The organism is Candidatus Delongbacteria bacterium, from assembly GCA_020634015.1.
Lineage (GTDB): Bacteria > CAIWAD01 > CAIWAD01 > CAIWAD01 > CAIWAD01 > JACKCN01.
The window spans coordinates 1-397,620 of record JACKCN010000004.1 but is presented as its reverse complement, the minus strand read 5'-3'; the positions used below and the strand labels follow the sequence as shown (position 1 = coordinate 397,620).

Annotated in this window: 321 protein-coding genes, 1 tRNA gene and 4 pseudogenes; 227 read left to right on the top strand and 99 right to left on the bottom strand. The window is 64.3% G+C overall.

Annotated elements, in window-relative coordinates:
- The first annotated feature begins 209 nt into the window (after positions 1-209).
- The 18 genes from H6678_10355 (at position 210) to H6678_10270 (ending at position 8,719) form a co-directional block, all read left to right on the top strand.
- Positions 210-488 carry a type II toxin-antitoxin system RelE/ParE family toxin gene (locus tag H6678_10355; protein MCB9474200.1) on the top strand — a complete coding sequence of 93 codons (279 nt, stop codon included), beginning with the start codon at positions 210-212 and terminating at the stop codon, positions 486-488.
- Between the two features lie 10 nt (positions 489-498).
- On the top strand, positions 499-804 hold the full coding sequence (locus tag H6678_10350) for a HigA family addiction module antidote protein (protein ID MCB9474199.1): 306 nt from the start codon (positions 499-501) through the stop codon (positions 802-804).
- Positions 805-981: 177 nt separating this feature from the next.
- Positions 982-1,344, top strand: coding sequence for a hypothetical protein (locus H6678_10345; protein MCB9474198.1), 363 nt, complete (start codon positions 982-984; stop codon positions 1,342-1,344).
- A gap of 183 nt (positions 1,345-1,527) precedes the next feature.
- Positions 1,528-1,821, top strand: a complete 294-nt coding sequence (locus H6678_10340) for a type II toxin-antitoxin system RelE/ParE family toxin (GenBank protein MCB9474197.1) — start codon at positions 1,528-1,530, stop codon at positions 1,819-1,821.
- Between the two features lie 13 nt (positions 1,822-1,834).
- Positions 1,835-2,140: a HigA family addiction module antidote protein gene (locus H6678_10335; protein MCB9474196.1), complete on the top strand. Its 306-nt coding sequence runs from the start codon at positions 1,835-1,837 to the stop codon at positions 2,138-2,140.
- A gap of 268 nt (positions 2,141-2,408) precedes the next feature.
- The gene (locus H6678_10330) at positions 2,409-2,636 is read left to right on the top strand and encodes a DUF433 domain-containing protein (protein MCB9474195.1); all 228 of its coding nucleotides are present in this window, start codon (positions 2,409-2,411) and stop codon (positions 2,634-2,636) included.
- The gene (locus H6678_10325; GenBank protein ID MCB9474194.1) at positions 2,636-3,010 is read left to right on the top strand and encodes a DUF5615 family PIN-like protein; all 375 of its coding nucleotides are present in this window, start codon (positions 2,636-2,638) and stop codon (positions 3,008-3,010) included. The genes H6678_10330 and H6678_10325 overlap by 1 nt, the downstream gene beginning before the upstream one ends.
- 229 nt (positions 3,011-3,239) lie before the next feature.
- Positions 3,240-3,533: a type II toxin-antitoxin system RelE/ParE family toxin gene (locus H6678_10320; GenBank protein MCB9474193.1), complete on the top strand. Its 294-nt coding sequence runs from the start codon at positions 3,240-3,242 to the stop codon at positions 3,531-3,533.
- A complete protein-coding gene (locus H6678_10315; GenBank protein ID MCB9474192.1) occupies positions 3,499-3,864 on the top strand; it encodes a HigA family addiction module antidote protein in 366 nt (121 codons plus the stop codon). The genes H6678_10320 and H6678_10315 overlap by 35 nt, the downstream gene beginning before the upstream one ends.
- A 314-nt stretch (positions 3,865-4,178) precedes the next feature.
- On the top strand, positions 4,179-4,457 hold the full coding sequence (locus H6678_10310) for a type II toxin-antitoxin system RelE/ParE family toxin (GenBank protein MCB9474191.1): 279 nt from the start codon (positions 4,179-4,181) through the stop codon (positions 4,455-4,457).
- A gap of 11 nt (positions 4,458-4,468) precedes the next feature.
- A complete protein-coding gene (locus H6678_10305) occupies positions 4,469-4,774 on the top strand; it encodes a HigA family addiction module antidote protein (protein ID MCB9474190.1) in 306 nt (101 codons plus the stop codon).
- 533 nt (positions 4,775-5,307) lie between these two features.
- Entirely contained in the window at positions 5,308-5,655 is a 348-nt protein-coding gene (locus tag H6678_10300; protein ID MCB9474189.1) for a type II toxin-antitoxin system PemK/MazF family toxin, read from the top strand.
- A gap of 320 nt (positions 5,656-5,975) precedes the next feature.
- On the top strand, positions 5,976-6,254 hold the full coding sequence (locus H6678_10295) for a type II toxin-antitoxin system RelE/ParE family toxin (GenBank protein ID MCB9474188.1): 279 nt from the start codon (positions 5,976-5,978) through the stop codon (positions 6,252-6,254).
- 11 nt (positions 6,255-6,265) lie between these two features.
- Positions 6,266-6,571, top strand: a complete 306-nt coding sequence (locus H6678_10290; GenBank protein ID MCB9474187.1) for a HigA family addiction module antidote protein — start codon at positions 6,266-6,268, stop codon at positions 6,569-6,571.
- A gap of 148 nt (positions 6,572-6,719) precedes the next feature.
- Positions 6,720-7,382, top strand: coding sequence for a hypothetical protein (locus H6678_10285; protein ID MCB9474186.1), 663 nt, complete (start codon positions 6,720-6,722; stop codon positions 7,380-7,382).
- Positions 7,383-7,644: 262 nt separating this feature from the next.
- Positions 7,645-7,938 carry a type II toxin-antitoxin system RelE/ParE family toxin gene (locus H6678_10280; GenBank protein MCB9474185.1) on the top strand — a complete coding sequence of 98 codons (294 nt, stop codon included), beginning with the start codon at positions 7,645-7,647 and terminating at the stop codon, positions 7,936-7,938.
- Between the two features lie 13 nt (positions 7,939-7,951).
- Entirely contained in the window at positions 7,952-8,257 is a 306-nt protein-coding gene (locus H6678_10275; GenBank protein ID MCB9474184.1) for a HigA family addiction module antidote protein, read from the top strand.
- A gap of 177 nt (positions 8,258-8,434) precedes the next feature.
- A complete protein-coding gene (locus tag H6678_10270) occupies positions 8,435-8,719 on the top strand; it encodes a hypothetical protein (GenBank protein ID MCB9474183.1) in 285 nt (94 codons plus the stop codon).
- Between the two features lie 5 nt (positions 8,720-8,724).
- On the opposite strand, the gene H6678_10265 is transcribed toward H6678_10270, so the two are convergent.
- From H6678_10265 to H6678_10240, 6 genes are all read right to left on the bottom strand, one after another.
- Positions 8,725-9,090, bottom strand: a complete 366-nt coding sequence (locus tag H6678_10265; protein ID MCB9474182.1) for a type II toxin-antitoxin system death-on-curing family toxin — start codon at positions 9,088-9,090, stop codon at positions 8,725-8,727.
- 35 nt (positions 9,091-9,125) lie between these two features.
- Positions 9,126-9,353 carry an AbrB/MazE/SpoVT family DNA-binding domain-containing protein gene (locus H6678_10260; protein MCB9474181.1) on the bottom strand — a complete coding sequence of 76 codons (228 nt, stop codon included), beginning with the start codon at positions 9,351-9,353 and terminating at the stop codon, positions 9,126-9,128.
- 297 nt (positions 9,354-9,650) lie between these two features.
- A complete protein-coding gene (locus H6678_10255) occupies positions 9,651-10,301 on the bottom strand; it encodes a hypothetical protein (protein ID MCB9474180.1) in 651 nt (216 codons plus the stop codon).
- A 38-nt stretch (positions 10,302-10,339) separates the two neighbouring features.
- Entirely contained in the window at positions 10,340-10,486 is a 147-nt protein-coding gene (locus H6678_10250; GenBank protein MCB9474179.1) for an IS3 family transposase, read from the bottom strand.
- A 2-nt stretch (positions 10,487-10,488) separates the two neighbouring features.
- Complete coding sequence (locus H6678_10245) at positions 10,489-10,674, bottom strand: DDE-type integrase/transposase/recombinase (GenBank protein MCB9474178.1); 186 nt, start codon at positions 10,672-10,674, stop codon at positions 10,489-10,491.
- Between the two features lie 375 nt (positions 10,675-11,049).
- Positions 11,050-11,400, bottom strand: coding sequence for a DDE-type integrase/transposase/recombinase (locus tag H6678_10240; protein MCB9474177.1), 351 nt, complete (start codon positions 11,398-11,400; stop codon positions 11,050-11,052).
- On the opposite strand from H6678_10240, the gene H6678_10235 reads away from it, so the two are divergent.
- From H6678_10235 to H6678_10225, 3 genes and pseudogenes are all read left to right on the top strand, one after another.
- Complete coding sequence (locus H6678_10235; GenBank protein ID MCB9474176.1) at positions 11,374-11,772, top strand: M23 family metallopeptidase; 399 nt, start codon at positions 11,374-11,376, stop codon at positions 11,770-11,772. The genes H6678_10240 and H6678_10235 overlap by 27 nt on opposite strands.
- 94 nt (positions 11,773-11,866) lie before the next feature.
- A pseudogene (locus tag H6678_10230) lies at positions 11,867-12,160 on the top strand (type II toxin-antitoxin system RelE/ParE family toxin).
- A pseudogene (locus H6678_10225) lies at positions 12,126-12,491 on the top strand (HigA family addiction module antidote protein). The pseudogenes H6678_10230 and H6678_10225 overlap by 35 nt, the downstream one beginning before the upstream one ends.
- Positions 12,492-12,617: 126 nt before the next feature.
- Here the strand turns inward: H6678_10225 and H6678_10220 are convergent.
- Together H6678_10220 and H6678_10215 are read right to left on the bottom strand one after the other, a co-directional pair.
- Entirely contained in the window at positions 12,618-12,983 is a 366-nt protein-coding gene (locus H6678_10220; protein MCB9474175.1) for a type II toxin-antitoxin system death-on-curing family toxin, read from the bottom strand.
- Between the two features lie 35 nt (positions 12,984-13,018).
- On the bottom strand, positions 13,019-13,246 hold the full coding sequence (locus H6678_10215) for an AbrB/MazE/SpoVT family DNA-binding domain-containing protein (GenBank protein MCB9474174.1): 228 nt from the start codon (positions 13,244-13,246) through the stop codon (positions 13,019-13,021).
- A 219-nt stretch (positions 13,247-13,465) separates the two neighbouring features.
- Here H6678_10215 and H6678_10210 point away from each other — a divergent pair, with 219 nt between their 5' ends.
- The 43 genes and pseudogenes from H6678_10210 (at position 13,466) to H6678_10000 (ending at position 61,341) form a co-directional block, all read left to right on the top strand.
- A complete protein-coding gene (locus tag H6678_10210) occupies positions 13,466-13,909 on the top strand; it encodes an HIT family protein (protein ID MCB9474173.1) in 444 nt (147 codons plus the stop codon).
- Positions 13,910-14,041: 132 nt separating this feature from the next.
- On the top strand, positions 14,042-14,491 hold the full coding sequence (locus tag H6678_10205) for a DUF1801 domain-containing protein (GenBank protein MCB9474172.1): 450 nt from the start codon (positions 14,042-14,044) through the stop codon (positions 14,489-14,491).
- Positions 14,492-14,699: 208 nt separating this feature from the next.
- Positions 14,700-14,991 (top strand): annotated as a pseudogene (locus tag H6678_10200) (type II toxin-antitoxin system RelE/ParE family toxin).
- Positions 14,957-15,322, top strand: coding sequence for a HigA family addiction module antidote protein (locus tag H6678_10195; protein MCB9474171.1), 366 nt, complete (start codon positions 14,957-14,959; stop codon positions 15,320-15,322). The pseudogene H6678_10200 and the gene H6678_10195 overlap by 35 nt, the downstream one beginning before the upstream one ends.
- A gap of 342 nt (positions 15,323-15,664) precedes the next feature.
- Complete coding sequence (locus H6678_10190) at positions 15,665-15,958, top strand: hypothetical protein (protein ID MCB9474170.1); 294 nt, start codon at positions 15,665-15,667, stop codon at positions 15,956-15,958.
- A 53-nt stretch (positions 15,959-16,011) separates the two neighbouring features.
- On the top strand, positions 16,012-16,713 hold the full coding sequence (locus H6678_10185; GenBank protein ID MCB9474169.1) for a hypothetical protein: 702 nt from the start codon (positions 16,012-16,014) through the stop codon (positions 16,711-16,713).
- A gap of 150 nt (positions 16,714-16,863) precedes the next feature.
- Positions 16,864-17,376, top strand: coding sequence for a thioredoxin family protein (locus H6678_10180; GenBank protein ID MCB9474168.1), 513 nt, complete (start codon positions 16,864-16,866; stop codon positions 17,374-17,376).
- 295 nt (positions 17,377-17,671) lie between these two features.
- On the top strand, positions 17,672-18,922 hold the full coding sequence (locus H6678_10175) for a glycosyltransferase family 4 protein (GenBank protein MCB9474167.1): 1,251 nt from the start codon (positions 17,672-17,674) through the stop codon (positions 18,920-18,922).
- Between the two features lie 200 nt (positions 18,923-19,122).
- Positions 19,123-19,974 (top strand): DUF3473 domain-containing protein, encoded by an 852-nt coding sequence (locus H6678_10170; GenBank protein MCB9474166.1) that lies wholly within the window; start codon positions 19,123-19,125, stop codon positions 19,972-19,974.
- A 553-nt stretch (positions 19,975-20,527) separates the two neighbouring features.
- Complete coding sequence (locus H6678_10165; protein ID MCB9474165.1) at positions 20,528-20,833, top strand: hypothetical protein; 306 nt, start codon at positions 20,528-20,530, stop codon at positions 20,831-20,833.
- Between the two features lie 337 nt (positions 20,834-21,170).
- Positions 21,171-21,542, top strand: a complete 372-nt coding sequence (locus H6678_10160; GenBank protein ID MCB9474164.1) for a VOC family protein — start codon at positions 21,171-21,173, stop codon at positions 21,540-21,542.
- 445 nt (positions 21,543-21,987) lie between these two features.
- On the top strand, positions 21,988-23,124 hold the full coding sequence (locus tag H6678_10155; GenBank protein MCB9474163.1) for an HlyC/CorC family transporter: 1,137 nt from the start codon (positions 21,988-21,990) through the stop codon (positions 23,122-23,124).
- A 258-nt stretch (positions 23,125-23,382) separates the two neighbouring features.
- Positions 23,383-24,027: a hypothetical protein gene (locus tag H6678_10150; GenBank protein ID MCB9474162.1), complete on the top strand. Its 645-nt coding sequence runs from the start codon at positions 23,383-23,385 to the stop codon at positions 24,025-24,027.
- An 85-nt stretch (positions 24,028-24,112) separates the two neighbouring features.
- On the top strand, positions 24,113-25,096 hold the full coding sequence (locus tag H6678_10145; protein ID MCB9474161.1) for an NAD(P)-dependent alcohol dehydrogenase: 984 nt from the start codon (positions 24,113-24,115) through the stop codon (positions 25,094-25,096).
- Positions 25,093-25,299, top strand: coding sequence for a hypothetical protein (locus H6678_10140; GenBank protein ID MCB9474160.1), 207 nt, complete (start codon positions 25,093-25,095; stop codon positions 25,297-25,299). Before H6678_10145 ends, H6678_10140 begins: the two co-directional genes overlap by 4 nt.
- A gap of 46 nt (positions 25,300-25,345) precedes the next feature.
- The gene (locus H6678_10135) at positions 25,346-25,795 is read left to right on the top strand and encodes an SRPBCC domain-containing protein (GenBank protein ID MCB9474159.1); all 450 of its coding nucleotides are present in this window, start codon (positions 25,346-25,348) and stop codon (positions 25,793-25,795) included.
- 153 nt (positions 25,796-25,948) lie between these two features.
- Positions 25,949-26,734: a methyltransferase domain-containing protein gene (locus H6678_10130; protein MCB9474158.1), complete on the top strand. Its 786-nt coding sequence runs from the start codon at positions 25,949-25,951 to the stop codon at positions 26,732-26,734.
- Positions 26,735-26,787: 53 nt separating this feature from the next.
- Positions 26,788-27,321, top strand: coding sequence for a GNAT family N-acetyltransferase (locus H6678_10125; GenBank protein MCB9474157.1), 534 nt, complete (start codon positions 26,788-26,790; stop codon positions 27,319-27,321).
- Positions 27,322-28,246: 925 nt separating this feature from the next.
- The gene (locus tag H6678_10120) at positions 28,247-29,908 is read left to right on the top strand and encodes an adenylate/guanylate cyclase domain-containing protein (protein ID MCB9474156.1); all 1,662 of its coding nucleotides are present in this window, start codon (positions 28,247-28,249) and stop codon (positions 29,906-29,908) included.
- A gap of 303 nt (positions 29,909-30,211) precedes the next feature.
- Complete coding sequence (locus H6678_10115; protein ID MCB9474155.1) at positions 30,212-33,292, top strand: VCBS repeat-containing protein; 3,081 nt, start codon at positions 30,212-30,214, stop codon at positions 33,290-33,292.
- A 146-nt stretch (positions 33,293-33,438) separates the two neighbouring features.
- A complete protein-coding gene (locus tag H6678_10110; GenBank protein MCB9474154.1) occupies positions 33,439-34,458 on the top strand; it encodes an NAD(P)-dependent alcohol dehydrogenase in 1,020 nt (339 codons plus the stop codon).
- 129 nt (positions 34,459-34,587) lie between these two features.
- Positions 34,588-34,884 carry a hypothetical protein gene (locus H6678_10105; GenBank protein MCB9474153.1) on the top strand — a complete coding sequence of 99 codons (297 nt, stop codon included), beginning with the start codon at positions 34,588-34,590 and terminating at the stop codon, positions 34,882-34,884.
- A gap of 272 nt (positions 34,885-35,156) precedes the next feature.
- Positions 35,157-35,789: a hypothetical protein gene (locus H6678_10100; protein ID MCB9474152.1), complete on the top strand. Its 633-nt coding sequence runs from the start codon at positions 35,157-35,159 to the stop codon at positions 35,787-35,789.
- 309 nt (positions 35,790-36,098) lie between these two features.
- Positions 36,099-36,539 (top strand): DUF1569 domain-containing protein, encoded by a 441-nt coding sequence (locus tag H6678_10095; GenBank protein ID MCB9474151.1) that lies wholly within the window; start codon positions 36,099-36,101, stop codon positions 36,537-36,539.
- A gap of 350 nt (positions 36,540-36,889) precedes the next feature.
- A complete protein-coding gene (locus H6678_10090) occupies positions 36,890-37,390 on the top strand; it encodes a DinB family protein (protein ID MCB9474150.1) in 501 nt (166 codons plus the stop codon).
- A gap of 34 nt (positions 37,391-37,424) precedes the next feature.
- Positions 37,425-37,922: an SRPBCC family protein gene (locus H6678_10085; GenBank protein MCB9474149.1), complete on the top strand. Its 498-nt coding sequence runs from the start codon at positions 37,425-37,427 to the stop codon at positions 37,920-37,922.
- Positions 37,923-38,168: 246 nt separating this feature from the next.
- On the top strand, positions 38,169-39,620 hold the full coding sequence (locus tag H6678_10080; protein ID MCB9474148.1) for a tetrathionate reductase family octaheme c-type cytochrome: 1,452 nt from the start codon (positions 38,169-38,171) through the stop codon (positions 39,618-39,620).
- A complete protein-coding gene (locus H6678_10075; GenBank protein MCB9474147.1) occupies positions 39,617-42,178 on the top strand; it encodes a cytochrome b/b6 domain-containing protein in 2,562 nt (853 codons plus the stop codon). Before H6678_10080 ends, H6678_10075 begins: the two co-directional genes overlap by 4 nt.
- A complete protein-coding gene (locus tag H6678_10070) occupies positions 42,175-42,711 on the top strand; it encodes a YeeE/YedE family protein (protein ID MCB9474146.1) in 537 nt (178 codons plus the stop codon). The genes H6678_10075 and H6678_10070 overlap by 4 nt, the downstream gene beginning before the upstream one ends.
- Before the next feature lie 14 nt (positions 42,712-42,725).
- Positions 42,726-43,931, top strand: coding sequence for a YeeE/YedE family protein (locus H6678_10065; protein MCB9474145.1), 1,206 nt, complete (start codon positions 42,726-42,728; stop codon positions 43,929-43,931).
- Between the two features lie 238 nt (positions 43,932-44,169).
- Entirely contained in the window at positions 44,170-44,769 is a 600-nt protein-coding gene (locus tag H6678_10060; protein ID MCB9474144.1) for an ATP-dependent Clp protease proteolytic subunit, read from the top strand.
- Positions 44,770-44,943: 174 nt separating this feature from the next.
- The gene (locus tag H6678_10055; GenBank protein ID MCB9474143.1) at positions 44,944-48,027 is read left to right on the top strand and encodes a hypothetical protein; all 3,084 of its coding nucleotides are present in this window, start codon (positions 44,944-44,946) and stop codon (positions 48,025-48,027) included.
- A gap of 1,127 nt (positions 48,028-49,154) precedes the next feature.
- Positions 49,155-51,548 carry an Ig-like domain-containing protein gene (locus H6678_10050; GenBank protein MCB9474142.1) on the top strand — a complete coding sequence of 798 codons (2,394 nt, stop codon included), beginning with the start codon at positions 49,155-49,157 and terminating at the stop codon, positions 51,546-51,548.
- A gap of 369 nt (positions 51,549-51,917) precedes the next feature.
- Positions 51,918-52,871 carry a hypothetical protein gene (locus tag H6678_10045; GenBank protein ID MCB9474141.1) on the top strand — a complete coding sequence of 318 codons (954 nt, stop codon included), beginning with the start codon at positions 51,918-51,920 and terminating at the stop codon, positions 52,869-52,871.
- Positions 52,872-53,021: 150 nt separating this feature from the next.
- Positions 53,022-54,062: a DHH family phosphoesterase gene (locus H6678_10040; GenBank protein ID MCB9474140.1), complete on the top strand. Its 1,041-nt coding sequence runs from the start codon at positions 53,022-53,024 to the stop codon at positions 54,060-54,062.
- Positions 54,063-54,079: 17 nt separating this feature from the next.
- Positions 54,080-55,021 carry a hypothetical protein gene (locus tag H6678_10035; GenBank protein ID MCB9474139.1) on the top strand — a complete coding sequence of 314 codons (942 nt, stop codon included), beginning with the start codon at positions 54,080-54,082 and terminating at the stop codon, positions 55,019-55,021.
- A 149-nt stretch (positions 55,022-55,170) separates the two neighbouring features.
- Positions 55,171-56,730, top strand: coding sequence for an acyl-CoA carboxylase subunit beta (locus tag H6678_10030; protein ID MCB9474138.1), 1,560 nt, complete (start codon positions 55,171-55,173; stop codon positions 56,728-56,730).
- Positions 56,731-56,738: 8 nt separating this feature from the next.
- A complete protein-coding gene (locus H6678_10025; GenBank protein MCB9474137.1) occupies positions 56,739-57,185 on the top strand; it encodes an OadG family protein in 447 nt (148 codons plus the stop codon).
- Positions 57,186-57,214: 29 nt separating this feature from the next.
- On the top strand, positions 57,215-57,658 hold the full coding sequence (locus H6678_10020; GenBank protein MCB9474136.1) for a biotin attachment protein: 444 nt from the start codon (positions 57,215-57,217) through the stop codon (positions 57,656-57,658).
- On the top strand, positions 57,655-58,791 hold the full coding sequence (locus tag H6678_10015) for a sodium ion-translocating decarboxylase subunit beta (protein ID MCB9474135.1): 1,137 nt from the start codon (positions 57,655-57,657) through the stop codon (positions 58,789-58,791). The genes H6678_10020 and H6678_10015 overlap by 4 nt, the downstream gene beginning before the upstream one ends.
- Positions 58,792-59,277 (top strand): DNA starvation/stationary phase protection protein, encoded by a 486-nt coding sequence (locus H6678_10010; protein MCB9474134.1) that lies wholly within the window; start codon positions 58,792-58,794, stop codon positions 59,275-59,277.
- Positions 59,278-59,361: 84 nt separating this feature from the next.
- A complete protein-coding gene (locus tag H6678_10005; protein ID MCB9474133.1) occupies positions 59,362-60,333 on the top strand; it encodes a TIGR01777 family protein in 972 nt (323 codons plus the stop codon).
- Positions 60,334-60,408: 75 nt separating this feature from the next.
- Positions 60,409-61,341 (top strand): hypothetical protein, encoded by a 933-nt coding sequence (locus H6678_10000; protein ID MCB9474132.1) that lies wholly within the window; start codon positions 60,409-60,411, stop codon positions 61,339-61,341.
- A gap of 209 nt (positions 61,342-61,550) precedes the next feature.
- On the opposite strand, the gene H6678_09995 is transcribed toward H6678_10000, so the two are convergent.
- The 3 genes from H6678_09995 to H6678_09985 form a co-directional block, all read right to left on the bottom strand.
- A complete protein-coding gene (locus tag H6678_09995) occupies positions 61,551-62,978 on the bottom strand; it encodes an FAD-dependent oxidoreductase (GenBank protein MCB9474131.1) in 1,428 nt (475 codons plus the stop codon).
- Between the two features lie 197 nt (positions 62,979-63,175).
- Positions 63,176-64,192 (bottom strand): NAD-binding protein, encoded by a 1,017-nt coding sequence (locus tag H6678_09990; protein MCB9474130.1) that lies wholly within the window; start codon positions 64,190-64,192, stop codon positions 63,176-63,178.
- A gap of 25 nt (positions 64,193-64,217) precedes the next feature.
- Positions 64,218-65,762, bottom strand: a complete 1,545-nt coding sequence (locus tag H6678_09985) for an acyl-CoA carboxylase subunit beta (protein ID MCB9474129.1) — start codon at positions 65,760-65,762, stop codon at positions 64,218-64,220.
- 1,005 nt (positions 65,763-66,767) lie between these two features.
- Between H6678_09985 and H6678_09980 the strand changes: the two genes are divergently transcribed.
- Complete coding sequence (locus H6678_09980; protein ID MCB9474128.1) at positions 66,768-68,336, top strand: YifB family Mg chelatase-like AAA ATPase; 1,569 nt, start codon at positions 66,768-66,770, stop codon at positions 68,334-68,336.
- Between the two features lie 99 nt (positions 68,337-68,435).
- Complete coding sequence (locus tag H6678_09975; GenBank protein MCB9474127.1) at positions 68,436-68,951, top strand: NAD(P)H-dependent oxidoreductase; 516 nt, start codon at positions 68,436-68,438, stop codon at positions 68,949-68,951.
- A 39-nt stretch (positions 68,952-68,990) separates the two neighbouring features.
- Here H6678_09975 and H6678_09970 read toward each other — a convergent pair whose 3' ends face one another.
- Complete coding sequence (locus H6678_09970) at positions 68,991-69,428, bottom strand: nucleoside deaminase (GenBank protein ID MCB9474126.1); 438 nt, start codon at positions 69,426-69,428, stop codon at positions 68,991-68,993.
- Between the two features lie 312 nt (positions 69,429-69,740).
- On the opposite strand from H6678_09970, the gene H6678_09965 reads away from it, so the two are divergent.
- The gene (locus tag H6678_09965; protein ID MCB9474125.1) at positions 69,741-70,775 is read left to right on the top strand and encodes an MBL fold metallo-hydrolase; all 1,035 of its coding nucleotides are present in this window, start codon (positions 69,741-69,743) and stop codon (positions 70,773-70,775) included.
- A gap of 70 nt (positions 70,776-70,845) precedes the next feature.
- Entirely contained in the window at positions 70,846-71,544 is a 699-nt protein-coding gene (locus H6678_09960; protein MCB9474124.1) for a hypothetical protein, read from the top strand.
- A gap of 34 nt (positions 71,545-71,578) precedes the next feature.
- On the opposite strand, the gene H6678_09955 is transcribed toward H6678_09960, so the two are convergent.
- Positions 71,579-73,624 (bottom strand): T9SS type A sorting domain-containing protein, encoded by a 2,046-nt coding sequence (locus H6678_09955; protein MCB9474123.1) that lies wholly within the window; start codon positions 73,622-73,624, stop codon positions 71,579-71,581.
- Positions 73,625-73,988: 364 nt separating this feature from the next.
- Between H6678_09955 and H6678_09950 the strand changes: the two genes are divergently transcribed.
- Both H6678_09950 and alr (H6678_09945) read left to right on the top strand, forming a co-directional pair.
- Positions 73,989-75,134: an amidohydrolase gene (locus H6678_09950; protein ID MCB9474122.1), complete on the top strand. Its 1,146-nt coding sequence runs from the start codon at positions 73,989-73,991 to the stop codon at positions 75,132-75,134.
- Positions 75,131-76,291, top strand: a complete 1,161-nt coding sequence (gene alr / locus H6678_09945; GenBank protein MCB9474121.1) for an alanine racemase — start codon at positions 75,131-75,133, stop codon at positions 76,289-76,291. Before H6678_09950 ends, alr (H6678_09945) begins: the two co-directional genes overlap by 4 nt.
- A gap of 1,549 nt (positions 76,292-77,840) precedes the next feature.
- Here alr (H6678_09945) and H6678_09940 read toward each other — a convergent pair.
- From H6678_09940 to hisS, 4 genes are all read right to left on the bottom strand, one after another.
- A complete protein-coding gene (locus tag H6678_09940) occupies positions 77,841-78,314 on the bottom strand; it encodes a hypothetical protein (protein ID MCB9474120.1) in 474 nt (157 codons plus the stop codon).
- A gap of 99 nt (positions 78,315-78,413) precedes the next feature.
- Positions 78,414-80,297, bottom strand: a complete 1,884-nt coding sequence (locus H6678_09935; GenBank protein MCB9474119.1) for a response regulator — start codon at positions 80,295-80,297, stop codon at positions 78,414-78,416.
- A 286-nt stretch (positions 80,298-80,583) separates the two neighbouring features.
- Positions 80,584-83,157 (bottom strand): hypothetical protein, encoded by a 2,574-nt coding sequence (locus tag H6678_09930; protein MCB9474118.1) that lies wholly within the window; start codon positions 83,155-83,157, stop codon positions 80,584-80,586.
- Positions 83,154-84,482, bottom strand: a complete 1,329-nt coding sequence (hisS, locus tag H6678_09925) for a histidine--tRNA ligase (protein ID MCB9474117.1) — start codon at positions 84,480-84,482, stop codon at positions 83,154-83,156. Before hisS ends, H6678_09930 begins: the two co-directional genes overlap by 4 nt.
- A gap of 238 nt (positions 84,483-84,720) precedes the next feature.
- Between hisS and motA the strand changes: the two genes are divergently transcribed.
- Positions 84,721-85,575, top strand: coding sequence for a flagellar motor stator protein MotA (gene motA, locus H6678_09920; GenBank protein MCB9474116.1), 855 nt, complete (start codon positions 84,721-84,723; stop codon positions 85,573-85,575).
- A gap of 10 nt (positions 85,576-85,585) precedes the next feature.
- Positions 85,586-86,392 carry an OmpA family protein gene (locus H6678_09915; protein MCB9474115.1) on the top strand — a complete coding sequence of 269 codons (807 nt, stop codon included), beginning with the start codon at positions 85,586-85,588 and terminating at the stop codon, positions 86,390-86,392.
- Between the two features lie 84 nt (positions 86,393-86,476).
- On the opposite strand, the gene H6678_09910 is transcribed toward H6678_09915, so the two are convergent.
- The 7 genes from H6678_09910 to H6678_09880 all read right to left on the bottom strand — a co-directional run bounded on the left by H6678_09910 (position 86,477) and on the right by H6678_09880 (position 97,421).
- Positions 86,477-90,466, bottom strand: coding sequence for a S8 family peptidase (locus tag H6678_09910; protein MCB9474114.1), 3,990 nt, complete (start codon positions 90,464-90,466; stop codon positions 86,477-86,479).
- A gap of 195 nt (positions 90,467-90,661) precedes the next feature.
- A complete protein-coding gene (gene bshA / locus H6678_09905; GenBank protein ID MCB9474113.1) occupies positions 90,662-91,783 on the bottom strand; it encodes an N-acetyl-alpha-D-glucosaminyl L-malate synthase BshA in 1,122 nt (373 codons plus the stop codon).
- A complete protein-coding gene (gene bshB1 / locus H6678_09900) occupies positions 91,783-92,502 on the bottom strand; it encodes a bacillithiol biosynthesis deacetylase BshB1 (protein MCB9474112.1) in 720 nt (239 codons plus the stop codon). The genes bshA and bshB1 overlap by 1 nt, the downstream gene beginning before the upstream one ends.
- Positions 92,499-94,067, bottom strand: coding sequence for a bacillithiol biosynthesis BshC (gene bshC, locus H6678_09895; GenBank protein ID MCB9474111.1), 1,569 nt, complete (start codon positions 94,065-94,067; stop codon positions 92,499-92,501). The genes bshB1 and bshC overlap by 4 nt, the downstream gene beginning before the upstream one ends.
- Positions 94,064-94,852: a class I SAM-dependent methyltransferase gene (locus H6678_09890; protein ID MCB9474110.1), complete on the bottom strand. Its 789-nt coding sequence runs from the start codon at positions 94,850-94,852 to the stop codon at positions 94,064-94,066. Before H6678_09890 ends, bshC begins: the two co-directional genes overlap by 4 nt.
- Positions 94,824-96,899, bottom strand: coding sequence for a response regulator (locus tag H6678_09885; protein MCB9474109.1), 2,076 nt, complete (start codon positions 96,897-96,899; stop codon positions 94,824-94,826). Before H6678_09885 ends, H6678_09890 begins: the two co-directional genes overlap by 29 nt.
- Before the next feature lie 300 nt (positions 96,900-97,199).
- Positions 97,200-97,421 (bottom strand): hypothetical protein, encoded by a 222-nt coding sequence (locus tag H6678_09880; GenBank protein ID MCB9474108.1) that lies wholly within the window; start codon positions 97,419-97,421, stop codon positions 97,200-97,202.
- A gap of 371 nt (positions 97,422-97,792) precedes the next feature.
- On the opposite strand from H6678_09880, the gene H6678_09875 reads away from it, so the two are divergent.
- From H6678_09875 to sfsA, 3 genes are read left to right on the top strand one after another with little or no spacing between them, the layout of a single operon-like run.
- Positions 97,793-98,224 carry a CBS domain-containing protein gene (locus H6678_09875; GenBank protein ID MCB9474107.1) on the top strand — a complete coding sequence of 144 codons (432 nt, stop codon included), beginning with the start codon at positions 97,793-97,795 and terminating at the stop codon, positions 98,222-98,224.
- A gap of 7 nt (positions 98,225-98,231) precedes the next feature.
- A complete protein-coding gene (locus tag H6678_09870; GenBank protein MCB9474106.1) occupies positions 98,232-98,591 on the top strand; it encodes a carboxymuconolactone decarboxylase family protein in 360 nt (119 codons plus the stop codon).
- A complete protein-coding gene (gene sfsA / locus H6678_09865; GenBank protein ID MCB9474105.1) occupies positions 98,581-99,276 on the top strand; it encodes a DNA/RNA nuclease SfsA in 696 nt (231 codons plus the stop codon). Before H6678_09870 ends, sfsA begins: the two co-directional genes overlap by 11 nt.
- Positions 99,277-99,421: 145 nt before the next feature.
- On the opposite strand, the gene H6678_09860 is transcribed toward sfsA, so the two are convergent.
- From H6678_09860 to H6678_09840, 5 genes are all read right to left on the bottom strand, one after another.
- Positions 99,422-99,859, bottom strand: coding sequence for a hypothetical protein (locus H6678_09860; GenBank protein MCB9474104.1), 438 nt, complete (start codon positions 99,857-99,859; stop codon positions 99,422-99,424).
- Between the two features lie 65 nt (positions 99,860-99,924).
- Positions 99,925-100,389: a T9SS type A sorting domain-containing protein gene (locus H6678_09855; GenBank protein MCB9474103.1), complete on the bottom strand. Its 465-nt coding sequence runs from the start codon at positions 100,387-100,389 to the stop codon at positions 99,925-99,927.
- Positions 100,292-102,346, bottom strand: a complete 2,055-nt coding sequence (locus tag H6678_09850; GenBank protein MCB9474102.1) for a hypothetical protein — start codon at positions 102,344-102,346, stop codon at positions 100,292-100,294. The genes H6678_09855 and H6678_09850 overlap by 98 nt, the downstream gene beginning before the upstream one ends.
- Before the next feature lie 280 nt (positions 102,347-102,626).
- On the bottom strand, positions 102,627-103,268 hold the full coding sequence (locus H6678_09845) for a hypothetical protein (protein ID MCB9474101.1): 642 nt from the start codon (positions 103,266-103,268) through the stop codon (positions 102,627-102,629).
- Positions 103,269-103,363: 95 nt separating this feature from the next.
- A complete protein-coding gene (locus tag H6678_09840) occupies positions 103,364-105,793 on the bottom strand; it encodes a T9SS type A sorting domain-containing protein (GenBank protein ID MCB9474100.1) in 2,430 nt (809 codons plus the stop codon).
- A gap of 597 nt (positions 105,794-106,390) precedes the next feature.
- Between H6678_09840 and trxB the strand changes: the two genes are divergently transcribed.
- From trxB to H6678_09675, 33 genes are all read left to right on the top strand, one after another.
- A complete protein-coding gene (trxB, locus tag H6678_09835) occupies positions 106,391-107,302 on the top strand; it encodes a thioredoxin-disulfide reductase (protein MCB9474099.1) in 912 nt (303 codons plus the stop codon).
- Positions 107,299-108,141: an MBL fold metallo-hydrolase gene (locus H6678_09830; protein MCB9474098.1), complete on the top strand. Its 843-nt coding sequence runs from the start codon at positions 107,299-107,301 to the stop codon at positions 108,139-108,141. Before trxB ends, H6678_09830 begins: the two co-directional genes overlap by 4 nt.
- A gap of 210 nt (positions 108,142-108,351) precedes the next feature.
- The gene (locus H6678_09825; GenBank protein MCB9474097.1) at positions 108,352-108,870 is read left to right on the top strand and encodes an NAD(P)H-dependent oxidoreductase subunit E; all 519 of its coding nucleotides are present in this window, start codon (positions 108,352-108,354) and stop codon (positions 108,868-108,870) included.
- Positions 108,863-110,113, top strand: a complete 1,251-nt coding sequence (gene nuoF / locus H6678_09820) for an NADH-quinone oxidoreductase subunit NuoF (protein ID MCB9474096.1) — start codon at positions 108,863-108,865, stop codon at positions 110,111-110,113. The genes H6678_09825 and nuoF overlap by 8 nt, the downstream gene beginning before the upstream one ends.
- Positions 110,114-110,121: 8 nt before the next feature.
- The gene (locus tag H6678_09815; GenBank protein ID MCB9474095.1) at positions 110,122-110,622 is read left to right on the top strand and encodes an NADH-quinone oxidoreductase subunit J; all 501 of its coding nucleotides are present in this window, start codon (positions 110,122-110,124) and stop codon (positions 110,620-110,622) included.
- A gap of 80 nt (positions 110,623-110,702) precedes the next feature.
- Complete coding sequence (gene nuoK / locus H6678_09810) at positions 110,703-111,008, top strand: NADH-quinone oxidoreductase subunit NuoK (GenBank protein ID MCB9474094.1); 306 nt, start codon at positions 110,703-110,705, stop codon at positions 111,006-111,008.
- A 73-nt stretch (positions 111,009-111,081) separates the two neighbouring features.
- Positions 111,082-113,064, top strand: a complete 1,983-nt coding sequence (nuoL, locus tag H6678_09805) for an NADH-quinone oxidoreductase subunit L (protein ID MCB9474093.1) — start codon at positions 111,082-111,084, stop codon at positions 113,062-113,064.
- Positions 113,065-113,130: 66 nt separating this feature from the next.
- On the top strand, positions 113,131-114,618 hold the full coding sequence (locus tag H6678_09800; GenBank protein MCB9474092.1) for an NADH-quinone oxidoreductase subunit M: 1,488 nt from the start codon (positions 113,131-113,133) through the stop codon (positions 114,616-114,618).
- A gap of 22 nt (positions 114,619-114,640) precedes the next feature.
- Positions 114,641-116,083 (top strand): NADH-quinone oxidoreductase subunit N, encoded by a 1,443-nt coding sequence (locus H6678_09795; GenBank protein MCB9474091.1) that lies wholly within the window; start codon positions 114,641-114,643, stop codon positions 116,081-116,083.
- A gap of 317 nt (positions 116,084-116,400) precedes the next feature.
- Positions 116,401-117,915 (top strand): sodium:proton antiporter, encoded by a 1,515-nt coding sequence (locus tag H6678_09790; protein ID MCB9474090.1) that lies wholly within the window; start codon positions 116,401-116,403, stop codon positions 117,913-117,915.
- Between the two features lie 260 nt (positions 117,916-118,175).
- Positions 118,176-120,953 carry a DUF2723 domain-containing protein gene (locus H6678_09785; protein MCB9474089.1) on the top strand — a complete coding sequence of 926 codons (2,778 nt, stop codon included), beginning with the start codon at positions 118,176-118,178 and terminating at the stop codon, positions 120,951-120,953.
- A complete protein-coding gene (locus H6678_09780) occupies positions 120,950-122,038 on the top strand; it encodes a glycosyltransferase family 2 protein (protein MCB9474088.1) in 1,089 nt (362 codons plus the stop codon). The genes H6678_09785 and H6678_09780 overlap by 4 nt, the downstream gene beginning before the upstream one ends.
- A 9-nt stretch (positions 122,039-122,047) precedes the next feature.
- Entirely contained in the window at positions 122,048-122,818 is a 771-nt protein-coding gene (locus H6678_09775; protein ID MCB9474087.1) for a glycosyltransferase family 2 protein, read from the top strand.
- Complete coding sequence (locus tag H6678_09770) at positions 122,815-125,055, top strand: glycosyltransferase family 39 protein (protein ID MCB9474086.1); 2,241 nt, start codon at positions 122,815-122,817, stop codon at positions 125,053-125,055. The genes H6678_09775 and H6678_09770 overlap by 4 nt, the downstream gene beginning before the upstream one ends.
- A gap of 17 nt (positions 125,056-125,072) precedes the next feature.
- Positions 125,073-126,119, top strand: coding sequence for a DUF4837 family protein (locus H6678_09765; GenBank protein MCB9474085.1), 1,047 nt, complete (start codon positions 125,073-125,075; stop codon positions 126,117-126,119).
- A gap of 99 nt (positions 126,120-126,218) precedes the next feature.
- Positions 126,219-126,683, top strand: a complete 465-nt coding sequence (gene purE / locus H6678_09760; protein MCB9474084.1) for a 5-(carboxyamino)imidazole ribonucleotide mutase — start codon at positions 126,219-126,221, stop codon at positions 126,681-126,683.
- Positions 126,680-127,591, top strand: coding sequence for an NAD(P)-dependent oxidoreductase (locus H6678_09755; protein MCB9474083.1), 912 nt, complete (start codon positions 126,680-126,682; stop codon positions 127,589-127,591). The genes purE and H6678_09755 overlap by 4 nt, the downstream gene beginning before the upstream one ends.
- A 10-nt stretch (positions 127,592-127,601) precedes the next feature.
- Complete coding sequence (locus H6678_09750; protein ID MCB9474082.1) at positions 127,602-128,318, top strand: polyprenol monophosphomannose synthase; 717 nt, start codon at positions 127,602-127,604, stop codon at positions 128,316-128,318.
- 101 nt (positions 128,319-128,419) lie between these two features.
- Entirely contained in the window at positions 128,420-129,379 is a 960-nt protein-coding gene (locus H6678_09745) for an acetyl-CoA carboxylase carboxyltransferase subunit alpha (protein MCB9474081.1), read from the top strand.
- A 28-nt stretch (positions 129,380-129,407) separates the two neighbouring features.
- Complete coding sequence (locus H6678_09740; GenBank protein MCB9474080.1) at positions 129,408-129,806, top strand: acyl-CoA thioesterase; 399 nt, start codon at positions 129,408-129,410, stop codon at positions 129,804-129,806.
- Between the two features lie 341 nt (positions 129,807-130,147).
- Positions 130,148-130,435, top strand: coding sequence for a preprotein translocase subunit YajC (yajC, locus tag H6678_09735; GenBank protein ID MCB9474079.1), 288 nt, complete (start codon positions 130,148-130,150; stop codon positions 130,433-130,435).
- Between the two features lie 25 nt (positions 130,436-130,460).
- Positions 130,461-130,979, top strand: a complete 519-nt coding sequence (def, locus tag H6678_09730) for a peptide deformylase (GenBank protein MCB9474078.1) — start codon at positions 130,461-130,463, stop codon at positions 130,977-130,979.
- Entirely contained in the window at positions 130,966-131,943 is a 978-nt protein-coding gene (locus H6678_09725) for a methionyl-tRNA formyltransferase (protein MCB9474077.1), read from the top strand. Before def ends, H6678_09725 begins: the two co-directional genes overlap by 14 nt.
- Before the next feature lie 105 nt (positions 131,944-132,048).
- Entirely contained in the window at positions 132,049-132,846 is a 798-nt protein-coding gene (locus tag H6678_09720; GenBank protein ID MCB9474076.1) for a hypothetical protein, read from the top strand.
- Positions 132,846-134,021, top strand: a complete 1,176-nt coding sequence (locus H6678_09715; protein MCB9474075.1) for a 1-deoxy-D-xylulose-5-phosphate reductoisomerase — start codon at positions 132,846-132,848, stop codon at positions 134,019-134,021. The genes H6678_09720 and H6678_09715 overlap by 1 nt, the downstream gene beginning before the upstream one ends.
- Positions 134,022-134,085: 64 nt before the next feature.
- Positions 134,086-135,213 carry an RIP metalloprotease RseP gene (gene rseP / locus H6678_09710; protein MCB9474074.1) on the top strand — a complete coding sequence of 376 codons (1,128 nt, stop codon included), beginning with the start codon at positions 134,086-134,088 and terminating at the stop codon, positions 135,211-135,213.
- The gene (locus H6678_09705) at positions 135,203-136,849 is read left to right on the top strand and encodes a tetratricopeptide repeat protein (protein ID MCB9474073.1); all 1,647 of its coding nucleotides are present in this window, start codon (positions 135,203-135,205) and stop codon (positions 136,847-136,849) included. The genes rseP and H6678_09705 overlap by 11 nt, the downstream gene beginning before the upstream one ends.
- Before the next feature lie 168 nt (positions 136,850-137,017).
- Positions 137,018-138,361, top strand: a complete 1,344-nt coding sequence (locus tag H6678_09700; GenBank protein ID MCB9474072.1) for a TldD/PmbA family protein — start codon at positions 137,018-137,020, stop codon at positions 138,359-138,361.
- A 39-nt stretch (positions 138,362-138,400) separates the two neighbouring features.
- Positions 138,401-139,849 carry a TldD/PmbA family protein gene (locus H6678_09695; GenBank protein ID MCB9474071.1) on the top strand — a complete coding sequence of 483 codons (1,449 nt, stop codon included), beginning with the start codon at positions 138,401-138,403 and terminating at the stop codon, positions 139,847-139,849.
- Positions 139,846-141,651 (top strand): Na+:solute symporter, encoded by a 1,806-nt coding sequence (locus tag H6678_09690; protein ID MCB9474070.1) that lies wholly within the window; start codon positions 139,846-139,848, stop codon positions 141,649-141,651. The genes H6678_09695 and H6678_09690 overlap by 4 nt, the downstream gene beginning before the upstream one ends.
- Positions 141,648-141,959, top strand: coding sequence for a pentapeptide repeat-containing protein (locus H6678_09685; GenBank protein ID MCB9474069.1), 312 nt, complete (start codon positions 141,648-141,650; stop codon positions 141,957-141,959). Before H6678_09690 ends, H6678_09685 begins: the two co-directional genes overlap by 4 nt.
- Positions 141,952-142,536 (top strand): hypothetical protein, encoded by a 585-nt coding sequence (locus tag H6678_09680; GenBank protein MCB9474068.1) that lies wholly within the window; start codon positions 141,952-141,954, stop codon positions 142,534-142,536. Before H6678_09685 ends, H6678_09680 begins: the two co-directional genes overlap by 8 nt.
- A gap of 73 nt (positions 142,537-142,609) precedes the next feature.
- Positions 142,610-143,830, top strand: coding sequence for a hypothetical protein (locus H6678_09675; GenBank protein ID MCB9474067.1), 1,221 nt, complete (start codon positions 142,610-142,612; stop codon positions 143,828-143,830).
- 126 nt (positions 143,831-143,956) lie between these two features.
- Here the strand turns inward: H6678_09675 and H6678_09670 are convergent, their stop codons facing one another.
- A complete protein-coding gene (locus tag H6678_09670; protein MCB9474066.1) occupies positions 143,957-145,654 on the bottom strand; it encodes a hypothetical protein in 1,698 nt (565 codons plus the stop codon).
- Positions 145,655-145,829: 175 nt separating this feature from the next.
- On the opposite strand from H6678_09670, the gene H6678_09665 reads away from it, so the two are divergent.
- The 4 genes from H6678_09665 (at position 145,830) to H6678_09650 (ending at position 150,822) form a co-directional block, all read left to right on the top strand.
- A complete protein-coding gene (locus H6678_09665; GenBank protein ID MCB9474065.1) occupies positions 145,830-146,336 on the top strand; it encodes a flagellar basal body-associated FliL family protein in 507 nt (168 codons plus the stop codon).
- 313 nt (positions 146,337-146,649) lie between these two features.
- On the top strand, positions 146,650-147,720 hold the full coding sequence (locus H6678_09660) for a hypothetical protein (GenBank protein ID MCB9474064.1): 1,071 nt from the start codon (positions 146,650-146,652) through the stop codon (positions 147,718-147,720).
- Positions 147,721-147,730: 10 nt separating this feature from the next.
- Positions 147,731-148,402: a FecR domain-containing protein gene (locus H6678_09655; protein ID MCB9474063.1), complete on the top strand. Its 672-nt coding sequence runs from the start codon at positions 147,731-147,733 to the stop codon at positions 148,400-148,402.
- 56 nt (positions 148,403-148,458) lie between these two features.
- Positions 148,459-150,822, top strand: a complete 2,364-nt coding sequence (locus H6678_09650; protein ID MCB9474062.1) for a hypothetical protein — start codon at positions 148,459-148,461, stop codon at positions 150,820-150,822.
- A 51-nt stretch (positions 150,823-150,873) separates the two neighbouring features.
- Here H6678_09650 and H6678_09645 read toward each other — a convergent pair whose 3' ends face one another.
- Positions 150,874-151,596, bottom strand: coding sequence for a hypothetical protein (locus H6678_09645; GenBank protein MCB9474061.1), 723 nt, complete (start codon positions 151,594-151,596; stop codon positions 150,874-150,876).
- Positions 151,597-151,698: 102 nt separating this feature from the next.
- On the opposite strand from H6678_09645, the gene H6678_09640 reads away from it, so the two are divergent.
- From H6678_09640 to H6678_09535, 22 genes and pseudogenes are all read left to right on the top strand, one after another.
- A complete protein-coding gene (locus H6678_09640) occupies positions 151,699-152,277 on the top strand; it encodes a transposase (protein ID MCB9474060.1) in 579 nt (192 codons plus the stop codon).
- A gap of 104 nt (positions 152,278-152,381) precedes the next feature.
- The gene (locus H6678_09635) at positions 152,382-153,122 is read left to right on the top strand and encodes an alpha/beta fold hydrolase (GenBank protein ID MCB9474059.1); all 741 of its coding nucleotides are present in this window, start codon (positions 152,382-152,384) and stop codon (positions 153,120-153,122) included.
- A 39-nt stretch (positions 153,123-153,161) separates the two neighbouring features.
- Positions 153,162-154,685, top strand: coding sequence for a polysaccharide deacetylase family protein (locus H6678_09630; GenBank protein ID MCB9474058.1), 1,524 nt, complete (start codon positions 153,162-153,164; stop codon positions 154,683-154,685).
- Positions 154,682-155,836, top strand: a complete 1,155-nt coding sequence (locus H6678_09625) for a glycosyltransferase (GenBank protein ID MCB9474057.1) — start codon at positions 154,682-154,684, stop codon at positions 155,834-155,836. The genes H6678_09630 and H6678_09625 overlap by 4 nt, the downstream gene beginning before the upstream one ends.
- Positions 155,833-156,807, top strand: a complete 975-nt coding sequence (locus H6678_09620; protein MCB9474056.1) for a glycosyltransferase family 2 protein — start codon at positions 155,833-155,835, stop codon at positions 156,805-156,807. The genes H6678_09625 and H6678_09620 overlap by 4 nt, the downstream gene beginning before the upstream one ends.
- A gap of 62 nt (positions 156,808-156,869) precedes the next feature.
- Positions 156,870-157,757: a bifunctional methylenetetrahydrofolate dehydrogenase/methenyltetrahydrofolate cyclohydrolase FolD gene (gene folD / locus H6678_09615; protein MCB9474055.1), complete on the top strand. Its 888-nt coding sequence runs from the start codon at positions 156,870-156,872 to the stop codon at positions 157,755-157,757.
- A gap of 10 nt (positions 157,758-157,767) precedes the next feature.
- Positions 157,768-158,769 (top strand): D-alanine--D-alanine ligase, encoded by a 1,002-nt coding sequence (locus tag H6678_09610; protein ID MCB9474054.1) that lies wholly within the window; start codon positions 157,768-157,770, stop codon positions 158,767-158,769.
- Positions 158,766-159,974: a chorismate-binding protein gene (locus H6678_09605; GenBank protein ID MCB9474053.1), complete on the top strand. Its 1,209-nt coding sequence runs from the start codon at positions 158,766-158,768 to the stop codon at positions 159,972-159,974. The genes H6678_09610 and H6678_09605 overlap by 4 nt, the downstream gene beginning before the upstream one ends.
- A gap of 262 nt (positions 159,975-160,236) precedes the next feature.
- A complete protein-coding gene (locus H6678_09600) occupies positions 160,237-162,411 on the top strand; it encodes a hypothetical protein (protein MCB9474052.1) in 2,175 nt (724 codons plus the stop codon).
- 73 nt (positions 162,412-162,484) lie between these two features.
- Complete coding sequence (locus H6678_09595) at positions 162,485-164,458, top strand: T9SS type A sorting domain-containing protein (GenBank protein MCB9474051.1); 1,974 nt, start codon at positions 162,485-162,487, stop codon at positions 164,456-164,458.
- Between the two features lie 88 nt (positions 164,459-164,546).
- Positions 164,547-166,103, top strand: a complete 1,557-nt coding sequence (locus H6678_09590; GenBank protein ID MCB9474050.1) for a hypothetical protein — start codon at positions 164,547-164,549, stop codon at positions 166,101-166,103.
- A complete protein-coding gene (locus tag H6678_09585) occupies positions 166,100-168,886 on the top strand; it encodes a TonB-dependent receptor (protein ID MCB9474049.1) in 2,787 nt (928 codons plus the stop codon). Before H6678_09590 ends, H6678_09585 begins: the two co-directional genes overlap by 4 nt.
- Positions 168,887-168,938: 52 nt before the next feature.
- Entirely contained in the window at positions 168,939-169,958 is a 1,020-nt protein-coding gene (locus tag H6678_09580; GenBank protein MCB9474048.1) for a PorV/PorQ family protein, read from the top strand.
- A complete protein-coding gene (locus H6678_09575) occupies positions 169,955-171,397 on the top strand; it encodes a hypothetical protein (GenBank protein MCB9474047.1) in 1,443 nt (480 codons plus the stop codon). Before H6678_09580 ends, H6678_09575 begins: the two co-directional genes overlap by 4 nt.
- A 32-nt stretch (positions 171,398-171,429) precedes the next feature.
- Complete coding sequence (locus H6678_09570) at positions 171,430-172,074, top strand: hypothetical protein (GenBank protein MCB9474046.1); 645 nt, start codon at positions 171,430-171,432, stop codon at positions 172,072-172,074.
- A 28-nt stretch (positions 172,075-172,102) separates the two neighbouring features.
- On the top strand, positions 172,103-172,945 hold the full coding sequence (locus tag H6678_09565; protein MCB9474045.1) for a hypothetical protein: 843 nt from the start codon (positions 172,103-172,105) through the stop codon (positions 172,943-172,945).
- Between the two features lie 368 nt (positions 172,946-173,313).
- Positions 173,314-174,249: a DUF445 family protein gene (locus tag H6678_09560; protein ID MCB9474044.1), complete on the top strand. Its 936-nt coding sequence runs from the start codon at positions 173,314-173,316 to the stop codon at positions 174,247-174,249.
- A complete protein-coding gene (locus H6678_09555) occupies positions 174,246-174,902 on the top strand; it encodes an OmpA family protein (GenBank protein ID MCB9474043.1) in 657 nt (218 codons plus the stop codon). The genes H6678_09560 and H6678_09555 overlap by 4 nt, the downstream gene beginning before the upstream one ends.
- A gap of 2,191 nt (positions 174,903-177,093) precedes the next feature.
- Positions 177,094-178,626: pseudogene (locus H6678_09550) on the top strand (DEAD/DEAH box helicase).
- Positions 178,627-179,292: 666 nt separating this feature from the next.
- Entirely contained in the window at positions 179,293-180,027 is a 735-nt protein-coding gene (locus H6678_09545; protein MCB9474042.1) for a T9SS type A sorting domain-containing protein, read from the top strand.
- 218 nt (positions 180,028-180,245) lie between these two features.
- Positions 180,246-182,552, top strand: a complete 2,307-nt coding sequence (locus H6678_09540; protein ID MCB9474041.1) for a T9SS type A sorting domain-containing protein — start codon at positions 180,246-180,248, stop codon at positions 182,550-182,552.
- 89 nt (positions 182,553-182,641) lie between these two features.
- The gene (locus tag H6678_09535) at positions 182,642-183,211 is read left to right on the top strand and encodes a DinB family protein (protein ID MCB9474040.1); all 570 of its coding nucleotides are present in this window, start codon (positions 182,642-182,644) and stop codon (positions 183,209-183,211) included.
- A 133-nt stretch (positions 183,212-183,344) separates the two neighbouring features.
- Here the strand turns inward: H6678_09535 and H6678_09530 are convergent, their stop codons facing one another.
- The 7 genes from H6678_09530 to H6678_09500 all read right to left on the bottom strand — a co-directional run bounded on the left by H6678_09530 (position 183,345) and on the right by H6678_09500 (position 190,318).
- Positions 183,345-183,611: an RNA-binding protein gene (locus H6678_09530; GenBank protein MCB9474039.1), complete on the bottom strand. Its 267-nt coding sequence runs from the start codon at positions 183,609-183,611 to the stop codon at positions 183,345-183,347.
- Positions 183,612-183,961: 350 nt separating this feature from the next.
- The gene (locus H6678_09525; GenBank protein MCB9474038.1) at positions 183,962-185,047 is read right to left on the bottom strand and encodes a spermidine/putrescine ABC transporter substrate-binding protein; all 1,086 of its coding nucleotides are present in this window, start codon (positions 185,045-185,047) and stop codon (positions 183,962-183,964) included.
- Positions 185,044-185,844, bottom strand: a complete 801-nt coding sequence (locus H6678_09520) for an ABC transporter permease (GenBank protein ID MCB9474037.1) — start codon at positions 185,842-185,844, stop codon at positions 185,044-185,046. Before H6678_09520 ends, H6678_09525 begins: the two co-directional genes overlap by 4 nt.
- Positions 185,831-186,733 carry an ABC transporter permease gene (locus H6678_09515; GenBank protein ID MCB9474036.1) on the bottom strand — a complete coding sequence of 301 codons (903 nt, stop codon included), beginning with the start codon at positions 186,731-186,733 and terminating at the stop codon, positions 185,831-185,833. Before H6678_09515 ends, H6678_09520 begins: the two co-directional genes overlap by 14 nt.
- Positions 186,734-186,737: 4 nt before the next feature.
- The gene (locus H6678_09510) at positions 186,738-187,817 is read right to left on the bottom strand and encodes an ABC transporter ATP-binding protein (protein ID MCB9474035.1); all 1,080 of its coding nucleotides are present in this window, start codon (positions 187,815-187,817) and stop codon (positions 186,738-186,740) included.
- A gap of 129 nt (positions 187,818-187,946) precedes the next feature.
- Positions 187,947-188,330 carry a VOC family protein gene (locus H6678_09505; protein MCB9474034.1) on the bottom strand — a complete coding sequence of 128 codons (384 nt, stop codon included), beginning with the start codon at positions 188,328-188,330 and terminating at the stop codon, positions 187,947-187,949.
- Positions 188,327-190,318: an oligopeptide transporter, OPT family gene (locus H6678_09500; GenBank protein ID MCB9474033.1), complete on the bottom strand. Its 1,992-nt coding sequence runs from the start codon at positions 190,316-190,318 to the stop codon at positions 188,327-188,329. Before H6678_09500 ends, H6678_09505 begins: the two co-directional genes overlap by 4 nt.
- A 466-nt stretch (positions 190,319-190,784) precedes the next feature.
- Here H6678_09500 and H6678_09495 point away from each other — a divergent pair, with 466 nt between their 5' ends.
- From H6678_09495 to queG, 7 genes are all read left to right on the top strand, one after another.
- Positions 190,785-191,414, top strand: coding sequence for a phosphoribosylglycinamide formyltransferase (locus H6678_09495; GenBank protein ID MCB9474032.1), 630 nt, complete (start codon positions 190,785-190,787; stop codon positions 191,412-191,414).
- Between the two features lie 7 nt (positions 191,415-191,421).
- Entirely contained in the window at positions 191,422-192,972 is a 1,551-nt protein-coding gene (gene purH / locus H6678_09490) for a bifunctional phosphoribosylaminoimidazolecarboxamide formyltransferase/IMP cyclohydrolase (GenBank protein ID MCB9474031.1), read from the top strand.
- A 102-nt stretch (positions 192,973-193,074) separates the two neighbouring features.
- A complete protein-coding gene (locus H6678_09485) occupies positions 193,075-194,109 on the top strand; it encodes a rod shape-determining protein (GenBank protein ID MCB9474030.1) in 1,035 nt (344 codons plus the stop codon).
- A 58-nt stretch (positions 194,110-194,167) separates the two neighbouring features.
- Positions 194,168-195,040, top strand: coding sequence for a rod shape-determining protein MreC (locus H6678_09480; protein ID MCB9474029.1), 873 nt, complete (start codon positions 194,168-194,170; stop codon positions 195,038-195,040).
- Positions 195,041-195,043: 3 nt separating this feature from the next.
- Complete coding sequence (mreD, locus tag H6678_09475) at positions 195,044-195,514, top strand: rod shape-determining protein MreD (GenBank protein MCB9474028.1); 471 nt, start codon at positions 195,044-195,046, stop codon at positions 195,512-195,514.
- A 30-nt stretch (positions 195,515-195,544) separates the two neighbouring features.
- Positions 195,545-197,350 (top strand): penicillin-binding protein 2, encoded by a 1,806-nt coding sequence (mrdA, locus tag H6678_09470; protein MCB9474027.1) that lies wholly within the window; start codon positions 195,545-195,547, stop codon positions 197,348-197,350.
- On the top strand, positions 197,347-198,396 hold the full coding sequence (queG, locus tag H6678_09465; GenBank protein ID MCB9474026.1) for a tRNA epoxyqueuosine(34) reductase QueG: 1,050 nt from the start codon (positions 197,347-197,349) through the stop codon (positions 198,394-198,396). Before mrdA ends, queG begins: the two co-directional genes overlap by 4 nt.
- Here the strand turns inward: queG and H6678_09460 are convergent.
- Entirely contained in the window at positions 198,393-198,776 is a 384-nt protein-coding gene (locus tag H6678_09460) for a helix-turn-helix domain-containing protein (GenBank protein MCB9474025.1), read from the bottom strand. The genes queG and H6678_09460 overlap by 4 nt on opposite strands.
- Before the next feature lie 314 nt (positions 198,777-199,090).
- Between H6678_09460 and H6678_09455 the strand changes: the two genes are divergently transcribed.
- Entirely contained in the window at positions 199,091-202,111 is a 3,021-nt protein-coding gene (locus H6678_09455; protein MCB9474024.1) for a hypothetical protein, read from the top strand.
- 58 nt (positions 202,112-202,169) lie between these two features.
- Positions 202,170-203,525, top strand: coding sequence for a sigma-54-dependent Fis family transcriptional regulator (locus tag H6678_09450; protein ID MCB9474023.1), 1,356 nt, complete (start codon positions 202,170-202,172; stop codon positions 203,523-203,525).
- A 55-nt stretch (positions 203,526-203,580) separates the two neighbouring features.
- Here H6678_09450 and H6678_09445 read toward each other — a convergent pair.
- Positions 203,581-203,652 (bottom strand) — tRNA-Arg (locus tag H6678_09445).
- A 747-nt stretch (positions 203,653-204,399) separates the two neighbouring features.
- Between H6678_09445 and H6678_09440 the strand changes: the two genes are divergently transcribed.
- The 10 genes from H6678_09440 (at position 204,400) to flgL (ending at position 213,267) form a co-directional block, all read left to right on the top strand.
- Positions 204,400-205,317 (top strand): MBL fold metallo-hydrolase, encoded by a 918-nt coding sequence (locus H6678_09440; GenBank protein ID MCB9474022.1) that lies wholly within the window; start codon positions 204,400-204,402, stop codon positions 205,315-205,317.
- A 308-nt stretch (positions 205,318-205,625) separates the two neighbouring features.
- Positions 205,626-206,375, top strand: coding sequence for a flagellar hook-basal body protein (locus tag H6678_09435; protein ID MCB9474021.1), 750 nt, complete (start codon positions 205,626-205,628; stop codon positions 206,373-206,375).
- Between the two features lie 11 nt (positions 206,376-206,386).
- Positions 206,387-207,175 carry a flagellar basal-body rod protein FlgG gene (flgG, locus tag H6678_09430; GenBank protein ID MCB9474020.1) on the top strand — a complete coding sequence of 263 codons (789 nt, stop codon included), beginning with the start codon at positions 206,387-206,389 and terminating at the stop codon, positions 207,173-207,175.
- 2 nt (positions 207,176-207,177) lie between these two features.
- The gene (flgA, locus tag H6678_09425; protein MCB9474019.1) at positions 207,178-207,936 is read left to right on the top strand and encodes a flagellar basal body P-ring formation protein FlgA; all 759 of its coding nucleotides are present in this window, start codon (positions 207,178-207,180) and stop codon (positions 207,934-207,936) included.
- Positions 207,933-208,532 carry a flagellar basal body L-ring protein FlgH gene (locus H6678_09420; GenBank protein ID MCB9474018.1) on the top strand — a complete coding sequence of 200 codons (600 nt, stop codon included), beginning with the start codon at positions 207,933-207,935 and terminating at the stop codon, positions 208,530-208,532. Before flgA ends, H6678_09420 begins: the two co-directional genes overlap by 4 nt.
- Positions 208,533-208,540: 8 nt before the next feature.
- Positions 208,541-209,656 carry a flagellar basal body P-ring protein FlgI gene (locus H6678_09415; GenBank protein ID MCB9474017.1) on the top strand — a complete coding sequence of 372 codons (1,116 nt, stop codon included), beginning with the start codon at positions 208,541-208,543 and terminating at the stop codon, positions 209,654-209,656.
- A gap of 206 nt (positions 209,657-209,862) precedes the next feature.
- Complete coding sequence (locus tag H6678_09410) at positions 209,863-210,441, top strand: transglycosylase SLT domain-containing protein (GenBank protein MCB9474016.1); 579 nt, start codon at positions 209,863-209,865, stop codon at positions 210,439-210,441.
- On the top strand, positions 210,438-210,947 hold the full coding sequence (gene flgN / locus H6678_09405; GenBank protein MCB9474015.1) for a flagellar export chaperone FlgN: 510 nt from the start codon (positions 210,438-210,440) through the stop codon (positions 210,945-210,947). Before H6678_09410 ends, flgN begins: the two co-directional genes overlap by 4 nt.
- Positions 210,947-212,329 carry a flagellar hook-associated protein FlgK gene (flgK, locus tag H6678_09400; GenBank protein ID MCB9474014.1) on the top strand — a complete coding sequence of 461 codons (1,383 nt, stop codon included), beginning with the start codon at positions 210,947-210,949 and terminating at the stop codon, positions 212,327-212,329. Before flgN ends, flgK begins: the two co-directional genes overlap by 1 nt.
- A 14-nt stretch (positions 212,330-212,343) precedes the next feature.
- The gene (gene flgL, locus H6678_09395) at positions 212,344-213,267 is read left to right on the top strand and encodes a flagellar hook-associated protein FlgL (GenBank protein MCB9474013.1); all 924 of its coding nucleotides are present in this window, start codon (positions 212,344-212,346) and stop codon (positions 213,265-213,267) included.
- Between the two features lie 740 nt (positions 213,268-214,007).
- Here the strand turns inward: flgL and H6678_09390 are convergent.
- Positions 214,008-214,448, bottom strand: a complete 441-nt coding sequence (locus H6678_09390; GenBank protein MCB9474012.1) for a hypothetical protein — start codon at positions 214,446-214,448, stop codon at positions 214,008-214,010.
- A gap of 393 nt (positions 214,449-214,841) precedes the next feature.
- On the opposite strand from H6678_09390, the gene H6678_09385 reads away from it, so the two are divergent.
- From H6678_09385 to H6678_09325, 13 genes are all read left to right on the top strand, one after another.
- A complete protein-coding gene (locus H6678_09385; GenBank protein MCB9474011.1) occupies positions 214,842-215,798 on the top strand; it encodes a methylenetetrahydrofolate reductase in 957 nt (318 codons plus the stop codon).
- A 239-nt stretch (positions 215,799-216,037) separates the two neighbouring features.
- Positions 216,038-216,769 carry a hypothetical protein gene (locus tag H6678_09380; protein MCB9474010.1) on the top strand — a complete coding sequence of 244 codons (732 nt, stop codon included), beginning with the start codon at positions 216,038-216,040 and terminating at the stop codon, positions 216,767-216,769.
- 14 nt (positions 216,770-216,783) lie between these two features.
- Positions 216,784-217,383 (top strand): isoprenylcysteine carboxylmethyltransferase family protein, encoded by a 600-nt coding sequence (locus H6678_09375; protein MCB9474009.1) that lies wholly within the window; start codon positions 216,784-216,786, stop codon positions 217,381-217,383.
- A 175-nt stretch (positions 217,384-217,558) separates the two neighbouring features.
- Positions 217,559-218,188: a site-2 protease family protein gene (locus H6678_09370; protein ID MCB9474008.1), complete on the top strand. Its 630-nt coding sequence runs from the start codon at positions 217,559-217,561 to the stop codon at positions 218,186-218,188.
- Positions 218,189-218,235: 47 nt separating this feature from the next.
- Complete coding sequence (locus H6678_09365; protein MCB9474007.1) at positions 218,236-218,496, top strand: hypothetical protein; 261 nt, start codon at positions 218,236-218,238, stop codon at positions 218,494-218,496.
- The gene (gene mutL / locus H6678_09360) at positions 218,489-220,426 is read left to right on the top strand and encodes a DNA mismatch repair endonuclease MutL (GenBank protein MCB9474006.1); all 1,938 of its coding nucleotides are present in this window, start codon (positions 218,489-218,491) and stop codon (positions 220,424-220,426) included. Before H6678_09365 ends, mutL begins: the two co-directional genes overlap by 8 nt.
- 4 nt (positions 220,427-220,430) lie before the next feature.
- Positions 220,431-221,375, top strand: a complete 945-nt coding sequence (miaA, locus tag H6678_09355; protein MCB9474005.1) for a tRNA (adenosine(37)-N6)-dimethylallyltransferase MiaA — start codon at positions 220,431-220,433, stop codon at positions 221,373-221,375.
- 41 nt (positions 221,376-221,416) lie between these two features.
- Positions 221,417-223,597, top strand: coding sequence for a S8 family peptidase (locus H6678_09350; GenBank protein ID MCB9474004.1), 2,181 nt, complete (start codon positions 221,417-221,419; stop codon positions 223,595-223,597).
- A gap of 8 nt (positions 223,598-223,605) precedes the next feature.
- Entirely contained in the window at positions 223,606-226,491 is a 2,886-nt protein-coding gene (locus tag H6678_09345; protein ID MCB9474003.1) for a hypothetical protein, read from the top strand.
- Positions 226,491-227,669: an alanine racemase gene (gene alr / locus H6678_09340; protein ID MCB9474002.1), complete on the top strand. Its 1,179-nt coding sequence runs from the start codon at positions 226,491-226,493 to the stop codon at positions 227,667-227,669. The genes H6678_09345 and alr (H6678_09340) overlap by 1 nt, the downstream gene beginning before the upstream one ends.
- A gap of 568 nt (positions 227,670-228,237) precedes the next feature.
- Positions 228,238-228,531, top strand: a complete 294-nt coding sequence (locus H6678_09335) for a hypothetical protein (protein ID MCB9474001.1) — start codon at positions 228,238-228,240, stop codon at positions 228,529-228,531.
- Between the two features lie 48 nt (positions 228,532-228,579).
- A complete protein-coding gene (locus H6678_09330; GenBank protein ID MCB9474000.1) occupies positions 228,580-230,607 on the top strand; it encodes a sigma 54-interacting transcriptional regulator in 2,028 nt (675 codons plus the stop codon).
- A 135-nt stretch (positions 230,608-230,742) separates the two neighbouring features.
- Positions 230,743-232,869 carry a DUF2817 domain-containing protein gene (locus tag H6678_09325; protein MCB9473999.1) on the top strand — a complete coding sequence of 709 codons (2,127 nt, stop codon included), beginning with the start codon at positions 230,743-230,745 and terminating at the stop codon, positions 232,867-232,869.
- Positions 232,870-232,941: 72 nt separating this feature from the next.
- On the opposite strand, the gene H6678_09320 is transcribed toward H6678_09325, so the two are convergent.
- Positions 232,942-233,382 (bottom strand): RNA-binding S4 domain-containing protein, encoded by a 441-nt coding sequence (locus H6678_09320; protein ID MCB9473998.1) that lies wholly within the window; start codon positions 233,380-233,382, stop codon positions 232,942-232,944.
- A gap of 240 nt (positions 233,383-233,622) precedes the next feature.
- On the opposite strand from H6678_09320, the gene hutU reads away from it, so the two are divergent.
- The 17 genes from hutU (at position 233,623) to H6678_09235 (ending at position 252,810) form a co-directional block, all read left to right on the top strand.
- Positions 233,623-235,317: a urocanate hydratase gene (gene hutU / locus H6678_09315; protein MCB9473997.1), complete on the top strand. Its 1,695-nt coding sequence runs from the start codon at positions 233,623-233,625 to the stop codon at positions 235,315-235,317.
- Positions 235,314-236,009, top strand: coding sequence for a 1-acyl-sn-glycerol-3-phosphate acyltransferase (locus H6678_09310; protein ID MCB9473996.1), 696 nt, complete (start codon positions 235,314-235,316; stop codon positions 236,007-236,009). Before hutU ends, H6678_09310 begins: the two co-directional genes overlap by 4 nt.
- Positions 236,006-237,283 (top strand): imidazolonepropionase, encoded by a 1,278-nt coding sequence (locus H6678_09305; GenBank protein ID MCB9473995.1) that lies wholly within the window; start codon positions 236,006-236,008, stop codon positions 237,281-237,283. The genes H6678_09310 and H6678_09305 overlap by 4 nt, the downstream gene beginning before the upstream one ends.
- Positions 237,284-237,383: 100 nt before the next feature.
- Entirely contained in the window at positions 237,384-239,009 is a 1,626-nt protein-coding gene (locus H6678_09300; protein ID MCB9473994.1) for a sensor domain-containing diguanylate cyclase, read from the top strand.
- 11 nt (positions 239,010-239,020) lie between these two features.
- A complete protein-coding gene (locus tag H6678_09295; protein ID MCB9473993.1) occupies positions 239,021-239,974 on the top strand; it encodes a tRNA (adenosine(37)-N6)-dimethylallyltransferase MiaA in 954 nt (317 codons plus the stop codon).
- A gap of 33 nt (positions 239,975-240,007) precedes the next feature.
- Positions 240,008-240,772 carry a glycosyltransferase family 2 protein gene (locus H6678_09290; GenBank protein MCB9473992.1) on the top strand — a complete coding sequence of 255 codons (765 nt, stop codon included), beginning with the start codon at positions 240,008-240,010 and terminating at the stop codon, positions 240,770-240,772.
- 16 nt (positions 240,773-240,788) lie between these two features.
- On the top strand, positions 240,789-241,406 hold the full coding sequence (locus tag H6678_09285; protein ID MCB9473991.1) for a protein-L-isoaspartate(D-aspartate) O-methyltransferase: 618 nt from the start codon (positions 240,789-240,791) through the stop codon (positions 241,404-241,406).
- Positions 241,394-242,017, top strand: coding sequence for a DedA family protein (locus H6678_09280; GenBank protein MCB9473990.1), 624 nt, complete (start codon positions 241,394-241,396; stop codon positions 242,015-242,017). The genes H6678_09285 and H6678_09280 overlap by 13 nt, the downstream gene beginning before the upstream one ends.
- A 101-nt stretch (positions 242,018-242,118) precedes the next feature.
- On the top strand, positions 242,119-242,352 hold the full coding sequence (locus H6678_09275) for a ferredoxin (GenBank protein MCB9473989.1): 234 nt from the start codon (positions 242,119-242,121) through the stop codon (positions 242,350-242,352).
- 469 nt (positions 242,353-242,821) lie between these two features.
- Positions 242,822-244,441, top strand: coding sequence for an acyl--CoA ligase (locus H6678_09270; protein MCB9473988.1), 1,620 nt, complete (start codon positions 242,822-242,824; stop codon positions 244,439-244,441).
- Positions 244,438-246,507 carry an elongation factor G gene (locus H6678_09265; GenBank protein MCB9473987.1) on the top strand — a complete coding sequence of 690 codons (2,070 nt, stop codon included), beginning with the start codon at positions 244,438-244,440 and terminating at the stop codon, positions 246,505-246,507. The genes H6678_09270 and H6678_09265 overlap by 4 nt, the downstream gene beginning before the upstream one ends.
- Before the next feature lie 97 nt (positions 246,508-246,604).
- On the top strand, positions 246,605-247,102 hold the full coding sequence (locus H6678_09260; protein ID MCB9473986.1) for an HIT domain-containing protein: 498 nt from the start codon (positions 246,605-246,607) through the stop codon (positions 247,100-247,102).
- A 107-nt stretch (positions 247,103-247,209) separates the two neighbouring features.
- Positions 247,210-248,253: a thioredoxin fold domain-containing protein gene (locus H6678_09255; GenBank protein ID MCB9473985.1), complete on the top strand. Its 1,044-nt coding sequence runs from the start codon at positions 247,210-247,212 to the stop codon at positions 248,251-248,253.
- Positions 248,253-248,600: a DUF3467 domain-containing protein gene (locus tag H6678_09250; protein MCB9473984.1), complete on the top strand. Its 348-nt coding sequence runs from the start codon at positions 248,253-248,255 to the stop codon at positions 248,598-248,600. The genes H6678_09255 and H6678_09250 overlap by 1 nt, the downstream gene beginning before the upstream one ends.
- Entirely contained in the window at positions 248,597-249,850 is a 1,254-nt protein-coding gene (locus H6678_09245; protein MCB9473983.1) for an outer membrane protein transport protein, read from the top strand. Before H6678_09250 ends, H6678_09245 begins: the two co-directional genes overlap by 4 nt.
- A gap of 9 nt (positions 249,851-249,859) precedes the next feature.
- Positions 249,860-251,188, top strand: a complete 1,329-nt coding sequence (locus H6678_09240; protein ID MCB9473982.1) for a hypothetical protein — start codon at positions 249,860-249,862, stop codon at positions 251,186-251,188.
- A 140-nt stretch (positions 251,189-251,328) separates the two neighbouring features.
- Entirely contained in the window at positions 251,329-252,810 is a 1,482-nt protein-coding gene (locus H6678_09235) for a glutamate--tRNA ligase (protein MCB9473981.1), read from the top strand.
- A gap of 3 nt (positions 252,811-252,813) precedes the next feature.
- On the opposite strand, the gene H6678_09230 is transcribed toward H6678_09235, so the two are convergent.
- Positions 252,814-254,973, bottom strand: coding sequence for a tetratricopeptide repeat protein (locus H6678_09230; protein ID MCB9473980.1), 2,160 nt, complete (start codon positions 254,971-254,973; stop codon positions 252,814-252,816).
- A 443-nt stretch (positions 254,974-255,416) separates the two neighbouring features.
- On the opposite strand from H6678_09230, the gene H6678_09225 reads away from it, so the two are divergent.
- The 3 genes from H6678_09225 to H6678_09215 all read left to right on the top strand — a co-directional run bounded on the left by H6678_09225 (position 255,417) and on the right by H6678_09215 (position 264,909).
- Positions 255,417-258,119 (top strand): S8 family serine peptidase, encoded by a 2,703-nt coding sequence (locus H6678_09225; GenBank protein MCB9473979.1) that lies wholly within the window; start codon positions 255,417-255,419, stop codon positions 258,117-258,119.
- Positions 258,120-258,392: 273 nt separating this feature from the next.
- Complete coding sequence (locus tag H6678_09220) at positions 258,393-261,011, top strand: T9SS type A sorting domain-containing protein (protein ID MCB9473978.1); 2,619 nt, start codon at positions 258,393-258,395, stop codon at positions 261,009-261,011.
- Between the two features lie 217 nt (positions 261,012-261,228).
- Complete coding sequence (locus H6678_09215; protein MCB9473977.1) at positions 261,229-264,909, top strand: PQQ-dependent sugar dehydrogenase; 3,681 nt, start codon at positions 261,229-261,231, stop codon at positions 264,907-264,909.
- Between the two features lie 132 nt (positions 264,910-265,041).
- Here H6678_09215 and H6678_09210 read toward each other — a convergent pair whose 3' ends face one another.
- The 3 genes from H6678_09210 to H6678_09200 form a co-directional block, all read right to left on the bottom strand.
- On the bottom strand, positions 265,042-266,973 hold the full coding sequence (locus H6678_09210; protein MCB9473976.1) for a methyl-accepting chemotaxis protein: 1,932 nt from the start codon (positions 266,971-266,973) through the stop codon (positions 265,042-265,044).
- Between the two features lie 31 nt (positions 266,974-267,004).
- Complete coding sequence (locus H6678_09205; protein MCB9473975.1) at positions 267,005-267,934, bottom strand: hypothetical protein; 930 nt, start codon at positions 267,932-267,934, stop codon at positions 267,005-267,007.
- 153 nt (positions 267,935-268,087) lie between these two features.
- A complete protein-coding gene (locus tag H6678_09200; GenBank protein MCB9473974.1) occupies positions 268,088-273,202 on the bottom strand; it encodes a proprotein convertase P-domain-containing protein in 5,115 nt (1,704 codons plus the stop codon).
- A 209-nt stretch (positions 273,203-273,411) separates the two neighbouring features.
- Between H6678_09200 and H6678_09195 the strand changes: the two genes are divergently transcribed.
- The 4 genes from H6678_09195 to H6678_09180 all read left to right on the top strand — a co-directional run bounded on the left by H6678_09195 (position 273,412) and on the right by H6678_09180 (position 277,632).
- Positions 273,412-273,951 (top strand): dual specificity protein phosphatase family protein, encoded by a 540-nt coding sequence (locus tag H6678_09195; protein ID MCB9473973.1) that lies wholly within the window; start codon positions 273,412-273,414, stop codon positions 273,949-273,951.
- A 207-nt stretch (positions 273,952-274,158) separates the two neighbouring features.
- Positions 274,159-276,054 (top strand): T9SS type A sorting domain-containing protein, encoded by a 1,896-nt coding sequence (locus H6678_09190; GenBank protein ID MCB9473972.1) that lies wholly within the window; start codon positions 274,159-274,161, stop codon positions 276,052-276,054.
- 181 nt (positions 276,055-276,235) lie between these two features.
- Entirely contained in the window at positions 276,236-276,898 is a 663-nt protein-coding gene (locus H6678_09185) for a hypothetical protein (GenBank protein ID MCB9473971.1), read from the top strand.
- A complete protein-coding gene (locus tag H6678_09180) occupies positions 276,895-277,632 on the top strand; it encodes an RluA family pseudouridine synthase (GenBank protein MCB9473970.1) in 738 nt (245 codons plus the stop codon). The genes H6678_09185 and H6678_09180 overlap by 4 nt, the downstream gene beginning before the upstream one ends.
- 85 nt (positions 277,633-277,717) lie before the next feature.
- Here H6678_09180 and H6678_09175 read toward each other — a convergent pair whose 3' ends face one another.
- Genes H6678_09175 through H6678_09165 form a run of 3 tightly spaced genes read right to left on the bottom strand, consistent with a single transcriptional unit; the run spans position 277,718 to position 280,516 of the window.
- Positions 277,718-279,160, bottom strand: coding sequence for a 2-oxoacid:acceptor oxidoreductase family protein (locus H6678_09175; GenBank protein ID MCB9473969.1), 1,443 nt, complete (start codon positions 279,158-279,160; stop codon positions 277,718-277,720).
- A gap of 2 nt (positions 279,161-279,162) precedes the next feature.
- Positions 279,163-280,227: a 3-methyl-2-oxobutanoate dehydrogenase subunit VorB gene (locus H6678_09170; GenBank protein ID MCB9473968.1), complete on the bottom strand. Its 1,065-nt coding sequence runs from the start codon at positions 280,225-280,227 to the stop codon at positions 279,163-279,165.
- A 1-nt stretch (position 280,228) separates the two neighbouring features.
- Entirely contained in the window at positions 280,229-280,516 is a 288-nt protein-coding gene (locus H6678_09165; protein ID MCB9473967.1) for a ferredoxin family protein, read from the bottom strand.
- A gap of 423 nt (positions 280,517-280,939) precedes the next feature.
- Here H6678_09165 and H6678_09160 point away from each other — a divergent pair, with 423 nt between their 5' ends.
- Together H6678_09160 and H6678_09155 are read left to right on the top strand one after the other, a co-directional pair.
- On the top strand, positions 280,940-282,103 hold the full coding sequence (locus tag H6678_09160; GenBank protein ID MCB9473966.1) for a type III PLP-dependent enzyme: 1,164 nt from the start codon (positions 280,940-280,942) through the stop codon (positions 282,101-282,103).
- A 597-nt stretch (positions 282,104-282,700) separates the two neighbouring features.
- Entirely contained in the window at positions 282,701-282,949 is a 249-nt protein-coding gene (locus H6678_09155; protein ID MCB9473965.1) for a hypothetical protein, read from the top strand.
- Between the two features lie 1,089 nt (positions 282,950-284,038).
- On the opposite strand, the gene H6678_09150 is transcribed toward H6678_09155, so the two are convergent.
- Genes H6678_09150 through ndhC form a run of 11 tightly spaced genes read right to left on the bottom strand, consistent with a single transcriptional unit; the run spans position 284,039 to position 294,411 of the window.
- The gene (locus H6678_09150) at positions 284,039-285,457 is read right to left on the bottom strand and encodes an NADH-quinone oxidoreductase subunit N (protein ID MCB9473964.1); all 1,419 of its coding nucleotides are present in this window, start codon (positions 285,455-285,457) and stop codon (positions 284,039-284,041) included.
- Positions 285,458-285,466: 9 nt separating this feature from the next.
- Entirely contained in the window at positions 285,467-286,990 is a 1,524-nt protein-coding gene (locus H6678_09145) for an NADH-quinone oxidoreductase subunit M (GenBank protein MCB9473963.1), read from the bottom strand.
- A gap of 42 nt (positions 286,991-287,032) precedes the next feature.
- Positions 287,033-289,051: an NADH-quinone oxidoreductase subunit L gene (gene nuoL / locus H6678_09140; protein MCB9473962.1), complete on the bottom strand. Its 2,019-nt coding sequence runs from the start codon at positions 289,049-289,051 to the stop codon at positions 287,033-287,035.
- A 3-nt stretch (positions 289,052-289,054) separates the two neighbouring features.
- The gene (gene nuoK, locus H6678_09135) at positions 289,055-289,384 is read right to left on the bottom strand and encodes an NADH-quinone oxidoreductase subunit NuoK (protein MCB9473961.1); all 330 of its coding nucleotides are present in this window, start codon (positions 289,382-289,384) and stop codon (positions 289,055-289,057) included.
- On the bottom strand, positions 289,381-289,926 hold the full coding sequence (locus H6678_09130; protein MCB9473960.1) for an NADH-quinone oxidoreductase subunit J: 546 nt from the start codon (positions 289,924-289,926) through the stop codon (positions 289,381-289,383). The genes nuoK (H6678_09135) and H6678_09130 overlap by 4 nt, the downstream gene beginning before the upstream one ends.
- On the bottom strand, positions 289,923-290,615 hold the full coding sequence (locus H6678_09125; protein MCB9473959.1) for a 4Fe-4S binding protein: 693 nt from the start codon (positions 290,613-290,615) through the stop codon (positions 289,923-289,925). Before H6678_09125 ends, H6678_09130 begins: the two co-directional genes overlap by 4 nt.
- Positions 290,615-291,751 (bottom strand): NADH-quinone oxidoreductase subunit NuoH, encoded by a 1,137-nt coding sequence (gene nuoH / locus H6678_09120; protein MCB9473958.1) that lies wholly within the window; start codon positions 291,749-291,751, stop codon positions 290,615-290,617. Before nuoH ends, H6678_09125 begins: the two co-directional genes overlap by 1 nt.
- Before the next feature lie 2 nt (positions 291,752-291,753).
- On the bottom strand, positions 291,754-292,914 hold the full coding sequence (locus tag H6678_09115; protein ID MCB9473957.1) for an NADH-quinone oxidoreductase subunit D: 1,161 nt from the start codon (positions 292,912-292,914) through the stop codon (positions 291,754-291,756).
- Complete coding sequence (locus H6678_09110; protein ID MCB9473956.1) at positions 292,911-293,387, bottom strand: NADH-quinone oxidoreductase subunit C; 477 nt, start codon at positions 293,385-293,387, stop codon at positions 292,911-292,913. Before H6678_09110 ends, H6678_09115 begins: the two co-directional genes overlap by 4 nt.
- A complete protein-coding gene (locus H6678_09105; GenBank protein ID MCB9473955.1) occupies positions 293,384-294,070 on the bottom strand; it encodes an NADH-quinone oxidoreductase subunit B in 687 nt (228 codons plus the stop codon). The genes H6678_09110 and H6678_09105 overlap by 4 nt, the downstream gene beginning before the upstream one ends.
- Entirely contained in the window at positions 294,061-294,411 is a 351-nt protein-coding gene (gene ndhC, locus H6678_09100) for an NADH-quinone oxidoreductase subunit A (GenBank protein ID MCB9473954.1), read from the bottom strand. Before ndhC ends, H6678_09105 begins: the two co-directional genes overlap by 10 nt.
- A gap of 328 nt (positions 294,412-294,739) precedes the next feature.
- On the opposite strand from ndhC, the gene H6678_09095 reads away from it, so the two are divergent.
- The 14 genes from H6678_09095 (at position 294,740) to H6678_09030 (ending at position 317,030) form a co-directional block, all read left to right on the top strand.
- The gene (locus H6678_09095; protein ID MCB9473953.1) at positions 294,740-294,961 is read left to right on the top strand and encodes a hypothetical protein; all 222 of its coding nucleotides are present in this window, start codon (positions 294,740-294,742) and stop codon (positions 294,959-294,961) included.
- Positions 294,962-294,970: 9 nt separating this feature from the next.
- Complete coding sequence (locus tag H6678_09090) at positions 294,971-296,296, top strand: hypothetical protein (protein ID MCB9473952.1); 1,326 nt, start codon at positions 294,971-294,973, stop codon at positions 296,294-296,296.
- Positions 296,297-296,354: 58 nt separating this feature from the next.
- Positions 296,355-297,314 carry a rhodanese-like domain-containing protein gene (locus H6678_09085; protein ID MCB9473951.1) on the top strand — a complete coding sequence of 320 codons (960 nt, stop codon included), beginning with the start codon at positions 296,355-296,357 and terminating at the stop codon, positions 297,312-297,314.
- Positions 297,315-297,404: 90 nt separating this feature from the next.
- The gene (locus tag H6678_09080) at positions 297,405-298,415 is read left to right on the top strand and encodes a hypothetical protein (protein MCB9473950.1); all 1,011 of its coding nucleotides are present in this window, start codon (positions 297,405-297,407) and stop codon (positions 298,413-298,415) included.
- 80 nt (positions 298,416-298,495) lie between these two features.
- Positions 298,496-301,093, top strand: coding sequence for a hypothetical protein (locus H6678_09075; protein MCB9473949.1), 2,598 nt, complete (start codon positions 298,496-298,498; stop codon positions 301,091-301,093).
- The gene (locus H6678_09070) at positions 301,062-301,991 is read left to right on the top strand and encodes an NHL repeat-containing protein (protein ID MCB9473948.1); all 930 of its coding nucleotides are present in this window, start codon (positions 301,062-301,064) and stop codon (positions 301,989-301,991) included. The genes H6678_09075 and H6678_09070 overlap by 32 nt, the downstream gene beginning before the upstream one ends.
- Positions 301,988-303,043: a hypothetical protein gene (locus H6678_09065; GenBank protein MCB9473947.1), complete on the top strand. Its 1,056-nt coding sequence runs from the start codon at positions 301,988-301,990 to the stop codon at positions 303,041-303,043. The genes H6678_09070 and H6678_09065 overlap by 4 nt, the downstream gene beginning before the upstream one ends.
- Positions 303,040-304,824, top strand: coding sequence for a hypothetical protein (locus H6678_09060; GenBank protein MCB9473946.1), 1,785 nt, complete (start codon positions 303,040-303,042; stop codon positions 304,822-304,824). The genes H6678_09065 and H6678_09060 overlap by 4 nt, the downstream gene beginning before the upstream one ends.
- A gap of 30 nt (positions 304,825-304,854) precedes the next feature.
- Complete coding sequence (locus H6678_09055; GenBank protein MCB9473945.1) at positions 304,855-306,534, top strand: hypothetical protein; 1,680 nt, start codon at positions 304,855-304,857, stop codon at positions 306,532-306,534.
- Between the two features lie 202 nt (positions 306,535-306,736).
- Positions 306,737-309,367: a S8 family serine peptidase gene (locus H6678_09050; protein ID MCB9473944.1), complete on the top strand. Its 2,631-nt coding sequence runs from the start codon at positions 306,737-306,739 to the stop codon at positions 309,365-309,367.
- Positions 309,368-309,446: 79 nt separating this feature from the next.
- Positions 309,447-310,448: a hypothetical protein gene (locus H6678_09045; GenBank protein ID MCB9473943.1), complete on the top strand. Its 1,002-nt coding sequence runs from the start codon at positions 309,447-309,449 to the stop codon at positions 310,446-310,448.
- 7 nt (positions 310,449-310,455) lie between these two features.
- A complete protein-coding gene (locus tag H6678_09040) occupies positions 310,456-313,056 on the top strand; it encodes a TonB-dependent receptor (GenBank protein ID MCB9473942.1) in 2,601 nt (866 codons plus the stop codon).
- A 1-nt stretch (position 313,057) separates the two neighbouring features.
- Positions 313,058-316,024 (top strand): hypothetical protein, encoded by a 2,967-nt coding sequence (locus H6678_09035; GenBank protein ID MCB9473941.1) that lies wholly within the window; start codon positions 313,058-313,060, stop codon positions 316,022-316,024.
- A 10-nt stretch (positions 316,025-316,034) separates the two neighbouring features.
- Positions 316,035-317,030, top strand: a complete 996-nt coding sequence (locus H6678_09030) for a PorV/PorQ family protein (protein MCB9473940.1) — start codon at positions 316,035-316,037, stop codon at positions 317,028-317,030.
- A 306-nt stretch (positions 317,031-317,336) separates the two neighbouring features.
- Here the strand turns inward: H6678_09030 and mdh are convergent, their stop codons facing one another.
- From mdh to H6678_08985, 9 genes are all read right to left on the bottom strand, one after another.
- Positions 317,337-318,278 (bottom strand): malate dehydrogenase, encoded by a 942-nt coding sequence (gene mdh / locus H6678_09025; protein MCB9473939.1) that lies wholly within the window; start codon positions 318,276-318,278, stop codon positions 317,337-317,339.
- 115 nt (positions 318,279-318,393) lie between these two features.
- On the bottom strand, positions 318,394-319,938 hold the full coding sequence (gene rny / locus H6678_09020; protein ID MCB9473938.1) for a ribonuclease Y: 1,545 nt from the start codon (positions 319,936-319,938) through the stop codon (positions 318,394-318,396).
- Positions 319,935-320,813 (bottom strand): PHP domain-containing protein, encoded by an 879-nt coding sequence (locus tag H6678_09015; GenBank protein ID MCB9473937.1) that lies wholly within the window; start codon positions 320,811-320,813, stop codon positions 319,935-319,937. Before H6678_09015 ends, rny begins: the two co-directional genes overlap by 4 nt.
- Before the next feature lie 28 nt (positions 320,814-320,841).
- The gene (locus tag H6678_09010; protein MCB9473936.1) at positions 320,842-322,341 is read right to left on the bottom strand and encodes a leucyl aminopeptidase; all 1,500 of its coding nucleotides are present in this window, start codon (positions 322,339-322,341) and stop codon (positions 320,842-320,844) included.
- A gap of 100 nt (positions 322,342-322,441) precedes the next feature.
- Entirely contained in the window at positions 322,442-324,376 is a 1,935-nt protein-coding gene (locus H6678_09005) for a 1-deoxy-D-xylulose-5-phosphate synthase (GenBank protein ID MCB9473935.1), read from the bottom strand.
- A complete protein-coding gene (locus H6678_09000) occupies positions 324,373-326,988 on the bottom strand; it encodes a TIGR03960 family B12-binding radical SAM protein (GenBank protein ID MCB9473934.1) in 2,616 nt (871 codons plus the stop codon). Before H6678_09000 ends, H6678_09005 begins: the two co-directional genes overlap by 4 nt.
- Before the next feature lie 98 nt (positions 326,989-327,086).
- Positions 327,087-328,160, bottom strand: coding sequence for a DHH family phosphoesterase (locus H6678_08995; GenBank protein MCB9473933.1), 1,074 nt, complete (start codon positions 328,158-328,160; stop codon positions 327,087-327,089).
- A gap of 141 nt (positions 328,161-328,301) precedes the next feature.
- The gene (locus H6678_08990) at positions 328,302-329,129 is read right to left on the bottom strand and encodes a DUF2400 family protein (GenBank protein ID MCB9473932.1); all 828 of its coding nucleotides are present in this window, start codon (positions 329,127-329,129) and stop codon (positions 328,302-328,304) included.
- A gap of 1,054 nt (positions 329,130-330,183) precedes the next feature.
- On the bottom strand, positions 330,184-332,847 hold the full coding sequence (locus H6678_08985; protein MCB9473931.1) for a carbohydrate binding family 9 domain-containing protein: 2,664 nt from the start codon (positions 332,845-332,847) through the stop codon (positions 330,184-330,186).
- 290 nt (positions 332,848-333,137) lie between these two features.
- On the opposite strand from H6678_08985, the gene H6678_08980 reads away from it, so the two are divergent.
- Positions 333,138-334,034, top strand: coding sequence for a PDZ domain-containing protein (locus tag H6678_08980; GenBank protein MCB9473930.1), 897 nt, complete (start codon positions 333,138-333,140; stop codon positions 334,032-334,034).
- Between the two features lie 255 nt (positions 334,035-334,289).
- On the opposite strand, the gene H6678_08975 is transcribed toward H6678_08980, so the two are convergent.
- Both H6678_08975 and H6678_08970 read right to left on the bottom strand, forming a co-directional pair.
- A complete protein-coding gene (locus tag H6678_08975; GenBank protein ID MCB9473929.1) occupies positions 334,290-335,723 on the bottom strand; it encodes a DegQ family serine endoprotease in 1,434 nt (477 codons plus the stop codon).
- Between the two features lie 250 nt (positions 335,724-335,973).
- Positions 335,974-338,856, bottom strand: a complete 2,883-nt coding sequence (locus H6678_08970; protein MCB9473928.1) for an insulinase family protein — start codon at positions 338,854-338,856, stop codon at positions 335,974-335,976.
- Between the two features lie 141 nt (positions 338,857-338,997).
- On the opposite strand from H6678_08970, the gene H6678_08965 reads away from it, so the two are divergent.
- Positions 338,998-340,023, top strand: a complete 1,026-nt coding sequence (locus tag H6678_08965) for a quinone-dependent dihydroorotate dehydrogenase (protein MCB9473927.1) — start codon at positions 338,998-339,000, stop codon at positions 340,021-340,023.
- Positions 340,024-340,053: 30 nt separating this feature from the next.
- A complete protein-coding gene (locus H6678_08960) occupies positions 340,054-340,959 on the top strand; it encodes a hypothetical protein (protein MCB9473926.1) in 906 nt (301 codons plus the stop codon).
- 79 nt (positions 340,960-341,038) lie between these two features.
- Here the strand turns inward: H6678_08960 and H6678_08955 are convergent, their stop codons facing one another.
- From H6678_08955 to H6678_08940, 4 genes are all read right to left on the bottom strand, one after another.
- Positions 341,039-344,527, bottom strand: a complete 3,489-nt coding sequence (locus H6678_08955; protein ID MCB9473925.1) for a hypothetical protein — start codon at positions 344,525-344,527, stop codon at positions 341,039-341,041.
- A gap of 310 nt (positions 344,528-344,837) precedes the next feature.
- On the bottom strand, positions 344,838-345,707 hold the full coding sequence (locus H6678_08950) for a hypothetical protein (GenBank protein MCB9473924.1): 870 nt from the start codon (positions 345,705-345,707) through the stop codon (positions 344,838-344,840).
- Positions 345,708-345,717: 10 nt separating this feature from the next.
- A complete protein-coding gene (locus tag H6678_08945; protein MCB9473923.1) occupies positions 345,718-346,290 on the bottom strand; it encodes a YceI family protein in 573 nt (190 codons plus the stop codon).
- Positions 346,291-346,307: 17 nt separating this feature from the next.
- Positions 346,308-346,817, bottom strand: a complete 510-nt coding sequence (locus H6678_08940) for a MarR family transcriptional regulator (protein ID MCB9473922.1) — start codon at positions 346,815-346,817, stop codon at positions 346,308-346,310.
- A 171-nt stretch (positions 346,818-346,988) separates the two neighbouring features.
- Between H6678_08940 and rpmG the strand changes: the two genes are divergently transcribed.
- A complete protein-coding gene (gene rpmG / locus H6678_08935; protein ID MCB9473921.1) occupies positions 346,989-347,150 on the top strand; it encodes a 50S ribosomal protein L33 in 162 nt (53 codons plus the stop codon).
- Positions 347,151-347,247: 97 nt separating this feature from the next.
- Here rpmG and H6678_08930 read toward each other — a convergent pair whose 3' ends face one another.
- A complete protein-coding gene (locus H6678_08930; GenBank protein ID MCB9473920.1) occupies positions 347,248-347,748 on the bottom strand; it encodes a MerC domain-containing protein in 501 nt (166 codons plus the stop codon).
- 95 nt (positions 347,749-347,843) lie between these two features.
- Complete coding sequence (locus H6678_08925) at positions 347,844-348,212, bottom strand: transcriptional repressor (GenBank protein MCB9473919.1); 369 nt, start codon at positions 348,210-348,212, stop codon at positions 347,844-347,846.
- 137 nt (positions 348,213-348,349) lie between these two features.
- On the opposite strand from H6678_08925, the gene H6678_08920 reads away from it, so the two are divergent.
- The gene (locus tag H6678_08920) at positions 348,350-349,492 is read left to right on the top strand and encodes a metallophosphoesterase (GenBank protein ID MCB9473918.1); all 1,143 of its coding nucleotides are present in this window, start codon (positions 348,350-348,352) and stop codon (positions 349,490-349,492) included.
- 138 nt (positions 349,493-349,630) lie between these two features.
- Here the strand turns inward: H6678_08920 and msrB are convergent, their stop codons facing one another.
- The 13 genes from msrB to H6678_08855 form a co-directional block, all read right to left on the bottom strand.
- Positions 349,631-350,179, bottom strand: a complete 549-nt coding sequence (gene msrB / locus H6678_08915; protein ID MCB9473917.1) for a peptide-methionine (R)-S-oxide reductase MsrB — start codon at positions 350,177-350,179, stop codon at positions 349,631-349,633.
- Positions 350,180-350,314: 135 nt separating this feature from the next.
- Positions 350,315-350,497 (bottom strand): hypothetical protein, encoded by a 183-nt coding sequence (locus H6678_08910; GenBank protein ID MCB9473916.1) that lies wholly within the window; start codon positions 350,495-350,497, stop codon positions 350,315-350,317.
- A 15-nt stretch (positions 350,498-350,512) separates the two neighbouring features.
- Positions 350,513-352,315: a ferredoxin gene (locus tag H6678_08905; protein ID MCB9473915.1), complete on the bottom strand. Its 1,803-nt coding sequence runs from the start codon at positions 352,313-352,315 to the stop codon at positions 350,513-350,515.
- Between the two features lie 113 nt (positions 352,316-352,428).
- Positions 352,429-353,400 (bottom strand): 2-oxoglutarate oxidoreductase, encoded by a 972-nt coding sequence (locus H6678_08900; GenBank protein ID MCB9473914.1) that lies wholly within the window; start codon positions 353,398-353,400, stop codon positions 352,429-352,431.
- 23 nt (positions 353,401-353,423) lie between these two features.
- Positions 353,424-355,286 carry a 2-oxoacid:acceptor oxidoreductase subunit alpha gene (locus H6678_08895; GenBank protein MCB9473913.1) on the bottom strand — a complete coding sequence of 621 codons (1,863 nt, stop codon included), beginning with the start codon at positions 355,284-355,286 and terminating at the stop codon, positions 353,424-353,426.
- Entirely contained in the window at positions 355,279-355,446 is a 168-nt protein-coding gene (locus H6678_08890; protein ID MCB9473912.1) for a hypothetical protein, read from the bottom strand. The genes H6678_08895 and H6678_08890 overlap by 8 nt, the downstream gene beginning before the upstream one ends.
- Positions 355,443-356,027, bottom strand: a complete 585-nt coding sequence (locus H6678_08885) for an RnfABCDGE type electron transport complex subunit A (GenBank protein ID MCB9473911.1) — start codon at positions 356,025-356,027, stop codon at positions 355,443-355,445. The genes H6678_08890 and H6678_08885 overlap by 4 nt, the downstream gene beginning before the upstream one ends.
- Positions 356,024-356,635 carry an electron transport complex subunit E gene (locus H6678_08880; protein MCB9473910.1) on the bottom strand — a complete coding sequence of 204 codons (612 nt, stop codon included), beginning with the start codon at positions 356,633-356,635 and terminating at the stop codon, positions 356,024-356,026. The genes H6678_08885 and H6678_08880 overlap by 4 nt, the downstream gene beginning before the upstream one ends.
- Complete coding sequence (locus H6678_08875; protein ID MCB9473909.1) at positions 356,632-357,342, bottom strand: FMN-binding protein; 711 nt, start codon at positions 357,340-357,342, stop codon at positions 356,632-356,634. Before H6678_08875 ends, H6678_08880 begins: the two co-directional genes overlap by 4 nt.
- Positions 357,339-358,349: an RnfABCDGE type electron transport complex subunit D gene (locus tag H6678_08870; protein MCB9473908.1), complete on the bottom strand. Its 1,011-nt coding sequence runs from the start codon at positions 358,347-358,349 to the stop codon at positions 357,339-357,341. Before H6678_08870 ends, H6678_08875 begins: the two co-directional genes overlap by 4 nt.
- Positions 358,346-359,686 (bottom strand): electron transport complex subunit RsxC, encoded by a 1,341-nt coding sequence (gene rsxC, locus H6678_08865; protein ID MCB9473907.1) that lies wholly within the window; start codon positions 359,684-359,686, stop codon positions 358,346-358,348. Before rsxC ends, H6678_08870 begins: the two co-directional genes overlap by 4 nt.
- Positions 359,686-363,798, bottom strand: a complete 4,113-nt coding sequence (locus H6678_08860; GenBank protein ID MCB9473906.1) for a hypothetical protein — start codon at positions 363,796-363,798, stop codon at positions 359,686-359,688. The genes rsxC and H6678_08860 overlap by 1 nt, the downstream gene beginning before the upstream one ends.
- A gap of 17 nt (positions 363,799-363,815) precedes the next feature.
- Positions 363,816-364,661, bottom strand: coding sequence for a 4Fe-4S binding protein (locus H6678_08855; protein ID MCB9473905.1), 846 nt, complete (start codon positions 364,659-364,661; stop codon positions 363,816-363,818).
- A 505-nt stretch (positions 364,662-365,166) separates the two neighbouring features.
- Here H6678_08855 and H6678_08850 point away from each other — a divergent pair.
- The 4 genes from H6678_08850 (at position 365,167) to H6678_08835 (ending at position 370,080) form a co-directional block, all read left to right on the top strand.
- On the top strand, positions 365,167-366,267 hold the full coding sequence (locus H6678_08850; protein MCB9473904.1) for an FAD:protein FMN transferase: 1,101 nt from the start codon (positions 365,167-365,169) through the stop codon (positions 366,265-366,267).
- Between the two features lie 985 nt (positions 366,268-367,252).
- Positions 367,253-367,885, top strand: a complete 633-nt coding sequence (locus tag H6678_08845; GenBank protein ID MCB9473903.1) for a hypothetical protein — start codon at positions 367,253-367,255, stop codon at positions 367,883-367,885.
- Positions 367,870-368,376, top strand: a complete 507-nt coding sequence (locus H6678_08840; protein ID MCB9473902.1) for a hypothetical protein — start codon at positions 367,870-367,872, stop codon at positions 368,374-368,376. Before H6678_08845 ends, H6678_08840 begins: the two co-directional genes overlap by 16 nt.
- Positions 368,377-368,862: 486 nt before the next feature.
- A complete protein-coding gene (locus H6678_08835; GenBank protein ID MCB9473901.1) occupies positions 368,863-370,080 on the top strand; it encodes a T9SS type A sorting domain-containing protein in 1,218 nt (405 codons plus the stop codon).
- A gap of 442 nt (positions 370,081-370,522) precedes the next feature.
- On the opposite strand, the gene H6678_08830 is transcribed toward H6678_08835, so the two are convergent.
- The 3 genes from H6678_08830 to nifJ all read right to left on the bottom strand — a co-directional run bounded on the left by H6678_08830 (position 370,523) and on the right by nifJ (position 377,539).
- Positions 370,523-372,559 carry a T9SS type A sorting domain-containing protein gene (locus H6678_08830; protein ID MCB9473900.1) on the bottom strand — a complete coding sequence of 679 codons (2,037 nt, stop codon included), beginning with the start codon at positions 372,557-372,559 and terminating at the stop codon, positions 370,523-370,525.
- Between the two features lie 398 nt (positions 372,560-372,957).
- Positions 372,958-373,950, bottom strand: coding sequence for a dihydroorotate dehydrogenase-like protein (locus H6678_08825; protein MCB9473899.1), 993 nt, complete (start codon positions 373,948-373,950; stop codon positions 372,958-372,960).
- Position 373,951: 1 nt separating this feature from the next.
- Positions 373,952-377,539, bottom strand: coding sequence for a pyruvate:ferredoxin (flavodoxin) oxidoreductase (nifJ, locus tag H6678_08820; GenBank protein ID MCB9473898.1), 3,588 nt, complete (start codon positions 377,537-377,539; stop codon positions 373,952-373,954).
- Between the two features lie 199 nt (positions 377,540-377,738).
- Here nifJ and purU point away from each other — a divergent pair, with 199 nt between their 5' ends.
- The 12 genes from purU to H6678_08760 all read left to right on the top strand — a co-directional run bounded on the left by purU (position 377,739) and on the right by H6678_08760 (position 391,348).
- Positions 377,739-378,605 carry a formyltetrahydrofolate deformylase gene (gene purU / locus H6678_08815; protein MCB9473897.1) on the top strand — a complete coding sequence of 289 codons (867 nt, stop codon included), beginning with the start codon at positions 377,739-377,741 and terminating at the stop codon, positions 378,603-378,605.
- A 139-nt stretch (positions 378,606-378,744) separates the two neighbouring features.
- Complete coding sequence (locus tag H6678_08810; protein ID MCB9473896.1) at positions 378,745-380,763, top strand: hypothetical protein; 2,019 nt, start codon at positions 378,745-378,747, stop codon at positions 380,761-380,763.
- Between the two features lie 135 nt (positions 380,764-380,898).
- Complete coding sequence (locus tag H6678_08805; GenBank protein ID MCB9473895.1) at positions 380,899-381,138, top strand: hypothetical protein; 240 nt, start codon at positions 380,899-380,901, stop codon at positions 381,136-381,138.
- 18 nt (positions 381,139-381,156) lie between these two features.
- Positions 381,157-381,573 carry a redoxin domain-containing protein gene (locus H6678_08800; protein ID MCB9473894.1) on the top strand — a complete coding sequence of 139 codons (417 nt, stop codon included), beginning with the start codon at positions 381,157-381,159 and terminating at the stop codon, positions 381,571-381,573.
- 105 nt (positions 381,574-381,678) lie between these two features.
- A complete protein-coding gene (locus H6678_08795; protein ID MCB9473893.1) occupies positions 381,679-382,686 on the top strand; it encodes a spondin domain-containing protein in 1,008 nt (335 codons plus the stop codon).
- A 270-nt stretch (positions 382,687-382,956) separates the two neighbouring features.
- Complete coding sequence (locus H6678_08790; protein ID MCB9473892.1) at positions 382,957-383,508, top strand: MarR family transcriptional regulator; 552 nt, start codon at positions 382,957-382,959, stop codon at positions 383,506-383,508.
- A 7-nt stretch (positions 383,509-383,515) separates the two neighbouring features.
- Positions 383,516-384,001 (top strand): GNAT family N-acetyltransferase, encoded by a 486-nt coding sequence (locus H6678_08785; GenBank protein MCB9473891.1) that lies wholly within the window; start codon positions 383,516-383,518, stop codon positions 383,999-384,001.
- Positions 383,998-385,167 carry an alanine racemase gene (locus H6678_08780; GenBank protein ID MCB9473890.1) on the top strand — a complete coding sequence of 390 codons (1,170 nt, stop codon included), beginning with the start codon at positions 383,998-384,000 and terminating at the stop codon, positions 385,165-385,167. The genes H6678_08785 and H6678_08780 overlap by 4 nt, the downstream gene beginning before the upstream one ends.
- A gap of 65 nt (positions 385,168-385,232) precedes the next feature.
- Positions 385,233-386,594, top strand: coding sequence for a sodium:solute symporter family protein (locus H6678_08775; protein ID MCB9473889.1), 1,362 nt, complete (start codon positions 385,233-385,235; stop codon positions 386,592-386,594).
- A 102-nt stretch (positions 386,595-386,696) separates the two neighbouring features.
- Positions 386,697-387,374: a response regulator transcription factor gene (locus H6678_08770; protein MCB9473888.1), complete on the top strand. Its 678-nt coding sequence runs from the start codon at positions 386,697-386,699 to the stop codon at positions 387,372-387,374.
- Complete coding sequence (locus tag H6678_08765) at positions 387,371-388,636, top strand: HAMP domain-containing histidine kinase (GenBank protein MCB9473887.1); 1,266 nt, start codon at positions 387,371-387,373, stop codon at positions 388,634-388,636. The genes H6678_08770 and H6678_08765 overlap by 4 nt, the downstream gene beginning before the upstream one ends.
- A gap of 297 nt (positions 388,637-388,933) precedes the next feature.
- On the top strand, positions 388,934-391,348 hold the full coding sequence (locus H6678_08760; GenBank protein ID MCB9473886.1) for a TonB-dependent receptor: 2,415 nt from the start codon (positions 388,934-388,936) through the stop codon (positions 391,346-391,348).
- 173 nt (positions 391,349-391,521) lie between these two features.
- Here the strand turns inward: H6678_08760 and bamE are convergent, their stop codons facing one another.
- From bamE to H6678_08730, 6 genes are all read right to left on the bottom strand, one after another.
- A complete protein-coding gene (bamE, locus tag H6678_08755; GenBank protein ID MCB9473885.1) occupies positions 391,522-391,971 on the bottom strand; it encodes an outer membrane protein assembly factor BamE in 450 nt (149 codons plus the stop codon).
- Between the two features lie 136 nt (positions 391,972-392,107).
- Positions 392,108-392,524 carry a DUF2177 family protein gene (locus H6678_08750; GenBank protein ID MCB9473884.1) on the bottom strand — a complete coding sequence of 139 codons (417 nt, stop codon included), beginning with the start codon at positions 392,522-392,524 and terminating at the stop codon, positions 392,108-392,110.
- A gap of 181 nt (positions 392,525-392,705) precedes the next feature.
- Positions 392,706-393,284: a YIP1 family protein gene (locus H6678_08745; GenBank protein MCB9473883.1), complete on the bottom strand. Its 579-nt coding sequence runs from the start codon at positions 393,282-393,284 to the stop codon at positions 392,706-392,708.
- A 44-nt stretch (positions 393,285-393,328) separates the two neighbouring features.
- A complete protein-coding gene (locus tag H6678_08740; protein ID MCB9473882.1) occupies positions 393,329-394,273 on the bottom strand; it encodes a LysR family transcriptional regulator in 945 nt (314 codons plus the stop codon).
- Between the two features lie 52 nt (positions 394,274-394,325).
- A complete protein-coding gene (locus H6678_08735; GenBank protein MCB9473881.1) occupies positions 394,326-395,753 on the bottom strand; it encodes an NAD(P)(+) transhydrogenase (Re/Si-specific) subunit beta in 1,428 nt (475 codons plus the stop codon).
- Positions 395,754-395,762: 9 nt separating this feature from the next.
- On the bottom strand, positions 395,763-397,325 hold the full coding sequence (locus H6678_08730; protein ID MCB9473880.1) for a Re/Si-specific NAD(P)(+) transhydrogenase subunit alpha: 1,563 nt from the start codon (positions 397,323-397,325) through the stop codon (positions 395,763-395,765).
- Positions 397,326-397,620 lie beyond the last annotated feature (295 nt).

Here is a 397,620-nt window from a genome sequence, read left to right as displayed (position 1 = left end):
ACAGCTTATGCGTAACGTTAGGGAGAGACTGGAGCTGTCGTTTGCTGTGCATCACGCTTGCTGTGTCTTCGGCACTTTCCGAAGTGCGCAGCATTTCAGCCACCAATCTCCAGCATCCAAGACATCATGCACTTGCGTCCGCCTGCCGTTCATATTCGGCGAACATGCTTTCAGCTTGACCCTATTCACGCAGAGCGTTACCATCGCCCATGATTGTATCCTTCAAGTGCCAAAGGACGAAGGACCTCGCCGCTGGCAAGTCAGTCAGGGTTTTCGCTTCGTTCGAGCGTATTGCGCGGCGGAAGCTTCGGCAGCTTGAGATCGCTGCCAGCCTGGAAGACTTACGAGTTCCGCCTGGAAATCGACTTGAAGCGTTACGCGGGAATCGAAAAGGTCAGCACAGCATCCGCATCAACGATCAGTTTCGTATCTGCTGCCGTTGGACAGCAGCTGGCGTGGTGGATGTAGAGATCGTGGACTACCACTAGGATTCAAATGATGAAAACCCTGCCGCCTGTCACACCTGGAGAACTGCTGCGAGAAGAGTTCCTTCTCCCGATGGGGATCACTCAGTACCGGCTTGCAAAGGAGATTGCGGTTCCGCCTCAGCGGATCAGCGAGATCATAAGCGGCAAGCGGGGCATCACGGCTGACACGGATCTTAGGTTGTGTCGTTTCTTTGGGCTTTCCAATGGGTACTGGTTGCGGGCCCAGGCAGCGCATGATACGGAGGTGGCCGCTGCGTCCATGGCCAAGACACTGGCCAAGATCACGCCGTGGCCTGGCTTGGGCCGCGTTTCCTGAGGTCCGTTCCCTAACAACTGCTTGCAGCCGACTTGGCACCTGTCACGGCGCTTGCATTGAGGTGGAAAGTGATTCGCGGATAAAGAGAGCAAGCCCCGCGCCAGGTGCACGCGGCTGAAGCGCACGTTAGGCCGCGCACTCAAAGCAGCTCCAAGCTCCACCGCCTGAGGAAGAACAATGCAAGACACTGCCGCTGTCTACGCAGCACTTCACAAGATCCTGGCACCCTACGCAGCGAAGCTAGACGCAAAGAAGGACGACGAGTCGGAGTTGTATGTAGACACGAAGCACATCCAGAAGAACAAGAAGCCCTTGTTCTTCGGCGCGGTGCAAGTGAAGAAGTCGTACGTCAGCTTCCACCTCATGCCCGTGTACGTGCAGCCGGAGTTGCTGGCATCTGTATCGCCAGAGTTGAAGTCCCGAATGCAAGGCAAGTCCTGCTTCAATTTCTCCTGTGTCGAGCTGGCGCTCTTCAAGGAACTTGCCGCACTCACCAAGGCAAGCTACGCCAGCTACAAAGCGCAAGGCTTTGTCTCGTAGCTCGGTCGGCGCTTCGCGAGCGCGGCCTAACCCCTCGTTCAAGTGGAGCGCCAACGGCATGGCGCCCGCTTAACTCACACGGTAGGCAAGCAGTTTTTAGAAAGGGAAGTCATCAACGATGGGTTGCTGCCGACGCCTCACATTGTCCTTGCTTTAGCATGGGATCCGTGCTAACATGCGCCCATGATCCAAGACTTCCATGATCAGGGAACAGCTGACATCTTCGATGGCAAGCTGTCGAAGGCGGCTAGAAAGTCCTGCCCTGTCGACATGTTTCCGAAGGCGCAAAGCAAGTTGGAATACTTGGATTCGGCAGTATCACTTGAGGATCTCCGAGTGCCCCCAGGCAATCGACTTGAATCGCTGTCTGGGGATCGTGCGGGGCAGTTCAGTATTCGAATCAATCAGAAGTATCGCATCTGCTTCTATTGGACACCGAACGGCCCTTCACACGTCGAAATTATCGACTATCATTAATCCGGGAATCACCATGGTTCGCATTCCTACAAACCGATCACCAATTCATCCAGGTCAAATGCTTCTGCTGGAGTTCCTGGAGCCAATGGGGTTGAGCCAGCGAGACTTGGCAAATGGGATTTGTGTGCCATACCAGCGCGTCAATGAACTCATCAATGGCCGCCGCGGTGTGACTCCCAGTACGGCACTGCGCCTGGCCAAGTTCTTCGGGACTTCAGCCGAGGTCTGGATGAATCAGCAGATTCGATGGGATCTCTACTTTGCCCAAGTGTCGGAAGCAGATGATTTGCGGAAAATTCAGAAGGTCAAGGTCGCGTAATACAAGATGCATTTGTGGCGGTTGCCTAACAACTGCATGAAGCAGATGCCTCGTCTTGTCACGGCCTTTGCACTGGCAGATGACGCTGGCGCGTCAGACTTGGCGAGCAAAGCCCGCACCAAGCCGGTCACAGCTTATGCAGAACGTTAGGTGGGTTTGTTCAAGTCTGGCGAGCCGATCGACCGTCATTTCGCCGCCTTGCAGAATAGCTTGAGATTGATCCGGGATTCACTGTTATTGCCCGCCCTGTATTCGGAGGACCAAACAGATGCCTGAGTATTCCCGGATCACCTTCGATCCCAATGTCATGGGCGGCAAAGCCTGTATTCGCGGTCAGCGAGTCACAGTCGGTACAGTGCTTGGTCTATTGGCTGCTGGGCGGACTGTTGATGCCATTCTGGAAGCGTATCCATACCTCGAGCGAGAGGACATCCTGCAGGCGCTTGCCTATGCCGCATGGCGGGTTGAAGAACTCGATCTGCCATTGGCGCTGTAATGGCGCTCAAGTTCCTGGTTGATATGAATCTGTCACCATCCTGGATTGGTTGGTTTACAGAACACGGCTGGGAAGCAGCGCACTGGTCGGCTGTGGGCGATCCCGGGGCGACCGACGCTACTTTGGTTGCTTGGGCGCGTGAGAGACAATACACGCTGTTCTCGCACGATCTGGACTTCAGTAGAATTCTTGCCCTTTCCAATGCGAATGGACCAAGTGTCATCCAGGTGAGATCACAGGACGTGCTCCCTGATTCCCTTGGTCGGTTCGTGTTGGCGACTCTCCAACAATTTAGCACACAGCTTGAAGCAGGGGCCCTCTTGGTCTTGGAGGAGAAGAGAGCTCGGGTGCGGATTCTGCCTCTGCGGAAGTGATCTGTCGTACGGCAGAACCACCTAACAACCGCATGAAGCTGATGCCTCGCCTTGTCACGGCCTTTGCCTTGGCAGATGACGCTTGCGCGTCAGGCTTGGCGAGCAAAGCCCGCGCCAAGCCGGTCACAGCTTATGCAGAACGTTAGGCGAATAAAGGAGCTTCGGGTAGACATGCTTGGCTTCGTGATTTGCCTTGACAAGTATAATGCCCCTCGTTATAGTGGGTCCCATGATACAGTCTTTCAAGAGCCCTGGCACAGAGGACGTATTCAACGGCGTTGCCTCCAGCAGTGCTCGTAAATGCTGCCCTCAAACCGTTTGGCCAATTGCGTGGCGGAAGCTGGATCAACTCAACCGTGTACGAGATCTGGCAGAGCTTCAAGTGCCCCCTGGAAACCGACTGGAGTGGTTGAAGGGAAATCTGAAGGGCCTTTGCAGCATCCGGATCAATCAGCAGTACCGGATTTGTTTCCTATGGGAGAATGGACATGCCTACGAAGTCGAAATCATCGACTACCACTAGCGAAAGTGGACGGAGACTTCCGCTCAAGCGCCCACCTACACATCCTGGCGAAATGCTGCTCGAGGAGTTCATCAAGCCTCTAGGTGTAACGCAGGTTGAGTTGGCGCAAAGGCTGGGAGTCTCATATCCTCGTCTGAACGAGATCATCAAGGGTCGCCGTTCTGTCACACCGGATACTGCCATGCGGTTGTCTCGGGTTCTTGGGATGACCGCGGACTTCTGGCTTGGCCTGCAGCATGATTGGGATTTGTGGCACGCGATGAATAGTCCTGCTGCGAAAGAGATCTCGCGATTGAAGCCACTTGTGATGGTTGGGACACATATCGCCTAACAACCGCATGAAGCTGATGCCTCGCCTTGTCACGGCCTTTGCCCTGGCAGATGACGCTTGCGCGTCAGGCTTGGCGAGCAAAGCCCGCGCCAAGCCGGTCACAGCTTATGCAGAACGTTAGGGAGATGCAGGAGAAGTTATTGCTGTCCGTGGTCTTCATCCGTGCGTCCCAAGACTCAGGGCAAGTCCCGTTCTCCTGTGTGTGACGGCAGTCTGCGGCTTGGCCAGGCAGAGTCCGCGTGACCTGGCACTGTTCCAATACAGCGAACATACTTTCAGCTTGACCCTATTCACGCAGAGCGTTACCATCGCCTATGATCGTTTCCTTCAAATGCCAGAGGACCAAGGAGCTGGCTGGAGGCAAGGCTGTCAGGGCCTTTGCCGCCTTCGAACTCATCGCCAGGCGAAAACTCCGCCAATTGGAAATCGCTGCCAAGCTGGACGACCTTCGTATTCCGCCAGGTAACAGGCTTGAGGCCTTGAAGGGAAATCGAAGGGGGCAATACAGCATCCGAATCAATGACCAGTTCCGAATTTGCTTTCGGTGGACAGCGAACGGGGCGGTGGATGTTGAGATTGTAGACTATCACTAGGACTCAGATCAATGAAAACTCTACCGCCTGTCACTCCTGGGGAACTGTTGCGAGAAGAGTTCCTGCTTCCCATGGGAATCACGCAGTATCGGCTTGCAAAAGAGATCGCGGTTCCGCCCCAACGGATCAGTGAGATCATCAGTGGCAAGAGGAGCATCACAGCTGACACGGACTTGCGCTTGTGCCGGTTCTTTGGACTATCCAATGGGTATTGGCTGCGAGCTCAAGTGGCACACGACACAGAGGTGGCTGCTGCCACCATGGCAAAGACATTGGCGAAGATCACACCCTGGGCTGGCATCACCAGACTCTCCTGATGCCCGTCCCTAACAACCGCATGAAGCTGATGCCTCGCCTTGTCACGGCCTTTGCACCGACCGATGACGCTTGCGCGTCAGGCTTGGCAAGCAAAGCCCGCGCCAAGCCGGTCACAGCTTATGCAGAACCTTAGCTGGATTTTGATGGACAGAGCTTCTGACGTATTGTGCTAGCACCCAACCGACAGACGACATCAGGTTTGAAGTGGTTGATAACGAAAGACTTCGACCTTCTATATACGATTGGTTCTTGGCGCAGTGTTTTTCCTTGCCTCTGGGTTGATGAGGAGTTATACTCCAAGTATGAAAACAGCCATATCAATCCCTGACGCAGTATACACTGCGGCCGAACGCTTGGCGAAACGAACGCGTAAATCCAGAAGCCAACTCTATGCGGAGGCCATGGCTGAGTATTTGAATCGCCATGCACCTGATGAAGTAACCGAGGCACTGAACCGGGCTCTTGAAGAGATAGCGGATCCTGTGGATCCTTTTGTTTCTTCGGCATCGCAGAAAGTTCTCGGCCAAGAGTCATGGTAGAATTATACCAAGGCGAAATCTGGTGGGCAGAGCTGTCCGAACCTCGGGGCTCGGAGCCTGGATTCAGGCGACCTGTGTTGGTTGTGCAAGGAGATCATTTCAACCGAAGTCGGATTGCCACGGTTGTGTGCGTTCCATTGTCAAGCAATCTTAAATGGCAAGCGGCACCTGGCAATGTGTTGATTGAAGCAAAATTGTCAGGTCTTCCAAAAGACTCCGTCGCCAATGTTTCTCAGATTGTAACACTGGATCGAGAGTGCCTGGATCTGCGAGTCGGCAGTCTATCGAAGTCCTCCTTGGCTCAAGTCCTGGAGGGGATAGACACAGTGCTTGGCCGATAGCCCAGCTAACAACTGCTTGCAGCCGACTTAGCGCCTGTCACGGCGCTTGCATTGTGATGCGAGAAGAATCGAAGAATCGTGGAGAGCAAGCGCCGCGCCAGGCGCACGCGGCTGAAGCCAACGTTAGGGAGATGCAGGAGAAGTTATTGCTGTCCGTGGTCTTCATCCGTGCGTCCCAAGACTCAGGGCAAGTCCCGTTCTCCTGTGTGTGACGGCAGTCTGCGGCTTGGCCAGGCAGAGTCCGCGTGACCTGGCGCTGTTCCAATACAGCGAACATACTTTCAGCTTGACCCTATTCACGCAGAGCGTTACCATCGCCTATGATCGTTTCCTTCAAATGCCAGAGGACCAAGGAGCTGGCTGGAGGCAAGGCTGTCAGGGCCTTTGCCGCCTTCGAACTCATCGCCAGGCGAAAACTACGCCAATTGGAAATCGCTGCCAAGCTGGACGACCTTCGTATTCCGCCAGGTAACAGGCTTGAGGCCTTGAAGGGAAATCGAAGGGGGCAATACAGCATCCGAGTCAATGACCAGTTCCGAATTTGCTTTCGGTGGACAGCGAACGGGGCGGTGGATGTTGAGATTGTAGACTATCACTAGGACTCAGATCAATGAAAACTCTACCGCCTGTCACTCCTGGGGAACTGTTGCGAGAAGAGTTCCTGCTTCCCATGGGAATCACGCAGTATCGGCTTGCAAAAGAGATCGCGGTTCCGCCCCAACGGATCAGTGAGATCATCAGTGGCAAGAGGAGCATCACAGCTGACACGGACTTGCGCTTGTGCCGGTTCTTTGGACTATCCAATGGGTATTGGCTGCGAGCTCAAGTGGCACACGACACAGAGGTGGCTGCTGCCACCATGGCAAAGACATTGGCGAAGATCACACCCTGGGCTGGCATCACCAGACTCTCCTGATGCCCGTCCCTAACAACCGCATGAAGCTGATGCCTTGCCTTGTCACGGCCTTTGCACCGACCGATGACGCTTGCGCGTCAGGCTTGGCAAGCAAAGCCCGCGCCAAGCCGGTCACAGCTTATGCAGAACGTTAGACGGACGAGGGAAAATGACACCATATCAGGAATTCCAAAACTGCATTTCTGCAGCGCACGATCTTGTTAAAATCTATAAAGAGATGCGCAATCATAGAGGCATAGGTCTAAAGGGACAGCTTGATGCTAAAAACCTAGACCTTTTGTGGTTACCGCGATCTGCAGTTGTAACTAGCCTTTCGGCACTAGACTCCTACATTCATAAAGTTCTAATAGATAAGGTTCCAACAGTTTTGAAGAGCAATGCTCCTCCTATCTCTATTTGTGCAATTTTTGCAGAGAAATATCAAGTGAAGAATGGGGAAGGTTTCCGCAACGTTCTTTCTTTGATTAACTCACCTGACCCAATTTCAGAGTTGCTCAAAAAACTAAAGGAGGATGTGTTAGCCTTTCAATCATATCAGGCACCAGAAAAGATCATACACGCATACAGTTTGATTGGGCATGACAATATATTTGCCTCTGTTGCAGATAAGTGGCCGGGGCCTGCGTCAACAGAAAATGATATCAAAAGACGACTGACAAACTATGTAAAACGACGCAATCAAATTGCACATGAAGGGGATTTTGAATCAAGCGGTCATGTTCGACACATAAAGCCAGAGTATGCTAAAGATTGCTATGAGTTTGTTGAAGCTCTTGCCAAGAAGTTGAATCTGATAGTATACAAGATTTAGTCAACAAGTTTACGAGGTCTCAGTAGTTTTGATGGTGACCCGTCTAACACTGCTTGCAGCCGACTTTGCGCCTGTCACGGCGCTTGCAGTCGGAAGGGATAGGAAACGTCGGTAGGAGAAGGCAAGCGCCGCGCCAGGCACGTCGCGGCTGAAGCTCCCGTTAGGCAAGCATGGCACATGAATGAGGTAAACGCGAAGGCCTTTTGTCATCCGGCGGGTTGTTTCCCTTGCGATACCATGGAATCCGTGCTATCATGCGCCCATGATCCAAGACTTCCATGATCAGGGAACAGCTGACATCTTCGATGGCAAGCTGTCGAAGGCGGCTAGAAAGTCCTGCCCTGTCGACATGTTTCCGAAGGCGCAAAGCAAGTTGGAATACTTGGATTCGGCAGTATCACTTGAGGATCTCCGAGTGCCCCCAGGCAATCGACTTGAGTCGCTGTCTGGGGATCGTGCGGGGCAGTTCAGTATTCGAATCAATCAGAAGTATCGCATCTGCTTCTATTGGACACCGAACGGCCCTTCACACGTCGAGATCGTTGACTATCACTAATCCGGGAATCACCATGGTTCGCATTCCTACAAACCGATCACCGATTCATCCAGGTCAGATGCTTCTGCTTGAATTCCTTGAACCCATGGGATTGAGCCAGCGGGATTTGGCAAATGGGATTTGTGTGCCATACCAGCGCGTCAATGAACTCATCAATGGCCGCCGCGGTGTGACTCCCAGTACGGCACTGCGCCTGGCCAAGTTCTTAGGGACTTCAGCCGAAGTCTGGATGAATCAGCAGATTCGATGGGATCTCTACTTTGCCCAAGTGTCGGAAGCAGATGAATTGCGGAAAATCCAGAAGGTCAAGGTCGCGTGATACAAGTAGCATTTGCTGCGGTTGCCTAACAACTGCATGAAGCTGATGCCTCGCCTTGTCACGGCCTTTGCGCTGACAGATGACGCTGGCGCGTCAGGCTTGGCGAGCAAAGCCCGCACCAAGCCGGTCACAGCTTATTCAGAACGTTAGCTTTACACTGATATGAGAGGAAGTGGAATGAAGATTGACATACATACTCACACCAGAAAGGTCAAAAGTGGTGATTCACAGATGCGTGACATTGAACCTGAAGCATTTAGGGAAATAATCCATTCAACAGATGTTAAAATCATTGCAATAACAAATCATAACCTACATGGCAACGTGATGAATCAGCATAACAGCAGCATCAAGCTGATGCCGCGCCTTGTCACGGCCTTTGCCCTGCAGGATGACGCTTTCGCGTCAGGCTTGGCGAGCAAAGCCCGCGCCAAGCCGGTTACAGCTTATGCAGAACGTTAGACGAATCAGGAAAGCGGAGAGGCACACGTCCGTATCCAGGATGCCAGATCATCTTCAGTGATCTCTCCAGCGGCGAGACCGTAGATGGTCGACACCACACTTTCTTGTGTTGCCTGAAAACTGAAACCATTCAGGCCAAGGAAAACGACCATGACGAGAAACCCGACTCGCTTGTTGCCATCCTGGAAGGGGTGGTTCTTGACAATTCCAAAGCCATAGGCGGCCGCCAGTTCAGCGGCATCGGCTGTAGGCTTGAAGTTCCATCGTTGTTGTGGCCTTGCCAAGGCAGACTCGAGAAGATCGCTGTCCCGAAGTCTTGGAAGTCCACCATGCTCCCGGATCTGATCGAGGTGAATTGCCTCGATGACCATGGAAGGAACCCAAACGGGGTCTGTTCTTGACGCCACTATTTGGCCAGTTCCCGCAATGCTTCGCGGTACTTTTTGGCTGTCTCTGTAGCCAGCTTCAAGGCTTGCTGGGTAACTGGATCGAATGGTGTCAGCAAGATGCCGTTGTCCGTCTCGATGGCGAACAAGCGATCGCCGGGTACAATGTGAAGGCGTTCAGCCATGTCTTTAGGGATAGTGGTTCCGATGGAACCCCCGACTTTGCGAGCGGCGACTTCTTTGACCATGAGTTATTCTCCTGAGTGATGTCCCGGGAGTATAACACTTATGCTACATGAAGTCAATGTGCATTCATCTTCTAACAACTGCATGAAGCAGGTGCCTCGCCTTGTCGCGGCCTTTGCCCCGGCAGGATAACGCTTTCGCGTCAGGCTTGGTGAGCAAAGCCCGCGCCAAGCCGTGATCCAAGTAAGCCTTTTCTGCGAAGGGCTCATCACTCTGCGATATGTCACGCTGGGGCCCAGCAAACGCGTGTAGGCGTTTTACGAGTATTCGCTTATTGGAGCTTACAGGGCTGACCAAGTTCAAAAACTCCACCCCAAGTAAATGTTCGGCTCAAAAAGAAAGACGTTTCCATATTTGTCGTCAAACTCCTTGAAACCTTCAGGTGAATTGTTATCAAACATCCACTGGTTGACATGAACCTGAGGTTCGATAAAAAATCTTTCCTTCTTGCCGATCGAGAAATGATAGCCCAAATGGTACGAGTTATAGACTTTGAAACCACTTTTGATTTTATTCCCGTCTAGATCGGTATAGGTTTGAATTTGTGGCAACACTTCAATAGTTGCAAAAAGCCCTTTCAATAGCATGCGTTGGTATGTGACGCCAATTCCTGTTTCTCTCAAGTATCCATCGTAGAATTCACTTCCAGACTCAATTTTGTCCAGAAGACCATCCCACCAGGTGATTCCCATGGGTTGAAACAATCGCCATGTAGCGAACTTCAGTCCTATGATGTTCTTGTCATCCAGATTGCGTTTTACATGAATCTCGATCATTTGAGTACTTGTTCGATCGTTCCAATGCCCTCCAAGAGGATCTGTCAAAACAAAATAAGGCGTACTGACCCTCCACTTGTGTTCTACCTCAACTGCTTTATCCTCGAGGGGGCGATTTTGAGCAAAAGCACTGAATGAGCAAGAAAAAAAGAGAATTGTGAACAAATATTTCATGAGCTTTCCCCGGATAGTTGACAAGTACGTGAAAGGAATCACGCGGCCATTTGCTGCTGCACTTCGAACTCCGCCGGACTGGCGTAGCCGAGCGTAGAATGCCGACGTTTGCGGTTGTACCGAGTTTCGATGTACCGGGAGTTCGCGCGTCGCGCTTCTTCCCGCGTGTGCCAGTCGCTGCGCATGATCAGTTCGAACCCCGCGTGGCAAAGAAGCTCTCAGCCACGGCGTTGTCGTAACGGTTACCTCGCCCACTCATGCTCACCAGCATTCCATGCGCCTCCAGTTCCGCGCGATACGCGGTCGACGTGCATTGGCTGCCGAGATCCGAGTGACAAATCAGCCCGGGCGTGGGGCGTCGTGCCACTCGCATGTGCCACCTCCGCCCTGAAGGCAGAGCGTGTCAGGTGTCCACGAAGTCGGGTCAGGTCCGTCATGATGAACACTTTAAGTAAAAAATCCATTGCTGTAAAGCGTGAATAGCCCCGGGTTTAACGGAGACTGTTTTACTTGTGTGCCAGCGCGGCGAAGTCCGCGCAGTCGGTGCAATACTGTGCTTCAAACTCTACCGGCGGCAAATAGCCAATCGGTTCCTACAAGCGTTGGGTGTCAAACCAGCTCACCCATTCCAACGTGGCGACCTCAACTTCGTCACTGCTCCGCCACGGACCGGCCCAGTGAATCACTTCCGTTTTGAATAAGCTGACAATGGTTACGGCGAGTGCGTTGTCGTGGCTGTCACCACGGCTTACGACCGACGGTTCAATGCTGGCTTCCGCTGAACTCTCCGAGTCGAACCTGGATGAATACTGCGACCCACGGTCGCTGGATGGATGAAGGGCGCGTCGGTCTCACGGTTGCACAAGGCTTCTTGCAGCGCGTCCAACGCCATGTCACTGCGCAACGGTGCATTGGCGCGCCAGCCCACAATGCGACGCGAAAACATCTCAATGAGAAACGCGCCATATGCGAAGCCGCGCCACGTGGCGACGTTGGTAAAGTCCAAGACCCACAACTGATTCGGTCGCGTGGCCGTGAAGTTGCGGTGTACGAGATCCAGCGGTCGCTCCGCATGGATATCCGGGATGGTCGTGCGCACGCGGTGACTGCGGACCACACCGCGCAGGCCCATCGACTGCATCACGCGGGCGACTGTTCAGCGCACCACCGCGGCAACGGACAGCACCTGAAGGACTACTGCTGGTATGCAGAAGCGATCCTCGCCGCAGCGGATGGGGAGGTCGTCGCTGTACATGATGGGCACCACGAGTCGCCGTTCATCGGGTACTTCATGCCGGATTTCCTCGCCACGCAGATTGCCGGCAATCACGTCATCATCCGACATGGCGAAGGCGAATACGGTTTCCACGCGCATCTCATTCCCGGCACTGTACCGGTTGAGGTTGGAGATACGGTCAACCAGGGCGACCTCATCGGACGCTGCAAGTATTCCAGAAATTCCACCTCTTGACGCGACGTCAGGCGAATCAAGGTGCATTGGGTCGACCTGCGCGGCTTCCTGTATTGCCTTGACTAGTATAATGCCCCGCGTTATAGTGGGTCCCATGATACAGTCTTTCAAGAGCCCTGGCGCAGAGGATGCATTCAACGGCGTTGCCTCCAGCAGTGCGCGGTAATGCTGCCCGCAATCCGTTTGGCCAATTGCGTGGCGGAAGCTGGATCAACTCAACCGTGTACGGAATCTGGCAGAGCTTCAAATGCCCCCTGGAAACCGAATGGAGTGGTTGAAGGGGAACCTGAGGGGCCTTTGCAGCATCCGGATCAATCCGCAATTCCGGATTTGTTTCCCATGGGAGAATGGACATGCCCACGAAGTCGAAATCATCGACTACCACTAGCGAAAGTGGACGGAGACTTCCGCTCAAGCGGCCACCTGCACATCCTGGCGACATGCTGCTCGAGGAGTTCATCAAGCCTCTGGGTGTAAAGCAGATTGAGTTGGCGCTAAGGCTGGGAGTCTCATAACCTTGTCTGAACGAGATCATCAAGGGTCGCCGTTCTGTCACACCGGATACTGCCATGCGGTTGTCTCGGGTACTTGGGATGACCGCGCTCTTTTGGCTTGGCCTACAGCATGATTGGGATTTGTGGCACGCGATGAATAGTCCTGCTGCGAAGGAGATTTTGCGATTGAAGCCACTTGTGATTGTTGGGACACATATCGCCTAACAACCGCATGAAGCTGATGCCTCGCCTTGTCACGGCCTTTGCCTTCGTAGATGACGCTTGCGCGTCAGGCTTGGCGAGCAAAGCCCGCGCCAAGCCGGTCACAGCTTATGCAGAACGTTAGACGAATCAGGAAAGTGGAGAGGCACACGTCCGTATCCAGGATGCCAGATCATCTTCGGTGATCTCGCCAGCGGCGAGTCCGTAGATGGTCGACACCACACGTTCTTGTGTTGCCTGAAAACTGAAACCATTCAGGCCAAGGAAGATGACCATGACGAGAAACCCGACTCGCTTGTTGCCATCCTGGAAGGGGTGGTTCTTGACAATTCCAAAGCCATAGGCGGCAGCCAGTTCGGCGGCATCCGCGGTAGGCTTGAAGTTCCATCGTTGTTGCGGCCTTGCCAAGGCAGACTCGAGAAGATCACTGTCCCGAAGTCCTGGAAGTCCACCATGCTCCCGGATCTGATCGAGGTGAATTGCCTCGATGACCATGGAAGGAACCCAAACGGGGTCTGTTCTTGACGCCACTATTTGGCCAGTTCCCGCAATGCTTCGCGGTACTTTTTGGCTGTCTCTGTAGCCAGCTTCAAGGCTTGCTGGGTAACTGGATCGAATGGTGTCAGCAAGATGCCGTTGTCCGTCTCGATGGCGAACAAGCGATCGCCGGGTACGATGTGAAGGCGTTCAGCCATGTCTTTAGGGATAGTGGTTCCGATGGAACCCCCGACTTTGCGAGCGGCGACTTCTTTGACCATGAGATATTCTCCTGAGTGATGACCCGGGAGTATAACACTTATGCTACGTGGAGTCAATGTGCATTCATCGTCTAACAACTGCATGAAGCTGATGCCTCGCCTTGTCACGGCCTTTGCCCTTGCAGATGACGCTTGCGCGTCTGGCTTGGCGAGCAAAGCCCGCGCCAGGCCGTCCACAGCTCATGAAAACGTTAGAAGGCTTGCAACGTGAGGTGTCGGATGGGTGACTGTGTGTTCTGCAAGATCCTAGCTGGGGATATCCCGGGAACATTTGTCTATCAAGACGATGTGTGCGCGGCGCTACTCGACATCCAACCAGTGAATCCCGGTCACCTGCTTGTGATTCCGGTCCAGCACGCGCGCTACCTCGCGAATCTGGATGAGGGGACAGCGGGCCATCTGATGCGCATCGCGCATCGAATGGCAGCGGGGCTTCGGCGAAGTGGGCTTCGGTGCGAAGGTACCAACCTGTTCTTGGCTGATGGAGAGGCTGCAATGCAGGAGGTGCCCCATGTCCACCTTCACGTGTTTCCGCGGTTCCAAGGTGATGGAATCGGGGTGCGCTTCGGTCCGGTGTACGAGAACAAGCCAACGCGAGAGGTTTTGGAAGAAGCCGGGGGGCGGATTCGCGACGCTCTTGCGCATGGCGGAAAGGCCTTCTAACAGAGGCTTGCAGCTGCCGTGCCATTTGTCACGCCGCTTGTACCAAGCGGAGCGCAAACCCTTCGAGACCGGGACCGCAGCTGAACCCTGAGGATTTAGGCGACAAGTAACACAACAGATTCCGGGCGACGCATGAGCAAACTACCTGTACAAGAGGGCGATGTGGGTGTCCAGGCCTGGCTCGACAACGTGAAGCCTGAGCATCAAGGCCTGGTCAAGCGAGTCGATGCTCTCATCAGAGAAATGATTCCTGAGGTGCGGTGTACGATCAAATGGCGAAAACCATCCCAGCCGCTTGGCGTGCCGTTCTATGGCACCCCCGGCAAAGGGTGGGTCGTTGCCATGTGGTCCTTCAAGGACCGGGTGGGCGTCGGCTTCATCGCTGGCACGCTGCTCGATCCCGAACCACCGGTTACGAGCATGTCCGGCCCGTGGAACCGGGGAGCGGATTACAAAGCTCGCCGGATCGACATCCACAACGAGAACGATCTTGACGAAAAACAAATGCGCCGCTGGCTGAAGCAAGTCAAGAAGTTGCCGGGATGGTCAAGCAAGAGTCCGGAACTGGCTGTCGAAGAGTGAGTAGTTTGCGTCACTCGTTTTTCCCACGCACCGACTGCAGGTGACTGGCTCCGCTCGTGATATGATGTGGTTGTCGGTTTGGAACTCGCTCCTCGTGGGCGGCCGGCACCTGATCCGTTGATTTTGGCGACTCAAGGAGCTTCAGGTCGACTTGCTTGGCTTCGTGTGTTGCATTGACAAGTACAATGACCCTCGTTACAGGGGTCCCATGATACAGCCTTTCAAGAGCCCTTGCACTGAGTATGTGTTCAACAGAGTTGTCTCCAGCAGTGAACGAAAATGCTGCCCTCAATCCATTCGGCCAAGTGCGTGGCGGAAGCTGGATCAACTCAACCGTGTACGGGATCTGGCAGAACTTCAAGTGCCCCTTGGAATCCGACTGGAGTGGTTGAAGGGGAATCTGAAGGGCCTTTGCAGCATCCGGATCAATCAGCAGTACCTGATTGGTTCCTATAGCGAATGGACGTGCCCACGAAGTCGAAATCATCGACTACCACTAGCGAAAGTGGACGGAGACTTCCGCTCAAGCGCCCGCCTGCACATCCTGGCGACATGCTGCTCGAGGAGTTCATCAAGCCTCTGGGTGTAACGCAAGTTGAGTTGGCGCAAAGGCTGGGAGTCTCATATCCTCGTCTGAACGAGATCATCAAGGGTCGCCGTTCTGTCACACCGGATACTGCCATGCGGTTGTCTCGGGTTCTTGGGATGACCGCGGACTTCTGGCTTGGCCTGCAGCATGATTGGGATTTGTGGCACGCGATGAATAGTCCTGCTGCGAAAGAGATCTCGCGATTGAAGCCACTTGTGATTGTTGGGACACATATCGCCTAACAACCGCATGAAGCTGATGCCTTGCCTTGTCACGGCCTTTGCCCTGCAGGATGACGCTTGCGCGTCAGGCTTGGCGAGCAAAGCCCGCGCCAAGCCGGTCATGGATTGTGCTGAACGTTGGACGGCGCAAGCGGAGCTGCGTCAAATCGCGGAGTCTTGCAGATGTGTGAGCTGGCGGTCTGCTGTCATTGCTCAGGCGATGCGGTCGACCTGATTGCCGTGTACAGCCGATACACGAGTCGAACAGGGCTTGAGCACCTGGTCGCCTATGTCGGAGGCTCGCCGGACGGCATAAGGTGGCGAGCCGAACGGGTTCTCGTGGAGAGGACGTCCGCTGAGTCGGTGGCCCTTGTGACTGAGATGGGCGAATGGAGCGCGGGCCGCACCTACGCCCGACCCTCCGAGAGCGCCGAGTACAGCCCGGCTCTGCGCCGGATCGCGGATCCCGTTGACCCGCATGTCGACGATCGGATCTACAATCTGGTCAAGCACTGGGTGTACTGGGACAACGGCATCCTGCGGCTCAAGGCGGAAAATGTCGGCGCGCGCGTCTCAGCGGGCAGTGCGCAGTCCGGCCCGGTCGACACGAGCACGGTCGCGGAGCTGCGTTCCATCTGGCTGACATCCATGCCCTGACGCCGGCAGTTGAGGGCCGATCCATCGTCCCGCTCGCAGAAGGAGTGTTCGAAATGCAAGCATCGTCCACAGTTGCGGAAAGACGCCTTGGCGCGTACACAGCCATCCTGGGCTCGATCTGCGCCATGTCAGGTGCAGCACTCATGCTGGTGTCGGGGGCAGACATTGATCTTGCGATCGCTGACGACCAGGTTGGTGCGTATCTCATGGCTGCGGGTGAGCACAAGGGCCTGCTTGTCGCCAACCTGACAGTCTGGATGGTCATGGCATTTCTGCTGGGTATCGCTGCAACCGCAATGACCTCGCTGAGTGGAAAGCACAGAGTGTGGTCTGTGCTGGCACGATACTGCTACTGGACGGGAGTGCCCCTTGTGCTGGCAGCCTATGTCGGCTGGTTGGCCGTGGTTGTGCAGGTGGCGCCCGATACATCGCCCCCGGCAATTCTGCTCGCGCAGACATTGGGCTGGTTCGCATCACGTGCGGACTGGGTTGCCACCATTCTCATCATCGGGATTGGTCCGACATTCATTTCGCTGGCTGGCCGCGAGGATTGGGTGCCCAAGTGGCTTTTGCTCTGGAGTTTCGTGACGGCTGCTTCCGCTGCATTGAACGTTGTCGCGATGCTGACTGGCGGAGCGGGACTTGCCACATATGGATTCGCGATCATTCCCGTTGGAGTTGGTTGGATGATTGCCGCAGGAATCGTGCTTGCGCGGGGAGCTGTGGCACATTCACAGTCGACTCACGCGCCATGACAGCCCCATCGACCTCATGCTCGCCTTGTCACGGCCTTTGCCACGAACGATGATGCTTGCGCATCAGGCTTGCCAGGCAAAGCGCGCACCAAGCCGATCACAGGATTGCAGAACGTTCGTCGCCTTCTAGAGTAGAGCTTCCAAACATCAATGAATGTGTCACAATCCCAATTGCCATCGTCCGGCAATTCAGAGCCACCGCCGGACCGAAAGAGAATGTTTCATTTCTGGCGCTGCTTCTGGCTGACATTCCTCGTTCTTGCACTTGCGTACGCTTGGTACAGCTTCTATGTCCCCACCAGCAGTATCGCCTGGGCTGACAACTACACGTCGGCTCAGCATCAGGCCGCCGACACCGGCAAACCGATGATTCTCTACTTTTCCGGCGAATGGTGTGTCCCCTGTCGGATCATGAAACGACAAGTGTGGGCTGATGAGGAGGTGAAGACATCTGTCAGTTCGCAATTCATTCCTGTGGAAATTGACGTGGACAACCCAGACAATGCTGCGGTGTTGGCACGTTACAACGTCGGCGGCTCGCCCGTCACGATCATAACCGATCCACAGGGAAATGCTTTGCGATGGCGAGTTGGGGGGATCGGCAAATCTGAATTCCTGGAATTGCTCAGGGCGCCGAGTGTATCCTCTGCAATGGACCCGTGATGCCAAACGGTTAGATGGCTGTCTCAGCTCTGAGTTGTCGACGAGCCAATGCCTGAGCCGGAGCGGCGAATCCGGCGGACATTGAAATCAATGCGGTCCGTTTTTGCTGTCCGGGCTCTTGACCCTTGCCTGCATTGGATCACGCCCTGCCATGAGCACTGGCTGAAATTGGAGGAGATGGACGCAATCCTGGCGACAGTGAGCATTCCACTTGCCGGCAATCATTCTCAGATGGCGAAACAGCTTTTTGATGCTTATAGTGAGCAAAGTCTGGGGTTTGTATTCAGGAATACTCATGACTTCATTGCTCGCCGGAAAACGAATAGTCATCATCATCGAGGGAATCAGTATACCTGCGTACACCAAACTGTGGGATATGGCCAGAGCATTGCGTGACGCAGGAGCGGAAATTACGGTGATCTGTCCCGCTACTCTGGGCGCGAAACCAGGATTCGAGCGACTCGAAGATATCGATATCCATCGCCACCCCTTGTATGAAGCGAACACTCCCTACGGTTTCATTCTGGAATATGCAGGTGCCCTCCTGTTCGAATCATGGATTCTGTTGAAGATCCTCCTGCGCGGGAAGATCAACGTAATCCACGGAGCCAGTCCACCAGACCTGATTTTCCTCCTGGCGCTTCCCTTGCGTTTGTTCGGTGTGAAGTTCGTCTTCGATCACCACGACATCTCACCCGAGATGTATGAGGCGAAATTCCGCAAACGCGGATGGCTCCATGGCCTGCTCAAAGTCATGGAGTATCTCTCGTACCGGACCTGTTCCTTGTCCATCGAACCGAACAAGTCCTACGTGGACGTTGCTCTCGGTCGGGGGGGCATGAAGCTGGAGAATACGGTTGTGGTACGCAGTGCGCCCAACCTGGAGCGTATCAAGCTCCGGTCGCCGAATCAGCTGCATCGCAAGGGAAGGGACCATCTGGTCGGATACGTCGGAGTCATTGAAAAGCAGGACTGCCTTGACCTGCTCCTGCAGGCCATCAGCACAATCACGGCCAAGCGCTCCGATGTCCAGTTCGCTGTCATCGGAGACGGCACAGAACTCGAACGGATCAAGCAACTGGCCAGTGCCCTTGAACTGGATGCTTTCATCACGTTCCATGGCTGGATCGACTCGGATGAGATGCTGTGTGAAATTCTCTCCACCTGTGACCTGTGCGTTGGTCCGGATGGCTACAGCGACTATGCGGACTGGTGTACGACGATCAAGATCCTGGAATACATGGCCATGCGGAAACCGATGGTTCTCTTCGATCTGAAGGAATCTCGCGTCTCGGCCGGGGAATCCGCATTGTACGCCCGACCGGATGACGTGGATGAGTTTGCTGCCAACATCTGCAGGCTGCTCGACGACGAGGCCCTGAGACATCAGCTTGGCGATGCCGGATATTGCAGGATCATGAACGGAATGAGCTGGGAATCGCAGCAGGAGATTCTGATCCGCGCTTACGCGGAACTGCTGGGCCGGACGGCCACAGCGGCGGCGCCGACCAGTGATGGGGCGCGGGCCGGCGACGGCCAGCGCTGACGCAGCGGGCTTCGGGCCCCCCGACGATCCGCCGCCCGTCCGTGTGAGCGGGTGTCGCATCCATGCCGGAGCTGGAACTGGTGCACTGAACATCCTGACGCAGCGGCCTTCTCTTTCTTCCGAACTGCGGGCCTTGTTCGTGATCTTGCCGGGCGCCGAACAGAACCGCCGCCAGTGCCACGTCGATGGACAGGAAGACCATGCCCAACCCCGAACAGCGACTGACCCACGCCTTTTCCGTGGATGTGGAGGAGTGGTACCATCCCCTGCGCTTCTTCCAGAAGACGGACGGATACGGACCCAGCAGGCTGTGGCTGGGGCTTGAACGGCTGCTCGCCCTGCTGGATGAGCACGGCACCAAGGGCACATTCTTCTGGATCGCCGATGTTGCCGTCGCATGCCCCGAGGCGCTGCGCCTTGTCGCGGAGCAAGGGCACGAAATCGCGTGTCACAGTTACTCCCACGAGCACATGATCTACCATCAGACGCCCGCCGAGTTCAAAGCCGACACGGAGCGGGCGATGAAAACCCTTCAGGACATCTCGGGTGTCGAGGTCCGTGGCTTCCGGGCGCCCTGCTTCTCGATCACCGCACGTTCCCTCTGGGCCTTCGACATACTGGGGGAACTCGGGTTTGACTTCGACAGCAGCGTGTTTCCTGTGCACAATTGGCGCTACGGAATTCCGGGTTTCCGGGAAACACCCAACATGGTGGGGGACACGCACCCCCTGCTGGAAATCCCTCTCTCGGTACGGAAGGTGGCCGGTGTGAACATCCCGGCTGGAGGCGGAGCCTACTTCCGCATCTATCCCTACTGGCTGACCGCCGCCAACTTTCGCCACCTGGAAGCCAAGGGGCAACCTGCTGTGTTCTATATCCACACCTGGGAACTGGATCCCGAGCATCCGCGTGTCAGGTTCGACTGGCGGGCAATGATCACCCACTATGTCAATCTGAGCCGGACGGAGGGACGCCTTCGGCGGCTGCTGTCCGAGTTCCGTTTCGCGCCACTCGGCGAGCTGGTATCCCGAGGTGTCGCCGATGCCCACTGAGTGCCACGGACAGTGTCCACCCAACGGTTCTGGAAAGCGAAGCTGGTGGGAGAGTCGGGGCAAGCGGCCTTTCGACCTGGTGGTCGTCATACTCAGTGTCCCGGCGACACTGCCTGAGGCGACCAGATACTACACCAGAGGCACTCGCGGAATCGCCGCGCTGATTGACGCCATTGCCTCCCTCGGCGAAGGACCCATCCTCTGTGGTCAGCAGGTGGTCAAGGTGGATTCGGCACGACGGGAAGTGCACACCAGTTCCGGAGAGTGTTTTCGATACCGGCGTCTCGTGAGTACCATCAGCCTGCCATCGCTTGCGGCCTGTGTGACAGATCTACCCTCAACTCTCCGCGGATTGGCGGATGGCCTCAAGGCGCAGGGTATCCGGGTTGCCCGAATCGGCTGCCGATCGTCCAGCTCCGGCCTGGATGGAATCTGGACCTATTTCCCGGACACGACGGTTCCTTTCTATCGGATGACTCGCCTGGAAAGGATTTCAGCGGATCTTGCCCCACCGGGCGGCGCCGCCCTGCTCTTCGAGTATCCGCAAACCAGCATGCCGGAAGAGACGGAGCTGTTGTCTTGGCTCGACGAGCTGGGCGTGGCGGACCGGAACGACGTGGAGCATTTCAGCAGCATCCACCTGCCGACAGCCTACGTGCTTTTCAATCGTGGATTCCGGTCCAGGTTGAATGAACTCCGCACTGTCCTGTCGGACCGCGGAATCCTGACCGCCGGGCGCTACGGATCCTGGCGTTACTCGGACATCGAGATGGACATTCATTCCGCGATTCGTGCGGCACACGCCGCGGCTGGAGTGACTCTTGCGGGATCCGAATTTCTGGACGCCATGAAGACTTGAATGGACTCAGTGCATACTTCAAGCCGGCAAAATCCTCAGGCCCGGGAGTGGAGGAGTCGCGGACTTGGATCAGGCGAAGACAAGACTCGGAAGATGAACAGGAAGTCGGCCCACCGCGCTGCGGGATCCGGCCGCAGGCACGGGATACCAACGCCAATTCGGGCGCAGTTCGTTGGCGCTTGCGGACACCGCTGCACACTCAGACCTTGCCTCATGCCGATTGCATGGACACTCATTCGCATTGCAATCGTGTGACCTGTGATGATCACGCGCCAACCCGATCACAACCCGTGCCCCAATTCCGGCCCCGGACGGCGTACGACGCATGGAGCGACAGATGACGAATCCGGTGTGCTACGTGGAGATGCCCGTCACGGACCTGGACCGGGCGATCGCGTTCTATGGGGCGGTCTTCGGCTGCACGTTCGAACGGGCGGTCGTGGACGGCAACGAGATGGCCTTGTTCCCGGCCGATCCAACCGGCACGGGGGTATCGGGCGCGCTGGCATGCGGCGAGAGTTATCTGCCCGGCCGTCAGGGAGCACGGGTGTACTTCCGGGTGGATGACGTGGCTGACGCGCTGGGTCGGGCGGTGGCAGCCGGCGGGCGCGAGCTGTACCCGCCGACGACCGTGCCGGGGAACGGCAATGTGGCCGAGTTCGAGGACAGCGAGGGCAACTGCGTGGCCGTATTCGCTGCCGTGAGGTGAAGGGCAACCCAGAACCAGTTTCCGCCCAGACAACTGAGACGCCTGGGCCTTTCCATGGGCATGGCTGACCGGCTCCTTCCGCGGGCCGAGGTGGCCGACGCCAGCCAGGCACTCCTGCAGGGCATTGACTCCCAATCCAGCGCGCGGATCGCCTATATTCAATCTGTCGGCGTGAATTCAGCGTCTCGCGGCCAGCGCGGCAACGCGCCAATGCATGGGTGCCGCGCAACGAGACTCTGCATCGAAGGCCTGGCCCCGTCAGGGCTGGCACTTGAGTGCCCTCCGATCGTCGCAGCTCGAATGCACGGGCTGCTGGGGGCCCCACGGGCATTCCAGCGGAGTCCGTCGGCACGGGCATTCAAAGTGAGAACAGGGAGAACGCGTGAGCAGGAAGTGGATTTCATTGGCACAGTGGTTCCGTGGGCCTGTGGTTCCGTTGTCCGTGATGCTGGTGCTGGCAGCGTCCGCCGGCGCGGCAGCCACGAGCACTGAATCGTTCCAGAACGGCAGCGCTGCCGATGTCACCTTGCTGTTGGTCTATGTGTTCTCGGCCTTGTTGTTGTCATTTCTCTGCTCGATCGCCGAAGCCGTGCTCCTGAGCCTGACACCTTCCTACATCGAGGCGCAGCGTGACAAACGCCCCCGATATGCGGCGCGGCTCAGGAGAATGAAGCAGGACAATCTGGACCAATCGCTCGCCGCCATTCTGACACTCAACACGATCGCCCACACGGTCGGTGCCATCGGAGCCGGCGCGAAAGCCGCTGTCGTGTTCGGAAGCGCCTGGTTCGGCCTGTTTTCCGCGCTGATGACCCTGGGCATCCTGTTCCTGTCCGAGATTCTTCCCAAGACCATCGGCGCGCTCCATTGGTCAAAATTCGTGGCGCCAACGGCTCTGTTCGTGAGAATCCTGATCGTGATCCTCTATCCGCTCGTCTGGATCTCCGAGAAACTGACCAAGTCGATTTCCCATGGAAAGGCCGTGCATGTCTTCAGCCGGGACGAGTTCATCGCCATGGCGCGTGTCGGCGAGAACTCCGGATACGTCAAGAACAGCGAGTCCCGGATCATCCAGAGTCTATTCCGCTTTGGGGATTTGAAGGTGACCGACATCATGACTCCATGCAGCGTGATGACAGCGGTGCAGGAAGATCAGGATCTGGCGGAAGGACTGGAGATCATCACCCAGAAGCCCTTCTCGCGCTTGCCGCTGTACAACAAGGACATCGACGACATCACAGGTTTTGTACTCAGAGCGGACATTCTGCTGGCCAATGCGCAGGACCGAAGCCAGGAGCCTGTCAAGTCATTGAAGCGCGAGATTCATACAGTGCCCGGCACGGTGTCGCTGACCACACTGCTGGAGCGCCTCATCAAGGAGCGGCAGCACATCGCCATCGTCGTCAATGAGTATGGCGGGACAGAAGGCCTTGTGACACTCGAAGATCTTCTCGAGACCCTGATCGGCGTTGAAATCGTTGACGAAATGGACAAGGTCGAAGACATGCGGGCCCTGGCCAGGGAGTTGTGGGTGAAGCGTGCCAAAAGTCTTGGCCATGATGTTGAGAATACCGGAGAGTGAGCAAGACCGAACGCGAGCGTTCAGCTGACGGCCGGACTTTGCAGGGGCGAGCGGCAAACCTGGGGCCGGACTGGCCGCAGCACAGGATTGAATCAGGTATCACAGAAGCTGCTGGAGTTCGCGCCCGCCTTGACCATCGACCCCGATCCGGGGCCGACTCTGCCGAGAATGCCCAACGTCTGAATGATCCATCGATTCACACGCGCGGAGCAGCCCCTTGCAGCTTGCCAACACAGCCAGGTCATCCCGGCCAGAGTCGTGCGTGATCACCCGTCTGATCTGTGGGCTTCAGACCGCAACCGTACAGGTTCCGGACCGGCACACCGTGGGGCAAGGCACGTCCTGGTCCGTGTACTCCGGGACTGTCACCTGAAGGACATCAACCATGCCTTCGCCAACATCGATGGCGGGTCGGACACCCTCATCCCCGGGGAAATTTGCGCGGATACCGACACATGGTTTCCGGAGGACAGCTGGGATGTGTACAGCCTGCGTGGAAGTCATCATCAGCGGCAACTGCTGAAGGTTGAGCACGCGTACCTGAAGACCCAGAATTCCGTTGGTGGCTGGAGCGGGTCGGCACATTTTTGGGACGAGGCGCTCAGCACTCAGTCGCGCTCACGATTCGCTGCCTCCTGTGTGGACTTCATCAATCAGGGATTCTACGTATCCTGTTGGGGACCCGCGAATGCCGGAACCCGGGAGAACGGGGTCGTTGACCATCGGGACATGGAGCAGAACCGGATCGGCATGAACGGCTGCCTCGAGTTCTGGGCGGAAGACGCGCGCCTGCCGTGGCATCGCAATCCGTCGATCCAGAGAATGATCAGCTATGATGCACGTTCGATCCGCGAGAAGGGCGCGTTCATCACCGCACCGGATCTGGGCGGGGCCAGAGCGTGAGCATGGTGGTCCTCGACGGCAGGCCGCCGATGCGCACATGGCATGGGAGTCGTCGTGCGTCACACGGAACATCAGGGAGCGACCGATGAGAGCCATCACATATTCGCGCTATGGCCCCCCCGAGGTTCTCCAGCTCAGGACCGTGGACCGGCCTGTGCCCGGTGACGACGAGGTCCTGATCAAGGTGCAGGCCGTTGAAGTCACGAAATCCGACTGTGAGATGCGGAGCTTCAGATATGCGCTCAAATGGTTCTGGCTGCCCCTGAGGTTGGCCCTGGGAGTGCGAAGGCCACGGCGCCGGATACTGGGCGCCTATTTCTCCGGCGTGATCGAGTCCATGGGAAAGAATGTCAGCAGGTTCTCGGTCGGCGATCAGGTTTTCGGGGCCTCACGGTTCCGGCTGGGGGCCTATGGAGAATACCTGGCCCTGCCGGCGGACTATACGATTGTCGCCAAGCCCCAAAACATGAGCTTCGCGGAAGCCGCGGCGGTGCCTCTTGGGGGGATGAACGCCCTGCATTTCATGCGACGCGCTCAAGTCCAGCCGGGGGAAAAGGTGCTGATCAACGGGGCCGGTGGCAGCATCGGTGCCCATGCCGTGCAGATTGCCAGGTCCATGGGGGCACAGGTCACCGCCGTGGACAGCGCCATCAAGCGTGAGTTTCTGACCCGACTGGGCGCCGACCACTTCGTGGATTACACCACGGAAGAATTCCTGGCGGACGGTCAACGGTATGATGTCATCTTCGACATGGTTCCCGGAAGCCCGTATGGGGCCTGCATCAAGGCCCTCAATCCCAAGGGGCGCTATCTGTCGGGCAATCCCGGCCTCGCGGTGATGTGTCGCTCGGTTCTGACTTCACTCTTCAGCGACCGGACGGCCACATTCGCCTTTGCCGCGGAGACCGAGGAAGAATTGTCGACTCTCAGGCGGATGATCGAGGAAGGCAGCCTCCGCTCGATTCTGGATCGGGTCTATCCCATGGAACTGGCGGCGGAGGCGCACCATCGTGTCGAGACCGAGGAACGCACGGGCGCGGTCGTGATCGCGATCGGAGATTTGCCGTGACTCCTGACCGGCCGATTCGTCGTCAGGTTTCCATGTCATGCACGGCCACTGGACAGGTCCGTGACCCACGAGTGGATCTGCGGCTGAACTGGGCCGACACCGTGCGGACCGATCGTCTGGACGAGTCGCGAGGCGAGCCATCGCGGGCCGTACCGATGGCGGCGTCCGGTGGCATTCTGGGAGTCTGGAATCGCCTGGCATGATCCATCACAGCCGTCACCGGAATGTGACACAACCAGAAGGTTTGAAATGGAACCAACCGACACACGCAGCGATTCAAGGTCCAGGTTTCTCTCCGCAACCCCGGAGCAGGTCTTTGCCGCCATCAGCGATCCTGAGCGGGTCGCCCGCTGGTGGGGCCCGGACGGATTCACGAACACGATTCATCAGTTCGATTTCACCGTCGGCGGAACCTGGCGTCTGACCATGCACGGTCCCGATGGTACGCACTACCCGAACGAGTGCCGTTTCACGAGGGTCGTCAGCAACCAGCTTTTCGAGATCGAGCATCTGAATGGGCATCACTTCGTGCTCACCATCGAGCTTGAGCCCAGGGATGGCGGCACCCATGTCAAGTGGTTGCAGACTTTCGACACGGCAGAACACTACCGGAAATTGGCTCAGTTCATTGCCGTGGCCAACGAGCAGAATCTGGAGCGACTTGCCGCTGAAGTCTCGAATGGGCGGCATGCCCGCTGAGGACCCTCTCGATCGGACCCATTGCGAGATGCCGACCCGCCGGTGATCTGGACTCCCTGGTTTCGGGATGCACGAGCAGTGAGCAGGGACGTGCACACCGGTCCGCACACATGTCTTCACCCAACGACGACCTGCCTCGAAAGGAGGCTGATGATGAGCCAGTACGTGTTTGACCAGAAGGCCGTGTCGCAACTTGAGATCATGTACAGAACGCGTGACGTGCTCCGCCGTCGCCGCTTGGTCCGCGAAGCCCTTGCCGCCCGGGCCGGGGAGCGAGTGCTGGACCTTGGCTGCGGCCCGGGTTTCTACACCGCGGAACTGCTCGCGGAGGTCGGCACCCATGGCACGGTGGTGGGTGTGGACACCAGCGCCCCGATGCTTGAGGCAGCGGCCAGCCGTTGCGAAGGGCTGGGAGGCGCGTCCTTCCTGCAGGGAAACGCCACCGCGCTGGACCTCGAGGACTCCAGCTTCGACCGTGCGCTCTGCGTGCAGGTGCTCGAGCATGTGGGCAACGTGCCGGCGGCACTGGCCGAGCTTCATCGTGTGCTCCGTCCGGGCGGACGGGTGCTGATCTGGGACGTGGACTGGTCCACCCTGTCCTGGTACTCCACCGATCCTGAGCGCATGCAGCGGATGTGTCGTGCCTGGGACCTCCATCTTGCGCATCCCTCGCTGCCGAGCAGCCTGGCACCCGCACTGCGCGCCACGGGGTTCGGGGAGATCCGCGCCGAGGGGCACGCCTTCGTGACGACCGAACTTGACTTCGAGACCTACGGCGGAAATGTGCTGCAGCGAGTCGAGCACTATCTCGCGGGGCGCGACGACATCGATCAGTCCGATGTCGCGGCCTGGGCCGAGGAGCAGCACGAGCTTGGCGCGCAGGGAAGGTTCTTCTTCGCCATCATCCAGTTCTGTTTCACGGCGCTCCGCACCCATTGAGGCATTGTGCATCCGTATACGTGACGATGGATACCTGGAGGCATTCGGTTCCCATGACCAGCATCACCGAGATTCGTGAGTGCGAGATCACTGCCCGACAGCATGCGCAGCTTGCCGACCTGCGAAACGCCTCATTTCCTGATCACCAGAAGCAACGATCGTATTACAAGCAGTTACCGCACGCCCGGCTGATCGCCCATGACGGCGATACGCTGGTGGGCCAGCTGGGCATCGACCATCGCGTGATCAGTGTGGGCGGGAACGCACTGACGATCTTCGGCGTGATCGATGTGTGTGTCAGGGACACGGCCCGCTCCCGTGGCATCGGCAGCTCATTGCTGGTACGCTGTCTGGAACGGGCCAGCGCCTGCGGAATCGACTATGTGATCCTGCTGGCCGACGACCAGCGACTGTACCGGTCCCACGGGTTCGTGAGCGTGCATGCGACGTGCGCCTGGCTTCGCATCGATGAGTTCCGCAGTCTGGGAATGGCCGTTGAGCCGCTCGGGGGAGAGCTGATGATCAAGCGAACAGGCCACAAGGAATGGCCTGAAGGCCTGGTGGATTTCCTCGGTTACCTGTTCTAGCATCTCCCGTGACAACCGACCCGGACCCTCAAGGTCTTGCTGCCGTCCCGCATGAGATGCCGGGTGGGCACGTCGATCGTCGCAAGGCCGTGGTGACTCTACACCTTTCTTCTTGGCACCCATGCATAGTCCCGGGCCGGCCACCCGGCGCCCCCACAGTCAGTCTGACCCGTCAGGGCGGCCAGAAATCGCCGCGAGGCACCCGGGTCCGTGTCTGGTCGGCTGAGCGGCAATCCCGCAGAACAAGACAGCTTCAGCGCGGTGTTGCTGGATCTCAATGACCCGAGGATGGTCCTTGGTCGCCCGAAGGACCCGCTGATTGCCTCCGAGGAACCCGAACGCAGGTGCCTTGTGCCCAAGGTCGTCCACGGTTGCGGGTCGCTGGACATTCGGGACACGTTGAATCTGCCCTGCACGAACAGTGACCTGACGACGACCCGCGTCCGCATGAAACTGAAGGATCTGCGGACCAGTCCGCGGGCGTCAGGAAAGCCGCCTTCACGGCAGTACCCTCCGGGTCGTCGCGGAATGGGGCGTCAGCCTCTGCCATGACCACGTGCGCCTGGTTTCGGACTTACGGAACGGCCGACCCGATCGGCAGGGTTCTGCCGCGATGATCCGTCATGCTGGCCTTCAAGGGCTTTTCGCTTGCACGAATAGAACAGAATTGGCAGGATGGGTGGTCCGATGTGCTGGCTCCCCCGTGCCCTCAGGCTCCGTGGTCATTCCCCCGCCCACTGTGATGCGTACTGCGCAGCGGAAGATTGGCCACGTCGGCGCGCACGGGCGGCGTTCCGGACATCCGAACATCACACAGATCACATCAGTTTCTGCCTGCAAGCGACCATGGACGTCGAGTGACCTCGCTCGCCTGTTCATGGGCCGAAGGAATGCGGGATCCTCATCACCTCGGAGTGCGTGGGATGTGATCGGACAGCAACGTGCCGAGAGTGCCTGGAAGGAGGCCCTGTTGTTCGCCAGACTGTTGAAGATCCTGCATGGATCCCCGATCGCCTCCACGGGCGTGTTGTTCGCGCTTGGCATGCTGCTGATCTTCGGGAACATGCTCTACCTGTCCGATCGCATCAACAAGAAGCTGACCCTGAAGTACGTGGAGACCTATGTCCAGTCGCTGGAGAAGGTGCATTCCATGTATTCTTCCGAGGTTGTCGCACGCCTGCGCGACCTGGGCATCAAACCCATCAATGACTATCGCAACCACGAGGGCGCGATTCCCTTCCCGGCAACCTTCAGCATCGAGCTGGCGGAAGCCATGACCAACCCTGAGCTGGGCATCACCAATCGCCTCTACAGCGACTATCCCTTCGCCTACCGGACCGACGGCGGTCCCCGGGATGAGTTCGAAAGCCTGGCGCTGGCGACCCTGCGTTTCGCGGAGGACAAGACACAGCCCTTCATTCGCTTCGAGACGGTCAATGGCCGCAAGTCCATGCGCTACGGCAAGGCGCTGGTGATGGAGCAGAGCTGCGTCGACTGCCACAACAGCCATCCCCAGAGCACGAAACACGACTGGAAGGTCGGGGACGTGCGCGGTGTCCGCGAGGTCATTTTCCCCGTGGGAGCCACGCATCAGGCGGCCTGGTCCGAATGGGGCGTCACGGTGGCCGTGATGCTCGTGATCACCATCGTCGGGCTGGGAATCCTGTTTCTGGTGATCAACGCGCTGCGGGCCTCGATCGCGCTGCTGTCGAATACCAACGCTGCCTATGGGCGTTTCGTGCCCCACGAATTCCTGGGGTACCTGAAGAAACAGACCATCGTGGACGTGCAGCTGAGTGACAGCGTGCAGAAACAGATGACCGTGCTGTTCTCCGACATCCGCAATTTCACCCAGCTGTCCGAGCACATGACGCCCGAGGAGAACTTCGCCTTCGTCAATTCCTACTTCGGTGCCATGGGCCCCGTGGTGCGCAAGAACAAAGGCTTCATTGACAAGTACTTCGGCGACGGCATGATGGCCCTCTTCGACGACGCCAACGACGCGGTGCGGGCTGCGATCGAGATGCAGGCCACCCTGGACCAGTACAATCGTGATCCGTCCCGAAGCGGCCCCGGGACAGACGCTCTGCGTATCGGCATCGGTGTGCACAAGGGCCTGCTGAGGCTGGGCACCATCGGCGAGCGCAACCGCATGGACGGCACCGTGATCAGCGACGCCGTGAACCTGTCGGCGCGCATCGAGAGTCTCACGAAATACTATGGCATCGAGATCCTGATCACCGATTCCATCATGCGCGGGATCGAGAACCCGGGCAAGCTGCCGATCCGGCTGATCGACAAGGTCAAGGTCAAGGGACGCCAGGAGCCCACCACGATCCACGAGATCTTCAGCGGTGATCCGGAACCGATCAAGTCCCTGAAGATCAAGCTGAAGACCGAGTTCGAGCAGGCCATCGCCCTGTATCAGGTCAGCGAGTTCGAGAAGGCCATCGTGCTCTTCAGGCGCTACCTGGACCAGCTGCCCGGCGACCGCCCCGCCCAGCTCTATCTGGAACGCTGCGAACGCTTTCTGAGCGTCGGAGTCCCCGCGGACTGGGATGGCACCTTCGTGATCGATGTGAAATAGGCTGGGCTCCGCGACCAGTCGAATCCCCATGAAAGCCCCGCGCCCGGGTTGGCGTCCGGGCTTGAGTGATTCATGGACACATCTGTCTTCACCACCCTTGTGGAACGATGGCAGCTTCGTTCACGCACTGGCAGAGTGCCCACCATCGCCGTCATACCCTTCCAGCCGATCGACACGATTTCTCCCCTGATGGGGAGTATTGCTTGCCCAAGCGCTTCTGCAAGTGCAGATTGAAAGGGCCGCACCCCTCCCCACGGCAGTCAACACACAAGCAGTCATGACAATTCATCCAGGTGGCAAGACATGAATACACAGAGGGTCGTGGGCGCCCTGCTTTGGGCAGTGCTGGCGGCAAGCACCGCATCGGCACAGTACCTGAACATCGACAGTGTCTTTCCGGCACCCTTCGCGAACCATGTGGCTCCTGCGGAGCCGATCCGGATCATGTTCGACCAGCCGCTCGATGAAGCATTTCTGAGCCCGGCCACGTTCATCGTCACGGGCAGCCAGAGTGGCCCGCTGGATGGCACCTTGAGCGCGACAGCCAACCAGGAAGCCGTATTCACTCCGGACCCGCTCTACCGCCCCGGCGAGACGGTGTCGTTCACGATCACCATGGGACTGCGCGGCATCAACGGGGACCATCTTGAACGGGGCCACAGTTACTCCTTCGTGGTGGCCGCTGTCGCTCCCCCGGAGGGCAGTGTGTTCTCCCAGCGCGTGATCAGCGGCACCAGTACCCAGGGGCGCGAGATCCGGGCGCTGGATTATGATCACGACCGGGATCTGGATCTGGTCAACGCGCACGAAGGCGTCCCGGAGCGGCTGATCGTGACTGAGAATCTGGGGGATGGGGTCTTCTGTTCCTTCGACACCGGCGGCAACTTCCGGCTGTGTTCGGTCTTCGACATCGACGGTGATGGCGACTACGACAATTTTGGAGCCACGGGAGCCTTCGACACGGAACTCAACTGGTTCGAGAATGAAGGCAGTCCACCGTACACGGAACACCTGATCAGTGTCGAGGACCCCTGGACGATCGTTGGCGGCGATCTGGACAGCGACGGGGATGCCGATGTGCTGGCGGCCGTCCTCCTGCCCAACCGACTGCTCTGGTGGGCCAACGATGGCGCGGGAAACTTCGCGGCGCCCGTCAGCATCCCCACGAGCTTCGGGGGCGGAAGCGACTCCTGGTTCACGCTCTGCGACATCAACGGCGACGCCGCGATGGACATTCTGGCCTTTCACCGGGACGACTACAATGTGGTGTGGTACGAAAACGACGGCAGTCAGAATTTCACGGAACACCTGATCGAGAATGCGCCCGACCGCGGCCGGCTGGCCAGCGGCGACCTGGATGACGACGGCGATGTGGACATCGTGATCGTGAGCGTGGAGAACTCGCCCACCCGACACATCGGCTGGTACGAGAACGACGGCGCCGAGAGTTTCAGCTACCACAACATTGACTGGGATGGCGTGGGACGCCTGTATACGGTGGATATCGCGGACCTGGACGGCGACCAGGACATGGACATCCTGGGCGGCGGGGCGCAGTTCATCAACGACGGCGCGCAGAACTTCACGGGAGAGGTCTTCGGTGGAGGTCTGGGACGCAACGGAAACTCCTATGCCAACGGACTGAGCCACGCCGATCTGGATCAGGACGGGGACACGGACATCCTGGTCATCGGTCTGTATGCGCTGGCCTGGTACGAGAACAATCCGGTGATCCAGCTGCTGGAGACCCTGCCGGCCAACGGTGCCGCGAGTGTCGCGCCCGATGCGGGCATCGCGCTGCAGTTCGACCAGGCCCTGGACGCGGCCACCGTGGGCGCCGAAGCGGTCTTCGTGCGCAGTCCCTGGCGCGGGGAAGTGCCCGGCAGTTTTTCGCTGGACGGGAGTGACCGGTTGATCTTCACGCCCGATCAGCCCTTCCTGGCTGGCGAACGGATCGAGGTCTCCGTGAACGACCGCCTGCTCTCGACCAGTGGACACAATCTGGGCGTGACACAGGGCTTCCAGTTCACGGTAGCCAGCGCGCCGGCGGTCAACCCCGCGTTCGAACCCCATCCGATCCACACCCATGACGGGAACCTGGTGGGCCTGGATCTGGCCGACATCGATGGGGACGGGGATCTGGATCTGGCGACCTGCAGCTGGACCGAACTGCTCTGGCACGAGAACGACGGAAGCGGCTCCTTCGACTCCCACTTTCTGACAGCCACGGACACACCGGTGGCCGTGCACCTTCTGGATGAGGACGGGGATGGAGACATGGACCTCTGGGTGGACAACAACGGCAGCACATCCAGCGAGCTCCATCGCAACGACGGTGACCAGAACTTCAGCGCCGAAAACATCACGGGAGCCTTGCGTGTCAGGCAGATCAAGGACTGCAACCACGACGGAGACCTGGATGTGCTTTACGGTTCATATGTGGACAACAGACTCAACTGGCTGGACGGAAACTGCGGGAATTACACAGGGTATGGCTGGTTGCCCACTGTCTACGCAAACTCCGCGCTGAGCGCCGACATGGACAACGATGGTGTCGACGACATGCTGCTGGCCGCCAGCCAGGGCGTCTTCGCCCTCGAGAACGATGGCTGGCGAATTCACACCCAGCGCAGCATCAATGCCACATCTTCGGTCGCGCTGGCGGTGGCCGATCTGGACGGTGACGGGGACCTGGACCCACTGGTGGTCGAGAGTTTCAGTGGATTGGTGTGGCACGAGAACCTTTCGACCTCCGACAGCCTGCACTTCGGCCCGGCCCAGGAGATCGGCGCGCTCAGCCAGGACCCGCGGGATCTGGTGGCCGCGGACCTGGATGGAGACGGAGACCCGGATGTGGCCGTCGTGAGCCGCAACGGTGACCAGCTGGTCTGGCAACTCAACCGTCTCGCGGAGCTCGAGGCCGACTTCGGTCCCCAGACCTTTGCTCCCGCTGCCGGCGATGGCTATACCCTGCTCAGATCGGGGGATCTCGACGGGGATGGGGACATCGATCTGATCACGATTTCCGATGGCGACGACCAGCTGATCTGGTGGGAGAACACGGGGATCACGGCCGTGCGGGAACCCGCGGTCCAGACGCGGGCACGCAGCCTGGCCCTCTGGCCGGTGGTACCCAATCCATTCAATCCCTCGACCACGGTCCAGTTCGAACTGCCCGTGGCGGGTCAGGTTCGACTGGCCGTCTACAACGCCGCCGGACAGCTGGTGCGCACCCTGCTGGACGAGAACCGGGCCGCCGGCGAATACAGCGTGCTCTGGGAAGGCCTCAACGAGTCCAACGCCCCGGTGGCCAGCGGGCTCTACCTGCTTCGCCTGGAGGCGGGCGGCGAGGTCCTGGTCCGCAAGGCCGTCCTGCTGCGCTGACGGCCCTGCCCGGGTGAACAGGGCATGCGGACCAGCCCCGACGGGCAGGTCACCGGACGCACGGTCAATCGCTACATTCAGCGTTCGCGTTGCACACACACCCGTTGTCAATCAGTCTGAATGCCATCTGAAGGAGAATCAGCCCGATGAGTCAATCCCGCACGATCCATGCCCATGCCGTTCACGAGGCTGGCGGCAAGTTCGAACCTTTCAGCTACGAGGTTGGCGAGCTGGGGCCCGACGAGGTCGAACTGGAGGTGCTGTACTGCGGCATCTGCCACAGCGACCTGAGCATGGCCAACAATGAATGGGGCATGACGCAGTTTCCGCTGGTGGCGGGCCACGAAGTGGTGGGCAGGATCGCGGCCAGGGGCCGTGATGTCACGCACCTGGAGCTGGGCATGACCGTGGGACTGGGCTGGCACAGTGGCTACTGTGGCCATTGCCATGCCTGCAACTCGGGCGACCAGAATCTCTGCGCCTCGGCCGAGTCCACCATTGTCGCCCGCCACGGTGGATTTGCCGACCGAGTGCGTGCCCGGGCTGCCAGCATCATTCCGATTCCGGCGGGAATCGACCCGGCCTCGGCTGGCCCGCTGTTCTGCGGTGGCATCACCGTATTCAACCCCATCGTGCAGTTCGGAATCAAGTCGACCGACAAGGTTGCCGTGATCGGCGTGGGCGGACTGGGGCATCTGGCCGTGCAGTTCCTCAGGGCCTGGGGCTGCGAGGTCACCGCCTTCACCTCCAGCGACTCCAAGCGCACGGAAGCCCTGGAACTGGGCGCCCACCGAACCCTGAATTCGCGTGACCCGGAGGAAATCGCCGCCGCGGCCTGGAGTTTTGACTTCATTCTGTCCACGGTCAACGTGAAGCTGGACTGGGGCCTGTACATCAACACCCTCAAACCCAAGGGGCGCATGCACTTCGTGGGTGCCACCCTCGAGCCGCTGGATGTGGGAGTGTTTTCCCTGATGATGGGCCAGCGCTCCATTTCGTCCTCGCCGGTGGGCAGCCCGACCACCATGGAAACGATGCTGGACTTTGCCGCCCGGCACGGCATCAAAGCCCAGGTCGAGAGCTATCCCATGAGCCAGATCAACGTGGCCTTCGATCGTCTGCGCTCGGGCAAGACCAAGTACCGCATCGTGCTTGCCAACAGCTGATGACTGCGTGCGGACCTGTCCTGCGCGACAGGTCCGCCCTGATCCCTGGCCCGATCCGGGAGCCACGGGACGTGTCAATGGCCACACTCCTGAGCGTATGCATTCACCGGAACGACGAGGAACCCACCCGTGACCTTCATCGCCTGGTCGGATCCCGAGGGCCTTTTCGGCTTGCTGCTCGAGTATCTCGCCGACGAGCGCGCCGACCATGAGGGAGATCCTGAGCGCTGGCGTTTCCTGTCGGACCTGATGGCCCGGCTGGAAGACCTGGAAGAGCGACTTCCCGATACGTCGCTGGCCGATCTGATCCAGGGCTTGCAGCAGATCCATGAGTCCGTCGAGTCCGACTCCCCGGAGGACCCCGTCATGACCCATCTCCGGGACTGCATCGCGGAACTGGAGCGCGTGCAGCGCGAACTCGGCTGACGCTGCGTCACGACCCACCTGAGCCGAGAGCCCGGCAAGCGTCTCCGTGCTCGATCTTCAAGGTGCAAGCATCCGTATCGCTTGACCAAACGCAATGTGGCTGACGATGGAGCATGCCATTCTGGCGGGGTGCCGTTCGTTCGCGATCACATGCTGCGTCTCGAGGCGACCGATCGTCAAGGCGGCTGACATCCGACAATGGTTCCGCGAGCCAGCCTCAGGCTCCGGCCAGAGTGCCACGTCGCAAGCTCACAGAAGAAGGGAGTCTCTCGATGCATGGACGCTTGATTCTTGTTCCGGTGCTGGGCCTGTCACTTTTGAGCGGATGCTTCTACACGCACGGCAGTTACCAATCGGCCAGGCTGCTGGCCACCGGGGAGACCGAGTTCGTGCCCTATTATCAGGCCGAAACCTTCAAGATGGACGGACTCAGTGATCTCAAGGGAGCGGAGTACGGAGTGCAGGTCGCCCACGGCCTCAGCGAAAGCATCAATTTCCGGTTGCGCTTCGAGAAACTTGCCCCGGACGGCATGGATGCCTGGAGCTACATCGGCCTGGGCCCCAAGTTCGGCAAGCCCGATGGCCGCTTTGCCTTCGACCTGCCCGTGGGCATGTTCTTCGGAAAAGCCGTCCGCGAGGAAAAGTCCTGGCAGATTCACCCCACGGGAATCTTCAGTCTGCCATTGACCTCGAGCCTCGAATTGACCGGCTTCGCGAAACTGCTCTTTTTCTTCGACACGGATACGGACCCGCTCTACTCGGTCGGTCTGGGAGGCGGGGTCTGGACGCCGGGAAAACAGTTCACCGTGCGCCCCGAGATTTCCATGGTCAAGGGCTTCCGGGACAGCGGTACCCATACCAGCATTGGAGTCGGTGTGGCGTATACACTGACTGGCGGCCGCTGAACCGCTGGCATGCGGAGCCGATGGCCCGCTGACCGGATGGCCGGGAGTACTCCCGCATGCCCTGACGACTCAGCACTCAGGCAATTCTTCCTTTGATCTTGCGTACGGGTTGTTCGTATACTTGAAGACGATCGTGCCGGCAGTCCGCCGGTTTTCGCGTGGCAACACAATCAGACCTGATCCTGACGACTGGGTGCGGCGAGAGCCGCATGCCGTGTCCGCGTAAAGCGCCGTCCGGTGCACCCGAAAGGCGAGGAATCTCCAGGTCGCGGGAGCAGCCCTGCAGCCAATCCAGCTCGAGGAAGCGTGATGAAAAGCCTGTTCGATGAAGCGGATGTGCACGCCCTCTCGCAGCGGCTGGCAGGATTGTCAGCCACAACCGCGCCCCGCTGGGGATCCTTCACTGCCGACCGGATGATCTGCCACCTGGTCGACCAGCTGGACTTCGCATTTTCCGGACCGCGGGACGCGGAAGTGCTGAAGGGGCCGCCAATGCTCGTGCGTCACGCGATCCGGGTCTTTCTGCCCTGGCCCAGAGGCACGCCCACGGCCCGGGAAATGCTGCGGACCCAACCCGATCGCTGGGCGTCCGATCTGGCCACTCTCAAGCAGCTGATGAATCGCTTCCTACAGTCGCGTGACTGGACGGACTGGGCCGTTCATCCCTTCTTCGGCGTGCTGTCCGGAGCCCAGTGGGCGCGTCTCGCCTGGCGGCACAACGACCATCATCTGCGGCAGTTCGGCGTCTAGGGCCTGTTCACACTGCGGCAGTTGTCGCGCCGGAGATCACCCGGGTTCAGGCCAAGGCGCCCTGAACGCGGTGTAGCAGCGCTACATAAGTGAAGGGCAACGCGGGCCTGGGCACGGGTGGGCCCGGTCCGCAGGATTGCGTGGCGATTTCCGGCGCATACTTCCAATCACGAACCTCCTGAACTGTCCGGAATTCGCCATGCAACGCGGCAAATGGTGCCGTGTGAACAGGCCCTAGTCGGGAGTGGGCCGCTCCGGTCGGCACACATGCGGCGCGCGGGAGTCCCGCCACGGCAATCGGCCGGGGCCCCCGGGAGTCTTGAGGACCGAGTTCGAACACAGGAGATCCCATGTACACATCCGCCGCCCTGATCGACCTGCACACGCGCGCCCATTGGAGTCTGCAGGCACTGTACGCGCATTGCAGCCGGTTCAGCCAGGAAGAACTGGCGCGGGAATTCGCGGGATTCGGGGTCTCCAGTCTGCGCGAGCAGTTCCAGCACTGCATTTCCGCGGAAGAATACTGGGTGGGCGTGATCCATGGCCGCATGGATGTCAACGGTGAAGAGCCGCCTCTGGCCAGCATTCCCGAACTCGATGCCTACCGCCAGCAGGTGGCCGGGCGCACGCTGGACTACCTGAACCGGGCCAGCGAGCAGGAACTGAACACGCCCAGAACGCTGCTCTGCTGGCCCAACCAGGAGCGCTCGCTGGTGCCGGCCCGGATCATCGGACGTCTCGTGACTCATCTGTACCAGCATCAGGGGCAATGCACGGCGCTCTGCCGTCTGCTGGGCCAGCCGGTCAACGGGCTGGATTTTCCTCTGGCCAACGAGTTGCCGTCACTCTGATCTGCGGTGTCTGGCCGCCAACCCCGGAGAGACCATGTTTCTGTTCTTGTCGAGCGCCCTCGTACTGGCCTGTGTGGGCTTCCTGGGCTGGGTCCTGTTCCGCGACCGTTCGGCTCCCGTGGCGGCACGTGTCGAGCGCCTGCTGGCCGCCTCGCCGGAAAGGGTCTGGGCCGTGCAGTCCGATCTGGCCAACTGGTCCCGCTGGAATCCCGATGTGCGGTCACTGATTCTGCATGGTCCGCTGCAGGCAGGTTCAGCCTTCGACTGGAATGGAGGCGGCATGCAGATCCATTCGGTGCTGAGCGAGGTCACGGCTCCCGCGCGCATCGCCTGGAGCGGGCAGGCCTTCGGAATCAGGGCCCACCACAGCTGGGAATTCGTGGCCGAAGGAACGGGCACCCGCGTGATCACCGAAGAAGTCTTCACCGGCCCTCTGGCCTGGCTGCTGCCGGGCACCCTGCGCTCGGTTCTGGAGAAGGCCCTGACCACCGGGCTGGACCATCTTCAGGCGGAAGTGGAGCGCACGGCCTGAGCAGCCCGGGCTGAGCTGGCAGCCCTCAGCTGCGTCAGCATGCCCGGTCCTCGTGCGCTCCGCGCAGGAGATGGGAGATCCTGCAGAATTTCTTGACAATTCCTCCCGCCCGCCCCTCTTTCCTGATCTGGATCAAGAATACCATATGACTAATCGGTTATTTGATGCCCGTGCTCGCGGCGCCTTGTATCAGGCAGTTCCGGTCGAAGGTCAACCGGAAACGCGCGCGAAGGCCGGGATTGACTCATGCTTCATTGGCGACGCTCCTATCTGGTTCAGATCCTTGCGGTTCTGACCGCGATTCTGGTTCCACTCTGGCTCTTCTTTCCCGCGGCACACGTCGATCGGGATGACCCCTGGCGCCAGATGCCCACCGTGGCCACCCATACCGATCACCGCGATCTGCTCTCGGGCAGTTTTGCCGACGGACCGGCGGTGACCGAAGCCTGTCTGGTCTGCCACCCGGATGCGGCCAACCAGGTGATGCACACGGCCCACTGGACCTGGGAGAGTCCGCCCTCGCTCTTGCCGGGGCGCAGCGAACCTGTGGTGCTGGGCAAGAAGAATGCCCTCAACAATTTCTGCATCGGCATCACGGGCAACTGGCCCGCCTGCACCACATGCCACGCCGGCTACGGCTGGGTGGACCAGACCTTTGACTTCACGGCCCAGGATCACGTGGACTGCCTGGCCTGTCACGACGGCAGCGGCCAGTACGCCAAGGGCAAGGGCGGGCTGCCCGCCGAGGGTGTGGACCTGCTGGCGGCCGCACGCAGCGTGACCCGGCCCTCGCGCACCACCTGCGGGAGTTGCCATTTCAGAGGGGGCGGCGGCAACGCGGTGAAACACGGTGATCTGGACGAGAGCCTCTACTATCCCGATGAGTCACTGGACGTGCACATGGGCAGCCATGACTTCCAGTGTGTGGACTGTCACCGGACGAAGGACCACGAAATCGGGGGCCGCGCGATCTCGGTGAGCGTGGATGGTGCCAACCAGGTGGCCTGCACAGATTGCCATGACACGGGCCTGCACAAGGACCAGCGGATCACGGCTCATCTGCCAACGGTGGCCTGCCAGACCTGCCACATTCCCTACGAGGCGCTCAAGACCGCCACCAAGACCAATTGGGACTGGTCCACCGCGGGGCAGGACCTGCCCCAGAACCCCCATGAATACCTCAAGATCAAGGGCAGTTTCGTCTACGAGCGCCACCTGCGCCCGCAATATGCCTGGTACAACGGCAAGGGCGATCACTACGTGCTGGGCGACACCATGGACCCCACCGACACCACGGATGTGTCACGTCCGCTGGGCAGCATCGAGGACCCCAGCGCCCGGATCTGGCCCTTCAAGGTGCATCTGGCCAAGCAGATCTATGACACGGAATACAACACCCTGATTCAGCCCAAGACCTACGGCGAGGGCGGGTACTGGACGGAATTCGACTGGGACCAGGCCGCGCGTCTGGGCATGCAGGCGGTCAATCAGCCCTACAGCGGACACTTCGGCTTCGCCAATACGCGCATGTACTGGCCCACCACCCACATGGTGGCGTCCCGGGAGAAGGCCCTGCAGTGTGTCGAGTGCCACGCGGAACACGGTCAGGGACGGCTGGACTGGATCGCGCTGGGCTATGCCGGGGATCCAATCCATTACGGCAGCCGACCGGCACGCTCGGAAAGGGGGCAGAAATGAACACCATGCCACGCGTGCTGCTGGTGGCCCTCAGCCTGTCGCTGGTGAGCCAGAACGTGACGGCCGCCCGTCGCGACAGTCTGCATCCGCCGATCTTGCTCAAGGATGCCCAGGGGCGCAACGTGCTGCAGAGCGGCCAGCCGCTGTCCACCATGGTCAGCTGTGGCGAGTGCCACGATACGGGCGTGATCGCCGGGCACAGTTACCACGTGAGTGCCGGGTTCGGCGAGATGAGCACGGCCGGCCCGGGGCTGCCCTACCCCCTGCTGTATGATGGAGGGCTGCGCGACGCGGATCCCGCGGGGCCTGCTTCGCTGGAATTCTGGGTGCGCAGTTCCGGAGCGCGTCACGTGGGGGGTGGCCCGGCCAGCCTGTTGGCTGCAGGCAGTGGCGAGATGAACTGCTTTCTGTGTCACCTGCCCGATCCGGACAATGCGGCGCGGATTCGCAGCATCCAGCAGGGACTGGGTGTCTGGGCCCCCACGGCGACATTGGCCGGCACGGGCCTGGCAACGAGTCGCCCCGATGGCAGCTGGGCCTGGAACGCCAGTGCCTTTGCCGCCGACGGGCGCGTGGTGATGGCGCGCCTGCCGATCCAGGACCCGTCCACCGAAAACTGCGGCCTGTGTCACGGGTTGGCAGGCAGCGATCTGGCGACTCCCGTCTTCACCGACTATCGTGACCCCGCCCTGCGCCAGACCCTGTTCAGCGGCGAGATCTTCTCGCCCCAGAAACTGCTGGCCAGTGGCCTGAACCTCAAGGACAAGGACACCCAGCGCCGGGCGTGGGACATTCACGCTGAGCGAGCGCTGGAGTGCGTGGATTGTCATCATTCGCTGAACAACCCGGTGTACTTCGCCGAAAGCGGCGAGACCCGGCCCGCGCATCTGCGATTCGAGGCCCGGCGCCTGGACATGGGCGAGTATCTGCGTGCGCCGTCGCACCAGTTCGCCCGCGGACACGCCAGCGCCTTCGGTGGTGCCAGCGCCCAGGACAATTCCATGCGTCGCTGCGAATCCTGCCACGATGCCGAAGCCGTGCACGACTGGCTGCCTTTCAAGCTGACCCACTTCAACGCGCTCAGTTGCGAAGCCTGCCACATCCCCCGGGCACCCACCGCCTCGCTGGAAGCCGTGGACTGGACCCTGCCCGGCACGGATCACAGCCCCCGGTTGGAGTACCGCGGGGCCGAGGGCGACCCACGCTCGCTGGGCACTCTGATCACGGGCAGCACTCCCGTGTTGCTGCCCCGCCAGGACGTGGACGGACGTCGCCGTCTGGCGCCGTTCAATCTGGTCACCAGCTGGTACTGGACCTGGCAGTCGCCCGGGGGCGAACGGCCCGTGCCGCTGCCCGCCCTGGACCGGGCTCTGCGCCCCGATGGTCAATGGCTTCCGGGTCTGCTGGAACTGCTGGACGCCAACCATGATGGCGGTCTGGACAGCAGCGAATGCGTGCTGGAAGACGCCGCGGTCACCCGCCTCGTGTCCGCCCGTCTGGAAGCGGATGGCTTCGCGCAGGCCACGATCCGCGGCGAGATCCGCCCCTGGGCCCTGAGCCACGGGGTGACCGGCCTGGCATATGCACGCAAGGATTGTCAGGAATGCCATGCCCGGGAGTCGCGGGTTTTCGGCGAGGCCACCCTGGGCAGCCTGCGCCCCGGGGCCGATGGGCCTCACTTCGCCGAGGGCCTGGATGAGCTGGGCATCTTCGCCGAAGGCGAGCTGGTGTCACACGGGACCACGGCGGCCTTCCGGTCCGCACCCCGATCGGGACGTCTGTACATCCTGGGCCACGACAAGGCGCCCTGGATCAAGATCGTGGGGCTGGCTTCCCTGCTGGGCGTGCTGCTGCTGATCACGATCCACGGCACCCTGCGTGTCCTGGCGAGCCGTCGCCTGTCCCACGAGCACGGACCCTGGGGCAAGACCTACATGTACACGAGCTACGAACGCTTCTGGCACTGGCTGCAGGCCCTGGCGATCATCGGACTGATCGCCACGGGACTCACGATCCATGCGCCCGAACTCTTTGCCTTCAGCGGGTTCCGGAGCGCCGTGCAGGTGCACAACATCCTGGGGTTCGTGCTGCTGGTCAACGCCTTCTTCTCGCTGTTCTACCACGTGGCCGGGGGCAGTGTGCGCCAGTATCTGCCCGAACCGCGCGGGTTCTTCGCGGGGGCGATCACGCAACTGCTGTTCTACGTGCAGGGCATCTTCAAGGGCGAGCCACATCCCTTCGAGAAGTCCCGCGGACAGAAGCTGAACCCGCTGCAGAAGATCGCCTACCTGATCATATTGAACCTGCTGCTGCCCTTCCAGGTGCTCAGCGGCGTGCTGATCTGGGGCGCCCAGCACTGGCCCGGACTGGAAGCCCGGCTGGGCGGACTGCCGATGCTGGTGCCCGCGCATTCTCTGGGAGCCTGGTTCTTCGCGTCCTTCCTGATCATGCACATCTATCTGACCACCACCGGTCACACGCCCACGGCCAACCTGCGCGCGATGATCAGCGGCTACGAACGGATTCCGACACACAACCCGACGGAGACAGCACGATGAGCGCTCCCACCAGCGGCCGGACCGGCCCACGTCCTTATCTGAATCCATACCTGGGGGGCACCCTGCTTGGCCTGGTGCTCTTCGGCGCGGTGTACATCACGGGCGGAGGACTGGGGGCATCGGGCGGCCTCAACCGCATTCTGGTCTTCGTGCAGGACCTGATCGTGCCCGCCCATGTGGACCGCACGCCCTACCTGCTGAGCATGGCCGGGGGGGAGAAGAACGCCCTGGACAATTCCATCGTCTGGATCACGGTGGGTACCCTGCTGGGCGGTTTCCTCTCGGGCTGGCTCAACCGCCGTCTGCGCTGGGAAACCCGCCGCGGTCCGCGGATCGGCGTGCGCACACGCTGGATGCTGGCCCTGGCGGGCGGTGTGCTGATGGGCTACGGAGCCCGCTTCGCGAGGGGCTGCACCTCGGGCCAGGCCCTCAGTGGCGGAGCCGTGCTCAGCGTGGGCAGCTGGGCCTTCATGCTGGCCGTGTTCGCCGGTGGCTATCTGCTGGCCTGGTTCTTCCGCAAAGCCTGGAACTGACATCCGGAGGCCTCATGGCACCCTTTCCTCTCGAGTCGATCTTCGGATCGGCGATCAACAATCTGGTGTACATCCTGATCGGACTGGGCTTTGGAGCCGTGCTCGAGATGAGTGGCTTCGGGGATACCAACAAGCTGGCGGCCCAGTTCTACTTCAAGGAACTGACCGTGCTGAAGGTGATGTTCACCGCGATCGTGGTGGCCATGGTGCTGATCTTCCTGGCCAGCGGTCTGGGCCTGCTGGACTTCAGCCGGGTCTGGGTCAACCCCACCTTCCTCTGGCCGGGCATCGTGGGCGGTCTGATCATGGGTTTCGGCTTCGTGATCGGTGGCTTCTGCCCGGGCACCTCGCTGGTGGCGGTGGCCACTTTCAAGGTCGACGGAATGTTCTTTCTGGCCGGCGTGTTCGGAGGCATCTTCATCTTCGGTGAGACAGTGGCCGACATCGATGGCTTCTGGCATGCCTCGAGCATGGGACGTTTCATGCTGCCCGAATGGCTGGGACTGAGCACGGGCCTGGTGGTGCTGGCCGTGGTGGCCATGGCGCTGTTCATGTTCTGGGGTGCCGAGAAGATCGAAGCGGCCGCGGGCCTGACACGCACCGCGCGCGCCGCCCGTGGTCAGCGGATGGCCGCCGCGGCGCTGGTGCTGGTCGCGCTGGGTGTGGTGGCCGTGGGACAACCGGACCTGGAGGATCGCTGGAACCAGGTCGCCGCCTCGAAGGACAGTCTGCTGACGGGCCGTGCGGTGTATCTCGAAGCCGCCGAAGTGGCTCACATCATGGGCGACGACCAGATCCGGCTCCATCTGGTGGACCTGCGCCCTGAAGCCCAGTACAACATCTTCCATCTGGCGCGCTCGCACCGGAGGAGTCCCGCGAGCATGGAGCGGCTGGCGCGTGATCTGGAAGGCAGCCCGGCCAACACGGTGGTGATCCTGGTGGACGGCGACGAACGTCTGGCAACCCAGGCCTGGAAGGATCTGGCGGCACTCAAGGTGCCCAACGCCTACATCCTTGAGGGCGGAATTCCGGCCTGGCTCGGGCACGTCATGCCGGGTCTGGAGCTGGAGCCCGGAACTCCCCTCGAATCACTGTTCCCCATGGCCCTGGGTGCGCGCAGCGAGGCCTCCGAAGCGGGACATGAGGCGCTCGAGGCCAGCTATGTGCCCAAGCTGAAACTGAGCAGTGGCCCGGCGGTGAAGAAAGGTGGCTGCGGCTGATCTGCGCCCCTGAGTGAGTCATGCGGCAGCCGGTCGGACATCCTGCGCGAGTCGGAAGATGCGGAGCAGCGGAGCTCAAGCTGCCGATTCGGAGCGCGCGGGCTTGCGCGGACCCCTCGAACGGGGCATATTCTCGCCCGCATCCTGCCGATGCTGTTCACTGACGAGATCCGGTTGCTCGCGCGCCCGACCGTCCTGACTCACGACTCAACGACCCCAGCCATCAAGGAGAGCCCCCATGCAGTTCCAGTCCAGTCTCGCCCACGCGAAGAAACCCACCATGGGCGAGAAGGCCGACCGGAAGGAGGAGCAACTCTCCTTCAAGTCGCGTATCGTGCTGCTTTTCGGGGAGATCAACGACTCGGTGGCCCGCGCGATCTGCCGCCGGATCCTGGCGCTTTCCCAGGATTCCGCGGATCCCATCACCTTGATGATCTCCTCGCCCGGCGGTCATGTGGAATCCGGCGATGCGATTCATGACATCATTGGTTTCGTGCCCGCTCCCGTGACCACCGTGGGCACGGGCTGGGTCGCCAGCGCCGGCGCGCACATCTTTCTGGCACCTCCCAAGGAACGCCGGCTCTGCCTGCCCAACACGCGCTTCATGATTCACCAGCCCGCGGGCGGTGGAGGCGGCCAGGCCAGCGACATCGCGATCCAGGCCCGCGAAATCCTGCGCACACGCGAACGCATCGCCCGTGTGGTGGCGCGCCAGACCGGCAAACCGCTGGAAACCGTGATGCTGGACATGGACCGCGACCATTGGCTGAATGCCGAGGAAGCGGTGGCCTATGGGTTGGTGGGACGCATCATCCAGACCCAGGCCGAGCTTGGCTAGCGCCCGTCCGTCAGTACCGATGTTTCGCGACCCCGGGTCTTTCCCCGGGGTCGTTTCATTCCGGGGGCATCCGAGGTCCCGGATGATCAGCTGCCGCGATTCCGGCTGCCTTCCTGCCATCCGGTTGTTAGCTTCAGCCCCGCGTCGCTGCCCTGCGCCTCAAAGGAGACACCCATGATCCGCTTCCTGCTGCCCTTGCTTGCCGGTGCGCTCTGCGCGTCCGCCCAGGTCTACACCACCTACATGTGGCACCTGCATCAGCCCGTCTACTGGCCCCAGCCCAGCGCGCTGGTGCCGGGGACCTACGAAGTGGCCTGGGAGAGCATCCAGCGTCGCAACGCGGGCGCCCAGCACCCCGAGAACGATGTGGCCCAGATCTTCAGCCTGGCCGACCGTCAGGCGGCCTACCAGTACCGGATCAAGGATTCGATCGCGCTGATGAGTGGCACCGACTCGGGAGCCCAGGTCAGTTACAGCGGCTCGCTGGCCGAGAATGTGGCCAGTCTGGGCAGTCACAGCAGCTATGGCTACGGGCCCTTGTGGGCCCAGAACAACCGCATCGCGCGCAACTGGACCACCAGCGGCGGCCTGCCCCGCCTGGATCTGGTGATCTTTCCCTACCACCACAGCCTGGCGCCGCTGATCGACGAGAACGCCCTGCGCATGGAGATCCGGCTGGGCAAACTGGCGCACACGCGCGACTGGGGCAGCACGCCCGGACTGTCCCAGGGGTTCTTTCCGCCCGAAATGGCCTTTTCCACCCGGATGATCCAGGTGCTGGCCGAGGAGGGTGTGCAGTGGAGCTTCGTCAGCAACAGCCACCTCTCGCGTGCCGTGAGCAACTTCCCCCTGATTCTGGGCACGGGCGGCGAGAATTGTACACCGCCCAACAAGGCCGACCAGTTGAATCCGCCCCAGAGCCAGTGGTTCAGCCGGACCATCAGCCGCGGCTGCACGCCCACCAACGCCGTGCCATTCGCCTTCAGGCCCCACTGGGCGCGCAGTGTGGACCCGGAAACCGGCCAGGAGCATCGCCTGGTGGTGGTGCCCGTGGAGATGGCGATGAGCTGGCTGGATGGCTACCAGACCTACGGCACCCAGGACATCGACCAGATCGCCGCGGCCAGCGAGCCCTCGCAGCCGATGCTGATCGCGCTGGCACACGACGGCGACAACGCCTTCGGCGGCGGTTACAGCTACTACCATGAGAGCGTGCCGGGATTCACCGCCCAGGCGGTCTCGCACGGGTACACACCCACGGTGGTCCAGCAGTATCTGGCCGACCATCCGGTGGCCCTGAACGACGTCGTGCATGTGGAAGACGGTGCCTGGGTGAACGCCGACGGAGATTTCGGCGACCCGGACTACATCAACTGGAACTGGCCGCTGGTGGGCTCCGATGGTCAGTTCGACATCGCGGCGGGCTGGGCCGAGGACGAGCGCAACTGGGCCGTGATCACCGCGGCCCAGAACTGGGTGGATACCGCCGAACAGATGAGCGGAGGAGTGGATCCGGCCCGCGTGATGAACCCCCTGCTGCCGGGGACCACCGAGGCCGAGCGGGCCTGGCACCATTTCCTGCCCGGCATCGCCAGTGACTTCATGTATTACGGGGCCGCGCTGGACATGGAAGTCAAGGCCACCATCACAGCCAACGCGGCCATCGGCCATGCATTGAACGTGGTGGGCGACGGCACGGGCGAGCAGACCCCACCCACCATCTGGTTGCCCCAGCAATTGCCGCACAATCCGGGCGAGGTCGATTTCGGTCCGCTCTGGGGGTACCAGCAGCGCCAGAGCCCGCGCGACTTCTGGGTCTGGACCTTCGTGCACGATGTCAGCGGGCTGGGCGAGGTGAATTTCCGCTACCGCATTGACCTGGATGGCCAGAATCCGCTCAGCAGTGACCAGAACGAAACGTATGCCGGCGGTGCCGAGGTGGGCAGCTGGCGCAGCCTGCCCATGACCGCGCGGGATTTCCCGGTGGGCAACGTCACCAATTCTCCCGAGATCGATTTCTTCGAGCTGCCGCTGGCGATCGCCACCCAGTACTCCATTCATGTGCAGGAAGAGGAGCTGGTGGCCAGCGGCGGTGTGCTGATCGACTACTATGTGGAAGCCCGTGACACGAATGGCCTGCTGAAGAAAAGTCCGATCCTGCACACCTGGATCGGCACGGGCCAGGGCAGCGGAGGCGGAGGAGGTGACCGGGTGAGCTGGCTGCCCGAAGAGCCCCAGGCCGGCCAGAGCCTTGCCATCCATTACGATGCCGCGCTCGGCCCGCTGCCGGCGAACACGTCAGCCGTGTACTTGCATCACGGCTTCGACGGCTGGAGTTCCGTGGTGAGCCCCGACCTGGCGATGAGCGCGGGTGCCGAGCCCGGCACCTTTACCGCAACCGTGTCGCTGCCTTCCAGCATTTCCCAGCTGGATTTCGTGTTCACCGACGGTGCGGGCAACTGGGACAGCAACAGCGGTCAGGACTGGCATCTGCCGGTCAGCGGCGCCGTGCAGAGCTGGCAGCTGGATGGCCAGCTGGATCCGGGCGCCGAGTTGGTGGCCCAGGATGGCGGCCGCCACCTCTGGGTGGGCTGGCAGGACCCACAGTTGTACCTGGCCACTGAACCCGCGTCCGTCCAGGGTGGCGATGCCTTTCTGATGCTCTTCGACGGCAGCGCGGATCTGCTGGCGGCGCCCTGGGCCAAGGCCGGGCAGACCGCCTCGCTGGAAGCCTTTCTGGCCCAGGAAGTGGACAACGGCTGGAGCGGCTGGTTTGACGCGGCCAGCGCGGCCAATGCCTCCGGTGCCGTGCTTGAAGGAGTCATTGATCTGCGTGCCCAGTTCGCCAGTCTGCCCGAGACGGTGCGCCTGGCGCTGGCGGTCTACGCCACCGCCAACGGGGGCGCCCTGCTGGACCAGCTGCCCACGGGCAATGGCAATGCCAGCATCGAACTGAGCGAGAGCGTGCTCTATCCACTTGCGAGCGGCACCGGCATTCCGGCCCCGGTCACCAACCTGCGGATCGTGGCATTCACCAATGGCGCGGTGGAGCTGAGCTGGGATCCCGTCACCACCGACACGGCGGGATTCCCGTTGAGCGTGGATGGCTACACGGTCTACCTCTCACCGGACCCCTACGGAGCGGGCCCGGGTTGGATTCCCTGGGCCGAGACCGCCCAGACCCAGTTGACCCACAGCAACGCCCAGTGGGCCGACGGTGCCCTCTTCTATCGCGTGACGGCCCGCGTGCTGCCCTGAGGGATCTTCCCCTTTGCCGTCATCCCCGTGAAATAGGCGCCCATTGCTTGGCGCCCATTGCATGGCGCCCTTTGCACACATGCCCATTTCATCACCGTCAGGGCAATCCGCGCCTCCCGCCCGTGGATTCCCCACGGGCCATGATGTGTGATGCCCCATTCGGGGCTTGGGTGGCGAACGCGTGAGGTGTGATGGAGGCGTGTGCTGGAGGGCAGGTCGTGCTTTGCCCGCCCTGCGGTGACGAGGCAGACCCCATCCGTCAGATGACCCGGGTCCGGAACCTGGGTGCGTGGGCGCTGATCCTGCTGGATTCCGCGGCGGGTCCGCGGTGGGCTGTGCAGCGATGGGTCGTCCCCTTCTGGCATGGATCTCCTGCCAGACCCATGCTCTTCCTCGGCATGATCGCCCTCCGACACCCAGAAACCCACTGCAGCTGCAACTCCGGACCTGAATGCGTCATCCCGCGCAGCCGGGAACCATCGCCTTGCCGGACCCAGAATGCCGTGGGGCTGATGGGACTGAATGGGAGAACTCCCGGGGGAGTCCTTGCAGCAGGTGCCGCGTGGATCCTTGTGGCGACCAGTCCCTGTTCCGGAGATTCCTGTCGGACAATGGAACTCTCCCGACGGACAGAGTCATCCGACGCACGAGGCACATCCCCTCCGGCCATGCCCGGACGGGGCCATCGGATCATGGGGCGGACAGACGGGGAGTACGCTTCATGCGCCGGACACGCATCCTGCGCATGGATCGCGGCCTCCGCCAGAATTCCGGTTTCCAGCGCGATTCAGCCCGGAACAGGCGCCCGGCAGACCGGATTGGACCTTGTGATCCACGAGTTCCTGCCTGAAAAAGTTCGTGGTGACTGATTGTTGCCCAGTATTGGTCTGCCGACGCCCGAAGCTGAACGGAGCACAGGGCGGAAACTGGATCACATTGTCCAGGGAACGTCCATTTCAGCTTTGGAACTGGGGCGAGGACGCCCGGATCCCTGTCATGGCGTGTGGCACGGTTCGTGCCGGATGGTGGGTGCTTCAACATCAACCACACCAATCATCATCACATGGAGCATAGGGACCGCGGCCGGACCGGTCAGGATCCTGAACCATGCACAGTCGGGAGACACCATGAAGAAAACTGCCTGGGTTTCGCTCACCTGCGTCCTGCTGGCCGCATCCGCATTCGCCGAGCCCGGAATGGGAGTGCGCGGGTATGTGCCTCCCAGCCGCGAACTGAACCAGTTCGTGACCACCGAAGTGGGCAACATCACCCTGTCCGCCGACGGTCTGGGCATGATGGCCACCAACGGCTTCCTTCAGGTCGAGAAGCCCAGCCCGGGTGCGACCGTGCGCGTGGCCTACCTGATTGCCGCCAGCACGGGCTTTCTGAACTATTCCATCCCCAGCGGCAGCATCCAGCTTGCCGGATCCCCGGTCAACTGGAGCCATTCGATTCCCAACGGCATCGCGTCGTGGAATCATCTGGCCGATGTGACCTCGATCCTGGCTCCGGTCCTCGATCCTGCCGGTGCGGGCATTCTCAACGTGAGTGTATACGAGCCCAACAGCCAGAGTGTGGACGGCACCGCGCTGTATGTGATCTTTGACGACCCTGTCACGATCGTGACTCGCACGGCCGTGCTGGCATTCGGTGCCCAGGCCACCAGTGGGGATGTCTTTTCCATCGGCTTCGGCCAGCCCATCTTTCCCGATGCCAACACGGTGGTCGAGTTCGGGCTGGGCATCAGCTACGGCTACGCCCGGGGAACCTGCCAGACCAGCTATGTGGATGTGAACGGCCAGAGGCTCACCTCGAGCGCCGGGGGCAACGACGAAGGCGAGAACCAGAACGGCGCCCTGATGACCGTGGGCGGAGTGGGCGACAGCCGCAGCAATCCGCTGGACCCGATGTTCAATGACCCCTGTTCCTACTCGGATTTCACCACCTACGACGACGAGCTGTACAACATCGCCAGCTACATCGGAGCCGGCAGTACCAGCATGACCGTGAACACTTTCAACCCTTCCGCGGATGACAACATCTTTGCCGCGACCCTGTTGCTGGATTTCGCGGCCGTGGTGGGTGAGGGTGCCGTGCTGACCCCGTCCACCGCAGCCCTCTGCGTGGGCGACTCACACACGGCCACGCTGACCCTTCAGGACCCCAACGGCAACCCCCTGGTCAACCAGGATGCGACCCTGGAGATCACCTCGGGCCCCAACGTCGGGCTTCTGAACAGTGGCACCACCAATTCCCTGGGCCAGCTCTCACTGACCTGGGCCAGTGCGACTCCGGGCGTCGATGTGATCGCCGGGTCCTTCCTCAATTCCAATGGTGTCCTGCAGTACTCGAACTTTGCCGAGACCACCTGGCAGAACTGTCAGTCCACCGAGGACGGCGTGCTGAGTCCCTTGGTGGGCACCACCTGCCTTGAATCTCCGTACACGGTGACCCTGACCCTGCAGGACGGCAGTGGCACTCCGCTGGTCGGGCGCAGCGCCAGTATCCTGGTGCTCAGTGGCCCCCACGTCGGCCAGACCGTCTCCGGTCTCAGCGATGCCAATGGGCAGTTCGCGATGACCCTGACCGGCACCACCTCCGGCACGGACACCTTCCGTGGCTCGTTCACCAACGGCGACGGCCTTGTGGAGTATACACCTTTTGCCACCGTCGACTGGCAGCAGTGCGTTCAGCAGGAGATCGGCGTGCTCAGTCCCACAACGGCAAGCAGCTGTCTGGGTGTGCCGTACACGGTGACCTTGGTGATGGAAGACAGCGAAGGCAATCTGGTGCCCGACTTTGACGCCACGATCGAGATCATCAGCGGCCCCAACAGCGGCCTGATGGTCAGCGGCCCCACCGACGCCAATGGCGAGCTGGCCCTGACCTATGTGGGTGCGGTCATCGGCACCGACATGATCCAGGCTTCCTTCGTGAACAGCAGCGGCAATCCGGATGTATCCAACACCGCTGTCAACACCTGGCAGGCCTGCAACACGGGCGGCTGGGGCGAGGTGACTCCCGTGTTCTCCTCGGGGTGCATGGGAGATGATTTCACGGCCACCGTGACGCTGCGGGGAGGCAGTGGCAATCCCCTGGTCAACTATCCGGCGACGCTCGAAGTCTTCGAAGGCCCCAATACGGGCGTGTCGGTCAGTGGGTTCACCAACATCCTGGGCCAGATGCAGCTCACTTACACCAGCGATGTGATCGGCAACGACAAGCTTCGCGGCATCTTCTTCGACGAGTTCGGCGAAGAGCGCGAAACCAATGAAGCCGAACGCGAGTGGGTGGACTGCTCGCTGGGCTCGCCCACCATTCGAATCCAGAGTTCCAGCCTCTGCAACATGGAGCTGACCTGGGACACGGTACCCGGAGCCACCCACTACAACCTGTATTCGCGCACCGGCCTGGATCAGGCCTGGGAGCTGGAGCTGAGCACCGGAAACCCCTTCGTCACCATCGGTTGTGTGACGGGTGTGCCGGTCAGGATCTACCAGGTGACGGCCCTCTCCAACTGATCTGACTCCTTTCCGTTCACGCACGAATCCCCCGACGGTCCCGGCTGTCGGGGGATTGCCTTTCTGTGCCATCATCGCCGCTCCACGGTCCCACCTGACCGATTGCCCTGTGGTACAGGACGGCCAGCAAGGCGCCCACTGCATGGCGCCCATTGCATGGCGCCCATTGCAGGGCGCCCCGTTCACGCCCAGAACCATCATCGGATGCAAACCATCGCGCTCCTTCGGGCCCGGCTGAAAGCCCCGCCTCCTGAGTGCAGCATGCAATTCCCCATGGAGGGAAAGAACTCCCGGACCAGCTGGTGGATGGCGAACTTGTGCCAGCGACCGATACTGCCACCGGAAGAACCCGCACAGGAAGACAGGCCCATGAACGCACGAACACCGAGAACCCTATTCCGCCTGCTGGCCGCCCTGCTGCTGTTCGTCGGCTGCGCGCGCACACCCCTGCCGGGCATTGACCAGGAACTGCGTCGTCTCGAGCGGCCCGTGCTGCTGGCTGATCTGGAGCAGACCTCGCGGGAGCTATTGGGCGAGGCCGTGGCCGACCGGGCCCGGCTGGCGTTGGTGCCCGGAATGCAGGGGCAGGCGCTGCCCCTCGCGGATGGCTGGCTGGTGACTCTCGAACGTGAAGACCGGCTCTGGTTCTGCTGGCTGGGAGCGGGCAAGACCTCCGGACGGGCGGAATTGCTGGCCTCAGGCAGGCAGGTCCGCCTGCTGGACTTCAGCGACTCCCGTGCATTGGTCTGGGAAGAGGACAACACCTCGCCGGCCCGCAACCGGCTGGTGGAGGTGCGCCCCGGCGGTGGCCGGGAGATTCTGTCCGAGGACCTGCCCGACCGCCTGCGCCTCGATTCCGAAGGCAAGCAGTTGCTTCAGGCCAGCGGCGAATCCAGCGCGCCCTTCGTGGAAGCCGAGGGCAGCTGGCATCTCGAGCAGACCCGCCCGATCCTGCGCCACGGGGCGGGCTGGAGCCTGGGCAAGGCGGAAGACGCGGAAACGCCCTACCGAAGCCTCTGCCGTTTCGTGGCCGCTGCACGCTCGGGGGCCTGGAGCAAGGCCAAGCGGGAAGTGGTGCTCGAGCGGCTGCTGGCCTTGCCCGGTGGAGGATACAGCCGCGAACTGGCCGCCAGTCTGCGCTTGTCGGCACCTGCCCTGCTGGAGAAGAACCGCCCCCTCAAGGCGCCCAGCCAGGGCGAGCTGCGCCGATTCCAGGATCTGGCTGGCCATGCCGCCTGGCGCGTGGAATTGCAGGTCTTCCAGGATTCCCGTGGGCGCAGTCAGTGGAAGCTGGTGCGGTTGCAGACCGTGGAGAAACCCTGACTCCGCATGGCGCGGTCGGACTCACCGCGAAGGGGACTGCTCCCGGAATCGGCCGGAGGGTTGGCACCCGGCCTTTAACCCTATATTGCGCCCCGTTTCCCCCCGGAATCGACTGACATGGAAGAGGGGGGCCAAGGGCGGAGGGCCTCCATGAGCATCCGGGATACCTTGCAGCGCTGGCTGGAACTCAAGGATTGTCTGGCCAGCTGCCGCAAGGTTCTGCTGGTGACCCACGACAATCCCGATCCGGACAGCGTGGCCAGCGCAGCAGCTTTCACCCTGTTGCTCAAATCGATCGACCGTGATGTCAAGACCGCGTCGGGTGGCGAGATCTCGCGCAGCGAGAACCGGGCCCTGCTGAACAGCATCGATTTCAAGATCCACTCGCTGCATTACCTGGACCTGAGCCCATTTGACTTCTTCCTCTTTCTGGACAGCCAGCCCGGCTCGGGCAACAATTCCTGCACCTTGCCACCCCGGGCGCGCTACGGGATCGTGGATCACCACATCCTGGGCACCGAATGGCCCCACCAGCCCGTGTTCACTGACATCCGCGAGAACTACGGCGCCACCGCAACCATCGCCTGGGAGTACCTGGGAGCCCGCAATCTGAGGGCCGACAGCTCCCTGGCCACGGCCCTGTATTACGCGATCCGCACCGAGACCAGCGACATGGGACTGGGTGCGGCCAAGGCCGATCGCAAGGCCTATCTGAGCCTGCATACCAAGATCGACTGGGACCAGCTGCACCAGATCGTGCACAGCCGCGTGCCCGCCGACTATTTCCGGATGATGAAGGTGGCCGCCGAGGGAGCCACGCGCTACGAGAAGGCGCTGGTGGTGGACCTGGGCGAAACCTCCCACAGCGATTCGATCGCCGAGGTGGCCGATACCTTCATGCGCCTCGAAGGCATCGACTGGGTGCTCTGCTGGGGCTGGAACCGCGACAAGGTGATGTTCTCGCTGCGCAACGGTACCGTCCAGCAGCACGCGGGTCGTCTGGCACGCAAGATGGTGGGCGACGCGGGCAGCGCCGGCGGACACGCCCACATGGCCGGTGGGCAGCTGCCCGTGGGCGAGATTCCCCTGGCGGAAACACGGCTGCGTTTTCGCCGTACAATGATTCCTGAATTCCTCGAGACCATCGGCGTCCACAATCGCGATGGCATGCCACTGATGGAACTGGCCTGAACCCGAACGGACCCTGCATGCGCCGAACCCTGCTGACCGTGTTGCTCCTGCCCAGTCTGGGCCTCGCCGCTCCGCGCTACGAGGCGGACAATCTGCGTCCCGAGATCGGGGTGGCCGAAATCGGCCGGGGCAACCGGGGTCTGCTGCTGGCCCGTGGACCCGCGGCCGCCTGGTGGAATCCGGCCCTGCTGCAGCAGGAAGAGCAGTCCCGGCTGGCCCTGCAGCACAGCGAACTGTTCGGCGGGTTGCTGAGTCAGGATTTCATCGGCTGCAGTGGGTCCTGGCACGGTCTGCGTGGAGCGGCCTTCATCAGCCGCAGCAGTGTGTCGGACATTCCCCTCAGTTCTGCGCTGGACGGTGCGGCCACTCTGGAAGAAGGCGGCCGCCCCATCGTGAGTGACCGGGTGGACACCGCCGACTGGATTCTGGCGCTTGCCCTGGCCCGGCCGGTCAGCGACCGACTGGATGCGGGCGCCACCCTCAAGCTGATCTGGCGTGACCTGGCCACCCACAGTGCCCAGGGCCTTGGGCTGGACCTGGGACTGCGCTACCGCCTGCTGCCTCGCCTGGAACTGGGCGCCAGCCTCAAGGACGTGCCCGCCACCATGATCCTCTGGGACGACGGCCAGAGCGACACGATCTGGCCCGAGCTGGCGCTGGGCGCCGCCCTGCTGCAGCCCCTGCCCTTCGCGGGGGCCATCTTGCGCACCGAACTGGGCGCCCACACCGATCTGGACGGCGCCACCTCCGACTCCCGCGGACATTTCCGGACCATCTGGCTGGATGCCGGCGGCGAGATCGAGTTCCCCGGCCGTCTCGCCCTGCGGGCGGGCTATGCCGAGAGCCGCTTCAGCGTGGGCGCCGGGCTGGGACTGGGGCGTTTTGCCGTGGATTATGCCTTCCGTCCCCACGAGGACCTGGACACCAGCCATCTTGTGGCGGCTTCCTGTCGATTCTGACAGCAGAATGCAGCGCTTTCGACTTGTGAATTGATTAACATCAACAAGTCGGTGCCTTCCCCTGAACATGTTGCACTGCCTTCGGAACCGGTCCCCTGGCCGGTTTCTTCGCATATGGATCGAAGGCGAAATTCAATCCCGGAGTGGAGATGAACATCGACGAACGCATTCGTGAACTGATGGAGAAGCGCCAGCAAGCCCGCCTCGGAGGCGGAGAAGAGCGCATCGCCAAACAACATTCGCGGGGGAAGCTGACCGCCCGCGAGCGGATTGACATGCTGCTGGACGAAGGCAGTTTCGAGGAGCACGACATGTTCGTGACCCATCGCTGCACGGACTTCGGCATGGAAAAGCAGAGTTACCTGGCCGACGGGGTCGTCTGTGGCTACGGTACCATCGACGGGCGCCTGGTCTGCGTGTACGCCATGGACTTCACGGTCTTCGGCGGCAGCCTGTCCGAGACCTTCGCCAACAAGATCTGCAAGGTCATGGACAAGGCGATGAAGATCGGCTGTCCGATCATCGGCCTCAACGACAGCGGCGGCGCGCGCATCCAGGAAGGCGTGATGAGTCTGGGCGGATATGCCGAGATCTTCCAGCGCAACATCATGGCCAGCGGCACGGTGCCCCAGATCAGCGCGATCTTCGGCCCCTGCGCGGGCGGTGCCGTGTACAGCCCGGCGCTGACCGACTTCACCATCATGAGCAAGGGCACCAGCTACATGTTCGTGACCGGTCCCAAGGTGGTCAAGACCGTGACCGGCGAGGATGTCAACGAAGAAGACCTGGGTGGAGCCCAGGTGCATGCGTCACGCAGTGGGGTGACCCACATGATCGTCGACAGCGAGCAGGAAGGCCTGCAGCTGATTCGCAAGCTGCTGAGCTACATGCCCCAGAACAACCTGGAAGACCCGCCCCTGCACGAGTGTCACGACCCGATCGACCGGCTGGAAGACTCGCTGAACACGATCATTCCCGACAATCCCAACAAGCCCTACGATGTCAAGGATGTGATCCTGGCCATCGCCGACGATCACGAATTCCTGGAAGTGCATCGCTACTTCGCGATGAACATCGTCACCGGCTTCGCCAAGTTCAACGGCATGCCCGTGGGCATCGTGGCCAACCAGCCCAACTATCTGGCCGGTGTGCTGGACATCAACAGCTCGCGCAAGGCGGCCCGTTTCGTGCGCTTCTGCGACGCCTTCAACATTCCGCTGCTGACCCTCGTGGATGTGCCCGGCTTCCTGCCCGGCACGGCCCAGGAGTATGGCGGGATCATCGTGCACGGAGCCAAACTGCTGTTCGCCTACGGCGAAGCCACCGTGCCCAAGGTCACCGTGATCCTGCGCAAGGCTTACGGCGGTGCCTACGATGTGATGAGTTCCAAGCACCTGCGCGGCGACATCAACTACGCCTGGCCCGCGGCCGAGATCGCCGTGATGGGTCCCAAGGGTGCGGTGGAAGTGCTCTATGCCCGCGAAGCCAGCGGGATTGCTGACGAGTCGGCCCGCAAGGAATTCATGCAGGGCAAGGAGCAGGAGTACAAGGACCTCTTCGCCAACCCCTACATCGCGGCGAAGCACGGCTTCATCGACGACGTGATCGAGCCGCGCAACACGCGTTTCCGGATCATCCGGGCCCTGCGCATGCTGGCCACCAAGAAGGACAACAACCCGCCCAAGAAACACGGCAACATTCCCCTCTAGGAGGTCCCATGCTGCAGCCAACCGCCGCGGCGGCATCCGCGGCCCCCAATGGACTGGGCGACCTGCAGATCAGCTTTTCGAATCTGGAGCTGTCACACATCGAACTGTGCCTGATCGGCTACGGGGTCTGTTTTCTGGTGCTGCTCAGCCTGGCCGTGATCTTCACCCTGTTCCAGAAAGCCCTCAAGAGCCGGGTCAACCGGGTCCAGCAGGGTGCCGCCCAGGTCGAGGAAGATCTGTCGGGTGAAGTCAACGCCGCGATCGCCCTTGCCCTGCACCTGCATTTTTCCGCCCTGCACGACCGCGAGAACACGGTGCTGACCATCGAACGGCGTCAGTCCACCTATTCCCCATGGAGCTCGAAGATCTACGGCATCCGTGGTTTCGGCCAACGCCCCCAGCGTCCTTCCCGTCTGCCCCTGAGGCGGAACGGCAATGGATCCGACGAGGCATGAAGTGAACCCCCAGCGAGGATGATCCACGCATGAAGAAATTCGATTTCACCATCCACGGCAATCGCTACCAGGTGCAGATCCAGTCCATCGAGGACAATCAGGCGCTGGTGCTGGTCAACGGCAGCGAATACGCCGTCGAGATCCACGATGAGAAACTGAAGGAAAAGACCCCGCGCCTGGTGCGCGAACAGGCGGTGCCCGACAGCTCGAGCCACCACCAGCGCACGTCCAGTCCCAGCGCGCCCAAGGGTGTGGGTCTGGTCAAGTCGCCACTGCCCGGCACGATCCTCGAGCTGAAGGTCAAGGTGGGTGATACGGTGGCCCGCGGCGCCGTGCTGATGATCATGGAAGCCATGAAGATGGAGAACGAGATCCGCAGCGACCGGGCCGGCGTGGTACGCAGTCTGCTGGTCGCCCAGGGCGAGAGCGTGCTCGAGGGCGCCTCGCTGGCCGAGATCGGAGAGAGCGCATGAACGGCCTGGACACCTTCTGGCGCTTCACCGGCTTCGCCAACCTGACCCCGGGTCATGTGGTGATGATTCTGGTGGGGCTGACCTTCCTGTATCTCGCCATCAAGAAGGACTATGAACCGCTGCTGCTGGTGCCGATCGGCTTCGGCATCCTGATCGGCAACATTCCCTTCCTCGAGAACGTGGGGCTGCAGATCGGGATATACGAAGACGGCAGCGTGCTGCGCTACCTCTACATGGGCGTGCTCAAGGGCGTCTTTCCCCCGCTGATCTTCCTGGGCATCGGGGCGATGACCGACTTCTCGGCCTTGCTCAGCAATCCCAAGCTGATGCTGCTGGGCGCCGCGGCCCAGCTGGGCATCTTTCTGACCTTTGCCGCGGCCATCGTGCTGGGCTTCAGCCCGGCGCAGTCCGCGTCGATCGGCATCATCGGCGGAGCCGATGGTCCCACCGCCATCTTCCTTTCGTCACGGCTGGCGCCCGAGCTGATCGGAGCGATCGCGATCGCGGCCTACAGCTACATGGCGCTGGTGCCCGTGATCCAGCCCCCCGTGATCAAATTGCTGACCACGCGCAAGGAACGCCTGATCCGGATGAAGCCCTCGCGCAGCGTGAGCCAGCTCGAGAAGATGCTCTTTCCCATCGCGGGCATCCTGCTGACGGGTTTCGTCTCTCCGGGGGCCCTGCCGCTGGTGGGCATGCTGTTCTTCGGGAACCTGCTCAAGGAAAGCGGAGTCACCAACCGCCTGGGCAACACCGCCAAGAACGCCATGATCGACATCGTGACCATGCTGCTGGGGGTCACGGTGGGGGCCTCGACCCAGGCCACCACCTTTCTGACTCCCCAATCGATCATGATCTTCGTGCTGGGTGCCGCCTCCTTCATGGTGGCCACCGCGGGAGGCGTGCTGTTTGCCAAGGGCATGAACCTCTTCCTCAAGGAAGGAGAGAAGATCAATCCCATGATCGGGGCCGCCGGTGTGAGCGCGGTACCCGACAGTGCGCGGGTGGTCCAGATGATGGGCATCAAGGAAGATCCCAGCAACCACCTGCTGATGCACGCGATGGCGCCCAATGTCTCGGGCGTGATCGGCAGTGCGGTGGCCGCAGGCATCCTGATGGCCTACATGATGTAAATGGGGGAGACCCGCCCCCGGAACCAAAGGAGATTCCCGATGGAACACACGCATGAAGAGGTTGTGGGCGCCCTGTCCGGGCTGCTGGCCAGCAGCTACACCCTGTATCTCAAGACCCACAATTTCCACTGGAACGTGACCGGTCCCATGTTCACCACCCTGCATACGCTCTTCGAGCTGCAGTACACGGATCTGGCTCTGGCCGTGGATGCCATCGCCGAACGCATCCGTTCACTGGATGCCTTCGCCCCGGGCAGCTGGAGCGAGTTCTCGACCCTCAGCAGGGTCAAGGAAACCACGGGCCGCACCGAAGCGACCCAGATGATCCGCACACTGGTGGCCGATCAGGGCCTGCTGGCCGATGCGGCACGCGCGGTGATCGTGGCCGCCGAGAAGATCGGAGATCAGGCCAGCGCCGATCTGGCGACCCAGCGCCTGCAGATCCATGAAAAGAACGCCTGGATGCTGCGCAGCCATCTTGAGTAGCGCGCAACCGCACGGTTTCCGACCCCGTTCGCTTTCTTCAGGAAGCGGACGGGGTCTTTTTTTGGGGAATCCAGGGAGGAGTCGATGAAGATCATCTTGCCCGGCGGCAGCGGACAGGCGGGCGCTCTGCTGGCCAGAGCCTTCCGCCAGGATGGGCACTCGGTTGTCGTGCTCGGTCGCGAGGCACGGACCGAGCCCTTGACCTCCGGTATCCGCCAGGTCGCCTGGGATGCCCGCACCCTCGGGGACTGGGCCGAGGAGCTGGACGGCGCCGACGTGGTGATCAACCTGGCCGGCCGCAGTGTGGACTGCCGTCATACACCGGCCAACCAGCGCCTGATCCTGGAGTCCCGGGTAAACAGCACACGCGTGGTGGGTCAGGCGATCGCCGCCTGCAGCCACCCGCCCGCGCTCTGGCTGCAGGCCAGCGCGGCCACCCTGTACACGCATCACACCGAGAAGGCCCAGGATGAAACCAGCGGCCTCATCGGCGGCAGCGAAGCCGACCTGCCCGCCAAGTGGCGTGCCATGGTCGAGGTGGTCAAGGCCTGGGAAGGGGCGCAGAACGATGCGGACACACCGCACACCCGGCGGGTGGCGCTGCGGATCTCGCTGCTGCTCAGCCCCGATCCGGGAGGAGTCTTCGCGGTGCTGCTGCGCCTGGTGCGTCTGGGACTGGGAGGCACGGCGGGCACTGGGCGGCAGTATGTGTCGTGGATTCACGACCGGGATTTCGTGAATGCCTTGCGCTTCATCATCGAACACCCGGAGCTGGAAGGGCCCGTGAATCTGGCGGCCCCCGAGCCCCTCCCGAATGCGGAATTCATGCGCATACTGCGCCGTGCCTGGGGCATGCCCATCGGCCTGCCCGCACCGGCCTTGCTGATCGAACTGGGTTCGCTGCTGCTGCGCACCGAAAGCAAGCTGGTGCTCAAGAGTCGGCGCGTGATCCCCGGTCGCCTGCTGGACAGTGGATTCCGCTTCAGTTTTCCCGACTGGCAGACGGCCGCGTGTGACCTGTGTCAACGCGCGCGGGTCCGGACTGGCGAACATTGATCGACAAAGTGATTGTGACCCTGCCCTGATCGTGCCACTTTGGGCGGTCGTGCATCCAGTCAGAGAGGCCCTTACATGTTTTCCTTGCTGCGAGTGTCGTTCCTGTTCATCCTGTTCCCGCTGCTGCTCCAGGCGGCGCGCATCGGCGTGGCGCCGCTCAGTGGTGCCGCACTCAGTGAGGACGAGGCGCGTGTGTCGCGCAGCCTGCTGATCAACGAACTGCAGAAACAACGTCCCAAGGATCTGGTCAGCAACCTGCGCACCGATTCCTGGATGCTGGAATGCCCGCTGATCGAACTGGTGGACGAGGCCCGCACCCAGAACATGGAGCAGCTGGTGCTGGTGGGGGTCGACCGGCTGGGCGAGAAACTGATTCTGCAGCTGCGCCTGATCGACGTGCAGAGCGAGCAGAACCTGATGGCCGATTCCATGCCGCTTTCCGCCATCGAGGACCTGGACATGGCCATGCGTCGTGCCGCCGAGTCCATTGCACGGCGCAAGCCCCTGCAGGATCTGGCGCGGGTCGGCGAGGTGATGCAGAACGAAGGTCTGAACACGCGCACGCGCAATGCGCGCAGCACCTCCACCTGGCAGGTGGGCTATCTCTGGCCCATTGGCGACAGTTACGACGGTCACACGCGCCGCTTCACCGGTGCCTTTTCCCAGGGCATCGAGGAACGCAATTTCACCGCGGGCTTCATGGCTTCCTGGCGCGAGGGCCCGGCCGCCCTGCTGTACTCCGACTGGCTGATCCGCCCCGCCGACATCTGCCCCTTCGTGGGCGCCGCCGCCGGCTTCCACTGGGCACGCCACCGCAAGCTGAACTCCGATACCCAGCTCTTCTCGAGCAACTTCGAGTACGACGATGGCTTTCAGGTGGCCCTGCGCGGCGGCCTGCTGCTGCTGCGCACCTACGACTTCCAGATGGTGGTCCAGACCGAGTACGTGCGCACCTTCAACGACCACAAGGACCGCACCTGGATGCTGACCCTGGGCATCAAGCCCTAGCCATTGTCACACGGCCTGGAACAGGAATCCCGCGACGCCCTGATGGGGTATCGCGGGATTTTCGTCTCGGGGTCCCGGTCTCAGCTGCGCTTCTGCTGGTCCACGGCCTTGAGGATCTTCAGGTTCAGCACCACGAAGCGCCAGAGCTGGTAGAAGGGATTGCGCATGCGCGCCTTGTCCTTCGGTGTGATCTCCATCGTGGGGCCTTTCTATTCGGGTATCAGGCGCCAGCCGGGCCGGCCCTGCAGCTTGTGCATGAATGTGCTGTGGATCAGGCGTTTCATCCAGGCGCCGGCCAGCCCCATTTCCATGTGAGTCACGAAGGGGTCGCGCCCGCCGCTGTCGGGGAACTTGCGGTGATCGGGCACCACCGGGTGGATCAGGATGGTGGCGGCCGAGCCGTCCCAGAGGCTGTCGCCCATGCTGGCGATGCAGGCCGCGGCCATCTCGCTCATCCGCTCGCTGTGCGGGCTGTGTCCGGTCTGCAGCTTGTCGGCGATGTTCAGCGCCACCAGCCGGCCGATGATGCCCGAGACCATGCCCGTGCGCGGAGGCGCGGCCGTGATGCTGAAGCCGCCCGGTGTGACATGCGGGCGTGAGATCGGACCCGGAGGCGCAAAGGCGATGCCCGCGGCGTGGATGTTGCGCCAGGTGGGGTTCTGGTACTGGGCGGGCCAGGCCTCGGGGCGCTGCGCGAGTTCGCTCCAGGGCAGGCCGTAGATGCCGTCGACCAGCACGAAGCCCGCCGGATTGAGCAGGGTCGAGGAGAGATCTTCACCCGCATCCCCGCTGACCTTCAGCGGAACCCCGGTGAACTGGGGGATCAGCATCGCGAAATCGAAGGGCGTCTCGCCTTCGTGATCCTCGTAGTCGCGCCAGTGGGCGACTCCTGCGTCCAGCCCGGTGACGCCCGTGCGCACCTGCCATGACACGCCCATGTCGCGAAAGGCCGCGCCAATGAACTCTTCGCTGCTCAGGCGTGTGCCACCCTTGACCATCTCGAGACCCTGGATACCGAAGTCGCCCAGTTTGGCCTCGTTGCTCAGCCAGCGCAGATCCACCCGGTCGCGCAGCCTGCGGGCCACCAGGTCGCGGTGGATGTTGCAGATGTATTCGAAAGCCGCGCCCTGGCAGGTGGCTCCCGGGTGACCGGTGCCGATCAGGAAGCGCCGGCGCTCGCCGCGCTCCAGACGCGCCACTTCTTCCAGGTAGGCGTGGCTGGCCTCGACGGCATGGCTCAGGGTGCAGATCGACTGGCTGTGACGCCCGGGCCCCAGCCCGGGGGTGGCATCGAAGTTCAGCCGTGGGCCGGTGGCCAGCAGCAGTTGATCGTACTCCACACGCAGATCGGGCGCATCATGGCGCTCCACCCGGACCCAGCCGGAGACGGGATTGACTTCGACCGCGCGGCCCACTTCCAGCCGGATGCCGAAGCGTTTGTAGACGCCGGCGAGCGGAAAGTGGGTGCGGTGCGGGGCCATGCGGCCGGTACCGACCCAGACGAAGGAGGGGATGAAGTAGAACTGGTCGCTGGCGTTGATCATGGTGACCTGATGGTCACGGGCGAGGCGGTGTCCAAGGTAGAGGGCAGCCGTCTGTCCGGCGAAGCCAGCGCCGACGATGACGATGCGGGCCATGGGCGAGTCCTTTCCGACCGGGGGGGGCGTTCCGCGCCTGGCGGGCACGGACGGTGCGGGACGAACGAACAGACGGGAGTGTACAACAATTGTTCATGGATGTCCATCAATAGAAACGGCTCACGAGGGTGGAGGCCGTTCCGGACGCGGAGCCAAGTTCGGTGGGGCAAAGAATCTTGTCGTGTGACGGCCGGGGTTCAGCGACTGACGATGCCTTCGGCCTCCAGCGCCTGGTACATGCTCTGGTTGCCCAGCAGGATCAGGGTGTCGTTCTGGGCGAGGGCCGTGTCGGCGGTGGGGATCACCATGCTGCGTTCCGCGCCCGTGGGGCGCGAGATGCCCAGCACCATCACGCCCCGGCCGATGCGGCGCAGATCCAGCTCGGCCAGGGTGCGGTCCTTGAGCTTCGAGCCGCTGCCCACCGTGAGATGGCGCAGACTGAACCCTTCGGGGTCCTGTTGCATGGACAGGTCCAGAAAGTCCATGATCTCGGGATGCAGCATCACGGCGGCCAGGCGCTTGCCGCCGATCACATAGGGGTTGACCACGCGGTTGGCACCGGCCTTGAGCAGGCGGTGTTCGCTGCCCGGATCCAGCGAGCGCGCGGCAATGTGCAGCTCGCGATTGTACTCGCGCGCGGTCAACGTGATGTAGACATTGTCGCTGTCGCGCGGGAGCGCCGCCACCAGTCCCTTGGCGTGCGCGACGTTGGCGCGCAGCAGGACTTCCTCCTCGGTGGCGTCCCCTTCGATGACCATGTGCCCGGCTTCGCGGGCATCGGCCAGGCTGGCCCTGCTGGAGTCCACCACCACCAGGGGATGGTGGCCACGCAGGAATTCGCGGGCGATCTCGCGCCCGATGCGGCCGTAACCGCAGAGAATGGTGTGTCCGTTCATGCGCTGGATCTTTCTTTCCATGCGGCGATCACGCAGCAGCTGGCGGATCTCCCCTGAGACCAGCATGGCCGTGAGACTGGTGGCCGCGATGCCGATGACGCCGATGCCCGAGAAGATCAGGCCCACCGTGAGCATGCGTCCGGTGGCCGAGAGGGGATGTACTTCGCTGAAGCCCACCGTGCTCATGGTGATCACGGTCATGTAGAAGGCTTCGTCCAGCGCCCAGCCCTCCAGCAGGTGATAGCCTGTGGTGCCCACGGCCAGCAGAAACAGCGCCGCCAGGATCAGGAGGGACACGTTGCGCGTGCGCGAATTCATGGGAGTGGGCCTTTCCCGGAAGCGCTCAGAGCGGAATGTTGCCGTGCTTGCGGGCCGGGTTGCTGTCCGCCTTGTTCTGCAGCAGCTCCAGCGCACGATGGATGCGCAACCGGGTCTGCTCGGGCAGAATCACCGCGTCCACGTAACCACGCTCGGCGGCCTGCCAGGGAGTGGCGAAGTGTTCGGTGTACTCGGAGATCCGCTGGTCCAGCAGGGCGGCGGGATCCTCGGCCTTCTGGATTTCACGGCTGAAGATGATTTCCACCGCGCCCTTGGCGCCCATCACGGCGATCTCGGCGCTGGGCCAGGCCAGGTTGACGTCGCCGCGGATGTGCTTGGAACTCATCACGTCGTAGGCGCCGCCATAAGCCTTGCGGGTGATCACGGTGATCTTGGGCACGGTGGCTTCGCAATAGGCGTAGAGCAGCTTGGCCCCGTTGCTGATGATTCCGCGCCATTCCTGGTCTGTCCCGGGCAGGAAGCCGGGCACGTCCACGAAGGTCACGATGGGAATGTTGAAGGCATCGCAGAAGCGCACGAAACGCCCCGCCTTGCGGCTGGCCTCGATGTCCAGCACACCCGCCAGCACGGCGGGCTGGTTGGCCACCACACCGATGCTGCGACCACCGATGCGGGCGAATCCGATCACGATGTTGGCGGCGTACTCTTCCTGGATCTCGAGGAAGGAATCACGGTCCATCACATCCAGGATCACGTCGCGGATGTCATAGGGCTTGTTGGGGTTGTCCGGGATCACGCTCACCAGGCGTTCCTCGGCCCGGTCCACCGGGTCGTCGCAGGGACGCAGGGGGGGCTTCTCAAGATTGTTGAGCGGCATGTAGGACAGCAGTCGGCGCAGCAGATCGATGGCCCGGCCTTCGTCGGCAGCGGCGAAGTGCGCCACTCCGGACTTCCGCGCATGCGTACGCGCGCCACCCAGGTCCTCGGAGCTGACGTCCTCGTGGGTCACGGTCTTCACCACCTTGGGCCCCGTCACGAACATGTAGCTGGAGCCTTCGGTCATCACGGTGAAGTCAGTGATCGCCGGGCTGTACACCGCTCCGCCCGCGCAGGGGCCGAGGATCGCGCTCAGCTGCGGCACCACTCCGCTGGCCAGGGTATTGCGCAGGAAAATGTCGGCGTAGGCACCCAGGCTGCTGACGCCCTCCTGCACGCGGGCACCCCCGCTATCGTTGAGACCGATCACGGGAATGCCGGCCTTGACCGCCGTGTCCATGATCTTGCAGATCTTGCGCCCGTGCGCTTCGGAAAGACTGCCCCCGTAACTGGTGAAGTCCTGGGAGAAGACCGCCACCGGCCGACCGTCGATCTTGCCGAAGCCGGTGATCACGCCATCGCCCAGTGGTCGGTTGTCGGCCAGTCCGAACTGGGTGGACTGGTGGCGCACCAGCATGTCGTGCTCTTCGAAACTTCCCGCATCCAGCAACAGGTCCAGACGTTCCCGGGCGGTCAGCTTCTTCTGCTCATGCTGACGCTTCACGCGGGCTTCGCCACCCAGCTCCTGGGCTTCATCGATCAGTTCCAGCAGGGTCTTCCTCTGGTCGGGCATGGTTCCTCCAATGGATGGGTCCGGTCAGCGCCGCGGGCATTCCGCGCAGCGTCAGGTGAGCCCCGCCTGTCCCGGAGTCCGGTCTTGCGGGAATCGGGAAGGGGCGGCTGTGGGGCTTGTCGCGCAGGGAAGGACAGGGATCGACAGTGGATCCGATCGCGGAATGACTGCGTGCTCACCTGAATCCGGGCGGGCGGCAATTTACCGCACCCTTGGCCAGTGGGCAAGCTCGGTGGGCTTGCCCGGCGGCTGGCCCGTGACCACCCGCGGCGCCACCCGAGGATGCTGGCATGACGCCAGCCGCGGAGCCACCCGAGGATGCTGGCATGACGCCAGCCGATGAGCCACCCGAGGATGCTGGCATGACGCCACCCGCTAAGCCAGCCGAGGATGCTGGCATGACGCCAGCCGCAGAGCCACCCGAGGATGCTGGCAGATGCTGGCTGGCAGACGCCAGCCGCGGAGCCACCGAGGATGCTGGCATGACGCCACCCGACGCCGGGATGCTGGCATGAGCCACCACCGGAGGATGCTGGCATGACGCCAGCCGCGCGCCACCGGAGCCACCTGGGATGCTGGCATGACGCCACCCGTTGAGCCACCGGAGGATGCTGGCATGACGCCACCCGTTGAGCCACCCGAGGATGCTGGCATGACGCCACCCGTTGAGCCACCCGAGGATGCTGGCATGACGCCAGCCGCGGCGCCACCCGAGGATGCTGGCATGACGCCAGCCGCGGAGCCACCCGAGGATGCTGGCATGAAGCCACCCGCGGCGCCACCCGAGGATGCTGGCATGACGCCACCCGCGGAGCCACCCGAGGATGCTGGCATGACGCCAGCCGCGGCGCCACCCGAGGATGCTGGCAGGAAGCCAGCACCCGGATCACCGGCTCCCACCGTGTGTCAGAATTCATGGACGGTCCTTCCCTGAAAATGCCGGGAATCTCATCGGTCCCCTGCCGAGGGGCGAATGCGGTGATAGCTTGTGGCAAAGGAGGACAGATGTACGCCACCGTTCCAACCGCCGCCCTGCTGGGCGTGGAAGCTCTGCGTGTCCGTGTGGAGGTGCACGTGCACCCGGGCATGCCCAAGGTCGTGATCACCGGACTGCCCGACAGTGCGATCCGCGAGGCCATTCCACGTGTGTTCAGCGCGGCCCGCATGCAGGGCTTTCCCATTGAACTGACCAAGCGGGTCGTGATCAATCTGGTGCCCGGAGACCTGCGCAAGAGCGGCAGTGCCTTCGATCTGCCGATCGCCCTGGGCCTGCTGGCAGCCATGGGCCGCTGTGATCCGGAGCGCCTGGCACGCACTCTCGTGCTGGGCGAGCTGACTCTTGAAGGACGCGTGGCGGCCGTGCGCGGAGTGCTGGTGATGGTGAGTCCCGATCCTGCGGGTGGCAGCCGAAGCCGGCCGGGAGAGAGCATCGACCAGGTTCTTGTGCCGCGCGAGAACCAGCTCGAGGCGGTACTCGGTGCCGGCTGCCCGGTGGTGGCCGTGGGCACCCTGCGCGAGGCCGTGGATCACATCAGCGGCACCCGGACCCTTGATCCGCTGGTGCCCGGTGAATGCGAGATCCCCCGGACCGTGGATGCAGGAGCGCCCGATCTGCGGGATGTTCGCGGGCAGGCCCAGGCGCGTCGGGCGCTTGAGATCGCCGCCGCCGGGGGACACAATCTCCTGCTGGTGGGCTCGCCCGGGTCCGGGAAGACCCTGCTGGCCCACCGGCTGGCGGGCATTTTGCCCCGGCTGGCCAGCGGGGAGGCCCTGGAGGTGAGCCGCATCCATTCGGTGGCCGGCCTGCTGCCCCGCGATGGCGGCCTGCTCAGTCATCGGCCCTTCCGTTCGCCACACGCCAGCATTTCCGATGCGGGCCTGTTGGGGGGAGCTCGCGCTCCCCACGTGGGCGAGCTGAGCCTGGCCCATCGCGGAGTGCTGTTCCTGGACGAGTTTCCCGAGTTCCGCCGCAGTGCCCTGGAACACCTGCGCCAACCCCTCGAGGATGGCTGGGTCCAGATCGTACGGGCCGGGCTGAGCGTACGCCTGCCGGCACGGATCACACTGGTGGCCGCGATGAACCCCTGTCCGTGCGGCTATCTGGGCGATCCCCGGCGCAGTTGCCGCTGCAGCCCCTTTCAGGTGGAACGCTACACCGCCAGACTTTCCGGGCCGATCCTTGACCGGATCGACCTGCAGGTGGAAGTCCCTTCGTTGAGCCTGGAAGAACTGATGGATCAACGGGAGAGCGAGGACAGCCAGACGGTGCGGTCCCGGGTGGAGGAGGCCGTGCACCGGCAGCGGCATCGCTATCGGGGCGACACACGCCTGTTCAGCAATGCGGGACTGGATCGGTCCGGACTGAAGGCCTGGTGCCCACTGGATGAGGCCAGCCTGGCTCTGCTGCGCAGGGTGGCGGACCGCTTCCGGCTGAGCGCGCGCAGCGTGGACCGCGTGGTGAAGGTGGCCCGCACCGTGGCGGACCTCCACGGCCGCGACGCCATCGGCTCGGCGGAGCTGGCCGAAGCCGTTCAATTGCGGATCCGGGACACCCGCTCGCAGCTTCAGGAATGACGGAGTCAAGGTGGAAAGCAACAGGCCCCGGGCAGTATTAGCTTGGCGGCTGGTTTCACGCACCCGGCGGGCGGGCCGTGACCGGACCAAGGAGGGCGGATGCGCACCCTGATACTTTCCAGTTCCCTGAGCGAGCGCTCGCGCTCCCGCGTGCTCTGCCGCGAAGTCGGGCAGCGCCTGGAGGCCCAGGACATCGACGTGGACTTCGTGGATCTGCGCGAGATCGAACTGCAACCCGCGCACCGAGCGGTCAGTGTCAGCATGGACCAGCTGAAAGCCCGCATCCAGGCGGCGGACAATTTCGTGATCGGAATGGGCGTCCACTGCTATTCGATCAGCGACAGCCTGAAGATGGTGCTGGATACCTGCTGTGGCGGGATGGAGTCCAAGTTCTTCGGCATTCTCTGCGCCGCGGGCGGGCACAAATCCTACCTGAGCACCATGCACCTGACCCAGATCTGCATGAACGAGTGGCGCATGATCCAGTTGCCCCGGGTCGTATATGCCGTGGGCAAGGACTTCGTGGATCTGGCCGTGCCCCCGGGTGAGCTCTCCGAGCGCCTGGACCAGTTCGCCGGTGAGTTCGCCCGCATCGGCGCCAAGCTGCTGGCCTGATTCCTTGGTGTCCGCCGCTGGCTTGCGGCCAGGGAGGTCCTATTCGCCGATGTCCTCGTTCCAGAGCACAGGATTCTCGCGAATGAAATGCTCCATCAGGGCGCGGCAGGTCGGGTCGTCCACGATGCGAAGAGTCACTCCTCTGGCCCGCAGATGCTCTTCGGGGCCCCGGAAGGTGTGGTTCTCGCCCACGATCACCGTCGGGATGCCGTAAAGCAGCGCGGCACCGCTGCACATGTCGCACGGGGAGAGGGTGGAGTAGAGCACGCAGCGGCGGTAGTCCGTGGCCGTCATCCGGCCCGCGTTCTCCAGACAGTCCATTTCCGCGTGCAGCACGGTGCTGCCGCGCTGGACACGCCGGTTGTGCCCGCGTCCCACGATGCGTCCGTCGAGCACCAGGACCGAGCCGATGGGAATGCCGCCCTCGGCCAGCCCGGCCCGGGCTTCCTCGATCGCGGCAGCCAGAAAAGCGTCCATGCCGATTCCTCCGGATTGCGTTGTCCTGGAATGGGTGCCTGGTCACGGCGGGCAACCGGACACCAGCGCCCTGACCGAACGTGCAAGGTAGTTCCTGCCCGCTTCAGGACAAGTCGGTCCGAGAGTTCAGGGCCTTTGCCCAACGCGTGTTGCCGTGCGGCCTGCCATGTGATGGCGCATGGCACACAGCGGCCGAAGTCCAGCCATCCACGTGTGCCATCCAGTTCCAGGCAGCCGTTCCGGCCGACCCGGGGAGGAACCTTGTCCACGACCGAGACCAGAGTCGCTGGCGCACGAGCCCGGCGAGACGCCATGGCAGCCTCCCCGCAATGGCACGGGGGGAGCTTTCACAATCCGCTGCCCGTGCGCAATGGCTCCCTGCTGAAGATGCTGGCCAGATACTGGAATCGCTCGACGCATGCGACCCCCGATCTGCCACTTCCTGTGTGCCAACGCCGGGCCGCCGATTTCAGCCAGCCACCCACGAGCGGCTTGCGCGTGACCTGGCTTGGGCATTCCAGCGTGCTGATCGAGATCGGCGGCAAGCGCCTGCTCTGTGATCCGGTCTGGGGACGGCGCGTGTCTCCGGTGTCCTGGCTCGGGCCGACGCGTTTCTTCGCTCCACCTCTGGCCTTGGAAGACCTGCCGCCGCTGGATGCGGTCCTGCTGACGCACGATCACTACGATCACCTGGACCGCGAGACGATTCGCCTGCTGCGCGATCGGGTGCCACTCTTCGTCACGCCCCTGGGTGTGGGAGCCTGGCTGGAACGCTGGGGTGTGCGGCCGGAGCGCATCATCGAACGCGACTGGTGGCAGAGCCTGGATCTGGGCGAGCTGGTCCTGACGGCCACCCCGGCCCGCCACTTTTCGGGTCGGCTGCTGGGACATCTGCGGGGAAATCCGACACTCTGGGCAGGCTGGGCCATCCAGAGCCCGCGGCACCGGGTGTACATCTGCGGTGACAGTGGCTTCTTCCCGGGCTTTCGCGAGATCGGCGAGCGCCTTGGCCCCTTCGACCTCAGCCTGATCGAGTGTGGTGCCTACGATGCCCTCTGGCCGGATGTGCACCTGGGGCCCGAACAGGCGGTCAAGGCACATGCGCTCGTCCGGGGCGGCCTGCTGCTGCCCGTGCATTGGGGCACATTCAATCTGGCCTTCCACGGCTGGACCGAACCCGTGGAACGCCTGCTGCGGGCCGCGCAATCCAGCGCGACTCCGCTGGTGATTCCGCGGCCCGGTGAGAGCGTCGACCCGGCATCACCGGCGCCCCCGGTGCGTTGGTGGCCCGAACGGCCCTGGCGGACGGCGCAGGAAGATCCCATCGTCTCCACAGGCGGCTACTGAGCACAGCCGGTCCGAGCGGAGAAGAGGCGACGAACCGGCAGAATGCATGCGGCAACAGAGAGGACAGGACATGGCCAAGGATCTTTCGGTACTGGTTCTGGGCGCGACCGGCATGGTCGGCGGCCTGCTGCTGCGGCTGTGCCTGGACGACGCGCGCATCGGGCGTGTGAGCGTGATCGGGCGCCGGCCCTGTGGAGTGACGCATGCCCGGCTGCAGGAAACGATCCACCCCGATTTTGACCACTGCGAGCCCCTGAGCGCGGCACTGGCGGGGCAGGATGTGGTGTTCTACTGCATCGGGGTCTACACCGGCGCGGTGTCGGCCGACGAACTGCGCCGGGTCACGGCCGAACAGCCCGCGCATCTCGCGCGCGTGCTGCACGCGGTCAGCCCCGGCGCGATCCTGGCCTTCCTCTCGGGCATGGGTGCCGACCGGAACCAGCGCAGCCGCATCGCCTTCGCCCGTCACAAGGGGGTGGCCGAGAACGCCCTGCTGGCGCAAGGCTTCGCCCGACTGGGCATCTTCCGGCCCGGCTACATCTTTCCCGTGACCGCGCGCCGCGAACCGACCCTGGCCTACCGCGTGTTCCGCTGGCTGTATCCGGTGCTGCGCCCACTTTGGCCCAACATGGGTCTCACATCCGACGAGCTGGCCCGCGCCATGCTGGGCTGGGCGCTGGACGAGTCCGACCGTGCGCCGTCCTCCACCTTCGAGAACCATGAGATACGCAGGCTGGCAGCCCGCCATGAGTCACCGCATCCCGCCTGACGCAGAGTTGACGCTCTTCCATTGCACGGTGAAATCAGCGCACCAGGGTCGCCCGACTCACGGCGACGTGCCCCCGCCCATCATCCAGCTGGATCAGGTAGACACCCGAGGCTGCCGGCATGCCGGAGCGGGTCAGGCCATCCCAGCGAATCCGGTGCAGGCCCGCCGCGTACGGACCCGCAGGCTGCCAGCTCACCAGCTGCCCCGCGATGTCGTACACGCGCATGTGCACGCGTGCCGCCTGCCGCAGGTCGAACTCCAGCTGGGTCTCGGGGTTGAAGGGGTTGGGCGTGACGGAGCGGATCACGACCGGCGCGAACTCCGGCAGGCCGCGTGGGCCTGGTTCGATGGCGGTCTGCGAGCGCCCACGAAGAGCCAGGCTGTGGAATCCGCCGGCGGCGATGGCCACGACGTCGTCGCCGGGCTGGATCGCGGGCAGCATATCCCAGCTGTTGTCGCCCCAGGACACGACCGATCCATCCGCCTTGAGGCCAAGACTGTGCCAGCGCCCTGCGGCCACCGCGATGAAGTCCGCATTGGGTTCGGGCACGTCGCATTGCCCGACGGAATTCAGGCCCCAGGCCAGGATCGATCCATCGGCACGCAGGCACAGGCTGTGCCCGTCCCCCGCCGCGATCGCCAGCAGATCCTGATTGGGGTCGGGAAGCTCACATTGGCCGAAGGCCCCATCACCCCACGCGACCAGGCTTCCATCCGCTTTGAGGGCCAGGCTGTGATACCAGCCAGCAGCCACGGCGATGAACTCCTGATTGGGCGCGGGCACCTCACACTGGCCGCTTCCGTCATTGCCCCAGGCCAGAATGCTGCCGTTGACTCTCAGGGCCATGCTGTGCTCGTACCCTGCGGTCACCTGCGTGAAGAGCGCCAGGGGGTCGGGCATGGTCGATTGGCCGTCATCATTGCAGCCCCAGACCTGCACGCGGCCCCAGCGGCTCAGGGCCAGACTGTGATTGCCGCCCGCGGCCACCGCGACGAAGTCCGTGTTCGCTCCCTCCAGTGTGCACTGATCGAAGCCATTGTAGCCCCAGGCCAGGATCGATCCATCGGCGCGCAGGCCCAGGTTGTGCTCGTAGCCCGCGGCGATCGCCACGAACTCCGGATCGGGCTCCTGGACCAGACATTGCCCCAGTGAATTGGCCCCCCAGGCCTGGCACGGCCCGCTGGCGGAAATGGCCAGGCAATGATTGAAGCCCGCCGCGATGGTGCTGAAGGGAGCGGCCCACTGTGGCACCGCCAGCTGCTGGAATGTGTCGTCGCCCCAGACCTCCAGACTGCCGTTCTGGCGCAGACCCATGCTGTGCCGACTGCCGGCGGCCAGGGAGATGAATCCCTCATTCGGAAACGGGATCAGGCACTGGGAGTGGTCATTGGCCCCCCAGGCCGCCAGCACTCCATCCGAGCGCAGCGCCAGACTGTGGTTGGCTCCTGCCGCAAGGGCCGTGAAACCCGAGTTGGGCAGGGGCACGGTGCACTGGCCATCGCCATTGCTGCCCCAGGCTTCGATGCGGCCATCCTCGCGCAGCGCCAGACTGTGCACCCCGCCCGCCGCGATCGCGATGAAACCGCTGTTGGGCTCGGGCAGCTCGCATTGCCCGTAGATGTTGTCACCCCAGGCGCACAGCGACCCATCGGCCAGCAGAGCCAGATTGTGGAAGTAACCGGCGGAAATCGCCACGGGCGGGCTGCCGGGCGTGGGCAGCTCGCACTGGCCATAGAGATTGTCTCCGCTGGCGCGCAGGCTGCCGTCCGCGAGCAGCGCCAGACTGTGATTCAGACCTGCGCTCACCGCGATGCATCCCGGCGTCGCGGAGGTCAGCTGGCACTGGCCTTCCCGGTTGTCACCCCAGGCGACCAGTGTGCCGTCCGCACGAAGCCCCATGCTGTGTCCGCCACCCGCCGAAAGCGACACCAGCTCCTGCTGGAGCGAGGCACGAACCACCACCTGGCTGCCCCAGCCCACGATCGCCCCGTTGTCCCGGGCGGACAGCGCCATGGGATGCAGGACCAGCAGCAGAGCCGTTGCGAAAGGCAGAGCGCGCACAGGCGTGAGTGGAGTCATGAGAGCCATCCTTCCAGGGTTCGACCGACAACCGGGAACATGAGTGCGGGAAGGAATCGCCAGCCCGGGACGTGGGGCTGCAGGAATCGCCAGAGGGGAGAGGGGCGACGGGAGACGCGCCCAAAATGGGATTCGAGCTCAGGCTTGGCAAGGGAACTGCGCGCCCGCGCGCGGTCGTCCCGGCAGACCCGGAGTCCCCCGACCGGGAAGCGCCGACTGATCCGGTCGCCTTCGATTTGTGATTCCCACCGGAATTCCACTGGTTGAAAGGCCACTCCCGAAGCTGCCTTCGCCCACAAGGGCCGATGAAATCGCGTGCAAGATCTCAATGGGCGGCCCTTGCGGGACAAACGGAGGTCCGTTCATGCCCGCACTTTCTCTCACCGAACTTCGTCACCGCCTGCATGCCTGCGCCGAATTGTCCGGGGAGGAATCCCGCACGGCCGCGTTGCTGTGTCAGGAACTGGAACAGCTCAAGCCGGATCGCCTGGTCCGCGAACTGGGCGGGCACGGGCTGGTGGCGATCTTCGATGGCCCATTGCCCGGGCCGCGTGTGCTGTTGCGCGCTGACATGGACGCCCTGCCTCTCCCGGACCGCACGGATCTGGCCTGGGCCGCTCCCAGCGGGCAGGTGTCGCACAAGTGCGGACATGATGGCCACATGAGCCTGTTGCTGGGGGTGGCACGCCAGCTGGCCGGAACCCGCCCCTCGCGGGGCAGCGCCCTCTTGCTGTTCCAGCCGGCGGAGGAAACCGGAGCCGGAGCCCGTGCCGTTCTGGACGATCCGCGCTTCAGTGAGCTGGCTCCCGACCGGGTGCTGGCGATTCACAATCTGCCCGGTTATCCCTTGGGAACACTCGTGTCGCGCGAAGGGTGTTTCGCGAGTGCCTCGCAGGGTCTGAGCGTGAGACTGACCGGCGTATCCTCCCACGCGGCGGAACCGGAGCGGGGCCGCAGTCCGGTGACCTGTGCCGCGCAGCTGGCGCAGGCGCTGGCGGCCCTGCCCCAGACGGTCACGGCGCTGCACGAGGCGGCCCAGCTGACCGTGGTGGGTCTGGAAATCGGCGGGCCGGCCTTCGGCACCAGCCCCGGCAGCGGGCGAGTCTGCGCCACACTGCGCACCCACGACTCCGCCGTGATGACCCGGCTGGCCCGTGCCTGCGAGGCACTGGGTCAGGGCCTGGCCGCGGCCCATGGAATCACATGTGAACTGGAATGGGTCGAGATCTTTCCGGCCACCTGGAACAACGCCGCGGTGGTCAGGAGTGTGGAGCGCCTTGCCGGGCAGGCGGGTTTCGTGATCCAGCAGCCAGACACGCCCTTCGCCTGGTCCGAGGACTTCGGACATTTCACGGCGGCCTGTCCCGGCGCGTTGTTCGGGCTGGGTGCCGGCGAGAACCAGCCACCACTGCACCATCCCGACTACGACTTTCCCGACACACTGCTGGACACGGGCGTCCGGTTCCTGCTGACCACTCTCAAGGGCCTGCTCGAGGAGGATTCCCCATGAGCCCGGTGACACCCTCGTCCTGGATCGAACTCAGCGAATCCGCCCTGCGCTCCAACGTCCGCTACATCCGCAAGCAGGTGGGACCCAGACCGATCATTTCCTGCGTGGTCAAGGCCAACGCCTACGGTCACAGCATTCCGGTCTTCGTGCCACTGGCCGAGTCCTGCGGGATAAACCACTTCTGCGTGTACTGCGCGGGCGAGGCCGAAGCCGTGCTGGCCAGCCGTACCACACCGGGCACCATCCTGATCATGGGTGACATCGACAATGATGACCTGGAGTGGGCCGTGGCCAACGAGATCGCCTTTTTCGTGAGCGAGCTTTCGCGTCTGCGAGCCGCCGAGAAAGCCGCTCGCAGGGTGGGCAAGGCGGCTCGTGTCCATCTGGAGGTGGAAACCGGCATGCATCGCACGGGCTTGTCCGCCCGTGGACTGTCCGCGGCCACCCAGCGCTGCCTGAAACATCCGGAACTGCTCTGCCTGGAGGGTATCTGCACGCATTTCGCGGGTGCCGAGTCCTCGGCCAACTACAAGCGTGTGATGGACCAGATCCTGGTCTATCGCGACCGCATCCGCCAGTTGAACGAGCTGGGCGCCCGGGGCGTGTTGCGGCATGCAGCCAGCTCGGCCGCCACCTTCAGCTTTCCTGAGACCATCGACGATCTGGTGCGCGTGGGCATCGCGCTGTACGGCTTCTGGCCCAGTCCGGAAACCCGGATGATGCACCTCAAGGGCCAGGTCCGGGTTCGGCCCACCCTCAAGCGCGTGATCTCCTGGAACAGCCGGGTGATCAACCTCAAGCAGGTTTCACGCGGCGAGTTCATCGGCTATGGCAACAGTTATCTCTCGATGCAGCGCATGAAGATCGCGGTGGTGCCCGTGGGCTATCACGATGGCTTCGATCGGGGTCTGAGCAACCGGGGTCATGTCCTGATCGGCGGCCAGCGCTGCCCCGTGGTGGGCATGGTCAACATGAACATGATGACCGTGGACGTGAGCGGCCTGCCCAACGTCGCCCCCTCGGATCCCGTGGTGATCATCGGTCATCAGGGCAACGACGAGATCACCGTCAGTGCCTTCGGCGCCGGCACCAATGACCTGACGTACGAAATCCTTGCGCGCCTCGATCGTGACATCGACCGCGTGGTGGTGGACTGACGCACCATTTTCGCTGCGCCACGCTTTCCACCTTTTCTTTCCGAGAAAGAAAAGAGTGGAGCCAAAAGAAATCTTGTCCTCTCACTCCGCCGGACGGGCCTGCGCTGCGCGCGCCCGCCGTCGCATGGTCACCTCTGGGCGTCAGGCAGGCTGGTACCCGACGTTGCCCCCGGGCACACTGGGATTCTTCCGTGTGCGACACCTCCCCGGGCCGGTCATCCCCGCGCAAGCGGGGATCTCGACATGTGGCCACATCGCTTATCCAAGCGCGACGTGCCGGGCCTGATGAAGTCGTCAAATTTGCGCGTTGTCAGTACACGTTCCGTGGAATCCGGGGCGGGCGGGTCGCGCCACGCTTTCCACCTTTTCTTTCCGAGAAAGAAAAGAGTGGAGCCAAAAGAAATCTTGTTCTCTCACTCCGCCGGACGGGCCTGCGCTGCGCGCGCCCGCCGTCGCATGGTCACCTCCGGGCGTCAGGCAGGCTGGTACCCCACGTTGCCCCCGGGCACACTGGGATTCTTCCGCGTGCGACGCATCCCCAGGATGGTCATCCCCGCGCAAGCGGGGATCTCGACATGTTACACGGGAGTTCCCACCGCTTTGCTTCCCCCGAACGCTCTCCTCTCGCGACGTAGCTTCCAGCCGGGCCCGATGAAGCTGTCAGATTTGCGCATTGTCAGCACACGTTCCGTGGAATCCGGGCGGGCGGGTCGCGCCACGCTTTCCACCTTTTCTTTCCGAGAAAGAAAAGAGTGGAGCCAAAAGAAATCCTGTTCTCTCACTCCGCCGGACGGGCCTGCGCTGCGCGCGCCCGCCGTCGCATGCTCACCTCTGGGCGTCAGGCAGGCTGGTACCCCACGTTGCCCCCGGGCACACTGGGATTCTTCCGCATGCGGCGCATCCCCAGGATGGTCATCCCCGCGGAAGCGGGGATCTCGACAAGTTACACGGGAGTTCCCACCGCTTCGCTTCGCCCGAACGCTCTCCTCTCGCGACGTAGCTTCCAGCCGGGCCTGATGAAGTCGTCAAATTTGCGCGTTGTCAGCACACTTTCTATGGAATCCAGGGCGGGCGGGTCGCGCCACGCTTTCCACCTTTTCTTTCCGAGAAAGAAAAGAGTGGAGCCAAAAGAAATCTTGTTCTCTCACTCCGCCGGACGGGCCTGCGCTGCGCGCGCCCGCCGTCGCATGCTCACCTCTGGGCGTCAGGCAGGCTGGTACCCCACGTTGCCCCCGGGCACACTGGGCTGGTGCGGCGCTTCCCCACGCTGTCCCCGCCCGCCGTCGCATGCTCACCTCCGGGCGTCAGGCAGGCTGGTACCCCACGTTGCCCCCGGGCACACTGGGATTCTTCCGTGTGCGACGCTTCCCCCACGCTGTCCCCGCCCGCCGTCGCATGGTCATCGCCGGGCGTCAGGCAGGCTGGTACCTGACGGTGCCCACGGGCACACTGGAGATCTCTCGCATGCGGCGCTGTGCCTCAGCTCCAGGCGTTGTCTGGTAGCGCAGGGGCGCGAGGATCTCGACTCTGGAGATGGATCACACGCGCGTCATCGTGGTGCTTCGGTGCAGACTCCGTTCTGGCAGATCAGGTCGGGGGGCATCAGGACTTCGCAGTCGGAGCCCCAGCCCCAACGCTCGTTCATGGCGGCGTTGATGTCGTTGTAGTGCATCACCATCGCTTCCACCAGGGGAGTGTTTTCGGCATTGCGTGAGACGATCAGGTAGCGCCAGGGGCCGCCGCAGGGCTTGTCGCCCATGGGCAGAGCCAGGCAGTCCTGGGGGCCATGGCAGGCGGGAACGCCCGCCAGAGTGCGGATCAGCGAGTCCTGGGTGGCCAGCCATTCAAGGTCTTGCTGTTCGGGAGTCTGATCTCTGGAGTGCTCAGGGTCGCCCCCCGGATTCGAATCCTGATCCAGCTCCCAGGTGCAGGCGGTGCAGAGCAGGGCCAGAGAGAGGAGATGCGGGGCGACGGCTCGGCCACGCCGGCCGCGGCGAGATGAGCTTCCGGGCAAGGTGTTCAATGGGGGGTCTCCTGTGTCGTTCCGCGGGAATCACGGGGGATACGTCGATCCGGGGCGCAAGGATCCTGTGGTCGGCGCTCGTGCAGTGAACCCATGGCTTCAGCTGTCGAGCACCCGGCGCACCACGTGTGCCAGTTCGACGCGGCTGGTGGGTTTGAGCAGGTAGGCCCGGATGCCCAGTTCCAGCGCTTTGGCTTCGGGGATCGAGGAACTGAAGCCCGTGCAGAGCACGATCGGCAGCTCGGGCCGCAGGGCCAGCAGGGCGCGCGCCAGTTCGTAGCCCGTCAGGTTGGGCATGGTCTGGTCGGTCAGCACCAGATCAAAGGCCATGGGATTGTCCTTGAAATGGGCCAGCGCCCGTGTGCTGTCCGTGAACGTGCGCACCCGATAGCCCAATTTCTCCAGGGTCTTGCGGACAAGCTCGGCCACCATGGGCTCGTCGTCCACGACCAGAATCCGTTCCGGCCCTCCGGCCAGAACCGGCCGGGCCTCGCTGGTGGGTCTGGGGGCCGTGTCGGCTCCCGCGGCCCTGGGCAGCAGCACCCGGAAACGTGTTCCCTGACCCGGGCAGGAACTGACCGTGATCGCGCCGCCATGTTCCTTGATGATGCCCTCCACCATGGCCAGTCCCAGACCGGAGCCCTTGCCCTGGGGTTTGGTGGTGAAGTAGGGATCGAACACATGAGGCAGGACCTCGGGCGAGATGCCACAGCCCGTGTCATGGACCAGCAGTTCCAGATGGCTGCCGCAAGACAGCCCGTGCGGCAGGGACTCGTCATCCAGTTCCACGTCGCGCAGGCGGATCCGCAGCGTGCCTCCCGTTGATTCCATGGCATGAAAGGCATTCGTGCAGAGGTTCATCACCACCTGCTGCATCTGGGTTTCGTCGGCCATCACCCAGCTGCCGACGGCCAGATCCTGGTCGATGTGCACGGTGCTGGGCAGGGTGGAGCGCAGCATCTGCAACACGTCGCGAATGCTGGAATGCAGATCCAGCCGGGTCACGGCGCTGGTCGTGTGACGGCTGAAGGTCAGGATCTGGCGTACAAGCTCCACCGCACGCTGGCCGGATCGCACGACTTCGCTGAGGTCCTCGTGTTCCATGCTGCCCACGGGCAGGCGTTCCAGAACCAGCTCGGTGTACCCCAGCATCGAGGACAGGATGTTGTTGAAATCATGGGCGATGCCTCCGGCCAGGGTGCCGATCGCCTCCAGCTTCTGCGCATGGCGCGACCGGGATTCGCGCTGGACGCGTTCGCTCACGTCGCGGATCACGACGATCAGGCAGTTCCGGCCCTGAAGAGTCAATGGGGAGCTCTGGACCTCGGCATGGAAGGCACGTCCATCATGACGACGCATCAGAACACTCAGGGGAGCGATCCCGGAGGGCGCGTCCGCCATGGACGCACGCAAGGCGTCCACGGTCAGCTCACGGGGCAGCAGGGCGCGGCAGGCGGCCGGAGAATCGCTGGATCCCAGCTTCAGCATGGTGCGCAGGGCGTGATTCATGTTCAAGGGCTCGCCACTCTCCGCATCCAGCACCAGGATGCCTTCGTGGGTGGCCTCGAAAATCGCCGCCAGCTGATCGCGTGAGTCACGCAGAGCTTGCTCCGCATGCTTGCGGGCCCCGATCTCCCGCCAGACCACGTGCAGCATCTGCTCACCGGGATCGGGAATCGCGGTCAGCAGAACCTCAACCGGGAAGATCTCGCCATTGGCGCGCCGGTGGTACCACTCGAAACGATTGGACCCCCGTGCCAGCGCGAGCTGGATCATCGTGTTGGCTTTCTCGTAGGACAGCTGCCCATCGGGCTGGTATTCCGGGGAGAGCATGGAAGGATGGACGTTGAGCATTTCCTGCTTGCTGGCATACCCCAGCATGACCAGAGTGGCCGCATTGCAGTCCACGAAGCGTTCACCCACGATGATCAGGTTCGCATCGGCCGAGCGTTCGAAAAGCTCCTGGTATCGGTCCGGATTCATCGGGACTCTCCGGGGGTAATGCTGGTGCCTGCTGTCCGGGTCAGGCTGTTCTGCTTCCCGTTCCGCGGAACGGGTCTTCGCCCTGATGCCGGGCCTGGGCTCTCCTATCGGAATTTCGATCGCTGGATTGCAGGGGCGACTGCAGTCTGGAAATGCGACGGATTGCGCGAATCAGACTGGAGGAGAGCCTTCAGTGCGGGCGGGCGCGAGTGCTGGGTCGCGCAGTGTCCGAGTGTGCCGGAGCCGGAATCCTGGCGTGCGCGTTCTGGCACTCCGGTTCCGACGCTTACTTGAGCAGCAGCGCCTTGCCCTGGAACTCGGTGCCTGAATCCGTGCTCACCCGCAGCAGGTAGAGCCCACTGGCCAGGGCACTGCCATCCAGAAGGTGGTCAGCGGGGCCCGGGGGCAACACTGGCAGATCTTCGCGCAGGACGCAGCGGCCCAGCAGATCGTGCACGCTCAGGCTGGCCCGGCCGCCCGGGTGCTGCCAGCTGAGTCGAGTCACAGGATTGAAGGGGTTGGGAGTGCAGTTCAGCGACAGAGTCCGGGGGCGCGCCTCAGCAGGAGCCAGGGCCGTGAGGGGCAGGATTTCAAGAGTGTAGGCATGGCTTTCCAGACTGCCCCAGAAGTCGACCACCAGGGTGTACTCGCCCGCGGCCAGCTCGCCGGTCTGCAGCTGTTCGCCATCGGTGCCGGACCCATTGTCGTCCACTGCCTGCAGGCATTCGGCGTCGGGGCCACAACCTGACAGAAGCATCAGCACCTCATCGGCCCGCGGCGAGTCGCCCAGCACCGTGATCAGGTAGGCCCCCGGTTGGCTGACGCTGAGCGCGAAGACCTCGTCGTTGCCTCCGGCCACCAGGCCGGCACAGGGCAGACCATCCAGATGGGCCGTCTGGGGGGCCGGGCGCTGCAGATCGATGGGGGAGCCGTCCAGTTCCAGCGCAATCGTATTCACACAGGGATCGGGCCTGGACAGGGTGGGCAGGCTGGTCAGGCTCAGTTCGTAATTCTGGTCCTCGGGGACCCCGCTGGTGGAGTTGTGGGCGATCATTGCGTAATACTCGCCCGGAGGCAGGGCGGGCACGAACAGGCTTTCAGGCTGGCAGAGCCCCGTGTTGTCCGCTCCGGCCAGCAAGCGGCCCGAGGGCGGAAGCGCGGCCGTGAACAGAAACACGATCGCATCCAGCTGATCGGCGCGGGAGCCCAGCGCGACGGCCGAGCTGTCGTCCAGGCTGAAACGGTACCAATCCGTGTCACGCAGGCCGTTGCTGGCCCAGAGCGAGCCGCAACGCAATTCGTCCACCGCCGCATCATTCCAGTTCTGGTTGTTGCTGTTCCAGCCCTCATTGGGTTCCACTTCGTGCAGACCACCCGTGCACTCGACGGGTTCATGTGCCAGGCAGGGATCGTCGGGGCATTCGAGAATCAGGCGCCAGGGCTCGTCCTGGGGCACGCCCAGAAAGGCATTGTGCGCCACCACCAGGAAGTAGCTGCCTGGAGCCAGCCAGTCCAGCTCCAGCACTTCGCCTTCGCAGAGCGCGCCACGATCTTCGACCTTGAGGGTGCGCCCTCCGGAGGCGGGCGGTGCTTCGGTGGTGAGAAAGAGCACCGGGTTCAGCAGGCGGGCCTCCAGCCGGGCGCGCAGCGGGCCGCCCATGTGCTCCAGGCGGAACCAGTCCAGATCGCGCAGCCCCCCGTCGGCCCAGACCGAGCCGCAGAGCGTGTCGCCACAGGCGATCGGGTTGGCATTCTGGCCATCATCCCAGCCGCCGTTGGGCTCCATTTCCGGGCGACCCAGGCAGTCCAGCGGGGGCTGGTCGGAGCAGGGCGATGGATCACAGTCGAGGCTGAGGGTGAAGTCCAGGCCGCGGCCCGGCTGGCCCTCACCGCCCCAGTGCCAGATGTCCACGGCCAGCAGGTACTCGCCCGCGGGCAGCGTATTGCTGATCCGCTCCTCGCTGTCGCCTTCGAAGGGCATCTGGAGGCAGTTGCCGGGATCGCAGCCATCCAGCAGGATCAGGTCGTGGTCTTCGTCGTTCAGCCCGGTCAGCCGGGCGTCCAGCAATCCTCCCGCATGTGACACGCGCCAGGCCAGTTCGGGGCCGTTCTCGCCACTCACGCAATAGGTTTGCCAGGCGTTGGCACTGACCGAATCGGACACGCTCACGCTGGTGCCGCACGCCAGCGGCTGGGCGATATCGCAGGGCGACCAGATGAAGAGCTCGTACTCACCGGATTGCCCTTCGGCTCCGTCGATCGCCAGATACCAGGTGCCCGCGCTGAGAAACTGAGCCTCGAGCCGGCCCGCGCCATCCGGGCAGTCCTGTGAATCACAGGCCAGCAGGTGTTCGGTGTCCACCGTGTCGGCGTAGATGGCCAGGCGAGCCGGGAAGGAGCTGTCGCAGAGGTCCAGGCTCAGGCTGAGATCCTGCGCCAGTTCCAGCCGGTAGAAGACGTCGGGGCCGCTGGAGGGGGTGGGGCAACCGGGGGCGACGTGATTGCTGTAACCCGTGGTGGTGCCAACCAGCAGGGCGGGCAGGGCGGAAATCTCGCTGGCAGCTTCGGGTGTGTCACCGCCCTGGCGCGCATCGCGCGGAGCCGTTGGCACGCGCTGGGCTGCGCCCAGGGTTCCGGTTGTCGGCATGGGCCGTACGCCGCGCGTGGTGGGCGCCACCAGGGCCCGGGATTCACAGGGGTACAATGCGGGGGGCAGGCCTTTGTCCGGGCCGGTGTTGCGGTGGACATCGGCCGTGCGTGACGGCGCGGGCAGCGCATTCAGACCCGACGAGGACGCCAGTCCGGTGCTGGCCCAGGTCAGCAGCAAGACCCAAAAGGCCCACGTGCGCAGGGCGCTCACCGGGGGCTCCCGCCCAGTTCACGGATCGCATCGGCCAGGCTCAGTGCCCGCTGCGTGCCATCGGCCAGCGTCTTGAGGGTCAGCAGCCCGCGGGCCTGCTCGTCGGGTCCCAGAGTGATCACATGGGGAATGCCCTTGCGGTCGGCCAGCGCGAACTGCTTCTTGAGCCGCCCCGCTTCCAGGGCCAGTTCGGTGGGAATGCCCGCCCGGCGCAGCTCGCCGGCAAGCTCGATGGCCGCGTGGTCCGTCTCGGCAAAACTGCGGGTCACCAGCACCCGGGCCGGAGTCTGGCGGGACTGGGTCTCACCGAGTTGGGCCAAAGCGGCCAGGATCCGGTCCAGGCCCATGGTCAAACCGGTGGCGGGCATCTCGCGCCCCAGATAGAGACCGATCAGCGAATCGTAACGGCCTCCGCCCATGATGCTGCCCATGTGGGGCAGGCTGGGAATCACGGTTTCGAAGATCGGGCCGGTGTAGTACGACAACCCGCGTGCCAGATAGAGGTCGAAGGCCACATTCGCCCGGTTCACGCCCAGCGAGCCCAGCAGATCGTTCAGCTCCAGCAGCTCGTCCACCGCGCGGCTGGCGCGCCCGTCGCCCGTGTCCAGACTGCGCAGCTCGGGCAGGGTGGCCATGCTCACGGGCACGGCCAGTCGTTCCAGCAGCTTGTCCACGGCGGAGCCTGCGCCCACCGCGGTGTCCAGTTCGCGGCGCACGCCGTCCAGGCCCACCTTGTCCAGCTTGTCAATCGCTCCGCAGACGGCGGCTTCCTGGCCCGCGGGCAGGCCTGCCCAGGCCACCAGTGCCGCCAGCAGCCCACGGTGGTTCAGCCGGATGCGGTAATCGGGCAGTTGCAGGCCTGCCAGCAGACCGTCGGCGGCCGCGATGATCTCGGCGTCGGCCATCAGCGAGGCGCTGCCGATGGTATCGATGTCACACTGCCAGAACTCGCGGAAGCGTCCCTGACGGGGCTGGGGACGGTCGGCGCGCCAGACCGGCTGGAACTGGTAGCGCTTGAAGGGCAGGGGCAGCTCCGGATTGCAGGCCACCAGACGCGCCAGCGGCACGGTATGGTCGTAGCGCAGCGCCAGGCGCCGCGAGGGGTCGTCGTTGCGGTAGTCCAGCTTGTAGATCAACTTTTCGTCGTCGCCGTACTTGCCCAGCAGGATCTCGAGGTACTCCATCGCCGGCGTTTCCACGGGCGCGAATCCGTAGAGCTGGAATGCGCTGCGCAGGGTTTCCAGCAGGGCTTCGCGCCGCAGCATCTCGGCGGGCAGAAAATCGCGGGTACCATTGTAGATCCGGGCTGTGATCCGTTCGCTCATGAAAGGGCCTCTGCATTGGGTCTGAAGTGTCCGGCCGGGGAGTCCGGCGGCCGGGTCGCGGCACGCGAGTCCGAATGTGCCGCTTCGCGGGGGCAATTGAAACTGCCAGCGGGCACGAGTGGCGGACGCTGTACAGTGCTTGCGGCAATCTGCCGATCATTCATGGGTGTTCGTGAGCGATCGGACTTCTGCAACATGTTCGAAAACAAGTGCTTGCGACAGATGTCAAGGACATTCAATGAACCTGATCGCGGGCGCCCTGCTGGTGATCGTCGCCGTGCTGAGCGGATTCACCCTGGCGGGTGGGCATCTGCTGGCCATCTGGCAGCCCCTGGAGCTGATCATCATCCTGGGCGCGGCCATTGGTGGCATGATCATCGCCAACCCCTTCAGCGTGCTGAAACGGGTCCTGACCGGCATTCCCGCCCTGCTGGGCGGTTCCGCTCATTCCCGTGATGACTATCTGATCCTCTTTGGGTTGATGGCCGAAATCTTCAACAAGATCAAACGACAGGGCATGGTGGCCATCGAGGTGGACACGATGGACCCCCACGAGAGCGAAATCTTCAGCAAGTATCCCGACCTGCTCAAGGAGCACCATACCATCGAGTTCATCCAGGATTACCTGCGACTGATGATCAGCGGCAACATGAACACCTTTCAGCTCGAGAACCTGATGGATGTGGAACTGGCGGCCCACCACCACGAGGCGGGTGAGCCGGCACAGGCGGTCAGCCGTGTCGCCGACGCGCTGCCCGGCTTCGGCATCGTGGCCGCCGTGCTGGGCATCGTGATCACCATGGGCGCTCTCGGCGGACCGGCGGAGGAGATCGGGCATCACGTGGCCTCGGCCCTGGTGGGCACCTTCATGGGCGTGCTCTTCGCCTATGGGTTCTTCGCCCCGCTGAGCAATGCCATGGAACGCCGGGCCCGGGAGCAGGCGGACTGGTTCGTGGCGATCAAGACCTGCTTCATCTCCTTCCTGCAGGGCTACCCGCCCCAGATCGCGATCGAGTTCGGACGCAAGACCCTGCCCAGCGAGTGCCGTCCCGGTTTCGAGGACCTGGACCAGTACCTCAAGGCCAACAAGTAGGACACGCGTGATGGCCGAATCGAAGCCCGATCAACCCATCGTGGTCAAACGGATCACGGCCGCCCACGGGCATCACGGGGGCTCGTGGAAAGTGGCCTTTGCCGACTTCGCCACGGCCATGATGGCCTTCTTCCTGCTGATGTGGATTCTGAACCAGAGCACCGAGCAGCAGAAGTCCGCCATTTCGAGCTACTTCAACAATCCGGCCGCCGTGGATCTGGGGGGTGCACAGGGAGTGTCCGGCGAAGGACCCGGTCCGGCCGATCCGCAGTCCCAGCTGGCCAGCGGCGAGAGTGAAGCCGAGCAGTTGCGGCAACTGAGCGAGCAGGTCCAGGGAACACTGGAATCCCTGGAGGAGATGGAAGAGTTCCGCGATCGGGTGAAGGTGGAGATGACTCCCGAAGGCGTGCGGATCCAGATCATGGACAAGGGCAACCAGTCGATGTTCGGGCTGGGCAGCGCCGAGCTGGAACCGGGGGCCCGGCGCCTGCTGCACGAACTGGCACATGCCATTGCCACGGTGCCCAACCGGATCAGCATCAGTGGTCACACCGACGCCCTGCCCTTCGGCTCGGTCGCGTACTCCAACTGGGAACTCTCCACCGACCGCGCCAACACCGCGCGCCGTGAATTCCTGGCCGCGGGCCTGGACCCCTCGAAGATCGGGCGGGTGGTGGGGCTGGCGTCGACGGCGCTGCTGCTGCCCGAGCAGCCCACCAATCCGATGAATCGCCGGATCACGATCCTGGTGATGAACCGGCGCACGGTGGACGCGATTCGCCGCGAGGGCGGGCAGCTGGTCAACATGGATCACTGAGGTGGGCCACCTGCCGAGCTGCACAAAGGAAACGCCCTCCGGAGAGCTTCCGGAGGGCGTTCTGTCTTCTGCGTTCGTGGTGAGCTACTTGATCTGCAGCAATCGTCGCACGTGTGACCCACTGTCGTCGCGATAACCCAGCAAGTAGGTGCCCGAGGCGAAACGGGTGCCGTCCCAGCTGACCTGATGATGACCCGCCCCCAGCTCGCCGTCCAGCAGCAGTTCCACTTCCTGACCCAGGAGATTGTACACGGCCAGGCGCACATGGCTGGCCACGGGCAGGCCGAAGGCGATGCGCGTGCTGCTGTTGAAGGGGTTGGGGTAGGGCTCGCCCAGATAGAATTCCAGTGGCAGGACCACAGCGTCCAGGCCGGTGAAGTCGGCTTCCACGGTGATGGTGTCACCGGGCTGGCTCTCGCCGCCCGCGTACCAGCCTGCCACCCGGTATTCGTAGACGCCGGGCAGGGTCAGGGTCTGGGTCCAGGTGGTATCGGCCAGATTGCTGGCGGCCAGGCTGAAGCTGGGTTCTCCCGCACTGACGTTCTTGCGGTAGACGCGCCAGGAGAGGAAGTCGTCCACACTGTGCTCGGGGCCCTTGGAGATGGCATTCCCATTGACTTCGGGAGGCAGGAACCACTCCGGCTGCTGCCAGGCAAGGGTCACCAGCGGGCCGTCCAGATCCACCAGTTGCGTGTTGACCGGCGCGCCCAGTTGCCAGAGCGTGACTTCGGGCACCCAGAGGGTATCGGCCACGGGCACCGTGCCCACGCGGATCACGGATTCCACGCCCGCGGGCCCCAGGATCCAGATCGGGCGCTGGCCGGGCAGCAGGCCGTCCATCATCCAGGAACCATCGGGATTCACGCTGATCGTGTCACCCAGTGAGGCCACCCGGGTCTGGGCCAGCAGCTCGGCATCCTCGGGGAAGAGCGTGACCTGACCCGCGGCCACGCCTTCGCTGGCGATGGAGGTGAAGAGAATCGCGGTGCCCTGGGCAATGGCCGGGGCATTGGGGTGGAACTCGCCATTGTTGTAGACCTGCAGGCCCGCGTCCTCGGCTTCGTTCTCGATGCCGACCGCGATCTCGGTGATGTCATCGAGCTCGCCATACTGGAAGAGGATCTGGCCATTGCCCGAAGCGGTGGGCCAGACCGACGGATCACGCAGGATGACCTGGAAGGTCTCATGGGCCGTGGTGGGAGTGAACTGCTCGATGGCCGTGAACTGCACCACCAGCTCGCCGCTGTCGGCCAGATACTGCCAGCAGATGTTGCCGCTGGTGGGGCGCTGGGGACTGAGGTCCTCCCAGAAGGGAGCGATGATCGCCGGCGGGCCATCGGGATCGGGGAAGCCCGGGTCGCCGCTCCAGTCGTTGTCGGTGGTGGTGCCCATCGAGACCCAGCCGTTGCCGCAGATCGAGAGGGTGGTGTAGTCGACACCGTAGTGGGTGAAGGTGAAGGGCAGCGTGATCGTCTGGGTCTGGTCGTCGCCGCTGAAGTCCAGCACCGTGCCTGTTCCGCCCAGATCCGGATCGATTTCGATCCAGGCCCAGTCGGGAGCGCCGGGATGGATGTCCAGATTGTCCACCATCTGGTAGCCGCTGTTGTCCACATCGCTGGGCAGGAAACTCAGACCTTCCAGTTGCAGCGCGTGTGCACTGCCGCCCATCTCCAGGCTGAGGTCGGTGTACAGACTGTCATCGCGGGAATAGGTGGCCAGCACATCGTAGCTGGTGCCCGCGGGCAGTACCACATCCAGCTGGCCCTGCTCGTCGCAGACGAAGTCGCCGTACTGGCCCAGCTCGTTGCTGATGCTGATCGCCGCGCCGGGCAGAGGGCTGGCGCCGTTGAGCATGCTCAGGCTCAGGGTGGCACTGGGACGGGCCTCCAGGCTGAAATCGACCCAGGTGGTGTCGGCGCCCACCAGCACGGCCTGGGTGGCCGTGAGGTAACTGGCGTGCAGGCATTCCAGGGTCACGTTGCGACCCACGGGAAGGCGCAGGGCATAACTGCCGTCCACGGTCGACATCACGGCGCCGGGCAGCTCCTGGGCGCGCACGAGGGCTTCCAGACCCTGGCTGGTCTCCGAGTCGCTGACCATGCCGGCGATCACGCCCGTGTTGTCCGCCTGCAGCGGCAGGTCGGCGACGATCGCGAAGTCCTGCTGGTCCAGGGCAATGCTGGAACCCGTGACACGAATCGTCCAGATGCCGGCTTCGGGAGTGTTGACCGTGACCTGCTCCACCGTGTTGAGCGCATCCGTGCCCGTGGTGGCCGCCGAGGCGGGCGAGGCCGGGTTGAGCACCCAGGGCGCATGCAGCTGCTGCGAGGGGGAGACCAGTTCCAGGTCCAGATCGTCCACCAGTTCGCTCAGGTCCAGATAGGCGCCCGGCCAGTCGGTCCAGCTCAGGCTGACCTGCAGGCGGGAATCGGTGGGGGCCACGGTCACGCTGTATTCGCGGACCTCATCCTGTCCCACCCGATCTTCCAGCCAATGCCCCAGACGCAGGGCATCCACGGCCTGTTCCACGTTGATCCGGCCGTATCCATACATGTAGTCGGGGCCCGTGTTGCCGCGGTCGTCGGCGGTCTGCACCAGCAGGGTCTTGGCCAGGGCCGGACTCAGGCGCTCGCTGCCGGGCACATAGGCGCGCCAGGCCTGCACCAGCTGGGCCGTGCAACCCGCCGTGATCGGCGTGGCCATTGACGTGCCGCTCATGTTGCCGGTGCCGTTGCCGGGGAAGGTGCTGTTGATGCTCTCGCCCGGGGCGCAGACATCGGGTTTGACGCGTCCGTCGTCGGTGGGACCCCAGGAGGAGAAGGAGGTCATGCTGTCGCTGGTGTTCTTGACGGTGGCCCCCACGACGATGGGGTTCTTGGCGCCGGACGGCACACTCATGGTGGAGAAGCTGCTGCCGCAGGGTCCGCCACCGCGCTCGTTGCCCGCGGCCCAGGTCATGATCACGCTGCGTCCCAGCGAGCCGTCGACGATCTCGTCGATCAGGGCGCTCACGGTTTCGTAGTCGCCCTGCCAGTTGCAGGGATAGCCATTGCTGTAGATGTTGGCGCCCAGCGAGACGGTGATGATGTCGGTGCCGTGCACGTTGATCGCTTCGCCGTGATCGGCCTCGATGTCGCTGGGAGAATCGTAGAGGCAGTTGGGCGTGCAGCTTTCGTACTCGTAGCTCACGATGTCGCAGGCCGGGGCCATGCCCCAGTAGGTGGAGTGATTGCAGCCCACGCTGCCCGCCACGTGTGTGGGATGGTCGGCCACGCTGCCGCTCTCGGAGGTTCCGATGATCGCCCGGCCCTCGAAAGCGCTGTGCGCCACGTCCACCAGACCACCGTCGTAGACGGTCACGGTCACGTCTTCACCACGGAAGCTGTAGGGCGCCGCCTGCACCACATCGGCGTGGGTGCGCGTGCGCGCTCCGTTGTTGGTGTCCTCGAGGGGCGGGCTGGTTTCCTGGATCCAGAGCACCTCGTCGGTGTTCAGCAGCAGCTGCAGTTCCGCGTCGTCCAGACCCACGGTCCAGCCGTGACTGGTGTTGACATGGGCGCCCACGGGAATGCCCAGTCCGCGCAGCCAGCGACCGGCCTGCTGGGTGTCCACATCGCGATGGAAGATCACGTTGCAGACCCGGCGTCCGTCCTCGAGCTGCGACCAGGGGCCGTACTGGCCGTCGCGCACGCCGGGCCCTTTCTTGTCGATGGCGTCGATCGGGGAGGCCCAGTCCAGATTCAGATTCAGTGAGTGCGGATCGGGGCTGCCGCTGGCCACGGCGATCCAGAGCCCGTTGCCCAGCGGCTGCAGCAGGTTCAGGCCCTGGCTGCGGGCCTGGTCGCGCATCGCGCTGTCCAAAGCGCCCTTGACGCGCACCAGCACGTGACTGCCGGTTCCCCGGAAGGATTGAGCGGCTCCCTGCCAGACCAGACTGCCGGACGGCGGGTTCAGCGTGCGGTGCTTGAGCTGGACCGCACCGGCGGGAGCGGCCAGCAGACCCGCCAGCAGCGCCAGGCAGAGCGCGCGGGCAAAGCGGGAGGGCGGCGTCGAAACGGGGGACAGAGAGCGCATGGATGTCTCCTCACTGGGGCCACGGACGTGTGGCCGGCATGGTTGGGGAGCCCGCCGGATCGGGCCGAAGTCTGGATTGTTCTCTTGGTTCGCGGCGACCGGATCCGTGGAACCGTGGGATCCATTGCGCGTCCGCCAACTTAGGTCAGCCCCGGGCGCGGTGCAAGGATTGCCTCGGGGGTGGCCAAAGGGGGATCAGCTTTCCAGCACCCGCTGGTAGTGGGCCTCGTAGCGCGGCACGATGACACTGGTATCGAAGCGGGTCACCGCACTCTGGCGAGCCTCTCCGGCCACCTGGTCGTACAGTCCGCGGTCCTGGAGCAACTGCAGGGCACGCATGGCGAAGGCCTCGGGATTGCCACGCGGGCACAGGAAACCGGTTCGGCCACTCTCCACCAGTTCGCGCAGCCCGCCCACATCGCTGGCCAGCACGGGCACCCCGCAGCTCATGGCTTCCAGGGCCACCAGACCGAAACTCTCGGTCTCGGAGGGCAGCAGCAGCAGGTCGGCCACGGAAAGCAGGTCCAGAATGGACTCCTGGTTGTCCAGGAAGTGCACGCGCTCGTCGTGGCCCAGGCTGTGCACCAGGTCCTCGGCGGCCTGGCGGTCCGGGCCGATGCCCATCATGATCAGCCGGCAGTCGGTTTCCTGCTGGACATGGTCGAAGATCCGGATCGCGTCCAGCACGCGTTTCACCGGGCGGAAATTGCTGGCGTGCACCAGCAGAGGCACTCCGGGAGGAGCGAACTGCGACCGCAGTTCCGTATTGCGCGTGGGTCTGTAGACCTGGGTGTCCACGAAGTTGTGAATGGTTTCGATCGAAAGGTCCTGACAGAAGAGCTCGCGGGTCTGGCGGGCCAGATCTTCCGATACGGCCGTGATGCCATTGCTGGCCCGCAGCGCGAAACAGGTGATCTCTTCGTATGCCGGCTGCTGTCCCACCAGGGTGATGTCGGTGCCGTGCAGGGTGGTGACCACGGGCAGCTTGCGGTCGGTGAGCATCTCGCGGGCCATCCAGGCGCTCACGGAATGGGGAATCGCGTAGTGGGCGTGCATCAGCTGCAGGTCATGGTGGCGTGTCACGTCCACCATCGCCGAGGTCAGCGCCAGACTGTAGGGTGGATACTTGAACAGTGGGTACTCGTTCACCTGCACCCGATGGAAGTGAACATTGTTGTAGAGCCGATCCAGCCGGAAGGGTTTGTTGTAGCAGAGGAAGTGCACCACATGCCCGCGGCGTGCCAGCTCGATGCCCAGCTCGGTGGCCAGCACTCCGCTGCCGCCGTGCGTGGGATAACAACTGATTCCGATGCGCATCACAGACCTCTTCCGAAGGTGAGAACGGGGTCGTCCAGTTCAAGCGTGCGGTCGACGAAGAAGGCCTCGCCGTACCGTACGCCGATCAGCTGGCCGTAGTACATCGCCCGGGCCGTGACCCAGTGCCAGAAATCCGGCGAGGAAATCTGGGTGCCCGGCTCGGTGGAGTCCGGGTTGTGGAACTGCGACTTGTAACAATGCGCCGCCTGCTCGCGCCGGGACCACTGTGCGGTGACGTCCACCACGAAACTGGGCCTGAATTCCTGGCGCGCCGGATAGTAGAGCAGCGCACCGGGACGCCAGGGCGCCTGGTCCGTGTCCACCTTGGCCATGCCCGAGAGAAAGACCGCCGACTTGAGAATCCGGGCCGCCGCTTCGTGATCCGGATGGAAGTCCTCGCGCCAGGCAGAGAGCACGACCTTGGGGCGCCAGCGGCGCAGGGCCTGCACCACGATCAGTGCGTTCTCGCGGCTATCGGCCAGCCTGCCATCACCCAGGTCCAGATTCTCGCGCATGTCCAGCTGCAGCACGGCGCTGGCGGCCGCGGTTTCTTCGGCACGGATCTCGCGGCTGCCCCGGGTTCCCATTTCACCGGCGGTGAAATCGATGATGCCGATACGGTGGCCCTGGTCCTTCATGCGCAGCAGAGTGCCGGCGGCGCTGATCTCCACATCGTCGGGATGGGGGCCGAAGCCGATGATATCAACCTGCGTGTTCATGCGTCCGGGCTCCCGCTTTGCGCTTGTTCCTGTTCGATGTGTACCTGTCCTGCGTGGTGGATCAGCCAGCTCACGCCCTCGGCGGCCGGATCCAGCTGGCTCCAGAGCGTCTGGTCCAGACGGGAGAGTCCGGCCCGGGCCAGCAGGGCCAGGCTGTTCACGCGGCGCTCCTGGGGCAGACCGGGATGATCCAGCCAGTCGGTGAGGGCATGGATTTCCTTCAGCTGCTGTTTGTGACCCTTGCGCGCCAGCCCCTGGATCCGCTCGCCCAGCTGGGCCAGCGCAGCCATTGCACGCTCGGCCATCGGCAGAAGATCCTGCAGGTCCTCGCGCTCGCTGAAGCGGGTGGCCAGCTCCCGGGATCGGATGCCCAGCTCACGCAGTTCATCGGCCGCCTCCAGGGCTTCGGCCATGCCGTCCAGTCCGCGCAGCCAGTCTTCGGGCCAGGGTTGACCGGGCACGGGCGGAGCCGCCGGATCCAGTCCCAGAGCGCGCAGGGTATTCAGTTCTTCCCGGCCGATCCAGCGCAGGCGGGGGCGCGGCCAGAGCATGGGGGCCTGCAGATCCAGGGCCTCGTGGGCCCCCGCGATCTGGCAGTTGTAGAGAATCTCCGAGGGGCCCAGCACACTCAGCGCGGTACCCAGCAACCAGTCCTGCAACAGAGGACGGCCGAGCACATCGGGGCTCAGCCGATCGGCGGGACCCGCGACCGAGGCCACCGCCTGCATTTCGTCGCTGGGGCGCTGGCGGCGGCCATCCACTTCCACGAACCAGGGGAATCGGGCGGCCTCGCTGACCGGCGGAGTGAAGCCCAGATCGACGAGGCGCGGAGTCGAGCGTGCGACAGCCTCGGCCAGTGGCACGGAGCGCGCATGCAGCAGGCGATGGAAGGGACCGGCAAGCTCGCGCACCGCGGGGCGCGAGGGATCCAGCACGATCAGTCCACTGCCCCTGGTGAGTGTGCGCAGCAGTTCGCAGAAGAAGGCTGCGGGCGTGGCCGCATCGTCCAGGCAGGCCTGTGCAGAATGAAGGAGATCCTCGGGCCAGTCGGCGGCCAGTTCGGACAGCAGGCCGCGCACCGGGCCCTTGAGTGTGGCGTCGAAGGGAATTCTGCCCACACTGCGGCCTTCGAGGGCGGTGGGCAACGCCAGGCGGAAATCGGGGCGTCCCGGAATGCGGATCCGCGCGACTTCGGCCCAGTCGTGATCGTTGGCTTCCACCCAGAACACCGCCACCGCGGGCCGACCGGTGGCCGCACGTACGCGGTCGCGCAGGGCGAGCAGGGCCAGCGCCTTGTGAATCGTGTATCCGGGCCCCAGCAGCAATCCGGCCTGCTGCCCGCAGACCAGCACGGGCGTGTCCGCCGCGGCCAGTTCGGTCAGGGCCTGCAGTGCGTCGGGGTCCAGGCGATGCTCGTGAGCCAGCAGACGGGCCAGAGCCTTGCGGTTTGCCGCTGGAGCGCCATCCGGGGCGGTGCCACGCAGTCCCGCCAGGTTCTCGATGGTGGGCAGCGCCACGGCCGTTGCGTCCAGCAGGCGCCAGAGTGGAGAGGTGTTGAGTGTCATCGTGAGCCATCCTGGTGCAGCACCAGGATGCTGCGGCTGCTGCCCGAGCTCCAGGGGCGCCCATCCAGCTCGCCCATGTGGGCCGAGCAACGGAATCCCTGATCCGCGAGCCGCTCCAGAAACCAGGATGCCGGGTAGAGCTTCACGGCTTCGCGCACGGTGCGGATCCCGCCCTGAAGATCGGGGAAGACCATCTGCTTGATCACCTGATTGTGTGTCTCATCGATCCAACGGGTTTCCTGTACCACGCGCTCGCCCAGTCTGCTTTCGCTCTGGGGCACCAGATGCGCGTGCAGCCAGGCCGGATTCAGGTAGTCGATCACCAGCGAGCCCCCGCGGCGCACCAGACCCGCCATCCGCGCCAGCTGGGCTTCGTTGGCGCTGTCTTCGGCGTGATACCCGAAACTGGTGAACAACGAGAGCACCCAGTCGAACACGGGTTTCAGCGGAGGATGGGCCATGTCGGCCCGCAGGAATCGGCCGGTGTCATCGGCGGCGTGTGCCACCTGCAGCAGCTCGGGTGACCAGTCCAGCCCCACCGCCTGATGGCCTCGGCGGGCCAGCTCCAGTGTGTGACGACCACTGCCGCAGCCCAGGTCGAGCACGAGCGTGGCACGCCCATCGGGTTGCCGGGGCAGGAATCCGTGCTTCGTGTGGAGCAGATCGAGGAAGCGGTCGGCTTCGCGGTGGTCGCGGTGGGCGTAGAGGGCAAGGTAGTCCTGGTCGAACCAGTGACGGTGCCAGTCGTCGGAGGACTCAGTGGAGGGTTGTGCTGTCCTGTTCATTGAGTGGAGACGCCAGGCTGCCCAGTCGGTCCGGCAGTTGGTCGATCAGTTCCTTGACTTCGTTGATCTTGAAGGGTTTGGCCAGCACTTTGTGGATGTGATGCTCGTGCAGTTCCTGCTGTGAGATCTGGGTGCCCCAGCCGGTGACCAGAATCAGCACGACCCCTGCATTCTCTTCCACGGCACGGCGCCAGATGCGGTTGGCCACGTCCCAGCCATTGAAATCGGGCATGCCCAGGTCCGTGAACACGACATCATAGCCATAACGTCGGTATTTCTCCACCCCGCCCCGGCCGCTGTCCGCCTGGTCCACCTCGTGACCCATGGCCTTGAGGATTTCCACCAGCACGCTGCGCACATCTTCCTCGTCGTCCACCACCAGTACCCGGCGCGGAGTCTCGCTGCGGATGGAATGCAGTGTCTGACGCGGGTGGTCGATGTTCAGTGGGTAGTCGCTTTCCATGGTCACGGCGGGAAGGATGATCTGGAAGCGCGTGCCTTCGCCGGGCTGGCTGTCCACTTCGATCTCGCCGCCGTGCTGCTTGATGATGCCGTGTGACACCGAAAGCCCCAGCCCGTTGCCCTGCACGCCCTTGGTGGTGAAGTAGGGTTCGAAGATCCGGCGGCTCACCAGCGAGGTCATGCCCGGGCCGGTATCCTTGATGCTGAGCAGCACGCGGTCGCCGCTGCGATGGCCGCGCAGCACGAGCGCTCCGCCATTGGGCATGGCCTCCAGCGCGTTGTTGATGATGTTGTGCAGCACTTCGCGCAGTTCGGTGGAATTGCCCAGTACCATCAGGCCGCTGTCGATGTGTTTCATCACATCGTAGGTGATGCCGATCTTCTGGGCCTTGTCACGCCAGAGGGGGCGCGTCATTTCCAGCACATCCTCGGCCAGATCGGCCAGGTCCACGGGATCCTGGAGAGCCTGGGTCGCGCCCCGGGTGAAATCCTGGATGCGCTTGACCAGCACCGCGCCGTCGGACGCGCTCTTGTAGATCAGGTCCAGCCCCTTCTGCACTTCGCCGCCGTCGGCAGAACCCAGGCGCAGCAATTCCACCTTGGCGAGGATCGCACCGAGAATGTTGTTGAAATCGTGTGCCACACCACTGGCCATCTGGCCCATGGCTTTCAGCTTTTCCGAGCGCAGCAGCTGGACCTGGGTTTCCTTGAGTCGGCGATTGCTCTCGCTGAGCGCGCGATTGGTGTTCTCCATCGCGATGGCCTGGCTCTGCAGGGTGCGCTTCTGATTGCTCAGGCTGGAATTCAGTTCTTCCAGACGCGAGTTCTTGCTGGTCAGCTCCACACTGCCTTCTTCGAGCAGGCGGGTCTTGCGGTCCAGTTCCTCGTGGACCTCCTTGAGCAGGTTGAAGCGCCGCGAATGGTGCACCAGCCAGCCCATCGGCAACAGCATCAGCAGCACACCCGCCCAGCCGGTGCGCAGATACATGTAGTACATCGTGACGCCCAGGAAGGCCACGAAGGCATTGGACAGCTGATCGAAGTAGTGCATCCGGCGCAGCTGGCTGCCCAGACTCATCCCGGTTTCCAGGCGGATCGCCACGCTCACCAGCAACTGATTGATCACGAAGAAGGAGATCGCCAGCGCGGCGAATCCCGGGAGGTGGGCCAGCCGAAGAGGGCCACTGCCCGCGTCGGGCAGTTTCAGCAGCGAATAGACCAGGGAGCTGCCCAGCAGGCTGATCGAAATCTGCGAGACATTGAAGAGGGCCTTGTACCAGGGGCGTTTCATGCGCACCAGATTCAGATACAGGGCGTTGAGCGCGCCGATGCAGATCGCCAGCGGGCCACCGAAGGTCAGGATCAGGCAGAAGTCCACGGTGGAATTCATCGTGCTGGCCGAGCCGCTGCCCGACGCCACGATCTCGTAGCGCGAAACCGCCAGCACCAGCAGCAGCCATGGAATGGCGCGCAGCAGCAGAAGCTGGCTGTCGGGTTGCTGCAGCAGATTGGCGATGGAGCCGGCCAGCAACAGCAGTCCGAAACCCGCCACCAGCGTGATGTAGATCCGCAGGGAAGACGTCATCCTGGCACCCGTTGGCACCTCATGGCGCGGTTCGTCATGATGCTCTGGATTTTCCATTGGATAGTGAGTCACCCGTTGGTTACTTTCAGTTCCGTCTGGCACCCCCTGTCAGACCAATGATTCCACTTGGGAGGCCCCCATGGTTCTTCAACTGGTGCTGATGCTGAAGGATCTCCTCAATGAAGTCCACTGGCTCATTGGCGGATGATTCCGGCAGGTGTTCCTGTGAGATTCGCTTCATGGTGCCACATGAAGCGAATTTTTTTTTGGGGCCCCGCGAGCTCCGGGGGACGGGCTCCCTCAGGCGAAGTCGGTGAAACTGCGCAGGATGCGGTCGCCCAGGGTTTCCAGCACCCCTTCGCTGAAGTAGCTGCCTTCCTGGACCTTGCGGCGGAGTCGTTCCACCTGTTCGGGGTCGGCGAGGGCGGGTTCCATGACCAGCCGGTCAAAAAGTTCGGCGGCCAGGCTGCGGTCGAAGACCAGACCCTGCTGCTTCAGGTCTTCCATCAGCGAAGACAGCACGGACTCCCGCTGCGACCTGCATCTCGCGCGGAATCGATTCCAGCTTGCGAACCAGCAGACGGCAGACGGTGATGAACTGGGGGGTCGAAGTGTGCACGCCAATCTCCCATGACTGCTTGGATCCAACTGGCCTTATCGGCGCACCCGGCCAGCTTCTGAAGTGCCGAAGCCCTGAAGTTCCGGATTTTTTGCCCTCGTCCCGACTGGAGCGACCGCGAACTTAGGAATTTGCCACGGCTCACGAAGATTCTTTATCCATCCTGTCGCAAGCCGTATATAAACACGGTCGTATCCCCGTGGGCTGTCGCCGCTCCATGACGGGCGCGCCGCTGCCCGGATGACCGTTCCCGACACAATTCTCAGGAGGAGCCATGATCGTCGCCCGATTGCTGAAGCAGAAAGGCCAGGAAGTGTTCTCCGTGAGTCCCGACTCCACCGTGCGTCATGCCCTGGAACAGCTGGTGGAGAACCGGGTGGGGTCGCTGCTGGTGCGCAGCGGCGAGGATGTGGTGGGCATCATCACCGAGCGCGACATCATTCGCAATGGTCTCACGGGTGGCCGCCTGCTGGCCGACCAGCGAGTCGAGGAGATCATGTCCCGCGATGTGCTGATCGCCACCCCCAGCGACAGCCTGCAGTATGTGATGAAGGTGATGACCCGCAGCAAGATCCGGCACATGCCGGTCTACGACGAAGGCAAGCTGGTGGGACTGGTCTCGATCGGCGATCTGGTCTTCTCGATGCTCGAGGAGAGCGCGGACGAGATCCGCCATCTCAATGACTACATCAGCGGTTCCTGGTAGGCCCGAGATGTCAACCACCTCGATCCTTGACTTCAGCCGCGAGCGGGCACCGCTTCAGGAACGCTTCATCGAGAACTCCAGCCTGCTGGGCAAACGCATGCTTGCTCTTGAAACACGCACCTTCGAAGCGGGCGCGCTTGACTGCAGGCAGAAGGAAATGCTGGGGCTGATGGCCAGTCTGGTGCTGCGCTGTGAAGATTGCATCCAATATCACGTCATCGAGTGCCGGCGCCAGGGAGTGAGCCTGGACCAATTGCGCGAACTGCTGGACATCGCTCTGATGATCGGGGGATCGATCACCATTCCCCACATCCGTCGGATCCACCTTTATTGGGAAGAACTGGAGCAGAACCCGGGTGCGGTTTGAGAGTCCGCTGGAAGCGGTGACCCTGCTGAAGCGCTACAAACGTTTCCTGGCCGATGTGCGCCGCGCCGATGGCTCGCTGCTGACCGTTCACGTGCCCAATTCGGGCAGCATGAAAACCTGCGTGGGCGACGACTGGCCCGCACTGATTTCCGACAGCGGGAATCCGTCACGCAAGTACCGCCACACTCTGGAAATGGTGCACAACGGCACCTGCTGGATTGGCGTCAACACCTCCCGGGCCAACGCCCTGGCCCTGGAGGCTCTCACTTCCGGAGCGATTCCCGGTTTTGAGGACTGGGACGACTGGCGCGGCGAAGTGCGTTACGGCGAGAACAGCCGGATCGACCTTCTGGCCCGTCGTGGCGAGCTCCTGTGTTATGTCGAAGTCAAGAATGTCAGCCTCCTGGATGGTGAGGCGGTGGCCTTTCCTGATGCGGTCACCAGCCGGGGACTGAAACACCTCCACGATCTGATGCGCGAAACCGAGCGTGGCCAACGGGCGGTGCTGCTGCTGACAGTGCAACGCGCGGATGGCGCGTATTTCCGACCCGCCGATTCCATAGACCCCGCCTGGTGCGCGGGTCTGCGCGAGGCCGTGGCCCGGGGCGTGGAAGTCATTGCCTGGCGTTTTGATCCCGGCCCGGAGGGAATCCTGCCCACGGGGCCCGTGGAGATTCGCTTGTAGTCGTTCCTCCCTCCATTCATTCTTCCATGATCAACGGCGTCTGACAGCCTGGCTGCTGGCCTGGCAGCAGGCGTCTTGCCAGCGGAGGGTGCTGGCCTTGCTGCAGGCATGATGCCAGCGGAGGATGCTGGCCTGGCAGCAGGCGTCATGCCAGCGGCGGTTGCTGGCCTTGCTGCAGGCATGATGCCAGCGGAGGATGCTGGCCTGGCAGCAGGCGTCCTGCCAGCGGCGGTTGCTGGCCTTGCAGCAGGCGTTGTGCCAGCGGAGGTTGCTGGCGTGGCAGCAGGCGCTGTGCCAGCGGAGGTTGCTGGCCTTGCAGCAGGCGTCGTGCCAGCGGTGGTTGCTGGCCTTGCAGCAGGCGTTGTGCCAGTGGAGGTTGCTGGCCTTGCAGCAGGCGTCCTGCCAGCGGAGGTTGCTGGCCTTGCAGCAGGCGTTGTGCCAGCGGAGGATGCTGGCCTTGCAGCAGGCGTCGTGCCAGCGGCGGGTGCTGGCCTTGCAGCTGGCGTCCTGCCAGCGGAGGATGCTGGCGTGGCAGCAGGCGTCGTGCCAGCATCCACTCCAGTTCGTCCACACATCTTGACACGCAGAACGAGAAATCCCCCGGCAGCCAGAGCCACCGGGGGATTTGAAAGCTGATCTGTCGACGGGCTACTTCAGCAGCACCATCTTGCGGCTCTCGGCCTGGCCGTTGGCTTCCAGGGTGTAGATGTAGACACCACTGGCCAGACCGCTGGCGTCGAAGTCCACCGAGTGGCTGCCCGCATCCAGCTGGCCGTTCACCAGAGTCGCCACCGATTCACCCAGCAGGTTGTACACGTTCAGGCGTACATCCGAGCTGCGCGGCAGGCTGAACCCGATCCGGGTCAGTGGATTGAAGGGGTTGGGCCAGTTCTGGGCCAGGGCGAACCCGGCGGGTTGGCTGCTGCCTTCCACGGCCACGTTGGTCAGCACGATTCCGGAATAGCTCGCGAGCTGGGTCCGGTCGAGCATGCCGACCTCGGGGCAGCCCGCCATGTCACTGGACTCGTAGGAAATGCGGTAGACCAGATCCTCGCGGTCGGCGAAATGGAACACCAGCAGCTGGTCGTAGTTGGGCAGACCGCTGTAGGACACGTGCGCCCGGAACTTGGTGCCACGCCACTGGGGCAGCCAGCCATCCCAGTCCATCGCGCTCATCCACTCGCCGTTGGCGAAGACTTCCAGGTCCAGCTCCATCAGGCCGCCGTCCTCGGGTCGTGCCCAGCAGGTCGCTGGGATGATGGTAGAAGGCGATGTTGTCCACGCGCACGTCAAAGGGACTCTCGTTGAAGACATGCACCGGCTCGACCCAGTGGGTGCTGTCGAGGAAGGCCGTGTCACCCGTCCAGCTGTCACAGGTCCAGGAATACCAGCGGCTGTCGGTGACCAGACCCACGTGGCCCGCGGCGTTCCCAGGAGTGCCCGTGTGCGGCGGAATCGCGCTCACCGGCACTTTCATGTACATCACATCGTTCAGAGTCTCGGCGCCTTCCGGAGGCGTGTTGGGAATGCCGCCCGCATCCAGATCGTGCACATAGGTCAAGTGGAGGAACCCGCCATCGGCCACGGCGGCCAGGCTGGGCCAATCTTCCGCATCACAGTCACCACTGGTGCAACCCGGGCTGGGAGTCACGGTCAGATTCACCGCGGGGCCCCAGCTCAGGCCGTTGTCGGCCGAGCAGCGGGCCATGATCTCGCCATTGTAGAACCCTGCGGCACTGGTGTCGGCGCTGGTGTACTCGGACCAGATGGTGTACAGCCAGCCAGTGCTCGGGTCCACGGCGATCGAGGGCCGGTCGCGCCACATGCGCCAGGCCTGGGGGCGCGAGTAGAACAGGTCTTCTTCGGTGATGCCCGAATTGTATCCCGCCACGTGGCTCCATTCACCCGTGTCCACATTCATGTGCCAGATCTGACCACGCCCCAGATTCCAATTGTAATAGACCAGCTCGCTGGTATCACCGTCGCCGTCATGGACCGTCAGCGTGTCCGTGAACATCACGGCCGTGGAGAACACCACGTGCAGATTCTCCTCGTTGCTCATGTCAAAGAGACCGTCCACATCCGAATATCCACGACAGCCATAGGGTCCGAAGGGCGACTCCGAGCCCGGGCCGTAGTCCGTGAGATTCATCGAATTCTCGGCCATGATCTGGGCCGACACATTGCCGTCATCCGCCAGATAGGCCTTTACATCATGATGAATCTGACGCCCGATCTCCCCACCCTCGGGGGGGCCGTCGTAGGGCACATCCTCCGGGCCGGTCTTCTCGAGATATACTACGGCGGCCCGTTGGCTGTGATTGTTGGCCACCGCCACCGCGCCCAGGGACTCGGTGTTGTCACTCACCACCAGAAAGCTGCCATTGTCCCAGCTGGTGCCGTTCGTGGTGGCATCGTAGAAGATGGTGCTGGGGGCATCGCTGTCGTCCGCGCCGTAGCCCACCATGTGCACGCGGTCCATGCCGTCCACGCTGATATGGGGCCAGATGTAGTCGTCACCGGAGTGCTGCATCAGGTTGAAGGCCAGTGTACAGCCCGCAAAATCCACCGCCAGCCAGGATACCGGAGGCGTGGAGCTGTGCATGCCCACCACGCCCGAGTTGGCTGGAAGCGCATTGACTGGATTGGGGCCCGTGACCGCACTGGTGGTATAGCCTGTTCGCTGTGAGAGCACGTCGGTGGGACCGGTCAGACTCAGGTCCGTGGGATCCACGCACCAGGCCTGCACTCGACGCCCGTTTCCCGCATCGACGCCTCCCATGAAGGAGCCGTGGACGATGCCATCGGACGAAACCGCCAGCATGCGGCTGGTGGAGCCATTGTGCTGGTAGTCGTAACGGGTGGTGCCGACCACGACGGTTTCCCAGTCGGTGCGCCGAGTGTGCGCCTTCGGCACGACGGGTGAGGGCTCGACCCAGTCGCGGGCAGCCTGCAGCGCAGGGGCTGCCGGCGCCTGTGGAGTCGCCTGCCGCGTCACGCGGGAGACGTCGGCATGGACGCTGCCAGCGCCCAGCGCCAGCAAGGTCAGCAGTGTGAGCGATCGTTTCATGGGGTACCTCCGTCTGTTCATTGTGAAGAGAGATTCGTGATTCGCGCCTGTGTCACCGACACGATCGAGTGTGCCGGAGAGAGCTCTCCCTGGAGTTCAGCAGGAACGGATGAGGTCAGGGAACGGAATGGCCGGGCCGGAGCCGTCCAGTCGTCGGAAACAGAATGCCGGGCGGATCGACAGATCGATCGAACCCGGAGAACCCTAGAGGCAGGTCACTGGGGTGTCCGGTCAAGGCTTGAACATGGAACTCTTGCCGAACGGCCACAAATCTAGTGCTTCAGGCTTGGGAAGCAAGTGATGAATCGAGCGGCAGTTGCTGGCCTTGCAGCAGGCGTTGTGCAAGCGGAGGGTGCTGGCGTGGCAGCAGGCGTCTTGCCAGCGGTGGTTGCTGGCCTTGGAGCAGGCGTTGTGCCAGCGGAGGATGCTGGCCTTGCAGCAGGCGTCCTGCCAGCGGCGGTTGCTGGCCTTGCAGCAGGCGTTGTGCCAGCGGAGGATGCTGGCCTTGCAGCAGGCGACGTGCCAGCGAATGATGCTGGCCTTGCAGCAGGCATGATGCCAGCGGAGGATGCTGGCCTTGCCAGCGTGATGCCAGCGGCGGTTGCTGGCCTTGCAGCAGGCGTCGTGCCAGCGGATGGTGCTGGCCTTGCAGCAGGCATGATGCCAGCGGAGGATGCTGGCCTTGCAGCAGGCGTCGTGCCAGCGAATGATGCTGGCCTTGCAGCAGGCATGATGCCAGCGGAGGATGCTGGCCTTGCAGCAGGCGTGATGCCAGCGGCGGTTGCTGGCCTTGCAGCAGGCGTTGTGCCAGCGGTGGTTGCTGGCCTTGCAGCAGGCGTCCTGCCAGCGGCGGTTGCTGGCCTTGCAGCAGGCGTTGTGCCAGCGGAGGTTGCTGGCGTGGCAGCAGGCGTCCTGCCAGCATCCACTCCGGATCGTCCACACATCTTGACACGCAGAACGAGAAATCCCCCGGCAGCCAGAGCCACCGGGGGATTTGAAAGCTGATCTGTCGACGGGCTACTTCAGCAGCACCATCTTGCGGCTCTCGGCCTGGCCGTTGGCTTCCAGGGTGTAGATGTAGACACCACTGGCCAGGCCGCTGGCGTCGAAGTCCACCGAGTGGCTGCCCGCGTCCAGCTGGCCGTTCACCAGAGTCGCCACCGATTCACCCAGCAGGTTGTACACATTCAGGCGTACATCCGAGCTGCGCGGCAGGCTGAATCCGATACGGGTCAGCGGATTGAAGGGGTTGGGCCAGTTCTGGGCCAGGGCGAACCCGGCGGGCTGGCTGCTGCCTTCCACGGCCACGTTGGTCAGCACGATTTCGGAATAGCTCTCGAGCTGGGTCCGGTCGAGCATGCCGACCGCCGGGCAGCCATCCATATCACTGGACTCGTAGGAAATGCGGTAGACCAGATCCTCGCGGTCGGCGAAATGGAACACCAGCAGCTGGTCGTAGTTGGGCAGACCGCTGTAGGACACGTGCGCCCGGAACTTGGTGCCACGCCACTGGGGCAACCAGCCGTCCCAGTCCATCGCGCTCGTCCACTCGCCGTTGGCGAAGACTTCCAGGTCCAGCTCCATCAGGCCGCCGTCTTCGGGCGTGCCCAGCAGGTCGCTGGGATGATGGTAGAAGGCGATGTTGTCCACGCGCACGTCAAAGGGGCTCTCGTTGAAGACATGCACGGGCTCGACCCAGTGGGTGCTGTCGAGGAAGGCCGTGTCGCCCGTCCAGCTGTCGCAGGTCCAGGAGTACCAGCGGCTGTCGGTGACCAGCCCCACGTGGCCCGCGGCGTTCCAGGGAGTCCCGGTATGGGGCGGAATCGCGCTGACCGGGACCTTCTGGTAGATCATGTCGTTCAGAGTCTCGGCACCTTCGGGAGGATCGAAGGGAATGCCACCCGGATCCAGATCGTGCACGAAGCTGATGTGCAGGAAGCCATTGTGAGCCACGCTGGCCATCGAGGGCCAGTCTTCCGCATCACAGGAGCCACTGGCACAGCCCGGAGTCTGTGTGTCGGTCAGGTTCACCGCGGGACCCCAGCTCATGCCGTTGTCGGCCGAGCAGCGGGCCATGATCTCGCCGTTGTAGTAGCCGGCGGCGCTGGTGTCGGCGCTGGTGTACTCGGACCAGATGGTGTACAGATAGCCGGTGGTCGGGTCCACGGCCATCTGGGGCCGGTCGCGCCACATGCGCCAGGCCTGGGGCCGCGCATAGAACAGGTCTTCTTCGGTGATGCCCGAATTGTATCCCGCCACGTGGCTCCATTCACCCGTGTCCACATTCATGTGCCAGATCTGGCCACGACCCAGATTCCAGTTGTAGTAGACCAGCTCGCTGGTGTCGCCGTCGCCATCGTGCACGGTCAGTGTGTCCGTGAACATCACGTCGGCCGAGAAGGCCATGTGCAGATTCTCGGACGCGGTCATGTCGAAGAGGCCGTCCACATCACAATAGGCGCGGCAGCCATAGGGGCCGAAGGGAGACTCGGAACCGGGACCGAAATCGGTCAGGTTCATCACGTTGCCCCCGCTGATCTCGGCGGCCAGGTTGCCGTTCTCGGCCAGGTAGGCCTTCACGTCGTGATGGATCTGGATCCCGATCTCCCCGCCTTCGGGAGGACCATCGTAGGGCATGTCCTCGGGACCGGTCTTGTCGAAGAACAGGATCGCGGCACGGCTGGAGTACGGCGCGGCCACAGGAATCGAACCCAGGGCCTCACTGTTGGTGGTGAGTGTGTAGTAGGTCCCGTTGTCCCAGGTGAAACCGTCGGTGCTGGAGTCGTAGAAGTGGGTGTTGGGGGCATCGCTGTCGGAACTGCCGTAGCTCACCATGTGAATCCGGTCGGCGGCGTCCACGGCCACGTGCGGCCAGAGGTAGTTGGTGCCGTCGTGCTGCAGCAGATTGAAGGCCAGCGTGCAGCCGGCGAAGTCCACGGACATCCAGGACACGGCGGGAGTGCTGGTGTGCAGGCCCACCACACCGGAGTTGGCGGCCAGAGTATTGCCCGGGTTGGCACCTGTCACCGCGCTGGTGGTGTAGCCCGTGCGCTGGGAGAGGGCGTCCGTGGGACCGATCAGGCTCATGTCCGAGGGATCCACGCACCAGGCCTGGACCCGTCGTCCCGCACCGGCATCCACTCCTCCCATGAAGGAACCGTGCACGATGCCATCGGAGGAAACCGCCAGCATGCGACTGGTGGTGCCGTTGTGCTGATAGTCGTACCGGGTGGTGCCGACCACGGAGAAAGTGCCCATCCAGTCGTCGGTCCGCTGGGCGGAAGGAGTTTTCACAATTCCGTTGGTCACCGGCACATCAAGGGCCGCATTCACCCGATGGGCATCCGGAGCCTTGGGGGTCTTCTGGGCCTCTACGGCCTGGGTACTGGCCAGGGCACTTCCGCCAGCCAGACAGGCACACAGAGCCAGGATCAGGTTCTTTCTCATGTCACTCCTCGCTGCTTCATACATGGAAAACGGCATGGCGTCCGCATCCGGTGCGCCGGAGATTCCGCTGGACCTGTCCAGGGAAAGTCGGATGGAAAGTGAAGCGTACCGGAAGCGAGCGCGACAGGCCCTGAAGTTATCACTTGCCACCTCTCTGGCAAGCAAAAGCCCCCGATCCCGAAACCACCCTTGACCAGAGCATGCCGCCCCCCGCCAGACCCGCCACCTTCCCACCATCCGGAACCGCCAGCCCCCGCCAACCAGAAACCCGCGCAGCACTCCCCGAGGCGCCGCCTCCCGCCAGCCAGGAGTTCGCACAGCGAACTCCCGAGGCGCCGCCTCCCGCCAGCCAGGAGTTCGCGCAGCGAACTCCGAGCTGTCAGGCCCCCGCCGGGGCCTGACAGCCGCTTGTGGCTTCTCGCTTCGTTCGCAATATTCGCCGGGCAGTCACCCAAGCTGCCGCTCCCCCCGATTCCAGCGGGAGCGAACCGACAGACGCCAGCGCCTGTCCGGCCCGCCCGATTCCGGCGCCGCCGACAGGCGTTTTCATTGAAGAGGAAGGGAATAGCCGTGAGCACGCATCACAAGGTTCTGATCATGGGTGGCGGACCCGCAGGGTTGACCGCAGCGCTCTATACCTCCCGCGCGAACCTGAATCCCACCCTGGTCGAAGGCATGCAGCCCGGAGGGCAGCTGACCATCACCACCGAGGTCGAGAACTTTCCCGGCTTCGAGCACGGCATCATGGGCCCCGAGCTGATTGACGTCATGCACAAGCAGGTCGAGCGCTTCGGCACCTCCTTCATCAATGGTACCGTCACGCGTGTGCAGTTGGACCAGCGCCCCTTCAAGCTGCAGATCGACGACAGCGAGCACACCTGTGACGCGCTGATCATCGCCACCGGAGCCAGCGCGCGCCTGCTGGGCCTGCCCGGAGAAGACACCCTGATGGGCTACGGCCTCAGCGCCTGTGCCACCTGCGACGGCTTTTTCTTCCGTGATCGCGAGATCTGCGTGATCGGCGGCGGCGACAGCGCCATGGAGGAAGCCAACTTCCTGACCAAATTCGCCAGCAAGGTCACCATCATCCACCGTCGTGAGGAGTTCCGGGCTTCGGCGATCATGCTCGAGCGCTGCCAGAAGAACCCGAAGATCGAGTTCCTGCTGAACCACGCCCCGGTCGAGTTCAAGGGCGATCCCCAGAACGGCGGCCTCAAGTCGGTCATGCTCAAGCACACCCAGACCGGCGAGCTGGTGGATTTTGCTGTGGACGGGTGTTTCGTGGCCATTGGCCATGTGCCCAACACGGGCCTCTTCAAGGGCGTGCTCGACATGGACGCCACCGGCTATCTGGAAGTCCAGGGCCGCACGACCTACACCAACGTGCCGGGCGTCTTCGCCGCCGGTGATGTGAGCGACCACCGCTATCGCCAGGCGATTTCCGCCGCGGGTTCGGGCTGCATGGCCGCCATCGACGCCGAGCGCTGGCTGGACGAGCAGGAAGGATGAACGTCGGACACTGGCGCGTCGACACGCTGATCCTGGGCCGCTTCCGCCTGGATGGTGGCGCGATGTTCGGAGTGGTGCCCAAGGTGCTCTGGGAGAAGGTGGCCCCGGCCGACGAGGCCAACCGGATCTCCCTGGCCATGCGCTGCCTGCTGCTGCGTGACGGCAAGCGCACGGTACTGGTGGACTGTGGTCTGGGTCACAAGGAGGACGAGCGCTTCCGCGCTCAGTTCGCCCTGGAGCAGGCGCCGGGCATCCTCGATCTGGAACTGGCCCGCCTGGATTGCCGGTCCGACCAGATCACCGACCTGGTGCTGACCCATCTCCATTTCGATCACAGCGGCGGCGCGATCCTGCGGGAGAGCGACGGCCGACTGGTGCCCCAGTTTCCCAACGCCCGGATCCACCTCCAGCGTCGCCAGTGGCAGTGGGCCTTCGAACGGCATCCCCGCGACCGCGCGAGTTATCTCAGCGACAATCTGGAACCCCTGAAGGACTGGGACCTGAACCTGCTGGATGGGGAAGGCCCGATCCTGCCCGGGCTGTCCGCCATCGTGGTCGACGGACACAGTCCCGGCATGCAGATGATCGCGCTGGACGGAGATCCGGGCCTGATCTATCTGGCCGACCTGATTCCCACGGCGGCCCATCTGCCGCTGGCCTGGGTCATGGGCTACGACCTGGAACCGCTCAAGACGGTCGCCGAGAAGCAGCGCCTGGCGGGGTGGGCCCTGGACCGGCGTACGCACCTGGTTTTCGAACACGACCCCGAGCTTTCATCCGTGGTCTGCGGGGAGGGCGCCCGGGGGCCGGAAATCCTTGAGCGTCATCCGGATCTCTGATAGGAACACCTGTATCACCGCAAATCGTCGCCTGTTTGAAAACTGCGGGCCGACTGGTAGATTCGGCTTCGTTTTTGTCAGGGTTTCCAGTCCAAGATCCAGAGAGCCGCACCGCGACCGGATGGCCTGTGCCGTGTGAGTCGCCCCGAAGCCGGTCCAGCCGGGTCGCCCTGCACATTTCCCCATTCATTTCTGAAGTGACAGCCGCCCATGGCCTTTCGATTCAACGAATCCGAGCTTCAGCAGATCAACACCCTCCTCGCGCGCTACCCCAGCAAGATGAGCGCCACACTGCCGCTGCTGCACATGGTGCAGCGCCGGGAGGGCTGGGTCAGTCCCGATGCCATCGAGGAAGTGGCCCGACTGCTTGAACTCACGCGAATCCACGTCGCGGATGTGGTCAGCTTCTATACCATGTATCACCGCAAGCCCATCGGCAAGCATCTGGTCAGCGTGTGCCGCACGCTCTGCTGCCAGCTTGTGGGCCAGGAAGACCTGAGCGCCTACCTGCGCCAGCGCTTCTCCCTGGCCGACGATCACGTGGCCACCGATCCCAGCGGCACCTTCACCGTGGAACACGTCGAGTGTCTGGGTGCCTGCGGCGCCGGCCCCGTGGTGATCATCGACGGCCAGTATCACGAGCGGGTCACCGTCCAGCAGCTGGGCGAATTGCTCGACAGCCTGCAGGCCGCTGCGGGACACAGCCGGGAGGCCCAGGGCAATGGCTGAGTTCATCACCTTTCCCAGTCTGGCGTACACCGACCGGGCCGGCCTGGACGCCTACCTGCAGATGGGCGGATACAAAAGCCTGCGCAAGGCGCTTACCGCCATGCAGCCGGGCGAGATCACCGAGACCGTCAAGCAATCGGGCCTGCGCGGACGCGGTGGAGCCGGGTTCCCCACGGGCATGAAGTGGAGCTTTCTGCCCAAACAGAACGAGAAGCCGGTCTACCTGGTCTGCAACGCCGACGAGGGCGAGCCCGGCACCTTCAAGGACCGGGACATCATGCGCTACGCGCCCCACCAGTTGGTGGAAGGCATGCTGATCGCGGCCCGGGCCATCGGCTGCAACCGGTCCTACATCTACATCCGGGGTGAATTCACCGAGCCCTATCGCTGCCTGGAGAAGGCGATTGAAGAAGCCCGCGAGGCGGGCCTGATGGGCAAGAACATCCTGGGCACCGGATTCGATCACGAGATGTATCTGCACCTCGGTGCCGGGGCGTACATCTGCGGCGAAGAAACCGCCCTGCTCAATTCTCTTGAGGGTCGCCGGGGCGAACCCCGCACCAAACCGCCCTTCCCGGCCATCGAAGGCCTCTACGGCTGCCCGACCATCGTCAACAACGTGGAAACCCTGGCCGCCGTGGTTCCCATCATCGAGCACGGACCCGAGTGGTACATCGCGCTGGGTACCGCCAAGAGTCCGGGCACCAAGCTGTTCTCGATCTGTGGCCATGTCGAGAAGCCCGGTGTCTACGAAGTCAAGATGGGCACCCGCTTCATGGACTTCTTCATGAACGACTGCGGCGGTGTGCGCGGCGGCAAGAAGTTGAAAGCCGTGATCCCCGGCGGCAGTTCCGTGCCCATGCTCACGGCCGAGCAGTGCGAGACCCTCTGCCTGGACTACGAGAGCTGCGTCGAGCACGGCACCATGCTGGGCTCGGGCGCGATCATCGTGCTGGACGAGACGGTCAGCATTCCCCACGCGGTCCAGAACCTGTCCAAATTCTACAGCCACGAGAGCTGTGGCCAGTGTACCCCCTGCCGCGAAGGCACCCACTGGTTCGAAATGATCATGAACAAGCTCATCGCCGGTGAAGCCCGCCGCGAGGACCTGGATCTGCTGCTGGACATCGGCAAGCACATCAGCTTCCGCACGATCTGCGCCCTGGGTGCGGCGGCGGTGGCACCCATCGAATCCTCGCTGGCCCGTTTCCGCAGCGAGTACGAAGCCCTGATCCGAGACTAGGAGCATCCGTGGACAATCTGCCGTTCCTGATTCTCAGCCTGCTGGCCGTGATCGGCGCCATTGGAGTGATCAGCCTGCGCAGCCCCGTGAATGCGGTGCTCTGCCTGCTGCTTACCATGGTCTCGCTGGCGGGTCACTACGCCATGCTGAATGCGCCCTTCATGGCCGCCGTGCAGGTCATCGTCTACGCGGGTGCGATCATCATCCTGTTCCTCTTCGTGGTCGTGCTGCTCAACCTGCGCGAAGACGTTCTGAAGAAGCGCACCTTCAAGCCCAGCCGCATGTGGTACGCCTTGCCCGGACTGGGCGTGCTGCTGGTGCTCACCGGTCTGTTCCGTGCCGGCACGGGCTGGATCAGCGGCGGCCCGGCCGAGCCGGGCACCATCGAAGCCCTGGGCCACAGCCTGTTCACCCGCTGGCTCTATCCCTTCGAACTCACCGGAGTGCTGCTGCTGGCCGCCATGGTGGGCGCGGTGGCCATGACCCGGCGCAACGACTCCGGGGAATGAGCGCGCTCCCCGTGCCCCGGCGACCCTGAGCCGCGCGTGTCGCACGCGCCTCGAACCTGAACCTCGTGGAGGCCCTGGCCATGATCCTTGGAGCCAATCATTATCTGCTGCTGGGACTGCTGCTGTTCGGCATCGGCACCATCGGCGTGCTCGTGCGGCGCAACATCCTGATCATCCTGATGTCCGTGGAGCTGATGATCAACGCGGTCAACCTGCTGCTGGTCGCCTTCTCGCGATACAACGGCAACCTCGACGGTCAGGTCTTCACCTTCTTCACCATGACGGTCGCCGCTGCCGAAGTGGCCGTGGGCCTGGCCATCGTCGTGATGATCTATCGCCACACCGGCAGCACGGACATTGGCCGGATCCGCCTCTTCCGCGGATGACGCCACCCCGGGGTCGCCCGGACACCGCGGGCCCTGCCCGGAAACGTGAACGCCAGTCAAACAGGACGCCTGGATGGAACACAACGCACTCTCTTCGCTGCTGGGCTGGATTCCCCTTTTTCCCCTGCTGGGGTTTCTGGTCAATGGGCTGCTGGGCAAGCGCCTGCCGATGAAACTCTCGGGCACGCTGGCTTCTGTGGCCATCGGTGCCTCCTTCGTGACCTCGGTGCTGGTCTTCATGCAGTTCGTCCAGCTGGAGGAGAGCGCGCGACTGATCAGCGTGAGCTTCTTCCACTGGATGCATGTGGGCGGACTGAGCCTCGACTGGACCCTGCAGCTCGATCCGCTGTCGCTGGTCTTCGCGCTCTTCGTCAGTGGCGTGGCCACCCTGATCCACATCTACAGCATCGGCTACATGAGCGAGGAGAAGAGTTACTGGCGGTATTTCGCCTACCTGAACCTTTTCTGTTTCAGCATGCTCATGCTCGTGCTGGGCGGCAACTATCTGGTGATGTTCCTGGGCTGGGAAGGGGTGGGTCTGTGTTCCTACCTGCTGATCGGATTCTGGTTCACCGACATGGAAAAGGCCATCGCGGGCAAGAAGGCCTTCGTGGTCAACCGCATTGGCGACTTCGGCTTTCTGGTGGCCATGTTCCTGATGTTCGCCCACTACGGCACACTTGATTTCCTCCCGCTCTTCGACGCCATCGGGGGCGAAGCAAGCGGTTCCTGGCTGCCCACCGCCATCGCACTGTTCCTCTTCATTGGCGCCACGGGCAAGAGTGCCCAGATTCCTCTGTACGTCTGGTTGCCCGACGCCATGGCCGGCCCCACGCCCGTCTCGGCCCTGATCCACGCCGCCACCATGGTGACCGCCGGTGTGTACATGATCGGGCGCAGCCATGTGATCTACACTCTGGCACCCACCGCCCTGGCCGTGGTGGCCACCGTGGGCGCGCTGACCGCGCTCTTCGCCGCCAGCATGGGTCTGGCCCAGAACGACATCAAGAAGGTGCTGGCCTATTCCACGGTCTCCCAGCTGGGTTACATGTTCCTGGGCATGGGAGTGGGTGCCTACAGCGCGGGCCTGTTCCATGTGGTGACCCACGCCTTCTTCAAGGCCCTGCTCTTCCTGGGCTCCGGCGCGGTCATTCACGCCATGCATCATGTCTACCATGCGGTGCACGATCACCACAAGGACCCTCAGGACATGCGCAACATGGGCGGCCTCAAGTCACATCTGCCCATCACCTACTGGACCTTCCTGATCGGCACCATCGCCATTGCCGGGTTTCCGCCGCTGTCCGGTTTCTTCTCCAAGGACGAGATCCTCTGGAAGACCTGGGAGAGTGGACACACGGTGCTCTGGCTGCTGGGCTTCTGCGCCGCCGGCCTGACCAGTTTCTACATGTTCCGGCTGCTGTTCATGACCTTCCACGGCAAGTACCGTGGCACGGCCCAGGAAGCCAGTCATTTCCATGAAAACCCACTGGTGATGACAGTTCCCCTGATGGTGCTGGCCGTGCTGGCCGCGATCGCCGGGTTCTGGGGCCTGCCGCACTTCCTGGATGTCGCCCATGTGGGCAACCGCTTCGACGAGTTCCTGGCTCCCGTGTTCTACAGCGGCAGCGAGCTGCATCTGCGGCATGCGATGGCAGGTCACGGCAATGTGGCCATGGAATGGCTGCTGGCGGGACTGTCGGTCTGTGTGGCCATCGTGGGACTGCTGGTTGCCCGTCGTCTGTATCTGCGCGAAGACCGCAAGGCCGCCAGCCTGGTGGCACAGTTTCCCGGCCTGCATCGCCAGCTGCTGAACAAGTGGTACGTCGACGAGCTGTATCAGACAATCGTGATCAAACCCATCGGGGCAACCTGCGATTTCCTCTGGAAGTACGTGGACGCCCTGATCATCGACGGCGCGGTCAACGGTCTGGGCAGTCTGTGCGTGGCCGCGGGCCAGGGAGTCCGGCGCCTGCAGGGCGGACGCCTGAGCCACTATCTGGCCCTGATGGCCGCGGGCACCGCCGTGCTGATCGGCTGGGTTTTCTATTTCTGAGCTGTCGTGAGCGTCCGGGCGTGATCCGCCCGGTTCTCACCCACCCAACAAGGGAACATCCCGGGCATGATGGACAACCTGCTCCCCCTGCTGACATTCTTTCCCCTGCTTGCGGCAGGGCTGCTGCTGCTGATCCCCGCGCGGTCGGAGAGCACACTCAAGACCGCGGCCCTGGGGCTTGCGCTGCTCGAGTTCGTCTTCTCGATTCCGCTCTTCACCTCCTTTGTGGCGGAGCAGGGCGGCAGCATGCAGTTCGTGGTGAACTGGGACTGGATTCCCACACTGGGCGTCTCCTTCAAGCTGGGCGTGGACGGCATCAGCCTGCTGCTGGTGATGCTGACCACCTTCCTGCTGCCCGTGACACTGCTGGGCACCTGGAATGCCGTCCATGAGCATGTCAAGGGCTACCTTGTCCTGTTCTTTCTGATGACCAGCGGCATGCTGGGCGTGTTCGTGGCCCTGGACCTGTTCGTGTTCTACGTCTTCTGGGAATTGACGCTGATTCCCATGTACTTCCTCATCGGCATCTGGGGCGGACCGCGCCGGATCTATGCGGCGGTCAAGTTCTTCCTCTTCACCATGGCCGGCAGTGTGCTGATGCTGGTGGCCATCCTGTACCTGTACTGGCACACGGGCAGTGCGGGCAATCACACCTTCGATCTGGCCACCATCCTGTCCCAGTTCCGTGCGGGTCCCGACGAGCAGCTCTGGCTCTTCGGTGCGTTCGCGCTGGCCTTCGCGATCAAGGTGCCCATGTTCCCGGTGCACACCTGGTTGCCCGACGCCCACGTCGAGGCCCCCACGGGTGGTTCCGTGATCCTGGCCGGTGTGCTGCTGAAGATGGGCACCTACGGGTTCCTGCGTTTCGCCATGCCCCTGTTTCCTTCGGGCCTGCACCGTGCCATGCCCATCCTGGTCGCTCTGGCCGTGGTGGGCATCCTCTACGGCGCCTGGCTGTCCATTGCCCAGAAGGACGTCAAGAAGCTGGTGGCCTACAGTTCGGTGAGCCATCTGGGCTTCGTGATGCTGGGCCTGTTCGCGCTCACGCCCGAGGGCGTGGCGGGAGCCGTGCTGCAGATGATCAACCACGGCATCTCGACCGGTGCGCTCTTCCTTGCGGTGGGCGTGATCTACGAGCGCCGTCACACCCGCCTGATCGCCGATTTCGGCGGGCTGGCCAGGGTGATGCCGATCTATGCGGTGGTCTTCATGATCGTCTGTCTGTCCTCGATCGGCCTGCCCGGCACCAACGGTTTCACGGGTGAATTCCTGATCCTGCTGGGTGCCTTCAAGAGCTTTCCCCTGGCCACCGGGCTGGCCACCACCGGTGTGATCTTCGCCGCAGTCTACATCCTCTGGATGTTCCAGCGCGTGATGTATGGCCCGGTGAGCAATCCAAAGAACGCCGAGTTGCCCGACCTGAGTCTCAGGGAGATGGCCGTGTTTGCCCCTCTGCTGGTGCTGATCTTCTGGATCGGCATCTATCCCGAGCCCTTCCTCAGCCGACTGAACCCGGCCGTGGACACCGTGCTGCAACTGATCCAGTCCCGCTAGCCTTGAAATACCCGGAGACGACGTGAGCGAGTCGAGTTCCTTCAATACGCTGAGCCTGCTGCCCGAAATCGTCCTGGCCCTTGCCGGGCTGCTGATCCTGATGGTCAATGCCTTCAGTCACGATCGGGCGCGTGCCTCCTATCGCTGGATTGCCGGTCTGGGCTCGCTGGTGGCCCTCCTGCTGTGTTTCCAGCCACTGGCCACCGGTGACGCTTTCATGGGCACGGCGGTGATGGATGGGCTGGCGCTGGCGGGATCGGCCGTGGTGCTGGTGGTGCTGCTGCTGCTGGTCATCGGCGGAGAAGACTATCTGCGCACACGCCGGGTGCCGTTGGCCGAGTATCACTCACTCAGTCTCTTCGCGGCGGTGGGCATGCTGGCCCTGTGTTCGGCGGGCGACCTGGTGGTGGTGTTCCTGGGCATCGAGATTCTGTCGATCAGCCTCTATTGCATGGCCGCACTGCTCAACGAGCGCGAAGGCAGCCGCGAAGCCGCGCTCAAGTATTTCCTGACCGGCAGTTTCGCCTCGGGATTCCTGCTTTTCGGCATGGCCCTGGTCTTCGGATACACGGGCAGCACCTCGCTGACTGTCATTGGCGAGTCACTGCAGCGATTGGACACCAGCAACTGGATGCTCATCGGTGGCATCCTGCTGATGCTGGTGGGTTTCCTCTTCAAGGTCAGTGCGGTGCCCTTCCACAACTGGGCACCCGATGTCTACGAGGGCAGCCCCACCGTGGTCACCGTGTTCATGAGCACGGCGGCCAAGGCGGCAGCGTTCACCGGTTTCGCCCGGGTCTTCGTGCCCGCGCTTGGCGAGGCCTCGGCAAGCTGGGTCCCCATGCTGGCCTTCTGTGCGGGCCTTACCATGCTGGTGGGAAATTTCACGGCTCTGGTCCAGACCAGTTTCAAACGCATGCTGGCCTGGTCGGGTGTGGCACACGCCGGCTACCTGCTGCTGGGCATCATGGCCGCCGGGGACAATGCCCTGCATGTGCGCAGTGTGCTGTTCTACCTGCTGCCCTACGCCCTGATCAACGGTGTGCTCTTCCTGCTGGGAGCCGCGATCACGCGCCAGCGCGGAGGAGAATACGATCTGGATGATTTCAAGGGCCTTGCGGCCGACCAGCCCTGGCTGGCGATCCTGATGACCGTGTGCCTGCTGGCCCTGGCGGGCATTCCGCCCACCGCTGGTTTCGTGGGCAAGTTCTATCTCTTCATGGGTGCGGTGGAAACCGGTCATGTCTCACTGGCCGTGCTGGGCCTGCTGACCTCCGTCGTCAGCGTCTACTTCTACCTGCGGGTGGTGGTGTTCGCCTGGTTCCATCGTTCGCCCTCGGGCAAGCCCGCCTTCACCCGTCCCGACGGTGGCCTGATGTTCGTGACCACGGTGGCCTCGGGGCTGCTGCTGGCGTTGGGCATCTGGCCCAACCTCTGGCTGTTCATGACCCAGAACATCGGCTGAGCCAAGCCATTCCAGAATTCTCCCGAGAGGGCGGACCTGCTTGTTGATGGCATGCCTCGGCTCTGACTCCAGCCCCCTGCGTGTTCCGGCGCCGGGGGCTTTCTGTTGTCAGTCGGCCATTGCCACCCGATCCGGGCTGGTGTCGGGGTACGCGCCAGGCATGGTGATCTGGCACTTGTTTGTTGAATTGAAGCCCTCGAAGTGCCGATTTGACAAGCACCTGCGTCCGGGCAGTCAACTGGATCCCGCCTGATCCTTCAAGGCATCGAGGATCCGGGTGCGCCCGGGAGCCTCCAGTCGAAGTCGAGGAGATCTTCATGCGTCACCTGCGTTCGTGGTTTCCACTGCTGCTGATCCTGCTGCTGCCAACCGTGGCGGCATTCTGGCCCGCTGCGGGTCTGGCCCTGGCGTCCGAATCCGCGGTTGCCGAAGCTGGAGCACATCATGGAGCCAGTCTGGGCGAAAGCCTGCCGCTCTGGAGCGCGATTCCCTTCGTGGGCATTCTGCTGTCCATCGCGCTGTTTCCGCTGCTGGCCCCGCGTTTCTGGCACCACCACTTCGGCAAGGTGTCCGCGTTCTGGGCCGTGCTGTTCGCCGTGCCCTTCATGATTGCCTATGGTGTCGGCACGGGACTGTATTCGATCCTTCACATCTATGTGCTGGACTACGTGCCCTTTCTGGTGCTGCTGGCCTCGCTCTTCGTGATTGCCGGTGGCATTTCCATCAAGGGCGGCATCGCGGGCACGCCGAAAGTCAACACGCTGTTGCTGCTGATCGGTACTCTGCTCTCAAGCTGGATCGGAACCACCGGCAGCTCGATGCTGCTGATCCGCCCGCTGCTCACCTCCAACGCCCACCGCGAGCGCAAGGCCCACGTGGTGATCTTCTTCATTTTCCTGGTCTCCAACATCGGCGGAGCGCTGACCCCCATTGGCGATCCCCCGCTCTTCCTCGGGTTTCTGCACGGGGTGAGTTTCTTCTGGACCATGAAGATCTTCCCTTACATGGGCTTCAACTCCGTGATCCTGCTGGGGCTGTTCTATCTCATCGACACACTCCTGATGCGCAAAGAAAAGCCGGCACCCGCCGTCAGTTCCGATCCGATCCGCATCGAAGGGCTGCCCAATTTCCTGCTGCTGGGTGGAGTGGTGCTGGCGGTGATTCTTTCGGGCGTGTTCAACTCCCACCCCTTGTTCCTGGACGTCGAGCATCACATTCCACGGGGAATCACTCTGATGAATGGCGATCACCCCCTCGTGCTGCCCTGGATCAACATTCTGCGCGATGGGTTCATGGTGCTGCTGATGCTGGTGTCACTCAAGATCACGCGCAAGGAAGTGCGGGCCGCCAACGAGTTCGACTGGTTCCCGATCCAGGAAGTGGCGATTCTCTTCGCGGGCATCTTCATGACCATCATTCCCGCGCTGGAAATCCTCAAGGCGGGCCAGCATGGCGCGATGGCTTTCATCGTGAACCTGGTGCACAGCGAGGCCAGCTACTTCTGGGTGACCGGCGCTCTCAGCAGTTTTCTGGACAACGCACCCACCTACCTGACCTTCTTCAATACCGCACTGGGCTCGCTGACCCCGGGCATGACCGAGGCCCAGGGTGTGCCGCTGTTGATGAACCAGTTCACGGGCTATCTGGAAGCGATCAGCATGGGCGCGGTGTTCATGGGGGCCAACACCTACATCGGCAATGCACCCAACTTCATGGTCAAATCCATCGCCGAGCAGCGCGGGGTGAAGATGCCCAGCTTCTTCGGCTACATGGCCTGGAGCGGGGCGATCCTGATTCCGCTGTTCATCCTCAACAGTCTGCTGTTCTTCTGAGCAGGCAGAAAGTTTCCGCCACTTTGCCGCAAGACCGATCGGGGCATCCATTCTGGGTGCCCCGTTTTTCTGGGCTGCGCACCCCGGGACATTGCTGTCGCAGTGGCCTTCGTGCCTCCCAGTCGATTGTTCATTAGCTTGCCGCCTGTTTCCCGGCGCCCCGGAACAACGGTTCCGGCATCCCGGCCGATCGTGCGGACAACAACCGACTGGGGCGAACCCTCCGGATTCGCCGACCATTCCCACACCAGGGAGCTTCCATGCCCGGCTTCGAACGCTGGCACCGCGTCACCGCGGCGCTGGTCTTCTGTGCCGCCCTCGTCCTCTACCTGCTGACGATGGCCCCCACCACCAGTTTCTGGGATTGCGGCGAGTTCATCACCGCCAGCCGCACTCTCTCCGTGCCACATCCCCCGGGCGCACCATTCTATCTCCTGCTGGGGAGACTCTTCAGCATGCTGCCCTGGCCCACCGACATCGGTGCCCGGGTGAATCTGATCAGCCCTCTGGCCAGTGCGACCACGGTGATGCTGCTGTACCTGAGCGTGATCCATCTGATCGCCTACTGGAAACCGCGTCACGAGATGAGCTGGACCGACCTCTTCGGTGCGGCCCTGGGGGCCCTGGTCTTCATGGCCAGCGACAGTTTCTGGTTCAACGCGGTGGAAGCCGAAGTCTACGCGATTTCCATGCTCTTCACCGCGCTGGTGGTCTGGCTGGCCTTTGTCTGGAACGACCGGGTGGCCAGCGGGCGCGGCGATGGCTCACGCATGCTGCTGCTGATCTTCTTCATCATCGGGCTGGCCCTGGGCGTGCACCTGCTGAATGTGCTGGCGCTGCCGCTGGTGTTCATGATCATCTATTTCCACCACCGTCCTTCCGATCCGCCCCTGGTGATGCTGGGTTTTCTGGGTCTTTGTGTGCTCTCGATCCTGCCGGTGTATCCAGGCATCGTGTTCTATTTTCCGCGAATGGTGATGGCCTGGGGAGCCGGATCGGTACCCGTGCTGTTTCTGGTGCTGGCGGGCCTGTACCTGCTGGGGCAGCGCCAGGGTCTGCGCTGGTTGAGTCTGGGCAGTGGGGCCACCATCCTGGTGCTGCTCGGTTACCTGAGTTACACCGTGATCCTGCTGCGCAGTGGGCTGAATCCGCCCCTGGATGAGAACGACCCGGAAACCCTGCGCGGACTGATCTCCTATCTCCAGCGCGAGCAGTACGGCAGTACGGGCATCGTGGACCAGCTGGTCAACCGGGTGGCGCCCTTCTGGAGCTACCAGATCAAGCACATGTATCTGCGCTACTTCGCCTTCAATTTCGTGGGACGCGACTTCCTCTCCGACACGGTGCGCTTCAGCCAGTACTGGGGCCTGCCGCTCGTGCTGGGGCTCTGGGGGCTGGTGACTCACGGCTTCCGCGACTGGCGTCGTGCGCTGGTGCTGCTGGGGCTGTTCCTTCTCACGGGCCTGGCGATCGTGGTCTATCTGAATCAGCCCGATCCCCAGCCCCGCGAACGGGATTACTCCTATGTGGGCAGTTTCTTCGCCTTCGCGCTCTGGGTGGGGCTGGGCGCTGCCGCGCTGCTCGAGGATCTGGCCGCTTCCTTCAGGCGGGCATCCCGGGTGCTGATTCCGCTGGTTGCCGTTCTGCTGCTGGTGGCTCTGCCCTTGCGCATGCTGGCCACTGGCTATCACGTCCATGACCGTCATGGCAATTACGTTGCCTGGGACTATGCCTTCAATTCCCTCTCGATGCTGGAACCCAACGCGATCCTGTTCACCAATGGAGACAACGACACCTTTCCGCTCTGGTATCTCCAGGAAGTGGAAGGAGTGCGCCAGGACGTGCGCGTGGTGAACCTGAGCCTGCTCAACACGGGATGGTACGTGCGCCAGTTGCGTGACAAGGAACCTCGCGTCCCGTTGCCGACCCTCTTCACCGACGAGTTCATCGCCAGCCGTCTGGACGGAGCCGGCCAGGAAGCGCTGCTCTGGCGCTACTGGGGGCCGCGGCGCTGGCAGGATGCGGCGGGCAATCCGTTGCCCCGGGAAGAGTGGTACCGCATTCCCATGCGGGATCGCGAGGGAACGGAGTACAGCATCGAGGTGCCGCCCTCCATGGGGCTGGATCTGGGCGAGGGCGATTCGGACAGGAACCTGCTGCGCGTGCAGGACCGGATGATTCTCGAGATCCTGCGCGAGGGGCGCTGGCAGCGGCCGCTCTATTTTGCCGTGACCGTGTCCGGCGACAATTTCACCGGGCTCAAACCCTGGTTGCGCATGGACGGACTGGCCTTTCGGGTGATGGATTACAAAACCGGTGGCAGCGCCGTGGAACCCGCGGTGCTCGAAGCCAACCTGGAGCTCTTCGAGCAGCACTTCCGCAATCTGGACGACCCGGGAGTGTATTACGACGACAACATCCGCAAGCTGATCCAGAACTACCGCAGCAGCTATGTGCAGCTGGCCCTGCACTACGAGCGCGAGTATCCGGACAAAGCCCTCAACCTGCTGCAGCGCATGGATCGTTTCCTGCCCGAGGTGGTGGCCCCCAGTTTCAGTCCCGAGCTGGCGATGCGCGTGGGTGAGCTCTTCGGCCAGCTGGGCGACACCGCCAGCATGCGCCAGCGGCTGGAGTTCGCCAGTGACTGGCCCTCGGGTCTGGAGCCCGAAGAGCGCTTCAGCCTGGCCCTTGGCTGGCTCGATGGATTCGGCGATCAGGAACGCGCGCGCGCGCTGATGGAGCCCGTGGTCCAGGACGACCCCAATGGGGAGTGGGCTCTGCAGATGGGCCTGGGCTTCGAGCAGTACGGGCACCCGGAGGAGGCGATCCACTGGTACCGGCGCGTGCTCGAGAGTGCCCCGGGTGACAAGGACGCCATGGTGGCCCTGATCCGTGCCAGCGAGAAGGCCCGGGACTGGAAGACCGCCCTGGAAACCCTGGACCAGTGGATTGGAATGCATCCCGAGGACACCAGCGCCGCCGAGCGTCTGGAGCACGTGCGCCAGGCGCAGGCTGCCGATTCGGGAAAGGGCTCGTGAGTCCGGCCCCGGAGCACACGAGGCAGGCACGGGTCGCCATCGTGATACCCCATGCCGGTGGCACTGAGATCCTGCGGGCCTGTCTGGAGGCTCTCGAGAGCTGCCGCGAGCGCACACCACTGCGCCTGCTTCTGGTTGACAATCTCAGCCCGGACGACAGTGTGCGTCTGGCCGCGGAGCACCATCCCTGGATCGAGGTACTGACCCAGACCCGCAACCTGGGATTCGCGGGGGGCTGCAACGCGGGCCTGGCCCACGCCTGCGCCCAGCCGGGTCTGGAGTACGCGGTGCTGCTGAACAACGACACGGTCCCCGAGCCCGGGTGGCTGGACGCGCTTCTGCAACTGGCCGACGCGCACCCCGGGGTGGCCGCGCTGCAGCCCCGACTGCTCTCGCTGCCCAATCCGGGAAAGCTGGATTACAGCGGAGCGGCGGGCGGTCTGCTGGATCGGTACGGTTTTCCCTATGCCCTGGGCCGCCTCTTCGATCACATCGAGAGCGACGGGGCCAACTGGCTGGAACCGCGCTTGCTGGCCTGGACCTCGGGCACGGCCTGCCTGCTCAGACTGCAGGCGCTGCGCGAGGTGGGCCTGCTGGACGAGAGCTTCTTCATGCACATGGAGGAGATCGATCTGTGCTGGCGCCTGCGCCTCAAGGGCTGGAAACTGGCGTCATGTCCCGGCAGTCGCGTGCATCATCACAGCGGTTACAGCCTGAAGGCGGGCAGCCCGCGCAAGGTCTATCTCAACCACCGCAACAGCCTGCTGATGCTGGTGAAGAATCTGACTCCCGGGGCCCTCCTGGCCCGCCTGCCTCTGCGCCTGCTGCTGGACGGAGCTGCCTGCCTGCAGCAGCTGCTGAGCGGGCGTCCGGCCAGCGCCTGGGCCGTGATCCATGCGCTGGCCGGGTTTGTCAGACGGCTGCCCGCGGCTCGCGCAGAGGCAAAGCGACTGGCGGGCCTGACCAGTCGGGGGCCTTCCTGTGTGAAGGAGACCGAGTTTCCGGGAAGCATCGTGATCCAGTTCTGGATCAAGGGCCATCGCGGGGCGGACCAGCTGGGCTGGCTGCCTCCGCTACTCAAGTAAGGAGAGGGCATGGAGCCCACCCGACTCAGCGTGGTGATTCCCGCCTGGAATGAGGAACGGCGCATCGTGCCCAGCCTTGAGCGGGCGCTGCCCGTGCTCGCCCGGTTGGTGCCGCGACACGAGATCGTGGTGGTCGATGATGGTTCGGCCGACCGGACCCTCGACGTCGCGCGGGAGGTCTGCGCACGATTCGACGCCCCCTTCGCGGGGTTCAGCCTGGAGCACAACCGGGGCAAGGGTGGCGCGGTCAAGGCCGGCATGCTGGCGGCTCGCGGCGAGTTTGTGCTTTTCTGCGATGCGGACCAGAGCACGCCGATGACCGCGCTGGAGGGCTTTCTGCCCGGGATGGCACACAACGCCCCCGTGCTGATCGGCACGCGCAAGAGCCGGGAAGCCCGCATCGAGCGGCATCAGCCCTGGTTGCGCGAGAGCATGGGCAAGGCCTTCACCGGGCTGGCCCGCGCACTGATTGGAGTGCAGGTCACGGACTTCACCTGCGGCTTCAAGATCTTTCGCCGTGATGCGGCCCGGGAGATCTTTGGACGCCAGACCGTGAACGACTGGAGTTTCGACGCCGAGATTCTTTTTCTGGCACGGGCCCTGGATTACCCGATCCAGGAAGTGCCCGTGACCTGGACCAACGACACGGACACCAAGGTTCGCCTGTTGCGCGACAGCATCAACAGTTTCGCCGGCCTGTTGCGCATTCGGCGCCAGCAGCGTGCCGGTCTGTATCACCTGCCCAGCGAGAGCGGCAAAAGTGGGGACGCGAGCCAATGACGCCCGAGCAGGATCGCTTCAGCGTTGCCCTGACACTGGGACGCTATCGTTTGCGTCTGGATCTGATCCTGCTGCTGGCGCTGCTGCTGGGCAGTCTGGTGCGGGTCAACGGACTGGACTGGGGCTGGACCGATTTCTCCCCGCTGCCCGCCGCCCAGGCGCCCGCCATGAGCTTCTACAATTTTCATCCCGACGAGGCCTCCAACGTGCTGGTGGCGCGCAACTTCACCGAGTCGGATTCCTGGCGCCCCACCGGCGAGCTTTACGGACAGAAACTGGACTACAGTCTCTACGGTGCCACCACGGTCTACCTGCATGTGATGGCCGTGAAACTGGCGTCGGTCGTGGGTGGCTTCACGCCCTTCGACTTCGAGGACCCGCGCTCTTTCCGCGACACCTACCTGGCCATTCGCTGGCTGACCCAGCTGATGGGTCTGGCCAGCATCCTGCTGCTGTACATCGCGGCCCATCACCTGTACGGACGCAGAACGGCCCGCTGGGCCGCGCTCTTTCTGGCGTTGACGGCCTTCCATGCCCAGAGCGGGCGTTTTGGCACGGTGGATGTGCCCATGGTCTTCTTCATGGTCTGGAGTCTGGCCCATTCGGCGCGCCTGCTGCGCTTCGGCCAGCGCCGTGATCTCTGGCTGGGTGCGCTGGCCGCGGGACTGGCGCTCTCGACGAAAGTCAACGCGATTCTGGTGGTGGTGCCGCTGACCGTGGCCGAACTGGAGTGGCAATTCGCCCGCCAGGCCGGCCTCCGGATGGCCCTGGGCGCGCGACTGAAGTTCCTCTTGGGGCATCTGTTCGGCTGGCGGCTGTGGAGCGCGGCCGCGGTCACGGTGGGTGTGTTCTTCGTGCTCAATCCCTACGCCTTCCTGGACTACCACAACTATCTCTTCGGCGACCATGCCTTCGCCCTGTTCCACATCATCCGCAATGTGCGCGGCGAGTTCTTCTATCCCTTCCAGATCCAGTTCGAGCACATCCATCCTTTTGTCTACCTCTTCAGCAATGTGCTGCTCTGGTCGGCCGGGCTGGCGCTGGAACTGGCCGGCCTGGCTGGACTGGTCTTCATGGGGCTGACACGCAGACCCGCCGACCGCGTGCTGCTGGCCTGGTTCCTGGTCAGTGTGGCGCTCACCGGCAACGCCCAGGTGATGTTCATGCGTTACGCCCTGCCCTTTCTGCCGCTGATCGCGCTGGCGGCCGCACGCCTGGTCCAGGGGCTGAGGGAGGAATACAAGGGCGGCTGGACCCGGCCCGCATCCTGGGCCCTGGGGCTGCTGGTGCTGCTGCCCAGCCTGCAATGGAGCATGGCGCTGGCCTCCGTGCATTCGGTCGAAGACAGCCGGATCAGCGCGGGCCGCCATCTCAAGCAGGTGCTGCCCAGCGGCGCGGTGGTGCTGCACGAGCGCAGCGCCAACAGCATCAAACCCGTGATCCACCGTCCGTCCTACACCAATGTCTGTCTCGAGATTCCCGCCTTGCAGCGTGCCGTCGAGAGCAATGCGGCCAGCGCGGGCCAGCAGGTGGACGCCCTGCGCGCCCGGCTGGATGGAGTTGAATGGGCCGCTCTGCTGGAAAGCAATCGCAAGCTGGGCTTCGACCGCAATGGCGGCTACCCGGTGATCCGGGCGTTCTATGCCGAGCTCTTCGACGGCCGACTGGGTTTCCAGACGGACAGCGTGTTCCAGGTGCTGCCGCGCGCACTGGGCATCACGATTGACGATGAACCCGCCGAATTCAGCCTGCGCTATTACGACCACGAGGAGATTCACATCTTCCGGCGCCGCTCGGCCCAGGCCGTGGACAGTGCGTTCGTGGCCCTGCGCGCGCGCCTCGAGGACGGCCAGGACCGCACGGCCGCGCTGGCGCGCCAGGCACTGGCCGAGGGGCGCTTGGAAGATGCGCGCTCCTTTGCCGAACAGGGGCTGAACAACGGGACCGCCGGTGCGTCGATGTTCTATGAAGTTCTGGCCCGGGTCTTCGAGCAGGCCGCCCTGCTGGGCTCGGGCACTGAGGAACTGGATCTGGCCGCGCGCTACTATCAGAAGGCGATCCAGACGGACGCCCTGTTCCGTGAAGACCGGCTGGCCGACTATGGCGAATTCCTGCTGGCACTGGGGCAGCGCGAGGCACTGGGCCAACTGCTGAAACAGGTGGCTTCCCAGGGAATCAGTGCTCCCCGGCTGGATCAGTTGGCCCGTCGGCTCCGCGACGGCAGCCCCACCCCGTGAACCCCGGGAGGTATCCGGTGAAAACAGCCCAGAGACTTGTCCTGTTGCTGCTCCTGCTGGCCCTGGCCAGTGGGTGCTCCAAGCCGCGCAGCATCGGCGAACTCTACGAGGTGACCGTGCTGGTGGATGATGCCGACTGGCAGGAGGTGGGGCCCCAGCTGGAAGAGCTGTTCTCGGCCACCTGGGTCACGCCCGAGGAAGAAGCCCGGATCCGGATGGTGCGTGCCGATCCCGGCCGGCCCCAGGAAGCCCTCAATCGGCGAAATCTGCTGATCGTGAGCGCCGGACCGGCCAGTGGACCTGTCGGTCAATTGCTGGAGTCCATGCTCAAGCCCGAGGTGCGCGACCGGATCGCCAAGGAAGAAGGATTTCTCTTCGCCCGGGACGAGGCCTTCGCGCGGGACCAGAAACTGGCGATCCTGGCCGCACCCGACCCGGTCAGTTTCAGGCGTCAGTGTGGCGAGCGCTCGGGCGAGATCCTGGACCTCTTCGAAGCCAATGACCAGGCGGCCCAGCTCGAGCGGCTCTATCGCAGCATGGAACAGACGGTGCTCGAGGATTCGCTGCGAACCAGCTGGGGATTCACCTTTCGCGTGCCCGTGGACTGGTTCCTGATCCAGCAGGAAGAGGAACCCCGCATGGTGCGCCTGCGCCGACTCTACCCGGACCGCTGGCTGACCGTGCACTGGGTTGCCGGCGACGACAGTCTGCGCCTGTCCGAGGAAGGCATGCGCGAGGTGCGCCGCCGCCTGGGCCGGGCCTACTACGACAAGGATTACACCGAGCCCTCCGTCGGTCGTTTCGGAGTCAGCAGTCTGGGTCAGCGCAGCACCACCCTGCTGGAAGGGTTCTGGGGCACCGACGACTACATCGGAGGAGGCCCGTTTCTGCTCTGGGCCTGGTTCGATCCCAAGGCAGGGCCGGCAGGGCGCACATACTATATTGACGCGGCCGTGCTGCATCCGGCCGGGGGCAAAGGCCCTTTCCTGCATCAGTTGAGAACCATCGCAGGCACCTTCCTGGGCAACCGGGATGAGCTGGCAGCCGGCTTCAGCGAACCGTGAACCACCGCAAACCCTGACCGTCCCGATCCGAACCGCATGCTCCGGGCGCGGTGACGGGCTCGACCGTCGCAGTGGTCTGATGACAATGGAGGATATCCGATGAGTGCCCGCATTCTGATGCTGATTGGTTCCGAGAGTGATCGCTCCGTGTTCGAAGAAGCCCGCCCCTGGCTGGCCGAGTTCGGAATCGATGGCGAATTGATCGTCTCCAGTGCCCATCGCAATCCCAAGCGGACCGCCGAACTGGCCGAGGGCGCCCGCGCGGCCGGCTACAGCGCGATCATCTGCGGTGCGGGCATGGCCGCCCATCTTGCCGGTGTGGTGGCCAGTCACAGCACCCTGCCCGTGATCGGTGTGCCGCTGGCCGGCTCGGCCCTCAACGGCATGGACGCCCTGCTGTCCACGGTGCAGATGCCCGCCGGAATTCCCGTGGCCACCACGGCCATCGGCAAGGCCGGCGTGATCAACGCGGTGCTGCTGGTGGCCCGCATGCTGTCACTCGGCGATGCGAAGATGGTCGAGCGCCTGGACGCCTTCATGGCCCGGGGAGCCCGACTCGCTTGAGGCAGCGTGTCCTGCTGACCGGCTGTCATGGCCGCCTGGGTCAACATCTGCTGCGTCTGTTGCTGCCACGATTCGATGTGCTGGGAGTGGGGCGTGCGCCCGGCAGTTTCGTGGCACACAGCCATTTCCGCTACGCAGCGATTTCCGGAGTGGGCAAGTCCGCGCTGAAGCCCCTGTTTCACGACTTCCGCCCGGATGCGGTGCTGAACGCCGCCGCCTACACCCAGGTCGACCGGGCCGAAGACGAGCGCGAGGCCTGCTGGCAGGCCAACGTGGACCTGGTGCGTACGCTGTCGGAACTCTGTCATCCCCGGGGCCTCTGGCTGGGCCAGGTGTCCACGGACTACATCTTCGACGGCGAGCACGGTCCCTATGAGGAGAGCGCCACGCCCTCGCCCCTGAATGTCTACGGTCAGAGCAAGCTGGCTGCCGAAAATCTGCTGCGGGGCGCTGGTGGCAACACGGCCATCGTGCGCACCATCGTGGTCTACGGCAAAGGCCATGGGCTGGGTCTCGATTTTGTCAGCTGGGTGCTGCAGGAACTGAGTGCCCAGCGTCCGATCCAGGTGGTCACCGACCAGAGCGGCAATTGCATCTGGGCCATGGAACTGGCGCGACTGCTGGTGCTGGCCATGGAGCAGCGGCGCTGCGGCCTGTTTCACGCGGGCTGCGACGAGGTGCTGACCCGATACGAGCTGGCCCGGACGGTGGCCCGTGTCTTCGATCTCGATGAGAACCTGGTGATCCCGGTGGCCAGCGCCCAGTTGAGCCAGGCCGCGAAGCGCCCAGCGCGCAGCGGACTGCTCACGGGTGAGACACGCCGCCAGCTGGGGATCCAGCTGCTGGGGCTCGAGGAGTCCCTGCGGGCCTTCAAGGCTGACCGCAGCCAGTCCTGGTCCATGAACTGAAGGATTGCCGATGACGCGCATGCTGGTGATCGTGCCCACGTACAACGAGGCGGAAAACATCGAACGGCTGGCCGACGAGGTCCTGGCCCAGGATGCCTGCATCGAGTTGCTGGTGGTGGACGACAACAGCCCTGACGGCACCGGCGAGATCGCCGACCGGCTGGCCGGTGATTCGGGACGCGTGCACGTGTTGCACCGGGCGGGAAAACTGGGACTGGGCACGGCCTACGTGGCCGGCTTCCGCTGGGCCATCGAACGGGGTTACGACTACATCTGCGAGATGGACGCCGACTTTTCCCACGATCCCCGGGTGCTGCCGGTGTTTCTCAAGACCATCGGCGAGGCCGACCTGGTCATCGGCAGCCGCTATGTCACCGGTGTGAACGTGGTCAACTGGCCGCTCTCGCGCCTGCTGCTGTCCTACGGGGCCAGCATGTATACGCGCATCATCACGGGCATGCCGGTCAAGGACCCCACCGGCGGTTTCAAGTGTTTCCGTCGTCAGACACTGGAAGCGCTCGATCTGGACCGCATCCGCAGCGGCGGGTACAGTTTCCAGATCGAGGTCAATTTCAAGGTCTGGCGCAAGGGGCTGCGGATCCAGGAGATCCCCATCATTTTCGTCGACCGGGCCGTGGGGCGCAGCAAGATGAGCAAGGCCATCGTGCGCGAAGCGGTCTGGATGGTCTGGCGGCTGAAACTGCGCTCCCTGCTTGGACGGCTGTAGTCGCGGCCCACCATTGAATCACACTCCGCGGCCAGCCCGCGTGAGCAGATACCGGTTCCCTTGCGCCCCGCGCGGGCGTGACGAGTGACCACGGAGGAAACATGTCCTACGGACCTGTGCTGGAATTCGAGAAACCCATCGCCGAGATCGAGCGCCGACTCAATGAGATGCGCGCCCTCTCCAATGGCGCGGGCCTGCATGCCGATCCGGAAATCGCCCGGATGGAGAAGAAGCTTGACAAGATGCGCAAGGAGACCTTTTCCAGTCTGACGGGCTGGCAGACGGTGCAACTGGCGCGTCATCCCCGGCGTCCCTTCACCCTGGATTACATCGAGCGTTTCGCAGCGGACTTCATGGAACTGCACGGCGACCGGGCCTACGGCGACGACCACAGCATCGTGGCCGGAGTGGGACACATCAGTGGGCGCGCGGTCGCGATCATCGGGCACCAGAAGGGGCGTGATACAAAGTCCAACATTTTTCGCAATTTCGGCATGTCCCAGCCAGAGGGCTACCGCAAGGCTCTGCGCGTGATGCGCATGGCCGAGCGTTTCGGTCTGCCCGTGCTGACCCTGGTGGACACGCCCGGTGCCTGGCCCGGTCTGGGAGCCGAAGCTCGTGGCCAGGCCGAAGCGATCGCCCGCAATCTGTTCGAGATGGCCAAGCTGCGGACCCCGGTGGTCAGTGTGGTCATCGGGGAGGGCGGCAGCGGAGGAGCGCTGGCTCTGGCGGTTGCCGACCGGGTGCTGATGCTCGAGCATTCGATCTACAGCGTGATCAGTCCCGAAGGCTGTGCCTCGATCCTGTTCCGTGATGCGGCCCGTGCCCAGGATGCGGCCGAGGCCCTGAAACTGACCGCGCCCCAGCTCAAGCAGCTCAAGCTGATTGACGAGATTCTGCCCGAGCCTCTGGGTGGAGCCCACCGCGACTGGGACGCCATGGCCGAGACCCTGCGCAACGTGGTGTCGCTGCATTTCGAGCAGCTCTGCGCGATTCCCCTGGATCAACTGGTGGAGCAACGCATCGCCAAGTTCGATGCGATGGGCGTCTATGACAGCTGAACTCCGGGTCACACGCAAGGGATGGCCCGTGCTGCTGCAGACACGCGTGCGCTATGCCGAGATCGATTCCATGGCCTTCGCCTATTACGGCCACGCGGCCGCCTGGTTCGAAATGGCGCGTACCGAGCGGATTCGCCAACTGGGCATCTCCTATGCGGACATCGAAAATCAGCACGGCCTGTGGTTGCCCGTGCTTGAACTGCAGGTGAAGTACCATCTGCCCGCGCGCTATGACGATCTGCTGGGGCTGGCGGCTCGCATCCGCTGCGAAGGCAGCCGCGTGCTGCGCATATCCTATCAGGTCCAGCGCGACGATGAGGTGCTGTACACCGGGCAGACCGTGCAATGTTTCCTGGATGCCGCCAGCCAGCGGCCCGCATGCATTCCCGATTGGTTTCGCGAACGCCTGGAGGCACACCCTGACTGAGCGCCCGCTTTCGAGCCTGCTGCTGGAGGTGCTTTGCTGCCCCTGCTGCTCCGGTCAATTCACGGTCCTGCCGGGCAGTCTTCGCTGTGACTCCTGTGGGCGCCGCTTTCCCTGCGTCGACGGCCTGCCCGATCTGGTGCCCGAGTCCGACTTGCCGCCCGAGACCTCGGTTCCACCACCCCGGGGACCTGCTGAATCGCACTGAAGGGAGTGTTTTCTGGACACTTTCTGATCCCCGGGTCCACCTCCATCCTCCGGTATTTTACCCTTCGTGTTGTATCTTCGGCCCTTGCAACCGTGCTGGATGAATGGCATCCGGCACCGCAGAGCGGAGACCACCGATGCCCCTGATTGCCCAAGCCCCCCAGGGAGGCGGCCTGATGGCCTTCCTGCCTTTCGTCGTGATGATCGCGATCTTCTATCTGCTGATCATTCGACCCCAGATGAAGCGGCAGAAAGAACATGCCGCCATGCAGCAGTCCCTCACCTCGGGAGACCAGATCGTGACCACCGGTGGTGTGCACGGTGTGATCAAGTCCGTGAAGGAAGACAGCCTGCAGGTCAAGATCGCCGAGAACACCGTGGTGGATCTGGACCGCAACGCGGTCGCCCGCAAGAAAAACGCCTGAATCCATGGAAAATCCGGGGAGTCCCATGACCCTGAACATCCACATCCTGGGAGACCCGGTCCTTCGCAGGCCCGCGCGCCCGGTCGAGACCTTCGACGACGGGCTGAAGGATCTGGTCCACGACATGTACGAGACCATGCTCGAAGCCGATGGCATCGGCCTTGCCGCGCCCCAGATCGGTCTCGAACAGCGCCTGCTCGTGCTGGGCATCCCCATGGAAGATGAGTCGATCAAACTGGCCGCCTTCATCAATCCCGAAGTCCTCGCCACGCGCGACCGCTGCCGGATGGAAGAAGGCTGCCTGAGCATTCCCGGCATCCGGGCCGACGTGGATCGCCCGGCGCGCATCCAGTTGCGCTGGCAGGATGTGGACGGCAGCGAACGCAAGGCCTGGTTCGACGAACTGGAAGCCCGCGTCCTCCAGCACGAGATCGATCACCTCGACGGCAAGCTGTTCATTGACTATCTGGCTCCCGAGGAGAGGGCCGCATTGCAGCCCGCGATCCAGCGTCTCCAGGAGTTGCAGGGTCGTGGTGGCAAATGATGGCACCGGCGCCCGAGGGCGCCGTCTTGTTTTCATGGGCAGCCCCGGATTCGCCTTGCCCTGCCTGCAGGCCCTGCTCGAGGATGGCTGGGACGTGCCACTGGTCCTCAGTCAGCCCGATCGGCCGGCGGGGCGCGGACGGGGGTCCCGACCCACCGAGATCAGCGCCTTCGCCCGGGAACGGGGGCTTGCGCTGGAGACGCCCGTCGATCTGGAAGACCCGGGCCTGCACGAGCGACTGAAGGCGGTGGACGCGCCCTGGTTCGTGGTGGTGGCCTATCGGCTGCTTCCCGCGAGCGTTCTGGCCCTGCCGGGGCGAGGGGCCGTCAACCTGCACGCCAGCCTGCTGCCCGACTTCCGTGGGGCGGCGCCCATCCAGCGGGCGATCATGGCGGGGTGTTCCCGCAGTGGGTTGAGCACATTCCTGCTCAGTCCGGGGGTCGACACGGGTCCACTGCTGATGCAGAAGGAGATTGAGATCGGCCCCGACGAGACCGGAGGCCAGCTCCACGACCGGATGATGCACGCGGGGGCCCAGCTGTTGCGGGCCACCATGGACGGTCTGGATGCCGGCACCCTCACGGGTAAGCCCCAGGCACAGCGAGATGGCTTGCGACGTGCTCCGAAACTGGGGCCTCGCACACGTCGGCTCGACTTCAGCCGTCCGCTGCAGGGCCTGCACGACCGCATCCGCGCACTGGCTCCCGCTCCGGGTGCCCAGTGTCAGTTCCGAGGCCGACGGCTGCAGATTCTGGCCACCCGCAGGACCGATGAAACAGTCCCGCAGGGCTGCCTGCCCGGAGAACTGGTGCTGCTGGCCAGTGGTGGTCTGGCCATTGTCTGTGGCGACGGGCTGCTGGAATGCCTGCTGCTCAAGCCCGAGGGAAAGGGGCCGCAGGAAGCATCTGCCTGGCTCAACGGTGCCCGTCCATTGCCGGGCGAGCGCTTGCTGCCCGTCGAATGAGATTTCGACCCGGGATGTCCGGGTCCCGGATGTCCTGTCCGCTGGATTGCGGATCATCGCTCGCCCGCCGACGCGGGCGACACAGCCGAAGCTGGAGGTTCGATCATGCGTTCCGTTTCCCTGAGTGCGGTTGCCCTGCTGTTGCTGGGCACGGCCACGGCCAGCCTTGCCCAGTCCTTCGAAGATCTGCTGCAGGACATCGGTGACCAGAGCAGCGAGATCCGGCGGGCCTACTTCCAGCCCCTCGTGGATGCCAGTGCCCTGTTGGCCAGTTCGGGAACCTATCACACCGGCAAGTCCCACGGATTGGCGGGTTTCGACGTCGGCCTGCGCATGCCCCTGGTGCTGCTGACCAGTGGCGACCAGCTGGGCATCCTGAGTGACACACCCGTCGATGTGATCGGTCTGCCCATGCTGACCGCCAACAAGGGTCTGGTCAAGGGCTTCCAGGTGGGCGCGCGCCTGATGAAGATGCAGCTCAACGAAGACGTGGGCGACGTGACGCTCTACGGCGGAAGCCTGCGCTGGGAAGCCAATGAAATCTTCCACATCCCCTTCGTGATGCCCCGGATCGCCCTGCAGGCCAACTACAGCCAGTTCAAGCTGGGCGAGTCGATTGACACCAAGGGCATGACCTGGGATCTGATCGTCTCCAAGAAACTGCCGCTCGTCGAGTTCTATGGCGGCTATTCCACGGGCACCATGACCGGCACCTTCGACTATACCTTCGTTCCGCAGGAGGGAGTCGACGGCATCGGGATTCATGAGGAACTGGACGGCAAGGTCTCCCGCCTGAATCTGGGCGTCAACGTGACCCCGCTGCCCACGCTGAAGATCAACGGTGAATACGGCATGGGTGACTACAACAGCATGTCCCTTGGCCTGATCCTCAGCATTCTTTGATGGTGAGTGTGGAACAGGGCGGAGTGCGGGAGCCGGAAAACCTGCTGCTGATCGGGTCCACCGGGTCCATCGGCGAGAGCACGCTCAAGGTGGTCCGGCGTCATCCAGACCGGTTCCGGTTGGTGGGGCTGACCGCGCATTCAAGCTGGCAACGGCTGGCGGAGCAGGCCCGCGAGGTGCGGCCACGCTGGGTTCATATCGGCGAGGCCTTTTTCAAGGATGTGCGAGCCGCGCTTGAGGGCACGGGCATCGAGGTGCTCAGCGGCCGCCGTGACCTGGTCGACCTGCCGGCCCGCGAGGGCTGCGATACCCTGGTGCTGGCGATCGTGGGCACCCGGGGGCTGGAACCGCTGATGAGCGCGATCAAGGCCGGCCGCCGGATCTGTTTCGCCAACAAGGAACCTCTGGTCACGGCCGGTGAGCTGGTCATGAAGGAAGTGCGCCAGCGTGGCCTGCACTGCCTGCCCATCGACAGCGAGCACAGCGCCATCCTGCAGTGCCTGCGTGGCGAGAACATGCACGAGGTGCGCCGCCTGATCCTGACCGCATCGGGTGGACCCTTCAGGCAGTCCACCCTGGAAGAGTTCAACAGCGCAACCCGCGAGCAGGCTCTGCGCCATCCCACCTGGGAGATGGGCGCCAAGATCACGGTGGACAGCGCCACCATGATGAACAAGGCGCTTGAAGTCATCGAAGCCCGCTGGCTGTATGATCTGCCCGAGGATCAAATTGACGTGCTGATCCATCCGCAGTCGATCGTGCATTCGATGGTCGAGTTCCGCGATCGCAGCGTCAAGGCGCAGTTGGGACTCCCCGATATGAGGATTCCCATCCAGTATGCTCTGAGTTACCCGGAACACCTGGAACTGGACATGGAAACCGTGGACTGGGTCCGGCTTGGAGCTCTCAGTTTCGAAGCTGTCGATGACGTGAAATTCCGCGCCCTGCCGCTGGCAAGGGCAGCGCTTCGGCAGGGGCGTGGTGCACCCTGCGTGATGAATGCGGCCAACGAGGCGGCCGTGGAACTGTTTCTGGCGGGAAAACTGTCCTTCTCGGGCATCTACCGCCAGGTTGAATCGGCCCTTTCCGCATGGCAGGGACGGGCCGAGAGCCTCGACGAGCTGATCGCGCTGGATCGGGACACCCGGGAAAGCGTGTTGAAGGCGGTTTGCTGACAAGGGGGAGAGCGCAACCGAAGGTATGCGCTGCCGCGAACTGGTCCATTTCTGGAACTACCGGATGCTGACACTCGCATCGTTCATCGTCGTCATTGCCGTGATCATCCTGGTGCACGAGGCGGGCCATTACATCGCGGCCCGGATGTGCGGCATCCGGGTGGACACCTTTTCCATCGGTTTCGGCCCCCGGATCCGCAGTTTCCACTGGCGCGGCACCGAGTTCGTGCTGGCCTGGATTCCGCTCGGCGGCTACGTCAAGATGGCCGGCATCATTGATGAGAACTTCGACGGCAGTACCAGCCTGACCGGTGCCGACGACGAGTTCATGTCCAAGTCCGCACTGCAGAAGGCATTCGTGATCAGTGCCGGTGTGATCATGAACATGGTGCTGGCCGTGGTGATCTACAGCGGCATCTTCCTGTTCTGGGGCAATCAGGTCCCTTCGGACGATGCGGTGATGTCAGCCGTGTACCAGGGCTACCCCGCGGCTCAGGCTGGATTGCAGCCAGGAGACCGTGTGCTGAGCATCGACGGCACCGTCGTGTCCAGCTGGCAGGAAATGGAACGCATCATCCGCAACAGCGCCGGTCAGGAGCTGCAGCTGGAACTGGAGCGCGATGGCAGTACGCTGAGCGTGAGCCTGACTCCCCTGGAAGATTTTGACGAAACTCTGGGCCGCGTGGGGCGGGTGGGAATCCAGCAGAGCATGATGCGCGAATCCGTGAGCCTGAGTGATGCCCCCGCACTGGGGCTGCGCCAGACCGGCCGCGTGATCGAGATGGCCTGGAGTACCTTGCGTTCCCTGATCAGTGGCCAGGCCAGTCTGCGCGAGGTGGGCGGGCCGATCTTCATTGCCCAGATGTCCGGCACCGTGGTACGCAGCGGGCTGGAAGCCTTTCTCAGTTTCATCGCCTTCATTTCGGTACACATCGGTTTCATGAACATCCTGCCCTTTCCCGTGCTGGATGGGGGTCACCTGGTCTACATTCTCATCGAGAGCGTGATCGGCCGCCCGCTGCCCACGCGTCTCAAGCTCTGGATCAACCAGGCCGGCGTGCTGCTGCTGCTGCTGCTGATGGTCTTCATCATGAAGAACGACATCCAGCGCATGCTGGGGGGCGGGACCTTCGGTGAGACACCCACCACGGAGGAAATGGCCCCTGCTCCGGGGGACAGCAGTGGGCACTGAGAGTCGGTTCAGAGGACCCCTGTATGTTCTGTTGATGTGGCTGGTACCCTGTCTGGCCGCCGTTCCCTGGACCCCCGACGCCGATTCCCGCCTGGACCGCATCGCCGTCTCCGCGATTCTCGCGGAGTTCTCGGGCGACCAGCAACGCGCTCTCAGCCAGTTTGCCGACCTCCTGCGGGCCGACCCCAGTCTGGTCTTCGCTGCCGATGCACTGCGCGAACTGGCCCTGATGGGCGGCTCAGCGGAAGCCCTGAGCGTGCTGGGGCCGTGGACCCTGCAGTACCGCAACGATGACACGGCCATTCTGTCGCTCTGGCTCGAGAGCCAGCTCGACCGCCGGTCGCTGCGCGGTCTGGACGACGCTCTGGCCAGCCTGCCCGACAGCTCATTCACCGACATCCGGATCCGGGGCGAACTGAAACACGGCGACACCGCCAAGGCCTGGAAGCGACTGGACGCACTCTCGGACTGGAACCAACTCAACGATGAGGACTGGATCCAGTTGCTGGAATGGCGCAACAGAGAATCCGCGCCCTTCACCGGCCGGGCCCGCGAGCTGGCTCTGGACTGGCTTTCGGTCATGGAACGCGGCGGCCGAAGCGCTTTCTTCGACCGCGGACTGGCCAGCCTGCCCGCCCACGAAGGAGCCGAACTGCGCCTGCGTCAGGATCTGGCACACGGCCGACTGGACTCGGCCTGGGCACACCTCGAACGCATGCTGGGCTCGCGCGATGTGCCGCCAGATGCCTGGACGGACCTGTTGCAGTGGGTGCGGCTGAGCAATCCCGGCGCCTCCGCGGACAGCACACTGATTCACGATTCGGGCCTGCGGGCGCTGACCTTGCTGGATCACAGCCCCATGCGCGACGATGCACCCGCATTGCTGGCCAAGGCGCGTCTGCATTGGCTGCTGGATCAACCGGATCCGGCGCTGGCAAGCCTTGCGAGCTGCCTGGAGCGTGATTCACTCCAGGTGGACGCACTTGTGCTGCAGGGCCACATCCATCTGACCCTGGCGGCCTGGCAGCCCGCGCTGGATTCATTCCAGTCGGCCTCGCGTCTCTTTCCCGGCCACCCCGATATTCTGGACCCGCTGGCCTTCTGTCTGCAGCAACTGGGGCGCCTGCGCGAGGCCGCTCCCCTGCGGGCCGCCCTGGTGGAAGCCTTTCCGGCCCAGCAGTCCTTCTGGATCGACTATGGCAACCTGCTGCAGGAAATGGGCGAACGGGACGCGGCCCTGGCACTGAGCATGGAGGCCGTGCGCCTGTTTGGCGATCGCAGCCGGCCGATGCTGCTGAACAACACGGCCTACCTGATGGCCCAGATGGATCACGACCTGCCCCGGGCCGAACTCATGGTGCGTCAGGCGCTGTCCAGTGATCCCGACTCGCCCTTCTACCTCGATACCCTGGGCTGGATCCAGCTCAAACTGGGTGAGCCCGAGCAGGCGCGCGTGTCTCTCGAAAGGGCACGCGAGCTCAGTCCCGCTGACCCCGAGATCCTGGAACACCTGGGTGAGCTCTACCTCGCCCTGGGGCAACACGCTCTGGTTCGGCAGGTCTGGCGTGAGGCCCTGGGACTGCAGCCCGACAATGGCCGGCTGCGCCTGCGGCTTGACGCCCTCGACGAGCCCTGATCCTGGGGAAAGCGGTCCTCTGTTTTTCTACCTTGAACGCCGGTCACGGCGGGCGAGTGGCCGCGCAAGCAGCTTGAACCGCGCGCCCGACTCCCGTCAGCCGACCGGCAATCCGAACCTGTCCGGCAGCACCAAGCCCGTGACTGCCGCCATGAAACCGAGGAACCCATGAGCGCACACCTGAACGTGCAGAAGCTGCTGGATGCCTGCCTGTCGGGGCTGCCGGCCGGAATGCCCGCCGAGGCGCTGTTCTGGTCCGATGCCCGCCGCCTGTCACGCTTCGCCAACAACAGCATCCAGCAGAATCTGGCCCGCGAGGACGGAGTGCTGCGCCTGGTGGTGCAGGACGGGGACCGACTGGGCAGCGCCAGTTGCAACCACTTCGACGGCGACAGCCTCCAGCGCCTGCAACGCACGGCCCTGGATGCGGCGCGCGCCGGTTCGCCCTGCAAGGATCTCCAGATCCTGCGCTCCAGCTGTGAGACGCCCACTCACGAGAACACGGACGAAGGCACCTTGAACCACACCCCGGAACAGAAGGCCGCCGCACTGGGCGGTACCTTCGAGCTGGCCAGGGAACGGGGATTCGAAAGCAGCGGCATCTTCAGCACGGCTCAGGCCGAGCTGGCGATGGCCAATTCCGCGGGCCTCTACTGCCACTCGCACAGCAGCACGGCCGTGTTCTCGGTGACCATGCAGACACCCGATGGCAGTGGCTGGGCCGAAGAACAGCACACGGCCGTGAATCAGCTGAACGTGGATGCGGTGACCCGGGAGGCGGCGTCGATCTGTGCCCGGGCCCAGAAGCCGGTGCCCATCGACGCGGGACGCTGGACTGTGGTCCTGCCGCCCGCGGCCGTCACCGACATGGTGCAGTTTCTGGCCTGGATGGGCTTTGGCGCACGGGCCTTTCTGGACGGCACCAGTGCACTCAGCGGAAAACGCGGCCAGCAGCTTTTCGGCGAGAACGTGAGCCTGCGCGATGACTGGTCCCACCCCCTGCTCAATGGGCGCCCCTTCGATCTGGAAGGTGTCGCCCGGCGCCGTGTGCCTCTCGTGGAACGGGGAGTCTTCATCCAGCCGGTCTTCGATCTGGGAACCGCACGTGAAGCGGGCGAGACCAGTACGGGGCATGGGCATGCCCGTCCCAACGGCAGTGGCCCCTGGCCCGAGAATCTGGTGCTCGAACCCGGTCAGCAAAGCATGGACGAACTGATCGCCGGCACGACCGATGGATTGTACGTGACACACTTCCACTACACCAACGTCGTGGATCCCATGACCCTGACCATCACGGGCATGACGCGAGACGGCGTGTTCCGCATCCGCAACGGCAAGCTGGCCGAGCCGGTGCACAATCTGCGCTGGACCGTGAGCCTCTTCGATTTCTTCCGCAACATCGAGGCGCTCAGCCGCGACCAGGTGCTGCAGTCCCGCACCTTCGGCGGAGGAGCCGTGGTGCCCGGTCTGCGGGTCCGTGAGTTCAATTTCAGCAGTGCAAGCAGTTTCTGAGCGGGCCGCAGGCTCGCCATCCAAGACAGGACGGCCGCGATGAAGCAGATCGGTGAATGGGCGCTGGACGCCGCCAGCCAGGCGGGAGTCGATTACGCGGATGCACGCCTGCTGGACACCTGGACCCAGGGCGTGCAGATGCGCAACGGGGAAACCTCCTCGCTCTGGGACAACCGCGACCAGGGACTGGGAGTGCGCGTGCTCGCCAAGGGAGCCTGGGGCTTCGCGGCCACCAGCCACCTGGACCGGGAGTCCGTGATCCGTTGTGCGCGCGAGGCCGTGGCCATCGCCCGGGCCAGCGCCAGCGTGAACAGCCAGTCCGTGCGTCTGGCCCCGGAACCGGCCTGGCAGGATTTCTGGCAGACTCCCGTGCAGCGGGATCCCTTCAGTGTCCCGCTGGAACAGCGGCTGGCCCTGCTGTTGGCGTGTGATGCGGAACTGCGGCGCGACCCGCGCGTCAAGGTCGCTTCAGGCAGCCTGCGTTTCGTGCGCGAGCGCATCCGGCTGATGTCCAGCGAGGGGCTGGATCTGGATCAGGAACTGATCCGCAGCGGTGCGGGCATTTCGGCCACGGCCACCGATGGTTGCGACAGCCAGACCCGCAGTTACCCCATGTCGCACGGCGGTCAGTGGATGAGCCTGGGCTGGGAGCTGATCGAGTCCATGGACCTGCCGGGAAATTCGGCCCGCGTGGCGGAGGAGGCGGTCGCCCTGCTCTCGGCACCCCTGTGTCCCAGCGGGACCATGGACCTGATCCTCAAGCCGGCCCAGCTTGTGCTGCAGATTCACGAAAGCGTGGGTCACGCCACCGAGCTGGACCGTGTGCTTGGGTACGAAGCCAATTACGCGGGCACCAGTTTCGCCACCACCGAGAAGCTGGGCAACTTCCGTTACGGCAGCCCGCTCGTGAACCTGGTGGCCGATGGAACCGTGCCCGGTGGTCTGGCCACCCGTGGCTACGATGACGATGGCGTGCGCCAGCAGCGCTGGCCCATCGTGCAGCAGGGCATCCTCAAGGGATACATGACCAACCGCGAACTGGCACACACGATCGAAGAGGGCGGCAGCCGCGGCTGCAACCGCGCCGAGACCTGGGGCGACATTCCCATCGTGCGCATCAACAATCTGAGCCTGATGCCCGGCGCCAGCAGCTGGGATGACCTGGTGGCCGGCGTGGATGACGGTGTGATCATGGACAGCAACAACAGCTGGAGCATCGACCAGCGCCGGCTCAACTTCCAGTTCGGTTGTGAGATCGGCTGGCGCGTGCAGAAGGGACGCATCACGGGTCTGGTTCGCAACCCCACCTATCAGGGCATGACTCCCCAGTTCTGGGGTGCCTGCGACGGAATCTGCGGCCCCGAGCTCTGGCAACTGATGGGCGTGGCCAACTGCGGCAAGGGGCAGCCCGGCCAGACCGCACACATGTCCCACGGCAGTTCGCCTGCCCGCTTCCGCGGGATCCAGGTGGGAATCAAAACCTCGTGAGTCCACTGGATTGGGGCATCGTCGGGCTTTACCTGGTCTTCGCGCTGGGTGTCGGCCTGCTGCTGCGCAAGAAGGGCGAGGCCTCGACCTCGGCCTTTTTTCTGGGTGGGCGCAGCCTTCCCTGGTGGGTCATCGGCACCTCGATGGTGGCCACCACCTTCGCTGCGGACACCCCGCTGGCAATCACCGAAATGGTGCGCACGGGCGGCATCTGGAAGAACTGGTGGTGGTGGAACATCGCCATGGGAGGACTGCTGGGAGTCTTCCTCTTCAGCCGGCTCTGGCGGCGCGCCGAGGTTCTGACCGACAACGAACTGATCGAAATCCGCTACAGCGGCCGCCCGGCCGCCTTCCTGCGAGGCTTCAAGGCCTGCTGGTTCGCGGTGTTCTACAACTTCATCGTGATGGGCTGGGTGATCAATGGCATGTCCACGGTCATCACGGTGCTCACCGGATATCCACCCGCGCTGGTCACCTGGACTCTGGTGGCCATCACAGTGGTCTACACCGTGCTCTCCGGGTTCTACGGCGTGGTCATCACCGACCTGGTGCAGTTCCTGATCGCCATGTCGGGCAGTGTGATCCTGGCGGTGCTGGCGGTCAAGTCCGTGGGCGGCATGGAGTCGCTGCTGGCAAAGCTGCAGGAAGTGCCCGAGGCCCCGGCCCACCTGCTGGCGCTGGTGCCCCCGCTGGATGCGGGAAGCGGCGGGTTCCTCTCGACCAACTTCTTCAGCTTCATGGTCTTCATCACGGTGATGTGGTGGTCCAGCCACAATGCGGACGGGGGTGGTTACATCATTCAGCGCATGTCCGCCTGCCGTGACGAACGTGATGCCTTCAAAGCCACCCTCTGGTTCACCGTGGCCAACTACGCGCTGCGGGTCTGGCCCTGGGTGATCGTGGCCCTGGTCTCGCTGGTGCTCTTTCCCGCGCTCCAGGATCACAAGCAGGCCTACCCGATGGTGCTGAACCAGGTGTTGCATTCGGGGCTGAAAGGTCTGCTGGTCACCAGTTTCCTCGCGGCCTTCATGTCCACCATCGACACCCACCTCAACTGGGGCGCCAGTTACATCGTGCACGACGTCTACCGGCGCTTCATTCGGCCCGTGGCCAGCGAGACACACTATGTCTGGGTCAGCCGGATCACGATTCTGGTGCTGATCTGCACCGCGGCGGTCATCTCGGGTTACATGACCAGCATCGAGAAAGCCTGGGTCTTCATCTGGGCCACCGGGGCGGGCATCGGGCTGGTGCTGATCCTGCGCTGGTTCTGGTGGAGGATCAATGCCTGGTCGGAGCTCTCGGCACTGGCCACCTCGATTCTCGTGACCATTGGTCTGGAAGTGCTGGCCTGGGCCCAGAGCGCCCCCGGCGAGTATCACCTCTTCGCCAGCACGGCCAGTCTCTTCGGGCAACCGCTGGGCAGCGCGCACAAGGCGCTGATCGTGGTGCCCCTGTCGATCATCGTCTGGCTCACGGTGACCCTGCTGACCCGACCCGAGCCGGAAGCGACGCTCAAGGCCTTCGTGGCCCGGGTCCGCCCGGGCGGTGCCTGGGGCCCCTACACGGTGGCCAGCCCCGACAATGTGCTGGGCGGCATTCTGCCGCGCTGGTTGGGAGGCGTGATGCTGGTCTACGGCATGACCTTCTCGATCGGCTCCTTCCTGCTGCAGCGCCCGGGCCAGTCGAGCCTGCTGCTGCTGACCGCCCTTGCGGGAATCTGGTTGCTGCGCAGGGAACACGATTCCGGCAAGGGATTCCAGTCCATGGCCGGCAACACCACCGGCAAGGAGGGACAATGAACTTCCTGCATACCTCGGCCCCCGAGATCCTGGTGCTGGACAGTCGGCTGAACAAGGCCCACTTCCAGGACAGCGATCTGCGCGAGAGCCAGATCAGTGGGTGCGACCTGCGCGATGTCCGCATCGAGAACTGCCGGATCGAGGGGGCCACCCTCGACGGCATCGGGCTGGAGCAGCTGCTGGCCTGCTGGCGCGCACACGGCAGCAGACCGGATGCCCCGTTGACGGAGCCAGCCAACCGCAAACGTGGCGGCTCACGCGGGGCTTCCTCCGGCACCCTCTTCGATCCGGACGGCACGGATGTCTGACACGGCCTCCGGGCCCTTCGAACGGGAGCGGCGCTTTCTGCTGAAGCCGGACCCGCTGACCGCATACCTGCGTGACACAGTGCCCGAGTCCGTGATGGAATTGCGCCAGGCCTACCTGGGGCTGGATCCGCAGCGCACCATCCGGGTGCGACTCGCACGTCCGTTGGCCGTCTCCGCGTTTCTGACCACCCTGCTGGGCGAGGAACTGCCGAAAGCAGGCCCCTGGCGTGAGGCCTGGCTCACTCTCAAAGGACTGAGCACCGTGGAGGACAAGCAACTGGTGCGCCGGGAGTGGGAACTGCCGCTGGACCCCGCCCAGGCCGGGACGATTCTGGAAGAGCTGGCGCTGAAACCGGAGATCCACAAACTGCGGGCCCGGATTACTGCCGGCGAGTTCTGCTGGGAGCTGGATCTGTTCCTGGGCCAGAACAAAGGCCTGCTGCTGGCCGAACTGGAACTTCCGGCGGGACTGGAGCTGCCCGAACGTCCACATTGGCTGGGCGACGAGATTACTGCGGACCTGCGCTACTCCAATTCGGCACTTGTCACACAACCCTTCGAAGGCTGGTCCGTCTGATCCCGGCCCGCACTCGCCGCGGCCCGCCGTCCAGCCATCGCCCGCTTGCTCACCATCCACGGGGAACAGTTGAATGAATCGACGCGCGCGCTGCCTGCTGGCTTCTGTGTTGCTCTGCATGACCATGGCGGTCGCGCCTGCGGCGCCCGGAAGGACTCCCGGCGCCCCGGGTCTCTCCTGGGAAACCGAGTTGCGAGACAAGGGCCTCGCGGCGTCCGAGGACGTGCTGCAGGGCATGACCCAAACCCCCGGAATCGGGTTCATGCTCGGTGGCGTGCGCTTTCTGCGTTCGCTGGAATACATGCTTCAGGTGCGCTATCAGAATTCGCCGACAACTTTCCGGATGATTCCGGGAATGAGTGCCAGTCTGCCGGAAAACCCCAAGGCTGTGTTCCATCCCGAGTTTCTCGATCAGGCGATGTCCGGTGCACTGATTCTGCTTTCCGCGGCTGAGACGTCCCTGCAGACTTCACTCGGAAAGAAGTTCACGATCCAGGTGGACATGCGGGACATCTGGCTGGATGTGGACAAGGATGGAGTGCGCGACGAGTGGGAGGGGCTGCTGGATCTGGTGCGGACCGTCCGACGGAGTGGCAGCACGCCCTTCGAAGGCACGATCCAGTTCGATCGTGCGGATGCACAGTGGTTGTGTGCCTACATCCACCTGCTGTCCGGGTGTGCCGAGCTGGTGCTCTCGATTGACACGACACCCGCATTGCAGCAAGTCCGGGAAGGCCGCTCGGCCATGGAAGCACTTGGGCCGCTGGCCCCACTCGGGATCTCGCGTGACGAGAACTTTCTGGAGACGCTGACATCCCTGGTCCTCGCATTGCGAGGTGTTCCCGACAGAACCAGGACACGGTCGGCACGGGTACACTTCAAGGAGATGGTCCGGCACAACAGGCTCTTCTGGCAGGACGTCGAGCAGGAAACTGACGATGTGCTGGAATGGCTGCCGAATTCACGGCAGAGTGCCGCGATCGGCGTGCCAGTCCAGAAGGATGTCGCACAGAACTGGCAGGTGGTTCTTGACGAGTTCGATGCGATTCTGGACGGGCAGAAGCTGATCCCTTACTGGCGCATGGCTCGCGGGAAGGACTCGAAGACCGGCGTGGGTGTCAATCTGTGCAGGCTGCTGGAAAATCCGGGGGACATGGATCCGATTCTCTGGATCCAGGGCTCCGGGGCTGTCCCGTTTCTGGAAGAAGGTGAGCTGCTGGACCGGGCAGCCCTGCGAAACTTCAGAAAATCCGCCGCTGGCAACATGATGCTCTACGCCATCTGGTTCAATTGAAACCCGTTGTGCCACAACGACCGCTGGTGTCCTGAATCCGGCAGTCGACCGGCTGGGTCAACGACGGGAGATTCCGGCGGCCTGAATCGTGTGCCGTTCCGGACTTTCGGTCGACCGAAGCTGGAATCACTCGCGGGCCAGTTCCTCGCTCACCCGTGCCACAATCCGTTCCAGCAGTGCCCGATCCGGCAGCAGACTCACTCCGGCGCGCGCGTATACCTCGGACGGGCTGCGCGAATTGCCCAGTGCCAGCGCGGCACACCAATCGGCGATGGCTGCCTCCCGATCATCCATGCTGCGCTCCCAGAGCTGCAGCGCGCCCAGTTGCGCGATGGCGTACTCGGTGTGTGCGAAGGGCTGGGTGAACAACTGCAGGTGCTGCTGCCAGAGCAGACCCTGTTCGGTCTCGAGTCCACGCCAGGCCACCCCGGTGCCCATGAATTTCTCGTGCACGGTGCGGAAGTACTGGGCGCGTGAGTCAGCACTCAGCGGTGCCCGGGTATACAATGCGTCCTGGAACTCATCCAGGGCCAGGCACCAGGCCACGGATTCCAGCGCCCGGCGCAGGACCCTGCGCCGCCAGCTCCGTGCATCGCTGGCATGGGGCCAGAGCGTGCGCGCGTGTTCCAGGCAGAGCAGCTCAAGTCCGAAGGCGGCCAGCTCGGCGGACTCGCCCGGGCATTCCAGGAACTCCAGGCAGGGTTGGTCACGGCAGAGCCATGTCTGCAGGGCGTGCCCGCACTCGTGCAGCAGAACCTGAAGGTCATGGGCGTGGCCGGTGCCGTTCATGAAAATGAAACTCAGACCCGTGTGATGCAGGGGATGACTGTAGGCGCCCGGGGCTTTCCCGGGGCGGTTTTCCAGATCCAGCAAGCCCGCGCCTTCAAGCCGGCCCAGCAGAGCCGCGGCTTCAGGATGGACCCGGGCGAGACAGTGGCGTGTGAACTGGACCAGTTCGGCGGCGTTGCGCCAGGGAAGCAGGGCGCTGTGCTGATCCGGTTCCACGGACAGATCCCAGGGACGCAGTTCGCTCAGGGACAGGGCCTGGCGACGCTGTTCCTGCCATTGGCTCATCAGCGGCTGGAGGCAGTGTGCCACATCCCGGCGCAGCGTGACGCACTGGGTCAGGCTGCAGTCTTCACGTCCGAGCTCGCGGTGGCGCCAGGCGGGCCAGTCCGCAGGGTCGGCCAGACCGGCCCGGGACACGCGCTCCGCGATCAGGCGGTCCATCATGGTGTCCAGAGTGTCAGCGTCCTGCCTGCGGCCGGCATGGATGGCTCGCCAGGCCCGTTCGCGGCGCTCGCGCTGAGCCGCAAGCAATTCCTGTTCGGCCTGGGGCAGCGTGCGTGGCAGGGTCTCGCCCGGCAGGAGCACTCGGTGCCTGGCCTGCAGCTCCAGCACCTCGCGGAGGATGAGGTCCTCGCGGAGCATGCCATCCGCGTTGACCTGCGCCCATTCCAGCCGCCTCCCACGCAGCAGTACCAGCCGCTCCGCGGCGCGGGATGGGGCTGAGTGGCGGAAATGCTCGAGAAACTGTCGGTCCAGTCGGTTGCGGCAGGCCTGGATTTCCGGCTCGCAGACCTGCATCCAGTGGCGGTGACTCCTCTGGGCCACGGGGTCCGCAAGGTGCCGAGTCCAGGCGATATAGCGCGCGGCACGGCCGGCATCCAGCTCCCTGTCCAGTTCCAGGCGGGCCGATTCCAGCCCCTTGGCGCACTCCAGACCCATGGGCAGTCCGCTCAGCGCGTCAAATCGTGCGCGGAGGGTCGCTGGATCGGGGCAGAATGTCGAGTCCTCGGGCAGACCCGGTGAAGCGGTGGGCATGGTTTTCTCCAGAATTGGGGCAAAGATAACCAGTGAATGGCCACAGCCGCACATTCCGCGGGCCCGCGTCCTGAAGGAAATGGACTTTCATGCCGATGGAACAGCAGTCGCCACCCGGTCGGGGCACAACCCGCGGCGTCCGCACGGATCCAGTTCACGAGGAGTTCTGTCGGCCATGAAAAAGTTCCTGCTGATCTTCGGCGTTCTTGCCGTCTTCATGGTCCAGATCGTGCTGTCCTATTTCATCATGAACGCGCTCTTCGGCAGTGGACCAGATCCGGCGATCGACGGAACCGAGCAGGTGGACGGGGATGGGGCGGGCCAAGGGGAGGAAAAGTCCAAAGGCTCGGGCAAGGCGGGCGAGGGCGGCACCTTCGGGGCGACCTACACCATGCAGGACCTGATTCTCAATCCCCGTGGCGCCAGCGGACGGAGGATCTTCAAGATCAGCCTGGCACTGGAATACGATGCGGCCAACGAGAAGCTGCCGGAGGAACTGGGCAGTCGCGAACCGTTCATCCGCGATTTCCTGCTGGAGTACCTGGGCAATGTGCCCGAAGACACTCTGGGCGACATCCGCTACCGTGCCTCCCTGCGCGACAGCCTGCAGCTGCACATCAACAGTTTCCTGGCGGAAGGGTCCGTCGACCGGGTGCTGTTCCTCGATTTCATTCGCCAGTAAGGCCCGGGGGGCGATTTTTCACGGAATGACATGGGCGGCACCATGATGGGGCCGCCCTTCTTATATTGGCCCGTCCTGATTTCAAAGGAGTTGGGTTCCGGCGCCCCCACCCGCCCCGTGCCCGGGACCTGCGTTGCGGGGCCCGGACCGAACGGACTCCGCTCCCGGTCCGGTGATGGGCTGCACATGCGCACGCCCTCCCCGGTCACAGCTTGTCAGCATGCAGGTCGTACCTTCATCCCCGAAACCGGAACTCCCGGGTTGCTTTGGCAACCGGTGGAACCGGCAAGAATGAACTCACGCTGGAGGACCCATGAACGCCCTCAAGACACTCTGCCTGGGAATGCTGCTGCTTGTGGCGGCCCTTCCCGGACGGGCACAGATCGAGGTGACCTTGAGTTACCCCAATCTGGACATCTTCTACATCGGCGACCTGGATCCCTTCGCCCAGGGCGGCCAGATCGACAACTTCGAAGTCGGCTTCCGCGTGGAAGCCTCGGGCGACTATCAGGTCGACCTGTTCCTGGAGTACCAGGGCGGTGTGGAACTGCTGCACACCCATCTGGAAATCGAGAATGTACAGGCCGGCACGTATACCTATTCGCTGTCGGACTTCCGCAACAGAAGCGCCACCTTCGGAGGCACGATCAGGCTCAGGACCACCGATTTCGATGAAGGGCTGGTGGATCAGCTGAGCTTCACCGGCAACACGCTGCCCGCCGGTGTCTACACCCTGCGCATCGATGCCATGCTGGCGGGCCAGCCTTTCCAGAGCAGCGATGACTTCGTGATCAGCGCCCCGCTCAGCCTGAGCCTGCAGCTGCCCGGCGACGGCAGCTCCGTGAGCAACGCCTTCCCCTCCTTCCACTGGAGTGGACGTGCGCGCGAGTACGAGATCAAGGTGGCCGAGTACGATCCGCTGGTGCACGGCAGTTTCGAAGAGGCCATCGAGGGTGATCCCATGTGGAGAACCAGCGTGGGCTCGCTGGATCACTTCAACATGGCCCCCACGACCGCCACCTACGGCGATGGCTTCGGTGCTCGCCCGCTGGTGCCCGGCCGGACCTATGTCTGGACCGTGGAAGCGGTGCTGGCCACCACCTCGGGCAACGACGCCCTGAGCAGCCCGATCTGGTCCTTCGTGTACCTGCCCGATGGCGGCACCGGATACGACAACCTGGACCCGGGGTATCAGGCCCTGCTGAGCTTCCTCAATGGATTCATGAACGGTCAGGTGGGCGACCTGATGGCCTTGCTCGAAGGCCTGAGCCTTTCGGGGCCGATCCTGCTCAACGGCGTGCCGGTGGACAGTGCCACTCTGATGCGGATTTTCAACGACATCGCCGACGGGCAACTCAACCTGGCCGGACTTCGGCTGGAATAGGAGATCAACCATGTTGCGACGAATCGGGCTGCCTCTCTTGCTGCTGTCCCTGTTGCTGGCATCGGGACTGCAAGCGGCCAACGAGAGCATCGCCCTGGTGGTGAAAGCATCCGGGGAAGCCGTGCGTGTGACATCGGCCAATGCCGAGGAGGCTCTCACCACCGGCATGCGCCTCAATGATGGGGACAAACTGCGCACGGGGACCGATGGCCGTGTGGTGCTGATCTTCACCGACGACAAGAGCCAGCTCAAGCTGGTGCCCGAGACCCAGATCGTGCTTCACGGTCAGCGTCAGGGACGGTCGGTGGACAAGGAAGTGGAGATGGATCTGGGCACTCTCTGGACACGCGTCAGTCGCGGTGGATCCGGCATGCGCATCGCCACCCCGACTTCCGTCGCCTCCGTGAAGGGTACCGCCTGGTGGACCCGGATCGGCGAAGGCGGGCTGACCTATGTCATCACGGAAGAGGGTGTCGTGAACCTGCTCAGCAAGAAAAGCGGCGAGAATGTGGACGTGAGCCTGGGGCGCATCGGCTCATCCGACGACGATGGAGCGGAAGTCCGCGACGCCACCGGGGATGACACGGAGGATCTGGAACGCGGGGAACTGCGCACCATCCAGATTCCGCTTCAGGATGAGGATGGGCGCCAGAGCATGTTGACCATCGAATATTACGAGTAGCAGGACCCGGGTTGCGGCGCAGGAGCGCCGCGATCCTTTTGTGGAAAGGACAGGCCATGAAGTTCTGGAACTCGCTGTGTTTTCTGTTTCTGCTGGCGGGCACGGCCCTTGCCAGCGACTGGACACACCAGGTGCCCGCCCAGGTGGACGGCGCCAAGCCGCTCCAGCTTGTGTTCACTCGCGTGGGCGGCGAGGCCATCCCCGCGAGTGCACGGCTGTATCTTGAGCTGGACGGTCAGGGCGGCCCCGCCCTGGATGCAAGCTACAAGGACGCGGTCAGCATTGAATTCAGCGTACCGGCCCAGCGCCTGCAGGGCATCCGGATGGAGTACTGGGTGGAGCTGACCATCGGTGACATGGTGGAACGCCTGCCTGAAGACGGCAGCTACAGCGTCAATCTGAATCCGGCCAGCGGTGGAGGCGAGAGCTTTCTGCTGCTCTCGGCGGGGGAGACCACCCCTGGCGGCGAAGTCCTGCTGGCCTTTTCGCCCCAGGTGGATGATCTGGATCTGGCAACGCTGGAATTGCGTGTGGACGGACGCTCCCTCGAGGGCGTGGTGTCCGATTCATGGCTGGTGACCTGGCAGGGCAACCTGCAACCGGGAACTCACACGATCGAGTTGCGGGTCAAGGATCGCACGGGCCGGTCCCTGCCCACCCAGCGGATCGCCGTGGAAACCGGCAGCACGGCGGCGGCGGTGGCCCTGGCCTCCCGCAACTGGTCGGCCGAGGCCTTCGAAGAATTCAACATGCAGCGGGTGGACAGTCGCACCAGCAGCTGGAGCCGGTATCACAGCGGTGGATTCCGCGCCCAGGGCAGTTATCAGGACTGGCGCTGGCGAGGCAGGGTGCTGCTTTCAGCTCTGGATTTCGAGAGCGATGTGCTGCAGCCCCAGTCCCGAGTGGAAGCCGAAGTGTCCAGCAAGTGGCTCTCGGTTGGTCTGGGCGATCGCCAGCCCCAGGTGGGCAACCTGATGCTCTCCGGAACCCGTGTGCGCGGCGTGGACCTGAGCCTGAACAGCAAGTACGCGCGCCTGGGCTTCGTGACCGGTGCCACGCGTCAGGCGTTGGACCCTGTCTACGATGCGGTGACCAGTTTCGCCGGCAGCTACCAGCGGGATCTGACCGCTCTGGACATTGGATTCGGCGATCTGAATTCGGTCAGCGGGGCACTGAGCGTGATGACCGTGCGCGACGACGTGGGCAGCATTGACGCGTCGGCAGCTGGTATCCGCCCGGTGGACAACTTCGTGATCGGCACCCGGATGAAGCAGTCCCTGTTCAAGGGCCGGCTCTGGATGCGCCAGGAAGCAGCACTGTCCCTGTACAATTCCAACATCACGGATGGTGTGGTTTCCGCGGAGCTGATGAGTGACACCCTGGGCATCGACCTGAATCCCCAGGACTACGAGAACATCATCATCATCAATGAGTATCTCTCGCCGATGGACATCGCCACCAATCCCTTCTCCTCGGCCGCTCTGGATGCCGGGCTGGGATTCCGTGTGGCACGCAACGAATTCCAGCTGGACTTCCAGCGCATCGGCCCCAGTTACATTTCCCTGGGCAATGCCTTTCTGGACAACGACCGCCAGCGTCTGCGCCTGACCGACCGTGTCCGCCTGATGGAGTCGCAACTCTACTTGGATTTGGGTTACGCACTCTCCAACGACAACCTGGAGGGCCAGTATGATCTGGGTCCGGGAACGACCACCAGTCACGAACTGCGCCTGGGAGCGGGGTACTATCCCCACGGGACGGATCTGAAACTGAACCTGAGTCTGGCCAACATCGCCGAGGACAACGAGGCCCATCGTGACGAGGACCAGCTGTCCACGAGCCTGAGCCAGCTGGAGCTGGGTGTGAGCAAGGATCTGCTGGCGCTTGGACTGAATCACCGCGCCTCCCTGAGCATCCAGCGTCAGGTGAAGATTGACGATATCGGCCAGGTCGATGGTGCCCCCGGCTCGCTCCCGCTCAAGCGCGATCTGGCCTTCAGCACGATCCAGGTCAACCTGGGGCTGAACACGGAGATTGATGAGCACATGAAGTCCCGGTTGTCGATCAGCACCTTTTCCCACGAGTACGACGACGACACTCTCGGCGAGCGCGCCTGGTGGACCCTGCGCGCGGGGCTGGAACGCGAATGGCGTCCCCAGGTGCTCAGCACGGGACTTCGCTTCAGCATCCAGAGTCTGAGTGACAAGCGCGACATCGTCAATGACACGAATGTGGTCACCAGCTCCCAGAAGGACGACTATTCCCGCATCGATCTGGGCGGTGAAGTCAGTTGGAATCCCTTCCCGCGCTTCAGTCTGCAGTCGCGTCTGGACTTCCAGTTCTACGGCGGCGAGCGCAACAACACCGACCTGAGCGACAAGGATCTGCACTTCGTGCTGCGCATGACCCAGACTCTCTGACATCGAATCGCATGCATCTCTTTGGGGGCGCTCGGACAGAGCGCCCCCTTTTCATTTCCGGCGCCGAACTGCAGGCTTGCTGCCAGGATGCTGGCCTTGCAGCAGGCGTGACGCCAGCGGAGGTTGCTGGCCTTGCAGCAGGCGTTGTGCCAGCGGAGGTTGCTGGCCTTGCAGCAGGCGTGATGCCAGCGGAGGTTGCTGGCCTTGCAGCAGGCGTTGTGCCAGCGGAGGGTGCTGGCGTGGCAGCAGGCATGATGCCAGCGGAGGTTGCTGGCCTTGCAGCAGGCGTGATGCCAGCGGAGGATGCTGGCCTTGCAGCAGGCGTTGTGCCAGCGGAGGGTGCTGGCCTTGCAGCAGGCATGACGCCAGCGGAGGGTGCTGGCCTTGCAGCAGGCGTGATGCCAGCGGCGGTTGCTGGCCTTGCAGCAGGCATGACGCCAGCGGAGGATGCTGGTCTTGCAGCAGGCATGACGCCAGCGGCGGTTGCTGGCCTTGCAGCAGGCGTGATGCCAGCGGCGGTTGCTGGCCTTGCAGCAGGCGTGATGCCAGCGGCGGTTGCTGGCCTTGCAGCAGGCATGACGCCAGCGGAGGTTGCTGGCCTTGCAGCAGGCGTTGTGCCAGCGGAGGATGCTGGCCTTGCAGCAGGCGTTGTGCCAGCGGCGGTTGCTGGCCTTGCAGCAGGCATGACGCCAGCGGAGGTTGCTGGCCTTGCAGCAGGCGTTGTGCCAGCGGAGGATGCTGGCCTCGCAGCAGGCTTGAAGCCAGGCGTGTCAAGTATTCGTGACACGTGCCGGAGTTCATTTCCGGAAAGGAGACCGGTGGGCTGTCCTGTGATCTCTGCCGAATGTAGACTTGCGGAAAACACAGGAGGAACCCATGCCGTACCGACATCGAGAACTGGAAGGAAATGCGGTCTATCACCTGACCCAGCGTGGCACCAATCGCATGCCCGTGTTCCATTGGGACCACGACCGCCTGCATTACCTGGCCCTGCTGGAAGAGACCAGCACACGCATGGAATGCCGTATCCATGCCTACTGTCTGATGAGCAATCATGTGCACCTGCTCGTGAGTGCCGAGGATGCTCTGAATCTGCCGCGCATGATGTCGCGCCTCCAGGGCATGTACGCCCGTTGGTTCAATCTGTCGCGCCACCGTTCAGGTTCATTGTGGGAGCGACGTTTCCATTCCACCCACGTGGAGTCCGAGGCCCACCTGCACAGCAGCTTTCACTACCTGGATCACAACCCTGTGCGCGGGCGGATCTGCACGCGTGCCGACCAGTACGAATGGTCCAGTCATCGAGTGCATGCCTTCGGCCAGGACTCAAGCCTGATCCATCTGCATGACTGCTATCTGGATCTGGCCAGCACGGCCGAGGAACGCCGGAACCGCTACCAGACGCAGAGCCAGCAGTACCTGGAAGCCTGGCGCCAGCTGGAAGCGAATTCCTGAAGCCCTGACGCGCGGAGGAATTGCGCCCGGATTGGGCAGCCGCCAGCGATCATGCTACCTTCGGCGATCCCGGACCGTACCGGGAATCCAGGGAGATCACAGGCATGCGGCTGGCAAGCGATACGGGCAACGGCAATGCATTGGTCCTTGTTTGCGCTCTGCTGTGCGATGAGCGGCTGTTCCGGGAGCAGATACAGCAGCTGGAGCGTCAGGCCCGCGTGCTGGTGGCCGTGCCCGATGGCGACGCCAGCCTCGAAGCCCAGGCACTGACACTGCTGGATCTGCTGAAGGCCAGGGGAATTCGCCGCTTCGCGCTGGGTGGAGTCTCGATGGGCGGATATCTGGCCCAGGCGCTTGTGGGTGTGGCCCCGGATGTCGTGACGGCCCTGGCGCTCATCGATACCCGCTGTCGGGCCGATGTGCCGGCGGCACGCACGGGGCGATTGGCCACCATCGACGCGCTCAACCAAGGCCGTTTCGAGACGGAACTGGATGCTCTGATTCCGCGCCTGCTCTCAGAGGACAGTCTGGCGCGAACCGAGATCCGCGACATGGTCCGCGCCATGGCGCGCACTCTGGGTGCCAGGGTCTGGACCCGCCAGCTGCATGCACTCCTGGTGCGCCGTGATACCCGTGAGGTCCTGAAAAGGTATCAGGGCCCCGCGCTCTGCCTTTGCGGGTCCCGTGATCAGCTGACTCCACCGGCCGAGCACCGGGAGATGGCCAGTCTGCTGCCGCAGGGCCAGTACCGGGTGATCCCGGGCAACGTGGGACATCTCTCGCCCCTGGAAGATCCCATCGCGGTCAACCGGGCCCTTGCCGAATTCTTCGGACCCGTGCTGTGATGCGCCTCGCAGGACCTGTCATCGATCCCGGGAGCACCCATGGCTGAGTCCGTGCCCCGGATCGAACTGGAACTGCACGTTCCCGCGCAGTGGCGTGCGCCTCTCGGATGGACCCTGGAGGTCCTGGCTGGGAGCATGGGAGTCCGCTTCCAGCACGTGAACGAAGGCGATCAGGATCTGACCTCCCTGCCCGTACGCCTGATCGTGGGCGGTGCTCGTCCCCAACGAAGCCCCGCGCCGCAGGCCCTCTGGATTCCCTTTCATGGCGACAAGGCACCCGATCCCGGCCGCGATGGCTGGTTGCCCGGCGAAGGAATTCCGGCGCCCGGCCCGCATCTGGCGCTGGACAGGCCTCTGCCCGGAGGTCCGTGTTACGAAGATGGCGCGCCCGCCCTCGAGGTTCTGCGCACGGGAGACTCGCGCCTGTACCGCCTGGGGTTCGACCCCCTGAGTCCCGCATTCCAGGACCTTTCGCGCCTGGAGGAGCTGGATCCCTCACGCGCACCCGCCTTCGTGGAGGGGCGCAGCACGGCCAGCCCCACTCGTGCCGGACTGGACCCCCTTCAGCCCTGGGTCGAGAACCTGGCGCGCCTGCTGACCGGCCTGTTGACGGAAACGGACTCACCGCACAGCCGGACCTTGACGCGTTGGCCGAAAGGCCATGGCTGGGCGCTCTGCCTGAGCCACGATGTGGACATGCTCTTCAAATGGCGCCTGCGCAGTGCGGTGCGCCTGCTGCTGACCACCCCGCTGAGTCTGTTCAGCGGACGTCTGGCACACACAGCACGTCAGTGGCGCGAATTGTTTCGCAAGCTGACACGCGGCGAAGATCCCTGGTGGCAGGTCGAGGAGATGCTCGAGCTGGAAACCCGCCACGGCGCACTGGCCAGTTTTCTGTTCCTGGCCGAGAGCCATGACCATCGCACGTACCGCTATCACCTGGGACGGGTGGCCGTGCGCGCATTGCTGCAGCGCCTGCGCGAGCGCGCGGTGGATGTGCAGTTGCACGGCGGATGGCACACACTGGGCAAGCCCGAGCTCCTGCGCGATGAAAGACGCCAGCTGGAAGTGCTCAGCGGCAGGAATTCGCGGATCACGCGCCAGCACTATCTCCGTTTCGACCGCTCGCGCACCTGGCGGGACCAGGAACAGGCCGGTTTTCGGGCCGACAGCACACTGGGCTGGAACGACCGTCCCGGATTCCGCGCCGCCACCAGCCTGCCCTTCCAACCCTGGAATCCGGAACTGTCGGCGGCACACGAGCTGCTCGAGATTCCCCTGGCAGTGATGGACAGCCAATTCTACTTCGAGCGCGAACTGGATCCGGAAGGCGCCGCGCGCAACATCCAGCGCTTGTGCCGCACCGTCTGCGGCAGCGGCGGACTGCTCTGTGTCAACTGGCATCCTCATGTACTCTGCCGTGAGGACTATCCCGGACTGGCCGATCTGTATATCGGTCTGCTGGAACAGGCACTGGCGCGCGCGCCCTGGTGCACGGATCTGGCCGGTCTGGAAGAGCACTGGCGCACGCGGATGGCCATGCTCGCGGGGGCCGGGAAATGAGAATCCTGCTCTGCATTCTCTCAGAGCTGAGTCACGAGACACGCCTGGAACGCATGGCCGCCAGCCTGCTGGCCCGCGGGCACCAGGTGGAGGTGAGCTGGGTCGACAACGGCCTGCATGCCCGCTCCACATTCTGGGAGCGCACGCACGTGCACCGCCTGGCCAATCCGCGGGAAGGGCGTCGCAAGGCCTACTTCCTGCGCTTCATGGCCGATTGTCACGCCCTGATACGCGAGCGTCGGCCCGAGGTGGTGCTGGCCGTGGATCCCCCCGCACTGTTGCCGGCCAGTCTGCTGAGGGCCCGCCTGGGCTTTCGCCTGGTGTACGACAGTCGCGAGTTCTACACCGAGCTGCCCACCATTCGCGAGCGTGCCCTGGTACGCGAGTTCTGGCGCACAGCGGAGGCCCGTGGCCTGAAGAGTGCCGACGCGTCCTTCAGCGTGGCGCCCCGCATCTCCCGCGCCCTGGCGGCTCGTTACGAGTGTCCGCTGCCCGGCGTGGTGCGCAACACGCCTCGGCGCAGTACGGGACTGCCGCCCGGCGACCAGGAACGTCACACGGGGCTTGCGCCCTGGCTGGACTGGAGCCCGGGACAGTCCGTGCTGATCTACCAGGGCGGGTTCTGGCCCGGCTACGATTTCAAACCCCTGCTGGAGGCGGTATCGTCGCGTCCCGTCTGGCAGCTGCTCTGTCTTGGGGACGGTCCGGGCTGGCAGCTCCACCGGCAGGCTGCCGAGCGGCTGCCCGGTCGCGCACGTCTGGCGCTGCCCGGCAAGGTGTCCGCGGCGGACTTGCCCGCCCTGACCCGGCTGGCGCATGCGGGAGTGATTCCGGTGCCCGACCTGGGCCTGTCCTATCGCTACCTGTTGCCCAACAAACTCTTCGAATACCTGCAGGCGGGGCTGCCCGTGCTGGCCTCGCCCCTGCCCGAACTGATGGACGTGCTCGGGGATGGCGAGCTGGGTCTGCTGGCGCACCCGGCCGACCGTCGCGCCCTGGGTGCTGCACTGGACCGGCTGGCGGACCCCGCCTGGCGCAAAGCACGCGAACCGGCATTCCGCCGTGCGCGTGAGCGCTGGTGCTGGGAGTCGGAGGAAGAGGCCTTCCTGAGTGCCATTGAAGGAGACAGCGCCGGGAAGGGATCGGCATGAGTGCCTTCAGCATCGTGATACCCAGCTACAACGACCGGGAGAAACTGGCGCGCTGCCTGACCAGTCTGAATCGGCTGCAGTCGCCCCCCGGTGGACACGAGGTGCTGGTGGCACTGGACGGCAGCCGTGATGGCAGCCGCGAGATGCTGGAAGAGGCCGGCACCACCTGGCCGGGACTGCCGCTGCGGGTCTTCGTGCTGGAGCACAACCAGGGGCGCAGCGCGGCACGCAACCGGGCGCTGTCCGCGGCACGCGGGGAGTGGATCGCCTTCCTCGACGCCGATCTGGAAGTCTCGCCCGACTGGCTGATCCAGTTGCAGAGTGTCCAGGACCGGCACACGGTCGTGGCCGTGGGCGCCATGCGTTACCGGATTCTGGACGCCCGGGGCCAGGAGCGTCCCCTGAAGCGCTACCAGCACTATCTGCAGACCCGCGGTCCCTGGAAATGTCGCCATGGCCAGACCATCCTTGCCCGCTACTTCTATACATGCAACTCCTGCGTGCATCGTTCGCTCATGGAACGCGCCGGCCTGTTCGACGAGGAGCTGCGCGTCTGGGGCGGCGAGGACATCGACATGGGGCTGCGGCTGGGCGAGGCCGGTGCCCTGCTGCGCTATGCACCGGGAGCGCTGGCCCTGCATGGGCAGGAGCGCAGTTTCCGCCAGCACTGCCAGAATCTCGAGGCCTTCGGGGAGCACAGCCTGACACACCTGCTGACACGGCATCCCGGGCTGGAGCGCGAGCTGAGTCTGAGTCGGCTGCAGGGCAGCGGGGCGGAAGCCCGCCTCCTGCGCGCATTGGACAAGCACTGGGTGCGCCGGTTGCTGCTGGGCTGGGAAGCCCTGAGCAACGGCCTGGGATTTGGCGAGAAGCTCTACGACCTCTGTGTCTTCCTGCATTACGCGGGCGGCTGGCGGCGAGCGCACGAAGGAAACGACAAGGATCCGGTTGCCCGTGGCTCCGGGAAATGAGACCTTGATCCGGCAGACACACACGCGCCGGAGGTGATCCACCCAGCGGAAGGACCGATTCCATGCAGTTGATCGACGGACAGGCCATCGCACGCACCATTCGCGCCGAAGTGGCCCGGGACGTGGCCGCGCTGGTGGCGGCCGGACATCGTCCTCCCGGGCTGGCCGCGGTACTTGTCGGGGAGGATCCGGCCAGCAAGGTCTACGTGGGCAGCAAGGGCCGGGCCTGCCGCGCCGCGGGCCTGCACAGCGTGACCCTCACCCTGCCCGCCAGCACCAGCCAGGCCGAACTGATGGAGCATGTGCGCGCTCTGAATCAGGATCCGGCCATCGACGGAATTCTGGTCCAGTTGCCACTGCCCGCCGGGCTGGACGAGCAGGCGATCATCGAGAGCATCGACCCGGCCAAGGATGTGGACGGTTTCCATCCCGCCAACGTGGGGCGTGTCCAGATCGGGCTGGAGGACGCCTTCGCGCCCGCCACACCTGCCGGTGTGCTGGAACTGCTGCGCCGCAGCGAGCTGCCCACCGCGGGCCGTCACCTGGTGGTGCTGGGCCGCAGCAACATCGTGGGCAAGCCCCTGATGGCCCTGATGGTGCAGAAAGGCGTGGACTGCACCGTGACCGTGTGTCACAGCCGCAGCCGGGATCTGGCGGAACACTGCCGCCGGGCCGACATCCTGGTGGCCGCGATCGGCCGTCCGGGGGCGATCACCGCCGGAATGGTGAAACCCGGTGCGGTGGTGATCGACGTGGGCATCAACCGGGTCGACGACGCCAGCGCGCCCAAGGGCTACCGCATCGTGGGCGATGTGGACTTCGAGAGCGTGGCGCCCCTCTGTTCGGCGATCACGCCCGTGCCCGGAGGCGTGGGGCCCATGACCATCGCCATGCTGTTGTCCAACACCCTGCGCAGCGCCCGGCGCCGCCTGGGCATCACCGCGAAATAGCGAGGGGACCATGCGCATCCTGGTGATCTACGGCGGCGAGAGCGGCGAGCGTGATGTGTCCTGTGCCACCGCACTGGCCTGTGCCGGCCATCTGGCGGCCGACGGACACGAAGTCCACACCCTGGACGCGGCCCAGCCGGACAGGGTGCTGCCCTTCGATGGCAGCGAGCTGGGCACCCGACCCGGAACCATCGCTCCCACCCCGCGCGAGATGCACGGCGAGGAAGTGCTGGCCCTGGGCCGCAGCCTGCTGGCACACGCCCCCGAGCTGGTCTACAACTGTCTGCACGGCGGCTTTGGAGAAGATGGCCGACTGGCGGCGCTCTGTTCGCTGCTGGGCCTGCCCCAGAGTTCCAGCCCGGCCAACGCCGCCGGCATCTCCATGGACAAGGACTTCAGCAAGCGCCTGATGCGCCGCCTGGATCTGCCCACCGCGGACTGGTGTCTGCTGCGACTGGAGCCTGAGGCCGGAGAACTGGACGGACTGATCGAGCGTCTGGGGCTGCCACTGGTGGTCAAACCCAATACTCTCGGCAGCAGCGTGGGCATCACGCTGGTGGGCAAGGAGGACGATCTGCCCGCTGCGGTGGCGCTGGTGCGTTCCCTCAATGATCATCCGCTGCTCGAACGGTATGTCCCGGGGCGTGAGCTGACCTGTGCCTGGGTCTGCGGTGAGACGCTGCCGCTGGTGGAAATCAGGGCTCGCGAGGGCTGGTACGACTACCAGCACAAGTACTCCGGCGGAACCGATTACCATTGCCCCGTTGAGCTGCCACCCGGAGTGGCTGAAAGCATCACCGCGCACACACGGAGACTGAACGAATTCCTCGGCTGCCGGGGCATCACGCGCACCGACTGGCGCCTGGACCCCGAAGGCAATGCCTGTTGCCTGGAACTGAACACGGTGCCCGGGATGACCGCCACCAGTCTGGTGCCCAAGGCCGCCGCCGCCGCCGGAATGGATTTCTCGGCCCTGCTGCGCCGACACCTGGCAGGACTGGGCCCGCGATGAACCCGGACACGGGCGACGGGGCCTTGGATCTGCTGGCCCTTGCACGCCGCCTGCCCGGTGAATGGCTGCTGCTGGCTCCCTTCGCCGGCCGCTGCCGTCTGGCGCACCAACCATTCGCCCACCTGGAACTGCACACGAATGGCAGCCTGTGTCTGACACACGAAGGCCGGCGCCAGCTGCTGCGCGGGCCCGCTCTGGCCTGGGTCGAGGAGCTCAGTCGCCGCTGGGAAAGCCCCGGCGCGGGGTGGGTGAGCCATGACCACGGCGCCTGGCTGCACGGCCAGCCCTTGCCCGCACCCTGCGAGAATCCCCTGCTGCGTTTCGCCTGGTACCGCCAGTGGCAGGAACGGCCCGTGGGGCAGGTCCTGCTGGACACACCTTCCACCGCGCTTCCGGATCCCACAGGCGTGTTCCGTGCCCTCTGGCCCCGTCAGCGCTGGCTGGATGCGGTGGAGGAGGTGCGTGCACGCATCCGGCGCGGCGACGTCTATCAGGTGAATCTGGTCCAGCCCTTCGAAACGGACTGGCCGGGCGAGCCCGCGGAGCTCTGGCGCCGCCTGCTGAGACGCAGCCGTCCCGGCTACTGCGCCATGCTGCATTCTGAGGGGACCCAGCTGCTGTCCCTCTCGCCCGAACAGTTCCTGCTGAGACGGGGATCCTCGCTGGAAACCCTGCCGATCAAGGGCACCGTGCCTGCCGGGCCGCAAGCCGCCCAGAGCCTGCTGGATTCCGCCAAGGACCGGGCCGAACTGGCGATGATCGTGGATCTGCTGCGCAACGACCTGTCCCGGGTCTGCAGGGCGGGCAGCGTGGCCACCGGACCGTTTCCCGAACTGCTGGAATTGCCCACCGTCGTGCACAGCCAGACGCGCGTGCGCGGCGAGCTGCTGCCGGGCAAAGGCCTTCAGGACTGCTTCGAGGCCCTGTTTCCCTGCGGCAGCATCGTGGGCTGCCCGCGGTCCAGCGCCCTCGAATGCCTGCGCGAGCTGGAAGGCGCCGGTCGTGGACTGGCCATGGGCGCTATCGGGCTGGTGGAACCGGACGGGGATTTCAGCTTCAGCGTGGCGATTCGAACGGCCCGGCTCGAGGCTGGCCGGCTGTGCCTGAAGGCGGGAGGAGGCATTACCTGGGCCAGCGACCCCATGGCCGAGTACCTGGAATGCCTGACCAAAGTGGCGGCCTTTGCGGCTGCATGGGCAGACTGAGTGCTGTTCTGTATACACAGCCAGCGGTTTTTGCCTGAAATCCCATGAATTTTGCGTTAGAAGTGCATCGTGGGCGCGAGTCGGCTTTGGCCCAGTGGACTGTTTATTATGTTGGGCGCCCATTCCGGACCGGGTCTGTTGCCCCACCGGGCCCGGGCCCCGTGGGAGTGTCGGGCCCGCCGGACTGCCGCCAACAGCACGGGTCGCCCCGCGACCTGCACGCCGCGCCCTCCCCCGCGGCCAGAGAGAGGACATTCCTCAAGTGAAGCTCACCGGGTTCCTGCTGGTCCTGCTGCTCTGCGCGACAGGCCGGGCGGAAGACGATTTCAACACCTGGACCACCGCCGGCAACATCGGGCTGACGGTCACCAACTTCGGGGTGCTGGGCCAGGGCTACAACATCGAGGGCCAGCCCTCCTGCCTCTACCGCCAGTATTCCGAACTGGAGTTCGAACAGGTCGAACACTTCTCCTACGGCGGACTCTGGGTGGGGGGCATCGTCAGTGGACAGCCCCGGGTCAGCACGGGCGTGATCGACGGGACCTTCGGCGACGGCGAAGGCTGGGAGTGGAACAACACCTGGGCGCGCGGAGTGACTCCCGCGGATGATCAGGCCGCTCTGGCCGACACGATCCTCCAGCGCAGCACCCTGCCCTCGAGCCCGCGGTTCAGCAATCTGGCGGTCAGCCACGACGACCTGTACCAGATCACCTTCACCGATACCTCGACCACGGTGCCCTACACCACCCGCCGCATCGACAACCATGAACCTCTGGGTCTGAAGGCCGAACTGAATTGCTATGCCTGGAATTACAGTTACGCCGACGCCTTCGTGATCCTGGATCTGACCCTGACCAACGTCTCGGATTTCAGCGATCCGCAACAGCAGGGTTGGGACATCGACTCGATCTACGTGGGCTGGTGGATCGACGAGGCGGTAGGCAACTTCAACCTCAATGACTACTACGCTCCCGGCAATGGAGGCTGGTCCTGGTACGACAATCTGGCCGGTGTGGTGCTGACCAATGGCGCCACCCCCGCCGAGGGCGACACCATTTCCATGGCCGTGGGCTACGACGCCGACGGGGACGACGGCTTCGCCGAGAGCATTCTGGGCTGTCGCTTCCTTGGTGGCAGCGCCCCGGGCGTGAGCGACCCACGTGAGCTGAAGGGCACGGCCAACACCTGGCGCTGGAACACGCCCTTCAACCAGGATTTCCCCGATCTGGGCATGCCCTCCAGCGATGCCGACCGTTACAACCGGATGACCTACACGCCCGATCTGCGCGAGGCCGTGTTCCCCTATGGCACCACCGATGCCAATTCCTGGATGATGTTGTCCAGTGGCGGCTGCTTCGGCACACTGCGTCCGGGCCAGAGTCTGAATGCCGTGTTCGCCATCGCCTGTGGTCGGGCCGCCCAGCTCACGCCCACCCAGCAGGCCTCACCCGCTCCGGATGTGCTGCACTATCGCGCGGCCAACCTGGTGGCGTCCACCGACTGGGCCAAGATCGCCTGGGACGGGGAAGACCGCAATGGCAACGGCGTGCTCGATCCCGGCGAAGACCTGATCGCCAACGGCGTGCTCGACCGCTACCTGCTGCCCCAGCCTCCACCGGGTCCGCGCACCCACCTTGAGGTCGCGGATCACGCCATCACACTCTATTGGGACAACAGCCCCGAGCTGTTCATCGACCCCATTTCGGGCGAGGCGGATTTCGAAGGCTACCGCGTCTACGGCAGCCCGCGCACCGAAGGCATCCAGCAGGACAAGACCCTGTTGCTGGAGCTGGACCTCATCAATGAGATCTGGCCCAACACGGGTCTGGCCGAGGTGACACTGGCCGACAGCGTGCAGTACGATGGGCACTGGTTCCACTACGCCCTGCATCTCGAGAACCTGCTCAACGGCCAGCCGCGCGGCAACTGGGTGGCGGTCTCCGCCTTCGACCGGGGCAACGCCGACAACAACCTGCCCAGCCTTGAGAGCGATTACAAGGTCAACCGCGCCTACTACTATCCCGGTGCCCTGCCCGACGATCGTGCGGCCGGCGGACCCGACCGCGCACCGGGCGTGTACCCCAATCCCTATCGCGGGCACGCCTCCTGGGATGGCACGGGCGCCTACGAACGCCTGATCTGGTTCACCAATCTGCCCCCGCGCTGCCAGATCCAGATCTTCACGATCTCCGGTGATCTGGTGGCCGAACTGGATCACGACGCCAGCACCTATCAGGGCGACAATGTGGCCCTGATCCGCCAGACCCGCGAGCAGCTGGCCGGGCAGGATACACCGTTCATTTTCTCCGGTGGTGAGCACGCCTGGGACCTGGTCACCAAGCACAACCAGGCCATCGCCACCGGTCTTTACCTGTTTTCCGTGGAGGACCTGGCCACAGGCTCCGTGGAAGTGGGCAAGTTCGCCGTCATCAAGTAGCCTGCGCACCCGACAAGCGGGCGCGTGCGCGCCCGACAAGCGGGCGCGTGGGCCTTCAAGGGGAGGAGATTTCATGTCACGCATTCTGATTCTTTCCGTCCTGGGCTGTGCCGGCCTGTTGCAGGCACAGACACCCATGACCATCGCCGAATCCCAGATGCCCGGGGCCTTCGGACCCGACAGCTCGGGTGTCAACGGGCAGCTGGTGCAGGTCGAGGGCATCGCCCTGTCGTCCTCAAGCCATTTCTATTCGGGCAGCAATTCCAGCTTCTACATGATCGACAGCAACGGCGGAGACTACGGAGCAACCCTGGTCTTCAAGTCGGGCAGCAACGAATGGTTCGACATTGCGGTGGGCGACAGCCTGCGTGTCACGGGTGTTGTCAGCGAGTACCGCACCAGCGAAGGCGCCGTGTTCTCCAACATGACCGAGATCGTCCCCAACACTCCTGACGTCGATGTGGAGATCCTGGGCTACGAAGCCGCCCTGCCCGACCCGATCCAGGTGGACATGTGGAATCTGGACCCGATCCGACATGACACGCACGTGGCCGAGAACATCGAGTCCATGCTGGTCGAGATCGCCAACGCCGTGGTCGTGGATGTATCCGCCCCGGCCAACTTCCGCCAGTTCACGGTGGCCGATCCCGACGGCAACGAGGCCGTGATCCGCACCGCGGCCTACGACCTCAGCGATTACGGACGCCCGCCGCTGGGTGCCAGCTTCGACCTGATCCGCGGCGTGATCTACCAGGTCTACGCCAACTACAATGTCATGCCCCGTGACCTGGACGACCTGATTCTTTCGGTGGGCCCGCCCGTGATCAGCGGTCCCAACATGGGCCCCTGCGGCGCCACGCCCTCCGATCCGCTGATCTTCAGCACCAACATCACGGATGACACCGGCGTGGACGAGGCCTTCGTGTTCTACCGTGTGAATGCGGGCAGCTGGGTCGAGTACAGCCTGTCGCGCGATTCCGAAAACCCGGCCATGTTCAGTGTGGAGTTGCCGGCCCAGCCCGAAGGCTCCACCGTCGAATACTACGTGCATGCCCTGGACGACGAAGGCGGCGAGAGCTTCTGGCCCGCCGGTGGCCCCGACGCCGAGGACCTGCCCCAGTTCTACGTGACCGGGACCACGGCCAGCAGCTGTGCCCAGATCCAGCAGAACACCTACAGCAACGGTGGCAGCATCTACCAGTGCCACGAAGCCACCATCACCGGTACGATCACCATGGGTTACACCGACTTCGGTGCCGACAGCGCGGCCACGTACCGTGACTATGTGCTTGCCGACGATGAGGGTGCCTGGCACTCCATCCACGTGTACAACAACAATTCCCACGGTGTCTGGCTCGAGCAGCTCGAGCGCGGCGATCGCGTGACCCTGACCGGCGAAGTCACCGAGTACAACGGCCTGACCGAGCTGAGTTACCTGAGTGCCTTCCAGTTCGTCTCCGACGGCAACACGGTGAACGCGGTGGAGACCACCATTTCCGACATCCTGGACAATCCCGAATCCTTCGAGAGCGTGCTGGTGTCCCTGAGCGACCTGACCATCACCGATGCCAACCTGGGCTTCGGCGAAGTGGAAATCAACGACGGCACCGGTACCCTGATCATGGGCGCCGCCGGCAGCTGGGACTTCGATTTCGAGAACAACGACACGGTGGACCTGCTCACCGGTGTGGTCACCTTCAACTTCAACGCCTGGAAGATCAACCCCCGCGACAACGAGGATTTCCAGGGCGTGGATGATGTGGCCGAGCGCGGCCCCGTGTTCGATTTCACCCTGAAGGGCAATTATCCCAACCCCTTCAATCCCAGCACCGAGATCGAATTCAGCCTGAATCGCAGCGGCAACGTCAGCCTGGACGTGTTCAACCTGCGCGGCGAGCGTGTCGCGCGCCTGCTGGACGGACCCCGGACCGCCGGAACCCATCAGGTCACCTGGAACGCCGAGAGCTTCGCCAGCGGCATCTACTTCGCCCGCCTGACCGTGGACGGAGCCGGCAGCCGTGATGCGCGCATGCTGCTGATCAAGTAAGACACGAATCGCCTTTCCGGACTGGTTGCGCGGACGGGACCCCTCGTCCGCGCGACCTTCCCGGGACCTTTCAGATTGGAATACGGGAATGATGCGAAGCGGGCGTCCCCTGGCCCTGCTGGCCCTCTGTGCCCTGGGTCTGCTGATCACGCTCACGGGCTGTGATCCCGATGAAGGCCGCACGGGCATGGTGGGCAACGAGAACCCCCAGACCCATCTCAGCCTGGGTTACTTCCGGGCGGACACGGCCAACCCCGATACCCTGGACCAGAGCGTGGCCCGGCTGGGGCTTTCCTGGTGGGGCGAGGATCGCGACGGCACGGTGGATCACTATCTCTACCGCTGGAGCTACCAGCTGGACTCACTGGGCCAGCCGCTCTGGACACGCACCGATGCCGAATCGGACACCTTCATCGTGCTGCTGACCGCCATGGTGGATACCTTCTCCTTTCATGTGAAGGCCGTGGACGACGATGGCGCCGAAGACCCCAGCCCGGCCCGTGTGGTGATTCCCGTACGAAACAGCCCGCCCGAAGTGGATTGGATTCCCAACAGCCAGGAGCTGCTCTCCAATTTCTTCGGAGGCGACACCAGCTGGACCTTCCCCCATCTGACCTTCCGCTACAACGCCTGGGATCTGGACGGCAGCGAGACCATCACCGAGGTCAACTGGGCCCTGGATGACACCAGCCAGTGGAATGTGCTGGATCCCGTGTACAAATCCATCACCCTCGATCCCGGTCTGCTGACTCCCGGTCCGCACCGGATGTTCCTGCGCGCGCGGGACGTGGCCCAGAGCTGGTCCAACACGGTCAGCTACCCCGGCGGTGAGACGGACACCACGGCCGCGGGCGTCCAACGGGTCTGGATGGTGCGCCAGCCCATGGGGCCCCTGCTGGTGGTCTTTGACGATCCCACCAGCAGCGCCGTGCGCCAGCAGTCGGTCTACGAGGCCATGGACCGACTGGGTCTGGTGGAGGACACCGACTACACCACCTGGGAGATTTCCTCCGACGCCTTCCCCTGGCTCGAGGGCAGCGCCCAGGAAGTGTATTACTGGTTGCCCGCCGAGGATCTGGATGTGTACAACATCTTCTCGGACTTCGAGATGGTCTTCTGGTTCAGCTACGCCTCCACGCGCCTGCTGGACGTGTGCCCGCCCATGGGGCAGTATCTCTCGGACAACGGCAAGGTGCTGCTGGCCTCCACGGACGTGGGTTACTTCAATACCACGGAGCAGTTGCCCCAGATGGACGAGGGACTCTGCCTGCCCATCGAAAGTCTGACCAACGCGCGTCACTACATCTTTCCGCTGCCCACGCGAGATCACCCGCTGCAGCCCGCGGCCGAGTGGGCCGACCGGTATCCCGAGATGCACACCTCGCGCCGGATCAGCTTTCAGGGCAATGGCATCTCCGACCTGGACTTCGGCTTCGTGCCCGACAGCACCGCCAGCGAGCTCTACTTCACGCCCGAAGACCCCAATGATCCCCTGGCCTATCCCCGGGTGACCCTGGGCTCGCGCACCGCGGCGGCCCACGATCCCGACAAGGCGCGCTTCGTCTACATGGGTGTGCCGCTGTACTGGCTGGACAATCTGGACCTGTTTCTGCAGACCCTGATCGAGGAGGAGTTCAACTGGTGAGACATATCAAACTTCTCGCCCTCCTGCTCGGCCTCTGCGCCCTGACGGCCCATGGGCAGAACGCCCGGCTGACGGGTGTGATCACCGATGCGGAGAACAAGGAACCGCTGACCGGCGTGAACCTGGTGGTCAAGGGCAGCTACAAGGGCGCTGCCACGGACATCGACGGGCGCTACCTGATCACCGGTCTGCCCAGCGGCACCCTGGATCTGGAAATCAGCTATCTGGGTTTCAAGACCGTGCTGGCCACGGCGCTGCCCGTGCTGGATGGCCAGACCACCACGCGCGACTTCGCCCTCGAGCGGGCCTATCTGGCCGGCGAAGACGTGGTGATCATTGGTGAGCGGCCCCTGCTGGAAGTGGACAACACCAGTTCGAGCACACGTCTCAAGGCCGACGAGATCAGCACCAAGGTGGTCGAGGATGTGTCCGACGTGGTGGCCCAGCAGGTGGGCGTGGTCAAGGACGACAATGAGATTCACATCCGTGGTGGTCGTGTGGAGGAGAACCTCTACATCATTGACGGCCTGTCGGTGAAGGATCCGATCTCGGGCCAGGGGTATGGCGTGTACCTCTCCGCCGATGCGGTGCAGGAAATCGAGATCATCACGGGTGGCTTCAACGCCGAATACGGCGAGGCGATGTCCGGCGTGATCAACGTGGAGACCCGCGAAGGCACGCGGGACTTCTTCGTGAACACCAGCTGGAAGCGCGACAACCTCTGGCAGGACTTTCCGGCGCACAACCAGAATCAGGATGTCTTCGAGCTGAGCCTGGGCGGCCCGCTGCCCACCTTCGGCCTGCCCGGCGACCTCAGTTTCTTCGTGAATGGCTACGGCAGTTTCGGGGATTCCCATCTGCCACACGCCACCAAGCTGCAGCCATGGCGCAGCTGGATGGAGTCGCTGGCCCTGCGCGAGGAGAACGACGCCTCGGCCCTGCTGAAGATCAGCTATCGCCCCAAGCTGACCCGCAAGTTCGTGCTCAGTCTGGGCCGCAGCCTGAAGGTGAACCAGGGCTACTTCGATTCGCTGGTGGAAGACCGGCGCTTCTATCCCTACGCCTACCAGCAGAACCTGGACAACTACAACACCTTCACCCAGCAGAGCAGCCAGTTCAGCCTGACCTGGAAGGAAACCCTCAACCGGAATTCCTTCTTCGAACTGGTGCTTGGCGACTTCTTCGTGAACCAGCACGCCGACGTCAACGGCAAGCACTGGACCGAGTACAGCCGACCGCTGGACATCGACCCCACCTGGTACCTGCTGAACCGCGACGGCACCGTGACCATTCTTCAGGGCGACGGGTTCTGGGACTACGGTGACACCGACTACTGGCACGATCACTTCGGTGATACCTGGTCGCTCAAGGGCTCGCTGACCAGCAAGCTCAACGATGAACACGAGCTGAAAAGCGGCTTCGAGGTCGAGAACACCGAGCTGCAGCTGCTGCACATCAACGCTCCCTGGCTGGGCACCTCCACCAGCCTGGGGCGCGACTACGACCAGTATCACGTCTGGACCACCGCCGGGGCGGTCTACCTGCAGGACAAGATCAGCTTCAAGGGCATGAACGCCAACATCGGCATGCGCATGGATGTGTGGCGCCCGGGTGGCTACATCGAGGACGTGGTCAACGATCCCAGCGTGGTCGTGGTCACCGAAGCGGGACGCCGGCTTTTCGAGGAGGAAACCTTCGGTGCCTTCGGTGGCCGCTGGAAGGCCCAGCTCAGCCCGCGTCTGGGCATCAGTCACCCGGTCACCGACAACGACGTGCTCTTCTTCAGTTACGGGCACTTCAGCCAGCGGCCGCGCTACGCGTATGTGTACGCCAACCTGCGCAGCAACAGCGCCAACACCTACCAGCTGATCGGCAACCCCAACCTCAACCCCACCACGACGGTGGCCTATGAACTGGGGCTGAAGCACCGCTTCAACGAATTCAGCGCGCTGGAACTGACCGCGTTCTACAAGGACATGTTCAACTACGTGACCGCCTTCAGCGTGAACAGCCTGCATCCACGCTACGGCAACATCAACTACACCCAGTACTACAACATCGACTATGCGCGCAGCCGCGGACTGGAAATGTCCTGGCGCCAGCGCTTCCAGCGTTACTGGAGCTTCAACTGGAACTTCAGCTACAGCATCCTCACCGGCAAGAGCAGTTCACCGGCCGAGGATCTGCTGAACCAGGCTCGCATCAGCAATGCCGACACCGACCTGGGCGAGAACTTCCTGCGCTGGGACAAACCGATCACCACCAGCGCCAACATCAACTTCTATCTGCCGTCCAGCCAGCCCCTGGCCATCGGCGGCTTCCGCCTGCCCGTGGAATGGGGCGCCAATCTGCATCTGGAGTACGACAGCGGCAATCGCTACAGCCCCGAGTACATCGATATTGGCGATCCCGACAATCCGCTGGATGATGAGCCCAAGCGTGTGGATACTGATCCCTACACCGAACTGGCCCAGGCGCCGTTCCTGGCTGATCTCAACCTGTACAAGAACTTCCAGATCAAGGAAGGCGGAATGCGCACGATCCGCATCAAGTGCTTCTGCGAGATCCGCAATCTGTTCAACAACAAGCAGCCGGCCTCCTCGGGCTGGATCAACCCGCTCACCGGCAAGGTTTGGGAAGACGGAGATCCCTTCGTGGCCAGCAACCGGGTGTATTACGAATGGGATCCCGATCTGTCACTGGACGGCGTGCGCCCCCCGGGCACTCCGGCGCGCTTCAAGGCGCCGCGTCAGGTAATGTTCGGACTTTCCATCGGCCTCTGATGTCACTCGGGTCCGCCAGCGGCGGCCCCGCGAACCAAGACGGAACCTCATGGTGCCAAGACTGCAAGTATCATTCATCCACGCGGGCCTGCTGGCCCTGCTGCTGCCGCTGCTGGCTCCCGCCGGACACGCCCAGCAGCTGATCCGCAACTACGGCGAGGAACGGACGGCCACCACCGTGCTGGGCTTTCTCAAGATCGGCGTGGGGGCCAGAGCCGAGGGCATGGCCCAGGCCTTCGTGGGCGTGGCCGACGATGTGAGCGCCCTCTACTGGAACCCGGGAGGTCTGGGACGCATGGATGGCGGGGCCGTGTCCTTCTCGCATCTCGACTGGCCAGCGGGCATCAGCTATGACTATCTGGGCGCCGTGCAGCGGCTCAACGATCGTTACAGCGTGGGCCTGGCCTACTCGCAGTTGCGCACCGACGAAATGGCCGTGACCACCGAGACCCATCCCGAAGGCAACGGCCAGACCTTCTATTTCATTGACCAGGCCGTGCAGCTCACGGGCTGCATGCGCATGACCGACCAGTTCAGCGTGGGCCTCAGCGTGAAGTACGTGCGCGAGGACATCGACGATGTGACCATGGACGGCTGGCTGGGTGATATCGGCACCTACTACCGCACCGGGTGGCGTGACATGTCCGTGGCTGTCTCGCTGAGCAACTTCGGCGGCCAGTTCCGCCCCGGTGGCAGTCACACGCCCAACGCGGGTGACGGTCGGCCCGTGGATTACAAGGAAGCCAGCCCGCCCACCATGTTCCGCATCGGCAGTGCGCTCACCGTGTTCTCGCGTGAAGAGCATCGCGTGCTGTTCTCGGGGCAGATCAACCACCCTGTGGACAACGCCGAGAACTACCTCTTCGGACTGGAATACGGCTGGATGGAGCGATTCTTCGCCCGGGGCGGCTGGAAGTTCAACGCGGGCGAGGAATCCTGGACACTGGGCGGCGGAATCGACTTCAAGCTCAACGGGCTGGGAGTGGTGCTGGATCTGTCCTACAGCGACTTCGGCATCCTCTCCGAGAGCAAGCGCACCAGCGCCGAATTCAACTGGGGGTGGCAGCCATGAGCCGGATACACCGCAGCACGGGCCTGCGCCTGGCTCTTGCCACCGGTCTGCTGGCTCTGGTGGCCGGTTGCGGCATCGAGACCTTCTCGTTGCCCAGCCTGGAGCAGACAGGCACCGGCGGCCTGAGTGACACGACCTACCTGATGCTGAACAGCTGGATCGATCTGGGCAGCGAGGAGGCCAATCCTTCCGATGTGTTCATCAATGACGATGGCCATGTCTACGTGGCCGAATCGGGCAGTGGCCGAATCAGTGTCTGGAACCAGGCCCTGCGCGACCTGAACGAACCGGGGCCCGGCGTGCCGCTGGGCGAGCCGGCCCTCGAAGGCTTCGAGCTGCCCGGGGTCAAGGGAGTCACGGTGGGGCCGGAACAGCTGCTCTTCGCCTGCGACGGCGGCAACAAGCTCTGGGCCGTGAACCTGCTGGCCGCACGGGAGAACGTGGTGGGCGCCTACACGCATTTCCGCCTGACCCATCGTCAGACCGGCGAGGTCAGCGAAGTGGACGCCGCCGGCGTGGCCGACCTGATCCAGAACAACCAGTTCGGACGCTACGAGGTGGTGCCCACCGCAGCCTACGGCGATTCGGCCCTGGCTGCCGCACTGGTTCCGCGCGTGTTCTGGGAAGGTTCGGGCAACACCACCATCGATGCGGTGTCGCGCGGACGCGCGGGACAGCGCGAAGTCTTCTTCGTGAACAACAACCCCAGCGGCGGCAACCGGATCAACCGACTGCGCTTCCGTCCCGAAGCCCTGGTGCTGCTGGCCGATGACTATTCCGCCTTCACCTATTTCTATCGCCCCTTCGTGGCTGCCGACAGCATGGATTTTCCCAATCCGGCGATCGTGATCAATCAGGGTACCGGCCAGGGCACCATCGAGGGCGGCACCTCGCTGGATCTGGATGACCAGGCGCGCCTGTACTACACGCAGCTCGCTCCCAGCATCGGCTACTTCCGGGCTCAGCGCCTGACCTGGGAGGAATTCGCCGGAGAGGATTACTGGAGTTTTGACGCCAGCCTGGGCAACACCGACATCATGAATCCTGAACTTTTCGGTACGCCCTCGGACATCACCTGGAGTCGTGACCGGATCTTCGTCTGCGACACCGACAATCGTCGCGTTCAGGTCTTCGACCACAGCGGCCGCTTCCAGCGCCCCTGCGGAGCCAGCCGGGTCTACATCGACACGACACTGGTCTTCAACGATGTCCCGGTCGACACGGTACTGAAGAGCTGGAACTACGACCAGTTGCGCGCGCCCGTGGGAGTGGCGGTCTTCGGCAATCGCAGCGACCGCGACCGCAACAGCGAAGAGACCATTTTCGTCAGTGATGATGGAGGAGTGGTATCGGGCAGCGGAGCCAACGAGGTGCGCGTGAACGACAGGATCCTGCTCTTCACCCTCAGCCTCAGTCAGGACGACCTGCCTCCGCAATGATCATGCAAGCCCACAACCGTCCTGGAGTCTTTGTGTCCACTGCCCGCTGGCGCCCTGTGCTGGCCTGCCTGACGATTGTCCTTCTGGTCGGCTGCGCCTCGATCAAGCCACCCGCCCCGCTGCTGGAGCGTCTGAGCCGCGAGCAATGCCCGGACACCGTGTTCATTGCCAACTGGCCCCATCCTGAGGAGGCCGATTCGCTCTTCCGCTGCCGCAAATTGCCCGAGCGCAGCACAGGCTCACCGGCCGCCTATCTGTCGGTCTGGCGCAAGAGTTTCGTTGAAGAGGCGGCCCGCAACGGCCTGCAGCTGGTCTGGCCCGAAGACGGCTGGACTGCGGGCGAACCGGGCTGGTCGCGTGATCCGGGCGAAGGCAGCCTGATCCTGGCGCTGGATTCCCTGTCGGTCCACGCACTCAAGAGTGGAGGCTTCCAGCGTTTCGTGCAGTGGCTGGGCCTGTCGATCCAGCGTGATCGTGAATTCGGCTGGGTCGAGACCCATTATCGATACCTCGGCCAGCATGTCGACGTGGACAGCCTGCAGCTGGACGCACCGCACAGTCTGGTGAGCCGCCGTCCGGACACCCCCTACACTCTGAATCACACCGACCGCACGGGACTGTTGCTGGGCCAGGCCGCCCGCGACATGGTGACCGTGCTTCATTCCAGGGCCAATTGAGCTGGCCGACCTGCGACACGGGAGACACATGAGACATCTGCTTGCCTTCCTGATGCTGGCCCTGCTGCTGAGTGGCTGCAGCATCCGCCGAGTCGGCATCCGCGCCGTGACCCCCGTGCTGGACGATTTCGTGACCGCCCTCTTCGCCGAACCCGACCTGCTGCTGGCGCGCACGGCTTTCGAGTCCGACATCAAGATGATCGAGGGCCTGCGCCTGAGTGCCGACAGCCCGCGCCTGCGCGAACTGCATGCGATGGCGCTCACCGGCTACGCGCTGATCTATTGCGAAGGTGTGGACGATGCCCGGGCCAGCCGCTTCTACCGCCGCGCGCATCACGTGGGCCTGGCGCTGCTTGGCAGCGATCCTTTCGCCCTCTCCCAGCCCGAGTTCGATGCCTGGCTGGCTGCGGTGCCCGCGAAGCAGCAGAGCGCCCTGTTCTGGACCGCCTTCCCCTACGGTGCCTGGATGGCACTCAATCTGGCCGAGAGCGAAGCCGTGTTCCGCCTGCCCCGCGTAGAAGCCATGATCGCGCGCGCCAGCGCCCTGGACCCCGACTACTTCTTCGGCGCCGGCCAGCTTTTCGAGGGGGCGATCACATGCGTGAAACCCCGCTTCGTCGGCGGCAAGCCCGAAACCGGTCAGGCCCTCTTCCAGCAGGCCGCCGCCGGCCCCGCACACGGTCTTCTGCTCCCGCTCTTCTTCGAAGCCCGCTACTACTGCCCCGCCGCCCTGGACGAGGAGCGCTTCGACCAGATCCAGCAGGAGGCCGCCTCCTTTGACTTCGACGCCCGCCCCGAACTGCGCCTGCTGAACCAGTGGGCCTGGGAACAGATTCTGCTGCTCAACACGAAACGCAGCGACCTGTTCTGATCCCTGTGTTCGCGCGGCTGTGACCAGTTCGATCCACTGTGGCATTCCCGTGTCACGGAGCGGCCGGCACACCCATCACCTCTTCCCGAACCCTGTCATTCTTGCGCAAACGGGGCGGCCGACATGGCAACCCGATGGATTGCTCCGCACGCCCTTTTCGTCCAGGTTTCCCCACGCCCGCCCGTGGATTCCCCACGGGCTATCGATGCATTGTGCCCCATTCGGGGCTTGGCGGGGGACCGTGTGTGGTGCGGCACGCTGCGCTTTGTCCATCCCAAGGAACGGTGACGGTCCATTCGACCGTCACCATGTTCCAGACCATGACGGTCACGTCGTCCGCCCGGGCGGCCGCCTAGGTGATCGACGAGATGGCGGACGAGATGGTGGACGAAATGGTGGACGAAATGGTGGACGAAATGGTGGACGAGATGGCGGACGAGATGGCGGACGAGGTGGCGGACGAGATGGCGGACGAGATGGTGGACGAAATGGTGGACGAAATGGTGGACGAAATGGTGGACGAGATGGCGGACGAGATGGCGGACGAGATGGCGGACGAGGTGGCGGACGAGATGGCGGACGAGATGGTGGACGAGATGGTGGACGAGATGGTGGACGAGATGGTGGACGAGATGGCGGACGAGATGGTGGACGAGATGGCGGACGAGATGGCGGACGAGATGGTGGACGAGATGGTGGACGAGATGGTGGACGAGATGGTGGACGAGATGGCGGACGAGATGGCGGACGAGATGGTGGACGAGATGGTGGACGAGATGGTGGACGAGATGGCGGACGAGATGGCGGACGAGATGGTGGACGAGATGGTGGACGAGATGGCGGACGAGATGGCGGACGAGATGGCGGACGAGATGGCGGACGAGATGGCGGACGAGATGGCGGACGAGATGGTGGACGAAATGGTGGACGAGATGGCGGACGAGATGGCGGACGAGATGGTGGACGAGATGGCGGACGAGATGGTGGACGAGATAGTGGACGAGATGGTGGACGAGATGGCGGACGAGATGGCGGACGAGGTAGCGGTCAGGATGACTGTCAGGTTGGTCGACGTCCCGGGGCACAAAGCAATGGTTCCTTCGACCGTCCCCATTTCCCCTGAGATAAATCGTGAACTGACCCGTGGAAGTGGCAGTATGGATGTTGCCGGGCCTGCGGAGAGTCTTCCTCGCCCGCCGGAACGAAGAGTGGAATCGCGGCCGTCACCGCGATTCGCCGCAAGTTCGAACAATTCTCGTCCGGCACATGGCTGGACAGGACAATGGCGGGAGCAATCACGATGAAATATCTGAAGACAACGATCCTGGGCCTGGCGATTCTGCTGGGCAGCTTCTCGTGCTCGAGACTGAACCGGGCCCAGAACGGGGCAATCATCGGCGGAGCGGGCGGAGCAGCCGCGGGCGCGGTCATCGGCAAGCAGTTCGGCAACACGGCCGTGGGCGCGATTCTGGGTGCGGCCGTCGGAGGCACCGCGGGTGCCGTGATCGGCAACTACATGGACAAGCAGGCCGAGGAGATCGAGCACGACCTGGAAGGTGTCACGGTCGAGCGCGTCGGTGAAGGCATCAAGCTGACCTTCGACTCAGGCCTGCTCTTCGCCTCCAACAAGTCGGACCTGCAGCCGGTGGCGCAGCAGAACCTGCAGAAGCTGGCCGGCATCCTGAACAAGTATCCCGATACCAATGTCCTGATCGAGGGACACACCGACTCCGACGGCAGCGAGGCCCACAACCGGGAACTGTCCGACCGCCGCGCCAACACTGTGTCCTACTATCTGGCACAGAACAATGTCAGTGGCTCCCGCATGACCACCTTCGGCTACGGCGAATCCCAGCCCATCGGCGACAATTCGACCATGGCCGGCAAGGCCGCCAACCGCCGCGTCGAAGTGGCGATCATGGCCAACGACAAACTGAAGAAGGCCTCAGGCAACTGAGCTTTCGCCCTTGCGGGTGATGCAGTTCGAACACACAGGACGGGCGCATGGGCGGCCGTCCTGTTTTGTATCACAACCGAATGATATCCCCCTAACCCTGTCATCCCCGCTAAACGGGGGCGGCCCGCATGGCGACCCCGAGTGGTTGCATCCTGTACCCATCTTCTTAGGGTTCATCCTCGCCCGCCCGTGGATTCCCCACGGGCTATGGATGTATGATGCCCCATTCGGGGCTTGGGTGGCAGCGATTGTGTGCCATGTTCGCCCTCGCAGCGCGAAGATGGCGCGACATGAGCACGAGTATGAGAGGCGCCGGCGATTCCCTCAAGAATCAACCCCCTTCCGCAGCGGTGACGCCGGTGGCGGAACCATCGAGACGGAACGGTCGGGCAATCACGTGGGTCGCCGCGCCTGGCCCGAAGGACCGCATCGCGGGCCAAGTTTGCGCGGCGCGAGGCCTGCGAAGAGGGTCTTTCTTTGGCTCCACCTTTCTTTGGACCCGTCCAAAGAAACATGGAAAGTTCATTGCATCACGGGAAGCCGGCGGCGGACGGGCATGGATCACAGCACAGGGAATCGCGCCAGTGACGGATTCCGGTGGAATGAATGGATGACGCTCAATTGAGGGTTCGGTAATCAGGTAGGCAGTGCGCGATCAGAACCACATGTCATGACCGCATTCGGATTTCGCCGACCGAAAGTCGGATGACGCGATCAACTGCCAGCGCTTCATCGGGCCTGGCTGGAAGCAGACGGCTCGAGGTTGTTTCTGAATCAAGTCCTTCCGTTCCCGGATCGAAGCGCCTGGTGGAGGCGTCGTCCCTTTTCTGCCTTGAACGGGGTCATTCACGTGATCGGCCGCGCTTGGCCAGGAACCACCGCATCGCGGGCTGCCTTCGTACCGCATGCGCGAGGCTTTGCGAGTGACAAACGTCAGTTGGCTCCACCTTGCTTTGGCACCCGTCCAAAGAAAGGTGGAAAAGTTCGCTGCGGGAGGCCGCCAGACGAGACCGTGGCGAGGATTTCCAACGCCTCTGGCATGGACGTGGACTTTGTCTGTGACTTTGGATGCCGGTGCCCAAGAAGGGGATGGAAGATGGATGGGTGGAGTCGAGGATCAGCTTCCGGTTCACAACCGGGCGAATTCCTGGCAGCAACCCTGGATTTCGCCGCAAAAGGCGAGGCCGACATGATCCTCCCAAGTGTTGGCTTTGCATCCCAATCGCCCGGCTGCAGTGCTTTGCGGCTATGTCTCTGATCAATCTTCTTCCAAAAGATGGTGATCGCCGGTGGCGGCGAAAATGGCATCGAGACATGAACGTTGTCTGAGCAGGGTAATTCCCGACGAAGTCAACCGCCGCGTCTCCGCCGCTAGGACCGCATCGCGGGCGACAAAGCGCGGCGCGAGGCCTGCCGCTCTTTCGCCGGACCTTTTCTTCGCGAAGAAAAAGGTGAGAGCGCCCCCCGCGCAGGGGAGTGTATTGCCGGCGACCGGCGATAGCATCCGTGACACGCATACTGTCAGTCGCACACCGGTCACGAACGAGAATGAATTTCGGTATAACCCGTCGGGATCCCCATTCGCCGACCCAGAAGACAATGATCACGGGGATGACACCTTTGAACTTGACCCGGATGTCGCGCTGATTGTCACAGCGGTGACGCCGGTGGCGGAACCATCGAGACGGAACGGTCGAGCAGGAGCGTGGGCCGCCGCGCTTGCTCGCCGGACCGCAGCGCGGGCCAAGTTTGCGCGGCGCGAGGCCTGCGAAGAGGGTCTTTCTTTGGCTCCACCTTGCTTTGGACCCGTCCAAAGAAAGGTGGAAAACGATGCCTCACGGGAGGCAGCCCCCGGCCGAAGAAGGCATCACGGAACCGAGGCAGTGACGGGATTCCGGTGGAAGGGGATGAACGTGTGGTGGGGGATTCTCACGATGAAATGCTCGGTGTAACCACCGGGGCGCCATGCAATGGGCCCCCGCTTCCGCGGGGGTGACGGATATTGGGCTGACGGGAAATAGGATGGTCGCAGGAGTTTGTTCCTGCGCATGACAATGCTATAGTGCCCCGTCCCGCCCTTTACGTCGGCCGGGCCCCGCGCCTTGAGCGCCCCTCCGGAACCCCGCGCCACCAGCCGTCGCGACCCTTCTGGCAATTTCCCTGCATGGCTGGCACAGCATCGAGAAAACACATGTCGTTTGAATCCCTGGGCCTCAACGAGGCCTTGCTGCGTGCCGTACGTGCACGCGGTTACGAAACCCCCACGCCCATCCAGCGTCAGGCCATTCCGGTCGTGCTGGCCGGCGACGACCTGATGGCCGCCGCCCAGACCGGCACCGGCAAGACCGCCGGCTTCACCCTGCCCCTGCTGCAGCTGCTGTCGGCCGTGCCCGGCGAGCGGCGCCGCGAGCCCCGTTGCCTGGTGCTGGTGCCCACCCGCGAACTGGCTGCCCAGGTGGCCGAGAGCGTCGAGATCTACGGGCGCAACACGCCCCTGCGGGCCGCAGTCGTCTTCGGCGGGGTCAACATCCGGCCGCAGATTTCCCAGTTGCGTCACGGCGTCGACATCCTGGTGGCCACCCCCGGCCGTCTGCTGGACCTGCACAGCCAGGGCGCCGTGGACCTGTCACACATCCAGATTCTGGTGCTGGACGAGGCCGACCGCATGCTGGACATGGGCTTCATCGTGGACCTGAAACGCATTCTGGCGCTCATGCCTCCCCGTCGCCAGAACCTGCTCTTCTCGGCGACCTTCTCGCCGGAAATCCGCAGACTGGCCGGCAACTTCCTCACCGACCCGGTGCAGATCGACGTCAGCCCGGCCGCCACGGCCGCCGAAACCGTGCAGCAGTTCATGGTGCGCGTCGAAAAGGATCACAAGGCCCAGCTGCTGAGCTACATGATTCGCGAGAGCGACTGGCAGCAGGTGCTGATCTTCTGTCGCACGAAACACGGCGCCAACCGGCTGGCCAAGCGCCTGGACCGCGACGGGATCCACAGCATGGCCATTCACGGCAACAAGAGCCAGGCGGCGCGCACCAAGGCGCTGGCCCATTTCAAGGAGGGCGGGCTGCGGGCCCTGGTGGCCACGGATCTGGCCGCGCGCGGTCTCGACATCCAGCAGCTGCCCCGCGTGATCAATTACGAGCTGCCCAACGTGCCCGAAGACTACGTGCACCGCATCGGCCGCACGGGCAGGGCGGGCATGACCGGCCAGGCCCTCTCGCTGGTGAGCAACGACGAACTCAAGTTCCTGCGTGACATCGAACACCTGATCGGTCAGCGCCTGGTGCCCGAGATCATCGACGGCTTCGCCCCGGGTCAGCCCGAGATCGAGGAGGAGCGTCCGCCCCGTCCCCAGGGACGCCGTGCTGGCAGCGCGCCCGCCAGCCGTCCGACACGTTCCGATGAGCACCATGGCCGCGATGGCGACGCCACCCGGGCACCTCGTCCCGAGAGCCGTCCTGCCGCTTCCACGAGGCCCGAAGGCCGACCTGCTGGAGGCCGGCCTGCTGGAGGCCGACCCGCTGGCCGTCCCGCCGGCGAGGGCCGACCAGGAGCCCGCTCTGGAGGGGGTTACGATTCCCGTCCTTCCGGCGGCCGTCCCAGTGGTCGTCCCGAGAGCGGCAGCACCCGCCAGGAAGGGCGCGGCAGTCGTCCCGAGGGTCGTCCCGATGGACGCGGTGCCACCGGTGGCCGTCCTGACAACCGGGGAGGATCCGCCGGGCGTCCCGACAGTCGGGGAGGATCCGGTGGCCGTCCTGACTTCCGTGGCTCAAGCGGGGGTCGCCCCGAGGGCCGTGGCGCAGGCGCGGGCCGTCCCGAAGGCCGCCCGGCAGGCGGTGGCCGTCCTGATGGCCGTGGGGCAGGGGGAGCCCGTCCCGAGGGCCGCAGTGGCGGAGGCACATCCCGCCCCAGCGGCGGCTCCCTGAGCTGGAAGGACAACCCCAATCGCCGCACCAAACCCTCCGGTGGTGGCAGTGCGGGCGCGCCTCCGCGCCGTGATGATGCCGGCAGACCCGGGTCCAGCGAGCGTCGCCCCGGCAGCAGCCAGCCACCCCGTGGCCGCTCGGGCGGAGGAGAAGGTGGTTCGCGCTCGGGTTCCGGTTCTGGCCGGGGCGCGCGTCCCTCCAGTCCCGGCTCGGCTCCGCGCGGGCGCCGCGGTCCTCGCGACTGAGGGTGCGCCAGTTGTGCATGCACACAGCCCTCCGGGATTCCGGAGGGCTTTTTTGTTCCGGATCCGGCAGGCTGCCGACTTTCTGAACAGTCGGCATGCCCGATTCGGCCAAGTCCAGCTTGAAAACAGGCAGTTGGGGATGGCATGATGCTTGCTGAAGTCAGCGCCAGCAAAGTCATCCACATCCCTGTTCAAATCCCTCCCGGAGGTTCCATGCGCGCCGTGCTGCTCTCTGTTTGTCTGGGTCTCGTCCCGCTTGCCTCCCGCGCGGAAATCTGCATTCAGGGTACGGTCCCCGGGCCCTACCAGGTCGTGCAGATTCCCTTCGTGGTCGAGCAGGATTGCTGCGACTGGTCCATCTCCACCTGCGGTTCCGGTTCGGTGAACACCGCCATCGGCAGCGTGGAGGGTCCCGGTGTGTCCTTCGAGGGAGATGACAACCCGGGCGTCTGCCCCAATCCCTGCCTCAGCTGGGCCGAACCCGACTTCGTCGACAAGGACCACGGCTACAACTGGATCACCCCGGGCAATCCGCCCGAATGCATGCCCGCGGGCAACTACACCCTTCAGCTGGCGATCTATCTGGGCTGGGATGCGTCCACCTGCACCCTGCTCTCGGGGCCGATTCCCTACGAAGTGTGCTTCAACTTCTGCAGCCGCAGCGCCGGCACCGAAGACCTGCCCGCCGCTTTCAGCCTGGGCAATCCCTATCCCAATCCCTTCAATCCGTCCACGACCATCGACTGGAGTCTGGATCACACCGCTCCGGTCACGCTGAGCGTGCATGATCTGGCCGGACGGGAAGTGGCCGTGCTGGTCAGTGGACTGCAGAACGCCGGCGAGCACAGCACGCGGTTCGAGGCGGCCGGTCTGCCCAGTGGTGTCTACTTCGCCACCCTCGAGGCCGAAGGCTTCCGCGAGAGCCGCAAGCTGGTGCTGCTCAAGTAAGCCGATTGCGCTGAGACCGTTCCGGCCTCCGCGCCTCGATACCATCCCTGGTTTTCCACAACCGGCGGCCTCAGGGCCGCCGGTTCTGTCTGCTCGCGGCAGCCCGCTCCGGGAAGGAACTGACACCACACCAGAAAGCGGCTGTGTCTGCCGCTCCGAATTGGTATTCTGCAGCCCGATTCGAACGGTTCGGCACCCTCGCCGCAAGGAGATTCCCCATGCACACTCTATCCCTGTGGGTCGTCCTGCTGATGACTCTCAGCGCCAGGGCCCAATGGCCCTCCGATCCTTCCACGAACCTGGTACTTGGCGCTCTCGCCGGTGAACAGACCACACCCCTGGTGCGCGCCACCCAGGCGGGCGGAGCCTGGGTTCTGTGGTACGACACGGCCAGTGGCAACTACGACGTGCGCCTGCAGTTGCTGGATGCCGAGGGCCTGCCCCAGTTTGCCGCCAACGGTTTGTTGGTGAGCGATCACGCCATGACCAGTTTCATCACCGAGTGGGATCTGGGCGTGGATGGCGAGGATCACGCGATCGTGGTCACCAACGACGTGCGCGATGGAGAAGACTGGGAAATCTACGCCTACCGCATCTCGCCCGCGGGTGATTTCGTCTGGGGGGCGAACGGGATCCGGCTGTCGGACAACGACGGCAGTGACGTGGGGCAGCGGATTCTGGCCACCGTGGGCGGCGACATCGTGATCGCCTGGCAGCAGGATACGGCCAGCAATGGCTCCGCCGTGGTCCTGCACCGCCTCTCCCCGGCCGGAGAGGATGTCTGGGAGCCCGCGTCCCGGGTACTGACCTCGACCTTCGGCCTCTCGATTCCGCGCATGGCGGCCACCAGCGACGACGGCTTCCTGCTTTCGGTGGTGGACGTGCAGGGCAGCAGTTTCAGTTCGCCACGACATCTCTACCTGCGCCGTTTCGATGCGGCGGGCAACGAATTGTGGACACCGGGCGGCACTCCGCTGAACACGGTGGGCGGCATTGGCTTCCAGATGCGGCCCGATGTGTTGAATGATGGCAGCGATGGCGCGGTCTGCTGGTGGTACGATTCGCACCTCAGCAACCAACTGCACACCTGGGTCCAGCGCGTGGATGCGGCGGGCCAGATCCGCTGGGCGGCCAACGGTGTCATGGTGGGCAATCCCGCCGAGCTGCAGACCAGCCCCGTGCTGGCGCTGGACATGGCCAGCCAGGACGTGATCGTGGCCTGGCAGTCGGCCAACCTCGGCCAGACCCAGGTGGGCATGGGGGCCCAGCGCCTGGATTCCACGGCCACTCCGCTCTGGGGCGCCAACGGGCTCAGCCTGGCACCCCTGGGCGGGCCCCAGCAGTTCCGCCTGGGCCTGCATGCCCTGGCCGACGGCTCCAGCCTGCTGGCCTGGCAGGAATACGACGCGGGCAGCGCGATCAATTCCAGCATCAAGGGTCTGGGACTCAGTCCTGAAGGCACGCCGCTCTTCGCCGGGCCGGTGGACCTGACCACCACGGTCTCGCAGAAAGGGTACCTGAGCACGGCGCTGATTTCGGCCGGCAGTCTGCTGGCGGTCTGGGCCGACCAGCGCAGTGGCCCCAGTGATGTCTACCTGCAGAACCTGAATCCCGATGGCAGTCTGGGACCGACCGGTGTGCTGCCAGAACCCACGCTCCAGGTCCTGTCACCTGCGTCCGGTGATACGCTGCGCCTGCAACCCGCGCGGATCGAGCTGGCCGTGGAGAACTTCGTGCTCTCCGAGACCGAGGGCGATGGCCTGGTGCGTGGTTTCGTGACCGGCCCGGACGGGATGAGCACCTTCAGCACGGCGGAAACCAGCCTTGCCGTGGACCTGGACACACCGGGAGACTACAGCATCACCTTCCTGCTGGTGGATCACGCCCTCCAGCCCATCGATCCGATGGTGAGCGCCGATCTGGTCTTCCACTGGTTCCCGCCCCAACTGAGCATCGTGGATCCGCAGCCCGACCAGGAACTGGACGAGCTGCCGATCGCCGTATCCTTCCTGCTGAGCGGATTCGAGCTGGGCGACGGGCTGGGCCATCTGGCCGTGCATCTCAATGGCGAACCGCTGGCGGATCACAGCAGCCTGGATCCGCTGCTGCTGGACGTCGCTCTGTCCGGCAGCAATACCGTGGAACTGGCCCTGCGCGATGCCCAGGGCAATCCGCTGGATCCGGCCGTCGAGGCCAGCGTCAGCTTCTTCTACACCGGCACGGGCATTGACCGGGCGCTGCCCGGGGACTTCGAGCTCTCCGATGCGGCACCCAATCCTTTCAACCCCTCCACATCCTTCAGTCTTCGGCTGGGCCAGAGCGAGTTCCTGCGCATGAGCGTCTACGACTTGCGTGGTCGGCGGGTGGCCGTGCTCCTGGACGGGCAGGTCGCGCCGGGAGAACACCGGGTGAGCTGGTCGGCGCCTTCGGCTCCCAGCGGACTGTACATCGTCCGGCTGGAACGGTTGACGGCAGGGGGCACTCTGCGTGATGCCATGAGCCGCAAGGTGATACGGTTGAACTGAAGACGGTGGGGGATCATGCTCTCACGAACAGGTTGCCGACAGCCCATCTGGCAGCGCTTGACCGGTCATGCAACACAGGGAGCGATCGAATGGCATCCGTTCAACGGGTCGGACTGGATCGGCTGGCCAGTCAGTGCAAAGCGATCGGTCAGGAAGTGGAGCAGGCCTTTGCCACCATGGGCCTGAGAGCTCTGAACACACAGCCCGGACCCGGGCGCTGGAGCGTGGCCCAGTGCCTCGATCACCTGGTGGTGACCGATCGAGGCTACCTGGAGCTTGGACATCGCCTTGCCCGGGGCGAGACCGTCCATGGCTTCATTGGACGGTTGCCCCTGCTGCCCGCGCTCTTCGGCGGCATGCTGCTCGCGTCATTGACACCCACGCCCGCGCGGAAGTACAAGGCACCGGCCAGTTGGCAACCTTCGGCGGACGAGCTGCCGGTGGAGATCGTGCCCCGTTTCCTGGAACAGCAGCATCATGTTCTCAACATGATTCACGCGGCTGGCCGGCTGGATGCGGAGCGGATCATCGTTTCCTCGCCCGCCGCTCACTGGATGTGCTACTCCTGGGCCGACGCCCTGCGCATCCTGGTGGCTCACCAGCGCCGACATCTTAACCAGGCCCTGGCCGTGAAGGCGGGATTGCCCGGATCGACGTGAGCCGCAGGTGCGAAGCCGCAGCGGAAGATGGACCAGGACACAAGGAAAACGCCGCTGCGGGCCAGGCCCACAGCGGCGTTGATGCCATTACAACGCGACCGAGCAGGTCAGCCGCGCCGTGAGTGCTCGAGGACTACCAGCGGCTGCCGCCACCTTCGGTCTTGGGCTTGGCTTCGTTGACGCGCAGATTGCGGCCGCCGAGATCCTTCTCATTCAGCCCGTTGATGGCCGCATTGGCCTCCTGGGCGTTGGGCATGGTAACGAAGGCGAAGCCCTTGGGGCGGCCCGTGTCACGGTCATTGATCACCGCGACTTCTTCCACCGTGCCGAAAGCCTCAAAGGCGGTACGCAGCTGGGCGTCCGTCACCGAAAAGGCCATGTTGCCCACATACAATTTCATGTCGATCTCCAATCCGAACAGTGATGGGTGCCTCGGGGTCCCTCATGGACTCCGAAAAACACCCGCGTAACGCTGGGTGTGGCGCATTGTTGCGCAGGTCAGACTTCCTGGTGGTGTGCGGCCCGGGTGGGCGGCGCTTCACAAGCGCTCCAAGCAGGGCAACGGGCCATGGGCGGGGTGCGTGTCTACTGGTGTGTCAGGCAGTCGGCGTTGATGATAGGACTATAATTCGTCAAGTCAACCATACGCCGCAATTTATTTGATGCTGTTTGCGGCGGGCAATGAAATGGGGCGCAGAATCGCTGCGCCCCTTGTTTCGTCCATGCTTCCCGGAATTGGCTTTATCTGGCCTAATCCAGCTTCACTTCCGTCCAGAGGCGATTGATCAACTGGCGCTGTTCCCGATTCAGATCCACCAGCAGTTCCAGCTTGGCCTGGGTCAGCGAATCGGGAAAGACCGAGGTCAGCGCCGCGATCTCGGGTTTGATGAAAGCCATCGCGGCCCGGTTGGGATTGCCTGTCCCGATCAGGTTGCTCAGCTCGGCCGCATTCTCGCCTTCCAGCATGAAGTCAATGAAGGCATGGGCCAGCTCCGGCTGTTTCGAGCTGGCCGGGATGACCATATTGTCCAGCGCCTGCACGGCCCCCTGGCGCGGCAGGGCGAAGGCCACGCTGAAGTCGCGCCCCGCGGCGGCGGCATCGGCGCGCGCCTGGAACATGTCACTGGAATAGCCGTGTGCCACCCAGATGTTGCCCACCGTGAGCTCCTTGATGTAGCTCGAGGAGTTGAAGGCCGCCCAGAAAGGCTTGGCGGCGCGGATCACGGCCTGGGCCTCGGCGAGGTGGGCGGGATCGCGGTCGTTGATCGAATGACCCAGGTACTTGAGGGCGGCGGCGAACAGTTCCAGCTGGTCATCCATGACCGTGACCTTGCCCTTGAGCGTTTCGAGAACCACCGGGTCGAAGATCACGGCCCAGTCGTCGGCCTGGATGTCCAGTTCGGCCAGCTTGGTCTCGTTGTAGCCGATCAGGGTGGTGGTGAAGGCGTAGGGCAGCGAGTATACATTGCCCGGGTCGAAGTCGCGGTTCAGATAGGCCGGGTTGGTGTTGGCCAGATGGGGCAGCTTGGCCTTGTCCAGTGGCCGCAGGGCGCCCTGGCGCACCAGGGCTTCCACCGCGTTCTGGGTGGGAATGATCACATCGTAGCCACTGGCGCCCGCGCTCAGCTTGGCCAGCATCTCCTCGGTGCCCGAATAGTAGTCCTGCACCACCTTGCAGCCGGCACGCTGCTCGAAGCGCTGCACGGTTTCGGGGGCGATGTAGTCGTTCCAGTTGTACAGGTGCAGTTCGGCAGGGCCCTTGGCGGCCTGCTTGCCGGAGTCGGAGGAACAACCGATCAGCAGGGCCAGGGCGGAGCAGGCCAGCAGGGTCTTCATGGGGTTTCGTCTCCTTTGAGGGTCTCGGCGCCACGCAGGGCCCCGGGTGAGAGGCGTGACACGCCCAGGATCAGCACCAGGGTCAGGCACATCAGCAGGGTGGACACGGCGTTCACCTCGGGGGTGACCGCGATCTTGATCATCGAATAGATCTGCAGAGGCAGGGTGGAACTGCCCACCCCGGCAGTGAAGAAGGTGATCACGAAATCGTCGATCGAAAGGGTGAAGGCCAGCAGCGCGCCCGCCAGGATGCCCGGCAGGATCAGCGGCAGGGTGATCAGTCTGAAGGCCTGGAAGGGCGTGGCGCCCAGATCGCGCGCGGCCTCGCCCAGACTCTCGTCCATGCCCGCCAGACGCGACTGTACCACGATGGCCACGAAGCCGATGCAGAAGGTGATGTGCGACAGAATGATCGAGAGCGTGCCCAGCGTCATGTTGAGCATGATGAAGAAGATCAGCAGGCTCACTCCCATCAGCACTTCGGGAATCGCGATCGGGGCCAGCACCAGGGCGGGCAGCACCCGCAGCCGGTAACGATGCAGGGCCAGTCCGGCCAGAGTTCCCAGCGTGGTGGCACCCGCCGAGCTGATCACGGCGATCAGCAGCGAATTGAGCGCGGCGTTGAGCATTTCCGTGTCGGCGAAGAGCACGCGGTACCAGTCGAGGGTGAAGCCCACCCATTCGGCGTTCAGGCGTGAGTCGTTGAAGGAAAACAGCACCACCACCGCCAGCGGCAGGTAGAGGAAGGCGAAGATCGCCCCGGCGGCCAGCTTGAGCCAGCTTTCAGCTCTGGGCACGGGCACCTCCTCCCCGGCGGGCCAGCAGGGCCGCGCCCAGCGCCAGCAGGATCGCGCCCACCGTCAGCACCATCGAGAGCACACTGCCGAAGGGCCAGTCGCGTGATTCAAGGAACTGCTGCTTGATCAGATTGCCGATCATGATCCCGCGGGTGCCGCCAATCAGGTCGGGTACCGCGAACATGCCCAGCACGGGAATGAAGACCAGGGTGCTGCCGGCATAGATCCCGGGCATCGAGAGCGGCAGGGTCACCTTGAGGAAACGCTGCCAGCGGCTGGCGCCCAGATCCTGGGCGGCGTCCAGCAGCGCCAGATCGTGTTTCTCGAGATTGGCGTACAGCGGCAACACCATGAAGGGCAGATGCACGTACACCAGACAGATCACCACCGCGGTGGGCGTGAAGAGCAGGCTGGTCGGTTCAAGTCCCACGAGGGCGCGCAGCCAGTTGAGCGCCGCGGTGAGCGCTCCGCCCGGGCTGAGCAGGATCATCCAGGCGTAGATGCGTACCAGGAAATTGCTCCAGAAGGGCAGGATCACCAGCAGCACCAGCAGGTCGCGCCACTTCTTCGCCGAGCGCGCGATCACCAGCGCCAGCGGGTAGGCCAGCAGCAGGCAGATCCCCGTGGAGAGCACGGCGTAACCCAGGGACTTGGCGAAGAGGCGCAGGTAGACCGGGCTTTCAACCAGACGGCGATAATTGTCCAGGGTCAGGTCCAGCTGCAGGCCTTCAGGACCACGGCTGAACCAGGGGGCCAGGCCGCCGTAGTCACCCGGATGACGGAAGGAGGCGAAGAGCATGATCGCCGCCGGCGCCGCGAAGAACACCAGCAGGTAGACCAGCGGGGGCAGGCTGGTGATCCAGCGGCCCAGGCGTGAGTCGCGGGTCACGCCTTCAGTCCTGCACCAGGTGGCCGGCCTTCCAGTGCCAGGCCACTTCCACCGGATCGCCCACCTCGAAGAAACGCGGACGTCCGGCCTGCGAATTGGCCAGCAGCGCTTCCAGGCGGTGCCCATTGGTCAGTTCCACGATGTACACGGTCACGTCGCCCAGGTAGAGCAGGTCGTGCACGGTGCCCCGGAAATGCACTTCCTCGGGATCGGCATCCAGCCCGCTGGCGATGCGGATCTTCTCGGGGCGCAGGGTCAGCACGCATGCCTGGCCGGGCTCGCCCGCAAAGGAACGGGGTGTCAGTACCTCGCCCAGACCGTCCAGATTCACCCGGCAGCGCTCACCCTCCAGGGCCGTGATCCGTCCGTCCAGCAGGTTGCATTGCCCGATGAAGTCGGCCACGAAGCGGCTGTTGGGGGTGCCGTAGAGACGGCTGGGCTCGTCCAGCTGCACGATGCGGCCCTCGTTCATCACGGCGATGCGGTGGCTGAGCGCCAGGGCCTCGCCCTGATCGTGAGTCACATACACGAAGGTGATGCCCACTTCCTTCTGCAGGTTGATCAGTTCCAGCTGGAGCTGCTCCTTGAGCTTGGCGTCCAGCGCGGACAGTGGTTCGTCCAGCAACAGCATGCGCGGACGGTTGACCAGCGCCCGGGCGATGGCGATGCGCTGGCGCTGGCCACCCGAGCATTCCGAGGGAAAGCGTCGGGCCTTGTCGGGCAGACGCACATCCTCGAGGGCCTTCTGCACGCGCCGCTCCACATCCGCCTTGGGCAGCCCGGCCATGCGCAGAGGAAAGGCGATGTTCTGGGCCACGGTCATGTGCGGGAAGAGGGCGTAGTTCTGGAACACGGTATGCACGGGGCGCTTTTCTGGGGGGACCTGGGCCAGGCTCTTGCCATCCAGCAGGATGTCGCCTCCGTCAGGTCGGTCGAAACCCGCCAGCAGGCGCAAGAGGGTGGTTTTGCCGCAGCCCGAGGGGCCCAGCAGGGTGAAGAACTCGCCGCTCTCGATGGTCAGGCTGACCCGGTCCACGGCGACCAGATCGTCGAATCGCCTGCTCACCTCCTGGATCTGCAGCACGGGTGCGTGTCCCTTTCTCGAACAGGTATGGACGACTCGATGGCATGGCGGACAAGCCGCGAAGCCGCGAAGTATAGTACGCGCGGCCAACGGAATCCAGCCTTGGCGGAGTCCGGAGGCGGACCGGGTTCAGTCCTCGCTGGAAGGGCCCATCAGGGCCGCCACGGCGCCGGCGGGGTCCTGGATCACGCAGAAGTCCTGGGCCCCCATCCGGCGTGGTCCGTCCAGTACCTTGCCGCCCAGGTCCTGGCACATTCTCGCGCTGGCCGCCACGCTGGCCACCTGGATGTAGACCAGCCACTGGGGTGGCAGCCCGGCATTGCTGCCCCGGGCATGGCAGATGCCCGCCACCACATTGCCGTCCTGGTCGCTCATGGAATAGTCCACATAGTCGCCCATGGGCTCCTCGTTGACTCCCCAGCCCGTGACCTTGCTGTAGAAGTCCTTGATCGCGCCGGCCTCGGCCACGGTCAGGTCCTGCCAGACGATCGCTCCGCCCCTGGAGTCGCTCATGGTTTCTCTCCTTTGCCCGCACTGAGCACGCGCCCGGTGAACCAGGCCGCCAGGCCCATCAGCAACAGAAAGCCCAGCAGGCCTTCCATGCCCGCTCCCCAGGGATGCGGAATCGCGGGACTCCAGCTCAGGCCCAGGCGTTCGCGGGTCACGATGAACACGGCGATCACGATGCCCAGCACCGCCTCGCCCGCAATCAGTCCGCTGGCCAGCAGCACGCCGTTCTCACGGCCTTCCTTGCGCTGATCCTCGCTCAGGGACTTGCGCTGTTCCAGTGCCCCGCGAATCAGACCGCCCAGCATCACGGGCACCGACAGGCTCATGGGCAGGTACAGGCCCACCGCGAAGGGCAGGCCGGACACGCCCAGCATTTCCACCATCAGTCCGATGGCGGCACCCGTGAAGACCAGCGTCCAGGGCAGGTTGCCGTCGAGCACGCCTTCCACCACCAGACGCATCAGGGTGGCCTGGGGGGCGGGCAGTTCGGCACTGCCGATGCCGAAGGCGGCATGCAGCACATTGAGAATCAGCCCGATGAAGACCGCCGCCGTGAGCACACCAATGATCTCGCCCTGCTGCTGGCGACGCGGGGTCGCGCCCACCAGAAAGCCGGTCTTGAGGTCCTGACTGATGTCGCCCGCCGTGGAGATGCCCACGCAGACCACGGCGCCCACGGTGAGCGCGGCCATCTTGGCCAGCTCACCCTCGAATCCCATGGCCACGAAGACCAGACTGGTGCCCAGCAGGGCACTGATCGTCATGCCCGACACCGGCAGGCTGCTGCCGCCCACCAGACCCACCACGCGGGAGGAGACCACGGTGAAGAAGAAGGTGAACACAACCACCAGCACGGCACCCACGAGACCCAGGTGCATGCTTGGTACCAGCCAAAGCGCCAGTGCCACCCCGATGGCACCCAGAATCACGGTGCGCAGCGAGAGGTCCACGTCCGTGCGCGGGCGCTTGCCCGCGACTCCTTCGGCACCGCTGGACACGGCCTTGCCCAGCCCCTTGAGTCCGCCCAGCATGGCCGGCATGTTGCGGGCCAGGCTGACCAGGCCGCAGAAGGTCACGGCTCCGGCACCCACGTAGCGGATGTATTTCGACCAGATGTCGCCGGGCTCCATCGCCGAGATCAGTGTGTCCACCGCGGGGTAGATCGGGTGCGCCAGCCCATCACCGAACACGGCGATCAGTGGTATCAGCACCAGCCAGGCCAGCATGCCGCCGGCCAGCATGGTGGCGGCGATCCGGGGGCCGATGATGAAACCCACGCCCACCAGGCTGGGCAGGGCATCCATGCCGATGGCCGTGCGCAGCTTGTGCAGGCCCAGTTCGGGTGCGTCGCTCCAGAGGGCGAAGGCGTTGCGGTCCATGCCCAGCTTGTAGAGGAAGCCCACCACCAGGCCCGCGAACACGTTGCGCGCCTTGCTGCCGCCTTCCTCTCCGGCCACCAGCACCTCGGCACAGCCGGTGCCTTCGGGGTAGGGCAGATGTCCGTGTTCCTTGACGATCAGCCAGCGGCGCAGCGGAATCATGAACAGCACACCCAGCAGACCACCCAGACTGGCGATCAGGAACATCGTGCCCAGCCCGGGGGCCATGCCCATCATGATCAGGGCCGGCACGGTGAAGATGATGCCCGCGGCCAGGCTTTCGCCGGAGGAGCCGATGGTCTGCACGATGTTGTTCTCGAGGATCGTGCCGTTCTTCAACAGGCCGCGCAGGATGGCCATGGAAATCACGCTCACCGGGATCGAGGCGGTCACGGTCATGCCCACCTTCAGGCCCAGATAGGCGTTGGCGGCACCGAAGACCACGCCCAGGATCGCTCCCAGCACCACGGCCCGCAGAGTGAATTCCGCCATCGACTGCTCTGCGGCGGGCACGTAGGGCTGGTACTCCCTGCCATCAAGCGGCCGATAGGCTTCGGCCGACAGGCCACGGCTCTGGCGGGCGCTGGAGGTGGGCTGTTCCGGTGCAGGCATCGGGACTCCTTTCTGCACGCGGGAGCGGCAGTCGCAGGTGTTTCGCTGGGATCGCGCAGATGACAGGCGTCGGGGCCGGAAAACGGGAGCCGGCCGCCCGGCTGACGGGTCCGGGAAGGCGCAAAAGTAGCTCTATCACCGGAAATGGACACGCCGGACCGCCTGTCTCCCACGAATCAGGGTTCGCCCGGAAGCCCTGGGCCGGCTGAGTGGGCATACCCATTCCTGCAGCGATTCGCCGCCAACTTCCGCTGTCGGCAGCCCGCCCACGATTGGCAGGGTCCCGTGCCTTGTCCTATATTTTGCAGGCCTTTGGAAGCCGATTCGGCCACCGGACACGACCCGACCATCAACCAGGTTCCGGTCGCTCCGGAAAGTCGACGAGTCGGCCCTGCCCCGGCAATGCCGGATGGGAGGCCAAGGGCTGATCCCGACCATTCGAACCGTCCCCCAATTCTGGATCCCGATGCTGCACCGCCCCGAGCGATTGGCATTTCTTGCTTCCGGAACCGGCAGCAACGTGCGGGCGATCCTGACCGCCATCCGCGAGAAGCGCTTGGGGTGCCGGGCGGTCTGCCTGCTCTCCGACCGGGCAAAGGCCCCGGCCCTCGAGCTGGCCCAGGCTGCGGGTCTGGAAACGGCGGTTTTTGGCCGGGCATGCTGGGGAGACCATGCCCCGCGTGCCGATGACGTCCTGGACTGGTTGCGCGGGCAAGCGGTCGACAGTCTTGTGCTGGCCGGATTCCTGCGCAAGGTCCCGGCGGTCCTGCTGGAAGCCTGGCCCGGGGCGATCTACAACATCCACCCGGCACTGCTGCCGTCCTTCGGCGGGCCGGGCATGTACGGCAGCCACGTGCACCGTGCGGTCTGGAACGCCGGCTGCCGCGTCAGCGGGGCCACGGTGCATCTGGTGGATGGCATCTACGACCACGGCACGATTCTGGCCCAGGCCAGCACCGATCTGGAAGGCGCCAGCGGCCCCGACGAGGTGGCCGCACGCGTGCTGGCCGTGGAACACCGGCTGTTTGCCGACACCCTGGAGCGCCTGCACCGGGGCACACTCACAGTGAGAAAGGAAAGCCCACTCCATGGCTGAACGTCTGATGCCCAGGCGGGCACTGCTCTCCGTGTACGACAAGAGCGGCATCGTGGACCTGGCCCGCACTCTGGTCCAGTCGGGCTGTGAGCTGCTGAGCACCGGGGGCACCGCCGCCCTGCTGCGCAGCGAAGGTCTGGCCGTGCGTGACGTGAGCGATCTGACCCAGTATCCCGAGCTCTTCGGTGGGCGGGTCAAGACCCTGCACCCCGCCGTCCACGGAGGCCTGCTGGCCCGGCGCGATCAGCCCGGTGACCTGGCCGACGCCGAAACCCACGGCATCGGTCTGATCGATCTGGTTATCGTGACGCTCTATCCTTTCGAGGAAGTCAGCAAGCGCCCGGGCGTGACCCTGGAAGATCTGGTCGAGAACGTGGACATCGGCGGGCCCTCCATGTTGCGCAGCGCGGCCAAGAACCACAGTCACGTGGCGGTCGTGAGTGACACCGGCGACTATGGCGCGCTGGCCCAGGCACTGGAGGAGGGGGGCACGACCCTCGAGTATCGCCGCCAACTGGCGGTGAAGGCCTTTTCGCGCACCGCGTCCTACGACGGCCTGATCTCACACATTCTGGCCGAGGCCTTCGAAGGCAAGGACAACGCCACTCTGGATGCCACGCCGGCCGTGCTCTCGCTGACCCTGCCCCGGGTGAAGTCCCTGCGCTATGGCGAGAATCCCCACCAGCCGGCCGCCGTCTACGGCAGCATGGGCAACACGGGCATCCTGCACGGCAAGGAACTGTCCTACAACAACCTGATCGATCTGGACGCGGCCCTGGACATCATGCGGTCCTTCCACGGCGACCCGCAGGCGGTCTGCGCCATTCTCAAACACACCAATCCCTGCGGGGTGGCCATGGGCGATTCGCCCGTGGAGGCTTTCAACGGGGCTTTCGCGTGTGACACCCGCAGCCCCTTCGGCGGCATCGTGATCTGGAACCGTCCGGTCGACATCGAGACGGCCAGGGCCGTGCATCCGCACTTCATGGAAATTCTCATCGCTCCGGAATTCACACCCGACGCGCTGGAACTGCTGCGCCGCAAGAAGGATCGCCGTCTGCTGACCTACATTCCCGGCGCCCAGCCCTGGTACGATCACAAGCTGCAGAGCTTCTTCGGCGGTGTGCTCGTCCAGGGCCACGACCGGGGCGACCACACACCCGGCAATTACAACAGCGTCACGAAGCGGCGTCCCTTCGGCCAGGAGTTCATCAGTCTGCTTTTTGCCTGGTCGGTCTGCCGGCACGTCAAATCCAATGCGATCGTGATCGCACGCGAGAACGGCACCATCGGCATCGGCGCCGGTCAGATGTCACGCGTGGACGCCTGCGAGCTGGCGCTGAGCAAGGCCCGCTTCGAAGGGCATTCGCTTCAGGGAGCCGTGCTGGCCTCCGACGCGTTCTTTCCCTTCCCCGACGCGATCGAGCAAGCCGCCGCCGCGGGCATCACGGCCATCATCCAGCCCGGCGGCAGCGTGCGCGACGCCGATGTGATCGCCGCGGCCGACGCGGCCGGAATCGGCATGCTGTTCACGGGGTTCCGTCACTTCCGCCACTAGGTCCGGAGTCCGTTGGTTGACGGTGTTTCCACCCCTGTGGGGACTGCATCACACGCCATTCATCATCGACCGGGGCAAGGGCCCCCAGCAGGAACACAGCCCATGGCCTTTTCCATCTTCAATCTGCTCGGCGGCCTGTTCTCCAATGACATCGCCATCGATCTGGGTACCGCCAACACGCTGGTCTACGTCAAGGGCAAGGGCATTCTGGTGCGCGAACCGTCGGTGGTGGCCGTGCGCAAGAGCGACCGACGCGTGGTGGCCATTGGCTACGAGGCCCGGCAGATGGTGGGCAAGACCCACAGCGACATCCAGACCATCCGCCCGATGAAGGACGGCGTGATTGACGATGACGACATCGCCGAGGAAATGATCCGCGCCTTCATCAAGAAGGTCAGCCGCAACCGGCTGACCCGTCCGCGGGTGATCGTCTGTGTGCCCAGCGGGGTCACCAAGGCCGAGAAGCGCATCATCAACGACAGCGCCGAGCACGCGGGGGCTCGCGAAGTGTATCTCATCGCCGAGCCGATGGCCGCGGCACTGGGCGTGGGCCTGCCCGTGGATCAGCCGATCGGCTCGATGGTCATCGACATCGGCGGCGGCACCACGGAAATCGCCGTGATCAGTCTCTCGGGCATCGTCACCGACACCTCGGTGCGCACCGGGGGCGACGAGATGGACGAGGTGATCGTCCAGTACATGCGCCGCAACTACAACCTGCTGATCGGCGAGCGCACGGCCGAAGAAATCAAGTGCCGCATCGGCAGCGCCACTCCGCTCAAGGAGGAACTGAAGATCGTGGCCAAGGGACGCGACCTGATCGCGGGCATTCCCAAGGCGGTCGAGATCTCCTCGGTGGAAATCCGCGAGGCGCTGGCCGAGACTGTGAGCGCCATCGTGGACGCGGTGAAGCTGTCCCTTGAGAAGACACCGCCCGAGCTGGCGGCCGACATTCGCGATCGCGGCATCATCCTCACCGGCGGCGGCGCCCTGCTCAAGGGCCTGGCCGTGCGCCTGCGCGAAGAAACCAGCCTGCCGGTGAACCTGGCCGAAGACCCGCTGACCTGCGTGGTACGCGGCACCGGCATCGTGCTGGACGACATGGACCGCTACAGCAAGGTGCTGCTGCGCAAGTAGCCAGCCCCTGACATGCAGATTGGAGCCGGGTCGCCGTGATCGGTCACCCCGGAACCCTATGAAACTCGACGCGTCCCGCTCGGCCGCCGCTGGCTGGCTTGTCTGGCTGGCCCTTTGCCTGTTCAGCCTGCTGCTGATCTTCACCGGCAGTTCCTATCCCGCCCTGCGGGCCCGTGATGCCGTGCTGGTCGTGATGCGCGGTCCACTGGGCCTCTTTTCCTGGTTTCCCCAGCAGCTGGATCTGGCGGCCGAGAACCGGCGCCTGCGCCGCCATGCGGTGGAACTGTTCGTGGAGAACAGCCGCCTGCGCGAGCTGGCCCTCGAGGGCATCCGGCTGGAACACCTGCTGGGCGTGCGCCCGCGCGAGGACCATGCCTACTTTCCCGCCCGGGTGATCGCCCGGGGCAGTGCCCTGGGACCACAATCCGTGGTGCTGGACCGGGGCAGCGCCGACGGGATCCGGCCCGGCGACGCCCTGGTGACCGCCTGGGGTCTGGCGGGAGCGGTCACCTCCACGACCGGCGCTGTCTCACAGGGATTCCTGCTGGGGCATCGCGAGTTCCGGGCCCGGGCCATGGTGCAGCGCACACGCGACGAGGGCATCGTGGCGGGCATGGGCAGCAACGAACTGCGCCTGCTGGACATCTCGCTGAGCAGCGACATCCAGGTGGACGATCTGGTGGTCACCTCGGGCAAGAGCAGCCGTTTTCCCGAAGGCATTCCCATCGGGGTGGTCGTGTCCAACGAGGTCACCGGCGGCCTGTTCCGCGATGTGCGCGTGCGTGCGCTGGCCTCGCTGTCCCGGCTCGAGGAACTATACATCGTGCAGCCCGTTCCGGCCGATTCGGCCTCGCTGGTGCCCGTGGATTCGGCCAGTGACACAGACCTTCCCGGGGCCACCCACCGCCAGAACCAGAACGGGAGCGAGTGAGCCATGTGGACTCTGCTGATCCTGGCCCTGCTGGTGCTGGTGCAGGCCACCCTGGGCGACCTGCTGCGGCTTGCGGCCTGGGCCCCGGACCTGATGCTGGTGGGCTCCCTCTGGCTGCTGGCCCCGCGCGGGCCCGCCGCCGCCGCCGGGCTGGGGTTTCTGGCCGGCCTGGGGCTGGACCTGCTGGGCACCGATCCCCTGGGGGCGGGAGCCCTGGCGGGCTGCAGCGCCGGGTTCTTCGGTTCCCTGCTGCTGGATCCGGAACGCCAGCTGGCCCTGCCTTTCCGGGCACTGCGCGCCCTGGGCATTCTGGTCTGTCTGCAGGTGCTGCTGGGCCTGATCCGGTATTACGGACTGGATTACGATCCGCTGCATCAGCTGCTCACGGTCTTTCTGCCCAGTGCGGTCTACAGCTGGGTCTGCTGGGTGGTGCTCTCGCTGGTTCCGCTGAAAGGCGACTCCCGTGTGCTCTGATGACCACCGTCCTCCGGGCGGGAGGACACCGTGAAGGAAGTGCGCCAGTTGCAGCTGCGTGGCACGGTGCTGGTGGCGCTGCTGATGTTGGGCATGCTGCTGCTGGTGGGGCGGCTCTTCGTGCTGCAGATCCTCGATCGCCAGGACTGGAGTGACCGCTCGCGCCAGAACAGTGTCCGCTCGCTCGAACTGCCCGCACACAGAGGCTTGCTGCTGGACCGCAAGGGCCGGATCCTGGTGGACAACCGGCCCTCGTACTCCGTCTTCGGTGTGCCCGCCATGATTTCTCGGGACAGCCTGCTGGTGGCCCGTGTGGCACTCGAGTGCGGGGTCGACGGCAGTGCGATCTGGCGCCGGATCGGCCAGGCGGGACGCTGGAGCCAGAAACCCCTGCGACTGATCACCGACATCAATTTCGACCAGCGGGTCTGGCTGGCCGAGCATCGTCTGGATCTGCCCACCATCGAAACCGCCGTGGATCCACGCCGGAACTACCCCGTGCACATGGCTCCCCACACCCTGGGGTATCTGGGGGAGATCAGCGAGGAAGAACTGGCCGCGGGGACCTTTCCCGGGGTGGACTCGGGCGAACGGGTGGGCAAGAAAGGCGTCGAACGCCAGTACGACGCCGAACTGCGCGGGCGCAAGGGCATTCACTTCGAAGCCGTGGACGCCCGCGGTCGTCTGCTGGGGCCGGCGAGTTCCATGGCCGACATCCCACCCATCGACGGCCAGGACCTGACACTGTCTCTGGACATGGATCTGCAGAATCTGGGGGAAAGCCTGCTGGCGGGACGCTCCGGCTGTGTGCTGCTGATGGACCTGCGCACCGGGGGGCTGCTGGCGGCCGTGTCCGGTCCGGACATGAACCTGGAGAACTTCAGTGGCCGGATGCCTCCCGAAGTCTGGGCCGTGCTCAATGACGCCAGCACACGCCCGCTGCTCAACCGCTATCTCCAGGGCAACTATCCCCCGGGGTCGCTGTTCAAGCTGGCCCTGGCGGGCTGGGCGCTCGAGCATGGCATCGTGGACGAGAACTTCACGGTGAATTGTCCCGGCTACATCACCGTGGGACAACGCACCCAGAAATGCTGGAAGCTGACCGGACACGGCCCCATGGACATGCGCCAGGCGATCCAGCATTCCTGCGATGTCTGGTTCTACCGGCTGGGGCTGAAACTGAGTCCCGACGACATTCACGACGCGGCGGCGGCCTTTGGCATGAATGAGCTGACCGGAGTGGACCTGCCGGGCGAGAAGGACGGCCTGATCCCGGATACGGACTGGTACGAACGCAATCGGGGCAACCAGGGTTGGAGCCTGGGCGTGATGCTGAATCTCTCGATCGGTCAGGGCGAGCTGTTGATGACCCCTCTGCAGTTGTTGCAGTATGCCGGGTTGCTGGCCACCCACGGCCACTGTGTCACACCCCATCTGCTGGAAGCCCGCGTGGATGTGCACAGCGGCCTGGAAACCCGACCGGACTGGCCCGTGCGCACGGTGACACTGTCGAAGCGCACCTGGAACTTGCTGGACCGGGCGGCCGAGGATGTGGTGCAGAGCCCGGGCGGCACCGCCTCGTTCCAGCGTCGTGAGACCTACCGGGCGGCCGGCAAGACCGGCACGGCCGAGAACCCGCATGGCCAGGCCCATTCGCTCTTCATGGGCTGGATGCCCTTGCCCGATCCGCAGGTGGCGGCGCTGGTGCTGGTGGAGAACGCCGGACACGGCAGCGAGATCGCCGCGCCCATCGCCTTCAGGCTCTTTGATGCCTGGAATGATCTGGAACAGGGCAAGGTGGTCATCGCCACCCCGGAAACGGGGAGCCAGCCGTGAGCGTGACGGCTGAAGAGCGTGCCGCTCTGGTGCGGAAGATCGCGCTGGAGGAGGGGGCGCAACTGGCGGGCATCGCGGATGGGCGCCGGCCCGTGTCTCACGCCGCACGCTGGCTCGAGTGGCTGGATGCGGGCCATGCGGGACCCATGCCCTGGCTGGAGGCGCACCGCACGCTCAAGACCGACCCCGGGCAGCTGTTGCCCGGCCTGAGGGGCATGCTCTGCATCGCGATTTCCAGCAATCACCGTGTGAGCGACTTGCCCGACCGACCCCGTGTGAGCCAGTATGCGCGGGGCCGGGATTATCACCGGGTGCTGCGCGGCATTCTCAAGCGCGTTGCCCGGCGCCTCGAGCAGGAACTGGGGCCATTTTCCTGGCGGGTCTGCGTGGACACGGCACCTCTGCTGGAGCGCTACTGGGCCTGGCAGGCAGGCCTGGGCTGGATCGGCAAGAACTGTCTGCTGATCAATCGGCGCTGGGGCTCCTGGTTGCTGCTGGGTGAGCTGCTCACCGATCTGGAGCTGATGCCGGACACACCGGGGCGCGAGAGCTGTGGACGCTGTGAGCGATGTCTGCAGGCCTGTCCGACCCAGGCGCTGCCGGCGCCGGGAGTGCTGGATGCGGCCCGTTGCCTGAGCGCCCAGACCATCGAGAATCGGGCGCCCGAGCTGCCGGCCGAGCTGCACCCCCTGCCGGAGAACTGGATCTTCGGGTGTGATTCATGCCAGCTCTGCTGTCCCTGGAATCGGCCCGGACGTGATGCCGACGGTCTGCCGGCCGGGCACCCGGGCCTGCTGCCCGATCCGGACCTGGAGCGCATCATCGCACGCGCCCAATGGCCCGATGAGCGGAGTTCGCCCGAGGAATGGGCGCGATTCTGGGAGGAACTGACCCGGGGCAAGGCCCTGAGGCGCATGACTCTGCCCATGTTGCGGCGCAACCTCGCCGCTCTGTGGGGAAGAAGTGGAGAGAATAAAAGCGACCCTCGTGGGTCGCCTTTGTGGGAGAACAATAGGTCTGCGGAAGACCGGGAACGTGGGCTCTAGTCCAGATCGGAGAGGGCGGTCAGGATCTTCCGCAAATCCTTGGAAGTCTTGACCTTGCTGTCCAGCAGAGCCAGCGCGGTGCGGGTACCGATGGATTCGCAGAAGCTGTCCAGCTGGTCAAGTTCGGCGAAAGTCAGGTCCAGGAAGCCCCGCTTGCGGATCCAGTCGTGAACATGCTGCTGGGATCCGTCGATCACCTCGATGCGAGCACCGAGCGTTTCGAAGACCTTTTCCAGCGAGTTGATCTGGGGGCTGAAGCCCTCTTTGTTCAACATGTCGTGCACCGTGCTGGTGCTGAGTCCCGCGGAACGTGCCAACGCGCGAGCGCTGATGCGCTGCATGCCCAGCAGGTTCTTGAGGCGGTTGCGCCAATCACTCATCTTGTGTACCCCCGGAATTGTGAAATCGGATGCAGTGCGATTCTGGCAGGCCAGAATTGGACCAGAATTGGAAATGGTTCGATGAATGGCGGAAGGACGTGTTGTTTGGTTCCTCCCGGGACAAACATACCATTCTGAACAACGATTTTGCCAATGCTGTTCCAGTAAACGGAAATTTCTTACTGCGAAGGAGGATTGTCATCAGTTTGTCCAAGGGAACCTGGCTCCGTTTCTGGTGCATCATGTTGTGTTGTGCTCTGTATCACCCATTTGGATCGGGCGTGCGGGCGGCGACCAGACTGGCCGGAGAGGAATTGATTGGCGAACCCCGGGCCGTCACGCTGGACAGTCTGGGGGCTTGCTGGATCGGTTCTCCCAAGGGGCTGCTGCTGTACGACGGACAGTGGCTGCGCGATATGGGCAGCTGGGAGGGCTACGACGGCGGGGGCGTGCAGGCCATGGCGGTGGACCGGGAAAACCGGCTCTGGGTCGCCAGCGACTCCGGCATGTACCGGCGGGACAAACGCTTCTCACGCGTGGAGTCCGGGCTTCAGCGACCGGGCACGAAGGTCCATCAGCTGGGTTTCAGCAATGGCCATTTGCTGAGGGCCACGGCGTCGGGACTGTTCCTTGACATCGGTGACAATGAGCGCGCCCTGCTGACCGGGGTGGACGTCCTCTCGCTCTGGGTCAGCGACGAGGGCGAGATCTTCGCCGGCTGTGCCCTCGAGGGGCTTTACCGTTTTGACGCCCGGGGCAACCCGGCCGTGATGCCCCGCAGCTACCGCAGCCAGATGCCCACGATCCGGCAGCTGGGCAGCGACTCACAGTACCTCTGGATGCTGGGCCTGGACTCCCGAGGTCGGGAAAGTCTGCTTCAGCTGGGACTTGCCAACGAGCAGTTCCGCAGTTTCGAACTGGATCCCCTGCGCGGACAGGACGACCCCGGGGCCAGCCGTCTGGCGCGCGTGGGACACGAGATGCTGCTGTTGGATCAAGGGCACTGGAGACATCTGGACGCTGCGGGCCCGGGAAGCGTGCTGGCCCTTGGCAGCACGGGCCTCAACTGGCCCATCGAGAATCCGGCCTGGTGGTTGCCCTCGGTCTTCATGCACGATCTGCCCGGCGATTACATCAAGATCAGCACACAGCGAGGCATTCTGGCGGTCGGGGATGAGCGGGCGACCCTGGTCTGGGCCTCGGATCAGGCCCGCCCGCTGCAGGTACTGACCCGGGGGCAGGAAGGGCGGCGCGACCGCCTGCTGTTGCTGGAACAGGCCGGGATCCGTGAGCTCTACGGTTCCTGGCAGGGAGGGCCATTCCGGCGCCTGACGCTTCCCGCGGGAGCGGGCAAACCGCTGACACTCTGCTGGAGTCCCGATGGACAGGCGGGCGACGTGCTGGTCGGCACCAGCGACCACATCCTGCGCCTTTCCCCGACGGGAGAGGTGCTCGGCGAGGTGGCTGGCAACCAGGGGGCCAACTGGATGCAGCCGATCACGGGCGACCTGGTGCTGCTTGCCGGGGAACAGGGCCTGGCCCTGCTGGATGGCCAGCAGGCCCGCCCGCTTGCCATCCGCGAACCCGTGTTGCGCGCGTCGCACGATGGGCTGCGCGACGTGGTGGCCCTCTGTGCCGACTACCTGCTGCAGCTGAATGCTCTCAACGAAGTGGACACCCTGGCCCTGCCTCCGGATTTCATGCCTCCGGTGCGCCAGCTGCTGGCCCTGCCCGGAGGCAAGATCTGGTTGCTGGACGGCGAGAGGCTGCACCTGCATCCGGGCACCGGCAGCGGCTGGACCCGACCCCTGCTGGGGCGGCCGGTTCTCGAGCGTCAGCTGCTGTCGCTGTCGCGCGATGGACGCAACCGGCTCTGGATCTCCGGTCAGGATGGCTATGGCTATCTCAATCCGGATGCCCTGCCGCCACTGATCCAGCTGGCACAGGACCCCTCGCGCCTGGATCTGAGTTCAGACCTTGAACTGGATTTTCTCTGTTCGGACCCGCTGCGCCCGGGCACCGAACTCAAACTGCGCCACCGATTGAATGGGGGTGGCTGGAGCGGCTGGGCCACCGATCGCAAACTGTTCGTGGCCGCCCGCGATGAGGGCCTGCGCAAAGGGGCCAATCTGTTGCAGGTGCAGGCCCGCGATGAATGGGGCAATCTCAGCGAAATGCTGGAGCTGAATCTCTTCCTGCCCGAGAATGCGGGCCGGATCCGGCTGGCCCGCAAGGCGGCCATGCTGGTCAGCCTTCTGACCCTGGTGGTTGGCCTGACGCTGATCTGGCCCGGGCGGACGTCGCTGGTGCTGACACTGCTGATGGCACTGGCGGTCTCGACCTGGATCTACTTCCGCACCGAGGAACCCTATCTCTGGATCGTGCTGCCACTGCTGCTGACCCTGATCCGCCAGTCCACGAGACTCTATCTGTTGCCGGGGCAGAAGGACCCTCCGGCCGAGGCCGCCCGCGGCATCCTGGAGCTGGTGGATCTGTTCCGCGAGTTCGGGCATTCCGGAGTCGCCACCCGCAACCTCGACCGGCTGCTGCGCTGCTGCCGCAATCTGTACGACGACCATGGCGTGGACGAGGAAGTGCGCCGCCGCCTGCTCGAGGCGCGCGAAGTCTACCGCAGCAGCACACGCCAGACCCTGGAGAGTCTGCTGGACGGGTTCGACTGGCTGCCCGCACGCGAGAACCCGGTGGCGCCCGCCCAGCTCAGTCAGGTGCGCGAGCGGGTGCAGCGGTTGAGCGCGCTGGTCGATGAACTGGAAGACCCACCTTCGCGCAGCGAGCTGGAAGAGCTGGAGCTGACTCTGGCCGCCCTCGAGAAACAGCTGGGCCGGCTGGAACGCGCGGTCGACCGGCAGGTGGCGGCCAACCCGGTGAAGGTGCTCGACGGCCTGCTGATCCAGTTGCGTGACGAACTGGGCGGAGTGGCGCTGACTCTCAGCATTCCCCAGGAGCTGCGCGGCATGTTGATCCGGCTGCCTGTGCCGCGCCTGCAGTTCATTCTGGAGAACCTGATCAGCAACGCGCTGTACTGGATGAAGGACCGCGAGCAACCACGGCTGAGCATTGAACTGCGCGAACGCCCGACACTGCTGCAGATCCTGGTGCGTGACAACGGCCCCGGGGTGCCCGAAGACCAGTGGGAGCGCATTTTCGACCCGGGCACCAGTGGCCGACCCAGCAGCGAGAGCGGAGGATACGGGCTGTATCGCAGCCGCGAGATCCTGGCGCGCTTCGGTGGGCGTCTGCTGGTCAACGACAGCGAACCCGGGCAGGGCACCTGCTTCCTGCTGGAGGCCAAGAAGGTGGAACCGGAAGCCTGAGCGGCCGTTGACGAGGTGTGATCTTGGACCGGCCCGGTGGGCCACAAGGGCGGGAGCGATGGAAAGCATTCTGATCATCGACGACAACGAAGAGTTCGTGGACGACCTGGTTCATGTGCTGCGTCGCAGTTTCCAGTGTGAGACGGCGGACACGGGCGAGAAGGGCCTGGAGCAGATCGAGCGCCAGGAGCCCGACCTGGTGCTGCTGGATTACGATCTGGGCGCCGGCGCCTCGGGGCTCGAGATCCTCGAGAAACTGGTGGCCCGGCATCCCGAAGTGCCCGTGATCATGGTCACCAAGGAAAGCGGCGTGCGCACGGTGGTGCGTGCGATGAAGTCGGGGGCCTTCGACTATCTGGTGAAGAACACCTCGCGTGACGAGTTCATAGAAGTGATCCGCAAGGGGCTCTCGCTGCGCCAGGTGAAACAGGAGAACACCATCCTGCGCCGCGCGCTCAAGCAGAGCCTGGGTCGCCTGGTGGGTGATTCGGAAGCCATCCGGACCCTCAAGCGCCAGATCCAGGAAGCGGCCTCCACCGAGCTGACCGTGACCATCACGGGGGAGACCGGCACCGGCAAGACCCTGATCGCGCGGCTGATCCACGAAGGCAGCGAGCGTGGGCGTCAGCCCTTCATCGACGTGAACGTGAGCGCCATCGAGAAGGAACTCTTCAACAGCGAGGTCTACGGACACGAGAAGGGCAGTTTCACCGGGGCGGTGGGCACCAAGAAGGGCCTGGTCGAACTGGCTCATCGGGGCACCCTGTTCCTGGACGAAATCGGCGACCTGGAACCGGCGGCCCAGATCAAGCTGCTCACGACCATAGAGTCAGGCATGATCCGCCGGGTGGGCGCCCTGAGTGACGTCCAGGTGGACTTCCGCCTGGTGGCCGCCACCCATCAGGATCTGGAGAAACACATCGCCACGGGCAGTTTCCGTCAGGACCTGTATTACAGGCTGAACCAGCTGCGGATCAGGATTCCGCCCCTGCGGGAGCGCCGTGACGACATTCCCGTGCTGCTGCGCTACTTCATCCACAAGTATTTTCCGGCCCGTGATACGGTGGAGATCCCCGACGAGACCATCGCGGCTCTCCAGGCCCAGAGCTGGAACGGGAATGTGCGCGAATTCGAGAGCGCCGTGCAGTTGGCCATGGTAAGGCTCAAGGAAGACCGGCTGCGCCCCGAGCATTTCACCCTGGGTGGCGCCGTGAGCGTGGCCGCCGATCAGGCCGATTTCGGGGCGCTGACCGACCAGCCCTTCACCGATGCGCGTGACAGGCTGCTTGACAGATTGCGCATGGCCTACCTCGATCGCTACCTGGGATCGGGCAGCATGAAGGAGGTGGCGGACCGGATCGGGATCAGCCGGGAAGTGCTGCATCGCTGGGTCAAGGATCGTAGCGCGGGATGAGCGCAGATGGGCCGCCGAGGGCGAGCGATGGTGGGAATCGGCAGAAAGAGGGAAATACCCCCGGTAGGAATCGAACCTACGCACCCGGTTCCGGAGACCGGTGCTCTATCCACTGAGCTACGAGGGCCTGAAGCTTGCCCGAAGGCGCGTTCGCAGGAGGCCCTGAACTTACGATAGGCCACCGGTTCGCACAACCGGCCCGGTGGCGTGTGACCGTCGAACAAGCCACGGTGGGCCATACAGGTCTTGGCCAATCGCCGCGAATTTCCGACGCTGGTGCGCCCGTGAAAACGGGCCCGCCCGGTCGATCGGACCCCGTCGCGAACCGATTGACAGAGCACGGAGGACGACGACCGGCCGCCCGGAACGTCACGGATGGGCCGCCCCCGCCGTGCCGGTCCCCCGAAGACTTTCTGCCCCCACCCGGAGCCGAAAGCACGTGGCCATCCGTCGCGGACCCGGAGACTTTCGGCCCCCCGCGGGGGCTGAAACGCCCCAAGCCTCCACCACGGACCCGGAGACTTTCGGCCCCCATCGGGACCGAAGCAGCCCAAGCCCCCGCCGCGGACCCGGAGACTTTCGGCCCCCCGCGGGGGCCGAAACACCCCAAGCCCCCACCGCGGACCCGGAGTTTTTCGGCCCCCCGCCGGGGGCCGAAAAACTCCGAAGTTCACAGATCCGGCAACGCCGGATCTGTGAACCGAGTGTTGCAGATCACACTTCCTTTGTGAAGCCTGTACCATTCTATGGGCCGGTGAGAAGTCCCGCGTCCCTTGGGCAGGGCTCCTGGACAGGACGGTGGAGCCTGGCTCCCGCGAACAACGGACAAGCAACAGCCCGTCGGCCCGGGTCGGCGAAGCACGGGAGAGACAAGATGAAGGTTCGCTTCTGGGGAGTTCGGGGCGGAGTGCCCACGCCGGGTGCCGGTCATGCCCGTTTCGGGGGCAATACGAGCTGCATCTCGGTCGAGAGCGATTCCGGTGAACTGCTGATCCTCGATGCGGGCACCGGCCTGCGTCTGCTGGGCAACCAGTTGCTCCAGCGCGCTCCCCAGGGAGGACTGGAAGCCACGATCCTGTTCAGCCATCTCCACTGGGATCACATCCAGGGCATCCCCTTCTTCAAACCCCTCTTCAACCCCAGGAACACCTTTCGTTTCATGGGCCAGGACACCAAGGACCTGACCTTCCAGCGCTCGCTTGAAGTGCAGCAGGCCTCCAGTTTCTTTCCCGTGGATCTTGAGTACATGTCGGCGCGCAAGAGTTTCCACTCGCTCACCGAGGGCACCTTCCAGCAGGGCCCCTTCAGCATTCAGGCCCGTCGGCTGAATCATCCGGGGGGCTGTCTGGGCTTCCGGATCCAGGTGGGCGAGGCCTGCCTTGTATACGCCACCGACACGGAGCACATCGTTGAAGGGCCAGATCCAGTGATCGTGGACTTGGCCAGACACGCCGACCTGCTGATCTTCGATACGAACTACACACCCGAAGAGTATCGTCAGGGGCGCGTGGGCTGGGGCCACAGCACCTGGGAACACGCGATTCTCAACGCCCGGGCCGCCGGTGTGCGCCGCCTGGTGATGTTCCATCATGACCAGGACCACGACGATGTGGCCATGGATGCCATCGAACGCGCCGCGCACCAGCACTGCGGCAACTGTTTCGCCGCCCGTGAAGGCATGGTCCTGCAGCTGCAGGAACGCAAGGATGCCGAAGGCGCCCGCGAACTGGAGATCCTGCTGCCCGAGGGCGGACGCCTGTCCCACAATCTCAGCGCCGTCTCGGCGAGCTGAGCGCGCGCCTTTCTCGTCCGACCGTCAATCCCGACCCCAACCAACCCTGCCGGCGTCATTGCCGGCAGGGTTTTCTCATTTCCCGACCTGCCACGCTCCACGGAATCCGGGAGTCACGCGCGAGCGGCAGAAAAATCCTGCCCCCCATGGGGCAAGGCCTTCCGCTTCGCAAGTGGCCAGCTTCGGGAGTTCTGAAGTCCGCAAGCCTTTGATTTGAAGCCAGTTGACTCATTCCGTGGCACGATCTGGCAGCTGGCACAACCTTTGCCAAACCCGAAGGGCACAGGAGCAGCAATCGGAGGAGTGCGATGATTCGCGGATTGATCGATTCGGGTGGGGCGATGATGGCCCGCAGCATGCAGACCGACATCACGGCCAACAATCTGGCCAACGCCCAGACCACGGGCTTCCGCCAGGACCGGCTGAACTTTCGCGAACTGATTGACCATCGCCTGATCGTGGATCGCGGCCGGGGCATCGACAACCCGGAGAACCGGCTGCGCAGCGGATTTGAAACACGCTGGAGCCCGGGACCCCTGGAGCCCACGGGCAGCCAGCTGGATTTCGCGCTGGAAGGCCCGGGCTTCTTCGCGGTCGAGGGGCTGGATGGACGCGAACACTACACGCGCAATGGGCATTTCCTGCTGGGCGAGGACGGCAGTCTGGTCACCAGTGACGGCTTGCCCGTGATCGGGGATACGGGCGCGCTCAAGCTGGGGCCGGGGCCCGTGGATCTCAATGGCGATGGCCAGCTGGTGCAGAACGGGGTGGTGGTCGGGCAGCTGAAACTGGTGGAATTCGAGGACCGCAGTTTTCTGGCCAAGCTGGGTCACAACCTGTTCACGCCCACGGACGAAGACCGGGCGGGAGCACACGATGCGGAAGGCACCGTGGTGCAGCAGGGGGCCCTTGAAGGCAGCAACGGCGGGGTGGTGGAGCTGATGGTGGGCATGATCGAACAGGAGAAGCTGTTCACCTTCGCCCAGCGCGCCCTGCGCACGAACGACGAGAATCTGGCCCGCGCCGTTGGCGAACTGGGTCGTGTGGACATCAAATAGGAAGGTCTGCCATGATCCGGGCACTCTACAGCGCGGCCGCGGGCATGTACGCCCAGCAGCTGAACATCGACACCATTTCCAACAATCTGGCCAACGTGAACACGACGGGCTTCAAGCGCAGCCGCGCCGAGTTCCAGGACCTGCTGTACCAGAATCTTCGCACCAACGGCGTGGCCAACAGTCTGGGCAACGTGGCGCCCACCGAACTGCAGGTGGGCACGGGCGTGAAGACCACCAGCCTGACCCGCCAGATGAGCCAGGGCGATGTGGCACAGACCGACAATGCGTTGGACGTGGCCATCGAAGGCATGGGCTTCTACCAGGTGCAGCGCCTGGACGGCAGCGTGGGGTACACGCGCGACGGCTCCTTCAAGCTCTCCAGCGACGGCATCCTGGTGACCACCGACGGGCTGACCCTGCAGCCGGAAATCGCCGTGCCCGCGGGCACCACCTCGATCCAGGTCAGCCGCGATGGCGTGGTGAGCGCCCTGGTGGGCAGCGACCCCGCACCCGTGCAGGTGGGCACGCTCGAGCTGGCGATCTTCACCAACCCGGCCGGCCTGAGGGCCCTGGGCCAGAACCTGTATCTGGAAACGGCGTCCTCGGGCGCGCCCCTGCTGGGCACACCGGGCACCGAAGAGTTCGGCCAGCTGGCCCAGGGATTCCTCGAATCCTCGAACGTGAAAGTGGTGGAGGAGATGGTGGCCATGATCAATGCCCAGCGGGCCTACGAGATCAACAGCAAGGCCATCCGCACCAGTGACGACATGCTGTCCACCGCCTCCAACCTGAGGCGCTGATCGTGAGACAGCTCAGGAACCCACAACAGCCCGCAGAGCGGATTCTTCATCGGCCGGGAAGCCGGTCCGCCGCGACTCTGCCGCGAGTGCTGGGGATCCTGCTGCTGTGTGGGCTGGGCAGTGCCGCGGCGGCCCAGTCGTCCGTGGAGCGCCTGCTGGACGCGGCCCGCGCCCGCGTGCTGGAGCACACGGTGTTCCAGGCCGACAGCCTGGCCGTTGAGTTTTCCCGCGTGGACCCCGCCGGACTTCCCGAAGACTGTGTGTTCGAACTGGGGCCGGCGGGCACAGGTGCCCGGGGAGCCCTGCCGGTGTGCGTGCGGGTGGACGACCGGATCATCCGACGCTTCTCGCTGGGCTGGAAACTGCGCAGCTGGCATCGGGTGCCCGTGGCGCGGCGCGAACTGGACCGCAACGAGATTCTTGCCGCGGACATGCTCTGCCTGTCGCTGCGGGAAACCACCAAGATCGACTCAGGAGACATCGTGGACTGTGAGACCCTGCTGGGCCAGCGCCTGAAACGCCGCACCGCCGCCGGATCGGCGATTCTCGAGCACCAGGTACTGCCCGTGCCCGATGTGTTCCGCAACCAGCAACTGACCCTGTGGTATCGGGGCGACGGCATCGAACTGCGTGTGCCCGCACGTGTGGAACGCAGCGCCCGGGTGGGCGAGATGGTGCCCGTGCGCCTGGAAGATTCAGGCAAGCGCCTGCAGGCCCTGCTGCTCAGCCCAGGGCTGGCCGTACTGGAGATGAACCCATGAACGCACACCGCATGATTCGTGATACGCTGACTGCCCTGTTGCTGAGTCTGCTCTGCAGCACCGTTGCGGTCTCCGCCTCGCGGGCTCCCTTTCTGGCCGGCTCGCTCTTCGCCGACGACCGCAGTCTGGAGGTGGGGCAGGTACTGACCGTGGTGATCGTGGAATCGGGCAGCGGCAGCAACAGCGCCAGCATCAATACCAAGCGCGAGGATGGCCTGTCCATCGGGGCCAGTGGCGCGGGAGGTCCGCTGACCTTCATGCCCTCGATTTCGGGCACCAGCGCCGGCAGCAATGAGCACAAGAGCAAGGGCACCAATGCCCGCAGCAGCAGCCTGAACGGCACGATCACGGTGGAAATCGTCTCGATCGAGCCCAACGGACTGCTGGTGATCGAAGGCCAGCGCGTGGTCGAACTGGATGGCGAGGAGCAGATCACCGAGATCAGCGGCCGGGTCCGTCCGGCGGATGTGGCCGCCGACAATACCGTGTACAGTTATCTGGTGGCCGACGCGGTGATCCGCTACAGCGGGCGTGGTCTGGTGCGCGACAGCCAGCGGCGCGGACTGATCGGCTGGCTCTTCGGCTGGATGATCTGAGAGGCATCATGGCACACAAGACGATTTCACAATGCATCACCGCAGGGCTGCTCCTGCTGCTGCTGGCCCTGACGGCCGGAGCCGCTCGGTTGAAGGAGATCAGCGAGTTCCGCGGCGCCGAGGAACTGGACCTGCTGGGTTACGGCATCGTGGTGGGTCTGGACGGCACGGGCGACGGCAGCAAGAGCCAGTTCACCATGCAGGCCCTGGCCAACATGCTCGAGCGCTTCGGGCTGAGCGTGGATCCGGCCCAGCTGAAACCCAAGAACGTGGCGGCCGTGATGGTCACGGCCAAGCTGCCCGCCTTCGCACGCGCGGGTGAGCACCTGGACCTGACCCTCAGCTCCATGGGCGATGCCAAGAGTCTGATGGGCGGCACCCTGCTGATGACCCCGCTGACCGATGCCGAGGGGCAGATCGCCTGGGCCAACGGGCAGGGTCCCATTTCGATCGGTGGCTTCAACTTCGAGGCGGGCGGCTCCAGCATCCGCAAGAATTACACCCTGGTGGGCAGAGTGCCCGAAGGCGGCATTGTGTTGCGCGACCGGCTGGGCGGGCTGACCCGCAACGGAGAACTGACCATCAGCCTGCGTGACCAGGACTTCACCAATGCCCGCCGCGTGCAGGACGCCGTCAACACGGCCTTCGGCGAAGAACTGGCCGCCGCGCTCAACGGCAGCCAGATCCGCGTGACATTGCCCGCGGGAGTGCTGGCCGAGCAGCAGGTGGTGGAAATGGTCTCGGTCATCGAGAACCTGGAAATCGACGTGGACCTGCGCGCGCGCGTGGTGATCAACGAGCGCACGGGCACGGTGGTGGTGGGGCGCAATGTGCGGCTTTCCCCGGTGGCGGTGGCGCACGGCAATCTCTCGGTGGTGATCAAGAGCGACCAGCAGAGCAGCCAGCCCGCGCCCTTCAGCCTGGGCAACACGGCGCAGAACACCAACCAGGACATCTCGGTCACGGCCGACGAGGCCCGGCTGGTGGTGCTGGACGACATGATCGATGTCAATGGGGTGGCCCGTGCCCTCAATTCCCTGGGCGTGAGCCCGCGCGACATCATTTCCATTTTCCAGCTGCTCAAGGCCGCGGGCGCCCTGCAGGCCGATCTGGTGATCGTGTGATGCAGATCCAGAACCCCACACCGCGGCCCCTGGAAAGCGGCCCGCGTCCCCTGGCCAGCCCCGATCGTGCCCAGCGCGAACTGGCGGAAGCCGGCCGGCGCTTCGAGGAGATGCTGAGCGTGCGCATGCTCGAAAGCATGCTCTCCAGTCTGGACGAGGGCGGTCTCTTCGACAAGGACGACACCTCCTCGCGCTTCTACCAGAGCATGCTGAGCGAGAATCTGGCCCAGGAACTGAGCCGCGGCGAAGGCCTGGGGATCGCGCGCCAGATCATGGCCCAGCTGGGTGCCGATCAGGAACCCGGTGACTCCGCTCCGCTGGAGCTGAGCCTGGAACGGGCACGCTATTCGGGGCCCGTGAGGCGTCCGCTGTCCGTGGATCACACGCAGGCGCACATTCCCGCCGGACTCGAGACGGTCGCCCGTGATACGGCGGCCACCCATGATCTGGATCCGGACTGGGTCTGCGCTGTGATCCGCGCCGAAAGCTCCTGGAACCCGGGGGCGCGCTCCAGCAAGGGTGCCATGGGCCTGATGCAACTGATGCCCGCCACCGCGCGCGAGCTGGAGGTGAGCAACCCCTGGGATCCACGCCAGAACATCGAGGGCGGCGTGCGCTATCTCAAGCAGCTCTCCGACCGCTTCGGCGGCGACAAAAGACTGGCCACCGCGGCCTACAACGCGGGTCCGGGTGCCGTCGAGAAACACGGCGGCGTGCCGCCCTATCCCGAAACCCGGGGCTATGTCCGCAAGATCGAAGGCATGCTGGGAGGATATGGGGAATGAGCCTGACCCAGGATCGACTCACGATGCTGGTGCGCACCCTGCGCGAGCAATGCTGGCTGCTGGAAGAACTGTCGGGGCTGCTCTCGGCCCAGTTGGGAGCCGTGCGCGCCAATTCGCGCGAGGATCTCGAGCGCAGCACGCACCAGCTGGAAAGCCTGAACCACCTGCTGGTGGCCGTGGATGGGCGCCGCCGGCGCCAGCTGCAGTCGCTGGCCTTCGAGCTGGGGCAGCCCATGGACAGCCTGCGCCTGAGCGTGCTGGCCTCCCATTGTGAGGCGGAGGACAACCGGCGCCTGCTGGATCTGGCTGCCCGGCTGAGTGCTCTGCTGGGCGAGATCAGCGGCCGCCGTACCCTGCTGCGCCAGCTGCTGGCCAAACACGCCGAGCACGCCGGACGTGGACTGGACTGGCTCAGGAAACTGCGTGGACAGCTGGGCACCTACGGGCGTGACTTGCGCCTGCACGGCGAAGACTCCGGTGGTCGCATCGTGGACAGGACCGCCTGATGGGTACTCTCAACGGCATCCTCGACGGGGCCCGTCGCGCCCTGTACACGCACCAGCTTGCCCTGGGTGTGACCGGCCATAACATCGACAACGTCAACACGCCCGGGTACCATCGTCAGCGGGCAAACCTGCGAGCCAGCGAGCCGCTGCCCTCGATGCCCGGCCAGATCGGCACCGGGGTCGAGACCCTCAGCGTGGAACGCTACCGCAGTGATCACCTGAACCGGCAGATCACGGCTGAGAATGGCCTGCTGGGCCAGGCGCAGATGCGCTCCGACGGGCTGGCGCTCATCGAGACCATCCTGATGGAACCGGACGATCAGGGCCTGTCATCCACGCTGGACCGCTTCTGGAACGCCTGGCAGGATCTGGCCAACGAGCCCGAGTCGCTGGCTCCTCGTCGGGTGCTGCTGGACACGGCCGAGCAACTGGTGGCGCGCATCCGCACCAGTTCCGACCGCCTGGCCGCCAGCCGTGACGATCTGGATTCCCGCGTGCCCACTCTGGTGTCCAGCATCAACCAGAAGGGGCAGGAACTGGCCGCGCTCAATGACCGGATCCAGGACTCCATGAGCCGGGGGCAGCAGCCCAACGACCTGCTGGACCGGCGCGATGCGCTGGTGGACGAGCTCTCGACCATGGGCAGCGTGTCGGTGAGCGAGGAAGCCGATGGCCAGCTGCGCGTGATCTTCGGCAATCTGCCCATCGTCGAAGGCGTGCATCACCATGCGCTGGCGGTCACCACCGGCACGGACCCCGCCGGTGGCGTGGTGCAGCAGGTGGTCTGGGCACGCAGCGGCGAAGCCCTGAACACATCCAGCGGCGAACTGGGCGCCCTGCTCGAGCTGCGGGACCGGACACTTCCCGGCTACCAGGACCAGCTGGACCATTTCACCAGCGGCCTGGTGCGCGGGCTGAACTCGGTGCATCGCTCGGGCACCGATCTGGACGGCCGCGCCGGAGGGCTGTTCTTCGACCCCGAAGGTCTCACGGCGGCCACGATCGGTCTGGCGCTGGAGCCGGGACGCGATGAAGCACGCCTGGTGGCCAGCGCCGATGGTGGCGTGGGCAACGGCGAACTGGCCTTGCGCATGTCCGGGCTGGGCGACGCGATTCTGGAAGAACTGGGCGGGCGTAGCCTGAACCAGGTCTACGGCGGGCTGGTGGTGTCCATCGGTCAGCAGGCAAGTTACGCGGCCAGTGAGCTGGACGCGCAGACCACCTTCCTGGGCAATCTGGAAGAGCAGCGCCAGAGCCTGACCGGTGTCAACCTGGACGAGGAGATGACCGCCATGCTGATCCAGCAGCAGGCCTATCAGGCCGCGGGACGCGTGGTGGCCACGGTGGACGAGATGATGCAGAGCCTGCTGGCCCTGGTCTAAACGAGGATGATGTCATGCGCATCACGAACATGCTCCGTTACAACCGCAGCCTGGATACTCTGGAACGCCGCAACAGCAGCATGAGCCAGGCCCACATGGAACTGAGCACGGGACGTCGGGTGAGCAGGATCAGCGACGACCCTGTGGCCGGGGCGCGAGTGCTGCGGCTGAACAGCGAGATCTCATTGATCGTGCAGCACCAGCGCAATCTGGATTCGGCCCGTACGCTGCTTTCCACGACCGAACAGTCGCTGGCGGGCATTGGTGATCTGCTCTCCGAAGCGCGCGGTCTGGCGCTGCAGGGCAGTGGCAATACCCTTTCACAGCCGGACCGGATGATCGTGGCCGACCAGGTCGATCAGGTGCTGGAGCGGATGATCGCCGAGGGCAACCGCCACTTCCTGGGGCGCAGCATCTTCGGCGGCAGCCGCACCGACCAGGACCCCTTCATCGTCAACACGGACGAGAATGGGGAAGTCTTCAGTGTGCAGGCCAATCCCGAAGGCATGCAGGGCCGCGTGACACGCGAAGTGAACGAAGGTGAGAACATTGAAGTCAGCCTGCCCGGTCAGGCGATCTTCATGTCGGGCGGGGCCCGCAGCGAGACCGACATGTTCGACCTGCTGATCAGCCTGCGCAACGGACTGCGCTCCGACCCGGACTTCGACAGCGGCAACCTGCTGGGGCGCATTGACACCCTGGTGGACCAGACCGCCGTGGAACGCTCGGCCGTGGGACAGAAGCTGATGCGGCTGGAATCCATCGAAGTCAACCTGCTGGACCGGGAAGTCGAACTGAGTGATTCGCTGTCTCTGACCCGCGATGTGGACCTGGCCAAGGCCACCGCACGCTGGGCCATGGAGCAGACCGCCTACGAGGCTGCCCTGCGTACCACCGCCAGCGTGATGAGCCAGAGCCTGATGGATTTCCTGGGGTGATCGAGTTCCGGAGCACGGAAGAAATTGGACATAAGGGCAAGAGGTCGTAGCCTCCAGCCGGGCCCGATGAAGCCCCACACGCGTGATCGCGTCAGCTGACTTTCCGGCGAAATCCGGGTCGCCCGGAATATGGGACATGAGTCGCCGCTCGCACTGGAGTCCCCGAACCCTCAATCTTCCTTCCCCTTCCACCGCCATCATGTCACAGACTCGGTTCCGTGATGCCTTCCTCGGCCCGGGTTGACCTCCCGTGAGGCATCGTTTTCCACCTTTCTTTGGACGGGTCCAAAGCAAGGTGGAGCCAAAGAAAGACCCTCTTCGCAGGCCTCGCGCCGCGCAAACTTGGCCCGCGATGCGGTCCGGCGAGCAAGCGCGGCGGCCCACGCTCCCTGCCCGACCGTTCCGTCTCGATGGTTCCGCCACCGGCGTCACCGCCATTGTTGGGGATTGAATCTGAGGGGAAAGGTCGGCCTCTCGCGTACTCGTGTTCATGTTTAGCCATGTTCGCGCTGCGGGGGCGAAGCCAGGCTTCCCTTCCCTCGCGCAGCGGGGGAAGGCGCAGCGCTTGCGCTGCGGGGGATGGGGGCACTTTCGCGCGGCACGACACTTCGCGTTCATCCTGGCACGAAAGGCCCCCATCCCATCACGCCTTCGGCGTGCCTTCCCCCGCTGCGCGAGGGAAGGGGACTTTGGCTTCGCCCCGGCACACAATCGCTGTTTGCCAAGCCCCGGATGGGGCATCATACATCCATAGCCCGTGGGGAATCCACGGGCGGACGCGGATGCCCGACACATTGGGATCCCTGCACAGGGAGGATCAGGGCGACGGTTGATGGAACCGTCAAGCTGGTCCACAGGGCGACGGTCGAAGGGGCCGTCGCCTCGTGCAAGGGGGTGTCGACCGTCTCGTCCGCCATCTCGTCCACCATCTCGTCCGCCATCTCGTCCGCCATCTCGTCCACCATCTCGTCCGCCATCTCGTCCGCCATCTCGTCCACCATCTCGTCCGCCATCTCGTCCGCCATCTCGTCCACCACCTCGTCCGCCATCTCGTCCGCCATCTCGTCCACCATCTCGTCCGCCATCTCGTCCGCCATCTCGTCCGCCACCTCGTCCGCCATCTCGTCCGCCATCTCGTCCGCCATCTCGTCCACCATCTCGTCCGCCATCTCGTCCACCATCGTCCGCGGTTTCGTCGGACGACATGGCGGTCGAGGTGTCGGTCGTTGGGACCGTCATGCTCTTGAACAGGGCGACGGTCGAAAGGACCGTCACCCTATTGATGATGTCCAGGAGGATTGATGGGCACCGCCTGCGGCCTTTGCCCATCCTGCGGGCTGCGAGCCGGGGCATGGTCCAACTTTCCTTGCATGACGAAGTCCTGCCCTCGCCTCAACCAGTTGCTGAACCAGGCGCGTCAATTCCATCTGGCAGGAGCGATGCCTGCGGCAGGTTGCCCAGTGTTCGATTCAGCGTCTTCAGGCAGTGCCATGACATTGCCTTCCCTGCCGGATCCTTATGTTGGCACGCTCGCCCACGCGAGGCCCGGCCCAACACGAGGAGACCCGCAGCAGATGATCGGTCAGACCATCGCCGAATTCCTGGACAGCACGCGCAAGCCCTTCTTTTCCTTCGAGATCATTCCGCCCTCGCGCGGGGGCAGCATCAGTGACATCCAGCGCATGCTGGACCCGCTGATGCCCCACGACCCCGCCTTCGTGGACGTGACCAACCATGCGGCCGACTCGATCTTCAAGCAGCTTCCAGACGGCAGTTACCGGCGCCACGTCTACCGCAAGCGCCCGGGGACACTGGGGCTCTGCGCCGCGATCAAGTATCGCTACAACGTGGAGACGGTGCCCCACATCCTCTGTTACGGGTTCTCGCGCGAAGAGACCGAGGACGCGCTGATCGAGCTCTCCTATCTGGACATCCGCAACCTGCTGGCCGTGCGCGGCGACCCCGTGCAGGGCCCCAGCGACCGGCGCGGCACGCCCAATGGTTATGCCATTGACGTGGTGCGCCAGGTCACGGACATGAACCGCGGTGTGTACCTGCACGAGATGAGCAATGTGGCTCCCACCGGTTTCTGCGTGGGAGTGGCGGGCTATCCCGAGAAGCACTTCGAAAGCCCCAGCCGCAACTGGGATCTGCGCCATCTCAAGGACAAGGTCGACGCGGGTGCCAGTTATGTGGTCTCGCAGATGTTCTACCGCAATTCATCCTGGTTCGAATGGGTCAGGCAGTGCCGCGAGCAGGGCATTACCGTGCCACTGATCCCCGGCTTGAAGGTGTTGACCACCCGCAGCCAGCTGACCAGTCTGCCGCGCACCTTCCACTGCGACATGCCCGACGAGCTGGTGGACGATGTGGCGGCCGCGACCGGCCGCGAACAGATTCGCGAGATCGGGGTGCGCTTCGCGATCCGGCAGGCCCGCGAGCTGCTGGACGGGGGAGCGCCAGGCGTGCATTTCTTCGTCACACGCGACGCCGAAGCGGTCTCGCGCGTGCTGTCCGCTCTGGATCTCTGACCCGAGGCTCCGCGCCCGCCAGTGACGCCGGTGCGTCCGGGAACCCGCAGGGGCGTCATTCGAGTTTCAGGGCCAGCTCCCGGGGGCCCCGGCAAGCGGACCAGGCCCTGCCGGACAAGCCCAATCGGGAGCGAATTGCTAGGTTGCGTGCCGTTTCGTGCGGCCCCGTCCATTCACGACATCCGGGCCACGCCCGTTCCGGCGACCGTGGCATTACCCATCATCGAAGAGGATTTCCCATGCGCATCACACTTGGCCTGATCGCCACCCTGCTGCTGGCCGGCAGCGCCCTGGCCGAACACAGTGGAAAAGTCCTGGAAACCATGAATTCCGGCGGCTATACCTACGTGAAGCTTGACGCCGCCGATGGCCCGCTTTGGCTTGCCGGACCCGAGAGCAAGGTCAGCAAGGGCCAGACCATCACCACCGATCAGGGCAGCCTGATGACCGATTTCACGGCCCGCAGCCTCAATCGCACCTTCGAGAAGATCTGGTTCGTCTCCAGCATCTCGGGTGGAGGCGGAGCGGTCAAGTCCGCCGATCCCCACGCCGGCATCCCCGGTTTCGGCGAGAACAAGGGCGCCATGGGGGGCATGGGTGCCATGAGCGGCAGCCCCAAGAACACGCCGGCGGCCCAGTCGGCCAAGCCCAAGGCCGGCAGCATCGCCAAGGCGGGCGTGACCATCGCCGACCTGTACGCCAAGAAGGACAGCTACAAGGGCAAGACCGTGGAAGTGCGCGGCGTGGTCACCAAGTACAGCGGTGGCATCATGGGCAAGAACTGGCTGCACATCATGGACGGCAGCGGTGCCGAGGGTGCCGACGACCTGAGCATCACCACCCAGACCGAAGTCCATGTGGGCGATCAGGTTGTGGTCAAGGGAACCCTGAATACCGCCGTGGACGTCGGCGCGGGTTACTTCTACGATCTGCTGGTGGAGAACGCCAGCGTGACGGTGGAATCCAAGTGAATCGGATAGGCTGAATGAGTCTGGTCGCCCGCTTTCCCCGCCACCGGATCCTGGTCAGCCGATTCTTCGGTCTGGCGCTTGTGGCGCTGCTGATCTTCACGGACCAGCCCCTGTTCAGCCCCGCAACGGCTCAGACCGTGCGTTGGGTCGGTTTCGTGCTGCTGCTGGTGGCCGCCTTCGGACGGCTCTGGTCGCTGCAGTATCTGGCGGGTTTCAAGTCCCGCAAGGTGGTCAGCGACGGACCCTACAGCATCGTGCGCAACCCGCTGTATCTCTTCAGTTTCGCCGGTGCGGCCGGTCTGGCGCTGAGCGCCAACCACGCCGGATTTCTTGCGGCCCTGCTGCTGGCCTACCTGCTCTACTATCCCTTCGTGGTGATATCCGAAGAGCGGGGCCTGAGGCAGATTCTGGGGCAGGAATATCTGGAGTACTGCCAGCGGGTGCCGCGTTTCATTCCGCGTTTCAGCGGTTTCAGTGAGCCGGAGAACTACGAGATCCGGGCGGCGCGCTTCTCGCGCAACTACCTGGAAGTGGTCTGGTTTCCCCTGTCCTGGATGGTTCTGCAGTGGCTGGAGACGGCACGCACGGCCGGTCAGTTGCCACTGCGGTTCTGAAGCGGCGGAGACTCCAGGCCGGAAACGGTGTTCACAGTGAATTCTCCCAGCCGTGTTTCCCCGGTTCTCTGACCGGCGAAATGCGGCTGGTTCTTCAAGGCCGTCCACCTTCTGTCGGGACTTCCGCCCGGAACGGGAAGGCGGGCGACCGCACACGAGCCATCAGGGAGCCAGGATGAATCCGGAACTGATCAGCCAGCTGGTGATCGCCCTGCCCGTGCTGCTGTTCTCGATCGTGGTCCACGAGGTGGCCCACGGCGTGGCAGCCCTGCGTCTGGGGGATGACACCGCTTACCTTCAGGGGCGCCTGACACTTAATCCATTGCCTCACATCGACCCGGTTTTCTCCTTGGTGGTACCGGCCATGTGCATTCTGTCCGGGGCCCCGGTATTTGGCGGAGCCCGGCCCGTTCCCGTGGATGTGCGCCGCCTGCGCCACCCCAAGCGCGACATGGCGCTGATCGCGGCGGCGGGGCCCCTGTCCAACATCCTGCTGGTGGCGCTGGCCAGTCTGGTCTGGCACGGACTGGCGGGCATGGACATGCTGGGGCGGGAAACCGTCGAGATTCTGCGCTACTTCGTGATGATCAATGTGGTGCTGGCGGCCTTCAACATGCTGCCACTGCCTCCCCTCGACGGCTCGCGCATCTTCGTGCTGTTTCTCTCGGGCGAGGCCGAGTGGCGCTACCGCAGTCTGGAACGCTGGGGCATTTTCCTGGTCTTCGGGGTGATCATTTTCTTTGGTGGCGCTCTGGGCAGTTATCTGTCGTGGTTCTACAACCTGGTCACCGGGGTGTTCTTCTAGAAGGTCGTCGGGCCCATGTGCGACGACCTTGACGCAGGGAGGGCAGCATGAAGTTCGGTTCATCCAGAGCCCGAAGATCCTTCGGCTACACCCCATTCTTTCTCAAGGAGCCACCGAAGGAACTGCGCGAGCGGCTGAAATTCCGGCGCAGCTCAGGCCTGGAAGACCGAGCGCGCAGCGCACGACGCTGGCTGCTGGTCGCGGTGGCGAGCCTGCTGCTGATCTGGTATCTCTTTCCCGAGGTTGTCAGCAGCATCTGGTTGGACTCCGTTCAAATTGGCAGCGAGGATTTGCAACTCCATGAATGAACCGCTGAATCCGGCCCCTCTTCCCGGAGCTGGCCTGATCAATCGCCTGCCTGATTCGATCATCAACAAGATCGCCGCCGGGGAAGTCATCGAACGACCGGCCTCCGTGCTCAAGGAGCTGGTCGAGAACTCCCTGGATGCGGGAGCCACACGCCTGGAACTGGTTCTGGAAGCCGGTGGCAAGAACTTCATCCAGGTCATGGACAATGGATCCGGGATGAGCCCCGAGGATGCCCAGCTCTGCCTCGAGCGTCACGCGACCAGCAAGCTGCGCAGTTTTGACGATCTGGAAACCATGGCCACCATGGGGTTTCGCGGCGAAGCGCTGCCGTCCATCGCCAGTGTGTCGCGGCTGGAACTGCAGACCCGGCGAGCCCAGGACCCCGAAGGCCTGCGGATCCGCCTGGCCAATGGGGAAATCAAGGACATCAGTCCGGTGGCCTGTGCCGAGGGCACCCGGATCACGGTGCGCAACCTGTTCTATTCCACGCCCGTGCGGCGCAAGTTTCTCACCAGCAACCGCAACGAACTGCGCCATTGTCTGGTGCTGCTGCGCCGTCTGGCCCTGGCCCGGCCCGACGTGGCGTTCCGCCTGATCTCCGACGGGGAGGAACTGGAGGACTGGCCCGCCGGCGACGACGCCACGCGGGTGACACAGATCTTTGGCGACGACATGCCCCAGCGGCTGATGCCCGTGGACTACCGCGATTCGGGCATCCGCATCACGGGTCATGTGGGCAAGGTGAACACCTTCCGTCGCAGCCATGGCGACCAGTACCTGTACGTCAACGGTCGTGCCATCACCAGCCGCGTGCTCAACCATGCGGTCTTCTCGGCCTACGGCCACACCCTCGAGCGCGACCAGGTGCCCTTTTTCCTGCTCTTCCTGCAGGTCGACCCCCAGCGCCTGGACGTGAACGTGCACCCCACCAAGAAGGAAGTGCGTTTCGAGGACGAGCACTATTTCCACCGCAGCGTGAATCTGGCCGTGCTCAAGGCGCTGTCGGGGCGCAACGTGCGCAACTTCGACCTCAATCCGGGCGGAGAAGGCGTGAGCCCCGAGATCACTGTGGCGCGCCCCGTGTCGTCCACTGAGGAGGGGTCTCCCGGCTCGCCGGACCGACCGACGGAGCGCTTTCCCGGGCGTGAGCGCACGGGTGGGCGGCTGGTCCGCGGTGAGTTCGGAGTGGGCGCTGCGGCACGCTCCTTCAGCAACCAGGAAGACCTGTTCCGCGCCCCCGCCGACAGCCGGGCCGTCGAGCAGGGTGTTCAGGAGTATCTGGGCAGCAGTGCTCAGGCCGTCGCGCGTTTCCATGCAAGCCCTCCCGGCGACGCAGGTGGCTCGCGCATGGAAGGCGACCGGCTGGGACGCAGCCCATTCCTGCAACTGCACAACACCTATCTCTTCGTGGAAGTGGACAGCGGAGTCGTGATCATCGACCAGCACGCGGCCCACGAGCGTGTGCTGTACGAGCGTGTGCACACCGCCATGCACCGCCACAACGGCACCAGCCAGCGCCTGCTCTTTCCGCTGGATCTGGAGCTGGACAACACCGATCAGCTGCTCTTCGAGGAAGTGCTGCCCATGCTCTTCGACATGGGCTTCGAGATGGAAATGGAGGAGGGCCAGGTGCGCGTGACCGGCATCCCCGCCGATCTGGGCCGCACCCATCCCGAGGGTCTGGTGGCAGACATTCTGGACCAGTACCGGATCTATTCCAGTTCCATGCCCGACCCGCTGCAGGCCATGGCGGCCTCGGTCGCCTGCAAGGCGGCGATCAAGGCGGGCCAGCCCCTTTCCGACACCGAAATCCGCAGCCTGCTGGACTCACTCTTCAGTTGCCAGCAACCGTTCACCTGCCCCCATGGCCGCCCGGTGGTGATCAACCTGGGGCTTCAGGAACTCAACCGCCGTTTCGGCCGGAGCTGAGGGCATGAGCCAGGCGCCCCTGCCGCTGCTGCCCATCCTGACCGGGCCCACGGGCAGCGGCAAGTCCAGCCTGGCACTGCGGGTAGCCGAACGCCTTGGACTGGAGATCCTCAATGCCGACAGCCGCCAGCTCTTTCGCGGGCTCGAGGTGGCCACCGCAGCCCCCGACGCCGATATGCTGCGCAGGGTGCCCCATCACCTGGTGGGCAGCCACGACCCACTGGACACCGTGAGTGCGGGGGACTTCTGCCGCAGTTGCTGTGAATTGATCGAGGGCGGCCCCCCACGTTCCCCGGCCTTTCTGATGAGTGGCGGCAGCGTGTTCTACATCCGGGCCTTCATCGATCCGGTGGAGGAACGCGTGAGTCCCGCGCCCGAGCTGCGGGCTCAGGTCCTTGAGTGGCTCGAGAGCGAAGGCCCCGACGCCCTGCGCGCACGCCTGCTGGCCCTGGACCCCGAGGCGTCGTGGATCAGCGTGAACGATGTCAGCAAGCTGCGTCGCCATCTGGAAATCTGTCTGGCAACCGGCCTGCCGGCCAGCCAGGCCCTGCAGAGCCTGCGGCGCCCCGCGACGGTCAGGCCCCTGCTCTTCGTGCTGGACACGCCGCTGGAAGCCCTGACCGGGCGACTGCACAGGCGCCTGAAAGCCATGCTGGCCGGAGGCATGATCGAGGAAGTCGAGGCCCTGCTGAAGGCCGGAGTGCCTGAGACAAGCCAGGCACTCAGTTCCGTGGGCGTTCAGGACATTCGCGACTTCCTTGAGGGACGCATCGGCCGCGACACACTTGAAGAGCGCGTCTACCGCAACACACGGCGCTATGCGCGCAAGCAGTTGACCTGGTTCAAGGCCCTGGGGCGGGAAGGACGGACCCGCAGCCTGGATCACAAACAGGATGAAGAGACCCTTTGCCGAACCATCTGCGACACCCTCGAGGCCGCGCGCGACTGAGCGTGGCCTGGGCTGCGGCCCTGCTGATTCCGGCGGTACTGATGGCTTCTCCGGACCGCATCACGCCCACCGGACCCGAGTCCCTGACCGGTCGAGCCGGCCTGCAGTGGCTGCGCCAGAGCCAGACCTCCCCGCAACTGCACCATCTCTACTGGTTGCCCGATCCCGGAGCCGGCGTTGCTCTTGCCGCGTTGCCGGGCAGCAGTCAGCGCACATTCCGGGGCACCCGTGGCGCGGTCTGGGCACTGGACGAGGCCGAGCTGCGTGCTCTGCTGAAGGCCAACCCCGGACTGGAACCCGGTTCGGTCGAACGTTGCCAGCCCGCTCTGGATGAAGCCCGCATCGCCACAGGGGCGGAGTTCGTGCTGCCGGGAACCAGTGGCAGTCTGGGGCTGAGTGGTGCCGGTGTCGTGGTGGGCATGGTGGATACGGGCATCGACCCCAGTCATCCGGACTTCCGCGATGCCCAGGGGCATACACGCATTCTGGCCTATTGGGACCAGGTGGAAGGGCGTGTCTGGAGTCAGGCCGAGCTGGACGCCGGCAGCGTGCCCAACCGCGACGACAACGGACACGGGACCCACGTGGCCGGCATTGCCGCGGGCAGTGGACTGGCCTCGCAGGGGCAGTTCGGCGGCTTCGCTCCACAGGCCAATCTCCTGATCGTGCGGACCACCTTTCTGGAATCCGACGTGCTGTCAGGCGTGCAGTGGGTCTTTCAGCAGGCCCAGTCGCGGGACCTGCCCGCCGTGGTCAATCTCAGTCTCGAATCACACATCGGCCCCCACGACGGCAGTTCCTGGTTCGAGCAGGAACTGAGCGACCTCACCGGCCCGGGACGCCTGCTCTGCGTGGCGGCGGGCAACAATGCGGTGACCGGGATTCACAGCGAGGCGGGTTATGGCCAGAGCATCGAGCTGGCCTTCACACCCGAAGGACAGGCCACGGCCCAGCTGGCGGCCTACGTGAGTTCCACGGATGGCCCCAGCCTGAGTCTGATCGCGCCTGACGGCACCTCGTTCGGTCCCGGGGCCTCGCGCGTCTACAATGGCACCACCATCACCTTTCCCCAACCCGCACACCGTACCCAGGACTGGGAATGCATGCTGGAGCTGGTCACCTCCAGTTCTCCGGGCGAGTGGCGTCTGCGCATCTCGCACAGCCAGGCAGGCTCGCGCACCGTGCAGGCCTGGGGGCGTGCGCTGGCCTTCGCCAGTCCGGTCAGCGAGCACACCATCGGCATGCCCGCCACGGCCGACAGCGCGATCAGCGTGGGTTCCTACGTGAGTCGCTGGGACTGGTTGAGCCAGGCGGGCAGCCGCCAGTACTCGGGCAGTTCGCGCGTGGGGCTGCCCAGCCTGTTCAGCGGCTGGGGCCCGCGTGTGGACGGCAGGGAACTGCCCCATCTGCTGATGCCCGGGCAGGGCATCTTCGCGCCCTTGAGTGACGCGGCGTCGGCCAGTCTGGACCGGGTCCACCCCAGTGGCGACTACTGGTTGTTGCAGGGTACCAGCATGGCGGCTCCTGCCATGGCCGGTGGACTGGCCCTGCTGCTGGAAGCCCGTCCCGAACTGGGGCCCGCGGAAGCGATGGCCCTGCTGGCGGAAACAGGCGTGGACTACACACCTCAGGCAGGGCGCGGCCTGCTCTGGCTGCCCGAGCTGATGGATCAGGCTCTGGGTGGATTCTCGGCCTTCATCGTGACACCGACCCTGGACGAGATCCGGCTCAGCTGGCGATTGAACTCCGGACTGGACGGTGGCATCCAGCGGCTCTGGCGAGTCAGCGGCAGCGACGAGATCCTGCTGGACAGTCTGACCGCTGAGGTGGGTCTGCATCAGCGTGTGGACACGGGCCTGCTGCCCGGCGACGTGGTGCGCTACCGCCTGCAGTTGCTGGACGCGGACCGTGTGCTCCAGGCCAGCCTGCTCTCCGGCGAGACTGGTTTGCGCAGCAGTGTGCCCGGGCTGCTGGCGGAGGAGCCCTGGCCCAATCCGGCCAGCGATGCACTGACCCTGCTGTTGCAGATGGAGCAGGCGGGACCCGTGCGCTGGGCCCTGCACTCTCTTGACGGAAGCCGCGTACTGACCGGCTCGGCTGCTCCGGGGCGCGGCGTGCACCCCTTGCGCCTGGAGCTCTCGGGACTGGCTTCCGGCAGTTACCTGCTGGATCTTGAAAGTGCCGACAAACACGAGCAGCGCCGGATTTCCGTGATACGATAGGACCCCGCATGCCGATCCGCTTTCTCTGTTTTCTGCTCTGCCTGCTTGCCTGTGGGAGTGTGCCGCGCGCCTCGGCCATGTTCCAGCTGATGACCGGCGAGAACCATGGCGAGCTGCGCTGGCGCACCCTCAGCACCGAGCACTTCCGCGTGCATTACCCCGTGGGACTGGAAGAGACGGCCCGGGCCTGTGCGGATGTGGCCGAGCAGGTCTGGGAGCCGGTGACCCGCCAGCTGGGCGTGGAGCCCCGGCGGCGCACGGAGCTGGCGATCACCGATGTGGACCAGATCGTCAATGGGTTCGCCGTGCCCGGCCGGATGTCGATCTGGGTCAACCAGAACGACTATGTGCGCCACTTCTCCCAGCGACGCGAGTGGCTGCGCCAGGTCATCGCGCATGAGTTCCAGCACGTGGTGGCCATGGAGGCCATGCACGACTGGCGCGGACTCAGCGGGCTGGCACTGGCCGGAGTTCCCGCCTGGTGGCTCGAGGGTCTGGCCGAGTACTACACCGAAAACTGGAACACGCTGCGTTCCGACCGGGACCTGCGTGCCGAGAGTCTCGATCGCCGTCTGCCGGCCAGCGATGCCCACGACGCCGGCTATGCCCGCGTGCTCTACCTGGCCTGGCGCGACGGCGACAGCACCCTGGTCAGGATCTGCAACTGGCGCGCTTCCCCGCTGAAGACCTACGATTTCAAGCGTGCCTTCAAGGCCTGTACAGGCCAGAGCCTCGAGAACTTCGAGGAGGAGTGGACCCGACTGATGAACGGGGTCTACAACGCAGAACTGGTGGCCGGCGAGCCACTGGACGAGATCGGCCGGCGTGTGACTCTGCCCATGGCCCGCATCGCCTGGCTGGGCCAGCTGCCCGACTCGAGCGCCTGGTTGGCTGTGGGCCGGACTCGCACCACCCAGCTTGAGAATGGCCTGTACCGCATCGCCTGCGACAGCCTGGCCCGGAGCCAACAACTGGACTCCGGTCCGCTCAAGGGCACGGCCAGCATCTCGGCCGATGGCGCTCAGGTGGTGTACGACCGCTGGGGCATCGATCGTCATGGCTCACGCCTGACGGACCTCTGGAGACTGGAGCTGGCCAGCGGCGAGCGTACGCGGCTGACTCGCTGGCGGAGAGCCCAGGATCCGGCTTTGGCGCCCGATGGAGCTCTGGTCTGCATCCGCACTCTGGAAGGTCGCCATCGTCTGGAGCTGTGTGAGTCGCCGGAGGCCGCCATCAACGAAGGAGATGCGGCCTGGAGCGCGCTCTGGGATCCGGGGCCCGGCTGGCAGATGATGTCGCCCGTCTTTTCTCCCGACGGAGGTCTGCTGGCGGTGGCCGTGGACGACGATCATCAACGCAAGGACATCTTCCTGGTCGAGCGCGCCACCGGCAGAGCCCGGCGCCTGGCTGCGGATTCTCTGGACCAGCGCCAGCCCGTCTGGCTGGGGGACAGCAGCCTGGTCTGCACCGTGTTCCAGGACTATCGGGCCAACCTGCAGGAACTGGATCTGGCGGGCCGTAGCCGCCCATTGAGCCTCAGTGGTGAAGGGCTCTGGAGTGCCAGCCGCGCGGCGGGCCGAGAGCGCGTCGTGATCGGCCTGGCTCTGGATTCGGCGGGCGTCAGTCGACCGCTGCTGGTGCAGGCCGCGCGTGAGGCCCGGGCTGCCGCAGCCGTGATCCAGCCCCGCTACACGGCCTGGCGCGAACAGCTTCCCGAAATCCGTGTGCCAGATGACCCGGCACCCACGACCGAAGTGCTTGGCGACCGTCGCTACCGGGCCAGCGAGCTGCAGCCCTTCTTCGGGCTGGTGCTGCCCTTGCCGGGCGGGGTGGCCGGTCTGCTGGTGCTGATGGATCCGCTGGCACACAATACCCTCAGTCTCTACGGCGCGGCAACCGACGGACACAGCCTGGACGGCGGCTACGGCTTCAGTCTGAGCAACCTCCAGACCTCGTGGGTGCTGGGCCTGAACGGCTCCTGGCACTGGGATCCGGCGTTCACCGTGTACGATGGTCAGCTGGAGGAGCTGAGCAGCAGCTCGCTGGAAGTCTGGGCGCGGCACAAGTGGCAGTATCCTCTCGGACTGCGTGGCAGTCTGGCCGCGGGTCTGGGTCTGCGCGTGGAGGACACCGAAGCCTCGGATCTGGTCTTCACAGGAGGCGAACGGCCCCTACCACAAGGCGGGCGCAGCAGCCGGGTGGCGGGCAGTCTGCAGTGGTCCTCGGCACCCGCGGACCGGCTCTCGCGGCTCTGGCCCGACTGGGCTCATGGCCTGAGCATCGAGGGCGCCCTGCTGCGTCCTTGGTTGAATGGCGACGAAAACGTGAATCTGCTGACTCTGCAGGTGTACAGGATCCAGCCCACTTTCCTGCCCTCACTCAAGCTGGTGGCACTGGCAGGGGCACAGGTGCTCTCGGGCCGCAAGGACACCTGGCGCAGCCTGGGACTGGGCGCCGATCCGCTGCTGGAACCTCTCGCCGAGCTGAGCCAGCTGGGCAGTCCTCTGGCCGAAGCCCCACTGGGACCACTCTGGCGCCTGCGTGGCCTGAACCGCGATCTGGCTGCCGATCGTGTGCTGTACTCCACCATCGAACTGCGCCAGACACTTGGAGCGCCTGACGTCTTCAATCTGGTCGGCCTGCGCAATGGCCGCCTCAACCTGGCGACCTTCGCCGATCTGGGTCAGCTTGCCCACCGTGAACGCCTGGGCGCGGGACTCAAGGATCCGCTTTCGCTGTGGACCAGCGGGCTTGAATTGCAACTGGGTCTGCGCGGCAGCGGTTCGACCCTGTTCAGTCTTGCCGGTGGCTATGCCGGCAACAAGCTGGAGTGGTTGGACCGCGGGGATGCCGGGCGCTGGTACTGGAAGTTCCATCTGGGAAGGCCCTTCTGATGCTGGACGGTTACTCCTTCGAGAGCGATGGCTCGCTGCCGCTCAGACCCACGCGCGTGCAGGTGGACCTGCAGGCCCTCACCCGCAACTTCGCCCGGCTGGCCCGCGCCAGCGGTCTGGGACCCGCTGGATTGTATCCCGTGGTGAAGGCCAACGCCTATGGCCATGGCATACTGCCTGTGAGCCAGGCTCTGGAAGCCGCCGGGGCTGGCGGGCTGGCCGTCGGTTTCCTCGAGGAGGGCATTCTGCTGCGCCGGGCGGGCCTGCGGCTGCCGATTCTGGTGATGGGTGGGTTGGTGGATTACCAGATCCGCGAGTATCTGGATCACGACCTGGAGTTCACCGTGTCGTCCCTGCACAAGGCGGAGCAGATCCAGGCCGTCCTCAGCCAGGATCCGGAACTGGCCGGGCGCAGGGCCCCCGTGCACCTGAAAGTGGATGTGGACATGGAGCGCATCGGCGTGCATGCGGCCAACGCGCCGGCCTTCATCGAAAAGGCCGCCGGTCTGGATCGGCTGGAGATCCGCGGCGTGTACAGCCATCTGGCCAATGCCGACTCGGCCGATCGTCGACTGCTCGAACAGCCCCTTGCCGTTTTCCTTGAGCTGGAATCCCGCTGCCGGGGTCTGCTGCCCGCTGGCTGCCGCTGGCACCTGGGCAACTCGCTGGGCTGCCTCCGGCTGGCCCGCCAGAGTGCCGGGCGTCTGGAACTGGCTCGCCCCGGACTGCTGCTCTACGGGGTCTGGCCCGAGCAGGGGATGGAGCTCGAGCTTCCGGAACTGGAACCCGTACTGGGCTGGACCTCCCGAGTGGTGTACTACAAGGGTGTTGCCGCCGGCCAGGGCATTTCCTACGGACACCGCTACCGGCCCGGGCGTGATACGCGCGTGGTGACCGTGCCCGTCGGGTATGGAGACGGCTATCGCCGTGCCATGAGCGGCAAGGCCCAGGTCCTGATCCGGGGGCGCCGCTATCCGGTGGCGGGCAGTATCTGCATGGACCAGCTGATGGTGGACCTGGGGCCCGACGGCACAGCCTACAATGGCGACGAGGTGGTGCTGGTGGGGCGCCAGGGCCAGCAGGAAATCCGCATCGAGGAACTGGCGTCCTGGGCGGATACGATTCCCTGGGAGATCCTCACCGGCATCAGCCAGCGCGTCCCACGATTCTCGGCCTGACAACGCGTCAAACGCCGGGAAAGGTCGCGTGCCAACCGGGGGATGCCTGTTGCTCGATGACCAGCGGCGCGATCCGAATGGCAAAATCCCTGATTGAGGCGAGCGGTCAACCCACCGGATTGCCCCCGACTGACACTCTGTCATTCAGCCCGGAAGCCCCGTTTCCCTGCCCGCAGCACAGGTTTGCCTGTCCTGGACTCCCGATTGCCCGCTTCCCTCGGCCCAGTCAATATTCCGTATGACCCTGAGTCGCGACAGCTCTCCGTTTCCTGGGGACCGGGAATCCCGATCGGATCCCTGTTCTTGTCGGGTTTTCAAGACACTCCCCGACTTTTCACCCGGAATCGCCCGTCCGCTGTGTGGATTTTCTCGGACTTCCCAGTGTCGGCATTCTTGGCAAACTGTCTGTCAGGGCCACTGCGCGGGGAAGTGTCTGGGGAATTGAACCATAACGTGGTTCGCATGGCCACTTTCGGCTCAATTTATCGGGAGGTGTAAAAATTGTTAGACAGATGCGTTTCCTCTGTGTATTATTGACCGCACACTTATCCACCTGAGGTATCCTGACATGCGAGTTCTGGCCTTTTCCGCCCTGTTCCTCTGCAATCTGGCCCTTTCCGCGCTGGCCGGTTCCAGTTGGGGCGACGGTTCCGGGGATCTGGTTCCCGGCGACCACGCCAAACCCATGGTGGTCGATCCCTGGACGGGAGCGCACCACGACGACGTGATCAAACTGGATGACCCGATCATCATCATTGATATCGGGCCGTCGGAAGAGGATGAAGGCATCATCTTCATCGGGGAACCCGGCAGTTTCCTGCTGATGAATCCCGCACGGCCCCAGAACTGGATCGTCCGTTAGGTTGCCACTCGTTCGCCAGCGAACGGGCAGACAGAGGGTCCAACACCCATGAAATGCCTCGAATCATATCGGGATTTCTTCGAAGGCTCCGCCGGCTTCCGCCTCTTTGGTGAGCGGAAGTTCAAGCTGGCCCTTGAGGTCCTGGAAAATGAAATCCAGCGGGACGCCGACCGCCGCATGCGCGAATATGCCCGCTTTTATGCGGCGCAGTGCCACTTCGTGCTGGGCAACTATCCCGCCGCGCGGCGCTACCTGCTGCAAACCAACAAATGGGCCGGGCGCGCCGAAGAACGCCCGATGCGCATGGCCTGTGTCTTCAATCTGGCCGTGGTCGAAGTGGCCTGCGGAAATCGCGAGAAGGGGCTTGGCATCTACGACAAGTTCCGCACACTCTACGAGAACCGTCTGCTGCCCTACGATCGCTGCATGCTGCTGTTGAACCTGGGCCTGACTCACACCCAGCTCAAGCAGTACGGCGATGCCCAGCTCTGCCTCGACCAGGCACGCGTGCTGGCCGACGAGCTGGAAGACGCCCACCTGCTGACCTATACGTTGTATTACACCGGCATTCTGGCCAACCGCCAGGGCGACTTGAACCGCAGCCGCGAGTTCTCCGAGCTGGCCGTCGCCACCGCCGAAGCCTCCGGCTGCAGCTACGATATCTGTCGCAGTCACTGGCAGCTGGGCAACCAGCACCTGCGTGCCGGCAAGTACGACATGGCGCTGAAATCCCTCAAGAAGTCCATCCGCATCGCCAAGCAGGCCGGTTACCAGGTGGAAACCGCCAAGTGTCTCAACGACTTCGCCTGGGCCTATTTCAAGACCGGCAAGCTGGCCGAAGCCAAGTCCTACGCCGAAGAAGCCATCATCACCGGACGCGACGCGGGCATGGACGCCGACAGCGCCCGCTTCCTGGACACCCTCGAGCAGATCAGCGCCCACATCAACGACTTCTACGAAGAAGAGAAACTCATCGCCGAGCTCGAACGCGAGAGCGCGCGCGACTTCGAGATCGTGGGGTACAGCGAGGCGATTTCCATCGTGACCCAGGCCATCCGCACCTTCGGTCCCTGCAACGACCCGATCCTGATCCTGGGCGAAACGGGTACCGGCAAGGAACTGGTGACCCGGGCCCTCTTCGACGCCAGCCCGCGCCACAAGGGCATGTTCTTCAAGCGCAATTGTGCGGCGATTCCCGAGAACCTGATCGAGTCCGAGCTCTTCGGCCATGTCAAGGGAGCGTTCACGGGCGCCACCAGCGACCGCAAGGGCATCTTCGAGCAGGCCGACGGCGGTGTGCTGTTCCTGGACGAGATCGGGGAAATGCCGCTGAACCTGCAGAGCAAGCTGCTGCGGGTGCTGGAGTACGGCGAGTTCTACCGTCTGGGCTCTCCGGATCTGATCAAAGTGGACGTGCGCATTTTCGCTGCCACCAACAAGGATCTGGCCGATGAAGTGCGCGCGGGCAATTTCCGCGAAGATCTGTACTACCGCCTGAACACCATCCGCATCGACCTGCCGCCCCTGCGCGAGCGGCGCGAGGACATTGCCGTGCTGGTGAATCACTTTCTCTTCGCCCTGAACGAGGAATACGACAAGTACTACAAGGTGCTCACCACGGACGCCCTTCAGACGCTCGAGAGCTACAACTTCGCCGGCAACATCCGCGAACTGAAGAACATCATCCGTGCGGCCTACCTGACCAGCAAGGGCCGCCAGATCACCGCCGAGGATGTGCAGCGCTACTTCCAGAAGCCAAGCCGGCGACAGGTGGCCCAGACCCAGACTGCCGCCCCCGTGCTTGATCTTGAACTGGACGAGGAAGACGACACCACCGCCAGCCACGCTCCGGCGCGCGATGAGAAGAACGTGGTGCCCTTCGAGAACCGCGAACTGGTGGACCAGACCAGCCTCAAGGAGCATGTACTCTCGGCCGAACGGGATTACCTGCTGAAGATTCTCAAGCAATGCGATTCGGTGAACAAGGCCTGCAGCGTGCTCAAGATCAGCCGGCCCACGTTCTACCAGAAGCTCAAGTCCCACGGGATCTCGCTGTCGAACAAGCGCCTGGTCTGAGCGCCTGTCCATACGCCATCCTTGCGCCGGTTCCTTCGGGGACCGGCGTTTCTTCTGGCGGGATGCTTGTTGCCTGCTTCTTCCGCCCAGCTTTGTTAATCTGGCGGCACCCATTCCAATCCTTCGGAGCGACAGATGCGACATGCTACCAGCCTGCTGGCGATTCTTGCCTTTCAGGCCATCGCCATGGCCACGGTTCCTTTCGGCAACCGTACTCCCTTCAGCGTGGACACCCTCAGTCCCGCCCAGCTTCAGGAACTGGCTCTGGCGCGCGTGGACGTGGATCACTGGAACGGAGGAGCCTGGACCCTTTGGCTGAGCCCCGAGGAGCAGAGCGACCTGATCGCGCGCGGTTATGCTCTCACCGCCATCCCCAATCCGGTCGAAGAGGCCTGGCGGGAATGGATCTCCCGACCCGCCGACCCCCTGCGCGACAATCTGACCTACCGGACGTATACCGAACTCACCACCGAATTGCAGGGCTGGGCCAGCAGTCATCCGGAAATCTGCCAGCTGTATTCCATCGGAACCAGCGTGCAGGGCCGCGAGCTCTGGGTGCTGAACATCAGCGACAATCCCGGTATGGACGAGGACGAGCCCGAAATCAAACTGGTCTCCACCATGCACGGCGATGAAGTCGTGGGCACGGTGCTCCTGCTCAACCTGATCGAGGACCTGATCGAAGGATACGGCACCGATACCCGGCTGAGCCGGATCGTGGACGAGATGGACCTGCACGTGCTGGTGCTGATGAACCCCGACGGCATGCAATCCGGCTCGCGCTACAACGCTCACGGCGTGGACCTGAACCGCAACTTCCCCGATCGCATCGACGACCCGGTGAACACCACCGCCGGGCGCGAGCCCGAGACGGCCGCCGTGATGCAGTGGACCTGGGACCATGATTTCGACCTGTCCTGCAACTACCATGGCGGAGCCGTGGTGGCCAACTACGGCTGGGACGGCAATCTCTCGGGGCAGGACGTATACACCATCGCCCCCGATGACGAACTCTTCATCGATCTGGCCCTGACCTACAGCAGCCAGTACCCGACCATGTACAACAGTCTGGCCTTCGACCAGGGCATTACCAACGGGGCCGACTGGTATGTGATCTACGGCGGCATGCAGGACTGGTGTTATCTCTGGGAAGGCGGGGTGGACATCACCCTCGAAGTCAGCCAGGTCAAGTGGCCCTCGGAGAACACCCTGCCCGGCTTCTGGAACAGCAATCGGGAATCCATGCTGCGTTTCGTGGAGTACGGCCTGAAGGGCATTCGCGGCATCGTGCGCGACGCCGACAGCCAGCTGCCCGTGGAAGCCACCGTGCGCCTGCAGGGCATCGACAGCAACACCTTCAGTTCGGCCGGGCTGGGCGACTACCATCGTCTGTGTGTGCCCGGTACCTACACGCTGGAAGTCAGCGCACCGGGCTATGCTCCTGCGGTGGTCAGCGGAATCAGCGTCGGCAGCGGTGACGCCACCGTGGTGGACGTGGAGCTGCAGTTCATCGGCCTGCCCCAGCAGATTCTGCTGGATGATTTCTCGGCCGACGGGGGCTGGACTCTGCAAGGGCTCTGGGCCATCGGCGCGGCAATCGCTGGTGGGGGCGAGCACGGCAATCCGGATCCGGCCACCGACACCAGTCCCGGTACGGACAATCAGCTGCTGGGATACGCCATCGGTGGCGACTACGAGAACAGTCTGGGCAGCACCTTCTGGGCCACCTCGCCCGTGTGGGACCTGTCCGGCTGGCAGCAGGTGCAGCTGGACTTCAATCGCTTCCTCGGCCTGGAACGCAACCTCTACGACCACGGCTATCTGCAGGCCTTCAATGGCAGCGCCTGGATCACGCTCTGGGAGAATGGCAGCACCAGCATCACGGACGCTGGCTGGAATCCGCAGGTGTTCGATCTCTCGGCCATCGCGGATGGCAACTCCCAGTTCCAGTTGCGCTTCGGCATGGGCCGCACCGACAGTGCCTGGCGTTATTGCGGCTGGAACGTGGACGACCTGACCCTGAGTGGCTATCCGGTGGCAGGCCCCCTGGTCAGCCCCGCCCTGAACATTCTGGTCAACGGGACAAGTGTCCAGCTGAGCTGGAACGCGGTCCCGGGGGCCAGTTCGTACCGTATCGATGCGGCTCTGGAACCCGGTGAGGCGTTCCTGCCGCTGACGAGCACGGTGAATACCCAGCTCAGCCTGCCCGGCGAATTGAGCAATTGGCCAAGGCGCGTCTACAAGGTCGTCGCCCAGAACTGAGACCACTCAAGACAGAACTGGAGCTGCTGAATGCTGCAATCACATGGGCACGCTGCCGACTCCTGTTGACCGTCAGCGGCCCCGAGTTTTCTCGATGTCGCGGCGGTCGCGCTTGGTGGGGCGACCCTGGCCCTTGCGACTGGCTTCCTGGGCGCGGTCCATCGAGCGCATCAGCTTGACGTATTGCTGCTGCTCGGGGCTGAGACCGTCCAGATTCTCGTGTTCCTCGCGCACGCTGTACAGCTCGCGAGCTTTCTCCTTGGCCACGGGTTTGGGTTCCAGCGCCAGCACGGTCAGGTACAGTCGACGGCTGCCCTTGCGCACCTCGATCTGGTCTCCCGGCTTGAGAATGCGGGAGGCCTTGGCGTTGGCTCCATCCATCTTGACATGCCCTGCGGTGATCGCCTCGCCACTCTGGGTGCGCGTCTTGTAGATCCGGGCCACCTGCAGCCACTTGTCCAGCCGCACCTCGGGCTGCGGCTTTTCCCCGGACGTGCGTTCCCTGTCCGTCATTCCTCCTCCCCATTGCACCGGTTGCATCCCGCCACCTCATCCTGATCGGAAGCGCCATGGTAAGGATTTTCCCGACTCGTGTGCCACTCCCGAATGGAGGTGGCGAAGTGGGTGGCCCGGAAGGTGCCACCGCCCGGGTGCCTTGCACAGGGTGCCCTGCACGGGGTGCCACGCACCTTTGCGCTCACTATCTTGGGCCGTTGCCGCCGTCAATGCCCGACAGAACGAGAGATGCCCATCATGAGCCCCTACGCCGCCCCCCGAGGTCCTGAACTCAGTTGCAAGGGCTGGGTCCAGGAAGCCGCCCTGCGCATGTTGCTGAACAATCTGGACAGCGAAGTCGCCGAGGACCCCGAGCACCTGATCGTCTACGGAGGGACGGGCAAGGCCGCCCGCAACCCGGCGAGTCTGCAGGCCATTCTGGACTGCCTGCGCAAGCTGGAGGACGATGAGACCCTGCTGGTGCAGTCCGGCAAGCCCGTGGGCGTGGCGCGTACACACCGGGACGCACCTCGGGTGATCATCGCCAATTCGAATCTGGTCCCCCACTGGGCCAACTGGAAGCACTTCCATGAACTCGAGCGCGCCGGCCTGATGATGTATGGCCAGATGACCGCTGGGTCCTGGATCTACATCGGCACCCAGGGCATTCTTCAGGGCACCTACGAAACCTTCATCGCGGCGGCCCGCCAGGATCTGGGACAGGACACTCTCAAGGGCCGGCTGGTGGTCAGTGGTGGCCTGGGTGGCATGAGCGGCGCCCAGCCTTTGGCCGCGGTGATGGCCGGAGGAGTCTACCTGGGAGCGGAAGTGGATCCCGAGCGGATCGCCAAGCGCTTCAAGGCCGCCCGGCCCCGGTACCTCGACGAAGTACACGAAGACCTGGATGCGGCCATCGACCGCGCCCTGGCCGCCCGGGAGGCGGGCGAAGCGGTCAGCATTGGCTGGTGCGGCAACATCGTCACCCTGCTGCAGCGTCTGGTGGAGCGTGCGATCGTGCCTGACCTGCTGACCGACCAGACCAGCGCCCACGATGAACTGGAAGGTTATGTGCCCGATGGCATGAGCTTCAGTCAGGCTCTGGACCTGCGCCACGAGAATCCCCGGGCCTACCGGGAAGCCAGTTTCCGCACCATGGCTGAGCACGTGCGGCTGAACCTGCGTCTGCAGGAACGCGGCGCGATCACCTTCGACTACGGCAACAACCTGCGGGCCAAGGCCGTCGAGGGTGGTTTCCTCACCGACGCCGAAGCCCGGCGTCCCGACGGTCACTGGCGCTATCCGGGTTTCGTGCCCGCGTACATCCGGCCTCTGTTCTGCCTGGGCAAGGGCCCCTTCCGCTGGGCAGCTCTCTCGGGAGACCCGGCCGACATCCACGAAACCGACCGGATCATCAAGGAGCTCTTCGCCGAGGACACGGCCCTCTGCAACTGGATTGACAAGGCCCAGCAGGAAATCCCCTTCCAGGGCCTGCCCGCGCGCATCTGCTGGCTGGGCTATGGCGACCGTCACCGGGCCGGGCTGGCCTTCAACAAGGCCGTCGCCGAGGGGCGGATCAAGGCTCCCATCGTGATCGGTCGCGACCATCTCGACTGTGGCAGCGTGGCCAGCCCCAACCGTGAGACCGAGGCGATGCGTGACGCCAGCGACGCCGTGGCCGACTGGCCCCTGCTGAACCTGATGCTCAACACGGCCTCCGGGGCATCGTGGGTCAGTTTCCACCACGGAGGTGGAGTCGGCATGGGCTACAGCCTGCACGCGGGACAGGTCACCGTGGCCGATGGCACACCCGAGGCGGCGGCGCGTCTGGAACGCGTGCTGACCAACGACCCATTGATGGGAGTGCTGCGTCACGCGGACGCCGGCTATCCCGAGGCCATCGCCTGCGCCGACCGGCACCATGTGAGCATTCCCCTGCCCGGGAACGGCCAGTGAGCGCACCGCGCCAGGCCCGCATCGTCCCCTGGATCCACGGACCCAGCATGGCCCTGCTGCGCGCCATGGCCCGGGGCTGGTTCAGGACGCGCGTGGACGGGCAACAGAAACTGCCTTCCGGTCCATTCGTGGGAGTGATGAACCACAGTTCCCAGATGGACATTCCCGCAATGGCGCTGGCCGTGCCGATTCCCGTGTATTACTTCGGCAAGCGCGAACTGTTTGCAGGCCCACTGGGTTTCTGGTTTCATGCCATGGGTGGAGTACCCGTGGCCCGGGGCCAGCGTGATACGCATGCATTCGACGAGGCCCTGCGCCTGCTGCGCTCGGGCCAGCCTTTTTTTCTGGCGCCCGAAGGTACCCGGCATCACGATGGCCGGGGCAGTGGAAAAGTGCACACAGGGTTCGTGCGACTGGCCCTGCTGGCCGGCTGCCCCGTGCTGCCGGTGGCCGTGGCCGGAGCCCGGGAGTGTCTGCCACCGGGCAAGGCCTTTCCGCGACGGGGCCGCCTGCGCGTGCGCGTGGGAGACCCACTGCACCTGGATCCCGTGCCCGTGGACCCCGAACATCACGAGGAATTGGCGCGTCAGGCCGCCCGTGTGATGCGGATCATCTACGACATGAAGCAGGAACTGGATCTTGGGCTGTCCGGGGAGGGTGAGACCGATGCCAGCGCGGGAGTGAGCCAATGAGTCCGATGCCTAGCCCACAGCTGCTGCTTCACGGCCTGGGGCCCGTGTTCGCACCGGATCCGGCCATTCCGTACAAGGTCGACCGGCTGGACGCCGCGGCCCTGCAGATCGAGGCCGGCCGGATTTCCCGTTGGCTGGATGACGCCGAGGCCGCCCGCTGTCTGGCGGAGGCCCGGAAGGCGCACACACCCACGCTGGATGCCCGGGGCCGGATGCTGCTGCCCGGTTTTGTCGACAGCCACAGCCATCCGGTGTTCTTCGGCCATCGGGCGGGCGAGTACGAGCAGCGCAACGCGGGCCGCTCCTACCTGGAAATCCAGCAAGCCGGCGGTGGCATTCTCGCCTCCCGGCGCAGTCTGCAGGGGGCGCCCGTCGACGAACTGACCGAGAAGGTACGGCAGCGGCTGAGGCATTTCGCGGTGCTGGGAACCACCACGCTGGAAGCGAAGAGCGGCTACGGGCTGAGTGTGGCACACGAACTGCTTTCGCTGCGTCTGCTGAAGGACCTGCAGACGGAGCAGGAGGCCTGGCGCCTGCCGCGTCTTCATCCCACTCTGCTGGCAGCACACAGCGTGCCTCCCGAGTTCCGCGACGACCGCGAGGGCTGGTTCAGCCAGATCGTGAACGAGATTCTGCCCACGGTGGTGCGCGAGGGTCTGGCCGAAGCCATGGACGCCTTCTGCGAGCCCCGCGTGATCACGGTGCCCGAATGCGAGCGCCTGCTGCGGGCCGCCAAGGATCTGGGGCTGGGCCTGCATCTGCACGCCGACCAGCTGGAATCGGGCGGAGGAGGAGCCCTGGCGGCCCGGCTGGGCGCCCTGAGTGCCGATCATCTTGAAAACATCAATGCCGAGGGCATTCGGGCTCTGGTGCAATCGGGCACGGTCTGCGGGCTGCTTCCCGGATCGACCTTCTTTCTGGGCCTGGATGAGTGGGCGCCCGCGCGCACCATGATCCGTGAAGGAGCCGTGCTGGCCCTTGCCACCGATTTCAATCCCGGCTCGAGTCATATTCAGTCCATGCCCCTGATTCTCACCCTGGCCACCTGCCGGCTCAGGATGAGCGCGGCCGAAGCGGTCTGGGCGGCCACCGCTGGCGGCGCTCGTGCCCTGGGCCAGACCGGTCAGGTTGGCTGTCTCGAACCGGGAGCCCGGGCCGACCTCTGCCTCTGGCCGTTCAAGGATCTCGAGGAACTGCCGTACAAAGCAGGGGACAACCGGCCCGATCAGGTGTTGATCGCCGGTCGTGCATTGATTCAAGACTTGGGTTCTTAAAGATTTCGAAGGCGGCTGACGATCCTTAATTTCAGCGTCCGGGCGGAGATCTCTCACCCGACGCTGCGTCGCTGAACGGAACATCAAGGAAATACGCCCGGTGGCAGAGTCCTCGCTTCGCGCCCTGCTGGAAAACTCCCAGAGCGGAACGGCCCGCGAAGTCTATTCCCAGTTCACCATCGCCCGGATGCTGCAGCTGTTGCTGGAACTCCTGGCCGAGCTGCCCCATGCCCCGGCCACCGACTCGAAGGGGCGCACGCGTGAACCAGCGGGCCGCCTGATCTGGCACTGGTCCACCAAGGGCTTTCCCCTGCTGCCCGGTCCGCCGCACGCCAAGGACTTCACCGGCATCGATGTGCAGCGACTGGAGCTGCCCGAGGATCTGGGTGCCGAATGGTTGATTCTGGGCCTCAGTCTGGGCTCGGAACAACTGGTATTCCTGGGCCGATTGGTCGAAGCGCCTTCGGTCAGTGTGTTCCAGCAGCGCCTTCCGGTCGACCTGCGCTGGGGGTTCAGCTCCGGCATGCTCGGCACCCTGTGCCAGCACTTTTCACTGGACGTCCCCCACAAACAGAAACCCGACGGCCGCGAGACCCTTGAGAGCATCTTCGAGGCGCGGTTCATCAAGCTGCTCGAGAACAACCTGCTCGAGAGCCGCCACTCGCTGAACCTGATCACGGGCATCCTACGTGTCCAGAAGGCCATTTCCAGCGAGCTGGACTTCGAGCGCCTGCTGGAACTGCTGGGCGGCATCATGGTCGAAACCTTCCGCTTCAGTTTTGGTGAACTGGACCTGCTGGATGAACACAAGGAACTGGTGCATACGGTCAGCTGGAACTCGGGCGGCCTGGGTGCCGACACCCCGGATGTGCGCATCCTGCTGGACGAAGCCGAACAGAAGCGGATCTTCGATGGCGGCCTGCCCGTGGTGCTGGGCGATGTGATGCAGCATCCGCTGATCCTCAACCAGCGCCTGGTGAGCGTGCTCGGGCTGCGCAACGCGATTCTGCTGCCCCTGGTCACGGGCGAGGACCGTGTGGGCCTGCTCAAGCTGTTCTACAGCTACAACCTGCATCTCAGCAGCGAACGTCTCGGGTGGCTCGAGGAACTCTCGGTCGTGCTCGCCAGCGCCATCCAGAACGCGCGCGAACACACACGGGTCTTCGAACTGGCCACCAAGGACGGGCTGACCAACATCCACAACCGGCGCTACTTCGAGGAACAGTTCGACCTGGAAGTCGAGCGCCTCAAGCGCAAGGGCGGCAACCTCTGCCTGCTGATGCTGGACGTGGACCACTTCAAGACCTACAACGACCAGAATGGACACCTGGCCGGGGATCATGTGTTGATCCAGGTGGCGCGCCTGATCAAGCACACCATCCGTACGGTGGATTTCGTGGCACGCTACGGGGGCGAGGAATTCATCGTGCTGCTCTCGGGGGCCAGCCTGATCCAGGGCTGGCGCGTGGCCGAGAAGATCCGTCGCCGGATCCAGGACGAGCCCTTCGAGAACGAGCAGAGCCAGCCCAAGGGGCGTCTCACGATCTCGGTGGGTGTGGCGGCATTCCAGCCCGGCATGCGCAAGCTGTCCGACCTGATCAGCCGCGCCGACAAGGCCCTCTACACAGCCAAGAACAATGGTCGCAACCAGGTCGCGCTCTTCGAGGAGTCACCCGACGAGTTCCCTGAAGCCAACGCTCCCGCCGCGTCCGATTCGGACGACTGAGTCACAGCCCCATGCCCCTGCCACCCCCGCTTCCCGCTCGGACAATCACCCTGCTGGGCCCCACCGCCTCGGGCAAGACCGCGCTGGCCGTGGCACTGGCGCGCAGCCTGGATGCCGAGATACTCTCGATCGATTCCCGCATGGTCTACCGCGAGCTTGACATCGGCTGCGGCAAGGATCGTGCTGAGTATGGCGCTGGCCCCACGGCCGTGCCCGTGCACCTGCTGGACCTCTGCGGGCTGGATCTGGAATTCAGCCTCTATGATTTCCAGCTTGCAGCCATGGATGTCATCGACCGTCTCACGCGGCGCGGCAAACGCGCGCTGCTCTGCGGCGGCAGTGGCCTGTATCTGGACTGCCTGCTGGCGGGCTACCGGCTCGAGAGCGCGGCCCCCGATGCCGGACTGCGCGATCCGGGCAATCCGCTGGATGCGGGGGAGCTGGAGGCCCTGTATCACGCCCGTGTGGCCGCTCCCCACAATTCCACCGACACCACCAGCCGCGAGCGTCTGCTGCGGGCCATCGAAGTGGCAGGAAGCCAGAGCGAGGATGTTCCACGCCAGCGTGGCAGCGCTGGGCATGCCGGGCTCGTGCTGGGCCTGCGCCCTTCGCGCGAGCTGCTGCGAACCCGGATCCGCGCCCGCCTGGAGGCCCGTCTGGCCCAAGGACTCGTGGAGGAGGGGCGCCAGTTGCTGGCGCTCGGTCATTCGCGCGAACGCCTGGAACGGCTGGGGCTGGAGTACCGCTGGCTGATGCGACTGCTGTCCGGCACGATCGGAGATCAGGAATTCGTGGATGGTCTGGAGATCGCGATCCGTCATTTCGCCCGGCGCCAGTTGATGTGGTTCCGGCGCATGCAACGCCAGGGGCTGCGCATCCACTGGCTGGATCTTGAGGAGGGCCAGGATCCCGCGCGCGACCTGCTGGCGCAGGCACTGGAGCTGGTGGCCGCCCATGCTGAGTGATGCAATTGAGCTGAACCCCGACCCGGAGCCGGCATGACCCTGGCACACGACGCGATTCCACGACCGGCCAGTGGACCACCCAGCCGCTTCGCGGTGGTGGTGCCGGCCCACGATCCGGGGCCGCGCCTGCGGGCCACGCTGGACGCACTGCTTCTGCAGGTGCCCGCGGCACACGTGCTGCTGGTGGACGATGGCTCACGGGACGGCAGTGTCGCCCATGCCCGGGATCTGGGCATTGACGTATTCTCCCACTCCACACGTCAGGGCAAGGGGGCGGCACTCGCCAGCGGGTTCACCGTGCTCGGCAGACGCGGGTGGCCCTGGATCCTGAGCATGGATGCGGATGGACAGCATGATCCTTCCTACATTCCGCGTTTCATTCAGGCCGCCAGCGAGGGAAATCTGGATCTGGTGCTGGGGGACAGGATGAGTGCACCGGGCCCCATGCCCTGGGACCGGCGGCTGTCCAATGCCCTGAGCAGTCGACTGCTCTCCTGGAGGCTGGGGCAGCGTCTGCCGGACAGCCAGTGCGGGTTCCGCCTGTATCGTACGAGTCTGCTGGCCCGCCTGAGTCTGCAGTGCCGGCAGTTCGACCTGGAAAGCGAACTGCTGCTCAAGGCCCTGCCCGCGGGAGGCCGGCTGGGATTCGTGAGGGTGCCAAGCCTGTATCACGGCACCTCGAGCGGAATCCACCGGCTGGGCGACAGCCTGCGGTTCCTGGCCCTGCTTGCCGGCAGTTTCGGCAAGGATTTCACCTCCGTCCCACAGTCAACCGAGGACATTCTTGGATCAATTTGAATCCGCCCGCCAGCGCATGGTCGAGCAGCACCTGGAGCGCCGGGGCATCAGCGACCGCCGTGTGCTTGACGTGATGCGCCAGGTGCCGCGCCACGAGTTCGTCGATGGCCCACTGCAGAGCCGGGCCTACGAGGACAGCGCCCTGCCCATCGGTCAGGACCAGACCATCTCCCAACCCTGGATCGTGGCCCGGATGACCGAACTGCTGGATGCCCGTCCCGGGCACCGGGTGCTGGAGATCGGCACCGGCAGTGGCTATCAGGCTGCCGTTCTCTCGGCACTGGTCGCGCGCGTCTACACCATCGAGCGCCACAGCGGGCTCACCCGGCGCGCCAAGGACCTGTTCCAGAAACTGGGCATTCCCAACATCGTCTGTCGCACGGCCGACGGCAGCATCGGCTGGAGTGAGTGGGCGCCCTGGGATCGGATCATCGTGACCGCGGGCGCGCCCGAGGTGCCCATGGCCCTGCTGCGCCAACTGGCCGAGGGCGGAGTGCTGGTGATACCCGTGGGCGACGAGCGCCGCCAGGTGCTGAAAGTGATCCACGCCCTGCCCGGAGGCGGGCACCAGGTCGTGGAAGAGAGTCCCTGCACATTCGTGCCCCTGGTCGGGCGGGAAGGATGGAAGCCCTGATGGTCCGTCGACTGTACGACTGGGTACTGAGTCTGGCTCACCACCCCTCGGGGCCCTGGGCCCTGTTCCTGCTGGCGGTGGCCGAGTCCAGCGTGTTTCCCATTCCGCCCGATGTGCTGCTGATCGCCCTCTGTGTGGGAGCCATCGCGCGCAGTTACCGCTTTGCCGCGATCGCCACCGCGGGCAGCGTGGTCGGCGGCATGCTGGGTTATGCCATCGGCCACACGCTCTGGGTGGGTCCCGGCGGGCAGGACAGTGCCGTCGCGCTGTTCTTCTTCGAGCACGTGCCCGGCATGACGCACGCCGGATTCGATCGCCTGCGCGCACTGTACGATCAGTGGAATTTCTGGGTGGTCTTCACCGCGGGCTTCACCCCGATTCCCTACAAGATCATCACCATCACCGCGGGTGTGTTCCAGATCGACTTCCCGCTCTTCGTGCTGGCCAGCCTGGTGGGCCGGGCCGGCCGCTTTTTCCTGGTGGCCGCGCTGATCCATCGCTACGGCGCCAGCATCACCGCCTTCATCGACCGCTGGTTCAACCTGCTGGCCATCGCCTTCACCGTGTTGTTGGTGGGGGGCTTGCTGGTACTCAAGCTGGTGGCGCATTAGGGGCCTGTTTCATACTATTGGCGCGATTTCCGCCGGCCCGGACGTACGCCGGCCCCCCGTAGCATCCCGCCCGCGGGCGGAAGACCTGAAGGAGCCCTCTCATGGCCGATAAATCCCGCCGCTTCTCCGACAACGTGCCCGGCAAGTTCTATGTGGACGAGGACTGCATCTGCTGCGGTGCCTGCATCGATGCCGCTCCCAACAACTTCAGGGAGAGCGACAGCGGCGACCACGACATGGTCTACAAGCAGCCCGAGAACGACGAAGAACTCAAGCAGTGCCGTGACGCCATCGGCGAATGCCCGGTCGAATGCATTGGCGAAGACGGCGACTGAGCGCCGTCCTGCCAGCTGAATGAATCAAAGGCGGATCCTGCTGGATCCGCCTTTCTTGTACCCTTCCGGCGTGGACGGCGGCGCGGTTCCGGTACCGGCAGGGCCCGACGCGCTGGAATCCGACAGCCCCACTCGAGCCGGATGCCGGGCCCCGCGAGGGCGACTTCGAATGTCAGCCGGAGCCACGGCGGCGGACCGGGGCTGGCGCATCTCCTGATCCCGATCCCGGGGCAAGGGTCTAGGGCCGGCGCTCCCCGTGCCCGGCCAAGGCCCGGATCCAGAGGAGGCAGCCCCTTGGCAGCCCCGCTCGGAATGGGGCTTTCCGTTGCTAATGCAGGCCTCATGCAATAGCTTGCGGACTGCCTTTTTCTGCGGGCCCCGGCCGCTCTCGCTGCCTGCGCCAGCCTTGCTGAGCCTCATTCGACCACAAATCCGGCGCACCTTGCGCCATAGCGGTAACCGCCCACGTATGGACATCGACCTGGACTTCCTGGAGCACAGCCCCGGGCAGAATTTCTTCAGCGACTTCCTCAGCATCGCGGACAGCCATGCCGCTCTGGATGCGCTGGTTTTCGGTGACCAGACACAGAACTACGGCCAGCTGCTGGCCTCGGTCAATCGCTGTGCCGGCGTGCTGTCCGCACTGGGTGTGCGTCCCGGAAGCCGGGTCCTGCTGCTGGTGACCAACGGGCTGGAAATGATCTGGCTGCAGCTGGCCCTGCTGCGTCTGGGGGCCAGAATGGCTCCCTGCGAGATCCGCATGGGCGCTGCCCAGTTGGTCGAGATCGCCAGCGACTTCCGTCCCCAGTTCCTGTTCTACCACGACAGCGTCACCTCCAAGGCCCGGGGCATGCTCGATGCCCTCGGTGGCAGCCCCGTTGCCATTGCGGTAGCCAGTGGCTCACCGGAAGGCTCGGCCGACGATACCGGACACGCCAACCTGCAGGACCTGCTGGAGCAAGGTGCCACCGCCGAGCTCCCGCCATTGCCCGAACCCGAGAACCGGGTGCTGGTGTGTTACCGGCCAGACCGGGAGGACCATTGGCGCGGGGCGGTATTCAGCCTGGCGGCGTTGTGTGAGTCCGCCGGGCAGATCCGAACGCTGTTCGCCCTGCATCGGGGCGATTCGGTGATGTGCCAGCTCAGTCTGGCGCATTTTGTCTCACTGACCACCACCGTGCTGCCGACTCTGCTCAGCGCGGGCATTCTGGTTCTGCTCGATCGCAGCTGGGACGACACCCGCGTGATCCAGCAGATCGATCGCTTCAGCCCGCGACTGGTACTCAATACGCGCAAGTATTTCTGGTACCTCACCCGCAGCCTGCAGGACGCCGCCGACGCCGGCCACCCGCTCAAGGGCAGCGTGAAACATGCTCTGATGCTGATGGATGGAGTACAGCCCCGCTTCCGCTCCCAATGGGAGAGTCTGGTGCGCGGCCATCTGCTGGCGGGTTTCGCGCCCCAGTGTGCCGCGGGATTCCTGGCGCTGGACCTGCCCTGGCTGCAGCGGCGCGAGGAAGCCGTCGGCAAGCTGCTGCCCGGTGTGGACATGCGCATCATCGATGAGGCGGGCCATGCCCGTCCGCTTGGCAAATGGGGCGAAGTCCAGGTGCGCAGCCCGCGTCTGGCCCGTGAGTTCCAGTGTGGCGATGCCAACAACCCCGAAGCGCCCATCGACGGCTGGACGCCCACGCGCCAGATGGCCATGAGCGACGGGGATGGCTTCCTGCATCTGGCCGACGAGGTCTTTGACGTGATCTGGGTCTACGGATTCAAGGTCAGCCCCGTGGAAGTCGAAGAGCCCATGCTCGAGCTGCCGGGCATTCGTGACGTGGCCGCCGTGAACGCCCCGCGCTTCCGCCAGCCGGACCGGATCCAGGTCTTCGTGCAACTGGAAACGCGCAACGGAGCCGCCCCGCTCTGGACCATGGAGTCACTGCAGGAAAAGCTGGACGAGATGTTCCCGCCCTACCTGCGGCCGGCCATGATCACCTTCGTGGATCACATTCCCTACGACGATGAGGAACGCAAGCTGCGCAAGGAGCTGAAGTTCAAATACCGAAACACAGAACCGTGGAGGTCCAATTGAAAGTCTACGACGCGGACCGGATCCGCAATGTGGCGGTGGTGGGGCACGAGGCCACCGGCAAGACGATCTTCACCGAGGCGGTACTCAAGCTCACCGGAAAGATTGGCCGGATGGGCTCGATCGAGGAACGGAGCACGGTCTCCGACTTCAGCCCGGTGGAGCACGACATCCAGAAATCCGTTGGCTGCAGCCTGATCCAGACGGAGTTCAAGAACTGCAAGCTCAACATCATCGACACCCCCGGATTCGCCGACTTCGTGGGGGACACCCGCGCCGGACTGCACGTGGCCGACATCGCCATGGTCATGCTGAATCCGATCAATGGCCCCGAGGTGATGACCGAGACGATCATGGACATCGTCAACGAACGCGGCATCCCCTGCATGTTCGTGTTCAACATGCTCGACAAGGAACACGTCAAGTTCGACGAGGAGCTGGCCGTGCTGCGCGAGCAGTACCGGCGCAGCGTGCCGTTGCAGTATCCACTCGATCAGGGTGTCCCGGGCTTCCACCGCATCGTGGACGTGCTGGACCGCAAGATCCTGGTCTTTGATGCCGAAGGAAACTACACCGAAGTCGAGCTGGGCGACGAAGCTGCCCGCGTCGACGAGCTTTTCGAGGGCATGCAGGAGGCGGTGGCCGAGAGCGACGATGCCCTGATGGAGAAGTTCCTCGAGGAGGGCACGCTCAGCGAAGAAGACTTCCACCGCGGTCTGGATGCCGGCATCCGCAGCGGATCGATCCGGCCCGTGTTCTGCTGCAGCGGTCGTACCCTGGCCGGGGTCAGCCGCATTCTCGAGATCCTGGTCGAGGATTTCCCCTCGCCGCTGGCGATGCCCGAGGCGCGCGGCGAAGCCGACGGCAAGGAAGTGACCGTGGTCTGTGCCGACGACGCGCCCGTGCGTGCCTTCGTCTTCAAGACGGTCAGCGAGCAGCATGTGGGCGAGCTGAGCTACTTCCGTGTCTACTCGGGCCTGCTGAACCAGGGCATGGAACTGATCAACGCCAGCCAGGGCGATCACGAGAAACTGGGCAACCTGTTCAGCGTACACGGCAAGAACCGCAGCGACCTGCCCCAGATCCACGCCGGCGACATGGGCTGCACCGTCAAGCTGAAGCACACCCACACCAATGATTCGCTCTGTACCAAGGGCGGCGTGGTCAAGATGCAGCCGATCATCTTCCCGGACCCCGTGATCCGCACGGCCATCGTGCCCACCAACTCCGACGATGATGACAAGATGATGTCGGGCCTGCTGGCGATTCACCACGAAGACCCCAGCTTCACCGTGGTTCAGGATGGCGAGCTGCACCAGATCATCCTGGCGGGCACCGGCGAGGTGCAGTTCAAGGTGCTGCTGCAGAAGCTGGAAGTGCGTTATGGTGTCACCGTGACCCAGCACAGGCCGCGGGTGCCCTACTGTGAGACGATCACGGGCAATGCCGACGTCAAGTACCGCCACAAGAAGCAGACCGGTGGCGCGGGTCAGTTCGCCGAGGTCTGGATCCGGATCAAACCCACCGCCCGTGGCGAGGGTTTCAAGTTCAGCAGTTCCGTGGTCGGTGGTGCCGTGTCCGGTCCCTTCATCCAGGCCACCGAGAAGGGCATCCTGTCGCTGCTGAAGGAAGGCATCGTGGCCGGCTGCCGCGTGGAAGACGTGGCCGTGGAAATCTACGACGGCAAGATGCACGCGGTGGATTCCAAGGACATCGCCTTCCAGATCGCGGGCAAGGAAGCCTTCAAGCAGGGTTTCCGCGAGTCCAACCCGATTCTGCTGGAGCCGATCTGGGAAGTGGAAGTCAAGGTGCCCGAAGAGTTCATGGGCGACGTGATGGGCGATCTGAACACACGCCGTGGCAAGATCCTGGGCATGGAAGGGTCGGGCAAGTACCAGATGATCCGCGCCGAAGTGCCGCTGGCCGAGCTGTACCAGTACAGCACCGTGCTGCGGTCGATGACCCAGGGACGCGCCTCGCATCGCCGCAAGTTCTCGCACTACGAGAAGTGCCCAACCCTGGTGCAGCAGAAGGTCATCGAGGAATACGAAGCCTCACGCGAACACTAGAATCCCGAAGTCCCCGGGGCACTGGTTCCGGGGACTTCTGTGACCTTTGCGGCCCGCCGGGTTTCCGGCGGGCAGGACAAGGCAGCGGAGGAGACACATGCAGCGGATCTGGGCACCCTGGCGCATGGCCTATCTCAAGGGGCAGATGCCCGAGGCGCGCGAAGGCTGCATCTTCTGCTGGAAGCCGGCGGAAGAGCGGGACGAGGAGAACCTGATCCTGGTACGGCGCACCCATTGTTTCGTGATCATGAACCTGTTTCCGTACAACAACAGCCACCTGATGGTGGTGCCATATCGTCACACGGGTGATCCCGGCGCGCTCGACGATGGCGAGCTGCTGGACTGCCAGCAGGCCATTCAGCGCGTGATCCGTGTCCTGGGAGCCAGCATCTCTCCCCAGGGCTACAACGTGGGCATGAACGTCGGCTCGGCCGGCGGAGCCGGCATCGAGAGCCATCTGCACTGGCATGTGGTCCCCCGCTGGGCGGGCGATACCAATTTCATGCCGGTGACCGGTGGCACCAAGGTGATCTCCGAGTCCATCCAGGAAGGCTGGCAGCGGCTGCGGAAAGCCTTTGACGAGCACCCGGCCTGAGAGGCGGTGCCATCCGGCGGGTGCCCATCCGGCCGGTGCGACACTCAACACATCCGTTCCCGGACCGTTTTCAACGGATCATCACACAGCAAACGGGGGAGACTGACATGCAGCGGATCATGCTATCCACACTGGCACTGGGCCTGGCCCTGGCCGGAAGTTCGTGGGCGGATGCCCCGATGGATCTGACCACCGTGGGATTCATCACCAGCGGAGCGCAGGCTCTGGAACAGGCTGCGGAACGCAAGACGCTGATCTTCGCCGACTTCACCACCGACTGGTGTGTCTGGTGTCGGCGTCTCGAGAAGGACGTCTTCAGCACGGCCGCCTTCCAGCAGGGCACGGCCGACTGGGTCAAACTGACCATCGACGCCGAGGCCGAAGGCGAGGGCATCGAGTGGGCCAAGCGCTTTCACGTGAATTCCTATCCCACCACGATCCTGCTGAACGCCGACGGCAGCGAGATCGACCGTTACAGCGGCTACGCCCCCATGCCCCAGTTCCTGGCCGTGTTCCAGGACTATGCCGCCGGCAAGGGCACGCTGGCCGCGCTGCAGGCCGAACTGGCCAGCGCGCCCGACAACCTGGGCCTGCAGTATGCCGTGCTCGAGAAACTGGAAGCCCGCAAGGCCGAAGGCTGGCGTGACGCCGCGGGCCGGCTGGTGGCCGCGGATCCGGGCAACAAGGCTGGTTTTGCCGCCCGTGCCGCGGGGCTGCTGGCCATGGCCGACTTCCGCTCCAGCAAGAATCCTGCAGCGCTGGAAACCTATGTGGCGGCCTGGGGCCCCACCCCCAATGGCCTGGATGCCCGCCTGAGCCTGGTCGGTTTCTACCAGCGCGGTGAAGACCCGGTGGCCGCCAAGCGTCACCTGACCGCCCTGCTGGCCGAGCATGGCGACAATGCCCAGGCCCTCAACAGTTACGCCTGGACGGCCGGTGAACTGAACTGGAACCTGGAATCGGCCCTGGCCGCCGCACACAAGGCCGACAGCCTGCAGCCCGACGAAGTCAACATCATCGACACGGTGGCCGAGCTGGAATTCCTCAACGGACACAAGGAGCAGGCCATCGCCGCCATCGAGCGGGCCATTGCGCTGGATCCCTCGAGCGATTACCTCAAGGGACAGCTGACCAAGTTCCGGGGCAAGTGATGCAGGCAGCACGCGGACCCCAGCTCAACATCACCCTGGACGACGATGTGGCCCTTGGCCAGTATTGCAACCTGGCCCTGGTGAACGCCAATCTGGCCGAGTTCGTGCTGGATTTCGCCCGGGTGCTGCCCGGCACGCCCAGGGCGCGCGTGCTGAACCGCATCATCATGACGCCCGCGCATGCCAAGGCCCTGGCGCACAATCTTGAAGAAACCGTGCGCCGCTACGAAGCCGCCAATGGGGAAATCCGGGTAGGCCCCCATGCCGAGGAACAGAAATTCTTTGGATTCAGAACCCCCACGGAAGGAAGCGCTTCCGGTGAACCAACTGCCGAGGTAACTCCATGAAACCTGTCAAGAGACTCCTGTGCCACACGGCCCTGCTGGGCGGTCTGTGCGCCAGCGCCCAGGGCGCCGGGTTCGCGATCAGCGAACAGTCGGCGGCCGCCATGGGTGCGGGCGGTGCCTGGTGCGCCGAACAGTCGCCCGCGTCAATCTTCTTCAATCCTGCGGGCTTCGCGGGCATGGAGCAGTCGGGACTGGAAGTCGGGATGAACATGCTGATCCCGTCCACCCAGTTCACCGGCCCCACCAACATGCCCGGTTATTCCAGCATCGACATGACCTCGCAGACCTTTCTGGTACCCAATGTCTACTGGACCCGCCCACTGGGCAACGGACACAGCGTGGGGCTTGGCCTGTTCAGCTATCTGGGTCTGGGTGTGGAGTGGGAGGATGACTGGGTCGGGCGCGAGAACATCGAGAACATCGGCCTGACCACGATCACGGTCAATCCCAGCTGGGCCTGGAAGGTCAATGACCGTCTGCGCGTGGGTGCCGGCGTCTCGATGACCTACGGCGCGATGGAACTCTCCAAGGACACGTACACGGGCCTGCCGATGAACCGCTACGTCGATGCCGAGATGGACGGCACGGGCACGGCCTTCGGCGTCAACCTGGGGGGCCAGTACGATGTGAACGATCGACTGACTCTGGGCCTGGCCTGGCGTTCGCCGATGACCCTCAGTGCCGAAGGCACGGCCAAGTTCAGCTGGCCCGCCGCCGACAACCCCACCCAGCAGGCCCTGCTCGTGAGCCAGTTTCCCGAGACCGATCTGACCGTGGATGTGGACCTGCCGGGCATCCTGACTGCCGGAGCGAGCTACAAGGCCAGCGATGTGCTGACCGTGCGCGGCGATTTCGTCTTCTCGACCTGGAGCGCCTACAAGGAGCTGGGGTTTGACTTCAAGACCGAAACCAACCTGCTGAAGGACCAGCACCTGCCCAAGAACTACATCGACACCTGGGCGATCCGTCTGGGCGGCGACTGGGCCATGAACGAGCAGATGCGCCTGCGCGCCGGATACTACTTCGAAACCCATGCGACGGAAACCGACATGGTGGAACCCAGCCTGCCCGATGCCGACCGCAACGGCTATTCCGTGGGCCTGGGCTACGACCTGGATGAGCGCAACACCCTGGATTTCTACTTCCTGATGGTGTCACTCAACGATCGCGTGAGTCAGTTTCCAAGCTTCCCCGGTGGTTACCAGTCCAGCATCCCGATCCTGGGGCTGAGCTGGACCCGCGGACTGTAGGAGGATTCCATGAAAAAATACACCTCACTGGCCATCCTGGCCGGCCTTGGGCTGCTGCTGGTTTCCTGTGGCGATGAAGACAGCATTCCGGGCATCCAGAGCCACGAGAACAGCTCCACTTCGGCCCAGACCTTCGGCAACTATGCGGCCATCGGCAACAGCCTGACCGCCGGTTACCAGAGCGGCGCCTGGGGCAACCCGGAGCACATCGAGTACAGTTTTCCCAACCAGCTGGCCAAGGCGCTGGGCATCAACGATTTCGACCAGGTGGTGCTGGGCGGAACCGGTGTGTCGGGTACGTCCGTGTCCGGTGTCCCGGTGGGCGGCAACCAGATTCTCAACTTCAATGCCCAGGGACAGAGTTCCGTGGCCTGGTCGGATCTTGATCCCAACGCGCTGCAGACCCTGATGGGCGGCACGGCCGGCACCCCCATCGACTTCGTGGCCCCGCGCAACTTCGGCATTCCGGGCATCACGCTGGCGGCTGCGGCCCTGGCGCCCCTGAGCCAGGTGGCTGCGGCCATTCCCTTCACCAACATGTATCTCACGGCAGCCAGCGCCGGGATCAGTCAGGTCGACCTGGTGGCCCAGGAATCCGATGCGGATTTCATCACCTGCTGGCTGGGCAACAACGATGTGCTGGGCTACGTCACCAGTGGGGGTGTGGGCGCGGCCGCCGGTGGTCAGAACATCACCGAGGCCAGCACCTTCGGTCTGGCGATCAACTACACTCTCAACGCCTTCAGTGCGGTGCCCTACGTGTGCGTGATGAACGTGCCCGATGTGACCGACATTCCCTTCGTGTCCTACCCCAACCAGGCCCTGATGGCCGCGGGTGTGACCAGTCTCTACGGCAGCGATCTGCAGGGCAACATCGTGCCGGTGAACCTCGCGACCGACTTCGTGCTGCTGTCGGGTCTGAGCCTGGTCCAGGCCGGTGCGGGCAGTTCCGTGGACAATCCGCTGGGGCCGCAGTACGTGCTCAGCGCCACCGAGGCCGCGCTGGCCCAGGATGCCGTGGATACCTTCAATGATCTGATCCAGACCGCGGTCAGCGGCATCAATACGGCCCGCGGTGGCGCGCTGCCGCCCGTGCTCTACATCGACATGAACGGCTACTTCAACGAGATCGTGAGCCACGGACTTGAGGTGGGCGACAACCTGCTGACCGTGACCTATGGCAGTGGCGGCATTTTCAGCCTGGACGGTGTGCATCCCTCGTCCATCGGCTATGCCGCGGTGGCCAATCGCATCATCCAGGGCATGAACGATGGCTGGGATCGCTCGATCGAGGAGATCGACATCGCCAGTCTCTTCGGTGTCGCCCCGGGGCTGTAGGACCGCACGCCGAGATTCCTCCGGGCCGCCCGTCTGGCAACGGGCGGCCCTTTCTCAACCCTGCGCGCGTGGCACATCCAGAGTTGCCGCGTCCAGGAACACCGGACACGATCGCCGTGTCCCCGCAAGGATGACCGACCATGACTCCCGTATTCCGCTTCGCTCCCAGCCCCACGGGCTATCTGCACATCGGTGGTGCCCGCACGGCACTCTTCAACTGGCTGCTGGCGCGCCAGAGCGGGGGGCGTTTCCTGTTGCGCATCGAGGACACCGACAAGGCCCGTTCGAGCGACGAGATGGTGGCCGTGATCCGCGAAGGCCTGGCCTGGCTGGGGCTGGATCCGGACGGAGACGTGGTGTTCCAGGGAGCCAATGCCGCGCGCCATGCCGCCGTGGCCCAGGCCCTTCTGGAGTCCGGACGCGCCTACCGCTGTTTCGCCACCCCCGCCGAGCTGGAGGCGATGCGCGAGCAGGCGCGTGTGGAGAAGTGGCGCGTGAGCTACGACAAGCGCGGACTGTCCCTGAGCGAGTCGGAGGTGCAGGAAAAACTGGCGGCGGGTCTGCCCCACGTGATCCGGTTCAATGTGGACCCCGAGGATCAGATCCAGTGGCAGGACAAGGTCTTTGGTGAGCAGAGCTACAGCGGACGCGACATGGAGGATTTCGTGATCCTGCGCTCCGATGGCAGCCCGCTTTACAATCTGAGCGTGGTCTGCGACGACCACGACATGGGCGTGACCCAGGTGGTGCGCGGCCAGGACCACCTGCCCAACACGCCCAAGCAGATCCTGATCTACCGGGCCATGGGCTGGCCCGTGCCCGAATTCGGCCACTTGCCGCTGATCATGGCGCCGGGCAAGAAAAAATTGAGCAAGCGCTTTCACGGCGAAGTGGTCAGTCTCACGACCTACCGCGACCGCGGTTTCGTGCCCGAGGCCTTCCGCAATTTTCTGGCCCTGCTGGGCTGGCATCCCGGGGGCGACCGCGAATTCTTCCGCGAGGCGGAACTGGTGTCCGAGTTCAGCTGCGAGCGCATCAACCGCGCCAATGCCGTGGTCAATTTCCAGGAGAACTCGGCCCGCGAGTGGACCGACCGCAAGGCCTTGCACCTGAACAATGCCTGGATACGCGAACTGGCCTGCGAGCGCCTGCTGGAACTGGCCCGGCCCTTCCTGGTGCGCGGTGGTTGTCTCACGCAACACGAGGCGCAGCAGCCGGAGCTGCAGACCCGGATCAGCGAGCTGCTGCTGGCCACGCGTGAGCGAATCTTTCTGCTGGAAGAGTTCGCCCCGACCCTGCTGCCCTACTTCCGTGATGACTATCCGCTGGATGAGGCCGCTCTGAAGAAGCAGGTTCTCAAACACGAGTCACTGCGCGAACTGCTGCCCTTGCTGGCCGAGCGTCTGGAGACGCAAACGGACTGGAATCTGGAGAGTTGCGAACACAGCCTGCGCAGTCTGGCGGAGGAGCAGGGCTGCTCCGCCGGGCAGCTGATCAACGGCAGCCGGGTCGTGCTGACCGGGATGGGGGTTGGGCCGGGCATCTTCGATGTGTACGTGCTGCTGGGCCGTGAGCGCTGCGTCACCCGACTGAAGGCCACTCCGAGGCATTTCGAGGACTGACTCTCAGGGGCGGACCCGCGCATCCGGCGATGGGTGTGACATACCCGGATCCGAGAGTCTGGAGCGCAGGGCTTCGCGCAGCAGGTCCAGCGCCTTGCCGCGGTAGGGAGTGCGCATCACGGCGTCCAGCTGCAGCAATGCCGAGTCCGGCTGATTGTCCCGGGCCAGCGCCAGCCCCAGTCGGCTGTGTGCCAGACCCAGGTTCCAGCGGGCATCCTCGAGTCCGGGGCGCAAGGCCAGAGCGAGCTCGTACTCCGCGATCGCCCGTTCGAACCGGCCCGCGCGCAGCGCCAGATTGCCCAGGTTGTTGTGAGCCTTGGCCGATCCGCCTTCCAGCTCCAATTCCTCACCATACCACTGCGCCGCCTGCTGGAAATCCCCGCGGGCTTCGGCCAGAATTCCCAGGTTCAGCCGCACTTCGGCCTGTCCGGGCCATTCTTCAAGTGCACGCAGGTAACTGTGTTCGGCCTTTTCCGGCTGCTCGAGGCGCTGCCAGGCGTTGCCTTCCTGGAACTGCAGGCGTGAGCGGGCGCGCCCGTCCCGCTCCGGCTGCCCACCCAGCGCCAGCGGATTGATTTCCTGGAACAGCAGCAACAGCACCAGCAATGCCAGCAGGCGGGGATGGCGGAAGCCCTGGGCGGGCCAGAGCAGGCGCACCCAGCCCGGCGCACTGAGCGCCATGATCAGCCAGGGCACCCAGGGGTGGTGCACATACAGCACCGGCAGCAGGACCACCAGCCCCAGGATCCAGCTGCTGCCGCGCGCGGGCGAAGCTTCGCGCCCGGGCCACCAGCCAGCCAGTCCGCCGGCCAGTGCCCCACAGATCACCGGATGTGGGCTGAATGCCATGATTCCCACTCCGATGAGCGACAGCAGCAGCACCAGACGGGCCCGTTGCTCCAGCAGGGAATGCTCGCTCAGCGCGGCCAGCCAGCAGGCGGCAGGCAGCATCAGCAGGACCGAGGCGGGCAGCAGGAAGCGCGTGTTGACGAAAAAGGCCACCACGGTCAGCACCTGCAGACCGATCGCGAGCAGCAACCACTGGCGCCAGGCATGCGATCGGGGATGCCCTTCCAGCAGTCCGCCCAGACCCAGCAGCAGCAGCAGGCTCCAGCCGAACTGCAGCAGCCAGGCCAGCGAGGCGCTGCGCCCGGCCAGGGCCAGAATGGGAGTATTGTTGCCCAGCGGGCGGCGTTCCAGCACCAGGCTGGCCTTGCGCAGCCAGAGCAGGCCGGCGTCGGCAGGGTTCGTGGTCAACCAGTGCCATGCTTTCTGACCGAACCAGCGACTCTCGGCACCGGGACCGATCGCTCCGGAAGCGTCGGCCAGCTGGCTTGCATCCTCGCGTTCCCAGGCGGCCCCCACACCGGGCAGGCTGGCACTGCTGCCATCGGCCACCGGGTTGTTGCCGATCCAGAAGTTGACCCCGCCCTGGCTGGCCACCAGCACGCCCGACGCGGGCCAGCCGTTGATGGACGCCACCAGTGCCAGAGGCAGCAGGGCTGAGGCCAGAAAGGCGGCCGCCTGCCCCCGGCGTCTGGCCGGAGCGGCCTGGCCGTGGTGCCAGAGCAGCCAGAGCCCCGGCAGCAACAAGGGCAAGGCCGTGGGCCGGGCGATGCCTGCCAACCCCAGCAGCATTCCCGCGACGGGCGCCCAGAGGCGAGAGCCCGACTGCCAGGCCTTCCAGAGAGCAAGACCACCGGCAATGACCAGTGGCAGCAGCAGGGCCGGAATCAGCAGCATGGGGGAGTAATAGATCAGACCTGCGTTGAGCAGGATCAGAAAGAGCACGGCCAGCCCCGCGCGCGGCCCTCCCAGCCTGCTTGCCCAGCGGGAGAGCAGCCAGGCACCCGCCAGACAGGCCAGCATGCCGGCCAGGCGCAGGCCGCTGAGCTGGAGACCCAGCCGGGCCAGTCCTCCCAGGAACCAAGGGTACAGCGGGGCGCGGAAGTAGGGAATCTCGGGGCTGCCCTGCCCGCTGGCAAGAGCCTGGGCCCACTGCCAGTGCAGGGCTTCATCGATGGCCGGGCTGTGGAACAGCGGGCTCTGGGAAAAGCTCAGGTACCAGTCGGTGGCCAGCCCCAGCAGCAGGACCAGCGCCAGCAGACTGGCCAGCCTGAAGCCGGAAAGCGGCCAGAATGGGGAAGAGCGCCGGTTGTGCATCCACACCTTTCGGGATCGGACCGTGGGAGACTGGGAGACCTGAACCGGATCCGGCCGGATCGGAACGCGCCCAAGGTATCATGTTGTCTCCAGCGGCACCCGGACGCTGTAAAGGGATCCAGACGGGGTGAAGACTTCCTGTCACCGGATTGTCGTGACATGTCTGACAAGATTCCCATGAATGGTGGAATCCGCGCCAGTTCCGGGAAAAATCGTCGGCAATCGGCTGATTTGAAGACATTTCGCCCAGAAGTCCGAATTCAGGAGTGATTTTTGCCAACACGGTGCCGATGGGCTTTGAGCGTGCCGGGGAGCTTCGCAACTGTTATGTTTTCCGGCCTCCATCCCTCCGCCTGATCCACCGCTCACGCGTTCGCGCGCAGCCGGGTCATGCGGTGATTCTGCACATCCTTGAGAGAATGCATAGACACGAAAGGGACTTCATGCGACAGTCAAGCCTTCTGGGCCTGAGCCTGATTCTGGCCTCCTTCTGCCAGACGGCGCAGGCCGTCCCGGGCGACAAGTACATCCCCGGCCGACTCTCCGTGCGCTTCTTCACCCAGCCCGACATGGTCACCACCGATGCCGGAGTCAAGCTGGGCGTGCCCGAGCTGGACCGGATCAACAGCGAGTTCGCCGGACTGGAATCCATTGCCCCGCTCTACCAGCACCTGGACCGGATCTATGAGCCGGACCTGCGTCTGAACTACCTGCTGGAGTTCGATGACCGCCTGGACATGGAAAGCGTGGCCGCGCTCTACGAGGCCAGTGGTCTGGTCGAGTACGCCGAGCCCGACTACCTGCGTCCCCTGTACCGCACGACCAATGATCCTGCCGCGGGCAATCAGTGGTTCCTGAATGCGGTGCGCGCTGCCGAGGCCTGGGACATCCTGCCCGACACACCCGATTTTCCCGACATGATCATCGCCGTGGTGGACTCGGGCGTCGACTGGAACCATCCCGATCTGCGCGACGTGATCTGGTGCAACCCGGATGAGGACCTTGACGGCGATGGCCTGGTGCCCGATACCACCACTCCGGGTGAAGCGGCCGAGCGCAACAACATCGACGACGGCACCAACGGCTATGTCGACGACTTCTACGGCTGGGACTGGGTGGTCACCACGGGCTGTGCCGCCCAGGAAGACTGCACGACCCCCGACAACAACCCGATGGATTACAACGGCCACGGGACCCACTGCTCAGGCATCAGCGCCGCCGCCACCAACAACGCCATCGGCGTGGCCGCAGTGGCCTGGGGCAGCCGCGTGATGTGCCTGCGTGCCGGCTATCAGGCCACCGACGGCAATGGCTACGTGATCCAGAGCGCGGCCGCCAACGCCGTGACCTACGCCATCGCCAACGGGGCCAAACTGATCACCATGAGCTTCGGTGGCAGCAACACGGTGCGCACGCCCAGCACGGCCGCCTACAACAGCGGCCTGATCTGTTTCCATGCCGCCGGCAACGACAACATGAACCAGAGCGATGGCCTGGACAGCGCCAGCGGCATGGTCAGCGTGGCCGCCAGCAACAGCAGCGACTGCAAGGCTGACTTCAGCAACTACGGCAGCTGGGTGGATGTGACCGCCCCCGGCGTCAGCATCTACGACACCATCTTCGACAATGCCTACGCCAGCCTGCAGGGCACCTCGATGGCCTGCCCGCTGGCCGCCAGCGTGACCGCCATGCTCTGGAACGCCAATCCCGAACTGAACAACGTCCAGGTGCGCAGCCAGCTGCTGGCCACCGCCGACGACATCTACGGGCTGAGCTGCAACTCCGATTACCAGGGCATGCTGGGCAGCGGCCGCGTGAACGCCTACAAGGCCGTCAACAACATCCGTGAGACGGTCATCGAGCTGGGCGAGCTGCGTCTGGAAGATGGCAGCGGCGATGGCCGGTTCATGCCCGGCGAGGTGGCCCAGTTCTCGCTTGAAGTGCACAACACGGGCTCCAACCCCTCCGAAACCGTGACGGTCACGCTGAACACCGAGGATCCGGCGGTGACCTTTCCCACCGGACACACCATCGAGCTGAGCGCGATCCCCGATGGATTCAGCAACGACAACTTCGGCAACCCGCTGGTGCTGGGCATCGACGAGGGCAGCATGCCCCGCTACATCACCTTCAGCGTGGAGGTGAGCACTCCCAATGCGCCGCTGAGCCTTTCCGGTGAACTGGAGATCATGGTGGGCAACGCCAACGTGCTGCTCTATGACGATGATGTCCAGGTTTCGCCCGTCTACGGTGCCTACTACAATGGACTCAAGGAACTGGGCATTGTCTTCGACTGGTATTCGACCGCAAGCGGAAACTTTCCGATGCTGCCCGATCGTCAGCTTGACCTGACGGACTACAGCGTGGTGGTCTATGCCAGTGGCGGCAATGCCAGCACCTTCGACACGGACGAACAGACCCTCTTCGCTGACTACAGCGCCAGCCATCCCCTGTTGGTGAGCAGCCAGCATGCCAACAACGATCTGGGTGCCGACAGTCCCTTCCTCCAGAACGTGTTGCACGCGACCAACGGCGAGGGCACCAACAACGTGCGCGGGGCCAAGGGCGTGGCCGAGGACGAAGTTTCCGACGCCATGGTGATGATTCTGCAGGGCACCAACGGCGCCAACAACCAGGCGATTCCCGTGGACGAAATCACCGAGCTCAACGGTTCGGTGCCTTTCATGACCGATTACAACCAGCAGTTCACCACGGGTGTGCGCTACGATGGCAATGGCCGTCTCATCTATCTCAACTTCGCCCTGGAAGCGGCGCACGGTACGGCAGCCACCATGGGTCTGGCGGCCGCACTCGACCGTTACCTGCCCTGGCTGGGTTATGAGGTCAGCGTCGAACCCCGGACCGGCATCACGCTGCCCGAGGGCATCACGCTCAGTCCCGCCTGGCCCAATCCCTTCAACCCCAGCACCAACCTGGCGGTCGAACTGGATCGCGCGGCGCGTGTCGAGCTGACGGTATACGATCTGCGCGGTGCGCTGGTGACCCGCCTGATCAATGGCCCCCTGGCCGCCGGTCGGCACCAGGTGGTTTTCGGTGCCGAAGGCCTGGCCAGCGGCATCTACTTCGCCAGCCTGAGCGTGGACGGCCAGGCGCACACGGTGCGCAAGATGGTGCTGGCCCGCTGATCCAACATGTTCGGGCCCCCACTCTCCCGGAGAGAGTGGGGGCCCGGGTTCTTGAGCGCGCAGAACAGCCTCCTTGATCCGCATCGATGGTGCTCAATCGTGCAGGCAGATCGCCCAACCGGATCCGGAGAAAGCGCCTTGAAGCACCCTGCATCAGGCCCTCCTTCCGCAACAGCCGCAGCGCCCGCTGCGCAGTACTTCCTTGCGATCCTGCCCCCTGCTTTCTCCATGACAGCCAGCCAGTCATCGGGTGAGAGAATCCGGAGGTGAGCCATGCGTGTCCGTGTCCAGCCCTTGTGTCGGCTGATTCTGCCGGTCCTGCTCTGTCTTTCGGTGCCGCTTCAGGCAGCCCAGCTCGCCGTTTCACAAGACTACCCCACCATCCAGGAGGCCGTGGACCAGGCCGCCATCGATGATACGGTGGCCGTCTCTCCGGGTCTCTACCCGGGCTCGGTCTATCTGTCCCATCGGATCCATCTGCTTGGACTGGGTCAGAGTCCGGCCGAGACGGTGCTGGACGCGCAGGGCAGGCCCTATGCGGTGCATTGCAGTTACTTCGACGAAAACGATCCGGGTTTCCGGATCGAGAATCTGACCCTGACCGGTGCCAGCATTGTGGCGCTGGACTATTCCTCGGGCCGCCATCTGCGGATTCTGCGCTGCCTGCTCGTGGGCAACCCGGGAGGTGCGATCCATTATCAGGGAGTGTCGATCCTGTTCTCGTGCCAGTTGTCCATCCTGCAGTCCACGATCGCCGGCAATGGTCTGGTGGACAGGCTGATCGATCTGACGATGGTCAGTCAGCTGACGATCCAGCGTTCGATCATCGCGGGCAATCCCGGCGCGGCCGAAATCTATGTGGCGGGGCAACTTCCCGGCATGTTGATCCAGTACACGAATCATTTCGAGCGTGCCGAAAACAGCTGGAGCGGCCTTCTGGCGCCCTATGCAGGCATATCCGGCAACATCAGCGCCGATCCGCTCTTCATTGATCCAGAGGGTGACTACCGGCTGGCCGCAGGATCCCCGTGCCTGCCGCCTGCCAGTCCCTCTGGCGAAACCCTGGGTGCCATGGGGGAAGGTCCCGGACTGCCCGGTTTCAGCGCTCTGTTCTGGGCGGACCCCTACTCACCATGGTTTCCCAGCGAGGTCGCCTTTCACCACCTCGATTCCTCGCAGGAGCTGCTGTACGAGTGGGACACGGATGGAGACGGGGTGTACGACAAGGTGGGCACTCATCCGCGTGTCAACTACGAGGGACCCGGGCTCTTTGATGTGACCCTGCGCGTCACGGATCTGCAGGGGCGTGAGGAGCGCTCGTCCGTGGAGGGGTTCATCCAGCTGGGAGGGCGCCGACTGCGGGTCCCCGGGGACTACCCGAGCCTGGCCGCAGCCCTGGCGGTGACGATTCCGGGCGATTCCGTGCTGCTTGACTGTGGGACATACCTCGAGCACGACCTGATCGTCGGAAATGGCGTCACCATCGGCAGCGTGGACAACGATCCGGACTGTGTGATTCTCGACGGACAGGGCCTGGGGCGCATCCTGGATGCCCGTGCGACCGACAGTCTGTGCGTGCGTGGCATCACCTTCCGCAATGGCTGGACACTGGAAGAAGGGGGCGCGATCGCCAGCGGCGATCGACTGGAGCTGCAGAATTGCCGGTTCCAGCTCAATTCGGCCAACAGCGGCGGAGCCCTCAGCGGCAGCGACTACAGTTCCCGCACCAGCATCGTGCGTGGATGCGAGTTCGAGCGGAATCTGGCCACGGTTGCAGGTGGAGCCGCATGGCAGGTCAACGGCGACTGGAGCGACTGCCGATTCGTGTCCAATTCGGCCGTCCAGATCGGCGGGGCGCTGAACTCCGGCGGGAGCCTGAACGGCGGCGTGGGAGACCTGCTGGGAGTGCTCGAATCCTGCCTGTTCCAGGACAACCGAGCCGCACTGGGCGGAGCCGTTTTCGCCGGCGATCTGGAAGCGTCTGGCTGTGACTTCATCAACAACGAGGCCTCAGAGAGTGGGGGTGCGCTGAAGGGAGGATCCCTCGAGCTGGAGGACTGCCGCTTCATTGGCAACCGCAGTCAGGGAAACGGCGGCGCGATCGATGCCTCGATCGTGTTCGGCCCCCGACGGCTGCGACTGCGGGACACTCTGCTGCACATGAATCAGGCCAGCGGGCTGGGAGGTGCGATCCACGGAACCAACACCTCGCTGGAACTTTTCCAGTGCACCCTGGCCTGGAACCTGGCGACCCAGGGCTCCCAGATCCATGGTTCCAATCTGGGCCCGTACATTCTGGCCACCAAGCTCCAGTTGTTGAGATCCATCGTGGTGCCCGGAGGCACAGGACATCCCTTCGTGTTGAGCTACAGCAATGCCAGCCAGGAACCGCCTCTGGTCCAGGAGTGTGACCTGTGGTCTCCGGATGGATTCGACTGGTACTCCATTGACGAGTTCGCGGGCGTCAATGGCAATCTGGAACTGGATCCCCTGTTCTGCGATCCAGGCACGGGGGACCTGCACCTGCTGCCAGGGTCGCCCTGCCGGCATCACTACAACGATGACACTGTAGACATGGGCTACAGTACCGGAAGCTGCTACCCGGTTTCGGTGACCCCCACCACTCTTCCCGAAGCATTGGCGCTGTCTGTGGCCCCCAACCCCTTCAATTCGCGCACCCTGATCGCGTTCGAACTGCCGCGCCCGGGCATCGTCCGGCTCGATGTGCATGATCTGCTGGGGCGCCGTGTGCTGCGCGTGATCCAGGAACCGCTTTCCGCTGGAGAGCATCGTGTGCCCATCGACTGTGCCGAGCTGGCCAGTGGAGTCTACATTCTGCGACTCCGCACTCCCGATGCGGAGCTGGCCCGGCGCATGCTGGTTCTCAAGTAGGGTGTCACTCTCGGCGCAAGGTCAGGCGCACCGGGGGCCGCAGGATTCGTGCGGACGCTCCGGCTCCGCCTGCGCTGTTTTTTCCTGAGCTGCAGTCTCCACTGGCATCCAGGCCTTCCAGTTCCTAGACTGGCCTTCCCGACACAGCCACCGCCACATCCACGTCCGCTTCTCGTAGGCTCCGGCCAGCGGGGACCGGCCCGAGCCCAGGTGATTCATGCATCTCCCTCGTTTCCTTTTCTCCGGTCTGCTGACCGTGACCTTGCTGCTGGCGGCCGGACCCGCGCACGCCACCCTGTTTCTGGAGACCCTGACGCCCACCTTCAGTGGCGCGGTCTTCGCCACCTCACCCCCGGGCGACAGCGAACGCCTCTTCGTGGTGGAGCAGGCGGGCCGGATCCGGATTCTCAATCTGGCCAGCAACACGGTCAATGCCACGGCCTTTCTGGACATCGACCCGCTGGTGCTTTCCGGGGGCGAACGCGGGCTGCTGGGGCTGGCCTTCTCGCCGGACTATGCCAGCAATGGTCAGTTCTTCGTGAACTACACCAACAATTCGGGCAACACGGTCATCGCGCGCTACACGGTCTCGGCCAATCCCGCGGTCGCCGATCCGGCCAGCGCACTGATCCTCAAGACCTGGACCCAGCCTTACTCCAACCACAATGGCGGCTGGATCGGCTTCGGCCCCGACGGCATGCTCTACACGGGCACCGGTGATGGCGGCAGCGCCAACGACCCGGGGGCCCGTGCCCAGAACCTGAACAGCCCGATGGGCAAGATGATGCGCCTGGATCCCGCCGGTCAGGCCAACGCCTGGATTCCCGCCGACAACCCCTATGTGGGCGTCACCGGGCTGGACGAGATCTGGGCCTACGGGCTGCGCAATCCCTGGCGCTGTTCCTTCGACCGGCTCACCGGCGAACTCTGGATCGCCGACGTGGGCCAGAATGCCTGGGAGGAAATCGATCTCCAGCCCGCGGGCAGCACCGGTGGCGAGAACTACGGCTGGTCCTGCCGCGAGGGGCTGGTCTGCACGGGTCTCAACACCTGCGGATCCTGCAGTGGTTTCAGTTCGGTCGCGCCCGTGCATGTCTACAACCACGCCGGTGGGCGCTGCTCGGTCACGGGTGGCTATGTCTACCGCGGGCCGATTCCCAGCCTGCAGGGCCTGTACTTCTTTGCCGACTACTGCAGCCGCCAGGTCTGGTCGCTGGAATGGAACGGAGTCAGCGCCAGCGTGACCGAACGCACGGCCGAACTGGGGCCCTCCTCGAACATCGTCTCCTTCGGGGAAGACGAAGTGGGCAATGTCTACATCATCACTCCCTCGCGCCTCTATCGCATCGCCAGCGACGAGTGCGGCAACGGCAGCGACTGCAATGCCAACGGCATCTCGGACGATTGCGACATCGCCAGTGGCTTCAGTCAGGACTGCGACGCCAACGGGGTGCCCGATGAGTGTGACATCGACTGCAACGGCAACGGGCTGCCCGACAGCTGCGACCTGATCAACGGCACCAGCGAGGACTGCAACGCCAACGGCATTCCCGATGAGTGCGACATCGCCTCCGGTTTCAGTCTGGACGAGGACCTGGACGGCGTGCCCGACGAATGCCCGGACACGGGCGGCAATCCCTGCGACGACCCGCTCGAGGCCGTGGACGGAGTGCTGGTCTTCGATACCACGCCGGCCACGACCGATGGCCCCGCGCATTTCGCCTGCGGGGGTGACGGGCAGATTCACCGTGACTTCTGGTTCCGCTACACGGCCACCCTCACCGGCACCCTCACGATCAGTCTCTGCGGGTCCAGCATCGATACACGGCTGGCGGTCTACGAGGGCACGGACTGCCCGGTGAACGAGACTCGTCTGCTGGGCTGCGACGACAACGGCTGTGCGCTGCCGGGCTCCGATGCCTCCGCACTGGCGGTGGACATTCTTCAGGGCACGCAGTACCTGATCCGGGTGGGCGGCAGCGACCCCAGCCAGGCCGGACCGGTGGTGATGGGCCTATATTCCACGGGCACCGTCGGCTGCGGCAATGGCCTGGACTGCAACGCCAACGGCAGCTGGGATGACTGCGACATCGAGAACGGCAGCAGCCAGGACTGCAATGACAATGGAGTCCCGGACGAGTGTGACATCGGCACGGGCAGCAGCCTGGACCAGAATGCCAATGGCGTGCCCGATGAATGCGAGCAGACCGGCAACTGGGAGAGTGAGCATTTTGTCAGCGCCACCGCCTGTGCCCAGTGCCACAGCAGCGGGGCCGGGATCTACGACGAGGGCGGTCAGGACAGTTCGCCCTACGCCCGCTGGCAGGGAACCCTGATGGCCAACGCGGCCCGCGACCCCTACTGGCGCGCCAAGGTGAGAGTCGAGACCGAGCAGTTCAGCGATCCGGGAGTGCGCGAGGCGATCGAGTCCGCCTGCGTGCGCTGCCACGCGCCGATGGGCAGCGAGGAACAGCGCATCGCGGGCGAAGGCTTCTATCGCATGGCCGAGGTCAGTGGCGATCCGGCGGGCCTGGAAGGCGTGAGCTGTACCCTGTGTCACCAGCTCGAGGCCAGCGATGCCAGCGACAGCACACGCTGGAACGGCGGCTTCAGGGCCAATCCCGACAAGCGGATCTTCGGGCCCTTTGCCGGAGTGGACCCGGCCCCGATGGCCAATGTGACCGGGTTTTCACCCGAGCAGGGCGCTCATCTGGGTGACAACGGCACCTGCGTCTCCTGTCACACCCTGTTCACCACGGCGCTGGATGCGGGCGGCAACGCCATTGGCCAGTTCCCCGAGCAGGTGCCCTGGCTGGAACAGCAGAACAGCCAGTTTGCGGGCCTCAGCTGCCGCGGTTGCCACATGCCGCTGCTAGAGGGCGCCGCCCCCATTTCGGTGATACCCGGAGGTCTGCCGCCCCGCGCGCCGCGCCAGGATCACGCCGTGCTCGGCGGCAACGCGTTGATGCTGCACCTGCTGGCCGACAACGCCGACGCTCTGGGAACACTGGGGGACTCCACCTCATTGGAACTCATGGCCCAGGCCAGCGAGGTCTTCCTTCAGGGAGCGGCGTCGCTGGGTGCCGGCCTGAGCCAGGTGGGGCAGACTCTTGAACTGGCCGTGGAAGTGCGCAACCTCACGGCGCACAAGCTGCCCACGGGCATTCCCGTGCGCCGGATGTGGCTGGAAGTGACCGCTAGGGATGCCCAGGGTGTCGAGCTGTTCCACAGCGGGGCCTGGGATGCCAACGGACACATTCTGGGCGAGGACGCGGGCGTGGAAGCGCATCACACCACGATTGACGATCCGGCCCGGGTGCAGATCTGGGAAGCGCGGATGGCCGACGATGGCGGACAGCCCACCTTCAGTCTGATGCGCGCGCTGGGCTGGGCCAAGGACAATCGCCTGCCGCCCGCGGGCTTCGTGGAGAGTGGCCCCTTCTATGAAATCACCGCCCCGGTGGGGCAGTGCACGAGCGATGCGGACTTCAATGCGGGCGGTTCTAGCGCCGACAGCCTGCGTTACCTGCTGCCCGCCGGCACTCGCAGTGTGGAGCTGAGCCTGAACTTCCAGGGTGTCTCACCGCGAGCGATCGACAGCATGCGGGGCAGCACCCACCCTGAGGTACAGTTCTTTCTGGCGATGTGGGACCAGGCCGACCGCTCGCCGGACCCGATTGCCACCCTCAGCCTGGCCTGGCCCCCGCTGCCCGAACTGGAGGTGGCGCTGCAGGCCAGCCAGGTGGTGCTGAGCTGGCTGGACGGCGGCAGCTTCATCATCGAACGCCGCGCCGAGAACGGCCAGTGGCTGAGTCTGGGGACACACGGCTCACCCTTCGTCGACACGGGCGCTGTGGCCACCTGGCATCTGGCGGAGTACCGCCTGCGCCAACCCTGAGCAAGGCTGGACTCCCGCTACGCTCGACCTGGTGATTCCGGGCCCCTGTGTCCTGCAGAGGCAAACCGGCATGAATACGAAACGCCGCCCATTCTGGAGGAGGGGCGGCGTTCCGCTTTGACCGACAGCGTGTCACACGCGAAAACGGGAGACCAGGTCCTTGAACTCGCTGCTCAGCGTGTCCAGCACGGCCCCCGTCCGATTCACTTCCTGAATGCCATCCCGGTTGCTGAGGGCGCCCTGGGCCACTTCGGTGATTCCCCCCAGAATTTCTTCGCTCAGTTGACTGGCTTCGCGGATCTGCTGGCTGATCTGGGAGGTGGTCACATTCTGTTCTTCAACAGCCGCGGCGATGGTGGTCTGCAGTTCGCTGATGCGGGCGATGATGGCGCCCGTGCGCGTGATCGCTTCCACGGCCTGGCCCGTGTCCTGCTGCAGGCCGACGATCTTCTGGCCGATGTCCTCGGTGGCGCGCGCGGTTTCCTTGGCCAGTTCCTTGACCTCGTTGGCCACCACCGCGAATCCCTTGCCCGCCTCGCCGGCCCGCGCGGCCTCGATGGTGGCATTCAGGGCCAGCAGATTGGTCTGTTCGGCAATCGCCGTGATGGTCTTGATGATGCCATTGATCTCGTTGGAGGACACGTTCAGGCGTTGAATCGTCTCGTTGGCGGCTCCGGCGGATTGCACGGCCTCGTTGGCCACCTGCTGGCTGCTGGCGGCGTTGCGGGCGATCTCCTCGATGCTGCTGGCCAGCTCCTGGGCCGAGACCGAGACGCTTGAAATGCGCTGTGTCACTTCCGAGGTGGTCTGGCTCACATGACTGGCCCGGTCCGCATTGCTCACCGAGCGTCCGTCGATTTCCTGACCCGTGCGCAGCATGGTGCTGGTGGCTTCGCTGAGTGCCATGGAGCTGTCGGAAATCTTGCGCACGCTGCCGGCGAAAGCCTGCCGCAGGGTTTCGATGCTGCGGGCGATCTGACCTACCGTGTCCGCATTGTTCTCCCGGATCTCGATGCCCAGTTCGCCCGAGGCGATGCGTCCCACGATTTCCAGCAATTCTTCCACGCGCTTCTGCAGGTCCATGGCGTGTTGCTGTTCCTGTTCGCGCTCCAGAAGCTCCTGCTTGAGCAGCTGCTCATTCTCCAGACGGCGCTGGTCCTCCAGCTCACGTTGCTGGACCTTCAGCCGTTCGGTCTCTTCCCGCTGGGCCCGTTGCTGCTGTTCCAGTTCCTTGCGCTGCATCGAGCTCTGGCGCAACACGGCCACCGCCTGGGCCAGATCGCCGATCTCATCCCGGCGAGCGGCATGTGGGACTTCCTGTGCGTAGTCTTCCTGGCTGTAACTGACCACCGCGTTGGTCAGGCTCTGCAGCGGTCCGATCAGGAAACCGGCGAGCAGCATCCGGCTGATCCAGACCCCCGCCAGCGCACCCAGTGCGCTGAGCATGATCACACTGACCAGCAGGCTTCCCGCACGCTGTTGCGTGATCACGCCCGCGGACACATCCCGGTTGCCCTCGGCCAGCATGCCCAGAACATCTTCGCGCAGCAGAGTGAGTTGTTCCGCCAGAATGCGGGCATACAGATCAAACCCGGTCATGATCTGGTTCCCTGCCGAAGTCCCTTCGTCGGCATACACGTGGGCCAGTCGCACACCCGTCTCAAGGTAAGGCCCGAATGCCGTCTCGATGCGCTCCAGGCGCATCAGCACGCTATCCTGGCGCGAGGCCTCGGCCAGCGTGCGTGCTTCCTGCAGATGCTCGCGGAATACCCGAGAACTCTCTTCGGCCAGACCGAGGCCCTCGTCCATGCCATCTTCCCCGCGTGTGGCACAGAAATCCGTGATGGCCTGCTGGATTTCCAGGACGCTCAGTCGCATCTCCTGGACCGCCGCCAGCAAGGGCATGTCCTGCTCGGCGGATCGTTTCAGCAGGGCCTGGAGATGGGCCATGGAAGCGCTGTTGTTGGTCCAGGCGTAGGCTCCGCCCAGGGTTGCGGCCACGATCAGCGCGGTCACCAGCCAGACGAACTGGCTGACCTTGCGCACGATTCCCTTTTGAGTCACGACTCCTCCCGTTCTCACCATCAACGCAGAATCACAGAATCACGATCAGCTGCAGACCGTGCTCCAGGCCTTGCTCGCCCGCGCTCCATTGCCGCCGTTCTTCCAGACGCAGCATGAAGCCGGCTCCCAGTTCCTGGCTGAGAGCCAGGCGGAAGGCGCGCACACCGGGGGCGTCCGCCGGGAGCCACTGTTCAACGCCCGTGTGCAGCAGAGTCTGGCCCACGCGGCGTTCCTGAAGTGTCCAGGGCTGTTCCAGATGCCAGCCCCAGGCGTCCGTGCGACCGGTGTGCTGCCGCAGCAGGCCTTCGGCATTGAAGCTGCCCAGCCGGAAGTCCAGCGCCAGCAGATCCAGCTTGACGTGGGCTTCCCGGTGGAGGCTGAGGCCCAGTTCCCGGTTCTCCTGCTGCAGGGACAACCGACTTCCCACGCCCAGGCCGTCCTCGGCGAACAGGGGGTGCGAGAGCCAGCTTTCCAGGTGCACGGTGGCAGGCAGGCTGAACTCCACGACCAGGGAGTGTTCGCCCAGACCGCCTTCGAGACCTTCGTCCGTGGTCAGAGGAGCGTGAATGCACGGCCGGTCCGGCGCGGCGAACCAGTCTCGGTCACGCGCGAAGGGCAGATCCTGCAGGCCGCCATCCAGGCGCAACCAGGAGCTGGCCTGCCAGCTGGCGCGCAGGGTGGCCGGGACGGGCTCGCCGTCTTCCAGGGCCAGATTGCTCTCAATGCTCAGGGCGGGTGCCAGTTGCCAACCCAGTCCGAACTCCCCGGCCACCAGGGGCCAGGGGCGGTCAAGAGCCGTCGATCCGGTGCTCTCCAGCGCGATGAATCCACCCATGGACCAGGCAGGTTCGAAGCTGGCTGCCGCCTCACCCGCACCGGCCGCGGGCAGGGCCATGCAGGCGATAACAGGCATGCTCAACCAGGCCGCGCGTGCCATGAGGATTTCTCGACAAGACATCATTCACCTCCTTCGTGGACCATGAAGATATCGGCCCGCGAAAGGTCATCTTTGACGCATTGAGTGTCCGTCGCGCACAACGCGGCGACCGGGCAAAAGAAAGCGGGGCGACCGGATCCGGTCGCCCCGCAGGACAAACTTGAGGCTTGCTGACGCTTAGTTGCGCTTCAGACGGTACTGCACGACCTGCTCGGTGCCGGCCATGCCCGCATCGATCCAGCCGCTGGCCTGGAGACCCATCGACGTCCAGGCGGCATCGTTGACCTTGCGCTCGACGATCCAGGACTGGCCACCGTTCCAGCTGAGCACCGCATCATCACCGGAGGTGCTGATGGTCAGTGCGGGCATGGGGAAGAAGACCAGGCTGGTTTCGTGCACGATCTCGCCGCTGCGATCGAGAGCGTCCCACATGCCAAGGAACTCGGTGATGTCGGGCACTCCGCCCACCGCACGCATCGGGTCAATGGATTCCGGGTTCACGCTCTGGAAGTGCAGGCGGGCGACCACGTTGGTGGTGGTGGCGGGCAGCAGGTACTGCACCCGGTCACCGCCGGTGCCATCCATGAAATCGGGATCGGTCAGCGCGTTGCCGGCGGGCAGGGTCGTGGCCGCGTGAGGACCGACCATGCTGTAGCCACTGGGCAGCAGACGGTTGTCCTTGGCAAAGCCCACGGCGCGCAGCAGGGTGAAGGTCGGCTGACCGTCGCTGTTCTGCATGCGGCCTTCGTAGATCTGCACGTCCATTTCGTCGCTGATCAGCTGATGGTGAGGCTCGACGGATCCGTCGGTGCCCGCGATGATGCCGGCAGCGTTCACCGCACCACTGTGGAAGACTTCCTGGTTGAGACCGTCATAGGCGATCACTTCCAGCCAGGCACGGCGCACGGGAATGCCCGTGGGGAACTTGTGTCCGGTGAAGTTGTCCACGTCCAGATTCAGCATCGGCTGACCGTTGACTTCTTCCATGAAGCCACTGAGTCCGGTGCCCTGGGCCACGAACTGCAGGCTGCGGTCAGCCAGGGTCTGGAATGCGGCGGGTTCGGCGAAAGCGCCCAGGCTGGCGGCGTTGGCGGCCATCAGCTCAAGCATCATCGTGTTGCCACCCACCACATCGTGGCGACCCACGAAACTGCGGTTGGGCAGTCCGCCGGGCAGAGTGGAAATCTGCTGGGCCTGGGTGCTCTGCAGCATGTGACACTCGACGCAGCTGGTGCCGGCATGATCGCTGTTCTGGTTTTCCAGGAACGGCACCTGCTCGGGGAAACTGGCCACCACATTGCCCTGCCCATCAAACCCGTCGGTGAACAGGGTATGGCAGCTCACGCAGGTCTGCGAGCCTTCGAATCCGGGCGACTGCATGGGCGTGTAGTTCACCGTGTTCTGCATCAGCACCGGGCTCTGGTTGTTGTAGGGGCCATAGATCTCGCGGTTGGTATTGATGTTGAAGTTGCCGCTCCAGGTGCCGGGATCGCTGCCCTGGGTCTGCTGGTGGCAGAGGGTGCAGCTCACGCCTTCCTGGCCCTTGACGTCCAGACTGAGGTCGGCCATGGTGTACACGCCATCACCCAGCAGCATGTTCTCGGTGTGACCCATGGGGGCGTGGCAGGTGGTGCAGGTGTTCTCGATGGCGTCGGCGAAGGCCGGCGGCATCTGGCTCACCTCGAAACCGACCTTGGCCTTCCAGTAGGGATCCCGGGCCGCGTTGGCCATCATCGAGGCTTCCCACAGGGAATAGGGGCTGGTGTCTTCGCCATTGACGAAATAGATCCCTTCGCCGGGCGAGGCATTGTGGCAGGTGCGGCAGTTGTTGGCACCACTGAAGTAGGTGCTCTCCCAGTTGTAAGGATCCAGACCTTCGCAGGAGTCGGGTACACCGTTGTCATTGATGTCGGTCTCGTTGCCGCTGGCGATGTCGCACTCGTCCAGAATGCCATTCTCGTTGCAGTCGTTGCTGGCCACGCCGCTGGTCACCAGATGCAGGCCCCAGGCCTGGATCTGGCCGATGTCGCTGCCCACCGCATCGCTCACGTTCAGACGCCAGGTGCCCAGGGTCATCTCGCCGTCGAAGTCGGCCAAGGCTCCGGGGCTGGGATGCCAGTCGCCCGTGACCAGACCGGTGTTGCCGTTGTGCGCCGTCTCGATGTCGTTGGCGAAGGCATCGGCCAGGGTCACCTGGAAGCCGTTGCTGTTCGAACCGTAGGTCGATCCGGGGACACCCGGGCGATCGAGCAGAGTGATCAGGGTGCCACTCTCCACATGTTCCAGCGTGGCGATCAGGTCACCGTTGTAGGTGTGGGCGATGTCCAGGGTCACCGAGAGGTCGGCGATGGCGATGTTCTCGCCGATCACCAGTTCGTCCGTGACACCGATGGGGTCGTTGTCGGGAATCGCCAGGCTCAGGCCGGTGCGCTCGAAGTCGTGCTGGATGAACCCACCCCCCACGAACTCGCACTCGTCGGGATACCCGTTCGCGTTGCAGTCCGCCGAGAAGCCGCCGGAGATGTCGCACTCGTCGGGCACGCCATTGGCGTTGCAGTCCAGGCTGAAACCGCTGGCGATGTCACACTCATCGGGAATGCCGTTGGTGTTGCAGTCCTGGCTGAATCCGCCGGCGATGTCCTGGGCGTCGTCGACCAGGTTGCCGTTGCAGTCGGGGAAGTTCAGGCTGCAGGCGGGGCCGGTCAGCGTCAGACCGAAGTCACCGCTGGCGTTGTTGTAACCGCTCACGCGAATCGTGTAGGTGGTACCCCCGGTGACCGCCCAGGTGATCGAGGACTTGTAATTGGTGCAGTTGTCGTCGTTGCAGGCGATCTGGTTGGCCGTGGTGCCCGGGCAGTCGGTGTGCACCGACAGCACCGTGTCGTAGTCGCCATAGCCGCAGGTTTCCACCGTGGCCGTGCCCGATGAACCGGGCGTGTACCGGAAGAACACATCGGGGCTGGTCGCGCTGGTACCACAACTGGAGCTGCCGTGGTTCTCACCGGGCAGCTTGCCGCTGGTGTTGCCGAAGACCACCTGGCCATCGGGGCAGATCACGGGGCCGCAGACCGTCTCGCACTCGTCGGGAATGCCGTTCAGGTCCTCGTCCAGGCTGGTGCCCTCGGCGATGTCGCACTCGTCTGGAGTGCCGTTCTCGTTGCAGTCCTGGCTGAAGCCACTGGCGATGTCGCAGGCGTCGGAGATGCCGTTGTTGTTGCAGTCGGCCCAGGTTTCGCACTCGTCGGGCACGCCGTTGTTGTTGCAGTCACTGGCACCATTGGCGATGTCGCAGTCATCGGGAATGCCGTTGTTGTTGCAATCGACTTCGCATTCGTCGGGAATGGAATTGCCGTTGCAGTCCTGGCTGAAGCCGCCACTGATGTCGCAGCCGTCGGGGATGCCGTTGTTGTTGCAGTCGGGTTCGCACTCATCGGGCACGCCGTTGGAGTTGCAGTCCAGGCTGGTGCCATTGTCGATGTCCACGTCGTCGGGCACGCTGTTGTTGTTGCAGTCCGCCGGACCCTGAGCGGGGCCCGTGGTGCTGGCGTCGATCGAAGAGGGCGAACCTGCCTCGTACAGACCCACCAGCACACTGGTGGCCGCGGGCGGCTGGTTGCAGTCGAAACCGAAGCTGTAGGCCACGCCCCAGCGGATGGGATTGCTGGTGGTGGCAAAGGTCAGGAAACCACCACTCTGGCTGCTGCTCCAGGCATCGTTGGTATAGGGGCTGTTGGCCGCGCTCTGGTAAGGCTGGGCGTCAAACTGCAGCGGGGCGTGAAAGTCGATGTTGCCGATCGTCGTGCCCGCGCTCACCGGAATGCTGAACTCGTCGATCTTGCGCTGCATGTCCAGGTTGTAGATCACGTATTCGTAGTGCCAGGTACCGTTGCCGTTGTCCCAGTTCTTGGTGGACAGGTACGCGCGACCGTCGGGCGAATCGCCGGCACCGCCCATGTTCTCGTGGATCACGGGAATCTGCTGGGCCACCAGAGTGGTCTGGCCGCCCCAGGCATCCAGGGCGGGACCGTAGTTGGGCAGCGTGCCACTGCCGCTCATGCTCACGCCCCAGGTGCCGCCCGGCGAGCCGCTGAAGCTGACGGGCTTCCAGGCCACGCTGTTGGTGGGGTCCACGTCATCCGCGATGATGTAGAGGCCTTCGGAGAAATAGGTGGCGCCCGAGTTCTGGGCTGGATCGAGGTCGCTGTCGGCCGTGTACAGGGCATAGTCGCCCGTGAAGGTCACACCGCTCCACTGGCCCGTCCAGGGATTGATCTCGGTGCGCGGACGCAGCCCGCTGGCATTCAATCCGGGGCTGTAGGTATCGGTGCAGCCCTGGCCCAGCCAGTTTCCCGCACCGTGGCCGGCTTCGAAGATGCAATTGGGCAGGTCGGGCAGGTCGCACTGGAAACTGCTCAGGGCATAGAATCCGTGCTTGACCCATGAGGCCGAAATCTGCTCGAAGCGGTCATTGGCATTCACGCGGAACAGGTTCTGCTCGATGTAGGGGTGGTAGTTGCCCAGACCGCTGAACCACTGCAGGTCGGTATCGCCGATGTTCCAGGACGTGGTGCCCAGCGAGAATTCCACGTCGCTGCCGGTACGACTGGCCTGATACAGGCCGTAAAGCTGGCAGAACGCCATGTCGGGGCCCGCGGTCACACGGTCAGGGTCCAGTTCGGGACCCGTGCCGGGAGCGTTGACCGGACGGCTGTCGGGCAGGTCGCCCCCCACCCAGAAGGCTTCCAGCTCCAGATCGAGTGATCCCAGATCTTCCTTGCCGGTCATGGACAGTCCCAGGCTGCGGGCAACCTTGGGGCTGATGTGCACCTGGTCGGCATGCAGCGCCAGACTGTTTTCATTGGGGATGAACCCCAGTTTGACGTTCCCAAGCTCGAAGATCACCGCGCCTTCGGGACTCAGCAGCTGCCAGGCCTGATGCCCCTGCATGTCGGTGTCGGCCAATTCCAGATGGGTGGCGGCCAGACTGCCCGATGGGCCACTGAGGGCCAGAGGGCTGAGCTGGCGGAGGCGACCCCGGAAGTCGGGCAGCACGATGTGTTCCGAGACCCGGAAGGTCAGATTGGAACTGGGGTCGATGGCCGAACTGAGGGTGCCACGCTCGGAGCGTTCTGCACCCACCAGGACACGCAGGCCGTAGGCCTGCAGGGCCGCCGTGTCAAGGCGCAGGCTCGAGTTGCCCTCGCCGCTGCTCCAGAGCTCCGCGGCACTGGCGGCACTCGCCAGGGCGGAGCCCAGAAGGAGGGTGGAGAGCAAGTTCTTGGAAAGCGACATTCGGATCTCCTTCAGGGTTGCAAGACGGCACGAATCCGCTGCGCAGCGGAAGCGGCTTTTTGTTTTCTGGCTTTGTAATTGGTGCGGTTGAGCTGTCGTTATCGACATGGGTCAACCTATTGTTTGACCAAGATCAAATCAATCAAATAACCTTTCCATGACATTTTCGGCTCCGCACGCCATTTTCTCATCCCGGGAGCGCTCAGAACATGAACGGCAATTCGTCGCCCAGTCCCGAAGCCACTCCAGCCTCATTTCCGCCTCTTGGCTGGTGGTGGGCCGAACCCGGCCGCTTGCTGGTAGGAAGTCACCCCTGCCGGGAAGCGGAAGGAGGGGCGCACTGGTTGCTGCGTCTGGCCGAGCATGGATTCACTCACATCCTCAGCCTAAACAGTGAGAAGGAGGAGCTGTCCTGGCCCTTTCCTGAACTCCCGGCCGGGATGGAACGCTGGCGGCTGCCGATCGAAGACTATGACATCCCCGACAACATGGATCTGATACCTGCCGTGCGCCGAGTGCAGTTCATCTTGTCCAACAAGAGCGCCAGAGTGTTCGTGCATTGCATGGGAGGCTGCGGACGCAGCGGATACGTGGCGGGTTCGATCCTTGTGGCCCTCAAGGCCTGCCCCGGAAAGGAGATCCAGAGTCTGCTGGATCAGCGGCGCAGGGAAGCAGGTCTGACGGCCGACTGTCCTGAGACACTTGAGCAGCGGGTGTTTCTGAAGAACGTGCACATTCTTTTCCTGTAGTCATGTACCGCACCCCCCTGGTTGCTGCCTCGGACCACCATTGATCCCTGCAGGCTCCCGCTGGTGACGGTCTGGCACCAGCCGGCATTTTCCTGCGGGGATATCCCGTGCGCGTTCGCCACTTTGAGCGACCAACCCGAACTGGAGCGCCCGGGGCCGACAGGAAACCGCGGTCCCCGATCCTTCCCAACAGCAAACGGAGAGTTCATGAACCTGCGACGCATTTCATTCCAGCTGCTGGCCGCGCTGCTGCTGGTCGGTTCGCTTCATGCCACCACCCATACGGTGCCGGGCAGTTTCAGCACCATCCAGTCGGCCCTCTGGGCCTGCGCGGACGGGGACACGGTCAGTGTGGCACCCGGAACCTATTTCGAGCCGCTGTCCTGGCCCGATACCCAGTCGATCAAGCTCTTTGCCCAGAGTGATACCTCCGACACATTCATCGATGGGCTGGACACCTTCCGTCCGCTGCTCTTCGAAGGGCTGGGCGCCACGGACGTGGACACCACCACCATCGTGCGCGGGTTCCAGATCACCCACGGCGGAGGAGTGGTCAATGGCGGTGGACTGCTGATCCAGTCCGGTTCCTCGCCGCTGTTCGAAGACTGCGCCTTCAGTTTCAATGAGTGCTCGGACACGGGTGGAGCCGTGCGCTGCGAATCCGCCAGTGCCCCGGTCTTCCGGCGTTGTGATTTCCGCGACAACCACGGGGATTTCGGTGGTGGAGTGGGGCACAACGGCGCCTCGCCCGTCTTCGAGCAGTGCCGCTTTCTGCGCAATACGGCCAACCGCAGCGGGGGCGCGTCCAACAATTTCAACTTCACCGACGCCGTCTACACCGAGTGCCACTTCGAAGACAATCACGCCTACACCACCGAAGGCACGGCGGCCAGTGGCGGGGCCTTGCGCACCAGCAGCACCAGCACGGTGCTGATCCAGGGCTGCACCTTCGTGGACAACAGCGCCCTGTTCACCCTGCCAGAAGGCGACGACGGCTACGGCGGTGCCATTTCCAACAACAGCTCCAGCACGATCACCGTGGTGGATTGTGTGTTCGAGAACAACATCACCGGCCTGCTGGGTGGCGGCATCTTCAGCTTTGAAGCCGAAATGAGCCTGGAAGGCTGCACCTTCACGGGCAACAGCGCGGGCCGGGGCGGCGGCGTGTTTCTGAACACGGCACCCCCGACCGTGATCCGCGACTGCACGTTCGAGGAGAACGGCGCGATCTACGGCGCGGGCCTGGCCGGCAACGCCGACAGTCTGCATGTGTATGACAGCTACTTCGTGGGCAATGTGGGATACGACTGGAGCGCCATCGACGTGGGCTTCGAGACCCGCTTCCACAACTGCGTGATCGCGGGCAATCAGTCCACGGGCGAGGACACGGGCGGGCACAACGCGATCATCGGTTTCTACTCGGGACGCATGGAACTGCACAACTGCACCATCGTCAACAACGCCACCACCGAGATGCCCGACACCACCAACTCGATCCTGCACTACGAGGGTGAGCTGATCGCGGGCGACGCCCTGCTGGTGGCCAACTGCATCATCGCCGAGAACACGGCCCAGATGGTCTACGACTGCAACGGCCTCACCGACAACACGGTGGAATGCAGCGACATCTTCAACAGCACGGGCCCGGCCTGGACCGGTTGCCTGGCCGAGTTCGAGGGTGCCAGTGGCAACTTCAGCCAGGATCCGGGCTTCAATGATCCCGCCAACGGCGATTGGTCGCTGGCCGACAATTCCCCCTGCCAGCCGGAAAACAATTCCTGCAACGAACTGATCGGCGCCCTGGGCGAAGGTGGCACCAGCGTGAGTCCCCGGGGACTTCCCGCCAGCATCGAGCTGAGCGCGGCCCCCAATCCCTTCAACCCGGAAACCCTGATCCGCTACACCCTCAAGCGGGCCTCCGAGGTTGAGCTGGCCGTATACAACATGGCCGGTCAGCGTGTCGCCCTGATCGAGCAGGGCCAGCGTGAAGCGGGCAGCCACAGCGTGCGCTTCGCCGCCAGCGGCCTGGCCAGCGGAGTCTACCTCTGCCGTCTGGACTGGAATGGTGGCTCGGGCACGGTCAAGCTGGTCCTGCTCAAGTAAGTTCGACCTCAGCCTGGATCCATCGGCGTGGTCCTGACGGGCCACGCCGATTTGTCTCAGTGGCGCGAAAGGCGCGCGGGTTGAGATCGGCATTTGATCGAACGATCGTGCTAATTATCTTCTGCCACTCAATCAGGGCCGCGCGGCCCTCCATCCTTGATCTCCCACGAAAGGAGACATCGTGAAAGCCCTTCCGCTGCTGTTCCTCGTCCTGACCCTGGCGGCCCCCGCAAGGGCCTGGCAACCGGGGGACCATGAGCTGCTGACCATGCCCACCGCCTGGACCATGGACCAGGGCAGTTCCTACTTCACCGACTACGAGCTGTTCTTTCTCAATTACAGTTATGGCGTGACGCCACGGACCCATGTGGGGGTGTTCACGATGTTTCCCATCGTGAGCGAATTCATCAACACGGTCTCGCTGGGGGTCAAGCAGAACTGGCTGGACGGCGAGAAGGTGGACGGTGCGCTCTGGGGCACGTACACACCCGATGGCGGCATGTTCACTCTGGGCAACGTCTTCAGTATTGGCGAGCCCTCGAAAAGCCTGCATGTGGGGGCCTGTGCCGTGATGGGGTTGAACGACTCCAACAACCACACCGAATGGGTGGGCATGGTGGGCTACCGGGGTGATCTGAGCGAGAAGGGCAGTTTGCTTTTTGAGTATTACAACAGCAGCTCGATGCTGGACGACGGCTTCAACGGCATGGTCAATCTGGGTTACCGCTTCCGCTTGCAGACGGTTTCGGTGGACTTCGGCGGCATCCGTCCGCTGGCCGATACCGGCGACCTGCTCTTCGTGCCCTACCTGAAAGCCACCCTCTACTTCGGTGGCAATCCGTGACACACTCGCGCATCGCGGGCCAGCGCTTTCTGCCCAGGGGAGTGCGTGTGCTGTTTCAGGACCGCTCGCTGCTGGTGGTGGAGAAGCCCCCGGGCCTGCTGACCATGGGCACCGAGCAGGAAAAACAGCGCACGCTCTACTGGGCGCTCTCCGACTGGGTGCGCAAGGGAAATCCCAAGTCGCGCGAGCGGATCTTCATCGTGCACCGGCTCGACCGCGAGACATCCGGTCTGCTGGTCTTCGCCCGCAACGAAGACGCCAAGCACCAGCTTCAGACCCACTGGGACAGCGCGCGCAAGCACTATCTGGCCGTGATCCAGGGCAGTCTGGGCGGCCGCGAGGGCGAGTTCGATTCCCTGCTGGCCGAAAACGCCGCCCATCACGTCTACAGCACGGGCAACCCGGCGGTGGGCAAGCCCAGTCGCACACGCTGGCGCCTGCTGCGCGAGCACGCGGGCCACAGCCTGCTGGAGCTGGAACTGCTGACCGGACGCAAGCACCAGATCCGCGTGCACCTGGCCGACACGGGGCACCCGGTCTGCGGCGATCGTCGTTACGGTGGCCCGCCCCACGAGCGTCTGGCGCTGCACGCACTGCGGCTGGAGTTTCCCCATCCGCACACGGGTGAACATGTTGCCTTTGCCGCGTCCATGCCCGAGGGCTTCTCCAGTCTGGTGGGCGGCCTGGACCCGGCGCTGATTCCCTGCCTGCAGCCCGGGGCGCTTCCGGGCTGACTCCTGTGAGTCATCGTGCAGCAAACAAGACGGCCTTCGTTCCAGGAACGAAGGCCGTGACTCAATGGGTCCGAGGAAGCGGGAATCAGTTGTTGGTGGCGCGCAATTGGCGTCCGGTTTCAATGCCTTTGGCAATGGCTTCCCGGTTCCGGCCCAGAAATTGCCGACGTTTGATGACCGCCGGAAGCGCTTCGTAGAGGGCTTCTTCCGGCAGCAGGTTGGTGTATCCGCACAGCGCCCCCAGGGCGACCATGTTGGCGAAGCGCGTATTGCCCAGCTCATCGCCCAATTGGGTGAAGGGTACGGGAATGCAGAGGCAGTCCTCGCGCCCGGGTTCCACGTCAATCAACGAACTGTCGTAGAAAATCACCCCACCTTTTTTGACCCTGGGAGCGAATTTTTCAAGGCTGGGACGGTTGAAAGCCATCAGGATGCCCGGCTCACTGACCATCGGGCTGCCGATGGGCGTGTCGGAAATGCGCACCGCGCAGTTGGCCGTGCCGCCACGCATCTCGGGGCCATAACTGGGAATCCACGAGGTCTGATAGCCTTCGATCATGGCCGCCTGGGCCACCGCGACCCCCAGCAGCATGATGCCCTGGCCACCGAAGCCGGCCATCAGGATTTCCGGATTGCGGGCTTCCGGAATCGGCACGCTGCGTTCGGCGCGATGGCCTTCGGTGGCTTTGATGTCCAGCTGGGTCTTCAGCAACTCTTCGGTCACCTCGATTGTCTCGGGATGCCAGGCCGGCACCTCATCGATGCGGTCGCGCAGGTTGCCCAGCGGGAACACGGGCAGCATCTGTTCTTCGATCCATTTCTCCGCGGACACCGGGTCCATCTTCCAGCCGCTGGGGCAGGCGGAGAGCACCTCGACGAAGGAGAAACCCTTGCCCTCGACCTGGGCGCTCAGCGCCCGGCGGATCACGCGGCGCGCCCGGGCGGTGTGCTTGGGGCTGTGCAGGCTGACCCGTTCGATGAAGACCGGTGCTTCCAGCGCGTTGAGCAGTTCGCTGACCCGGATCGGGCTGCCTTCGTTGGCCGCGTTGCGCCCCGAAGGCGTGGTGGTGGTGGTCTGGCCCATCAGGGTGGTGGGTGCCATCTGACCACCGGTCATGCCGTAGATCGCGTTGTTGACGAAGATCACCGTGATGTGTTCGCCGCGGTTGGCGGCATGGATGATCTCGGCGGTGCCGATGGCCGCCAGATCGCCGTCGCCCTGATAGGAGATCACGATGCTGTGCGGGTGGGCGCGCTTGAATCCGGTGGCCACCGCGGGCGCACGGCCGTGGGCGGCCTGGATGTTGCCCGTGTTGAAATAGTAGTACGCGAACACGCTGCAGCCCACCGGACTGATGAAGACCGCGCGATCGGTCATTCCGCCATCTTCCAGGGCCTCGGCGATCAGCTTGTGCACCACGCCGTGTCCGCAGCCCGGGCAGTAGTGGGTGCTGCGCTTGTCCACGTGGCCGGCGCGCGAGTATTCTTCGTAGAAGGCCGGGGACTTCTCAAGGATCTTGACGGCCATGCTCACTTCCCTCCTTCTGCGGTCGCCATCCGGCGCAGGTGGTCTTCCAGGATCTCCCTGGGAGTGGGCACCACGCCCCCCATGCGCGTGTAGGACAACACGGGGCGGCTGCATTCCACGGCCAGACGCACATCGTGCAGCATCTGGCCATTGTTCATTTCCACGACGGTGAAGGCTTCGGCCGTGCCTGCCAGGCGGAAGAGGGCCGCACTGGGGAAGGGCACCAGAGTGATGGGGCGCAACATGCCGGCCCGGATGCCCTGGGCGCGCAGATCGTCCACCACACTGCGCAGCAGGCGCGAGACGATGCCGTACCCCACGAAGACGTGTTCGGCGTCCTCGCAGAGATACTCTTCCCAGCGTGTCTCGTTGCGTTCGATCTCGGCGTATTTGTCCTGGAGATGCAGGTTGTGTGCTTCCAGGTCTTCGGGGTTGAGGTGGATCGAGGAGATCAGGTTGTGCTTGCTCTCCTTGTCGCCGTAGAGGGCCCAGTCCTTGCGCGGGTTTTCCAGCAGGGCCTTGGGAAACTCGACCGGTTCCATCATCTGGCCAATCACGCCATCGGCCAGCACGAAGACCGGCGTGCGGTAGCGGTCGGCCAGTTCGAAGGCCAGCGCCACCAGGTCGGCCATGTCCTGCACGCTGGCGGGGGCCAGCACGGGAGTCTTGTAATTGCCGTGTCCGCCGCCCTTGCAGACCTGATTGTAGTCGCTCTGCTCGGGAGCGATGTTGCCCAGGCCGGGGCCCCCGCGGTTGACATCCACGATCACCATGGGCAGCTCGGCACCGGCGGCATAGGAAATGCCTTCCAGTTTCAGGCTGATGCCCGGGCTGCTGCTGGCGGTCATCACGCGGATGCCACTGCCGGCCGCGCCGTAGACCATGTTGATCGCGGCCACTTCCGATTCGGCCTGGAGAAATGTGCCACCGATGCGGGGCAGGAACTTGGCCGCGCTCTCGGTGATTTCGCTGGCGGGCGTGATCGGATAGCCGAAGAACAGCCGACAGCCAGACAGGGCTGCGGCGCGGATCACGGCATCATTGCCCTTGAGCAGTTGCTTGGCCATGTCAGCACCCTCCCTTGACACCGGGTTCGGCGTGATTTGCCGCCAGGAAATCATCGACCACTTCCGCGGCCTTCTTCCAGACGATGATCGCCTCGGGTTCGGGACAGGCGTAGAAGCAGATCCCGCAGCCGGTGCAGCCCTCACCCGCGTAGGCCGCGTAATGGTAGCCCTTGCTGTTGAAGGCGCTGCTGAACTGGATGACCGATACGGGACAGTTCGCGATGCAGAGCCCGCATCCTTTGCAGAGCTCCGGCTTGACCACCATGGTGGGATTCGTGAGGACTTTCATTGCGTCTCCTGACCTTCGCGATTCGGGGACCCGGCAAGCTTGGCATCGGGTCTCGGGCAGGATCGCGGAACCTGCGCGATCAACTTCCGAAAGCTGCGATCGCCGCGGGTTGACGGATATCAAACCGGAGCCTGACGCCGACAGGATGAGGGCTGCCCAACGGATGGATTTTTCCGTCAGTCTCCGCAGTCTGCCCTCCCGGAACGCGGAAAAGTCCGCTTCGTCGCAGTTTTTCCGCCCGGGCCTTTGATGGGCTGGAATTTTTTCTATTTTCGCCCCGCGCTTCCGGATCGTCGCCGTCGGTCAAGAGCTCCTCGCGGTCCGCCAGACCGCGCATGGGCCCCGATCCGGTGGGGGTGGCGCCGCTGGCGAACGTCCCTTTCGATGGCCGGTCCCCGGCCCCCACCACAGGAGAGCCCGCTGATGCCCACTGACATTCAGGAGTATTACGCTTCTGAACAGTTCGCCCGCATGAAATCCTTCGCCGACACCCGTGAAACCCCCTTCGTCGTGATCTCCCTCGACGGAGTGACCATGGCCTACGATGACCTGGTGCAGAACTTCCCCTACGCGGATGTGTACTACGCCGTCAAGGCCAACCCCGCCCCCGAGATCATCCGCCTGCTGCGCGACAAGGGTTCCTCCTTCGACATCGCCTCGCGCTACGAACTGGACAAGGTGCTGGCCCAGAACGTGGGGCCCGACCGGATCAGCTTTGGCAACACCATCAAGAAGAGCGCCGACATCCGCTACTTCTACGAGCACGGCGTGCGCATGTACGCCACCGATTCCGAGGCCGACCTGCGCAACATCGCGCGCGCGGCACCCGGCTCACGGATCTATGTGCGCATCCTCACCGAAGGCACCCAGACCGCCGACTGGCCCCTTTCACGCAAGTTCGGCTGCCAGAGCGACATGGCGATGGACCTGCTGATCCTGGCCCGTGATCTGGGGCTGGTGCCCTACGGTGTGTCGTTCCACGTGGGCAGCCAGCAGCGCGACATCGGCGCCTGGGACGCGGCCATCGGCAAGGTCAAGGTGATCTTCGAGCGCATGCAGGAAGAAGACGGCATCGAACTGAAGATGATCAATCTGGGAGGCGGCTTTCCGGCCAACTACATCTCCAAGACCAATGATCTGTCGACCTACGCCGAGGAAATCACGCGTTTCATCCAGGAAGACTTCGGCGACGACTTCCCGCGCATCATCCTCGAGCCGGGTCGCTCGCTGATCTCCAACGCGGGCATCCTGGTCAGCGAGGTCGTGCTGATCTCGCGCAAGTCACGCACCGCGCTGAACCGCTGGGTCTACACCGACGTGGGCAAGTTCTCGGGCCTGATCGAGACCCTCGACGAATCCATCAAGTACCCGATCTGGTGCGAGAAGCACGGCGAGGAGGAGGAAGTCGTGCTGGCCGGTCCCACCTGCGACAGCGCCGACATCATGTACGAGAACTCGATGTACGAGCTGCCCCTCAACCTGGCCATCGGCGACCGCCTCTACTTCCTGACCACGGGCGCCTACACCACCAGCTACAGCGCCATCGAGTTCAACGGCTTCCCCCCGTTGCGATCGTATTACATCTGATCTTCTGTCAGCACTCAATTGCGGGCCGGATTCCTTCACGGGAGTTCGGCCCGTGTTGCTTGCGACTGGTCACACACGTTCCAAAAAAACCGTCATCCCCCCCTCCACTGTCATCCCCGCGCAGGCGGGAACCCCGATGGGTTACACGGCAAAGCAACTCAATCGCACCCCCATACCCGTTCCAGCCGCCCGTCGGCCGGCGTCGCTGTGCGCCAATTCAGGTGCCGTCTCACGACGGGTTTCGTGATGCCTTCCTCGGCCCGGGATTGCCTCCCGTGACGCATCGTTTTCCACCTTTCTTTGGACGGGTCCAAAGCAAGGTGGAGCCAAAGAAAGACCCTCTTCGCAGGCCTCGCGCCGCGCTAACTTGGCCCGCGCTGCGGTCCTTCGGGCCAAGCGCGGCGACCCACGCTCCCTGCCCGACCGTTCCGTCTCGATGGTTCCGCCACCGGCGTCACCGCTGCGGAAGTGACACAATCAGTGTCATCCCCGCGACGGCGGGGATCCCGAGCGGTTGCACCGAAACTCATTCGCGTTCGGAACTGCTGTGCGCCGGACGGTGTGCGTGTCACGGAAGCGGGCGAGGTGGTGGAGGAGATGGCGGTCGAAACGGTCGGTGCCGCCTTGCACAAGGTGACGGTCCCATCGACCGCCACCACGACCGTCATGCCGTCTGACGAAACCGCGGACGAGATGGTGGACGAGATGGCGGTCGAGACGGTCGATGCCCCCTTGCACACGGCGACGGTCCTTTCGACCGTCGCCCTGACCACCCCCGCGCATGGTTCCGATTGTCCCGGGCATCCACGCCCACCCGTGGATTCCCCACGGGCTATGGATGTATGATGCCCCGTTCGGGGCTTGGTGGGGGAGAGGGTGGGCGTTGGTTTCCGTGTGTGTTGGTGGGCACGCTGCGCTTTGCCCACCCTACGGGGGGAAGCGTCATACAAACCGCCCCGCAGGGACACACCATCAACAGCCGCGGGGAGCATTGCCAAAGCGACGCTTTGGGGTGAATGCGGCGGTTCGAGAGAAACAGGGTGTGCGGTGTAAATGTTCGGGCCCCCCGCTTCCGCGGGGGTGACGGTCATGCAGGGAATTCTCGGTGTCACGCATGATCCATCCCCTTCCACAGCGGTGACGCCGGTGGCGGAACCATCGAGACGGAATGGTCGGGCAGGGAGCGTGGTCCGCCGCGCTTGCTCGCCGGACCGCGAAGCGGGGCCAAGTTTGCGCGGCGCGAGGCCTGCGAAGAGGGTCTTTCTTTGGCTCCACCTTTCTTTGGACCCGTCCAAAGAAAGGTGGAAAACGATGCATCACGGGAGGCAGACCCGGGCCGAGGAAGGCATCACGGGCCCCCGTCAGTGACAGGATACCAGTGGAAGAGATGGAAGATTGAGGGTTCGAGGACTCCGGTGCGGCCGATGTCCGCATTCCCCATTCCGGGCGACCCGGATTTCGCCGGAAAATCAGATGACGCGATCACGTGTGTGGGGCTGCATCGGGCCCGGCTGGAAGCTACGGCTCTGTCTCTGATCAATCTTCTTCCAAAGCGGTGACGCCGGTGGCGGAACCATCGAGACGGAACGGTCGGGCAGGGGACGTTGGTCGCCGCGCTTGCTCGCCGGACCGCGCAGCGGGCCAAGTTTGCGCGGCGCGAGGCCTGCGAAGAGGGTCTTTCTTTGGCTCCACCTTTCTTTGGACCCGCTCCAAAGAAAGGTGGAAAACGACGCCTCACGGGAGGCAGTCCCCGGCCGAGGATGGCATCACGGGCCATAGTCAGTGACAGGATACCGGTGGAAGAATGACCGGTGGAGGGTTCGTCCAGTCCGGTGCGAGCGGCGAGTCATGGCTCCCGGATTTCGCCGGAACACAGGCGATTCGGCAACAGATAGCGGGCTGCATCCGGGCTACGTTCTGATCGTGCGCATCCAGCTAGAAACCGGCGAGCCAGCCCATGGTGCTCTGATGGATCAGTTCATACACTGCCGGCACCACACCTGCCAGCAGAACGGTCACACCGCCGAAGGCGATCACGAAGGCGGTGCTGCCACCACCGGAGCTGCGCCGCGTGGCGGGCTCCGGGTCTTCGATGTAGGCCTGGCGCAGAATGCGCAGGTAGTAGTACAACGAGATCGTGGAATTGATCGCGCCCAGCAGCACCAGCCAGTGGTAGCCCACGTCGGCGGCCACGGAGAAGAGCAGGAACTTGCCGGTGAAACCCGCCAGGGGAGGGATGCCGGCCAGGCTCAGCAGACCCAGCAGCAGAGCCACGGCCAGCCCGGGGCGCTCGCGGCTGAAACCGCGGAAATCTTCGACCTCGCGGGCCCCGGCGGCGCGTTCCCAATACAGGATCACACCGAAGACCGCCACGTTGCCCGCCAGGTACACCAGCAGGTAGTACAGCATGGCGCCGATGCCCATGGTGCCGCTGGGGTCGAGGAAACCGAAGAGCAGATAGCCCGCCTGGCTGATCGAGCTGTAGGCCATGAAGCGCTTGAGGTTCTGCTGGACGATGGCCACCAGGTTGCCCACGGTCATCGTTATCGCGGCCAGGCCGGCCAGCAGGGGACTGATGTCCCAGAGGGCTTCGGGGAAGACCCGGTAGACCAGCTGCACCAGAAAGGCCAGCCCGGCGGCCTTGGAGCCCATGCTGAGCCAGGTGGTCACGGGGGTGGGTGCGCCTTCGTAGACATCGGCGGCCCAGAGGTGGAAGGGGGCCAGGCTCATCTTGAAGGCCCCGCCCGAGAGCAGCAGGGCGAAGCCCAGCCAGCCGATGGGCTGCGAAAGTGCCGTGATGCCCGCCTCGAAGGACAGGCTGCCATGCAGTCCGGCCATGAGTGCCAGACCGAAGACGATCAGGCCCGAGGACAGCGCGGCCAGCAGCACGTACTTCAGTGCGGCTTCCGCCGAAGATTCGGACTGGCGGTTCCAGGCGCTCAAAAGCACCAGCGGCAGAGTGGCCAGTTCCAGCCCGATGAAGAGGGTCAGCAGGTCGCCCGCGGACACCAGGAAGAGCATGCCCAGCAGGCTGCCCAGCAGGGTGGCGAAGTATTCGCCGCCCGCGTGGCCTTCGTGTTCGCTGCGCGGGGAGTCGGCGGCCAGCAACACCACCAGCAGGGCCGAGACCAGCAGAATGCCCTTGAACCAGAGTGTCACGCTGTCGAGATGAAAGGCGCCCCCGAAGAGGCTGCCCTCGGTGGGCAGGTTCAACAGGGCCAGCAGGGCCAGCCCCAGGCCCACGGCGCAGAGTCCGGCGGAGGCTCGCAGCGACCCCTCGGGGCGGAAGGCGGCCAGCAGCAGGCTGAGCACAAGGGTCGTGCAGACCAGGACTTCGGGCAGGATCAGCAGCATGACGGCCTCTCAGAATCCGTTCAGGCGCGCCAGCATGGGCTGGAGCGAGGTTTCGATCAACTGGGTCAGGGTGGCGGGAATCATGCCCACCAGAGCCAGAGTGGCGATGAGAATGCCCGTGGCCAGCTTCTCGTGCCACAGCACGGGCGGCAGAGTCTCGAAGTGCGGGTTGGTCACCGGGCCGTGGAAGACCGTGGCCAGGCCGCGCAGCACGTATACCGCGGTGATCACGATCGAGGCCGTGGCGATGACCGTGAGGGTGCGGGTGAGGGTCTGCGAGGTCCATGGATTGCCGAAGAAGCCGCCCAGGAACACATGCAGCTCGGCGATGAAACCGGAGAAGCCGGGCAGCCCCAGCGAAGCCAGACCGCCGATGTAGAAGCTCACGGCCAGCCATGGAATCACCTTCGCCAGGCCACCCATTTCACTGAGGATGCGGGTGTGCGTGCGTCCGTAGACCATGCCGATCAGGCCGAAGAACAGGCCGGTCATGATGCCATGGCTGAACATCTGGATCACCGCGCCCTTGAAGCCCATCAGATTCAGGGTGCAGAGGCCGAAGAGGATGAACCCGCAGTGGCTGACGCTGCTGTAGGCGGTGAAGTACTTGAGGTCCTTCTGACGAATCGCACCCAGGCTGCCGTAGACGATGTTGATCGTGGTCAGCACCAGAAAGGCCAGCGCCCAGTGCTTGGCCCCCTCGGGCAGCAGATAGATCGCGATGCGCAAGACACCGTACCCCCCCAGCTTCATCAGCACGCCCGCGTGCAGCATCGAGACGCCCGTGGGGGCCGAGGCGTGGCCGTCCGGGCTCCAGGTGTGGAAGGGGTAGAGTGCGCCGATCACGCCAAAGCCGATGAAGATGGCGGGGAAGACCCACTGCTGGAAGGCTGGCGGATAGTGCACGCTGCCCAGCGCCAGCAGGTCGAAGGTGGCCAGCCCGCTCTGGTGATACAGGGCCAGAAAGCCCACGATGATGCCCGCGGAGCCCAGCAGCAGCATCAGGGTCAGTTTCATCGCCGCGTACTTGCGCTGTCCCGTGCCCCAGATGCCGATCAGCAGGTACATGGGCAGCACGGCCACTTCGTAACAGACCAGGAACAGGAACAGGTCGAAACTGACGAACACGCCGAAGACCCCGGCCACCAGCACGAAGAGCAGCACGAAGAATTCCTTGAGACGGTCCTCCATGGTCCACGAGGCCAGCACGGCGGTGAAGATGATGATGCCCGTGAGCACCAGCATGGCCGCCGAGATGCCGTCCAGGCCCACCAGATACTGGATGCCCAGACTGGGAAACCAGAGCAGGCGCTCACTGAAATGGAGTACGGTGTCACTGCCGATCGCCGCTGGGTCGGCCCCGCGGACGGCCTGCTGCCAGTACATCACGGCCAGCACCAGACTGAGCACGAGCGTGGCCAGTGATCCGACGAAGGAAATGCCGCGCAACAGGGGCTTGTTCTCGCCGGGCACCAGCAACAGCGCCAGGGCAGTCAGCAGGGGCAGCAACAGAATGAGGGATACGAGGCCCATGGGAGTCCTGAAAAGTTGTTCCCGGCAGATCCGGGCGTGAGGTCAGGGCAGCAGGAACCAGAGCAGCAGGCCCAGGCCCACCGCACCGCTTACCAGCCAGGTGGCGTAGGCCTGGACCTGGCCGTTCTGGATCAGAGTCAGGCCGGCACCGCCGATGCGGGCCAGCCAGCCGGTGAGATTCACGGCACCGTCCACCACGTTGCGGTCGAACCAGGCAATGGGGGCGGCCACCAGATTGAAGACGATCTTCCTGGTGACGAACAGCCAGATCTCATCGATCCAGAAGCGCGCGTCGATGGCTCGCCCGATGGGACCCAGTGCGGCAAACAGCGAGTCACGGCGTGCTGCCGATCGCGCCGGATCACTGCCGTGGAGCCACCAGGCCAGACCCAGTCCCAGCAGCGAGGCCAGTGTGGCCGGAGCCGCGATGCTCCAGTCGATGCCGTGTGCGCCCGCGTGTTCGGCACCCGTGCTCACGTATTGGCCCATGGGCAGCCAGCCCGCAGCCACGGCCAGAGCAGCCAGCACCAGCAGGGGCACGGTCATGGTCCAGGGGGCGTCGTGGGCGTGCGCGGCCGCCTCGCTGCGCGGTTCACCCAGGAAGGCCACCAGGTAGATCCGCGCCATATAGAAGGGAGTGAGCACGGCCACCAGCATGCCGGTGGCATAGACCCAGGTGTGTCCGCTTTCCAGCGCCGCGCGCAGGATTTCGTCCTTGGAGAAGAACCCAGAGAAGGGCGGCAGGCCCGCGATGGCCAGCACGGCCAGCAGGAAGGCGAGATGGGTCAACGGCATCTTTCTGCGCAGCCCGCCCATCTCCCGGATCGAGTTGCTGTGCACCGCGTGGATCACCGCGCCCGCGCCCAGGAAGAGCAGGGACTTGAAGAAGGCATGGGTGAACAGGTGGAACAGGCTGGCGGTGTACCCCAGCGGGTGATCCATGCTGGCCACGCCCAGTGCGAACATCATGTAGCCCAATTGACTGAGGGTACTGTAGGCCAGCACGCGCTTGATGTCGTCCTGACGGCAGGCCAGCAGCGCGGCGAAGAGGCAGGTGAAGGCCCCCACGAATGCCACCACCTGTAGCGGCTGGCCCGCGGCGGCGAAGGCCGGGAAGAGCCGGGCCACCAGATAGACACCGGCCACCACCATCGTGGCGGCGTGAATCAGGGCCGAAACGGGTGTGGGGCCTTCCATTGCATCGGGCAGCCAGATATGCAGCGGGAACATGGCGCTCTTGCCTGCTGCGCCCATGAAGACCAGCAGCAGCGACAGGCTGAGCAGGCTCAGGCCGCCCACGGTCCAGGGCAGGGAGAGCACGGCGTCGTGAAAACCCGCGGAATTGAGCACGGCAAAATCCGCGGGCATGCTGTCCGCCGCGGCCATGCCCGTGGCCTGCAGGCCGGGCAGCAGTTGCCAGCCCATCCATGACAGCAGCAACGTGCCCAGCAGGAGCCCCAGATCGGCGAAGCGTGTCACGATGAAGGCCTTCTTGGCCGCCGCCACCGCCGACGGTTTGCTGAAGTAGAAGCCGATCAGCAGGAAACTGCTGGCACCCACCAGTTCCCAGCAGACATAGAGCTGCACCATGTTGGACGCCAGCACCAGCCCCAGCATGCTGAAGGTGAACAGATTCAGAAAGGTGAAATAGCGCGCCTTGCCCGGGTCGTCGGCCATGTAGCCGATGGAGTACAGGTGCACGAAGGCGCTCACCGTGGTCACCACCACCAGCAGCAGCAGCGAGGCCGGATCGAGCAGGGTGCCCATGCCGAAGACCAGATCGGGGCTGGCCTGCAGCCAGGGCAGCTGCCAGCTCACCAGAGCAGGATGTGCGCCACCCGCAGGGAAGAAGCTGTAGTAGCGCAGGGCCAGCAACCAGCTCAGCACCATGCTGGCGAAGACCAGCGTGGTGGCCAGCGGTCCGACCCACTCCTTCTTCAGCGGACGGATCACCAGCCCATTGAGCAGGAAACCCGCCAGCGGCAGCCCGGGCACCAGCCAGGCCCGGCTCAGCAGAGGATCACTGGCGGCCTGGGCCAGCTGGGGAATCAGCTCGCTCATCGCTCAGCCTTTCAGCGAATTCATGTGGGTCACATCCGTGCTGTGCCGCGTCTTGAACAGGGTCACGAACACGGCCATCGCCACGGCCACTTCGGCGGCCGCCACGGCGATGATGAAGAGCGCGCCCAGCATGCCCTCGACGCGCCCGGGGTGCAGGCAGGCGAAGAGCGCCACCAGAGTCAGTGCGCCCGCGTTGAGCAGGATCTCAATGCTCAGCAGCACGCCAATGGCGCTGCGCCGGCTGAGCACGCCGAAGATCCCGATCGAGAACAGGGTCAGCCCCAGCAGCAGCCAGTGCGCGGCCGTGGGTTCCCAGCCGGAGGGCCAGTTCATGCGGGGGTCTCCTTGCTGGAATCCTTCTCCGAGGTCTTGCGTGCCACATAGACCCCACCCACGGCGGCCAGCAGCAGCAGCACGCTCAGCAGTTCGAAGGGCAGCACGCTGCCACCCTCACCGGCCGAGAGCAACTGGCGGCCCAGCTGGGCCGTGACACCGTCCAGGGGTTGGGCCAGTGCGTTGGGTGTCTCGGAAAGGGCCGACGCGCCCACCATCCAGACTCCCAGGCCCAGGAAGGCGAGGCTGGCCATGGCCGCGCCCAGCAGGCGCAGGGTGGCCGGAGGTGCTTCCTCGAGCTCGCTGCTGTGGGTGAGCATGATCGTGAACACCAGCAGCACCACGATGCCGCCGATGTAGACCAGAATCTGGATGCCCGCCAGGAATTCGGCGCCCAGCAGCAGATAGAACACGGCCCCGCAGAGCAGCACGCCCGTGAGATACAGGGCACTGCGCAGGATGCGCCGCGAGAGCACCACGCCCAGGGCAAGTGCGATGCTGGCGAGGGCGAAGCACCAGAAGAAGGGAATCGCCAGGTTCATTCCTTTGTCCCCCCGCGGCTCTCGAGGGCGGGCAGGCCGTCCATCGCTGTGCCCGAGAGCGGCAGTGCGCCGTCGTAGCGTCCCACGGGCACCATCGAGGCGGCGCGGGCTTCGGGATCCTCGATCTTGGCCGCCAGAGCGGAATGGGGGCCGGCGTAGGTGTTGAGGTTGTAGACCAGCAGGCGGCGGTCGAAGACCGAGCTCTCGAACTTGCCATCGAAGATGATCGCATCGTGGGGGCAGGCCTGCACGCAGGCATTGCAGAAGGTGCAGGTGTCCAGTCGCCATGTGTAGCGTTCGATCTCGGGTTTCTTGCTGGCTTCGCCCTTCTGGGTGGCGATGATGATGGATGTGTTGGGGCAGGCCTTCTCGCAGATCCGGCAGCCCGTGCAGCGATGCAGGCCATCTTCCTCATACAGGAAGATCAGCCGGGCCCGGTAGCGCTCGGGCATCTTCAGCGTATCACGGTTCTCGGGGTACTGGCGCGTGACCACCGTCGAGGGCTTGCGGAAATAGCGGAAGGTGATCCGCATGCCGGTGAGCAGGCTGCCCAGTCCGTTGACCGTGCGTCCGGCCAGGCCCTGGGGGATCGGGCGCGGGGCCCGGATCACGGACACCGACTGCCCGCCCACTTCCTGCTGGCCGCGCAACCCTTCCCGCGCGGCGGTTCCCAGGTCAATCAGGGGCATCAGAATCCTCCGGGGAAGATCACGCCGCCCAGCAGCACCAGCAGGGCGCAGAGCAGCAGGTTGAGCAGGGAGACGGGCAGCAGGAAGGTCCATTCCAGGCGCATCAGCTGGTCCACCCGCAGACGGGGGAAGGTCCAGCGGAACCACATCATCAGAAAGATCAGCCCGCCGGTCTTCAGTCCGAACCAGAGCACGGGGGGAATGAGATCCATCGCGCCGTTGAAGGCCTGCCAGTCGCCGATGTGGAAAGGCAGCCAACCGCCCAGAAACAGGGTCGCGGCAATCGCGCTGGCCACGAACATGTTGAGGAACTCGGCCAGGAAGAAGAAGGCGAAGCGCAGGCCCGAGAACTCGGTATGGAATCCCGCGGCCAGCTCGCTCTCGCCTTCGGGAATGTCGAAGGGCGTGCGGTTCACTTCGGCGGTGCTGGCGATCACGAAGAGCAGGAAGCCCAGCAACCCGGCCACGGGAGCCCGCCAGATCCACCAGCCCGCCTGCTGGCTCTGGATGATGCCGTTGAGGCTCATGGAACCGGCCAGCATCACCACGGCCAGCACGGCCAGGGTGGCGGTCAGCTCGTAGCTCACGATCTGGGCTCCGGCGCGCATGGCTCCCAGCAGCGACCACTTGTTGTTGCTGCTCCAGCCTCCCAGCAGAATGCCCAGCACACTCAGGCTGCCCACCGCCAGCACGAAGACCACGCCGATCGAGAGGTCCGTGACCTGCAGCCAGGGGCTGGCCGGTACCAGAGCCATCGCCAGCAGCGACCCACTGAGCACCAGTCCGGGGGCCAGGAAGAACAGCAGCTTGTCGGCGCCCGTGGGCACCAGGTCTTCCTTGGAGAGCAGTTTCACCGTGTCGGCCACGGTCTGGAAGATGCCGTGCGGCCCCACGCGCATGGGACCCAGGCGGCACTGGAAGTGAGCGGCCACCTTGCGCTCGGCGTAGACCAGCACCAGACCGAGCACGGTGAAGGCCGCCATCACGCCTGCCAGTGACACGGCCATCCAGAAGGCGGCCAGCCAGAGGTTGTCGGGCAGGGCGGCACTGGCACGTTGGCTCACGGGCAGCGAGAGCGTGACCAGCAGCGTATTGAACAGGTCAAGGGGCGAGCCGCCCGCGGGCAGAAGAGGCATGTTCATCGGTCGATGTCCGGCACTACCAGGTCCAGTGTGGAAGCGATCGCCACCAAGTCGGCCAGACGCCAGCCCCGGGCGATTTCCGTGATGCACCACAGGTTGTTGAAGTTGGGCGTGCGCAGGTGCGCGCGCCAGGGGAATTCCTTGCCGTCGCTGACGATCTGCAGGCCCAGGATGCCGCGCGCGGTTTCCAGTTCGCCGTAGAACCGACCCTCGGGCAGGCGGATCTTGGCGGCGGGTTTCATGGTCATGAAGGGGCCTTCGGGAATGCCGTCCAGCAGCTGTTCCACCATGCGCAGCGACTGGCGCATTTCTTCCACGCGCACGTGGTAGCGGTCCCAGCTGTCGCCCACGGTGCCCACGGCCACGTCGAAGTCCAGTTGATCGTACACACCGTAGGGGCGCACCTTGCGCAGGTCCCAGGGCACTCCGCTGGCGCGCAGCACCGGTCCGGATGTGCCCAGGGCCACGGCGCGTTCGGCGCTGAGCACGCCCACGTCCACCAGGCGTTCGTGCACGATCAGGTTGCCGCTGACCAGCTGCTCGTATTCCTCGAGGTGGGGGCGGAATCCAGTGATCCAGGCCTTGACCTTGCGCACGAAGTCCGGGTGGATGTCACTCATCAGCCCACCGGGCTGGATGTAGTTCATGGTCAGGCGGGCGCCAATGGTCTCTTCCAGGATCTCCGTGATGCCTTCGCGGTCACGGAAGCCGTAGAGGAAGGGGGTGAAGGCGCCCAGGTCCATGCCCAGCACGCCCCACCAGAGCGTGTGGCTCTGCAGGCGCTGCAGCTCGGACATCAGGGTGCGGATGTGCTCGATGCGCGCGTTGGTCTCGATGCCGGCGGCCGCTTCCACGGTCTTGGCCACGCACCAGTTGTTCATCAGGCAGGACAGATAGTCCAACCGATCCGTGAGATGCACGAACTGACGGTAGGTCTGGTGCTCGGCGATCTTCTCGATGGAGCGGTGGATGTAGCCCAGCACGGGAATCACTTCGCGTACGGTCTCGCCATCCAGCTTGAGCACCAGGCGCAGCACACCGTGAGTCGCCGGGTGCTGGGGCCCCATGTTGATGAAGTATTCCTGGGTGGCCAGGGGGCCATCGGCGCCCCGGGGTGGACGGGTCACCTCGTCCAGGCTGGTCAGGCGCACGCTCATCGCCGGCCTCCACCGGGTTCGGTGATCATGAAATCGTCCTCGTAGTCCTTGCGCAGCGGCCAGCCCTTCCAGTCGTCCTCGAGGAACAGGCGGCGCAGATCCGGGTGGTTGTCGTACAGCACACCGAACAGGTCGTAGACTTCGCGTTCCTGCCAGAGGGCATTGGTCCAGATGGTATGCAGGCTGGGGCTGACCGGGTTCTCGCGGGGCAGTGTCACGCTCAGAGCCAGGCAATGGTTGTGAGACGTGGAGTCCAGTTGCCAGAGCAGCTCGATCTGCTGCTCGGCAGGCCGGTCCACGGCGCAGTGGTCGCTGAGCAGGTCGAAGGCCAGCTCGGGCGTCCGCCGCAGCAGAGCGGCCACGTCCAGCAGGCGCTCTGCCGGCAGTGTCAGACAGAGGCGGTCGCTGGCCTCAAGAAATTCCAGTCCTGGCAGCAGGGCTTCCAGGCGACTGCGCAGGTCCGCGGGGCTCATTGTGGAGTCTCCCTGGCTGGAGGGTCCGGGTGGTATCGGCCCTGGTCACCCGGCCTGGCCACACGGTCGGCGAAGGGGTCAGCCAGGTCCACGCGATTTTCGGCCACCAGCGGGCCGCAGAGTTCCGCCCGGATGTCGTCCACCCCGATGCCCGGAGGCAGGGCGGCCATCACGGGAGCATGGCGCCGCTCGGAGTGTTTCCAGCCCGTGCGTTCGCGAATCAGTTTCTGCAGGGTCAGAATGCCGTAGAACAGCCCTTCGGGGCGCGGGGGGCAGCCGGGAACGTAGACGTCCACGGGAATGATGTCATCCACGCCGCGCAGGCTGGAGTACGAGTGATACACGAAGGGCCCGCCCGAAATGGTGCAGGAGCCCGTGGCGATCACGTAACGCGGTTCGGCCATCTGCTCGTAGAGCGTGCGCAGACGCGGAGCCATGCGCTTGACGATGGTGCCCGCCAGAATCAGCAGGTCGGCCTGACGCGGAGAAGGCCGGGTGACTTCGGCGCCGAAGCGGGCCAGGTCATTGTGCGAGGCACCGGCGGCCATCATCATTTCAATGGCGCAGCAGCTGGTGCCGAAGGTCAGGGGCCAGAGGCTGTTGGAACGCGCCCAGGCGATCACGTCTTCCAGGCGGGTCAGAAGCACATTCTGGGCCAGTTCCGGATCGGGACTCACACCCATTGCATCACCCCCCGTTTCCAGGCATAGACCAACGCCACCAGCAGCAGGGCCACGAACAGCACCACCTCGATCAGTCCGGCCATGCCCAGTTCTCGGATCACCAGGGCCCATGGGAAGAGGAAGGCCGCTTCCACATCGAACACCAGAAACAGCAGCCCGATCAGGTAGAAGCCGGCATTGAACTGCAGGCGGCTGCCGCCGATGGTCGTTTCGCCACATTCGTAGGCACGCCCCTTGACCTCACCGGGAGTGCGCGGGGCCAGCAGGCGGGAAATCAGCAGGCCCACCGCGACCAGGCCGAAAGCCAGACCGGCGAAGAGCAGCAGCACCAGGTAACTCATGGAAGACTCTCCTGACGGACACCAAGCCAGATGCGAAGCCCCAGCATAGGTAGCATGATCTGGCCCTTTCTTGACCAAAGTCAGGTTGCGATCTGACACTGCTTGGCAGAGCGTGCCTGAACATCCCACGAGTTTGCCAACCGTGACACACACATCCCGACACGTTTTTCCTGAACGGGTACCACAAGGACTTGCGAGGCCCTTCAAAGCAGGAAAAGTTCGGGGTGGGCGCAAATTGTTTGACTTGAATCAAGAAAGAGCCTTGGTCGGATGGCTAATCTGATTCCGTTCCGTCGAACGGCACCTTGTTGAACTGAAGGATTGCCCCATGACCCGACATGCGTCATCGTCACGCTGGAAACGCTTCCTCCTGCCCGGCTTTCTGCTTGCCGGTCTGTTGCTGGGAGCCTGCGAGCGCATCCAGCCCAGTACAAGCGGATCGTTGAGTGGCGACGAGGTGCTGGTTTCCTGCGAGAGTTGCCATTCCACGCGCTCCTGGCTGCAGAGGCTGGCCGTCGAGGAAGTGGAGGAAAGTTCGGGCGGTGGCTGAGGCGGTACCGTGGCTCAGTTGGAGTCCTGGGAAAAAGTATACATGGATCACCCCGACGGATTCGCGGCCATCGAGCCGGTGCATTCGCGGGTGGGCTGCGTGGGATGTCACGGGGGAACCGACCCGGTGGTGGCCCGCAGCGAGAACATCAACGATCTCTTCACCGCCATGATGGAAGCCCACGAAGCTGACATCACCTATACGGCCACAGGCACACCCGATCGCACTCAGGTGGACGACCACGCCATGCTGCGCGATCCCAGTATGCTGCCCGAACTGAATTGCAATGGGGCTTCCTGCCATGCCGACCACGTGGAGAAGGCGGCCAGCAGTCTGCACAACAATCTCTGGGGCGAGAAGCACAAGGTGGCCCTGCGCGCCGGATATCCCTCCTTCGAAGCCTGTCCGGCCGAGCTGAAGGAAGCCTATTCTGCCGAATGCACCTCCTGCCATGCGAGCTGCGGTCAGTGTCACATCTCGCGCCCACTGAGCGTCAAGGGCGGATTTCTGGACGGCCATCGCTTCCAGCGCACGCCCGACCAGGAGAACAACTGCACGGCCTGCCACGGTTCCCGCGTGGGCAATGACTACAGCGGCCACATGGAAGGCAATCAGCCGGACGTGCATCAGCAGCTGGGCTTCGACTGTCTGTTCTGCCACCAGGAGAACATGCACGGCGACGGCCGTACCGACTACACCAGTCGCTACGAGGTCGAGGGCCTGCCCACCTGCACCCGCTGCCACAGCCAGAGTGCGGACCGCAACATCTACCACGACACGCACTGGCAGGGCAGTGGAGCCGAAATGGGCCTCTCCTGCAACGTGTGCCACAGTCAGCCCTACACCAGTTGCATCAACTGCCACACCGGCGGTGTCTGGAGCAGCGACGATCCCCAGGGCTATGCCGAGTTCCCCAGTTTCCGCATCGGACGCAACAGCGGCAACTGGAGCACGCATCCCTCCAGCGAGGAATCCTATGTGGTGGTGCGGCATGTGCCCATCAGCGAAGACAGTTATGCCCCCTGGGGCTGGCCGCGCCTTGAGAGCTGGGCCGCCTTCGAAACCTGGGAATACGCCAGCCCGCACAACATCGCGCGGATCACGCGGCAGACTCAGGTGGCGGCCACCGGGCCCGTGGACGCAAGCAACTGCTGGATCAGTTGCCATTCCGACCGCAATGGGCCTTTCGCCGAAGAGAATCGTGGGCTGTTCCTCTGGGAGAGCTTCGTGGACAGCCTGGGTCAGCACGTCAGCAACACCCGTCAGACCGAAGGCGCTGCCAACCGCAACGTCGTGGTTGACCGGGGGCTGCCCGACAGCTGGCTGAGACCTTGACAAAAATGTGACCGCAATCCGCGGAAACACTCTTTTCAAACAGTGACGAGGTATACAAATGAAACTGTTGAAGGGCCTTGTGGTGGCCTCTCTGGTCGCGTCGCTCAGCTTGTTCACGGGCTGCTCCGATGATGACAACAACAACGATCCGGCGCAGACCCAGTTCGACCTGCTTTCTGCGTACACCGATGCCCATCTCGCCGACTGGACGGCCAGCGGCTGGATCAAGGATGCCTCGGATGTCTACAACAACCTTGCCGCGCGCTATGTCATCGACATGCGTTCGGCAGCCGACTACGGAACCGGACATATCGAAGGTGCCGTGAACGCCACCCCGTCCACCCTGCTGAGCGTTGCCGGCAATGCCGGCGGCAAGACGATCGCCGTGGTCTGCTACACCGGCCAGACCGCCAGCTGGGCCACCATGGCCCTGCGCATGAGCGGCTACGCTGACGCCTATGCCATGAAGTACGGCATGTCCGCCTGGAACCAGACCTACGCCGGTTCCTGGGACGGTGGCTGCTCCGACACATACGTGGCGGATTTCGTCACCACCGCGCCGCCCGCCCTGCCCACCTACGATGCCCCGGCGCTGAGCGGAAGCCAGACCTCCGGTGCCGACATTCTGGCCGACCGCGTGCAGGCCGTGCTTCAGGGTGGATTCCTGACCAAGACCGCCGCCAGCGTGTTCGCCGACCTCAGCGGCTACAACGTCATCAACTATTGGTCCGAAGCCGACTATACCACCTTCGGTCACATTCCCGGCGCGCTGCAGGTCAGCCCGGGCACCCTGTTCGCCGACCAGAACCTGAGCGTGCTGGACCCCGCCGGTCAGAATGTGCTCTATTGCTGGACGGGCCAGACCAGCGGTTTCATGTCCTTCTACCTGAACGTGATGGGTTATGAGACCTACAGCCTCAAGTTCGGCGCCAATTCCATGATTCATGGAAACCTCGGTGGCCATGCCTGGGGCACTGGCGGCATCGTGGACTACAACTATCCCGTGGTGACCAACTGAGACGCTTCGTGTCACGGGCAGCGGACGGTATCCGTTCGCTGCCCGTGTGTCTGACAATCCGTTTTCGCAGTGCCAGCCTGGGGGATTGAGATGTCCGTTTCGACCGCACCTCACGTCGTGTCGCCCGGCCTTGCCGGATGGGTGACGCGCGGATTGTCCCTGGTGTGGTTGGTGCTGGGCCTGCTCTGGCTGGGGAGCGCGCCCAGTCAGGTCCTGGCCGGTCCGGATGCCGCCGGTGCCCCCGCGGACTGGTCGGCCCCGGGAATGCCCGATTCGCTGTTCGATGGCCGGAGTGTCACCGTGCCCGGCAGCCCCGATCCTCACGGTACCGCCTCTGCCTGCCTTGCCTGCCACCTCGATCGGGGTCTTCCCTCGATGTCCAATGTGGACGGCACACGCTGCGTGAACTGCCACGATGCCCGGGCCCATTCCCTGCGCGTGCACAGCGTGGACGCCAGCCTGCCAACCGGCAAGGGATTTCTGCCCCACGTGGATCTGCCGCTGGTGAACGGACGCCTCGATTGCCTGACCTGCCATGGCAAGGTCTGTTCCCCCCAGCGGGCCAATCGCGCCGCCCTGCGGGGGGGGCCATTCACGCGGGAGCAGGGCTTCTGCTACCAATGCCATACCGAAAATGCCTTCCAGGGGCTCAGCCCGCATGTCACCCCGCTTCCGACTGAAAGCCAGCAACGACTCACGCGGGAAGGCATGGACACTTTGTGCGCGCTCTGCCATCAGGGCGATGCACGGCCCGGCGAACCCGCGCTGCGCATGGAATCCCGCGCGCTTTGCGGCCGCTGCCACGCGGCCGACCAGCATCAGCATCAGCATCTGGGTGTGTCGCTGGACTCGCCGGGCGTTGATTCCGCCATTCCGGCGAGACTGGAAGAGTTCGAGCAGCGCAGCCAGTTCCGGCTGCCGCGCGACACGGGCAACCGGATCGGCTGCACCACCTGCCACCTGCCCACGGTGGCCTGTGATCCGGCCGGGGCCATGGCCGAGTTTCCACCCAGCGGACTGCGACTTCCCGCTGAACTGATCTGCCTGGCCTGCCACAATCTGTCGGTGACCACGGCTCCCAGACCCGCGGCCCGTCGATGAGCGCGGGACAGTATCCCAGGACCCCGGTGTTTCAAACGGACACGATCGCCTTCCCGGGCGAGCAACCAGGACCGACCCTCATGAACCTCCTGCCTTTCCCTGTCCGCGTCGTGATCGTTGGACTGTTGTTGTGTCTGGGGCTGACCGCCCGAGCGAACATGGACCCGGAAAACTGCCTCTCCTGCCACGGCCTGCAGGGGTTCGCCACCATGGACGCCGACGGTGAAGTCCACGGGTTCATGATCGACGCGGACAAGTGGGCCGACACGGTGCACGGGCGCCTGGCCTGCAGCCAGTGTCACACTGACGTGGACCAGATTCCCCATACCTGGCCGGTGGCCGAGGTCACCTGCACCATCGCCTGCCACCTGATTGACCCCTACACGGGCAACGATTTCAGCCATCGGGCCATGGGCGACGCACTGGCGAAGAGTGTGCACGGGGCCGACCGCGAATCGAAGCACGCCGACCGCAAGCCCGTCTGCAAGGACTGTCACACCAACGTCAGCTACCGGAGCGAACTGGCTCCCGCGCTGCGGAAGGTTGAGAACAAGTGCATGTCCTGTCACGACGGGTTCAATGATCTGGACCAGAGTCTGCGGCACATGTCACTGCATCTGGGAGCCGACGAGTACTGGCACCAGAAGCAGAACTACGAGACCTGCGTGCGCTGCCACAAGGAGAACGAACTGCTGCCCGACAGCCTGCAGGCCCTGCTGGAAGACGACATGGTCACCAGTTTCCTGCGCTCGTTCCATGGCCGGGGCTACCAGATGGGCGACAGGCGCAGCCCGGTCTGCAGCAATTGCCACGGGGATCACAACATACTGCCGATGGAAGATCCCGCCTCGATGATCCATCCTTCAAACCGTCAACAGACCTGTTCCACCATGGGGTGTCACGAAGGGGCCAGCCTGGCGTTCGCCACCGAAGGCTCGATGCATGACCTGTATGCAGGCTGGAAGGCCAATCTGCTGGTCTGGATCAAGCGGATCTACATCATGCTGATCTTCGGCACAATCGGGGGCATGCTGCTGCACAACCTGCTGGAGCTTCTGGCGCACCGCCGTCATCAGGCTCATCTGCCCAAGCCGCCCGAAGGCGCGCGCAAGGTCAAGACCGGCAAGGTCTTCCTGCGCATGACGCGCAACGAGCGGATCTCGCACATCGTGATGTTCGTCTGTTTCACCCTGCTGGCGATCACGGGAGGGCTGCTCTGGCTGCCCGTGGAGTACATCAATCCCATGGGAACCGTGGACCGCACCCTGTTGCTGGAGATCCGCGCCTGGAGCCATCGCATCGCCGCCGTGCTGATGACGCTGGTGAGTCTGTACCACATCGGCTACACCCTGCTGACCCGCCGCGGACGCGAACTGCTCACCGGCTTGCTGCCACGGCCCCGGGACATCGTGCAGACCTGGCAACAGGTCCTCTGGCTGCTGGGTCTGCGCAAGGACCCGGTCCGCTTCGGCTTTTTCAACTACGGCGAAAAGATGGAGTACTGGAGTTTCGCCTGGGGGACCATCGTGATGAGTGCCACCGGACTGATCCTCTGGGCCGAGCATCTGGGGCCGAAGTACATTGTCGACATCGCGCGCCTGGTGCATTCGATGGAAGCCATTCTGGCCGTCTGCGCCATCGTGGTCTGGCATTTCTGGAATGTGCACTGGAAGCCGGGTCGCTGGCCGATGAGCGAAGTCTGGATCACGGGACGCATCGATCGTGAACAGATGGAAGAAGAGCATGGTGCGGTCCTCGATTTCATCGAGACCGGCGAAATGCCCTGGGCCTGCCCGGTGTCCAACCTGGTGGAAGAGGATCAGAAGCCGCACAACCGCAAGGATGACGGCATCCGCAAGCCCGTGCTGCGTGTGCTGGGCTACTCGATGGTCGCACTGACCATGCTCTCCTGCCTGGTGATGGCCTGGAGCTTCACCAAGTTCCTGCGCGGCACCGAGAATGACCCGGGACCCAACCGCCCCAACCATGATGCGCTGGTGGTGAAACAGGATCTGCGGATTCTGCCCGGTGATCCTTCCTACACCCTGGCCGTGGCCGCCGAGGATCCCGACTGGCAGCACGAGCATTTCCACGTGCCCCAGTCTCTGCTGCATGTGGATGAAGATCTGCGCCGCAGCGAATGCACCCTGTGCCACGCCGGTCTGGCCCATACCCAGGACCGTTCCGTGCGGGCCGCGCTGAACATGCACAGCCGCTACATGGCCTGCGAGGTCTGTCACAGTCCACTGGAAGGAATGGGCGAGAGCCGCGTGATCTGGGCTGACCTGCGGCGTGATCCGGTGGGCGACCCCGGCACTCCCTATGGCCTGGACCGCCACCCGCTGCAGACCCAGGAGAATTTCACCAGTTTCCTCGTGCTTGAACAGAACGGCAAGTCGCTGTTCCAGGATCAGGGAAGCGAACGGGCGAAACAATACCTTGCCGTGCGCGACGAGTTGACCCCGGAGCGCAAGGAAGCCTTCACCAAGGACTTCCATGACACGGTCGCCCCCCTCAGTGAGCGCAGTCTGAGTTGCGATGATTGCCATTCCCGCGAAGGCTGGCTGGACTTCCGCAGCCTGGGCTTCAGCGAAGAACGTGTGAACCAACTGGAAACCGAATCCAAGGCCGCGAGTGTGACCAAGTATGAATCGTTCTACCTGCCGCTGGATCACTAGCCTGCTGCTGTTGCTGGCAGTGCAGCTGTCCGCCTCCGGGTTGCGGGAAATCCGCATCACCCAGAGCTGGAGCGCCAGCATGAGCTACCCCACCGACCTGGCCCTTGATTCTCAAGGGCGGGCCTGGGTCGTGGATGGCCTCAATCGACGCCTGCTGGTGTTCAGTGCCGGCCTGGAAACCCCGCGCGAGATCGCTCTGCCCACGGTGGGCAAGGCCCTGGGGATCGACATCGCGGACGACCGGGTCTGGCTGACCGACACGGCGGGGCCACGCCTGTTGGTCCTGGATCTCGAGGGACATCTGCAGCGCGAGATCACGCTGCCGCCCGATTGTGATCCGGTGGATGTGCTTGCCACGCCCCGTGGTGTGGTGATTGCCGACAACGACAACCAGCGCCTGCTGATGCTGGATGGGCAGGACCGCCTGGTCCGCACCATCGGCAATGGCGGAGGCAAGGCGGAATCCCTGGTGCCGATCTCCGAGGCCCACCCGCCCGAATGCCGCACGGGCAATCGCCCCGCGGAGTTCTCCTTCCCGGGAATCCTGGCGCGCCTCGAAAAGGATTTCATGGTGGTGGACGTGCTGGGAGGACGAATCCAGGTCTTTCAGCCCGATGGCAGCCTGTCTCACATCTATGGCATGTTCGGTGCCGATGGCGAGTCGCTCTTCCGGCCCAAGGGAGTCTGTGGATGCCGCGTCGACGGAGGAGTCTGGATCACCGACAGTTACACCGGACTGATTCACGGGTACGACGACTACGGCAAGCGTCAGGAATCGCTGGCTCTGGACGGAGCCCCATGGCGACTGGAAGGCCCGACCGCCATATCCTGTTGCGGCGAGGGAATCTGGGTGGTGGACTGCCGTGCGGGCAAGCTGTACCGGAGCGTGCTCAAATGACATGCGGACACCCCTACGGATCACGCCTGCTGACCGCCGGTCGCGCCATTGGCCTGCTGCTGGGGCTGGGCTGGCTGGCAGGTTGTGCTCCGCTGCTGAAGCAGGGTCGCGAAACAGGTTCCGGGTCCGCCCGGCCCGCCGTGCTGGCTCACGCCGACACCGTGTACGTGGCCCTGGGCACACCCGTGGCGCAGCCTGCCCATGAGGGGCTGGAACGCGTGCTGCGCGTGGTGGGCGGGTCGCCAGAAGCGCAACGACTGGCTGCTCCCCGGGCACTCTGCGCCGATTCTCCCGGCACCGGGTTCTGGCTCAGCCGCGAGCAGGGGCATGGAGTGGAGTATTGGCAGCCCGAGGCGGCGGGGGCCTGGAGCATGAGTTCCGTGCTGTCCGATCTGGACGCCCCATCGCTGGTGGCAGCGTCTCCCGACGGCCTGCGGCTGGCTCTGGCCTGGCCGAGCCCGCCCCGGTTCCTGCTGTGCGCTCACGATGGCTCGGACCGGCGAGACCCTGCACTGAGTGAGATCCGCGCACGGATCGCCGCGCTGGAGTTCATGGATGACGGCAGCCTGCTGCTTGCCGATGCGGGCGGTGCCCTCCTGCACTACAACACGGAGGGCGTGCTGCAACGCCGCGTGGAACAGGTCGGGGGAGTCCCCCTGCATGGTCCGCTGGATCTCTGCCGCGATGACATGGGCGGAGTCTGGCTGCTGGATGGCCTGGCCGGCTGCGTGTGGCACCTTGATGGGCAACTGGCCAGCCGAACCGCCGAGCCTGTGATTTCTCGTCTGCGCCTGCCGCGCAGTCTGACTCTCGATGACGATGGCCACCTGCTGCTGAGCGTGGCCGGCGAGATGGGCCTGCGCGTCCATGATGCCAAGGGCATGCTGGTGTACCACATTCCGGCCCGACTGGCGGGCCCGGCACCGCGACTGGTGCGAGCTCTGGGCAACGACCGGCTCTGTGTGGAGAACCCCGACGGCCTGCGTCTGCTGGGATACCGTCCCGCAGACCGCGCCGCCGGTTGGGAGACGAGCCGGGAGGTGCAGCCATGATCCGCCCCCTTCCTCTGGTCACACTGGCGCTGAGCTGTCTGCTGCTGTGCACCCAACCGGGACACGCGGGGGATCCTGATCTGGCCACACGTCTGCGCCTGCGTCCGAGCGTGATCCCTGCCAGTGCGCTGCAGTTTGGTGGCAGCTTCTCCTGGCGCAGCACCCTGAGCAATCCCGGTGCCGACGCGCCTCGCTCCGGGGCCGGCTTCGAGGATCAGCGCCTGCTGCTGCACAGCGGTCGCCTGCTGGTGGGAGCACGCACGGCGAACACCGGGGCGCGCCTGCGCTGGGGCCTGCAACTGGGCGGTACCCTGGCCGAAAACAGTCTGTACTCGCAGCGGATTCTGACTCCCGAAGCACGTCTGAAACTGGATTGGCGCCAAAGCTCCACTCTGGACCTGAGCCTGTTCAGTCGTCATGGCTGGACCGAAGCCAACCGCTTCATGGCCGACAGTACCCGCCGCCGCGACTGGATCACGGGCATCGGTCTGGACTGGCGCAGCGAATGGCTGGGTCAGGTGGATCTGCGCGCGGGCAACCGGCGTTCCTGGGTGGAAGGAGAGGCCGAAGACACGCGCTTCCTGCGCGGGGAACTGCGCGCCACCCTGCCCGGAGACATGCGCCTGCGAGCTTTCGGCGAAAGCATGGGCTACGGACTGCAGGATTCGCTGGATTTTGATCTGGCCCGCAACCAGGTGGGTGTTCAGCTTTCCGGCGCGCTGCCCTGGCAGGGGCGGCAACACGGCGAACTGCAGCGCACCTGGCGGGAAGGCCGTGTACGCTGGCTGGTCTCCGAAGGGCTGAGCCTGCGTCCGTTGCCCGATCACCTTTTCGAGGCCCGCTACAGCAGCGATTGGGGCGAGTGGCAGGATCAGGACCTGTTCCGTCGCGACTGGCGTGCTGCCTGGAACTGGAGCCCCCGCGCTTTCTGGGGTCTGCGCCTGCTGGGCGAAGGATCCTGGACCCAGATCGACCAGGAAGACGTGGATCACGAGCGCGCGGTGCTGGTCGGACCCTGGCTGCACAGCCGTCCGCTGGAACGTTTCCGCTTGCTCACGGGTCCTCTGGCGGCCATGTCCGCCCTGCAGGTGGATGGGTCACTGGACGCTGGACTGAAACAGAGTGCGCGCTGGGGAGACGGCGTGGACGTGCAGCTGCGCGATGCGGTAGAGCTTCCCGTTCAGCTGCACCCATTGTACACCCTGCGTGTCGAGCAGCGTCTGAGTGCCGAATGGCTCATGCTGCAGGACGGGGACGAGCTGGCCGCACTGGGGCGCCCGCTGGCCACCGAGACACCCCATGAGGTGGATTCCCGCCTGGCGCTGGGAGGCGAAAGCGGCCCGGTACTGGTGCAGGGCCTGCGCCTGGGGCACCGCCACAGCTGGCAACGCCATCTGGGCAGCGAGATCGTCTTTCCGCTGGACAGCCTGCGCAATACGCTGCAACACGAAATCTGGGCACGCCAGACCATGGGCGGTCAGCAACTGCGGCTGAGCCTGAGTCACATCCGCCACACCCAGCAGATCGCGGAGCGCGCCATTGAGTATCGCTGCGCTCTTGGCTGGCAGGCGATCGCCGGGCGGATGCTGCGCGGCGGAGGCGATCTGGTATGGCGCCCCGAACGCGGAGCGTTGAGCGAGCGGATGTGGCTGCGCCTGCATGGCGAACTGCACTGGCGCCAGCTTGAGGGACGCCTGCAGGGCGAGTTCAGCGGCGATCCCGCCGATCTTGGCCAGCGGGACACGCGCTTCTGGTTGCAACTGACACGAAATCTCTGGTAAACCATGCGGCACTCCGGGCACCCTTCGCACATGCTTTCTGACTTGAACCCCAAGCGGGCAACAGCAGCCGCGGGCCCACGTCCGTGGCGCGGACTGCTGGTCCTTGTGACACTGCTGGGGCTGACCTCCGGGGCCATCGCCGCAGATTCCCGCGCTGCGGCGCTGTCGATTCTGAGCGAACGCGCGGCCGCCGGACTCGATGGCAGCCCGCACGATTTCCGCTATCCCGGGCCGCTCTCCGCGGGGGGCGAACTGCAACCTGCCTGCGCCGTGTGCCATCGTGATCCCGGACTGGATGCTCCCGGCCCGCGCTGGCAGCGCGACGCGGTGGGCGCCCTGGACAACGGCCTGGGCGGTGCCGCGCTCTGCATGGCCTGCCATGACGACCGCATCGCCTCCGGTTTCGGTCCCGCGGAACTGTGCACGGCCGCGACTCCCTTCGCGCTCGAAGAACGCTCCGGCGATGGGGGGGCGCTCAGTGCCCACCGTTTCGCCTGGCCCGAGAACGGTCTGGACCGTGCGGGCAACCCGCTGCAGGTCCCGGTGGATCTGGTCCTGGCCGGTTCCCCCGAAGCCGGTCGCGGCGTGGATTGTCTCACCTGCCACAACCCGCATGACAATTCCCGCGGGCAGTTTCTGCGCATGCACACCGAAGAGGGTGCCCTTTGCCTGCAGTGTCATGCGTTCAAGGGCTGGTTCCTGTCGGCACACGGCAATCCCCTCGAGGAGGTCAATCCCGTCCTGCGGGACAGAGCCTGCGAAGCCTGCCACGACCTGCACGCCAGTCCGGCCCGCCCCGCACTGCTGAAGGCCTCGGAAAGCACACTCTGTCTTTCCTGCCACGACGGTCGCAGCGATTGCGAGCAGGAAAGCGCCGCCCGTTTTGACCTGCGCCCCGAATTCGAGAAGCCATACCGCCACCCGATCGGCTTCGATGGCTCGGCCGTGGCCCGTGCCGACGAGGATGGCCTGATCGGTTTCTTCGCCGGCAGCGGCGAACGCTCGCTGGTGAGCTGCAGCGACTGCCACAATCCCCACGAAGCCCTGCGTGATCCAGGCGACTGGAATGGCCTGCCTGCGGCCCTCGTGGGTGCCAGCGGGGTCGATCCGCTGGGCATGGAGCGGCGGCGTGCACTCAGCGAAGCGGACGTCTGTCTCAAGTGCCACGGTTTCAGCGGCGAGCTTCCGGTGGGCAATCGGGCCGTCGACGAGGACTTCTCGCTGCGCAACGCCAGTTTCCACCCGGTCCTCGGTCTGGCCACTCCCGCTCTGGGCGTTCCCAGTCTCAAACCGGAGGTCTCACGCCTGCAACAGATGACCTGCGGCGACTGCCATGGCAATGACGACCCGGCGGGCCCCCGCGGTCCTCACGGATCGCAGTATGCCGGGTTGCTGCGCGCTCCCTGGACGGATTCGCCCTGGAGCGAGGGCCGCAGCGACGAGAACGCCCTCTGTTTCCGCTGTCACGATGCGGGTGTGCTGGCCAGTGGGTCCTGGCGTTGGCATACCCTGCATGCCAGCGCTGGCTACTCCTGCGCCGCCTGCCACGATCCCCACGGCAGCCGCGAACTGCCCGGCCTGCTGGCACTCAAGCAGCGCCCGTGGGTTCAGGCCCTCGATGGTGTGCTGGAGGTCCAGGCCCAATCCCTGAGCCAGGGCAACTGCACCCTGACCTGCCACGGTCACGAGCATCGCAGCTCGGCCTGGTAAGAAGCTCTTGAACCGTTCTGGAACGGGGGGCTTCCGCAGGGAAGGCCCCCGTCCTTTTTTGCGACCTGCGGGCGCGCGGCACCCACGGAGCCCCGCCTTGAGCCAGCCGGTTCTTCTGGCTGCCTCTTCTGTTGTTTTTTCGTGACATTGGCGGCCATTGCCAACACCAGATTCAAGCCGTCGTTATCCTCTGGAGACATTCATGCCCGCAGCCTCCCCGTCCCGGCCGCTCCCCGGTCGGACCGTGCTTGTCATTGCATTCCTGTTCCTGCTGATCCAAAGCCCCGCGGTGGCGGCGCAAGTTCCCGTGGTCCCGGGGCACTTCTACCTGGATCCTGTACCGGGCCTGAGCGGGCTGGACGCCCGTGATTGCCAGCAGCGGCTGGATCAGGCGGGCCTGGGGCTGCACGTGCAGGCCATGCGCCCACTGGGCACGCACATCGACTTCGCCCGCCACGGACACGGGGTGGACCTCTCGCGCCTGGTCCGGCTGGAACTGGATCCTGTGGACGGTGATGCATTCACGCTGGCCGACGAACTGGCCGCGCTGCCCTGGGTCGGCCGCTGCGAGCCGGTGTTCGCACGGCCGGTCAGTGGCTGGCACCCCGATGACCCGGGTCTGACGGCCCAGTGGCATCTCGACGCCGTGGACGCGGTGGGTGCCTGGCAGATCCGCACGGGCAATGCCTCGGTCAAGGTGGCCATTCTCGACACGGGCACCGACATGGATCACGAGGACCTGATGGCCCATCTCTGGGTCAATCCCGGGGAAGACCTCAACGGCAATGGCGTGGCCGATCCCGAGGATGAGGACGGACTGGACAGCGACGGCAATGGCCTGATCGACGACCTGCGGGGCTGGGACTATGTGGATCTGAACGCCGCCAGCCTCTGGCCGGGCGAGGATGGTGCCCCCGCCGACAACTGGCCCGACGACTTCAACGGACACGGAACCCACTGCTCGGGCATTGCCGCGGCCGTGGGTGACAATGGCACGGGCGTGGCGGGGCTGGGATTCGGTTGTTCGATCCTGCCGATCCGCGTGGGATACCAGGCTCCCGATGGCCAGGGCTATGTGGGCTACAGCATCGAGGGACTGATGCTGGCCGCCGAGTACGACGCCGACGTGGTCAGCATGAGTTACGGCTCCACGGGCTTCAGCAGTTTCGAATCCGAACTGTTCTTCATGCTGGCCCAGAACGGCATGGTCTGCGTGGGCGCGGCCGGCAACGAGAATTCCACCGACGATTTCTACCCCGCCGCCTACTCCCAGGTGCTGGCCGTGGCGGCCACCCGTCAGGGCGACAGCCGGGCTTCCTATTCGAATCACGGCGACTGGGTTGATGTGGCTGCACCGGGCAGCCAGATTCTGGCCACCACCGTGGGCGGAGGATACGGCCGGCTCACGGGCACCAGCATGGCCTGTCCGCTGACCGCGGGTCTCTGCGGGCTGCTGAAGAGCGCGCATCCCGAATGGAATTTCAGCCAGGTGAAAGCCAGAATCCAGGCCACCTGTGATCCGGTCACCAGCGACGCCGCCACCATGGGTGCGGGCCGCATCAATGCGATGCGGGCCCTGGATCTGGTGCCCCGCGTGATCGCCGTGGACGTGGCCGACATGGGCCGCCGCCTGCGCCCCGGTGTGGACGAAACGGTCCAGTTCACGGTGCGCGTGCCCGGCGAAGATCCGCTGGGCAGCGCCGTGATCCATCTGTCCAGCGACGATCCCGAGCTGGTCCTGCTGGACAGCCAGGTGGAAGTGGGCATGCTCTTTCCCCAGCAGCAGGTCACCGTCAGCGGACACCTGCGTTACACGGGAACCACCGTGCGAACCCTGCACATGGCCCTGAGCCTGGTCGACGGCGACACCATCTGGAGCGGCGAGAGCCTGCTGGGCGCGGGCCAGGCCGCCACACTGCTGATCGACGCCGACCGCAGCGCGAACTGGGATGTGAGCCCCTGGCTGCGCCAGGCCTTCACCGATCTGGGCCAGCCCCTCGAAAGTTTCTCCTGCCGCCTGCCCGAAAGTCCGCTGCCCTCTCTGGGGCGTTTCGAGCAGATCGTGCTGATCACGGGCAGCGATCTGGAACCCGAGCTGGAGGGCGGCCCGCTGCCCGATGCGATGCTCGATTCATTGCTGGCCTACGCCGACAACGGCGGGCGCCTGCTGCTCAGTGGCCAGAATCTGGCCGATGCCCTGCCCGGATACTTCCTTGAAACCCGGGTCGGTGCCACGCGCAGTGGTCAGGCCGCCGCGGCCATCGTGCACGGTGTGAGCGGGGAGAGCACCGAGGGCATGCAGCTGCTGGTGATTGGTTCCGGCGGAGCCGAGAACCAGGAGGAGATGGACCAGTTCTTCGCCACCACGGCCCTGCCCGTGCTCAGCTGGTCCGCGACCGATCTCAACGACCTGGCCGGCGTGCGCAGCCCTGATGGTGCGATCACCGTGCTCGGGTTCGGACTGGAGGGTGTCAACGCGGACCCCGAGTGGGCCACCTCGCTGCCCTCCCTGCTGACGGCCCTGCTCGAGCTGGAGACCGGGCTGCCCGATGTGCGCCAGACGCTTCCCCGCGGCATGGAGCTGCTGGCCGCCTGGCCCAATCCCTTCAATCCGGAACTGGGCCTCAGCGTGCAGCTGCCCACGGCCTCCCGGGTCGAGCTGGCGGTCTGGGACCTGGGCGGCCGCCGGGTGGCCACCCTGCATCACGGCCCGCTGCCCGCCGGTCTGACCCGGTTGGCCTGGCGCCCGCAGCAGCAGGCCTCGGGAGTATACCTGGTGACTCTGGACGGCCCCTGGGGGCAACGTTGCCAGCGAGTCACATACCTCAAATGAAACCGGCCAGCATGGCCGAGGTCAGAGTTGTCCGTGTCTGCAGGAGCGTTCGGCTCGACTCGAAGGAAAGGGAGATTCCATGAAGACTGCACTGATCCTTTTGTCCGGACTTGTCGCACTGTCGGCCCCCTTGCGGGCACAGGTTCTGTATGAGGAGCACTTCGCCGGGGGCACGGCCGACCTCGGCTGGGTGAGTCACTGGGGCGAAGAGAGCAACATGGTCGTGGTGGATTTCGTCGTTGGCAATCCCTCGGGCGACGGTTTCGTGGGCAAGCTGGGCAACGATCTCTCCGGCGGCGGCGTGGGCTCGGTGTACATGCCCGCCGATGCCCTCGAGGACTACACGGTCAGTGCCCAGGTCCTGCTGGTGCCCGGCGAGGCCCACTATCGTGGTGTGATCGGCCGCAGCACGGGTGTGAGCGGCGAGACACCGTTCACCTTCTACAGTTTCGTGGCCCAGCTGGCCGATCCGGGCACGGGCGGCAACCGTTTCCGTCTGCGCAGCAATGGTCTGGGGCCCTTTCCGACCACCATCCGCGATTGGCCGGCCGCCGAGCTGGGTGCCCTCTATCCCACGACCGAAAGCTGGGTCAAAATGAGCCTGCGCATGGAAGGCAACCAGATCTGGTGTTACCTCAACGACACCCTGCTGCCCGGCTGTCCCTTCACCGATTCGAACATCACGGCGGGCGGTCCCGGTGTGTACTTCTGGAGCTTTGACAGCTTCGATCAGTTCCTGCGCTTCGACGACCTGATCGTGGAAGGCACGGGAACCGCTGTGGCGGCCGGGCCCGGCCTGCCCTCGGGCATCGAGCTGCTGCCCAATACGCCCAATCCCTTCAATCCTTCGACCTGGACCCGGTTCCGGCTGGACCATGCGGGCAGCGTGCGACTTGCCGTCTACAACCTTCAGGGCGCACTGGTGCGCGAGCTGAGCCACGAGCATTTCCCGGCGGGCGAGCACCGGGTGCTCTGGGATGGCCGGGGCGAACGCAACCAGGCACTGGCCAGCGGCACCTACCTGCTGAGCCTGGAAAGCGGGGGAGAGCGCAACACCCGCTCCGTGCTTCTGCTGAAGTGACTTCCCGATGAGACAGATGCTTGCCACCCGGCGGCCGGTGTCCGGCCCGGACCCGCGATGGGTCCGGGTCGGATTTTCCGTGCTCTGCTGCCTGCTGCTGGTCTCGCTGGCACACGCCGAGGGAGGAACGATCCGGGGCCGGATCACGGCCGGAGGCGAGGCGCTTGCCGGGGCCAATGTGCAGCTGCTGGACAGCCGCCAGGGCAGCGCCACCGATCTCGACGGACACTACCTGCTGCTGGCCGTGGCCCCGGGTGAACGTCGCCTGCGGATCAGCCATGTGGGCCTGGAAAGCCAGGAGCGCACACTCTTCGTGCGCAGTGGGACCAGCACCGTGCTGGACGTGGACCTGAGCCTGGCCGTGCTCAATGCCGACACCCTCGTGGTGCGCGCCCAACGCCCGCTCACTCCTCTTGATGCAACCTCGAGCCAACTGCTCATCGACCATCGCCGGCTGGAGGCCAGTCCCGTGCACGGGCTGGTGTCGCTGCTGGCCACCCAGGCGGGCGTGCATCTGGACGAGGACGGTGGCCTGCACATCCGCGGGGGGCGCCGGGGCGAGGTGTCGGTGATCCAGGATGGACTGGTGCTCGCGGATCCCGTGGATGGCGAATTCCTGACCGGACTCAACGAGGACCAGGTCAGCGAACTGGTGGTGGAATCGGGCAACTTCGGCGCCCGCTACGGAGATGCCCTCTCCGGAGTGGTGCGCATCTCCAGCCAGGAACTGGTACCCCGGCCCGAATTCGTGGTGCGGGTCCGCAGCGCCAGCCTGCTGAACTCGCCCTGGAGACACGCGGGTGCCTATGGTGTGCCCGAAACCGGAAGTTGGCGTGATGTGGAGCTGACGGACCGGGTGTCGACTCACATCGGGGCCTTTCGGCTGGCTCAACCCGGGCGCCTGCAACTGAAGGCGGCACTGCCCGCGAGCCTGATCGGGGCCGATCTGATTCTGACCGCGCTCAGCGAACTGGAAGATTCCCACCTGCCCCACGGCTACAGCAGCACGGGTGATCTGGGGCTGGGGCTGGGCCGTGAGCTGCCCGGTGGCGCACGCCTGCAACTGAACGCGGGGCGCCAGGAGGTGGAACGGCAGGGCTACAGCCACATGTGGAAGTACCTGCCCGAGAACCAGTCGCTCAGCCTGCGCGAGCGACGTCACGCCAGTCTGTCGTTGCGGCTGCCCCACGGCACCACAGCGGTCAGTCACTGGCGCCTCAGCCAGATTGACACACGGCGCCGCGTGGGCGTGCGTGCAGGCGACCAGTGGTTGCCGGTTTCCGCCTACCGCCAGCCGGCCAGCACCAGCCAACAGGATTTCTATGCCAGCGGCACCGAGCCGCGCTGGTCCACCCATCACACGGACAGGCTGGAAATCGCCGCGGACCTGGAATGGCGCCAGAGCCAGCTGCTGGCTTTCTCGACAGGCATTGAACTGCGCCGCAACCATTTCGAGCGCGAGCAATGGGAACTGGTCTTCGGCAACACCGAAAGCCCCGATCTGGCACACAGCCTGCACGAAACCATTTCCCGTGATCCACGCCAGGCAAGTCTCTGGCTGCAGCAGAAACTGGAACTGGACTGGCTGGTGCTGGACGCGGGCCTGCGCCTGGATGCCTTCGATCCCGTCGCCTCCGCCTGGGCCTCGCCAGAGGAGCTGTTTGACGCGCAAGGGCAGGAGAGCCCGCTTGAGGCCGTGGATCCCTGGCGCGTGCTTTCGCCGCGACTGGGGCTGGCCTTTCCGGTGGACGAGCGCACCGTGATGCATGCCAGCTACGGCAAGTTCGTCCAGTTCCCGGATTTTGATGCATTGTACACCAATCCGGAGCGCTCGCTGGACCTGGTCCGGGTGCCCCTGTTGGGCTACCCGGGACTGGCACCCCAGGAGACCGTGGCCTTCGAGCTGGGCTTCAAGCGCCGGGTACGCCCGGGAGCCACCTTCGAGCTGACCGCCTGGCACAAGGACATCCGGCACCTGATGTCCACCGTGCTGGCCCGCCAGTTCACACGCGAGTTCGTGGTGTACGCCAACACGGACAATGGCCAGGTCAGTGGGCTGGATCTGGCGACCCGCTTTCCGCTGACCCGTCACAGCAGGCTCTTTCTCGATTACACCATCATGACCGCGCGCGGCACCGGGTCCACCAAGCACGAAGGGTATGAGGCGATTCTGGCTGGTGGCGAGATCGACAGCGACGAATTCCCGCTGGATTTTGACCAGCGCCACGACATCAGTGCCGAGCTGGAACTGGATCTGGGGCACGATCTGAAAGCCAGCCTGTTGCTGGAAGCCGCCAGTGGATTGCCGTACACGCCGTATGTGAGCCCGGCCGTCGACCCACCACGGAACTCTGCCATACGCCCCTGGACGCGGCGTGCCGATGCCTCTTTGCGCTGGAGTCGCGCCGTGGGCAAGACCCGGCTGGCCCTGCGCCTGGATGCGGAGAACCTGTTGGACCGGCGCAATGTGGTGGAGGTGTTCGCCAGCACCGGGGATCCCTACGTGGACACCCAGGACCTGATCGGCAATACCGAGGATCTGAAACACAACCCATCCCACGTGAGCGCCCCGCGCTCGCTGCGGCTCGGGTTCGAACTGCGGTTCTGACATGCACCTGTTCCAGCGTTCCGTGCTACTGGCACTTCTGATGGGACTTCCCGCCCGGGCGGCCGTCGATTGCGCGGCGTGTCACGGCCAGGCGGGACTGCCGGCCCTGCCCTCCAAGGCCCGACACCCGGCCACCGCGTCGCTCGAAGACAATGGCGTGGCCCTGATGGATCGTGGACAACTGGGCAACTACGGCAGCAATTTCGGCGACATGGCCGACTTCCACGTCTGGAGCACCCAGGCTCTGCACTGGCCGGCCGAGGCCTCCGATGTGGTCCAGTACGGATTCGGGCTGGGGCTGTTCGTGGCCGCACGCGGGCAAGTGGTGGAAAGCACGGTCAATTCCACCGGTGGACTGCGCGACTGGAGCCCGCGCGAGGGCAGCCTGGGCAGTCTGTTCAGCGGCGACCTGCGGGCCGGCGACGACACGCCCTTCGTTGCGCACAGCCACCTGCCCGACACCTGGCCCGGACCCGAATGGCCGGGGCCCTGGGCCGAGGCCTACATCGTGCCCGGCCTGGGCAATCCGGACGTGCCCGTGGTGAGCACCCCGGGCCAGTTCACCAGCGATGCGGATTCCTGGTCGATCTTCGACGACCGCGACAATCCGCGCGGCAGCCTGGGCCTGGAAGTGAGCCAGGCCGGCTACAGTTACGGGCGCCCCTACGCCAGCGATCATCTGGTCTGGCGTTCCTGGATTCACAATCGCTCCGCGGTGGACCTGGATTCGGTCTGGGTGGGGTATTACGTGGTGTTCAGGCCCGACTTCGACAATCTGGACCGCATCGGTCTGGAGTCCACCCAGGATCACGGATTGCCAAGCGGGCGCCGCAATGACATCGTCAAGGTCTGGGACAGCAACAACCGCCTGGATGGAGTCTGGGCGGACGAGGACATTCCTCTCGGGGTGCCCGCGCTGGTGATGCTGGAAACTCCGCGCAACATGGGTGTGAGTGATTTTCACTGGTTTCCCGGGCAGCTCAAGCCCGATACCGAAAGCCTGCTGAACGCGGTGGTCACCAGCCAGCCTGAGACGCTGGATGCGGAACGGCGCGCGATCTACTTCCATGGCGCCGACCCGCGCATGGATGACACGGACACCACGCGCCAGCGTGAGCTTTTCGGCGATGGCGAGCGCCTGAACTTCGTGATCGCCAGCGGCCCCTTCACGCTGGCGGCCGGTGATTCGGTGGTCAGTACCTGTGCGGCCGTGCTGGGAGAAACCGGCGCTCTGGCCTGGCAGCCCGATTTTGACGATCTGGCTCACAACATCGCCGACCTCTGGAACAGCTACGTGAATTTCCGCTTCGGCGGCCCCGGGCCTCCACCGGCTCCCGAGCTGAGTGCCGCGCCGCTGCCCGCCGGCGTCCGTCTCTGGTGGAATCCGCTGCCCAGCGAGAACGCAGCCGATTTTCAGGGATACCGCCTGTTCCGCAGTGCCGACCGGGGCCGCAGTTGGGGCAACCGGATCACGGACGACCAGGGCCGCCCGGTGGGCTGGGTTCCCGTGGCCCAGTGGGACCGCGCAGATGGCATTCTGGGACGTGACCCATTGGGCTGGCTGAATCTGGGCGATGACAGCGGCCTCGTCCACACCTTCGAGGACACGGATCTGGTGCCGGGGCTGGAGTATTGGTACAGCCTGTGCGCCTATACCTCGGGTCAGGCCCCGGCCAATGGAGAAGACGGTCTGCCCAGTCAGCAGAACTCACTGGGATCGCCGCTGGACGGCAACGGCGTGTCCGTGACTCCGGGGGCCAGGGCCGCGGATCGTGTGCCCCTCACCGACACACGCCAGCAGCCCCTGCCCGAACATGACGCCCTTTGTGACGGGCTGGTCCTGGTGCAGGTCATGGACGAAGACAGCCTGCGCGACACCGAGTGGAGTCTGGTGTTTCACGAATCGGCCGACGGCGACAGCGTGCTGCGGTTCAGCCTGCTGGATCTTGAAACGGGAGACAGCCTGTTCGCCACTCAGCGGCTGGCCGCCGACGGCGCCACCATCCTGCCCGTGCGGGCGGGGTTCAGGCTGAGTCTCACGGATGCCCCCGCGGGGGTCCGCAGTCTGGGCTGGAACCCGGACAGTCCCACGACCTTCGATTGGTGGATGGAGTGGCGCAGTGGCCTGGTCAATGAATACGGCGAACATGTGGTGGGCGCCGACGACTGGCGCGTGCGCATCACGGAGCCCGGCGAAACCATCGCGCTGCCCTCGCATGCCCTGTTCTTCGGCTACCGTGATCCGGATCCTCTGCTGAGCCAGGTCCCGATCCGCGTGGAACGCCGACCCGTGGACAGTGATCAATGGCAGGATGTGAGCGCCTTCGCCGGCAGCGAGGATCTGCAGCTGGTCTTCGGGGGCTTGCCCCAACTGAGTCCGCTGGGCTGGGATCTGCTGCCCGGAGGAGCCGCCGGCAGCCGGGTGCGGGTCAACTACGAGACCTATGCCGATGCGCTGTACCTGACGGACAATCCCGACCCGGACACAGGCAGCCAGATCCTGATCAAGACCAACAATTTCGACTGGATCCTGGACGCAGCCGGCGATACCCTCCGGGGTGTCGCGCCCCGTGTGGGTGATGTGTTCACCGTGTTCACCACCAAACCCTTCAGGACGGGACTCGAGTATCGTTTCCGCACGGCAGCACCTGGACTCGCCTCCGCAGCCAGCGCCTTGCCGGCCGTGCGCGCGGTGCCCGATCCCTACCTCGCCGGCAGTCTGCTGGACACGGAGACCGGGGTGCACCGCCTCTACTTCGCGCCGATGCCGGGGCGGGCGACGCTGAGGATCTACACCGTCGCCGGTGATCTGGTGCGCGTGCTGGAACACGACGATCCCTCCTCGGACCGGCTGGACTGGGACCTGCGCAATGCCAGTGGTCAACACGTGGCCTTCGGTCTGTATCTGTTCCAGTTGGACGACCACCGCGGCCACGAACAGGCGGGACGATTCCTGGTGATCCGATGAAAGGCCGAGCATGAGCCTGAAGACTTCGATCCTGCTCGTGATGTGTCCGCTGGCCCTGGCCTCGGGATTCCAGCGCACGGGCACCACGGCGGCCCAGTTCCTGAAGCTGCCGGTGTCGGCGCGTGCGGCGGCCCTTGGAGATGCGGGCTTGGCCCTGTCATTGCCTGGAGAATCGATCTGGAGCGGTGCTGAAACTCTGCTGCTGAATCCGGCCGCACTGGCTGACAGCCGTGGTCCGCGAGTGGCCGTCTCGCAGCAGCGCCTGCTGGGTCAACTGGATCACGGGGTCGCTGCCTGGACGCGACCGCTCGGCGATCATTCGGCCTGGGGACTGGGCCTGAACTGGCTGAGTGTGGCCAATCAGGAGATCACCACCGAGACCGAGCCCAGCGGCACGGGTGCCGAGTACAGTTACGGCGATCTGGCGCTGTCCGTGGGCGGTGGCTGGCGTCTCAACGAGCGCCTGAGCGCCGGGCTGACCGGGCGTTACCTGCGCCAGAGTCTGCACAACGAGGAGGCCAGCGGACTGTCCGCGGACCTGTCGCTGCTGCTGGCACTTCCCTGGCGTGAGGCGCGGCTGGCGGTGGCGATCCAGAACTTCGGCACGCGCCTGCAGCTGGAGGGCGATGACCTGCTGCTGCCGGGCTCCAACCAGCAGCTGGCGACTCTCAGCACCCAGGATTTTGCCCAGCCGCTGATCTTCAAGCTGGCCATGGCGGGAGAACTCTGGCACGATGGGGGACAGCGCCTGGAGTGGAGCGCCCAGGCCGAGCATCCCAATGACAACCGGCGCCGCCTGGGGCTGGGGCTGGAGTACAGCCTGAAACAGCAGCTGGCCCTGCGCGTGGGCCGCCGCTTCCGCAGCGATCTGGAGAGCTGGTCGGCGGGCGTGGGTGTGCGCTCGGCCATCCCGGGCACTCCACTGACTGCAACCGTCGACGCCGCCTGGGTGGCCACCCGCTATTTCCAGGATCAGCGCCTGTTCTCGCTGGGAGTCACCTTCTGATCCACAGGCTTTGCCCGATCCGTGGATCAGCTGTGCTTGGTGTCCAATTTTCCTGACACTCCCGGCATGCGGCACTCAAGGTTGCTGGCGTCACGCCTGCTGCAAGGCCAGCATCCTCCGCTGGCGTCATGCCTGCTGCAAGGCCAGCATCCTCCGCTGGCCTCACGCCTGCTGCAAGGCCAGCCGCTGCAGCACCCTAAGGTGGATAGCCAGTGGACAAGTCCCCTCTGCTGTCACGAAATCCGGACAAAGGAAAAGCGCCACCGGAAGTCCGGTGGCGCCTGGGAAGTCAGACTGCAAACAGGATCACATGGCGTCCATCATGGTCTGCACGGCGGCCAGATTCTTGCGCACGGCGTCCACGCTGGCATCGAACTGAGCACGCTCGGTGGCGTCCAGCTTCAGTTCCAGCACCTGCTCGGCGCCATTCTTGCTGATCTTGAGCGGCACACCCATGTAGACGTCCTTGACGCCGTACTCGCCGGTGAGCCAGGCGGCGCTGGGCAGCACGCGATTCTGATTCAGGATCACGCTGGTGGCCATCTCCACCGCGGCGGCGCTGGGGGCGTAGAAGGCGCTGCCGGTCTTGAGGTAGCCCACGATCTCGGCACCGCCGTCGCGCGTGCGCTGCACGATCTGGGCGATCTGCTCGGCGGGCATCAGCTCGGGCAGGGGCACTCCACCGATCATGGTGTAACGGGGCATCGGCACCATGGTATCGCCATGGCCGCCCAGCACGAGGGCCTGCACGTCGCGCACGCTCACGTTCAGGGCTTCGGCGATGAAACTGCGATAGCGGGCCGTGTCCAGCACGCCGGCCATGCCGAAGACGCGCTGGGTCGGGAAGCCGCTGGCCTTGAGGGCCACATAGGTCATGGCGTCAAGGGGATTGGACACCACGATGATCACCGCATCGGGGCTCTGCTTGGCGGCCTGGGAGATGCAGGAGTGCACGATCTGGGTGTTCATCTTCAGCAGGTCGTCGCGGCTCATTCCGGGCTTGCGGGCCAGGCCGGCGGTCATGATGATCACATCGCTGCCGGCGGTGGCGGCGTAGTCGTTGCTGCCCACCACGCGGGTGTCGTAGCCTTCGATCGGGGCGGTTTCCCACAGGTCCAGAGCCTTGCCCTGGGGGATGCCTTCCAGAATGTCAATCAGCACGACCTGTTCGACGATGCCCTTCTCGGCGGCACGCTGGGCGGTGGTGGCGCCCACATTGCCGGCGCCGATCACGGTAATCTTGCTCATCCTCTGCCACTCCTTCTTGTCGGACCCGTCGGGCGGTGCCCAGAGGTTCCGGTCCGGTTGCCTTGAGATAACAGCTGAGACTGGCGAATGCCCGCCTCACGCGGCTTGATATTTGTCAGGAAGCCATGGCCATGCCGCGCGCCTCGCGGATCACGACCACCTTGATCGCCCCGGGGAATTCCATTTCCTCGCTGATCTTCTGGGCGATGTCGCTGGACAGCTTCTCGGCCGACGCATCATTCACCTTTTCGCTTTCCACGATCACGCGGATCTCGCGCCCCGCATACAGCGCATACACGCGGGATACCCCCGGGAAGCTGTCAGCAATGCCTTCGAGAGTTTCCACGCGCTTGGTGTAGCTGTCCACACTGTCGCGGCGGCTGCCGGGACGGGCGCTGGACAGGATGTCGGCCGCGGTCACCAGCTCGCTGATCGGGTCAATGGGCGGCGCCTCCTGGTGGTGAGCCATGATCGCGTTGATCACCACCGGATGCTCGCGCACCTTTCGGCAGATTTCCACCCCGATGGTCACGTGGCTCTTGTCGCTGCCGTTGGAATCGGCCTTGCCCACGTCGTGCAGCAGACCGGCCCGCTTGGCCAGCATCACATCCATGCCCAGCTCGGCGGCCAGGCCTCCGGCGATGCGTGCCACTTCGGCGCTGTGATCCAGCACATTCTGGCCATAGCTGGTGCGAAACTTGAGCCGGCCCAACATGCGCACCAGATCCGGGTGGACCTTCAGTTTCAGGTCGCGCAGCACCTTGTTGGCCGCGTCGCGCATCTGGTTGTCCACCTTGGCCTGGGCTTTCTTCACGGCGTCTTCCACCGTGCGCGGACTGAAGTTGCGGCTGCGAATCAGACTTTCCAGAGCCACGCGGGCCACTTCGCGCTTGACCGGGTCAAAGCTGGAAATCAGGATCGTGTCCGGTGTCTCGTCCACGATCATCTTGGTGCCCGTGATCAGTTCAAAGCTCTTGATGTTGCGCCCCTCGCGCCCGATCACCATGCCCTTGATCCGGTTGTTGGGCAGGCTGACTTCCTTGATCGTGGCCTCGGAGGTGGTCTCGGCCGCGTGCTTCTCGATGGCCGTGGTGATGATCTCGCGCGCCAGCCGACCGGCGTTCTCGCGGGCGTCGTTCTTCATCTCGGCGGCCAGGGCGGCGGCTTCCGATTCGTAGCGCTGGGCCGCCAGTTTCAGCAACTGCTGGCGCGCCTCTTCCATGTTCAACGAGGCGATGCTCTCGAGCCGGCGCTGCTGTTCTTCCACCAGCTCCTGGAGCTCCTTCTTCTTGGTCTTCTGCTCTTCTTCCTTGTGCTCCAGCATCTTCTCCTTCAGCTGGAGCTGCATTTCCAGTTCCTGGGCCACCTTGGCCTGAGCCCGGATCTCGGTCTCGCTGGCCTTCTGCTGGCGCTCGTGCTGGGTGATCTTGCGCTCGCGCTGCTTGAGCAGCTCCTTGCGCTTCTGCTCCTTGAGCGCCCATTCTTCGCGGGCCGCGTTGAGTGCGGCCTTCTTGAGGATTTCAGCTTCCTTGCGAGCCATTTCCAGTACATCCTTGCCCGAGCGCTGGCGCTGCTTCTCAAGGAAGATCAGCACACCCGCGCCCAGCAGGCAGCCGGCCACCAGGCCCACTCCCAGCCACAGCCAGATCGATTCGTTCATGGTGCTCCCGTGGTGCTCCTGGCACCGTGTGTCATGGCCGGAGCGGCATGGGCCGCGCGTGCGCGCTCGCCCAGTGGTCCGCCCAGGGACTCCAGCGTCATCTCCGGCCGCAGGTACGGTTCCCGCCGGTCCGGTCGCCCGTGATAGTCGCTTCCCGCCGTCTGGAAGCGTCCGTGGCTGGCCGCCAGCTGCGCCAGTCGGCGCGCGGTGGCCCTGGAATGGGAAGGGTGCAGGCACTCCAACCCGTCCACGCCCGCTTCGAGCAGCGAGGGCAGCGCCTCCGGCGGCAGGGTCTTGCCGGGGTGAGCGATCACGGACAGGCCGTCCTGTTCACGCACCCGCTGGATCACCTCCACCGTGGCCGGAGCCTCCTTGGGCAGCCAGGCCGGCGCGCCGTCTCCCAGCCAGAGCTCGAAGGCGGTGTTCAGATTCGTCACATACCCGGCCTTGATCATCAACCAGGCCAGGTGAGGTCGGCCCGCGTTGCCGTGAGCCAAGCGCTTCTCGAGTTCCGCCTCGGGCAGCGGACAGCCCTGTTCCGCCAGCAGCGTGGCCATGCCGCGAAAACGGCGCTCCCGGGCTGCGCGGATTTCGGCCAGCAGGGGACGGAAGATCGGGTCTTCCTCGTCCAGCCCATAGGCCAGCAGGTGGACTTCCTTCTCGCCCCAGGGGCCGCGATGCAGGGTGCTGATCTCCACCGCACTCAGCGTGGCCACGCCCAGACGGCGACAGGCCCTGCGAAAGAGGGGCACGCCTTCCAGTGTATCGTGATCGCTGAGCGCCGCCAGTTTCACTCCCGCGCGGGCAACCGTGTCGGCCAGCAGATGCACGGGAAGATGCCCATCGGAAAAGGTGGAATGCAGGTGCAGATCCACCCAGAGCTTCGGGGGCGCGTCGTGCCGCCTATTCAAAATGTTTCAGCAGCTCGAAGGCCAGATGGACACCCACGCCGGTCGCGCCCGGCACACAGCCTTCGCGGTTGACGTTGCGTGTGGCGGTGCCCGCGATGTCCACGTGCACCCAGGGCGTGTTCTCCATCAGGGCTTCCTTGAGGAAGGCCGCCGCGGTGATCGATCCGCCTTCGCGGGAGTTGGTGTGGTTGCGGATGTCGGCCACCTTGGACTTGACCATCCGGCAGTAGGGCTCGGTCAGGGGCAGGGGCCAGCAGAGATCACCGGAACAGGTGCCCGCCTCGACCACCGCATCCAGCAGGCCGGGGTCGTTGCCGAAGACGCCGCTCATCTCGCGGCCCAGACAGATCAGCATCGCCCCGGTGAGGGTGGCGAAGTCCACGATCGCATCGGGCGAATGTGTCTTCTCGACCCAGGCGATGGCGTCGGCCAGCAGCAGGCGGCCTTCGGCGTCGGTGTTCAGGACTTCCACGGTCTTGCCGTTGAACAGGCGAATGATGTCACCCGGGCGCAGCGCGTTGCCGTCGGGCATGTTCTCGGCGCTGGGCACCACACCCACCACGTTGACCTTCGGCTTGAGCTGGTGGATCACGGAAAACAGCCCGAAGACGGCCGCCGCTCCGCACATGTCGTACTTCATGTCTTCCATGTTGAGCGCGGGCTTGATGCTGATGCCGCCGGTATCGAAGGTGACACCCTTGCCCACGAAGGCCACCGTGGGCGCCTTGGGGTTGCCGCACGTGTAATGGAACACGCTCATGGTGCTGGGCTGGCGGCTGCCCTGCCCCACACCCAGAATGCCGCCACACCCCAGGCTCTTCAGCTTGGCCTCGTCGAACACGGTGACCGACACGCTGGAACCTGCGGCTTTGGCGATGCGCCTGGCCTGCTGCCCCAGCCAGACCGGGGTGGCCAGATTGCCCGGCTCGCTGGCCAGAGTCCGGGCCGTGTTGGCGCCTTCCGCCAGCACCAGCGCCTGCAGGAAGGCGGCTTCCAGCGCGGACTGGCGTTTGCCACCGGCGCGCAGGGAGCAGCTGGACAGCCCCTTGCCCTTCTGTGTGCCCCCACTGCGATGATGATCGAAGGTGAAGGCGCCCAAGCCCAGGCTCTTGCCGGCGCCCATGGCCAGCTGCCCGGCTTCGGGACCCGTTTCGAGCGCGGGCAGTTCGAGCACGCAGTCGGCCAGTTCGCGGCCCTGAAGCCAGATGCCCAGCTCGCCCACTGTCTCACGCCAGACCTGGGCCGTGAAATCCTTGCTCTCGCCCAGCCCCAGCAGCATCACACGGGCAATCGTGGACTTGCCGGCCGGAAAGAGCAGCAGCCGTTCTCCGACATTGCCGCGAAAATCGGCACCGGAAAGGCGGCCGGAAATGCCGAAGGCCGCCAGCTGGCCGAGGCTGGTTGCATCGGGTGCCAGGTCCTTGAAGACCGGCAGGACATACAGGTCGGTCTTCAGCTTGCCCAGACCGACGCTCGTGAATGCTGCGCGCATGATGCTCCTGAAAATGTGCTCGACCCCATGGAGCACGACCGGCCGGAATCCCGCGGGGCCCGGCCGTCCGTGTCATGTCAGTGTCGGCGAGAATGACGACTCACAGTTGCAGACCCGCCTCTTCGCTGCGGACCTCGCGGGTGGGCCGGGTTGCGGCCTCCTCAAGCAGGCGGGCGGCCAGGCGCCCACCGGTCAGACCAGCCAGGTCCAGCAGGATCTGACGGTCGCCGTGTTCGATGAAACGGTCGGGAATGCCGGCCAGGCTGAAGCGCCCCGTGTATCCTGCTGCATTCAGGCGCGCCAGGAACTGGGCGCCGAAGCCGTTGACTTCGCTGTTTTCTTCCACGCTCACGATCCAGGAGTGGCTGGATGCCAGACGTTCGATCATGGCCTGGTCCATGGGCTTGACGAAGCGCGCATTGACCACTTCCGCGGAAATGCCCTGTGCTTCCAGCAGCGTGGCACATTCGAGGGCTTCCTCGACCATGCTGCCCACGGCCACCAGGCAGAGGTCGGCTCCGCCGCGCAGTTCGACCCAGCTGCCCACGGGCAGATGACGCGCGGGCGAGTCGGGATCGAAGTGATAACTGTTGTCCTTGGGGTAGCGGATCGCGAAGGGGCCTTTGTCCCAGTGAGTGGCCGTCTCCAGCAGGTCGCGGAACTCGTTGCCGTCGCGCGGGGCGGCCACCACCATGTTGGGAATCATCGGCAGGTAGCTGAGATCGTAGGAACCGTGATGCGTGGGGCCGTCGGCGCCCACCAGACCCGCCCGGTCAAGGGTGAAGATCACGGGCAGCTTCTGGATCGCACAATCGTGCACGATGTGATCGATGGCGCGCTGCAGGAAGGTGGAATAGATGCAGACCACCGGCCGTCCCCCGCCCGCGGCCAGACCGGCGGCGAAGGTCACCGCGTGTCCTTCGGCGATGCCCACGTCGATCACGCCCCTCGGATGGGTCTTCTCCAGCTTGGCCAGGCCCGTGCCTTCGCTCATGGCGGCGGTCACCGCCACGAAGCGCGCGTCCGATTCGATCAGTGGACGCAGAAGGTCGGGCAGCAGGTCGTTGTAACCGGGAGCCGTGGGACGCTGCGGGCGTTCGATGTGAGCGGGCATCGCCGGTTTGATCTTGCCACCCACCGCGTGATGCTTGAGATGGTCCTCGCGGTTGCCGGGCATGCCGCGCCCCTTCTCGGTGATCACATGCAGCAGCTTGGGACCCTTGATGGTCTTCATCCGGTTCAGCACGTGAATCATCTCGTGCAGGTCGTGTCCGTCGATGGGGCCGAAATAGCGGAAGCCCATGTCGGTGAAGAACATGCCCGAGACGACCATGTTGCGTGCGCTGTCTTCGAAGCGGCTGGCCAGTTCACGGGCCAGCTTGTCGCCACCCTTGGGCAGCTTGCCCATCAGGTCGTACACCATGTCTCGCATGCGATTGAGCATGGGGCTGGTGCTGGCTTCGGTCATGTAGCGCGAGAGGCCGCCCACGTTGGGGCTGATGGACATGTTGTTGTCGTTGAGGATCACCAGCAGGTCGCTGTCGCTGTTGCCCGCGTTGTTGAGCGCTTCGAAGGCCAGCCCACCGGTCATGGAGCCGTCGCCGATGATCGCCACCACGTGGTGGTCCTGCTGCATGCGATCGCGGATCTCGGCGAAGCCCACGGCGGCCGAAATCGAGGTGCTGGCATGTCCGGCGCCGAAGTGGTCGTGGGGGCTTTCCTCGCGCTTGAGGAAGGGACTCAGACCCTTGTACTGGCGAATGGTGGGCAGCTGGTCACGGCGCCCCGTGAGCACCTTGTGGATGTACCCCTGATGCCCCACGTCCCAGCAGAAGACGTCGGTGGGGCTGTCGTAGACCTTGTGCAGGGCCACGGTCAGTTCCACCACGCCCAGACTGGCACCCAGGTGGCCGCCGACGCGCGTGATGGTTTCCACCACGTACTCGCGCAGCTCCTTGCAGGCACCCAGCAGGGCCTCGTCGGACAGCAGTTTCAGATCGGCCGGCGAATTGATGCGGTCGATGATGCGATTCATGAACACTCCTCAAGCGGACGGATCCATTGGCCGTCCCGGTCCAGAAACTGCTCCAGGCGCACGACCCGTTCCGGCAGCAGGGCCGAGTCCGGGCCGCCCAGCAGTTCCTCGGGGCGGGCGCTGCGTCCTTCCACGATGGCCAGATCCACCAGCAGGGACGCTCCGCAGCTGGCGGGATCCGCCGGATCCAGGCGCGAATGCCCCAGGTAGAATGGGCGCAGATCCACGTCGGTGCGGCGGCCTTTTCGTTCGCGGGGCACAATATAGGACTCAAGCCCCTGAAGCTCCTCCAGGTGCCGCTCCAGCTCCCCGGGGGAATTGCTGACCAGTCCCAGCTGCTGGCGCCCGAAGCGCCCGGCCACGGTGGGCAGTTTGTTTTCGCTGAAGGACCAGCTGCCCAGCACGAGACCTTCGGGCATGTGGGCGAAGAGCCGCTCGACATCCGTCCAGGGCTCGGCCAGCTCGATGTCCAGCACCTCGTTCGAGCCGACCCAGCCCAACGGCAGGGGCGGGCCGAAATTGAGCCTCATCCGCGGGCTGAAACCCTGGGTCCAGGCCACCGGGGCCTTGACGATGCCCAGCGCGCGGGTCATGTGTTCCAGCAGGTCCAGGTGCCCCACGAAACGGGCCACCCCTTCCTTGCGGTAGGTGATGCGCAGGGTGTGGCGCGCGGTGGGCAGCTCGCGCGAACGCTTGACCACGTTGTCGCGGGCCTTCAGACGCTCGTCCGAGCGCTCGCCGATGGGGGTCAGGCTGCCCACCACCTTCTTGACCATCGCGGGCGTGCAGGCGCCGCAGGCGGTGCAGTTGCTCTCGCGGCAGTCGGGTTTCCAGACTTCCAGCTTGGCCTGGTGCCAGCTCTTCAGCAGCCAGCGCTTGCTCAGGTGCCCGCTGGTGTGCTCCCAGGGCAACACCTCGTCCTCGGCCCGCTCGCGCGTGAATTCGGCCATGGTCAGACCGCAGTCCTCAAAAGCCTTGACCCAGAGATCGTAGTTGAACTCGCTGGTCCAGGCGTCAAAACGCGCACCCAGCTGCCAGGCACGCTGGATCACGCGGCTGATCCGGCGATCGCCGCGCCCCAGGGCGTCTTCGACGAAACTGACTTCGGGATCACGCCAGTCCAGATGGACTTCCTTCTCGCGGCGATGGGCGCGCAACACGGCCACCTTGTGGTGAAACTCCTCGATGGTGGGCTGGCCGAACCACTGGAAGGGCGTGTTGGCCTTGGGGCTGTGCGGGCTGACCGCCGCCTTGACCTTGACCTTGCCGAACTGGCGGCCGATGCGGACTACCGTGTTGGCCGTGTCCACGATGCCGCGCACATCGTCGTCGGTCTCGAAGGGCAGCCCGATCATGAAATAGAGCTTGATGCTGCGCCAGCCGTACTCGAAGGCCGTGCGCACGGCGGCATAGAGATCCTCGTCCGTGTTGCCCTTGTTGATGATCGCACGCAGGCGCTCGGTGCCCGCCTCGGGTGCGAAGGTCATGCCCGAGGTACGCATGGAACTGGCGGCCTGGGCCATGCGCGGAGTGAACATCTCGGTGCGCAGGCTGGGAAAACTGATGGCCGTGTCACTGGCGGTGAACTCGTCCAGCGCCGTGTCCAGGAACTCGGCCAGGGGCTCGTAGTCGCCCGTGCTGAGCGAGAGCAGCGAGACTTCCTTGAAGCCCGTCTTCTCCAGACTCTTGCGCGCCTGGGCCAGCACATCCTCGGGCTTGCGCTGGCGCACGGGGCGGTAGACCATGCCCGCGTGGCAGAAGCGGCAACCCCGGCTGCAGCCACGCATCACCTCGACGGAGAGGCGCGTGAAGGTGGCCTCGATGATGGGCACCAGCGGTTCATCCGGGTAGTTGGCCGGGTCCAGGTCGTCGATCAGCGCGGGCATCACCTTCTCGCGCGCCTCGGGCTGGGTGCGTTCCATGCCCAGAAAACGCTGGAGGCCGTTGTCGTCCTGGCCCCAGGTCGAGCGATAGAACTGGGGCACGTAGACATTTTCTTCCTTGGCGAAGATCTTCAGCCGTTCCAGCCGGGGCAGTCCGCGCGTCTCACGCACGAGCTGCAGGAAACGCGGCAGGGCGCGCTCGCCATCGCCGGCCAGCACGCAGTCGAAGAAGTCGGCCGCGGCTTCGCAGTTGTAGGCGCAGGGACCACCCACGATCACGAAGGGATCCTCCTCGCCGCGCTCCTCGGCCCGCTGGGGAATGCCGGCCAGATCCAGCATGGTCAGGATGTTGGTGTAGTGCATCTCGTACTGCAGGGTGAAGCCCACCACCTGGAACTCGCTCAGCGCATGGCGGCTTTCCAGCGAGTAGATCGGCTGGCCGTGCTCGCGCAGGCGCGCCTCCATGTCGGTCCAGGGAGCGTAGACCCGCTCGGCCAGGGCGAAATCGAGGGCGTTGACCAGCTTGTACAGAATGCCGAAGCCCACCGTGTAGCTCATCCCGATCTCGTAGACATCGGGAAAACAGAGGGCCAGGCGCACCTCGGCGCGGTCCCAGTCCTTGACGATGCGGTTCAGTTCGCCGCCGATGTAGCGGCCCGGGTTGTTGACCCGCGGCAGGATGTGATCCTCGATCAGCTGGAAGTCGACGGACGGGCGGGGAGTGGCCATGGTGGGCCTCCTTTCTGACGTGCTGCTGACGAACACCCACGCGGGTGCGGCGGAGTCAAACCGCCGGTATCAGCCAGGATGGCCCTGTGGGGCCGTGTTCAGGATACGCTGTGTGAGTCCTTGACCAGGGCCACGGCGGCCTCTTCGATCAGGGCGCGGCCTTCTTCGACGGGCAGAGCCAGAGTCAGTCCGGCCGCATTGCGGTGTCCGCCGCCGCCGAAACCCGCCGCAAGGGCGTTGACATCGTAGCGGCCCTTGCTGCGCAGGCTGACCTTGCAGCTGCTGGCCGAGGTCTCGGTGAAGAGCAGCGAGATTTCGGAGCCGGCCACTTTCAGCCCGTTGCTGACGAAGCCTTCGGTGTGCTCGCGGCCGGTGCCGGTCTTCGCGAACATGTCCAGTGTGATCATGCTGCTGTGAATCGTGCCGCCCGCCAGGCTCTTGAGCCCTTCCAGCATCCAGCCCATGAGACGCAGTCGGCCCAGGGGGTGCTGCTGGTGGATCCGGTCGTGAATCCAGACCGGATCGGCGCCCGCACCCACACAGCGGGCGGCGATCTCGAGGTTGATGCCCGAGGTGGCCGTGTTCGAGAACCCGCCGGTATCGGTGTAGATGGCCGTGTAAAGCGCCCGAGCGATCGGCTGGCTCAAGGGAAGTGCGAGGGCGCGGACCAGCGAGTGGATCACTTCGCCCGTGCTGCCGCTGCGCGGGAAGATGTAACACAGCGCACCCGTGTACTCGCTGGAGACATGGTGGTCGATCACCAGCTGGGGCAGATTCTGCTCGCGAAACAGTGGATCCAGAACGCCCGTGCGTTCCCGCGTGGACACATCCAGGACCACCGCACGGTCGACTCCAGCGGGCAACTGGGCACGCGCCTCGTCCAGGTCGGCGGCGCAGGCATGGTCGAGCCCGTCCATCAGGTAGGTGTAGACATCATCGACCTTGGTCGGATTGATGATCTTCACGCTCTTGCCCAGGGCCAGCAGCGCATGGGCCAGCGCCGACTGACTGCCCAGTCCGTCGCCATCCGAGTGGATGTGGGTGGTGAGAACGAAGGAGTGGCCGCCGCGAATGAAGTCCACGACCGGTTGCCAATCGACGGTGAGCGGAGTCGCCTCGGGCGAATCGGCCGGCAATCCAGGGGTGGCGGGCCCGGAATCGAGCATGCTCATGAGAAGCCTCTAGTATGGAAGGGGGGCGCTGTGGGTACTGCAGGAAATCACGGCTGTCCGGACTTGGCAACCGGCAACCCACCGGCGACCCGCCAGAGTAACAAAGCTCCCAAGCATCTCCAATGCGCGCGGGCGTGCCGCTCAGGCTCGTCTGAAGAGGGTCAGCAGCGCCGCCTCGTCGACTCCGTCGGCTTCCAGTTGCTCGAAGGCCAGGTGGTAGCGCACGGGGTCCTGGGGATCCAGCAGGGCCAGGTTGCGGGTCGCTTCGCTGACCGCCCCGCGGTTGCAGATCTGGCGCGTGCTGATCTTGAGTGCCAGCATCAACCGGTGCTGGCTGCTGGACAGCGGCAATTGCAGGCGCGAGGCGGGCGGCTGGCTCCACAGTCCGGTGTCGACGCCATCGTCGGGGCGCACCATGTGCCGCAGGAAAAGATGCAGCCGCCTGACCGGACTGCCCTTGGCGGGCCGGGGCAGCAGATGGGCCAGCCCGGGGCGCGCACGCTCCTCGGCATTCAGCACCCGGCCGATCAGGATCATGAAGCGGTCCAGGGTGGCCAGCGAATTGCGTTTGCCGCCCTCGCCGCGCGCATACTGGTAGAGGGCTTCCAGGCTCTCGTGCTGGCGCAGCGTCACGCGCAGCGCATGCAGCAGCAGCGCGCTGTCCTCCGCCTTGAGAAAACCGAAGGCCATGCCCTCGGCCAGTTCGGCCAGCATGGTGCGATTGCTGCGCGACAAGACGCGCGCCGGTTTTTCACCCAGCCGGTTGAAGAGCCGTTTCAGCGCATCGTGGCGCTCCGCCTCCGGCCCGAAGTCGTAGAGCGCGCACAGCAGTGCACAGAGTTCCCGGTCCCGCGGATGGGCAAAGCCGCGGCTCAAAGCGAAAGGATCGCTGGCGGGGCGCTGGGCCTGATGGCGCGCCACCAGTGGATCCAGCAGGCGGCGCAGACGTTCGATGCGGGACTCGTTCACTCACTCTCCGGATTTGGCCCGCGAAGATATGAAAGCCCGGCCGCGCAGCGAGCAAAGTTGGGCCAACCACCTCCGTCACCCCCGCGCAGGCGGGGGCCCATTGCATGGCGCCCCGGCAGTTACACCGCACACCTTCTTCCTCCCGGCTCATCCACACCCGCCCGTGGATTCCCCACGGGCTACATATGCACGATGCCCCGTTCGGGGCTTGGGCGGATGGTATTTGGTTGACACGTCCCATAAACAACGTAGCCCGGATGCAGCGCAGCGAAACCGGGGCGCCATGCAATGGAACACACACTTTCTTCACCCGATTCATCCACACCCGCCCGTGGATTCCCCACGGGCTACATATGCACGATGCCCAGTTCGGGGCTTGGCAGTGGACGGTGTGTGGTTGACACGTCCCGTAATACGAAGTAGCCTTGAGCCGGGTCCGATGCAGCGCAGCGAAACCGGGGCGCCATGCAACGGGAACACACACCTTCTTCACCCGATTCATCCACACCCGCCCGTGGATTCCCCACGGGCTACATATGCACGATGCCCCGTTCGGGGCTTGGCAGGCGACGGTGTGTGGTGTGATCGCTCGGGATTGTTGGGAACACGGTGTACAGTATAACCGCCGAGGCCCCCGCCTGCGCGGGGGTGACACGTGTCGGGCTTGCCTCTGATCCATCTTCTTCCGCAGCGGTGACGCCGGTGGCGGAACCATCGAGACGGAACGGTCGAGCATGAGCGTGGGCCGCCGCGCTTGGCCCGAAGGACCGCAGCGCGGGCCAAGTTTGCGCGGCGCGAGGCCTGCTGAGCCTTCTTTTGGCCTACCTTTTCTTCGCGAAGAAAAGGTTGAGAGCGCCCCCCGCGCAGGGGACCTTCGCACCAGCGGAAGAAGGCATGCCGCAGACGTGATGCAATGGGGGCAGTTTCGTGGCCCGGGGTGACCGGTGAAACTGCCGGGGCGCCATGCAGTGGGCCTCCATTCTGGGCGACCCGTTTCACGGGGGTGACGTTTCTCTATGGTTGCAACTTGTGCGAAAGTTGTGGGTTTGGGCAATCACCCCACGGGAATCCAGTAGCTGAACTTCATCGCGATCAGGTTGTCGCCGCCGACTCCCAGAGGGTTGCCCAGATTGAGACCGTCCTCGGGGTTGCGCCGGGAAGCGAAGGTCTCGCGGTTCTGTTGCCACACCAGGTAGAAGCTGGAGCCCAGACGCCAGTCCCAGCGCAGGACCAGGTTGCTGCGCCAGCTGGCGTAGCGCACGTCGGGGCGGCTGAAGGAGAAGTCACCCTCTGGATCGCTCACCGTGTACGCGAAGTCCTCGCCCGGCTCCAGCAGACCTTCCGCCTGGAAGCGGCGCAGGTTCTGGCTGCCCCGGGCCACAGGTTCGCCAAAATCCGTGAAGCTGGCGCTGGCGATGTAGGGTTCCAGGTAGGCTTCGACGCGCAGCCGGGGGCTGACCGTATGACGTACGCGGAAGGCCAGGCGCTGCTCGCGGGAATCCAGCCGGGCGAAGACCGTGCGGCTGCGGCCCGCGCTGTCGGTGGTGCGCGTGACGTACTGGGCCGGTTCCAGCAGGCGTGTCACGCTGGGGTTCAGGCGCAGTTCCCAGCGCGAGCCCATGCGCATGCGCACGAAGACCCACCCTTCCTGGGTCCAGTACTGGTCGGCGCCCCAGCCGCCGTTGGCTCCGGCGGCCACCGAATTGGGCTTGCGCAGCTCGTCGCTGTGGACTTCGGCCCAGTAGCGGTGCCGTCCCCCAAGGCCCATGGATTCGCCCCCGCGCGTGCGGGAATCGCTCTGGGTGGGCAGGTCGCGCCCCAGCCCCACGCTCATGTTCCAGTAGCTGGGAAACTCGCCCCAGAAACTGCCTTCGAGCTGGTGATACTGCGGCTCGCCGCCAAAATTCCAGCCCAGATACTGTGAGCCATTCAGGTTCCAGCGGCGGAAGATGCCGGCGCTCTCGTTCTGGACCCAGCTGAGTTCGGTCCAGCCGTCGATGTCGTCCGCCGAATTGAGGCTGCCCAGATCGTTCAGTTCAAAACCCGGGGATTCGGCGGCGGCACCTGCATTCCAGCGCCAGTGCCGGCCACCGACGCGCGCGAATGATAGCCTGGAGGTCCACCCACTCAGGCTGGTGCGCGTGGGGTCGTAGTGGATGTGATCCGCATCCGGGCGCTGGAAGTAGTGGGCCGGACGCAACTGGATGCGTGCGAGGGCGTCCTCGCTGCCGCTGACCTGGCTGAAGCCCCAGTAGCCATCCAGCGAGTACAGGCCCTGGCGCAGGTTCCAGTCCCAGTCCACCCCGCCCGACCAGGCCTCGCGGGGCAGCAGGTCCTGAAGCGCGGTTTCGCCCTCGAACCAGCGGCCCGTGTGTGTCAGACTGAGCCCGAAGGCCGATGCGCTGGCTTCCAGATCCTGCTGCAGGCGCAGCACCTGATAGGCCGAGAGCGGTTCCACCACCTGTTCGCCGCGGACACCGTCAGCGGCGCGGAAGGTGCGCGATGTCTCACGGTCCGAGAGGGCGCCGAGCACAGCGATGGACAGCCCCGAAGGCAGACGCCCGCTGAGCTTGGCCGCACCCAGGATGCTGGAATTGTGGGGACGGTCCTCGTGCGTCACACCGGGATCGCTGATCAACCCGCGCGGCGAGGCTCCGATCCGGCGCGAATAATAGTAGGTGGGGCCGTTGCCGCGCAGCAGGCGGTCGCCCTCGAGAAAGAAGGGCCGGCGCTCGTTGAAGAAGGTCTCGAAGGCGGTCAGATTCAGCTCGGCCGGATCCGCTTCCACCTGGCCGAAGTCCGGATTGATGGTGGCATCCAGGGTCAGATTGCTGCCCAGGCCCATCTTCAGGTCGGCGCCGATTCGCCCGTCCAGTTCGCTGGAGTCGTGAAAAGGATCCAGCGGATCACGGCTGTGCGGGAACAGGGCCGAGCCCGCCGCGTAGGGCATCAGTTCGACCCGGTGCGAAGGTGTCAGGCCACGGATCCCGTGCAGTTCCCCGAAGCGCGAGGCCCAGCCGGTTTCTTCCCGCGGAATCCAGACCCAATAATCCTCGGTGCCGCGCTCGGGGCTCCAGCGATCCAGTTGCAGCCCCCAGACCTGCTCGTCCACCGGGTTGAAGCGCAGTTGGGAGAAGGGAATCCGGGCTTCCACGATCCAGCGATCCGGTTCCACGCTCGTGCGCACTTCCCAGACCGGGTCCCAGGTCAGGATCTGGAAGAATTCTTCGTCGCGCGGATGGTAGAAGTCCACCTGCACGCCCGCGGCCGTCACACCGAAAGTATAGGCCGTGCGCCGGTCGTGGTAGGTATCCAGCGAGATGAAGAAGCTCTGGGTCTGACCCATGTCGTCGCGCGGACTCATTCGCGTGGAAAGCTGGCCCGAGATCGGGGTGAACAATTCGGCCGCGATGTACAGGCTGTGTGCGTCGTACACGAATGCCACGCGCGTGGGTTCGCCCGCGGGCAGTCCTTCCTCGGGGTCCTTCTGGGTCAGGCCCTCGATCCAGCGGGCGTCCCGCCAGGCCGCATCATTCAGTTGCCCGTCGAGGCGCGGTCCCACGTCCACCCGCAGTGCCTCGGCCCGGTGATCGCTGGACGGTGCCGCCTGCAGCGGAACGGCTCCCAGCAGGGCCGTCAGCAGGCAGCGCAGCCAGAAGACCCGGCGCAGGATCTGGCGACGCTGCCCCTTGATCGTGCGATTCGAGGCCATGAGCATGACGGACTTCCAGACAACCGTTCCAATCGAATCCACGGTGTTCATCTGCGCTCCCGAAGCTGTGGACGGAGTGCGGCCCGGCCCTCTGACGAGGGTCTGGCGCAGGGTGAGTGGAACGGAAAACGCGGGCTTGGACAGGCGGTTTCATTGTGGGGTTTCAGCCGGATGCAAAAAAATTCCCCGGGTTTGAAACCCTGCCTGCCGCTTGCCTGTCTCTGGGTCCTGTCGCGCGCCTCCGGCCGCGCATCTTGTGCACCCCACACTCAATCGCGAAACAGGAGAACCGAACCGTGAGCCAACCACGACGCATCGCACTGGCCGGCTTCCTGAGCCTGGCGCTGGCCACTCTCGCCCTGGGGCGCGGGTACATGGGCATCTATCCCGGCGAGCAACCCGTATCGCTGGACGACCGCGGACTGGAAGGCACCGGCGTGCTGGTCACGCGCGTGCTGCCCGACTCCCCGGCCAAGGAGGGCGGCATGCTGGCGGGCGATGTGCTGGTGCGCTTCAACGATCACCGCCTGATGGACGGCGACGACCTGCACTACTTCCTGCGCAAGCAGGATCCGGGCGACAAGGTCAGCATGGGAGTCTGGCGCGACGGCAAGGAAGTCACGCTCTCGCTGGAACTCAGCGGCCCCGTGGAAGAGAATGATGTCTCACCGCTGTGGTCCAAGGCGATGCGCGAATCCGCCGAAGACAGAGGATTTCTGGGTGTGGTGGCCATGGAAGTCAGCGACGAGGTGCTGGCCAGCCTCAAGGTCGAGCCGGGCTACGGCGTGCTGATCAATGAAGTGGTCAAGGAGAGCGGCGCACTGAAGGGTGGCGTCAAGCCCGGGGATGTGCTCTGCGAACTGGACGGCAGCCCCGTCTACAGCATCTCGCGCCTGGGCAAGCTCTGCCGCCGACTGGAACCGGGTACCGAAGTCAGTCTCACACTGTATCGCGCGGGCAAGCTGATCACCCTGAAGGCCACCCTGGGCAACCAGGCCGATTCACGCGGGTGGTTCGGCGACGCGGACCTGCCCTTCGGCGGCCCACACCTCCAGGGGTTGAGCCAGTTGAGCAACCTGAGCACGGTGCTGGAAGGCATCCACGGCCCCACCGACTCCGAGACCGATCTGGACGCCCCCAACGACATGCACTTCCACTTCGAGTGGGACTCGCAGGAGAACGAAGCCCAGTAGTCGCCGCCATCAGACCAACTCAAAGGGGAGCACCGTGTGCTCCCCTTTTCTTTGCAACAGCCTCGCCAGAACAGGCGCCCGTTCCGACACGAGGTTGGAATCGGGCAGAGTCACAGCATCCGGTTCCTCGACTCACGCGCCGATTCGCACGCTGGGTTTCCCGGACATCCACCCATGGAAAAGGCGGGACACCAGTTGGGTGTCCCGCCTTTCGGATGTGGGAAGACGGCCGGCAGAGCTCCGGAGGCATGAAGCCTACTCGCCGACTTCCAGGGCCAGATACCGGGTATTGCGCCCATTGGTCACCAGCAGCAGCACGCGGCCATCCCCCTTGAGGCCACGCACGATCTTGTTGAAGTCGTCCACGGATTCCACCGTGCGACGTCCTACTTCCAGAATGATGTCTCCGGGCTCCAGTCCGGCGCGGTCGGCGGCTCCGCCCTGGTCCACGCTCTCGACCATCACGCCCGTGCGTCCGCGTCCCAGGCGGGACTGGCTGCGCGAATCCAGCTCGGCCACGGTCAGGCCCAGACCCTTGCTGGCCGTGGCCAGCGGGCCGTCGGGACCTTCGCCGTCGCGGTAGCCCACGGTCACGGGTACGCGCAGGTTCTGGCCGTCACGGCGCAGCTGCATGTTGACCGTGGTGCCCGGGGCGGTCATCGCGGCACGATTGCGCAGCTGGCTGGCGTTCTCCACCGGGTGGCCATCGATGCTGGTGACCACGTCACCGTTCTTGAGACCGGCCTTGTCGGCGGGCGAGCCTTCCTGCACGCTGGCGATCAGCACGCCCTTGTTGTCGGGCAGTTCAAACGCGTGCATCAGGTCCTGGCTCACATCCTGGATGCTGACACCCAGGAAGCCGCGCGTGACACGTCCGTCGGCCAGCAGCTGCTCCTCGACCGTGCGCACCATGTCCACGGGAATCGCGAAGCCAATGCCCACGCTGCCCCCGCTGCGGCTGAAGATGGCGCTGTTGATGCCCACCACTTCACCCTTGAGGTTCAGCAGGGGGCCGCCCGAGTTGCCCGGATTGATGGCCGCGTCGGTCTGGATGAAGTCCTCATAGTCCACCAGCCCCACGCGTGAGCGGCCCATGGCGCTGACGATGCCCGCGGTGACCGTGCTGCTGAGGCCGAAGGGGTTGCCGATCGCCAGCACCCAGTCGCCGATGTCCAGCGCACTGCTCTGGCCCAGCGGCAGGGTGGTCAGGCCCTTGGCATCCACCTTGATCAGCGCCACGTCGGTTTCGGGATCGGTGCCCACCACGGTGGCTTCCAGCTCACGCCCGTCGGTGAAGGTCACCTTCAGGCGATCGGCCTTCTCCACCACGTGATTGTTGGTCAGGATGTAGCCGTCGGACTTGTAGACGAAACCGGACCCCTGGCCCGCGGGACGGTAGGTTTCGTCACCCCCGCGCGGAGTCTCGGGCTCGCGCTGGGGAAAGAACTCGCGGAAGAAGGGGTCGTTGTAGAAGGGATGCATGCCGTTGATGTTGCCGCGGGTCTTCTGCTCGGCTTCGATGTAGACGACCGCGGGAGCGGCCTGCTTGGCGATGCGCGCGAAAATCTTGCCGGACTTGTTGAGCGCATCCAGATCCACGTCTTCAGCCCAGGCGTGGGACGCAAGCATCATCAGGAGCATGGCGGGCAGCGCGGCCAGCCGGACGAGGGTGGCAGGGCGAGCGTTCATGGTGTTCCATTCCTCACAGTTGCATGTCCAGTACGGATCAGGGTCCGTCACCTGTGTGTCTTCCCGGCGTCGATGCTGTGGGCCCTCAGCACGTGCGCTCGGTCCGGGGGCTGTTTACACCGCTTGCACGCCGCAGGTTTCCCGAATTGGGCAATCCGAACAAAAAAAGTGCCGATCGCCTGAAGAAGAACACCGCGCCCCCGGAAAACCGGACGCGCGGTGCTGTGTCGATCCGAATGGAATGAATGGATCAGGCTCCGCTGGCGGACAGACCGTTTCTGAAGCTCTCAGGGTCTCCCACCGGGGCCTCCACGGGCTCGCTGGCCGGAGTGCCTTCCGCATCGAGGTAGATCCCGAGCCGGGCACCGCCATCGGGATCGAGGACCCGCGCGAATTCACGCTGGAACTGCTCCAGACTGAGGGAATTCAGGGCCTGGATGACATCCTGCTTCCAGGCGAACCGGCCATCGAGCCGGACGCCCTGATCCAGCAGTTTGCCCAGACGCTCGGACAGATCCTTGTCGGGCTGGTCCAGCTGCTCGACGATGGCGGCCTTCAAGGCGGCGAAACTGCCCGCGTCCAGAGCCGCCAGCGGCTCGCGTTGTTCGGCCAGCCAGATCCGTGCCCGCGAGCGCAGTTCCGTCGCCGGTTGCACCGAAGACTGGATCACGAACTGCACTCCCGGCAGGGGATTCTGCAGCGTGGCTCCCGAAAACACGATGTACCCCAGTTGCTGGTTGGTCCGCAGCTCTTCATAGAAGCCCGACTCCAGCCAGGTGGAACCGACGCGCAACACGGCCTCCAGTTCGGGGCTGCGCGCGCCCAGCTGGGTGCGTTCAACCCAGCAGGCATTGTTGCAGCGAGTCTGGAAGACCCAGCTTCGTGCCTGATCGCTGGCCAGAGCCACTTCCAGATCCTGCGGGCGGTCCGCCAGGGGCAGCTCCCCGGCCTTGAGACCCGGGCGCAGGGCCAGCAGGGCCTCCTTCAGTGAGGCTTCTTCCAGATTGCCGGTCGCCGCCCCTTCAAGGGCGACACGCGTGTACAGCGTGCTGGCGAAGGTCCTGACCTCGTCCAGACTGACGCCATCGATGAGCGCGCGGTAGCTCTGGCGATGATGCGCCCCCGGGCTGAGCAGGATGCCCAGTTCGTAGAAACACTGGCTGTATCCCTGATCCAGCGCGGTGTTGTCCAGTTCGCGCCCCAGCTCCGTCCGCAGCACCTCGAAGCGGGCCTGATCCAGATCCAGGGTCGTGAGACGCTGGGGCAAGCCTTCCAGCAGATCGGGAATGCGCTGGGAGAAGCCTTCGATGCCCAGACGAATCCCGCGGGCTTCATCGGAAATCGTGAGATACAATCCAGCCTCGCGCACATCGTAGCGCCATTCGTTGAGGCTCTCGTTCAGGGCGCGCACATAGAGCTTGGCCAAGAGGCGGCTGCGCGGTGTGCGGTTGATCTCGGGGCTCAGCAGCAGCAGCGAGAGATTGGCCTTGGGCAGTCCGAAACGGGTGTTGCATTCGAACCAGAACTCGCCCTCGCTGGCCGGAATCAGCGAGCCCGGCTGGTCGGAGGCCTGAGCCTGAAGTTCGAGGCGATCGGGCAGGAAGGGATTGGGCGCGGGGAAATGGATCTCGCGGCGCGCCTTGGTCTTCTCCAGCCTCTGCACCAGAGTCGGGTCCAGCGTGCGGCGCGTGTACTTTGTGTCGTAATCGGGGTCGACGAGTACCGTGCCCGGATCCAGCTCGGGGGCCAGCAGCACCACGCGCAGATTGGCGGGCGCCATCCGCTCGAGCAGCTCCCGGAAGCCCTGGGGATCGTAGGTGCTGACCAACCAGGCCCGGCGTTCGATCTCGGTGCCCGGATTCTCCTGCATGGCCGCGGCGTACCAGGAGGCCAGCTGGGCGCCTTCCATGTGCTCGCGGAACACGTACTCCAGCTCGCCCATGGCTTTCTGTTCGGCCCAGTACCAGCGCGGCAGGCCTTCTTTCAGCAGCATCGCGCGGCAGGCATAGAAGGCACTCAGCACCTCGTCGGTGCGCGCGCGTCCTTCTTCGGTCAGATCGATCACCACATGGAAGTAGGTCGCCCAGGTCTCTTCTTCATTGCTGATCGACAGTCCCGTGGCCAGACCCCGGCGCTTCAGCTCGGAGAGCAGCGAGCCCTTGCCTTCATAGCCAATCACGCTGCCGATCATGCGCAGGTTCTTGGCGGCCCAGTCGTCGTTCTGGGGCGGCAGCGAGAAGAGCAGGCGCAGCTCGCGCACATCGCTGACCGCTTCGACTTCCAGCATTTCGGGCAGACTGCCCTCGGCATACAGGTCCTGGCTGTACTCCAGCGGCCCGCGATTGGTGTTGGGCACGCCGCTGAAATAGGTGCGGGCCAGGTCTTCCAGATCATCCAGGCTGGAGGACGACAGCAGACAGAGCCGCATCACGTTGGCCGAATAGAAACGCTGGTAGAAATCCATCACCTGCTCGCGGCTCACATCCTTGAGGGTGGCCATGCTGCCCGTGGCGAAACTGGTGCGCGGGTGACCCGGCTTGTGGGTGATGCGCTCCACATTGCGGCGGCGCCAGTAGTCGTTCTGCAGATTCTTGGAGTGCTCGGAATCCACCGCGTTCTTCTCGCGCTCCATGAACTGGGGGTCGAAGACCGGGGCGATGAAGAACTGCGAGAAGCGGTCCAGGGCGCCCTCGTAGGCCTCGTGGATCACCTCGAAGTGGTAGTTGGTGTGGCTGCCGTCGGTGTAGGCGTTGGACCAGCCCTGGTTGGCGCTGAGGTATTCGCCGTACTCGCCCACCTCGGGATACTTGCGCGTGCCCAGAAACAGCATGTGCTCGAGATAGTGGGCCACCCCGGCTCCGTAGCCCGGGTCTTCCATGCTGCCCACCGCCACGTCCAGCGCGGCGGTCGAGGTGCGCGCTCCGGGGTCGGAGACCAGCAGCACCTCCATGCCGTTGGGCAGGGTGACTGCGCGGAGTTGCTGATTGACTCCGGGACGGTGGCTCAGGTCCACCACGGGGGTGTCGCCCGCCTTCGGGGAGCGGGCCTGGGCCGGGCCGACGCCCAGCAGACAGAGCGCCAGCAGCAGCCAGCGGAACGTGGAACCGGTGATGAACGAGTGGCGGCGTGCCATGGAGGATCCTTCCAGAAAGTGAGCAATGGGTGTCGGGTTGGTGAACGGAAGCCCATGGACCCAGAGAACGGCCCGCGGTTTCGGTGCGGCGGACAGTTTGTTACACTGCGCGCTGTTGGCCAAGTCCCGAAGGAGCGCCCCATGCGGGACCCCTATCCCCTGCTGAGATCCCTGCTGTTTCAATTGCCGCCGGAAATGGCCCACGGCCTGGGTCTGCATTCGCTGCGCCTGAGCGAAGCCTGCGGGCTGGCGGGTCTGCTTGCAGGTCCACCGGCTCCGCGTCCGTTGACCCGGATGGGGCTGGACTTTCCCAATCCGCTGGGGGTGGCCGCCGGGCTGGACAAGGACGGCATCGCCGTGCGCGCGCTCTTCGCCCTGGGATTCGGCTCGGTGGAAGTGGGCACCGTGACCCCACGCCCCCAGCCGGGCAATCCGGCGCCGCGCCTGTTCAGGCTCAAGCCGCATCAGGCGCTGATCAACCGGATGGGTTTCAACAACGCGGGCATGCACGCGCTGGCAAACAGGCTGGAAAAGTTGCGGCGTCACCCTCTGCCCGGTGTGCTGGGTGTGAATCTGGGGCGCAACAAGAGCACCTCCAACGAGGATGCGGCCAGCGACTATCTCGCCGGAATGGACTGCCTCTATCCGCTGGCGGACTATCTCGCGGTCAACATCAGTTCGCCCAACACCCCGGGGCTGCGCGAGCTGCAGGCAGCCTCGGCCCTGCGGGCTCTGCTGGAACCGCTGAAGGAGGCCCAGTCCCGGCTGGCCACGCGCCATGCACGGTACGTGCCGCTGGTGCTGAAGGTCGCGCCCGATCTGGAAGCCGCCGAGATCCAGGAGATCTCGGAGCTTCTGCTCCAGCTGGAACTGGATGGCCTGATCGCCACCAACACCACACGCTCCCGCACGGAAGTCGCGGGGCACGCCCATGCCGCCGAAGAAGGTGGACTCTCCGGCCGTCCACTGGAAGCCCGCTCGCTCGATGTGCTGCACCAGTTCTCCCGCCAGCTGGAGGGCCGGATCTGCCTGATCGCGGCGGGCGGACTGCACGATGCGGCCGGTGCGCGCGCACGACTCGACGCCGGCGCGGACCTGCTGCAGGTGTACACGGCTTTCATCTACCAGGGGCCGGCCCTGGTCCGCCGGATTCTCGCAGACCTGTGATCCAATGACTTGTTCAAGCCAGGAGCCCCCATGACCGAGCCCTTGCACTCAGATCACGAATTCGAACGAGCGCTGAATTTCGGTGAAGCCTTCGAGCGTGTGCTCGCGGTGACCGGCCAGGGTGGCAAGGCCCTCGCGGGCGCTCTGCTGCTGGGCTGCGCCCCCTTCACGATTCTGCTCTTTCTGTTCCAGCGCAGTTTCCAGCCCACCATGCTGGCCTGGCAGCAGCAGATGACCCAGGGCCAGCCCAGTTTTCCTCCCGCGGTATTCATGTTTCTGCTGCTGATCCTGCTGGTCGCGCTGGTGCAGATGGGTCTGGTGTCGGCCATCAGCCTGGGCGTGCTCAGATTCCATCAGGACGGAGAAGCGATCCGGACAAGCAGCCTGTTGCACTGGGGCTTTGCCCAGCTGCGCCGGATGGTGCCGGCCCTCTTCGGCCTGTACCTGCTGTGGATGATGGTGTTCATGGTCCTGCTGATGTCGGCCATTCTGATTGGCATGGCGGGTGTTCTGGGCACGATCGTCGGTGGAATCCTGTTCGTGGCCGGATTCTGCGTCGCCTTCCTGGGTCTGAGCCTGGCACCCGCATGCATGCTGCTCTGGGACATGCCCTTCGGGGAGGCGGTGGGCAGCAGCCTGCGCTGGATCCGCCGCGCATTCTTCCAGACCCTGTTCCTGCTGCTGTCCTTCGTCTTCATGTTTGCCGTGCTGAGCATCGCCGTGAATCTGCCGGTGTATCTCAGCCTGTTCAGCAAGACTCTGGCCGGAATCGGCCAGACCGGGCTTGCCCCCGATCCGCTGGAATTGAGTGCCGGATTGGCGCTCTGGCAACAGCTCTGGCAGCTGCTGGCGGGATTGCTGGTCGTGCTGCTGCAGGCTCCGATCTGGATCGCCACGGGCGTGCAGGCCATGAACCTGAGGGCCCGCGGAAACTGACACGATACCCCCAGCAGAGCACAGCGCCCCCGACCGTTGCCGATCGGGGGCGCTGTGTCTCATGCCGGCGTGAACCGGATCATTTCAGCAAGGTCAGGCGCTGGATGCCGCGATCAGGGCCGGCAGTCAGTTCCAGCAGATAGATCCCCGAGGAGAGTGCACTGCCATCCACGCTCAGGCGATGTTCGCCCGCCGGCAGGGCCTGGTCCAGCAGCAGGGCCACCCGGGCACCCGTGATGTTGTAGAGCGTCGCCTTCACCGAGCTGGCCCGCGGAAGGCCGAAACGCACCTGGGTCACGGGGTTGAAGGGATTGGGCACCGGCGCTTCGAGGAAGAACTTCAGCGGCAGACCGGCCTCGAGGGAAACGGCGTCCCAGAGCACGCTCACGGCTGCGCTGGGCAGGCTCTCGCCTTCATCGTAGAGCGAGGTGATCCAGTACTCGTACTCGCCCCCACCGGGCAGGGTATCCGTGAAGTCCGGCTCCGTGGAGCTGCCCACGACCTCGCCATTCCGGTAGACGGTCCAGGAAAGAAACTCGCGCGAAGCCGGGCTGGCGGGGCGCTCGCTCATCGGCAGACGGAGGCGTTCGCCGTGTTCCCGGCTGGCACTCGCGGGGCGAGTCGGGAGCACGGGCTCCAGTCGGGCCATGCGACCCGAATCGTATACCACCACGGCGCGAATCATGTAGGCTTCGTTCCAGGGGGTCCAGTTTCCTTCGTGGTCGTAGTCCCAGCTGCGGCCGTGATTCAATGAGCCATCAAAGGCCAGATGGGCCCCGGCGTTCAGTGATCCGAAGCCCGCCATGAAATCGCCGGACGAGTGCAGGTCCAGCCCGCTGCAATCCACGCTGACCCAGCCATTCTCCAGCGCCACTGCGGGCAGGGAAGCCAGCAGGGTGGTGTCGGGCACACCTTCGGGGCAGGCGTAGACCTCGGCCTGGAACGGACTGTCACCCACGGTATCCGTGGTCCAGTACTGAAGCTCGATGATCCGGCAGGGCTCCTCGGGAGACATCTGCACGGCCATGGCCCAGCCTTCGTAGGTGTAGGCACCGTCGGCCGTGTCGTTGTCATAGACCAGGGTCTGCGGGATGTGGCTCATTTCCCAGGACAGTTGCACCTGGCCCGTTTCCGGGTCCAGCTGGGCGGCCAGATTCACGGGTGTGTTGAGCATGACCCAGTGCAGGGGCAGCGGCTCGCTGGGCAGGGAAAGCCCCTCGTCGTACACGGCGCTCACCGTATACGAGAAGTCCCCTTCCTGATGCAGAGTGTCGCTGAAACTGGCTTCGGCACTGCTGCCGATCGACTGACCGTTGCGGGCCAGTTCGAAATGCAGGAACTCGCGCGCGGCAGGCAGTGGCTGAAACGGCACCTCCACACCCCCGAGCCGTCGTTCGCTCACGGGGCCTGTGGCGGTTCCCAGCCGCGAATCCCGGCGCACGGGTGCCGGGTCCAGCAGGGCCACGGACTGATCGAGATATCGCACCACGGCCCTCACGAGGCAATTCGCGGGCACGGCCGTCCAGGTGCCCGTGCTGTCCTGGCTCCAGCTGCGGCCCGCATCATGCTGAGGGTCGCGTCCCAGCAGCACGCTTGCGTTGACCGAACCGAAACCGACCACGAAATCCTCTTCGAGATACAGTTCCTCGCTGTGCACGGGCACAAAGCTCCAATGCTGGGTTTGGGCCAGCACGCTGCGGGTGAAGAAGGGTTCGGCCGCGGGTGCACTCCCCTCCCAGGAAAAGGCCTGGGCCACGAACTCGGGATCTTCCTGATCGTTGAAGAGGAAGTAGGCCAGGCCGATCAGCTGACAGGGGCCCTCGGGACTCATGCGCACCGCCTGGGTCAGGCCCGGCTGCGCGATCGCGTCCCAGGCCACTCCGGGATCGTAGGACAGGGAGATCATGTCCTCGTACCAGGCCCATGACAGGTTGGCGACTCCTGTATGCGGATCCATGGTCCCCTCCAGCGCAAAAGGCGCCAGCAAGGGTTCAAGGACCAGCGCGATGGTCTCGGAGACCTCACACTCGCCGTCCGTCACGGTCACGTCGAACTGCAGACCGCCCTGGTAGTTCTCCGGGATCTGTACCAGCACATCCTCGGCACTCAGCGGGTCCCCTTCCGGATCACTGAAGTGCGCGGCGATGGTGGCGCCGGGCAGGGTCCATTCCCACGAGCCCGGACGCGTGTTCTCCACCAGGCTGAATGGTTCGGCCAGATCCGGGCAGAGATTGGCCGTGCAGCTCATGCTCAGACCGATGGCTCCTTCGTTGGCCGCATACCCGGTGGCCAGCACCCAGTAGTGGCCCGCTTCCAGCCGCGCATCGATGGTGGAGCTCAGGGTGCTGAATGCGCAGTCGGCGTCGTCGTTGGTGTCCAGGTAATCCACTGTGGGGTCCGTGGGACAGCGGTCAAAGAGGTAGAGCTTGGTGTCGATGGCCGTCTCGGCCGCACAGGTGCTCAGCAGTACCTGGCTGCGCGCGTCAAGGTTGAAGTCGAACAACAGGTCACCGGCCAGTCCCGCATAGAAATCGGGAGCGCCCGAGTTGTTCACGCTGAGCACGTCTCCGCAGGTGATCGGCTGGGAGCTTTCACAGGGATTGACCCAGTTGCTGTCGACTTCGATCAGCAGTTCGAGGGCGTTCACGTCATCCTCGAAGTCCCCGCCCACCAGCAGGGTGTAGCTGCCTTCCTGGAGCACCGTGTTGAAGTCCACCGAATTGCCGTAGGCACAGGACGAACTGCCGGTGTTCAGCAGAATCTCCTGGGTGCCCTGCTCGCAGGGATGGCCGGAAAGAATGTAGACACGTGAATCCAGCAGATTCCCCGGCAGGCAGGTGCTGATGTGCAGCGGGGTCACCTGCTCAAGCGTCAGCAGGAAACCGATCTCGCTGCCCGAACTGCCCCAGACGTTGGATGCGCTGCCGTTGTCGCCGCTGTAGGAGAAGGGCAGACCGTCAATGGTGGTCAGGCCGGCGTCGAATGTCTCACAGGGTGTCGGCAGACTGTTGCGCGCCACCGAGAGGGTGTAATCGCCGCTGCGATTGCTGAAACCATCCACCAGGATGAAATAGGTATTGCCCGCGCTCAGCTCGAGATACTCCAGCCGGCTCTGGTCGCCGCAGCCGTCATCATTGCAGCCCACCAGGGTGCTGCTGTCATTCTCGAAGACCGAGAGGATGGTGTCGAACGAGGATCCGCAAAGATCCACATCGATCAGCATGTCTTCATCCGGCACGAAACTGTACACCACATCCGGAGCCGAACTGAACCCACAGCCCGGTGAGTAGTCGTTGAGCGCCGTTGCCGTGCTGCCACTGTCCGTGAAGGGCAGCTCGACGATCACCTCGGCGCCCTCGAAGGTTTCTCCGCCCTGGCGCAGCAAGCCGGGACGGGCGTCCAGGCCCGGGTTGGCCGCCCTGTGTTCGGTGTACAACTGACCGGAGTTCCCTGCAGGGCGTGCCGGCTCGTCCGCGGTTTTCTCGACTCCCCCACTGGCCATCGCCAGCGCGGGGCAGATGCCGACCCAGCATGCCAGGGTCAGATTCCACCAGGTTTGCGTTGCCATTCGCTCCTCCACTCGCTGGGGCCACCGGCCTGCAGGCATTGGCCCGATCACCTCGCGGGGACCATCGCCGATTGGCGACTGATCTGGCGAAGCCGGATTCCACCGGGTCGACCGCATCAGCGATCCCCGGAACTCAAGCGCTACATCGGCAGCAAAAAGGGGGAATCCAGCCATGGAGCATGATTCGTGCAAAAGGACGTAAAGTGGCCATGGAAGCGGTGTCGGAGAGCATCCTGGGGGTGTGCGCTGGAGCACGGAACCCGCCCCTCCGGGTCGGGAAGGACGGGTTCCAGCATGGCGGAAAATCGTCTCAGTAGGGCGGAGCCATCGAGGCGGCCCGGAACGCCAGCAGCGCGGCCACCAGCACGAAGGCCAGCAATGCCACTCCCGGGATCTGGCGCCGGAGTTCCTGCCCCAGAGTGCTGGCGGGCGGGAAGGCCGACCGCAACAGGGGAACCAAAGCCAGAATCAGGGCCATCCAGAGCGGCAGGCGTGCATAGAGATGGGCGATCCAGAGCTGGGGCAAGAAGAGCAGCGTGAAGAGCCAACGCCCCACATGCACCGCGTTGCGGCGCAAAAGCGCCGACGCGAACACCAGACCGCCGACCAAGGCGGCCAGCACTCCAATCTGCTGCCCGACTTTCACGCTGCCCGAGAGCGCCACCACGGCTGCGGCCACGCTGGCCGCGAGGGCGGCAGGCAGCAATGAACGCAGACTGGCCAGACGAGGATCCGCTGAGTCCTCGCCGGCGGTCGGTTCTCGGGAGAAGCGGAAGGTCCAGCCCAGCAGGAACAGACAGGCCAACACGGGCGCAAGCCAGTTCCAGGGACTTTGCCAGGTATGCATGATGTAGGGCCGCGCAAGAACGGGCAACGCAGCCAGAGAGAACAGAATCGACACATGGCCGGCCACTTTCAGGGGCAGCCAGGCCAGCAACGCACCCAGCAGGGCCAGGTGGACCATCCAGTGTTTCACGTCCGATGGCCAGAGCTGCCAGCCGCCGTTGAGGGCCCAGTGCCCCAGACCGAAAACCACCGCGGCCAGCCCGACCCAGAGGGCGGCTTCGCGCAGCTCGGTCTTCGAATCCGACCCCGGGTGCCTGGCGGCACCCGGGGCGAAAGGAATCAGCAGTCCGGTCAGCAGGGGCAGCACGGCACCCAGCAGAAGATAGAGCAGCATGTGGGATGCCTTAGTTGCGGATGGCTTCCATGCTCAGGTGCATGGGCACAACCTTGCCCAGGCCGTCGGGCATGTAGTTGATGCCGAAGTCGGTGCGGTCAATCGAGAACTTCGCGTCAAAACCGATCACATGGGCACCCCAGGGGGTGTCGCCCTCGCCGATCTTGACCACGGGAATCGTCAGCTCCTTCTTCACGCCGTGCATGTCCAGCGTGCCGGTGACATCCCAGCTGTCCGTCCCGGTGGACTTGAAGGACTTGGTCTTGAAGGTGATCTCGGGAAACTGGGCGGCGTCAAAGAAGTCGGCGCTGCGCAGGTGATCGTCACGCTTCTTGTTGTCGGTGCTGATGCTGGCGGTCTTGATGGTCAGCTCCAGCGAGCAATTGGCCGCATTGGCCGCGTCCCACTGGCCGGTACCGCTCAGCTCGGCGAAGCGTCCCTGGGAATTGGAAAAGCCCAGGTGATTGACGCTGAAGGTCAGAAAGGTGTGGGCACCGTCAATGGTATAGCTCTCGGCCGCGAAAGCCATGGTGGTGCTGACGCCCAGCAGGGCAGTGGCGACAAGGGTGCGAAAGGCGGTCATGAACGTCCTCCGTTGACTCATTTTGACTGTGTGTTGCGTGCGTTCAAGAGACTGCGAAGAGTCTCGCTGTGTTCCAGAAGCTGCTCGCGGGCCAGCTCGTCCATTCCGGCAAAACTGTTGCTCAGCATCTCGTGCATCGGGCCGTCCAGTCGCGTCAGGATCTCGAGGGCCTTGGGCGTGATCCAGCTGGTCATCACCCGGCGATCCTTGAGCGAGCGTTCGCGCCGGATCAGATCCCGGGCTTCCAGCCGATCCAGCAGGCGGGTGATGTCGGGCACCCGGGCCACCAGCCGTTCGCCGATCTCGCTGCAGGAGCGCCCCTGCTCCCCGGCTCCGCGCAGGATGCGCAGCACATTGTACTGGGGCTGACTCAGTCCCTCGACCTTGAGCAGCTGCACCAGAGCGTTGATCAGTGCTTCGGTGGTGCGCATCAGGCTCAGCAGCAGGGCTTCTTCGATACTTCTGAAGGGGCGGGATTGCTGGATTTCCCCTTTCAGCAGCGATGCGAGCGTCTCTTTGTCTTTCATGCCCCGATGATATCTGTTTGAACAACTTGTGTCAACACAGGTTCCGCACTTGCGAGCATTTTTCCGGAATTGTTGTCCGGGCTGACTTTGCATAGGACATCGCGGAATCGTAAACTCGGCGTTTCCATCTGGAGAACTCCAGATCAGGCAAGCAAAGCGGAGACTCGACCGATGGCCAAGGCCCAGCCTCGTGAAATGATCAAGATGCGCTCCACCGAGAGCCCCTACACCTATACCACCACCAAGAACAAGCGCAATCATCCCGCCCGGCTTGAGCTTCGCAAGTACGACCCCGTGCTGCGCAAGCATGTGCAGTTCAAGGAAACCAAATAGGTTTTCCGGCTCCAGCGCAGACTGTCCCAGAACCCTTTCGGTCGAGCCCAGGCTCGTTCGAAAGGGTTTTTGCTTGGGATCGGTCCAGGGTCAGGAATCAGCCGTGGTTGTGGGCGCAGCCCTGGTGGCGGGCTTTCCACCAGTCCAGGCCGTTGCAGAGAGCAATCAGCAGGGCGCCGGCCGGAATCAGCATGTGCACATCCAGCTCGAATCCCCGGTGATGGTGGGCATGATTGCCGAAGAGGGAGTGCAGATTTCCTGCCAGCAACAGCCCCAATCCCGCCAGCAATCCCAGCGAGATCGGATCCAGAGGTCCGCGGTGCCAGCGGGTGCGCAGGGTGCGCAAGGCGATGACGAAGATCGAGAGACTGATCAACAGTTCGAACCAGGGTTCGGCCACGAACTCCCAGCCGCTGGCCAGCAAGAGGGGCATGGCCACGGGCAGTGCAAGACAGTGAATGCCGCAGGCCAGCGAGGCCAGCATGCCCAGCCGATCCCAATTGATCCGGCGTTCGCGCTGCTGCAGGCAGACCCGATGGTCGTTCAGCGGCTCCGCAGACGGAACGGGAATCTCGTGAACGCTGTGCCCCTTGCTCATGCCTGCTCCTTGCCGCTGACTGCCCAGTTTCCCGTGGCCAGAGCCTGACGGGAACACTGATGGTAATTCATTATCATCAAGCGCACAAGGTGGGGTCAGGCACAGGCTCGACACAAGCCGAACAACAGGATTTCATGGGCTTCCAGGCGGAACCCCTCGGGGACCAGTCGTCCCAGTTCGCCGGGACAGGCCTTGATGTCAAAGACTCGATGGCAGAGACGGCAGCGGAAATGGTGATGGTGCCCCTTGCCCGCCAGCTCGTAACGCGAGGGTTCATCGGGCAGCAGCACGGGTATCACGGCTCCCTCTTCCACCAGGCGTTTGAGATTGCGGTATACGGTGGCAATGCCCAGGCCGGGCGCCTGCTGGCGCGCCTGCTCCAGCAACTCTTCAAGGCTCAAGGGACGGTCGGCGGTTCGCAGGCTTTCTTCAATGGCCGCCCGCTGGCTGGTCTTGCGCTGCATGCTCGTTCCTTTGTGTTCATCTCGCTCAGAGCGCGTGCTCCCGGTCCTTGAGTATGTCAAAACCCGGGTGCTCCGGAAAACCTTCAGGGCTGCGGCACCCGGCACGAGTCCGGATCTTCCGGCAGCAAGAAAGGATCATGGTCAGGATGCTGGTCTTCTTCACGATTTTTCTGAGCCTCTACGGCGCCGAACATCTGTACATCTACAAACGGCTGGCGCCCCTGCTGGGCTCGCCGCTCTGGTTGCTGGTGGCCTTTCTGGTGCTGGTGCCACTGCCCTTGCTGAGCCATCTGGCCCTGCATCAGGGGCAGTTGAGGGTGTCCCAGATTCTTGGCTGGATCGCATTCACCTGGATGGGCCTGGCCTTTCTGCTCTTCAGTTGTTTTCTGCTGGCGGACGTGCTGCGCCTGATCGCGTTCCTTGTCACACGTTCAGGTGCAGCATCCATCGCCTTCAATCCTCTGCTGGTCAATCGCTGGGCCCTGGGTCTGGCCTTGCTGGCGGGAGTCGGGGCCTTCATCATTGCCCGGGGGTTGACTGTGGTCCGTGTGCCACTGCAGCACCCGAAACTGGCCGGTCTGGAACGGCCGCTGCGTGTTTTGCAGATCTCGGACCTGCACCTTGGCCTGCTCAGCAGCGACGCACGCATTCAACGGGTCGCTGACACGGCCCGGGCCCTGGAGCCGGACCTGATTCTGTGTACGGGTGATCTGGTCGACGGCCCTTCGGCGCTGCTGCAGGCACAGGCAGCGATCCTGGCCGACCTGCACGCCCCGCTGGGCAAGTTCGCGGTCACCGGCAATCACGAAGCGTACTCCAACCCGGATGCCGGGCGCAGCACCATTGAAGCGGCAGGGTTCCGGCTGCTGCGCGGCGAAGCAGTCCAGATTCTTCCGGGCCTGAGTGTGGCCGGAATCGATGACCCCACCTTCATCGGTCGCGGGCCAAAGGCCATGGATCTGGAACAGGGTCTTCTCGCCAGTCTGCCGGCCACGGACTTCAGGATCCTGCTCAAGCACCAGCCGATCCTGCCCGAGAGCAGTGCCGGCCTGATGGAGCTGCAGCTCTCGGGCCATACCCACGGCGGTCAGATCTTTCCCTTTGGCTTTCTGACCTCCCGCGCCTACCCCGTGCGCATGGGGCTGTCTTCACCGCGCGAGGACTTCTGGCTGTATCTCAGCCGGGGCACCGGCAGCTGGGGTCCACCCATGCGACTGCCACTCTCCCCCGAACTGACCCTGCTGGAACTGTCCGGTCCCGAGCGCCCCCTGGCGGACTGAAACCATCCCTGATCCACGAGACGCACAGAACCCGCCGGAAGGCGGGTTCTGCATCACAGGGCGGGAGGAACGCCCGATCGTGACTCGATCGGAGACCGGCACTGAGGTCAGGGCCACCGGTGCCGACCGAGAGAGGCATCACTTCACAGGTGTGGAAGGCGCGGTTCCCCGGGCCGATGGCAGAAAGCACATGGCGGCGCCGTTGATGCAGTAGCGCATGCCCGTGGGGGCCGGTCCGTCGTCAAAGACATGCCCCAGATGGCCCAGGCAGTGGCTGCAATGCACTTCGGTGCGCTTGATGCCCCACTTGCGGTCCTCGCGCATCTCGACCGCGCCCTTCTCCGCCGGATTCCAGAAACTGGGCCAGCCCGTGCCCGAATCGAACTTCTGTCCTGAGCGGAACAGTTCCTGCCCGCAACCGGCGCAGTAGAACACCCCGGGCCGATGCTCGTCATTGAAGTTGTTGCCGAAGGGCTTCTCGGTGGCGCTCTTGCGCAGCACCGCGAATGCCTGGTCGTTGAGCCTGGCAGCCCAGGCCGCCTCATCCAGTGCGGAAGGGTTCTCGAGGCGCGCGGGCGGTGCCTGCAGCACGATGGCTTCGGTGCTGGCTGCCTGGGTCATCCTGAAGCCGATCGCAAGCAGGCAGGCCAGGGCTCCAATGGCGATGAGTGTTCGCATCATGTGCATCTCCTGATTCAGCTGTGTCCTGCCCTTACGACAAGCCTCCGGGGCTGGTTCCGGACATTGGCCGGACAGAGGCAGAATGAAATTGCCCCGGAGGGGTCCCCGGGGCAATCGACGTCGTCTTCAGGATGCGTGTGCTCACCCGCCGCTGGCGGTCAGCAGGGCGGACAGCGCGCGGCCCAGATACCAGGGCCAGATCACCATGGCCAGCACGCCCTGCCAGAAACTCAGTCCCACATAGCCGATGGTGAACATCCAGCCCACGAGCCAGCAGGCGCCGCCGCCCTTGGAACCGTGCACCCGGACCTTGCTCTTCTCCATGGCCACCTCCAGAACTCAGTTGAACTTGCTGGCGCGCTCGATCAGCTTGTCCAGGCCCTTTTCCGTGGGATCATGGGGCTTGCCCGGATGGATGATCTTCGCGCTGCATTTCTCCGCCGCCTTGACGATGTCCTTGAAGGGACCGCCCGTGGGGTTGATGATCACTGCCTGCTTGTTCTTGTTGTAGGCGAAGATCGCGGGATTGATCGAGGTGCATTCGTCACACGCCGTGCAGAGCGGAGTATCCAGCCAGAATTCATCACTGGAAACCTGGGGTTCGGGCTCGGCGGCACCGGGCGTCGGCGCGGAGGCACTGGCAGCGGGGGCGGCGGTTGCCGGACTCTTGCCGGCTGCCGACAGACCGCCCAGCAGGGCGCCACTGCCCAGTCCAAGCAGTTGGCGGGCCAGGTTCTGCATCGCCAGTTCCACGGCGGCCTGCTTTTCGGCCTCGAGGGTGCGCTGCAGTTCCTGACGCGCCTCAGCCAGACTGGCATCGCGTTCGGCGCGCATGCGTTCACCGGCGCTGCGTTCGGCGTGTTCCACATGCGGATTGTGCACACCGGCCAGTTCGCGCAGGGTTTCCCAGACCTGGGCCCGTCGCACGCAATGGGCCAGCAGTTCGCGGTCGGGAACCACGCGACTCAGGCGGTCCTGGCGCACGCGGTAGACAAAGGGAATCGTGCGCTTGCGCTCGGTGGCATCCAGACCGAACCATTCGGAGAGATGGCGTCCGCGATGTTCTTCTTCAAGGGTCGTGAAGCGGGAATCGGCGTCCACATCGCCCGCGTGATACTCGCCACAGGTCATCCGGGCTTCGCTGAGCAGGGGTTGGTTCGAGGCGTCGCGGTGATGCAGTTCCACGCGTGCCCAGGCGGCATCCAGATCGGGATTGCCATCCAGGGACAGCCGTTCAACGAAACGCTCACTGCGGTCGGGGTCGTAGGCGAAGACCGGAAACTCGCGCGCCACCACGGCCTGGTTTGCCCGCGCATTGAACTGCGCATCACCCGTGGCACCCCAGACCAGCGAGACCAGTGCCGCGCGCGGACTGGCCAGCGCGGCGCCCAGCAGTGTGTCGAATTGACTGCAGGCGCGCGTGCACTGGATCACGAAGACGGTCTGGAGGGTCAAGGGAAGCAGTTCCACTTCCAGCCCCGGCAAGCGGGAGTCGCTGCCCAGGCGCGGCAGGCTTGAGAGCAGCAGGACCTTCACGGGCAGTCCGCTGCCCAGCAGCTCCATCACGGTGCCCAGCACCTTGGCTCCCGAGGCGGGAACCAGGGCCAGCAGGGGCGGGCACAGTGCCAGTTCGCTGCTGTCCAGATGAGTGCGATTGAACGAGTCGAAGAACTGCCGGTGCAGTTCCTCACGATAGCGGCCATGACGCTCCATGGCGGCCTGACGCAGCGCGGCGAACACGGACGCCAGCCGGTCCAGTGACGCGGCCGCCTGCTCGAGGGCAGGTGTGGCACCGCCGTCCATGGGCAGTGTCACCGGGCCCCCCACGGCACCGTTCCAGTCCGACTGGACGGCTTCCAGGCGACCCAGCAGACTGGTGATCCGGCCGATCCGGGCCGGGTCCTGGACGTGACTGCCAGCCACCCGCCCCAGCACCTCGCTCATGGCACCAGAATCGAGCACCCCGCCGCCGAACGTACCCAGGGCCGCCTTCAGCTTTCCTTTCTCATGTCCCTCGCTGTGGTGTCGTTCCACGGCAAGGATGTCACGCAGCCAGTCGGCCGCCTGGTTCACCCGCTGCTGCAGGCGTTCTTCCCGAATGGCCCAGTCCGCATCGATGCGGAGTGCAAGCTGATTGTCCATGGGTGCTTCCCGTTTGTGTGCGCGAATCACGGTGTGACTCGCGTTGGGGATTCACTGGGTGAATCCCTGGCGTCTGTCTTGGTACAACTTCATCGCGCGTCGTTGCGCCGTGCTCAGTCCAGGTTCAGTTTCACGGCGAAGCCGTCCAGCATGCGGTCCAGGGCCGCGATGCGATCCGCGCCGTTCAGCTTGGTCACATGGCCATGGCGCACATCGTCATAGGTCTGGATCGCCCGGTTGTGGTACAGCAGCCCGAAGGGCGCCTGCTCGGTGTTCTGGGCGATCTCGCGGGCCCCGTGGATGTCCGAGGGATCGTGTTCCACCGCCCGGGCATTGCGCAGCAGGCCCTTGTCGATGGAAATGCCCTTCTCGTGCTGCAAAAACACAGCCGGGAAGTCGCTGCCGTCGCCGCCGAAGCTCTTGGGCATGTACACGGGGCATTTCTGCAGGATGCGCACGAAGGACAGGCCCTTGTGATCCCAGGCTTTCTGGATGGTGGCATCCAGGTGGCCGGGCAGCCAGGTGGCCGACTGGGCCAGGAAACTGCAATTGGTGATACCCAGAATCACGGTCAGGGGATTCAGCGCTTCCAGATAGGAACCACGCGGGCTGGTGTTGCTGAGTTGGCCCATCGGCGAGGTCGGCGAGGCCTGCTTCTTGGTCAGGGCGTAGATCCCGTTGTCAAAGACCAGCACCGTCAGGTCGATGTTGTAGCGAATGGCGTGCAGCCAGTGGTTGCCACCAATGGAAAAGCAGTCGCCGTCGCCCATCACGGTCAGTACATGCAGGTCGGGCCGGGAGAGCTTGACGCCCGTGGACACGGGCAGCGCACGGCCGTGCAGACTGTGGAAGCCATAGGTCTTCAGGTAGTGCGGGAAGCGGCTGGAGCAGCCGATGCCGCTGACGCAGACCACGTTCTCGGGGGCGATCTGGCGGTCGCGCAGCAGGCGCTGCACCGAACTCAGAATGCCGTGGTCGCCGCAGCCCTTGCACCAGCGCGGTGTATTCGATTCGTAATCCTCGAGCTCGTACTCCTTGACCTCGCATTCGGTCTCAAGCAGCTCGTCCAGAAATGTGGTGGACATGATCAATCCTTTCTGACGCGGCCTCAGGCCGAAACGGTTTCAGGGGCCAGTTCCTGCGCGATCACCTCGCAGATCTCACTGGGCATCAGGGGCCGCCCGGGCACGCGTGACCAGCAGTCGACGTCCACCAGGGTGGCGGCACGCAACACAGTGGCCAACTGGCTGTAACGCCGGTTCTCGGGGGTGATCAGCGGGTCGGTCTTCTTGTCGCTGTAGTTCAGTTCCACGGTCATCACCTTGCGGTAGCGCGAGAAGATGGCCTTCAGCCCGGGCTGCAGTGGACTGAGGAAGGCCAGGAACAGGCTGCTGACCGACGCGCCCTGACCGCGCATGCGGTCCACGGCTTCCTCGATGGCGCCCTTGGTGCTGCCCCAGCAGACCAGCAGCAGGTCGCCCTCGTCGTCGCCATAGGGCACCGGCGGCTTGAGTGCGCTGAACAGCGTGGCCAGCTTGCGGCTGCGCATGGCATGGCCCTGCTCGTTGCTTTCCTCGTCGTGGGTCACACCGCCCTTGCGGCCGTGATTCAGTCCGGTGACGACGGACTCACCGCCCGGCTGGCCGGGGATGAACCGCTTCGAGAGGCCCGTGACGGGATCCCAGGCATACGGGTCCTTGTCTTCCGGGGCCACCGGGCTGAAGTCCAGCGGTGGCGGCAGGCTCTCGGTCGAGAGTTGCGGACGGTCGAAGAGCTGCTGGCCGGTGGCCAGGTTGGCGTCGGTGAGCACGATCACCACGCTGCGGAATTCTTCGGCCAGCTTGCGGGCCGTGATCATCACGTGAAAGCAGTCCTCGATGCTGGCCGGAGCCAGCACGATCTTGGGGGCGTCGCCGGGCGCGGCATACAGCGCATGCAGCAGGTCGCTCTGCTCGATCTTGGTGGGCAGGCCCGTGGACGGTCCACCGCGCTGCACGTTGACGATGACCAGCGGCACTTCGATCATCACGGCCAGGCCCTGGAACTCGGTCTTGAGCGCCATGCCGGGGCCGCTGGTGATGGTCAGTGCGGTGCGGCCCGCGTAGGACGCGCCCACCGCCACACCGATGGCGGCGATTTCGTCTTCAGCCTGATGCACGAAGCCGCCGAAGTCCTCGAAGAAATCGGCCAGCGCGTGGCTGGCGCTGGTGGCGGGCGTGATCGGATACATCGAGCACAGTTCGAAGCCCGCGGCCACGGCACCCAGCGCGATCGCCGTGTTGCCGTTCATGGCGATCATCGGCCGCTTGTCTTCCATGGTGAGGATCTCGAACTCGATGGGCAGATTCTCCTCGCCCCAGTCCCAGCCCATCTGCACCAGCTGCAGATTGGGTTCCAGCACCTTCTTGCCCTTCTTGCCGAAGAGCTCGGTGACACAATCCTTCACCAGCTGCAGGTCACGCATGTAGAGCCGTGACCACACCCCCAGCGCGAACATGTTCTTGCCGCGCTTGGGATCCTCGAGCACCTTGGTGGTCTCCGTTTCGAAGGGCACTTCCACCACCGTCCCGCCCCGGGCGCGCACCTCGTCGAGCACCTCCTTGTAGGACTTGGCGTGGATCGGATGGTCGGCCCAGAGACTGTCGATCAGCACAAGCACATCGTTCTTGAGCATTCCGGTCTGCATGCGGCCCAGCAGGGCCATTTCGTTGAAGGCCACCACGCAGTCGGCCCGGTCACCCGTGTTGGTCATGGGGCGATTGCCCATGCGGATCCGGTTGCCCGAGGTGGCACCCACCGTGTGCGGTGGCGGCTGGATTTCCGCGGGAATCACTTCCACGGTCCAGAGCCCGTTTCCCATCAGCGCGCTGGCCTTGCCGAAGGCCACCGATGCCTTCTGGGCGCCTTCGCCGGAATCACTGACCAGTTCCGTGATGTGTTCTGGCAGCGTGATTCGCTTCTTCTCAACCATGGCCTTCGGTCCTTTCGTGACAGTGATGTGAGCAGCCGCCGCAGCCTTCGTCGCAGGCCATGCCCGCACGTCCGGCTTCACGCCGGGCCAGACTCCAGGCGAACAGGGCACCCATCCCAAATATGGCCAGCATGCTCAGCAGCAGGCGCAGCACACTCATTCTCCCCCCAGCCCGGCGAATCCCATGAACGACAGGGACAGCACGCCGGCAATCATCAAGGTCAGGGCTGTGCCCTTGACCAGACTTGGCACATCGGCAAGTTCCAGTTCTTCCCGCAGTCCGGACATCAGCACAAGGGCCAGGGTGAACCCACCGCCGGCACCCAGCGCGAAGACCAGCGACTGCACCAGGCTGTATTCGCGGTTGGTCTGGAACAGGGCCACCGCAAGGATCGCGCAATTGGTCGTGATCAGCGGCAGGTAAATGCCCAGCGCCTTGAACAGGGCCGGGCTGTATTTCTTGAGCAGCATTTCCACCAGCTGCACCGAGGACGCGATCACCGCAATGAAGGAGATCAAGCGGAGGTACTCGGCCCCCAGGGCACCCAGCAGCAGGTTGAGGGCCCAGGCGCTGGCGCTGGAGATCAGCATCACGAAGGTCACCGCGATGCCCATCCGGGTGGCGGTCTCGAGCTTGCCCGACACCCCCAGGAAGGGGCAGATGCCCAGAAACCAGGCCAGCACGAAGTTGTTGATGATGGCGGCCGAGAGAAAGATGAAGCCCAGGCTCTGCTCATTCATGGGCGTACCCTCCGGCGGCGAGTATTGATGGCGTTGACTCCCAGCAGCAAAGCGCCCAGCACGAAGAAACCGCCACCGGGCAGAATCATCACGATCCAGGGCTCGAAGGAGGGGCCGAACACGTCGATGCCCGCGAAACTGCCATTGCCCAGCAGCTCCCGGATCATGCCCATCAGGAAGATCGCGAAGGTGAAGCCCAGCCCGGAGCCCAACGCGTCCAGGATCGAGGGCCAGACGGGATTGCGCGAGGCGAAACTCTCGGCGCGCCCCAGGATGATGCAGTTGACCACGATCAGCGAAATGAAGGCACCCAGTGCCTTGTACAGGTCCAGACTGATCGCCTGGATCACATAGTCCACCACGGTCACGAAGGTGGCGATGATCATGATGTAGGCCGCGATGCGCACCTGGCTGGGAATGACCTTGCGCAGCATGGAAATCAAGGTGCTGGACATCACCAGCACGAAGGTGGTGGCCAGCCCCATCGAGACGCTGTTGATCACGGAATTGGAGACCGCCAGCGTGGGACACATGCCCAGCAGGTAGACGAAAATCGGGTTCTCTTTCCAGAAGCCCTTGAGGAATTCCTCGCTGTTGCTGGCGCTCATGGCCTGCCTCCCGCGGCTGGGGGCTGCGAGAGCCGCTCAAGGTTGCGTTTCAGCATGGGCAGTTCGCCCTTGGTCGAGGCCAGCAGCATGCGCCCGATGGCCTTGCTGCTGATGGTGGCCCCCGTGATCGCATCGATCTGCCAGGGCGATTTCTTCTGGCCCTTCTTGACCACCTGCAGCGGATTGGCCAGGTCATTGCCCGACGGATCGAGTGTCACATCCAGTCCCAGAAAGTTGGCCAGGAAATCGGGGTCGCTCTGGATTCGGTCGCCCAGGCCCGGGGTTTCCTTGCTTTCGAGCACCGTGTAGCCGATCACGGTCTCGCTGACCGGATCGTAGCCATAGATCACGCGGATCAGGTCGGCAAAGCCCATGCCCGAGGCCTCGATGGCAATGCCCGCCAGGCCGCCCTCGTCCGTGTACCCGGCGAACCAGCGGCGTTGGCCGGGGGCCACATCCCCGCTTGTGGGAACCAGTGTCTCGCCGTCCTGAACGAAGGTCACGACGGTATGCGCGTCGGGCAGCACCTGCAGCACGGCCTGGCGCAACTGCTCGCGCCGGTTGGCCTTGATCTTTTCAAGTGTCAGCTGCCAGCTGCCCACGATCAGGGCACCCGAGATGGTGGCCACCAGCCCCAGGGTCAGAATCATCTTCGTGCTGTTCTGGCTGGGGGCGGCCACAGCAGCCTGTGTCACGGAGTCGCTCATGCGGCTTTCCCTCCGCCATAGATCCGGGGCTGGGTCAGCTTGTTCAGCAGTGGAGTCAGGGAGTTGCCCAGCAGAATGGCGTACATCACGCCTTCGGGCAGACCACCCCAGACACGGATCACCACCACCAGCCCACCGATCGCCACCGCGTAGATCCAGGTGCCCAGCGGCGTCACCGGGGAGGTGACCATGTCGGTGGCCATGAAGACCGCGCCCAGCATCAGTCCGCCCGCGCCCAGCATGAACAGCGGCCCGGGAAGCGCCGAATTCACGGCATGCAGCACGGCGCTGAGCAGGGCCACGCTGCCCAGCATGCCCACGGGAATCTTCCAGTCCAGCAGCCCGCGCAGCGCCAGATACAGCCCGCCCAGCAGGATCAGAACGGCACCGGTTTCCCCGAGGGAACCGGGAATCTGGCCCATGAAGAGGTCGCCCGCGGGGGTGGCCAGATGATCGAATTTCAGCGCCGAGAGGGGCGTGGCACCCGTGAAGGTGTCGGGCACCATCCGGGTGAAGGGCAGGCCCAGGGTGCTTTCAGGCAGCTGCAGGAAACGGTCGGGACGGAAGGGGTTGCTCCAGCTGGTGATCGCCGCAGGAAAGGCCGCCTGCAGGAAGGCACGTCCCACCAGTGCCGGATTGAACACGTTGTGTCCCAGCCCGCCGAAGAGTCCCTTGCCCAGACCGACCGCCACGATGGTACCGATCAGGGCCATCCAGAGCGGGAAGGAGGGCGGCAGGGTCATGGCCAGCAGCAGACCGGTGAGCAGGGCACTGCCATCGCCCAGGCTCGAGGGTTCGCGACGCAGTCGGTTGACCCAGGCTTCGGTGGCCAGCGCGCCCAGCGAACAGGTGAGAACCAGCAACAGGGCCGAGAGGCCAAAACTGTACACGCCCAGAGCCAGCGCGGGCACCAGCGCCAGAATCACCTGGCGCATGATCGCGTCCACGGCCAGTCCCCGCTGCACGTGCGGCGAGGTGCGCAGTTCCATGCGCAGCCAGCCGCTCATCGTGGGGCCGCCTGAGCCGCTTCGCGCAGCATCTGCTTGGCCATGCGGAACTGCTGCACCAGGGGAATGCCCGAGGGGCAGACATACGAGCAGCAACCGCATTCGAAACAATCGAAGAGGTGCATCTCCTCCTTCATTTCTTCATGGCGGCCCTTGCGGGCCAGCAGTCCCAGTCGGGACGGGTTGAGGTGAATCGGGCAGGCCTGCACACACGACGAGCAGCGGATGCAGGGCCAGATCGGGCGTTCCGCGTCCTGGCTGGCACGACGGCGCAGCACCACGATGCCGGTCACGCCCTTGGTGGTCGGAGTTTCCATCCAGGCCACTCCGGCACCCATCATGGGGCCGCCGAAGATCACCTGGCCGGCGTGCGACTCCAGGCCCACGTGTTCCAGAATGAAGTTCAGCGGGGTCCCCACGGGGATCAGATAGTTGCCCGGGCGTGTCACGCCTTCTCCGCTGATGGTGACCACCCGCTCGATCAGGCCTTCACCAAGGGGCAGCAGCATGCCGATCTCGGCCACAGTGGCCACGTTGGACACCACCACGCCGATGTCGGCAGGCAGGCCCCCGCTGGGGATGTCCTTTCCCAGCAGGGCCCGGGTCAGCATTTTCTCGGCACCCTGGGGGTACTTGGTGCGCAGGGCCTGCACCTCGATGTCTGTGTCACCACTGGCCGCCTCCCTGAGCGCGGCGATGGCGTCGGGCTTGTTGTTCTCGATGCCGATCAGGGCCTTGCTGGCACCCGTGGCCTTCAACAACAGGCGGCAGCCCGCGATGGTCTCTTCGGGGTACTCGAGCATCACACGATGGTCGCTCGTGAGATAGGGTTCGCACTCGCAGCCATTGATGATCAGGGTATGCACGGTCTTGCCCTTGGGCGGACTCAGTTTGACGTGGGTCGGAAAGGCGGCTCCGCCCAGTCCGACCATGCCCATGTCCTGCACGGCCTGGCGCAATTGCTCTGCCGTCAGACTGGCCACGTCCACCTGGCGCCCCATCTTGAGCGACTGGCTGCTGGCGGGATCGGGCTCGAGGAACACAGCGGGAGCCATCTGGCCGCGAGTGTCCAGAGCCGTGCCGATGCGGCGTACGGTGCCATCGGCGGGGGCGTGGATCGGGGCGCTGATGAACCCGTCGGCGCGGGCCAGCAACTGGCCGCGTGCCACACGCTGTCCTTCGCTCACCACGGGCACGGCGGGTTTTCCCGCATGCTGGCCCATGAGAATCACCAGCATCGGCGGAAAGGGCATGCGCCGCACGGGGCTGCTTGCGGTCAGCTCCTTGGCTTCCGGCGGGTGTATGCCGTGACTGAAGGTCTTCAAACCGGCGGGCATCAGGAAGCCTCTCCTTCCGGTGGTGCCGGGGTGTTGGCCAGCTGCAGCAAGGACTGACTCAGGGTGGCCAGCAAGGTGGCTTCGGTTTCACGACTGCCTTCGTGACGCAGGGCTTCGGCATCCACGGGACGCAGGTCCCGCCGGGCCAGATCCAGCAGCTCCTGCCAGCGCGATCCGACTGTTTCACACGCGCGAACCAGACTGGCCGTGGGAACCAGCGTCTTCAGCTGGCCAGTCTCACCCGCCTTGACCAGCGGCAGACTGAGAGCCCGGTCGGCGGCGTCCAGTTCCAGCCACTCGGCCAGGGGCTGGGCTTCCAGGCCCCCCTCGCCACGCACGTGATCCCAGGTGTGGAAGCGCTCGGGCCAGGCACCTTCCAGCACCTGAAGATGCGCCAGTGTCACCGGGGAATCCAGTTCGAATCCTGCGGGCGCTTCGCGCAGCTCAAGCGGCTGGGTGGCGGCGGGCTGCTCCGGGTGCAGGCGCAGGCTTTCGTGCGGCCCGGCTCCCCAGGCGGGATTGAAGCGATAGTGGGGCCAGAGGCCGTGGGCGAAGGCCATCCGGGCCAGATCAAGGGCCGAGGTGCTGCCCGCGGTGGCCTGTGTCACCAGCGGCAGGCGACTGCAGAACACACTGGCGATCGCGGGGCCCGCGGCGTCCAATCCGTCCAGCAGACCTTCGCGCAGGTGGGTCAAATCGGCGTGACTGCCACTGAAGGCGGGCAGGCTCTTGCCGCTGAGCCCGGCCAGTGCCAGGGCATCGGGATCACCGGCGTCACACAGCACCAGCAGTTTCACGGGCACCGGTCCGCCCAGCAGGGCGCGCCAGGCATCCAGGCTGCCGCCGCCCATGGCACCGGACTCCACGGCCAGCAGCAGGGGCGGGCAACTGGCCCAGTCTTCCTCGCCCAGCTGGTCGGGGCTGAACTGGCGGAACCAGGGACCATGCACGCTGGCCTGATACCGACCGGACAGACTGAGCGCGGCCAGTTTGCGCAGACGAATCCTTGAAGCGTGTTCCTGGGCGATGGCCTGGGCCATCCCGAGAGCCTGGTCGGCCAGACTGCCCCGGTCGAGGACCAGCGTGGGCAGGGCCGAGGGGTTCCATGGCCAGTTGAGATCCAGAGCGCGGCCGGGCAGGCACAGTGCAAGACGCGCACCCAGTCCACCGGCTCCGTTGTCCAGTTCCGTGATCCAGTTGTCAAGGTCGCTGGCAAGACCGGCCAGACGCGCCAGACGCTCGGGATCGAGCGGGGCCTTGCTGACTCCGGCCTGCCCCAGCAGGGACCCCAGATCCAGCTCGCCGTCGTGGGACTCCAGCAAGGCCTTGAGCGCCGCGGGATCACTGACCTGCGGGCTCAGCTCGGTCTGCAGGCGTATGCGCAGATCGGCGGCCAGACCGGCCAGTTCGGTTTCCAGGGCCTGCTGACGCTGGCGGCCCAGCGCCTGGGCCATGCCGGCCCAGACACGCAACACGCTGCGGGCCGTGTTGCCCGCGGGGCTCTCGTCGCCGGGGCCGAAGGCTTCGGTGGCTTCCGAATCCAGCAGCAGATCTTCGGGATGGGCGCGCGAGGCCTCGCCCACCGGCAGCAGGTCACGCCGGGTGGCGGCCAGGCGCTGGAAGGCGCTCCATTCCTTGCCCGCCGCTTCACGCACCGCATTCCAGCCCGCCATCTCGAGGGCACCCGTCTCACAGGCACGCGCGCAGAGTGAGCACCCCTTGCAGGCGTCGGCGTCCACGCCGATGGCCAGCAACACGCCGGGCTTGCGGCTCCAGTTCACCAGAGGCAGCACGGCCAGTTCGGCCTGGGCCGTGCGTACTTCGGCGCGCAAGGCATCCTCGGGGTGTTCGTTCAGCAAGGCATCCAGGCTGCGCGACAGCACGGCACGGGCATCGTGATCGGCCGAGCTGGCGCCCAGAACCGTCTGGAAGCGGGTCTGCAGCGCGCGGCGCTGGGCTTCCAGAGTGGCAAGGGGCTGGCCCGTGGCACGCGCCGCGCCCAGCACGGCATCCAGCAGGTCGCCCGGCTCGAGCAGGCGCAGGGGCAGCGCGCCTTCAGGACACAGGCTCCAGCAATCGCCGCAGGATGTACACAACGCGGGAGTCAGCCGGGGCAGGTCGGGACGCCGGTGCTCGCGACGCAGGCGACCGCTGCGCGGGGGCAGCAGACCGCTGAGGCTGAGCGGGTCCACGCTGAGGCCATTTCCCGCATCCAGCAGGGAGGGCAGCAGGGGATCGTCCAGGGGCGCCGCGGTGGTGCTCAACCGTCCAAGCAGTGCCGCGTGAGCCTGTCCGGGCAAGGTATCCGGGCTGCGTGCGGGCAGCAGCTCACGTTCGGGCTGCACCAGCGAGTTGAACCCCGTTTTCAGCGCGGGGCGCTCGCGCAGTTCCGACTCCAGGTCCTTCTCGGGCGTGCGCTGCAGCAGTGCGTACACGGCCGCCAGCAGACCACCGCAAAGGGTCTCGAGTCCGCTGTGCCCCGAAGCGGCCAGCAGGGCGCGCAGCGGACCCTCGTGATCCAGGGCGGCGGGGCTCAGTTCCTGCTCGATGCGGCGTCCCGTGGCCAGACTGGCCCGTGGGATCCTCAGCAACAGGGTGCTGGCCGGAGCCAGGACCCGGGCAGGCAATTCGCGGGCCGAGCGCTCATCCAGCAGGACCACCAGGTCCGCAGGCGCGTCCGGATCGGGCAGCAGCCATTCGGGACTGGCTGACCAGTGCAGTCTCCAGAGCACCAGACCCCGGTCTCCTCCGGCGGGAATCGACCGCAGGGCCTGCAGACTGCCGCCCAGACCTTCCAGCAGGGGCAGCAGAGTGGGCATCAATTCATCAAAGGCCGATTCTCCGCCCGCCAGCAGGGCCAGATTGAGACGGGCCGCACCGGCCTTGGGCGCAGCTCCGGGAACCAGTCGGTCTCCCATGACCGCGGGCCAGGCGTCACGCAGGCTTTCGGCACGCAGTTCTTCACGCGGCGACTCCGTGTGTGCGGCAACGAAATCAAGGCCCGTGTGCAGGATGCCCTTGCGGCCGTCGGCCAGTGCACGTGACACGGCCAGCAGATCGCCCGCATTGAGTGCCGCACCCGCTTCGGGACAGAGCACATGCAGGTTGGCGGCTCCCACCAGAGTGGCCGGCAGAGCCAGATCGGGGTCGCTGTCTTCCAGCAGGGTCAGTGGTCTTGGCAGGGCAGCAGGCTGGCAATTGGCCGCCAGCGGGTGCAGGCGACGCAGGCAGACAAGGCTCAGTTCGCGCACGCTGCCCTGGGCCAGCAGACGTCTGCAACGGCCCGCCAGGGCACCCCGGGCCACGATGGTGGATCCGCTCAGTGCCTGGGGTTCCAGCATGAAGGCCCACCCGGCCAGACCGGCCAGTTCCTTTTCCAGCTGGCCGATGCGCGCATCACGTCCGGCGTTGAACAACGTGGCGTGCTGCAGACCCGCGCGCGACGATGCGCGCAGTTCGGACTGCACGGACATGCCGCGCGGGTGTGAGTCATCGATCAGACTGGGCAGACGAAGCCGGCGGGTACCGAAGAGCACTTTCTGGGAAGGCAGGATGCAGTCAACGGTCTCGCTGGTCCGGCCCACCCAGCTCAGCAGTGCCTCCCAGTCGCTGGTGCCCACGAGAGGGCTGGACAGGCTGAAATGGCCCTCGCCATCCAGGCTGATGTCACTCACGAGGGCCACGGGACGCAGCAGCTCCTCGCTCAGCCGGCGCGCCAGCAGGGCCAGCGGCAGCAGTTCCTCGGGCGCGCTGGGCTGCAGCACGATGATGTCAAGGCTGCGCAGCCGTGCGATCGCACGGGCCAGACCGTCACCGCGCGTGCCGGGCGCCAGGCCGGGCAGAAGTTCAAGAACCAGGGGGAGGGGAGTCTGTGGGCTGTGCGACAGGCAACCAAGCTGGGCGCTCAGTTCGCCCGCAGCCAGTTCCACCGTGGCTCGGCGACCACCCAGAACCCAGGTCGAGGCCTGGGCCAGAGCGCCCGTGCCGCGGAAACGACGGACGTCCAGACGGGTATCAAGGGCGCCACGCAAAGCCCGCTCGGAGAGCAGGCCACCGGTCTGGGCACTGGGTGCCTCGCTCGAAAAGAATCTCGTGATCCACGATGCGCGCATGCTGCAGTCCTGTCTTGTCAGCCGATGGGCAGGGCCCGGTCTCTCAACACGGGTTTTGCCGCCAGGCCTTTGCGGAAGACCGTTCCTTCGGACGTCTGCTCCACCCAGAGGATCGCCCCGGTGGGACAGCGCTGGATGGCGGCCTCGCTGGCCTTGTTCATACTGTCGGGGTTCACGACTGCCAGCCCATCTCGGATTTCGATCAATCCGGGGGCCCCGTCGGCGGCACACTTGCCACAGCCCGTGCAGGCCACGTCGCACTCAGCCTCGGCCGCATCTCCGGCCAGCAAACTGTTGCAGGCGACCCAGAGGGCGTTGGCCTGGTCCACGATCGAGAACAGCCGCTTGGGGCAGACCGTCACACAATCGCCGCAGGCCGTGCAGAGGGCTTCGTTCACCACGGGCAGGTCGTGGGCATCCATGGTGATGGCGTTGAAGGTGCAGGCGGTTTCGCAGTCGGCCAGGCCCAGGCAGCCCCAGACACAGCCCTTGCCCCCTCCGGCGACCAGCGAGGCTGCCCGGCAGGTATTCAGTCCACGGTAGTCCACGCGCTGACGGGCGACATTGCTGCCTCCCGCGCAGGCCAGCCGGGCCACGCGCTTGACGGCCTCACCCACACCGACACCCAGGAAGGCGGCGATGCTCTCGCGGCCTTCGGGCGAACTGACCGAGCACCCCGCGGGGCTGCTGACACCTTCCACGAGAGATTCGGCGAAGGCCCGGCAGCCAGGCTTGCCGCAGGCACCGCAATTGGTGCCGGGCAGCATGCCTTCCACCGCGTTGACCCGCGGATCTTCCTCCACCTGCAGCTTGAGACCGGCAACCGCAAGAATGGTGGCCAGCAGAACCCCGATGCCCGCCATCACCAGCGCGGCGGTCAGCAGCACGCTTATGGACATGAGGGTGACCTCCGGGAAGGGCAGGATGCAAATCCCCCGGACCGGCCGGGGGACTGGGGAGTACGGGCTGGGATGAGGCCACCGAAGACGGCGGCGATCGGCAAGGAGGAGTCGGGCATTCCGTTCCTGTTCCAAGCAATTCGACAGGTGAACCTCGGCACTCGCCGGGGCGTCATGTCCTCATACAATGAAAGGCCGGGTTGCCGGCCTTGCAGGGCGCAAGATAACTGCGCGGCGATGCAGCCGGGGTTGACACAGATCATGTGAACGGGGTCATTTGCCGACTGAGATGTGCGATTCACGCTACAATACGGGGCGCCATTCGCAGGGATCGACGGGTTCCACCCCAAGTCGGACACCCGTGGCACAAGTGCCCAGCAGGTGTGGGGTTCCCCGGTCGTGGTTTGGCGCCCGCGCGACTCAGTCCTACCTTGGGGGCCGTCGCCACTCATCAACGCGGGAGCCACCCATGCCGTCCATCCAGAAACGTCAACGCCGCCTGTGGATCTGGAGCACCATCGTGGTGGCCCTGCTGATCCTGTTCTTCCGGGCACTGGAGCGGCGCGAGCTCAAACCCGCCACGGTGCTGCTGGAAGGCCAGACCATGGGCACCACCTGGCACATCCGGCTGGGCGACTGGCCCGCCGTACTGGACGACTCCAGCCTGAAGGAGAAGCTCCAGCGCGAGATCGATGCTGTGCTGGTGCGGATCAGCGCGTCGCTCTCGGCCTGGGATGAGCGCAGCGTGCTGAGCGCCTTCAACGCGGCGCGCGCCGATTCGCTGGTGGAAATGGATGAGGACTTCCAGCGGGTGCTGGAGGCTGCCGTGCAATGGCAGCGCGCCACCGGCGGTGCGTTCGATCCCACCGTGGCACCGCTGGTCACGCTCTGGGGCTTCGGTGTCGACGGTGCCAGCGTTTCCCCGACGGACGAAGAACTGGACGCCGCGCGAGCCCTGACCGGCATGGATCAACTGATCACCGAACCGATGCCTGGCGGCGTGGGACTGACCAAACGCCAGGACGGCGTGATGCTGGATGTGAACGCCATTGCCCCGGGCTACGCAGTGGACGTGCTGGCCCGCCTGCTGCGCGAGCGTGGCGCGCGCAATTTCACCGTGGAGATCGGCGGCGAGCTGATCGTGGAAGGCACCCGCCCCGAAGGCGGTCCATGGCATATCGGTGTGGAAGCCCCCATCGAAGGCATGCCCCCCGGCGACGGACGCTGGATCACGGTGCTGGGTCTCGACCATGGCGCGGTGGCCACCTCAGGCTCCTACCGCAACTACGTGCGCCGCCAGGAAGGCCAGTTGCCCCACATCCTTGACCCGCGCACGGGTCGCCCGATCCAGACCAGCCTGGTATCCGTGACCGTGATCGCCCCCGACTGCACGGCCGCCGACGCCCTGGCCACCGCCTGCATGGTGCTGGGTTACCAGGACGGCATGGCCATGGTGGAGCGCATGGCCGGCGTCGAAGCCCTCTTCGTGCTCCAGGACCCCTCCGGCGGTTTCCAGCAGATCAGCAGTCCCGGCATTGCCGCATTGGAGCTGGTCGCTCAGACAGACTAGCGCTGCCGCGGGCTCTCCTCCTCGTACTCACTATGGATCACTCTCGCTGCGGCGAGGGTCCCCTGCGCGGGGGGCGCTCTCTACCTTTTCTTCGCGAAGAAAAGGTAGACCAAAAGAAGGCTCAGCAGGCCTCGCGCCGCGCAAACTTGGCCCGCGCTGCGGTCCTTCGGGCCAAGCGCGGCGGCCCACGTGAATGCCCGACCGTTCCGTCTCGATGGTTCCGCCACCGGCGTCACCGCTGCGGAAGTGACACAATCAGTGTCATCCCCGTGAAAGGGGCGCACAGCATGTGGCGCCCAGAATGGGGATCCCGAGCGGTTACACCGAAACTCATTCGCGTTCGGAACTGCTGTGCGCCGGACGGTGTGCGTGTCACGGATGCTTTCGCCGGTCGCCGGCAATGCACTCCCCTGCGCGGGGGGCGCTCTCTACCTTTTCTTCGCGAAGAAAAGGTAGACCAAAAGAAGGCTCAGCAGACCTCGCGCCGCGCAAACTTGGCCCGCGCTGCGGTCCTTCGGGCCAAGCGCGGCGGCCCAGGCTCCCTGCTCGACCGTCCCTGCTCGACCGTCCCGTCTCGATGGTTCCGCCACCGGCGTCACCGCGGCGGAAGTGACACAATCAGTGTCATCCCCGTGAAAGGGGCGCACAGCATGTGTCGCCCAGAATGGGGATCCCGATCGGTTACACCGAACAACCAGTTTCTCGCACATCATCGCGACCATCCAACTCTTCGCTTTGGGCTGTTGATGGCGTGCCCCTGCGGGGCGGTTCATGTGACGCTTCCCCCGTTGGGTGGGCAAAGCGCAGCGTGCCCACCAACACACTTGGATGCCAATGCACACCGCCCCCCACCAAGCCCCGAATGGGGCATCGTACATCCATAGCCCGTGGGGAATCCACGGGCGGACGCGGATGCCCGACACATTGGGATCCCGGCACAGGGAGGATCAGGGCGGCGGTTGATGGAACCGTCAAGCTGGTCCACATGGCGACGTTCGAAGGGGCCGTCGCCTCGTGCAAGGGGGTTTCGACCGTCTCGTCCGCCATCTCGTCCACCATCTCGTCCGCCACCTCGTCCGCGGTTTCGTCGGACGACAAGGCGGTCGAGGTGTCGGTCGTTGGGACCGTCATGCTCTTGAACAGGGCGACGGTCGAAAGGACCGTCACCCTATTGATGATGTCCAGGAAGGTTGATGGGCACCGCCAGCGGACTCTGCCCATCCTGCAAGAAGCTCCGTCCAATTGCATGATTTCCCCGCACATGATCCAGATCCAGCACCCGGGAGCGTCATTCGTTAAACTGGGCGCGTCATTCTGCATTGCCGCAAATCTGAATTGGGAGTCGGTCATGCCCATATGGGTCGTGTTGCTGTGGCTGATGTGTGCCGGGGCCGGATCGGCGGCGGTCCTGCGGGTGCCTGCGGACTTCCCCGGTGTGCAACAGGCCATGGATGCCAGTCAGGCAGGGGACACAGTGCGCGTGGATCGCGGGGTGTGGACCGGGCTGCTGGACAGCCCGGCCCACACCTTGCTTTTCTGTTCCAACTACCCCTTCACCAGGATTCCACGGACATCGCGGAAACCATCCTGGACGGGGAACATGTGGGCACGATCCTGACGGTCCACACCGGTGCTGCGGAACTGCTGACCATCCGGGGCCTAACATTTTGGCGCGGGCAAGGACACCGGGATGCTCCATACACATACCAGGTCCGTGCGGGTGCGGTCCAGATGGGCTCCGGAGTAAGTAGTGCTGTCTTCGAAGATGTGGTATTTGCCGATTGCAGGGCTCCTGACAAGGCGTCGATCCTGTTCCATGGTGTGTACGGGCAGGATTGGTACTCCACCGGATCCCTGACCCTGAGACGCATTCACTGCCGCGGTACACAGGTCGAAACCACGGTGTTCCCGGCCCATGCCTTTCAGATCCACGCCACTCAAAGCCGCTTGATTGTGGATGGTTTCTACTGGGATGGTGGGGGTACCGATTGCCCAGTCCTGAAACAGTTTCACAGTGATATGGACTCCTTGGCATTGTCGAATGTTCGAATCGTCAACTGTACGGGAAATGCGGAACTGCGCTGGTATGGCTTCACCCCAACGAAATAACTCATCCATTTGCCAACATCTACTCGGAAGGCTGCTATCTGAGTTTCAAAAGGCGTGGCGAAGGAACCGATGGATCAACCATGGTGGTCCGGAACATCGAGATCACTGGATGTGATTCCACGAATCGTCTGACCGCAGCCACCCCAAACGTTGCCCCTGTCATGTTCGACGGTGTCCATGTGCATCACAACCGGATGGGACAACGATGAGTCCAGCATGATCTATCTTTTCTCCAGATACTGATAATGGCACTGAACTGCGCAACCTGAGTTTCCACGACAACATCCAGGGCGACAGCACCAACGCGGCGTTCAACCATCCCCACCCCTTCATCTCTCTGACGCGGTGTGACCTGATCGATGCCAGCATCCGCAACAACGCTGTGATCATGCCCCCCGACCCGGACGTCGGTGATACCCCGGCAGTTGCACCGGTTTACAACGCGCCATGGTCTGGATGGCCTGGGGAAATCGCAGGCTGGAGAATGTGCTTTTCGAGAACAACCGTGTGGACGATCTGGATGTCTACACGGATGTCTGGCCAGAGTATGAGCCTGGTGAAAACGAGGGGCGCGAATTCATGGCCTGGTCGGTGGATACGATGGTCGTTCGAAATCTGACGGTGCGCAACAGCCGAATGGACAATCCCATTCCGGAAGTGAGCGCCAGCGATGGCATTGGGTACTCAGGCCCTGGATTCACTGTATGGTTGAATTCGGACTATCTGGATGCAAGGGGAATTCTGCTGGAGAACTGTGACGATGGAGGAATCTGGTTCGGCAGCCAAGGTCTGATCGAAGGTGCGATTCTTCGAAATGTAAAGCGAACTGCATTCGGCATCACCGGAAACTCAGGGTCAAGGGTTCTGCGGAATGTCCATGTGGAGAATATGCTTGGCGGCGCGAACTGGTTGCCACTCGACCAACGACACTACAGCAAGCAAGCGTTTATCTGGGCGTGGGGTGAAAGCCAGAATCTGACCCCGACAATCGAGTTGGACAATGTGACGGTTGTTGGCTGCAGCAACATCCGACACCTGATCAACTTGTGGAATCCGGCCACTTTGATTGTGCGCAACAGCGTGTTTCACGACAACGAGTACGACCAGTGGATTGAGCTCGAAGAACCCACTTCCCAATCCTGGGAGTACAACATCGTCCAGGAACCGGTACCAGGTAGCGGCAACCAAGTCGGAGTCAATCCGCTGTTCGATGAGGAGTTGGGCGCCCCTTGGCTCGCGCCCATCTCCCCGGCCATTGACGCCGGCCACCCGGACGAATCCTACAACGACATCGAAGACCCCGACAACCCCGGATTCGCCCTCTGGCCCAGCCAGGGCACCTTGCGCAACGACATCGGCTACACCGGTGGACCCCATGCGGGCACGCTGGATCACCTGGTGGCCGTGCGTGCACCGCTCAAGGAACCTCAGGCGCATCCGGGCAGCTTCGAACTGCGGCCGGCGTTCCCCAATCCCTTCAATCCCGTGACCACTCTGGGCTATGTCCTCAACCGCCCGCTGCAGGTTGAACTGTCCGTATACAATGTGCTGGGGCAGAAGGTGCGGACACTCGTTTCCGAACTGGAGAGCGCGGGCGAGCACCATGTGCGATGGGATGCCAGTGACTTGGCCAGCGGGGTGTACATCGTGGAGCTTGCCGCAGGCGTTGATTCGCGGACGCAGAAGCTCCTGCTGCTGAAATAGGACGCCCCGCAGGGGCACTGTTTCCTCAGCCCAAAGCGAAGCTTTGGGTTGTGTCGCATTCATCATTCCACACATCATCTGCGCCAAGCCACACATGGCCCCCATCCCATCACGCCTTCGGCGTGCCTTCCCCCGCTGGCGCGAGGGAAGGTGATCATGGCTTCGCCCCGGCACACAATCGCTGCCAGCCAAGCCCCGAATGGGGCATCACACATCCGTAGCCCGTGGGGAATCCACGGGCGGACATGTGGGACCTTGCTTGTCAGGCTTTTGTGCTGCGGGCATGGAGGCCGTCACGCGGGGCAAGACACTTCTGGTCCATTATGACGCGAATGGTTACGATCCCCCGCTGATGCGAGTGAAGGAATCACTGCCATGCCGGTTGCACCCTGCGATCCATGTCGACACGGCGCCACTTTCTGTTGACACCGCGCGGCCACCCTCAGCGAACGAGCAGTGCTTTGGCTGTCGCCGACGCCCCGTCCGCCCCTTCCAGGCGCATCAGATACATGCCAGACGCCACATTCTGCCCGGCGCTGTTGCGTCCGTCCCAGCGGATCTGGTGATGTCCCGCGGGCAGGGCGCCAAGATCCAGCGAGCACACAAGGCGCCCGCTGATGTCATGCACGGTCAGAGTCACGGGCCCGGGACGACGTATCTCGAATGTCACCAGGGTGGATGGGTTGAAGGGGTTCGGCGAAAGGGATTCGATGTGCAGAGTGGTGGTGACAGGTTGCACGCGGTCTTCCATCTCCGGCACCCCCGTCGCATGGGACCGGATGCCGATGCTGGCGAACTGCCCTGCCGCGAGTGCCACAAAACCCGTGTTCGGCTCCGGGACCGTGCATTTGCCTTCTTCATCGCTGCCCCAGGCCACGATGGAACCGTCGGCTTTCAGCCCCAGACTGTGCCCAGTGCCACACGAGATCGCCACAAAATCCGTGTTGGGCGCTGGAACGTTGCATTCGCCGTATTCATTCCGTCCCCAGGCAATGATGGACCCATCCGACTTCAGGCCCAGACTGTGGGTATGGCAACCCGAAACGGCCACGAAACCGGTATTGGGTGCCGGGATGGTGCATTGGCCGTCGTCATTCAATCCCCAGGCCACGATGGATCCATTGGCCTTGAGGCCCAGACTGTGAGCCGTGCCACAGGCTATGGCCACAAAATCCGTGCTGGGTTCCGGCAACGTTGACTGGCCATGCTCGTTGTCTCCCCAGGCAACCAGGGACCCATCCACCTTTAGACCCAGATTGTGATCGCCTCCTCCCGCCACAGCCACAAAACCTGTGTTGGGTTCCGGGACATCGCACTGGCCATTCGAGTTGCTTCCCCAGGCAACAATGGATCCATCGGCCTTGAGGCCCACGGTGTGACCATAGCCCTCAGCGGTGGATACAAAGTCCACATTGGGCTCCGGGACGTCGCACTGGCCCGACCAGTTTGCTCCCAGAACCACGATGGACCCATTTTCCTTCAAGCATGGAAAGTTCCATACACCTTGTGCAACCGACACGAAGCCGACATTCGGCACCGGCACATTGCACTGATACTGGTCATTCGATCCCCAGATCGCGACGGTCCCGTCTGACTTCATGCCCAGGCTGTGTCTGGCGCCCGCTGACAACACCTCGAAATCCGAATTCGGTTCCGGCACGTTGCACTGGCCATCGTTGTTGGAGCCCCAGGCCACGATGGAACCATCGGCCTTGAGGCCCAGATTGTGATATCCGCCCGCTGCGATCGCCACGAATCCCGTGTTGGGTTCAGGGAGCTCCAACTGGCCGAAATTGTTGTCTCCCCATGCCACGATGGAGCCATCGGCCTTGAGGCCCAGGCTGTGTGTCTCACCCCCGGCCAGCGCCACGAAGTCCGTATTGGGCTCCGGGACATCGCACTCACCATTGGAATTCCACCCCCAGGCCGCGACCGATCCCTCGGCCCTGAGGCCCAGACAGTGATACGTGCCACTGGCGATGGACACGAAGTCCGTGTTGGGTTCGGGAACGGAAAAATGGCCAGCACTGTCGGTTCCCCACACCACGATGGAACTGTCAGCCTTGAGGCCCATGCTGTATGTCTCGCCTGCGGCAACGGCCACAAAGTCCGTGTTGGGTTCCGGCACATCGCACTCGCCATACAGATTGGAGCCCCAGGCGACGATGGACCCATCGTGCGTGAGACCCAGGCACTGATACATGCCGCCCGCGATGGCTGCATAGCCAGTGTTGGGGTCCGGAGGCGTGCTGATGCCATACCAGTTCGCACCCCAGGCCACGATGGAACCATTGTCCGAGATGCCCAGGTTGTGATAGCTGCCCGCCGACAATGCCACGAGGCCTTCCAATGCATCCGGCTCCACCACGACCATGCCGCCCCAGCTGACAAGGGAACCGCTGTCCTGTGCGAGGACCGGACACGTCGTGAGGATCGGGGCAAGACACAACAGGCAGAAAGTGATGGCGGGCTTCTTCATGATCGTGGCCTCATGTCTGGTCTTCTGCTGATGCACCTGTGAACTCATGTTTGGCCTGGCGAACTGCACGGTCGCACAACAGCATTCTGATCCGTTTGTAAGAATTGCTCGAATCCTGTTTCCAATCAAAGACGGATGGCGACCTCGAGGGTCGGTAAGCAGTCTTGCAGGACCGCTGTGCACCACGTCTCAAGCTCTCACGCAAGCTGCATGCCACAAAGCCTGCGGGAAGATTGAAGTGTTCAGGTCAAAGAGTCGTCATCTCCACGAAACGGGGCGGCCAGCATGGGGACCATTGCATGGCGACCCGCTTCCGCGAGGATGTCGGAGTCCTGCAGTACGACACGAGGCCGCCGGTAGAACCGACGGCCTCGTGGGACACACGGAAGAAATGGAACCTACAGGATGTAGGAGGAAAGCACCTTGAGGTAGTTGGCACGCTCGAAGGCGTTGGGGTTGGCCACGGCCTGCTGGCTCATGCTGCCTTGCATCTGGCTGATGGACTCGTATTCCTTGCGCTCCATCCAGTGCTGCATCTCCTCGAGCACGCGGCCCAGGTGGCCGATGCCGTTGCGCAGCAGGGCCGAGGTCAGCATGGCCACGCGCGCGCCGGCCATCATGCACTTGAGGGCGTCCTGACCGGTGTGCACACCGCCCGTGATGCCCAGGTCCAGACCCGTGCGACCATGCAGGATCGCGGTCCAGCGCAGGCGCAGCAGCAGCTCGTCGGAACGGCTGAGGTGCAGGCTGGGCTGGATCTCGAGGTTCTCCAGATCGAAGTCGGGCTGGTAGAAGCGATTGAAGAGCACCAGGCCATTGATCTGTTCGTTCTCGAGGCGCCGGGCCATGTTGGCGAAACCGCTGAAGTAGGGACCCAGTTTCATTGCCAGCGGCAGACGCACCACGGCGCGCAGCTCGCGGGCAAGAAAGACATAGAGTTTCTCCACGTCCTCGCCGCTCTGGCTGGGATCGGTGGGAATGTGATACGCATTCAGCTCCAGGGCCGCGGCTCCCGCCTGCTCCAGTTGCTTGGCGATCTGGATCCAGCCACCGCTCGAGACGCCGTTGAGGCTGGCGATCACGGGAATCTCCAGGCTCTCGCTGGCGGCACGCAGCAGTTCCAGATAACTGTCCACGCCCAGACTCAGCTCGCCCGGGTCGGGGAAATAGCTCATCACTTCGGAGTAGCTTTCGCTGCCACGGCGCAGGGCGCTGTCCAGTTCGCGGCTTTCGGCGTTGATCTGCTCCTCGAAGAGGCTGTGCAGCACGATCGCGCCCGCACCCGCGTCTTCCATCCGGCGCAGGTTGTCCAGGCTGTCGCACAGCGGTGAGGGCGAGACGACCAGGGGATTGCGCAATGTCAGGCCGAGCCAGGTGGTGTTCATGTTCATGCTATGCATCCTTGTTTCCCGAGTCGGGGGTCTCGCCGTGTCCGGGCATGCCGGCCAGATCGCGCAGATCGGCCCAGCGCTCGGCCACGTCGTGTTCGGCCTTCAGCAGCAACTCCGCGGCGCGTTCCTTGCGGGCGTGCACCAGCATGGTGTAGCGGCTCTCGTTGTAGATGTACTGCTTCAGCGGAATGCTGCCTTCCTTGCTGTCCAGCTGCACCGGGTTCAGGCCCTGGGCGGCGCGACGCGGGTCGTGACGGAAGAGGGGCCAGTAACCGCTCTGCACCGCCAGCTTCTGCTGGTCCATGCCGTGTTTCAGGTCGAAGCCGTGGGCGATGCAGTGGCTGTAGGCGATGATCAGGCTGGGGCCATTCCAGCTCTCGGCTTCCAGCAGCACCTTGGCCGTGTGGGCGTCGTTGGCGCCCATGGCCACCCGGGCCACGTAGACATTCTCGTAGTGCATCGCCATCCGGGCCAGGTCCTTGCGGCCCCGGTCCTTGCCTCCGGCGGCGAATTTGGCCACCGCGGCGCGCGGGGTGGCCTTGGAGGCCTGACCGCCCGTGTTGGAGTACACTTCGGTGTCCAGTACCATGATGTTGACATTGGCGCCGCTGGAAAGCACCTGGTCGACGCCGCCGTAGCCGATGTCGTAGGCCCAGCCATCGCCGCCGATGATCCAGACCGACTTGCGCACCAGCTTGTCGGCCAGGCTCAGCAGGTCGGAGGCACCCGGGTTGTCCAGTCCGGCCAGGGCGGACTTGAGCTGTATCACACGCTCACGCTGGGCATTCAGATCCACTTCCGTTTCCTGCGGGGCATTCAGGATCGCTTCCGCCAATTCCTCTCCAACCACCGGAGCGAAGCGGGTCAGCAGCTCGCTGGCATAGGCGGTCTGGCGGTCGATGCAGAGGCGCATGCCCAGTCCGAATTCGGCATTGTCCTCGAAGAGGCTGTTGGCCCAGGCCGGACCGCGCCCTTCGTGATTGGCCGCCCAGGGCGTGGTGGGCAGGTTGCCCCCGTAGATCGAGCTGCAGCCGGTGGCGTTGGCCACCACGGCGCGATCGCCGAAGAGCTGGGTCATCAGTTTCAGGTAGGGTGTCTCACCGCAGCCCGCGCAGGCTCCGCTGAACTCGAAGAGCGGCTGCAGCAGCTGGATGTCCTTCACCGCGTGATGCTTGAGGGCACCGCGATCCATTTCGGGAATGGACTCGAAGAATTCCCAATTGGCCTTCTCCGCCGCCAGCAGGGGCAGCTTGTCTTCCATGTTGATCGCCTTGCGGCCCACGGCACTCTTGTTCTTGGCCGGGCAGACCTCGACACACAGGCTGCAGCCGGTGCAATCCTCGGGAGCCACCTGCAGGGTGTAGCGCCGTTCCTTGTGCTCGGGCCACTTGGGCGTGGTGTGCAGGAAGGACTCGGGAGCACCGGCCAGCTCCTGCACGCTGGGCAGCTTGGCACGGATCACGGCATGCGGACAGACCAGCACGCATTTTCCGCACTGGATGCAGACATCGGGATCCCAGACCGGAATCTCGTTGGCGATGTCGCGTTTCTCGAAGCGCGTGGTGCCCACGGGCCAGGTGCCGTCGGCGGGAATGGCCGAGACCGGAAGAGCGTCGCCGCGGCCGGCGATGATCTCGGCCGTGACACGGCGCACGAATTCGTCGGCTTCGCCGTGGATCGCATCCTTCATCTCGATGGCGCTGCTGACCTTGAGCGGCAGCTCGACCCGGTGCAGGTGCGCGAGCGAGGCATCCACGGCCTCGAAATTGCGACGCACCAGTTCGTCACCGCGCTTGCCGTAGGTCTTCTCGATGCTGTGCTTGATGGCCTGAATGGCTTCGTCACGGGGCAGCACACCGCTGATCGCGAAGAAGCAGGTCTGCATCACGGTATTGATGCGCCCGCCCATGCCCGCGTCCTTGGCCACCTGCACCGCGTCGATCACGTGCAGCTCGATCTTCTTCTCCAGCAGGGTGCGCTGCACGCTGCGCGGCAGCTTGTCCCAGATCTGGTCGGCCGGCCAGGGAGTGTTGAGCAGGAAGGTGGCACCCGGGGCGGCCACCGCCAGCATGTCGATGCTCTCGAGGAACTGGGGCTGGTGGCAGGCCACGAAACCCGCGCTGTCGATCAGCCAGGGCTTGCGGATCTCCTTGGGACCGAAGCGCAGGTGCGATGTGGTCATCGAACCGGACTTCTTCGAGTCGTAGACGAAATACCCCTGGGCGTGGTTGTCGGTGTTCTCGCCAATGATCTTGATCGAGTTCTTGTTGGCACCCACAGTGCCGTCGCTGCCCAGCCCGTAGAACACGGCGCGTGTGGCCAGCGTGTCCTCCACCCGGAATTCGCGGTCCACGTCCAGGCTGCTGAAGGTCAGGTCGTCCGTGATGCCCACGGTGAAGTGGGTGCGCCGGTTGTCCTTCTGCAGTTCGTCGAAGACGGCCTTGACCATCGCCGGGGTGAACTCCTTGGACGAGAGGCCATAACGCCCGCCGGTGACCACCGGAGCCTTGGTGAAGGGCGCACGGCCCTGCTGGACCATTTCATCAATTGCGGTGCGCACATCCAGATAGAGCGGGTCGCCGGGAGCCCCCGGTTCCTTGACCCGGTCGAGCACGGCGATGCGCTGCACGCTGGCGGGCAGCAGCGAGACGAAGGTTTCCACCGCGAAGGGCCGGTAGAGCCGCACCGTCAGGCAGCCCAGCTTGTGGCCCTGGGCGTTCAGGGCTTCCACGGCGGCCTGCACGGTCTGGGAGCCCGAGCCCATGATCACGATCAGATCGGTGGCGTCGGCCGCGCCGTGATACTCGAAGATCCGGTACTGGCGCCCGGTGATCTTCCCGAAGCGCTCCATCACATCACTGACGATGGTGGGACAGGCGTTGACCCAGGGATTGACCGTCTCGCGCCCCTGGAAGTACACGTCCGGGTTCTGGGCCGTGCCGCGCAACACGGGCCTGTCGGGAGTCAGTCCGCGCGCGCGGTGCTCGAGCACGAAGCGCTCGTCCAGCAGTTCGCGCAGCTCCTCGCGCCCCAGCGAGGTGATCTTGGCCACCTCGTGCGAGGTGCGGAAGCCGTCGAAGAAATGCAGGAAGGGAATCCGCGACTCCAGGCTGGCCACATGGGCCACCGCAGCCATGTCCTGGGCTTCCTGGACACTGTTGGCGGCCAGCATCGCGAAGCCCGTCGAGCGCACGCTCATCACGTCGCTGTGGTCTCCGAAGATCGAAAGAGCCTGGGCGGCCAGCGAGCGGGCGGCCACATGGATCACGGCGGGCGTCAGTTCGCCGGCGATCTTGAACATGTTGGGCAGCATCAGCAGCAGCCCCTGGCTGGCGGTGAAGGTGGTGGCCAGAGCGCCCGCCTGCAGCGCGCCGTGCAGGGCGCCGGCGGCCCCGGCTTCGCTCTGCAGTTCTTCCACGTGGGGCACGGTGCCCCAGAGATTGGGCTTGCCTTCCGAGGCCCACTGGTCGGCCCATTCCCCCATCGACGAAGCGGGGGTGATCGGATAGATGGCAATCACTTCGTTCAGCAGGTAGGCGACCCGGGCCGCGGCCTCGTTGCCATCCAGCATCAGTTGTCTGCGTTCCATGCGTGCCTCTTATGTACAGTTGCTTGTGAACCCGGTCGTGGGGAGAGTCCCCGAAAGACCGGCCCAAAATGGCACCTTGAGCGGGCGGCCCACTTGATCAATCTCAGGTGGAGAATTGACAGCCGCGTGAGGGGCAGTCCGGATGGCCCCCTCGCCAGCCGATATGACAGGCTGCATCAAGCCCATGAAAGGAATCCACATGCCCCGCCCGCGCAATACCGCCGTTCTCCTGATCCACTGCCAGGATTCTCCCGGCCTGATCGCCCGCGTGACCGGTTGGATCCAGCGGCATGGCGGCAACATCCTCGATCTGGATGAGCATGTCGACCAGTCCGAGGGCCTGTTCTGCATGCGCGTGGAGTGGGGTCTGGCGGGGTTTTCGCTGGTGGATGATGCCTTCGTGCAGGCCTTTGACGAGGAACTGGCGGGCCCGCTGCGCATGCACTGGCAGCTGCAGATGCCCGGCAAGCGCCAGCGCATGGCGATCTTCGTGACCAAACAGGCTCATTGCATCTACGACCTGCTGGCCCGCTGGCAATCGGGTGAACTGGACTGCGACATCCCGCTGGTGATCAGCAACCATCGTCACCTGGAGCGGGTGGCCCAGCAGTTCGGTGTCCGCTTCGAATGCCTTGATCCCCAGGAGCTGGGGCGCACGCAGCTGGAACAGCGCCAGCAGGCATTGCTCGAGGAATGTGCCATCGACCTGGTGGTGCTGGCACGTTACATGCAGATTGTGTCAGCGGAATTCCTGGCCCGCTGGCACCACCGGGTGATCAACATCCACCACAGTTTCCTGCCGGCGTTTCCCGGCGCCCGGCCCTATCACAGTGCGCTTGAGCGGGGCGTGAAGCTGATCGGGGCCACCGCGCACTATGTGACGAAGGAACTGGATGCCGGTCCGATCATCGAACAGGAAGTGACCCGGGTCAGCCATCGCGACGACGTGCACGACCTGATCCGCAAGGGCCGCGACCTGGAACAGCTGGTGCTGGCACGGGCCGTGCACCAACATCTTTCCGCCAAGGTGCTGACCGTGGGCAACCGCACCGTCGTCTTCGACTGAGCGCGACGCGGGGTGGCCCGCCGCGGCCCGGATGAATCCTGTTCACTTCCCGCTTGCCTTTTGCCCGCCTGAAATGTCTCTTCCCCCCTTCGACACAGTCACGCTCCATGTCATTGCCAGGCGGTCCCCGATGAGTCTCATGCCACTGCTCCACTCCATGCTGCTGCTGCTCGCTCTCGCGCCCGGTCTGCGCGCCGAAGGCAGCGTGAGCGGCTGGGGACGCTGGATCGTGCAACCCCAGGCGGCCCTGCAGAACCTGCACAGCCTGGACGGGGGTCAGATCCACAGCCTGGCCCTGCGCCAGGACAGCACTCTGGTGGCCTGGGGCAACGATGAACTGGGCCAGTGTCGCCTGCCCAGTCCCAACAGCGGCTTCATCGCGGCCAGCGCCGGCTTCAACCACAATCTGGCCCTGCGCGCCGATGGCAGCCTCGTGGCCTGGGGGGACAACACGGAAGGCCAGTGTGATCTGCCCCAGCCCAACTCGGCCTTCACGGCCGTGGCCGGTGGCGGACGCCACAGCCTGGCCCTCAAGGCCGATGGCTCGCTGCGCGCCTGGGGCAACAACAGTCTGGGGCAGTGCACACTGCCGGTGCCCAACACGGGGTTCATCGCCATCTCCTGCGGCGAGGATCACAGCCTGGCCCTCAAGGCCAACGGCAGCATCGAGGCCTGGGGTTACAACAGCTCGGGACAGTGCGATGTGCCCGAACCCAACAGCGGATTCATCGCGATTGCCGCTGGTCTGGATCACAATCTGGGCTTGAAGAGTGACGGCAGCGTGGTAGCCTGGGGATTGAACAACTGGGGCCAGACCGATGTACCTGTGATCGATGAGGCCGTGGTGGCCCTTTCGGCGGGCAATCTGCACAGCATGGTGCTGACGGCTTCGGGCACTCTGGTGGCCTGGGGTCTGGGCAGCGCGGGGCCCAGCCGCATGCCGGAGCCCGCGTCGGGTTATGGCGCCGTGGCCGCGGGCGGGTCCCATTGTCTGGCTCTGCGCACGGATGGCAGTGCCGTTCTCTGGGGCAGCAACACGGACAGCCAGTGCAATGTGCCTGCGCCCAACACGGAGATCGAGGCCCTGGCCGCCGGCGAGAATCACGTGCTGGCTCTGGGAGCCGATGGGGTGATCCGGGCCTGGGGTGTCAACAGCGAGGCCCAGTGCAACGTGCCCTCGCCCAATTCGTCCTTTGTCGGGGTGGCGGCCGGTCTGGATCACAGCCTGGGCCTGAAGGCCAATGGTTCGGTCGTGGGCTGGGGCTGGAATGAGCAGGGACAGTGCACGCCCCCCGCGCCCAATCAGGATTTCATCGCGATTGCCGCCGGCGGGCTGCACAGTCTGGGTCTGAAAGCCGATGGCTCGGTGGTGAGCTGGGGCGACGACAACTGGGGGCTGAACACACTGCCCCAGCCCAACAGCGGCTTCGTGGCCATTGCCTGCGGGACCTACCACAACATGGCCCTGCGCGGCAATGGCAGCATCGTGGCCTGGGGCAGCAACCTGGCGGGCCAGTGCACCCTGCCCGCGAACAACTCGGGCTTCGCCTTCATCGCGGCCGGGGCGTCACACAGCCTGGCGATCCGCAGCAACGGCAGCGTGGAAGGCTGGGGCGCCAATCTCTTCGGGCAGTGCACGCCCCCGGAGCCCAATACGGGTTTCGTGGCCGTGGCCGGGGGCGGCTGGCACACCGTGGGTCTCAAGGCCGACGGCCAGCTGCTGGCCTGGGGCCGCAACCAGTACGAGCAGTGCAGCCTGCCCGATCCCGATGGATCCTACGATCTGATCGCGGCGGGCAGCAATACCAGTTTTGGCGTCGACGGCACACCGGTCACGGCCGTGGAACCCACTCCAGCGGTGGTGCCCCGGAATGGCTGGGCACCCGTGATCCATGCCCTGGTGCCCAACCCCTTCAACCCTTCCACGCGCGTGGAGCTGGAGCTGCGGCGCGCCGACCACCTGCGCCTGCGCGTGCACGACCTGCGCGGAGCCCGCGTGCGCGAACTGGATCTGGGCCCGCGTGCGGCAGGCCTGCACAGCGTGACCTGGGATGGTCGCGACGACCGGGGACGCGAGCTGGCCTCGGGTCTGTATCTGCTGCAACTTGTGGGACAGAGCGGTCAATCGGCCACGGTGCGCGCCCTGCTGGTGCGCTGAGTTTCCCCGGCTCGTCCCAGCTTCCGGCCATGCCGCGCGTGTCCGGACCATGGCAATCGAATGTAATCTGTCCGGACGAGACAGGCACAGGACCGCCCCATCAGTCACTCATCCCGGCTTCAAGGAGATTTACACATGCACCGCCCCTTCTCCATCAGGGTGGCAGCGCTGCTGATCCTGCTCTGCTGCCAATCCTGGGTCCTGGCAGAGAGCGCCCCGCAAGCCGCCCCGAGCGCCGGTGAAATCTGCCCGATCCTGGTCGGGCAGACCGTGCCGGCGCTGGAGGTGCTGGATCTGGACAGTACCCGGGTGCTGCTGAACGACTCCTTCGCGGCCGCACCCACGGTGCTGGTGATCTATCGCGGAGGGTGGTGACCCTGGTGCAACCGCCAGTTGGCGGACCTGCAGAGCATCCAGGGCACGCTGGACTCCCTGGGCTTCCAGATCCTGGCGCTCAGTCCCGATCGCCCCGGCATGCTGGCCCCGGTGCGCGAGCGCCACGAGCTGGGCTATCGCCTGTTCTCGGATTGCGCGATGCACGCGGCCAGCGCTCTGGGTCTGGCATTTCACGTGGATGACGAGACCGTCACGCGCTATCTGGGCTGGGGCATTGACCTGGAAGCCGATTCCGGCCACGCCCACCACCTGCTGCCCGTGCCGGCTGTCCTGTTGCTGGATCCTGCGGGAACGGTGGCCTTCAGCTACATCAATCCCGACTACAAACGACGCCTCGATGGGCAATTGCTGCTGGCAGCGGCCCGCTCCTGCTTGCGGCAGTGGGCCGAGGATGAAAACGGGACAAAACCGTGAGATGTTCGTGATCTCCGCGTGATCTTCGCACCGTATCCTGTCCCTCGACACACAGCACCCCCGCGGCTGGGGGAATGGTACGAGGAACAGCATACGGAGAACACCATGTCACACCGCCTCTTGCTTCACACACTGCCCGTTCTGGCTTTGAGCCTGTCCGCGGCGGCAACGTCTCTGACGATCACCATCGAGAACCTCTCACCCATGGACGGAACCTGGACCACGCCCTTCTGGGTGGGCATCCATGACGGAACCTTCGATGTCTTTGATGGCGGAGCCCCCGCGTCGATGTCCGTGGAACGTTTTGCCGAGGATGGCAATTCGGGCCCGCTGATGGCCGATTTCTCCGGCAGTGGCAGTGGGCAATTGCAGGCCACCCTGGTGAGTGACTCGGGCATACCGCCCCTGGCACCCGGCGAAACGGCCACCATGGTGGTGGACGTGGACGGCGACACCCCCAGCGGCCAGTACCTCAGCTTCTTCGCGATGATCCTGCCCAGCAATGACGCCTTCGTGGGCAACGAGGATCCCATGGCACACAGGGTCTTCAATGGGGCCGGTCAGTTCCAGCCTCTGGAGCTGATGCTTCAGGGCGGCGCGATCATGGACGCCGGCACCGAACTGAATGACGAGCTTCCCGCGCACACCGCCTTCTTCGGGCAGAACAGTCCCGACACGGGGGTGTCCGAAAGCATGCCCATCGGGATGCACGCCGGGTATCTGCCCGCAGGCAGCGGTGGCATCCTGGACGATCCGATGTTCGCCGCGGCCGATTTCACCCAGAGCGCCTATCCCCTGCTGAGGATCCGGGTCGCGCGGACCGCCGTCTCGGCCACCGAAGACATCCCGGCCAACTTCAGTCTGGCCCCCGCCTGGCCCAATCCTTTCAATCCCAGCACGACTCTGGCCTTCAGCCTGGCCGAGACCGCGCCCGTGCGCCTGGCCGTGTACAATCTGGCCGGGCAGCAGGTGGCCCTGCTCCAGGACGGGCTGCTGTCCGGTGGCGAGCACCGCGTTGTCTTTGACGCCACCGGCCTGGCCAGTGGGATGTATCTGGCCAGCCTGAACTCGGGTGGACAGGTGCAGACCCAGCGTCTGGTTCTGATCAAATGACCCGACGATTCCGGGCGGAGCGGCCGTACGGAATCCGGAATCCCCTTGCCCGGTCGACGCGACGCGTCGGCCGGGCTTTTCATTGTATTGGGCTCTGTCTCGCCGAATTTTCCTTTGTGCCCAAAGGCTTGATGGCATGGACAGCCCCCGCCAATCCAAATTCATCCGACTGATATTGATGGATTTGACAAAACTCACTCACTGGTTCAGTTCCAGTTTGCATGCCAGCCTGCGGGAAAATACTTTGTGCCCTAACTATTCCGGAGTGCCATGAGCCCCCAACATCAGGCCAGCCAGGATATTCTCCGGGTGCTGCGCCGCATCACACGAGCCATCGAGCTGCACAGCCACACCCTGATCCAGCGGCATGGAGTCACGGTTCCCCAATTGCTGGTGCTGCAGGCGCTGCGCGAGCCTCGCGAGCTCAGCGCGGGCGAGCTGGCACGCCGGGTACACCTGAGCCAGGGCACGATCACCGACCTGCTGATCCGGCTGGAAAAACGCTCGCTGATCGTGCGCCTGCGCGACGAAAGCGATCGCCGGAGAATCCAGGTGCGGCTCACGCCCGAAGGCGAAGCCCTGGTCGACGAGGCGCCGCCCCTGCTGCACGACCGCTTCCTCGTGCAACTTGAAGGACTGGCCGACTGGGAACGCACCCAGATGCTGGCCACGCTGGAACGCGTGGCGTCCATGATGCAGGCCGACCAGCTGGAAGTGGCCCCCCTGCTTGTGCCCGGCCCGATCGGCAACACGGGAGCCCCGCCCGCACAGGACACAGCCGGTTCCATGCCGTCCACAACGGCGTACCCACTGAAGAATTGAGGTGACCATGAGTGACAAGACAGCCCAGGGCGGCGACGCTCCCCTGGAATTCCTGAAGATCGAGCGCGAAGCCGATCTCCCCCAGTGGGCCAACCGCTCCACACTGGAGCGCTTTCTGCACGACGAAATGACACCCTACCAGGACCCACCCGAAGCCATCGCACTGGCACTGGACGACTGCTTCCACCAGGCCGAGGGACACGGTGGCTTCGCCATGCTCTGCCGCGCGGAAAGTCGGCTGGCCGGTGTCTGCATCATGCTGCGCACGGGCATGCGCGCCTACGTCCCCGAATGGCTGCTGCTGATGATCGGGGTCGAGTCGGGTCTGCGCGGACGCGGCATCGGGGGCAAGCTGGCCCGACGCTGTCTGGCGGAGACCGGGACCGGCGTCAAGCTGCACGTGGAAGAGAGCAACCCGGCCCGCCACCTCTATGAACGGCTGGGATTCCGTGTGCGCTACGCGGAAATGCGCTACGTGCCGAGCGACTCGTGAACCGGATCACGATCAACCTGGAGGCGCTCCAGCACAACATCCGCACGGTGGATGGCTGGATGCGCGCCCATCAGGCCTCCTGGACCCTGGTCTGCAAGGTCCTCTGTGGACACGAGCCCACCCTGGCCGCGCTGAAATCGCTGGGCGTGCGCTCGATCGCCGACAGCCGCCTGCTGAATCTGGAAGCACTTCCCCGCACGGGTGATCCGGTGGAAACCTGGTATCTGCGCCTGCCCCACTTTCCCGCCCTCAAGGACATCGTGCGGCTGGCCAGCGCCAGCCTCAACACGGAAATCGAGATCATCGAAGCCCTTGACGCCGAGGCCCGGCGCCAGAACACGGTGCACCGGGTGGTGATCATGATCGAGATGGGCGACCTGCGCGAGGGCATCCTGCCCAGTTCGCTGATCGCGTACTACGAGCGTCTGCTCTCCCTGAAGAATGTGCAGGTGCTGGGCATTGGCGCCAACCTGGGCTGTCTCTCGGGTGCGGTACCCAACCCCGAGCACCTGACCCAGCTGGCACTCTACAAGGAACTGCTGGAACTGAAGTTCAAGCACCGGATGGCGATGATCTCGGGCGGATCCAGCTCCCTGCTGCCCCTGCTGCTCGAGAATCGTGTGCCCCGGGCGGTGAATCACTTCCGCATCGGAGACTCCGTCTTCCTGGGCTCCGACCTGATCAATGGCGGCACCCTGGCCGGCCTGCGGGACGATGCCTTCACCGTGGAAGCCGACATCGTGGAGATCAAGGAAAAGAGCCTGGTGCCGCTGGGCGAAACCACCAGCATGTCCCCCTTCGCCAGCCTGCAGCCCGACGAGCACAGCCCCGGCCAGCGTGGCTACCGGGCCATCGTGACCGTGGGCCAGGTGGACACCGAAGTCAGCGGCCTGACCCCGCTGGATCCCAACCATCAACTGGCCGGTGCCAGCAGCGATCTGGCCGTGATCAATCTGGGGCCCGATCCCGGGGAGCTCAAGGTGGGTGACACAATCCGCTTCCGGCCCTCCTATGGCGCGCTCGTGCGACTGATGATGGGCAAGTACATCGACAAGGAACTGCTGCCCGATCCCGGCATCTTCCAGGCACAGCTCTCCCGGCACGCCACCACCTCGCTGCCGCCCGTGATCGACGAGACCTTCAACCAGCCGGAAGCCGCACTCTGAATCAGACGCTGTACATCGAGTGGGGCATCATCATTGCCTATGTGACCTTCATCGTGGTCAAGGGCATGCTGAAGTCCGGCCGCATCGAGAGCACGGATGATTTTCTGGTGGCCGGTCGCGATGTGCCCTGGTACCTGCTCTTCGCCACCATGGGCGCCACCGTCATCGGTGGGGGCTATTCGATCGGGGCCGTGGGCAAGACCTACGAGTGGGGCATTCTGATGCTGCTGGTCTCCACCGGCGGCTACCTGCATTTCATCTTCTCGGGCATGGTGGTGGCTCCACGCTTCCGCGAGGCGAAACTGTACACGGTGGCGGGCTACTTCGGCCACCGCTTCGGCGAGCAGCCTCGCTTCGTGGTGCTGATTCTGTCGCTGCTGTTCTCGGTCTTCATCGTGGCGGCCCAGATGGCCGCCATCGGCACGGTGCTGACCACCCTGCTGCCCTCGACGCTGGACACGCCCAACATCATGCGCTGGGCGATCGGCATCGGCGGGCTGCTGGTGATCCTCTACTCCACCGCCGGTGGCCTGCTGGCCGTGATCTACACCGACATCTACCAGTTCGTGGTGCTCTTCCTGGGTTTCCTGCTGACTCTGGTCTTCATCACCCCGGACCTGATCGGCAACTGGGACACGGTCACAAGCACCCTGCCCGCGGAGTTCTTCCAGCTGGAAGGCGGCCACGGCTGGCTCTTCCTGATCACCACCTTCCTGGCCTTCCTGCTGGGCGAAACCTTCGCCCCGGGTTATGCCACCCGCTACTGCATCGGGCGCGACATCGGACACACCAAACGCGGCATCGCGGGAGTGGGTCTTTTTCTGGCACTCACATTTCCGGTGGTGCTGTTCTTCATCGCCGTGCACGCCCGCATGCACTACCCGGACATCGACTCCCAGCAGGCCCTGCCCGTGGTGATCCGCGGGCTGCACAATCCGGTGCTTTCGGGCATCATGATCGCCGCTCTGCTCTCGGCCGTGATGTCTTCGGCCGACTCGGCGCTCAATTCGGCCACGGCGATCTTCGTCAAGGACCTCTTCGAGCACCAGCTGGGCTGGACCAGCATGGGGGACCGCAAACTGCTCAAGCTGGCGCGGATCTGCACCGCCCTGCTGGGTCTGGCCGCCACCCTGATCGCGATTCTCTGGCAGGACATCATCGGGCTGCTGCTCTTCACCTATCACACCTGGGCTCCGGCGATCATCGTGCCCGTGGTCGTGGGCACGCTCACCACCTTCCGCTCGCCCTCCCAGACCCGCGCCATCACCTGGACGATGCTGGTCTCGGTGGGTGTGACTTTCGTCTACCGCTTCACGGACTGGAGCAACCAGCTGGACCCGGCGGTCTTCGGCGTGTTCGTCTCGATTCTGGTCTACGCCCTGCTGCGGAGCGTGGATCGCTGGCGCAACCCGGCCCAGCCCGTCTGATTCGCTGCCCCATCGATTGTGCCTCCCCTGCACGGACGGACAGTATTAGGTTCTGCCCGAGATTGCCTGTCGACACTCCCACACCGAACAATGGGCGAGCCGGTGAAGATCCTGCTGGTGGAAGACGATCCACAATTGACTCACTCGATCCGCGAGTTTCTTGAAGGGCGTTTTGACCTGATCGAGACGGCCAGTGGCTTCGAGCAGGCCGAGCTCGCGCTCAAGCTCTACCTCTATGACTGTGTGATCGTGGACATCACCCTGCCCGACGGCAATGGCCTGGAGCTGCTGCGGACCCTGAAGAGCCGGGGCTCGCGCGCGGGCGTGATCATCATTTCCGCACGGGATTCACTGGAAGACAAGGTCCGCGGGCTGGATCTGGGCGCCGATGACTACTTGCCCAAACCCTTCCATCTGGCCGAACTGAATGCGCGCCTGCGGGCGATCCAGCGCCGGCTGCAGCAGGATGGCCAGCCCGAACTGGTCTGCGGCCCGTTGCGGATGCATCCCCAGAAACGCCTTGTGCATCACGGCAACCTCGAGATCTCCCTGACCCGCCGCGAATTCGACCTGCTGCTCTTTCTGGCCAGCAATGCCAACCATGTGCTCTCCAAGGAAACCATCGCCGAGCATCTCTGGGGCTCGGCGATCGACCAGGCCGACTCCTTCGATGTGGTCTACGATCACATCAAGAACCTGCGGCGCAAACTGGCCGACGCCGGAGTCGAGGGCCTGATCCACACCGTCTACGGCGTGGGCTACACGGTGAAACTGCCATGAAACTGCTGCACCGCCTCTTCCTCCTGGCGGGCCCTCTGCTGGCCCTGGCCCTGCTGGTCGGTGGTTTCGGCAGTTTTCACTACCTGCGCGGTCTGGCCGACGAGGAAGCCCGCGAAGGTCTGCAACTGCGACAGCGCGAGATCGAAGCGGACTTTCCCACCTGGCTGGCCCGTTGGGGCGACCAGGCCAGCCGCGAAGGACAGTTGCTCCTGCTGCAACCGGACGCTCCCGGGCGCGAACCCCAGTTTTCCGACACCCTGCTGCAGCCGGCCTTCGAAGACGATGTGGTGCCCTTCATGCAGCTGGGCTTCGAACTGCGGCACGCTGATCAACGCTGGTGGGTCACGGTGCGCAAGGCGCGCATCGAGTCCGACGATCTGGTGGAAAGCCTGCTCAAGGCACAGGCGCTCGTGCTGGCCCTGCTGCTGCTCTCGGCGATTGCTCTCAGCCACTTCAGCCACCGTGTGCTCTGGCGCCCCTTCCAGCTGCTGCTGGCGCGGATCGCGGCCTTCGACTTCCGGGACCAGCACCCCTTCGATCCCGTGGCCACCGGCACCCGTGAATTCGATGAGCTGGGTGCCCATGTGCGCCGGATGACCGAGAAACTGCAGCGGGACTATCAGAGCCTGCGGCAGTTCAGCGAGGATGCCAGCCACGAGATGCAGACCCCCGTGAGCGCCATCGTGACCCATCTGGAATTGCTGATGCAGCAGGATGATCTGTCGCAGGACTCCCGCGGCCACCTGCAGCACGCCTACGCGGCCGCCAACCGGCTGGCCCGCCTGCAACACACCCTGGCCCTGCTGACCCGGGTCGACAACCAGGAGTTCCGCCCCTCAGCCCCGATCGAGCTGGGCCCGTGGCTGCAGGAGAAACTGGACAGCCTGGAGGACCTGATCGACAGCAAGCGCCTGCAGTTGCAGGTGGAAATCAGTCCCTGTCTGCTCCGGATCCACCCGGACCTGTGTGACACGCTGTTCTCCAATCTGCTGCACAACGCGATCCGCCACAGTCTGCCCGGAGGCAGCATCCTGCTGACGCTGAACGCACACTCCTTGCAGCTGGAAAACACCGGAATGCCCTTCGCGGGCGACCCGGCCACCCTGTTCGAGCGCTTCCGCAAGGCCGACCCGACGTCCGGCTCGCTGGGTCTTGGTCTGGCGCTCGTCCAGCGGATCTGCCAGCACGCAGGCATCGGTCTGGACTACACCATCACGGGTGACCGCCATCGCTTCCAGCTGGACTTTCCCGCCTCCCGCTGAACTCCAGATTTCCTCCAGAATCTCTTCCTATCCTGAGCCCTCGATCACAGCCCGCGCGGCTGAATCCGCGATTTCCAGACCAGCAGGAGCGCCATCGAGCCTTTGCAAGCAGTTGATTAGATCCGTTTGTCCGGGTCGCATGACCACTTACAAGTACTTGCAGAGGAGCCCGAGATGCGTCCACCCAGCCCCCGGACCCCGCTGGATCCGCCAGCCAGTTTGTCACGCCGACACCCCTGTGTCCGATCTGCTTCCGCCGGTGAAGGCCGTTGGCCTCTGCCATCCCTGACAGGCTCAATGCGATACCTGGCCGGAGGTCCCCTCTGGCTGCTCGTCCTTCTGGCCCTGTTGTGTGACCACGGTGTGCTGTTCGCGGCGGACACACCCGTGGGTCAGAAGGCAAGCCTGGTGGGCCAGGTGCTGGATGAGCATCAGGATCGTCCGCTGTCGCGGGTCAACGTGACCGTCGATGGCACCTCGCTGGGCACGGCCAGCGACGAAGACGGCCGCTTCCGGATCACGGAGCTCAGCCCGGGCGAGTACTGGTTGACCCTCAGTTTCGTGGGCTATGAAGACCGGACTCTTGGGCCTTGCCAGCTGAAGGCAGGCACCGAACTGGATCTGGGAATCACCCGGATGCGCGCCGCCGCGATTCCGCTTGAGGAGATGGTTGTCACGCCGGGCAGTTTCTCGATCATGGGCACCGGCCCCGCCTCGCGCCAGACTCTGGGTCGCAAGGACCTGCAGAACATGAGTTTCGCCGAGGACATCACCCGGGCCGTGTCACGTCTTCCGGGCGTCGCGTCCAATGACTACTCCTCCAAGTTCACCGTGCGCGGGGGCGAAGCCGACGAGGTGCTGATGACCCTGGACGGGATGGAGCTCCATGAGCCCTTTCATCAGCGGGACTTCTCCGGCGGCCTGTTCAGCATCGTCGACATCGAAGCCGTGGAAGGTGTCGAGCTGCTCACCGGCGGCTTCTCCGCCGAATACGGCGACCGGGAAAGCGCGGTCTTCGCCATGCGCACTCGCCACAACAGGGACGGCAAGTCGCATCACAGCATGGGGCTGAGTGCGCTGACCGTGCGCGGATTCAGCGAGGGCCCGCTGGCCGATGGGCGTGGCGAATATCTGGTAAGCGCCCGCCGCGGCATCCTGGACCAGGCTTTTCAACTGGTGGGCTTCGACGAGCAGATCCCCTTCTTCTACGACATGCTGGGCAAAGTGGAATACCGGTTGAATCCGCGCCAGAGCATTGCCCTTCACGCCCTGCGCGCGGGCGACCAGACCGGCATCCGAGACATCAGCGTGGAAGACCAGGCCCACGACATCCACGACACGCGTTACACCAACAGCTACGGCTGGCTGACCTTCAACTCCAGCTGGACGCCGCGGCTCTTCACGCGCAGCATGCTGTATCTGGGCGAAGTGGATCACAAGCGCCATGGAGATTCGGAAAAGCCTTTCGAGCCCTCCGACAAGATGTTCTTCAAGCTGCTGGACCAGCGCTCGTACACCCTGTCGGGTTTCAAGCAGGAACTGGACTGGAAGCCGGGCAAGAACCTGCAACTCAAGTCCGGCGTCGATCTGCGCCACCTGCAAAGCGACTACAACTACCACTACACACTGGATGACTGGCGCATCGACTCCACCGACCAGCTCTTCTTCTTCCAGGACAGTGCGAGCATCCGGACCCAACCCAGCGGCAATCAGCTGGGCCTGTACGCCTCCGGGCGCTATCGACTGACCGAACACCTGCTTGCGGAGGCCGGGCTGCGCCATGACCGGGCCGACCATACTGGCGACAGACTCTGGAGTCCGCGGCTCGGACTGGCCTGGGCACTGGCCCCGGAAACCACCGTGCGTGCGGCGTGGGGCCACTACTGGCAGATCCAGTCGATCAATGCGCTGGACGTGAATCACGGCGCGACCCAGTTCGTGCCCGCCGAATTGTCGCGGCACTGGGTACTGGGCCTGGAACATCACTTTGACAACGGCATCGAGCTGCGCCTTGACGGATTCGTCAAGCAGATGCCGGACCCTGCCGCCTCCTGGCAGAACCTGCGTGATCCCTGGGAGGTGTTTCCCGAAGCGCGCAACGACCTGGCGCTGGTCCATGTGGACGAAGCCCGCAGCCATGGCATCGAATTCTTTCTCAAGCGCGATCAGGGCGGACGTTTTTCCTGGTGGCTCAGTTATGCCTGGTCCAGAGCCGAGGAACACGTGACCGGGATTGACTTCCAGGGGCTGGTCACGCCGCGGACAGGCTGGCTGCCGAAAATCAACAACCAGGATCACACCCTCTACGCCGATCTGAATTACCGGCCCGACCCGCGCTGGCTGATCAACGTGTCCTGGCAGTACTGGCACGGTCTGCCCTACACGGACTACACCTACCGAGACACGACCCTGCCCAGCGATTCGTTGCATTTCTACCCGGTGCACGGTGTGTTCCGCGGGCGCACCTATCCGCCCTACCACCGGATGGATGTACGCGTGAACCGGATCTGGCAGTTGGACAACAGCCGACTCAGTGCTTTCCTGCACCTGATCAATGTCTACAATCGCGAGAATCTGAAGAAGTTCGATGTGGATGTGCGCGGCGATGACAACCAGTACCAGTTCGATGACAACGGCAACTATGTCTACTTCCAGGACAATACCTACTGGTTGGGCATTCTGCCGGTGCTCGGTGTCAGCTGGGAATTCTGAGCGAAAGGACTTCCGACCGATGGGTTGCGTGACTGGATCCGTCAGCCCTTGCGGAAGGTTCCCGACTCCCGCTCGAGTACGGATGGCCAGTGACTCATCCACTGGCCATCCGTGCAAGCCTGCCAACAGCAACGGAAGAGAGCGGCCTCACGCCGCGCGTCTCGCGTGACTTGTCAGTGCACGGGCTCGTTCCAGCTCTGCAGACGTCCGGCATTGTCAAAGACCAGATGTCCGGCACCCGCATCCGTGGGGCTGCCGCCCCTGGGGTAGTAGTACCAATGCGTCACCGTGCCGCCATCCACCTTGGAAGGCTCGCCCAGCTGGCTCTGGACCTGGGCCATGGTCATGCCCTTGCCCAGTTTGCGCCAGTTGGCCTGGTTCTGCCAGCCGAATGCGGCGGACTGTCCGGGCAGCGCACCGGCGCCCGCCTGCAGCAGTTCCAGGCTGCGCTCAAGCTGTTGGACTTTCAGTTCCAGGGCTTCCACGCGCTTGGCGAGGGCTTCGGTCTGATCATTGCCGGCCTTGGGGAAATCGACGGCCAGAGCGGGTTGGCTCAGCAGCCCCGTCAGACTGAGGGCCAGCACCAACAGGACCAACGCGGACGAACATTTCGAAACAGACATCGTGCCTCCGGAATGGATGGTAAACATGGAACCGGGGCGCGGACCCCGGGTGATCGTGATACATGCAATGGGTCCGCAACCGTGACTCGGGTGAGACTGCTCAAGCGATTCGGATGCCCGCTGTGGCATGTGGGTCTCAGTCAGGCTCGGCCAGACCCAGCTTCGGCGCCAGGAACCAGACCAGACTGCTGACCGCCAGACAGAGCACGATGCCCCAGGCGATGTCCACGGGAACCAGCAGCCCGGGCCAATCACGGATCAATGCCTTGTTGGTCAGCTCGTAGGTGCTGTAAGTGACCAGGCCGAATGCCGCCGCGCGCCAGGCCCGGTGGCGTCTCCCCGCTCCCTGCAGCCCCGGAAGGATCACGAAGCCCAGCAGCCCGCCGATGTAGATCAGGTAGAACAGAATCGCCGCCGGCCAGTCGGGACTGGGGGCCAGCAGCCCCTGCAACTGCTCATGGTAGAAAGATTGCGCCACCCCGGCCAGCCAGAGCAGGTCCACGGCAAAAAAGACGGCGAAGGTCAGCAGAAACAGTCCGGCAAGCCTGGGCATGGGAACTCCTTGGTCTGGCGTGATACCCTGTGAACAGTTTCACGGATTCAATCCGGCCGGGACAGCAAGGTTCCCGGGGCGCACACCACGGAAGCCGTGGCTCGAGTGATGGCGCCCGTGAATGCCAGCTGGCCCTTTGCTGGCACGAGGAGTCCGCCGGCCTGGCACTCCGTCCATGGTCTCAGAGGAATTTGTTCAGCACACCAGCCAGAAAGATCTGCAGCAACCAGAGCACGACGGAGGAAATGAGCAGGGTCAGCAGCGCCTTGAACATGGAGAAGCCATGCGCCTCGGCCAGAAACATCACTCCCAGGAAGAAGCTGTAAAGCATCAGGATCGTGCTCAACAAGGCCACGGGCTGCAAGCTCAGTTCACTGACTCCCATCGCCCACATGGGCAAGAGAATCAGCATCGCGATCAGAGGGGGAACTTGTGACCAAGCCACTGCTGTCCGGGTATGCTGGGGCAGGGCGTCACCGCCAAATGCTCCCCCGACCAGGGCGTAGACAAGTCCATAGGTGTACAGATAAAGCAGACCGAAAATCACTGCTGATACGAGGCTGAAAACCGGACCCAGTCCAGCCAGTGCAGTAGCCAGCGGTTGCTGTTCGCCCCCCAGCTCCACCGAGCCCAGACCGAACAGGACAACCAGACCCAGCTCCACGGGCGGGTCGGATTTCTCCAGCAGCAGACGTATGGTCTGGCGGGGGTAGAAGAACAGGTTGAGGATCACGGCGGGATTGCGCGACGGACGGGACATGAAAACCTCCTGAGCGCTGGGGGGGCCGCCTGGCGGTCCGGGACTCAGTCTGCGGACACGCCCTGTGTGCCCGCGGCGGAAAGATGGTCAGGCAGTGATTGCTTGAGCAGACCCGCCAGCCGCCGGAATTCGGGCGCCCGCGGTGTGGTGCGGCGCCAGATCAAGGCGATGGTGCGCGTGGGTGCGGGCGCCACGAAATGCCGCAGGCAGAGCCCGGGCGAGCGCTCGGCGCTCAGCCGGGGCAGCAGGGTCATGCCGTATCCCGTGCTGACCAGCTGGATCAGGGTATCCAGACTGGTTGCCTGAAAATCGCTGGCGGGTCCTTCTCCGCTTCGTCCGGTGCTGCCGCAGATTTCCAGTGCCTGATCACGCAGACAGTGGCCTTCGGTCAACAAGAGCAGGCTGGCAGCGGACAGAGTGGCGGGGTCGACCGGACCGCTCGGATCCGTTTGCCCGGACGGCAAGGCCAGCAGAAACTCTTCGGTATACAGCGCATCGGCTTCCAGTCCGTCCAGCTCCACGGGCAGGGCCAGCAGGGCCGCATCCAGCCGGAACTCGTGCAGGGCCGCGAGCAGGCTGGCGGTGCGGTCCTCATGCCAGACCAGATTCAGCGCGGGGGCCTTTCTGGCCCAGAGTGGCACCAACCAGGGCAGCAGGTCGGGTGCGACGGTGGGGATCACGCCCAGTCGCAGGCTGCCGCTCAGTCCTTCTCCGGCCACGGTGGCCGCTTCGACCAGTTCGCCGGCTTCCTCGAGCACACGGCGCGCCCGGGGCAGCAGGCTGCGCCCCTCGGCGGTGATGCCCAGCAGACGGTTGCCACGTTCGAAGAGCACCAGGCCCAGAGTCTGTTCCAGTTTGCGGATGCCCGCGCTCAGGGTGGGCTGGCTCACGTGGCAGGCCTCCGCCGCACGGCCGAAGTGCCCCACCTCGGCCAGCACCACGAAGTAGCGCAGCTCGGTGAGACTGAGATGGGCCGGGTTGAGCGACATGGCCGGACCTTGCATGAAAAGGCCCGCCGGGGAGGCGGGCCTGGAAATTGTCTCAGCGGTTGGCGCGCCGCTCCACTCCTCCGCGCACGCCCTGGCTCACGACCGCCAGAATGCCATCCACGGTGGCCTTGGCGTCGCCGAAGAGCATGTCGGTGTTCGACTTGTAGAACAATGGGTTGTCGACGCCGGAGTAGCCCACGCCCATGCTGCGCTTCATCACGATGACCTTGGTGGCCTTCCAGACCTCCAGCACGGGCATGCCGTAGATCGGGCTGCCCTTGTCTTCCAGAGCACCCGGGTTGACGATGTCGTTGGCACCGATCACCAGCACCACATCGGTCTCGGGGAAGGTCTCGTTGATCGTGTCCATCTCATGCACGATGTCGTAGGGCACGCGAGCCTCGGCCAGCAACACGTTCATGTGCCCCGGCAGGCGTCCGGCCACGGGATGGATCGCGAACTGCACGTCGCAGCCGTTCTCACGCAGCAGGTCGCAGATCTGCTTCACCGGATGCTGGGCGTGGGCCACGGCCATGCCGTATCCCGGCACGATGATCATCCGGCGGCTGGCCAGCAGCAGTTCGGCGGTTTCATCCACATTGATCGTGGTGTATTCCTGGTCGCCCACGATCTGGGAACCGCCACCACCGCTCTCGCCGAAACCGCCCAGGATCACACTGATGAAGGAACGGTTCATCGCGGCGCACATGATGTAGGACAGGATGGCACCACTGGACCCCACCAGCGCACCGGTGACGATCAGCAGGTCATTGCTGAGCATGAAGCCGGTGGCCGCGGCCGCCCAGCCCGAATAGCTGTTGAGCATGGACACCACCACGGGCATGTCGGCGCCGCCGATGCCCATCACCAGATGGATGCCCAGCACGAAGGACAGCCCCAGCACGACCAGCAACAGGGGCAGGGCCGAGGCCGGCGGACTGGAGACCAGCATGCCCACCAGGATCACACTGACGATCAGCAGGGCCGAATTGAAGACATGGCGCCCGGGAAGCATCAGGGGCTTGCTGCGGATCACACCGCGCAACTTGCCCCAGGCGATGATCGAGCCGGTGAAGGTGACCCCACCAATGAACACGCCCACCCCCACTTCGACCAGGTGGATCGTCAGTTCGGCCCCGTGTCCGGTGGTCGTTTCCAGATAACTGTTGAGCCCCACCAGAGCCGCGGCAAGACCGACGAAACTGTGCAGCACGGCCACCAGTTCGGGCATCGAGGTCATTTCGACCTTGAGCGCCAGCGCCATGCCGATCAGCGAACCGGCCACCAGAGCCCCCGCGACCAACATGCCCACTCCACTGAAATCCGTGGAGAACCCGGTTGCCAGAATCGCGATGAGAATGCCGATCATCCCATAGAGGTTGCCGCGCCGCGCGGTCTCATGCCGGCTGAGGCCTCCCAGGCAGAGGATGAACAGGATGCCCGCGGCCAGATAGGCGGTGCTGAGGAGTCCGATTGGCATACCTGTCTCCTATTTGCGGAACATGCTGAGCATGCGATGTGTCACAAGGAATCCTCCGGCCACGTTGATCATCGCGATCAGCAGGGCGAAGGCCGCCAGGATCTGCACGACCGTCCCGGAATCGGGGTTGATCTGCAGCATGGCGCCCACCAGAATGATGCCGCTGATCGCGTTGGTCACGCTCATCAGCGGGGTATGCAGCGCAGGTGTCACGTTCCAGATGACCTGGTAGCCAATGAAACACGCGAGGGCAAAAACCGTGAGATGACTGAGGAACGCCGGCGGGGCCACCAGCCCCAGCAGGGCCAGCAGGATGCCCGCCGTGCCCATCATCAGGGCGTTGCGCACCGGATTGAAGCGCTTCTTCTGGGCCGCATTCTCCTCCGGGATGACCACATCGGTGGAACTGCGGCTGGCATCCTGGGCAGGCAGTTCCAGCTTGGGCGGCGGCCAGGTCAGTTTGCCTTCGTGTACCACCAGCGCTCCGCGCACGACCACGTCGTCCAGATTGACATGATAGCCCTGTTCGCCCTTGCACATGTCGGAAAGCAGGTTGAGCAGGTTGTTGCCATAGAGCTGGCTGGCCTGCGCAGCCAGGCGTCCGGCCAGATCGGTGAAGCCGATGATCTTCACGCCATGGCGTGTCACGACCTTGTCGGTCTCGGTCAGTTCGCAGTTGCCGCCGTTCTGCGAGGCCAGATCGACGATCACGCTGCCGCCGCGCATCTTCTTCACCATCTCGGTGGTGATCAGCTTGGGGGCGGGCTTGCCCGGAATCAGGGCGGTGGTGATGATGATGTCCACATCGCGGGCCTGCTCGGCGAAGAGCTCCATTTCGGCCTTGATGTACTCGGGGCTCATTTCGCGGCCGTAGCCGCCCTGTCCCGAGCCGTCTTCCTTGAGATCCACTTCCAGAAATTCGGCGCCCATGCTGATGACCTGGTCCTTCACCGCGGGGCGCGTGTCGAAGGCACGCACGATGGCACCCAGGTTGCGTGCGGCGCCGATGGCGGCCAGCCCGGCCACGCCCGCGCCGATCACCAGCACCTTGGCAGGCTGCACGGTGCCGGCAGCCGTCATCTGACCGGTGAAGAAGCGTCCGAAGTGGTTGGCCGCTTCCACCACCGCACGGTAGCCGGCGATATTGGCCATGGAGCTCAGGGCGTCCATCTTCTGGGCGCGACTGATCCGGGGAATGCAGTCCATGGCCAGCACGGTGGCCTTGCGATCGCCCAGCTGCTGGAGCAGCTCCTTGTGCATCGCGGGCCAGATGAAACTGACCAGATGCCCGCCGATCTTCAGCAGGGCCGCTTCGTGCACTCCGGTGGCGGGGTCCACGTCCGGGGGAAGCACCTTGAGAACAAGGTCCGATCCCGCCCAGAGGTCGGGCGCACCGTCCACGATGCGCGCTCCCGCATCGACGTAGGCCTCGTCGGTGAAGTCGGCCGGAATGCCGGCACCCTTCTGGACGCAGACGTCGAAGCCCAGTTTGATCAGCTTGCGAGTGGTTTCGGGAGTGACGGCCACCCGGTGTTCGCGGGGTTGCGTCTCTTTCGGTATGCCGATGATCACGGATGGGTCCCTGTCACTTTGAATTGCAGGCCTGACCGGAATGCCGCCGAACGCGCTCAACGGATTCCGGATGACTCGCGGAAGATCAGCTCGGATGTTCCCAATCGTACAGCGTTGACTGCTTGACCCAGATCATAACGGGTCTGGCTTTTCCTGTGGCCACTGAATTTACAAGCTGTTATCGTCAATCGGGAATTGCGAGTGCAGACAGGTTTGCCAGCGGAGGATGCTGGCATGGCAGCAGGCATGACGCCAGCGGAGGGTGCTGGCCTTGCAGCAGGCGTGATGCCAGCGG

Excerpts from the sequence above, each read along its gene's own strand:
- H6678_10355 (MCB9474200.1), top strand. The coding sequence starts at position 210 with ATGATTGTATCCTTCAAGTGCCAAAGGACGAAGGACCTCGCCGCTGGC.
- H6678_10350 (MCB9474199.1), top strand. The coding sequence starts at position 499 with ATGAAAACCCTGCCGCCTGTCACACCTGGAGAACTGCTGCGAGAAGAG.
- H6678_10345 (MCB9474198.1), top strand. The coding sequence starts at position 982 with ATGCAAGACACTGCCGCTGTCTACGCAGCACTTCACAAGATCCTGGCA.
- H6678_10340 (MCB9474197.1), top strand. The coding sequence starts at position 1,528 with ATGATCCAAGACTTCCATGATCAGGGAACAGCTGACATCTTCGATGGC.
- H6678_10335 (MCB9474196.1), top strand. The coding sequence starts at position 1,835 with ATGGTTCGCATTCCTACAAACCGATCACCAATTCATCCAGGTCAAATG.
- H6678_10330 (MCB9474195.1), top strand. The coding sequence starts at position 2,409 with ATGCCTGAGTATTCCCGGATCACCTTCGATCCCAATGTCATGGGCGGC.
- H6678_10325 (MCB9474194.1), top strand. The coding sequence starts at position 2,636 with ATGGCGCTCAAGTTCCTGGTTGATATGAATCTGTCACCATCCTGGATT.
- H6678_10320 (MCB9474193.1), top strand. The coding sequence starts at position 3,240 with ATGATACAGTCTTTCAAGAGCCCTGGCACAGAGGACGTATTCAACGGC.
- H6678_10315 (MCB9474192.1), top strand. The coding sequence starts at position 3,499 with ATGCCTACGAAGTCGAAATCATCGACTACCACTAGCGAAAGTGGACGG.
- H6678_10310 (MCB9474191.1), top strand. The coding sequence starts at position 4,179 with ATGATCGTTTCCTTCAAATGCCAGAGGACCAAGGAGCTGGCTGGAGGC.
- H6678_10305 (MCB9474190.1), top strand. The coding sequence starts at position 4,469 with ATGAAAACTCTACCGCCTGTCACTCCTGGGGAACTGTTGCGAGAAGAG.
- H6678_10300 (MCB9474189.1), top strand. The coding sequence starts at position 5,308 with ATGGTAGAATTATACCAAGGCGAAATCTGGTGGGCAGAGCTGTCCGAA.
- H6678_10295 (MCB9474188.1), top strand. The coding sequence starts at position 5,976 with ATGATCGTTTCCTTCAAATGCCAGAGGACCAAGGAGCTGGCTGGAGGC.
- H6678_10290 (MCB9474187.1), top strand. The coding sequence starts at position 6,266 with ATGAAAACTCTACCGCCTGTCACTCCTGGGGAACTGTTGCGAGAAGAG.
- H6678_10285 (MCB9474186.1), top strand. The coding sequence starts at position 6,720 with ATGACACCATATCAGGAATTCCAAAACTGCATTTCTGCAGCGCACGAT.
- H6678_10280 (MCB9474185.1), top strand. The coding sequence starts at position 7,645 with ATGATCCAAGACTTCCATGATCAGGGAACAGCTGACATCTTCGATGGC.
- H6678_10275 (MCB9474184.1), top strand. The coding sequence starts at position 7,952 with ATGGTTCGCATTCCTACAAACCGATCACCGATTCATCCAGGTCAGATG.
- H6678_10270 (MCB9474183.1), top strand. The coding sequence starts at position 8,435 with ATGAAGATTGACATACATACTCACACCAGAAAGGTCAAAAGTGGTGAT.
- H6678_10265 (MCB9474182.1), bottom strand. The coding sequence starts at position 9,090 with ATGGTCATCGAGGCAATTCACCTCGATCAGATCCGGGAGCATGGTGGA.
- H6678_10260 (MCB9474181.1), bottom strand. The coding sequence starts at position 9,353 with ATGGTCAAAGAAGTCGCCGCTCGCAAAGTCGGGGGTTCCATCGGAACC.
- H6678_10255 (MCB9474180.1), bottom strand. The coding sequence starts at position 10,301 with ATGAAATATTTGTTCACAATTCTCTTTTTTTCTTGCTCATTCAGTGCT.
- H6678_10250 (MCB9474179.1), bottom strand. The coding sequence starts at position 10,486 with ATGCGCAGCGACTGGCACACGCGGGAAGAAGCGCGACGCGCGAACTCC.
- H6678_10245 (MCB9474178.1), bottom strand. The coding sequence starts at position 10,674 with ATGCGAGTGGCACGACGCCCCACGCCCGGGCTGATTTGTCACTCGGAT.
- H6678_10235 (MCB9474176.1), top strand. The coding sequence starts at position 11,374 with ATGGATATCCGGGATGGTCGTGCGCACGCGGTGACTGCGGACCACACC.
- H6678_10220 (MCB9474175.1), bottom strand. The coding sequence starts at position 12,983 with ATGGTCATCGAGGCAATTCACCTCGATCAGATCCGGGAGCATGGTGGA.
- H6678_10215 (MCB9474174.1), bottom strand. The coding sequence starts at position 13,246 with ATGGTCAAAGAAGTCGCCGCTCGCAAAGTCGGGGGTTCCATCGGAACC.
- H6678_10210 (MCB9474173.1), top strand. The coding sequence starts at position 13,466 with ATGGGTGACTGTGTGTTCTGCAAGATCCTAGCTGGGGATATCCCGGGA.
- H6678_10205 (MCB9474172.1), top strand. The coding sequence starts at position 14,042 with ATGAGCAAACTACCTGTACAAGAGGGCGATGTGGGTGTCCAGGCCTGG.
- H6678_10185 (MCB9474169.1), top strand. The coding sequence starts at position 16,012 with ATGCAAGCATCGTCCACAGTTGCGGAAAGACGCCTTGGCGCGTACACA.
- H6678_10180 (MCB9474168.1), top strand. The coding sequence starts at position 16,864 with ATGAATGTGTCACAATCCCAATTGCCATCGTCCGGCAATTCAGAGCCA.
- H6678_10175 (MCB9474167.1), top strand. The coding sequence starts at position 17,672 with ATGACTTCATTGCTCGCCGGAAAACGAATAGTCATCATCATCGAGGGA.
- H6678_10170 (MCB9474166.1), top strand. The coding sequence starts at position 19,123 with ATGCCCAACCCCGAACAGCGACTGACCCACGCCTTTTCCGTGGATGTG.
- H6678_10165 (MCB9474165.1), top strand. The coding sequence starts at position 20,528 with ATGCCGGAAGAGACGGAGCTGTTGTCTTGGCTCGACGAGCTGGGCGTG.
- H6678_10160 (MCB9474164.1), top strand. The coding sequence starts at position 21,171 with ATGACGAATCCGGTGTGCTACGTGGAGATGCCCGTCACGGACCTGGAC.
- H6678_10155 (MCB9474163.1), top strand. The coding sequence starts at position 21,988 with ATGCTGGTGCTGGCAGCGTCCGCCGGCGCGGCAGCCACGAGCACTGAA.
- H6678_10145 (MCB9474161.1), top strand. The coding sequence starts at position 24,113 with ATGAGAGCCATCACATATTCGCGCTATGGCCCCCCCGAGGTTCTCCAG.
- H6678_10135 (MCB9474159.1), top strand. The coding sequence starts at position 25,346 with ATGGAACCAACCGACACACGCAGCGATTCAAGGTCCAGGTTTCTCTCC.
- H6678_10130 (MCB9474158.1), top strand. The coding sequence starts at position 25,949 with ATGAGCCAGTACGTGTTTGACCAGAAGGCCGTGTCGCAACTTGAGATC.
- H6678_10125 (MCB9474157.1), top strand. The coding sequence starts at position 26,788 with ATGACCAGCATCACCGAGATTCGTGAGTGCGAGATCACTGCCCGACAG.
- H6678_10115 (MCB9474155.1), top strand. The coding sequence starts at position 30,212 with ATGAATACACAGAGGGTCGTGGGCGCCCTGCTTTGGGCAGTGCTGGCG.
- H6678_10110 (MCB9474154.1), top strand. The coding sequence starts at position 33,439 with ATGAGTCAATCCCGCACGATCCATGCCCATGCCGTTCACGAGGCTGGC.
- H6678_10100 (MCB9474152.1), top strand. The coding sequence starts at position 35,157 with ATGCATGGACGCTTGATTCTTGTTCCGGTGCTGGGCCTGTCACTTTTG.
- H6678_10095 (MCB9474151.1), top strand. The coding sequence starts at position 36,099 with ATGAAAAGCCTGTTCGATGAAGCGGATGTGCACGCCCTCTCGCAGCGG.
- H6678_10090 (MCB9474150.1), top strand. The coding sequence starts at position 36,890 with ATGTACACATCCGCCGCCCTGATCGACCTGCACACGCGCGCCCATTGG.
- H6678_10085 (MCB9474149.1), top strand. The coding sequence starts at position 37,425 with ATGTTTCTGTTCTTGTCGAGCGCCCTCGTACTGGCCTGTGTGGGCTTC.
- H6678_10080 (MCB9474148.1), top strand. The coding sequence starts at position 38,169 with ATGCTTCATTGGCGACGCTCCTATCTGGTTCAGATCCTTGCGGTTCTG.
- H6678_10075 (MCB9474147.1), top strand. The coding sequence starts at position 39,617 with ATGAACACCATGCCACGCGTGCTGCTGGTGGCCCTCAGCCTGTCGCTG.
- H6678_10070 (MCB9474146.1), top strand. The coding sequence starts at position 42,175 with ATGAGCGCTCCCACCAGCGGCCGGACCGGCCCACGTCCTTATCTGAAT.
- H6678_10065 (MCB9474145.1), top strand. The coding sequence starts at position 42,726 with ATGGCACCCTTTCCTCTCGAGTCGATCTTCGGATCGGCGATCAACAAT.
- H6678_10060 (MCB9474144.1), top strand. The coding sequence starts at position 44,170 with ATGCAGTTCCAGTCCAGTCTCGCCCACGCGAAGAAACCCACCATGGGC.
- H6678_10055 (MCB9474143.1), top strand. The coding sequence starts at position 44,944 with ATGATCCGCTTCCTGCTGCCCTTGCTTGCCGGTGCGCTCTGCGCGTCC.
- H6678_10050 (MCB9474142.1), top strand. The coding sequence starts at position 49,155 with ATGAAGAAAACTGCCTGGGTTTCGCTCACCTGCGTCCTGCTGGCCGCA.
- H6678_10045 (MCB9474141.1), top strand. The coding sequence starts at position 51,918 with ATGAACGCACGAACACCGAGAACCCTATTCCGCCTGCTGGCCGCCCTG.
- H6678_10040 (MCB9474140.1), top strand. The coding sequence starts at position 53,022 with ATGAGCATCCGGGATACCTTGCAGCGCTGGCTGGAACTCAAGGATTGT.
- H6678_10035 (MCB9474139.1), top strand. The coding sequence starts at position 54,080 with ATGCGCCGAACCCTGCTGACCGTGTTGCTCCTGCCCAGTCTGGGCCTC.
- H6678_10030 (MCB9474138.1), top strand. The coding sequence starts at position 55,171 with ATGAACATCGACGAACGCATTCGTGAACTGATGGAGAAGCGCCAGCAA.
- H6678_10025 (MCB9474137.1), top strand. The coding sequence starts at position 56,739 with ATGCTGCAGCCAACCGCCGCGGCGGCATCCGCGGCCCCCAATGGACTG.
- H6678_10020 (MCB9474136.1), top strand. The coding sequence starts at position 57,215 with ATGAAGAAATTCGATTTCACCATCCACGGCAATCGCTACCAGGTGCAG.
- H6678_10015 (MCB9474135.1), top strand. The coding sequence starts at position 57,655 with ATGAACGGCCTGGACACCTTCTGGCGCTTCACCGGCTTCGCCAACCTG.
- H6678_10010 (MCB9474134.1), top strand. The coding sequence starts at position 58,792 with ATGGGGGAGACCCGCCCCCGGAACCAAAGGAGATTCCCGATGGAACAC.
- H6678_10005 (MCB9474133.1), top strand. The coding sequence starts at position 59,362 with ATGAAGATCATCTTGCCCGGCGGCAGCGGACAGGCGGGCGCTCTGCTG.
- H6678_10000 (MCB9474132.1), top strand. The coding sequence starts at position 60,409 with ATGTTTTCCTTGCTGCGAGTGTCGTTCCTGTTCATCCTGTTCCCGCTG.
- H6678_09995 (MCB9474131.1), bottom strand. The coding sequence starts at position 62,978 with ATGGCCCGCATCGTCATCGTCGGCGCTGGCTTCGCCGGACAGACGGCT.
- H6678_09990 (MCB9474130.1), bottom strand. The coding sequence starts at position 64,192 with ATGAATTCGCGCACGCGCAACGTGTCCCTCCTGATCCTGGCGGCGCTG.
- H6678_09985 (MCB9474129.1), bottom strand. The coding sequence starts at position 65,762 with ATGCCCGACCAGAGGAAGACCCTGCTGGAACTGATCGATGAAGCCCAG.
- H6678_09980 (MCB9474128.1), top strand. The coding sequence starts at position 66,768 with ATGTACGCCACCGTTCCAACCGCCGCCCTGCTGGGCGTGGAAGCTCTG.
- H6678_09975 (MCB9474127.1), top strand. The coding sequence starts at position 68,436 with ATGCGCACCCTGATACTTTCCAGTTCCCTGAGCGAGCGCTCGCGCTCC.
- H6678_09970 (MCB9474126.1), bottom strand. The coding sequence starts at position 69,428 with ATGGACGCTTTTCTGGCTGCCGCGATCGAGGAAGCCCGGGCCGGGCTG.
- H6678_09965 (MCB9474125.1), top strand. The coding sequence starts at position 69,741 with ATGGCAGCCTCCCCGCAATGGCACGGGGGGAGCTTTCACAATCCGCTG.
- H6678_09960 (MCB9474124.1), top strand. The coding sequence starts at position 70,846 with ATGGCCAAGGATCTTTCGGTACTGGTTCTGGGCGCGACCGGCATGGTC.
- H6678_09955 (MCB9474123.1), bottom strand. The coding sequence starts at position 73,624 with ATGACTCCACTCACGCCTGTGCGCGCTCTGCCTTTCGCAACGGCTCTG.
- H6678_09950 (MCB9474122.1), top strand. The coding sequence starts at position 73,989 with ATGCCCGCACTTTCTCTCACCGAACTTCGTCACCGCCTGCATGCCTGC.
- alr (MCB9474121.1), top strand. The coding sequence starts at position 75,131 with ATGAGCCCGGTGACACCCTCGTCCTGGATCGAACTCAGCGAATCCGCC.
- H6678_09935 (MCB9474119.1), bottom strand. The coding sequence starts at position 80,297 with ATGAATCCGGACCGATACCAGGAGCTTTTCGAACGCTCGGCCGATGCG.
- hisS (MCB9474117.1), bottom strand. The coding sequence starts at position 84,482 with ATGAGCGAACGGATCACAGCCCGGATCTACAATGGTACCCGCGATTTT.
- motA (MCB9474116.1), top strand. The coding sequence starts at position 84,721 with ATGAACCTGATCGCGGGCGCCCTGCTGGTGATCGTCGCCGTGCTGAGC.
- H6678_09915 (MCB9474115.1), top strand. The coding sequence starts at position 85,586 with ATGGCCGAATCGAAGCCCGATCAACCCATCGTGGTCAAACGGATCACG.
- H6678_09910 (MCB9474114.1), bottom strand. The coding sequence starts at position 90,466 with ATGCGCTCTCTGTCCCCCGTTTCGACGCCGCCCTCCCGCTTTGCCCGC.
- bshA (MCB9474113.1), bottom strand. The coding sequence starts at position 91,783 with ATGCGCATCGGAATCAGTTGTTATCCCACGCACGGCGGCAGCGGAGTG.
- bshB1 (MCB9474112.1), bottom strand. The coding sequence starts at position 92,502 with ATGAACACGCAGGTTGATATCATCGGCTTCGGCCCCCATCCCGACGAT.
- bshC (MCB9474111.1), bottom strand. The coding sequence starts at position 94,067 with ATGACACTCAACACCTCTCCACTCTGGCGCCTGCTGGACGCAACGGCC.
- H6678_09890 (MCB9474110.1), bottom strand. The coding sequence starts at position 94,852 with ATGAACAGGACAGCACAACCCTCCACTGAGTCCTCCGACGACTGGCAC.
- H6678_09885 (MCB9474109.1), bottom strand. The coding sequence starts at position 96,899 with ATGACGTCTTCCCTGCGGATCTACATCACGCTGGTGGCGGGTTTCGGA.
- H6678_09875 (MCB9474107.1), top strand. The coding sequence starts at position 97,793 with ATGATCGTCGCCCGATTGCTGAAGCAGAAAGGCCAGGAAGTGTTCTCC.
- H6678_09870 (MCB9474106.1), top strand. The coding sequence starts at position 98,232 with ATGTCAACCACCTCGATCCTTGACTTCAGCCGCGAGCGGGCACCGCTT.
- H6678_09850 (MCB9474102.1), bottom strand. The coding sequence starts at position 102,346 with ATGAAACGATCGCTCACACTGCTGACCTTGCTGGCGCTGGGCGCTGGC.
- H6678_09845 (MCB9474101.1), bottom strand. The coding sequence starts at position 103,268 with ATGCTGGCAGGACGCCTGCTGCCACGCCAGCAACCTCCGCTGGCACAA.
- H6678_09840 (MCB9474100.1), bottom strand. The coding sequence starts at position 105,793 with ATGAGAAAGAACCTGATCCTGGCTCTGTGTGCCTGTCTGGCTGGCGGA.
- trxB (MCB9474099.1), top strand. The coding sequence starts at position 106,391 with ATGGGTGGCGGACCCGCAGGGTTGACCGCAGCGCTCTATACCTCCCGC.
- H6678_09830 (MCB9474098.1), top strand. The coding sequence starts at position 107,299 with ATGAACGTCGGACACTGGCGCGTCGACACGCTGATCCTGGGCCGCTTC.
- H6678_09825 (MCB9474097.1), top strand. The coding sequence starts at position 108,352 with ATGGCCTTTCGATTCAACGAATCCGAGCTTCAGCAGATCAACACCCTC.
- nuoF (MCB9474096.1), top strand. The coding sequence starts at position 108,863 with ATGGCTGAGTTCATCACCTTTCCCAGTCTGGCGTACACCGACCGGGCC.
- nuoK (MCB9474094.1), top strand. The coding sequence starts at position 110,703 with ATGATCCTTGGAGCCAATCATTATCTGCTGCTGGGACTGCTGCTGTTC.
- nuoL (MCB9474093.1), top strand. The coding sequence starts at position 111,082 with ATGGAACACAACGCACTCTCTTCGCTGCTGGGCTGGATTCCCCTTTTT.
- H6678_09800 (MCB9474092.1), top strand. The coding sequence starts at position 113,131 with ATGATGGACAACCTGCTCCCCCTGCTGACATTCTTTCCCCTGCTTGCG.
- H6678_09790 (MCB9474090.1), top strand. The coding sequence starts at position 116,401 with ATGCGTCACCTGCGTTCGTGGTTTCCACTGCTGCTGATCCTGCTGCTG.
- H6678_09785 (MCB9474089.1), top strand. The coding sequence starts at position 118,176 with ATGCCCGGCTTCGAACGCTGGCACCGCGTCACCGCGGCGCTGGTCTTC.
- H6678_09775 (MCB9474087.1), top strand. The coding sequence starts at position 122,048 with ATGGAGCCCACCCGACTCAGCGTGGTGATTCCCGCCTGGAATGAGGAA.
- H6678_09770 (MCB9474086.1), top strand. The coding sequence starts at position 122,815 with ATGACGCCCGAGCAGGATCGCTTCAGCGTTGCCCTGACACTGGGACGC.
- purE (MCB9474084.1), top strand. The coding sequence starts at position 126,219 with ATGAGTGCCCGCATTCTGATGCTGATTGGTTCCGAGAGTGATCGCTCC.
- H6678_09750 (MCB9474082.1), top strand. The coding sequence starts at position 127,602 with ATGACGCGCATGCTGGTGATCGTGCCCACGTACAACGAGGCGGAAAAC.
- H6678_09745 (MCB9474081.1), top strand. The coding sequence starts at position 128,420 with ATGTCCTACGGACCTGTGCTGGAATTCGAGAAACCCATCGCCGAGATC.
- yajC (MCB9474079.1), top strand. The coding sequence starts at position 130,148 with ATGCCCCTGATTGCCCAAGCCCCCCAGGGAGGCGGCCTGATGGCCTTC.
- def (MCB9474078.1), top strand. The coding sequence starts at position 130,461 with ATGACCCTGAACATCCACATCCTGGGAGACCCGGTCCTTCGCAGGCCC.
- H6678_09720 (MCB9474076.1), top strand. The coding sequence starts at position 132,049 with ATGCGTTCCGTTTCCCTGAGTGCGGTTGCCCTGCTGTTGCTGGGCACG.
- H6678_09715 (MCB9474075.1), top strand. The coding sequence starts at position 132,846 with ATGGTGAGTGTGGAACAGGGCGGAGTGCGGGAGCCGGAAAACCTGCTG.
- rseP (MCB9474074.1), top strand. The coding sequence starts at position 134,086 with ATGCTGACACTCGCATCGTTCATCGTCGTCATTGCCGTGATCATCCTG.
- H6678_09700 (MCB9474072.1), top strand. The coding sequence starts at position 137,018 with ATGAGCGCACACCTGAACGTGCAGAAGCTGCTGGATGCCTGCCTGTCG.
- H6678_09695 (MCB9474071.1), top strand. The coding sequence starts at position 138,401 with ATGAAGCAGATCGGTGAATGGGCGCTGGACGCCGCCAGCCAGGCGGGA.
- H6678_09685 (MCB9474069.1), top strand. The coding sequence starts at position 141,648 with ATGAACTTCCTGCATACCTCGGCCCCCGAGATCCTGGTGCTGGACAGT.
- H6678_09680 (MCB9474068.1), top strand. The coding sequence starts at position 141,952 with ATGTCTGACACGGCCTCCGGGCCCTTCGAACGGGAGCGGCGCTTTCTG.
- H6678_09675 (MCB9474067.1), top strand. The coding sequence starts at position 142,610 with ATGAATCGACGCGCGCGCTGCCTGCTGGCTTCTGTGTTGCTCTGCATG.
- H6678_09670 (MCB9474066.1), bottom strand. The coding sequence starts at position 145,654 with ATGCCCACCGCTTCACCGGGTCTGCCCGAGGACTCGACATTCTGCCCC.
- H6678_09665 (MCB9474065.1), top strand. The coding sequence starts at position 145,830 with ATGAAAAAGTTCCTGCTGATCTTCGGCGTTCTTGCCGTCTTCATGGTC.
- H6678_09660 (MCB9474064.1), top strand. The coding sequence starts at position 146,650 with ATGAACGCCCTCAAGACACTCTGCCTGGGAATGCTGCTGCTTGTGGCG.
- H6678_09655 (MCB9474063.1), top strand. The coding sequence starts at position 147,731 with ATGTTGCGACGAATCGGGCTGCCTCTCTTGCTGCTGTCCCTGTTGCTG.
- H6678_09650 (MCB9474062.1), top strand. The coding sequence starts at position 148,459 with ATGAAGTTCTGGAACTCGCTGTGTTTTCTGTTTCTGCTGGCGGGCACG.
- H6678_09640 (MCB9474060.1), top strand. The coding sequence starts at position 151,699 with ATGCCGTACCGACATCGAGAACTGGAAGGAAATGCGGTCTATCACCTG.
- H6678_09635 (MCB9474059.1), top strand. The coding sequence starts at position 152,382 with ATGCGGCTGGCAAGCGATACGGGCAACGGCAATGCATTGGTCCTTGTT.
- H6678_09630 (MCB9474058.1), top strand. The coding sequence starts at position 153,162 with ATGGCTGAGTCCGTGCCCCGGATCGAACTGGAACTGCACGTTCCCGCG.
- H6678_09625 (MCB9474057.1), top strand. The coding sequence starts at position 154,682 with ATGAGAATCCTGCTCTGCATTCTCTCAGAGCTGAGTCACGAGACACGC.
- H6678_09620 (MCB9474056.1), top strand. The coding sequence starts at position 155,833 with ATGAGTGCCTTCAGCATCGTGATACCCAGCTACAACGACCGGGAGAAA.
- folD (MCB9474055.1), top strand. The coding sequence starts at position 156,870 with ATGCAGTTGATCGACGGACAGGCCATCGCACGCACCATTCGCGCCGAA.
- H6678_09610 (MCB9474054.1), top strand. The coding sequence starts at position 157,768 with ATGCGCATCCTGGTGATCTACGGCGGCGAGAGCGGCGAGCGTGATGTG.
- H6678_09605 (MCB9474053.1), top strand. The coding sequence starts at position 158,766 with ATGAACCCGGACACGGGCGACGGGGCCTTGGATCTGCTGGCCCTTGCA.
- H6678_09595 (MCB9474051.1), top strand. The coding sequence starts at position 162,485 with ATGTCACGCATTCTGATTCTTTCCGTCCTGGGCTGTGCCGGCCTGTTG.
- H6678_09590 (MCB9474050.1), top strand. The coding sequence starts at position 164,547 with ATGATGCGAAGCGGGCGTCCCCTGGCCCTGCTGGCCCTCTGTGCCCTG.
- H6678_09575 (MCB9474047.1), top strand. The coding sequence starts at position 169,955 with ATGAGCCGGATACACCGCAGCACGGGCCTGCGCCTGGCTCTTGCCACC.
- H6678_09565 (MCB9474045.1), top strand. The coding sequence starts at position 172,103 with ATGAGACATCTGCTTGCCTTCCTGATGCTGGCCCTGCTGCTGAGTGGC.
- H6678_09560 (MCB9474044.1), top strand. The coding sequence starts at position 173,314 with ATGGCGGACGAGATGGTGGACGAAATGGTGGACGAAATGGTGGACGAA.
- H6678_09555 (MCB9474043.1), top strand. The coding sequence starts at position 174,246 with ATGAAATATCTGAAGACAACGATCCTGGGCCTGGCGATTCTGCTGGGC.
- H6678_09545 (MCB9474042.1), top strand. The coding sequence starts at position 179,293 with ATGCGCGCCGTGCTGCTCTCTGTTTGTCTGGGTCTCGTCCCGCTTGCC.
- H6678_09540 (MCB9474041.1), top strand. The coding sequence starts at position 180,246 with ATGCACACTCTATCCCTGTGGGTCGTCCTGCTGATGACTCTCAGCGCC.
- H6678_09535 (MCB9474040.1), top strand. The coding sequence starts at position 182,642 with ATGGCATCCGTTCAACGGGTCGGACTGGATCGGCTGGCCAGTCAGTGC.
- H6678_09530 (MCB9474039.1), bottom strand. The coding sequence starts at position 183,611 with ATGAAATTGTATGTGGGCAACATGGCCTTTTCGGTGACGGACGCCCAG.
- H6678_09525 (MCB9474038.1), bottom strand. The coding sequence starts at position 185,047 with ATGAAGACCCTGCTGGCCTGCTCCGCCCTGGCCCTGCTGATCGGTTGT.
- H6678_09505 (MCB9474034.1), bottom strand. The coding sequence starts at position 188,330 with ATGAGCGACTCCAGGGGCGGAGCGATCGTCTGGCAGGACCTGACCGTG.
- H6678_09500 (MCB9474033.1), bottom strand. The coding sequence starts at position 190,318 with ATGCCTGCACCGGAACAGCCCACCTCCAGCGCCCGCCAGAGCCGTGGC.
- H6678_09495 (MCB9474032.1), top strand. The coding sequence starts at position 190,785 with ATGCTGCACCGCCCCGAGCGATTGGCATTTCTTGCTTCCGGAACCGGC.
- purH (MCB9474031.1), top strand. The coding sequence starts at position 191,422 with ATGCCCAGGCGGGCACTGCTCTCCGTGTACGACAAGAGCGGCATCGTG.
- H6678_09485 (MCB9474030.1), top strand. The coding sequence starts at position 193,075 with ATGGCCTTTTCCATCTTCAATCTGCTCGGCGGCCTGTTCTCCAATGAC.
- H6678_09480 (MCB9474029.1), top strand. The coding sequence starts at position 194,168 with ATGAAACTCGACGCGTCCCGCTCGGCCGCCGCTGGCTGGCTTGTCTGG.
- mreD (MCB9474028.1), top strand. The coding sequence starts at position 195,044 with ATGTGGACTCTGCTGATCCTGGCCCTGCTGGTGCTGGTGCAGGCCACC.
- H6678_09460 (MCB9474025.1), bottom strand. The coding sequence starts at position 198,776 with ATGAGTGATTGGCGCAACCGCCTCAAGAACCTGCTGGGCATGCAGCGC.
- H6678_09450 (MCB9474023.1), top strand. The coding sequence starts at position 202,170 with ATGGAAAGCATTCTGATCATCGACGACAACGAAGAGTTCGTGGACGAC.
- H6678_09440 (MCB9474022.1), top strand. The coding sequence starts at position 204,400 with ATGAAGGTTCGCTTCTGGGGAGTTCGGGGCGGAGTGCCCACGCCGGGT.
- H6678_09435 (MCB9474021.1), top strand. The coding sequence starts at position 205,626 with ATGATTCGCGGATTGATCGATTCGGGTGGGGCGATGATGGCCCGCAGC.
- flgG (MCB9474020.1), top strand. The coding sequence starts at position 206,387 with ATGATCCGGGCACTCTACAGCGCGGCCGCGGGCATGTACGCCCAGCAG.
- H6678_09420 (MCB9474018.1), top strand. The coding sequence starts at position 207,933 with ATGAACGCACACCGCATGATTCGTGATACGCTGACTGCCCTGTTGCTG.
- H6678_09415 (MCB9474017.1), top strand. The coding sequence starts at position 208,541 with ATGGCACACAAGACGATTTCACAATGCATCACCGCAGGGCTGCTCCTG.
- H6678_09410 (MCB9474016.1), top strand. The coding sequence starts at position 209,863 with ATGCTGAGCGAGAATCTGGCCCAGGAACTGAGCCGCGGCGAAGGCCTG.
- flgN (MCB9474015.1), top strand. The coding sequence starts at position 210,438 with ATGAGCCTGACCCAGGATCGACTCACGATGCTGGTGCGCACCCTGCGC.
- flgK (MCB9474014.1), top strand. The coding sequence starts at position 210,947 with ATGGGTACTCTCAACGGCATCCTCGACGGGGCCCGTCGCGCCCTGTAC.
- flgL (MCB9474013.1), top strand. The coding sequence starts at position 212,344 with ATGCGCATCACGAACATGCTCCGTTACAACCGCAGCCTGGATACTCTG.
- H6678_09390 (MCB9474012.1), bottom strand. The coding sequence starts at position 214,448 with ATGGTGGACGAGATGGCGGACGAGATGGTGGACGAGATGGCGGACGAG.
- H6678_09385 (MCB9474011.1), top strand. The coding sequence starts at position 214,842 with ATGATCGGTCAGACCATCGCCGAATTCCTGGACAGCACGCGCAAGCCC.
- H6678_09380 (MCB9474010.1), top strand. The coding sequence starts at position 216,038 with ATGCGCATCACACTTGGCCTGATCGCCACCCTGCTGCTGGCCGGCAGC.
- H6678_09375 (MCB9474009.1), top strand. The coding sequence starts at position 216,784 with ATGAGTCTGGTCGCCCGCTTTCCCCGCCACCGGATCCTGGTCAGCCGA.
- H6678_09370 (MCB9474008.1), top strand. The coding sequence starts at position 217,559 with ATGAATCCGGAACTGATCAGCCAGCTGGTGATCGCCCTGCCCGTGCTG.
- H6678_09365 (MCB9474007.1), top strand. The coding sequence starts at position 218,236 with ATGAAGTTCGGTTCATCCAGAGCCCGAAGATCCTTCGGCTACACCCCA.
- mutL (MCB9474006.1), top strand. The coding sequence starts at position 218,489 with ATGAATGAACCGCTGAATCCGGCCCCTCTTCCCGGAGCTGGCCTGATC.
- miaA (MCB9474005.1), top strand. The coding sequence starts at position 220,431 with ATGAGCCAGGCGCCCCTGCCGCTGCTGCCCATCCTGACCGGGCCCACG.
- H6678_09350 (MCB9474004.1), top strand. The coding sequence starts at position 221,417 with ATGGCTTCTCCGGACCGCATCACGCCCACCGGACCCGAGTCCCTGACC.
- H6678_09345 (MCB9474003.1), top strand. The coding sequence starts at position 223,606 with ATGCCGATCCGCTTTCTCTGTTTTCTGCTCTGCCTGCTTGCCTGTGGG.
- alr (MCB9474002.1), top strand. The coding sequence starts at position 226,491 with ATGCTGGACGGTTACTCCTTCGAGAGCGATGGCTCGCTGCCGCTCAGA.
- H6678_09335 (MCB9474001.1), top strand. The coding sequence starts at position 228,238 with ATGCGAGTTCTGGCCTTTTCCGCCCTGTTCCTCTGCAATCTGGCCCTT.
- H6678_09330 (MCB9474000.1), top strand. The coding sequence starts at position 228,580 with ATGAAATGCCTCGAATCATATCGGGATTTCTTCGAAGGCTCCGCCGGC.
- H6678_09325 (MCB9473999.1), top strand. The coding sequence starts at position 230,743 with ATGCGACATGCTACCAGCCTGCTGGCGATTCTTGCCTTTCAGGCCATC.
- H6678_09320 (MCB9473998.1), bottom strand. The coding sequence starts at position 233,382 with ATGACGGACAGGGAACGCACGTCCGGGGAAAAGCCGCAGCCCGAGGTG.
- hutU (MCB9473997.1), top strand. The coding sequence starts at position 233,623 with ATGAGCCCCTACGCCGCCCCCCGAGGTCCTGAACTCAGTTGCAAGGGC.
- H6678_09305 (MCB9473995.1), top strand. The coding sequence starts at position 236,006 with ATGAGTCCGATGCCTAGCCCACAGCTGCTGCTTCACGGCCTGGGGCCC.
- H6678_09295 (MCB9473993.1), top strand. The coding sequence starts at position 239,021 with ATGCCCCTGCCACCCCCGCTTCCCGCTCGGACAATCACCCTGCTGGGC.
- H6678_09290 (MCB9473992.1), top strand. The coding sequence starts at position 240,008 with ATGACCCTGGCACACGACGCGATTCCACGACCGGCCAGTGGACCACCC.
- H6678_09285 (MCB9473991.1), top strand. The coding sequence starts at position 240,789 with ATGGTCGAGCAGCACCTGGAGCGCCGGGGCATCAGCGACCGCCGTGTG.
- H6678_09280 (MCB9473990.1), top strand. The coding sequence starts at position 241,394 with ATGGAAGCCCTGATGGTCCGTCGACTGTACGACTGGGTACTGAGTCTG.
- H6678_09275 (MCB9473989.1), top strand. The coding sequence starts at position 242,119 with ATGGCCGATAAATCCCGCCGCTTCTCCGACAACGTGCCCGGCAAGTTC.
- H6678_09270 (MCB9473988.1), top strand. The coding sequence starts at position 242,822 with ATGGACATCGACCTGGACTTCCTGGAGCACAGCCCCGGGCAGAATTTC.
- H6678_09260 (MCB9473986.1), top strand. The coding sequence starts at position 246,605 with ATGCAGCGGATCTGGGCACCCTGGCGCATGGCCTATCTCAAGGGGCAG.
- H6678_09255 (MCB9473985.1), top strand. The coding sequence starts at position 247,210 with ATGCAGCGGATCATGCTATCCACACTGGCACTGGGCCTGGCCCTGGCC.
- H6678_09250 (MCB9473984.1), top strand. The coding sequence starts at position 248,253 with ATGCAGGCAGCACGCGGACCCCAGCTCAACATCACCCTGGACGACGAT.
- H6678_09245 (MCB9473983.1), top strand. The coding sequence starts at position 248,597 with ATGAAACCTGTCAAGAGACTCCTGTGCCACACGGCCCTGCTGGGCGGT.
- H6678_09240 (MCB9473982.1), top strand. The coding sequence starts at position 249,860 with ATGAAAAAATACACCTCACTGGCCATCCTGGCCGGCCTTGGGCTGCTG.
- H6678_09235 (MCB9473981.1), top strand. The coding sequence starts at position 251,329 with ATGACTCCCGTATTCCGCTTCGCTCCCAGCCCCACGGGCTATCTGCAC.
- H6678_09230 (MCB9473980.1), bottom strand. The coding sequence starts at position 254,973 with ATGCACAACCGGCGCTCTTCCCCATTCTGGCCGCTTTCCGGCTTCAGG.
- H6678_09225 (MCB9473979.1), top strand. The coding sequence starts at position 255,417 with ATGCGACAGTCAAGCCTTCTGGGCCTGAGCCTGATTCTGGCCTCCTTC.
- H6678_09220 (MCB9473978.1), top strand. The coding sequence starts at position 258,393 with ATGCGTGTCCGTGTCCAGCCCTTGTGTCGGCTGATTCTGCCGGTCCTG.
- H6678_09215 (MCB9473977.1), top strand. The coding sequence starts at position 261,229 with ATGCATCTCCCTCGTTTCCTTTTCTCCGGTCTGCTGACCGTGACCTTG.
- H6678_09205 (MCB9473975.1), bottom strand. The coding sequence starts at position 267,934 with ATGATGTCTTGTCGAGAAATCCTCATGGCACGCGCGGCCTGGTTGAGC.
- H6678_09200 (MCB9473974.1), bottom strand. The coding sequence starts at position 273,202 with ATGTCGCTTTCCAAGAACTTGCTCTCCACCCTCCTTCTGGGCTCCGCC.
- H6678_09195 (MCB9473973.1), top strand. The coding sequence starts at position 273,412 with ATGAACGGCAATTCGTCGCCCAGTCCCGAAGCCACTCCAGCCTCATTT.
- H6678_09190 (MCB9473972.1), top strand. The coding sequence starts at position 274,159 with ATGAACCTGCGACGCATTTCATTCCAGCTGCTGGCCGCGCTGCTGCTG.
- H6678_09175 (MCB9473969.1), bottom strand. The coding sequence starts at position 279,160 with ATGGCCGTCAAGATCCTTGAGAAGTCCCCGGCCTTCTACGAAGAATAC.
- H6678_09170 (MCB9473968.1), bottom strand. The coding sequence starts at position 280,227 with ATGGCCAAGCAACTGCTCAAGGGCAATGATGCCGTGATCCGCGCCGCA.
- H6678_09165 (MCB9473967.1), bottom strand. The coding sequence starts at position 280,516 with ATGAAAGTCCTCACGAATCCCACCATGGTGGTCAAGCCGGAGCTCTGC.
- H6678_09160 (MCB9473966.1), top strand. The coding sequence starts at position 280,940 with ATGCCCACTGACATTCAGGAGTATTACGCTTCTGAACAGTTCGCCCGC.
- H6678_09155 (MCB9473965.1), top strand. The coding sequence starts at position 282,701 with ATGGCGGTCGAAACGGTCGGTGCCGCCTTGCACAAGGTGACGGTCCCA.
- H6678_09150 (MCB9473964.1), bottom strand. The coding sequence starts at position 285,457 with ATGCTGCTGATCCTGCCCGAAGTCCTGGTCTGCACGACCCTTGTGCTC.
- H6678_09145 (MCB9473963.1), bottom strand. The coding sequence starts at position 286,990 with ATGGGCCTCGTATCCCTCATTCTGTTGCTGCCCCTGCTGACTGCCCTG.
- nuoL (MCB9473962.1), bottom strand. The coding sequence starts at position 289,051 with ATGAGCGAGCTGATTCCCCAGCTGGCCCAGGCCGCCAGTGATCCTCTG.
- nuoK (MCB9473961.1), bottom strand. The coding sequence starts at position 289,384 with ATGAACTGGCCCTCCGGCTGGGAACCCACGGCCGCGCACTGGCTGCTG.
- H6678_09130 (MCB9473960.1), bottom strand. The coding sequence starts at position 289,926 with ATGAACCTGGCGATTCCCTTCTTCTGGTGCTTCGCCCTCGCCAGCATC.
- H6678_09125 (MCB9473959.1), bottom strand. The coding sequence starts at position 290,615 with ATGCCCCTGATTGACCTGGGAACCGCCGCGCGGGAAGGGTTGCGCGGC.
- nuoH (MCB9473958.1), bottom strand. The coding sequence starts at position 291,751 with ATGCCTCTTCTGCCCGCGGGCGGCTCGCCCCTTGACCTGTTCAATACG.
- H6678_09115 (MCB9473957.1), bottom strand. The coding sequence starts at position 292,914 with ATGAGCGTGCGCCTGACCAGCCTGGACGAGGTGACCCGTCCACCCCGG.
- H6678_09110 (MCB9473956.1), bottom strand. The coding sequence starts at position 293,387 with ATGAGCCCCGCGGACCTGCGCAGTCGCCTGGAAGCCCTGCTGCCAGGA.
- H6678_09105 (MCB9473955.1), bottom strand. The coding sequence starts at position 294,070 with ATGGGTGTGAGTCCCGATCCGGAACTGGCCCAGAATGTGCTTCTGACC.
- ndhC (MCB9473954.1), bottom strand. The coding sequence starts at position 294,411 with ATGAGTTACCTGGTGCTGCTGCTCTTCGCCGGTCTGGCTTTCGGCCTG.
- H6678_09095 (MCB9473953.1), top strand. The coding sequence starts at position 294,740 with ATGACCCGACATGCGTCATCGTCACGCTGGAAACGCTTCCTCCTGCCC.
- H6678_09085 (MCB9473951.1), top strand. The coding sequence starts at position 296,355 with ATGAAACTGTTGAAGGGCCTTGTGGTGGCCTCTCTGGTCGCGTCGCTC.
- H6678_09080 (MCB9473950.1), top strand. The coding sequence starts at position 297,405 with ATGTCCGTTTCGACCGCACCTCACGTCGTGTCGCCCGGCCTTGCCGGA.
- H6678_09075 (MCB9473949.1), top strand. The coding sequence starts at position 298,496 with ATGAACCTCCTGCCTTTCCCTGTCCGCGTCGTGATCGTTGGACTGTTG.
- H6678_09070 (MCB9473948.1), top strand. The coding sequence starts at position 301,062 with ATGAATCGTTCTACCTGCCGCTGGATCACTAGCCTGCTGCTGTTGCTG.
- H6678_09065 (MCB9473947.1), top strand. The coding sequence starts at position 301,988 with ATGACATGCGGACACCCCTACGGATCACGCCTGCTGACCGCCGGTCGC.
- H6678_09060 (MCB9473946.1), top strand. The coding sequence starts at position 303,040 with ATGATCCGCCCCCTTCCTCTGGTCACACTGGCGCTGAGCTGTCTGCTG.
- H6678_09055 (MCB9473945.1), top strand. The coding sequence starts at position 304,855 with ATGCTTTCTGACTTGAACCCCAAGCGGGCAACAGCAGCCGCGGGCCCA.
- H6678_09050 (MCB9473944.1), top strand. The coding sequence starts at position 306,737 with ATGCCCGCAGCCTCCCCGTCCCGGCCGCTCCCCGGTCGGACCGTGCTT.
- H6678_09045 (MCB9473943.1), top strand. The coding sequence starts at position 309,447 with ATGAAGACTGCACTGATCCTTTTGTCCGGACTTGTCGCACTGTCGGCC.
- H6678_09040 (MCB9473942.1), top strand. The coding sequence starts at position 310,456 with ATGAGACAGATGCTTGCCACCCGGCGGCCGGTGTCCGGCCCGGACCCG.
- H6678_09035 (MCB9473941.1), top strand. The coding sequence starts at position 313,058 with ATGCACCTGTTCCAGCGTTCCGTGCTACTGGCACTTCTGATGGGACTT.
- H6678_09030 (MCB9473940.1), top strand. The coding sequence starts at position 316,035 with ATGAGCCTGAAGACTTCGATCCTGCTCGTGATGTGTCCGCTGGCCCTG.
- mdh (MCB9473939.1), bottom strand. The coding sequence starts at position 318,278 with ATGAGCAAGATTACCGTGATCGGCGCCGGCAATGTGGGCGCCACCACC.
- rny (MCB9473938.1), bottom strand. The coding sequence starts at position 319,938 with ATGAACGAATCGATCTGGCTGTGGCTGGGAGTGGGCCTGGTGGCCGGC.
- H6678_09010 (MCB9473936.1), bottom strand. The coding sequence starts at position 322,341 with ATGCGCGCAGCATTCACGAGCGTCGGTCTGGGCAAGCTGAAGACCGAC.
- H6678_09005 (MCB9473935.1), bottom strand. The coding sequence starts at position 324,376 with ATGAATCGCATCATCGACCGCATCAATTCGCCGGCCGATCTGAAACTG.
- H6678_09000 (MCB9473934.1), bottom strand. The coding sequence starts at position 326,988 with ATGGCCACTCCCCGCCCGTCCGTCGACTTCCAGCTGATCGAGGATCAC.
- H6678_08995 (MCB9473933.1), bottom strand. The coding sequence starts at position 328,160 with ATGAGCATGCTCGATTCCGGGCCCGCCACCCCTGGATTGCCGGCCGAT.
- H6678_08985 (MCB9473931.1), bottom strand. The coding sequence starts at position 332,847 with ATGCTCATGGCCTCGAATCGCACGATCAAGGGGCAGCGTCGCCAGATC.
- H6678_08975 (MCB9473929.1), bottom strand. The coding sequence starts at position 335,723 with ATGAACGCTCGCCCTGCCACCCTCGTCCGGCTGGCCGCGCTGCCCGCC.
- H6678_08970 (MCB9473928.1), bottom strand. The coding sequence starts at position 338,856 with ATGGCACGCCGCCACTCGTTCATCACCGGTTCCACGTTCCGCTGGCTG.
- H6678_08965 (MCB9473927.1), top strand. The coding sequence starts at position 338,998 with ATGCGGGACCCCTATCCCCTGCTGAGATCCCTGCTGTTTCAATTGCCG.
- H6678_08960 (MCB9473926.1), top strand. The coding sequence starts at position 340,054 with ATGACCGAGCCCTTGCACTCAGATCACGAATTCGAACGAGCGCTGAAT.
- H6678_08955 (MCB9473925.1), bottom strand. The coding sequence starts at position 344,527 with ATGGCAACGCAAACCTGGTGGAATCTGACCCTGGCATGCTGGGTCGGC.
- H6678_08950 (MCB9473924.1), bottom strand. The coding sequence starts at position 345,707 with ATGCTGCTCTATCTTCTGCTGGGTGCCGTGCTGCCCCTGCTGACCGGA.
- H6678_08945 (MCB9473923.1), bottom strand. The coding sequence starts at position 346,290 with ATGACCGCCTTTCGCACCCTTGTCGCCACTGCCCTGCTGGGCGTCAGC.
- H6678_08940 (MCB9473922.1), bottom strand. The coding sequence starts at position 346,817 with ATGAAAGACAAAGAGACGCTCGCATCGCTGCTGAAAGGGGAAATCCAG.
- rpmG (MCB9473921.1), top strand. The coding sequence starts at position 346,989 with ATGGCCAAGGCCCAGCCTCGTGAAATGATCAAGATGCGCTCCACCGAG.
- H6678_08930 (MCB9473920.1), bottom strand. The coding sequence starts at position 347,748 with ATGAGCAAGGGGCACAGCGTTCACGAGATTCCCGTTCCGTCTGCGGAG.
- H6678_08925 (MCB9473919.1), bottom strand. The coding sequence starts at position 348,212 with ATGCAGCGCAAGACCAGCCAGCGGGCGGCCATTGAAGAAAGCCTGCGA.
- H6678_08920 (MCB9473918.1), top strand. The coding sequence starts at position 348,350 with ATGGTCAGGATGCTGGTCTTCTTCACGATTTTTCTGAGCCTCTACGGC.
- msrB (MCB9473917.1), bottom strand. The coding sequence starts at position 350,179 with ATGCACATGATGCGAACACTCATCGCCATTGGAGCCCTGGCCTGCCTG.
- H6678_08910 (MCB9473916.1), bottom strand. The coding sequence starts at position 350,497 with ATGGAGAAGAGCAAGGTCCGGGTGCACGGTTCCAAGGGCGGCGGCGCC.
- H6678_08905 (MCB9473915.1), bottom strand. The coding sequence starts at position 352,315 with ATGGACAATCAGCTTGCACTCCGCATCGATGCGGACTGGGCCATTCGG.
- H6678_08900 (MCB9473914.1), bottom strand. The coding sequence starts at position 353,400 with ATGTCCACCACATTTCTGGACGAGCTGCTTGAGACCGAATGCGAGGTC.
- H6678_08895 (MCB9473913.1), bottom strand. The coding sequence starts at position 355,286 with ATGGTTGAGAAGAAGCGAATCACGCTGCCAGAACACATCACGGAACTG.
- H6678_08890 (MCB9473912.1), bottom strand. The coding sequence starts at position 355,446 with ATGAGTGTGCTGCGCCTGCTGCTGAGCATGCTGGCCATATTTGGGATG.
- H6678_08885 (MCB9473911.1), bottom strand. The coding sequence starts at position 356,027 with ATGAATGAGCAGAGCCTGGGCTTCATCTTTCTCTCGGCCGCCATCATC.
- H6678_08880 (MCB9473910.1), bottom strand. The coding sequence starts at position 356,635 with ATGAGCGCCAGCAACAGCGAGGAATTCCTCAAGGGCTTCTGGAAAGAG.
- H6678_08875 (MCB9473909.1), bottom strand. The coding sequence starts at position 357,342 with ATGAGCGACTCCGTGACACAGGCTGCTGTGGCCGCCCCCAGCCAGAAC.
- H6678_08870 (MCB9473908.1), bottom strand. The coding sequence starts at position 358,349 with ATGAGCGGCTGGCTGCGCATGGAACTGCGCACCTCGCCGCACGTGCAG.
- rsxC (MCB9473907.1), bottom strand. The coding sequence starts at position 359,686 with ATGCCCGCCGGTTTGAAGACCTTCAGTCACGGCATACACCCGCCGGAA.
- H6678_08860 (MCB9473906.1), bottom strand. The coding sequence starts at position 363,798 with ATGCGCGCATCGTGGATCACGAGATTCTTTTCGAGCGAGGCACCCAGT.
- H6678_08855 (MCB9473905.1), bottom strand. The coding sequence starts at position 364,661 with ATGGCGGGCATCGGGGTTCTGCTGGCCACCATTCTTGCGGTTGCCGGT.
- H6678_08850 (MCB9473904.1), top strand. The coding sequence starts at position 365,167 with ATGCCGTCCATCCAGAAACGTCAACGCCGCCTGTGGATCTGGAGCACC.
- H6678_08845 (MCB9473903.1), top strand. The coding sequence starts at position 367,253 with ATGGCGACGTTCGAAGGGGCCGTCGCCTCGTGCAAGGGGGTTTCGACC.
- H6678_08830 (MCB9473900.1), bottom strand. The coding sequence starts at position 372,559 with ATGAAGAAGCCCGCCATCACTTTCTGCCTGTTGTGTCTTGCCCCGATC.
- H6678_08825 (MCB9473899.1), bottom strand. The coding sequence starts at position 373,950 with ATGAACATGAACACCACCTGGCTCGGCCTGACATTGCGCAATCCCCTG.
- nifJ (MCB9473898.1), bottom strand. The coding sequence starts at position 377,539 with ATGGAACGCAGACAACTGATGCTGGATGGCAACGAGGCCGCGGCCCGG.
- purU (MCB9473897.1), top strand. The coding sequence starts at position 377,739 with ATGCCCCGCCCGCGCAATACCGCCGTTCTCCTGATCCACTGCCAGGAT.
- H6678_08810 (MCB9473896.1), top strand. The coding sequence starts at position 378,745 with ATGCCACTGCTCCACTCCATGCTGCTGCTGCTCGCTCTCGCGCCCGGT.
- H6678_08805 (MCB9473895.1), top strand. The coding sequence starts at position 380,899 with ATGCACCGCCCCTTCTCCATCAGGGTGGCAGCGCTGCTGATCCTGCTC.
- H6678_08795 (MCB9473893.1), top strand. The coding sequence starts at position 381,679 with ATGTCACACCGCCTCTTGCTTCACACACTGCCCGTTCTGGCTTTGAGC.
- H6678_08790 (MCB9473892.1), top strand. The coding sequence starts at position 382,957 with ATGAGCCCCCAACATCAGGCCAGCCAGGATATTCTCCGGGTGCTGCGC.
- H6678_08785 (MCB9473891.1), top strand. The coding sequence starts at position 383,516 with ATGAGTGACAAGACAGCCCAGGGCGGCGACGCTCCCCTGGAATTCCTG.
- H6678_08775 (MCB9473889.1), top strand. The coding sequence starts at position 385,233 with ATGCTGAAGTCCGGCCGCATCGAGAGCACGGATGATTTTCTGGTGGCC.
- H6678_08765 (MCB9473887.1), top strand. The coding sequence starts at position 387,371 with ATGAAACTGCTGCACCGCCTCTTCCTCCTGGCGGGCCCTCTGCTGGCC.
- H6678_08760 (MCB9473886.1), top strand. The coding sequence starts at position 388,934 with ATGCGATACCTGGCCGGAGGTCCCCTCTGGCTGCTCGTCCTTCTGGCC.
- bamE (MCB9473885.1), bottom strand. The coding sequence starts at position 391,971 with ATGTCTGTTTCGAAATGTTCGTCCGCGTTGGTCCTGTTGGTGCTGGCC.
- H6678_08750 (MCB9473884.1), bottom strand. The coding sequence starts at position 392,524 with ATGCCCAGGCTTGCCGGACTGTTTCTGCTGACCTTCGCCGTCTTTTTT.
- H6678_08745 (MCB9473883.1), bottom strand. The coding sequence starts at position 393,284 with ATGTCCCGTCCGTCGCGCAATCCCGCCGTGATCCTCAACCTGTTCTTC.
- H6678_08740 (MCB9473882.1), bottom strand. The coding sequence starts at position 394,273 with ATGTCGCTCAACCCGGCCCATCTCAGTCTCACCGAGCTGCGCTACTTC.
- H6678_08735 (MCB9473881.1), bottom strand. The coding sequence starts at position 395,753 with ATGCCAATCGGACTCCTCAGCACCGCCTATCTGGCCGCGGGCATCCTG.